This window comes from Frankia sp. Hr75.2, from assembly GCF_949319125.1.
Taxonomy (GTDB): domain Bacteria; phylum Actinomycetota; class Actinomycetes; order Frankiales; family Frankiaceae; genus Parafrankia; species Parafrankia soli.
This window is the reverse complement of record NZ_CASGGV010000111.1, coordinates 1-334166: the sequence shown is the minus strand read 5'-3', so window position 1 is coordinate 334166 and position 334166 is coordinate 1. Positions and strand designations below refer to the sequence as shown.

Here is a 334166-nt window from a genome sequence, read left to right as displayed (position 1 = left end):
GCCATGGACTCAACTGACCCGCCACAGATCCTCAGACAGGTGGGGGTGGGTCAGCGGTCGCGGCGGGCTGCGGCCAGGCCGGCGATGACCATGATGATGCAGCAGCTGATGCCGACGACGTAGCCCCAGCCGCGGTGACCGAAGGAGTCGAACGCGGCCCCGAGACCGAAGATGACCAGCGCGAACAGCATGACGGTGAGGAACGCGGCCAGCAGTTTCTGCGCGGGAGGCGCAGGCGCGCTCACGAGACGGCTCCGATCCGGAGCCGGGCCACCCGATGCTGGGCCACCCGGTCCTGGGCCACCCGGTCCTGGGCCACCCGAGGCTGGGCCGACCGGAGCTGGGCCGGCCGGTCCTGGGCCGGCCGGAGCTGGGCTGTCGACGTCCGTGGCCGGGGTGTGCGCGGCCGCGGGGGCGGGGTGTTCAGGGCTGCCGCCTGCGGGCGTGGGTCAGCACGACGCTGCCCGTGGTGTCGGGTGCACGGCGGTCGGAGAGGGCGACCAGCGGGGAGAAGACCGCGGCCGCGTTCCAGCCGATGCGCCCGCCCTTGGCGGACAGGTTGAGGTAGAGGCGCTCCGCCCGTTCGGACCGGAACATGTAGGTCTGGCGGACCACCTCGAGCCCGGCGTCGGCGAGCAGCTTCGTGAGCTGCTCACCCGGATAGGTGTGCTGCACGTGGTAGCGCTCGCGGTGGCTGGCGAACAGGTCCGGCCAGCGGTCGGCCCGGGTCAGGGCGTCCGCGGACATCACCAGGTCGCCGCCGGGGCGCAGCACGCGGGCCATCTCGGCGAGGGCGGCGGGGCCGTCGTCGAAGTGCTCGATCGCGCAGACCGACATGACGATGTCGAAGGTGGCGGGCGCGAACGGCAGGCGCAGCGCGTCGCCCTCGACGAGGCTGGGACGGTGCTTCAGGCGGCTGCCGAAGTCCAGCTTGTGGCGGGCGAGGTCCAGGCTGACGGCGCGGGCGCCGCGGCGGACCGCCTGGCCGGCCCAGTAGCCGTCGCCGCCGGCGACGTCGAGCATGGTCCGTCCGTGCAGGTCGCCCGCCCAGGAGAGCAGGGTCCCGACCTCGCGGCGGCGCATGACATGCACCTGGTGACCGGCGTAGGCCAGGGCGTCGTCACGTAGGGAACTCATGGCGCACAGTCTGCCTTTCCCACCAGGCGGGACCTGGTCCCGACCCGCTGAACACCCAACTGATCACACTCATAGGCGACACACTTCGGGTTGCCCCGCTCCTGAGCCGCCGACAGCGGCGCCTTCGCCGTCAGCACGGTTTCAGCACGGCGTCGAGGTAGCTGTCCCAGGCGCTGTCGACGTCGGGCGGAGTCACCTTGGCGCGCAGGGCGGCGAGGACTCCCGGCTCGTACAGCCGGCGCAGGGCCGCCGCCAGCGCCGCCGGGTCGTCGGGCGGCACGAGCAGGCCGTCGACGCCGTCACACACGGACGTCGTGAGGGTGCCGACGCGGGTGGCGACGACGGGGACACCGTGCAGGTGCGCGAGGTCGACGTTCTGCGAGGCGGTGCCGGCCCGGTACGGCAGGACCAGCGCGTCCGCGGCGGCGAACAAGGCGGGGACGTCCTCGGCCGGCACGTAGCCGGGGCGCAGCGTGACCCGCTCGCCGAGGCCCAGCTCGGCCACCAGGGTACGAGTGCTCTCGATGCCGCCCCAGAACTCCCCGGCCACGGTCAGGCGGACGTCCTCGGGGCCGGCGGCGAGGGCGCGCAGCAGCACGTCGAGGCCCTTGTACGGCCGGACCAGCCCGAAGAAGAGCAACTCGCGCGACGGCGACGGCTGTGACGATCCCGCCTCTGGCGCGCGCGCCGACCCGGACCCGGACAGGATCATGTCCTCGCCGGCGGCGGTCCACAGGTGGGGTGCCATCTCGGCGACGCGCACGGGGCCGGCGGTGAGCTCCGCGGCGAGCCTGGCCTGCGGCTCGGTGTGCACCAGGACGGCTGAGCAGCGGCGGAGCACCGCGGAGACCAGTGGCTCGTCGATCCGCCGGCGCTCGTGCGGCAGCACGTTGTGGCACAGCGCGAGGACGCCGCGGGACGACCGGCCGCCCCCTGAACGCCCACGCAGCCCACGCAGCCCACGCAGCCCGGCCAGGATGCCCAGGTAGGCGGGAGCCTGGATCGGGGTGACGACGACGAGGACTACAAGGTCCACCGTGGCGCCGGAACCCGGGCCGCCCGAGGCCGGAGCACGCAGCCGGCGGCCCAGCCGGAACCACGAGTCGGGGCGGCGCCAGGACAGCGGGTAGGACGTCGCCGCGAACGGCGTCCCCTCCGGGGTGTCCACCCGTTGTTGTCCGGGGTAGAGCCGCGCCGGGTACTGGCGGGACCACGACTCGATCCGCACCTCGTGCCCGCGCGCGGCGAGGCGGTGCGCCAGCTCGGTGGTGTGCTGGGCTATGCCGCCCTTGTACGGGTGGGTCGGCCCGATGATCGCGATACGCACGCCGAGGCTCAGGTGTCGCTGCGTGACCGGGCCACCAGGTCACCGATCAGCGCGAGAACCACGATCTGGAACCCGACGAGGATCGCGAGCAGCGTGGAGGTGGTCACCCGCAGGTCGTACCGGACGAGGTCGACGATCAACTTCACGAAACCGAGCGCCATGATCCACAGGGCGACCGGCATCAGGACCTTGATCGGGTCGAAGTACATGACCATCCGCAGCACCTGCAGGATGTATCGACGGGCGTCCTTGAAGGGGTGGAACTTGGACGTCCCCGAGCGCTTCGCGTAGTGGATCGGCAGGTAGTCCACGGGGTGCTGGTTGGACAGGAACGCCATGGTGATGGTGGTGACGCAGGAGAATCCCGGCGGGAGCAGGCGCAGGTACGGAAGCGACACGTCCCGGCGGAACGCGCGCAGGCCGGAGTTCAGGTCGGGAATCTTCGTCCCGGACAGCCGCTGCGCGACCATGCGAATGAACCACTTGGCCGGCACGCGGGCCCACTTGTGCGTGCCCTCCTCGGTCGTCCGTGCACCGACGACCTGATCGACGTCAGGGTTTTCGTCCAGGTAGCGAACAAACTCCGGAATGCGCTCGTTCGGGTACGTCATGTCCGCGTCGGTCCAGACGACGATCTTCCCGCGGGCCTCCTGCGTGCCGATGCGCCGCGCCGTGCCCGAGCCGCCGTTGCGCCGGAAGGGCATCAGCCGCATATGGGGGAAGTTCGCCGCCACGTCGCGCAGGACGTCCAGCGTGCCGTCGGTCGACTTGTCGTCGATCACCAGCAGCTCGTAGCTGTACCCGCTGACGTCCATCGCCGCCGTGATGCGCTCGAGCTCGAGGACGACGTGATCCTGCTCGTTGTAACAGGGGAGCACCACGGTCACGTAGGGCGGTGTCTCCACAGCCGTCTTGGTCGGCTGTTCGGCTGGATGGATGGCGCTGACACTCACGTCGGTGTGACTCCCGGTCGTCGTTGCGTGCCCGCGTTCCGTCCCCGGCAGGTCGCGGGCAGTCCGCTCTCCAGGGTGACACGGCCTGCGCCGGGGCCCGAACTCCGGTCGCCCCCCGACTGCGCCTACTGTTACCGCTCGTGGGGACGTTCAGAGGTGATCTACGGGAGTATGTGCGCCATGTGCGGACTCTGCGGGCGGCGCGGGAGACCTCGGCCCGTTCGTTCGTGGCCGGTCTTCGGTATCCACTCGCACACAAGCAGCCGATCTGGATCGGTTCGCCGACAGTGATCGAGGGTCATGAGCGGATCGAGTTCGCCGACGGCGCCGCGCTGCGGATCGGGCTCGCCCCGTTCGGGCTCACCACCAAGCACGACGTCTCGATCCTGCGCGTGCACCCGGAGGGCCGGGTGCGCTGCGAGGGCGTCGTCTCGCTGCAGCGCGGGATCCGCGTCGTGGTCGACTCGGGGGTGCTCGAGCTCGGCCCGTTCGCCAACATCAACGGCTTCGCGAAGATCCTCGTCCGGGAGCGGGTGAGGATCGGCGCCTACTGCAACGTGTCGTGGAACACCCAGCTGCTCGACAACGACTTCCATCCGATGGTCGTGGACGGCGTGGAACAGCCCATGAGCGGGCCGATCGTGCTGGAGGACCGGGCCTGGATCGGTGCCGGGGCGATCGTGCTGAAGGGTGTGACCGTCGGGGAGAGCGCCGTCGTCGCCGCCGGTGCCGTGGTGACGAAGGACGTCCCGCCCAAGGCGGTCGCTGCCGGCTCACCGGCGAAGATCGTCGGGCACATCGACTACTGGCGCTGAGCCGGTGTCCGTGTCGCTGGCCGCCTCCCCCGCCGGCTACCCGGTCGGAGCGCGCTTCCGGCCGATCATGCTGCTGCGCTCGGCGCCGCTGCCGATCTGGCTGATCACCGGGCTGTTCGCGGCGCTGCTCGCGAGCTGGTCGGTGCTGGTGCCGCAGTACCACGCGCCCGACGAGCCGAACCACGTCGACGCGGTGATGCGGCTGGTCCAGGGCGCCGGATGGCCGCATCCCGGCCACGCGTTCGTCCGTCCCGACGGGGTCGGCACTATCGCCGCGTCACCCTACGGAACCGACGCGCTCCCCTACGACCTCGACTACGCCCCGATCGCCAAGGGCGACGCCACGCCGCGCGCCGACCGGCCGACCTGGGACGAGATGGGCGACACCCGCCAGCCTGACGGCGAGCCGCAGCCGCCCGGGGAGATCCAGCAGCTCGTTCAGCACCCACCGCTGTACTACTGGGTGGGCGCCGCCGTGCTCCGGGCGCTGCCCGGCGGCGACGGCGACGGCCTGCGCTGGGACGTCACCATCGGGATCCTGCGTCTGATGAGCGCGCTGATGGTGACGCCGCTCCCGCTGCTCGCGTGGGCGGGGGCGCACCGGCTCAGCGACGGCAACCGGGTCGCGGCGACCTGCGCCGCGCTGGTGCCCCTGGCGATTCCGCAGCTCACCCACATCGGATCGAGCGTCAACAACGACAACCTGCTCGCGCTGACCGCGGGCCTGGCCACGGTGACGATCGTCTACGTCCTGTGCGGGGACACGTCCCTGCGCACGGCCGCGTGGGCCGGGGTGTTCATCGGGCTCGCCCTGTTCTCGAAATCGCTGGCGATCGTGCTCGTGCCGATGGTGGCGCTCGCCTACCTCGTCGCCTGGCGGCGCGCCCGGCGGGACGCGCGCGCCCTGCCCGCGCCGGCGGCGCGGCGCGGCCCGGACGACCCGTTCCTGCTCGCCGAGACCGGTCTCATGGCGGTGCCACCGGGTTCGACCCGGCCCCCGTGGCGGCAGGTCCTGCTCGGCGGCGCGCTCATGATCGGGTTCGGCGGCTGGTGGTGGGTCGTCAACGTCGTCCGCTACCGGACCTTCCAGCCCGAGACCCCGGGATTCCCCCTCGGCGACCACCTGAATGACTGGGGGGATTACACCGAGGTACTGGTCAACGGGACGATCCTGCGCTGGTGGGGCTCGTTCGGCTGGTTCGAGTCGAACCTGCCGACGGAGTTCGTCCGCTCCGCGAGCGTCGCCGTGGTCGTTCTTTTCGCGCTGGCGATCATCCGGGGACGCAACAGCCGGACGCGGGTGAATCTACTGTTCCTGCTGTGGCCGACAATCGGCCTGTTCGGGCTGATGACCCTGCAGTCGGCGCTGGCGTTCGCCGACCATCACCACGTCAGCGGGATCTCGGGGCGCTATCTGTACGCGGGCCTACCTTCGCTGGCGATCGGCGTGGGAATGGGTGTTCTGGCATTCGGCCGGCGGGCCTCCCGGCTCTTTCCCGCCCTTTTCTTCGCGGCCGCCGCGGCGGCCCAGTGGTGGTCGATCAAAACCGTTCTGCCGTACTTCTGGAAGCCCCCTGGTGGCGATCTCGCCGACGCCTGGGACGCGATGACGGCCTGGTCCCCCTGGCCGCCGGCCGCCGCCGTCACCACGATGTGGATCGGCGCCGCGTTCGCGCTGGCAGTGCTGGTGAGCTGCGTGTGGATCGCGTTCCGCTCCGGGCCGGAGGCCGACCCGGACCCGGCCGGCTCCGCGCCCCTGGGCCTGGATCTCGTCGATTCGGGGCCGGCGGTTCTCGAACCTGTGGATTCGGAGCCGGAAAGCTCGGTCTGGGCGCGTCCCGATCCGTCGGATCAGGAACCGGCGCCGTCGGGATCAACCGGTTCGGCACCGGTGAACTCGGGATCGGCGCATTCCGAGGCCGGACCAACCGAATCCGCGCGAATGGACTCGGCACCTGTGGACTCCGACCCTATGGACACCACACCTGTTGACACCGGGTCTCCTGAGTCGGGGCGTTCCCAGGCGGCGAGTACCTCGACGACGCGTTCCACGGCAAAAGGCGACCCGCCGAGCATGACGAGCCCGGTGCCGTCACACTGAATCCAGGCTGTGGAGCGCACGCGTAGGCTCTGCGGTGTCAGCCATCTCGGTTCGGGGGGAGCCGTGCGCCGAAAGCGGGACTGGGAGACCGCGCCGCCTCCGGATCCCACCGGGCCCTCGACCACCGCCGCGTCGAACATCGCGCTGCCACTCGGTTCGGACGACCCCGAACAACTTGGGCTTTACCGGCTGCTCGGACGTCTCGGCGAGGGCGGCATGGGAACGGTCTACCTCGGGCGCAGCCCGGACGACCGGCTCGTGGCCGTCAAGGTGATCCGGGCCGACCTGGCCCGCGTCCCCGAGTTCCGGGCCAGGTTCCGGCGGGAGGCGGACGTCGCGCGCCGGGTCGCCCGCTTCTGCACGGCCGAGGTGCTCGACGTCGTCGACCCGCCCGACGGGCAGCCGTACCTGGTCACCGAGTACGTCGACGGTCTCACGCTGGCGCAGGCCGTGGCCGTCGAGGGCCCGTTGCGCTCGGCCGACCTGGAGCGCGTCGCGGTCAGCGTCGCCGCCGCGCTGACGGCCATCCACGGTGCCGGGCTGGTGCACCGTGACCTCAAACCGTCCAACGTGCTGCTTTCGACCCTCGGCCCGCGGGTGATCGACTTCGGTATCGCCCGCGCCCTCGACGCCCAGACCATGCTCAGCCAGGAGATCCAGCGCATCGGGACGCCGGCGTTCATGGCACCCGAGCAGGCCAACGGCCTGGCGGTGACCGCCGCGGCCGACATCTTCGCCTGGGGCGGGCTCGTCACTTATGCCGGCACCGGCTCCTATCCGTTCGGGGACGGGCCGACGCCGGTCCAGCTCTACCGGGTCGTCCACCGGGAACCGCTGCTGGACGGCCTCGACCCCGCACTGCGGCCGATCGTCGAGCACGCCATGCGCAAGGACCCGGCCGAGCGGCCGTCCGCGCAGGAGCTGTTCCTCCGGCTGGTCGGCATGGGGCCGGCGACCCATCCCGACCCCGACGTCACGCGGGTCATCAAGACCGGTTCGCCCCCCGTCATCACCCCGGGCACGGACCCTCGGGCCGACTCCGGGGCACCGCCGTTGGACGGCGCTCCCGCCGGCGCCGCGCCGTCAGGCCAGGCTGGCGGCGCCGCGCTGCCGCGCCAGTCGACCGGTGCCGGCCACGGCGCTGGTGCGGCCGGAACGGGCGCCGGCGGCGGCGTGGCCGGCACGGGTGCTGGCACGGGCGCCGGTGCGGGCGGCGCGGGAAAGACCGGCGCGGCCGCCGGCGGCGGGACGGCGGGGTACGAGACACGCTCGCTCGCCGATGTCCCCGCGCAGCCGGCGCCCGAGCACGACCAGGCCGGCGGCCCCCGCCAGCCGGCGCCGGGCGGCGGGCACGGCCCCCGGGCCACCCGGTTCCTCGCGGCGACCTCGCGGCGCCGGTTCGCGCTGTTCGCCGCGCCGGTGATCGCGCTGCTGCTGATCGCCGCGCTCATCCCGCTCGCCTTCAGCACCGGCGCCGGCAAGGAGGAGACGCAGGCCGACGTGGCGCGGCGGGTGGCCTCGACCGCCGAGGCGGTGCGCGACTCCGACGCCGGCCGCGCGGCGCGGCTGAGCCTCGCGGCGTTCCGGATCAGCCCGGTGCCGCAGGCCCGCGCCAGCCTGCGGACGTCCTATTCGGCCGCCACCGCGACCGCACTGACCGGGCACACCGGCTCCGTGCTCGGCCTGGGCATCAGCCCGGATGGGCGGACCATCGCCACCTCGGGCGCCGACAACGTGGCCCGGTTGTGGGACGTCTCCGACCGGACGCGTCCCCGGCAGCTGTCGACCATCGACGCGCACGGCGCCTGGGTGCTCGACGCGGCGTTCAGCCCCGACGGGAAGCTGCTCGCGACCGTCGGCTACGACCGCTCCGCGCGCCTGTGGGACATCAGCGACCGGACCCGGCCGAAGCAGCTCTCGCCCATGCTGGCGCACAACGGGTACGTTCTCGACGCCGCCTTCTCCCCCGACGGGAGGATGCTGGCCACCTCGGGCTACGACAACACCGCCCGGTTGTGGGACATCACCGACCCGCGCCAGCCCCACGAGCTCGCCGTGCTCGACCGGCACACCAGCTGGGTCAACGAGGTCGCCTTCAGCCCGGACGGCAAGCTCCTCGCCACCGCGAGCGCGGACCACACAGCCCGCCTGTGGGACATCGCCAACCCGCGCCAGCCCCGCCCGCTGGCCGCCATCACCACGCACACGGACTTCGTCTGGACAGTGGCCTTCAGCCCCGACGGGCGGCGTCTGGCCACCGGTGCCTACGACGGCCTGGTCAAGATCTGGGACATCACCGACCCGACCAGGCCGGGCGCGACCGCCTCGTTCCGCGCGGACGAGAAGTGGGTCTTCGACGTCGCCTACAGCCCGGACGGCCGGACCCTGGCCACCGCCGGCTGGGATACCAGCGTCCATCTGTGGGACCTGACCGCGCCGGGCCAGCCCGCACCGGCCGGCCGGGTCTCCGGCCACGGCGACTGGGTCCAGGCCGTCGAATTCACTCCGGACGGAACGTCCATCGTGTCCGTCAGCGACGACCACACGGCCCGGATCTCCCGGATCGACGACGCCGGGCTGGTCGCGCGCGCCTGCGCGGACCCGTCCCGCCAGATCACCGAGGCCGAGTGGCAACGCGACATCATGGACGTCCCCTACCAGCCGGTCTGCTAGCGCCGGACCGACCGGTGCTGTCGGGCGGCCCGCCACCGGCAAGGCAGCGCTCTCCACCAATGCGTGGCGGCTCAGTGAGTCCTGGCTATCACCCAACCGCCACGGTTCGGAAGCCTAGTGCTCGGCGTCGGCAGATCCGGCAGATCCGGCCGGGCCGGTGCGCCCGGCCGCGGGGCGGTTGTTGCCGGATCCGTGGTCGGCGAGGCGGGTCAGGCCGGAGCCGAGCCGGGCGACGACGGCACCGCCGACGCGGCTGGCGGGGGAGCTCGCGGCGGACGGCGCGCCGGATCCTCCTGAGCCACTGGACCCGCCACCGAGGCGGGACCGCAGCGCGGCGTTGGCGATCCGGGCCGCGGTGACCAGCTTCGGCTCGTCCGGGGATGCTGGCGCCCACGGCGGGCGGGGGACCTTGCGCGCGGCGGCCAGCTCCTGCTCGAGCTCGCTGATCCGGTTCAGCCGCTGCAGGTCACGGGCGGCGGCTTCGCTGCGCTCGGCGTCGATCCGGGCCCATTCCCGCTGCCGGGCGCGGGCAGCGCCGACCGCGTCGTCCTGCAGCGCGAGGACACGCAGGTACAGGTCAACGCGGTTGCGCTCCATCCGGGCCAGCAGGGTGTTGGCGACCCAGGGGGCGAGCAGGTCGGCGGCGCGGCGGGCCCAGGGGGCACGGCGGTCGAGGATCACACCGAGGCCGAAGATCGGCGCGATGGTGAAGAAGCGCAGGTCGGGATGCTCGGCGACGAAGTCCTCGACGGCGGTGCGCACACCGTTGCGGGGGCCGCCCTCGGCCAGGGCCCAGGAGAACGCGCCCATGCCGCGGAAGCCCCGGCCGGGGACGGCGTCCGTCCTGTCGATCTCCACGCCGACGTCCCACGAGTTGGGCTGGCGCACCGACTCCGGGATGCGGTCGGGGGCGTAGTACTGGTCCCGGCGGCCGGCGGGCCATCCGACGTCGTGCAGGATCACCAGCGGGAAGTAGGAGCGGCCGAAGTCACGCACGGCGGTCTCGATCATCCCGAGCTCGCCGCGGACCGTGGCGTAGTTGTGGTCTCCGTCGATCAGATAGGCGTCGGTCGGGGCGTGGCCGTCGAGCGCCTCGGGGCTGTAGCCACGGATGACCTCGACGTCGAGACCACCGCCGGAGGACGGCGCGACGCCCGGTTCGGGGTCGATGACCAGCAGCCGCCCGCCGCCGCCCCGCCGCAGCAGGTCGACGAGCAGGGACGTCGTCACGCCGCTCTCCGAGCCGATCTCGGCGATGCTGCGCGCGCCGGATGCCTCCAGCAGCGGAACCCACATCTCGCGCAGGTCCGACAGTGAGTGCAGCAGCAGGGGGGCGAGTGTCTTCTCGGTGATCTCGGTGATCTCGGGGGCGTGGTCGCCGCCGTCGTAGGTGACAGCCGCGAGCTCGGCGAAGCTGTCGCGCACCTCGACATCCGTCCCCGCGGCGGCGGGTGCGCGCCCGCCTGCCCCGCCTGCCCCGCCTGCCCCGGCATCACCCGACTCGCTGCCGGCTGGCGCCTCGCCACCCGGGGCGGTGCCGCCTGGGGCGGTGCCACTCGGGGCTGCGTCTTCCGGGGCTGCGTCTTCCGGCGTCACGTCACTCGACGCGGCCTCACCGCGGGTGCCGCCGCCCGGTGCCCGGAGTTCGGGGCCGCCCGGCGAGGCGCCACCTGAACCCGGCCCCGGCACACCGCCACCGCTCGCGGCGGAACGACGTGGCGCGGTCCCGGCACTGCCACGCCTTCCTCCAGCCAGTGGATCCGACCCACCCGCGAGCACGTCGAACGTCGCGGAGCTCCCCGGAGAGACGACGTAGCCGGACGAGACGGGAGCGGTCGGGCTCCCCGGCGGCCCAGGTCGTTCCGCGGCGGTTGCCGGCGGCCCGGGGGTGACCGGCAGCCCGGCGGCTACCGGCGGCCCGGCGGCTACCGGCGGCCCGGCGGCTACCGGCGGCCCGGCGGCTACCGGCGGCCCGGCGGCTACCGGCGGCCCGGCGGCTACCGGTGGTCCAGCGGTGCCCGATGGTCCGGACGGCCGCGACGACACAGGTCCGGTCGGCCGCTCGCCGGGCGCCGAGGCCGGGGCCGCCTCGGGGGGCGGCACCGAGCGCGGCGTGAAGAGCGAGGACGGGGGCAGCGCGGTCGGTGGCGGCGTCGCCGAGGGCCGCACGGACGGACGCTGCTTGGCCGGGGTCCGCGGCAGCGCCGCCGGCGGCACCACGGTCGGCGGCGGCACCACGGTCGGCGGCGGCGCGGCACTCGCGGGCGGCACCGCGCTCCGCGGCGGGGACTGCCCCGGGCCGGAGGCACCGCGTTCGGACGAGCGGCCCGGCCAGGCCACCGTCTGGTCTGTCGACGGGCGGAACCAGCGGCCGGCCGCGTCGACCCCGCCCGGCTGGCCGGCGGGGTCGTCCTGGCCCTGGGCCGGCTGCCTCCCGGCATCCCGCCCCAGGGCCGCACGGTCCCGGCTGTCCGCACGGTCCCGGCCGGTCCCGTCGGTGTCCTCCGGGCCGCCGGGCTCGGACGTCATCGCAGGCCGCCCAGCTCGCGACGGATCTTGCGGGCGGCGCGGACAGGCAGGCCGGTGCGGGCGACACCGGCCGTGCGCACCTGAAGCGGGTCGGCCCGGATCCCCAACCAGCCGAAAGCCATCTCGACCTCGATCGCGTACGTTCCGCCCAGCGTGGGCTGGGAGGTGAAATCGATCGTGTAGATGATCTGGGGATCGTCGCCGACGATCTCCAGCAGGTTGGCCTGCAGCAGGCGGACCCCGACCAGCGCGATCTGCTGGCCGGCGAGGTCGTCCAGCGACGTGACGGTCACCTTGTACGGCTCGACGGCGTTGTGCAGGTGGAACGAGATCGTCAGCCAGTCGAGACGGAGCAGGCCGCGACGGCCGGCCGGGTCGATGCGCACCCGCCGGACGCCGACCCCGTCGATGCGCAGGCGCACGATCGACATCCCGTCCCGGCCGGAACGGGTGACCGCGGTCTCCTTCTGCCCGTGGACGAAGTCGGTGCCGGTGTCGACGTACACCTCGACGGGGCCGGCCGCGGCCTCCGGGGAGACCTCCTCGGCGGGCACCCCGGCCGCGGCCGCCAGGCCGCTGATCACCGCGAGCGACCGGTTCGCGACCCCGGCCACGCCCGCGGGCCAGTACAGCTCCCGCATCGTGATCTTCTCGACGTCCGCGGGGGTCAGGTAGGGCATCCGGCGGACCAGCTCGGGCGGGAGCAGGCCCTCGGTGGAGTCGGAGCCGAAGTTGTCGTCGTGCGCCCAGGCCCCGAACGCCGACGCCTCGGCCGCGGTGGGACGGGAGACGAACCGGGTCAGCGTCCGCAGCGACGCGTGCCGGGCCCCGGGCTCGGACAGCGACGGCATCGCCGTCTCCGAGCGCCGGTAGCGCAGCCATTCCCGCTGGAAGGCGAGGATGCCGTCCTGGACGGCGGTCCGCTGGGCGACCTGGGTCCGCGACGTCCGGTCGATGCTCAGGACGGGCCGGCCGTCGTCGTCGAAGGAGACCAGCGAGCCGATGTCGGGCATACAGAGCTGTTCGAGCACCTCGGGGCTGCGCATGAGCTGGTTGGCCATCAGCTCGGGCTGCCCGCCGGAGGCCGCGTAACCCTCGATCTGCAGGCCGGCGAGGCGGTGCGTGCCGGCGGCGGCGTTCGTCGCCATGTACAGGCCGACGACGTCGAACTCGCGCCCGGTGGAGGCGAGCAGCCGGGCGAGCAGCGCCTGGATGGTGCCGCCCCAGCCCAGGTCGACCAGCACGATGCGGCCCGAGTCTGGCAGCTGGGTGTCGAGGTACTGGACGTAGCGGTCACGCAGCCGGCCGGCGGTCAGCACGATCTCGCTGCGGATGCGCTCGTCGGAGCACAGCGCCTCAAGGGTGTCGTCGAGCAGGCCGGGGACGTCGAGCCGGCGGTCGGTGAGCGAGGAGATGCCGGCGACGTTGTCGATGGCCACCCCGAGCTGGCGCAGCAGCTGGCCGACGCTGGGCGCGTGCCGGCGGACGAGGAACCCGCGCAGCTCCTCGGGGCTGCCCTCGAACACGTTGGCCAGCGCGCAGACCTGCCGGGACGCCCACAGCGTCGAGGTGGTCACCCCGGCGTCGGCGCCCGGGTCGGCGATCAGCCGGGAGAGGAAGTCACCCTCCCGCATCAGGCAGTAGATGTGGTCGGCGCCGTGGTCTCCGGTGCGTTCCACCGCCCAGTCGGCGAACCCGGTGAAGACCGGACCGAACACCGTCGCCCCGGACTCCCAGTAGCGCCGCAGCCCCGGCGGGACGGCGGCGGCGTCCGCCCGGTGCAGCGAGCGGGCCCGCAGCGCGGTCATGCCGTAGTCGCCGTTGGCGGCGTCGAGGGGGGTGTCGTCCCCGGGGCCGGTGAGCAGGCCCTCCAGCTCGATCGTCGCCTTCAGCGAACCCGAGTACTTCGGGTAGTGGATGGCGACCAGCCCGTGCTCGCGGGCGCTCTCCACGTCCGCGACCGGGTGGTCGCCGAGGTGGACGACCCGCGAGGGCTGCAGGTTCGAGGCCGCCAGCATGTGCCGGAACAGCCCGTCGCTCTTACTGATCCCCGAGTCGGAGGAGGTGAAGATCTGGGTGAACGGCACCCCGGCGAGCTCCGGGCGGCTGAGCAGCCGCTCGAGCTGGGCGGCCGAGAAGTATGTGTCGGAGAGCAGGTAGACCGGCAGGCCGAGCTTGGTCATGGCGAGCTCGGCGAGCTCCACCACGGCCAGGTCGGCGCGGCACAGGTCCCGCTCGACGGCGAGCTCGACGTCCATCAGGTCGCCGATGCTGCCCGCGCCGGGCAGGGCGGGGACGAGAACCTGCCAGATCTCGTCCAGGCGCACCTCGTGGGTGCCGCGCACCTCGTGCGAGTGCAGCCTGGCCTTGTGCTCGGCGAAGACCCGCAGCCGGGCGAACTCGCCCGGCGTGACGCCGGACGGCAGCTGGCCGAGGTCGGCCAGCCGGTGCCCCAGGGTGATGAACGCGTGAACCGGCTCGGGCACCATGCGCCAGAGCAGAGTGTCGAATACGTCCAGAGTCAGGGCCTGCGCACCGCCCGACTCCAGATGCGACCAGACCTCGCGAAGTCGGACGTCGGTGAACACTGCCCGCCCCCTCCAGGCGACCGGGTCCCCGGTCACCTCTTCTGGGCCGGCCAGGCGCCCGGCGGGAACATGCGGCTCGGGTACGAGACGCGGTGTTCGGGTCGTGGCGGCTGCCGGCCGGAGCCAGATAGACGGGTCGATACTATGAACCACCCTGGAGGTGGCAGTCACCGGACTGGGGGCATCACCTCTCGGGCGGGTGCGCGGTACGGTCTACGGCCATCGTCACGAACCCGAGTTGACGACACTCGAGGCCAACCGGTGACGGTTGCGCTGGGCGGAGGAGGGGCCGAGCACGGTGCGGGTCCGAGATGCACGCCCGACGCGGGGAGAAGCAGGCCATGTCGAGGGTGGCTGATCTGTCCACGCTCCCGAAACCGGAGCCGACGCGCGGCGCTCCGGCGAACCGTCCGCGCGGGTCCGGTGCGCGTCACGTCGACCATCGCAGCCGTGCGCAGACCCGGGTCCGCTGGGAGCTGCTGCGAAACCTGATCCGCAAGGACCTGAAGGTCAAGTACAAGGGGTCGTCGCTCGGTTTCGCCTGGTCACTGGCGAATCCGCTGCTCCTCCTGGCCGTCTACACCTTCGTCTTCCAGGTCGTTCTGAAAAGTGGGATCGACAACTTCGGCTTCTATCTGATGTCGGGACTGCTGGTCTGGAACGCGTTCTCAGGCAGTGTCTCGGCCGCCTGCGGCGCCGTGGTGGGCAATGCCAACCTGGTGAAAAAGGTGCGCTTCCCGCTGCTGGTGCTGCCGCTGTCGGCGGTCGGCTTCTCCGCGGTGCACTTCGCGCTCCAGCTCGCGGTGCTCTTCGTCGTCATGCTGGGGTTCGGCTACAGCCTGCTCGGGCCGGAGCTACTGCTGCTGATCCCGGCCGGCGCGGTGGCTCTGCTGTTCACCGTGGCGCTGTCGGTGCTGGTGTCCGCGCTCAACGTCCGTTACCGCGACACCCAGCACCTGCTGGACGTCGCCCTGCTCGCCTGGTTCTGGATCAACCCGATGGTCTACGCGTTCGGCCTGATCGAGAACAGGCTGAACGAGTGGACGTGGGTGTACATGCTCAATCCGATGGCGGTCGTCGTGACCACCTTCCAGCGGGCGATCTACGATCCGCCCGAGGGGAACTCGACCGGCTCGGCGCCGATCCTTGCCGATCTGGGGTACCGCTACTACCTCGAACACCTGGCGATCGCCGGGCTCATCTCGCTGGCCGTGCTGTGGCTGGGGCTGCGAGTGTTCCGGCGGCTGCAGGCCGACTTCGCCGAGGACCTCTAGTGCCGTCGCAACCGCTCGCCCCGCCCCCGATGCAGCCCGCGCAGCCGGCCGCCGTCGCGCCGTCGGCACCACCGGCGCCGGGCGCGCCGGTGGTCATCCGCGCCGCCGGCGTCGGCAAGAAGTTCGTCGCCTACCACAAGCGCGCCACCAGCCTGAAGGAACGCTTCGTCCGGCGGGACACGACGAGCGGCGAGGATTTCTGGGCGCTGCGCGACATCGACGTCGAGATCGGCCGCGGGCAGACGGTGGGACTCGCCGGGGCGAACGGCTCGGGCAAGTCGACGCTGCTCAAGGTACTCGCCGGCATCCTGCGCCCGACCCACGGCAGCGTGTCCGTCAGTGGTCGGATCGCGTCCCTGCTGGAGCTGGGCGCGGGGTTCAACGGCGAGCTCTCCGGCCGGGACAACGTCTACCTCAACGCGTCCCTGCTCGGCCTGTCCAAGCGCGAGATCGACCGGCTCTTCGACTCGATCGTCGACTTCTCCGAGCTGCGCCACAAGATCGACGACGAGGTGAAGCACTACTCGTCCGGCCAGTACGTGCGCCTCGGCTTCGCCGTGGCCGTGCACGTCGACCCGGACGTCCTGCTCGTCGACGAGGTGCTCGCCGTCGGCGACGAGGCGTTCCAGCGCAAGTGCCTGGCCAAGATCGCCCAGTTCCGCGACGAGGGCCGGACGATCCTGTTCGTCACCCACTCCCTCGACCTGATCGAGAACATGTGCGACCGGATCCTGGTGCTGGAGTCCGGCGGCCTGATCTTCGACGGGCAGCCGGTCGTCGGGACGAAGCTGCTGCGCCAGCGGCTGGGCAGCCTGCCCGCGGACAGTCCGATCCCCTTCGACCTGGCGCCGGTGAAGCCGACGGCGGTGGCGTTCAGCCGCAACCCGGGCGGGCCGACCGAGGTGCAGTACGACCCGGGTGAGCAGCTCACGGTCAGCGTCGAGCTCGACCTCACCGACAGCGCGCCGCAGTACGTCTACCTGCACGTGGAGATCATGGGGCAGGGCGAGATACCGATCTGGATGATGGAGACCCCGCCGGGCGGGGTCAGTCCCGGCCCGGGGACCGCCGTGGTGGACTTCGTCGTCCCCCGGCTGCCCGAGCTGCTGGGGGCGTTCGCGATCAACGTCCGGGTGTCGGACGCGGCCACCGGCCAGCCGGTGACGGTACGGCGCTTCGAGGAGCTGTTCGGGGTCAGCGGCCCGCAGGTCGCCGGGCTGCTCAAGGTCGACTACGAGGCGAGGCTGCGCCGATGACGGACCGGGCGACGAGCAACGGGGCGATGACCACCATGGCCATGAACGTGGCCATGACGGGCCAGGCGGCACCCGAGCCGCTCGCCACGATCGTCATCGTGAACTGGAACGGTGCCCACCTGCTCCCGCCCTGCCTGGACGCCGTCGCCAAGCAGGACGCGCCGTTCACCTTCGAGACGCACGTGGTCGACAACGCCTCGGCCGACAACTCGCGCGAGGTGCTGGCACAGCGCTACCCGTGGGCGAAGCTCGTCCCCTCGGACCGCAACCTCGGCTTCGCCGGCGGCAACAACCTCGCCCTGCGGGGTGTCACGACCCCGTACGCGGTACTGCTGAACAACGACGCGATCCCCGAGCCGGACTGGCTGGCCCGGCTGCTGGCCCCGTTCGCCGAGCCGGGCGGCAACCGGCTCGGCGCCGTCACCGGCAAGGTCGTGTTCCTCCCCCGCTTCCTGCGGCTGACCCTGTCGACGCCCACCTTCTCGCCGGGGCCGCACGACCCGCGCGAGCTGGGCGTCCGGGTGAGCTCGGTGACGGTGAACGGCCGCGAGGCGCTGCGTGAGGTGCTGTGGGAGAAGCTCACCTTCGGCGCCGAGGGCCCGGCGGACGCGCCGTTCTTCTGGACCCGCGGCGAGGGTGAGCTGTGCGTGCCGGTGCCCGAGGGCGGCCCGGTCACCATCGGCCTCGCCTGGGCTGCGGACACCGCCAAGCAGGTCACCCTGGGCTGGGCTGGCGCCGGTGACACCACCGCGACGCGCACGCTGCCGGTGGGCACCGAGCCGTCCACCGTGTCGTTCACCGTGGACGAGGGCGCCCCGCGCGTCGATGTGATCAACAACGTCGGCGGGATCGTGCTCACCGACGGCTACGGCGCCGACCGCGGCTACCAGCAGATCGACACCGGCCAGTTCGACAACCCCGAGGAGGTCTTCACCGCCTGCGGCAACGGCATGGCGATGCGGACCGAGCTCGGCCAGGCGCTCGGCTGGTTCGACGACGACTTCTTCCTCTACTACGAGGACACCGACCTCTCCTGGCGCATCCGGGCCCGCGGGTACCAGATCCGCTACGTCCCGGGCGCGGTGCTGCGGCACGTCCACTCGGCGTCGAGCGTCGAGTGGTCCCCGCTGTTCGTGTTCCACACCGACCGCAACCGGCTGCTGATGCTGACCAAGGACGCGACCGTGCGCACGGCCGTCTCGGCGGTCACGCGCTACCCGCTGACCACCGCGTCGATCGCCGTGCGGACATGGCGACAGGCACTGCGCTCGCGCAGCCGCCCGGCGGTGCGGCCCACCGTGCTGCGGGTTCGGGTCTTCGCCTCCTACCTGCGGCTGCTGCCGGCGATGCTGCGCCGCCGCCGGGAGATCGGCGCGACCGCCACCGAACGCCGGGTCAGCCTGCAGAGCTGGCTGGTGGAGCGATGACCACGCCCGGCTCCGGGGAGCCCGCGGCAACCGACCAGCCGGCGACTGACCAGCCGGCGACCGATCCGGCGACGACCGTGGAGCCGGTGGCACCTGGCCCGCCGGTCGCGCCCGGGCTGCGGGCGGCGGTCTACAACCGCTTCTGGCACTCGATGGGCGGCGGCGAGCGCCACAACGGCATGATCGCGCAGGTGCTGGCCGCGGACGGGCTCGACGTCGACCTGATCGGGCATTCCGACGTCGACCTCGACGCGCTCGGCAGCCACCTGGGCCTGGATCTCTCCGGCTGCCGGTACCGGCGGCTGCCGGACCGTGGCGAGGACGCGATCGCCGCGCTGTCCGAGTCGTACCACCTGTTCGTGAACGGCTCGTACATGAGCCGGCTCGCCCCGCGCTCGCCGCGGTCGGCCTACCTGTGCTTCTTCCCGACGCCGTTCGACCACGACATGGCCGCCTGGCGCAAGGCCGCGGTGCGCACCGCCGGCCCGCTGCTGCGCGGGGTGAGCCCGGCCGTCAGCTTCGGGCAGGGCTGGTACCCGCCCGAGGGCGGCCGGCGCCGGCAGTGGACGTGGACGAACGGCGAGGGCATCCTGGCCGTCAACCCGGGCGGCGGGCGCACCCTGCGCGCGGACATCGGGCGTCCCGGGGCGAGCGGGGCCGTGCGGCTGCGGGTCGTCGACGCGGACGGCACCGTCCTCGCCAAGCTCCAGATCGACCAGGCGTTCGCGCCGTTCGAGGTAACCCTGCCGTCGTCGACCGCCGGGACGGAGCTCACCTTCGTCAGCGACGTCTTCTCCCCCGGGCCGGCGGACGTCCGCGAGCTCGGTGTGGCCGTCAGCCGGCCGCGGGTCACCGACGCCGACGAGGGGCCGCTGGAGCGGATGGCACTGCGTTTCCCCTGGCTGCTGCGCGACCCGGCCGACCTCGGCTACCTCGAGGGCTACGACACCGTGATGGCCAACTCCGAGTACACCCGGGGCTGGATCCGGCGGATGTGGCGGCGGGACTCCGACGTGCTGTTCCCGCCGATCCAGGTCGACCGGCTCACCCCGGCGCCGGAGCGCGAGAAGGCCGTCATCACCGTCGGCCGGTTCTTCGCCCCCGGCCTCGGCCATGCCAAGCGGCAGCTCGAGATGGTGCAGTGGTTCGCCGAGCTGTACCGCTCCGGTGCGCTGCCCGACTGGCGGATGTACGTCGTCGGCGGATGCGAGGACTCGCAGAAGCCGTACGTCGAACAGGTCCGCGCCGCCGGGGCGGGGGTGCCCGTCGAGGTCCTGCCGAACGCCCCGCGCGCCGAGGTGGAGCGGCTGCTGTCGACCAGCTCGGTCTTCTGGTCCGCGACCGGCTACGGCGAGGACGACCGCAAACGTCCCTGGACGGCGGAGCACTTCGGGATGACGACCGTCGAGGCGATGGCCGGCGGCTGCGTGCCCGTGGTCATCGACCGCGCCGGGCAGCGCGAGATCGTCCGGCACGGGGTGGACGGCTACCGCTGGACCGGCCCGGAGCAGGTCGCCTCGTTCACCCGCCGGCTCGCCGCCGAGGACGGGCTGCGCTCCCGGCTGGCCGCCGCCTCCGTGCAGCGGGCCCAGCAGTTCTCCGACGCCGCGTTCGCCGAACGCTGGCACGGCATCGCCGAGCAGCGCCGGCTCTACTCCTGACCGTGGACCCCCTCCTGAGCACGGACTCACTCCTGAGCACGGACTCCTGACCACGGTGCCGAAGCTGCGCGTCGTCCTCGACGGAACCCCGCTGCTCGGGCCGCGCACCGGCGTCGGCCGATACACGGCGGCGCTGCTGGCCGGCCTCGTCGAGCTGCCCGGGGCGGATCTCGACGTGGCGGCCACCGCCTTCACCTGGCGCGGCGGGGCGGGGCTCGACGCCGCCCTGCCCGCCGGGGTCCGCCCGGCGGCGCGCCGCGTCCCAGCGCGGCTGCTACAGGACGCCTGGACACGCTCGGAGCGCCCGCCCACCGAGTGGCTCACCGGGCGGGCGGACATCGTGCACGGGACGAACTTCGTCCTCGGCCCGCTGTCATCGGCGCGCGGTGTGCTGACCGTGCACGACCTGTCGTACCTGCGCACCCCGGACACGGTGTCGGCTGCCTCCGCGCGCTACGCGACGCTGGTGCCGCGCGGGCTGCGCCGCGCCGCCGCGGTGCTCACCCCCAGCCGCGCCGTCGCCGACGAGGTGATCGCCGCCTACCGGCTCGACCCGGACATGGTCACCCCGACCCCGCTCGGCGTCGACGCCGCCTGGTTCGACGCCGCTCCCCCGGCCCGCGGCTGGCTCGCCGCGCGCGGGCTGCCCGAGCGGTACCTGCTGTTCGTCGGGTCGGCGGAGCCGCGCAAAAACCTGCCGGTGCTGCTGGAGGCGCTGCGCCGGCTGCGCGCCGACGCGCCCGACACCCCGCCGCTGGCGCTCGTCGGCCCGCCCGGCTGGGGCCCGACGCTCGACACCTCGGGCCTGCCCGCGGACGCCGTCGTCACCGTCGGCTACCTCGACGACGCCGAGCTGCGCTCCGTGGTCGCCGGCGCGGCCGCGCTGTGCTTCCCGTCCCGCTACGAGGGCTTCGGGCTACCGCCGCTGGAGGCGCTGGCCGCCGGTACCCGGGTCGTGGCCGCCGACATCCCCGCGGTGCGCGAGGTGGTCGGCGCCGCCGCCGGTGTCCGCCTGGTCACCCCCGGCCGGTGGGACGTCTTCGCCGACGACCTCGCCGGAGCCCTCGGCGCCGCGCTCACCGAACCGACCGACACCGCCCAGGCCGCCACCGGCCGCGAGCACGCCCGCGCGTTCACCTGGCGGCGCACCGCCGAGCTGACCGCCGCCGTCTACCGCCGCGTCGCCGGCTGAGTCCCCCGCCACCCCGGTACCCCCGTCACCCCGACGCGCCGGGGTGACGCCCCCGTGCGCCGGGGTGGCCTGCTCGCCGTTTGGTGCCTTTCTCGCCCTTTCGGAGCGAATTTCGCCGGGAATGCTGCCTCAAACGGCGAGAAAGAAACCAAACGGCGAGGAGCCGAGCATCAGAAAACGCGGTGTTCGCTACCTCGGGTAATCGGCTACCTGCGGAACCGGATCGGAGTCCTCCAGCGGTCGAGCACCCTCCGGCTGCCGATCAGCACTGACCCGGACCGGACGCTTCGTCCTCTTTCGAGATTCCGCGGCGCCCAGCATGGCCATCGAAAGGCCGATCAGGCTTACTCCGAGCGCGCCCAGCACAGCCAGGACGCTCAGTAACACGAGGGCACCATCCGGGCCGACGGCCGTCGCCGCGAGCGCGTCGTGCAGCCGGCCGAGGACATTCCGCCCGGCGAGCTGCGGATCACGCCGAGCCAGCTCACGGCCGAGCATGACCACGACGGTGATCCCGAGCGCCGTGACCAGAGCGGACGTCGGCAGACCGCGTCGCGCGGCCGGGAGCGCCGAGCACGCGCCGGCCAACGCTACGGCCAGCAGAGGCAACGCCGGCAGCAGGTAACGGGTGAAGGGAGCGCCCCCGGCCGCGACGAAACCGACCAGCGTCGTGCCCGCGACCACAGCCTGCGCGATCGCGACAAGCCAGCACAGCACGCCCACCGCGGTACTCCACCGGCCGCTGTCGCACCGGCCACGGCCGCTGTCGCGCCGGAGGTTCCTGGCCGCGCGGACGGCCGCGGCGAGCAGTCCGACGACCGTGACCAGGCCGACGCAGACGGCCATCCACCGGGCCGCGCCGGTCAGCAGGGCCTGGCGGCCGAAGAAGCCGCGGTAGACGAACCACCAGAAGTCACCGGAGGTGAGGACCTCGCGCACCGACCGCGGTTCCGCTCCGGTGGGGAACATGTCGGCGATCAGCCCGGTGGCCGTCGGATCGCCGTAGAGCCTGATGTTGCGCAGGTAGAACCATCCGGCGACCAACACGGTGAGCGCGGCCGTCGCGACGGCGGCGGCGACTCCCAGCAGGAGGGTGCGGGCCCGCTCGGCGCGGGCCCAGCCCGGCGCGCCGCGGCCCAGCACGAACGCGACGCCGACCGCCGGCACGAGAACCGCGGCGGCCAGCGCGCCGCTGGCCCGGCTCAGCGCGGCCGCCGGGATCAACAGCGCCAGCAGGACCAGAGTGCGCGCCGACGGCCCGCGCCGGGCGAGCGTGAGCGTCGCCACCGTCGCTCCGGTGATCAGCGTGACGGCGAGCGCGTCGTTGTAGACCTGGCCGGCGACCGCGACGAACCCACCGATCACAGCGGTGAAGGCCGCCGCGGCGACCGCCAGGTCGGGCCGGGTGGGCAGCAGGGCCCGGGCCAGTGCCGCCGTGGCCACCAGGGCGCCGATCCCGATCGCGAGGTTGAGCAGCCGCGCCCCGTAGAAGCCGGCCAGCGGATGCCCCGCGGCCCGGCCACCGCCGAGCGGGACGGCCTCGAGCAGGTAGAACAGCGGCGGATGGTTCGCCGTGTAGACGAGGTCGAAGTTGCTCAGCCCGCCGGGGCGTCGGGCGCAGGCGGGCAGGATCGCCACCTCCCGCAGGTCGATCGCGGCCCGCGCCTCCTCGGGGGGCACCCGGCAGCCGGCCGGCAGCCCGGACATGCCCGGGACGGCCGCGCGCACGGCGGTGTCCAGCTCCGGCAGCCGGCCGTCGGCGACCTCGAGGGCGTAGGCGGTGTGCTGCGCCTCGTCGGCCCCCGCGAACGGGGCGGTCGCGAACGCGGTGAGCAGGCCGACGGAGCCGAACAGCAGGCCCGCGCCGGCCACGCCGAGCACCAGCCAGCGCCGCCGCGGGTCCACCCGGAACCAGCCCGAGCGGCGCTCACCCGGACTCGACCGGAACCAGCCTGAGCGGCGCCCACCCGGGACGGCTCCGGGTGGGGCGGGCTCAGGCCGGGTCGGGCACATCCGCGGCGGCCAGCGCGGCGAAGTCGTGCTCGGCGTGGCCGGCCCGGGTGGCGGCGGCGGTGAGGGCCAGGGTCGCCTCGGCGATCGGCAGCCGTCCCGCGACCGACTCGGTGGCCAGCCGGACGTCCTTGGCGAGCCCGGCCACGGTGAAGGCCGGCGTGGAGTAGTCGCCCGACTCCAGCATCGCCCGCTTGTACTCGACGATGAATCCCAGCGGCCCGGCGGCGAGCTCGGACAGCAGCAGGCTCCGGCCGACGCCGAGCTCGGTGCCGTAGCGGAGCACCTCGGCGGCGGCGGCCGTCGCCTCGGCCAGGCCGAGGTTGAACACCGTCTTGAGCGCGCTGGCGGCACCGACCGGCCCGACATGGTCGATGCGCCCCGGGTCGCCGAAGGTCTCGAGGATCCCGCGGGCCGCGGCGAGATCGGCGTCGGCGGCGCCCACCAGGACGCGCAGGGTGCCCGCCTCGGCCGGCCCGATCGTGCCGATCACCGGCGCGTCCAGGTAGCGCAGGCCCGCTGCCAGGGCGACGCTGCCCTGCTCGCGGGCGGCCGCGGGGCCGACCGTGGTGCAGTTGATCACAAGCAGGCCGGGCGGCGCGGCGGGGATCACCGCGGCGAGGACATCCGCCGCCGACGCCGGGTCGAACAGCATCAACACGCAGGCGTCCGCGCCGCGCACCGCGGCCGCCGGGTCGGCCGCCTCGCTGGCGCCGCGGGCCGTCAGCTCGCCGGCGCGCCCGGGTGTCCTGTTCCAGACGGCCAGCTCGTGCCCGGCGGCCAGGATGTGGTGGGCCATCCGGACGCCCATCCGGCCCAGGCCGAGAAACGCGACCTTCACGCGATACCTCCCTCGTTGACGCTCCCGCCGCGGTCGACCGGCCGCGGTCGAAGCACCCGCGCCAGCCCGGCCGCGCCGAGCAGCGCGGCCGGGGCGAGCAGGCCGACGACCGATCCCAGGTAGCGGTAATCGAACGCCGAGGTCAGGGAGCTTAGGAGCAGGGTGGACAGGCTTGCTCCCCCGAGCAGCCAGAACAGCCGACCGGGGCCGGCGCGCCCGCGCGCCCGCCCGACGATCTGAGCCAGCAGCCCGGCGAGCAGACCCAGGCCGACCAGGGGCATCGGCCCGTAGCCCAGCCGGGAATAGAAGGCGAGCAGCTCGGCCGGAGGGTCGTTCAGCCGCGCGACGGAGAAGTACCCGTCGGCGGCGTGCGGGCCGTCCGAGACGAGGCGGTTGGTGCCCGTCCGGGGCAGCTCCCAGGTGTCGGCGCGGCTCGTGAGCCTGTTCTCGTACGGGACGGGCGAGAAGTACCCGGCCAGGTAGCGGGCGGTCGAGGTGACCATCGTCCAGGGCTGCTCGCGGATCACGCGCCGGGCGAACTCGCCGGCGAGCTCCTCGCGGCCCGGTGGGACCAGGTCGTTGCCCTGGCGCAGCGGCGAGTCGTCCGGCCAGAGGTAGGTCACCGGGGAGCCGCGCTCGCCGACCGGGCGCGGGTCGCACAGCGACAGCAGGTCGGGATCGTCGGGCAGGCGGGCGCAGTCGGCGAACGGGGCGACCCGGCCGTACAGGAAGAACCCCGAGTGCGCGGTGACGGTGAAGCCCTTCCCCTGCCCCGCGCTCCACGCCGAGTACGCGACGACCGGGACGGCCGCTCCCAGGACGAACGCGAGCACGGCCCCCGCCGCCACGACCGCCGCGTGGGCCCGCCGCCAGTGCGTGACAGCCAGGACGACGGCACCGGCCGCGCCCACCGCGAGCGGGCCGTAGCCGACCGTGCGGACGGTGAGGCTGGCGCCGAGCAGCAGCCCGGCGACGGCGAAGCGCCACGCGGCCGGCCGCCCGGGCCAGGCCAGCAGCACGAGCCCGCCGAGGACGAGCGTCCCGAACAGGCTGTCGGCCAGGACGAACTGGCCGAGGTCGAGCGCCCAGGGGGCCAGCAGTGCCGGTACCGCGACCACCGCGGCCGGCCAGCCCCCGGTGCGGCCGGCCGCCGCGACGGGACCGTGCCGCTCGAACAGCTGACGCGACGCCGCGTAGAGGGCGACCCCGGCCAGCAGGGCCGCCGTGTGCTGCACGACCACCAGCCGGGTCAGGTGGTCGGGGGCGCCGATGACCCGCAGGAACATCGGGTAGCCCGACGGCCGCCAGTCGCCCGCCCACAGCCGGTTGGTGGCCTGGTCGAGGTAGGCGGGCGAGTCGCCGTAGTAGAAGAGCGCGGGCCGGTAGGCCAGCAGGACGGCGGCCCGGGCCCCGACGGCCAGCGTGAGCAGGATCAGGAAGGCGGCATGGCGCCGCACGAAGCCCCAGCGGCGCGGCGCGGCGGACCGCCGATCCGCGCGCCACCGATCCTCACGATGAGGTCGCGAATTGTGACGATCAGGCTGGGCAGGGTCGGGCTGTAGCGGTAGGTTCCCCGCCGCCGGCCCGGCCTGGGAGGGTGGCGTGCCCAGGACGGGCGGCGGGCCCGATGAGCTCGCCATTGCGCCACAGTCTCCCAGGCCGGTCCGACGCGTTCGGCGGCGCCCCCGGCACGGCGGCCGCCCAGGTCAGGCGTCGGCGTCCAGCGAGGCCTTGTCCAGCGCGCCGACGTCCAGCTTGGTGAACAGGCCGCCGGACCACGCGAGGCGACGACCGGCCGGGACGGGCCGGCGCTCCCAGCCGTCGAGGTCGATGCCCAGCACCTCGGCCACCCGGGCCGAGCTGAACGGCAGGAACGGGGCCAGCGCGGTGGTGATGCCGGAGATCGCCTGGATGGAGACCGCAAGGCTGCGCGCCGCGGCCGCCCGGTCGACCTTGACGGTCTTCCACGGCTCCTCGCGGTAGAGGTAGGCGTTCACCTCGGCGGAGATCTCCATCGCCGCCCGCAGCGCCGCCCGCTGCTCGACCTTGCCCAGCAGCTCGCCGACCCGGACGAGGCCGGCGTCCACCGAGTCGAGCAGCGCCGCGTGCACGCCGTCGAGCTCGCCGGTCTCCGGCAGCTCGCCGTCGAAGAACTTGTTGATCTGGGCGAGGACCCGGTTGACGAGGTTGCCCCAGTTGGCGATCAGCTCGTCGTTCACCCGGCGGATGATGTCCGCGTCCGAGATCTCGGTGTCGTTCTGCTCGGGCAGCACCGAGGCCAGGGCGAAGCGCAGCGCGTCCGGCTGGAGCAGGTCGAGGTACTCGCGCACCCCGCGCCCGATGCCCGCCGACTTCGACGCCTTCGCCCCGCCGAAGGTGACGTACTGGTTCGCCGGGACGTCCGTCGGCAGGTTCAGGCCGCCGTAGCCGATCAGCATCGCCGGCCAGATGACGGTGTGGAAGGGGATGTTGTCCTTGCCGACGAAGTAGTACGCCGCCGCCTCGGGGTCCTCCCACCAGGCCCGCCACGCCTCCGGATCACCCGTGGCGGCCGCCCACTCCTTGCTCGCCGACAGGTAGCCGATCACGGCCTCGAACCAGACGTAGAGCCGCTTGCCCGGACCGAGCTCGTCGGTCGGCAGCGGGACGCCCCAGTCCAGGTCCCGGGTGATCGCGCGGTCGTGCAGGCCGTCCTTGACGAACTGCACCGACCAGTTCAGGACGTGCCGGCGCCAGCCCTGGCGGGTCTGCAACCAGTCGAGAAGCTGGTCGGCCAGGCCCGACAGCCGCAGGAAGAAGTGCGTCGTCTGGCGCATCTCCGGGACGGCCCCGGTCACCTTGCTGCGCGGGTCGATCAGCAGCTCCGGGTCGAGGGTGCGCCCACAGTTCTCGCACTGGTCGCCGCGCGCCTGCTGATACGAGCAGTGCGGGCAGGTGCCGACGACGTACCGGTCGGGCAGGAAGCGCCCCGCGTCGGGGTCGTAGAACTGCGAGGTCTCCTTGGCGTAGATGTAACCGGCCTCGCGCAGGCGGGTGAACACGTCCTGGGCGACCGCGCTGTGGTTGTCCGTCCGGGTGCTCGTGAAAAGGTCGAAGCTGATCCCGAGCTCGGACCAGATGCGCAGGAACTCCGGGTGGTACCGGTCGACGATCTCCTGCGGGGAGACGCCCTCCTCGTCCGCCCGGACCGTGATCGGGGTGCCGTGCGCGTCGGACCCCGAGACCATCAGCACCCGGTTGCCCGCCATGCGCTGGTAGCGGGCGAAGATGTCCGCGGGCAGGTAGGCGCCGGCGATGTGCCCGAGATGCGGTGCCCCGTTGGCATACGGCCACGCGACGGCGACAAGGACGGGACGGCTGCCGTGCCGCGCCGCCGTGTCGGGAGTCTGAGTGCTCACAGCCATCAAGCTACCCGCTGGACGTCAGCCGAGATCGGCACCGACGACGAGTGCCCGGCTTGGTCGAGGGCCGGGCGGCCCGTGGCCGTGGCAGTGGCCGTGTCAGCCCCGCAACTCGGCGCCGAACTCGGCAAACGCGGCGGCGAAGCCGTCGTCCCAGGAGCGCAGCGGCCGCAGGCCGGCGTCCAGCCAGGACCGGGCCGAGAGCACCGAGTAGGCCGGCCGGCGCGCCGGGCGGGGGAACTCGTCCGTCGTCGTCGGCCTGACCTTCGCCGGGTCCTGGCCGAGCGCGGCGACGATCGCGCGGGCGAAGCCGTACCAGGTCGTCTCCCCGGACGCGGTGCAGTGGTACACCCCGGGCGCCGGGCGCGCGGTGACCAGGTCGAGCAGGCCGGCGGCGAGGTCGGCCGACCAGGTCGGGCTGCCGTGCTGGTCCGCGACGACGGCGAGCTCGTCGCGCTCCCGGGCCAGCCGGGCGATCGTCTTCACGAAGTTGCCGCCGGTACGCCCGTACACCCACGCCGTCCGCACGACGTACGACTCCGGGCAGAGCGCCAGGACGGCCTCCTCCCCCGCGAGCTTCGTCCGGCCGTACACCGACACCGGCGCCGGCGGGTCGTCCGTCTCGTAGGGCTTGGTCGCGTCACCGTCGAAGACGTAGTCGGTGGAAAGGTGGACGAGCGCCGCGCCGGCCTGGGCGCACGCGGCGGCCAGGTGGGCCGCGCCGGTGGCGTTCACGGCGTACGCGCCCGCCTCGTCCGACTCGGCGCCGTCCACGTTCGTCCAGGCGGCGGTGTTGATCACAACGAGCCCGCCCTGGATCTTCGCCGGCCGGGCCTGGTCGGCGATGACCGCGCGCACCTGGGCCGCGTCGGCGAGGTCGAGCTCGGATCGGGCGAGCCCGCACCAGGCCCGTACTCGCGGGTTGTCAACCTGCGACTGAGCGTCGAGGAGACGACACAGGTCGCTACCGAGCTGTCCACCGGCACCAGTGACGAGGATGCGCACCCCGCGAGTCTGGCAGACGTATACGAACAGCCGGCGACACCCCGACAGTGACGTCGCCATCACGCGCAGTCGGCCGGACCGGTACCGACCGGCCCGAGAAGGGTGCGGCTACCCTGATCCCGGTGACGCCCGAGACGCCAATGACCGAAAAGCCCGACCTGCGCGAGGATCAGCCCCGCAGGTCAGGCGGCCCGGCCGGCGCGGGCACCGAGGAGGCGACAACCGCCTTCAGGGAAGAGTCAGCTGACCTCGACGCGCCTCCCGGCCCGGACGTGCCAGCCGCACGGGCCACTCCGGTGCCAGCCATTCCGGTACCGGCCCCGTCCGCCGGACCAGTGGCGTCCGCACCGACCCCGACCCCGACCCCGACACCGACACCGCCCGCGCCCGCGTCGGACGTGCCCGCACCAGGCGTGGCGGCGTCCGCGGCCCGGTCTCCGCGGCGACCGCGGCGCGTTCCGGTGATCGTCCTGCTCATCACCGCACTGCATGTGGCCCTGCTCGTGACCTACTCGTTCGTGTACACGACCTGGGCGGGCTACGACGAGGCCCAGCACGTCGACATGGTCTACGGCCTGCAGCACGGGGCCGGCTGGCCGGCACCGGGCGAGAAGATGATCGCCACCGGGGTCGCGGCGACATCCGACGACTTCGACCGCGGCCGGTTCCAGGACATGTTCCAGTCCGGCGGCAAGCGGCGTGGCTCCCCGTCGTTCGCGGAGATCGCCCCCACCCCGCGCGACGCCCGGCAGTCGTTCGACGAGCTCGGCGGGCCGACCCCGGTGGACGACGGCCGACTGTCCAACCAGATGATCCAGCATCCGCCGCTCGTCTACGCGATCGGAGCCGGCCTGCTGGAGGCACTGCCCGGCTCCGAGAACTGGGCCTACGACCAGCAGGTGCTGGTCCTGCGGCTGCTCAACATCCTGATCGTGGCCCCGCTGCCCCTGTTGGCCTGGGCCGCGGCGCGCCGGTTCGGCCTGCGCGGCCCGCTCGCCACCGCCGCGGCGGCCCTTCCGCTGGCGATACCCGGGTTCACCAGGGTCGGCGCGACCTTCAACAACGACGGCATCCTCATCCTGGCGACCGGTGCCCTCACCGTGGTCCTGGCCGGGGTCGTACGCGGCGACCTGCGCAGGCGGACCGCGCTGTGGGCCGGCGTCTGGTTCGGCGTGGCCATGCTGTCCAAGGCGTTCGCCTTCGCCCTCCCGTTCACAATCGCCGCCGCCTACCTCGTCGGCTGGCTCCACACCCGGCGAGCCCGGACGTCCGCAGCTACAGCCGGCTCCGAACCCGAACCCGAAGCCGGAGCCGAGTCGGTTCGGGGCGGGCCCCGGGGCCGGCTGCCGGTGCTGCCGGCGGCGATCGCCGTCGGGCTCGGGCTGGCCATCGGCGGCTGGTGGTGGGTCCGCAACTACCTGCTGTACGACGCCCTCCAGCCGAACGGCTGGGCGACGAACCCGCCGCGCCGCGAGCCTCTCCTGCTCCCCGACTCGTTCCTCACCTGGTTCTGGTACTTCGTCCGGACGATGATCAGCAGGTTCTGGGGCGGTCTCGGCATGTTCGAGCCACCGCAGCTCTCCCCGGTCGCGATCGTCGCCGCCACAGTGGTCACGACCGCGCTGTGCGCCCTCGCCGTGATCACTGCCGTCCGTCGCGCCCCGTCCCCCGCCGGGACACCCGCCGGGACACCCGGTTGGCAGGCTCGACTGGCTCGGCTGGCGGCGCCGCTGGTGCTGCTCACCCCGGTTGCCTTCGCGTACCTGATGGTCGGGCAGCGGAGCTGGGCCGAGTACGAGCGCTACACCCGCGGCATCGCCGTCCAGGGCCGCTACCTGTACCTGGGAATCGTCGGCCTCGCGGTCGTCGCGGTCGCCGGGCTCGGCCGGCTGTTGGGCGCGCGTGCCCGGTGGGCGCCGGTGCTCATGCTGGTCGGCGGGCTCGTCATGCAGGCCCTCGCCCTGCTCGCCGTGTGCAGCTACTACTGGCTGCCGCGCCAGGTCTCCTTCACTCCCGCCCGCATCCCGGACGTCGTCGCCGCGATCTCCCGCTGGGCCCCACTCCCCGTGGGCGTCACCATCACCGTCGTCGTCGGGACGGCACTGTTGTGGATCATCGCCCTCGCGCTCACCCTCATCCCGGCCCTGCGCCACCGCACCCCCGCCGACGCCACCGCCAGCTGACCGCCGCCCGCCAGGGCAAACCGAACCAGCTGATCCGCACCGACCCAAGGCCTCGGGGCTCGGAGGTCGAGGGCGGGTGCGCGGGCCTTGGAGGTCTGTGCGCCGGGGGTCGGAGTTCATGGGTCGACCGCGAGGGAGCCAGGTGTCGAGGCGGTCCCGCCCTCACGAACAGCAAGCCTGGTGTCGACCTGGTCCCACCCCAGGCCAGCCAGGTGTCGACTCAGTCCCACTCGCACGAGCAGTGAAGCCACAGCCCGCGCCGCCACCACCATCACACGGCCAGACCGCGATCTATCGGGCAAAATCCCCGCACACCCGGGTGGCCTGCTCGCCGTTTGGCATTCTTCTCGCCCTTTCGGAGCGAATTTCGCAGGAAATACTGCCCGAAACGGCGAGAAAGAAGTCAAACGGCGAGTAGCCGAGCACCAGAAACGGACCGGGGCCTCCACCGTCAGTCCGCCAGCCGACGCTCGGCCGGCGGCGGGCAGGCCGGGCGGGAGTCGGGTCCCTCTGCTGCTAGCTGGTCGCGACCGAGACCCTGGAGTGGTCGCCGATCATCAGGCGGTGCGCCTTGGGGAGAGCGCTCGACGGTACGACCTCGGCGTCCCGCCCGATCAGGGAGTCCTCGATGCGGCCGATGCCGCGGATGGTGGCCCGCTCGAGCACGATCGAGTACTCGATCTCGGTTCGTTCGACGACGCACGAGTGGTAGATCGAGGTGAAGGGGCCCACGTAGGTGTCGACGAGCCGGGTGCCGCGTCCGATGATCGCCGGGCCGCGCACCGTCGAGCGCACCAGGGACGCACCCTCCTCGATCACCACCCGGCCGACGATGGTGCTGTGCTCGTCCACGGTGCCGTGGATCGCGGGCTCGATTGACTCGAGGATGTGCCGGTTGGTCTCCAGCATGTCGTCGAGCCGGCCGGTGTCCTTCCAGTAGCCCTCGACGAGGTGCGGCGCGACGTCGTAGCCGCCGTCCACGAGCCACTGGATCGCTTCGGTGATCTCGAGCTCGCCGCGTCCTGAGGGCTTGATCGAGCGGACGGCCTCGTGGATCGCGAGACCGAACATGTAGACGCCGACGAGCGCGAGGTCGCTCGGCGGGTCGGCGGGCTTCTCGACGAGCCGGATGATCCGGCCGTCCGCGCCGAGCTCGGCGACGCCGAACGCCGAGGGGTTGTCGACCTTGGTGAGCAGGATGAGCGCATCGGAGGTGGTGTGGCGGAACTCCTCGACCAGCCCGGAGATCCCACCGATGATCATGTTGTCGCCGAGGTACATCACGAACGGCTCGCCGGCGAGGAAGTCCCGCGCGATGAGGACGGCGTGCGCCAGACCGAGCGGCGCCTCCTGGCGGATGTAGGTGACGGTGATGCCGAACTGCGATCCGTCACCAACCGCGTTCTCGATCTCGGCCGCCGTCTCGCCGACGATGATCCCGACATCGGTGATCCCGGCGCCGCGGATCGCCTCGAGCCCGTAGAACAGCACCGGCTTGTTGGCGACGGGCACGAGTTGCTTGGCGGAGGTGTGGGTGATCGGCCGAAGACGGGTCCCGGAGCCACCGGCGAGCACGAGTGCCTTCATGATCCGAAACCCTATCGTGGGTCGTTCCAGGAGACAGGCCCTGACTGAAAGTAACCAAAACGTGATGCACGCCACAGCCAGATCTCCACATCGACCTTCTCCCTCGACAAGTCCGCGCGGACGCCGACCCATGAGCGCTTACGCCGTCACGTTCCGGGTACGTTAAGTAACCAGGGGTGCGGGTCGCCGCCACCGCGGACCGGCGTGCCAGCCGTCCGACGGGCAGGCCGGTCGACCGACAGGCACGCCGAGATACCCGGCACACCACAGAGGGGGGACGCGGTGACCGGCGCTGGACCGCGCGCCTCGACAGGGCCTCGACAGGGGCCTGAGTCGCCCCGTACCGGCTCCGACCCCGCAGCGGGCGGGCGGCGCCGGCCGAGGTCACGGCCGCGCGCACGCTCGCGCCAGCGCGAGGTCACCCACGCGAACCAGGACGGGTCGGAGGCCGAGCTCACCGAACCGAGACCGAACCAGCGCCGCGGCGGCTGGGACAGGCTCCAGCGCCGGAACCCGGGCGAGGCCGGCTCGGACGCCCGAACCCGGGAGCAGCACCTGGAGCAGAGTCAGGACCACGCCCAGGACGGCGTTCACGACGACACCACCGACCACGACCACAGCACCGACCTCGGCCACGGCCACGGGTCAGGGTGGCTCCCGGGGTCGGCCGGTCGGCGGCGTGGCGTGGCGTCGCGGCTCGCCGTCGTCGTCTCCGCCATCCTGTCGTGCCTGATCTTCGCCTTCGCCGTCGGCGGGTTCGCCGTCTACGAGCACTTCGACCGCCAGATCAACCGGCTGCGGCTGAGCCTGGACGGCGACCGGCCCGCAAGCCCCGTCGAGGGGACGACCAACTTCCTGCTCGTCGGCTCGGACAGCCGGGCCGGCACCGGGGGCGAGTTCCAGCGCGGCGGCGAGGTCGCCGGCCAGCGCTCGGACACCACGATCCTCGCCCACCTCGACGCGAACGGGACGACGACCCTGGTGTCGTTCCCGCGCGACACCCTCGTGCGCATCCCCGGGCACGGCCGGGACAAGCTGACCCAGGCGATCTCCATCGGGGGCCCGGCGCTGCTGGTCCGGACCATCGAGAATCTCACCGACATCCGCGTCGACCACTATGTGTCGGTCGACCTCGCCGGGTTCCGCGAGATGACCGACGCGATCGGCGGGGTCACGGTCTGCGTGAAGGCGTTGCCGGACGGACGGCGGACGAACCTGCGTGACGAGTGGTCCCAGTGGCGGGGGCGGGTCGGCGAGAACCACCTGACCGGCGACCAGGCCCTCTCGTTCGTCCGCCAGCGCCACGGCCTGCCCGACAACGACTTCGACCGCATCCGCCGGCAGCAGCAGTTCATCGGGGCGGTCTTCCGCAAGGCCACCAGCGACGGCGTGCTGACGAACCCGGCCCGGCTGGAGAACCTGATCAGCGCGGTGACGCGGGCCCTGACCATCGACGACGGAACGGACATCGAGGATCTCCGGCTGCTCGCGAAGCGGATGGGGTCGATGAGCTCCGACCAGATCAGGTTCGTGACGATCCCCGTGCACGCGCCGTCGCCGGCCGAGGGCGGGAACGCGCTCGGCGAGCTGCCCCGGTTCGGTTCCGTGCAGCTTTACGACCAGGCGCAGCTGGACGCGTTCCTGGCGCCGCTGCGCGGCCGGGACGGCACCAGCCCGACGGCCGTCCCCACCCCGCCGGCGTCGCCCCCGGGCGAGGTCTCCGTCGACGTGTTCAACGCCGCGCGGGTCGGGGGGCTCGCCGCGGCCGTGCGCAGTGACCTCGCCGGTCTCGGGTTCCGCGTCGGAACCCCGCGGGACTGGCCCGCCGGCTCGCTGCAGACCAGCGAGGTGCGGTACGGGCCCGGCGGCGAGGCGGCGGCGCGCGCCGTGCGGGCCGTCGTGCCCGACGCCAGGCTTGTCCGCGACGACGACCTGGCCGACCGGATCTCCCTGGTGCTGGGCGAGTCGTTCGAGAAGGTGGACGCGACCGGCGTCCCCGCGGCCGGGGCCCGAGCGGTCTCCGGTATGCGCCCGTCGGCACCGGGCAGCGCCTCGACGGGGTCCACGGGCCCGGCGGGCTCGACCCTGTTCGGAGCCCCCACCAGGCCGACCGCCCCGGTGACGGCGACCGAGCTGACCACCGGCTGCACGTACTGACCGGCGGCACCTCCTGACCGGCGGCGCGCCGATCCGGCCGTGGGCGCCCTCTATCCGCGGGCCGCCCACGGCGCCGGCGAACGGCGCGAATGTGCGGGGCGTCACACACCACCCTCGGATCACCCCAAACAACCACCGGCCATCACCGGGCGTCTGAAGTCTGCGATGAGACGCCCGAGAGACGAGCTTTCAGCCGAAAGATCCGACCTGACCTGGTCGGATGCGGCCGAGCCGCCCGCGCCCGCGACCTGGCGTCCACCGAGCCCACGCGAGCCGCACTTCCGGGAAGCGCGCGTCGCGGAGCCGAACCTCCCAGAGCCGCGTTCCGCGGAGCCGTACTTCACGGAGCCGTACTTCACGGAGGCGCGCCTCGCGGAACCGACGCCCGCGATCGGGTCGCACGCCGCGCTGCCACCGGAGCTGAGCCCGCGTCTTGTCCGGCGGCGGCGCTCGCCGCTGCGCCGGCTGTCCGTCACGCTGGTCGCGATGATCTCGCTGTGCGTCCTGGGGGCCACGTCGGTCGGGTGGGCGGCCTACCGGCACTTCGACAGCGCGATCGACCGCAAGGACTGGACGCCCGTCGCCGGCGCCCGGCCCGCGGTGGTCCCGGGCGACCTGAACGTTCTCCTGCTCGGCAACGACAGCCGGGAGGGCACCCACGGCGAGTTCGGCGACCCGGGCGGCATCCGGGCGGACACGACGATCGTCGCCCACTTCGACGCGGACCGCTCCGTCACGCTGGTGTCCTTCCCGCGCGACACGCTCGTGCCCGTCGTGCCCGCGGCCGCCGCCACCGCCCCGGACGGCCTGTCGAAAATCGCGGACGTCATCCCGCTCGCGGGCGTGCCCGGCCTGATCTCGACCCTCGAGGCGTTCACCGGGCTCAAGATCGACCACACCGTCTCGATCAACCTCGCCGGCTTCCGCGCGATGACGGATGCCGTCGGCGGCGTCACGGTATGCGTCCGGCCGCTGCCCGACGGCAGTACCCGCAACCTCCGGGACCGGGAGTCGGGGTGGCGGGGCCAGCTCGGCGAGAACCGGCTCAACGGCGACCAGGCGCTGGCGTTCGTCCGCACCCGCAAGGCGCTGGGCGAGGAGCGGCTGCGCATCCTGCGCCAGCAGCAGTTCCTCTCCCGGCTGCTCGACGCGGCGACGAGCGCCGGTGTGCTCACCAATCCCGCGCGGATCACCAGTCTGCTCGGCGCCGTCGGTGGCGCGCTGCAGATCAGTGACAGCCTGACCCAGACGGAGATGCTCCGGCTGGCGAAGCGGATCAGCGAGCTCGGCCCGGGCGGCCTGCGGTTCATCACGATCCCGACGTATGTCCCGCTGCCCTCGGCCGGCGCCGTCGACGAGATGGGCACGATCCCGCCGCACGGCATGGTCCTCCTGCACGACCCGGCCGGCCTGGAGGCGATCGTGGGCCCGATGCGGGCCACGGCCGAGAACGGCGGCGGCTCCGGATCGCCCACAGCGCCGGGCGTCTCCGTGGCCGCCGGCGCCGCGCCGGGGGCAACCACGCCGGGGGGAACGGCGCAGGCATCCCCCTCCGCCAGCCCGAGCGGCACAGCGTCCGCCGGCACAGCGTCCGCCGGCACGACGGCCACCGGCACGACGGCCGACCGCACCGCGGCCGCCGGCACGACGCCGCTCCCCGGCACCGCCGCTGGGACGGCATCGGCGGTGCCGGTGCCCGCCGACACCTCCTGCACCCCCTGACCGCCGAACCCGGCTGAGAGGGCCCGATCCCCGGTGCGCGAACGGCGTCCGCGCCGTGTCGTGCCTGTGAACGTCCGAGCTGGGGACGGGAGTCGGTAGCGTTACCGCCCGCGGCGGATCGCCGGCGCTCAGCTCGCCGGAACCCGACCACCGCCGGGCCCGCCCGCCCGCCGACGAACGACCGGATTGGAGACCAGAACCGTTGGACGTCCGGTTCGTCCCAGCACCGTCGATCCTTCCCGACGGCTCCGTGCCGCCCGACGCGCCACCCGCGCGGTTCCCCGGGGTGGCCGCCGCGCTCGCCGCGCGGCTCGCGCGCGACCCGGCGCGTCCGATGATCACTTTTTACGACGACGCCACCGGCGAGCGGGTGGAGTTCTCCACCACGACGCTGGACAACTGGGTGGCGAAGACGGCGAACCTGCTCGGTGACACGGTCGGCCTCGCGCCCGGGGACGCGGTGGGCGTCGACCTGCCGGCGCACTGGACGACCTGCGTCATCCTGCTGGCGGCCTGGTCGGCGGGGCTCGACGTGCATGTCGCCGTCGGCCCGGAGACGCCGGACGGCGGCCCCGGCGGCAAGGGAGCCGAGGGAGCCGAGGGAGCCGAGGGTGCCGGGTCGCCGGCCACCGGCGCCGGCGGCTACACCGGCGCAGGCACCGCTCCGGAGGAGCTCGGTGTCGTCTTCGTCAGCGAGGACCGGCTCGAGATCGCCACCGGACTGGGCGTCGACGAGATCGTCGCGCTGTCGCTGCGTCCGCTCGGTGGCCGGCTGCGGCGTCCGGTGCCGGGCGTGCTCGACTACGCGGTCGAGGTGCCGCCGCACGGCGACCGCTACGCGGCGCCGCCGCCGCCCGCGGGCCAGGCGGGGCTGATCCGCATCGCCGAGAGCGCCGCCCGCCGCGCCGGGCTGGGCCCGGACGACCGGATCCTCACCGCGGCCGGGCCCGCCACCGCCGTCGGCCTGCTCACCGGGATTCTCATCCCGCTGGTCAGCGGCGCGTCGGTCGTGCTGTGCCGCAACCTGGCCAGCATCGAACCGGCGGCGCTGGCCCGCCGGGCCGACAGCGAACGGATCACCGCGGTGGACTGGTCCGTGCCGGGGCCACTCACCGAAGCCCTGCCGGCCGGGGTTCGTCCCATCGACCCCGTCGACGCGCATGCCCGGCGGCGGTAGCGACGACGTGACCGGCTACCCGCGGTCCCCCCGGCCGCTCATGACGGGTGACCTGCCGGCCGTCCGCCGCATCGGCGTGGTCGGGACGGGCTACCTCGGCGCCACGCACGCGGTCTGCATGGCCGAGCTGGGCTATGAGGTCGTGGGGCTCGACACGGACGCCGACAAGGTCCGCCGGCTCGGCGCGGGCGAGGTGCCGTTCTTCGAGCCGGGGCTCGAGGAGCTGCTGCGCAAGAACCTGGAGGCGGGCCGGCTGTCGTTCACCTGCGACCCGGCCGAGGTCGCCGGGTGGGCCGACGTCCACTTCATCTGTGTCGGCACGCCGCAGCGGGCCGGTGACGGCGCCGCCGACATGACCTACGTGGACGCGGCCGTCGAGACGCTGATCCGCGCCGGCCTGCGGCCGGACGCGCTCGTGGTCGGCAAGTCGACGGTGCCGGCGGGCAGCGCCGAGCGGCTCGCGCGCCGGCTGGCAGCGGGAACCGGCGGCACCGGGCCGGGCGGTGCCCGGACGGGCGAGGCGGCGCCGGGCGGAACGGGGACAGGCCGGGCACGGACGGCACAGCCGGCGCCGGGCGGAGTCGAGCTGGCGTGGAACCCGGAGTTCCTGCGCGAGGGGTTCGCGGTCGACGACACGCTGCGCCCGGACAGGCTGGTCTTCGGCGTCCGGCCGGGCGGGCGCGGGGAGGCGGTGCTGCGGGCCGTCTACGCGCCGGTGATCGAGGCCGGCACGCCCGTGATCGTCACCGACTACGCCACCGCCGAGCTGGTGAAGGTCGCGGCGAACGCCTTCCTGGCGACCAAGATCTCCTTCATCAACGCGATGTCGGAGGTCTGCGACGCCGCCGGCGGGGACGTGACGAGCCTGGCGCGGGCGCTCTCCCACGACGCCAGGATCGGCGGGAGGTTCCTGCGGCCGGGGATCGGCTTCGGCGGCGGCTGCCTACCCAAGGACATCCGGGCCTTCCACGCGCGGGCGGCCGAGCTCGGCGCCGGCCCGGCGCTGGGCTTCCTGGCCGAGGTCGACCGGATCAACCTGCGGGCCCGGGAGCGGACCGTCACCCTGATCACCAGGGCCCTCGGGGGCCGCGCGGAGGGCCGGCGGATCACGGTGCTCGGCGCGGCGTTCAAGCCGAACTCGGACGACATCCGCGACTCACCCGCCCTGGAGATCTCCGCCGAACTGCACCGGGCCGGCGCCCGGGTGGTCGTGTACGACCCGGCCGCGATGGCCAACGCCCGGCGGCGCTTCCCCGAGCTGGAGTACGCGCCGTCCGCGCACGAGGCGGCGACCGGCGCGGACGCGCTTGCGGTGCTCACCGAGTGGACCGAGTTCCGCGACCTGGACCCGAACGCGCTCACCCCGCGGGTGGCCGGGCGGGTCGTCGTCGACGGCCGGCACGCGCTCGACGGCCCGGCCTGGCGCCAGGCCGGGTGGGCGTACTACGCGCTCGGCCGTCCACCGGCCTGACCGTCAGCCGGGGCTCAGCCAGCCGGGGCTCAGCCGCGCGGGTCAGGCGGTCGCCTGGGTGGGCGCGGACGCGGCCGACTGTGGGCTCTCGGTGATCTCATCGAGCTCACCGGTCTCGACGTCGTACACGAACCCGCGCACCGAGGCCGACGCGCGCAGGAACGGTGACGAGCGCAGCGCTGTGACCGAACGCCAGACGTCCTCCGCGGCGCTGGTGAACGACTGGAGCCGCCACCTCGGGCGCACACCCGTCCGCTCGGCCAGTGAGGCGCGGAAGCCGTCGTCGGTGAGCGTCTCCATGCCGCACCTGGTGTGGTGGATCAGGATGATCTCGGTGGTCCCGAGTGCGTGCTGGCTGACGGCCAGCGATCGCTCGATGTCCTCGGTCACCACCCCGCCGGCGTTGCGCAGGATGTGCGCGTCGCCCTCCGCGAGGCCGAAGATCGCCTCGAGGTTGATGCGGGCGTCCATGCAGGCCACGATTGCCACGCCGGTGGCCGGGCTGGCCGGCCGGGCCGAGCCGCCGCCCGCCGCGCGGCGCCGTGCGGCGAAGCTCGCCGCACGTGCCAGCAGGATGTCGGTCGTGCCCTGGGCGTGTCCGAGTTCTTCGGGCGCGCTCATGACCGGGGGGTCACCTCCGTCGGTTACGTCGCTCACACGGCGTCACCGCCGCGGAGGCTTGCCACTCTGACAAGAATGCAGTGGACGGGACGTCCACCGCCACCCATCTGCCGCGATCGGGCAGGTGCATCGGATCACGGACACGCCCAGGAGTGCCGACGTATCACGCAGCGCACAGGTGGGAACACTAAGGCAGTGACCCGTCACCTGACGTTGTCTTTGCCCTGGCCGCGCCGAGGCGTCGCTCCCGGCCGGCGCACCTGGCCCGGCCGGGGCACGATGACAGGCGCCACAGGGCGGCGAACCCGGCGGAGCGCCCGGGCGGCGGGCGCGGTTCCCCTCAAGGAACGGACGCCAGTTGGTAAACGGACGATTCGGGACGGCGACCGGACAGGCGTCGGCGGAGTGCGCATTCGGGGGTGGCAGATGGCGCCGCGCAGGTCGTCGGTAGTCTCTCCTGGTGGTCAAAATCGATGTTCTCGAAGTCGATCGGCGCCGCCCGTGGTGAGCCATCGGGTTCCACGTTCACCACTTCAGGTCCTCATCCATGAGGTGGGCAAGTTCGGCGTCGTCGGCGCGGTCTGCTACGCGATCGACTTCGCCGTCTCGAACCTGTGCCACACCCTTCTCGGGATGGGCCCGCTCAGCGCGAAGACCGTGTCGACGGTGGTCGCGGCGACCTGCTCATACGTCGGCAACCGGCAATGGTCGTTCAACCACCGCGCCCGAACGGGCCTGCGCCGGGAGTACACGCTCTTCGTGATCCTGAACGCGGTCGGGCTGGCTATCGCGCTGGCCTGCCTCGGCTTCGCGAAGTACGTGCTCCACCTCGAGGGCGTACTCGCGTTCAACCTGTTCGGGAACGTCCTGGGCACCGGGCTGGGCACGGTCTTCCGCTTCTGGGCGTACAAGAAATACGTCTTCCTGCACCCGGACCACCCAAAGGTGGCGGCACCTCCGGTGAAGGCCGACCGGGTCCCCGAGCCCGCCGGCCAGGCCTGATCCACCCAGGGCGCCGCAAGGCTCCGGGTTCTTCGCGACCCGGCGCCGAACGGCGCCCTGTCCCGTTCTCATCCCATCGGGACTCTAAGAGAACCACGGGGTTCCGGTACCGATCAGTTCTCCTGGCGCCCGGCTGCGCTAGGCTCTCGAGGCCAGCCCATGCACAGCGTGCCCGGTTCTCCACCAGTGGTGACTCGCTCACCGGGACCGCCGCGCAGCCGGTTCGAGAGCCAGGAGGGTGCGCCGTGACGCGGCCGACGCTCGCATCGCCCCGGCCGGGCGGTCGCCCGCGCGACGAGAGCCGCGACGGCGCGATCCGCCAGGCGACCCTCGAGCTACTCGCCGAGCACGGCTACGACGGCGTGACCATGGACCGGGTCGCCACCCGCGCCAAGGCCGGGAAGGCCACCATCTACCGGCGCTGGCCGTCCAAGGTCGCACTGGTGATGGATTCGATCACCCAGTTCACCGAACAAACGCTGCAGATCCCCGACAGCGGCTCGCTGCGGACCGAGATGATCCTGTTCCTGACCGCGTTCCATGAGCTGGTCGGCAGTGAGCAGGGCCGGATCATGGCCGAGATGGTCTCCGAGATGCCGCGCAATCCGGAGCTGCGTGCCGCCGTGCGCGAGCGCATGTGGAGCCAGCGCAAGATGATGTCCGAGGTCATCATCACCAGGGGGATCGCGCGCGGCGAGATAACCCCGGAGGCCGACCCGGCCATCCTGATGGAGATCGGCACCGCGCTGATCCTGCAGCGGCTGCTCATCACCGGGGACCCGGTCGACTCCGCCTTCATCGAGCACGTCGTGGACGACGTGATCATCGCCTACGCCAGCCGCGGCTGACCGCGGGGCCCGGCCAGCTCCGAAACGGGCCCGCCGGTAGCGGGCCACCTGGAGACCGCGGCGGCGGGACAGGTCCGCGGGAGATCGGCGACGCATCCGCTCCGCGCTGTGACGGTGCGAGAACCAGAACCGATCAGTCATGTCCGAAATACGACCCGCGCCTTCGTTATCAACACGGAACTCCTACGCTTGAGCCGGCGCCTGGTGTCGAACCCTCACAAGACCCTCCGCGGGCACGCGCTCGACGCCCTTCGGAGACGGGGGACGACCGGGCGCCCGCAAACGCCCGGCGCCTCGGCGCCCAGCCCATACGGCGCCGTCCCGCGGGGCGGTCTCAGGTACCGCCGCTCCACCGCCGGCCACGGTCCATGCCGACCGTCGACGCGGGCGACATAGGCACATCAGGAGGAACGTCATGCAGCCACCGAACCCGGGTTCGCAGGACCCGGACGCCGAGACTCGGCGGGTCGACAGCGGTGGCCAGGGCTACGGCGACGACGCCGAGACCCGGCTCGTGAACGACGGCGGCTACGCGGCGCACCCCGGTGACGAGGCGACGCGGCGCGTCGACGGCGGCGCGGCAGGCGGCTACCAGCAGGGCGGCGGCTACCAGCAGCCCGGCTACGGGTCGACCGGTGGCTACGCGCAGCAGCCGGGCGCGGGCTACGGCCAGCCCCAGTCGGGCCAGCAGGGCTACCAGCAGCCTGGATACGGCCAGCCCGGATACGACGGCTACGGCCAGCAGAACCCGCCAGGGCAGCAGGGCTACCAGCAGACCCAGGCCTTCCCTCCGGGCTACGGCGCCGCGCCGGGCGCGGAGGGCTACGGCCAGACGGGCCAGAGCTACCAGCAGCCCGGCTACGGCGACTACGGCCAGCAGGGCTACCAGACCGAGGGTTACCAGCAGCCCGGCTACGGCCAGCAGGGCTACCAGACCGAGGGCTACCAGCAGCCCGGCTACGGCCAGCAGGGCTACGAGGGCTACCCGCCCGGTGGCGGCTACCCGGGCGGCCCGGGGGGCCCCGGCGCGCCCGACCCGAACAAGCGCCGCAACATCATCATCATCGCGGTGGCCGCGGCCGTGGCACTCGCCATCGCGATTCCGGTCGCGCTGGTCGCGACCGGCGGCTCCGACGACAAGCCGTCGCCGCCCGTCGCCTCGGGATCGTTGACCCCGTCCGCCTCCACGAGCCCCAGTGCCAGCCCGTCAACGGCTCCGACCAGCGCGTCGCCGTCGCCGTCGGCGTCCCCGTCGGCGAGCTCCGGCGCGCTCACGGCGGCACAGTCGGCGCTGCTCGCGAAGCTGGACCCGACGACGATGACCGACTGTGAGGCGAACCCGGGCGGCGAGGACGAGGACATCGACGCCTCGCTGTTCTGCACCGCCGACAACGGCCAGCTCGTCGCCGCCTACCACTATGTGGACGCCTCGCACCTCGACAACGACGTCGAGTTCCGGAAGACGCAGGTCGAGGACCAGGGTGACTGCGCATCCGGTGACCCCGACATCTTCACGTGGAATTTCAAGGAAGGTCAGACCGAGGGCACGGCCCTTTGCTACTACTACGAGAACAGTTTCTTCATCTTCTGGACCTATGACCGCGATCAGGTCTCGTTCATGGCGCTGAACGACAACGCCTCCGCGCTGTACGAGTGGTGGGCCAAGTTCGACCCGATCCCGCGAGGCTGAGCGGCCGCCGGCATCCGGCGGCGGCGCCCGGATCCCCGCCGGGCTCCCGCCGGATGCCCAGCGCCCGCCGCGGACGGCCCGTCACCGGCGCAACAGGCCCCTGGTCGGGACGCCTCGGGACGATCCGGCGGAACCGTGTGCCTACCCTGTGACGCGCGGCATCATCAGCATGGTGCCATCATCCGTCCCGGCAGCATCTATTCCGGCCAGATCCCCTCTCGGGAGGAATCGTGCCCAGCCATGGCCCCGGCGACGACGGCGTGTCGCCCGTCCCTGAGCCGCCGGCAGGCCCGCTCTCGTCGCGTGACGACGCGCAGACCGCCGCGGACATCGAGGACGAGCTGGACAGCACGCAGATACTGAGGCCGGACGGCGCGCGGACCGGCCTCTCGCTCAGTGCCCCGCCGCCCGGCGGATCGGGGTGGACCGGACCGCCTCCGGGCCCGCCGGTGCCTCCGCGTGGTCCGGTGTCGTTCGGCGGCGGTCCCGCTCCCGGTGGCTTCCCGGGTCTGCGCCCTGGTCCGCACACCGGTCCGCAGCCGCCCGCGCAGGGAGGAGCGGGCGGGCCGGGATGGCCGCCTGCCGGCACGGGGCCCGGCACCGGCTACCCACCCCACCCCGGTGACCGTGGCTTCCCGCCCCCGCCGCCGGTGCCACCCGGCCAGGGCGGACCGCCCCGGGGGCCCGGGTCGCCAGGCCCGGCCGTGCCGCCCGGGCAGTTCGGACCACCGGCGCCGCACGCGCTCTACGGCCAGCCCGCGCCGTCCGGCGCGCACACGCCCTACGGCCAGCCGCCACCCGGCCAGTCGCTGCCGCCCGGCCAGGCCCCGTACGGCCAGCCACTGCCCCCCGGCCAGATCCCGCCCGGCCAGCCGCCGTATGGCCGGTCGCCTTACGGGCAGGTGCCGGACGGCCGGCACCTGTACCGGCAGCCGGCCCCGTACGGGCAGCCCGGGCCGCCCGGCAGGCCCGGGCCGGACCTCCCGCCGATCCCACCGGGCCAGGGGAACCCGCCCGGAACGCCCTTCCCCCCAGGACCAGCCGGCGCTCCCACCGGGTGGGCCGGCTCCCCCGGTGGTCCCGGTGCCGCGGAGGACCCCGGGCCCGCAGCGTCGCCGACGCCGGCCGAGGCCCAGGTCAAGCCGCCGGACGACGAGCTGACCTACCGGCTCGCCCCGCCGGGGCCGCCCCCCGCCGTCCCGGACCGGGCGGACTCCCCCGCCGGGTACGGCCCCGGGTTGACGGCCGCGGCCGACGCCGACGCCGGCCGCGCCGAGAGCACTCGCCACGAGCCGGCCACCCACGCGTCCGACGGCGGGAACCACGAGGACCGGTCTTCCGAGTTCCCGGCCCTGACCGGGCCGCATCCGCTGCCGCCGCCGCCCAGGGAGTCGTTCACCATGCGACGCCCGATGCTGCCGCCACCCGGCCGTATCACGGACGGGCCCGTCTGGCCGGTGCCGCCGCCCAGCTACCTCGACTCGCCGTCCGGCGGCGGTCTGCTGCCGGCGATCCCGCCCGACATCACGATGACCAGGGACGGCGCGGCCGGCGACCCCCCGCCGGGGTCCCGCCGCTCGCCGGAGTCCGAGTTCTCATCCGAGTACCCGGCCGGCTCCGACTTCTCGGCCGGCTCCGACTTCTCGGCCGGCTCCGACTTCTCGGCCGGCTCCGACTTCTCGGCCGGCTCCGGGTACCCGGCCGGATCGGAGTACCCGTCCGGATCGGGGCTCCCGCCCGCCGGCGACGGCGGTCAGGTGCCCGAGCCGGCCGGCCGACCGAGCCGCGGCGTGATCATCATTGCCGCCGTGGCCGCCGTGATCGTGATCGGCGCGGTCATCGGCATCGTGCTGGCGACCCGCGGGGACGACAGCGCCGAGACGACCGCCACCTCGATCCCGCCCGCGGCCGCGGGCGTCCCCACGGACATCCCCGGTGAAGCCCCGGCGGGGCAGCAGCCGACGCCGCAGACCAGCAGCCCCGAGGACACCCTGCGCTCGCTGCTCAACCCGGTCACGATGACGGGCTGCGAGACGCCGCCGGTCAGCGACGGCGCCTACGCGGACGCCACGCTGCAGTGCGTGGGCGCCGAAGGCGTGACGGTGACGGCCTACCACTTCCCGGACCACTCCGCGCTCGACCGCCAGATCGGGGCACGCGAGACCTACTACACCGATGTCGGCAACTGCGACGACGGCCAACAGAGCTCCGAGGAGTGGAACTCGCCGCTGGAGCCCAACGGCGGGTCACGGCTGTGCTACCTGTTCGCCCAGCGCTTCATCACCTTCTGGACCATCGACGACGACCTGGTCGCGTTCTCCGCCTCGGATTCCGACCCGAAGCGGCTGATCACCTGGTGGCAGACGTTTGACCCCATCCGCCGATGAGGCGGCTCCTGCCGGCGGGCGGGCGGACGCGCGTCCTGATCCCCGGCGGGCTGGCCCTGGCCGCCGTCGCCACGGCGGGCGTGCTGATCGCCCGCGCGGCCGGCGGGCCGTCCACCTCGGCTGACCCGGACACCGGGAGATCACAGCCGCCGGCGACGGTCTCCGCGCCACCGGCCCCCCGGGGCACGAGTACCTCGCCCGAGCCGGCGGACCTGGACGGCCCTGAGCGCGAGCTGGCGGCCCGACTGTCCTCGTTCGAGATCACCAGCTGCCGGGGGGCGACCACCGAGGCCACCGCCCCGGGCGGATCGGGCGACCCGGCCGACCCGCGGGCGGCAGGCGTCCAGGCCGCGCTACGGTGCGTGCCGGGGGTGGCGGCCTCCGGGACGCCGCCGGCAGACGTCCTCGTGCTCGGCTACATCGACGAGACGGCCGTGGCCTCCGACGCGGCCCGGCGCGCGGCGGCGATCGTGGACGTCGGCTCCTGCGAGGCGGGCCAGACCAGCACCGAGGCGTACCTGCTGCCGTCCCGGCGTACGGGCACCTTCGTCTGCCAGGCTGCCCCCGGCCGCTTCGCCGCCTACTGGACGATCGACAGCGAGCGGGTGGCGTTCGTCGCGCAGAGCGACGACCCGGCCGGGTTGATCACCTGGTGGCGCGGCTTCGACCCACTCTGAGCCGTGGCCCGGCAGTGATCCGGTCAGCCGCCGGAGCGGCGGCGGCCGTCCGCTGCCTCGGCCAGCTCGTACAGCGTGGCGTGCACATCCTCGACCCGCGGGACGTGTGAGAGGACCATCCGCCCGCGCTCGCCCGCGCTCTCGATGGAGAGCGTCCCCGCGCCGAGCATCCGGTCGAGCAGGCTCTGCTCATAGGAGACGTCGTTGAGCCAGACGAGCGGGATGTCGCGCCCGGAGCGGGTCACGATCCCCTCACGGATCATCAGCCGCTCGGTCGTGATCACATAGTGGGTGGTGATCCAGCGCAGCCAGGGGGCCGCTCCGAAGTACCCGATGGCGGCCAGCCCCAGGGCGAGGACGAGGTACTGGACCGCCTCACGCAGGAAGCCGTCCGGAACGAAGAACACGCCGAAGGTCGTGAGGGCGAGCGCGGCGACGACGGAGAATGCCGGCACCACCAGGCTGCCCCAGTGCGGGTGCAGGTGGAGGACCACATCTTCGTCGTCGGTCAGAACGTCGTCGGGGAACGCCACCGCCTGATCGTCGCATCCCGGACGACCGCGGCACACCGGTGGGCCGCCCCCAGCTGGCACAACACAGCCGTCGTCAGCGCAGATGGACGATGTCGGCGGCGCTGAACGCCCGGCCGTCGACGATGAGCCGGCCGAGCTCGTCGACGTCGGTCGCCGTGCCGTGCGTGGACGTCCCGTCCGGAAGCTCGACGCGGACCCGCCGGCCCAGCGTGGCGCACGTGTCGCGGTACTCCCCGCGGGCCCGCTCGGGCGCCGCCTCCCACCGGCCCAACGCATCGACGAGGTCGGTCAGCAGGGCGCCGAGCAGGGCGGAGCGGTCCAGGCGGGCGGGGTCGGCGCCGAGCAGCAGCAGGCTGGTGGAGCGCGGCGGCAGCTCCGCGGCGCGGGCGGTGACGTTCAGCCCGAACCCGATCACGGCCGCCGGCGGCACGGCCGGGCTCGGGGCCAGCTCCACGAGAATGCCGGCGAGCTTCGCCCCGTCGACCTGCACGTCGTTCGGCCATTTCAGCACCGCGGGCACGCCCGCGTACCCGCGCAGCGTGCGTACGAGCGAGGTGCCGACGACCATCGGCAGCCAGCCGAGCCACCGGGGCTCGATCTCGGGGCGCACCAGCACGGACACCATGAGCCCAGCGCCGGCCGCTGACTCCCAGGAGCGGTCGAGCCGCCCGCGGCCCGCGGTCTGCCGCTCGGCGGCGAGCACGAGCCCGGCCGGGGCACCGTCCGTAACCGTGGGCGAGCGGGTGACCGCGGGCAGTCCCACCGCGCCGGGCTGGCCGCGGGCGATCCGTCCGAGCTCGGCGTTGGTCGAGTCGATCTCGTCGACGACGGCGAGCGCCAGCCCGAGACGGGCTGCGAGCGGGCGGAGAGTGTCGGCGTCCAGCGGCCGTCGTGCCCCTGGCGGCACCGCCGGGGCTGGGCTGTGACCTGTGGCAGGGGGCGAGATGGTCGGCGCGGCGGGGGCCGTTCGACGCCCGGGGGATTCGGCGGGATGCACTGGCACGGGACCACCTTCCCAGAGGTCGGGTGAGACGGTCTCCACAACAATCGCGCACGTGGACCACCGACCGCCGTACGCTTCGCGGTATGGCTCTCCCGGCTTCCCCGCAAGAACCGACGCCCGAACCGCACAGCACAGCCGGCCGCCTCGCCCGGCTGCAAGCGGTGACCGACGAGGCCGTCCATGCTGGTTCGCAGCGCGCGGTGGACGCGCAGCACGCCAAGGGAAAGATGACGGCCCGGGAACGGATCGAGGCGTTCCTCGACCCCGGCTCGTTCGTGGAGACGGACGCGTTCGCGCGCCACCGCTCGCACGACTTCGCGATGGACCGCAACCGCCCCTACGGCGACGGCGTCGTCACCGGCTACGGCACGGTGGACGGCCGCCAGGTCTGCGTCTTCAGCCAGGACTTCACCGTCTTCGGCGGGAGCCTGGGCGAGGTCTTCGGGGAGAAGATCGTCAAGGTCATGGACCTCGCGCTCAGGACGGGAGTGCCGGTCGTCGGTATCAACGACTCCGGCGGCGCGCGGATCCAGGAGGGCGTCGTCTCGCTCGGCCTGTACGGGGAGATCTTCTACCGCAACGTCATGGCGTCCGGCGTCGTGCCACAGCTCTCGCTGATCATGGGCCCGTGTGCGGGCGGCGCGGTGTACTCACCCGCGATCACCGACTTCACGCTCATGGTCGACCAGACCAGCCACATGTTCATCACCGGCCCGGACGTGATCAAAGAGGTCACCGGCGAGGACGTCGGCATGGAGGAGCTGGGTGGCGCCACCACCCACAACTCCCGCAGCGGCGTCGCGCACTTCCAGGCCGCGGACGAGGCCGACTGCCTGGAGCTGGCCCGCGCCCTGCTGTCCTACCTGCCGTCGAACAACATGGACGAGGTGCCGGCTTACACCGAGGTCGCCGACGTCGAGGCCGAGGTCGACCCGGAGCTCGACACGTTCATCCCGGATTCGCCGAACACCCCGTACGACATGCACCATGTGATCGAGCGGGTCCTGGACGAGGAGGACTTCCTCGAGGTCCACGCCCAGTTCGCGCAGAACATGATCGTCGGATTCGGGCGCATCGACGGCCGCTCGGTCGGCGTCGTCGCCAACCAGCCGATGCAGTTCGCCGGCACCCTGGACATCGACGCCAGCGAGAAGGCCGCGCGCTTCGTGCGCACCTGCGACGCGTTCAACATCCCGGTGCTGACGTTCGTGGACGTTCCCGGCTTCCTGCCGGGAACGTCGCAGGAATGGAACGGCATCATCCGGCGCGGCGCCAAGCTCATCTACGCCTACGCCGAGGCGACCGTCCCCAAGGTGACGATCATCACACGCAAGGCCTACGGCGGCGCCTATGACGTCATGGGTTCGAAGCATCTGCGCGCCGACATCAACCTGGCGTGGCCGACGGCCGAGATCGCCGTGATGGGCGCCCGCGGCGCGGTGAACATCATCTATCGCCGCGAGCTCGCCGGCTCGGAAGCGCCCGAGCAACGCCGCAGCGAACTGATCCAGGACTACACCGAGCATTTCGCGACGCCGTACATCGCCGCGGAGCGCGGATACCTGGACGCCGTCATTCCGCCGTCGGTGACTCGGCGCGAGGTCATCCGGGCGCTGCGCCTGCTGCGCACCAAGCGCGAGACGCTCCCACCGAAGAAGCACGGCAACATCCCGCTGTAGGCCGCGGCACTCCGCCGGAGCCGGCGCATCCGCCGGGGTCGCGGCGCACCGCGGTGGTCGCGGCGCACCGCCGCCGCGGGGACGGGCAGCCCGCCGGAGCCGGGATCGCGGGACCGAACGACCAAGGACCGAACGACCAAGGACCGAGGAGGAACGGCCGGTGGCCGACAGACCCGACGAGCTTCCCGGCCGGGCGCACCTGCGGCTGGTCCGCGGGGACGCGACCCCGGAGGAGATCGCCGCGCTCGTGGCCGTCCTGGCCGCACGGTCGGCCCCGGCCGCGCCGCCCGCACGGGTCAGGTCCACCTGGGCCGACCCGGCGTTCCGCCTGCGTGGCGGGGTCGCGGCCGGGCCCGGTGGCTGGAGCCGGTCGGCCCGCACGGGCGGCATACGCTTTCCCGCGGGCGGGTGACCAGACAAAACCGATCATGGCGTCGGCGGCGGGGCAGGTCCTTTCCACCCTCGCTGGCAGAGCAGGAATGGCAAAGAAGAAATATGGTGCGGCCCGACTCGCCTAGACTCAGGCCGGACGAGGACGGGAGGAACGTGCGTAAGATCCTCATCGCCAACCGGGGGGAAATTGCCGTCCGGGTGGCGCGGGCCTGCCGCGACGCGGGATATTCAAGCGTCGCCGTGTATGCGGAGCCCGACATCGACGCCATGCATGTCCGGGTCGCGGACGAGGCGTACGCGCTGGGCGGGACAACGCCCGGCGACTCGTACCTGAGAATCGACAAGATTCTTCAGGCGTGCGAGCTCTCCGGCGCGGACGCGGTGCACCCCGGCTACGGTTTCCTCTCGGAGAACGCGGATTTCGCCGAAGCCGTGATCTCCGCCGGGCTTACCTGGATCGGCCCGCCGCCGGAGGCCATCCGCCGACTCGGTGACAAGACCGCCGCGCGCCACATCGCGCTGGCCGTCGGCGCCCCGCTCGCCCCGGGCACCGCCGACCCGGTCGCCGGGGTCGACGAAGTGGTCTCGTTCGCGAACGAGCACGGCCTGCCGGTCGCCATCAAGGCCGCCTTCGGCGGCGGCGGCCGCGGGCTCAAGGTCGCGTGGAACGCCGAGGAGCTGCCCGAGCTGTTCGAGAGCGCGGTACGCGAGGCCGTCGCGGCCTTCGGCCGGGGCGAGTGCTTCGTCGAGCGCTACCTCGACCAGCCCCGCCACGTCGAGACCCAGATCCTGGCCGACACGCACGGCAACGTCGTCGTCGTCGGCACCCGCGACTGCTCCCTGCAGCGGCGCTACCAGAAGCTCGTCGAGGAGGCCCCCGCGCCGTTCCTCACCGAGGAGCAGAACACCGCGCTGTACGAGGCGTCCAAGTCGATCATCCGCGAGGCCGGCTACGTCGGTGCCGGCACGGTGGAGTTCCTCGTCGCCAAGGACGGAATGATCAGCTTCCTCGAGGTCAACACCCGGTTGCAGGTCGAGCACCCGGTGACCGAGGAGACCTCCGGCGTCGACCTGGTGCGGGCCCAGTTCCGCATCGCCGAGGGCGAGGCCCTCGACCCGGTCGACCCGACCCCGCGCGGCCACTCGATCGAGTTCCGCATCAACGGCGAGGACCCGGGTCGCAACTTCCTCCCGGCGCCGGGCACCGTCACCACGTTCACGGCTCCGGCCGGCCCCGGGGTCCGCCTGGACACCGGCGTCGAGAGCGGCAGCGTCATCGGCGGGGCGTTCGACTCGCTGCTCGCCAAGCTCATCGTCACCGGGGCGACCCGTCAGGAAGCCCTGGAGCGAGCCCGGCGCGCGCTCGACGAGATGGTCGTCGAGGGCATGGCCACCGCGCTGCCGTTCCACCGCGCGGTCGTGCGCGACCTGGCGTTCGCACCGGAGGCGGCGGACGAGCCGTTCCGGGTGCACAACCGCTGGATCGAGACCGAGTTCGACAACACGATCCCGCCGTTCGCCGGCGGCACCGACGCCGACACCGAGACCGACCCGCGGGAGACCGTGGTCGTCGAGGTCGGTGGCAAGCGGCTGGAGGTCGTCCTGCCCGCCGGGTTCGGCGCGGGCGGCGGCGCGGCCGTCTCCGCCGGTGCCGCGGCACCCAGGCGGCGCTCGGCGAGCAAGGCCGCGGCCAAGGTCACCGGCGACGCGCTGACCAGCCCGATGCAGGGCACCATCGTCAAGGTCGCGGTCAGCGACGGCGACACCGTCGAGGCCGGCGACCTGATCGTCGTCCTCGAGGCGATGAAGATGGAGCAGCCCATCAACGCGCACCGGGCCGGGACCGTCGGCGGGCTCGCGGCAGCGGTCGGGGCTGTCGTGACCAGCGGTGCCATTCTCTGCGAGATCAAGGACTGACCGAACGACGCCCACCGGCGGCGGCGTTCCCCAGGCGGGGAGCGCCGCCGCCGTCGTTTCCGGCACGGCCGCGGTGACGGTGACACTGGCGGTGACACTGGCGGTGGCGGTGGCAGCCATCCGCGGTCGGCGCTGGCCCGATCGTCCCGGCCCCCGATCCGATCACTCTGAGCTTCAGCTCGACCGCGGTGGGCGGCGACTTGATCGCGGTGGGCGGCGCGCCGGCCGCGATGCGGAACGCTCCCGCCGTGGTACTCCGATCGGGTGCGCCGCACGGTGGCGTCACGCGGTTCGGGGCGCCGAAGCTCCGCCACACTCTAGGCACAGGTCCAGGTGAGGACGATGCCGTCCGATCAGCGACGTCGCGGGGCGCCAGACGGCTCGCGCGCGGCGATCCGGGCCGTTGTCATGGCCGCGGGTTCTGCCGCCCTGGCGCGAGGAGACGCGCATGCCCGACACCGATCTGCTGCTGGTCCGGCACGGCGAAGCACACTGCGACACCGCGGGCATCGCCGGCGGCGATCTCGGCTGCACCGGTCTGACCAGGCGAGGACGTTCCCAGGCGGAACGAGCCGCCCGCCGGCTGACAGTCATGCACACCACGGAGCGCCGGGTGGACGCGGTGTACGCCGACCCACGCCGCCGGGTCCGGGAGACAGCGGAGATCATCGCCGGCAGGCTGCGGATGCCGGTGATCCTCGAGTCCCGGCTGACCGAGCCCTGCCACGGCAGCGCCGACGGCCAGCCCTGGGCCGACATCTGGACCACGTTCGGCGGCACCCCCGCGGACCGTCCCGACGACCCGGTCGCCCCCGGCGCGGAAAGCTGGAACCACTTCGTCGACCGGGCCGCCGCCGGCCTGCGGCACATGGTGGAGCGCCACCGCGGCCAGCGAGCCCTGCTCATCACGCACGCGGCGACCGTCGAGGTGGCGCACGCGACAATGCTCGGGCTCCCGAACGGCCCCGACCCGCGGGCCGCGTTCGTGCTGGCGCACGCGTCCATCACCTGGTGGTCCCACCGCGCCTCGGAAACCGGCCCGCCCCGGTGGCATCTGGTGTGGCACAACTCCACCGCGCATCTGGCCCTCGGGCTACCCGACCGGGAGGTCGAGCCCGCCATCCGGGCGCGGCGTGACGTACGGCGGCCACCGGGCCGTCCGTAGGCTCTAGCCCGTGACTCCTCCGACGGTTGGAGCCGTCGGCTTCTCAGGCCGCTTCGTCGGCCTGACGGGCCAGCCCGACCCGAAGGATGTTGACCGCCGCGTTCACGTCGGCGTGCGGGGCATGCCCGCAGGCGACACAGGTGAACGCGGCCTGTGTCCTGCGGTTGTCGGCGTGGCAGTGCCCGCAGACCGCACACGTGCGGGAGGTGTTGGCAGGGTTGACCTCGACGACCACCCGTCCGGCACTTTCAGCCTTGGCGCGCAGCACAGCGAGGAACACCCCCCATCCCGCGTCAAGGATCGACTTGTTCAGCCCGGACTTGGCGGCCTGACCGTTCGGGAGGAACGCCCCCGACTGGTCAGGGTCGGGCTTCGGTCTGGCCCTGCGGGTCATGTTGGTGACCCGCAGGGCCTCGACGGCGATCAGATCATGCTCACGGACCAGCCCGACGGCCACCTTGTGGGCAAGATCGAGCCGCTGGCGGCGCACCGCGCCGTGCAGCGCCGCGACCTTGGCGACCGCCTTCCGGCGCAGGGTGGCCTGCTGCGAGGAGAACGACCAGCGGCCCTGATCCGGGTCACAGGCGCGGATCTCCTTCAACTGGGCGGACTGGTCGCCGTAGCGGATCATGGTCTTCGACGGGTGACGTCAGGCGTCGCGGCGTTCCTGCAACGCGGCGTTGTACAGCGCCCGATGGTCGCCAAGCATCACACTCAGCGCCGCGGCCTGCCGGGCGGTCGGGCGGAGCAGGAACTTGAAAGCCCGCCTCACCAGGCGTACTCCGTGCCCCACGGCCACTCGTACCGGGTGTCGACATATCGACGGACCGTGTCCACGGACACCACACCGACAGCGGCCACGACATACGACCGTGACCACAGGATGGGAAGCCCGGACCGCAGGTGCCCGAACCCCGCACGCAGCACATACGAGGAGAAACCCTTGAGCTGGTTGGCGACATACGACAGGGAGTGCTTCGAGTGAGCCCTGACGGACAGGTACACATGGTCGGGCATGACGTCCAACGTGATGACCGACCCGGCAAGCACGCGACGGCGGTACTTCGAGCACCCCACGACGTGGTACCCGAGGTCATAGACTCCACCCGCGCCCACCATCACCCACCGAACCATGATCCAAGTATGCCAGTGCCGCACTATCAGGGCTGTGGTCCGTACCCGACCCCCCTGACACCTGAAAGCACCAGCCCCCTCCGGAGCGCCTGATGGACGGCCAGGGAGAGCACCCCGCAACCGAGACCCCACCCGCCGGGGACGCGGCCCAGGCCCGGCCCGGCGGCCCGGAGCCGGAGCCCGCCGGCGCCGGGGCGGTCTCCCCGCCCCGCGACCGGGAGACTCCCCCGCTGGCGGGGCGGCTGCACTACCTGATCGGCGGGACGCTCCCGCCCCGCTACAACGACTGGGTCTCGAACGACCTGACCGGCCCGGGCTGGCGGGTCCGCCAGGCGCTGCGCCCGTTCCTGCTCATGGTGCCGTTCGCGATCGTGTTCGCGCTGCTGCCCGGCCAGCTCAGCGTGCGGCTCACCCTCGTCGTGTTCCTGCTGCTCTCGGGGATCGGCCTCGGCTTCGCCACCAGCGGTTTCTTCCGCAACCGCCGCCTGGAGCAGCACGGCTTCCCGCCCGTGTTCACCGTCTCCGAGGACTAGCTCCTAGCTCCGGACGAGCCCCGCCCCGGGCGGGCGCCGAGCGAGCGCCGCCGAGCCCCGGGCCGACGGCGGGGTCAGGCCGGGACGTCGGCGAGGATGTCCTTGGTCGCGGAGAGGCCCAGGCGGGTGGCGCCGGCGTCGACGAAGGCCAGGGCCTGCTCCGCGGTGCGGATGCCGCCGGAGGCCTTGACGCCCAGCCGGCCGCCGACCGCGGCGACCATCGCCCGCACCGCGCGCAGCGAGGCGCCGCCGGCCGGGCTGAAGCCGGTCGAGGTCTTCACGAACTCGGCGCCGCCGTCCTCCGCGGCCCGGCAGGCCGCCGCGATGCTCTCGTCCGGGAGCAGGGCCGTCTCGAGGATCACCTTGAGGATCACGTGCGGCGGGACGGACAGTCGCACCTCGGTGATCTCGGTCTCGATGGCGCGCCAGTTCTCGTCCATGATGTTCGCGATGTCGACGACCATGTCGATCTCGGTCGCGCCGTCGGCCACCGCGCGCCGGGCCTCCTCGGCCTTGATCACCGTGAGGTGTGTCCCGTGCGGGAAGCCGACGACCGAGGCGACCGCGAACGACGGATCGGCGTCCTTGCCGTCCTGGCGGGCGCTGGCGGCGGCGAGGAAGACGTGGGTCGGGGCGACGCAGACGGTGCCGACGCCGAGTTTCGCCGCGTCCGCGCAGAGGTTGACGATCTCCTCGCCGGTCGCCTCGGGGCGCAGCAGGGTGTGGTCGATCATGCGCGCGAGCTCGGCGCGGCGGGGCGCGACCCGACGCCCGGCGGCGTCGAAGTCGGCGCCCGGCGCGGGACGGTCGGGTCCGGCGGGAGCCGTTGTCATACCTTGCATCATCGCCCATGCGCAGTGTGGGTTCTCGAGTGTCCCGGTAGGAGCCAACCGTGCAGGTTCAGGTCGTCGATCATCCGCTGGCAGCGACCGCGCTCACCGTCCTGCGGGACGAGCGCACGGCACGCGCCGCCTTCCGCGCCGCCCTGCACGACCTGTCGACGATGCTCGTCTACGAGGCGACCCGCGAGCTGCCGACGATGCCCGTCTCGGTGACGACGCCGCTGGCGACCACCGCCGGGGTGGTGCTCGCGGCCGAGCCGGTGGTCGTGCCCGTGCTGCGGGCCGGTCTCGGCATGCTGCCGGCCGCGCTCACCCTGATGCCGGACGCGCGGTCGGCGTTCATCGGCCTCTCCCGCGACGAGACGACCTTCGAGCCCCGGGTCTACCTCGAGTCGGTGCCGGCGGACCTGGCGGGGCGGCCGGTGTTCCTGCTCGACCCGATGCTGGCGACCGGCGGCTCCGCGCTGCACGCGCTGCGGCTGCTCAACTCCCGGGGCGCCACCGGCATCGTCGTGGTCTCCGTCGTCGCCGCACCCGAGGGGGTCGCCGCGCTGGAGGGCAGCGGCCTGGACGTCAGCGTGGTCACCGCCGTGGTGGACGAGAAGCTGAACGACACCGCCTACATCGTTCCGGGGCTCGGCGACGCCGGCGACCGGATCTACGGCGCCGTCTAGCCCGGAGCCGGGCCCGGGCCCATGCATGCCAGCTCCCACCACCCGGTGATGTGTGGCGGCTCAGAGAGTCCTGGCTGTCACTCGACCGCCGCAGTTACTCGGGCAGAGCGCACAAGGCCTGGCCTGCGTGAATATCCATCGTTTCCGACCGTCTCCGGGGACGCCGGTGCTTCCGCGCACGCCGCGCGCTCGACGACGCGGCCATCACGGGTCACGGGCAGCCCGCAGGCCCGGGGACTCCCATCAGGGCGGCGGCACCGTCGCGCAGCGCGTCCAGCTCGGTCCGGGCGTGGCGGCGCGCGGCGGCCGGGCCGATCGCCGCCACGGTTTCGCGGTCCGTGACGGCCTGCAGATAGATCTTGAGCTTGGGCTCGGTGCCGCTGGGGCGGGCGACGACCCGGGCTCCGCCGTCCAGTTCGAGGAGCAGGACGTCCGCGGGCGGCAGGCCGGCGAGCCCGTCAGGACCGTCCACCGCGCCGGTGAGCAGGTCCCGGACGGCGGTCACGGGACGGCCGGCGACGCGGTCGGGCGGGGACGTCCGCAGCCGGCGCATCGCCGCGGCGACGGCCGCGAGATCGTCGAGGCGGACGGACACCTGGCCGGTGGCGAACACGCCGATGCGGCGGTGCAGGTCGTCGAGGACGTCCAGCAGGGTGCGCCCGGCGCGTTTCTCGCGCTGCGCGGCCCGCGCGAGGGCCAGCGCGGCGGTGATGCCGTCCTTGTCCCGCACCAGGTCGGGGGCCACGGCGTAGCCGAGGGCCTCCTCGTAGCCGAACACGAGGCCGGGATCGGCACGCATGATCCACTTGAAGCCGGTCAGGGTCCGGGTGCAGGGCACGCCGTGGTCGCGGGCGAGCTCCACCAGGGCCGAGGAGCTGACCACGGTCGTCGCGACCGGTCCGGGCCGCGCCCGCAGCACGTGGTCGGCGAGCAGCAGCCCGATCTCGTCCCCGGTCAGCACCCGGCCGCCGACGGCCGCGGCGCACCGGTCCGCGTCCGGGTCGTTCGCGAGCACCAGGTCGGCGCCGACGCGCTCCCCCAGGGCGAGCACGGCGTCGAGCACTCCGGGCTCCTCCGGATTCGGGAACGGCGCCGTCGGGAAGTCGGGATCGGGCTCCCGCTGGTCGACGACCGTCACCGGCACGAGCAGGCCGGCCCGGGTGAACACCGCCTCCAGGACGTCCGCGCCGACGCCGTGCAGCGGCGTGTAGGCGATCCGGAGCGGCGGCCCGTCCACCGGCGGGACGGTGTCGACCGCGCGCACCGCGCCCTCGACGTACGCGGTGACGATCGAGGCGTCGAGGCGGGTCCAGCCGTCGGCGAGCGGGATCGCAGCGGCCGGGCCGACCGCGGCGATCTCGTCCTCGATCTCGGTGTCGGCCGGGGCGACGAGCTGGGCGCCCCGCCCCGCCTCACCCACGGGACCGCCGAGGTAGACCTTGTAGCCGTTGTCGGACGCCGGATTGTGACTCGCCGTGATCATGATCCCAGCCACCGCGCTCAGGTGACGGACTGCGAACGCCAGCACCGGCGTCGGCGTCGGCCCCGGGAGGAGCAGCGCCCGGGCGCCCTGCCCGGCCAGGACCCGGGCGGCGTCCAGGGCGAAGTGGTCGCTGCGCCGGCGCGCGTCGTAGCCGATCACCACCACCGGCGGACCGGTCACGCGGCGTTGCAGCCAGGATCCGAGACCGGCGGTGGTCCGCCGCACCACGGCGGTGTTCATCCCGGCCGGCCCGGCCCGCAGCGGCCCGCGCAGCCCGGCGGTGCCGAAGGCCAGCGGTCCGGCGAAACGCTCGGTGAGGGCGCGGACGTCACCCGCGGCCACCAGCCCGGCGAGCTCCGCCCGGTCGCCGGGGTCGGGGTCTGCCGCCAGCCAGGACGCGACCCGCGACGCCAACGGCTCGGGCAGCCGGCCGACCTCCGCCGTCACGGCGCCCTCCCGGTCGTCACAGAGCAGTCATCACGAGGCGGCGCTCACAGGGCTCGTCAAAGCGCGGTGATGACCTCGGCGAGCATCGAGCCCATCCGGCCGGCCGCCGCGGCGCCGGCGGCGAGGACCTCGGTGTGGTCCAGTGGCGCGCCGGTCATCCCGGCGGCCAGGTTCGTGACCAGCGAGAGCGCGAGCACGTCGATGCCGAGCGCCCGGGCGGCGATCGTCTCGTGCACCGTCGACATGCCGACGAGGTCGGCACCGAGCCCGCGCAGCATGCGGATCTCGGCCGGTGTCTCGAAGTGCGGGCCGGGCAGCGCCGCGTAGATCCCTTCGACCAGGCTCGGCTCCACGGTGCGGGCGAGCGCGCGCAACCGGGGCGAGTAGGCGTCGGTGAGGTCGGTGAACAGCGGGCCGACCAGCGGCGAGCGGCCGGTCAGGTTGAGGTGGTCGGCGACCAGCACCGGTTGGCCCACGTGCAGGTCGGAACGCAGCCCACCGGCCGCGTTCGTCAGGACGACGGTGCCCGCGCCGGCGGCGTGCGCGGTGCGGACGGTGTGCACGACCCGGGAGAGGTCGTGGCCCTCGTAGGCGTGCACCCGGCCGAGGAAGACCAGCAGCCGCCGCCCGCCGAGCAGGATGGAACGGGCCGTGGGCGCGTGCCCGGGAACATCCGTGGCGGGGAAGCCGCCCAGGTCGGCGAAGTCGACGTCCACGACGTCGGTGCCGAGACCGGCCAGGACGTCCGCCGCGGGCCGCCAGCCGGACCCGAGGACGATCGCGACGTCGTGCCGGTCGGCTCCGGTGCGCTCGGCCAGGCAGGCCGCCGACGCCACGGCGTCGGCGGCGCTGATGATGTCGCTGTCCGCCACCAGGCGACTGTACGACTCGTCGGCATACCACTCCCGCGTGGCCCCGGCCCGGCCCCGCCTGGCGTTTCGGGAGCACACTGGTGAGGTGTCCCTCGTCCCCTCCGTCCGGAAGCCCCCGCGGGTGCCGCTTGAGGACGGAGAGCTCATCGAGGTCGTGCTGCGCGGTCGGATGACGGACCCGGCCGGTGGCGGGCGAGTCACCGCGAAGGCCGAGCGCTTCGTCGGGCATCGCCTCGGCACGTCCCGCTGGATCATGCTGACCACGCGGCGGCTGCTGGTGGTCGCGCCCTTCCCGCGGGAGGGCGACTGGTTCGACGTCTCCTACGACCGGCGGGACGTCTCCGCCTCCCGCGGCCTGCGGCACGGCGAGGTGATCGTGGTCGAGCTGAAGACCCCCGGCGGACGACAGATCCTGCGGCTGCCGAACCGCATGCGGTCTGAGGCGGCACGCCTCATCAGGGCCCTGCGCCCGGCCGAGCCCACCCCCCGCCAGACCTGAGCGCCGCCACCACGGCCCACGCGGCGATCATCGGCAGGGCCGTCCGATAGGGTCGACAGCGACGTGACGCGGCTCCCGATCAGTCGCATCAGTCAAATCAGCTATTGGTGACATCAGCACTAGCGGTGACATCAGCAAGTGGTGACACAGGACGGATGACCATGTCGACAGCCGCCAGCACGCCCGGAACGCACAGCACCGCGATGCGTACCCACCTGTGCGGTGATCTGGGGCTCGGCAACGCCGGCCAGCGGGTGACGGTCTGCGGGTGGGTCGCGCACCGCCGCCAGCACGGCCAGTCGCTGATGTTCGTCGACCTGCGCGACCACTCGGGCCTGCTCCAGTGCGTCGTCGACGGCTCGGTCGACGCTCGTTCCGAGTACGTCCTGCGGATCACCGGCACCGTCAGCGCCCGCCCGGAGGGCACCGCGAACCCGGCCCTGGCCACCGGCGAGGTCGAACTGACGGACTGCGCCGTCGAGGTGCTCTCGGTCGCCGCACCGCCGCCGTTCCCGCTCGACGATCGGGCCGACTCCGTCGAGGAGAGCACCCGGCTCACCTACCGGTACCTCGACCTGCGCCGCGACCGGATGCAGCGCAACCTGCGCACCCGCTCGGCGGTCCTCGGCGCGCTGCGCACCGCGTTCGCCGACCGTGGGTTCGTCGAGGTGGAGACGCCGCTGCTGATGCCGTCGACGCCGGAGGGCGCGCGCGAGTTCGTCGTCCCGTCCCGGCAGTTCCCGGGCAGCTTCTACGCGCTGCCGCAGTCGCCGCAGCTTTTCAAGCAGCTGCTGATGGTCGGCGGGATGGACCGCTACTTCCAGCTCGCGCGCTGCCTGCGCGACGAGGACCTGCGCGCCGACCGGCAGTACGAGTTCACCCAGCTCGACCTGGAGATGAGCTTCGTCGGCGTCGACGACATCCTCGATGTGGTCTCCGCGGCGGTGCTCTCCGCCGCCGCCGCCGCGGCCGCGGCGGGCTCCGGGCGCGCCGTGCCCGAGATCGAGCGGCTGACCTGGCATGACGCGATGAACCGGTTCGGGGTCGACAAGCCCGACCTGCGGTTCGGGATGGAGCTCGTCGAGCTCACCGCGATCTTCGCCGACAGCGGCTTCAAGGCGTTCGCCGGCGCCCCGGCGGTCAAGGGCATCCGGGTGCCGGGCGGGTCGGCCACGCACAACCGCAAGGCGCTCGACACCCTCACCGACCGCGCCAAGAAGCTGGGCGCGAAGGGCCTGGTGTGGATGCGCGTCGCCGCCGCCGGGGGGCTGGAGTCACCGGTCGCGAAGTTCCTCTCCCCCGCGGAGCTCACCGGGATCGTCACGGCGACCGCGGCCGAGGAGGGCGACCTGCTGCTGCTCGTCGCGGACGAGTGGGAGACCACCTGCGAGGTGCTCGGCCAGCTGCGCAACGACCTCGGGCGTCCGCCCGCCGGCGCGGGCGAGCTGCGTTTCGCCTGGGTGGTCGACTTCCCCCTGTTCGTCGGCGTGGACGCGGCCACCGGGCGGCCGAAGCCGGGGCACCACCCGTTCACCCGGCCGCATCCCGACGACGTCGAGAAGATGGAGTCCGAGCCGCTGGCGGTGCGCAGCCTGGCCTACGACCTGGTGCTCAACGGGTGGGAGCTGGGCTCGGGGTCGATCCGGATCCACGAGAGCGAGCTGCAGCAGCGCGTCTTCGGGCTGCTGGGCATCTCGCCGGAGGAGGCGAAGGCCCGGTTCGGGTTCTTCCTCACCCCGTTCGGGTACGGCGCCCCGCCGCACGGTGGATTCGCGTTCGGTATCGACCGGCTTGTCGCCATCCTCGCGGGTGAGGACAACATCCGTGAGGTCATCGCCTTCCCGAAGACCCAGTCCGGGCTCGACCCGCTGACCGGCGCTCCCACGACGATCGACGAGCGGCAGCTCCGCGAGCTCGGTATCCGCGTGGTCGCCCCCGCCGTGCCCGGTCCGGCGGCGCCCACCGTTCCCGCCGCGCCCGCCCGCCCGGCATCCTGACAGCGGCCGGGTTCCCCTGTCCCCGGCGCGGCGGAGAGATCCCGGTCAGTCACGCGGAACTACTCGCCGCCACGAAAAGTCAAACTAAGATAACTCTCAGTCGGAGCAAATCCGGACACTGAGGCGCGCGTGGCCAACGACCCGTAAGGGGTGTGCCTTCGTCCCTTCGGGGGGTACGGCCGCGCGATCTGGGTAACCAGCCCGGAGAGCTCGCTGCCCGAGTTCCGGGCCCGCCCGCTGGCGGGGCCCGCTCACCCGGAGGAGCCGCGGTGCACATTCCCTTCTCGTCGTCGCCGAGTTCGAGCCTTGGGATCGAGTGGGAGCTGGAACTCGTCGACCTGCAGAGCCGGCACCTGCGTGGCGGCGCGACCGAGATCCTCGAGGACCTGCGGGCCAAGGTCGGCGAGGAGGGCGCCGCCAAGGCCAAGCACGAGCTCTTCGAGTCGACCATCGAAGTGATCACCGGGGTGTGCCAGACCGTGCCCGAGGCCACCGCCGACCTGCTCGGCACGGTCGAGGTGCTGCGGGATCTGGCCGAGCGGCGCGGCATCGGTCTGATGTGCTCCGGCACCCACCCGATCAGCGAGTACTCCACCCAGAAGATCACCGCGGACGACCGCTACGACCGCCTGGTCGGCCGGATGCAGTGGCTGGCCCGGCGGCTGCTCATCTTCGGGGTGCACGTCCACGTGGGCGTGCGCTCGCCGGAGAAGGCGATGCCCATCGTGAACGCGCTGATGTCCTACATCCCGCACTTCCTGGCGCTCTCGGCGTCCTCGCCCTACTGGCTCGGCTCGCACACGGGGCTCGCGTCGTCGCGCTCACGGGTGTTCGAGAGCCTGCCGACCGCCGGCCTGCCCTACCCGCTGCACGACTGGGCGGCGTTCGAGGGGTTCATGGAGACCCTGGTGACGGCCGGCACCATCGAGACGATCCGCGAGGTGTGGTGGGACATCCGCCCCCACCCCAACTTCGGCACCGTCGAGCTGCGCATCTGCGACGGCCTGCCGACGCTGCTCGAGGTCGGGGCGGTCGCCGCGCTCGCGCAGTGCATCGTCGACCGGATGAACACCCAGCTCGACCGCGGGTACCGGCTTCCGGCCCCGCAACGCTGGGTGGTGCAGGAGAACAAGTGGCGGGCCGCCCGCTACGGGCTCGACGCGGAGATCATGGTGGACGACCGCGGCACCGTGCGCCCGGTCCGCACCGACATCACCGACCTCGTCGAGGATCTCCTCCCCGTCGCCCGCCGGCTCGGCTGTGAAACCGAGCTCACCAACGTCGACCGGATCCTCACCGCCGGGGCGAGCTACATCCGACAGGAACTTGCCGCGCGGCGGGCCGGCGGAGACCTCACCGCTGTGGTCGATACGCTGCTTGCGGAGATGAACGCGGGGCGACCGGTCACCCACGGGTAGCCGGCCTGCCGGAGCGACAGCGGAGGGCCCGGCCCGGTAGATGACAGCGGACATGACACACAGGACCGCCGCGGCGGGCATGCCGATCACGGTGGCCTGGCTCGCGGAGCACGAGGACGAGCTGATCGCGCTGCGGCGTGACCTGCACGCCCATCCCGAGCTGGGCCGCCAGGAGCATCGCACGGCGCGCGTCCTGGAGGAACGGCTGCTGGCCGCCGGCCTGAGCCCGCAGCGGCTCCCCGACGTGCCCGGCCTGTGGTGCGACATCGGCGCGGGGGTCGACTCGGGCGGCCCGGTGGTGATGCTGCGCGCCGACATGGACGCGCTGCCACTCGCCGACGTCAAGGACGTCCCGTACCGGTCGACGGTGCCGGGCGTCGCCCACGCCTGCGGGCACGACGTGCACACCACCGTGGCCCTCGGCGCCGGTCTGGCGCTCGCCGAGCACGCCCGGACGCACCCGTTGCCGGGTACCGTGCGGCTGCTCTTCCAGCCGGCGGAGGAGACCATGCCCGGCGGCGCGCTCGACGTGATCGACGCCGGCGTGCTCAAGCCGGTGACCTCGGCGATCACCGTGCACTGCGACCCCGCCCTCGACGTGGGCACCATCGGGCTGCGCTCCGGCCCGATCACCTCGGCCGCCGACGCGGTGGAGATCACCCTGGCCGGGCCGGGCGGGCACACCTCACGGCCGCAGAACACCGTCGACCTGGTGTACGCCCTCGCCCGACTGGCCGTGGACCTGCCGGCCGCGCTGTCCCGGCGGGTCGACCCGCGCTCCGCGCTCTCGCTGGTCTGGGGCCAGATCCAGTCGGGCACCGTCACGAACGCCATCCCGCGCACCGGCAAGCTGCGCGGGACGATCCGCACGCTGTCCCGGGAGACCTGGGAGGCGGCGCCGGAGCTGGTCGAACGCCTCGCCGAACAGCTCGTCGCCCCGTACGGGGCGCAGATCGCCGTCGACTACGTGCGCGGCGTCCCGCCGGTGGTCAACCACGCGGACGTCGTCGACGCGTTCGGCGCGGTGGTCGACGCGGTGTTCGGGCACGGGGCGGCCACCTCGGTCGCCCAGTCGCTGGGCGGCGAGGATTTCGGCTGGTATCTCACCCACGTGCCCGGCGGCCTGGCCCGGCTGGGCACCCGGACACCGGGCGGCCCCACCTACGACCTGCACCAGGGCAGTTTCGACGTCGACGAGCGCGCGGTCGGCGTCGGTGTGAGGTTCCTCTCCGCCGCCGCCTGTGAGCTGCTCGACCGCTCGGCCGACCCGGTGGGCCCGGACGACCTGGCCTAGGCCAGGTCGTCCGGTGCTGCCCGGCCGGGCAGGCCGGGCAGGCCCGGATCAGGCGATCGGACGTCCACGGAGCTCGGTGACGTACTCGGAGGGGGCGCCGGCCTTCTCGGCCGCGTCCGCGATCATGTCGAGGTAGTTGCGCGACGGCAGCCCGCCCTCGTAGGTGTTCAGCACGTACGTCCAGGCCAGGCTCTCGCCGTCCAGGGTCGAGACCCGCACCCGGATGCGGGTGTAGAGGCCGGTGTCGGCGCCCTCCCAGATGTCGAGCCGCTCCAGGTCGTAGCGGTCGAGGTCGTACAGCAGGACGTACACGTGGGCGCCGGGCGCCTCGACGATGGTCGCCAGCGCTCCGTCCCAGCCGACGTTCTCACCGCCGAAGGTCAGGCGCCAGCCCCTGATCCACCCGGTGCCGATCACCGGGGAGTGCGGCGTGCGCTGCTTCATGTGCGCCGGATCGAGGTTGCTCGCGTAGGCGGCGTACTTCGTCATCGTCGGGGTCTCTTCCGATCTCCCCCGCCCGGTGCGAGAGCGCGGGGGTGGCTTCCACGCCGGGTGCGGCCACCGGCGTCACGGGGATGGACCGACGTCACGGGGGGCGTCCGACGTCGGTGGAAGATACTACGGAGGCCGCCGCACCGGGACGAGAGGGACGCCGGAAGAGGGGCAAACTAGGGAAGTACGACGAGCTCTGGAGGATCCCACGTGACGCGCATCGTCATCCTTGGCGGCGGACCCGGCGGCTACGAGGCGGCCCTGGTCGCCGCGTCCCTCGGCGCGACCGTGACCGTGATCGACTCAGACGGCATCGGCGGGGCGTGCGTCCTGACCGACTGCGTGCCGTCGAAGACCCTCATCGCGACATCGGAGACGATGACGAACTTCGCGATGGCGCCGGCGCTGGGGGTGCGCCCACATGGCGACCCCTCGGCCGAGGTCGGCAGCTGGGAGCTGACCGGCCTGCCCCACCTCACTCCACCGGACGTGGTCACGGTCGACCCCGAGCAGGTCAACGAACGGGTGCGGGCGCTGGCCCGGGCCCAGTCCGCCGACATCGAGCGCCGCCTGGAGCGGGAGCGGGTCGAGGTGGTGCACGGCACCGGACGCCTGGTCGGCCCGCACGCGGTCGAGACGTCCGACGGCGAGACGTTCGTCGGCGACATCGTCCTGGTCGCCACCGGGGCGTCGCCGCGGGAGATCTCCGGCTGCGAGCCGGACGGCGAACGCATCCTCACCTGGCGCCACCTGTACGACCTCAAGGAGATCCCCGAGCACCTGGTCGTGGTCGGTTCCGGCGTCACCGGCGCCGAGTTCGCCAGCGCCTACCGGGCGCTCGGCGCCGAGGTGACACTTGTCTCCTCACGCGAGCGGGTGCTGCCCGGCGAGGACCCGGACGCGGCCCGGGTGATCGAGGACGTCTTCGTCCGCCGCGGCATCGAGGTGCTCAACCGCTCCCGGGCCGCCGCGGCGCGCCGGATCGGTGACGGCGTCCTCGTCGAGCTCACCGACGGCCGGACGGTGACGGGCAGCCACGCACTGATGGCGGTGGGTTCGGTGCCGCGGACGAAGGGCCTCGGTCTCACCGAGGTCGGCGTCCGGCTCGGCTCCGGCGGCCACGTCGTCGTCGACCGCATGTCCCGGACGTCGGTTCCCGGCGTGTACGCGGCCGGCGACTGCACCGGCGTGCTCCCGCTGGCGTCCGTCGCCGCGATGCAGGGCCGGATCGCGATGTGGCACGCCCTCGGCGAGGCGGTGACCCCGCTGCGCCTGGGCACCGTGTCGTCGAACATCTTCACCGAGCCCGAGATCGCCACCGTCGGGGTGACCCAGCGGATGAAGGACTCCGGCGCGATCGCCGCCGAGGTCACCACAGTGCCACTGATGCGCAATCCTCGAGCGAAGATGATGGGGATAGCGGATGGCTTCGTGAAGTTGTTCTGCCGGCCCGGAAGTGGCAGCGTCCTGGGTGGCGTCATCGTTGCTCCGCGTGCAAGTGAACTGATCCTCTCAATTTCACTCGCGGTGGAGAACGGTCTGACCGTCGACCAGATCGCGCACACCTTCTCGATCTATCCCTCCTTGTCCGGTTCCATCACTGAGGCGGCCCGTGTCCTGCGGCCGCGCGACCTGTTCGCCGGCTTCGACACCCCCGCCTGAACAGGCCTGTCACTCCGACCCAGGCCGGATAATGGGCCCATGAAAGGCGTCTTCGTCGGCCTGACGACGCTTGATTCGGTCTACCTCGTGGATCGGCTTCCAGGTGCCGACGAGAAGTGTGTGGCGCGGGATTTCGCCATGAATGCGGGCGGGCCCGCGACGAACGCCGCGGTGACGTTCGCCTACCTCGGCGGGCGGGCCTGCCTCGTGAGCGCCATCGGCACGTCCCCGGCCGCGGCGCTCGTGCACGCGGATCTCGCGCGCTACGGGGTCCGACACATCGAGCTGGTGCCGGAGCAGTCCGGCGACGGTGCAGCCGGTCCCTACGGAGCCCTCGCCGCGCAGGGAGTGGCCGGTCCCGCCGGCCAGCACGGCCCGCCCGGCAAGCCCACCGGACTGCGCTCCGGCGGCACCCGCTCCGGCTACGGCCCGGCGGGACCGCTCACCGGATACCCGCACGTGCGCGGCCGGGGCGGGCCCGGCCTGCCCGGCGGCGCGGCCCACAGCCCCGCCGGGGCGGTCAAGCCGGCCGGCCACGTGCACGGCCCGGTCGGCGGCGCCCACGGCGGCGGGCACGGTGGGCACGGCAACGGACCCGGCGGTGGCCACGGTGGGCCTGGCGGTCACGGTGCGATCGGCGGTCACGGCGGAATCAGCGGCCATGGCGGGATCGCCGGCCACGGGGTGGCCGGCGGGGCCGGGCTCGGTGGAGCCGGCGTCCTCGGCGGGATGGCCGGCCTGGCCGGTGCCGTCCAGACCGGGCCGAACACGGCGGCCGCCGGCCACCTGGCCGGCCAGTCGGCGATGTCCTACGCCCTCCCGATGTCAGCGGTCATGGTGACCTCGCAGACCGGCGAGCGTGCGGTGACCTCGACGCACGGCATGGTCCCCCGGTGCACCGCGAACACCTCCGCCGCGGCCGCGGTCGCCGACGCCGACGTGGTCGTGCTCGACGGCCACCAGGTCGACGCCGCCATCGGCCTGCTCCGCACGCTGCGCGGCTCAGGCCCGCCGGTCCTCCTCGACGGCGGAAGCTGGAAGCCCGGCACCGAGCAGATCCTGCCGTTCGTCGACGTCGTGATCTGCTCGACCGCGTTCCGCCCCCCGGGCTTCGACCCCGGCGCGGACATCCTCGGCCTGCTGCTGCGCTACGGGCCGTTCTTCGTCGCCGTCACGGACGGCCCCGGGCCCATCCGCTGGGCCACGGCGGAACGGCGCGGCCACGTGCTGCCCCCGGTGGTGGCCGCCCGAGACACCCTGGGCGCCGGTGACGTCTTCCACGGCGCCTTCGCCTGGATGATGGCCCACGGCGCGCTCGCGACCGACGAGCTGGTCGGAGCCCTCGGCGAGGCCTCACGGGTCGCCGCCCGCTCCGTCCAGACCTTCGGCCCCCGCAGCTGGATGACCTGACCCCGGCGGGCCGCCGGGGATGCGGTCAGCCCGCAGGCACGGTCAGCCCGGCGGGCTGGGCGGCGGGCTCGACGGCCGCGTCCCGCGCCGCGCAGCCGGCGAGGTGGTCGTTCACCAGCCCGCACGCCTGCATGAGCGCATACGCGGTGGTCGGGCCGACGAAGACGAAGCCGTGCCCCCGCAGCGCCTTCGCCAGCGCCCTGGACTCGGCGGTCACCGCCGGGACGTCGGCGAGCCGGGCCGGGGCCGGGCGGGGCGGCGGCGCGAACGACCAGACCAACTCCTCCAGCGGCTCGGTCAGGGCGAGCACCGCGCGGGCGTTCGCGATCGTCGCCTCGATCTTGCGCCGGTTGCGGACGATGCCGGCGTCCAGGAGAAGTGCCTCGACCGTGCCCGCGCCGAACGCGGCGACGGCGGCCGGATCGAACCCCGCGAACGCCGCCCGGAACGCCGGACGCTTGCGCAGGATCGTCAGCCACGACAGCCCGGACTGGAACGCCTCCAGCGTCATCCGCTCGAACAGGCCGACAGTGTCCCGAACGGGCCGGCCCCACTCTGTGTCGTGGTACTCGACGTACAGCGGCGTCGACAGCCCCCAGGGACACCGCGACCGCCCGTCCACCCCGGCTGCCAGGTCGGACAACCCGGTCACGGGACGAGCCCCTCGAAGCCGGGCTTGATGACCTCGTTGATCAGTGCGAGACGCTGGTCGAATGGGAGGAAGGCGGACTTCATCGCGTTCACGGTCAGCCAGCGGATGTCGGACCAGCCGTAGCCGAACGTCTCGACCAGGGTCGCGAACTCGCTGGACAGCGTCACCCCGCTCATCAGCCGGTTGTCGGTGTTCACCGTGACCCGGAAGTGCAGCCTGCGCAGCAGACCGATCGGATGGCGCTCGATGCTCGGCGCCGCCCCGGTGTGCACGTTCGACGACGGGCACATCTCCAGCGGGACACGGACATCGCGCACGTAGTCGGCCAGATCCCCGAGGGTGGCGTTTCCGTCCGGGTCGACCGTGATGTCGTCGACGATGCGCACGCCGTGCCCCAGCCGGTCGGCGTTGCACCACTGCAGCGCCTCCCAGATCGACGGCAGCCCGAACGCCTCACCCGCGTGGATCGTGAAGTGCCCGTTCGCCCGCTGGATGTACTGGAACGCGTCCAGGTGGCGGGTCGGCGGGTTGCCCGCCTCCGCCCCCGCGATGTCGAACCCGACCACCCCGGCCTCCCGCCACCGGACGGCCAGCTCCGCGATCTCCAGCGAGCGGGCCTGGTGGCGCATGGCGGTCACCAGCGCGCGCACATGCAGGCCGGTTCCCGCCGAGCCGGCGCGGAAGCCGTCCAACGCGGCCTCGACCACCTCGTCGAGCGACATGCCCTGCTCGACGTGGAGTTCCGGGGCGAACCGGACCTCCGCGTAGACGACCCCGTCGGCGGCCAGATCCTCGGCGCACTCGCGGGCCACCCGGGCCACGGCCTCGGGCGTCTGCATGACGCCCACCGTGTGGCTGAACGTCTCCAGGTACCGCACGAGCGACCCGGTGTGCGCACCTCCACGGAACCAGGTACCGAGCTTGTCGACATCGGTCGTCGGCAGCCTGGTGTACCCGGTGGCGTCAGCCAGCTCGACGATGGTCGCGGGCCGCAGGCCACCATCAAGATGATCGTGCAGCAGGACCTTGGGAACCCGGCGGATCGCAGCCTCAGTGATCTTCTCGCTGGCCTGGCCAGCAGGGATGTCCACGCTCACCTCCCTGACGGTAGGCCACCCCACCGACAGTTCGCCGTCCGCCACATGACGACGAGCAGACACCGCGCCCCAATCCACCCCACCCGCACCACCCGCACCACCCGCACCACCCGCACCACCTGCCCCCCGTACCCCCATGCACCGCACCCCGCACCCCGGCACACCGCAACCCACAGCCCGGCACACCGTCGCCCGCGCATCCCAGCGCACCGCGGTTCACCAGCCACCCAGCAGATTCACAAATAACCCAAATAGAAACAATCCACACACACCAAAATGGTGTGTGGCGGGTGAGTGAGTCTATGGACTCACTCACCCGCCACACTTCGGGCGACTCGAGCCGGTGGGGGCGGGGCGACGGAAAACCAGAGGGTTGAAAGCCGGCGGATGGCGGGACGTTTTCTGGCAAGCAAGACAGCTGGCGGTCCTGGGCCAGAGGTCGGGCTCGGTGCGCGGGGCAGTCGCGCGGATCAGCGGCGCGGGGCGCGGATCAGCAGCGCGGGGCGGGGCGCGGGTCAGCGGATGTGGTCGAGGACCAGTGGGGTGGGAGCGGGCGGTTCGTCGGTGACCGAGACGGCGTCCGCGAGTGCGGCGAGTGCCCGGGGGAAGGTCGCCTCGTCGTCGGAGTAGAGCTCGATCAGGGGGGCGCCGGCCTGGACCTGCTCCCCCACCGTCGCATGCCACCGCAGTCCCGCCGCCGCCGAGACGGGATCTTCCTTCCGCGCGCGCCCCGCGCCCAGGCGCCAGGCGGCGATGCCCAGGGCACGGGCGTCGAGGCGGCTCAGGTAGCCGTCCGCCGGAGCGGGGACGGTGCGGGTGAACGTGGCGCTCGGCAGTGGGGCGTCCGGGTCGCCGCCCTGGGCGGCGACCATCGCGCGCCACACGTCGTATGCCGCTCCGGAGGCCAGGACCTCCGCCGGATCCGGCCCGGCACCGGAACCACCGCTGAGGCCGACGATGTCCAGCATCACGCGGGCGAGGGCGACGGTGACCTCGACGAGGTCCGGCGGGCCCGCCCCGCGCAGGGTCTCGACCGCCTCGGTCACCTCGGGGCCGTTGCCCGCGGTGCGGCCCAGCGGGGTGTCCATCGCGGTGAGCAGGGCCTCGGTGCGCACCCCGGCGCGGGTGCCCAGGCCGACCATCGTCCGCGCGAGCTCGCGGGCGTCGGCGAGTGAGGTCATGAAGGCGCCGGTGCCGACCTTGACGTCCAGGACCAGCGCGGACGTCCCCTCGGCGATCTTCTTGCTCATGATCGAGGAGGCGATCAGCGGGATGGACTCGACCGTGCCGGTGACGTCGCGCAGGGCGTACAGCCTGCGGTCCGCGGGAGCCAGGCCGGGGCCGGCGGCGCAGATGACGGCGCCGACGTCCGCCAGCACGGCACGCATGGTGTCCGGGTCGAGATCCGCGCGCCAGCCGGGGATGGCCTCCATCTTGTCGAGCGTCCCGCCGGTGTGCCCGAGCCCCCGGCCGGACAGCTGCGGGACGGCCGCTCCGCACGCGGCCACCAGCGGGGCGAGGACCAGCGAGACCTTGTCCCCGACCCCGCCGGTGGAATGCTTGTCGACCGTCGGGCGGGTCAGGCCGGACAGGTCCAGCCGTTCGCCGCTGGCGATCATCGCCGCCGTCCAGTGATCCAGCTCGTCGGGGGCCATGCCGCGCCAGACCACGGCCATCAGGTAGGCGGACATCTGCTCGTCGGCGACCCGGCCGTGGGTGTAGGCGTCGATGAGCCAGGCGACCGCGTCCGCCGGCAGCGCCGCCCCGTCGCGCTTGGCCCGGATGAGGTCGACGACGTCGTGGGACGCGGCAGGACCGCCGTGACCGCTGCCGGGGGCATCAGCGCTCATGCTCCGCGCTCCGCCGCAGGTGCCCGCTCCGCCGCGGGCGGCAGGTCCGCCGGGCCGAAGGCGCCGGGCAGGAGCTCGCCCAGGGTACGGATTCCGTCCGCGGTCGCCAGTTCGAGCTCGGGACCTCCGTGCTCGTGGAGAAGCTGGCGGCAGCGACCGCACGGCGCGAGCGGCACGCCCGTGCCGTCCACACAGGCGAAGGCGACCAGCCGGCCACCACCGCTGGCCCGCAGCGCCGAGACAAGACCACATTCAGCGCACAGTGTGAGCCCGTAGGAGGCGTTCTCCACGTTGCAGCCGACGACGACCCGACCGTCGTCGACCATCGCCGCCGCGCCGACCCGCAGGCCGGAGTAGGGCGCGTAGGCGTGCCGCGCCACCCGCACCGCCTCGCCGCGCAGGTGCTCCCAGCCGCTGTCGTCCACGTTCCCTCCCGGACGGTTCGCCTTCCCTCCAGGCTGCCTGCCCGGATGCGCCACGTCGCTACCCAGCGGCACCGAGTCACACCGAGCCCACGGACCAGGTCCACACGGCCCGTCGGCACCGGCCCCGACCAGCATGCCCCACTGCCGGTGAGCCGACCGGATGTGATCCCATGGAATCGTCAACGCTGAGCGGAGAGGACAACCGATGTCAGGCGAGCGCCGGGGCGATCGCGGTCCAGCCGGTCCACGAGCTCTCGTCGGGCGTCGGTACCGGCTCGACGGGGTGATCGGTCAGGGCGGCTTCGGTGTCGTGCACCGGGCCACCGACGAGCTGCTCGGCCGGCAGGTCGCCGTCAAGGAGGTCCGGCTCCCCACCGACGGCAGCGAGGGGGAGCGGGAGCTCGCGCGGGAGCGGGTGCTGCGGGAGGCGCGCGCCGCCGGCCGGCTGCATCATCCCGGCGCGGTCGCGGTCCTGGACGTCATCGCCGAGGGCGACCTGCCCTGGATCGTCATGGAATTCGTCGACGGGCGGTCCCTGTCGGCGATCATCGAGGAGCGCGGGCGGCTCGGGGTCGGCGAGGTCTGCCGCATCGGCATCAGCCTCGCCTACGCGCTGGAGGCCGCCCACCGCCTGGGCATCGTGCACCGTGACGTGAAGCCGAGCAACGTCCTGGTGACAGCGGACGAACGCGCCCGGCTCACCGACTTCGGGATCGCCGTCAGCCATGGCGACCCTCGACTGACCAGCACCGGGATGGTTCTCGGCTCCCCGGCCTACCTGGCACCCGAGCGGGCCCGCGGCGACGCCGGAACGGCCGCCAGCGACCGGTGGGGGCTGGGCGCCACGCTGTTCACCAGCGTCGAGGGGGTCTCCCCGTTCCCCGGGAACGACCCGATCTCCATTCTCGCCGCGGTGGTGCAGAGCCGGCGCCGGCCGTTCCGCGCCGCCGGGCGGCTCGCACCCGTGATCGACGATCTCATGGCCACCCACCAGGCACGCCGGCCGAGTCTGGCGACGGTGCGCTCGCGGCTGCGCGACATCCTCGAACGCGGCGGGGACACCCGGCCCTCCCGGGCCCGCAGCCGACCATCCCGGCCCGCGGTAACGGCGATCACTCCGACGTCGGGCACACCCGCGGCCCCCACACCCGTCGCCCCCGGGCCTCCGACGGCCCCGATCCCGGCCGGGTTCGCGGCGGACGGCGGTGACACGTTCACCGCGGGCGGAGCATCCACGGGCGGCGCATCCCCGGCCGACCAGGACACCGTGGTCAGCCAGTATGCCGGGCCCGACGAGACCACCGTCCTCGGCGAGTCCGTCCTCGGCGGACCGGCGACCGCCGGCGCGCGCGCCGGTGAGACGCACAACGCCATGGCGGAGGACGACGAAACGTCCGACGACCACTCGTCCCCGGAGGACGGCGGCGCGGACCTGACCGCGCTGCTCACGGGCACGACGACGGCACCGGCCGGCGGCGCACCCGCCGGCCCACCGCCAGCCGCCCCGGGGCTGGCCGGCACCGTGCTGATGAACGCGGCGCCCAGCGAGGCACCGCCGGACGACACCGTGCCCGGCGACCCACTGTCGGACGACACCCTGCCCGGCGAGACACCATCAGACGACACCCTGCCCGGCGCCCTGCCCGGCGAGGCGCCGCCGAATGACACCGTGCCCGGCGGGGTGCTGGCGGACGACACCGTGCTGGCCGAGGCATCGCCGGACGGAACCGTGCTGACCCGGACGTCGCCGGCGAGCACGGGCAACACCCGGGCCGACGCGGACAATGACACCCGCACCGACATCGGTACAGACAGCGCGGCGGTCATCGCCGCGGAGGAGGCCGGCTCCCCGACACCGGACTCGGCGGCCGTCGAACCCACGGCGAGCCGGGTCGGGGCAGGCGACCCGGCGACGAGCGACGCACGGCCGGCGGGAACGGCGAGACAGTCGGGAACGGCTGGTGCGCACCCGCGGTTGACCCGTCGGCTGGAGCGGCTCCGGGCGATGGAGCGGCGGCGGGGCGCGACGGTTGAGCGTTCCCGGGGCGCTGAGCGGCTGCGACCGGTCGACCGCATGCGGGCACTCGGCGGCATCCCGGCGCGGGCGCGGACATCCCAGGACTCGTTGGATCCGATGACCGGCGGCCTGCCGATACCCGGCGCCGGTGCGGCATCGGCCGCGACGGGAACGGTGCCGGACCCGGCCGGTTCCGCGGGCACCGAACCGGCCGCCACCACGGCCATCGGGACAGCCAAGGCCACCGGGACAGCCGGGACGAGGAGTACGCCCGACGCCACGGGAACGCCCGGCACCGCCGCGGAACCGACGTCCGCTGTGGGGCGCCGGTACTCGGCGGCCGCGGCGTTGTTCTCCCGGCCGGGCAGGTCCACGGCCTCCGGCGATTCCGGTCCGGGGATCTCCGCGGGTCCGCCGAGCGCACCCCGCGCCGCCGCCCCTCCGCGACAGGAGCCGGAGCAGGAGCCGCCGACGAGTGGGCAGAACCTGTTCCGCCCGCCCTCCGAACGCCAGCCGGAGGAGCGGCGGCACCCGGGTGGGGTGCTGGGACGTCCGGACGGGGCGAGCGCCGTTACGCACAGCCGCGGACGTCGCCTGACTGTGATCCTCGTCGCGTCCGTCGTCGTGATCGCGCTTGCGGTCGTCGCCGCCGTCCTGGTGTTCGGCGGGGGTGACGACGGTGCGGAGCCGGCCGGCGCCGGGCCGCGCCCGACCGTCCAGGCTGACCAGGAAGCCGCGGCAGTCCAGGCTGGAGACCTGGTCGCGTCGAATTCGGAGCCGGTCACGGCGCCTCCGGGCTGGGTCTCCTACGTCGATCCGACGGGCTGGTCGATTGCCTACCCGTCGCGCTGGCAGCGGCGGCCCGGACCCGGGGGCGAGGGGAATACGGACTTCGTGGATCCGGCTACTGGTACGTTCTTGCGCATCGGGAGCATCGCGAGTGCGAACACCTCCGCCATTGAGGACTGGCGCACGAACGAAATCAGCTTCCGGGATCGAGTGCGGGACTACCGGCGGGTACGGATCGAACCAGGTGACGGGGCGGACGGCGCGACACAGGCCGACTGGGAGTTCACCTACGCCTCCGGTGGGGGGACGGTGCATGTGCTCAACCGTGGCGCGGTGCGAAACGGGCATGGATACGCTCTGTACTGGTACACGGCCGAGGAGCTGTGGGAGGCGGATCAGCCGCTCATGCGACAGCTCTTCGCGACCTTCAGGCCGGCCTCATGAGGAGCCTCAGGGCCGGTTGCCGGCCTGACGGGTCCGGCGGCCGACGGGGTTGCGTCCGGTCCAGTCAATTCGTCTGTCAGACTTGACTCGATGGCCAGATCGGCGAGCGTGCCCCCCGACACCTCTCGGCACGGCACACCCCGCTACGTAGCGCAGCGCTACCGCCTCGACACACCTATCGGGCGCGGTGGCGCTGGCGTTGTGTGGTGCGGCGAGGACGAGCTGCTCCAGCGGCCAGTCGCAATCAAGGAAATCCTCGTGCCGATGGCGGGCGCGCAGGCGGAACGGGACGCCATCCGGGCCCGGGTGCTGCGCGAGGCGCGTGCGCTGGCCCGGCTGCACAGCCCGGCCATCGTCTCGGTCTTCGACGTCGTCGAGGAGCACGAGCGGCACTGGATCGTCATGGAGCTCGTCGACGCGGACAGCCTCGGCGACACCATCAAGAACCACGGCCCGTTGCCGTTCGACCAGGTCGCCGCGATCGGGCTGGCACTGGCCGACGCCCTCGCCGCCGCCCACTCGGCCGGGGTGCTGCACCGCGACGTGAAGCCGGGCAACGTCCTGCTCGGCCGGGACAACCGGGTCCGCCTCACCGACTTCGGCATCGCCGCGACCGAGGGCGACGTCACCCTGACCGGGACGGGCGCGCTCGTCGGCTCGCCGGCCTACATCGCCCCGGAGCGGGTGCGCGGCTCCTCGGGCACGCCCGCGAGCGACCTGTGGGGCCTCGGCGCGACGCTCTACTCGGCGGTCGAGGGCTGCCCGCCTTTCGAGGGCCCGGAGACCTACGCGGTGCTGAGCGCCGTGGTGGAGGGCCGGCGGCGGCCGTTCCGGCTCGCCGGGCCGCTGCGCGGCCTGCTCACCGACCTGCTCGACCGTCCCGCCGAGCTGCGCCCGGACGTCGACGAGATCCGCCGCCGGCTGACCCCCATCGCGCGCAACGCCACGCCCGTCCCGGCGGTCGTCACGAATCCGCGCAGCCGCCAGTCCGAACCCGCTGCGGACGAACCGTCATCGGACGACGGCCTGGAGAACCTGGCCCCGTCGTCGCTGCCGCCGACCGACCGCCAGCCGGCGCCGAGCGGCGACATCGGGGTGACCGACCGGCTGATGCCGGGCCGGGAGATGACGCCCCTGCCGCCGCGGGCGGACCTGTCGACCCCGAGCGACGATCTGACGGCCGTCGGGCACGCGCCGGTGACCGGGCCGGGTGTGGCGAGCACTGGCCCGCACGACGACATCACCCAGATCGGCGCGCTCGCCGCGGCCGTCGACATGTTCGACCAGGACGACGCCAACATGGCCGCCGGCCTGCTCTCGCTGGACCGGGACGGCGAACGCGCCGGTCGCGGGGGCGGTGTCTCGCACCGGGCACCGGCCGCGGGGCGCGGCGACCACCGCGGCGACGCCCCCCGCGGATCGGCCCGCAAGGGTCGGCCGCCGACGATCGCGATCGTCGCCGGCGCGGCGGTGGCGATGCTGGCGGGTCTCGCTGTCGCGCTCACCCTGCTGTTCACCGGCAACGGGGGCGACTCCGACGGCACCAGCGCGGAGGGCACGTCTCCCTCGCCGTCGTTCGCCCCGCGGACACCGGACCCGCTGCCGACCACCGACGTGGTCGTCACCGAGCCGGTTCAGACGCCGGACCGGCCGGCCTACACGCCCCGGGCACGGCGGACGACCACTCCGACGCCTCCGCCCCCGCCGGCGGAGACCGATCCGCCCGAGACGACTCCCACGGCGGGGCCGACAACACCACCGGTGACCACCGCGCCGGCGTCGTCGGCACCCGCGACCACACCGCCGACGGAGGTCTCGCCGACCGGCGCTGGGCCCACGCCCACCCAGGTCGTCCCCACGCCCCCCGGCGGCGGCGCCTGATCACGGCCGGCACCGGCCGCCCGGTCAGGTAGGTCAGTCGACGGTCCGCAAACCGGCCGGTGACCGCCGGCCGGTGACCGCTGCCGCCGTGGTGCGGTTCGGGCGTTGTTCGCTTCGGGTGCGGAGTCGGGCCGTCGGGATGCGCCCTGACGACGCGATTCGGGTCCGTGCATGTCCGATTCGCTTGACATGCGCCGCGGAACATCACAACATAGGTAAGCCTCACTTAAGCGTCCGACGGTCATGTCGCGAGCGGGCTTCCGCTCGGCCCGCGTGAACCCCGAAGCACGAGGAGTCCGCTGATCGGAAAGGCTCGGCCACCGCGCCGCTTTCCGGCCGGCGGCACCGTCGCCGCGCGAGGGCCGGGCTCCGGTATTCCAGGGGCGGTCGCCCGCCAGCCCGCCGACGGGTCGGATTCCACGCGAGCCGGCGGCGCGGCGTATCCGGGGAAACCGGCGGCCGACACCTGACGTCACCGGCGAATCCCGCGACATCCCCGCCCTTGACCTGCCCGGTTTCGAGAGCGCGACCGGCCGATCGGCGCATCCACCATGAAGCAGTGTTCCAGAGAAATCACCGCACGAAGCGCCGATCAGAGGAGAAGCATCGACATGCGCGTTGTAATGTTCGGATATCAGACCTGGGGACATCGAACACTGCAGGCGCTGCTCGACTCCGACAATGACGTCACTCTCGTCGTCACGCACGAAAAGGGCGAAGGCGATTACGAGAAGATCTGGGACGACTCGGTCGCCGATCTCGCCACCGAGGCCGGCGTGCCGGTGGCGATCCGGAACCGCCCCGATGACGAGGATCTGATGTCGCTGCTCAAGGCGGCCGACCCCGACGTCATCGTCGCCACGAACTGGCGCACCTGGATTCCGCCGCAGATTTTCAACCTGCCCCGGCTGGGAACGCTGAACATCCACGACTCGCTGCTGCCGGCCTATGCCGGGTTCGCGCCGCTGATCTGGGCGCTCATCAACGGCGAGCCTGAGGTGGGCGTGACCGCGCACATGATGACCGACGTCCTCGACGCCGGTGACGTCGTCCTGCAGCGGCGGGTGCGGGTCGGCCCGCGCGACACGACGGCCGACCTGTTCCACCGCACCCTGGCCCTGTTCGGCCCGATGGCTGTGGAGGGCCTGGATCTGATGGCGTCCGGGCGCACCGAGTGGGCGAAGCAGGACCGCTCGAAGGCGAGCTTCTTCCACAAGCGGTCGCCCGTGGACAGCCTCATCGACTGGACCTGGACGGCCGAGGAGCTCGACCGGCTCGTCCGCGCCCAGTGCGACCCGTACCCCAACGCCTACACGTACCGCAACGGCGAGCGGCTGCGGATCGTCTCCGCGGAGGTGTCGAAGGGCATCTACGGCGGCACTCCCGGACGGATCTTCATCCGGGAGGGTGACGGGGTCGTCATCGTGGCCGGCGCCGAGGCGCGGCGCGGCCGCAGCCACGGGCTGCTGGTCCGGACGGTCCGCACCGACGACGGGCGCGAGCTGCCGGCGACGGAGTACTTCACCACGATGGGCGGTTACCTTACCCGGCAGCCGTAGCGGCCGGGGCTCGCCGCCGCCGCCGACGGCACCGGCACCGCTGCTGACGCTGGCGGCGACGACGATCGGCGACGAGCCGGGTGACGCGCGGCGTGCGCGCGTCACCCGGCTCGCCCGGACGTGATCCCGACTGGTCAGCCCGCCGCCGCGACCTTGGCCAGGGTGGGCTTGAGCTGCTCGAGCTGCCAGGGGATGTTCAGGATGGTCGGGTTGTTGACCACCCCCGCCGTGAAGGCGTCGACCTCCTGCGCCCGGCCGTCCACGACCGCCGGGATCCTCGTGTACAGCTCGTTGGCCTTCATCTCGGTGCGCAGCTCGTCGGTCGCGAAGCCGATCATCATGAAGTCGGCGTCGAGCTCACCGATCTTCTCCATGCTCAGCGCGCGGTCGACGACGCTCGCGGTGACCCGCGGCGACAGCTTCATCCCGAGCTGGCCGTAGAGCTGGATGGAGATCGTCTCCGGGTCGTCGATCACGGCGAGCCCGTTGGACTCGTAGTAGTAGCTGTAGCTGAACGTCTTGCCCGCCAGCCCGGGCAGTTCCGCGGCCGTGTCGGAGACGATCTTCTCGGTGGCTTCGATCGCCTTCGCGACGTCGGCCTCACGGCCAACCGCCTTCCCGATCACCGTGCTCACGTCCTGCCAGGTCGAGATACCGGCGTCGGTCTCGTAGGCGACGGTCGGCGCGATCTCGCTGAGGCGGTCGTAGTAGTCCGCCAGCCCGTAGAAGTTCGTCGCGAGGATCAGGTCGGGATCGAGTGCGGCGATCTGCTCGAGGTTGAGGTCGCCGCTGGTGTCGAGCGCCGTGCTGTCCGCGAGGTCGATCCTGCCCTCGAGCCAGGGGAAGTCCCCGTCCGGCTTGTAGGGGTTCTGACCGTAGGCGATCGGCGTGATTCCGAGCGCCGCGAGCGTGTCCTCCTCGTAGCTCAGCGCGATGATTTTCTTCGGTTCCGCGGGAATGGTCGTCGATCCGAGCGCGTGCTTGATCGTGACCGGGAACCCGGCCGCCGCCGCGGTGCCCCCCTCCTGGGACGCACCCCCGTCGTCATCGCTGCCGCAGGCCACGATTCCGACCATGACGGCCGCCGCGACGCATATCGCCGCGAGCGATTTTCTTATACCCCGCACCACAACATCAACCTTCCGTAACTAGTTATGCAGCGAAATCGCTACCTGACTGGATTTTGGTCGGATTAACCAAAAATTCGTTGCGGCAAATTCGATGCGTCAGGGACGGGTCCGTCGATTTGCCGCGGGCGCGATGCCCGTGCGGCGCGCGTGGCCGGGCCGCACGCGCCGCGCGCGAGCGGGTTAGCGCAGGTGACGGGCCCGCGCGGCGAGCGCGGCCAGGGCACGCGTCCACGCCGTGGCGAGATCACCGACCGCGGATGCCGGGAGCCCGCCGGCGCCGGACGTCCACCGGGCGACCAGCCGCAGGCCGCCGGGCAGGTCGAGCGCCCGGATGATCACCGTGAGCGGGAAGGGGTCGGCGCGCGCGGAGTTCCAGCCGGCGAAGAGACCCTCGTCCTCGCGCGCGACATCCCAGTCAGCCGGCTCGGGCCGCGACCACCTGCCCTCGTAGTTCAGGTAGACCGCCGGCTGGCCGGCGCGGGCGAGGACCGGCGCCGTGCGCGGGTTCAGATGGCGCAGCAGGCCGTAGCCGCTACCGCCCCGAGGGGTCTCGGCCTTGCGCCGGTGGACGGCGACGACCGCGGCGTCCAGCGCCGCGCCGGCCGCCGGGTCGCCAAGGTCGACCGGCCGCTGATCCAGGCAGAGCGGGTGGACGTCGGCGAACCACCCCACGGTGCGGGTCAGGTCCGCCTCGTCCACCTCCGGGTCGACGCGGCCATGGCTCTGCAGGGCGACCACGAGCCCGGCGGCCTGCGTGCCCTCCCACCGGCGGCGGCAGTCGGCCACCGCCAGCGCCAGCGCGGCGAGCAGGATCTCGTCGACCCCGACGCCCCAGACAGCGGGCGCGACCACCAGCACGTCGCCGGCCCAGGTCTCGGGAATCGTCGCGGTTACCGCCCCGGCGTCGCGCTCGACCACCGCCGTGTCGTGCTCCGGTGCCGCCCGCTCGACCGCCGCGACCGCCGCGACCTCCTCGGTCGCCGCGGTCGCCCCGTCGACCGGGAGCCGACTGTCCTCCCCCGTCGCGAGCTCGCTGGGCGCACCGGCCGGGCGCGGTAGCGGCGCGCCGCCCTCGACGGTCCGGAGCCAGTACGCCAGCTCCGCCTCCCGCTCGGGTCGCCGGGCTTGCTCGGTGACACCCAGCGCCCACCGCCGGTAGGACGTCGACACCGGCGCGAGGGCCGGTACGCCGCCCCGGGTCAGGGCGTTCCAGGCCGCGGCGAGATCATCCAGGATGATCTGCCAGGACACCCCGTCGGTCACCAGGTGGTGCACGAGGACCAGCAGCCGGCCCGAGCTGCTGTGCCCGGCGTCGAACCAGACGACGCGGACCATCGCGCCGGCGTCGGGGTCGAGCTCCCGGTTGGCGCGGAGCGCCTCGGCGGCGAGCGTCCGGTCGAGGTCGTCGTCCGCGCCCACCTCCACCCGGCGCACCCACGAGCCGACACCGGCCGGGCCGGGCGGAGGCACATCGAGGTACCACGCCTCACCGCCGTCGGCGCTGGTCGCCGGCAGGCCGTCGGGGACGGTGCCGGTCGCCGCACGCACCAGCCGGGCCCGCAGGATCTCGTGCCGCTCCGCCACCGCGGCCAGGACGGCCCGCAGCGCCGGCAGGGTGACCGAGGCCGGGACGTGCAGCAGCATGGGCGAGGAGAAACCGTCCACACCGCCGCCGGCGGCCCGCAGCGCGAGCAGCGGCGGGGTCGGCGGCACCACGCCGACGCCGTCGCCGGCCACAGCCGTGGCGACGGCACCAGGAAGCGGCCCGACCCCGGTCGTGACGACGGTGCCCGGGAACGCCCCGGCCCCGGTGAGCACCGCCGCGAGCTCGGCCGGCGTCCGGTGCCGGAACACCTGGGCCGGCCGGACCACGAACCCGTCGGCCCGCAGCCGGCTGACGAGCCGCATCGAGATGATGCTGTCGCCGCCGAGGGCGAAGAAGTCGTCGTCGACGCCGACGGCGGTGGGCTGCCGCCCCGCCTGTTCCTCTGCCGCCGGCCCGCGACGGCTGTCGCCCAGCCCGAGGACCTCAGCGAACAGCTCGCACAGGCGTGCCTCCGTCGCCGAGGCCGGCGCACGGCCGGCTGCCGAGAGCGCGAACCGGGGAGCCGGCAGCGCTGCCCGGTCGAGCTTGCCGTTGGGGGTCATCGGAAGCCGGCCCGGGACGAGCACCACCGCCGCCGGCACCATGTACTCGGGCAGGTACTCGGCCGCGTGCACGCGCAGCGCCGCCGGGTCGAGCCGGCCACCGCCGGGCGCCGCGCCGCCGGGCACAGCGCCGCCGGGCACCGGGCCAGTCTGCGCCGGGTCGACCGGCACGACGTAGGCGACGAGCTGGAGTGATCCAGGGCGGTCCTCCCGGGCCAGCACGACCGCCTGGCGCACGCCGGGGTGACGCATCAGCACGGACTGGATCTCGCCCGGCTCGATCCGGTAGCCACGGATCTTGATCTGGTCGTCGGCCCGGCCCAGGAAGTCCAGCACCCCGCCGGGGCGCCAGCGCGCCCGGTCGCCCGTCCGGTAGAGCCGGTCGCCCGGCCGGCCGAACGGGTCGGCGACGAACCGCTGAGCGGTCAGCTCCGGGCGTCCGAGATAGCCCCGCGCCAGCCCGCGGCCGCCGATGTAGAGCTCGCCGACCGCCCCGACCCCGACCGGCCGCAGCGCGGTATCCAGCACGTAGGCGCGGGTGTTGGGGTCGGGGACGCCGATCGGCACCGCGCCGGTCCAGTCCGGGTCCGCCTGCCACAGGGTGGAGTTGACCGTCGCCTCGGTCAGGCCGTAGGCGGCGACCACCCGCAGGTGGCTCGACCAGCGGCGCACCGTCTCGATCGGCACGGTCTCGGTGCCCACCACCAGCACCGCGCCCGCCGGCAGCGCGCAGTCCGCCGGCAACGCGGCGACCAGGGCGGGCGGCAGGATCATGTGCGTGGCGCCGTGGTCGGCGAGGTACCCGGTGAGCTCCGGCCCGGCGACGCGCCGCTGCGCCGGCACGATGATCGCGCGCCCGCCGACACACAGCGCCATGCACAGGTCGAAGACCGCGACGTCGAACCCGACCGAGGCGAACTGCGCCACCCGGGACGTCCCGTTCACCCCGAGCCGGTCGACAGCGGTCGCGACCAGGCTGCCCACACCCTCGTGGGTGACCACCACACCCTTGGGACGTCCGGTCGAGCCCGACGTGTAGATGACGTAGGCGGCGCTGTCGAGGCTCGTGGCCACGCCGGTGCCGGGCCGGGCCGGGTCACCCGTGGCCAGCTCGGCCGCCGTCCCGGGCTCGTCGAGCAGCACGAGGTCAAGCCCGGGCGCGCCGGTGCCCGGCGCGCCCGGATCGCCCAGCGGCCCCGGCACTCCGAGCGCCCCGAGCGCCCCGAGCGCGATCAGCTCCTCGGCGTGGCCGCGGGTGGAGACCAGCAGCCGGGCGCCCGCGTCGGAGATCATGAAGGCGACGCGGTCCGCCGGGTGGTCGAGGTCGAGCGGCAGGAAGGCGGCGCCGGTCTTCAGCACCCCCAGCAGCGCGACGACCAGGTCGGCCGAGCGCGGCACGGCGACGGCCACCACCGATTCCGGCCCCGCGCCGCGGGCGGCCAGCAGCCGTGCGAGCCGGTTCGCCCGCGCGTCGAGCTCGGCGTAGGTCAGCTCGACGTCCTCGCAGACCACGGCCACCTCCCCCGGGGTGCGGTCGGCCTGGGCCTCGAAGGCCGCCGGCCAGGTCAGCTCGGTGACCGCGCGCCCGGTGCGGTTGAACCCGGTCAGGACCAGATCCCGCTCTGCGTCGTCGAGAACGGGCAGGGCAGCCAGCGGTGCTGTCGGGGCCGCGAGCACGGCCTCGGTGAGCAGCTGCAGCCGGCGGCCGAACGACGCGGCCGTGGCGTGGTCGAAGAGGTCCGCGCTGTAGGCGAGCCCGACCGCCAGCTCGGTCGTGCCGGCCTCGGTGACGCGCTCCAGGAAGTCGAAGGAGAGGTCGAACTTGGCGGTGGCGGCGCGCACCGGCTCGGGCCGGGCCGTCACGCCCGGCAGGTCGAGCCCGGCGGCGGCGCCCGCCGCCGGCAGGTGGACGACCATCACCTGGAACAGCGGGTGCCGGGCGAGGGAGCGCGGCGGGTTGACCGCCTCGACGACCCGGTCGAACGGCAGGTCCTGGTGGTCGAAGGCCGCGAGGTCGGCGGCCCGGACTCGGCCGAGCAGCTCGCCGAAGCTCACCGGCCCCGACAGGTCCGTCCGCAGCACCAGCGTGTTGAGGAAGAAGCCCACCAGGTCGTCGAGCCGCTCGTCGCCGCGGCCGGCCACCGGGCTGCCGATCGGGATGTCGTCGCCGGCCCCGAGCCGGTGTAGCAGCGTCGCGACCAGGGCCTGCAACACCATGAACAGGCTGACGTCGTGCGCCCGGGCGGTGGCGCGCAGTCGGTCGAGCAACTCGGCGTCCCAGGTCAGCTCGACGACGCCGCCGCGGTGGGACGGCTCGGCCGGCCGGGACCGGTCGGTGGGCACCGCCAGCTCGACCGGCAGCCCGGCCAGCTCGCGGCGCCAGAAGTCGCGCTGGGCCGAGGCGGGGCTGGCCGGGTCCGACTCGTCCCCCAGCAACGCGCGCTGCCAGAGGGTGTAGTCGACGTACTGCACCGGCAGCGCGGCCCATCGCGGCGCCTCGCCGCGCAGCCGGGCGCGGTAGGCGGTCGACAGGTCACGGGCCAGCGCCTGGTCCGAGCCTTCGTCGGCGGCGATGTGGTGGACCAGGAACTGGACCACGTGCAGCCGCGGGTCGAGCCGGACGGCGGTGACCCGCACCGGCAGCTCACGCTCGAGGTCGAACACCCGTGCCGACGCGTTCTCCAGACGCCGGGCCAGGTCCCCGGCGGAGCCGAGCTCGATCAGCTCGACGTCCACCCGGGCCGCGGCGGGGTCGAGGACCCGCTGGTGGGGCACGCCGTCCGGGGCGGGGAAGACCGTGCGCAGCGCCTCGTGCCGGGTGACCACGTCGCCGACGGCGGCCTGCAGCGCACCGACGTCGAGCGGCCCTTCCAGCCGCCAGGTGACCGGGATGTTGTAGGTCGGGCTGGGCCCCTCCACCTGGCCGAGCACCCACAGCCGGGCCTGGGCGTGCGACAGCGGTGGGCGCTGCGGCCGGTCGGCGGGCGCCAGGGCGGGCCGGGCCGCGGCCACCGCCCCGTCGAGCCGGCGGGCCAGGCCCGCCACTGTCGGCTCGTCGAAGATGTCGCGGGCGGAAACCTCCACGCCGAACACCGAGCGGATCCGGCTGCGCAGGCGCATCGCCAGCAGCGAGTGCCCACCCAGGGCGAAGAAGTCGTCCTCGGCGCCGACCTCCACCGTCCCGAGGACGGCGGCGAACTGCTCGGCGAGCAGCTCCTCGCGCGCGCCGCGCGGGCGGCGGCCGGGCCACGCCGCCGGCTCGCCGGGTGCCGGCAGGGCCGCGCGGTCCAGCTTTCCGCTGACGGTGCGCGGCAGCTCGGCCACCGCGACGAACGCGCTCGGCACAAGATGGGACGGCAGCGTCCGCGCGAGCTCGGAGCGCAGCGCGCCGAGATCGGCCACGGCGCGATCGCCCGTCGCGCGATCGCCCGTCGCGCGATCGCCCGTCGCGCGATCGCCCGTCGCGCGATCGGCCGCGGCGGGATCGGCCGGGCCAGGAACGGCCACGCCGGGATCGACCGTGGCGCAAGGGCCGTCCGGGACGACGTAGGCGACCAGACGCGGGTCTCCCGCGGCGTCCTCCCGGACGATCACGGCCGCGGCGGCGACGCCGGGCAGCGCCAGCAGCGCGGCCTCGATCTCGCCGGGCTCGATCCGGAAGCCACGTACCTTGACCTGGTCGTCGACCCGTCCGAGGAAGGCCAGCGTGCCGTCGGCGCGGCGCCGCGCCCGGTCGCCGGTGCGGTACATCCGCCCGCCCGGGGCGCCGAACGGGTCGGCGACGAACCGGGTGGCGCTCAGCCCCGGCCGGCCCAGGTAGCCGCGGGCCAGGCCGTCACCGGCCAGGTACAGCTCCCCGGGCACCCCGTCCGGGACGGGCTCGAGACCGACGTCCAGGACGAGGGCACGGGTGTTCGCGACGGGGCCGGCCGTGCCGTCACCGTGCCAGCCGTAGGCGTCGACGCTGTACTCGGTCGGGCCGTACAGGTCGTGCGCCACGACACCGGGCAGGGTGCGCAGGCGCTCCCACAGCGGCGCCGGGGTGGCCTCGCCGCCGACCGCGATCACGCCCGGCAGGTGGGCGCCGTCGAGGAACCCGAGGTGGACGAGCTCACGCAGGTATGTCGGGGTGACGTCGAGGAAGTCGATCCGCGCGTTGACCACGTACTCGGCGAGGGCTGCCGGGTCACGCATCGTCGCTTCGTCGGCGACGTGCACGGTGTGCCCGGCGAACAGCCACAGCAGCGGCTCCCACGACCCGTCGAAGCTGAACGACGCCGCGTGGACGGCCCGCAGCGGCCCGTCGCCGCCCCGCGCCGCCACCGCCGGCAGGATCAGCTCCACCTCGTGCGAGGCGAACAGGTTCGTCACGCCGCGGTGCGTGGCGACCACTGCCTTCGGACGGCCGGTGGTGCCGGAGGTGTAGATCACGTACGCGGCGTTGTCGCCGCGCAGCGCCTGGCCCGCCGGCGGGAGGCCGGCGATCGGCAGGTCGGCGGGATGGGCCGCCAGCTCGGCCTGGACGGCCGGGTCGTCGAGGACGACCACCTCCGCCCCGGTCGCCGGCAGCTGGCCGGCGAGGGCCGCGGTGGTGAGCACGAGCCGCGGCCGGGCGTCGGTGAGCAGGAAGGCCAGCCGGTCCGCGGGGTGGTCGGTGTCGATCGGGAGGTAGCACGCCCCGGCGGTCATGACGCCGAGCAGGGCGGGCACCACCCGGGCCCGGGGCAGCGCGAGCGCGACCACGTCCTCGACGCCGGCCCCGCGCCGGGCGAGCAGCCAGGCCATGCTCCCGACCTGCTCGGCCAGCTCGGCGAAGGTCAGCTTCGTCCCGCCGGCCACCAGGGCGGGGCGGTCCGGGCTGGCCGCGGCCGCCGCGGCGAACAGGCGCACCGCGGTGGGCTGCGGCGGTTCCCGGCGCGGGCCGGTGGCGGACCGCAGGGCCCGCCGGCGCTCGTCCCCGCCGAGCAGGGCCAGTCGGCTGACCGGCCGGTCCGGGTCCCGGGCGAGCTGCCCGAGCAGGTCGACGAGCCGGTCCGCCAGCCGCCGCGCGGTGTCGGCGTCCCACACGTCACGGGCGTACTCGACGAGCAGCGTGATCTGGTCGCTCCCGCCGCGGTCGACGAAGGTGACGTCCAGGTCGAACTTCACCGTGCCCGCCTCGGTGCGCAGCCAGGACGTCGGCAGGCCGAGCAGGGTGTGCTCGCCGTCGGCCAGGTGGTGGTAGCCGGTCATCACCTGGAAGAGCGGGTTGCGGCCCGCCGAGCGGCGCGGGTTGACAGCCGCGACCACGTCTTCGAAGGGCAGGTCGGCGTGGTCGAACGCGGCCAGGTCCGTCTCGCGGGTGCGGGCCAGCAGCTCGGCGAACGTCGGGTCGGCGGAGAGGTCCGAGCGCAGCACCAGCGTGTTGACGAAGAACCCGACGAGGTGGTCGAGCGCGGTGTCGGTGCGGCCGGCGATCGGCACGCCGAGCGGGATGTCGTCACCGGCGCCGAGGCGGTGCAGCAGGGTGGCCGTCGAGGCGTGCGCGAGCATCGACATGCTGGCGCCGGTCCGCGCGCACAGGCCGCGCAGGGCCGTCACGGTGGCGGCGGGCAGCTCGCGGGCCTCCCGGCCGCCCGCGCCGTCGCGCACCGCCGGGCGCGGCCGGTCCAGCGGCAGCTCGATCTCCGCCGGGATGCCCCGCAGCGCCTGCTCCCAGTAGGCGAGCTGGCGGCCCGCCGGCGACGACGGGTCGGCCGGCTCGCCGAGCAGCTCCCGCTGCCAGAGGGTGTAGTCGGCGTACTGCACCGGCAGCGGCTCCCAGTCCGGCTCCCGGCCCGCACGGCGCGCGGCGTAGGCGGCGTCGAGGTCCTCCAGGAACGGCCGGTCCGACCACTCGTCGGTCGCGATGTGGTGCAGGACCACGGCAAGCACCGACTCGGCGGGGCTGGTCCGGAACACGGCCAGCCGCAGGGGCGGGTCGGTCCGCAGGTCGAACGGTTCGGCGACGAACCGCTCGACGAGGCGCTGAAGCTCATCCGGCTCAAGGGGTCGCTCCGGGCCGTCCAGGCTCGGTTCGGCGGCCGGGCCCGTCTCCGCGCCGGCGCTCGGAGCGCCCGGGCGCGCGGGGGCGACGTCGACGAACCGGACCTCGGGACCTGCCTCGGCGGGGTCGAGGATCCGCTGGTAGCCCTCGCCGTCGTGCTCCGCGATGACGGTCCGCAGGATCTCGTGCCGGGCCACGACGTCCGCGGCGGCGGCGCGCAGCGCGTCCAGGTCGATCTCGCCGCCCAGCCGGATCACCAACGGGTAGTTGTACGCGTTCGTCCCGCCCGCGACGCGGTCCACCAGCCACAGCCGGCGCTGGGCCGGCGAGAGCGGGATGCGCTCCGGGCGGTCGGCGGGGACCAGCGGCGGCCGGCTCGGCACGGCGGGCTCGTCACCGGCGGCGCCGACCCGGGCCGCGAGCGCGGCCACCGTCGGGGCCTCGAACAGGTCACGGATCGCCAGGTCTGCGCCGAGCGCGGCGCGGGCCCGGCTGACCAGGCGAGTGGCCAGCAGCGAGTGGCCGCCGAGCGCGAAGAAGTCATCCTCGACGCCGACCTCGGGCAGCCCGAGCACCTCGGCGTACAGCTCGCAGAGCGTGACCTCCGCCGGTGACGACGCCGGGCGCGAGGCCACCAGGGCCACGGCGGGATCGGCCTGGGGCAGGCTGGCGACGTCCAGCTTGCCGTTGGCGGTGCGCGGGATCTCGCTCAGCGTGACGTAGGCGGCCGGCACCATGTAGTCGGGCAGGGCGGTGGTGAGGTCGGCGCGCAGCAGCGCCGCCAGCGCCGCGGCACCACGGGCCGCGGTCGGGTCGTTGGCGAGTGGCGGCGCGGCCTCGCCGCCCGCCGGGTCCGGCAGGTAGCCGTCCACGCGGGGGCCCGCGCCGACGTCGACCGCGCGCACGAACACCGCGTCCAACAGGCCGGGGCCGGCCGCGGACAGGGTGAGGTGCTGCTCGTAGCCGAGCCGGTCGGCGAGCGCGAACAGCTCCTCGGGGTCGACTGCGTGCTCAGCGTCGACCGCGCGCTCGGGCGCGGCGGCACCGCCCGGGACGTCCCGCCCGGCGACCCGGGCCGCGAGGGCGAGCTCGCCGGCCACCCGCGCGTCGGGGATCGCCGCGACCCGCAGCATCGGCGGGCGGCGGTCACGCAGATGCGCCTCGATCGCGTCGGTACCGGCGACCGGATGCCCCCAGACCAGCACGGGGGCCTCACCGAGACGCACCGGCGGCGCGGCGGACGGGATCGGCCGCTCGGCCGACGAGACCGGCGGCTCGGGGGGCGGCTCCGGCGGCGCGGCGGGCCGGCGCAGCACGACGTCGAACCGGTGCCGGGTGAGCTCGTTGTGGAACGAGCCCCGCTTGACCCGCAGCGAGAGCTCGGCGCCGGTCTCGCTGGCGAGCGCGGTGAAGAACTCCGGCGCCAGCACCAGCTCCTTGTCGAGCCGGACCCGGCGATCGACGGCCGGCGCGAGCCGGGCGAGGTCGGCGTCACGCAGGCCGCCCGCGGGCTCGGCGAGCCCGCCGGGACCGGACCGGCTCACCTCGATCGCGGTGTGGAAGGCCCGCAGCCTGGCGAGGTTGCGCACGTCCCCGACGAAGAGGGCGCCGCCGGGGGCGAGCAGCTCCAGCGCGGCGCGCAGCACCCCGCGCAGGTACTCGGGGCTGGGAAAGTACTGCACCACCGAGTTGATCACGATGGTGTCGAAGAGCCCGGCCGGCAGGCCGTCGGTGACGTGCGCCGGCTGGCAGCGCAGCTCCAGGCCGGCGAAGCGGGGGTCACCGGCGGTCTCGGCCCGGAGCTTGTCGATCACCGGGGCGGCGAAGTCCGTCCCCCAGTAGCTGTCGCACTCCGGCGCGAGCTGGCCGAGCAGCAGACCGGTGCCGACGCCGATCTCCAGGATGCGACGCGGGGCGAGCTCGCGGATGCGCTCGACGGTCGCCGCCCGCCACTGCCGCATGTGCTCCAGCGCGATGGGCTGCCCGTCGTAGCTGGAGTCCCAGCCGGCGAAGTCCTCGCGGTGCACCGCGGTCGGGATCTGCACGTACTCGTCGCTGTAGACCTGGCGCCACTCGCCGACCTGGTCGGCCTCGACGGCAGCCCGGTCGGCGGCGGTCAGCTCCGCGGGCACGACGTAGGCGACCAGCCGCCGGGTTCCCGGCGCCCCGGTGTCGTCGGCCGCGACGACGGCGGCCTGGCTGACCCGCGGATGACGGTCGAGCGCCGCGGTGATCTCCCCGAGCTCCACCCGGTAGCCGCGGATCTTGACCTGTTCGTCGGTGCGGCCGAGGAAGTCGAGGTTCCCGTCAGCGGCGCCGCGCACGACCAGGTCACCGGTGCGGTACATCCGCCCGCCGGGGACCCGCGGGTCGGCGACGAAGCGGGTGGCGGTCAGGGCGAAGCGGTCGAGGTAGCCCCGGGCCAGGCCGTCGCCGGCGATGTAGAGCTCGCCTGGGACCCCGTCGGGCACCGGGTGCAGCCAGCCGTCCAGTACGTAGGCGCGGGTGTTGCGGATGGGGCGGCCGACGGTCGGCGTCGGGCTGTCGGCGGTGCCGGCGCCCAGAGTGTTGATCGTGTACTCGGTGGGGCCGTACAGGTTGTACCCGGCGGTGTCCGCGGTGTCGCGCAGCCGGTTCCACACCGCCTCCGAAACCGCCTCGCCGCCGAGCATGACCAGCGGCGGCCGGTGCAGGCCCCCGGGCCCGCTCCCGGCTTCCGCGGTGGCGCCCGCGGTCGCGGCGGCGCCCACGGTCGCGGGCGGCCCCGCCGGAACGTCCTCGGCGCGGTCGAGCAGGCCGAGCTCGAACAGGTGGTGGGCGTAGGTGGGCGTCACGTTCACCACGTCCACCCGGTGGACGTCGCAGTAGGCGACGAGGGCCTCGGCGTCACGGCGCAGGTTCTCGTCGCACACATGTACCTCGTGGCCCTCGACGAGCCAGAGCAGCTCCTCCCAGGACATGTCGAAGGCGAAGGAGACGGTGTGCGCGATCCGCAGCCGGCGCCCGCCGGCCGCCGCCACCGCGGGGGCGAAGATCTCCTCGCGGTGGTTGAGCTGCATGTTGGTCAGTCCCCGGTAGGGGGTCACCACTCCCTTCGGACGCCCGGTCGACCCCGAGGTGTAGATGACGTAGGCGGGGTGGTCGAGGCGGTCGGCGCGGTCCCGGGCGAACAGCCCGAGCTCGGCGTCGGACAGCTCTCCGGCGCCGGTGGCTGCGAGCTCCGCGGCCATCGCGGGGTCGTCGAGCAGCAGTCTCGGTACCGGCTCGTCGGGCCCGGCGCCGGCGCCGTCCAGGTAGGCGGCGGTGGCGCCGGTCGCCACCAGCAGCGCCGCCCCGGCGTCGGCGACCATGCCGAGCAGGCGGGCGGGCGGGTGGTCGAGCTCCAGGGGCAGGTAGGCGGCCCCGGTGCGCAGCACCGCGAACAGCGCCACCACCATGTTCACCGAGCGGCCGAGCCCCAGCGCGACGACCGTCTCCGGGCCGGCGCCGCGCGCGAGCAGCAGCCGGGCCATCCGGTTGACCCGCGCGTCCAGGTCGGCGTAGCTGACGCGCTCGTCGCCGAACACCAGCGCGGTGAGATCGGGCGTGCGGGCGACCTGCGCGGCGAGCATGTCGGCGACGGTCTCGGTGCCGACCGGGAGGAACGGCTCGGCCCACCTCGCCGCGAGCTCCGCCCGCTCGGCCGGCAGCAGCACCTCGACCGACCCGACCGGGACGGTGACGTCCCGGACCAGCTCGTCGAGCAGCCCGCGGAACCGGTCGAACAGCGCCGCAGCCCGCTGCGCGCCGACGACGTCCGGCCGGTACTCCAGGCGCATCGTGATCCGCGTGCCGGGGAACAGCACGAACGTCAGCGGGTAGTGCGTGTGGTCGATGCTGGTGCCGCCGGTGATCCCGAACCGGTCGCTGCTCTGCTCGGTGGCCACCTCGTCGATGAAGTTCTGCAGCACGTACAGCGTGTCGAACAGCTGCGTGCGGCCGCTGGCGCGCTGGATGTCGCCGAGCCCCAGGTACTCGTGGTCCATCACGTCGACCCGCTGGTCCTGGACCCGGCGGAGCAGGTCCAGCACCGACTCACGCGGGTCCAGCCGCACCCGGACGGGCACGGTGTTCAGGAACAGGCCGATCACCTCGTCGATGCCCTCGACGTCGGTGGGCCGACCGGCCACCGTGGTGCCGAACACGACGTCGTCGGAGCCGACGGCGTTGCCGAGGACGAGCGCCAGCGCGGCGTTGAACACCGTGTTGACGGTGATGCCGTGGCGGCGGGAGAGCTCCCGCACCGCGCGCGCCGTCGACTCGGCCAGCTCGGTGGTGATCCGCTCGGGCTCGATCGGCGGCAGCCCACGGGCCTCGGGCACCACCAGCGTCGGGCCGTCGAGGTCGGCGAGCGCGGCCCGCCATGCATCCTCGGCGCCCGCGGTGTCCCGGGCCCGCAGCCAGACCAGGAAGTCGCGGTAGGAGGCGGCCGGGACGGGCAGCCCCTCGTCACCGCCGCCACGTTCGTAGAGCCCGAGGAGCTGGTCGATGACCAGGGCGCCAGACCAGCCGTCCCAGACCAGCACCTGCCGGTTGAAGACCAGCCGGTCGTGGTCGGGGCCGAGGCGCAGCAGGGTGAGCCGCCACAGCGGCGGGTTCGAGATGTCGAAGGGGCGCTCCCGGTCGCGGCGCGCCAGCAGCTCGGCCTGCTCGGCCCGCTCGGCAGCGGGCAGGCCGGTGAGGTCGGTCTCCTCCAGCGGCGCGGGCAGCTCGGTGACGACGAACTGCAGCGGCGCGGGCAGCCCGTCGCCGAGGAAACCGGCGCGCAGCGTCGGGTTGCGCCGCATGAACGTCTCGCAGGCGCGGCGCAGCCGGTCTACGTCGAAACGGTGGCCGAAGTCGAGCGCGAACTGGGCGGTGTAGGCGTCGCTGGAGCGGTCGAAGGCGGAGTGGAAGAACAGGCCCTCCTGTAGCGGCGAGAGCGGCCAGATCTCGGCGACGGGCCCCGGGCTCACCCGCTCGACCCGCGCCCGCTCGGCCGGCGACAGCTCGACCAGGTCACCGGTCGCTGCCGGGCCGGCGGCGCCGTCCGCACCGGTGACGGCGGCCGGACCAGCGGTGTCAGCCTGGGCAGCGGCGCCAGCCAGGACGGCATCGTCGGCCAGGCCGGCCAGGCCGGCCAGGCCGGCGAGCGCGGCCAGCCAGGCGGTGGCCAGGGCGTCGGCCGCGGTCCGGTCGATCACCGTGGTGAGGTAGGTGAGGGTGGTCCGCAGCACGGGCCCGTCAGGCGTCTGGACGCTGACGGCGTCCACGGTCAGCGGGTAGGCGACGCCCATGGCCGGGTCGGGCTCGGCGGCGAGCGCGTCGAACTCCGGTGCCGGCGCCCAGGCGTCGGCCGCGTCTGCGCCGAACCGCCCGAGATAGTTGAACAGGACCTCCGGGTGCTCCGCCCCGGCGAGCACCGGCGCCGCGGCCGCGTTGGCGTAGCGCAGCAGCCCGAACCCGGCCCCGCCGTCGGGGATCTCGCGCAGCCGGCCCGCCACGGCCTCGAGCGTGCCCGCCAGCCCGCCGGACGCCAGCCCGCCGGAGGCCGGATCGCCGGAGGCCGGGTCGCCGGAGGCCGGCAGCCGGACGGGTGAGATGGCGGTGAACCAGCCGACCGTCCGGGAGAGGTCGACCTCGGGCGCGATCGGGTCGCGGCCGTGGCGCTCGAGATCCACGAGCAGGTCGGACGATCCGTCCCAGCCCCGCTCGCGGCGCCAGCCGGTGACGGCGGCACGCAGCGCGGCAAGCAGCACCGCGGTGACGTCGGTTCCCGCCGCCGCGGGAACGGAGGTGAGCAGCGGCGCGGTGGCTCGCGCGGGCAGCTCCACGACGAGGCGGTCGGTGTCGGCGATCGTGCCCGCCGCAGCGGGGGCCGCTCCGGGAGCCGCCGCGGCGCCGGTCGCAGCCGCAGCGCCGGTCGACGGGGCGCCGCCCAGCAGCCGACCGCCCGGGGCGAGGGTCGCCGTCCAGTGCGCGAGCTCGGCGAGGCGGGCCGGGTCCTGGGCGCGTTCGGCGGTGATCCGGGCGAACGCGCGCAGCGAGGTTCCGACCGGGTCCAGGTGGGGAGCTCGCCCGGCGAGCACGGCCGCGAAGGCGGTCCGCAGGTCGGCGAGCAGGACCCGCCAGGAGACCCCGTCGACGACGAGGTGGTGTGCGACCAGCAGCAGCCGCCCGGGCTGGTCGGAGCCGGCGTCGAGCCAGCTCACTCGCAGCATCGCGCCGGCCTCGGGGTCGAGCCCGTCGGCCGTCGCGGCCGACTCGGCCGCGACGGCGGCGCGCAGGCCGGCCTCGTCGAGGCCGGCGATGTCCACCCGACGCAGCAGGTCGCCGGCACGCGCCGAACCGACCGGCAGGGTCTCCAGCAGCCACAGCGCGGGCGACAGGCGCAGCAGCCGGGCCCGCAGCGCGTCGTGCTGGTCGAGCAGGGCCTGGACGGCGTCCCGCAGCAGGTCCACGGTGGCGCCGGCCGGCGTCGAGACCAGCATGGCCTGGTTGAAACGGCGCACCGGCCCGCCCCAGCTCGCCAGCCGGGAGACGATCGGGAGCGGGGTGAACACGCCGATCGCCTCGGGATCGGCACCCAGGCCCGTTCCCGCTCCGCCAGGGCGGTCAGGCGCGGCGCCAGGTCCGGCGAATGCGGCCGGCCCGTCGGGCGCGGTGGAAACGGCGGAGGCGGCGGGCTCGGTGCGGGCCGCGAGCTTAGCCGGGGTGCGGTGGGTGAAGACGTCCCGGGGCGTGAAGCCGACCTGTTCGCGCCGGGCACGGTTGACGAGCTGGATCGCGCTGATGCTGTCGCCGCCGAGGGTGAAGAAGTCGTCGTCGACCCCCACCTCGTCCAGGCCGAGCACGCCCGCGAACACCGCGCACAGCGTTCGCTCCCGCTCGGTGCGGGCGCGGGTGCCGGTGGAGACGCTCGCCAGATCCGGCGCCGGCAGGGCGGCGCGGTCGAGCTTGCCGTTGCCGGTGAGCGGGAAGGCGTCCAGCGCCAGCACGGCAACCGGCACCATGAACTCGGGGAGCATGGCGGCGGCGTGCCGGCGCAGCTCCTCGGAGTCGACCCGGCGCCCCGGAGCGGCCACGACGTAACCGACCAGCCGCCGCTGCCCCGGCTGGTCCTCCCGGGCCAGCACCACGGCCTGCTCCACCGCCGGGTGGGTCGCGATCGCCGCCTGGATCTCGCCGAGCTCGATGCGGAAGCCTCGCACCTTGACCTGGTCGTCGGCCCGGCCGAGGTACTCGAAGCCGCCGTCGGCGGTTCGGCGGGCGAGGTCGCCGGTGCGGTACATCCGGGCGCCCGGCCCGCCGAACGGGTCCGCGACGAAGCGGGTGGCGGTGAGACCGGGCCGGCCCAGGTAGCCGCGGGCGAGCTGGGCGCCGCTGACGTACAGCTCGCCGAGGCCGCCCGGCGCCACCGGCCGCAGGTGCTGGTCGAGGACGTGCACCCGCAGCCCCGGGATGGGCCCGCCGACCAGGCTGGCCCGCGCCGCCGCGACGACGGCCTCGTCCAGCCGCAGGTAGGTGACGTGCACCGTCGTCTCGGTGATGCCGTACATGTTGACGAGCACCGGGGCGTCGTCGCGGTGGCGGGCGTACCAGGCGGGCAGCCGGCCGAGGTCGAGCGCCTCGCCCCCGAACACGACGTACCGCAGCGCCAGCCCCGCCGGGTCCTCCCCGCCCGCCCGGTCGGCCTCGATGAGCTGGCTGAACGCCGACGGGGTCTGGCTGAGCACGGTCACCGACTCCCGCCGGAGCAGGTCCAGGAACAGCTCCGGCGACCGCGAGACGTGGTGGTCGACGACGACCAGGCGGCCGCCGTACAGCAGCGGGCCCCACAGCTCCCAGACGGAGAAGTCGAACGACGCGGAGTGGAACATCGTCCACACGTCGGTCTCGTCGAAGCCGAACCACGGCTGGGTGTGCGCGAACAGCCTGGTGACCGTCTGGTGCGGGACGACAACGCCCTTGGGACGTCCCGTCGAGCCCGAGGTGTAGATCACGTAGGCCGCGTTCTCCGGCCGGGCCCGGCCGGCGGCGGGCAGCCGGGCCGGGGACTGCTCCGCGAGCGCGGCCACGACCGGCGGCGCGTCCAGCGCGATCACCGGCACCCGGGTGCGCGCGGGCAGGGCCGGCAGCGCCTCGGTGGAGGTCACCAGGCACACCGGTGCCGCGTCGGAAAGCATGAAGGCGAGCCGGTCGGCGGGGTAGGCGGTGTCGAGCGGCAGGTAGGCCGCGCCCGCCTTCTGCACCGCGAGCAGGGCGACGACCAGGTCGATCGAGCGCGGCAGCGCCACGGCGACGAGCGACTCCGGCTCCACCCCGCGGGTGGCCAGCAGGCGGGCGAGGCGGTTCGCGGCGGCGTCCAGCTCGGCGTAGGTCAGCCGCCGCTCGCCCCAGGTGACCGCGACGGCGTCGGGAACCCGCGCCGCCTGGGCCTCGAACAGCTCGGGAAGTGTTGTGTCGGTCGCCCACGCACCGGTCGGCTCGTCCTCATCCGGACGGGTCGCGGCCGGGGCGGCGCCGACGGTGCCGGCGGACGCCACGGACCCGGCGGACGCGCCGATGGCGCCGACGGGCCTGTCCGGATCTGCGACGGCCGCGGCGAGCAGGTCCAGGAGCTGGTCGGCGAGCGCGGTGACGGTAGCCCCGGAGAGCAGCTCCGGCCGGTAGCCGAAGTTGATACGCAGCCGCTCCCCCGGGATCACCCGGATCGTCAGCGGGTAGTGCGTGGCGTCGTGGCCGTCCAGGCCCTCCAGGCGCAGGCCGCTGTCCGGCCCGAGCAGGCCGGCCGGGTCGAACGGGTAGGACTCCAGCACGAACAGGGTGTCGAACAGCTCGGGCAGCCCCACGGCCGCGTGGATGTCGGTCAGGCCCAGGTGGTGGTGCTCGAGGGTCGCCGTCTGGTCGGCGCGCACCCGGTCGAGCAGGCCCACGAAGCTCTCGGCCGGGTCGAGGGTGACGCGGACGGGCACCGTCGCGAGCAGCAGTCCGATCATCTCCGCGGCGCCGGGCAGCTCCGCCGGCCGGCCGGCCACCGACGTCCCGAACACGACGTCGTCGCGCCCGACCGCGCGGCCGAGCACGACCGCCCACGCGGCGCGCAGCACGGTGTTGAGGGTGAGCCCGCGCTCGCGGACGAAGGTTCCCAGGCCGGCGGTCAGGGCGGCGTCGGCGTGACGTTCCACCGCGGCGGTCACCCCGCCGTCCACCGTGTCCCGCTGATCCACGGCCTGATCGGGAGCCTGCTCGGGGACCTGGTCCGGGGCGTGGGCCGCGGTCTGGGTCGGGGTGCTCGGGCGGGCGGTGGCCGCGGCCAGCAGCGTCGGCTCGGTGACGCCGGCCAGCGCGGCGGCCCAGGCCCGCCGGGAGGCGTCCCGGTCCTGGCCGGCCAGCCAGCGCAGGTATTCCCAGTAGGACGGCGCCGGCGGCGGCGCGGCGGCCGGCCCGTCCGCCCGGGCGAGCTCGTACCGGCGGAACAGCTCACGCAGCAGCAGCGGGACGGACCAGCCGTCGAGCACCACGTGGTGCGGGCTCAGCACGAGCCGCCAGGCGTCCGGGCCGGTGCGCAGCAGCAGGAAGCGCACCAGCGGCGGCGCCGTGAGGTCGAAGGGGGTCTGCCGGTCGGCCCGTCCCAGCCGCTCGGCCTCCGCCAGCGCCTCGGCCCGCGGCCAGCCCGCGAGGTCGACCTCCGTCCACACCTCGTCGAAGGCGGCCGGCGCGAGATCGGCCAGCACGATCTGGACGGGCGCGTCGCCGTCGTACAGGAAGGCGGTGCGCAGGTTCTCGTGCCGCTCGAACAGGGCCCGGCCCGCCGCGCGCAGGCGGGCCGGGTCGAGCCGTCCACGCAGGTCGACGACGAACTGCAGGATGTAGGCGTCGGAACCGGCCGCGCCGGGAACCGTCCCGGACCCGTCGCCGAGCAGCGAGTGGAAGACCAGGCCGGCCTGCAGCGGCGACACGGGCCGGACACCGGTCAGATCCGGGTACCGGGCCCGCCAGCGCTCCAGGTCGACGGCGCTCACCCCGGCGAGATCCGCGTCGAGGGCTGTGTCGGCGGGCGGTGGCACAGTGGCCTGTTCCGCCGCGGCGGCGAGGGACGCCGGGGTGGGGTGGCGGAAGATGTCCGGCAGCACGCAGGCCAGGCCGGCGGCGCGGGCACCGGCGACCACCTGGAACGCCAGGATGCTGTCGCCGCCGAGGTGGAAGAAGGAGTCGTCGGCACCGACCCGCTCGATGCCCAGAACCGTCCCGAACAGATCGCAGAGCAGCGACTCGGCGGCGGTGGCCGGCGCCCGCGACCCGGCCGCCGCGGCGAAGTCCGGCCGGGGTAGCCCGCGCCGGTCAAGCTTCCCGTTCGGCGTGGTCGGCAGGGCCGCCAGCTGGACGAACGCTCCCGGCACCATGTGCTCCGGCAGGGCCGCCGCCAGGTGCTCACGCAGCAGCGCCGGGTCGACCACGGTCCCCGGCGCGGCCGGCACCACGTAGGCGACGAGGTGCCGCCCCGCCGGGCCGTCGTCCCGGGCCACCACCGCGCAGCGCGCCACCGCGGGATGCCGCCCGAGCACCGCCTCGATCTCGCCCGGCTCGATCCGGAACCCGCGCACCTTGACCTGGTCGTCGACCCGGCCGAGGACGTCCAGCTCGCCGTCGGCGGTCCAGCGCGCCAGGTCGCCGGTGCGGTAGAGCCGCCCCCCGGCGCTGAAGGGGTCGGCGACGAAGCGGGACGCGGTCAGGCCGGGCCGGCGCAGATAGCCGTCCGCGACGCCCGCCCCGCCGATGTACAGCTCGCCGGGCATGCCGGGGGCGACCGGGGCCAGCGCGGTGTCCAGCAGGTAGACCTGGGTCGAGCGGATCGGACGGCCCACGGTCGGCCGTCCGTCGCCGGCGACCGGGCCGGCCGTCGACCAGATCGTCGTCTCGGTCGGCCCGTACAGGTTCACGACCTCTTCGGCCCGTTCGGCGAGCGTGGTCGCCACCGCCGGCGGCAGGCCCTCTCCGCCGCTGAGCACGCGCACCCCGGGGAAGCGGTCGTCGCTCGCCGCCAGGATCGACTGCCACATCGAGGGGGTGGCCTGCGCGACGGTGATCCCGCCGCCCGCCAGCAGCGCCGCCAGCGCGGTCGGGTCACGGGCCTCGTCCTGGCCGGCCAGGTGGACGGTGGCGCCGGCGGTGAGCGGGGCGAGCAGTTCCAGCGCCGCGATGTCGAACGACAGCGTCGTCAGTGCCAGCACCCGGTCGCCGTCACCCAGCTGGAACTGGTCGACCATGCTGGCCAGGAAGTTCGTCAGCGCGCGGTGCGGCACCACCACGCCCTTGGGACGCCCGGTCGAGCCGGACGTGTAGATGACGTAGGCGGCGCTTCCCAGCTCCGCCGGGACCGCGGCCACGGCCGGCGGTTCGGGCACCGACCCGGGCTCGGCCCCGAACTCGGCCCCGGACTCGGTCCCGGCGGCCGGCCCGTTGACGAGGACGACGGTGACGCCGGCGGGGATGGGCAGCGTCGCAGCGAGCTCGCGGGTGGTGATGAGCAGCGAGGGCGCGGCGTCCTCGAGGACGAGCGTGATCCGGTCGGCCGGGTACCCCGGGTCCACCGGCAGGTAGGCGGCGCCGGCGCGGGTCACCCCCGCCAGGGCCACGACGAGGTCGAGCGTGCGCGGGAGCGCCAGCGCGACGATGGTGCCCGGGCCGGCACCCAGGCCGCGCAGCCGGTAGGCGAGCGCGTCGGCCCGTCCGACCAGCTCGCCGTAGGTCAGGGTGCCGCCGGACGTGACGACGGCGGCGTGCCCGGGAGCGCGCGCGGCGCGCCGCGCGAGCAGCTCGGCCCAGGTCGCGTCGGGGCTCGGCGCCGCGGTGTCGTTCCAGTCGACCAGCGTCCGCCGGCGCTCGGAATCGGTGAGCAGGTCGACGGCGGCGAGCGGCCGCCGCGGATGGCGCGTCGCATGGTCGAGGAACGTCTCGAGGTGGCGGAGCACGGCGCCGGCCAAGCCGGCGGTGACCGCGGCGGTGAGGAACCCGGCCTCCAGATCGAGCTGGTCGGCCCCGATCTCCACGGTGACTCCCAGCGGGAACTGGGCGTCACCGGTGTGCAGCGGCCGGCGCGCGCCGCTCAGCTCGCGCGCGCCGAGGTGCTCGGCAGCGGCCGTCCGCACGGCGAACAGGGTGGTGAACACGCTCGAGACGCCGTCGGAGCGGTCCGGGTTGACCGCGCGGACGACGTCCTCCAGGTCGACGTGCTGGTGGGCGAAGGCGCCGCGGCAGGTCTCGCTGGTCCGCGCGAGCAGGTCCCGGAAGGAGTCGCCGGGGCGGACCCGCACCCGCAGCGCGACCGTGTTGCCGAAATAGCCGATGAGGCGGTCGGCACCGGGCTGGTCCCGGTTGACCACGGGCGAGCCGACCACGATGTCGGTGGCCCCGGTGTGCCGGTGCAGCACCGCGGCGAAGGCCGCCAGCAGCACCATGAAGGGCGTGGCGCCGTGCTCGACCGCGAACGCGCGCACCCGCCGCCCGAGCCCGGCCACCGCCGGGTGGACGACCTGGCCGCCCGGGTCGGCCAGTTTGCCCGGGTCGGCCGGTTTACCCGGGTCGGCCCCGGCGGCGGTGGCGGCCGCCACGGGCTCGCCGCCGGGGAGCCGCAGCGGCTCGGGCAGCGCGGTGAGCTGGCCGCGCCAGTAGTCCAGCGCCGCCGGGTCGGGGTCCTGCGCGTCAGCGCCCCTGGGTTGCCCGGCCACGTCGATGTACTGCGCCGTCCGCTCGTCGGCGGGCAGCGGGCCGTCGCCGGCCCGGAGGTTGTCGTAGTGGGCGAACAGCTCCCGGAAGAAGATCTCCCAGGACGCGTCGTCCCAGGCCACGTGATGGGCGACCACCACGAGGACGAACCGGTCGGCGGCGAGCCTGATCAGCGTCACCCGCAGCGGCGAGGAGCTGGTGAGGTCGAAGGGACGGCGGGCCGCGCGCCGCGCAATCTCGTCGGCGAGCCGCTCCCGGCTGGCCGAGGGCTCCCCGGAGACGTCGTGGCTCGACCACTGCGGGTCCAGCTCGGCGTGGACGACCTGCTCGGGCCGGCCACCGGCGGGCACCCGGTAGGTCGTGCGCAGGATCTCGTGACCGCGCGCGACGGCGCGCAGGGCCGCGTGCAGCGCGTCGGCGTCGACCGGACCGGTGAGGTCGAAGGCGGCGGCGACGTTGTACGCGGCGCTGGACGGGTCGAGCTGCTGCAGGAACCACATCCGGAGCTGGCCCGGGCTGAGCGGATGGCCCTGGCCGGGCACCCGCCGGCCGCGCACGGGCGGTGCCGCCGGGTCGGTGGCGGCGAGCTGTTCCGCCGCGAGGCGGCGACGGAGCAGCTCGCGCTTGCGCTCCTGGGGCTCGGGGCTGGCCACGTGTCCACTACCTCCGGATGCGACGCGGGCGAGCCGCGCGGACCCCGCCGCCCGGACAACGCCGAGGCACGACGGCGGCGGCGCGGGAGACGGGTAGAAAAATGCGATGGTCGGCGATGTTCCGACGGCGCCCGCCGGGAGGCAGGGGCGAGCGCCGTCGATGTCAGAGCGGAAGGCTCAGGGGTCCAGCCAGCTCCGCAGCTCCCGCTTGTCGATCTTTCCGACGGCGGTGAGCGGGAACTCGCCGACGACCTCGAGCCGGTCGGGGAGCATGAACCGGGCCAGGCCGCGCTCCTGCAGGTAGCTCTTGACCTGCTTGAGCCGGAGGGCCTCGCCCGGCGCGAGGACCACCACCGCGCAGACGCTCTCGCCCACGTCCGGGTCCGGCATGCCGACGACCGCCACCTGCCCGATCGCCGGATGGGTCAGCAGGTGCTCCTCCAGCTCACCCGCGGACACGTTCTCGCCACCCCGGTTGATCACGTCCTTGACCCGGCCCTCGACCACGAGGTGGCCGGTCGGGAGCTGGCGGACGAGGTCGCCGGTGCGGAAGTACCCGTCGCCGTCGAAGACGGCAGAGTTGTGCTCGGCGGCCCGGTAGTACCCGCGGATCGTGTACGGCCCGCGGGTCCACAGCTCGCCCACCTCGCCCGGGACCACCCCGGCACCGGACCCGTCGAGCACCCGGACCTCGTCGGCCGCGGCCAGCGGCCGGCCCTGCGTGGTGAACACGAGCTCGTCCGGGTCGTCGAGGCGGGTGTAGTTCAGCAGGCCCTCGGCCATGCCGAAGACCTGCTGGACCTTCGCCCCGAGGGTCGGCGTGATCCGCCGCGCCAGGCCCTCGTCGAGCTTGGCGCCGCCCACCTGGACCAGCCGCAGGCTCGTCGTGTCCGGCCCCTCCCACCCGGCCGCCTCGACCCACAGCCGGGCCAGCGGGGGGACGAGCGCGGTGACGGTGACCCGCTCGCGGGCGACCAGGTCGAAGGCGACGTCCGGACTCGGGGAGGGAGCCATCACGACCGTCGCCCCGACGCCGAACGCGCCGAGCAGCCCCGGGCAGGCCAGCGGGAAGTTGTGGGCGGCGGGCAGCGCGACGAGGTACACGTCGTCCGCCGTCAGCCCGCAGACGTCCGCGCTGGCGCGGGCGTTGTAGGCGTAGTCGCGATGGGTGCGCGGGATCAGCTTCGGCTTGCCGGTGGTGCCGCCGGAGATCAGCAGCACCGCGATACCGCCCGGATCCGGTCGCTCGGCGCCGAGATCCGGGCCCGCCCCGCCGCCGAGCCGGGCGGCGCGCCCGGCCGTGGCGAGCGCCGACAGCGCGGTGAACGGCCCGGGCTCACCGGCCACCAGGACGTGGCGCACGGCGGGAACCGCCTCGGTGACCTCCCGGGCCAGCTCCCGGTAGTCGAAGCCCTCGTGCCGGTCGGCGATCACATAGCCGACCGCGCCGGAGAGCCGCGTGAGGTGCTCGATCTCGACCCTGCGGTGGGCGGGCAGCGAGAGGACGCCGATCGCGCCCCGGCGCAGCAGCGCGAACAGCACGGTCACGAACTCGGCGCGGTTGGGCAGGTGCACCACCACGTGGTCACCGGGACCGATGCCGATGGTGGCCAGCCCGGCAGCGAGATCGTCCACGGCCGCGTCCAGCTCGGCGTAGCTGATCCGGTCGGGTCCCGAGACGAGCGCCGTCGCCGGCCCGAAGCGGCGCGCCCACTCCCGCAGCAGGTCACCCAGGGTCTGGTCGCCCCAGTACCCCCCGTCCCGGTAGCGCCGCTCGAGCTCCGCCGGCCAGCGCGTCCAGCCCTCGTCCACCGGCGCCGGGGCGGTCACGACGCACCGCCGGAGTCGGCGGGGAGCGTGTCCGGGTCGACCAGCTCGGCCGCGACCTCGTCGTCCGACATCGCCGCGATCTCCAGCGCGATCGCGGCGACCCGTTCCGCCCGGCCGGGGACGGTGTCGGCGGCGCGGATCCGCTCGGCGAGCGCGGCGACGGTCGGCGCCCCGAACACCGAGCGCACTGTGACGGCGGTGGTGTCCAGCTCGTCGCGCAGCCGCGTGACGAGCGCGGTGGCGAGGACGGAGTCACCACCCAGCGCGAAGAACTCGTCGGTGATCCCGAACTCGGCCACCCCGAGCACCTCGTGCCAGACGTTGTGCACGACCCGCTCCAGGTCGGTGCGCGGCGGTGCGTGGTCGGTCGCCCGGCCGGCCACCGCCTGTTCGACGGCAGCCGTCACCGTCCGGCGGTCGATCTTCCCGTTGGCGGTGAGCGGCAGGCTGTCGAGCGCGACCACCAGGTCCGGGACCATGTGCGGCGGCAGCGCGCGGCGCAGCCCCTCGCGCACGGCGCCGGCGATGCCCGCGCCGTCGCCGGAGCTCTCGCCGCCGCCGCCCCCGCCGCCGTCGGCCTCGCCCGTGGCGGGGGTGGCCGGCACGACGCCGGCGCCGAGCACCGCGGGATGCCCGGACGCGCCGCGCACGAGCACCGCCACCCCCACCCGGACCTCCGGCAGCGCGGTCAAGGCTGCCTCCACCTCGCCCAGCTCGACCCGGAAGCCGCGGATCTTCACCTGGTCGTCGCGCCGGCCGAGGAAGTCCACCGTGCCGTCCGGCAGGTACCGGGCGATGTCACCCGTCCGGTACCACCGGGTTCCGGTGTGCTCGACGAAGCGGTCCGCGGTGCGCTCGGGATCGCCCAGGTAGCCGCGGGCGACGCCGTCACCGCCGATCCAGAGCTCCCCGGCCACGTGGTCGGGGCAGTCGCGGCCGAGCGGGTCGACCACCCGCAGCCGGACGTTGCGCAGCGGCGTCCCGTAGGGGACCGAGCGCCACTGCGGCGGCAGCGGGGACGTCCCCTCCACCTCGCAGATCGTCGAGTGGATGGCCGTCTCAGTCGTGCCGCCCAGGCCCAGGAACCGGCAGCCCGGCACCGCCGCGGCGAGCCGGCCCGGCAGGTCCACGCCCACCTTGTCGCCGCCGAGCAGGACCGCCCGCAGGCTGTCCCCGAGCGCCACCCCGGCGGAGAGGACGAGGTCCAGCACCGTGGGGACGCAGTTGATGACGGTCACGCGGTGGTCGCGGATCAGCTCCGCCCACCGGCTGGCCTCCCGGCGGGAGTCCTCGTCGACGAGCACCACGGCGCCGCCGGCCGACAGCGGGGCGAAGATGTCGAACACCGAGAGGTCGAAGTCCAGCGCCGACACGGCGAGCGTCCGGTCGTCGGTGCCCAGGCCCAGCCGTTCGATCAGGTCGGCGATCGTGTTCATCGCCGCCCGGTGCCCGACCTCCACGCCCTTGGGCTGACCGGTCGATCCGGAGGTGAAGAGCACGTAGGCCGGCCGGTCCAGCCCTCCGAGCTCGCCGGGCGCGGCTAGATCCGGTACCGGCGCCGGCTCGGCGGGCTGGTCCGGCGCCAGCTGGACGACCCCGGCGGGCACGCCGTCCCGCGGCGACTCGGTGATGAGCACGCCGAACCCGGCCGCGGCCACGATCCGCTCCACCCGGGCGGCGGGCTGCTCGATGCCGACCGGCACGTACGTCGCGCCCGCCGCCAGCACACCGAGCACGGCGACCACCTGGGACGACCCCTTGGGCAGGCTGACTCCGACCAGGTCGCCGCGGCGCACGCCGTGGGCGGCCAGCGCGCCGGCCAGCCCCAGCGCCCGGCGTCGCAGCTCGCCGTAGGCCAGCGAGCCCGGGCCGCCGGCGGTGTCCCACAGCAGCGCGGGGGCGTCGGGGGCCAGCACGGCGTTCTCGAAGAACCCCTCGTGCAGCAGCCGGGTCGGCACCGGCCCGGCGGTGTCGTTGACCGCGGCGCGGATGGCACGGGCCGGTTCCGGCACCAGGCCGTCGACCGCCGTGTCCCAGATGCCCGCGGTGTCGGCGAGGCCGCGCACCAGTCGTTCGAAGGCGCCGAACATCGCGTCGACCACGCCGGGGGCGAACTCACCCTCGCGGACGTCCCAGTTGACCAGCAGGCCGCCGTCCAGCTCGGTGACCTGCGCGTCCAGGAGAACCTGCGGGCCCTGCGAGATGATCCACGCCGGGTCGCCGAAGTGCTGGCGGACCCCGGGGCCGAACAGCTCCCCGAGCCCGAGCGCGCTGGTGAACACCACGGGCGCCAGCACCTGCTCGCCGGTGCGGCGGGTCAGGTCGCGCAGCACCTCCACACCGGAGTAGTCCGCGTGCGCCGCGTCGGCGTGCAGCCGGGCCTGGACCTGGCGCACCCGGGTCGCGAACGGCTGCGGCTCGGCCAGGTCGACCTCGAGCAGCACCGAGCTCGTGAAGTCCCCGACCACCTGGTTGACGTCCGTGTGCACCTGGTCGCGGTCGAACATCGGCACGTTGAGGACGAACCGGGACTCGGTGCTCCACCCGGCGAGCACCTCGGCGAACGCGGTCGCCACCGCCATCGCCGGGGTGACGCCCCGGCTGTGGGCGGCGCGCTGCAACGCCTGGCGCGCCGACGGACCGAGGACGAAGTGACGCCGCGTCACTCGCGGCGGCTCGCCGGTGGAGCCGGTAGCGCCCGCCGCGCTCGTGGCGCTCGTGGCGCCGGTGCTCCCGGCGGTGCCCGCGTCGTCGGGCGAGGCCAGGCGGGGCAGGCCGGGCGCGCCGGGCAGGCCCGGCAGCCGGCCCTGCCACCACTCGGCGGCCGCGCGTGCCGCCGCGCGCCTGGCCGGGCCCCGCGCGGCGCGGTACTCGCGGAAGGTGTAGCCCAGCGGCGGGTGCGCCTCGCCGGGACGGTCGTAGAACCGCGCGAGGTCGTTGAGCAGCACCCGGTAGCTGACGGCGTCCGCTGCGACCATGTCGACGTCCAGGTGGAGCCTGGTCCGGCCCTCCGGCAGCAGACTCAGCGCGGTGGCGAACACCTCGCCGTGCTCGATGTACAGCATCTGGTGCGACATCCGGTCCCGCACCGCGGCGAGCCGGGCCTGGGTCTCGGCCTGGCCGAGCTCGCGCAGGTCGTGCACGGTGAGACCGCGCCAGCCCGAGGTCGCCTCGACGACCTGGCTCCCGTTGTCCGTGATCCGCACGCGCAGCATGTCGTGCCGCACGACGAGCGCCTCGATCGCCGTGCGCAGCCGGTCGACGTCGACTCCCGCGCCGTCGAACTCGGTGTAGAGGTGCGCCGCGACCTCGCCGAGCGGCTGCCCGCCGTCCCGGCCGACCCAGTAGGCATGCTGCATGAGCGCGAGCGGGAACTCACCGGCCTCCGCGCCGTCGTCGGCGGTGGAGATCGACAGGTCGTCGGACGGCTCCGAGGCCAGGTCCAGCCCGGACCCGGCGGATGCCCCGAATGCCCCGGACGACTCGGCCGCCTCTGACGCCTCGGCGCCCGCCGGCGCCGCGGCTGTACCGGGCGCCGGATCGGCGCCGTCTCCCGGCTGGCCGCCGGCCCGCTGGCCGCCGTCGCGTCCCGCGAGGCCCAGCGCGCCGCCGGACGCCGCGGCGTCACCCACGCCGGCGGGCTCGGCGGGCGCCCGCATCGACAGGAGCTTGCACCAGCCGTCGACGGTCGGATTCTCCGCGAGCTCGGCGAACGAGACCGCCATCCCGGCCCGGCGCCAGCGGCCGACGGCCTTCATCAGGGCGATGGACTCCAGGCCCAGCTCGAACAGGTTCGCCTCGTTGCCGATCGCCGACGGATCCTCGTCGATCAGCTCGGCCACGATGCGGCGGACATCCTCGAGCTGGTACCCGGGGGTGCCCGCCCGCGCGGCGGGAACAGCCGGGGCGGCCGGCGCGGCGGGCGCCGCGACCAGGAAACGGCTGACGCTGCGCAGCTTCTCCCGGGTCTCCTCCGCCTCTCGGTCGGGGTCGGAGTGGCCGACGATGCCGGCCCCGGCGCGCAGCCAGGTCCGGCCGTCCTGCTGGAACACCGTGCGCAGCACCAGCGCCGCGTCGAGCCCGCCGTCGGAGTCAGCGATCAGCACCGCGCCGCTGTACAGGCCGCGGAGCTCCCCCTCGTAGTCGCCGATCACCGCGCACGCGACCGGCTTGGGCACGCCGGAGGCGGTGATGGAGGGGAAGACCGCGCCCAGTGCGTCCCAGGCGTCGCGGCCGGCGGCGAGCCGGCCGGCCACCCGCGAGGCAAGGTGCTGGACGCTGCCGCGGGGCAGCACGTTCATGAACTGGTCCACGACCACCGACCCGGGCCGGCAGACCTGGAGCAGCTCGTCCTGGCAGGCCTGTACGGAGACAGCGTGCTCGTAGATCTCCTTGGGATCGGAGAGCAGCACCTCGCGCAGATCGCGGTCGACGGCGGGATCGCCGGTCAGCGCCCGGGTGCCGGCCAGCGGCTGGGTCGACACCAGGCCGTCCGCGGACACCTCGACGATGGTCTCCGGGCTGAACCCGGTGGCCCGCAGGTGGCCCGTGTCCACGATGAACGACCGCGCCGGGTTGTTCCCGGCCCGGCCGACCTCGTAGGTGGCCACCAGGTCGACGTCGCCCTCCACGGGCACGACGCGGGAGAGGATCACCTTGCGCAGCCGTTCGGCGCGGATGTCGGCGACGGCCGCCGCGACGATCCGGCGGTACTCGTCGACCCCGTGCTCGAGGTCGACGACGGCGCGCGGGGCGCTGGCCGCCGGCGGGCCGCTCGGCACGGCGGCGAGCAGCTCGGCCAGCTCCGCCAGATCGGCGGTGTCGACGGCGCGCAGGACGGCGACCCCGTCGATCAGCCGCACCTCCCGCCGTGGCACGATCACGTGCAGCAGCGGATCGTCGCCGGCCGGCACCGGCTGGCCCTGCAGGAGCAGGCTGAGCTCGAACGCCGCCCAGCCGTAGGCCCGCCACCCGGTCGCCTCGAGGCCGCCGAGGACGTCCGCGACCTGGCGCAGCGGGGTGGCTCCGGTCGGCTCGGACCGCCAGTCGCCGCTGCCCGTCCGGTGCCTCACCTCGGTGGCGCCCAGCACGACCTCGGCGAGCACCCCCGAGCCGCAGGACCACTCTCCGTCGCGCTCGTAGAGCACGAACGGCGCGGCCAGCCCGCGCGCGAGACCCGCGGCGGCGGCCTGCGGCGACTGGTCGAGCGGGACCGACCTGCTGCGGTAACTCCCTTGCGCTCTCACCGCGACGCGGAGACGTCGGAGCCGGCCGCGTCCTTCTCCATCTGCTCAACCAGGCTGCGGGGACGCAGATCGGTCCAGTTGGCCTCGACGTAGTCGAGGCACGACTGACGGGTCTCCTCGCCGTGGACGACGGTCCAGCCCGCCGGCACCGCGGCGAAACTCGGCCACAGCGAGTGCTGACCCTCCGAGTTCACCAGGACGAAAAAGGTGCCGTTCTCGTCGTCGAAGGGATTCGTCGACATGACTGCCGTCTCCTCGGGTCGCGCCTACAGGTAAGGCCCACCTAAGCGGCGGTTAAGTAAGGCTAGCCTAACTCCTGTCGCTTTGTCAGCCGTTACGACCGATCGGTTGTGACGTGCCCGTTCTGTGGCTGACCGGGTACAGAGAAACCTGGCTCGTCAGCCACGCCGGCCACAACACCGGCCACATCGCCGGCGACAATCAGCCCGGACGCAAGGCGCACCCGCCGCGGCAGCCGGTCGATGGTGGACTGCCGGTGCGCGATGACGATCAGCGTCCGTCCGGGGCGGATGCGCTCCACCGCGGTCTCGAGCCGCCGTGCGACGGCGGGATCCAGATCGGCGGTGGCCTCGTCGAGCAGCAGCACCGGCGGGTCGACCAGAGCGGCCCGCACCAGGCCGACGAGCTGCCGCTCACCGGCGGACAGCAGCTCCCCGCGCGAGCCGACGGAGGCGTCCAGCCCGCCGGACAGCCCGGCCACCCACTCGGTGAGGCCGAGGGCCTCCACCGCCCGCTCCATCGCCGCCCGGTCCGGCTCGCCCGGGGCCAGCGCCAGGTTCTCCGCCAGCGTTCCGGTGATGATGTGGACCTGCTGGGGGACGAGGACGATCCGCCGGCGGATCTCGGCCGCCGGGACCGTCCGCAGGTCGACCCCGCCGAACGTCACCAGGCCGGCGTCCGACTGGTAGAGGCCGCACAGCAGCTTCGCGAGCGTCGTCTTCCCGGAGCCGGTGCTGCCCACCAGGCCGGCGCGGTCACCAGCCGGGAACCGCACCGAGACGCCGCGCAGCACGTCGTCGCCCTCCGCGTATCCGAAGCGCACGCCGTTCGCGACGAGCTCGCCCCGCGGCGGCAGCACCGCCCGCGCGGTCCCCGCCGTTCCCGCCGCTTCCGCTGCGTGCGCCGCTTCGGCTGTCTGGGCCGCTTCGGTCGCGCCCAGCAGGTCGGCCAGCCGGGCCAGGCCCACCTTGGCGGTCTGCAGCTCGCCGACCAGCCGGGAGAGCCCCATCATTCCGTCGAACAGGTTGCGGGTCGCGAGCACGAACACCACGACCGTGCCGACCCCGAGGTGGCCGGCCCGGGCCAGCCACACGCTCAGCAGCAGCAGGACCGCGGTCGCCAGCCCTTCGAGGAGGTTGAACAGCTCGAGCCGGTTCTGGGCACCGATCGTCGCGTTCGACGCCCGCAGCAGCTCGTCGTTGTCGCGGCGGAACCGGTTCACCCATTCGCCCGGCCGCCCGGCCACCACCAGAGCCTCACCGGCCGCCAGGGTCTCGGTGAAGGTCGCGGTCATCGCGGCGTCGGCCGCGGCCTGCCGCCCGAAGACCACCTTGGCCGAGGCGTTGAACCACCGGATGACCCCCACCGCGGCGGGGAGGAACAGCAGCACGAGCACCAGGGACAGCAACGGCGAGTACACGATCAGGACGGCCGTCGTCAGCACGACGGTGAGTGCGAGACCGAGCAGGTTGGGCAACTGCTCCCGGATGAACAGCGACAGGTCGGCGATCTCGCCGGTGGCCCGGCGGAGCAGGTCACCGGTCCGATGCGCCTCCACGAACCGCAGCGGGGCGCTCGCCAGCCGCTCCACCACGAGATCGCGCAGGTCGTGCACGATCCGTTCGCCCGCGCGGGCGAGCACCACCTCCGACCACCGCAGCAGGAGCAGGCGGGCGAGCACGACCACGACGAGCAGGGCGACCGACACCCACAGCGCCGTGCGGTCGTGCGCGAGCACCGCGTCGACGCCGCGGCCGACGACCGGCGCGATCGCGACGAGGGAGGCGGTGCTGGCGATCGTGCCCATGATCGCCAGCACCAGGATCCGCCGGTGCGGGCGCAGGTGGCGCAGCGCGCCGCGCGCCGCGCGGCGGACGTCCGGCTCGTCGGCGAGAAGACGCACCTCAGCCACGGTTACCTCCGGCGGGCAGCGCGGCACCGTCACCGGGCAGGGAGCTGTCGTCGTCTGGAAGCACGGCGCCGCCGCCGGGCGGCCCGCCGCCGGGCGGCCCGCCGGCGGCGCCCCGGTCCGGCGGGTGCAGCGTGACCGTCCGGTCGGCGGCGGCCAGCACCGCGGGCCGGTGCGAGATCATCACGATCGCGGCGGCCGGGTTCCAGGCCCGCAGCCGCTCGAGGACCGCCGCCTCGGTCTCCGCGTCGAGCGCCGATGTGACGTCGTCGAGCACGAGGACCGCCGGGCGGCCGAGCAGGCCGCGGGCCAGTGCCAGCCGCTGTCCCTGCCCGCCGGAGAGCGTGCCGCCGCGCTCACCGAGCACGGTGTCGTACTGGTCGGGCAGGCTCATCACGAACTCGTCCAGCGCGGCGGCGTGGCAGGCCGCGCGCAGCTCGGCCAGCTCCAGCTCGCGGCCCAGGCGCAGGTTGTCCGCGACGGTCCCGGAGAGCACGAGCGGGCGCTGCGGGACGAGCCCGATCCTGGCCAGCACCTCCGTCCGGGCCGCGGCGCGCAGATCCACGCCGCCGAACGTCACCGTCCCGGAGTCCGGGTCCTCGAGCCGGCACAGCAGGTGGGCCAGGGTGGACTTGCCCGAACCGGTCGGCCCGGTCACGGCGACGAGCTCGCCCGGAGCCGCCCACAGCTCGGCCGGCCCGAGGACGGTGCGCCCGTCCCGGCGGACCACCACGCCGGCGGCGTGCAGCACGCCGCCGGCCGGCAGCGGCACCGCGTCGCGGTCGTCGGCGGCCGTCCCCGGGAGGTCGAGCACCTCGGCGATCCGGCCCGCGGCGACGCGTGCCTGGCCACGCCCGGTCAGCAGATCCACCAGGACGGCGATCGCCAGCGCCAGCGTGGCCATCCAGGACGTGAAGGCCACCAGGCCGCCGACGGTGATGTCGCCGTTGATCGCCGCGGCGCCGCCGATGCCCAGGCCGGCCGCGATCGCCAGCCGTGGCAGGGCCGCCGGGACGGACGACCACCAGGCGGAGACCCCGGCGACCCGCAGGGCCGTGGAGGTGACCGCGCCGGACAGGTCGTGGTGGCGGCGGACGAGCACCCGCTCGCCGCCCAGCCCGCGCACCGCGGCACTGGCCGCCAGCAGATCCTCCACCGCGTCCGCGCGGGCGCCGTGCGCCTCGGACAGCGCCTCGTTCGCCGCGTCGTAGCGGCCGGGGAAGAACGCGTTCGCGAGGCCGACCAGCGGAAACGTGACTATCACGATGACGAGCAGCATCGGGTCGAGCAGCCCGGTCGCCGGGAGGACCACGACCACGGTCACCACGACCCGCACCCACAGCCCGAGGTTCTGCACCCACAGCCGGATGAGGTCGACGTCCCGGGTGACGCGCATCGCCAGGTCACCGCGGCCGAAGCGGGTCAGGGCCGGCCGGTCCAGCGTCACCACCTTGCCCACCAGCGCTTCGCGCAGCGAGTGCGCGATCCGGTTCGCCGTGACGCCCGACCACCACTGCCCGCCCGCCCCGCCGAGCAGGAAGGCGATCGAGACCAGCGCGGTGATGAGTGACCACCGCACCGTGGCCGCGACGTCCAGCGGGGTGATGCCGTCGTCGAGGGCGTGCTGGACGCACCAGGGCAGCGCCAGCATCGCCACCTGCTGCGTGAAGGTTGCCAGCGCGCTCAGCGAGAGCAGTCCGGGCATCGAGCGGAGCTGCGCCCACAACACGGTGTTGCCTGCCGACATGGCCATCCAGGACCGCTCCAGGGTGGGTGCTGGGCCAGGGCACGCGAGTGGCGCCGGTGACGCGTCCCGGTGCGCGGGCCAAGAAGAGACGAGAGTTCGCAGAGTCGGCGACAGACCACACCAGCGACACGACTTAGGTAAAGATTAATTAAGTCGCAGGTCAGCGTCAACCGATGGGCCGGCATGACGGCGTGCTCAGAGCCCCCGCCGCTGCCGGGAGAGCAGCCAGACGAGGTAGATCCCGCCGACCGCGTTGGTGGCCACGCCGACCGGGAGCTGGGTGGGCGCAAACGCCCGCTGGGCGGCGAGGTCGCTCGACGCGACGAGCAGCGCGCCGAGCAACGCCGTCGGCAGCAGCGCGGCGCCCGGCGACCTGGCCAGGTGCCGGGCCAGCTGCGGCGCCGCCAGCGCAACGAAGCCGATCGGGCCGGCCGCGGCCGTCGCGCAGGAGGCGAGGGCCGCGCCCACCGCGAGCAGCGCGAGACGGCTGCGCTCGACCGGCACGCCGAGCGCCTTCGCGGTGTCGCCGCCCATCGTCAGCATCGACATGCGCCGTCCGTAGCAGGCTGCGGCGGGCAGCAGGACGGCCACCGCGACGGCGAGCGGGCGGACCTCTTCCCAGCCGCGGCGGTTCAGGCTGCCCAGCAGCCAGGTCTGCGCCGTGATCGCGTCCCCGAGGGTGGCCCTGGTGATCAGGTAGGAGTTCAGCGCCGTCAGCATCGCGGCGGCCCCGATCCCGACCAGGATGAGCCGCGGCCCGGCCACCCCGCGCCGGAACGAGAGCAGGTAGATCGCCACCGCCGTCACGACACCGCCGGCGACGGCACCGAGCGAGGTCTCGTAGACGGTGCCGTGCAGCACCAGGATGACGACGACCGCTCCGGTCGCCGAGCCGGCCGTGAACCCGATGATGTCGGGGCTGCCGAGCGGGTTCGCGGTCATTGTCTGAAAGATCGCCCCGCTGACGGCCAGGGCGGCGCCGACCATCAGGCCGGTCAGCAGCCGCGGCAGCCGCAGCGTGACGACGACGAAGTCCGTCCCGGCGCTGCCCTGGCCGCGCAGGCTGTCGAACACCTCGCGGGGCGAGACGGCGTACTCCCCCGTGATCATCGTCGCGACGCAGACCGCGGCGAGGACGGCGAGCAGCGCGCCGCAGACGGCGACCGAACGGCCGTCCACCCGCAGGGACAGCCGGTCGGCACGGTCCCGCAGGACCCATCCGCGCGGCGCCAGGCCGCCCGCCGCCGGCAGGCCCGCCACCGAAGCCACCCTCGCCGCCTCCCGCCCGTCCGTCGTTGTCATCGCCATCGCACTGTCATCGTCATCGCATCGGTGTCCGGTCCGCTCACAACCGGCCCAACCGTGCTCGACGGCACAGCACGATGAAGACCGGCGCGCCCACGAAGGCGGTGACCACACCCACCTCGAGCTCGGCGGGAGCGATGACCACCCGCCCGAGGACGTCGGCGGCCAGGAGCAACACCGGCGCGAGGACCGCGGAATAGGCGATCACCCACCGCTGGTCCGGCCCGCAGATCGTGCGGGCGACGTGCGGCACAGCCAGCCCCACGAAGGTGATGGGGCCGGCCGCGGCCGTCGCGGTGCCGCAGAGCAGGGCGATCGCGAGCACGCCCAGCGCCCGCGTGCGCACCAGGCCGACACCGAGCCCGTGCCCGGCGTCATCGCCCAGCGCCATCGCGTTGAGCGGGCCGGCGATCGCGAAGGCGACGGCCAGCCCCACGCCGGCGAACGGCGCGAGCGCGCCGAGCTGGGACGATCCAGCGCCGGCCAGGGATCCGACGTCCCAGAAGCGCAGCCGGTCGAACGTCTGGTGATCCAGGAAGGCGACTCCGTAGGTGAACGCGCCGAGCACCGCACTGAACGCGGCCCCGGCCACGACGAGCCGCTCGGGCGCGACGGCCGCCCGTCCGGTGGCGCCCAGGACGTAGACCGCGCTCGCCGCGACGGCGGCACCCGCCATCGCGAACCAGACGTAGCCGGCGGGGGTGGTCACGCCGAGAAAGGACACCGCCGCGACGACCGCGGCCGAAGCGCCGAGATTGACGCCGAGGATGCCCGGGTCGGCCAGCGCGTTGCGCGTCAGCGCCTGCGCCAGCGCGCCGCCGACCCCCAGCCCCACCCCGGCGACCAGGCCGACCAGCGTGCGCGGAACCCGCAGGTCGTGAACGATGACCGCGGTCTCCGACCGGTCGTCGTGCCACAGCACGCGCCAGACGTCCGACAGCGGCAGGTGGTTCGCGCCGACGGCGATGCTCAGCATGCCGACGACGGCGAGCAGCCCGAACGCCAGCACGAGTCCGGCCGTACGCGGCGGGCGCCAGACCGGCGCGTCAGCCGGCTCCCGGGCGCGCCCGTCCGCGTGCCCCGACAGCTGTGGCACCAGCACGGTCTGCTCCGCGGCCACCCGGACCACCGCTCCCTGATTCACGGAGGCTATTTAGGGCAGGCTAACCTTCTCCAGTCAACCGCTGCCATGAGGAGCGACGGCCGCGGGCCCGACCGTTTCGGACCGACCTTGACCAGGGACGGAGCTGCCCACACGATAAGTGAGGCTAACTTAATCGAATCGGGGTTGCGGCGCTTTGGGTACAGGACGTAGACAACCACGGACTCCCGCGCCGCGCGCGGCGCGGGAGTCCGGAGGCAGCGGGACGGGCGAGGGCGTGGCGGCGGGCGACGTAGCGGCCCCGGCCGGCTCGGTGACCCCAGCCGACGCGGTAACCCCGGCCGGTGCGGCGGCTCCGGGGCAGGCGGGGGGACCCGGCCGGTCCGGGGAGGCCCGGCTGCGCGCCGAGAACCTCACGCTGGCCTATGAGCAGCGCGTCGTCGCCACCGGTCTCGGGCTGCAGATCCCGGACAACTCCTTCACCGTGATCGTCGGGCCGAACGCCTGCGGCAAGTCGACGCTGCTGCGCGCGCTGGCCCGCATGCTGCGCCCACGCACCGGCGCCGTGTACCTCGACGGGGCACTGATCCGGTCACTGCCGTCCAAGGAGGTGGCCCGCCGGCTCGGGCTGCTCCCGCAGACGTCGATCGCGCCGAGCGGCATCTTCGTCTCCGACCTGGTCGCGCGGGGGCGGTACCCACACCAGCGGCTGCTTCGCCAGTGGTCCCGCGACGACGAGGCGGCGGTGCGCGAGGCACTGGCCGCAACCGGGACCGACGACCTCGCCGACCGGTACGTCGACGAGCTCTCCGGTGGGCAGCGCCAGCGGGTCTGGCTCGCGATGGCGCTGGCCCAGCAGACACCGATCATGCTTCTGGACGAGCCAACGACGTTCCTCGACGTGGCCCACCAGATCGAGATCCTCGATCTCTGCGCCGACCTGCACGAGGATTCCGCCCGCACGCTGGTGGCCGTCCTGCACGACCTCAACCACGCCTGCCGGTACGCGACCCACCTGGTGGCGATGAAGGGCGGGCGGATCGTCGAGCAGGGAGTCCCGAACGAGATCGTCACCGCCGAGCTCGTCGAGGAGGTCTTCGGGCTGCCGTGCAGCGTGGTTCCCGACCCCGAGACCGGAACTCCGCTCGTCGTGCCCGCCTCCCGCGCCCGGCGCCGGCAGCTCGCCGGGCGCGCGAACGAGCACGACGGGACGGCCTCCGATGCCGCTTCGGAGGCAGAGACGACGGACGCGACGAAGGCGACCGAAGCCGCGGATGCCGCGGCGATGACTGTCGGCGCCGGCTGAGCGGTCGGATGTCCGCCCAGCCGGCCGGCGCCAGGGACATTCGGCGGTCCGCGCCTCCCAGCCGGCCGCCGCCGGGAACGCTCGACGGTCCGCGCCAGCCTGCCCGCCGATCCCGCGCGCCGCGCCCATGTGCCGAGCCGTGGGCCCCGCAAGGGCACCCGCGCGCCGAACGTGCGGGCCACCGGGTTTCGAGCCGTCCGTTGGCGGGGTCTGGCCTCCTGCCACCAGCGGAACGCGTCCCCCGGCCGCCGCCGGGCCGCGGCCTCCAGCCGAGGCGATGTTGTTAGGTTAGATTTTCTTTATCAGATGCGAACTTGCGGGTCAAGGGCAGGCGGGCGCCAGAACCGACGCATCGGATCCACTTGACCATCAACCCCAACCCACCTAAGTTAGGCTCACTTAACTTGCTCCCCATCCACAGCGAAGCCCGGCATCCACCGCCCACGAGACGATCACCGCGGGAACACATCCGTCAGGCGACTCACGGCCCCACGACAGGCCGGAATCCTCGACCGCTTCCCAGCCACCCCACGACCGGGCCGGGCGCATCGAAGAACGACCTCAGCGACCCGCATGGATCCGGCGTGATCGACCCCGCGGGGCCGCCGCCAACCGCCCGACCTCGGGGAACTCCTTGACAGCTCGACGCGCCACCCCGGAATATAAGTAAGGTTAACTTTAATACACGCCCGGTTACTATTGACCGACCAGAGGGGCAGCCGTGGTAGACCGTCCGCCGACCGCGGAACTCGGTGTGCACGACATCATCGGAGTCGGGTTCGGGCCCTCGAACATCGCTCTGGCGATCGCAGTCGAGGAACACAACAGCAGTGTCTCCGCCGGTGCGGCGCTGCGCGCCGTCTTCCTTGAACGCCAGGTGCGTTTCGGATGGCACCGGGGGATGCTCCTCGACGGAGCGACCATGCAGGTGTCCTACCTGAAGGACCTGGTGACCCTGCGCAATCCGTCGAGCAGCTTCACCTTTCTCTCGTTTCTCCATTCCAGGAACCGCCTGGTGGACTTCATCAACCACAAGACGATGTATCCGCTGCGCTCCGAGTACCACGACTACCTGGAATGGGCCGCGGGCCGGCTCGACGACCTCGTCGAGTACGACACCGAGGTGGTGGACCTGCGACCGGTGACCCACGAGGGCGAGATCGCCTACGTCGACGTGATCAGCCGGCACCGGGGAGACCCGGACCGGACGGTCGTACGCCGCGCCCGCAACGTCGTCATCGCAGCAGGGCTGGAGCCGAGACTGCCCGACGGTGTCGAGATCGACGACCGGACCTGGCACAACCACGAGCTGCTGCACCGCCTCGCGCGGATGCCCTCGACACCACGCGGCCGGTTCGTCGTGGTCGGGGCCGGCCAGAGCGCCGCCGAGGTGACCGAGCACCTGCACACCCGTTTCCCGCAGGCCGAGGTCTTCTCCGTGTTCTCCCGCTACGGCTTCAGCCCGGCGGACAACAGCGGCTTCGTCAACCAGATCTTCGACCCGGACGCCGTCGACGAGTTCTACCACGCGCCCGAAAGCGTCCGCGCCATGCTGCTCGGCTACCACCGTGGCACGAACTACTCGGCCGTGGACATGGACCTCATCGACGAGCTGTACCGCCGTGCGTATCAGGAGAAGGTGCGCGGCCCCCGGCGGCTGCACTTCCTGCGCGCCTCCCGCGCCGAATCCTTCGAGAAGCTGTCGGACGGCGTTCGGGTGCACATCCGGTACCTGCCGACCGGCGAGAAGCGCACCGTGGACGCGGACACCGTCGTGCTCGCGACCGGATACCACGCCCGCGATCCGCGGCGCCTGCTCGGCGGGCTGGCGGAGGCCTGCCTCACCGCCGAGGACGGCCAGCTTCAGGTCGGCCGCGACTACAGCGTCGACACCGTCGCGGGGACCACCGCCGGCGTCTACGTGCCCGGCGCGAGCGAGTACTCCCATGGGATCTCCTCGTCCCTGCTGTCGAACATCTCCGTCCGGGCCGGCGAGATTCTCACATCGGTCCTCGACCGCCAGGAGCTCGAGGTTCCCCTCGCCACGGTCCCGTCGGGGATCTCCGGTTCCAGGTACCTCGACCCACAGCCGAACGCCCAGCCGCAGAGCTGATCCGCACCGCGCCGCGACCCACCCGGAAGGAGACTGCTCGCCAGCCGACGCGGTGATCCCGGCGTGGTAATCCCGGCGCTCTGGTCTCGGCACTGTGATCTCGGCACTGTGATCTCGGCACGGTGCCGCCCGCTCAGCCGGTCTCGACGGCGAGGGCGAACGGCAGCACGCCCGGCGCTCCGGCCTGACGCAGCGCCCTGGCCGTGACGGTCATCGTCCAGCCCGTGACGATCAGGTCGTCGACGAGCAGTACCGGCCCGGTCAGCTCGGCGAGCGGGCCGGCGAGGGGCGGTGGCACCTCGAAGGCCGACCACAGGCCGGCGAGGCGGTGGGCGCTGTTGTGCACCCGGCCGGCCGCGGGCCCGCCGGCCACGCGAGGGAGCTGCCCCAGCAACGGCAGCCGCCCGACCCCCGCGATCCGTTCACCGAGGTCCGCCACCAGGCGCGGGCGTGTCCTGGACGCCACGGTCACCACCGCCGCCGGGCGCCGCTCCCACCGCCACTCGGTCAGGGTCCGCACCACCGCCTCGAACAGGTCGTCGGGGACGGGGCCGTCCAGGGCCGCGGGAGGAGGGGCGAGCAGCTGGCGCAGCCGGTTGCCCCAGCCCAGGTCGTTGAGCCGTGCGACCACGCGGCCGGGCTCGGCGGTGACCGACGCGGGAATCCGGCCGGACGCGGCGACCCCCAGCGTGCGCATGCCCGTCGGCCACATCCGGCGCGGCTCGACGGGCACGCCCGTCCGGCGCAGCTCCTCGCGGGCGCTGTCCCGCGACCGGGAGGAGACCTCGGTGGACCACACCCGGCCGGTGCACCGGTCACACCGGCCGCACGACACCGCGTACGGATCGTCGAGCGCGTGGCGCAGGAACTCCATCCGGCAGGACGGCGTGGCGATGTAGTCGAGCATCGCCTGCTGCTCGCGGGCCCGCGCGGCGGCGACGCGGCGGAAGCGCTCGGCGTCGTAGACCCACGGCTCGCCCGTCGCCTCCCAGCCGCCCTTGACCCGCCGGACGACGCCGTCCGCGTCGAGCACCTTCAGCATCTGCTCGAGCCGGGAGTGCCCCAGGTCGACGGCGGCGAGCAGCGCCTGCGTCGACATCGTCCGCCCGGCCTGGGCCAGGACGTCCAGCACCTGCCGGGCGACCGGCTCCGGGGGGAACGACGTGTCGGCGAAGTACCGCCAGATGTCACGGTCCTCGGTGGCGGGCAGCAGGACGACCTCGGCGGACTCCACCGCACGCCCGGCCCGCCCGATCTGCTGGTAGTAGGCGATCGGCGAGTTCGGCGCACCGACGTGGACGACGAACCCGAGATCGGGCTTGTCGAAGCCCATCCCGAGAGCGCTCGTCGCCACCAGCGCCTTCACCCGGTTGCCGAGCAGGTCCTCCTCGGCGGCGATGCGCTCGGCCGGCTCCGTGCCGCCGTGGTAAGTCGTCACCTCGTGGCCCTGGCCGCGCAGGAACGCGGTCAGCTCCTCCGCGCCCGGCTTGGTGAGCGTGTAGATGATCCCGGAGCCGGGTAGCTCGGCGAGATGGTCGGCCAGCCAGCCGAACCGCTGCTCGGCCGCGGGAAGCGACACAACCGCCAGCCGGAGGCTCTCCCGGTCGAGAGACCCCCGCAGGACCACCGTCTCCGCGCTCGTGGAGCCGGCCCCGAGCTGCTCGCTGACGTCCTCGACCACCCGCGCGTTGGCCGTGGCGGTCGTCGCGAGCACGGGCACGTCCGGCCGCAGCCCGCCGATCAGTGACCGCAGCCGGCGGTAGTCCGGACGGAAGTCGTGGCCCCAGTCGGAGATGCAGTGCGCCTCGTCGACGACGAGCAGCCCCGTCGTGGCCGCGAGTTCCGGGAGGTACTCGTCGCGGAAGGTCGGGTTGTTCAGCCGCTCCGGGCCGACGAGCAGCAGGTCCAGCTCCCCCGCCCGCAGCGCGGCGTAGACCTCGTCCCACTCGGTGAGGTTCCCCGAATGGATCTCCCCGGCCCGGATGCCCACCCGTGCCGCCGCGGCCGCCTGGTTGCGGATCAGCGCCAGCAGCGGGGAGACGATCACCGTGGGCCCCACCCGGGCGGCCGGACCGCCCCCCGGCCTCGGACCGCTTGAACCCGAGTCACCTGGGTCCGAGTCACCCGGGTCCGAGTCGCCGAGACCGCGCAGCAGCGCCGTGGCGAGGAAGTACACCGCGGACTTCCCCCAGCCCGTGCGCTGGACGAGCAGCACCCGCCGCCGCCCGCTGACGAGCGCGTCGATCGCCTGCCACTGGTCGTCACGCAGGACCGCGCCCGGCCCGGCCAGAGCCCGGAGCAGCTCCTCCGCCCGATCGCGCAGTGTCCCGCTGACCGTCGCCTGATCCGCCATGCCACCTGTCTACCGGACCCCACCGACAGCTCCTGGCCCGCGGCCGCCGGAACCGCCCGCGACGCGGGTGCGGTCACCGGAGCGGGCGCGAGCCGTCAGGCGAAGTCCTCCGGGTTGAAGGTCTTCGGCTCGACCAGGACCAGCCAGTTACCGGAGTTGTCGCGCAGCACAGCCTCCACCCCGTAGGGGCGGTCGGCGGGCTCCTGCAGGAACTCGACGCCCTTCGCGCTCAGCTCCTCGAAGGTCTTGCGGCAGTCGTCGACCCGCAGCCCGAGCCCGCCCATCTGCCCCTTTCCGAGCTGCCGGCGGACGAAGTCAGCAGCGTCCGGGTCCAGCGGCGGCCCCGGGACCATCAGGGTCGCCTCCAGCTCGGGCTGGCTGGGATGGCCGATCGTGACCCAGCGGAACTCGCCGCCCATCGAGACGTCCGTACGCGGCTCGAAACCGAGCACGTCGACGTAGAAGTCACGGGCCTTGTCCTGGTCAAGGCAGTAGATCGTGACCAGCGAGATGTTTGTGATCATGCGGGAACCGTACGCCGCGCGGCCGCGGGAACGCTTCTCTCAGATTGCGCCGTCCAAGGTCGTGTCGGAGGTGCACCGCAGGTCCATCGCGCCGCGCATGAACAGGTAGCACCCCGGCACGTGCGGGCCGCCGCGGGCCGCCCAATGGTTCCGGTACGCGGTCGGGCTCTCCCCGACGAGCTGGGTGAACCGGGCGGAGAAGGACCCGAGGCTGGCGAAGCCCACCATCACGCACACCTCGGTGACCGTGAGGTTCGCGTGCCGCAGCAGGTCCTGCGCACGCTCGATCCGGCGCCGCGTGACGTACCGGATCGGGGTCTCCCCGTAGGCCGCCTCGAAGCTTCGGACCAGGTGGAACTTCGACATCCGGCCGACCCGGGCAAGCACGTCGAGGTCGAGCGGCTCCCGGTAGTGCCGATCGATGTGATCGCGGACCCGGCGCAGATGCGGCAGCAGCTCAGCCGCCACCGGCCGGGCACCCGTCCTGGTCACACCGTCGATACTAGGGTCGCGTGCGATTCATCAGACAGTAGGCGGACGAGGCTGCGGCCTGTGGCTCAGGACGCCAGCTCGCACTGACCTCCCCTCCACCGGGCTGCACGCCGTGCCCGTGGCCAGCGCCAGGATCGTCCTCGACATGGTCCAGTCCGGGGTGATCCCGTTCCACTCAAACCTGCTCGGTATTCGCCGTAGGGCGACAGCTTCCCCGTCGGGCACGGGCTGACCCGTAGACGGGTCCCGCAGGTCGTTCAGACAGACCTGAGTCACGTCCGATGCGATGGCCTCATCTGACCGGCCGTCGGCCAGGGCGGGGAACGTCGCGCGGAAGGCAGTCACGAAGGCGGTCACCTCGACCCGCTACTGAAACGTCCCGAGCGGGCCTGCCGCGGAAGTCGGACCTGCGGGAGGCCGGGCCTCCCCGTCCTCGGCCGAGATACATCCGGCCAGCGATACCAGTGCGACCCCACACACAACGGCGCTTCGAACCCGCACGACGTCCCCTCCGGATCATCGGCTCAGGACACTCGGAACCGCTCGACCGGGTTAACCGCGCCCGTGCCGGCAGCGACACTACGCGTGCAGTCCCGCTGCCGTAACCATCATGAGAAAATGCGGGACTGTGGCCGAACCCAGCAGGCGCCTGACGAGCCGGATCGACCGGGACTTCGACGCCGGTACGAGCACCGAGATCATCGGGCAGCTCAGCGCCCTGGATACGGAATTCTACGGTGGGCAGAACGTCTAGCGCGTCCAGGCCGCGCTGGTGCTTTCATCGGCTGGATCATGGCGCCGGTTCGCCGCCAGTCTGCGCCTGTTGAGGACCGACTGGCGCGACGTTCTCGTTGCCGGCGGCCTGGCTGACGAGGACTGGCCACAACGACTCGACGCAGAGCTGCGGAGCACGTGAATCGTCCGCCCACGCGCCGCCGTTCGGAACCTGACACACACTCCGGCCGTTACCGCTGGCATGGGAAACCCAACCGCATTACGGACGTCCGCTGCGGTGTCGGCGAACCGTACAGGCAGGCGCGCGGGGCGACCGCGTCGAGGCGCGGCGATGTCCGCGCGGATAATCGCAGCCTGCGTAGCAGGGATATCCTCGTTGCTTCTCACCGCCGCCACCGGCGCGGCCGCAGGATCTCCGTCCCCACCGGATCCGGCCCCACTCGGACCACAGCGCCCTGCGGAGCCGGAGGTCGAAGGCCCGGTGAATCTTGACCGGCTGAAGGTCTCGGTCAGCCGCACCGGAACCCCCCGAGGCGTGCGGGTGACATTCGACCGTCACAGCCGCACGGCCGACGGCGGCATACCGGCCGGCGCCCGGCGATTCGTCTTTCTCTTCGACTCGGCCCTCCGCTTCAATCCCACCGCGTTCCCGGTCTGTTCCAGGCAGACCATTGACACCGAGGGCGTTGCCGCCTGCCCGCCTGGGTCGAGAGTCGGTTCGGCGGTCGGGACCTATTTGGACGGCAGCCAGGTGGAGGCCGTCGCGGTGAACAGCCAGGTCGCCGGCGGCCCCGGCGTCCTTCTCGCGTTTCCCGCCACCGGCCTCGTACTCGAGCAGACGCTCGAGCGGGCCACGATCCCGTATCAGCGGGAGTACACCTGGGCGATCGACGAACTGCTGCCACCCAACGAAACCCCGCCGCAGAACAGGCCGGGCACCACCCGGTTCGTCATCACCTTCGGTGCCACGACCACCGCCGGCGGCCGTCCGGTCAGCTATGTCGAGACGGCCGACCCACACGGCCCGTACTCGTTCGGCCTGTGGAGCGAGTTCGTCACCGGCCAGGTCGCCCTGCCGACCGACCACGCCTTGCCGCGGCCACGCTGACCCATCCGCTTGCCACTTCAAGCCGAGCCCTCGAGCCGTGACCGAGGCCGACGACACGCCGATGATCTCCCGTGTCCTGACGCGCAGAAGCAACTACGCCGCGGCCCGCCGGGATCAGCGGGCGACACTCGGACACGCTCCGACGCACGGGCGTCGAGCGAAGCGAGGTGGGCCCCGTCGGCGCATCGGGCCGCCGGGGTCCTTGCCGTGCGCGGTGTGCGCGGTGTGCCGCAGGTAGGGTTCCGGCGTGTCTGAGCGGATCAGCCATGGTGCGTCGGGAGCAATCGGCCGTTTCGCCGGGTGGGTCGCCAGGGGTTCGGTCGGCCATCCACTGCTGGACGGCATCGACTACTGGACGGAGCTGAAGGAGTCGCCATCCCAGATGGAGATCTGCTTCGCGATCTTCACGAACGTCCTTGAACTCGACGACCAGGGCGAACCCACCAACCAGAAGTACGCCGAGCGCCGCGCTGCCCTCTGGCTCTACCGGTACTGCACGGGACGCCATCCGTCCGGTGAACCGGAGCTCGAACCGTGGGAGTGCGAGCTCCACTGACTCTCCCGCGCAGGAGCCGCGATCGCAATCCGCGGATCGGACCCGCTGGAGGCGTCAGCGACCGGAACCGATCAATCGGTCAGACGCGACAGCTTCGCTGGAGGCGCCGAGACGGGCCGCGCGCGCCCCGCGAATGCCGAGCCAGCCGACGACCGAGCCGATGGCGAGGGAGGCGACGGTCAGGACCAGGTGGACTGTAAAGAAGCTGGTCGGGCCATTGTCCCAGGAACGATCATCCTTCCACACGTTCCGAAGGAAATTTGGCCAGATTGCCCACGTCCACACACCAACAGCGACCAGGAACCAGGACGCACGCTTCGACAGAGTCACCCCACCAGCTTCGCACCCGAGCGACCGGACCAGCCGATCAAGGGCGGTCGCACCACGTGAGGTCGAGCACGGCGGGCACAACCACCTCCAGAAGCCGGATCACCGAGACTCCCTATGCGCTGAGCTTCAGCCCGGGCCCGGTGAACGTCGTCATGATCTCGCCGAATGTCGTGTCTGGCAGGTAGCCGACGTCGACCGGCCCGGCGCCGACTCGGCTCCCGTTACCGAACTGCAGGGTCCACAGCATCGACTCTGCCGCGGGCAGCGCAACGACAACTGGATCTGCGACGTCGTCAACCTGAGCCGTCAGCCAGGAGATCGGGTCAGTCGGCAGCGCGCACACATAAACGATCTCCCCCACGGAGTTCGGTGGCGCCGCACGCAGCCGCTCCGCCTGGTCCTCGACGCCGAGCGCAGCACCCAGCCGCTCCGCGACCAGTTGCCGCTCCCACCCGAAGGCATCCTGAGCAATCCGAACGACGACCCCGCGCAGCTCCTGCTCAAGATGCACAAGGATCTCGAAGTCGGAGTCTCCGTCGAAGTACCAGGTAAGCGCCTCGGGCAGGGCCCCACGCAGCTCCGCTGCGGTCGGCTCCGCAACCGCCAGACCAGGGCACTGCAGCGACCATGCCGACCAGGACTCGCCGTCCCGCCGCACGATCACCGTGATCACCCTAGCCACCATGGATCACCTCCAGTGTCTCCTCCACGGTCAGGCCCACCTGCTTCACCAGTATCTGACGAACCAGGCCCGGACCAACAGTCACACGATCATGGAACGCCAACCGGAGCCGCGGGCGCCCTTCCGCCTCCAGCCATCGGTGGGACGAGCCGTCCTGCCTGGTCACCTGGTACCCCAGCAGCCCGAGCACGCGCAGGAGCTGCCGAGCCTTCAGCGATGGGAACTCCCCCGTCACGACAACATGGAGATCAAGGCTCGCCGACGGCGGTACCCGTCACCATCAGTTCGAGAGAACGCCTCCACCCGCACCTCCACACCATGATCACGTATGCGATCCAGCGTAGACATCCGCGTGTGAAAGAAGGCGTCCTGGACACGAGGAGACACGACACAAGCTCTGGGAGCGCCGCACCTAGGTCATAGGTGAATGTTCTACAAATTCGGCCATATCGCCCACGTCCACACACCAACAGCGACCAGGAACCAGGAACCAGGACGCACGCTTCGACAGAGTCACCCCACCAGCCTGGCACCCACAGGCGCCGTGGCCTCTCTGTGGGCGCGCGATTTCAGCCACGTTGATCGCCATAGGGTGGGATACCGGCCGGAGTCGCGACGGGCCTGCTGCTCAAGCGGTCTTGAATCGACGGGACCATCGGGGCCCGCCCAGAGCGAGAAGATCGATAGAGGGTGAGGCGGGTGAACCAAAGTTACGATGTCGTCATGACGGAGATGCCGCTCCCCCCCGACGACCAACTTGCCGAGGTCGTCCGAGAGGCTGCCGCGTCTGGTCAGGTCGTCTACCTGACGGACAAGGGCCGGCGGCTGGCCGCGATCGTACCGGCGGGTCTCGCCGAACTCCTCGAACGGGGTGAGACGACCAACGGTCGGCGGGTGCTCGGCGCTCGGGGCGCCGGCCGCAGCGGCCGGCAGGACATCTCCGAACGCATGGAGGAGATCCTCGCCAACGAGGTGGCGTCATAGCCCTCGTAGTCGACGCCGGTCCGCTCTACGCGTACGTCGACGCCGACGACCAACATCACGAGGCCTGCGCGGACCTGCTGGAAACCCATCCCGGACCGCTGATCGTCCCCACCCTTGTGATCACCGAGGTGGTCTACCTACTCGGTACCCGGCTCGGCACGCAGGCTGAACTACGTTTCCTCGCAGACCTGGCCTCCGGGGCGTTCGATGTCGAGGCCGTCCACCCGACCGACTGGCTACGGATCGCGGACCTGGTCAACCAGTACCGCAGCCTGCCCCTGGGCACCGTGGACGCATCGGTGATCGCCTGCGCCGAACGACTCGGCGTTGACGAGGTCGCCACCGTCGACCGCCGACACTTCACCGTCGTCAAAGCCAATCGGACGCTCACCCTCCTGCCCTAGTCGATCATCGATCGGCGACATGTGCCCCTCCAGCGGGACGCTCCTCACGCGGGTTACCCGCCGTCTGGCGCCCTCGCAGGCACTGGCCACCACCGGCACGGCATGGCCCAGATCCAGTACCGAGGAATTGTCAGAACTGTGGACCGTGTGGCGGACCGATAGAGCTCAGCTGAGCCGGTAGTGACCGTTGGCGATCCCGCGCAGCGCAACCTCAGCCGTGGCCGCAGGATCCATGCCGCTGGAGTCCAGCACATGGGGCTCGAGGATGTCGAGGCTGCTGAACTGGTGGTGAAGCGAGCGGATCGGCTCGGGGTCGGTCAAGGCGTCGGTGGCGGTCCGGCTGGTCGCTCGGCGGAGCGTCGTCGCCTCGTCGGGGCGCAGCACGAGGTAGTGCAGCTCGATTCCGCTGGCCGTGCGCGCGGCACGGAACGCGTCGAGGAACCAGGGGCCGATGATGCCGTCGCAGATGACGTCGTAGCCACCGGCGGCGTAGCCGAACGCGGTGCGGGCCACCACATCGATGACAATCGTGTTCTGGTGGTGTGCTTCGGGCAGGTAGGGCGCGATGGCGCCCTGGCGGATGAAGTGCCAGAAGTCGTCGGCGTGCAGGTGCACGCTGAGGGAGAGCCGGTCGGCCACCTGCCGGGCGACTGTGGTCTTGCCCGCGCCAGGCGGCCCGGTCATCACGATCACCCTGCCGGTCGTTGCGCCCGAGGTACGGGCCGACGCCCCCGGCCGAGTAAAGCGGGGACTACTCATTCCGCGCGGCGCTGCGCGCGTTCAACGGGCCCGCCTGCCTCGAACACCGCACCCGCGCAGACGAGGGCGAAGCACCCGCCGCGCCGTCCTCCTCCGCACCATCGTCTGGGACTACCGCGAGCACGGCCGTACCTTCCCGGCCGCCGCGTCAGCGTCGGCCCAGTACCTAGGTCATAAGTGAATGCTCTACAAATTCGGCCAGATCGCCCACGTCCACACACCCACCGCGATCAGGAACCAGGACGCACGCTTCGACAGAGTCACCCCACCAGCCTCGCACCGGCCGCCAGCCATGGTCTCCGTGTGGGGCGCGAGTTCGGACGCGTTGTCCACCATGATCTACTGCGTGTCGCCGGGCACCTCGACGGCGGTGTCGAACAGTGGATCCGCAGCCGAAGCCGAGTGCGCGTGAGGCTGGACCTGTCCGCACTCGCTGGCCGCGTTCAGCGGCGAAGGGCGGTTTCCCGCTCGATGCGCGACAGCTTCTCGGGGTTGCGGACGGCATAGAGCCCGGTGATGAGGCCGTCGTCGATGCGTACCGCCACAACGCTGTCGATCTCGCCGTCGAGCCGGAGGATCAGCGCCGGGTAGCCGTTGACCTGTACCTGCTGCAGCGACATAACAGCGTCGATCCTGCCCAGCCCGGCGGCTAGCAGCCGGGCTACCTTGCCCGCTCCGACGACAGGGCGCAACACGGCCTGTTTGACCCCGCCGCCGTCACCCAGCAGGACGATGTCCGGGGCGAGGATGTCCAGCAGGTTCTGCAGATCGCCGGTCTCGACCGCCCGCTGGAACGCGTCGAGCGCGCCTCGGGTCTCAGCTGCGGAGACGACCGCACAAGGACGGCGCGCGGCGACATGCGCCCGCGCCCGGTGAGCGATCTGGCGGACCGTGGCCGGGCTCTTGTCGACGGCTGCCGCGATCTCGTCGTACCCGAAGTCGAACACCTCGCGCAGCACAAACACGGCCCGCTCGGTCGGCCGAAGCGTTTCCAGCACCAGCAGCATCGCCATGGAGACGCTGTCGGCCAACGCGACATCCTCGGCCACGTCGGGCGCGGTCAGCAATGGCTCTGGCAGCCAGGGGCCGACGTAGGACTCCCTGCGCCGGCCAAGCGTGCGCAGTCGATTCAGCGCCTGACGAGTGGTGATCTGCACCAGGTACGCCCGCTGGTCCCGCACGGTGGCGAGATCGACGCCTGCCCAGCGCAGCCAGCTCTCCTGGAGGATGTCCTCCGCGTCCACGGCCGAGCCGAGCATCTCGTAGGCGACCGTGAACAGCAGGTTGCGGTGGGCGAGGAACACCTCGGTAGCGGGGTCTGGACAGGCGTCCTCCTTCATGGGCCTCACAGCGTCGGGCGTCATCGGCGAAGTACCGGCCATGGATAACTCCTATTCACGCGCGGCTGGACCAGCCATGAGACGCCAGACCCCGCCGGTTTGTGACACCCAGGGCAGCCCTTCCGCCGTCGGCTGCCCCGTCACGCGACGACGGGACGGCAGCGTGGACAGCGGGGCCGGATATCGCCGATGGACGTCCGACTGGGCCGGTCGCGACCGCGGCCGATGGCGGCTGATCCGCCGATCGCGAGCCGACGGTCGGAGTGATATGTGGTCCAGGTCATAAGGCCACGTCGTCACGGGGACTGGGGTCGCTGGCATCTGGTGTTCGTCCAGTGCGGCAGCACGCAACACCACGAGTGAGGACGACATCATGGACGCCCGATTCAACATGTTCGGCAACGAGCTCGCCACCAGGTTCGGCAAGCGGTTCGCGAGCGCCAGCCTGGTGATCCACCAGTCGTCGCTGCCAAAGCCCACCCAGGAGCTGGTGTCGCTGCGGGCCAGCCAGATCAACGGCTGCGGCTTCTGCGTCGACATGCACACCAAGGAGGCCGCGGCTGCCGGTGAGACCTCCACCCGACTCAACCTGGTCGCCGCCTGGCGCGAGGCAGACGTATTCACCGAGGCCGAGCGAGCCGCGCTGGCACTCGCCGAAGAGGGAACCCGGCTCGCCGACGCCCACCTCGGCGTATCCGACGAGACCTGGGCCCAGATCCGCAAGCACTACGACGACGACCAGATCGCGGCCCTCGTCTGCCTCCTCGGCCTGATCAACGCGGCCAACCGGATGAACGTGATCGTGCGCAACCCAGCGGGTGGCTACGAACCCGGCATGGCCGCCAGCTTCGCGAGCTGACCGGGGGGTGCCCCGGCCGGGGTTCATCCCCCGGCCGGGCCGCCGCGTCCAGTGGCTACGACACCCGACCAGTACCTAGGTCATAGGTGAATGTTCTACAAATTCAGCCAGATGGTCGGTACTGCGCCCTTCGCTGTCGTCGGCGGATGGTCGGATCGTGGACTCGACAGTCGCCGTCCTGGCGGTGGCGGTGCCACGGCCACCGTGTTCGCCCTGGTCGGCAGCAGCGCTCCCGAGGGGTGGCACGCATCGTGACTCGGGATCGAACCGGGCTCGGGCTGGTCAGCGTCTACGGAGATGTGGCCCGGAATGCCTGACCGGCTGCGGTGAGGAGAACCGCCGAGTCGTCGACGGCCGCGAGGGCGTGGCGTACAGGCGGGATAGTGACGTGGTCGCCCGCACCGCCGTCCCAGGTCTCCTCGCCGGCGGTGAGCCGCACGTGGCCCCGCAGTACCTGCAAGGTCGCCTCGCCGGGGCTCTCGTGCTCGGCGAGTTCGCGGCCGGCGAGCAGGGCGATGACGGTCTGACGCAGCATATGGTCGTGCCCGCCGTGGATGGTGTGCGCGGCGCGGCCGGCGGGAGCCTGCCGGGCCACTGCCAGTTGCTCGTCTGCCAGCGCGGTCAATGAGGTCTTCTCCACGGCGCGATCTTCCTTCCCGTGTCTGGTGGGGCCCGTGTCTGGTGGGCTCGCGGTCAGGCCGTTGTCAGCAGGAGGATGCCGCCGGCGAGCAGCGTCGCGACCTTGGCCGTCTCCAGCGCGACGTAGGCATGGTGCGCGCGCGAGCGGGGCGCGTCCAGGCCGGCGAGGACCGCGTCGGAACGGCGCGTCAGCCGCGGACGGACGAACGCGAGCTGCGCGGCGAGCACCGCGACCGCCACCGCGAGGACGACGAGGGCGGCCGCAGGAGGCCGGTCCGCGGCGAGGGCGGCGACGACCACCACCGCGAGGACGGCCTCGACCGTGTTGAGCGCCCGGAAGACCAGCCGACCGACACCCAGGCCGATCTTCAGGGTCATGCCGGGGGCGCGGAACTTCAGCGGCGCCTCCAGGAACGAGATGGCGAGCACCATGCCCAGCCAGAGAAACGTCATCGCGACGGCGACCGACTGTCCGGTGGTCATGAGCCGGCCCGCGCGGGGACCAGATGGGCGAGGCACAGGTCCGGCTCGGCGAACGGCTCCAGCCGGTCGACGGTCAGCGGCGCTGCCCAGGCCTCGAGGGCACCGCGCATGACACCCAGGTGAATCGGGCACACGACCCGCGCCATGGTCTCGGCGAGGTCCAGGAACGGGCAGTGCCGCAGCCCGACACGCAGGTCGGCGCCGGCGGACGTCGCGGTGTCCGGCGGATCCGGCGCGAAACCCAGGTAGTCGAGCAGCCGAACCAACCGTTCGGCCGGCTCCGCCGGTCCGGTGATGTCGCCGCCGTCGCCGCGCCCGACAGGCCGTTGCTCACTGGAGGCGCCGGGCGTCGCCGCGGCGAGGCCGCGCCCCCAGGCGTGACCGGCCGCGACCGCCCGTGCGCCCGGGTCCGGCTCGGCGGCCAGGTTCTCGGCGAGGATCTCGGCCAGAAGTCGGTAGTGCCGCGGCCCCGTCCGGTCCATCCCCCGACGCGCGCGGAACAGCGACGGTGGCCGGCCGGGCCGATCGCGGTCGGACGGCGCCCGCTCGACCTGCCCGTTCTCGACGAGCGTGTCCAGGTGGAACCGGACGGTGTTCGGATGCACGCCGAGACTCGTGGCGATCTGTGTGATGCTGCGCGGCCCGTTCGCCGCCTTGAGCACCCGCAGGACGTCGTGGCGCCGCCCGGCAGCGGCCGGTCTCGGGTCGGACCTCATCGCCCACCTCCCTGACCGCGGGGTGCTGGGGCCTCGCCACGCCCGCCCCGTCCCTCGCGGCGACGCATGCCTTCCCGATCACGCGGCTCGTGACCTGAATTTATACAACCGACGCTTGTATAAACAGGGGGCGGAGGGCCGGTCGGAGGCGACCAGACGGCCTGCCGGCAAGGACCAAAGACCATGCCCATGCCCATACCCATGCCCGGGTGTGGGCGGCGCAGCCGGCACCGCGACCCGGTTGGGACCGTCACATCGCAGAAAGAGGTACTGCCAAGTCCTCTTTGCTAGCGTGGCCGTCGTCAGCTTCTACACGTCATAGAAGACGGTCCCGGTGGCGGTCGAGGAGGTGTCGGAACGATGCAGCTGACGCAGTCCACCGATCTTGCGCTGCGTGTGCTCATGCTCGCGGCGACGCGCACGTCCCGCCTGACCGTCCGCGATCTCGCCGAGTCGCTGGATGTACCGGTCACGCACATGGCGAAGATCGTTCAAAGGCTGCAACGGCTGGAGCTGATCGTCACGATGCGTGGCCGCGCCGGCGGTGTCCTGCTTGCCCCCGAGGCGTCCCACGCCCGCGTCGGGCAGATCGTGCGAGCGCTCGAAGGACCAGGCGAGGTCATCGCGTGCGACGCGCCGCCCTGCCCGCTGCGATGCGCCTGCCTGCTGCGGCCACTGCTGCGCCAGGCACAGGAGAGCTTCCTGACGACGCTCGACGCGGTCACCATCGAGGACCTCGTCGGCCCACCCGCCGGGCCGGTCCTGCTCGCCCTGACACCCCCCGGCCGGGCTGGCCCGTAGGCAGGCCGGCCAGCCCCGTCACCCTTCCCACCCTGCTGCCGCACGGAGGTTCCGCCATGCTGTCCGAACGGTCGACCGACGTCGTACGCGCCACCGCCCCCGCCGTGGCGGCGCACGGAGTCGCCATCACCTCGGCGTTCTACGACCGCGTGTTCGCCGCCCATCCGGAGCTGCTCCGCCTGTTCAACCAGGGCAACCAGGCCAACGGGGTCCAGCGTCGAGCGCTGGCCGCCTCCGTCGTGGCCTTCGCCCAGCACCTCGTCGGCACGAGCGACACGCCGTTCGGCCCGGTGCTCGAACGCATCGCGCACAAGCACGTCTCCCTCGGTGTCCTCCCCGAGCAGTACACGATCGTCGGCAGGCACCTGCTCGCCGCGGTCGGCGAGGTCCTCGGCGACGCCGTCACGCCAGAGGTCCACGCCGCGTGGGACGAGGTCTACTGGTTGTTCGCGGTCTCCTTGATCGCGGAGGAGGCCCGGCTCTACCAGCAGGCCGGAGTGGACCCGGCCCAGCCCTGGCGGCGGTGGCGGGTGGCGGCGCGAGTGCCCGACGCCGAGGGCGTCGTGTCGTTCGAGCTGGTTCCCGCGGACGACGGACCCCTACCGTCCCACCTGCCCGGGCAGTACGTCTCGGTCGCCGTGGACCTCCCGGACGGTCGTCGGCAGCCGCGCCAGTACACGCTGTCCAACGCGCCCGGTGCGGACTCACTCCGGATCACGGTGCGCCGGGTGGCCGGCGCGAGCGGAGCCCCCGACGGCCTGGTCTCCAGCTTCCTGCATGACAGCGTGAAGGACGGGGACATCCTCGAGCTGAGCGCACCCGCCGGCGACGTCACGCTGCCCGCTGGCAATGGCCCGCTGCTGCTGATCAGCGCCGGCATCGGAATCACCACGACGGTCGCCATGCTCGCCCACCTGGCCCGCGCGCGGCCCGACCGCCAGGTCGTGATCGCGCACGCCGACCGCTCACCACGGACGCACCCGCTGCACGCAGAACTCGTCTCGCTCGGCCGGCTGCTGCGCTCGTTCGACCTGCGCACCTGGTATGAGCGGGCAGACGGCGAGTTGGCGGCACACGAGTACCTCGGGCTCCTCGACCTCGCCCGGGTACCGGTCCCGGCCGACGCCCGGGTCCACCTGTGCGGCCCCATCCCGTTCATGCGGGACATCCGCGCCGGCCTGCTCGACCGAGGCGTTCCCGCCCAGCGCATCCAGTACGAGGTCTTCGGCCCCGACCTGTGGGCCGGCAAACCCGAGTAGCAGCCGATCGGAAGCCGCTCGCGGAGCGTCTCGGCGGAGAGCGAGCCGCTTGGCTCACCGATCCGCATGTGATGTACAGATCGTGATCGTCGAGCGACTGCTTGTCGCTTGAGCGGTGAGGACCACAGATGCGCCCCACCTCCCGAGCAAGAAGATCGATAGCGGGTGAGCGAGTGCACCACAGTTACGATGTCGCCCTGACGGAGATGCCGCCCCGTTACCCGATGACCAACTTGCCGAGGTCGTCCGGGAGGCTGCCGCCTCCGGTCAGGTCGTCTACCTGACGGATAGCGGCCGGCGGTTGGCCGCGATCGTGCCGGCGGGCCTTGCCGAGCTGCTCGAACGGGGCGAGGCCGCCAGCGGCCGGCGTGTGCTCGGCGCTCGGGGCGCGGGCCGCAGCGGGCGACAGGACGTCTCCGAACGCATGGAGGAGATCCTTGCCAGCGAGGTGGCGCCATAGCCCTCGTGGTCGACGCAGGCCCTCTCTACGCGTATGTCGACGCCGACGATCAACATCACGAGGCCTGCGCGGACCTGCTGGAGACCTATCCCGGCCCGCCGACCGTCTCCACCCTTGTGATCACCGAGGTGGTTTACCTTCTCGGTAGCCGGCTCAGCACGCAGGCCGAACTGCGTTTCCTCGCGGACCTGGCTTCTGAAGCGTTCGATATCGAGACCGTCCACCCGACCGACTGGCTGCGGATCGCGGACCTGGTCAACCAGTGCAGAATCGAAGGCGAAGGAAAGTCGAGCGGCACGGAATTCGGGGCACGGGGTTCGTCGTGCTCTTTTCGAACAGGGAGACTCTGCTCTTTTACAAGGGTTTGACGAGAAGGCCCCGCAACATTCTACCGGGCCTATGCGCTCTCCCTGGAGATTTTCGACGCCGCTTTCAAGATCTCCGTAGGCTACCACTTCGTGAGGCACTCGGATTTCGGCAGCCCGATGAAGGAGATCTGCCGAGGGGCGTGGCAGCCAGTGATACAGCCGCCGCAGCGATATTTCAGCTCACGGCCTTCGTGGCTGCGTAGCCAAGTCGCGGTCCCGAACCGATTGCACACCGCGGATGCCGAGCCAGCCGACGACGGAGCCGATGGCGAGCGAGACGACGGTCAGGACCAGGTGGACCGTGAAGAAGCCGGTCGGGCCGTCGTCCCAGGAACGATCATCCTTCCACACGTTCCGAAGGAAATTGGGCCAGATGGCCCACGTCCAGACGCCGACTGCGATCAGGAACCAGGCTGACGCGCTTCCAGCGTGTCCACAGAAATCGACTTGATCCTCTCGCTGTGTCAGGTTCTACCGTCGTACGCATGCACCCGCCTGCCGAGACATGGACAATCGGGCAACTCGCGAGCTCCGTCGGAGTCAGCGTGCGTTCGCTGCGCCACTACGACGCCATCGGGCTCGTGCGCGCCACGCGCACGGCGAGCGGTCACCGCCGCTACCGGCCGAGCGACGCGGTCCGCGTCCGGCATGTCCTCGCGCTTCAGATGGTCGGCCTCTCGCTCGCCGAAGTCGGCGAGGTCATCGACGGCGACGACGCCCTGCTGGCCGCCCTGATCCGCGTCCGACGTCGCGAGCTCGACGACCGGATTGCCGATCTCGAGCTGGCTCGCCGCCGGATCAGAACAGCCGAACACGCTGACAGCGACAGCGTTCTCACCGCGTTGGAGGAGATCATGACTGGTTCCACCTTCACGCCGGAGCAGCTCCAGCGGCTCAAGGCTCGCCACTCGAGCACCGCGTTGGCGGACTGGACGGGACGGGCGCGCGAACTGGACACCACGATCCGCACGCTGGTCGAGACAGGTGCCGCCCTGACGAGCGATGAGGCGAAGGATGCTGTCCGGCAGTGGCACCGGCTGCTCGGTGAGATGGCGGCGGGCGACCCGGACATCCAGGCCGCGATCGTCGCCAAACTTGACCGTCGTGGCGCCGAGGCCGCCACGCATGGAGCGATCAGCGAACGGGCCTGGTCCTACCTCCGTCTGCTCCCAATGCCGTGACCGCCGCGCGTAACGCCGAATCAGCCTCGACGGAGAACCTCCCGACGCCGGCTCCCGGGTGGGGCCTCAGGTTCTGGGGCGGATTCCGGTCCGGAGGATCTCGATGCCGACCAGGCAGGTCCAGAGGAAGCACCCGGGCGAGCTGGTCCAGGTAAGGGACCCAGGACAGCAGGACGAAGGCGGCCAGGTAGCCGATCACGACGACCGGTCGGGAGAGGGCGCCGCCGCGACGGCCGAGCGTGGACGCGTCGATAAACGGGCCTATGTCGAGGAACTCGACGGCCGCCGCGAGGCTCCCCCCAGGCCGCGCTCGCCGCGAGCAGACAGGTGACGAACAGCAGGCCGCTCGTGAGAAAGACGGTGGCGACGAGCCGGTTCTCCGGCCCTCGATCCGCGCGCGGGTGGCGGCGAGGAACCACAGGAAGAAGATCGCGGCGATCGGGGCCAGGTAGAGCCCGACGATGATCGGCCGGCGATTGCCACCGTCAGAAGTCTCATGGAATCCGCCCCCTCGAAAGCGTCCGCACGACCTCCGACGACCTTTCCCGGTCGAGACGTCGCCGGTTTCAGCCGAGGCCCGCCCAGCCCAGGAGTGTCCTTTTCCGATCCGCGGGGTGCCATCGGGAAATCCACGGTAGGCACGCCCGGACCGACCGGCGACCCGAGCCCTTCGACCGCGTTCCCGGAGCAGGCGCATAAACGGTATTCGGTGCCGCGGAAAAGTGGGTCCTGCGCCGGGAGCTCGTCGTCCGCGGCGGTGCCGCGCCGGTCAGCTCGACGAGATCGTGGCCGCCGACGTGGCGGCCGACGTCGCGGCGGTGATCGCGACCATGGCCGCGGCCGCCTCGTCGAGCACCTTCTTGACCGCGGGCGTGACGGGCGTGTTCCGGGTCGCGGCCTCGATGCGCGCACGGGCGTGGTCCCGGCCCGACCTCTCGGGCGCGACGACCTCGAGGAGCCGCGACGGCCCGGACAGCGCCAGCACCGTGGCGGTGCGCGGGTCCATCGACCCGCCGTCGGACGCCGCCGCCCGGACCCGGCGCAGGACGTCCTCGCGGGCCCGGGTCTGGCGCACCCGGTACCTGGTGACCGGGAAGAGCAGGACACGGCGGCGGTCGCGGGCCAGCACCCTGCTCTCGACCAGGCCACCGACGACCCTGTCCCAGGTGCCGTCGAGCGCCTTGTCCAGCGCGCGGATCTGGTCGGCGGCGCGCTTCACCTTCCTGTCCCCACGCATGCGGTCAAGGTGGCTGCTGGCCTCGGCCAGCAGCGGGTGCCCCGGCGCGGGCCAGACCGGGACGAACCGTTCGCCGTCCAGCTCGACGCGGCCGTCGAGGGCGAGCTCGGCGATCAGCGCGCCGCTCATCCCGACTGTCACCGCCGCGCGGGACGAGTTGACCGGCTTCCCCTTCTCCGGGTCCAGTGCGAGTAGCAGCAGTTCCTCCGCGAGCAGCACGCCGGCCTCCTCCCCGCCGAGACCGCGGACCACGCGACGCCGACGGCGGTCGGCCGATGGGCACGCGAGCCGCGCCGCGCGAGGTGTCTCGACGTGACATGTCTGTCCTGCCAGCTCCGGGCCTACCCAGCCGCCGGCGTTTCGATCGCGCACCGGGGAGCGGACATGCTGGCGCAGCCCGGCGGAACCGCTACCGTAATCGTCCATGCTCGCCGTGTTCGGGTCGCCGGGTCGATATGTCCAGGGTCGGGATGCCACCGCCGCGCTCGGGCCGGAAATGGCCCGCCTCGGCCTGACCGGCCCGGCGGTCATCGTGACGAGCGGGGCCCCGCTGCGCCTGCTCGAGGACACCTGGCGGACGAGCCTGGACGGCGCGGGCATCCCCTACTCCGTGCACCTGTTCGGCGGCGAGTGCAGCGACCAGGAGATCGACCGGGTCGTCTCGGCGGCGCGTGACCCGGAGGCGACGGTGATCGTCGGTGCCGGTGGCGGGAAGGTGCTCGACACCGCCCGCGCGGCGGCCGCCGCGCTCGACGTGCCGGTGGTGACCTGCCCGACGACCGCGTCCAGCGACGCACCGTGCAGCGCGCTGTCCGTCGTGTACTCCCAGGACGGGGCGTTCGAGCGGTACCTGTTCTACCCACGCAACCCGGATCTGGTCCTGGTCGACACCACCGCGGTCGCCGCGGCGCCGGCCCGCCTGCTGGTCGCCGGGATCGGCGACGCGCTCGCCACCTGGTACGAGGCCCGTACCGTCGGCGAGGCCCGGCGCGCCAACCAGCTCGACGGCGCGCAGACGGCGACGGCCGGCGCGCTGGCCGAGCTGTGCCGACGCATCCTGTTCGACGACGCGGCGGCGGCGATCCGCGCGGTGCGCGCCGGCGCGGTGACACCGGCGCTGGAGCGGGTCGTCGAGGCGAACACGCTGCTGTCGGGGCTGGGCTTCGAGTCGGGTGGGCTGGCCGTGGCGCACTCGGTGCACAACGGCCTGACCGTGGCCGCGGAGACCCACCGGTATCTGCACGGCGAGAAGGTCGCGTTCGGGCTGATCGTCCAGCTCGTGGTCGAGGGACGGCCGGAGGAGGAGCTGGCCGAGGTGCTCGCGTTCTGCGGCGGGGTGGGGCTGCCGCGCACACTCGCCCAGGTGGGGCTGGCGGATCCGCCGATCGAGCTGCTGCGCGGCATCGCCGTCCGGGCGCTCGCCGACGGGGAGACAGCCCACAACGAGCCCTTCGACCTCGACCCGCCGATGATCGTCGACGCGATCCTGGCAGCCGACGCCGCCGGCCGGGCCAGCCGCTGACCCGAGTGTCACCGCGGTGGCCGGCCCGCCGACGAGGGCCGTCACGTCCATGTGGCTGTAACGACGGCGCGGCCGTCACCGCGTGGCGCGGGCCGTCGCGAGGTCGTGGACGAAGCTCAGCTTGTCCAGCACGGTGGACGTCAGGACGAACGGGTAGAGATCATCGAAGCCCATGCTGCGGTTGACCGCGTTGAGGGCGTAGGTGAGCGGGAGCCACTGGGCCGCGATCTCGTCGAAGCCGGCCGTGGCGCGGCGGGCGGCGGGCGGCAGGGGCGCCGGCCGGGCGACGAAGCGTTCCAGGTCGACACCGAAGCGCCTCGGGTCCGGGCCGTCGGTGCGCAGGCCGTACTCGGCGGCGGTCTGCAGGGCGTCCATGATGTGCAGGTAGTGGGCGAAGGTCTCGGCCCAGTCCTCCCACGGGTGCATCGTGGCGTAGGCGCTGACGTACCGCTCGCTCCAGGCCCCCGGCGCCCCCTCCTTGTAGTGGCGTTCGAGGGATTCACCGTAGTCGGCGCGGTCGTCGCCGAAGAGCTGGCGGAATCGTCCGGTCACGGCCGGGTCTGCCCCGACGAGCCTGGGCCAGTAGTAGTGGCCCGTCTCGTGCCGGAAGTGGCCGAGCAGCGTCCGGTACGGCTCGCCGAGGCGCGCGCGGACGCTCTCCCGGTGCGCGTCGTCGGATTCGGCGAGATCCAGGGTGATCACCCCGTCACCGTGGCCCGTCACGACGTTCTCGTAGGTGCTGCTGAGTAGGTCGAACGCCAGTCCCCCGCGGGGGTCGTCGGCGTAGGAGACGACCGGCAGCCCGAGGTCGAGGAGCTGGAAGACCAGGCGTCGCTTGGCCGCCTCGGCCCGCACGAACAGCTCGGCGGCGGACGTGTCCGCGTCGTTGGGGCGGGTGCGGGTGAGCCGGCAGGAGGCGCACAGTTGCCCGGGTGGCGGCCCGGCCGCGCCAGGGGCAAGCTCGACGAGCCAGTTGCAGCCGGCGAGTTCCATGTTGCCGCACCGCCGGTACCGTGGCTGCTGTGGCTCGGCCGGGACGGACCGGTCTCCTCCAGGGATCCCGGCTCCAGGGGCCCCGGCGGGCGCGGTGATCTCGGCGGCGAGAGCCGCCGCCTCGTCGGCCACCGCGGGCCGCTCCCGGAACAGTCCGTCGCCGGCGTCGACGAGGGTGATCAGGCGTCGCGCGGATGGTGCCACCCCCAGCGCCGACCCGCAGCGCAGACACGTCGAGTTCTCGAAGAACACAAGCTGGCCACAGTAGGCGCAACCGAAAGCCAGCATGAGTGATCCGTTTCGAGAGGAGTCCGCGCGGTCTGGTGATCCCGCCATCCACTACCCGACCCACGCGGCGGGAACCGCCCGCGGGGCCGGCTACCAGGCGAGATCACCGGCGGCACGACAGCATGTGACGGCGGCGCGACACAGGTCACGGACGACCCCATAGCGGAACAATCGCAAGGGGCGGCTATCCTTGACAACAACATTTGGATCCTCTACGGAGGCCGACCAGAGGAGGTGGCCGCTGTGAGTCCTGGCGGGTGCTCCAGTAACAGCCGCTTCCTGCTGGTGGACGCCGGCTGACGATCGGTCCGCGGCGGATGGTTCCGTCGGCGCGGCCGCCCCTCCTCGTGGCGGCCGGCACGGCCAGTCAGTCCAGCCCGCGTCCATGACGCCCGGGGTCAGGTGATCTCCCGGGTTCCTTTCCGGCAGGTGCGGTCGATCAGCAACGTGTCGACCCGGGCCGCGATGGGATTTCTCCCGCGCAGCCTGCTCTGAAGTGCGTATCGGCTCCGTCCGTTCGCGACGGCCGAGCGCGGAGGGGACCTCCTATGAGCATCAACACCGCCAGCCGTCTCGCGGCACGCCGGGGAACCGGATCGGACCGGCTCGACATCCCGGTCGCCGGCCGATCTCCACTGATCGCGGGCCGGGTGGACCGCGAGACGATCAGCCGCGGCGCCGAGACCATCGCGCGCTTCCTCGGTACCGGCCGCTACCTGGCCATCCAGACCTGTGTGGTGATCGTCTGGATCGCACTCAACATCGCATTGCCGCTCATGCGCTGGGATCCCTACCCGTTCATTCTGCTGAACCTGGCGTTCTCGACCCAGGCGGCCTACGCCGCCCCGCTGATCCTCCTCGCGCAGAACCGGCAGGATGACCGGGACCGTGCCTCGCTCGCGGAGGACCGGGCGGCGGCCATCCGGATGCGTGAGGACACCGAGTTCCTGGCCCGCGAGGTGGCGGCGCTGCGCCTCGCCCAGAGCGACGCCGCCACACGGCAGTACGTGCGCGGTGAGCTGACGAACCAGCTCGAGTCACTGCGTGGTGACATCGAGGCGTTGCTCCGCATGGTGCTCCAGCCCACGGCACCGGCGGCGCACCCCCTCGCGGCCACCCCGAACGGGTCGGCGCAGCGCCCCGCGCGCGGCGGCGTGGCCTGGCCGTCCGTACCCGGTACGTCAACAGTCGCGACACTGACAGTGGACGAGCCCGCACACGCACACCCGACGGCGTCGGCGGATGCGCCGGCGGATCACGCGGGTCAGGACACCGCGACCGTCCCGGAGCCGGCTCTGGTCGTCGTCCCGGCGCCGGGCGCGCTCTCCCCGGACGGGGCAGCCACACAGGGCCATCTTCTCGTCCCGGCGCGAAGTGGTTCGCGGGCCGGACGAAAGGTACCCATCCGACCGACGCGAGCACGAATCCGAGACACGTGACACGACAAACTCACCGGATGAAGATCGACCGGTAACGTTCGGTAGGTGCATGCCGGCCGGACGCGTCGACCCCGATCCGGCCCGCTCGAGCGCCGCACCGATGAGGACGCTCGGGAGGGTCTCACCCCGCCCGACCCGCACCACCCCGATCCGCGACGTACCGATCCACGACGTACCGATCCGCCCGAGCGTTTCCGCCGGGTGGTGAGCGCCGCGGTGGGGCTGGCCTCGGCCCTGGTCCTCGTTCTGGGCACCGCACCACCGTCAGCTGCCATGGCCGGGGGCGATCCGCTGCCTGCCAGGAGGCCGCCCGCCCGCCCGCTGACCGCCGGCACGCTCCCGGCCGGTGCCCTCGCCGTCGAGCCGCTCGCCGCGGCCTCGACGGCGACCGGGGCGTCCGGGACGGCGTCCGCCGGTACGACATCGTCCACCGCGGACGAGGCCGGCCCGGCGAGCGCCGGCGGAACGGCGGCGGGCATGTCCGCCGGTACTACCAGCACAGCAGGCACAACTGGCACGGCGGGCGCCACCGACCAGGCGGACACCGCGGAGACCACAGGCGCCGCGGAGACCACCGTGCCACCGCCGGCCGGCATCACCGCCGAGGCGTGGCTCGTCGCGGACGCCGGCAGCGGCGCGATCCTCGCGGCGCACAACGCGCACCTCCCGGACCTGCCGGCGAGCACGATGAAGATGCTCACCGCGCTGACCGTGCTCCCCGGGCTCCCGCCAGACCGTGAGGTGACTATCAGCGACCAGGCCGCCCAGGTGGACGGCACCCGGGTCGGGCTCGTCCCCGGCGTCCGCTACACCGTGCGCGACCTCGCGACGGCGATGCTGATCGCGAGCGGCAACGACGCCACGGTCGCGCTGGTGGAGGCGGCCGGCGGCCGGGAGGCCGTACTGGACCGGATGAACCGGCTCGCGGCCTCGCTCGGCGCGTCGGAGACCGTCGCGGGCGATCCCACCGGTCTCGACGCCCCCGGTCAGCACACGACGGCCCACGACCTGGCGGTGATCGGGCGGGCAGCGCTCAACGACCCCATCGTGCGCGGCTACCTGACCATCCCGCGTGCCTCGCTGCCGGGCCGCGGCGACGAACGCTTCGAGATCGCGAACCACAACACCCTCATCGGCAGCTACGAGGGCACCATCGGCATCAAGAACGGCTACACGGTCGCCGCCGGGGCGACGTTCGTCGGCGCGGCGACCAGGAACGACCGGACGCTCATCGTCTCGCTACTGCGCACGGCGCCGGCCTACGGGACGGACGCGCGGGCGCTGCTCGACTGGGGCTTCGCGCACGCGGCCGACGTCCGCCCGGTGGGTCGGCTCGCCGGGCCCTCCGACGTGACACCAGGCGACCCGACCACCGCCGGTGGGGCCGTGGCCCCCGGCGCCGCACCGGGTGGCACCGGCGAGCGCGCCGGGCGCGCCGACAGCCGCGGCGCCGGACAGGACGGCGGCAGCCCGCCCGGGCGGGCCACCACCGGCGACGCCGGAGACGTGGGCGCCGTCACCTGGACGGCCCTCGCCGTCACGGTCGTCGCGACGGCCCTCACCGTGTTCGGGCGGGTCCGCCGCCGGCGCGGCGTGGCCGGGAGGGCCACCGGGCGCACCACCCGCTCCGGCAGCGGCAGCGCGGGCCGGTGGGATGCAGCGGGCCTCGGGCAGTCCGGCGGACGGCGCGGACGCTCCACGACCCCAGGAGAAGTTCCGGGGAGAAGAGGCCACCGAAGAGGCACCAACAGGACGCGGCGGGACAGCGCGGCGGCGCGGGCCCGCCGGGAGCGGCAGAGCGTCGTCGAGGAGTACCAGGCGACCCGCTCCGCCGCGTCGGCTCCCCGGCCGCGCACCGACGCCAACGGCCAGCGCCACCTCGTTGGTCTGCCCTCGCTGCACCCCGAACCGGGGCGGAGCCGGGCCGACTCGTCCCGCACCGACACTCCACCGTTCGGCACGGCCCGCTCGCCCCGCCCCTGAGCCCGCCCAGTCCTCGAACTCCCCCAGCCCTGAGGCCGCCCGCTCTGAGGCCGCCTGGTCCCTGAGGCGTGGCGCGCCGGTCAGCGCCCGACCGGCGCCCGGTCCGCCGGGCGCGCCGCGCCGCGCCGCCAGGGCCATCGCGGTCGCCAGGAGCGGCCGTCCTCGCCGTCCTCGCCGGCGTGGCCATCGTGGCCATCGTGGCCATCGTGATCGTCGTGGGTGCTCCGGTCGTCACGCCAGGATCGCGCGGACCGGACGGCCGGCGGCTCGGGGGCAACGCGGTCCCCCTCCGGCCCGGGCCCGTCCGCCCCGGCAAGGTCGGGGCCCGCCGGGTCGGCCGGGGCGGTACCGGACGGGTGGACGTCCGACGCGTACGGTGCCGTCACCGCCCAGGCGGCGACGAACAGCATCCAGCGCATCACGATGTTGATCCAGATGAGCAGGCCGACCATGACCGCGAAGATGCCGTAGACCGGGTTGGACGTGGTCTGACCGACCAGCCAGGTCCCGAGCAGCTTGAGCAGCTCGATGCCCACCGCGCCCAGCGCGGCCGCGCGCAGCACCCGCTGCCGGTTGGTGCGCTCCGGCAACCGCCAGAAGATGTAGACGAACACGGCGGCGTCGATGGCGAGCGCGACCACGAGCGCGAGCAGCCCGGTGGCCCAGGCGGCGGCCGTGCTCCCCTCCAGCCCGACCCAGCGCAGGAACACCCCGGTCGCGGACGTCGCCAGGCTGGTGACGACGAGCGAGACGAGCAGGGTCAGGCCGAGACCGGTGAGGATCGCGATGTCCCGCAGGCGCTGCACGATGAAGTTGCCGGTCTCCAGGCTCTGGTGCCAGACGAGCCGGATGCTGTCGCGCAGCGCCGAGACCCAGGCCAGCCCGGCCAGGAGGAGACCGGCGAGACCGATCAGGCCGGCGCCGACCTTCGCATGGCCGATGGTCGAGACGTCCAGTCTGTCGGCCAGGCCGGGCAGATAGTCGTTGATCTGTTCGGTGAGCTTGGCCTGGGCGTCGGGATAGGTGTCCACGACGAACCCTGCGATCGAGAAGACCAGCGCCACGATCGGGAAGAAGGACAGGAAAGCGAAATATGTCGTGGACGCGGCGAGCCGGTCACCGCCGTCCGACGTATAGCGACCGTACGCACGCACCGTGTGGTCAATGAACGGGCGACGGCGCCGCACCGCGCCCGCGGCGCCGCTCACCGTTCCCACGCCCGCCTTCACCGCTTCCCGTGGTCCTGTCACCTCGGTCTGCCACCCCCGCCCGCGAAGGGAAAATGACGCAACTGGCGCCAGGCGCAGTCATCGCCGCGTTCGTAGAGCCCGAAACCTGTCACCTCGAACTGCGCCCGATATTCGGCCAGCAACTCAAAGGCACGGTCCAGCGACTCCTCGTCGACATCGTGCGCGACCGTGACATGCGGGTGGTACGAGAAGCGCACGGGACGGTCCAACGGACCAGACCGGACGGCCTTCTCCAGAAGTTCGCAGCAGGAGATTCCCATGGCGAGGGTCACGAACACCACCGCGGACAGCGGCCGGAAGGTGCCGGAACCACGCAGATGGATCACGAACGGCTCGGCGCCTCCGGCGACCTCCGTCAGGTGACGCTCGACGGCGGGGAGCTGGGAGGCGGGCACTTCGGTCGGGCCGAGCAGCGTGACATGCGGCACGATGAGGGCCGCATTCGGATCACCGAGCCGTTCCCGCCAGTCCTGGAGCTCGGTCCGGAAAGGTTCCGGAACACCGATCGCCACGCCTATGGACCGCACGGAGTCCTTCACGTCACGCGGATCCGGCCGGGCCGCGGAAGGGCCGACCAGCGGTCGCGGGACGAGCTCTGCCGACCAACCATGGCGCCATCATGGCCCACGAGACCACGCTGTCTTCTCCGGACCAGGGTTGACATCAGTGCGCGACCGCCCGAGGACAGAACAGGCATCGCGGCGGCCGCACCCGGCGGGCACCCGAGTCGGTCACCCGATCACAGGACGAATCCAGCCGGCGGGCCTGTGGCGCTCAGGCCGTCCGGGCCATCTCCAGCTCAGCCAGGACGTCCGCGGAGAGAACCGGCCAGGCCGCGCCCGCCCAGTCGCCGAAATCCCGATCGGTCAGTACTACGCACGCGACGTTCACCGCTGGGTCGACCCAGACGAAGGTTCCCGAGCGCCCGAAATGGCCGAAAGTCGCAGGGCTGTTGGTGGCAGCCGTCCAATGCGGGCTCTTGGTTCCGCGTATCTCAAACCCGAGGCCCCAGTCGTTCGGGTGCTGCGCGCCGAAACCCGGAAGCACCCCCGCAAGGCCCGGAAAGGCGACCGAGGTCGCCGCGGCGAACGTGGCCGCGGAGACCAGGCTCGGCGCCAGCAGTTCCGCGGCGAACGCGCCGACATCCGCCAGCGTCGCCGTCACCGCATGCGCCGGCGAACCTTCGAGGACGGCCGTCCCCATTCCCAGCGGCCGGAAAACGGCCTCCGCCAGGTAAACATCGAAGGGGATGTCCGTGACCCGCTCGAGATGACGCCCGAGCTCCTCGAAACCGGTGTTCGAGTAGATGCGGCGGGTGCCCGGGCGGGCCATCACCCGATCGCCCGAGAACGCGAGACCGGAGGCGTGCGCGAGCAGATGCGCCACCGTCGACGACTCCGGGCCGGCCGGCTCGTCCAGCGCCAGGGCACCCTCCTCGATCGCGACGAGCACCGCGTAGGCGCTCATCAGCTTGGAGACCGACGCGAGCCGGAACCGGACCGTCGGATCGCCTGCCACGCCGACCTGGGTGGCCACGGCCCGGGGGCCACCGGCACCGGCCGCACCACCGGCACCGCCCGTGCCCGGCGACCGCAGCACGACGGCCGCAGCCGTCCGCACGGGCCACGTGTCCAGCTGCCTGAGCGCATCCATGTCCGGCACTCTACGAACTGCCGGCCGACCGGTGCCGGGACGCCGGCTGCCACACTGGCTGGCGTGCCCATCCACGCACCCAGCCCCGTCCACGCCGCCGTTCCCGGCACCGGGAACGGGCCGCCGGTAGACCTGCTCGTGGTGGGCGGCGGCCCGGCGGGCAGCGCGGCTGCGCTGCGGGCGCTGCAACTGCGGCCCGACGCCCGGGTCGTGATCGTCGACGCCGCGGACTTCCCCCGCGACAAGACCTGCGGGGACGGCATCGCACCGCACGGCGTGGACGTCCTGCGCGCACTGGGCATCACCGACGCGACCAGCGGGTACCGCCCGGTGGACCGGATGCGCCTGCGCACACCTGGCGGTGCCGAGGTCGCCACGCCGTCCGAGCGGGCGACGCACGTGATCCCGCGGGAGGTCTTCGACGCCCGCCTCGTCGCCGCCGCGCGCGCCCGCGGCGCCGAGTTCCTCCGGCGGCGGGTGCGCTCGCTGGAGGTCACCGCCGGCGGCGGGGGCGAGCCGGTGGTCACCGTGGACGGCGGCGTGCTGCGCGCACGGGTCGTCGTCGGCGCGGACGGCGCGAACTCGACCGTGCGCCGGGCGCTGGGCATCGCACCGAACCCGCCCGAGGGTCTGGCGATCGCCGTCCGTGCCTACGCGGACGCACCCAAGGACGACCGCCCGCCCGAGCAGCTCATCGAGATGACGGACGAGGGCTGGCCGGCCTACGCCTGGTCGTTCCCGATCGGGGACGGCCGGGCCAACATCGGGTACGGCATGCTCCGCTCGCGGCTGCGCGCGGCGGGCACGACACCGAAGGCCGTCCTGCACGGGACGCTGGCCCGGCTGCTGCCGGACACCCCCGCCTACGAGGGCACCCTGCGCGCACACCACCTGCCGCTGTCCACGCACCGCCCACGACTGCCGGACGGCCCCGTGCTCCTCGCCGGGGACGCCGCGTCGCTGATCAATCCGTTGACCGGTGAGGGCATCTACTACGCGCTGCTGTCGGGATCGCTGGCCGGCCAGGCGGCGATCACCGACCCGGGCCCGGCCGCCGGGCGGGCCTACCGACGCGCCCTGGACGGCGAGCTGGGCAGGCACCTGCGGCACACGTCGCTGCTCGCCGGGCTCGCCGGCCGCCACCGCCCGCTGATGGACGCCGCGGTCCGCTCCGCCAGCCGCCGCACCGAGCTGTACGACAGCCTCGTCGAGATCGGGCTGGGTAAGGGAACGATCCCGGCCGGGTCACTGGCCCGGCTCGGGCTGCGGCGTGTGTTCACCGCGGCGCGCTGAGCCCACCCGAACTCGCCCACGCTCGCCCTCACTCACCCACCGGACCTCACTCACCCACCGGCCCACGCTCACCCGCCGGCCCAGCGGGCCCGCAGGGTCGGTGGTCCCGGAGGTTCCCGGGGTCCGAGCGCGTCCTGTGGGTGCGTGGGCCGGCGGAGCGAAAGCTACCGGCTGGTCAGCTGTCGGCTGGTCGCCGCCGCTACAGGCTGGCGACGTCCGCCTGCTTGGCGCGCACGGCCTCGGCGGCCGTCTTGAGCGCGGCGAGCTCGGAGCCGGTCAGGTCGATCTCGACAACCTTCTTCACGCCCCCGGCGCCGATCTGCGCGGGCACGCCGAGGTAGACGTCGGAGATACCGAACTCGCCCTGTACCCAGGCACAGACCGGCATGACGGCGCCGGAGTCCTCGGCGACCGCCTTGACCATGCGGGCCGCCGCCGCGGACGGAGCGTAGTAGGCCGAACCGGTCTTGAGCAGCGCGACGACCTCCGCGCCTCCGTTGCGGGTCCGGTTGACCAGCTCCTCGATCTTGTCCGCCGGGAGGAGGTCGCTCAACGGCTTGCCGTCGACGGTGCACTGCGAGGGCACCGGGACCATCGTGTCGCCGTGCGAGCCCAGCGTCAGGGTCTTCACCGACGCGACCGGCACGTTCAGCGTCTCCGCGACGAAGTCGGTGAAGCGGGCGGTGTCGAGCATGCCCGCCTGGCCGAGCACCCGCGAGCGCGGGAAGCCCAGCACGTTCGCGGCGAGCGCGGTCATCTCGTCGAGCGGGTTGGAGACCACGACGACGACCGCGTCCGGCGACGTCTTCGCGATGCTCTCCGACACCTGACGGACGATCTTGGCATTGACCTCGATGAGGTCCATCCGGCTCATGCCCGGCTTACGGGGCAGGCCGGCGGTGATGACGACCACGTCGGAACCGGCGGTGTCGGCGTAGTCGTTGGTCCCGACGACCTTGGTCTCGAAGCCCTCGATCGACCGGGACTGATTGAGGTCGAGCGCCTGGCCCTGCGGCTTGCCCTCGACGATGTCGATGATGACGACCGTGTCGAAGATGTTGTACTCAGCAAGTCGCTGCGCGGTCGTCGAACCGTAGAAACCGGCCCCGACGACAGTGACTTTTCCGGGCATTGGACTGATCAGCTCCCCAGTATCGCGATGATCGCGTCGACGATCTCGGCGGTGCCCACGGCGGGGTCTTCAGGCGCCGGCGTAGTGGTCGCAGGTGACCGACGTGCCCTCCTGGCGATCTCTTCGGCGACGGGCTGGCCACCCCACAGGGGAGCATCGGTCAGCTCGGGCCCGGTGCCGCCGCCGAGGATCAGGGCTACGTGACGGTTCGCCATAGGCGCGCTTCGCCCCGCTCATCTGTGCACGGTTGTCCGATGACCAGCCGAGGCTATCGCGCGAGTCGGATCCAGGGCACGGGTCGGCGACGTGCGCCACGCCCGCTCGGGCCGGCCGTGCGCAGCCGCGCACGGCGTTCGCCGGCGGCGTCGTGCCAGACCGTGACCCCAACAGCCGCTTTCGGTGGACGGGTCGGGTCAGCCACCGCTGTACGGCACGGTGGAGGTGAGCACGATCACAGCCGTGCCCAGCACGACGAGGGTCACGGTGTCGAAGACCCGGCCCCGCACGGCGAGCATCCCCACCTGCCGGGTGGGAAGGCACAGCCGCAGTAGGGCGGCCACAAGAAGGACACCGCCCGCGGTGAGCAACCCCCGCCGCCAGTGGTCCTGTGAGACGAAGAGCAGGCCCAGCGCGACACCGCCGAGGATGCCGCCGAAGACGATCCGGCCGAGGCGGCCGCCGGTCGCCGATCCCGCCGACCGGCGGCGGGACGGCCGGCCCGCGCCACCACCGGCTCCCGGCTCAGGGACGGGCCGACCTTCGGCACCCGCGGGATCAGCGGAACTGACGAGCTGACGTTCAGTGAGCGGATCGCCAGCACGTGAGTGGTCGAGGCGATGGTCCGCGACGCCGGGGCCGTCGGTGTGGTGCGGCTGCGCCCATGGGCCCGCCGGCGGGCCCTCTCCCGGCGGCGGCCAGCCCTGCGAGGGCTCCCGCCGCTGCCGCCGGTCCGAGCCCCGGTCCGCGCCGCCGTCCGCCGGACGTCCCCAGCCCGGCCCTTCATGGCCCGGTCGCTCGCCGGCCTGGCGGCCGCGCCCTGGCCTGCCATGGTCCGGTCGCCCACGCTCCGGCCATCCGTGATCCGGCCGTTCGTGGTCCAGGCGCTCGTGGTCCAGGCGCTCGTGGTCCAGGCGCTCGTGGTCCGGGCGGCCGCGCCGCGGGGCCGCGGGCTCCGGGCGCCACGCCTGCGGTGGCCACGCGGGCGGGGGCCACTGCCCGGTGTCCCGCTCGGAGCCGGGGTTGGCGGCCTCCTCGGAGCGCCACCGCCCGGAGTCCGGTTCGGACGGTTCCCCGGCCTGGATCTCGGAAGGCCACTCGGAGTGCCGCCCCTCGGCCCGCCGGGCGCCGCCGGCGCGCGCGCCGCGCTCCCGATCAGGCCGACCCCACGCACCCGGGACCGTCTCGGTCACCTGCTCTCCGCCTCCTCAGGCCCGCCCCCGCGCGCGTATCCCCCGCGCGCGGGCTACTGAGGCCACACAGTAGGCGCCGGCCGTCACCCGGCGGGCAGCCGCCCGCCGCCCGGGCCGGCCCGGGCGGCCGGTCCACGGGGTCGCCCGCGGGCCCGCGGGCACCGCCGCGCTCATCCCGTACGGAGCCGGGACGACCGGGGACATCGTGGCCGGTGAAGGGCCACATCGCCTGGTGGTGTTATCAGGCTCGCCACCGGGGATTGATCGAGGAGTTCTGGACAACCGGCCGGAGCTGCGCAGCCGCGTGCTCCGGCATTGGAAGGGGGAGGTAACCGACAGTGGACGGGCCGAGTCTGCGGATCGAACGGACAGGTGAGGTCGTCGAGCTGACCGAGGATGTGACCACCGTGGGTCGCGGGCCGGGCGTGCACGTCTCGCTCCCGGACGCCAGCGTCTCCCGGTTGCATGCCGAGATCGTCCGCCGCGGGCCGTACGTGTATGTGGCCGATCTCGGGCTGTCGCGCAACGGCACCCGGGTGAACGGGCGCCTCGTCGGCCGCAAGGTGCTCGCGGACGGCGACGTCGTCCGGTTCGGGGCGGCGGGGGTGCGGGTCCTGGACGAGCGGCCCGCCCTGGTGGCGGAGGAGCCTGCCCGCCTCGCGGACCAGAGGCTGTCGCCGAGCGGAAACGGCGTCCGGGACGAGGAGCCACCGAGCCTCACCGGCCTGGAGGGCCTGGCCGGCACCACCGCCGGGATGCGCATCCCCGACCCGCCCGACCTGACGCGCCGCGAGTGGGATGTGCTGCGCGCCCTGTGCCGGCCGCTGACCGAGCCGGGGGTCTTCGTGATGCCCCGCTCGGCGCGGGAGATCGCCCGGGACCTTGTCGTCACCGAGGGGGCGGTCAAACAGCACCTGCTCCGCCTGTACCGCAAGTTCGGGATCGCGCCCGGACCGAACCGCCGCGGGCGCCTCGCCAACGAGGCCGTCCGGCTCGGTGTGGTGCGGCCGATGGACGATGCGATGGCTCCACCGGGCTGACCCGTTCGAGGCACCCCGCGATCGAGCCGGACACCTGAGACACAACGGGATCACTCTGCCTCGAAACCGACCCTGCTGGCCACGGAATCGGAGGATACCCCTTGCCACAAGGACTTCTCCCTCCGAACCCCGGACCGCCAACACTACGGACACATCCCGGAGAATCCACACCGGAGGGTGTCGACACACTCCACCACCAACGGGATAGACCCCCCGAGTGCACACGTCGTGCGCGACTGGGGGAGACTGCCGCCGCGGTCCCCAAATGGTAGGGAGTTCGACGTGGCAGACGATTCGCCGCACAGCAAGAAGCTTCAGGAACTGATGTTCCGGGCGTGGGAGACCTTCGGCGACGCGCGTCATCTCGACAGCGACGACCGGGTCTTCGTGCAGGCGCTCGCGCGCCAGACCGCCGACCGGATCTCCGTCCTCTACGGAGCGAGCTGGCGAGAGGCGCTCGACTGGGTCGCGCAGCGGTACGTGCCGACCGCGGACCTGCCGGGCGGCACGACCCCGGTGTCACCGAACGGCGCCGCCGCGAACGGCAGCCCGACCGTCAGCCGCCGCGGTACCGCCGCGGCGGAGGTCGGCTCCACCTCCTGACCGGGGTGGGCAGCGCAACCTGATCACCCCGCGGGGACCGATGTCGATCCCCGCGGGGTGACGGCGCCGGTGCGCCGGGCGTCAGCGCCGACGCTCCCGTGCGACGTGCGACGTGCGACGTGCGACGTGCGACGTGCGACGTGCGACGTGCGACGTGCGACGTGCGACGTGCGACGTGCGACGTGCGACGTGCGAGCGGACCACGCCCGGTGGGCGACGCTCCGCGGACGACGCGGTGGGCCACGCTCAGTGGGCGGCGCTCAGTGGGCGAAGTGCCGGACACCGGTGAAGTACAGCGCGACACCGGACTCCCGCGCGGCCGCGATCACGAGATCGTCGCGCACCGAGCCACCCGGCTCGACAACCGCCCGCACTCCCGCGTCGGCGAGAACCTGGAAGCCGTCGGGGAACGGGAAGAACGCGTCGCTGGCGGCCACCGAGCCCTTCGCCCGGTCGCCGGCGCGGGTCACGGCGAGGCGCGCCGCGTCCACCCGGTTGACCTGCCCCATGCCGACCCCGACGGTCGCGTTGTCCGCGGCGAGCAGGATCGCGTTCGACTTCACCGAGCGAACCGCGCGCCAGGCGAAGCCGAGGTCGGCGAGGGTGCTGTCGTCGACCGGGGCACCGGCCTCGAGCGTCCAGCCCGACGGGTGGTCGCCGGGGGTGTCGAGCGCGTCCCGTGACTGCAGCAGCATCCCACCGCTGACCTGGCGCATCTCGACCCCGCGCGAGTGGGTCGGCGGCGCGCAGACGAGCAGGCGGATCGACGGCTTGCGGGCGAGGATCTCGACGGCCCCGGGCTCGTAGTCGGGCGCCACGACGACCTCGGTGAAGATCTCCGCGATCTGCTCGGCGAGCTCCACACTCACCGGGCGGTTCACCGCGATCACGCCGCCGAACGCCGACACCGGGTCGCAGGCGTGGGCCTTGCGGTGCGCCTCGGCGACGGTGGCACCGACGGCGATGCCACACGGGTTGGCATGCTTGATCACCGCGACGGCCGGGTCCGCGAAGTCGAACACCGACCGCCAGGCCGCGTCGGTGTCGGTGTAGTTGTTGTAGGACATCGGCTTGCCGTGGAGCTGGCGCGCGGACGCGAGCCCGGGGCTGCCGTCCTCGCCCACGTACAGCGCGGCGCGCTGGTGCGGGTTCTCGCCATACCGCAGGACGCTGGACCGGTGCCACTGGGCCGCGAGGACGTCCGGCCAGCCCGTCTCACGGGCGGTGTCGTCGGGGGCCAGCGCGCTGGCGAACCAGGAGGCGACCGCCGCGTCGTAGGACGCGGTGTGCGCGAAGGCGCGGGCCGCCAGCCGGCGCCGGGCGGGGAGGTCGTAGCCGGACCCGCGAACGGCCGCGGCCAGGTCGCCGTAGTCCTGCGGCGACACCACCACGGCGACCGAGGCGTGGTTCTTCGCCGCCGCCCGCAGCATGGCCGGCCCGCCGATGTCGATCTGCTCGATCGCCTCGTCCTCGGTCGCGCCCGAGGCGACGGTCTCGCGGAACGGATAGAGGTTTACGACGAGCAGGTCGAACGGCTCGATGTCGAGCTCCGCCAGGACGGCGGCGTGCTCGGCGTTGCGCAGGTCCGCCAGCAGACCGGCGTGCACTCGCGGGTGCAGCGTCTTGACCCGGCCGCCGAGCACCTCCGGGAAGCCGGTGACCGTGCTGACCGGGGTGACCGCCACACCGTGGCGGGCCAGGACCTCGGCCGTCGAACCGGTGGAGACCACCTCGACCCCCGCCTCGACGAACGCGGTGGCGAGCTCCTCCAGACCGGCCTTGTCGTAGACGCTCACCAGGGCCCGGCGCAACCTCCGGTGGCCCGTCGCCACCAGCTCCGCCGAGCCCTCGGCCGGCCGGCCGCCGGCCGGGCCGGCGCCTGCCGCGCCCGCCGCACCTGCCACACCCGCCACACCCGCGACCCCGCTCGTGTCACCAGGCCCCGCGCCCGTGCTCGACTCCCCCGCCATGACCCCTCCTGAACCTTCCACGATGCCTCCGTCGGCATGATGTTTCTCTGCGTGGACCCCACCGGAATGGCTCCCGCCGGCAGGGCCGGCGAGTGCCGGCCCACCGCCCGCGCGGGCGGGTTCCACCTGATCACGGCCGGCGCTCGGGCCGGCAGCGAGCACCGGGCCGATCGCCGCCTCCCCCGTTCCTGTACTACCCGCACTACCCGCGCGTGCGCCCGCCAGCGGGAGCTCCCGCCGGACGACACGACCGATGACGGCCACGAACAGCCGCCGTTCCACCGCCTGGATGCGTGCCCGCAGCGCGTCCTCGTCATCCGTGGGCTCGACCGGGACGGCCGCCTGGTCGATCACCGGACCGGTGTCGACGCCCTCGTCGACCCAGTGCACGGTCACTCCGCTGACCCGGACGCCGGCGGCGAGCGCGTCGCGCACGGCGTGGGCGCCCGGGAAGGCCGGGAGCAGCGAGGGATGGGTGTTCACCGTGGGGAACCGGCCGATCACCTGGCTGCCGAGAACCTTCATGTACCCGGCGAGGACGAGCAGGTCCGGCGTGTGCTCGGCGATCCGCGCGGCGGTCGCGTCGTTGAAGGCGGCGCGATCGGCGCACTCCTCGAGCCGCACCGTGAACACCGGTACCCCGACCGCCTCCGCGCGCCGCTGCGCACCCGTGTCCGGCCGGTCGGTGCCGACCGCGACGACCCGCGCGCCGAAGGCCGGGTCCGCGCAGGCTTCGAGGACAGCCTGCAGGGTGGTGCCGGCCCCCGAGGCGAGGACGACTAGGCGAGCGGGCACAGGACCCTCCGTGGGTGGTCGGCCGGCCGGCACCGGACCGGTCGAGAACTCGGCCGCGCGCGGACACGACCCACGGCGGCAACTGTCCGAATGTACTGACCCGGTGGCTCACGACACGCCGGACAAGCACGGCGCGCACCACGCTCGCCCGCGGCCCGGACCGGACCGGGTGTCATGCCGCGCGGCTCGGGACGAGGGGCGCCCCGGGGGCGTCCTGATGCATCATCACCATGACCGGCGCGCGCACACAGTCGGTGTTCCCGTCGCCGCCGCCGTGGCACCCGCCGCAGAAGGGATCGGCACACTCGCCGGCGCACGGGGACCCGAGGGACGGGGATGCGGCGCACGGCGATGCGGGGCGCGGGGCGCCGGCCGGCTCGGTGGAGCCGCCGGTCGGCGCGGCCAGCGGCTCCCGCTCCTCGCCCGCGGGGGCGAAGGAGCCCTGATCCTGGTGGCGATACCGACTCAGACCACGGCGGGGGCCACGCTCGGACGGCACCCGCCCGGGGAGCTCGTCCAGGTCGTCGTGATCCGTTCCGTCGAGCAGGTCGCCGGGGCGGCAATGGTAGAGCGCCGCGAGCCTGGCCAGTGTGCGCGCCGAGGGGGCTCGGCCGCCGCGGGCCGGCCAGATCTCCCAGTACGAGATCGTCTTGCCCGTCTTGGTCGCGCCCGGCCCGGGCCAGCGCTCGTTCCAGCGCCGAGCGACCTCCTCCTGCGTCCAGCCATGGGCCAGGCGGTACGCGACGCGCGCGTTGAGGCGATGACGTAGGCGCAGCTCCAGGGCGATGCGCTGGTATGTCCAGCCCAGGGCGCGCAGCCGGGTCGCCTCGACCCGCAGCGCCTTCGACGTGCTCGGCATGCACCCTCCCACGGTTGATCAATCGGGGAGACCGTAACGGACGGGGCCGACATTCCGGTCCGGCACGGATCACGCCCGCCCGACTCCTACGATGTCGTCCGAGAACATCCACGGCCGGCCGCGGAACCGAGTCCGGAGCCGGCCGGCAGGCGGCCGGGAGGCGCAGGAACCGTGTCCGACCACTCCCACCAGGACTCCGACCAGGGCTCCCGCCAGGACCGTGCCCGGGACTCCGCCGGCTTCACCGAGCCAGCCGCACACCCTCCGTCGGGTCACAGCGAGGCAACAGGGCCGGCACCGGCCGGCCCGTTCGCGGACCGCCTGGCCGCTCGGTACGGCCGCGGTGCCGGCCGGCCCGGCCGGGAGCCGGTGCCCGGGCGCCGAACCGGGCGGATCTCGCTGACCCTCGGGGTGGTCGCGCTGGTCACCAGCATCGCGGTCGTCGGCGGCGCCGTCGGGATCGCCGCCATCGTGACGGGAATGCGGGCCCGCGCCCACGCCCGCCGAGGCGGGACCGGCGGCGGCATGGGCACGGCCGGGCTGGCGCTCGGCGCCCTCTCACTGCTGGTCGCGGTCACCGTCGCCGGCGGGACGTGGGCCTTCTACGAACGGCACGGCGACGACCTGCACCGCTATCAGGAATGCCGGCGCGAGGCCCGGTCGCCCCAGGCGCTCGACGAGTGCAGCCGCCGCTTCAGCGAAGCGCTGCGCACCGAGCCGACCTCGAACGGCTGACCGGCACGCCGCGCCACCATCTCGGCCAGGCAGCACACCACGACGCCCACCACGGCCAGCTCTCCCGCGGCCGCCAGCCCCACCGACCATCCCGTCGGCCCGAAACGGCCGGACGCGTCGCCCAGCCGGCCGGCCGACAGGTGCGCGGTGAACATCATCAGCACCCCGCTGAGCCCCGCCGCGGCAAGCACCGCCGCCAGCCGGCGCCGGTGGCTGATCTGCCCGGCGCAGCGGCGCACCGACACCGCGAGCATGATCCCGGCGACGACGGGCACCAGCGCCAGCACGAGCCAGCCGGGCCGTGGCAGCGGGCCGGGCGGCAGCGCGGCGAAGACCGGCAGGTCAGGCAGCATCGCCGGGTGCACCGCGTCCGGCCGGACGAAGCCGCCGCCGGTGCCGAAACCCGGGCCGAGCGTGTACGCCAGCGCCCAGATGACCAGGTTGGGAAGCACCGCGAGCTGGACGGCGGCCAGCCCGACGCCGCCGACCACGCCGGTGCCCAGGCCGCGGTCGGCCGCGGCGATCTCGGGCAGGGTCGCGGCCAGGACCAGCGCGACCCCGAAGGCGGACGCGCCCAGCAGCGCGGTGAACGAGGTGAACGCGGCCGTGACGGGCACCCTGACCATGCCGGGCAGGGCACGCCAGACCGACCGCAGCGCGCCGTAGCCGGAGAGGGCTCCGACCGACGCGCCGGTCACGCTGAACGACAGCGCGCCAACGACGACGGTGAGCAGATCCGGGCGCGCGGCCGGCGCCGACACGACGAGCGCGACCAGCAGGACGAAGACCGTCTGGGTGACGGCGACGAGTGCGACATCGCGGCCCAGCGCTCGCCAGGGCGGCGGTGTCCCGGCCCGCGCTGACCGGCCCGGGCGCAGGCTCGACGGACGCAGGCCGGCCGGGCGCAAACCCCGCGCGGGCGGCAGCCGCTCGAGATTGCCGGTCGCCAGGCGGTGCGCGGCGGTCGTCGCCGCGAGGAGGGGAAGCAGCGCCAGCCCCACCGGGAGGAAGTCGACGGTCCCGCCGGGCAGGTGGATGGTGGCGCCGTGCGCGAGCAGCCACAGATCCGCGCCGACCCGTGCCGCGGTGTCCGGGCCGGCGGACGAGCTGGTGTCCGTTCCCCACACGACGAGCACGACGAGCTCGATGACGACCAGCCCCACGGCGCTGGTCGTGACGGCGCTGACGACCGGGCGGCCGAGTCGCCGCCAGGCCCGCGGCGGCCCGCCGGCGGCCTGCTCGGCGTCGGCGGTGCCGGCTGCGTCCGCGGCGGGCTCACGCCCGCGGACGGCCCCGGTGAACGCGCCGGAGTTTCGCACGGGAGCACCCACGCTCGGCAGGCTCGCACGGACGGAGGACCACTTCCGGGACAACACGCCGAGATATACGAGAACGACCCAGGTCGGTAACAGGACACGCCGGTCGCACCGCTCCGGCCGGCCACGCCGGTACGATCCCGGCCGCCGCCGCCCCCACCTGAGCGCTAACCCTCGGCCCGCGCGCGGCGCAGCGCCCACGCACAGGCGACGAGTTCGACCGTCGTGCCCGCGAGCCCGGCGAACAGCCCGTCCCGGGCCACACCGGGCATCGCCGGATGGCCGCCGGCCGGCAGGACGGGATCGACCATGGCCGGCGCCGTCATCCACCCGATCAGGATCGCCATCACCGCCGCGCCGGCGACGGCAACGGCGACGGCGGCGGTCAGCCGGGCGGGCGGCGTGTCGGCGACCCGCAGCGCCACCCGGGCCGCGAGGCCGCCGAATCCGTCGGCGCCATCGGAACCGCGCGGCGCGCGCGCGAGTCGCGCCGTGGCCCATCCGCGTACGTCGTGGTGACGGCGGTGGGCCCAGCCGAGCATCCGGTCCTCGGCACGAGACAAAACCGGGAGACGTCGGATGATCAGGGGAAGGAGAACGCCGGCGGTCAGCAGCAGGCCGAGGACCAGCGCGAGGCGCCCGGCCGGACCGGCGTCCCAGCCGGCGGACGACGTCCCGTAGGCGGCGTCCGCCGGGGCGAACCAGGGGCGGAACCCGGAGATGAGGACCAGCGCGCCACCAGCCGCAAGCCCGTACGTGACCGGGCGGCCGGCGAACCGGCCAGCGGGTGGCGCCACTGGCTCTCTCCCTCCGTCACCGGACGTCGTCCGGTGAGGGGATCTAGCGATCCGACGGCGGCTGGCCGTAACCGCCCTGCGGCGGCTGGCCGTACCCGCCCGTGGGCGGCTGCTGCCCGTAACCACCGGCCGGCGGCTGCTGCCCGTAACCGGGCTGCTGACCATAGCCGCCCTGCTGCTGGCCGTAACCGCCCTGCTGCTGGCCATAACCGCCCTGCGGCGGCTGGCCGTACCCGCCCGTGGGCGGCTGCTGCCCGTAACCACCGGCCGGCGGCTGCTGCCCGTAACCGGCCGGCGGCTGCTGGCCGTACCCGGCGGGCGGCTGCTGGCCGTAGGGCTGGCCGTACCCGGCGGGCGGCTGGCCGTACGGGGGCTGGCCCTGGCCCGGCCAGCCACCGGGCTGCGGCGGCTGGCCCGTGACACCAGAACCGGAACGGATGTTCAGTACCCCGAACACCGTCTGCGCGATGGCCGCGATCAGCCCGATGAACAGGCCGTACGAAGCGCCGCCCTCAAAGCCTTCAGGAATCTTGGGGTAGGCGATCCAACGGATCAGAATCAGCAGCACGGCGAGCCCGGAGGCACCGGCCAGGACCAGCGGGAGCGGGACCGGGAGCGTCGGGAGGCGGAGATTGGCGACGAACGTGAGGGCCGCGGTCAGCCCCGCGACCGCGAGGAGGAGGAGGATGGCGAGCCATCCCCAGAACCAGCCACCGACGTCGGTGTTCCACGCGCTCGCGCTGTCGGAATAGGACGAGCCGAAGAAGTCGCCCTTGAGCGAGAACCACGCCAGGAAGCTGAAGATGAACGCTACGGCGCCGGCGGCCATGATCCCGACGTCGTTGGTCGCGACGTTACGACCACCAATCTGTACCACGACAACAATCCCCACTTCGTCAGGTCGGTCGGTCGGGTGGGCCGACCATCGTCCCACAGCCCACCCTGACCACATCAGGAGTCTTACAGCAACGCCGCAAGACGGAAAGCGTTCGCGTCCGCGTCCCCGCCCCAACGACCCAAAGAACCCCTGGACCGCCCGACGCGGGGGCCTTCCCCCAGGTCAGAGGAAGACCCCCCGCGAACAGAGCTACAACGAACGCATGATGTCAGCCATCAGTCGCGCCGTTTCGGTTGGGGTCTTGCCGACACGCACACCGGCCTTCTCGAGGGCCTCCTTCTTGGCCTGCGCGGTACCCGAGGAGCCCGAGACGATCGCGCCGGCGTGGCCCATGGTCTTGCCTTCCGGGGCGGTGAACCCGGCGACGTAACCCACGACGGGCTTCGTCACGTGCGCGTCGATGTGGGCCGCGGCACGCTCCTCCGCGTCACCGCCGATCTCACCGATCATGACGATCGCGTCGGTGCCCGGGTCGGCCTGGAACGCGTCGAGGGCGTCGATGTGCGTGGTCCCGATGACCGGGTCACCGCCGATGCCGACGCAGGTGGAGAAACCGAACTCACGCAGCTCGTACATCATCTGGTAGGTCAGCGTGCCGCTCTTGCTGACCAGGCCGATCCGCCCGCCCGGCGTGATGTCGGCGGGGATGATGCCGGCGTTGGAGACGCCCGGGCTGGCGATTCCGGGGCAGTTCGGCCCGATGATCCGGGTCGTGCCCTTGGACTGCGAGTAGGCGAAGAACTCGGTCGTGTCGTGCACCGGCACGCCCTCGGTGATGACGACGGCGAGCGGGATCGCGGCGTCGACCGCCTCGATCGCGGCATCCTTGGTGAACCTCGGCGGAACGAAGATCACCGAGACGTTGGCGCCGGTCTCGGCCATGGCGTCGGCCACCGAGCCGAAGACCGGGACCCCCTCGACCTGCTGGCCGACCTTGCGCGCGTTCACGCCGGCGACGACCTTGGTGCCCGCCGCCAGCATCCGCCGGGTGTGCTTGCTGCCCTCGCCACCGGTGATGCCCTGCACCACCACGCGGCTGTTCTCGTCAAGCCAGATAGCCATCGGTTGTGTCCTCCGACCCAGGTCAGGCCGCGGCCGCGGCGAGCTCGGCGGCGAGCTTCGCTGCGCCGTCCATCGTGTCCACCGGCTTGACCACCGGGAGGTTGGCCTCCTTCAGGATCCGGCGGCCCTCCTCGGCGTTGTTGCCGTCGAGACGCACCACCAGCGGGGTGCTGACGTCCCCGACGATGGCGAGCGCCTGGACGATGCCGTTCGCGACGGCGTCACAGGCCGTGATCCCGCCGAAGATGTTGACGAAGACGCTCTTCACGGACGGGTCGCTCAGGATGATCGACAGGCCGTTCGCCATCACCTCGGCCGAGGCGCCACCGCCGATGTCGAGGAAGTTCGCCGGCCGCTGGCCACCGAACTCCTCACCGGCGTAGGTCACGACGTCCAGCGTCGACATGACGAGGCCGGCACCGTTGCCGATGATCCCGACCTGGCCCTCGAGCTTGACGTAGTTGAGGCCCTTCTCCTTGGCCTTCTGCTCCAGCGGGTCGACCGCGGCGACGTCGACGAGCTCGGCGTTCTCCGGGTGCCGGAAATCCGCGTTCTCGTCCAGGGTCACCTTGCCGTCGAGCGCGATGACCTTGCCGTCGCCGGTCAGGATGAGCGGGTTCACCTCGACCAGCGTGGCGTCGGCCTTGACGAACACCTCCCACAGCTTCACCAGCAGCACGGACGCACCCTCGAGGGCGGCCTCGGGCAGCTTGGCGGCGACGGCGATCTCGCGGGCCTTGGCCGCGTCCACGCCGGTCAGCGGGTCGATGTGGATGCGCGCGAGCGCCTCCGGGTTGGTGGCCGCGACCTCCTCGATCTCCATGCCGCCCTCACGGGAGGCCATGGCGAGGAACGTGCGGTTCGCCCGGTCGAGCAGGAAGGAGGCGTAGTACTCCTCCGCGATGTTGCTGGCCTGCTCGACGAGGACGGAGTGGACCGTGTGGCCCTTGATGTCCATCCCCAGGATCGCCGACGCCTTCTCGAACGCGTCGTCGGGCCCGTCGGCGACCTTCACACCGCCGGCCTTGCCTCGGCCTCCGGCCTTGACCTGAGCCTTGACGACCACCTTGCCGCCGAGCTCGGTCGCGATCTCACGTGCCTGTTGGGGGGTTGTGGCAATCTTCCCGGTGGGTACCGGTACGCCATGTTCGGCGAAAAGCTTCTTCGCCTGGTATTCGAAGAGATCCACGGTCCGTCCAGTCGGATGCGGTCGGTCAGGGGATGCACAGAACGCCTGCGAGCCTACTGACGAGGCCGTTGGGACGCTCGGCGCCGACCGGTGACCCAGAGTTGATCCCCGTCACCTCCTCCACGGGCACCGCCCGGCCCCGCACCCCCGCCGCGCACCCGTCCGCCGGGCCGGCCGGCGCGCTTTCGTGCCAGCGGCACTTCGCGCGGAACCCTCGTCAGGAGTGCGGGTTTCGCTTCATTTCGTGTCCGGGACGGCCCGCGAGACCGGCAACCGCAGGGACACCGCGGGGCAACACGCCCCGTGGCGGACCGTTACCAGGCCCGCGCGCGGGCGCACCGGCCTCGGTTTCCCACCGCGACGGCACACTCGGATATGTCCGATCTCACACAACCATGGGGAACACTGATCAGCTCACGGAGGAGATACGCGCCGCGAGAGCCCTTCCGCTCCGCAGAGAAGTTCCTCAGAGAATGAGCCGCACCAGGGCCGCGATCACCGCGCTCGTGGCGATGCCGAGCCACCCCAGGCCGATGCCCACCGTCGCGGCGAGCGAGCCCCGCTGGCCCCGGCGGCGGATCTGCAGCCGCCCGACATGGCCCAGCGCCACCGCCGCGACGCTGCCGAGGCCAAAGATCCACAGGATGCCCAGGGCCAGCGACAGCAGCGCGCAGGTGTTCCACCGCTCGAAGGGCCCAGGGCCCTGACCGGCGCGGCGGGCGGGCGACGCGCGGCCGCCGGGGGCCGGCGGCCGGGCCGCCTGTCCCGCCTGTCCCGCCTGTCCCGCCGGCCCGTGGTGCCCGGCCGGCCCGACGGGCGGCGGGTACCCGGCGGGCGCCTCCGGCACGGCCGCGGGCGCGACGGGCCCGCCCGGCCGCGCCTGGGCGTACCCGCTCGGTACCGGGAACGGCGCCGGCCCCGCGGAGGTACGTCCGGGCTGGTAGGGCGGCTGCGCCGGATCAGCGCCGGCCGCCGGCCGCCCGGACGCCGCCGCTCCCCGCGCCGGCCACGATCGCGGGTCGGGCGGAGCGGCCGGCGGCATCGGGTCAGCCGGGCGGTACGTGGATTCGCCGCCGGGGCCGCCCGGGCCGCGCCGCGCGAGACCGGGACCGGAGGTCGCGCGGAACGCCGAGGCCGGCGGCGGTGGACCCAGCGGGCCCGACGCGGTGGGTGGCGACGGCAACGACGGCCCCGGTGCCGACGACGACCCGGGCGTCGACGACGGGGTGGGCGCCGCGGGCGGTCCCGGCGCCGGAGAGACCCCCGGCAGCCAGGCGGCCCCCGGCGAGTTGGCCCATCCGGACGGGCTGGAACGCGACGGCCCACTCGAAGCCGGCCGGGCGGGAGGGCGCGCGGCCACGGCCGGCGGCGTGCCGAACGCCGGCGACGGCCCCGTCCAGGTCTGCTCGAGGACGGACCCCGCGGCCGCGTCGGCGTCGGTGACGCCGTGTACCTCATGCCCGACGAGCGCGGCCAGCAGACCGGACGCCCCCGGTCGCTCGCGCGGTGCCTTGGCCAGCGCCTGGCCGACCAGGCCGCGCAGGTAGGGCGGAACCGCGTCGAGGTCGGGCTCGTCGCGCTGGACGCGCTGCGCCAGCAGGTCGGGGGCGTCGGCGTGGAACGGGTGGCGACCGGTCGTGGCGTAGGTGACGCAGCTCGCCCAGGCGAAGACGTCCGCCGCGGTGCCGGCCGGTTCGCCGCGCATCTGCTCCGGCGCCATCCACGCCAGGGTGCCGATGACATGACCGGTCCTGGTCAGGGTGGCGCTGTCGGTGAGCTGCGCGATGCCGAAGTCGATGACCTTGGGGCCGTCCCAGGCGAGCAGGATGTTCGACGGCTTCAGGTCGCGGTGGACGACGCCCGCCGCGTGGATCGCGACCAGCGCGTCGGCGAGGCCGACAGCCAGCCCGCGCACGAGGTGCGCCTCCAGCCGCCCCCGGCGGCGGACGGCGTCGGCCAGGCTGACGCCCTCGACGTACTCGGTCACCATCCACGGCTGGGCGGCGCTCGTGTCCGCGTCCAGCACGCTGGCCACGGCACCGCCCCGGACCCGCAGCGCGGCCCGGACCTCGCGCTCGAAGCGGGACCGGAACTCGTCGTCCTCGGACAGCTCGGCGGCGGCCACCTTCACCGCGACCGGTTCGGAGCCAGGGGTGAAGCCGAGGTAGACGGTGCCCATCCCGCCGGCACCGATCCGGTTGTGGAGCCGGTACCGGCCGACCTGCCTCGGGTCGTCGTCCGTCAGCGGTGTGAGCATGACTCCCCTCGGCCGGCCGGGCGCCGTGTGACCGCTCCACGAACAGAGCACACAAGACTATTCCGCACCTTATGACGCACGGCCGACGGGTCAGCGACAGCGGGCGACAACGTAACCGCACCCTGCCGGCGTCCAGGACGATTTCCGAGCCTGCCTCGCCCGCCTCATCCCAGCCGCGGCATCCCACCTGCGGCGCCCCGGCCGCGGGACGGCGTGCCGGCGCCGGACGATTCAGGACCCCGGCGGGAACGGGCAGACCGGCCGGCTGTGGCGGGCCGACGGTGACCGGGGGCGGGCGGACGAGCGATCCCACACGTCACAGCACTGCCGGAGCCGATCGCGGCGAGGATCTGTAGGCATGGCTGAGCGCGATTCCACCGCCACGGCCCGGGACTGGCGGGCCGCCGTCCTGGCCGATGTCATCCGCCGGCCCGCCGTCGCCGGCGCGCCCAACCGCCTCGGCTGGCCGGGCTACGACGGACGTCCCGCGCTGTGGTGGGGCACCGGCCCGGTCGAGGGCGTGGACGCCGTCGTCGCGGTCTGGGACTTCGCGGTCAACGGGGGCAGCTTCGGGGAGGCCGACGCGGGCGCGTTCGCGGACGCGGCGGCCGCGGCCGTCGCCGGGCGGCTTCCGCTGGTGTCACTCGTGCGCAGCGGTGGGACGCGGCTGCAGGAGGGCGTGGCCGGGCTGGTGGGGCTGGCCCGGGTGTCCCTCGCGCTCGCCGAGGTCGCCGCGGCGGGCCTCCCCCATGTCGCCGTCTCGGACCAGCCGACCACCGGCGGGATGTGGGTCACCGTGGGCTCCCGCGCCGATCTGCGGTGCGCCGTGCTGGGCGCGACGGTGGGGTTCGCCGGGCCCCGGGTGGTGGCCGCGGTCACCGGCGAGGCTCCCCCGGCCGGCGCCAGCCACACGGCGGCGGCCGCCCACGCCGCCGGGCTGGTGGACGCGGCCGTCGCGCCAGCCGCCGTCGCCTCGTGGCTGCGGCGCGCGCTGGACGCGGTCGCCGTTCCCGCCCGTGTCCTGCCCGCCGCGCGCACGCCCGACCGGCCCGCCAGGACAGACGCCGACGGCGACCGGGCCGGCATCGCCGACAACAGCCGGGCCGACGCCAGCCGGGCGGGGAGTGGGCCGGCGCCGGCCCGCGGCGGGTGGGAGCAGGTCCTCGCCGCCCGCACCGGCCAGCGCAGGCATGCGGGCGACATCCTGGACGGCCTGTTCCCCGCCGGGGTGGACCTGACCGGCCCGGATCGCACGGTGCGCGCCCGGGTCGGCCGGCTGGCCGGGACGCCCGTCACCGACGGGGAACACAGCGCCGACGGGGAATTGAGCGCAGGCGGTGAACCCGGCGCAGGCGGGCTCGGGCCGCGCGCCGTGGGGGTCGCGCTGGCGGTCGAACGCGGCGGCGCGCCGGGGCCGGCCGGGTACCGGCTGCTCGTGCGGGCCGCGGGCCTCGCCAGCCGGCTCGGCCTGCCACTCGTCACGCTGGTCGACACCCCGGGGGCGGAGTGCGGGCCAGCGGCCGAGGCGGGTGGCATCGCGGCCGAGATCGGCGCGGCGATGGCGGAGGTGCTCGGCTGCGCGTCGCCGACGCTCTCCGTGATCGTCGGTGAGGGCGGCTCGGGTGGGGCGCTGGCGGCGTGCTGTACCGATGTGGTCCTGATGTCGCCGGACAGTTACGTCACGGCGCTGTCACCCGAGGGCACGGCCACCACGCTCCGGATCAGCGTCGAGCAGGCCGCGGACACCGCGGGGCTGCGCCCGTCGGACCTGGTCAGCCTGGGTTTCGCCGACGGCGTCCTCACGCCGCGCGACACCGGTCCGCCCGGCCTGGCACACCGGGTGACCGAGGTGCTGACCGAGCTGACGATGCGCGACAGTGATGTCCGCCTTCGCCAACGAAGGGCAAAATGGTCGACAGGATTGGGTGGCTTTCTGTAACGTCGTTAACCCAACCTGCCACGGGAGACAGGTCGTCACGAAGGGGACGGTCATCGGCACTCGGCTGTTCACCCGAATCGGCGGCGCCCAGCTCGACGGCGTGAAGGGCCTCGTGGTCGAGGCCGCCTGCCTGGCCACCCACGCCGCGCTCTACCCGGCCGCGGCACTGCCGCGCCGGCGCCGCGACGACGACGGACTCGCCGACCGCTACCGGCTCGCCGGCCTGACACCATTGCAACGCGGCCTGCTCATCGGCGACCCGATGGCGGCCGGGACGCCGATCCTGCTGGTACACGGCCTCGTCGACAACCGGTCCGTGTTCGCCCGGCTGGAACGCTCCCTGCGCCGCCGCGGCTTCACGACTGTGACCTCGGTGGACATCCCGCTGTTCGCAACGAGCGTCCAGGCGGCCGCGGCGCAGCTCGCCGAGACCGTCGAGCAGGTCGCCGGCCGCCACGGCGACACCGGCGTGCACATCGTCGCCCACTCGCTCGGCGGCCTGGTGGCCCGCTACTACGTGCAGCGGCTCGGCGGCGGCGACCACGTGCAGACCCTGGTCACGCTGGCGACGCCACACAACGGCACCCGGCTGGCCTGCCTGGTTCCGAAGGCCGTCTCCTACCGGCTCGTCAGCCAGCTTCGCCCCGGTTCACCGCTGCTGAGGGAGCTCGTCGAGCCGGCTCCCGGCGTCCGGACCCGCTTCATCGCCGTCGCCGGCGGCCTCGACACGGTGGTCCGCCCGGGCGAGGCGGCGCTCACCCATCCCGACCTGGTGACCGAGAACGTGGTCGTCGAGGGGGCGGGGCACCACGGCCTGCCGTTCAGCAGCGGGGTGGCGCACATGATCGCCCGCAGGCTGGCCACGGACTCCGCCGGCGGTCGCCAACCGTCACAGACCACCACGAAAGTGCCACATCTTTGTGGCTAGCTAGGGGTATCTGTCCGAATCGCACGGTGTAGCCTCCTCATCGGTTTAGAGGTCCCCCTCCCCGACCGGTTTGTCCGGCGGATGCCTTGCGACCATGGGAGTGCGTGTTGATGCGACCGCAGTTCCCGAGATCCGAACACGGAGCACGCCGCCGCCGGAATGCTGGATCCTCCGACGAGCAGGACTCGTCCGCGTTCGGTAGATCGGGTTTCACCGCCGTCCAGCTACGGCGCACGGGTGTCGCCACCGCGGTGGCGTCCACCATCGGGCTTGTCATGATCAACAGTACCGGGGTGGCGCACTCGGAGACCTCCCCGTCGCCCGAGATCCGACCGACCGGCACTGTGCTCGGCGCGTCCGCCGGCCCGAGCGGTACCGCGCCGGGAACGGTCAACGTCATCTCCGCCGACGGAACGGACGATCTCTCCGCCGGGGCCCCCGACGGCGAGGCCGCCGAGGCCCAGCGCCGGCTGAGCGCCTACCTGCAGGTCACCGACCAGATCGTGGCCCGCGAGGCCGCGGCCACGTTGAGCCAGCACGCCGCGGCGACCGCCGCCGAGACCGAGCGGCTGGAGGCCGCCCGGTGGGTCCGCCCGATCGAGGCACGGATCACCCAGGGATTCGGCGGCGCCAACCGTCACATCGGCGTGGACTTCGGCGCGGCGCACGGGACGCCGATCCACGCGGCGCACCGCGGCACCGTCATCTACGCCGGCTGGGAGTCGGGATACGGCAATTTTGTGCAGATCATGCACGAGAACAACGTGGTGACCAGCTACGGCCACCTGTCGCGCATCGACGTGCGACTCGGGCAGGAGGTCGCCACCGGCGAGCAGATCGGCCTGGAGGGCAACACCGGCAAGTCCACCGGTCCGCACCTGCACTTCGAGGTCCGCCTCAACGGCCAGTACGGGACGAAGGTCGACCCGCTGACCTGGCTCGCCGGTCACGGCGTCCACTACTGAGACCGAGCCTGGTGCGACCGAGTCGCCGAGGCCGAGCCGCTAGCTCGGGTCACCGGCCTCCGGCGACTCGCCCCGCACACCGGCGAGCAACAGCTCGGTGAGCGTGCCGACGACTTCCTCGTCGGAGAAGCCGGCCTCGTTCGACGGAAGCAGGGCGTAGGCCAGCGTCGACAGCAGCGCCCCCCATCGCCGCGGCGACGAGAACCGGCTCGCCGGGCAGCCGGTGGCCGCGGTCCCGCAGGTACTCCAGGTGCTCGCGCAGCACGGCCGTGTCCTGGACGAGCTGCTCCCACAGGGCATCCGACCGGACCCCCCGGGTGATGGCCGACTTGTACAGCGCGACCACGACCGGCAGGTTGGCCCGCATCACTCGCCAGGCCACGGCCAGGTGCGCACGCATCTGCGCGCGGTCGGTGAGGTCGTGCTCGCGGGGATGCTCCGTGCCATCCCCCGGTTCCTCCCCCGCGCCCGGCATCGCCCCGTCCGCCATCGCCTCGCCCGCCTGCCCGTGCATGTCGGCCAGCAGGGCCTGCAGCAGGTTCTCCTTCAGCGGGCCGTCGCCGTCCTGCGCGCGACGACCCGCGTGCACGGCGGCACGCTCCTGCACACCCTGCCGCTCGTGCGTGGTCACCATGACGGCCGGATCGTCCTGATCGGCGACGCGGCCCATCCGGTGGGCGCCGGGCAGGGCGCGTCGATGGCGCTGGAGGACGCCGTCGTCCTCGCGCGGGAGCTCGGCCGGCGGACCACTACGAGCGACGCGCTGGCGGTCTACGACCGGCTGCGCGGCGACCGGCTCGGGAAAATGGTGAAGGCCGCCATCGCGAACCGCGATGCCAAGACCGCGGGCCCGGTGGCCGCCCGGCTGCGTGACCTGATCATGCCGATCGTCTTCCCGCGGATGTACGAACGGGCGACCGGCTGGCTCTACGACTACGACCTCGGTGCCCTGCCGACCGCGGCGTCGGCGACAGCCGACGCGGGCTGACCTCGCCCCACGCCCCACGCCGCCGCGCCGCCAGACCTCCGGGCTAGAGCTTCTCGACCGGGGCGTAGCGCAGGAGGAGGTCCTTCGTGCCGGTCTCGGCGCCGAAGTCGACCTTGGCCTGGCGCGAGTCCCCCACCCCGCTCGTCGTGACGACCACACCGAGACCGAACGTGTCGTGGGTGACACGGTCGCCGGGGGTCAGCTCGATGATCGGACGCGCCGCCGGGCGGCTGGGCTTCGCCCCGAACGGGGAGCTCGGCAGCTTCCCGCCGGACCCACCGGAACCGTTGCCCGCGCCCGCCGACCCACCGCCGGAGAACCGCCCACCGCCCGCGGCCGGGGCAGGCTCGGGCAGCCGCCGCCACTCCACGAGCGAGTCCGGCACCTCCCCCAGGAACCGGGACGGCGGGTTGTAGGCCGGCTGCCCCCAGGCGCTGCGTACCTGGGACCTGGTGAGGTACAGCCTCGCACGGGCCCGGGTGACGCCCACGTAGGCGAGCCGGCGCTCCTCCTCCAGCCCGGTCGGGTCACCAAGCGTGCGCATGTGCGGGAAGACGCCGTCCTCGAGCCCGGTCAGGAACACGACGGGGAACTCGAGGCCCTTCGCGCTGTGCAGGGTCATCAGCGTGACCACGCCGTCCGAGCCGTCGTCGTCGGGTATCTGGTCGGCGTCGGCGACGAGCGCCACCTGCTCCAGGAACTCGGCGAGGGTGCCGTCCGGGCGCCGCTCGGTGAACTCCTGGACGACCCCGACGAGTTCGCGCAGGTTCTCCACCCGGCCCTGTGCCTCGATGGTGTCCTCCGCGACCAGCTCCGAGAGGTAGCCCGTCCGTTCCAGCGTCGCCTCGATCACGGCCAGCGGGCCAGCGGGCAGCTGCTCGCGCAGGCCCTCCAGGAGGGCGACGAAATCTCGGATCGAGCGGGCCGACCTGGTCGCCACGCCGGGTACCTCGTCCACCCGGGTGAGCGCCTCGGAGAAGGCGATCCGCTCCCGCTCGGCGAAGGCCGAGACCATCGCCTCCGCGCGGTCACCGATGCCGCGCCGCGGAACGTTCAGGATGCGCCGCAGGTTCACCGTGTCCGTCGGGTTCACCAGCACCCGCAGGTAGGCGAGAAGATCACGGATCTCGCGGCGCTCGTAGAACCGGACGCCGCCGACGACCCGGTACGGCAGGCCGACCCGGATGAAGATCTCCTCGAACACGCGGCTCTGCGCGTTCGTCCGGTAGAAGACGGCGACGTCCGCCGGCCTGGCCAGGTTCTCGTCGCCGAGGCGGTCGATCTCCTCCGCGACGAACGCGGCCTCGTCGTGCTCGTTGTCGGCGACGAAGCCGACGATCCGCTCGCCGTCACCGGCGTCCGACCACAGGCGCTTGGGCTTGCGCTGGGCGTTGCGGGCGATGACCGCGTTCGCCGCGGAGAGGATCGTCTGCGTGGAGCGGTAGTTCTGCTCCAGCAGGATGACCGCCGCGTTCGGGAAGTCCTGCTCGAACTCGACGATGTTGCGGATGTTCGCGCCACGGAAGGCGTAGATCGACTGGTCCGCGTCACCGACGACACACAGCTCCGCGGGCGGAACGGCACCCGACGGCGGCACCGCCTTCGCGGGCCACCCCGCCCCGTCGGGCTCAGCGGAACCGCCGTACTCCGAGGAACCGTCGGGCTCCGCGGAACCGCCGGAGTACACAGCCTCGCCGGAGCCCGCAGCCGGCTCGTCAGCCGAGGACGCCGAGCGGCCCACGAGCTCACGGATGAGCACGTACTGGGCGTGGTTGGTGTCCTGGTACTCGTCCACCAGGACGTGGCGGAACCGGCGCCTGTAGTGCTCGGCGACGTCCGGGAACGCCTGTAGCAGGTTGACCGTGGTCATGATCAGGTCGTCGAAGTCCAGCGCGTTCGCCTGGGTCAGGCGCTGCTGGTAGGCGGCGTAGACCTCGGCGACCGTGCGCTCGATGTGGTTCGTGGCCCTGTCCCGGGCCGTCTCCCAGTCGACCAGCTCGTTCTTCAGCGCACTGATCGCCGCGGCGAGCCCACGGGCCGTGTGCCGCTTCGGATCGAGGTCGAGATCCCTGGTGACCAGCGTGATGAGGCGCTGGGCGTCCGCCGCGTCGTAGATCGAGAAGGAGGAGCCGAAGCCAAGCCGGCTCGCCTCCGAGCGCAGGATGCGCACGCAGGCGGAGTGGAAGGTGCTCACCCACATCGCCCGGGCGCGGCCGCCCACGATCGCCTCGACGCGCTCCTTCATCTCGCCGGCGGCCTTGTTGGTGAAGGTGATCGCGAGGATCTCGCCGGGCCGCGCGCCGCGCGCCGCGAGCAGGTACGCGATCCGGTGCGTGAGCACGCGGGTCTTGCCGGACCCGGCACCCGCGACGACCAGCAACGGCGAGCCGGCATGCACCACCGCGGCACGCTGCTGCGGGTTGAGCCCCTCGAGCAGCTCGTCCGGGTCGAGCCTGGGCGCCCGGGCGCGGGTGGCGCCGCCCTGCTCGAGCACCGCCGGGCCGAAGGCCCCACGGGACGCCCGACCGCCACCGGGAAGATCACCGTGCGGCTCGTGGTCGTCGCCGGAGCCGGCCGGGGCACCGCCGTCGACCAGGGCCCCGGGGCCGAAGGTGTCGTCGAAAAGAGTGCTCATCAGACCTCGATCGTACGTTCGACGGGCCAACCACCCGGCGCCGCGGCCACGCCGACCGCCACGCCATGCTGCCGGGCGGGTCCGACACTTCCATGCCCCGCCCGAGCCCTCGCGGCCGGGTCTCGCCTGCCCCAACCTCCGGGCACAGGCCCGCCGGTCGGCGCCGCGGGCGGTCAGGCAACCGTTCGACGGCCCGCGGCCGAGCCGGCCGAGCCGGCCGGGTCGGCACCGACGCTGCCGGTACCGGCAGCGCTGAGAGCACCAGCGCCGGCGCCGGCGAGTGCGGCGACCCTGGCGTCGACGGCCGGGTCAAGGTTGCCGCCGGAGATCACCACCGCGGTGGGCCCGACCGCGAGCCGGGGGGTCCGCAGCAACGCGGCGACACCCGCCGCGCCCGCGGGCTCCACCCGCTGGCCCGCCCGGCGCAGCAGGACCATCGCCTCCCAGAACGCACTCTCGTCGACCGTGACGACGTCGTCGACGAGACGGGTGGCGAGCTCGAGGGTGAGCCGCCCGGGCGCGGCCACGGCCATCCCGTCGGCGATGGTGCCGGCGGCGGTTCCCGGCTGGCCGACCGTCTCCGTCGTGCCGGCGCTGCCCGGGGGCACCGTGACGCGGCGACCGGCGCGGAAGGATGTGGCGAAGGCCGGCGCGGCGGCGGACTGGACGCCGATGACGCGGACGTCCGGGCGCAGGCCCTTGATCGCTACGGCAAGGCCACACAGGAGACCACCACCGCCGACTCCGACGATGACGGTGGCGAGGTTCGGGACCTGCTCGAGCAGTTCCAGCCCGATCGTCCCCTGCCCGGCGATGACGGCGGCGTCGTCGAAGGGATGGACCAGCAGCCGGCCGCCCTCGTTCGCGAACGCGGCCGCCGCCGCGAGCGCCGCGTCGACCCCGCCCGGGACGTACTCGACCCGGGCGCCCCAACGCCGGGTGCTGGCGACCTTCGACGGGTTGGCGCTCTCCGGCACGAAGATCGTCGCTTCGACGCCGAACCGGGCCGCGGCGAAGGCGACGCCCTGCGCGTGGTTACCCGCGCTCGCGGCCACGACCCCCCGCTCGCGGGCGTGCGGGCCAGCGGCCGCGATCCGGTGATATGCGCCGCGCAGCTTGAACGAACCGGTGTGCTGCTCGTGTTCGCACTTGAGCCAGACCGGCGAGCCGGTGAGCCGGGTCAGGTCGGCGTCGGCCACGACCCGGGTGCGCCGGGCGACCCCCCGCAGCCCGTCGGCGGCGGCCACCACGTCGGCGACGTCGACCGCCAGCGCGCCGACCGACAGCGCCTCTGCAGCCAGCGTTCCTGCCGGCGCCGTGGCATCGGGCGGCAGCGGGGTGCCGTTGCCTGGGCGGCATCCTGCTTCCCGGCCGGACGCGGCCGCTCGGGGGCCGAACGTGCGTCGCGTGGACGCCCTGCGCGCGCTGCCTGGCCGCAGCAGCCCCGGCCGCGCTCCGACCCGGGCGGCGGCCGGGGTGACCGGAGTTACGGCCGGAGCTGCCACGGCCTCGCGATCTCCCGTGTCGTCAGCGTCAGCCGTGTCGCCCACCCGGGACGGCGAGGCGCCGGTAGCCGAGGGCCCGCTCACGGATGGTGATGTCATCGAAGATCTCCTGGGTGGCTCGGCGGCCACCTCGCTGTGGCCGCGGCAAACAAAAAAGCCCCCCGCCGTAGGGCGGAAGGGCTGGGCGCGCGACCCGTTCGAGGACGGTCACGCGCCTACGTAATCACCATGAGGTGCTGCGGCACTCATCCAGCGTGCTCCGCGGCTCGGGCGTAGTCAAACCGGCCCCTCCACCGGGGAACCACCGCAGCGGCAGGTGTGCGGGCGCACCGGCCGCCCGGCTTCCACGGTCCGCGGCGCCGGGGAGATCACCGACGGGCGCGGCGCCGACGACCCGTCAACCGCGCACGGGAACACCCTAAATGCCCCGATTCGGGCAGTGTTCGCCGTCTTTTTGCTCCACAAACAAGACGTACGGCCCACAACCCGCCAACAAGAATGTCTCGCAAGAGATCTCGACGGGTACGGAAGTCGCCTGGGAAGTCACCAGCGCGGTGCCGCCGGGAACGGCGGCGAATGGCGTCTGGCGAGATGCGGGAGCGCGAAGTCCGACCAGATGTGGCGACATGTCCGCCCGGAACGGGCGGCGCATCTCGATGCCGCCGGGCCGGTCCACGGGAAGGGCGCCGGCGTGCGCGGACAACCGCCGGCGTGCGCAATACGACCCGCCCCGCGCAGGCACTGGCAACTTTCCGACGGGTGGCTGACGCGATTCCCCAGGAGGGGAATCAGCACCCGACACCATTTGACGGCAATACCCGGACACGAATCACGCAACGCCACCCCGACGGGCGACGGAGAACCTGGTAGGACGTCCCGGCGGACGCTCCGGCAGGCGACTGACGCCCTGGGGGACGGCCGACGACGGACGCCGGCCGGGCCGCCCGCCCCGTAGCGCGGACGGCCCGTAGCACGGCACGGCACGGCATGGCGCCGCGGCCGCGGCGCCAGCCTCACCCGTGGGGGGCTACTCCCACTCGATCGTGCCCGGCGGCTTCGAGGTGATGTCGTAGACGACCCGGTTGACCTGCCCAACCTCGTTGACGACCCGGTTGCTGATGCGTTCCAGCAGGTCGTAGGGCAGCCGAGCCCAGTCGGCGGTCATCGCGTCCTCGCTGGTCACCGCGCGCAGCACCACCGGGAAGCCGTAGGTCCGCTCGTCGCCCTGGACGCCGACCGACCGGACGTCCGCCAGCAGCACGGCGAAGACCTGCCAGATCTCCCGGTCGAGCCCCGCCCGGCGGATCTCGTCCCGGACGACCGCGTCGGCGGCCCGGACGATCTCGAGCCGCTCGGGGGTGACCTCACCGATGATGCGGACGGCCAGCCCCGGGCCCGGGAACGGCTGGCGCCAGACGATGTCCTCGGGCAGGCCGAGCTCCTCGCCGAGCCGGCGGACCTCGTCCTTGAACAGGGTGCGCAGCGGCTCGACCAGGTCGAACTGCAGGTCGTCCGGCAGCCCGCCGACATTGTGATGGGACTTGATCTTGGCGGCGGTGGGCGAGCCGGACTCGATGACGTCCGGGTAGAGAGTGCCCTGGACGAGGAAACCGATGTGCGTTCCCTCCGCCTCCGCGCGGGCGTCGAGCTCACGCGCGGACTCCTCGAAGACGCGGATGAACTCCCGCCCGATGATCTTCCGCTTCTGCTCCGGATCCGTCACCCCAGCCAGCGCGGAGGCGAAGCGGTCCGCCGCCTTCACGTGGACGAGGTCGACGCCGGTGGAGGCGACGAAGTCGCGTTCGACCTGTTCCGCCTCGCCCGCCCGCAACAGCCCGTGGTCGACGAACACGCAGGTCAGGGTGTCACCGACGGCTCGCTGTACCAGCGCGGCGGCCACCGCCGAATCGACCCCGCCGGACAGGCCGCAGATCAGCCGGCCGTTGCCGACCTGCGCCCGCACCGCGGTCACGGCCTCCTCGACAATGTTGATCATCGTCCAGGACGGCCGGCAGCCCGCGCCGACCAGCAGGAAGTGCCGCAGGACGTCCATCCCGCGCTCGCTGTGCACGACCTCGGGGTGGAACTGCACGCCGTAGAGCCTGCGGGTGGGGTCCTCGAACGCCGCGACCGGGGTGGACGGCGTCGACGCGGTCACCCGGAAACCGGGGGGCGCGGCGGTCACCGAGTCGCCGTGCGACATCCAGACCTGCTGGCTGGTGGGGAGGCCGTCGAAGAGCACCCCGGGGTCGGCCACCCGCAGCCGGGTGGCTCCGTACTCGGCGGTGCCGGTGCGGGCGACCGTGCCGTCCAGCGCCTGCGCCATCACCTGGTGGCCGTAGCAGATGCCCAGGACGGGCACCCCGGCGGCGAACAGCGCGGGGTCGACCCGGGGGGCACCCGGGGAGTAGACGGACTTCGGCCCGCCAGAGAGGATGAGCGCGGCCGGGCGTCGGTCCAGGATCTCGGCTACCGGCATATCCCACGGGACGATCTCCGAGTACACATGGCACTCGCGAACGCGCCGAGCGATCAACTGGGCGTACTGGGCGCCGAAGTCGATCACGAGAACCGGATCGTAACCGGGATGTGCGCCGGTGGAGCCATAGCTGGCGCGAGGTGACTCGTTCACCCATCAAGCCTACGGAGGACGGTGGACCCGAGCGTCAGGCGGCATGGCCGTGCACTCGCCCCCCCATTGGGGCCGCCTTCGGCCATCGCGGCGAACCGCTGACGAACGGCCGCCGAACCGACGAACCGTTCGATCGAACGAACGGGCCACCGAACGCGATGAACCCCCAGATGCCATCGTTAAGGCTCCTTGAACGTCACTGATGACGATGGACAGACCGACCGACAGTGCTCACCGAGGAGGTCATCCGTGACTAACTCGGCGCAAACCGCCCACAACTGGCCTCAGCCCGACAACGGGCGTACGGTGGGCGCCTTTCGGGTGCTCAGTACGTACCGCTAAGGTGCGTTGTGAGGGACATCCGGGCCCGATACCGAGCCATCCTGGTACGACCCTGTTCCGGGAGGCTGGCGGAGAGGTTGCGAAGGTACGTGCGCAGACAACCGATGGCCAGCAGCACGGGCATGGCCGCAGACCGGCCGCCGATGACGGCGGCTGGTTCGTCCGTGGAAGACGAGGGCCACCACGACGACCGGCCCCCGACGCCGCCCCGGCCCGAGCGGTCCGGTGGTCGGAGTCTTCGTCATGCGGTGACCGACCCCACCAACTGGCGGGTGCGCACCAAGCTGATCGCCATTCTCGCCGTGCCGATCGTGGCCATCCTGGTCAACTCGTCGATCCAGGCGGCATCGGTGCTGACCAGCACCCGTGACGTGAACCGGGTACGGGATCTGATCGAGATCAGCAGGTCGGCGTCCACGCTGGTCTACTCCCTACAGCAGGAGCGCACGTTCACCACGGGCCTCGTGGCCCGCACCGGGTCGCTGCCCGCGGTCGAGTCCCGGCGGGCGGCGGTGAACGACGCCTACACCGCCTACCAGAACGTCACCAAGGGGCGCGCGGAGTCGTTCGGCCCCGAGGTCCGGGAGGCTCTGGAGGCGGCCGACAACCGGCTGAGCCGCCTGGACTCGCTGCGCCAGGCCTCCGTGCGGATGGTGGACCCGAGCTCGGTGCGGGCGGTCTACAAACCCCTCATCGACTCGTTGATCGATCTCGTCGTCCGGATCCCTCAGGGCAACGACGACCAGCAGCTCCTCTCGAGCGTCACCGCCACGGACCATCTCGTCCGGGCGAACGAGGAACTCGCCGTGGAGCAGGCACTGGTACACGGAGTGGCGATCAGTGGGCGTCCATTCACCACCGAGGACTACCGAGAGTTCCTGAGCACCTACTCACAGCGCGTGGAACTGCTCCGAGCGTTCGAGGAAGACGCGACTCCCGCCGAGCTCACCATTTACCGGGACAAGCTGAACTCCGACGAGAACAACGACATCGAGAACACCGCTCTGTACACGGAGCAGGTCCTCAACGCTCCCGTCGGGCAGCCCCTGGAGGTCATCGACTCCGAGAAGTGGCTGCGTGCCACCAAGGAGACGATCGACCTCGGCACCGAGGTCACCGGCAGCCTGCTGGGTATCACCGACGACCGGGTCGGCGAGCTGCGCGGCCAGATCCAGCGCGGCGCGCTCCTGTCCGGTCTGCTGATCGTCGTCATCCTCGCCAGCGCCCTGCTCGCCGCCGTGGTCGTCGCCCGCTCGCTGGTCCGGCCACTGCTCGCGCTGCGGACCGCGGCCCTCGACGTCGCCGGCCGGCGACTGCCCGAGGCGGTCCGCCGGCTGCGAGATTCCAGCGATCAGGACATCTCGGACGACGTCGAACCGATCGGTATCGACTCCGACGAGGAGATCGGCGAAGTCGCGCGGGCCTTCGACGCGGTCCACCGCGAGGCGGTCCGGCTCGCGTCCGAGCAGGCCGTCCTGCGGAACAACGTCAACGCGATGTTCGTGAACCTCTCCCGCCGAAGCCAGGGCCTCGTCGAACGGCAGCTCCGCCTGATCGACGACCTGGAGAACCGCGAGCAGGACCCGGACCAGCTGGCGAACCTGTTCAAGCTCGACCACCTCGCCACCCGTATACGGCGGAACAACGAGTCCCTGCTGGTCCTCGCCGGCACCGACACCGCCCGCCGCTGGACGCACCCCGTCCCGGTCAACGAGGTCGTCCTGGCCGCGATCTCCGAGGTCGAGCAGTACACCCGGGTCAAGCAGACCGGGGCGGCCTCGGTGTCCATCGCCGGCAGCGGTGTCAGCGACGTCGTCCACCTGATCGCCGAGCTGCTCGAGAACGCCACCTCCTACTCGCCACCGGTCACCGATGTCATGGTGTCCAGCCACTCGCTGGGCCCGGGTGCCGGCGCGATGATCGAGATCGAGGACCAGGGCATCGGCATGCCGGCCAAGGAGCTCGAGCGGGTCAACGACCGGCTCGCGAACCCGCCGATCGTCGACGTCTCCGTCTCCCGGACCATGGGTCTGTTCGCCGTCGGTCGCCTGGCCGGCCGGCACGGGATCCGCGTCCAGCTCCGCGAGTCGGCGTCCGGCGGTATCACCGCGGTCGTCCGGCTGCCCGCGAAGCTGGTCACGGGCGACGGCGGCGCGATCCCCAGCGCCCCCCGCCCGGCCGCGGCGATCGGGCCGGGCAGTGGCGGGCCGGGCAGCGGAGGGCCGGGCGGCCAGCCCGGTGGCCGGGAGGCCGTCGCCCGCGGCGGCTCCAGCGGGCTCGCCCTGCCCCGCGGCAGCGACCGCAACGGCGCAGGGAGTGGCCTGCCGACCACCAACTTCAGTCCCACGGTCGACCCGGCCGCGTCCGCCGCCGCCGGCGGATCCTCGCTGGCGCCGGGCAGCAACGGCACCGGGACGGGTCCCGGGTTCGGGCAGGGCTTCGGCCAGGGTCCCGGACAGGGCTCCGGGTTCGGCCAGGGTCAGGGCCTCGGGCAGGCCTTCGGGCAGAGGCAGGGCTTCGGGCAGGGACAGGGCTTCGGGCAGGGACCATCCTCCGGAGGCTCCCCCGACAGCGGCCCCGTGTCCCTGTTCGGTGGAGGCGGGGGCCAGGCGGACGGGCCCGCCCGCAACGGGCACCACCCCGGCGACGGCCCCGACGAGCGCATGCTCAACGGGTCGGGGCAGTCCCGGCGCGAGGAGAGCGGCCCGTTCCCGACCCAGGGCCAGACCGGTCCCGAGGACTCCGCCGAGTTCGCGCTCGAGGCGTTCGACTCGGGCCCGCTGCCCCAGCGCCTGGACGGCCAGAACGACGTCGACCCGCACACCGGGGAGCACCCGTACACCTACCCGATGGCGATCGGCCGCGGCGGCGAGCCCGAGCCGGAGCGCGCCGACACCGGCGGGTACCTCCTGCCCGACACCCAGGCGGAGCAGGACGAGTACTCGGCGCAGGTCGGCCCGCCGACCGGCCCGACCTCGATGTACGCCGAGCCGGAGACGGACGCGCTCTCCCGGCCGGGCGGGGTGTTCAACCGGGCGCCCACCCGGCCCAGTCCCGACCAGACCGGGCCCTTCCCGCGGACCGGCCCCAACCTGGCCGCCGCGTTCCGCACGCCCAGGGAGACGGGCCCCCTCGAGCGGCCCGTCCAGCCTCAGGCCGAGGACACCGGCGAGCTGGCCGCCGCCGAGCAGGGCGAGGACGTCGACACCACGCCGATCTTCGACTCCGTCTCGGCGTGGTTCCAGCGCAGGTCGCCGGCGCCCTCGAACGGCTCGGCGAACGGGCAGGGTGAGCGGCGTGGGCAGCGACCCACCCGCGGCCCGGTACGGGCCCAGGGCGCCGGGCAGCAGCCGCCGGCGACCCGGCAGGCTCCGCCCGCGCAGCAGCCCATCCACCAGGTCACGCCACTGCCCCAGCGGCCCCAGCCGTCGGCGCCGGTGCACCGCACCACGCAGCCTCCCGCGATACCGCGTACACCGGCCCGGGGGGAACCGGTCGTCGAGTCCCCCGCGCGGGGGATCCGCCGTCCCGGTCTCGGCGCTCCGATTCCCGGGGCACAGATCCCAGGGGCACCGGTTCCGGCCGGCGCGGCGCAGGCACCGCGGCAGGCTCCGCAAACAGGACCGCAGCCTGTGGTCGCCGGAGGGCAGTCGCCGGAGGGCTCCTGGTCGTCCGCCGGCGATGCCGGCTGGAAGGCCGCGGAGCAGCTCCGGCAGCCCAGCGCCGGCGGCACCACACGGTCCGGACTTCCGGTTCGAGTTCCCATGACCCATCTCGTGCCCGGCAGCGCCGAACCAGCGGCTAGCCGGCGTCCCCCAGTAGAGCCGACGACACGCTCCCCAGAGGTTGTCGGTGGTCGGCTCGCCAGCTTCTACCAGGGCGTGCGGCAGGGACGTGATGTCGGAACGGACACCACGAGGAACCCCCGACGTGACGCGCAGGAGGAACGGTGACACCCGTGAGTTCCGAAGCCCAGAACCTCAACTGGTTGATCAATAACTTTGTCGACCGGGTTCCGGGCGTCGCCCACACCGTGGTGGTCTCCGCCGACGGACTGCTGCTGGCGGTCTCGGACGGATTCCCCCGCGACCGCGCCGACCAGCTCGCCGCGGTGGCCTCCGGGCTGGTGAGCCTCACCGGCGGAGCCGCCCGGGTCTTCGAGGCCGGCGCCGTCACCCAGACCGTCGTGGAGATGGAGCTCGGATTCCTTTTCATCATGGCCATCAGCGACGGGGCCAGCATGGCGGTACTCGCCGCACCGTCCTGCGACATCGGACTGGTCGGTTACGAGATGGCACTGCTCGTCACCCGTGCCAAGGACGTCCTCACACCGGCTCTGCGAGCCGAGCTGCAGGGAACGCTTCCGCGGTGAACATGGGTAGGTCCAGGGAGTCAGGGTGAGCATCGATCCCGAGAACGCGCCCGGACCGGTCGTCCGCCCCTATGCGATGACCGGCGGGCGGACTCGGTCACGTTACGAGCTCGCCATCGAGGCACTCGTTTTCACGACACCGCTCGGCGAGGAGCGGGCGCTAAGCCTCAACCTGGAGCAGCAGACCATCGCCGCCATGTGCCGGCAGGTGCGATCCATCGCCGAGATCGCCGCCGGTCTGAGGGTGCCTCTCGGAGTCGCCCGCGTCCTGGTAGGCGACATGGCGGACGAAGGCTTCGTCCGCGTCCACCAGCAGCCGGACCGCGATGAGGCACCGGATCTCGCGTTGCTCGAAAGGGTTCTCAGTGGCCTTCGAAAGCTCTGACCACAGACGGGTCAACTCCGCCGTCGCCACGACCTCGGTGAAGATCGTGGTGGCGGGCGGATTCGGCGCCGGCAAGACGACGTTCGTGGGCTCCGTGTCCGAGATCGTCCCGCTGCGCACCGAGGCCGTCATGACCGAGGCCGGCGCGCACGTCGACGACCTCACCCACCTCGTGGACAAGACCACCACGACGGTCGCCATGGACTTCGGCCGCGTCTCGCTGGACGAGGACCTGATCCTGTACCTGTTCGGCACGCCCGGGCAGTACCGGTTCTGGTTCATGTGGGACGACATCGTGCGCGGTGCCATCGGCGCGATCGTACTGGCGGACACCCGACGGCTGGCGGACTGCTTCGCGGCGGTCGACTACTTCGAGCAGCGTCAGCTGCCGTTCGTCGTCGGCGTGAACTGCTTCGACGGGATCCTGCGCCACTCGATCGAGGATGTCCGCGAGGCCCTGCAGATCAACCAGGCCGTCCCGATCATCACCTGCGACGCCCGTAACCGCGACTCCACGAAGAGCGCGCTGATCGCCGTCGTCGAGCACACGATGTCCCGCGCGGCGGCGCGGACCTGAGGCATCGCCGTTCCGGGATCTCCCGGTCGGAAAGGCGTGGGGGGTGCTCCGAAACCGGAGCACCCCCCACGCCTTTGGCTTTTCCGGACTGTCCCGCGCCGCTACCGGCTCCGGATACCTCCGCTTCCGCCACCGGTGGCCGGGGCCGCCGTTCCCGGCCCCGGCCCTGTTTCGTACCTCGGATCAGCGGTTCTGCACCGTCTGCAGGTCCTCGACCGGCCCGTCGGGCGCGATGTTGCTGCCGTTGTTGGCGACGACGCGCAGGTTGAAGGTGTTGTTCTGCTGACGCCACTGGCCGCCCACCAGCGGGATGCTCCCCACGTTCTTGGGGACGTTCTGGGCCCCACCGAAGGTGACGGTGCCCACGATCGTGTTCGCCTTCACCCGGGCGATGGCGTCGGCGATGCCGCGCGCGTTGTCGATGGAGTCGACGTTCACCAGCGCCTGGGCCAGCACCTCGTACAGCGCGTGGGTGAAGCCCAGGGACGGGGCCCAGGGCCGTCCTGTCTGGTCGACGTACTCGCTGGCCAGCTCCTCCGCGGTGCGGTTCGTGAGGTAGCTGCGGAACTGGTGCTTCGGCGACCAGCTGACCTCGGTGGTGAAACCGTTCGCGGTCGCACCGAGGTTCTCCACGTCCCGCTCGAAGGCCAGCGCCTTCGACATGGTGACGGCCTTCGGGAGGTAGTTCCGGTCGTTCAGCGTCCGCCAGAACACGGCGAAGTCGTCCGGATTGGGTACACCCGCGACGATCTCCACGTCGTTATCGATGATCTTCTGGACCTGTGCACTGAAGTCACGTTCACCGACCGAATAGGGCGGGACGTCGGAAAGTATCCGGAAGCCGGCCTGGGCCAGCGCGGGCAGGCCGAACACGCCGTTGGAGAAGGTGACGCCGTCCTGGTCATTGGGAAGCAGCAGGGCGACCACGCGGGGTACGTCCAGCTGCCCCCACATGGTCGTGTAGGCGCCCCGCAGGTCGCCCATGCCCCAGTAGAAGTGGTAGGTCCAGGAGAACGGCGCCTGGGCGTTGCCGCCGCGCCCGTAGAACCACGACTCCCACGGAGCCTCGGTGGAGATACACGGGACGCCGTTGGCCTCGCACGCGTCGGACACCGGGTTGGCGTTGTCCGAGGTGCCGCCGACCAGGACGACATCCACCTGGTCGGTGAAGATGAGGTCGGTCGCGGCGGCCGCGGCCCGGTTGCGGTCGGACTGGCCGTCCCGAACGAAGATCTCCACCGGCAGGGTGCTCCGGCCGACCCGGATGCCGTCCTTGAAGATCGTGCGCATTGTCTCGACGACATGCGCGTCGACCTCGGAATAGAGCCGCAGCGAGCCCGTGCGCGGGCTGACCATGCCGATGCGCACCGAGCGTGCGCCGGAACCACCGGAGCCACCGCCCCCGCAGGCCGCCAGCAGGCTCGTGGCGGGCGCCGCGACGGCGGCCATCCCGGCGGCCTTCAGCAGGCCGCGGCGATCCACCAGGCGCCACCCCTCCGGCCGCGTCTCCACCCGCGGGCCCAGGGGGCCCCGCGCTACCGGGGAGCTCGCCGCAGCCACGGAATCCGATGCCTCCGGAGAGCTCTGCGCCGCCGTTACCGGGTCGGGCCGAACCGGATGAAGGAGGCCGCGGCCTCCGTGGTTCGAGACCTCGTGGGCGGCCTGCCGCCGCCTGGTACCCGCAACACGGTCAGACCAGAACATGACACCCGATCCTGCCGCATGGCCAATAAAACCATCTCACCGGGTCCACCAACACCGCGCCCCGCGGAAGCGAGCCGGATCTTCTCCGACACCATTTGCCGGAATTCTAGCGATACATGCTCACGGAGCGCAGTGAACCAGATCCGTCGCGCTGACAGCGCTCATGCGCAACCGCCGCCGTCCCTCGGGGGATTACGCGAAGTGGTTCAGTTCACGAAGCAACTCCGGGCGGACACGTTCGGCATGGCGTCGAGCAGCAGCGTGCCACTCGCAATACCACTGTTTTCCTTGGCGGTGGTAAGGCTCTTGCCGGTGACTCCTTGCAGCGGGCCGCTGGTGAACTGGACCTCGGCGATCACCGCCGCCGCGGCGTCGCCTTGCTTCGGCGTGATGGTGTAGACGCCCTGACCGTCGTTCCAGCGATACGTCAGGCCCGTCGGATCGACGACGAGCTTGTCGGGAAGAAGGTCACCAGTGCGGGTGTCCCCCCCCTCCACCACCATAATCCGGCAGCGCCAGGTGCCGTTGACCAGCGCCTTGCCCGCGAGAGCCTCCGGATTGGTCGGCGTCGGCGGCTCGGACTGCGTGACCGTGGGCTCGGTCGGGGGCTTGTCGCCGCCGTCCCCCGTCAGCAGGGTGTAGGCGCCGACCACGAACAGGGAGACCACCAGCGCGATGGCCAGCGGGCCGATCCAGCCCTCCTTGAGCCAGGCCAGCCGGTCCGGGGTGGACGGCTGGTCGTCCGCCTCGTCGTCCACCTCGGCCGGCTCGAGCACCCCGACCGCGCGGGTCGACGGGCGGTCGTCCCCGGCACCCCGGCCACGCCCGCCGCGGCCACCGGCGCCGCCGCCGTTACCACGGGCTCCGCCCCCGCCGCCTGACCCGGCCAGGCCAGCGCCACGCGCCGCCGACCGGCGGTTCTCCGGGTGCAGGTCCTCGACGTCCGTGCCTCCCCGGCCCGGCCGGTCCGCGCGGGACCGGCTCGACCGGCCAGTCGAGCCGGTGTCCTCGGGGGCGTCGGCGGGCCGTGGCGTGGTGCGCCGCGCCGGCGGCGCGGAGACGGCCTGGAGGCTGTTCGTGTCCGTGGTCGGGTTCGGGGTGCGCCTGCGGTCCGCGGGCACCCCACGGGCACCCGTCCGGCGAGCCCCCCGGGACGGCTGCCAGCCGGAGTCGTCTCCCCGGTCGGCCGCGCCGGCGGCACCCGCCCGGCCCCGGCGGGTGACCAGGGAGGTCATCTCCGCCGCGCTCTCGGGACGTCTGGGCCGACCCGGCGCGGCACCCGCCGCGGCCGGTCCGGGCAGCGCGCGCGGGCCGGTCGCGCCGCGCGGGCCGGTCGCGGTGCGCGGGCCCGTCCCGGCGCCGGGCGCCGGTGGCGGCGTGCCTGGAACCGGTGCCTGGTCGGCGCCCGGGGCGCCCGGCGCCGCCGAACGGCCCGGGGGCAGCGCCGGCAGGGCCCCCGACCCGCGGAACGGCGAGCGCGTGGTGGTCATGGTGTCCTCGACAGCCGCGCGGGGCGACGGAGAACGCCACGGCCCGGACGGCGCCGTCCCCGGGGCGAGCGGCTCCGCGCGCGCGGCCCCGGCAGGGCCGGTTCGGCCGCCCGGCTCAGCTCGGCCCAGCTCGGGTCGACCCAGCTCCGGCTGGCCCAGTTCCGGACGGCCACCGGGGCGTCCGGGCTCGGGACGTCCCGGCGGCAGAGCGGCGACCGGCAGCGGACCGGAGAGCGGATCGTTCGCCAACGGCGGGAGGCCGGCGCCGCGAGGGCGATCGGGCGGAAAGGCCGCGGGATCATCCCGGTGCGGCGACCGCCACGGGCCGGACGCGTCGCCGTTCGGGGAACCGGGCCGGTCCGCTGCGTGCCGACCGCTGTTCAGACGCCCGTCGATCGGAAGCGCCCCGCTCGGGGACCCGGACCAGGAGCCGGGCGGCAGCGCGGCGCGCGCCACCGGCCCGGCGCCGACAGGCCGCCCCGGCGCGGCCGCGCCCGGGGTCGCGCCACCACCAGGAGAACTTGGCCCGCCGGGAGAACCAGCGCCGCCGAGAGGTGCAGGGCCGCTGCCGGGGTCACCGACGCGGTAGCCGCCGGTGGTCGGGCCGCTCGCCCCGTAGCCGTCCGGGGCGCGTGCCGCGCCGTGGTCGCCACGGGACTGGTCCGGACGGACCTCGTAGCCACTGTGCCCATGGGAGTCGTAGCCGTTGCGCCGCTGGTCGTCCCGGCCGCGGTCGGTGGACGGCGTGCCTGCCCGGGGAGGCAGCGACAGGTCGGGGCGTGGCCCGGAGCCCGTGCTGTGGCCGTTCCACGGGTCGACCGGCCGCGGAGCCGGCCGCTCGGGCTCGCCGGGCCGGCTCGGGTAGGCGGCGCCGGGGCGCGCGAACCCGCCGGTCTGGTCCGGGCGCGGCAGACCGGAGCCACCCGGATGGCCGGCGCCCGACTGCGGCGGCGGGGGCGTGCTCTGCGGACGCGCCGGGTCATAACCCTGGTAGGCGCTGGGCCCGGGAGCACCCCCGGATCTCGCGGCGGGCGGCTGCGTCCGGCTCGTCGGTGGCAGTGGGAAGCTGCCGGTCACCGGGTTGATGCCGGGCGCGCCCGCACCCGGGCTCGCGGGGCCCCAGCCGGGCGCCGAGCCGGTATCCGGGCCGCCGATGCGGACCGAACCGGTGTCCGGGCCCCCGGCGCGGCCCGGCGGGGCGGACCCGCGTTCGGTCGGGAACCTCGGCGGCGGTGTCGGCTCCACGTAGGAGCGCGGGGACGCGGGCGGGGCCGACTCGTACCCCGTCGGGACCCGGAAGCCGCCCGTCACCGACGGGCCCGCCGGCGGTAGGCCCACCTGCGGCGCCGAGGCGGGCGGGACGGGCGTGTGTGGTGCCGCGGGGTGCGGCGCCGGCGTGTGCGGCCCTGGGGAGTAGGGCCCTGAGGAGTGCGGTGCCGGGGAGTGCGGCGCGGGCTGGACGTCGGGTGCGGCGCGGCCCAGGTCGGACGGCGGCCCCCCGATGACCGGGGCGGGCCCGTTCCAGGTCGAGCTGACGTCGAACGGATCGTCGCCAACCGACGGCCCGCCGCCCACGGTCGGACCGCCGACGGCCGGGCCGCCCACGACAGGACCGCCCAGCACCGGGCCGTCCACCAGCGGACCACCCACGACGCCACGGGCCGGACCACTGCCGGCGCTCACGTCCAGGTCGGAGGCCGGCCACGGGGTGACGTCCCAGCCGCCGTCGGCCGCGGGGGCCGGGCGGGAGACCGCGGTGTCGTCGGGTTCGCCGACCCGTTCGACCGCGAAGAAGTCGTCGTCACGACGACCGCCAGTGGGTCGGTCGGTGCCGTCCACGGTCACGGAGCGATCACCCACCTGCCGCCGAGGTAGCCGGATGCCCACGTCCCGGCACCGAACCCACGTCGCGCTGCCGCCGGGACGTCGACCATGCTCATCGACCACACTCGCCGGTGAGCATCGCCCGCCTCTCTGATCAGCGTCCCAAGGCGGTCAGCCGTCTGAATGTACCGGCCATGAACGTACTGGCCGAATTCACGCTGGCCGCTTCCTGTCGCGCCGTTAAAAGTCGACGCCACCCGAACACGAGACCGCTCACCGGGACCGGACCCGCCGCTGCGGACACACCACGCGCCGGCCGGCGGGTGACCGACCGATCCGGGCACCCCGCACGAAACCCGTGCGCGACGCACACGCTCCGGACGAGTCCGATCTGGATGCGCCCGTCTCCCCGTTCGCAACGGCAGCCTCGCCGTTGCCGTTGCCCTGGCCCTTGCGGGCGGAAAGCACGAATCGGTCGCAAACGGGATCATCCCACTGTACACGGGGGCTCTCACCGGAGATTGCGGCAGGCCGCGTAAATCTCGCGCACGATGCGCTGGGAGTTGTCGGACTCGACGTCGCTGTTGAAGGCCAGATACTGCTCCTGGGTGTAGTCAGCCTCGAGTTTCTCCAGCGTGCAGGTGCAGTAGCGCTCGTTGCCGTCGCTCACGCCGAGGCAGGCGTCGATGTAGTCCTTCCGGACGGCCGCGTCGTACCTGCCCACCCCGGCGGACGACGCGGAGGCGGCCGAACCGCTGTCGTCGCCCCTGCCGAGAACGAGGAACCCGGCCACGCCGAGCGCGACCACCAGAGCGAACGCCGTGGCCACCGCGAGCACGGTCGGCCGGCGCAGCATCGCGGCGATCCCGCGGGGGGGGTCCTCGGCCGCCGGGTAGCCGTCGGGCCTGCCGCCGTTGTCGGACGTCCCGCCCGGGCCCGCCACGCCCCAGCGCGCCCGGGGATCCAGTGCGGACGCCCGCAGCCCGCTGACGAACCGCCGCGCTCCCCCGCCCTCGGGGCCGTGGCCGTCGCCCGGCCTGGCACCGCGGCCCCGGAGGTCCGCCTCGTCATCGTCATCGTCACCGGCCCAGCGGTCCGGGTCGGCGTCGTCCAGGTGCGGGCCGTCCAGGTCGGTGTCATCGAGATCGGCGTCGTCGAGATCGGCGTTGTCGAGATCGGCGTTGTCGAGATCGGTGTCGGCCACGTCGAGCTGCCCGGCCGGCCGGGGCCGCCGCGGCCGCGTCATCCGGCGAGGGATGCCCGTCGTGTTCTCCGCAGGATCGCTCGGCGCCACGGCGGAGTCCGCCCGGCTCCCGGACGCGCCCGTGGCTGTCCGGGCGGTTGGCATCGGCCCCGTCGGAATCGGCCCGGTGGCCATCGGCCCCGTGGGCATCGGCCCGGTCTGAAGCTGCCCAGCTGGAAACGGGCCGGTCGAAAACGGGCCGGTCGTTGTGGGCCGGCCCGATTCCCGCGCGGCCGGCGTCTGGCCCACCCGCACCGGGCCCGTCCATGCCGGATCTGACCGTGCCGGGTCTGACCGTGCCGGGTCCGGGTAGCCGGAGCCGGGGCGGCCGCCGTAGGAGGAGTCTGTGTCGGCCGGCCCCGCGTACGCCTGCCCGGTGTAGATCGGCCCGGTCGCCCCGGTGCCGGCGGAGCCGCCGGAGCTCGGGGCGAGCGGACCCGTGTGCGGCGGTGTCCAACCCGCCTGGCCGGAGCTGGTCTGGCCGGAGCCCGCCTGCCCCGGGCCCGCCTGGCCCGAACCGGTGTGGCCCGGACCGGTCTGACCCGAGGCCGTCCGGCTCGAGCCGGTCGCGGGCATGGCGGACGGCGACGTGGCATTCGCCAGCCGCCAGGTCTGGGCCGCGTCATCCCAGACATAGGCGCCGTCGTCGCTGACCCAGCGGCCGTTCTCGTCGAGGCGCATCGGTCATCCTTCGATCCGGAGACGGACGGCTCCAAGGGTGCCACGGCGGACTTACACCCAAGGCGTCCGGGTCGGCAGCACGACCGACGCACACCGCTGGCTCTCCGGGCCCGTTCCGCTAGCGCCCGGCAGCGATCATGATCTCCGCCTTCTGGAACTCCTTCAACGTCGCGTAGCCCGTTGTGGCCATCGCCGCCCGCAGGGCCCCGGCGATGTTCGCCACACCGTCCTCGGCCGCGACCTCGCCCCCGGTGAGGATCTCGGCGACGGTACGTGACGTCTCGACCGGCGCCCACCGCCCGCGTGGCAGGTCCGAGTGCAGGATCTCCATCGACCAGACCGAGCCCCGCCCAGGGGCGTCCACCGCCTGCGCGAGCGGCGAATCCACCATCACGGCGTCGGCTCCGCAGGCCACGGCCTTCGCCGCGTCCCCGCCGGTGCGCAGGTCGCCATGCGCGATGACGTGGACGTACCGGCCGCCGGACTCGTCGAGGTACCGCATCCGGGCGCCGGCCGCGTCGGCGATCGCGGTCGCCAGCGGAACACCAATTCCGAGGGTCTCGGCCGTGTCGTCGCCGAGGCCGGCACCGACTCCGACGATCACGCCGGCCGCGCCCGTCCGCATGAGATGCAGTGCCGTGGAGAAGGATGCACAGCCACCGACGATCACCGGGATGTCGAGCTGTCCTATGAACTGTTTGAGATTCAGCGGCTCGGTGCGCCTGGACTGGTGCTCGGCCGACACCGCCGTGCCATGGATGACGAGGAGGTCCACGCCCGCGGCCAGCACGTGCGGGCACAGTGCCCGGACCTTCTGCGGGCGCAGCGCGGCGGCGGTGACCACGCCGGCCTCCCGCATCCGCGCCAGCCGCGCCCCGATGAGCTCGGGCTGCACCGGCGCCGCGTAGAGCTCACGCAGACGCCGGGTCGCCGCGACCGCACCGGAACGCGCGCCCAGCTCCGCGACCTCGTCGAGCAGCGGCTCGGGGTCCTCGTGCCTGGTCCACAGCCCCTCGAGGTGCAGCACACCGAGCCCACCCTGGCGCCCGACGGCGATCGCGGACTCCGGCGAGGTCACCGCGTCGGCCGGCGCCGCGACGATCGGCAGATCGAAGTGATAGGCGTCGATCTCCCAGGCGAGTGACACGTCGGCTGGGTCCCGGGTGCGCCGCGAGGGAACGATGCCAACGGCGTCAAGGCCGTAGCCCACTCGCACGTTCTTCCCGATACCGATTTCGACGTCTGCCACCGTGTCCCGGCCTCCTGGTCAGCCCGTTTGGTCCCGCCGACCATCCTGCCTGGTACGTCGGCGTCCGGCGGCGGGGATACGGAACGACGAGCGCCGCGCGGCCGCTGGAACGGCTGGCGGCCGGTGGCGGAGAGAGACCTCCCGACCACCGACCACGGCTCACCGGGTGTAGTTCGGCGCCTCGACCGTCATCTGGACGTCGTGCGCGTGGCTCTCGGTCAGGCCGGCCGACGTGATCCGCACCAGCTGGCTGTTCTCCTGGAGATCACGGATGGTCGCGGCACCCGTGTACCCCATCGCGGCCTGCAGGCCGCCGATCAGCTGGTGGGCCATCCCGGCCAGCGAGCCCCGGTAGGGCACCTGGCCCTCGACGCCCTGGGGGACGAGCTTGTCGTCGGAGAGGACGTCGTCCTGGAAGTAGCGGTCCTTGGAGTAGGAGCGGGTGTCGCCGCGGCTGCGCATGGCGCCGAGCGAGCCCATCCCCCGGTAGGACTTGTACTGCTTGCCGTTGATGAAGATGAGCTCTCCGGGGCTCTCGTCGACACCGGCGAGCAGGCTGCCGAGCATCACGGTGTCGGCTCCGACGGCGATCGCCTTGGCGATGTCACCGGAGTACTGCAGCCCGCCGTCGCCGATGACCGGCACGCCGGCGGCCCGCGCCGCCCGCGCCGCCTCGTAGATCGCGGTGACCTGCGGAACGCCCACGCCGGTGACCACCCGGGTCGTGCAGATCGAGCCCGGCCCGACCCCGACCTTGACGGCGTCCGCGCCGGCCGCGATGAGCGCGGCGGCCCCGGCCGCGGTGGCGATGTTGCCACCGATGACGTCGAGCGGACGGCCGTCCACCCCGGCGGGCATGTCGGCCTTGATCCGGGCGATCATGTCGGGGACGGCATGGTGGTGGCCGTGCGCGGTGTCGACGACGAGGAAGTCCACCCCGGCGGCGACGAGGACCTGGGCACGCTTCAGCGCGTCCTCGCCGACGCCGACCGCGGCGCCGACCACGAGGCGGCCGTCCGCGTCCTTGGTCGCCCGCGGGTACTGCTCGCGCTTGGTGAAGTCCTTGACCGTGATCAGCCCGCACAGCCGGTCGTGCCCGTCGACGATGGGCAGCTTCTCGACCTTGTTGTGCCGCAGCAGAGCGAGCGCGTCGTCCGCCGAGACCCCGACCGGTGCCGTGATCAGCGGCATGCGGGTCATCACTTCGTGGACGCGGCGGGTGTAGTCCCGCTCGAAGCGGATGTCGCGGTTGGTCACGATCCCGACGAGGCGGCCGTCCGGCTCGGTCACCGGGACGCCGGAGATGCGGTAACGCGCCATGAGCACGTTCGCCTCTTCGATGGTGGCGTCCGGCCCGCAGGTGATCGGGGAGGTGATCATCCCAGACTCGGACCGCTTCACCATGTCGACCTGCTGTGCCTGGTCGTCGACGGACAGGTTGCGGTGCAGCACGCCGACGCCGCCCTGGCGGGCCATCGCGATCGCCATCCGCGCCTCGGTCACGGTGTCCATCGCGGAGGACACCAGCGGGACCGCCAGCGAGATGTTGCGGGACAGCCGCGTGGTCGTGTCAACGCCCGACGGCGCCACCTCGGACGCCGCCGGCAGCAGCAGGACGTCGTCGAAGGTGAGGCCGAGCATCGCGAGCTTCGGCGGGAGCGCCGGCCCCTCGGCGCCCAGGCTGTCAGCAACGTGCCGAACGGCGCCGGGCCGGCCGGGCGACTGGTCGAGGTCGGGTTCCCCGGTCGCGCGCGTGATCGAGGTCGTCGGGTTGGCGGGGGAACCGTCCATGGCACCTTCCGTTCGCATCGGCCCGGCGCCGGCGGGAGCGTCCCCGCGATGTCCGGGGAGTCCCGCGCCCGGGAACCGGCGCGAGCCGGTCTGCCCGGGCAGGCGGGTGAAGCATGCTGGGCTCCGCGCGGCCCGCCGGTCGGGCGACGGTGATACTCCATCGTAGAGGCCCGGCAACGGCTCCGAACTCCCCGGCGTGACCGAGAGCACCACGCATGCCACAGGACGGGCGCCGGGGCCGGGGGCGCACCCGTCCGTGGGCACCCCGTCCAAACAACGCTCACCAAAGGTGCAAAACGGACCAGCTGCTACCACGAGGGCCGGCGTCGCGGATCCGGAATCACATAAATGGGTCACAGACAACCGGCGCGCGGAGCACGGACCATGCGCGCGACCCGTCACTGCCACACCAGACGAGCTGACCCGGCACGAAGGGAAGCCATCCAGGCTGGGACAGATTGGGGCATGCTGGAGCGAAAGCCCCGCACGTCAGTGCCGGACTCCGTATCGGGACCACTAAGCTTGGGCCGCGAGCGTAGCGTGTTCCTCGTGAGCAACGAGCCCCTCGACCCCTTCGCGGGCGACCCCGAGGACCCGGCGGCCGAGCTCGCGCAGCTCGACTCCGCCGAGGATCTGGAACTACTCGAACCGCTGTCCCTACGCGAGCGGGAAGAGATCCTCGCCGAGCTGGGCGACCTCGACGTCTTCCGGACCCTGCTCGAACCACGTGGTTACCGGGGTCTCGTCGTCGACTGCGAGGGGTGCGCCGAGCCGCACTACTTCGACTGGGACCTGCTGGCCGGCAACCTACGGCACCTCCTGGACGAGGGCCGTACACGGGTGCACGAGCCTGCCTTCGCCCCGGATCCGGCGTGCTACGTGAGCTGGGAGTACGCCCGCGGCTTCGCCGACGGGGTGTACGAGGCCTCAGCCGCCTCCGAGGCGGACACCCGCTGACCGACCGGCTCTCACCAGCCGTTACAACCCGGCCCGGCCGACACGGGCCGGGCACCCCTGCCCGCCCGCGGCTCCGGCGACCGACGCCGGGGCCGGCGCCGGAGGCGGCCGTTCGCCCCGCCCCGCACAGCCCGCCGCGGCGAGCGTGTGGGGAAACTCGATGTCGGTTCGTGTGACCCGCACCGGCGGCGGGTAGGCGAGGGACTGTCGGCGGGACGCGCACCACCCGTGACCGGCGGTGATCCGCGCGCGTCGACACCGGCGGTCGGACGTCCACGGTTCCATCTGGTCGCGCCGTCCCGCCCGCTGTCTGCGCGAGCCTGCGCCGGTAGCGCGGTCCGTCAGCGGTGGACGGCATCCACGGTGTCCCGGCCTCTCGGTGAACCTACCGGGCGGCAGGGACCTCACCGGGGAGGCGGCGCCGGTCGACCGGGTGAAATTCCAAGATCTCCAGTCGATGGCGAGCGGCTACGGTGACCGGGTAGTCGCGGCGCCAGCCGCTCAGGTCGAAAGGGGGGGTCAGGCCGATGACCGACGTCCGACGACTTCCAGGCCCCGGCGCGGAGAAGTGGGAGTGGCAGCTCCACGGCGCCTGTCGAGGTGAGAGCACCGAGCTGTTCTTCCATCCCGAGGGCGAACGCGGCCCGGCCAGAGCCGCGCGGGAGGCGGCGGCGAAGGCGATCTGCGCACGCTGCCCGGTAATCCGGGCGTGTGGGGAACATGCCCTCGCCGCCCGGGAACCGTACGGCGTGTGGGGCGGAATGAGCGAGTCCGAGCGGGAGGCGGTCCTCACCGGGCGCACCCGCAGGGGCACCGCCCGTCACACGCCCGCCCGGCCGGGGCTCGCCCCGGCCTGCTGAAACCGGCCGCCGGATGCGAAGATCCCCCGGCCCGTACCCCCGCTCCGGGACGTACGGGCCCGGGGATCTTTTCTTTTGCCTGGAGTACGCGCGCCGCCGGCCGAGCACCGGGGGCTCGTGTTCCCGGTGTCTCCCCGCCGGCGCCGCTCCCACCAGCAGGCCGGTTCGCGCAGCCGTATGCGGGCATGTCTCCCCATCCCCGGCGACCACCCGCGACGGGTGAGCGCCCCGGGGCCGCTGTCGGATCCCTGACCTCGGGTGGCGCCGCGCGCGCCGGCGATACCCGCACCCCGGGCCAGGGCGGGTCACGGCCCCGGGCACGACAAAGCCCGGTCGGTCCGCGGACCGACCGGGCCTCACCTGCCGAATCACCGCACTACCCGCCACAGGTGCCGGGCAGTGCACCGCCGGTCACCCGACGGCTCAGCTCACTCAGACGGCTCTGCTCACCCGACGGCTCAGAAACCCGGCCCGTGCGAGTGGCCGTGGCCGTGGCCGCCGTGCGAGTGGTCGTGGCCGTGGCCGGCCTCGGCCTCCTCGGGCTTCTCCGCCACCAGGCTCTCGGTGGTGATGAGCAGCGCGGCGATGGAGGCCGCGTTCGCCACCGCGGAGCGGGTGACCTTCACGGGGTCGACCACGCCGGCCGCGACCAGGTCGACGTACTCGCCGGTGGCCGCGTTGAAGCCCCGGCCGACGTCGCCCTCGCGGACCTTGGACACGATCACCGCGCCCTCGAGGCCGGCGTTGCGCGCGATCCAGGTGAGCGGCGCGTCGAGCGCCGCGCGCACGACCCGCACCCCGGAACGCTCGTCGCCGGTCAGGCCGAGGTCACCGTCGAGGACCTTGGCCGCGTGGACGAGCGCGCTGCCGCCGCCCGCCACGATGCCCTCCTCGACCGCGGCCCGGGTCGCCGACACGGCGTCCTCGAGACGGTGCTTCTTCTCCTTGAGCTCGACCTCGGTGGCGGCGCCGACGCGGATGACGGCGACCCCGCCGGCCAGCTTGGCCAGGCGCTCCTGGAGCTTCTCGCGGTCCCAGTCCGAGTCGGAGAGTTCGATCTCCGCCTTCATCTGCCGGACGCGCTCGGCGACCGCGTCGGCGTCGCCGGCACCGTCGACGATCGTGGTGAGGTCCTTGTCGACGACGATCCGCCGCGCCCGACCGAGCTCGGCGAGCGTGATCGAGTCGAGCTTGAGACCCACCTCGGTGGCGACGACCTGGCCACCGGTCAGGACCGCGAGGTCCTGCAGCATCGCCTTGCGGCGGTCACCGAAGCCGGGGGCCTTCACCGCGACGACCTGGAAGGTCTTGCGCACCGCGTTGACGACCAGGGTCGACAGCGCCTCGCCCTCGACGTCCTCAGCGATGATCAGCAGCGGCTTACGCTCCTGCACCACCTGCTCGAGGATCGGCAGGATGTCGTTCAGCGCGCTGATCTTGCCAGGGTGCAGCAGCACGTAGGCGTCCTCGAGGACGGCCTCCATGCTCTCCTGGTCGGTCACGAAGTACGGCGAGATGTAGCCCTTGTCGAACTGCATCCCCTCGGTGAGCTCGAGGTCCAGACCCATGGTCTGGCTCTCCTCGATGGTGATCACACCGTCCTTGCCGATCTTGTCCATCGCCTCGGCGATGAGTTCGCCGACCTGGACGTCCTGCGCCGAGATCGCGGCGACCTGCGCGATGGTCTCCTTCGAGCCGATCTCGATCGCGGCTTCCAGCAGCGCCGACGAGACAGCGGCGACCGCCGCCTCGATGCCGATCTTGAGCGAGAGCGGGGCGGCCCCGGCCGTCACCTGCCGCAGGCCCTGGCGCACCATCTCCTGCGCCAGCACCGTGGCCGTCGTCGTCCCGTCGCCGGCGACGTCGTTGGTCTTGGTGGCGACCTCCTTGGCGAGCTGCGCCCCCAGGTTCTGGTAGGGGTCGTCCAGCTCGACCTCACGCGCGATCGTCACACCGTCGTTGGTGATCGTCGGCGCGCCGTACGACTTGCTGATGACGACGTTGCGGCCGCGCGGGCCGATCGTCACCTTGACCGCGTCCGCGAGGGCGTTCACGCCCCGCTCGAGCGAGCGGCGGGCGTCCTCGTTGAACGTGAGAATCTTCGGCATACCTGTGTGTCCTCCCGACACCGCGGCCCGGCGAAACAAGAAGGGCGCGCCCCACCGCGGCCCCCCGGCGGAAACCAGGGGACCACCGGTGGGACACGCCCTGCCTGCTGCTACCGGCGTCCGGTCTACTTCTCGATGATCGCCAGGACGTCCCGAGCGGAGAGCACCAGGTACTCCTCGCCGGCGTACTTGACCTCGGTGCCGCCGTACTTGCTGTAGAGCACCACGTCGCCGACCTTGACGTCGAGCGGGACGCGCTTGCCGTCCTCGAACCGACCCGGGCCGACGGCAAGGACGGTGCCCTCCTGGGGCTTCTCCTTGGCGGTGTCCGGGATCACGATGCCGGACGCGGTGGTCGTCTCGGCGTCCGAGGGCTGGACGACGATCCGGTCCTCGAGCGGCTTGATTGCAACCTTGGTGGCGGTCGTCACGATCGACCTCCCCCTTCCTTCGCTGGATGAGAGAGCGACCCTGGCGGCCTGCCGTCGCGGGTGAACAGGCGCCTGTCGCTGGCACTCTCAAGTGCCGAGTGCCAACCTAGCACCCGCACCACACACGTCAACCAAGAAGGTCGGATCTGTCAAGACGGTTCGACGCACGCTCGAACTGCCAGGCATGCGCGGATCCGGCAATGAGCCCATCCGGGGGGTCCGGGAGCGGCGGGTCGCCGGCGGCACTCGTGGACTCCTCGACGCCGAGGTGCAGGAGGACCACCACGAGGCCCGTGGACGGCCCACGGCCGAGATAGATCTCGGCATCCCGCCCGCGCACCGCCGCTCGGGCCCATCGCTCCAGCTCCGCGGCCTGGCCGGGGGCCGCCTTCGCCTCCCACATCCACGTGACCGTCATCGCGGCCCGACCCGCCCGGTCAGCAGCCCGGCTCGGCGCGGCCGGCACCGGGCCCGCCGGTGACGTCGGTGGCGCCGGCGACACCCGCGCAGGCACCGGGGCCGTCACAACCGGTGGTGGCACTCTGCAGCGTGACCTCGGCCGTGGCGCACGCGGCGGCACCCCTGGTCGGATCCATCGCGACCAGGTGTGCCGCGACGAGCCGCGCCAGCCCGGTGAAGACCTCCCGGTCCGCGGGCGCCAGCGGCGCCAGGACGTGGTCGTCGACGGCGCGCAGCTGCCGCCGCACCCGCTCGTGCTCCTGGATTCCCCGCTCGGTGGCGATGATCATTCGCGCCCGGCGGTCCGCCGGGTCCGGCCGGCGCTCGACCAGGCCGGCGCGCTCCATCTCGTCGACCAGCCGGACCATCACGGTCCGGTCGATGGAGAAACGGCGGGCGACCTCGATCTGGTTGTGAGCCGTTCCTCCGACCGCGGCGTCCAGCACGTAGAAACCCTTGAGACCACCGGGCAGGCCACCGACGGCGCTCGCGGACGCGGCCAGGTACCCGTGCTGGATCTGACCGACGATCCAGCACAGGTCGTCGCGGACCTCGTCGGGCAGTTCGAGCTCCGCGTCGGCGGCGACGGACGGACAGCCGGCGGCAGACGGGCCAGCGGCGGCCGACGGCTCATCCTGTCGCTCCGCCGCCGGGGAGGCGGGCCGGAGCACGACGGAGGCCGGCATCGGCGACGCGCCCGAGGACCGCTCCACCCGAACACAGTACCCCGATCATCATGAACTAATCTGCGGAACAGATAGGTGTTGACAGAGATTATTGCCCAGTACGACCATCTGTTCGCACACCAAAATCACCGGAGTCGACGGGGAGTCGACGGGACGCACACGGCGCCAGCGCCGGATCGGCCGGATCGGCACCCTCCCTCCCGCGGCGCGCGCCGAGACCGGCACCCGCCTCCCGATCGTGATCAAGGAGAGCTCCGATGCCCCACCTGCTGCACATCGACTCCAGCCTCGCCCCGGAGGGCTCCGTCTCCCGCGGGGTCGCCGAGGCCTACGCCGAGTCCTGGCGCAAGCACCACCCGGACGGGACGCTGACCCACCGCGACCTGGCCACCAGCCCGCCGCCGCACCTGAACTGGGCGCTGGTGTCCGGCGGCCAGACACCCCCCGAGCAGCGCACACCCGAGCAGGCCGAGGCCGTGAAGATCCGCGAGGAGTACCTCGAGGAGGTCGAGAGCGCCGACGAGTACGTGATCTCGATGCCGATGTACAACTACGCCTACCCGTCGACGATCAAGGCCTGGCTGGACCAGGTCATCGTCATGGGCCGCACGGCCGGCGGGACGGCCGGCGACGGCGTGCTGGCGGGCAGGAAGGTCACCGTCATCACCGCGCAGGGGGGCTCCTACGCCCCCGGCGCCCCCAAGGAGGGCTGGGACCACCAGGTCCCCTACCTGCGCCACGCCTTCGAGGTACTCGGCGCAGACAACATCGAGTTCATCACCGTCGTGATGACGCTGTCGAAGGTGAACCCGGCGCTCGCCGCGTTCACCGACGTGTTCGAGGCCTCCCGGACGGCCGCGGAGCAGGCGGCCCGCGACCGCGCCGCCGCCTGAGCGCCGCCCGGCCCGGGACCCGTGACGGGTCCCGGGCCGGCGAAGGCGGTCAGAAGGTGGTCAGCGGACGAAGGCCGTCAGCGGACGGAGACGGTCGGCGGGTGGAGACGTCAGAGAGCGGAAACGGTCAGAGGGCGAGCGTGGAGGACGCGGGAAGGTCCAGCGGCGAGGGCTCGACGCCGGCCTCGACCCGCAGCGACCCGAGCGCCGCGACCATCGCGCCGTTGTCGGTGCACAGCCCCGGCCGCGGGATCCGCAGCGTGATGCCCGCCGCCTCGCAGCGCAGCGCGGCGAGCGCGCGCAGCCGGCTGTTGGCCGCGACACCGCCCCCGACCACCAGGGTGTCCACGCCGTGCGCCCGGCAGGCCGCGACCGCCTTCGCGGTGAGCACGTCCGCCACGGCCTCCTGGAACGACGCCGCGACATCCGCGACCGGCACGGGCTCGCCGGCCCGCCGCCGGGCCTCCACCCAGCGGGCGACCGCGGTCTTGAGCCCGGAGAAGGAGAAGTCGAACGTGCCGTCCCCCGCCTTGGCGCGCGGGAACGGGATGTGCGGGCTGCCCTCGCGGGCCGCCGCGTCGATCGGCGGGCCACCCGGGAACGGCATGCCGAGCAACCGGGCGACCTTGTCGTAGGCCTCCCCCGCGGCGTCGTCCACCGTGGCCCCCAGCGACTCGACCGGCTCGGCCGCGAGATCGGGGACCAGCAGCAACGAGCTGTGCCCACCGGAGACCAGCAGCGCCACCGCCGGGCGCGGCAGCGGGCCGTGCTCAAGCGTGTCAACGGCGACATGCGCGGCGAGATGGTGCACCCCGTGCAGCGGGACGCCCAGCGCCAGCGCGTACGCCTTCGCCGCGGCGACCCCGACCAACAGCGCGCCGGCCAGCCCCGGGCCGGACGTCACCGCGACGGCGTCGACGTCCCGGGGGCGCAGGCCGGCGCGGTCCAACGCCAGCTCGATCGTCGGGACCATCGCCTCCAGGTGCGCCCGCGCGGCGATCTCGGGCACCACGCCGCCGTACCGGGCGTGCTCGTCGACCGAGGAGGCGAGCGCGTCGGCGAGCAACTCGCCGCCACGGACGAGGCCGACGCCGGTCTCGTCGCACGAGGTCTCGATGCCCAGCACCAGCGGTCGGGCCGGTGTCCTCATGTCCAACCCCCCGCCGCGGCGCCGGCGGCCCTCACGACGGTGCCGAGGGCCCTCACGAGGCGGCCCTGGCGTCCCGCAGGACGGCCGCCTCGACCCGGTCCAGCAGCGTCCCGTAACCAACGGTGTCGATCGGCCGCACGCGCATCACGTAGGCGTCGCCGCCCGACGGCTGGTAGTAGCCGCGACGGACGCCGAGATCGACGAACCCGAGCCGGGTGTAGAGGGCCCGCGCCGGCCGGTTGTCGGTGCGCACCTCGAGCCCGCAGCTGCGGGCGCCACGCCGCCGCGCCTCCCGGAGCTGGGCGATCATCAGCCGCGATCCGAGGTGACGCCCGCGCATGGCCGGGACGACCCCGATCGTCTGGATGTAGGACTCGTCGCCCTGCAGCGCCAGCCCGGCGTAGCCGACGATCGAGCCGCCCGCGACCGCTACCAGGTAGTGCCGGTTGTCGCCCTGCGCGAGCTCCGACCAGAAGAGCTCGGCAGACCAGGGGTCCACGTCGAAGACCTGCCGCTCCAGGGTCGCGATCTCGCCCAGGTGCCACCAGCGCATCGGCACGAGGTCGACGTCGCCCGCGCTCGGCGTCGGGTCCACGGCAGCGGCGCTCATACCGGCATCGTCCCGGCCGGCGCTGTTCCGGCCGGCGCTGCTCCGGTGGCGGCCGTGGCCGACCGCGCCGGCTCCGGGCGCGAGGCGGTGACGGCTTTGGGGCCCCGGGGCTCGGCGGCGTCGGGCCGCCGCAGGTAGCGGGGGGTGAGCGGCCCGGGATCACGCCCGGCCACGATGTCCGCGGCGACGAGGCGGGCGAGCACCTCCGGCGCCGGATACTCCGGCTCGGCTCCACTCAACCCACCCGAACCACTCGGCTCGCCCGAACCACTCTGGGCGCCCGAACCACCCTGGGCGTCCGAGCCGCTCTGCTCGCCCGAACCGGTCAGCTCGCCCGGACCGCCGGCGGGCGGGGTGCCGAAGCCGGCGAACGCGTCCGGGTACAGACCGGCCCCGGGCCCTGTCACCCGTTCGACGCCGGCGGCGCGCAGATCCGCGGCGACGGCCGCCGGGGCTCCCACACCGGGCTCGCCGACACGCGTTCCGTCCTGGTAGCGGGCCCAGAACACCTCACGGCGCCGTGCGTCGGTGATGACGCCGACCGGGCCGGTCGTCGCGGCCCCGATGCCGTCCAGGGAGCAGACGCCGTAGGCCGGGACGCCGAGCGCGGCGGCGAACGCGGCCCCGGTGACCATGCCCACCCGCAGGCTGGTGAACGGGCCCGGGCCGGCCCCGACGACGACGGCGCGCACCTCGGGCGGGCGGACGCCGGCCGCGGCGAGCACGTCGCGCATCATCGGCGCCAGCAGCTCACCGTGGCGGCGGGCGTCCCAGACCACCCGGGAGGCACGGACCAACGGCCCGGCGGGCGGCGCGCCGAGCTCGACCAGCGCGACCGCGCAGGCCGCCGTCGAGGTGTCGAGCGCCAGGACGAGCACCCGTCCAGCCTACGGACCCCCGCTGTCGGGCCCGCACCCGGCGCGCGGCACCGGGTGCGGGGGACTGATCGATCCGTATGCCGAGCATCCGCCCAGATGATTGGGCAGCGCAGTTGCGCGGGCCTCCGGAAGGAGTCCCAGACCCCCGACTCCGAGAAAATCCACAGAAAACTCGCCGGGACGGCGTCCCGGCGGTGAACGCTCCCGCGAGCGCATCAACGACAAGAGAATTCACGGTATGCCCGGGAGGAATATCGGACCGGAAAGGCGACAGGGCGAAAGAAGTGCATTCCTCGACATCGGCGGCCGGTAACAAGAGGTAACACGAGCGCCGGGCCACACCCCCGGACCGCCGGGTCGAGCCGCCAAAAAATCACAACAGAAGAACTACCGGAACCACGCGGGCCGACCGGAGCGGGCCGGACCGGCGGACCCGGACCCGACCGGCGCGACCACCAACGCCGCCCAGAAAAACAACGGGAACCAAACGCATCGAGTGGCGCGGTGGCCGGGCGGGCCGGCGTCGAGTGGCCCCGCGGGCCGGTCGGGGGCCGTCATCGGTGGTGCGGCGTACCGGGCGGGCCCGTCAGGGCGTCCGTCAGGGCGTGGCGGTCGCCGGACGGCGGCCGGACGCGTCAGACCGGTCCCGACATGTACGCCGGGACCGGTCCGGGAGAAAACGCTAGTGGGTCAGCCGGCCGGCGCCGCCGGAGCGGAGCCTGATCCGGGGGTCGACGCCGCCCGCCGGCGCGCCGGCGCGAGCCAGCACCGGCCCGGCGCCGAGGCCGCCCGCACCGCGCGTCGCGATCCCGCCTGGACCAGCGGCTCCGTGGCGGCGCGGGGGCGAGGCGGGCACGGGGGCCGGGGGAACAGGGCCGGCGGCGGGCGCCTGCGCACCGGAGCCCGCCGGCGGGAAGGCCGGCCGTAGGGGGGTCCAGCCGGTGTAGCCGAGCATCCGCAGCGCCGAGGCGGTGAGCTTCTGCGCGACCTGCTCGACCGACCAGCCGAGGGTGTCGAGCAGGTCGACGATCACCCGCTCGTCGAAGACCGAGGCCCACAACAGCACCGCGTACTCGGGCTCCTGAGGCGGCAGCACGCCGTTGTCCACCAGGCCGAGCACGACCGGCGCGAGCACCTGGTGCAGCTTGGAGACGAGGTCGTCACGGGCCTGCAGCCGGGCGAGGTACCCATGGGCGGAGCGCACGTGCACCGCCGCCCGCCCCCACCGCGCGGCCGAGCGGACCCACACCTCGCAGACGACCTCGAAGTTGCCCAGGTGGTCCTCACCGACCGCCAGGGCGCGGATGTCGGTTACCAGTACGTCGATGAGCTGGAGGTAGTACACGTCGAGGGCGTCGTGGACGTCCACGAAGTGGCGGTACGCGGTCGCCGTCGAGACGCCCGCCTCCGCGGCGAGGTCGACGAGGCTGAAGCGGCGCCCGTTGCGGGCGAGGAGCCGGCCCACGGCGTCGAGCAGATCACGCCGGCTCGCGAGGAAGTCGCTGCGTGTACGGCGGGACCGGGTCGACCGCTCCACCGGAGCGTCCACAAGGTCGGCAGCGGTGCTGCTGCGCACTCGCCCCCCTCTCCCGGCCACAACGGGCCATCCCGGTTCTCCGCGGCCCTTACATGAAGCAGTCAGGCCGCTACATGCATGAACTTCGCGCCTACGCCGCCAATATAGCGGAACAACTCATCAACTACGGAACGTTGACTATTTGTCCTCAAGCGCTACTTGCCACGACACGCCCACCCGAGACGCGGTATAGGAACGGGGTCGGGGGCGAACATTAACACTGGGACATCTGACCTTAACATGATCTAGGTCGCCCGCTGCTATGCGACGGCTCACGTCCGACCGCCAACGCCATTCCGGAACGGCAGCGAAAATTCACCGCCGGTGAGCCCCCGTGTTCCTGGAATCACTTCACCGGGTTACCCGAACATGCCCACCCGAATAGGTGCTAGGACGGCGCGGAGCCCGGCGGCCTGCCTGGCCGTCCCGGGAATTCCACCGACGGGGGCTGGTTCCCGCGCCACGGGCGCCCGCCGCACCGAGACGGTTCCCGCCCTCAGGACATCGCGGCATCGCGGCCGGCACGGGTCCGGGCGCGGGTAGCGCGTCGTGCGTGCCACGATCCCGGCGGCACGCCCGGCCACCACCAACAGGCCGGCACCAACAGGTCGACGCGATCCGGCCCGAGCTCGACAGCACCCGACCCGCCGCCCGGCCCGGTAAGAGGCCGGCGGACGCCGACGGGCCGGGTGCACCGATGGCACGACTCGGCTAACGCGCCGCGGGCCCCTGCGGGTGCGGTGTGCGGTCCGGAGTGGCCAGCGCGGTCAGCCGGGCGGCCCAGTCGGCCCCCGCGGGCCGCAGCCGCACCCGCCGCACATCGCCGGTCTCGTCGCCGGACGGACGGCTGATCTCCACCCGCAGATGGGCCGCGGCCATCTGCTCCACCAGCCCGGAACCCCACTCGACCGCGCACACCGACCGCCCGAGATCGGCGTCCAGATCGAGATCGTCGACCTCGGCGGCGCCACCGAGCCGGTAGGCGTCCACGTGGACCAGCGGCAGGCGGCCGTCGGTGTGCACCCGGGCGAGGACGAACGTCGGCGACGTCACCGGGGAGCACACCCCGAGGCCGGCCGCGAGCCCCTGGACGAAAACGGTCTTGCCGGCGCCCAGCGGACCGTCCAGGATGATCAGGTCACCGGCGCGCAGCAGCGGCGCGAGGCGCGCGCCGAGCGCACGCATCTGGTCGGGATCCTCGACCGCGATCTCGGGGACGGCGGGCGTGGTCATCGGTGCGTATCCGTCCTCGTCCGTGGTTCTTCGTATGTCGCCGGCGCGCCGTCGTCACCCGGCCCGCCGTCGGGCGTCGCGGAGCCGGGTCCGACGCCGGCGCGGTACCGGGCCGACGTCACGTACCGCTCCCCGCGGGCCCGCCGTCACGGCCCGACGGGGTCGGGCGCCCGCAGCGGTGCCCGGCGCGGCGGGCGGACCCGTTCGACCAGGTCGCGGATGGCGGCGTTCACCGCGGCCGGTCGTTCCAGCATGACCGCGTGCCCCGCGCCCTCCTCGACCCGCAGCTCGGCGTCGGGCAGCAGCTCGGCGAGGGTCAGGCTGTGCGCGAGCGGCGTCATGAGGTCGCCGTCCCCGACCAGCAGGATGGTGGGAGAGCCGCGGAGGTTGACGGCGGCGTCCAGCTTGTCATGGTCGAGCAGGGTGGACATGAAGGAGGCCATGACGGTGATCGGCGTGTCCCCCACCATCGTCTCCAGGAACGAGACAACGGACGGGGGCACATCGGTCGAGCCGAAACCGATCCGCCGGGTGATCTCCCAGGAGAAGTCGCTGCCCCGCCGGCGGGCGCGCTCGAACAGCGACGGGGCGCTGCGCATGCCGATCGCGAGCCCGGGTAACACCCGGCGCACGCCGCCCGTGATCAGTGCTGGTAGGCCGAAGGTCACCCGGGGGAGATCACCCGCGCTGGTCGAGATGAGCGCCACCCCGATGACGCGGTCACCGAAGAGCTCCGGATGCTCCCCCGCCAGCGCGAGGATCGTCATGCCGCCCATCGAGTGGCCGATCAGGACGATCGGACCTTCGGGGACCCGCTCGGTGAGGACCTGGTAGAGGTCTGCCGCGAGCTGGTCGATCGTGCAGTTCGCCGCCTCGGACGGGCCGGAGCGGCCGTGCGCGCGCTGGTCGTAGAAGACCATCGGACCCAGGTCGCGCAGGGCGCGGTACTGGAACACCCACGAGTCGCTGTTCACACAGAAGCCGTGCACGAAGACCAGCGTCGGCGCGGCGGAGCCCGCTCCGGATCGGGGCGGGGGGTCCTGCGCGGTCTCCTCCACATACAGCGGGACACCGTCCGCCACGGCGACCACCATGTCGGCCCGGCCGCCGATCGGGCCGACCCGTTCCCGGTCCGGCAGGTCGGGTACGGCCCGGTGGCGCCGCACGGCCCGGCGCTCGGCGATCAGGCCGGCCGCGATCGCGGCTCCGACCAGGCCCACCGTGCCACCACGGCGCGCGGCCCGGGAGCCCGCGGCGGATCCCGTTGCCCGGGCCACCGCCCGCACCGCGCCGGCGGTCGCGGTCAGGGCGCCGGCAGCCCCCGCCGAGCCGACCGAAAGGGCGGCACGGGCAGCGCCAGCCGAGCGGGCCGAACCACCGGTGGAACCACGATCGGTTGGGGCGCCTGCCACCGTCTGCCCACCTTCCGGCCATAGAACGCACGACACCCCGATGATGCCCGATGGTGCCCGATGCCCGAAAGCGATGTCATGAGCAGACCCGGGAGTACACGTCTCGGCGCAGGCGGATACCCGACAGGGGATCACAGAGATCCACCGGGTCCGCTCCGCGATCCTCCGCTAGCGTGGAGCTGGTCGAACCGTGTGGTTGCGACCAGGGGAGGCGTCGTGAAACTGCGGTGGCGGAAGAGCAATCTGACCACGTCGCCCACGTATGGCGGCGCTGTCGATCTCGACGAGGATCTCGACGAGATCGATGACGACCTCGCCGAGGCCGGTGCCCAGCCGGCCGCTCCCGCCCAGAGCGGGCCGGTGATGCTGACACTGACCACGCGCGACGAGATCGAGAAGGCCGCCGAGCGCGCGGCGAACCCGCAGCCGGTCCGCCGCCGGATGGAACGCGGCATGTTCGGGGGCGCCACAGCCGGCCACGAGCACGGCGGCGGCGCGTGCGGCACCGGCGGCTGCCACTGACCAGACGTCCCGGCCGATCAGGCGTATCCGGCGGTCAGATGTAGACGCGCGGTACCCGCGGGCCGATCCGGGTGACGATCTCGTAGTTGATGGTGCCGAGCGCGCGCGCCCAGTCGTCCGCGGTCGGCTCGCCCCGGTCGCCGGGGCCGAAGAGGATCACCTCGTCGCCTACGCGCACCGGGTCGGCACCGACGTCCACGACGAACTGGTCCATGCAGACGGTGCCGGCGATGCGCCGCCGGCGCCCGCCCACGAGCACCTCGGCCGTGTTCGTGGCCGAGCGGGGGATGCCGTCGGCGTAGCCGAGCGGGACGACGGCGAGGCCGGTCTCCGCCGACGTCCGGTAGCGGTGCGCGTAGGACACTCCGGTGCCCGCCGGCACCCGCTTCACCAGCGCGGTGCTGGCGCGCAGCGTCATCGCGGGCCGCAGCCCGAACGCGGACGGCGGCCCGACCTCGGGCCCCGGCGACAGCCCGTACACCGACACGCCCGGCCGGACCATGTCGAAGTGCGCCTCCGGGCTGACCAGCGTCGCGGCCGAGTTCGCGAGGTGGCGCACCTGCGGGCGCAGCCCGGCCTTGCGGGCGACGTCCACCGCGTCGCCGAACCGGCTGATCTGCGCCTGGACGGTCGGGTGGCCGGGCGCGTCGGCGAAGGCGAAGTGGCTCCACACGCCCACGACCTCGATGAGCCCGTCCGCCTCGAGCGCCGCGGCGCTGTCGCACAGGCCGGGCCAGTCCTCGCCGGTGGCCCCGGCCCGCCCGAGGCCGGTGTCGATCTTGAGGTGCACCCGGGCGGCCCGGCCGGCGGTGCGGGCCGCGGCGGCGAGGTCGTCGAGCGCCCAGCCGGCGGACGCGGAGAGGTCGACATCCGCCGCGATGCCCGCGGCGAGGCGCTCACCCGGCGCCGCCAGCCAGGAGAGCACCGGGACGGTGATCCCGGCGGCCCGCAGCGCCAGCGCCTCCTCCAGGAAGGCCGTCCCGAGCCAGCTCGCGCCGGCGTCCAGGGCGGCCCGGGCGCAGGGCAGCATTCCGTGCCCGTACCCGTCCGCCTTGACCACGGCCATGGTCGCGGCGGCGCCGGCGCGGGCGACCAGGGCCGCGACCGAGTCGCGCACGGCGTCGAGCTCGATGGCCGCGTAGGCACGCGGCGGGTGCGATGGGGGCTGCGGGCTCACCCCTCGACGCTAGCAAGCAGGTCCTCGACGACCCCGGGCAGGAGCGCGGGCAGGTCTGCGGCGGCGAGCGGCACGGGCCCGCGCTCCCCCGCCCGGCCATGCAGGAACGCGCCCACGGCGGCCGCCTGCGGCGCCGGCAGGCCCGCGGCCAGCAGGGAACCGGCGAGTCCGGTGAGAACGTCACCGGATCCGGCCGTTCCCAGCCATGGCGTCCCGGTGAGGTTGACGAGGGCCTCCCCGCCGGGGGCGGCGATGATCGTCCGGTTGCCCTTCAGCAGGACGACGGCGCCGAGGTCCCGCGCCGCCTGGCGGACGGTGCCGAGACGGTCGGCCCGCAGGCGCTCAGATGTGCCGGCCTGGTCCCAGCCGAGTGCCGTGCCGGTCAGCCGGATGAACTCGCCCTCGTGCGGGGTCAGGACGACGGCGCCCGCGCGGTCCCGCAGCACCGCCGGGCGGGCGGCGACGGCGGACGCGAGCGCGTCCAACGCGCCGGCGTCCACTAGCAGGCCGCTCTCGGTCTGCTCGAGCAGCGCGTCGACGAGGCGCCGGGTGGCCTCGTCCGGTACGAGGCCGGGGCCGATCGCCCACGCCTGGACCCGGCCCACCCCGAGCATCGCCTCCGCGTCCCCCGCCTCGATCACCGTCAGCACGGATTCCGGGTGGGCCCGGCGGACGTAATCGGCGGCGCCGGCCTCGGCGACCACCCGCAGGTAGCCCGCGCCGCCGCGCAGCGCGCCGCCGACCGCCAGCACCGCGGCTCCCGGGTACCGGTCGCTGCCGCCGACGAGCCCGAGCACGCCGCGGGAGTACTTCGAGTCGGCCGCGACCGGGACGGGCAACAGCCGGGCCACGTCGACGTCCTGCAGGGCTCGTAGGTCGGGCTCGGGCAGGGTCAGCCCGATGTCGACCAGCTCGACCCGCCCGGCGTGGACAGCTCCGGGTCCGACCAGCAGGCCGCGCTTGTACGTGCCGAAGGTGACGGTGCCGGCCGCCCGCACGGCCCCCTCCGCCACCGCGCCGGTGTCCGCGTCGACCCCGCTGGGCACGTCCACGGCCACCGTCCGCCGGGCCGGCGCGAGCGTGGTGAGCCGGGCGTACGGCTCGCGCAGCTCGCCGCGGCCGCCGATGCCGAGCAGCCCGTCCAGGACGAGGTCGGCGGAGTCGAGGAGGTCGGCGGCCGCGTCGGCGCCCATCCCCTCCGGTGCGGGCGGGTCGACCGGGCCGGTGCGGTGCAGCCGCCCGCCGGCCGCGAGGAGGGCGGCCGTGCCCTCGGGATGGGTCCGGCCGGGAGCGAGGGCGTGGACACGGGCGCCGCGGGCGGCCAGCCGGGCACCGGCCCACAGCGCGTCACCGCCGTTGTCACCGGAACCGGCGAGGACGACGATCCGGGCGCCGTACACCCGGTCGACGCGGCGGACCGCGTGCGAGACGAGACCGGACACGGCGCGCTGCATGAGCCCGCCGGAGGGCAGGGACGCGAGCAGGGGCGCCTCGGCGTCCCGTACCTCGGCAACAGTGTGTGCTTCGAGCATGCGGTCATGCTCCCGCCGGGAGTGCCCCCGGTCGCGCAGATCGACCCCAGGCGCGGCGCGATGCCGGACGGCCCCGCGCCGCGCGTACCGCGGCGGCCCGTCGGTCAGACGGCTCCGTGCTGGCGGCCGTGCCAGGCCACCGTGGCCTCCCAGAGCACGTCCGCCACGACCTCGTTCTCGTCGGCGGCGTCGAGGAGCGTCTCGACCAGCTCCGCCCGCGGGACGCGGCTCAGGAACACCCTGATCGCCGCGTGCACGGGATCGTCGGCGAAGAGGTCCTCGGTGTGGCCGTCCTCCTCGTCGTCGTCCTCCGCCATCCCGGCCGAGCCCGTGGCGACCAGCGCCACCGCCACGGCATGGCGGCAGAAGACCCCGCCCGAGCTGTCGGAGCAGGTGCACGTGGAGCCGGGACCATCGTCGCCAGCCTCCAGGCGGACCTGCTGGTGCCCGTCGTCGTCGACGGTTCCCGACGCGTTGGTCGGCCGGATCCGCAGCTGCTCCACCCGGCCGAGCAAAGCGAGGCTGACGCCCTCCATGAAGACGGCAGTGCCCGCGCGCTGGGCACACGCGCGCTCCTCGAAGGCGGCCTCGAGGGGGGTGACCGCCCCCTCACCGTGCCCGTCGCCCTCCGACGCCGAAATGATCATTCACCAATCCTACGGAACGACGGGACTGGTCTGCCCGCCAGGTGGAGAGGAAGGGTAGCCATCCGCTCCATCGCGATATATCGTGAACGTACGCGAAGCAACGCGACCCACTTACTAAGGAGATCACAATGAGTTCACACGCCATGCCGGGATGGGATGCCCGCTGGGACACCTGGGGCCGGTACCTACCGTTCGACCCCACCCGGCTCCTGGATCCCGCCCGACTTCTGGCACTCGCCGAGGCGGCCCGAGGCTCGTGCCGGCCGGGCGAGCACAGCCACGTGCACGGCGAGCACCGCAGCCACATGCACGGTGACCACGGGCCCGGTGACCACGGGCCCGGCGAACACGGTGGCGACCACGGCCCCGGCCCGCGCGGGCGCGGTGGGCGCGGTGGGCGGGGCGGCCGGCCGGGCGGGCCCTTCGGGCCGGGCGGGTTCGGGCCGGGCGGCTGGCCGTTCGGCCGCGGCTTCCCGCCGGGGCCCGGTTTCGGGCGCGGGGCACGGGTCGCCCGCGGCGACGTCCGCGAGGCACTGCTCGCGTTGCTCGCCGAGGAGCCGATGCACGGCTACCAGATGATCGGCGAGCTGGCCTCCCGCAGCGGCGGGGTCTGGCGGCCGAGTCCCGGCTCCGTCTACCCCGTGCTGTCGCTGCTCGCCGACGAGGGGCTGGTCCGCGCCGAGGAGCGCGACGGGCGCCGCGTCTTCCACCTCACCGACGCGGGCCGCGCCCACGTGGAGGCCCGCGCCGGAACGGCCAAGCCGTGGGAGACCGCGGCGGCGAGCGCGGACGACGAGACAACCGCGCTGCGGACGCTGGCCTTCGGGGTCGGCGCGGCGGTCGTCCAGGTCGCGCAGGCCGGCGACGCCGACCAGATCGCCGCGGCCCGGGACCTCCTCACCGAGACCCGGCGTGGCCTGTACCGCATCCTCGCCGGCGACCTGACGGATTCACCGGCGGCCGGCCCGGCCGAGGACGGCGACGCGGGCTCCGGGCCCGCCGGCACGGCCGGTACCACCGATCCTGGCCCGGCCGCTGGCGGCGCGAGCGCACCCGGCGGACAGCCGAAGGACCTTGGCTGACGCCAGACGGGGGCGTGCCGGCCACCACGCCGGCGCGCCCCTCCGCCGCGGCGCCGAGGCGACACACCTGACCGCCCTCGGCCCGGGCCGCGCTGGTGCTACTCGACCGTGACGGACTTGGCCAGGTTGCGCGGCTGGTCGACGTCCAGCCCGCGCGCGAGCGCGAGCTCGCAGGCGAAGACCTGCAGCGGCAGGGTCGTGACCAGCGGCGCGAACAGCGATGACGTGGCGGGAACCCGGATCAGGTGGTCCGCGTAGGGCTCGACGGCGGTGTCGCCCTCCTCCGCGATCACGATCGTGCGGGCGCCGCGGGCACGGACCTCCTGGATGTTGGAGACGATCTTCCCGTGCAGGCTCGCCCGCCCGCGCGGCGACGGCACGACCACGACCACCGGCAGGCCGGGCTCGATCAGCGCGATCGGGCCGTGCTTCAGCTCCCCGGCCGGGAAGCCCTCGGCGTGCATGTAGGCCAGTTCCTTCAGCTTCAACGCGCCCTCCAGTGCCACCGGGTAGCCGACGTGGCGGCCGAGGAACAGCACCGCCTTGGCGTCGACCAGGCCGCGGGCGAGCTCCCGCACCGGCTCGACGGTGGCGAGCGTGCGCCGGACGAGCTCCGGGACGCGCTGTAGCCGGTCCACGTAGGCGGCGACCTCGTCGCCGTAGAGGACGCCCCGGGTCTGCGCCAGGAACAGGCCGACGAGCAGGCAGGCCGCCACCTGCCCGAGGAACGTCTTCGTCGCCGCCACGCCCACCTCGGGACCACACCGGGTGTACAGAACGGCGTCCGACTCGCGCGGGATCGTCGAGCCGTTCGTGTTGCAGATCGCCAGCACGCGGGCCTTCTGCTCACGGGCGTGCTTGACCGCCATCAGGGTGTCGAGCGTCTCGCCGCTCTGGCTGATCGCGACGACCAGCGTCGAGCGGTCCAGCACCGGGTCGCGGTAGCGGAACTCCGAGGCCATCTCGACCTCGCAGGGCAGCCGCGTCCAGTGCTCGATCGCGTACTTGGCGATCAGGCCGGCATGGTAGGCCGTCCCGCAGGCCACGATGAAGACCTTGTCGATGTCGCGGAAGTCCTGGTCGGAGAGGCGCTCCTCGTCCAGGACGATGGTGCCCTCCGCGGAGAGCCGCCCGCGCAGCGTGTCGGCGAGCGCCGTGGGCTGCTCGCTGATCTCCTTCAGCATGAAGTAGGGGTAGCCGCCCTTCTCGGCGGCGCTCGCGTCCCAGTCGACGTGGTAGCGGCGCCCCTCGACGACGGCGCCGGCGAAGTCGTAGACGGTCACACCGTCGCGCCGGGCCTCGACGAGCTGGTCCTGGCCGATCTCGAGCGCCTCACGGGTGTGCGCGATGAACGCGGAGACGTCGCTGGCCAGGAAGGTCTCGCCCACGCCGAGGCCGACGACGAGCGGGCTGTTGCGCCGCGCGCCCACGACGACCTCGGGATGGTCCCGGTGCAGGACGACGAGCGTGAACGCGCCCTCCAGCCGGCGGCACACGATGCGCAACGCCTCGCTGAGCGGGTGCGGGAGCGCCGACCCCGCCGCACCCCCCGCCGGGCGGGAGCCGGGATCGCGGGCCATCTCGATCTCGAGCAGGTGGGCGACGACCTCGGTGTCGGTCTCGCTGGCCAGCTCGTGACCGGCGGCCTCCAGCTCGGCGCGCAGCTCCGCGAAGTTCTCGATGATGCCGTTGTGGATCACCGCGACGGTGCCGGTGCAGTCGGTGTGCGGGTGGGCGTTGACGTCGGTCGGGCCGCCGTGCGTCGCCCAGCGGGTGTGCCCCATCCCGGTTGTGCCGGGCATGGGGTCGTTGTCCTCGCCGAGGATCTTCTCCAGGTTCGCCAGCCGCCCGGCGCGGCGCGCGGTTCTCAGCGCACCCGCGCCGACGACGGCGACACCCGCGGAGTCGTAGCCGCGGTACTCCAGCCGACGCAGCCCGCTCAGCGCGACGTCCAAGGCTGATTGATCACCGACGTAACCAATGATCCCGCACATGTTGCTCAGCGTACGCAGTCCGGTCCGAGCGCCAGGCACGGACCACTCGGTTGCCGGAGATGTCCCGTCGGCGTCGGCCGAATCCACCGGCACGTGCCCGACGCTCCCCGCCCGCGGAAATCGGGCCCGCGGAACGGGCCCGCGGGTGACGGGCGCGAACGCGGGTTCAGCGCAGGGCGCGTTGGTCAGCGCAGGGCGCGCTGCACGACGTCGGCGAGCCGGCCGGCGACGTCCCGGGCGAGCTCGTCCGTCGGTGCCTCGACCATCACGCGCACCAGCGGCTCGGTGCCGGACGGCCGCAGCAGCACCCGGCCGGCCCCGGCCAGCTCCGCCTCGGCGTCGGCCACCGCGGCGCGCAGCTCGTCGGAGGTCTCCGCCCGCGCCCGGTCGACACCGCGGACGTTCACCAGGACCTGTGGCAGCCGGGTCATCGCCTTCGCCAGCTCGTGCAGCGGCTGGCTGGTCTCCGCCATCCGGCCGAGGATCTGCAGGGCGGTGAGCAGCCCGTCGCCAGTGCCGGCATGGCGGAGGAAGACCACGTGCCCGCTCTGCTCGCCGCCGAGCGAGTAGGCGCCGGAGCGCATGGCCTCCAGGACGTAGCGGTCCCCGACCGGGGTGGTGACGACGTCGATGCCGGCGTCGCGCATGGCGTGGTGGAACCCGAGATTCGACATCACGGTGACGACCACGGTGCCGCGCTCGAGCTCGCCGCGCTCGGCGAGCGCCAGCGCGCACAGCGCGAGGATCTGGTCGCCGTCGACGATCTCCCCGGCGGAGTCCACGGCCAGGCACCGGTCGGCGTCGCCGTCGTGGGCGATGCCGGCGTCGGCGCCGTGCGCCACGACGGCGTCGCGCAGGCTGTCGAGGTGGGTCGCCCCGGAACGGTCGTTGATGCGCAGCCCGTCGCCGTCGGCGTGCAGCGCGATCACGTCGGCGCCGGCGGCGCGCAGGACCCGCGGGGCGAGATCGGAGGCGGCGCCCTGGGCGCAGTCCACGACGACCCGCAGGCCACGCAGGCCCCCGGGGCCGCCGGGCAGGGTCGCGAGCAGGTGGTCGACGTACCCGTCGACGAGCGTGCTGTCGTCGCGGACCCGCCCGACCGCGGCCGCCACCGGGCGGCGTGCCGCCGGGCCGGCGATGCGGCGCTCGATGGCGTCCTCGACGTCGTCCGGCAGCTTCAGCCCGCCCGCGGCGAAGAGCTTGATCCCGTTGTCGGGCATCGGGTTGTGGCTCGCGGAGAGCATGACGCCCAGGTCGGCGCCGGTCGCCGCGACCACGTAGGACACGGCGGGGGTCGGCACGACCCCGATCCGGGTGACGTCCGCGCCCGCGCGGGCCAGACCGGCGACGACCGCGGCTTCGAGGAACTCACCGGACGGGCGGGTGTCCCGCCCCACGACGACGAGCGGCCGGTGGTCGATGCCGTGGGCGGACCGCGCGACGGGCACGCCGTCCACCGGACCGGGCGGTGGCGTGCCGCGGTCCGCGACCTCCTCCACCGCGGCGGACGCCAGCGCGAGCGCCAGCTCCGCCGTCAGGTCGGCGTTCGCGACACCGCGGACGCCGTCGGTGCCGAAAAGCCTCGCCACTGAGGCCTCCCAAGGGATCGGAGCAGCACCGCCACGCGCCACCGGCACGCCGCGCGGACATCGGAACGAGACCACTGGATGGAACGAAACCACCGCGCGCCTGTGAGCCCGGCAGGACGTGCCTGCCGGGCTCGACCACCGCACGCAGTGGGCAGCGGGTCAGCGCTTGCTGTACTGAGGCGCCTTACGGGCCTTCTTCAGGCCGTACTTCTTCCGCTCCTTCACCCGTGCGTCCCGGGTGAGGAAGCCCGCCTTCTTCAGGGTGGGGCGCGCCTCCTCGTCGACGACGATCAACGCCCGGGCGATGGCCAGGCGCAGCGCGCCAGCCTGACCCGAGACGCCGCCGCCGTGCAGACGGGCCACCACGTCGTAGGACTCGGCCCGCTCCAGGGTCTTCAGCGGCTCGTTCACGAGCTGCTGATGCACCTTGTTGGGGAAGTACTCCTCGAGCTTGCGCCCGTTGAGGTTCCAGTTGCCGGTGCCCGGGATCAGGCGCACCCGGACGACCGCCTCCTTGCGCCGCCCGGTAGCACGGGGGTTGCCCTGGGCGTCGGTCACGACAGCCACGTCGCGTTCCTTCCTTGTTTGTAACCAGATCGCTCGAGGCCACCCGAAACGGCCCGATCGGTCATGTCGGGCCGTTAGTCGGACGGACGCTGAACGCCGCCCGCGTTATTCGGGATGCCCATCGAGCCGCGACTACTGCGCGACCTGCTTGATCTCGTACGGGACGGGCTGCTGCGCCTGGTGCGGGTGAGTCGGACCCGCGTACACCTTCAGCTTGCTGCCCTGCGCGCGGCCGAGCCGGTTGTGAGGCAGCATCCCACGGATCGCCCGCTCGAGGATCACGTGGGGACGCGTGTCGAGCAGCTCGCCGTAGGACGTGCTGCGCAGACCGCCCGGGAAGCCCGAGTGCCGGTGGTACTTGGCCTGCTCGCGCTTGTTACCGGTCATGGCGACCTTGCCGGCGTTGATGATCACCACGAAGTCGCCCGTGTCGATGTGCGGGGCGAAGTACGGCTTGTTCTTGCCGCGCAGGAGCTGGGCCGCCTGGCTGGCCAGCCGACCGAGCACGACGTCGGTGGCATCGATGATGTGCCACGCGCGCTGTACGTCCGCGGGCTTGGGCTGGTACGTGCGCACAGGTCTGCCTTCTCGTTCGGACGAACTCGCGGGGAGCCTCGTCGGTGTCGCTAGCGAGGTGCCCTGCAAGGCGAGGTGCGTTGCAAGGCGAGGTGTGCCAGATGCATTGCCAAGAGTCGCGTTACCAGAAGTTTGGGCGCGGTCCCCCAGCACGCGGGGCTTGAGCCCACGGAAGTCGTTGAGTCCCGGGGCTGTATGACCGCAGCAGTCTTTGAGGTTACCAGGCGATCGGCGGAGCAGGACCGACGGCTCCCGGCCGCGGGGCGGACGCCCGTTGAGATCACCCCGAACACCCGGGGTTATCCCGCCGTCCACAGGCGTCATATGCGCGGTTCGGACCGTTGACCCGCCCCTTCGGGGGGCCGCGGCGGGCGACCGAACAGCCCCGACAGGCCCATATGACTAGTTCCGATATTCTTTCGCCCACCGGCCGGGCGCGTCGGCTTCCCACGGGAGCCGCGCCGCCCTCCGCCGGCCGAGCGCCGCGCGGAGCTGGGAACAGGCAGCAGGCGGCAGGCCGTCGGGGGGATGAGCGAGGAGGAGCGCATGCCACCCGAACCCGGCAGCGGCGGACCGCCCACCGGCGCGACCGGGCCGCACGGCGGCCCATCGCCCCACGACGACCTCCAGTGGGCCCTGGATCCACTCGCCGCCGCCGCGCCCCCCTGGTACGGGGCGCCGGGCGGTCTCCCCGGCCCGGTGGACGCCGCCCCTGGCGAGCCCACGCCGCAGTGGGGCGGTCCGACCCCGTCCCATCCGGACGAGAGCCCGGTGGACGCCGACTCGGCGGGCATGGGGTCGGCGGACGCCGGGGGTTGGACCACGCCGGCACCAGATGCCGGGGACTGGGACGCCCCGGACACGGGCGGCTGGACGCCACCGGTCGAGGACCCGCTCTTCGGCCCGATGCCCACCTACGCGACCGGCGCCTATCCCCTCGCCGGCCGCGCGCCGGGCGGCTATCCGACCGGCGGGCATCCCATCGGCGGACACCCCGCCGACGAGCTGCCCACCGACAGAACGCCGCCGTTCGGGCAACCGTTCACCGGCGCGCCCACCGCCGATACGGCGGCGGGCGGCACCGTCCCGGGCGGCACCGTCCCGAGCGGCGCGGTCCGGGGGAACGCTGACACGGCCGGCGGCATCGGCGGCGCGGCCGGGCCGGCGGGTGGCCCGTCGACCGGTCCCCGAACGGACGGCTACTCCTTTCAGGTCCGGACCGCCACGAGTCCGCTTCCCGTCCTCACGAGGCCGGCGGAGCCCGGGGCCGCGGGAACGCCCGCCGCCGACCCGGCTCAGCGCGATGCGCGCCTCGGCGCGCCAGGTGAACGCACCGACGGCCGCGGCGACGCCCGCCGGGCGAACCTGCCGGGTGGGCCCAGGCTCGGCCCCGCGCACGACGATCCCTATCCCGAGGACGAACCCGTCCCCGGGCGGTTCGCCGCCTTCCAGGCGAGACGCTTCCAGCTGCCGGAGGAGGGCGACTCACCGACGCCGGGCTGGCGGCGGGCCATCCGCTCACGGGGTGTCCTCGCGGTGGCCGTCGGCCTCGTCCTCGTCGTACTCGCCGCGGGCGCGGTGATCACAGTGCTGCGCGGCGGCGACGGTGGATCCACCGCGGCCGGTGCCAGGCCGAGTCCCCCGACGGTCGACCCGAACTTCATCAACAGCGCGCGGTCCGACTCCACCCCGGTGCGGCCGAACGAGTTCTTCGCCGACGAGCGGGTCACCATCCAGGGACACAACTACACCCGCATCGCCAGCAGCCTCGTCTCAGGATGTCCGGAGCTGAGCGGGGAGCTCGTCACCACACTCAAGGGCGCTGTGTGCCGCCAACTCGTCCGTGCCCTGTATGTCAGCTCTCCGGTCGCCGGTCAGCCGCAGGTGCTCGCCGGCCTCTCGGTCTTCGTCGTTGACGAGCAGGCGACCGCGACGGCGGCGGCGAAGATCGCGGCGGAGGGCCGGGGCGGGGTGGCTGCGCCGCCGATCCCGGCGGGCTCCATCCAGAACCCGCGGGTCCTCGGCCCGGGCGGGGACAACTCCTGGCGCGCCGCGATCGCTCGCGGGCACTACATGATCCTCACCCAGCTCGCCTACGTGGACGGAAGCCAGGGCTCGGCCAACGACCCGGCCCTCCGGAACGTGATCACGGATCTCGGACTGATCGCCACCGAACCGATCGCCCAGCGCATGATCGTCGGCGGGACCGGCACCGCCCCGAGCCCGACTTCCAGCACCCGCTGACCAGACCTTTCAGCCCGACGACCGGGTCAGCCACGCGAAAGACACGCACGCCTCCGGCTGTCCGGCCGGAGGCGCTGCTGGCCGGACGGCCGAAGCGACCGTCTGGCGGACCGTTGCCAGACGCTAGCCGGACGGCGTCGTCGGCACGCGGACCGCGCGGGTCACCTGGGCCCGCGCGGCGAGGGCGGCGTCCGGCGGGTAGCGGACCTCCACCAGGGTCAGCCCGTGGGCCGGGAGCACGGTCACCGCGGGATCTCGCATGCCCCGGCCCAGGACGGCGGCCACCCACTCCGGCCGGCGCCGGCCCTCCCCCACCGCCACCAGCGCGCCGACCAGGGCACGCACCATGGAGTGGCAGAACGCGTCCGCCTCGACGTCGGCGAGGATGACGTCGCGGGAGCGGGAGACGTCCAGGCGCAGCAGGGTGCGGACGGTCGTGGCGCCCTCGCGCCGCCGGCAGAAGGCGGCGAAGTCATGCTCGCCGAGCAGCAGCAGCGCCGCCTCGGCCATCGCCGGGACGTCCAGCGGCCGCGGCGACACCAGGGTGTCGAAACGGCGCAGCGGGTCCGCCCCGTACGGGGCGTCGGTGATCCGGTAGACGTATCTGCGGGACAGCGCGGAGAAGCGGGCGTCAAACCCGTCCGGGGCGGGCGCGAGGCCCTTCACCCGGACGGCGCGGTCGAGCACGCCGTTCAGCCTGCGGGCGAGCCCACCGACCGGCGTGTCGTCTGGGATGTCGACGTGGGCCACCTGGCCGGCGGCGTGCACGCCGGAGTCGGTGCGCCCGGCGACGGTGAGCCGGACGGCCGGCAGCCGCGCGACCCGCATCAGCGCGTCCTCGACGTCACCCTGGACCGTCCGCTGGCCGGGCTGGCGGGCCCAGCCTGCGAAGGCCGTGCCGTCGTAGGCGAGGTCCAGGCGCAGCCGGATCAGTCCCTCGGCCGGTCTCATGAGCGCGCGTCCCTCGTGTCGAAGCTGCGCCGGCCGATCAACCCGGCGCACGGCCTTCCCGAAGCCACCCTGGCTCCCATGGCCGACCTGGTTCCCGGAGCCGGCCTGACCTCCGGAGCCGGCCTGGCTTCCAGGGCCGGTCTGGCTTCCAGGGCCGGTGGGGATCCCGGGGTCGCCGTCCCCCGGTTCCGGCGCCTCACCGGTGGCCTGCGGCCCCATCGCGCTCTCCCACACCACGACACGGTCGTCACGGGTCACTCCGGCCCGGACCGCCGTGAGCGACACGACGCCCGGCGGGACGCCACAGGGCAGGAGCCCGCCGCCCATGATGGGCGACGGGCTCCTGCCCGGACCAGAGATCGACACGAGCGGTCGGACCGTGCGGCGGCCGACCGACATGGTCAGCTCTCCGGCTTGGTGTCCTTGGCCTCGGTCGTCGCCGCGTCGTCCGCGGCGCCGGCCTCGGCGGTGGGCTGCTCCGCCTGGGCCTCGGCCGCCACCGCGGCGGCGGTCGGCGACTCGTTCTTGAGGTCGTCGGCGGCCTCCGCCGTCGCCCCGGTCGGAGCCTTGCGGGCCGCGAACCGGGTGCCGCGGGCACGCTCGGCCTCGGAGACGGCCGTCTGTGCGACGGTCAGCGCCTCGACCAGCTCGATGCGGGCCATCGGCGCCGCGTCGCCCCGGCGCGGGCCGAGCTTCACGATCCGCGTGTAGCCGCCGGGACGGTCGGCGTAGCGCGGGCCGATCTCGGTGAAGAGCGTGTGGACGACCGAGTTGTTCCGGACGACCCGCATGACCCGGCGCCGCGCGTGCAGGTCACCTCGCTTCGCGTGGGTGACCAGGCGCTCGGCGTAGGGGCGCAGCCGGCGCGCCTTGGCCTCGGTGGTCGTGATGCCGCCGTGCTCGAACAGCGCGGTGGCGAGGTTGGCCAGCAGCAGCCGCTCATGTGCGGGGCTGCCGCCGAGCCGGGCGCCCTTGGTTGGCGTGGGCATGATGGGTGCTCCTCGTTCCTTTCGCTGCTCTCCAGGCGCCGCCGGGAAGCACGGCTAGGCCCCCGGTGGACGTGTGCCCCGGCGCCCGGCTGGAACCGGGCGCCCGGGGACACGGTCAGATCAGTACTGTTCGGTCTCGACGAACTCGCGACCGTCGTCGGACGGGTCGGAGAACGACGGGTTGTACGTGTCGGTGCCGTACGTGTCGACGGCCTGGCGCGGGTCGAACCCGGGCGGGGAGTCCTTGAGCTGCAGGCCCATGGCACCCAGCTTGGTCTTGACCTCGTCGATCGACTTCTGCCCGAAGTTGCGGATGTCGAGCAGGTCCGCCTCGCTGCGGGACACCAGCTCACCGATGGTGTGGATGCCCTCGCGCTTGAGGCAGTTGTACGAGCGGACGGTCAGGTCCATCTCCTCGATCGGCAGCGCCAGGTCGGCGGCCAGGGCGGCGTCCGCCGCGGACGGGCCGATGTCGACGCCCTCCGCCTCGGCGTTGAGCTCCTGGGCCAGCCCGAACAGGCCGACGAGGGTCTTGCCGGCGCTGGCCATCGCGTCCCGCGGGGAGATCGACTGCTTCGTCTCCACGTCGACGATGAGCCGGTCGAAGTCCGTGCGCTGCTCCACACGGGTCGCCTCGACCTTGTAGGTGACCTTCAGCACCGGGGAGTAGATGGAGTCGATCGGAATGCGACCGATCTCCTGGCCCGGCTGCTTGTTCTGGGCGGCACTGACGTAGCCACGGCCCCGCTCGACGGTCAGCTCGATCTCGAGCTTGCCCTTGTCGTTGAGGGTGGCCAGGTGCAGGTCGGGGTTGTGCACCTCGACGCCGGCCGGGGGGGCGATGTCGGCCGCGGTGACCTCACCGGGGCCCTGCTTGCGCAGGTACATCACGGTCGGCTCGTCGTTGTCGGAGCTGACGACCAGTTCCTTGAGGTTCAGGATCAGGTCGGTCACGTCCTCCTTGACCCCGGGAACGGTGGAGAACTCGTGGAGGACGCCGTCCACCCGGATGCTCGTCACGGCCGCGCCCGGGATGGAGGACAGCAGGGTGCGGCGCAGCGAGTTGCCGAGGGTGTAGCCGAAGCCCGGCTCGAGCGGCTCGATCACGAAGCGCGACCGGAACTCGGAGATCGGGTCCTCGGCGAGCGAGGGACGCTGAGCGATCAGCATGAGAGAACTTCCTTCCGAACACGGCGACCGCCATATGACGCCGTGGATGCCCCTGAAGAGGAGCCGGCACGGGGGCATCGGTCCGCCCCCGCACCACACAACAGTACGCCCGGGCCTCCGCGGCCCACCGTGATCCCCTTGGATCCCCGTGCGCCGCCACCATGCCCGGGCCCCGGGCCGAGCGGGAATGACCCGTGGCCCGGTCGCCGCCCGGCCCCGGCACGAGACCGGGGGCCGACGCGGACCCGGCGCCGGCACGAGACCGGCGCCGGACGGCGGCGACTACTTCGAGTAGAGCTCGACGATCAGCTGCTCCTGCACCTGGGTGTCGATCACCTGGCGCGCGGGCAGCGAGTGGACGAGCAGGCGCATCTGGCTGGGGATGGCCTCGATCCACGGCGGGACGGTGCGGCCGGTCCCCGCGGTCTCGCGGGCCACGATGAACGGGGTGAGCTCGCGCGACTTCGGCGCGATCTCCACGATGTCGTTCTCGGTGACCCGGTAGCTCGGGATGTCGACCTTGCGGCCGTTGACCTGCACGTGACCGTGCCGGACGGCCTGGCGGGCGGCGTCACGGGACGGCGCGAAGCCACCCCGGTAGACCACGTTGTCCAGGCGCGACTCGAGGATCTTCAGCAGCTCGTCACCGGTCTTGCCGGCGCGGCGGTTCGCCTCGTCGTAGTAGCCCCGGAACTGCTTCTCCAGAATGCCGTAGATGCGCGCGCACTTCTGCTTCTCGCGCTTCTGCAGCAGGTACTCGGAGTCCTTCGTGCGGCCACGGCCGTGCTCGCCCGGCGGGTACGGCCGGATCTCGATCGGGCACTTCGGGGTCTCGCACTTGCTGCCCTTGAGGAACAGCTTCGTCTTCTCGCGGCGGCAACGCTTGCAGTCCGCGCCGGTGTAACGGGCCATGCTTGTCCTTCTCTCTCGTATCCCTGGCGCGGACTTCAGACCCGGCGACGCTTCGGCGGGCGGCAGCCGTTGTGCGGGGTGGGGGTGACGTCCTGGATCGCCCCGACCTCCAGGCCGGCGGCCTGCAGCGAGCGGATCGCCGTCTCCCGGCCGGAGCCGGGACCCTTCACGAAGACGTCGACCTTGCGCATCCCGTGCTCCTGCGCCTTGCGGGCCGCGTTCTCGGCGGCCATCTGCGCGGCGAACGGGGTCGACTTGCGGGAGCCCTTGAAGCCGACGTGGCCGGCCGACGCCCACGAGATCACGTTCCCGCTGGGGTCCGTGATCGAGACGATCGTGTTGTTGAACGTGCTCTTGATGTGAGCGTGCCCGTGGGCGACGTTCTTCTTTTCTTTCCGCCGGACCTTCTTGACGCCGGCGGCGCGTGTCTTGGGAGGCATAACCCGTGGTCTCCGTCTACGAGGTCGTCGATCAGCGGTCGTGGAGCCCGGGCACCGAGGCCCGGGAGTGACCGGTGACTACTTCTTGCCGGCCTTCTTCTTCCCGGCGATGGCGCGGCGCGGGCCCTTGCGGGTACGCGCGTTGGTGTGCGTGCGCTGGCCGTGGACGGGAAGGTTGCGGCGGTGACGGAGACCCTGGTAGCAGCCGATCTCCATCTTGCGGCGAATGTCCTGCTTGATCTCACGGTTGAGATCGCCCTCGACGCGGTAGTTCGCGTCGATCCACTCCCGAAGTTTCTGGACCTCGTCGTCGGTGAGGTCACGGACCCGGGTGTCCGGGTTGACCCCGGTTGCGGCGAGGGTGTCCCGGGAGCGGCTGCGACCGATCCCGAAGATGTAGGTCAGCGCGATCTCAACCCGCTTCTCGCGGGGAAGGTCGACGCCGGAAAGGCGTGCCATGACGCGGTGGTTCCTTCCTGAACCCGGAGGTCTCGGGCGACACCGCCCCCGCCTCGGCCCGGACGCCGACGCCGCCCTGACGGGTGGCACCGGTCCGTGAAACCGACGAGGCCCCGGCCTCCGACCGGGGGTGGGAACCGCGTGACGCGGCCTGGTGTCGCTTCTGGCGGCGGGCCTGCTGCCCGCCAGATGTCACCGGCGGGCCCCAGGGCCCGCCGGTGATGGTCGGCGCGGGCCAGTGGCCCGCCGACCGTCATCAGCCCTGGCGCTGCTTGTGGCGCAGGTTGTCGCAGATGACCATGACACGCCCGTGACGGCGGATCACCTTGCACTTGTCGCAGATCTTCTTCACGCTCGGCTTGACCTTCACGGCCGCACGAACCTCCACACGCAGCCGTGGGCCGCGCTCGCTGGTGAGATGACGACTACTTGTAGCGGTAGACGATGCGACCGCGGGACAGGTCGTATGGCGAGAGCTCCACCACCACCCGGTCCTCGGGAAGGATCCGGATGTAGTGCTGACGCATCTTGCCACTGATGTGGGCGAGAACACGATGACCGTTCTGGAGCTCCACCCGGAACATGGCGTTCGGGAGCGGCTCCACCACTCGGCCTTCGATCTCGATGGCCCCGTCCTTCTTCGGCATGTCCTCCGCTGTCCTGACGTCGACGCTGGGATGACGGCCCGGACGCGCATGGGGCGAGCGATCGAGCACCCGAGAGTGCGCTCACGCGGGGTCACCGCGCGGGGTCACCGTACGAAACGATGGACACCGACAACGCTGTAGACCGTCGACTCATGAGTGTACGTGCCGCATCCGTCAAGGGCCAACACGGGCCCCACACGACCCCGATCGGACCGACGGGCGGGGCTGATCGCTCAGCCTGTGGGTGCATCGGCGGGCTGCCCGCAGACCACACCCAGCTCCGCGAACCTCGCCACGCCGCCGTCGGGCTCGGTGAGCACCCACGGACCACGCGGGGTGACAGCGACGGAGTGCTCGGTGTGGGCGGCGAGCGAGCCGTCCTTGGTCGCGACCGTCCACTCGTCCTCGAGGATGACGGTGTCCGGCGAGCCAAGAGTGATCATCGGCTCGATCGCGAGCGCGACGCCCTCGACCAGCTTCATCCCCCGGCCGGCCCGGCCGTAGTTCAGCACATGCGGCGGCTGGTGCATCTCCGACCCGATGCCGTGACCGCCGTAGTGGTCGACGATGCCGTAGCCGTGAGGGAGGATGTGCCGTTCGACCGCGTTGCTGATGTCCGTCAGCCGGCCGCCGAGCTGCGCGGCGGCAAGGCCGCGCCACAGGGCCTCGTCGCAGACCCGGAGCATGTCCAGGACCTCGGAGGGCACCTCGCCGACCGGGACGGTGATCGCGGCGTCGCCGTGCCAGCCGTCGACGATCGCGCCGCAGTCGATGGAGATGATGTCCCCCTCGCGCAGCACCCGGCGCCGGCTGGGGATCGCGTGGACCACCTCGTTGTTCACCGAGCTACAGATCGAGGCCGGGTACGGAGGGTGCGCGTAGCCCTTGAAGGACGGGATGCCCCCGTCGGCACGGATCGTCTTCTCCGCGAGGGCGTCAAGATCCTCCGTGGTGATGCCCGGAGCCACCGCCGCGCGCAAGGCCGCCAGGGTCTTCGCGACGAGCAGCCCGGCCACCCGCATCTTGGCGATCTCGGATGCCGTCTTGATCTGGACGTGCTCTCGTCGTGCCACGCTCTACCCGGTCCCGTCCCTCAGTAGTGTTCGCGACGTACAGGTGCCCGTCGCCTCGTCTGAGCCCGGCCGGGGTCCGAACCCCGCCGGCGCTGCCGCCCCGGCACGGGCCTGCCGCGCCCATATCCCCCGTGGGCGCGCTCCCGCGTCCGTTCCCCTACCGACGATAACCGTCCGCGGTGACCGAGATGAGGGCTCGTTCGTCAAGAGCGGATGTCCCCGGCGAAAAACGTGCGCGCATGGCGCCTGCGAGCCGCAGGACCTCAACTGCCCGGGGCCCCGTAGGCGGGGGCCCGCCGACCTGCCTGCGAGGCCCTCAGGGGCCGCACGGCGCCAGGCCACGGGCAGCCCCGCCGCCTGGCCTCGGACCACCGCAGCCGTGTCCATGCCCGGGACCGCCGCGCTCCGGAACGCCGGGCCTCGGGCCGCCGAGCCCGCGTTCCGTGCGGGAACCGCAGGAGACGCGAGGTATGGCGGAGTCACGGCGCGGCGAGCGGGGCGGCCTCGGTCAGTCGCCGTAGTGGCGCAGCGCGTCCAGGGCACGATCGGTCACGTTGTCGACCGGGCCGGTCGCGTCGATGCCGATGAGCACGCCCTTGGCCGCGTAGTAGGCGACAAGCGGGGAGGTCTGCTCCGCATACACCTCGAGGCGGTGGCGCACCGTCTCAGGACGGTCGTCATCGCGCTGGAACAGCTCCCCCGAGCACCGGTCACAGATTCCCTCGACCCGGGACGGGTCGAAGTCGAGGTGCCAGATGTGCCCGCAGTTCCGGCAGGTCCGCCGGCCGGAGAGCCGCCGCACCACCTCGTCGTCGTCGACGACCAACTCGAGGACCACATCGAGACGCGTACCCATCGCGTCCAGCATTCCGCCGAGCACCTCGGCCTGCGGGACGTTGCGCGGGAAGCCGTCCAGGAGGAAGCCCTTGACCGCGTCGTCCTCGGCGAGACGGTTGCGCACCATGCCAATGGTGATCTCGTCGGGGACGAGGTCGCCGGAGTCCATGAACGCCTTCGCCTGGACACCAAGTTCGGTTCCCTCGCGGACGTTCGCCCGGAAGATGTCGCCGGTCGAGATCTTCGGAATGGATCTCGCCTGCGCGATGAAGGCAGCCTGCGTCCCCTTGCCGGCGCCTGGCGGTCCGACCAGTACGAGGCGCACTACCGGAGGAATCCTTCGTAGTTGCGCAGCATGAGCTGGCTTTCAATCTGTTTCACGGTCTCCAGCCCCACTCCCACCATGATCAGAACCGAGGTACCAGCAAACGGGAAGGGCTGGTCCTTCGTCAGGTTGAGAAGCGCCAACGGCAACACCGTGATGACCCCCAGGAACAGCGAGCCAGGGAGGGTGATGCGGGACAGCACGTGATCCAGGTATTCGGCCGTGGGCCGGCCGGGTCGGATCCCGGGGATGAACCCGCCGTACTTTCTCATGTTGTCGGCGACCTCCGTCGGGTTGAAGGTGATCGCGACATAGAAGTACGTGAAGAAGATGATCAGCGCACCGTAGGCCACGAGGTAGAGCGGGTGGTCCCCGCGGGACAGGTAGCGCTGCTCGAAGTCCTGGAAGGTCTGGTTGCTCCACATCTGGCCCACGAGCTGCGGGAGCTGGAGCAGCGAGGAGGCGAAGATGACCGGGATGATGCCGGCCTGGTTCACCTTGATCGGGAGGTAGGTCGACGTCCCGCCGTACATCCGGCGCCCGATCAGCCGCTTCGCGTACTGCACCGGGATGCGGCGCTGCGACTGCTCGACGAACACCACGAACACCACGATGGCCAGACCGAGCAGGATCACGAGACTGAACACGACGCCACCGGCGACCTGGAGGATCCGTCCGCCCTGGGAGGGCAGGGCCGCCGCGATCGAGGTGAAGATCAGCAGGGACATGCCGTTGCCCACGCCGCGGGCGGTGATCAGCTCACCCATCCACATGATGACCGCGGTTCCAGCGGTCATAGTGATCACGATGGTGACGATGCGGAAGAGGCTCGTGTCCGGGATGATCTGGGCGCTGCAGCCGGGGAAGAGCCGGCCGCTGCGGGCGAGCGCCACGATGCCGGTGGCCTGGAGGACGCCCAGGGCGACCGTCAGGTAACGGGTGTACTGGGTGAGCTTCTGCTCACCCGAGCTGCCTTCCTTCTTGAGCTGCTCGAGCCGCGGAATCACCACCACCAGAAGCTGGATGATGATGCTGGAGGTGATGTACGGCATGATGCCGAGCGCGAACACCGAGAGCTGAAGGAGAGCGCCACCGCTGAAGAGGTTGATCAGCGAGTACACGTTGTTGCTTTCGGCGCTGGCCGAGTCCAGACACGCGTTCACCGCCGCCGTGGAGACGCCGGGCGACGGCATGACGCTGCCGAACCGGAACAGGACGACGATGCCGAGGGTGAAGAGCAGTTTCTTCCGCAGGTCGGGCGTGCGGAAGGCCCGCGTGAAGGCGGTGAGCACGACTCCTCCTGCTGATCCTTACGGCTGACGGGACGGACTCGATGTCCGGTACGGATCGCCGCTGGCCGCCGAAGCCGACCGTACGCGGTGAGGCGACTCTAACAGCACCCGAGGCCCACTCGTCCGGACATCACTCGCGGTAGGCACCGGTGTACTCGAGACTCAGAGCGAGGAGGCACCTGTTGCAGCGTTACCGGCGAGCCCTTACACCGCCTGCCGGCCTCCTCCGCACCCCACAGCGGCCACTACGCGGCGTCACGATTCAGGGCCCCGTACTCGGGTCATCCGACGGCCACCAGGCTCGCGGTGACACCGGCGACCGACTGCGGTGCGCTGGCCGGAGAACGCACGAACGCCTCGGGACGGGTAGGTCACCCCACCCGTCCCGAGGCACTCTCACGCCTGGGTGACACTGCCCCCGGCGGCTTCGATCTTCTGCTTCGCCGAACCGGAGAAGGCATGCGCCGTCACCTGGACGGCCACGCCGATCTCACCGTCGCCGAGCACCTTCACCAGCGACTTGCCCCGAACCGCGCCGGCCGCGACCAGCTCGTCGACGCCGATCGTGCCGCCGTCGGGGAACAGCTCCTCCAGGGTGGCGACGTTCACCACCTGGTACTCGGTGCGGAACCGGTTACGGAAGCCCTTGAGCTTGGGAACCCGCATGTGCAGGGGCATCTGGCCGCCCTCGAAGCGCGCCGGCACCTGCTTGCGTGCCTTCGAGCCCTTGGTACCACGGCCGGCCGTCTTGCCCTTGGAACCCTCACCGCGGCCCACCCGCTGCTTCTTCTTGTGGGCACCCGGCGCCGGGCGAAGGTGGTGGACCTTCAGCCCGCGGCCGCGCTCCTGCGCGGTGGCGGAGTCCGACTTCTCCAGCGTCTTCTCGGCCATCAGGAGTCCACCTCCTCGACCCGGACGAGATGGGTCACGGTCGCGATCATCCCGAGAACCTCGGGACGGTCGTCACGGACGGTGCTCGCGTTGATCTTGCGCAGCCCCAGCGTGCGTAGCGTCTCGCGCTGGTTGCGGGTGCCGCCGATCCCGGAGCGGATCTGGGTGATGCGCAGCTTGGCCATTACGCACCGACCCCGGCCGCCCGCGCACGCAGCATCGCCGGCGGAGCGACATCCTCCAGCGGCAGCCCACGGCGGGCGGCGATCTCCTCGGGACGCATCAACCCGCGCAGCGCGGCGACGGTCGCATGCACGATGTTGATCGGGTTGGACGACCCGAGCGACTTCGACAGTACGTCGTGCACCCCGGCGCACTCCAGCACGGCGCGCACCGGACCACCGGCGATGACACCGGTACCGGGCGAGGCGGGCTTGAGCAGCACGACCCCGGCGGCCTCCTCACCCTGCACCGGGTGCGGGATGGTGGAGCCGATGCGCGGGACCTTGAAGAAGTGCTTCTTGGCCTCCTCGACCCCCTTGGCGATCGCCGCGGGGACCTCCTTGGCCTTTCCATAGCCGACGCCGACGGTGCCGTCCGCGTCGCCCACCACGACGAGCGCCGTGAAGCTGAACCGACGCCCGCCCTTCACGACCTTCGCCACGCGGTTGATGGCGACGACCCGCTCGACATAAGCGGTCTTCTCCTGCGCCGGGCCACCGCCCGAACGGTCGCGGCGCTCGCGGCGGTCGGAACCGCCGGAGCCGCCTCCGCGGCGCTGCTGGCCTGGCATCTAGAACATCTCCCTAGTGGATGTGATCATCAGAAGTTCAGCCCGCCCTCGCGGGCCGCGTCCGCCAGCGCGGCGATCCGCCCGTGGTACGTACGACCGCCCCGGTCGAACACCACGGCGTCGATCCCGGCGGCGCGGGCGCGCTCGGCGACGAGCCGACCGACCTCGCGGGCCTTGGCGCTCTTGTCCCCGTCGGAGGCGCGCAGCCCGTCCTCCAACGTGGACGCAGAGGCCAGCGTGTGCCCGGCGACGTCGTCGATGACCTGGGCGTAGATGTGCCGCGAGGACCGGGTGACGACGAGACGCGGCCGGATCGGGGTGCCCGACACCTTCTTGCGCACGCGGACGTGGCGGCGGAGCTTGGCCGTCCGCCGGCGCGCACTGGCGCTGAGGCTCACTGCCATGTCTGTCTACCTACTTCCCGGTCTTCCCGACCTTGCGGCGAACGACCTCGCCCTGGTACCGCACACCCTTGCCCTTGTAGGGGTCGGGCTTGCGCAGTCCGCGGATCTTGGCGGCGACCTCGCCCACCTGCTGCTTGTCGATGCCGTGCACGACGAAGCGGGTGGGGGTCTGCACCTCGAACCGGATCCCCTCAGGGGCCTTCACCGGTACCGGGTGGCTGTAGCCGAGGGCGAACTCGAGGTCCGAGCCGCGGGCCTGGACCCGGTATCCGACTCCGACGATCTCCAGAGTCTTCGAGTACCCGGCGGTGACCCCGACGACCATGTTGGACACCAGGGTGCGGGTGAGGCCGTGCAGCGCGCGGCTACGCCGCTCGTCGTTCGGCCGGTTGACGATGAGCTGACCGTCCTCGCGGACGACCTCGATCGGCTCCGCGACCGTGTGGCTCAGCGAGCCCTTGGGGCCCTTGATCGTGACCTTGGGGCCGTCGAGAGAGATCTCCACGCCGGTGGGAACACTGATGGGCTGGCGCCCGATCCGTGACATCGTTCGCCTTCCTTACCAGACGTAGGCGAGGACTTCCCCGCCCACGCGCCGCTTGCCGGCCTGCCTGTCGGTCAGAAGACCCGACGAGGTGGAGATGATCGCGACGCCCAGGCCACCGAGGACCTTCGGCAGGTTCGTCGACTTCGCGTACACACGCAGACCCGGCTTGCTGATCCGCTTCACACCCGCGATCGACCGCTCCCGGTTGGGGCCGTACTTCAGGTCGACGATCAGCGTGCGGCCGACCGCGCCTTCGGCGGGGTCCTCGACGTGCCAGCCGAGGATGTAGCCCTCCTGCTGGAGGATCTCGGCGATGTGCGTCTTGATCTTGCTGTGCGGCATCACCACCCGGTCGTGATAAGCCCGGTTGGCGTTGCGGACACGGGTGAGCATGTCCGCGATCGGATCGGTCATCGTCATGGCTTGACGCCTTTCTCACGGGGGTTCCCGCCGCTCGCGCACGAGGTGCGCGGGCCTACCGCGATCGTGTGTTGAACTACCAGGAGCTCTTGGTCACGCCGGGCAGCTCGCCGCGGTGGGCCATCTGCCGCAGGCACACCCGGCACAGGCCGAACACCCGGTAGACGGAGCGCGGACGGCCACACCGCTGGCAGCGGGTGTAGCCGCGGACGGCGTACTTGGGCTTGCGGGCGGCCTTTTCGACCAGCGCCTTCTTCGCCATTTCTCAGCTCTCCCGGAACGGGAAGCCCAGCGCCCTCAGCAGCGCCCGGCCCTCGTCGTCGTTGGTCGCGGTGGTCACGACCGTGATGTCCATGCCCCGGACCCGGTCGATCCGGTCGATGTCGATCTCGTGGAAGATCGACTGCTCGATGACGCCGAACGTGTAGTTCCCGGCGCCGTCGAACTGCTTCGGCGAGAGCCCGCGGAAGTCGCGGATGCGGGGAAGCGCGATCGTGACCAGACGGTCCAGGAACTCCCACATCCGGTCACCGCGCAGGGTCACCTTCGCCCCGATGGGCTGGCCCTCGCGCAGCTTGAACTGGGCGATGGACTTCTTCGCCCGGCGCACCGCCGGCTTCTGGCCGGTGATGGCCGCCAGGTCCCTGGTCGCGCCGTCGATCAGCTTCGCGTCCCGGGCCGCGTCGCCGACGCCCATGTTGACGACGACCTTCACCACGCCGGGGATCTGCATGACGTTGCCGTAGGAGAACTCCTCCCGCAGCGCCGGGGCGATCTCCTCGCGGTACCGCTGCTTCAGCCGCGGGACCGGCCGGGCTTCCGTGGTCACACTCATGTCTCGTTTCCTAGCCTTGCGCCGGGGGCCTAGAGCTCGGCACCGGTGCGGCGCGAGATCCGGACCTTGGTGCCGTCGTCGTTGAAGCGGTAACCGACGCGGGTCGGACGGCCGTCGGACGGGTCGACGATCATCACGTTGCTGACGTGGATCGGCGCCTCCTGGGTGACGATCCCGCCGGACTGCGAGCCACGCGAGCTCTGCTGGACGCGGGTGTGCCGGGTGACCCGGTTGGCGCCCTCGACCACGACCTTGTTCTGGTCGGGGATGGCCCGGATGACCTTGCCCTTCAGGCCGCGGTCCTTGCCCGTGACGATCTGGACCGTGTCGCCCTTCTTGATCTTCATACCGGCCACGGTCTACAGCACCTCCGGCGCCAGCGAAATAATCTTCATGAAACGCTTGTCCCGCAGCTCGCGGCCGACCGGCCCGAAGATGCGGGTACCACGGGGGTCTCCCCCGTCCCGGATGAGCACCGCGGCGTTCTCGTCGAAACGGATGTAGGAGCCGTCCGGGCGCCGCCGTTCCTTCTTGGTGCGCACCACGACCGCCTTGACCACGTCGCCGCGCTTCACGCCGGCGCCGGGCAGGGCGTCCTTCACCGTGCCGACGATGATGTCGCCGATCCCCGCGTAACGACGCCCAGAGCCGCCGAGCACCCGGATGCACAGAATTTCCCTGGCTCCGGTGTTGTCGGCGACCCGAAGTCGCGACTCCTGCTGAATCACTTTCCGCTCCTGATCACCCGTTGCCGCCCGACCGCCGCCGACCGGCTCTACTCACTGCCACCGGTGACGACCGCGAGGTCTGCGTGTCCGGCCGGCGGCGGGCCCGCCTCACGCGAGCCCTGCCACCGGCCGATCCACCGCGATCCCCAGAGGGACCTACTTCGCCTTCTCGAGGATCTGGACGACCCGCCAGCGCTTGGTGGCCGACAGCGGCCGCGTCTCCATCAGCAGGACGCGGTCGCCGACACCGACGGTGCCGTTCTCGTCGTGCGCCTTGACCCTCTTGGTACGGCGGATCGTCTTGCCGTAGAGCGGGTGCTGGACCCGGTCCTCGACAGCGACGACCACCGTCTTCTGCATCTTGCCGCTGATCACCAGACCCTCACGCACCTTGCGGAAGCCGCGCTCGGAAGGCGCCTCCGCGGTGCTGGGGGTGGGGGTGCTGTCCGTGCTGACTTCGCTCACGTCTTCTCCGCTCACTGCGCTCACGCCCGATCCGACTCGGCGGCGTCCACCGCGACGGCCGGATCGCCGCTCATCCCGAGCTCGCGCTCACGCATGACCGTGTAGATCCGGGCGATGTCCCGGCGGACGTCACGCAGCCGGCGGTTGTTGCGAAGCTGCCCGGTCGCGGCCTGGAAGCGGAGGTTGAACAGCTCCTCCTTGGCCTCGCGCAGCTTGTCGACCAACTCGGTGGCGGGCAGGCTGCGCAGGTCGTCCGTTGTCGTGACGGCCATCAGGCACCACCCTCACGGGTCACGAAACGGCACTTCATCGGCAGCTTGTGGATGGCGCGCCGCATCGCCTCACGGGCGACCGGCTCGGCCACGCCGGAAAGCTCGAACATGATGCGTCCGGGCTTCACGTTCGCGACCCACCACTCCGGCGAGCCCTTGCCGGAACCCATCCGGGTCTCGGCGGGCTTCTTCGTCAGCGGGCGGTCCGGATAGATGTTGATCCAGACCTTTCCACCACGCCGGATGTGCCGGGTCATCGCGATACGCGCCGACTCGATCTGCCGGTTCGTCACGTAGGCCGACTCCAGCGACTGGATCGCGTACTCACCGAAGGCGATCCTGGTGCCGCCCTTGGCCGCGCCCGTCCGCTTCGGGTGGTGCTGCTTGCGGTGCGCGACCTTCCGGGGAATAAGCATGTTTTCCTAACCCTCCGCCTTCTCCGGCGCGCCCTGGGCCTCGGCGGTCGTCACTGCGGCCGGGGCCGCGGTGGTCTCGGGCGTGACCGCCGGGGTCTCCACCGGCGTGCCCTCGACCGCGGCCGACTCGGTCGCCGGCTTCTCCGCCGGGGCCTTCTCGGCGGCGGAAGCCTTCTCCGCCGAGCCGCCACCGCCACCGCTGCCACCACGACCGCGGCGGTCGCCGGCGCGGGCCGCGGCCCGACCGGCGTCCGTCCCGCCCTGCGTGGTGCCGGACGAGCCCGAGCGCGGCCCGCGGCGCGGGCGCTCCCGGCGCTGCTGACGCAGCAGGGCCTCCTGGGCCTCCCGCTCCGCGCGGCTCTGGACGATGTCGCCCTTGTAGATCCAGACCTTCACGCCGATCCGGCCGAAGTTCGTCCGGGCCTCGTAGAAGCCGTAGTCGATGTCCGCGCGCAGCGTGTGCAGCGGCACCCGGCCCTCGCGGTAGAACTCCGACCGGCTCATCTCGGCGCCGCCGAGGCGGCCCGAGCACTGGACCCGGATTCCCTTGGCGCCGCTCTTCATCGCGGACTGCATCGCCTTACGCATCGCGCGGCGGAAGCTGACCCGGCTGGAGAGCTGCTCGGCGACGCCCTGCGCCACGAGCTGCGCGTCGACCTCGGGGTTCTTCACCTCGAGGATGTTGAGCTGCACCTGCTTGCCGGTCAGCTTCTCGAGGTCACCGCGGATGCGGTCGGCCTCGGCGCCACGCCGGCCGATCACGATGCCCGGGCGGGCGGTGTGGATGTCCACCCGCAGCCGACCCTGGGTGCGCTCGATGTCGACCCGGCTGATGCCGGCCCGCTCCATGCCCTTGGACATCATCTTGCGAATCTTGACGTCCTCACCGACGTACGCCTTGTACTGCTTGTCGGCGTACCAACGGGAGGTGAACTCCGACGTGATGCCAAGTCGGAACCCGTGCGGGTTTACCTTCTGCCCCACTACCGGGCCCTCCTTGTAGTCCTGGCGCCGGCGCCAGTGGACACCGGTTCCCGGCTCTCCACCACGACCGTGATGTGGCTGGTGCGCTTGCGGATCCGGTAGGCCCGGCCCTGCGCGCGCGGCCGGATGCGCTTGAGCGTCGGCCCCTCGTCCACATAGGCGGCGCCGATCCACAGCGTCGCCGGGTCGAGGTTGTGGTTGTTCTCCGCGTTCGCCACCGCGCTCGCCACGACCTTGTAGACATCCGTGCTCGCCGCCTGGGGCGCGAACCGGAGGATGTCGAGCGCCTCGCTCGCGGACCGGCCGCGGACCAGGTCGACGACCCGACGGGCCTTGGTCGGCGAGGTGTGCACGTATCGAGCGGTCGCCTTCGCGCCGGGCAGGCCGGCGCGGGTCAGGCCGTCGACGAGGTCGTCAGCCACGGCGTGACCTCCGGTCCTCCTTGACGTGCCCGCGGAAGGTGCGCGTGGGCGCGAACTCGCCGAGCTTGTGCCCGACCATTCCCTCGGTGATGAACACGGGGACGTGCTTGCGCCCGTCGTGCACGGCGATGGTGTGGCCCAGCATGTCGGGGATCACGGTCGAACGACGCGACCAGGTCCGGATGACGTGCTTGGTGCCCTTGGCGTTCTGCGCGTCCACCTTCTTGAGCAGGTGGTCGTCGACGAACGGGCCCTTTTTCAGACTGCGTGGCATGGCTGTGTCTCCTCCTTCCTGCTCAGTGGTGGGTGCGGATCGAGCTGGCCGGCGGCCGGGCGAGCAGAGTCATGACTACCGCCGCCTGTTCTGCTTGCGGCGCCGGACGATCAGCGCGTCGCTGGACTTCTTGGTGCGGCGGGTGCGGCCCTCCGGACGGCCCTTCGGGTTGACCGGGTGGCGGCCACCGGAGGTCTTGCCCTCACCACCACCGTGCGGGTGGTCGACCGGGTTCATCGCGACACCACGCACGGTGGGCCGACGGCCCTTCCAGCGCATGCGGCCGGCCTTGCCCCAGTTGATGTTGCTCTGCTCGGCGTTGCCGACCTCGCCGACGGTGGCGCGGCAGCGCACGTCGACGTTGCGGATCTCACCGGAGGGCATCCGGAGCTGGGCGTACGGCCCGTCCTTCGCGACGAGCTGCACACTGGTGCCGGCGCTGCGAGCGATCTTGGCGCCGCCGCCGGGACGCAGCTCGATGGCGTGGACCACGGTGCCGGTCGGGATGTTGCGCAGCGGCAGGGCGTTGCCCGGCTTGATGTCCGCGCCGACACCCGAGCTGACCATGTCGCCCTGGTGCAGCTTCACCGGGGCGAGGATGTAGCGCTTCTCGCCGTCGACGTAGTGCAGCAGGGCGATCCGCGCGGTGCGGTTCGGGTCGTACTCGATGTGCGCGACCTTGGCCGGCACGCCGTCCTTGTCCCGCCGGAAGTCGATGATCCGGTAGGCCCGCTTGTGGCCGCCGCCCTGGTGGCGGGTCGTGATCCGCCCGTGGACGTTGCGGCCGCCCTTGGAGTGCAGCGGGCGAACGAGCGACTTCTCGGGGTGATCACGGGTGATCTCGACGAAGTCGGCGACGCTCGACCCACGACGCCCCGGCGTCGTCGGCTTGTACCTGCGAATACCCATGCTCTACTTCCGATCCGACGCCGGGCCGAGCGGCACCCGGGTACGCCCCACGCGGGTGTCAGGCACCGGGGCCTCCGAAGATCTCAATGCTGTCACCGGGCGCGAGGCTGACGAGCGCCCGCTTGGTGGCCGAGCGGTGTCCCCAGCCGTGCTTGGTCCGCTTGCGCTTGCCCGCCCGGTTGATCGTGTTGACCCGGGTGACCCGCACGTTGAAGATCTTCTGCACGGCGAGCTTGATCTGGGTCTTGTTCGCGTCGGGGCGGACGATGAACGTGTAGACGTTCTCGTCGAGCAGGCCGTAGCTCTTCTCGGAGACGACCGGCCGGAGAATGATGTCTCGCGGGTCGGGGATCACTTGTCCTCCTCCTCGCCGGCTGAGGTCGCCGGACGGGAGGCGCGACCGAGGTACGCGGTGAGCGCGCCCTCGGTGAACACCACGTCGTCACTCACCAGCACGTCGTAGGTGTTGAGCTGGCCCGGGTCGAGCAGGTGGACCTCGGCCACGTTGCGCAGGCTGAGCCAGGTCAGCTCGTCCGAGCGGAGGGCCACGACCAGGACGCGGCGCGCGTCCACCAGGCTGGTCAGCGCGGCCACAGCCGACTTGGTCGACGGGGTGTCACCGGCGACCAGCGACGAGACCACGTGCAGCCGGTTGTTGCGGGCCCGGTCCGACAGGGCCCCGCGCAGCGCGGCGGCCTTCATCTTCTTGGGTGTCCGCTGGTCGTAGTTGCGCGGCGTCGGGCCGTGGACGATGCCACCGCCGGTGAACTGCGGCGCGCGCAGCGAGCCCTGCCGTGCCCGGCCGGTGCCCTTCTGGCGGTACGGCTTGCGCCCACCGCCACGGACCTCGCCGCGGGTCTTCGTGGAGTGCGTGCCCTGCCGGGCCGCGGCGAGCTGCGCCACGACGACCTGGTGGATCAGCGGCACGTTCACCGGCACGTCGAACACCGCGCCGGGCAGCTCGACGCTGCCGGCGTCGCCGCCCGCGGGGGCGTGCACCGGGACCGTGCGGTCCACCGGCGCGTCCGCCTCGGCGGGGGCTTCCTTCGTCATCGTTGCCGTCGGGCTCATGCCGAGGCCTCCTCACCGGTGCCGGCGGCCGCGGCCGCCACCGGAGCGGCCGGCTCCGGAGCGGGGCGCTTGGCCGCGCTGCGAACGAAGACCAGACCGCCGTCGGGGCCGGGAATCGCACCCTTGATCAGCAGGAAGCCGCGCTCGGTGTCGACGGCGTGGATGGTCAGCCCGGCCACGGTCACACGGTCGTGCCCCATCCGGCCGGCCATCCGCAGGCCCTTGAAGACCCGCCCCGGAGTGGCGCAGCCGCCGACGGAACCCGGCGAGCGGTGCTTGCGCTCGACGCCGTGACCGGCGCCCAGGCCCTTGAAGCCGTGCCGCTTCATGACACCGGCGAAGCCCTTGCCCTTGGAGGTGCCGGTGACGTCGACCACCTGGCCGGCGTCGAACACCTCACCGGTCAGCTGCTGGCCGGGCCGGTAGTTGCCGGCGTCCGCGGTGCGCAGCTCGACGAGGTGCCGCCGGGGAGTGGCACCGGAGGTCTCGAAGTGGCCGCGCATCGGCTTGTTGATCCGGCGCGGGTCGATCTCGCCGTAGCCGAGCTGGACGGCCGAGTAGCCGTCGGAGTCGGGTGTCTTGACCTGGGTCACGACGTTGGGGCCGGCCTGGATGACGGTGACCGGCACGACGCGGTTGTTCGCGTCCCATACCTGGGTCATCCCGAGCTTGGTGCCCAGGAGCCCTCTGTAATTGCGGTTGAGCATGACTGGCGCCGGCCCCTCTTACAGCTTGATCTCGATGTCCACGCCGGCGGGCAGGTCGAGGCGCATCAGCGAGTCGACCGTCTTCGGCGTCGGGTCAAGAATGTCGATCAGCCGCTTGTGCGTCCGCATCTCGAAGTGCTCGCGGCTGTCCTTGTACTTGTGCGGCGACCGGATGACGCAGTAGACGTTCTTCTCCGTCGGCAGCGGCACCGGACCCGCGACCTGCGCACCGGTACGCGTCACGGTCTCGACGATCTTCCGCGCCGAGCTGTCGATGACCTCGTGGTCATAGGCCTTGAGCCGGATGCGGATCTTCTGTGCCGCCATGGTGGGCTTCGCCTGTCCTGTCTGTCTCGTCCGGCCGGTATCACTACCGGGTCCCCGTCGACCTCTTCCCGCTCCGCGGCGCGGGCCGCCGCCGGAAAGGGCGGGCGGCCCGGCGGGTCCGGGTTCGTGCCGGGTGTACCGCCTTGTCTGGTGCCCCGTCGGCCGCGCGTGCGCGGCCCTCGCGGGCGGCTTGCGATCCTGGTCGCGACGCGGAGCGTTACGCCCCGGCGTGGCCGGCCAGCAACAGCGGGCGGCGGGACCCCTTGGGGCACCCGCCGCCCGCCGCCACTACTTGATGACCTTCAGAACCTGACCCGCACCGACGGTCCGGCCACCCTCACGGATGGCGAACCGCAGGCCCTCCTCCATGGCGATCGGCTGGATGAGCTCGACCGTCATCTCGGTGTTGTCGCCCGGCATGACCATCTCGGTGCCCTCGGGGAGGGTCACGACGCCGGTCACGTCGGTGGTGCGGAAGTAGAACTGCGGCCGGTAGTTCTTGAAGAACGGCGTGTGCCGGCCACCCTCGTCCTTGTTGAGGATGTAGACGCGCGCCTCGAACACCGTGTGGGGGGTGATCGACTTCGGCTTCACGATGACCTGGCCGCGCTCGACGTCCTCGCGCTTGATGCCACGGAGGAGGAGGCCGACGTTGTCACCGGCCTGGCCCTCGTCGAGCAGCTTGCGGAACATCTCGACGCCGGTCACGGTCGTCGTGGTGGTCTCCGGCTTGATGCCGACGATCTCCACGGTCTCGTTGACCTTGACGATTCCACGCTCGATACGACCCGTGACGACCGTGCCACGACCCGTGATCGTGAACACGTCCTCGATCGGCATGAGGAACGGCCGGTCGATGTCACGCTCGGGCTCGGGGATGGACGCGTCCACCGCCGCCATGAGCTCGAGGAGCTTCTCGCCCCACTCCTTGTCGCCCTCCAGCGCCTTGAGCGCGGAGACGCGGATGACCGGGACGTCGTCGCCGGGGAACTCGTAGGTGTTCAGGAGCTCCCGGACCTCGAGCTCGACGAGCTCGAGGATCTCCTCGTCGTCGACCATGTCGGCCTTGTTCAGCGCCACGACGATGTACGGCACGCCGACCTGGCGGGCCAGGAGCACGTGCTCCTTCGTCTGCGGCATGGGGCCGTCGGTCGCCGAGACCACCAGGATCGCGCCGTCCATCTGCGCGGCACCCGTGATCATGTTCTTGATGTAGTCGGCGTGCCCGGGGCAGTCGACGTGCGCGTAGTGCCGCGCGTCGGTCTGGTACTCGACGTGCGCGATCGAGATCGTGATCCCGCGGGCCTTCTCCTCCGGCGCCTTGTCGATCTGGTCGAACGGCGTGAACGGGTTGAGGTCCGGGTGCGCGTCGTGCAGGACCTTCGTGATCGCGGCCGTCAGCGTCGTCTTGCCATGGTCGATGTGACCGATGGTCCCGATGTTGACGTGCGGCTTGGTCCGCTCGAACTTCTGCTTCGCCACTGGTGTCCCTCCAAGGACGGGTGGTGTCGTGCTGTGTTGTCGTCAGTGGTGCCGGCAGCCCGGCCCGGCGGGCCTGCTACTCGCCCCTCGCCTTCGCGATGATGTCCTTGGCGACGTTCTGCGGGACTTCGGCGTAGGAGTCGAACTGCATCGAGTAGCTCGCCCGCCCGGAGGTCTTCGACCGCAGGTCGCCGACGTACCCGAACATCTCCGAGAGCGGCACCAGGGCCTTGACGATCCGGGAACCGCCCCGCTCGTCCATGGCCTGGATCTGCCCACGCCGCGAGTTGAGGTCGCCGATCACGTCGCCCATGTGGTCCTCGGGCGTCGTGACCTCGACCGACATCATCGGCTCGAGGATGACCGGGTCGGCCTTCCGGGCCGCGTCCTTGAAGGCCATGGAACCGGCGATCTTGAAGGCGAGCTCGGAGGAGTCGACCTCGTGGAACTGGCCGTCCCGTAGCGTGACCTTGACGTCGACGAGCGGGTAACCGGCCAGGACGCCGAACTCCATGGCCTCCTGGCAGCCGGCGTCCACCGACGGGATGAACTCCCGCGGGATGCGTCCGCCGGTCACCTTGTTCTCGAACTCGTAGCCGCCGCCGTCGCCGCCGGAGGGCTCCAGGTCGATGATCACGCGGGCGTACTGCCCGGACCCACCCGTCTGCTTCTTGTGGGTGTAGTCGACCTTCTCCACCTTGCGGCGGATGGTCTCGCGGTAGGCCACCTGCGGCTTGCCGACGTTCGCCTCGACGCCGTACTCGCGGCGCATCCGGTCGACGAAGACCTCGAGATGCAGCTCACCCATACCGGCGATGACCGTCTGACCGGTCTCCTCGTCGGTGCGGACCTGGAAGGTCGGGTCCTCTTCGGTGAGCCGCTGGATCGCGGTGCCCAGCTTCTGCTGGTCAGCCTTCGTCTTCGGCTCGATGGCGACGTCGATGACCGGGGCAGGGAAGATCATCGACTCGAGGATGACCGGCGAGTTCGGGTCACACAGCGTGTCGCCGGTGGTGGTGTTCTTCAGGCCCACCACGGCCACGATCTGACCCGCGCCCACACCGTCCCGGTCCTCCCGGTGGTTGGCGTGCATCTGCAGGATGCGGCCGATGCGCTCCTTGCGGTCCTTGGTCGAGTTGAGCACCGCGGTACCGCTGGTGATCTTGCCGGAGTACACCCGGATGTAGGTCAGCTTGCCGACGTACGGGTCCGACATGATCTTGAAGGCCAGCGCCGAGAACGGCGCGTCGTCGTCAGCCTCGCGGACGATCTCGGTTTCTTCCTTGCCGACCGCGTGGCCGGTGACCGAGCCGATGTCCGTCGGCGAGGGGAGGAAGTCGACAACCGCGTCGAGCATGGGCTGCACGCCCTTGTTCTTGAACGCGGAACCACAGAGCACCGGGTTGACCTTGCTGGCCACCGTGGACCGCCGCAGCGCCGCCATGAGCTGCTCCTCGGTGGGCTCGACGCCCTCGAGGTAGAGCTCCATGAGCTCGTCGTCGTTCTCGGCGACGGTCTCGACCAGCTTCTCCCGCCATTCCTGCGCGGCTTCGGCGTGGTCGGTCGGGATGTCGACGGTCTCGAACGAGGCGCCCTTGTCCTCGGTGTGCCAGAGCAGGCCCTTCATGCGGATCAGGTCGATCACGCCACGGAAGTCCGCCTCGACACCCCAGGGCAGCTGGATGACGGCGGGCGTCGCGTCCAGCCGGTCGACCATCATGTCGACGCAGCGGTGGAACTCGGCGCCGACCCGGTCCATCTTGTTGACGAACGCGATCCGCGGGACGTCGTAGCGGTCGGCCTGCTTCCACACCGTCTCGCTCTGCGGCTCGACGCCGGCGACGGCGTCGAACACCGCGACCGCTCCGTCGAGGACGCGCAGGGACCGCTCCACCTCGACGGTGAAGTCGACGTGGCCCGGGGTGTCGATGATGTTGATGGTGTGGTCACGCCACGAGCAGGTGGTGGCGGCGGAGGTGATGGTGATCCCCCGCTCCTGCTCCTGCTCCATCCAGTCCATCGTGGCGCCACCCTCGTGGACTTCACCGATCTTGTAGTTCACACCGGTGTAGAAGAGGATGCGCTCGGTGGTCGTGGTCTTGCCTGCGTCGATGTGGGCCATGATCCCGATGTTCCGGGTCGCGGCCAGTGCGGCACGTGCGTCAGCAGCCATGATGAGTTACCAGCGGTAGTGGGCGAAGGCCTTGTTGGACTCCGCCATCTTGTGGGTGTCCTCCCGGCGCTTCACGCTCGCGCCGAGGCCGTTGCTCGCGTCGATCAGCTCGTTCATCAGGCGCTCGGTCATCGTCTTCTCACGACGGCCGCGGGAGTACCCGACGATCCAGCGCAGCGCGAGCGTGGTGCTGCGGCCCGCGCGGACCTCGACCGGCACCTGGTAGGTGGCGCCACCTACTCGGCGGCTGCGCACCTCCAGCGTGGGCTTGACGTTGTCCAGCGCACGCTTGAGCGTGACGACCGGGTCGTTGCCGGTCTTGTTCTTGGCGCCCTCGAGCGCGCCGTACACGATGCGCTCCGCGACCGACTTCTTGCCGCTCAGCAGCACCTTGTTGACCAGGGCGGTCACCAGCGGCGAGCCGTAGACCGGGTCGACGACGACGGGGTGCTTGGGCGCGGGCCCCTTGCGCGGCATTAGCCCTTCTCCTTCTTCGCGCCGTAGCGGCTGCGAGCCTGCTTCCGGTTACGGACGCCCTGCGTGTCGAGAGCGCCCCGGACAATCTTGTAGCGAACGCCCGGGAGGTCCTTCACACGGCCACCACGCACCAGGACGATCGAGTGCTCCTGCAGGTTGTGACCGACCCCGGGGATGTAGGCCGTGACCTCGATCCCGCTGTTCAGCCGGACGCGTGCCACCTTGCGCAGCGCCGAGTTCGGCTTCTTGGGGGTGGTCGTGTAGACGCGGGTGCACACGCCACGACGCTGCGGGCTCCCCTTGAGTGCCGGGGTCTTGGTCTTCTCGACCTTGTCCTGCCGGCCCTTGCGGACCAGCTGCTGGATCGTGGGCAACGCCGCTCCCGTTCCTTCGTGCCTCGTCGTACTCGCCGGCAGCCATCCCGGATGGCCGGCCTGTCTGCCTGCTGTGTCGCGGTGCCGCTCCTCGCCTGGATGGCACGGAGCGTGAGCGCCGGAGTATCCGTTCCCGACCCACGCGGTCGGGCGTGTCGCGCCCTCCGTAAGTACCGGAAGTCCGATACGTCCCAGAAGGAGCGCGCCTACCCGCCCGACTCTGCCGGACCGAACCCGACTGTCACCGACGGCGGCCTGAGTACCTGACCTGAGCGGTCGGTTCTCGGCGCCACGGCGCCACGTCTGGGCGCAGGACACACGCCAGAGCCACGTGGACTCCGGCCACAGGCGCCAACACTACTCCACGCCCACGTCAAGTGTCGAACGGGGTATCACCCGACGACCACGACAGGCGCGACCGGACGACGGACGTCCTGCCTGCGCCTGGCCGTTGCGCGCTCCACGGACGGACCGGTATCCGCCAACCCGCCGGACCGGTACCGACACAACCGTCCTCCCACCGGGAAAACAGCCACTGCGAACCCTACCGCCGACCCCTCCGGCCTCCACGAACGCCCTGCCGAAAGGCATCCATCAATTCCTCCGCCCAAGGCCCCGAGACCGGGAAGCCAGGCACCGAGGACCAGACCCAGGGCCCAGGACCGGCACTCAGGACGCGGAGCCGGAGCCGGGACTCGACCCGAGGCGGCATCGCCCCCCGGCCGCCGCCCCACCCGCCCCGCCCCCGCCCAGGAAAAGCCCCCCAAAACAAGATCTATTGACCGGCCAGCCCCCCTTGAACCACGCCCCATGGAGATGTGTGGCGGGTGAGTGAGTCCATGGACTCACTCACCCGCCACACATCTCGCGGGCCGGCGCGGAGCGCCCTGATCTACGGTGGGCTGATCCGGGTGGGGGTGGATGATCCGCAGGGGCGGCGACAAACGAGGATGCCAGGATGGCCAGCACCAGACCGCCCAGCCAGGGCACCGCGCCGGACCAGCCGTCCCCGGCCGACCAGACACCAGAAGACACGCCGTCGCAGACGCTCACCCTGTCGACGGGCCCCACGCTGCCATCAGAAGCTGCGACGCCGGGAACGGAAGCCGCGCCGGTGCAAGAAGCCGCCCCCGCGCAGGAAGCCACGGACAGGCCCATAGCCGCCCCGGCACCGGAGGCCGCCGACACGCCTGTAGCCGGGCCGGCGGCGCTGAGGTCACCGAAGCCGCCGCGGCGGCCCCGACCGGACCGTGCGGAGCTTCTCGCGGCCTATGGGAAGACCGTCCCGGACCTCGTCGGTCCGGAGACCCGGGTGCTGCTGTGCGGTATCAATCCGTCCCTGGAGTCCGGCGCCACCGGATTCCATTTCGGGACGCCCAGCAATCGGCTCTGGCCGGTCCTGCACTTCGCCGGGTTCACCGGGCGCCGGCTGCATCCGTCCGAGACCGAGCACCTACGCGCCCGGGGCATCGGAATCACGAATCTGGTGCACCGCTCGACCGCTCGCGCCGATGAGATCGCTGACGACGAAATCAGGGCCGGTGTGCCGGTACTCATCGAGCTTGTCGAACGGATCCGCCCGGGATGGGTCGCCTTTCTCGGGCTCGCCGCGTACCGCATCGGCTTCGGGCGGCGGACGGCGAAGGTCGGTCGACAGCCGGAGCGCATCGGTCCCGCCGGGGTGTGGCTGCTGCCGAACCCCAGTGGGCTGAACGCGCACTACCAGCTACCCGACCTTGTCCGGGTCTACGGCGAACTGCGCGAGGCCGCCTTCGGGCCTGTCACGGCCACCACGCCGACAGCGGGCCCGACCGCGGGTCCTGGGCTCAGGTCCGGACACGGCGGCGGCTGACGGCGGCTGACGGCGACGGCGGTCGGTGGCGCCGGCCGACGCAAACGCCGAACGGCCCGGTGAACCGCGTACCTGCACGGTTCACCGGGCCGTCCCGGTCACAAGAGTCGGACGCCCGAGCCGGATACCCGACACCGGGCGCCTGACGCCAGGCGACGAGCGCCCGGCCGTCAGACACCAGGCCTGGCACCGGGTGCCGGACGAGCGCGGTCACTGCCGCGGTCGCCCGGCACCGGAGTCAGGCTCGCTGGCTCAGCGGTAGTCGCCCGAGCTGCGGTAGTCGAACTCGTCCAGCGGGACGGCCTGGCCGGATCCGGCACCGAAGGCGCCGTACTCGACCGAGGCGCCGTCCTCGTAGCCGCTGACCGAGTACATCGCCGCGCGCGCCTCGTCGGTCGGCTCCACCCGGATGTTGCGGTACCGGGAGATGCCGGTACCCGCCGGGATGAGCTTTCCGATGATGACGTTCTCCTTGAGGCCGACCAGCGAGTCCGAGCGGGCGTTGATCGCCGCGTCGGTGAGCACCCGGGTGGTCTCCTGGAAGGACGCCGCCGACAGCCACGACTCGGTGGCCAGCGAGGCCTTGGTGATGCCCATGAGCACCGGGCGGGCCGAGGCCGGCTGGCCGCCGATCTCCACCACGCGCCGGTTCTCGCCCTCGAAGCGGGCGCGCTCGACGAGCTCACCCGGCAGCAGCGTGGTCTCCCCCGACTCGAGCACGTTCACCCGCTTGAGCATCTGGCGGATGATGATCTCGATGTGCTTGTCGTGGATCGACACACCCTGCGACCGGTACACCTCCTGGACCTGGTCGACCAGGTGGAGCTGCACCTGGCGCGGGCCGAGGATGCGCAGCACCTCGTGCGGGTCGACGGCGCCGTCGATCAGCTGGGCGCCGACGTCGACCCGCTCGCCCTCACGGACCCGCAGCCGGGAGCGGCGGGAGACCGGGTAGGCGATCTCCTCGCTGCCGTCGTCGGGGACGATGACGACCTTGAAGGTCTTCTCCGTCTCCTCGATCTTGACCCGGCCGACGACCTCGCTGATCGGGGCCTTGCCCTTGGGGCTACGGGCCTCGAACAGCTCGACGACACGCGGCAGACCCTGGGTGATGTCGTCACCGGCGACGCCACCGCTGTGGAAGGTACGCATCGTGAGCTGGGTTCCCGGCTCACCGATGGACTGGGCGGCGACGATGCCGACGGCCTCGCCCACGTCCACCAGCTTGCCGGTGGCCAGCGAGCGGCCGTAGCAGTGCGCGCAGACACCCATCCGCGACTCGCAGGTGAGCGCCGAGCGCACCCGCACCGACTCGACCCCGGCCTCGATGATCTGGCCGATGACCACGTCGCCGGCGTCGGCGCCGGCCGGGACGACGACCTCACCCTGGGCGTCCACCGCGTCGGAGGCGAGCGAGCGGGCGTACGCGGAGGTCTCCGCGTAGCGGTCGCGCACCAGCACCCCGTCCGGTCCCTTGCGGGCGATCCGGGTCAGGATGCCGCGCTCGGTGCCGCAGTCCTCCTCGCGGACGATGACGTCCTGGCTGACGTCCACCAGACGACGGGTCAGGTAACCCGAGTCGGCGGTCCGCAGGGCGGTGTCGGCGAGACCCTTACGGGCACCGTGCGTCGAGATGAAGTACTCGACGACGGTGAGGCCCTCGCGGAAGTTCGCCTTGATCGGCCGCGGGATGATCTCACCCTTGGGGTTGGAGACCAGTCCGCGCATGCCGGCGAGCTGCCGGATCTGCATCATGTTTCCGGCGGCCCCGGAGTTGACCAGCGTGTAGACCGGGTTGGTCTCCGGGAAGTTCGCCTCCATGGCCTCGGCGATCTTGTTCGTCGCCTCGGTCCAGATCTGCACCAGCTCGCTGCGGCGCTCCTCGTCGGAGAGGAAACCGCGGCCGAACTGCTTCTCGACCCGCTCGGCCCGCTGCTCGTACTCGTCGAGGATCTGGGCCTTGTTCGGCGGAGCCACGACGTCCTCGATCGCCACCGTCACACCGGACCGGGTGGCCCAGTAGAAACCGGCGCTCTTGAGGGCGTCCAGCGTCGCAGCGACCTGGATCTTCGGGTACCGCTCGGCGAGGTCGTTGACGATCGCCGCCTGCGCCTTCTTGTTCAGCTGGGCGTTGATGAAGGGGTAGCCCTCCGGCAGCGCCTCGTTGAGCAGGCAGCGCCCGAACGTGGTCTCCAGGGTGAACGGGTCACCCGGCAGCCAGTCGGCGGGCGGCGCCCACTCGGCGGGGGGCGTGCTCTCCCGCAGCCGCACCTGGATGCGGGCCTGCAGGTGGATCTCCCGCGCGTCGAAGGCCATCTGGGCCTCGGCGACGCTGGAGAAGAACCGGCCCTCGCCGATCGCACCCTCGGACACCCGGGACAGGTGGAACACCCCGGTGACCATGTCGAGGCTGGGCATGGCCAGCGGACGGCCCGACGCCGGCGACAGGATGTTGTTGCTCGACAGCATCAGGATCCGGGCCTCGGCCTGCGCCTCGGCGGACAGCGGCAGGTGCACCGCCATCTGGTCGCCGTCGAAGTCCGCGTTGAACGCGGTGCAGACCAGCGGGTGGATCTGGATGGCCTTGCCCTCGACCAGCTGCGGCTCGAAGGCCTGGATGCCGAGGCGGTGCAGGGTCGGCGCCCGGTTGAGCAGCACGGGGTGTTCGGTGATGACCTCTTCGAGGACGTCCCACACGACCGGGCGGGCCCGCTCGACCATGCGCTTGGCCGACTTGATGTTCTGCGCGTGGTTGAGGTCGACCAGGCGCTTCATCACGAACGGCTTGAACAGCTCGAGCGCCATCTGCTTGGGCAGGCCGCACTGGTGCAGCTTGAGCTGCGGGCCGACCACGATGACCGAACGGCCCGAGTAGTCGACGCGCTTGCCGAGCAGGTTCTGGCGGAACCGGCCCTGCTTGCCCTTGAGCATGTCGGACAGCGACTTGAGCGGACGGTTGCCGGGCCCGGTGACGGGCCGGCCGCGGCGGCCGTTGTCGAACAGCGCGTCGACGGCCTCCTGCAGCATCCGCTTCTCGTTGTTGACGATGATCTCGGGCGCGCCGAGGTCGAGCAGCCGCTTGAGCCGGTTGTTCCGGTTGATCACCCGGCGGTACAGGTCGTTCAGGTCGGAGGTGGCGAACCGGCCACCGTCGAGCTGGACCATCGGCCGCAGGTCCGGCGGGATCACCGGAACGCAGTCGAGCACCATCCCCATCGGGGAGTTGCGGGTGTTCAGGAACGCCGACACGACCTTGAGCCGCTTGAGCGCGCGGGCCTTCTTCTGCCCCTTGCCGCTGCGGATGGTCTCGCGCAGCGACTCCGCCTCGGCGGCCAGATCGAAGTCGGCGAGCCGGTGCTGCAGCGCCTCGGCGCCCATGCCGCCCTCGAAGTACTGGCCGAACCGGTCGCGCAGTTCGCGGAAGAGCAGCTCGTCCGGCTCGAGGTCCTGGACCTTCATGTTCTTGAACCGATCGAAGACCCGGTCGAGGTCGTCGATCTTGCGCTGGGAGCGGTCACGGATCTGGCGCATCTCGCGCTCGGCCGACTCGCGCACCTTGCGGCGGGCGTCGCCCTTGGCGCCTTCGGCCTCGAGCTGCGCCAGGTCCTCCTCCAGCTTGCGCTGGCGGGTCTCGACGTCGGCGTTCTTCTTGTCCTCGAGCTGCTGCTTCTCGACGCCGATGCGGGCCTCGAGAGTCGGCAGGTCGCGGTGCCGGGAGTCGATGTCGACCTTGGTGATCATGTAGGCGGCGAAGTAGATGACCTTCTCGAGGTCCTTCGGCGCCAGGTCGAGCAGGTAGCCGAGACGGCTCGGCACGCCCTTGAAGTACCAGATGTGGGTGACGGGGGCGGCGAGCTCGATGTGGCCCATCCGCTCGCGGCGCACCTTGGCGCGGGTGACCTCGACGCCACAGCGCTCACAGATGATGCCCTTGAACCGGACCCGCTTGTACTTCCCGCAGTAGCACTCCCAGTCCCGGGTCGGACCGAAGATCTTCTCGCAGAAGAGCCCGTCCTTCTCCGGCTTGAGGGTGCGGTAGTTGATCGTCTCCGGCTTCTTGACCTCACCGAACGACCACTGGCGGATGTCGTCCGCGGTGGCCAGGCCGATGCGCAGCTCGTCGAAGAAGTTGACGTCCAGCAAGACTGTCGCCTGCTCTCTCTTTCTCAGTCGGGACGCTGCCGGGGCCCCCGGGCCGGGGCCTGTGGGCTCCTACCCGGGTGGCACGAGTGGACGGGGGCGGGGGCCCGCCGTGACCGGCCGCAGCCGGTCGGCGCATCCGCCAGGCGGACCCCCCGTCACGTCAGACCTCTTCGACGCTGCTCGGCTCACGCCGTGACAGGTCGATACCGAGCTCCTCCGCCGCGCGGAAGACGTCCTCGTCGGTGTCCCGCATCTCGATGGAGACCCCGTCGCTGGACAGCACCTCGACGTTGAGGCACAGCGACTGCATCTCCTTGATGAGGACCTTGAACGACTCCGGGATACCGGGTTCCGGGATGTTCTCGCCCTTGACGATCGCCTCGTAGACCTTCACTCGGCCGACGACGTCGTCCGACTTGATCGTGAGGAGCTCCTGCAGGGCGTAGGCGGCGCCGTACGCCTCGAGCGCCCACACCTCCATCTCACCGAACCGCTGGCCACCGAACTGCGCCTTACCACCGAGCGGCTGCTGCGTGATCATCGAGTAGGGCCCGGTCGACCGGGCGTGGATCTTGTCGTCGACCAGGTGCAGGAGCTTGAGGATGTAGATGTAGCCGACCGCCACGGGGTACGGGTACGGCTCTCCGGTGCGGCCGTCGTACAGCTCGGCCTTGCCGGAGGAACCGATCATCTGCTGACCGTCCCGGTTGGGCAGGGTGGCGTCGAGCAGGCCGGTGATCTCCTCCTCGCGGGCACCGTCGAACACCGGCGTCGCCACGTTGGTACCGGGCGGGGCCGCGTCGGCGCCGATGCCGCGCAGGCGCTCCTTCCAGCCCTCCGTGCCGGAGTCGACCTGCCAGCCGGTCTTGGCGACCCAGCCGAGGTGCGTCTCCAGGATCTGGCCGATGTTCATACGACGCGGCACACCGTGCGGGTTCAGCACGACGTCGACGGCGGTGCCGTCGGGGAGGAAGGGCATGTCCTCCACCGGCAGGATCTTGGCGATGACGCCCTTGTTGCCGTGCCGGCCGGCGAGCTTGTCACCGTCAGTGATCTTGCGCTTCTGGGCCACGTAGACGCGGACCAGCTCGTTCACGCCCGGGGGCAGCTCGTCGCCGTCCTCGCGGGAGAACACGCGGACACCGATGACCTTGCCGGACTCGCCGTGCGGCACCTTCAGCGAGGTGTCGCGGACCTCCCGGGCCTTCTCACCGAAGATCGCGCGCAGCAGGCGCTCCTCCGGGGTCAGCTCGGTCTCGCCCTTCGGGGTGACCTTGCCGACCAGCACGTCACCGGGCGACACCTCGGCACCGATCCGGATGATGCCGCGCTCGTCGAGGTCGGCGAGGACCTCCTCGGCGACGTTCGGGATGTCCCGGGTGATCTCCTCCGGGCCCAGCTTGGTGTCCCGGGCGTCGACCTCGTGCTCCTCGATGTGGATCGAGGAGAGGACGTCGTCCTGCACCAGGCGCTGGGAGAGGATGATCGCGTCCTCGTAGTTGTGCCCCTCCCACGGCATGAAGGCCACCAGGAGGTTCTTGCCCAGCGCCATCTCGCCGTTGTCGGTGCACGGGCCGTCGGCGATGACCTGGCCGGCCTCGACGCGGTCGCCCTCGAAGACGATCGGCTTCTGGTTGATGCAGGTGCCCTGGTTCGACCGGCGGAACTTCGCCAGGCGGTAGGTGCGCCGCGTCCCGTCGTCGTGCATGACGGTGATGTAGTCGGCCGACAGGTCCTCGACCACGCCGGACTGGCCGCAGACGACCACGTCGCCGGCGTCCTTGGCCGCGCGGGCCTCCATGCCGGTGCCGACCAGCGGAGCCTCGGAACGCAGCAGCGGAACCGACTGGCGCTGCATGTTCGAGCCCATCAGGGCACGGTTGGCGTCGTCGTGCTCGAGGAAGGGGATCATCGCCGTCGCGACGGACACCATCTGCCGCGGCGAGACGTCCATGTAGTCGACCTCGTCCGGCGGGATGAACTCGACCTCACCGCCCTTGCGGCGGACCAGGACGCGGTCCTCGGCGAACGTGCCGTCCGGGTTCAGCGGGGTGTTCGCCTGCGCCTTGACGTGGCGGTCCTCCTCGTCCGCGGTCAGGTAGTCGATCTGGCCGGTGACCCGGCCGTTCTCCACCTTGCGGTACGGGGTCTCGACGAAGCCGAACGGGTTGACCCGCGCGAACGTCGACAGCGAGCCGATCAGGCCGATGTTCGGGCCTTCCGGCGTCTCGATCGGGCACATCCGGCCGTAGTGGCTGGGGTGCACGTCGCGGACCTCGAAGCCGGCCCGCTCCCGGGACAGACCGCCGGGGCCCAGCGCCGACAGGCGGCGCTTGTGGGTCAGGCCGGCCAGCGGGTTCGTCTGGTCCATGAACTGGGAGAGCTGGCTGGTGCCGAAGAACTCCTTGATGGAGGCGACGACCGGCCGGATGTTGATCAGGGTCTGCGGCGTGATCGCCTCGACGTCCTGGGTCGTCATGCGCTCGCGGACGACGCGCTCCATCCGGGCCAGGCCGAGGCGGACCTGGTTCTGGATGAGCTCGCCGACCGTGCGCAGGCGCCGGTTGCCGAAGTGGTCGATGTCGTCGACCTCGTAGTTGTCCGGGTCCTGGCCCGCGTGCAGCTTGACGATGTACTCGATCGTGCGGACGACGTCGTCCTCGGTGAGGACGCCGACGTCGTGCGCGACCTCGAGGGTCAGCTTCTTGTTCACCTTGTAGCGGCCGACCTTGGCCAGGTCGTAGCGCTTCGGGTTGAAGAAGAGGTTCTCCAGCAGGGTCTGCGCCGACTCCCGCGTCGGCGGCTCGCCCGGGCGCAGCTTGCGGTAGATGTCGAGCAGGGCGTCGTCCTGGCTGGAGGTGTGGTCCTTCTCCAGGGTGACCCGCATCGACGGGAAGTCGCCGAAGCGCTCCAGGATGCGGGCCTCATCCCAGCCCAGGGCCTTGAGCAGGACGGTGACCGACTGGCGGCGCTTGCGGTCGATGCGGACGCCGACGGTGTCCCGCTTGTCGATCTCGAACTCGAGCCAGGCCCCCCGCGAGGGGATGACCTTGCAGGAGAACAGATCCTTGTCGGACGCCTTGTCGATCGCCTTCTCGAAGTACACACCCGGGGACCGGACGAGCTGGCTGACCACCACGCGCTCGGTGCCGTTGATGACGAACGTGCCCTTCGGGGTCATGAGCGGGAAGTCGCCCATGAACACCGTCTGGCTCTTGATCTCACCGGTGGTGTTGTTGGTGAACTCGGCGGTGACGAACAGCGGCGCCGAGTAGGTCATGTCCTTGTCCTTGCACTCCTCGACGGAGTACTTGGGGGGCTCAAACCTGTGATCCCGGAAGGACAGGGACATCGAGCCGGAGAAATCCTCGATCGGGGAGATCTCCTCGAAGACCTCCTCGAGCCCGGAGGTGATGGGGACATCGTTCCTGTCGGCGTCGATGGCCTCCTGGACCCGCTCCGCCCAGATGTCGTTGCCGATCAGCCAATCGAATGACTGCGTCTGCAGGGCGAGAAGATCCGGGACCTCGAGGGGCTCGATGATCTTTGCGAACGAGATGCGGGAGGCGGAACGCGAGGCGGCCAAGGTGGTCCTTCCGGTGGCCTGATCGTGGGGCTGGCGTCGCGGATGTCAAGGATCCGTAAGGGGGTGGTCAGGTGATCAGTGTCTCGCTACGGTTGTGCGGAACGTCGGCGGGGGGTACCCCGGCAATGCGAGGATCCCGAGATGGAGACTGCGTCGCGGATGCGGCAACCAGCCGGGCGGCGACCGCCCGTGCGGACGCCGGCGCGGGCGAAACGGTGGGGCCGAGCGCCCGCGTGATGCCGGGAGTCCACTGACTCGGGGCATGACGGAGCGGCCGCGGGTCTGGTCGGCACGCGTGTGGCAAGGCCACGCGGCGCCGGCGCGGCGATCTCGGATCGACGTGTCGGTGCAAGGGCGAGAAGTCTCGTTCGGGTCTCGGTTCGGACAGCCGGGCCGCCGTGCCCGCAAGCGAGACACGGCCACGCCGCTCTCGCGTCACCCCGAACCCGCTGAGGCGGCAGGTGCCCGGTCAATGGACCGAAGGACCGCGGACCGCCCCGCGGCGCGAACCCGATCACCCCAAGGGGCCGGATCCCGATGTCGAACGTGTTACCGACGAGCCCGATGCAACGAGAAAGACAGCGCAAACTAGCAGTGTAGCCGACGGCTTCACTGCTGGCAAGGACGAGACCCGATCACGTCGCGCGCCGCTTCCCTACGAAGGTTCGCGAAATGATGGAACTCCGTAGCCCCGGAGCTAGTCAAGGCCTCAAGGGCAACATCGTCTCGGCCCGATCTCGCCGTTGACACGTCGCTCCAGGTGAGCCGGACCGCCGCCGGCCGTCGGCGGCCGAGCGCCTCCGCCGGCCCGCCCCACGGGAAGATGCCCCGTGAGAAGGCCATTCGTGCATGAGACGGACGAAGACGTCGCCCTGATCGCGCCCACCGACCGGCCGCCCGAACGGCCGATCACGACCTCTCAGGCCGTCCCGCGGGCCCGCCCCACGGCCCGACGACGACACCGAAGTCTTACCACCACCGGCCCCGCCCGCCAGTCGGATCACCACCCGCCGCGCCGCCCCACCGGACCGCCGTGCCACCGTGCCACCGTGCCACCGGACGCCACTGTGCCACCGGACCCGCGCCGCCGCGCCGCACCCGGCCGCACAGTGCCGGACACACCGAAGCCCCGCCCCGGACGTACCGGGACGGGGCTCAAGGTCACCCGCTCCCCGACCGGCGGGAGGCCGGCCGGGGAGCGGGATGTCCGCCGCGACGACAGCGCGCTGGCGCCGGGGCCACGGCGGACCGGTGCCGGCAGGCGGTACCGGTACCGGACCGGTACCGGTACCGGTACCGGTACCGAACTACTTGACGGTGACGGTGGCGCCGGCGCCCTCGAGGGCCGCCTTGGCCTTGTCCGCGGCCTCCTTGGCGACCTTCTCCAGGACGGGCTTGGGGGCGCCGTCCACGAGGTCCTTGGCCTCCTTGAGGCCCAGGCTGGTGAGCGCGCGGACCTCCTTGATGACCTGGATCTTCTTGTCGCCGACGGACTCGAGGATCACGTCGAACTCGTCCTGCTCCTCGACGGCGGCGGCCTCGCCGCCCGCGCCACCGGCCACCGGGCCGGCCGCGATGGCGACCGGGGCGGCCGCGGTCACGCCGAACGTGTCCTCGAACTGCTTCACGAACTCCGAGAGCTCCAGGAGCGTCATCTCCTTGAACGCTTCGAGGAGATCGTCGGTCGAAAGCTTCGCCATGGTGGCGGTTCCTTCCTGGTAATGCCGATCAGATGATCCGGCGCCCGGCCATGCCGGGGGGTGTCGTCAGGTGGGTGGTCGGTCGTCGCGCCCCGTGGGACGCGGCCCCGCCGGGACACCACCCGCGTGGGCGGCTCGGTGCGGGCCAGCTGTGGCCACACCGGGACACCGCCTCGCGGGACGGGGGTCCCGTCAGGCGTCGCTCGTCAGGCGTCCACGGAGACCGGCTCGGCGCCGGCCGTCTCCTCCCGCTGCGCGCGCAGGGCCTCGGCGAGCCGAGCCACCTGCGACAGCGGGGCGGCGAAGAGGCCGACCGCCTTGGCCAGCGAGCCGTTCATGGCTCCGGCCATCTTGGCGAGCAGGACCTCGCGGGACTCCAGGTCGGCGAGCTTGCGGATCTCCTCCGCATTCATCGCCTTGCCTTCGACGACCCCGCCCTTGACGACCAGAGCCGGGTTGGCGCGGGAGAAGTCCCGCAGGCCCTTGGCCGCCTCGACCGGGTCGCCGCCGACAAACGCGACGGCCGTCGGACCGACGAGCAGGTCGTCGATGCCGGACACGCCGGCCTGTGCCGCGGCGATCTTGGTAAGGGTGTTCTTGACCACCGCGTAGCGGGTGGTCTCGCCGAGGGCGCGGCGCAGCTCGGTGAGCTGACTCACCGTCAGGCCGCGATACTCGGTCAGCACCGCGGCGGTCGAACCACGGAACTCCTCGGCGATCTCCGCCACCGCGGCGGTCTTCTCCGAGTTCGCCATCGGGCTCCTTCAATGGTCGGCCGGCCATACCGAAGGACCCGGAAACGACGAACGCCCCGGCGCAGGAGGCACGGGGCGTCAAGGGCGACGATCTTCGCCCGCCGACCGTACCCACCTGGGTGAGTTCGGAGCCGGCACAGCGGCGATGCGTGAGCCACTTCCCGTCCGCCACCTACGCGGGCCGCTCGGGGAAACCGAGCCTTCGGCCTCCGACGACAGGTCTCCGAAAAACTCGGGACCCGACGGCCGGAGTACGACCAGCGGTCTTCGGTGTGGAACTGTTCATCATCGTAGCAGGAGCAACGCGGAACGAACGAAGGGCACACACCGCGGACGGTGCGTGCCCTCGTCGTGCCGTTCGATTCGAACTGGTCAGGCCCGGTCGTACGATTCCGGTCGAACTCGTCCGGTCTTCCGGCCGGCGCCGTTCCGGTCAGGCCGAGATCTCCTCGAGGAGGTTCCGGGTCCGGTTCGGGTCCACGGGGATGCCGGGGCCCATCGTCGTGGCGAAGGTGACCTTCTTGAGGTACCGACCCTTGGCCGCCGACGGCTTGACCCGGACGATCTCGTCGAGGGCGACGGTGTAGTTCTCGATGAGCTGGGTCTCGGAGAAGCTCACCTTGCCGATGACGATGTGCAGGTTGCCCTGCTTGTCGACCCGGAAGTTGATCTTACCGCCCTTGATGTCGCCGACGACCTTGGCGACGTCCAGGGTGACGGTGCCGGTCTTCGGGTTCGGCATGAGCCCACGCGGCCCGAGGATGCGGGCGATCCGGCCGACCTTGGCCATCTGGTCGGGCGTCGCGACCGTGGCGTCGAAGTCGAGGAAGCCCTCCTGGATGCGGGCCACCAGGTCGTCGCTGCCGACGATGTCGGCGCCCGCGGCGGTGGCCTCGGCGGCCTTCTCGCCGGCGGCGAACACCGCGACCCGCGGGGACTTACCGGTGCCGTGCGGCAGGTTGACCGTGCCACGCACCATCTGGTCGGCCTTGCGCGGGTCGACGCCGAGCCGGATGGCGACCTCGACGGTGGCGTCGTACTTCGTGGACGACGTCTCCCGGGCCAGCCGGGCCGCGTCGAGCGGGCTGTAGAGAGCGGTCGCGTCGATCTTCTCTGCCGCGGCGCGGTAGGCCTTGCTGCGCTTCATGAGTTCTCCTCGTGGTGTTGGCGGGTCCCGCTCCGCGCCGTCCGACCCGGGCTCAACCCGGGCCGTGGCAGCGACGAGCCCTCCCACATACCTGCGTTCATCCGTGCGTCGCGACGAGCCCGCCGCGATGTCACACGTGTACTGCCTTGTGTCGCCCTTGTGCCGTCCGCTCCCGCCGCGTGGGTCGGAACGTCCGGCGGGACTTCCCACGCGTTCGCGCGGGACACGGTCATACGGACACGGTCACTCGCCGACGGTGATACCCATCGAGCGCGCGGTACCGGCGATGATCTTCTCCGCGGCCTCGATGCTGTTCGCGTTGAGGTCCGGCAGCTTCGTCTGGGCGATCTCGCGCACCTGGGCCGGGGTCAGCTTCGCGACCTTGACCCGGTGCGGCGTGCCGCTGCCCTTGTCCACACCGGCGGCCTTGAGGATCAGCCGGGCGGCGGGCGGGGTCTTGGTGACGAAGGTGAACGACCGGTCGTCGTACACCGTGATCTCGACCGGCACGACGTTGCCGGTCTGCGACTCGGTGGCCGCGTTGTACTGCTTGCAGAACTCCATGATGTTCACGCCGTGCTGGCCCAGGGCGGGACCGACCGGCGGCGCCGGGGTCGCCTTGCCGGCGTTGATCTGGAGCTTGATCAGCGCAGTGATCTTCTTCTTCTTGGGAGGCATCTGTTCGTCTTCCTACCGGGGTTCTACGGAGCGGATCAGATCTTCGCGACCTGGTTGAACTGGAGCTCGACCGGTGTCTCCCGACCGAAGATGGAGACGAGTACCTTCAGGCGCTGCGCGTCGAGGTTGATCTCGCTGATGGTGGCCGGCAGGGTGGCGAACGGGCCGTCCATGACGGTGACGGACTCCCCGACCTCGAACTCCTGGGCCTTGACCGTCTCGACCTTCTTCTCCTTCGGCGCCGCCGGCGCGAGGATGGAGACGACCTCCTCGCGGCGCAGCGGCGACGGCCGGTTCGTCAGGCCCACGAACCCGGTCACACCCGGCGTGTTGCGGACCGCCGACCAGGACTGGTCGGTCAGATCCATCCGGACGTAGATGTAGCCGGGGTACTTCTTCTGCTGTACGAGCTGGCGCTTGCCGTTCTTGACGACCGGGACCTCTTCGGTCGGGACCTCGATCTGGAAGATGTAGTCCTCCATGTTGAGGCTGGAGATCCGGGTCTCGAGATTGGTCTTGACCTTGTTCTCGTAGCCCGCGTAGGAGTGCACGACGTACCACTCGCCGGGAGCGTCCTCGAGCGCCCGGAGCAGGTCGTCGCCATCATCCTGAGGCTCGGGCGTCGCGACCGCGGTGGCCGGCACGGCGTCAGCGGCCGGCGCGGCATCGGCCGCCACCGTCGCGGGCGTGTCGGCGGTGGAGCCGCCGTCGGGCCCGAGGCCGTCCTCGATGTCGTCCTTCTCAGGTGCGGCCGCGGCGTCCGTGCTCGCGACCTCGTCGCGCTCGAACGCCGCAAGGGGGTCGAGACGGTCGAGGGCCTCTCCCTGCTCGGAGGAGGCGTGCTCGGGAGACTGGGACACGCGGTCGTTCCTTCTCTCGTGGACGGGTGGACAGTGGGTGGTTCTCCCGCCGGCGGACCTGATCCGCCGAACGGCCGGCCGCCGACCGGGTCGCCCGCCGCGACCCGTGCCAGCGGGACGCACCCGGCCACACAGGGCCGGGACGACGGCACGAACCGGTGCCCGGGCCGAGCACCGCGCCGCACCGACGATCGGTCGGCCCGGCTCGCTGCCCATGGCGGCTCCGGTGTCAGCCGAAGACCGCGAGGACCGCCTTCGTCAGGCCGAAGTCGAGGCTAGCCACGAAGGCCGTCATCACCGTGACGAAGACAAGCACGACGACCACGTAGGTGATCAGCTCGCTCCGGCCCGGGTAGACGACCTTGCGAAGCTCCGCGATGACCTCGCGGACGAACTGACGAATCCTGCGGACAATCGAGAACGGCGACCGTCGACGGTCGGCCCGCGCGGACCTACCGGCCCGCGGTGCCGCGTCACGCGTATCGGTCGCCACTCAGCTCCACCCACTCGTTCGTCGGTCCAACGCAGGGGCGACAGGACTCGAACCTGCAACCGCCGGTTTTGGAGACCGGTGCTCTACCAATTGAGCCACGCCCCTTAGACGTACCCGGACCACCACCTAGTTCCCACCGTGCCGCCTTCGCTCTCCGTCAGGCTTCCCGATGATTTTCAAAGGATCTTCGCGATCCTCTAAAGATCATTTAGGGCCGTTCGGTGGAGCTACCGGCTGCAGGCGGGGGCTGACAGGCCGAGCGGAACGAGCATACCCCTTCATCGACCGGATGCCGGCCGCACGGTGCTCTTCGACGTCCGCAGGTCGCCCCAGGAGGGGCCGGACGGGCCAGCCCGATCCCCTACTCACGTGGCAGCATGGCTGCCATGAGCAGGATCTCCCACCGCATCGCGGGCATCGCGCCTTCCGCGACCCTCGCCGTCGACGCGACCGCCAAGGCGATGCGCGCCGCGGGCCGGGACGTGATCGGCTTCGGTGCCGGCGAGCCCGACTTCCCGACTCCCGAACACATCGTCGCCGCCGCGGAGAAGGCGTGCCGCGAGCCGCGCATGCACCGCTACACCCCGGCTGCCGGCCTCCCCGAGCTGCGGGAGGCCGTCGCGGAGAAGACCAGGCGCGACTCCGGCCTGGTCGTCGAGCCAAGCCAGGTCCTCATCACCAACGGTGGCAAGCAGGCTGTCTACCAGGCGTTCGCGACTCTGCTCGACCCAGGGGACGAGGTTCTCCTGCCTGCCCCCTACTGGACGACCTACCCCGAGGCGATCCGCCTCGCCGGCGGTGTGCCGGTCGACGTCGTGACCGGGCCCGAGGCCGGCTACCGCGTCACCGTCGAGCAGCTCGAGGCCGCCCGGACCCCCCGTACCAAGGTCCTGCTGTTCTGCTCCCCCTCCAACCCGACCGGCGCAGTCCACACCCCGGAGGAGGTCCGCGCGATCGGCCGCTGGGCCGCCGAAGCCGGCATCTGGGTGCTCAGCGACGAGATCTACGAGCACCTGGTCTACGGCGAGGCCCGCTTCGCCTCGATGCCCGTCGAGGCACCCGAGCTGGCCGACCGCTGGGTCGTCGTCAACGGCGTCGCCAAGACCTACGCGATGACCGGCTGGCGGGTCGGCTGGCTGATCGGCCCGCTCGACGTCGTCAAGGCGGCCACCAACCTGCAGTCGCACGCCACCTCGAACGTCTCGAACGTCGCCCAGGCCGCGGCGCTCGCCGCCGTCGCCGGCCCGCTCGACGCCGTCCACGAGATGCGGACGGCCTTCGACCGCCGCCGCAAGACCATGCACGAGATGCTCGTGCAGATCCCCGGCGTGCGGTGCCCCCTGCCCGACGGCGCCTTCTACGCCTACCCGTCGCTGGAGGGCGTGCTCGGCCGGACGCTGCGCGGTCGCACGCCGGCGACCTCGGCCGAGCTGTGCCAGTTCATCCTGGAAGAGGCCGGCGTCGCGATCGTGCCCGGGGAGGCCTTCGGCACCCCGCGCTTCGCCCGCCTGTCCTACGCCCTCGGGGACACCGACCTGGTCGAAGGTGTCCGCCGGCTCGGCGCCCTGCTGTCCGAAGCCGTCTGAGGACGGCTGAGCGCACCGTCCACCTCCACGCACCCCGGAGTCGAGGCGATGTCCGGCTGACGGACACCGGCTGACTGACGTGCACCCGGCCGTCGTAGCTACGACGGCCGGCAGCGGGCCCCGCGGCACACCGCCGCGGGGCCCGTCGGCGTGTGGGGCCGGGCCGCGCCGCGCCGGTATCCGGGTGTGGGACCGGGCCCCACGGGACGCTGCCGGGCGCCGCCGGGGTCAGGCGAGCTGGACGGTCGCCCGCGCCGCCATGAGGACCTTGGCACCCTCGTGTCGGACTGTGAGGTTAACCACGACCCTCCCGCCGTCGAGCTTTTTCTCCACAACGCCCCGCACAGAGATCTGCGCGCCCTCGTCGTCGTCGGGCACGACCACGGGTGAGGAGAACTTCACGCCGTACTCGACGACGGCCGCCGGGTCGCCGACCCAGTCGGTGACGAGACGGCCCGCCGTGGCCATCGTCAGCATGCCGTGCGCGAGCACACCGGGGAGCCCGGCCTCGGCGGCCACCCGCTCGTTCCAGTGGATCGGGTTGAAATCGCCCGACGCGCCGGCGTAGCGCACCAGATCGGCTCGCCGCAGCGGGAAGACCCGGTCACCGATCTCGGTACCGACGTCGACGGCGTCATAGGTGACGGTGGTGGGCATGCCGGCTCCGATCGAACCCTCGGCGGGACGCCGCGTCAGCGGGGCGGCGCGGCGACGTCGCGGTGGTCAGCGAGAAAGTGGTCAACGAGGCGGCGCGGTGCCGCGGGAGACCAGGCTGCACGTTCCCTCCGCGACCAGCTCGCCACTCGTCGTCGTGAACTCGTAGGCCGTCACCAGCACCTCGTTGCGGCCGACCGAGCGGATGGACGCCAGCGTCGAGCGCACCACGAGCTCGTCGCCCGCGACAACCGGGCGGTGCAGGGTGAACCGCTGGTCACCGTGGACGACGAGGGAGTAGTCCAGGCCGAGAGCAGGATCGTCGGTCGGCAGGCCGAGGTCGCCCGGGATCGCCGTGACCAGGAAGGTCGGCGGGGCGAGCAGGTCGGCGTGACCGGCGGCCTTCGCCGCCTCCACGTCGTGGAAGAGCGGGTTGCCGTCGCCGATGGCGCGCGCGAACTGGCGGATGTGCTCACGTCCCACCTGGAACGGGGCGTCGGAGGTGTAACTACGTCCGACAAAGTCCTGGTTCAGCGGCACCGCACGCTCCGATCTCGACGTTGCCGGATCCCGATGTCGCCGGAACCCGGGCTTACCAGACCGGTTCGAGACCCTATCGGGCCCGCGCCCGCGCGGACAGCATCGCCACCCGGACCGCGGCACCGCCCGGACGGCGCGGCCACCGGAGCCGCGTCGTCACTCGGACGGCGCGGCCACTCGGGACGGCGCGGTGACGGCATGACGAAACCGGGCGGGTCCGTGTGTCGCGGACCCGCCCGGAGTAAGTCGTGTCGCGGTCACCGCGCCTGCGCCGGGGCTCGCCCCGCCCGGTCGACGGCGCCCCGCCAGCCGTGGTCGGCCGACGGGCTAGCGCGTCTCGCGGTGCTCGGTGTGCGTGCGGCAGTTCGGGCAGAACTTGCGCAGCTCGAGACGGTCCGGGTCATTCCGCCGGTTCTTGCGCGTGATGTAGTTGCGGTGCTTGCACACCTGACACGCCATTGTGATCTTCGGACGAACGTCGGTGGCAGCCACGGCGAGATGCCTCTTCCTGTCTCGAATTCTCTACAGGCCAAGGGGCCGCGACTCACCAGACCCCTGGAGGGTGACACGGTGTGCCGCGACCCGATGGTAGCGGTGGCCGGACTTGAACCGGCGACACAGCGATTATGAGCCGCTTGCTCTGCCAGACTGAGCTACACCGCCATGACGGATCACCAGCGAGCGAAGATCCGACTGACAGTATAAGCGGACAGACCACCAACTGCCGATCACGATCCTGCCCGATACCGGACCGCCTGAGCCCCTTTACGGAATCGAACCGTAGACCTTCTCCTTACCATGGAGACGCTCTGCCGACTGAGCTAAAGGGGCGTGCTCGCGCGGGACTCACGTTACACGACTCCGGCGACTTCGTGGCGGGCACCCCCCCACACTTCCGCCCGGCGCCGACCGTCCGGCTCGCCCGCATCCACGCGCGGCCGGCGCGGCCGGCGGGAACGTGCCGATCGACCCGGACGGCAGGCGGGTGACCAGACCCCGCGAACACGGCCAGAAGGCCGACACGGCGAACTAACGGTGACGTCGAGCCCGACACGCACCCCCCGCTGATAGCTGTAAGTAATCGCATGAGTGCCTAGCGTGTTGCTCGGCCGTGGACGCGCGCCTCACAGGTGCTACCGCAGCCGCCGCCGCGCCTCCCAGCATCGAGGGTTGCTCATGCCGCTCACGTACCGTCACTCCCGAGATCCACAGACCCCGGACGCGGCGCCCATCGTCCCGCGTGCGCCGTGGGAGAGCCAGCCGGCCGCCTCACCGCGGCCGCTCCCCCTCGCCGGGGTACCTGTCCCGGCCGGGACCTCACTGCCACCTGGAACGTCCTACGCGACGCTGCGCGCCGCGTTCCCGGATCGGCCCGTGTCGGGGCCACCGTCACCGAAGAGACCACAGAACACGACCGCCAAGGTGGCGTTTCCGGCAGCCGCCAGCTTCGCTCACGATCTGCCCGCGGCCGGCGAGACACAGGCCGGAGCGGCGCAGCCCGGCGTCGTCTGGGCCGGCGAGATCGTGATGGCCGAGCCCGCGGCTGCCGGCCGGGTGGCAGTCGGCCGGGTGGCAGTCGGCCGGGTCGCGGTCGACGAGGCGCTGGCCGCCTGGCGCCTGCGCAATGCCGGACGGTTCTCCGCGCGGGTCCTCAGCGCGGCCACGGTGGCCGTCACCGCCGTCGCGCTCTCCGCGCCGGCCGCGGGCGCGCTGCCCACGCCGCAGGCGTCCGGGGTCTCAACTCCGTCGGCGCAGATCACCCCGCAGACACAGATCACCCCGCCGACGCAGACCTCGCCCGCGACACAAATCACACCGTCCGCAGCGGCGGCACCAACGCCGTCGCCGGCGGCCCAGGCACCAGCGAACGGGGCGGCGGCGACCACGACACCCGCACCCGCGGCGCAGACATCCGCACCCGCGGAACCGACACCGGCATCCGCCACACCCGCGGAGCCGGCGCCCGACCCGGCGCCCGTGCCACCCGGGGCGACTCCACCTGCGCCGCCCGGGGCCACCCCTCCCGTGCCGCCTGGGGCCAGCCCGCCGGCGGCGGGCATGACACCGGCACCCGGGCCGGGGACGTCCGAGCCCGTCCTGTCCACGGAGCCGTCCCCCGCCTGGCCCAAGGGCATCGACATCGCATCGTGGCAGCACCCCGGGTCGGCGCCGATCGACTGGAACGCGGTCAAGGGCGCCGGCATGACCTTCGCAATCGTGAAGGCCACCGAAGGGACCAATTACACGAATCCGTTCTTCGTCGGCGACCGGGACGCGGCCGGCAAGGCGGGCCTCGTCGTCGGCGCCTACCACTACGCCCGCCCGGCAGCCCCGATCTCGACCGCCGTCGACCAGGCCCGGCACTTCCTGGCTGTGACCGGCCTCACGCGCACAGCCGGCCACCTGGCTCCGGTCCTGGACCTGGAGACCACCGGCGGGCTCGATCCTGTGGCCCTCGCGGCCTGGACCCGGGCCTTCCTGGAGGAGATCGAGTCCCAGACCGGCCGGGCGCCCACCCTGTACACGTACCGGTCGTTCTGGACGAACAGCATGGCCGATACGAAGGAGTTCGCCCGGTACCCGTTCTGGTTCGCCATCTACAACAACGAGTCCACCCCGGGATGGCTGCCGGGCGGCTGGCCCGGCTGGGCGATGTGGCAGTACACGTCCTCTGGCGTGGTCCCCGGGATCATCGGGAGCGTCGACATGAACGTCGTGTGCTGCTCCGCCCCCGCGCTGACCGGGCTCGCCGACGGCACCCTCTCCGAGATCGACAAGCGGTACGCGGCGGCCGGGCTGCTGCAGCTCGCTCTCGGGGCGCCCACCGAAGCGGAGGTCGTCGCGGGCGGCGGCGGCCGCTGGCGCCCCTTCAAGAACGGGCTGATCTACTGGTCCGTCGCGACGGGACCGCGGGTGCTGCACGGCAAGATCGCGAAGAAGTACCTGGGCCTCGGCGGGACCAACAGCTTCCTCGGACGTCCGCTCGGCGACGTCGAGTGGGCCGCCGCGCCCGGCGCCCACCAGGCGATCTTCCAGGGCGGCTGGATCTACTGGCACCCGACGACCGGGGCGCACGAGGTGCACGGCCTGATCCTGCGCCGCTACCTCGAACTGGGCGGCTCGACGTCCAGCCTGGGTCTTCCGATCACGGACGAGTACTCGGTGCCGGGCGGCCGGGAGAGTGCCTTCCAGTTCGGCAAGCTGCGCTGGACGGCCGCGACGAACGCGGTGACCCTGCTGCCCGCGGCGGCGCCCTGACGCCACCCACCCCTGTCCGGCCTGACGGCACACATCCCCGACCCCGAAACGAACGCGAGGAGTGACGAAGGCCTACGCGGGGTATCTGACGCCGAGTGCGGCGGACTGTGGCCACTTGGTCACATGCTGCGCCGTCGTGCAGCCGGGAGGACCAGATGGCAGATCTGCGGCAGGTACGCAACACGGACGGCTGGCTGATCTTCGCGGCCGTCATCATGTTCATCGTCGGTTTCCACAACCTCATCTACGGCATCGCGTCACTACGCGACTACATCGTGATCGTGGACAACCTCTACTCCACCTCGACGGGCACCGGGGTGATCTACGCCAACACCACCTTCTGGGGCTGGCTGTGGATCGTCGTCGGCATCGTCCAGATGGGGATCGCGTTCGGCATCGCGGCCGGCAACGAGCTGTCCCGCTGGGTGGGCATCGTCATCGCCGCACTCAACGCGATCGGCCAGCTCGCGTTCATGGCCGCCTTCCCCATCTGGTCGGTGATCATCATCGCCATCGACGTCCTCGTCATCTACGCGCTGGCCACCTACCAGACGCGCGGCCGTGGCGGCGCCGCCGAGCCCTACCCGAGTGACCGTCCCGGGATGACCCGCGGCGCGCCCACGACGGCTCGCAGCGGGGTGCGCGCCGGAGCGGGCGGCGGCTACGACCGCGACCAGGGCTACACCTCCGACCAGGGCTACGCCTCCCAGCCGGGCCAGACCGGCCGCGGCGAGGGCTACCCGGCGGGCCCGTCCGACCCCGGTCAGCGGTCGGGCGGGCCGGGCCTCAGGCCGGGCGACCCCGGCTACCGGGACCCGAGCCGGAAGGACGGCCCCGGGGGTTCGGGCGCCGGCATCCGGTGACGGTATGACCGCCGAGGCCGCCGCGGACCTGTCACCGCGGCGGCCTCGGCACGACCTGACCACGCATCTGTCACCGCGGCGTTCCCGGCACGACCTGATCACGCCACAGCCGGCAGCGGCGGACGAATCCGGCCAGGTGCTCGGCCGCGAAGCGGTCCGGGTCCCAGTCGGACGTCCGCACGTCGGTCACGTCACGCCAGAGATAGGCGACCGCCGAACCACCGCCGACCAGGGTGAGCTCGCGCGCCTCGTACGGATCGCCCTCGAAGAGGTCGAGCAGCTCGCGTTCGATCCTGGTCAGACCGCTCAGGCACCTGCCCGAGCACACGTCGCCGGGGCGTGCGGGGACCAGGCCCGGGTAGCTCCGCCCCGGCAGCGCCGCCGCCCGCCAGCCGCCGACGGCCGCCGGAGTGATGGTCGGCACCCGGCCGAGCAGCGCATCGACGACCACGTCGAAGCGCAGCGTCCCGTAGACGAACAACGCTCCGGCCACGTCCGAAGTCATCCCGGTCCCGCGTGTCCGACGTCAGGCTGTCCGGGTGCTAGCGAGCCGCGTCGAGGTCGGCGCGGGTGAGGGTGGGGAGCAGCGTCAGGCCGATCTCCGCGAGCCGCTCCCGGCCACCCTCCTGGCGATCGATGACGCACAGGACGTCCTCGACGACCGCGCCCTGCTCGCGCAGCACCCGGGTGGCGTCGAGCACGGCCCCGCCGCTGGTCACCACGTCCTCGACCAGGACGATCCGCCGACCCTCGACCTCGCCGCCCTCGGCGATGCGCCGGGTTCCGTACTCCTTCGCCTTCTTGCGGACGAACCTGGCCGGCAGGCCGGTACGGGCCGACAGCAGCGTGGCCAGCGGAACGCCGCCCAGCTCCAGGCCGGCGAGGAGATCTGTGTTCGGCGGGAGATGCACCGCCATCGCCTCGACGATGTCGGCGAGCAGCGCCGGCTCGGCCTCGAACAGATACTTGTCGAAGTACTCGGTGCTCGTACGGCCCGACCGGAGGAGGAAGGTCCCGGTCAGGTGGGACGCCGCCCGCACCCGGGCGGCCAGCGCTTCGATGTCGGCCACGTCTGCCGACTCTACGGCCCGCCACCGCGCCGCCAGCAGGCTTCGGCCGGACGGCGGAGGCGGTGCGGCCGGGTCGGGGCCGGAGGTAACGGATCAGGCCCCCGCGGGCACCTTGTCGAGGAAGCCGAGCACCTGGGTGATGCGGCCGTCGGCGCCGCGTTCGATCACGTCGAACCCGACGACGAGGGGTTCGGCACCGGGCTGGCCGAGGCCCCAGGTGAAGCGGGCCTGGGCGTGGTGGGCGTCGACCTGCCCCAGCATGGTCATCGTCAGGCCGGGGAACTGTCCCTGCACCGCTCCGATCATCGTGTCGATGGCGTCGTGGCCCTCGGCCGTGGCGATCGGGTCGACATAGCGGGCCCCGGGGGCCAGGGCCTTCGCCACGGCAGCCCTCCGTAGAGCGGGGTCGGTCTCGTTCCACGCGGCGATGTAGTTCAGGGCCAGGGTCGCGAGGTCGTCCACGGTGTGTCCTCACTCTCGGATTCATCATTGTCGGATTCACCGGCGGATCTGGCTGCCGGGCGGCGGACCTGCCCGGCCGCTTCGGCGGTGGGACCGATGCTGCCGGCCCGAGGTGCGGCCCGTCGATTACCTGTGAAGTCATGGCCCGACGACGGCGGCGGCGCCTACGGTCGTGCCATGAGCCTCGCCCGCGAGCCCGGTCGGCCGGTGGGAGCGTTGCTGCGCGGCTGGCGGGAGCGGCGCAGGCTCACCCAGCTGGACCTCGCTGAACGCGCGAACGTCTCGACGCGCCACATCAGTTTCGTGGAGAACGGGCGGTCCCGACCGACAAGCGAGATGATCATCTCGCTGTCCGGGCATCTCGACGTCCCGCTCCGGGAACGCAACCAGCTGCTGCTGGCCGGAGGCTACGCACCGGCCTACTCCGAGAGCGATCTCGCCTCGCCGCCGATGTCCGCGGTGAGCGCGGCGATCGACCGGGTGCTCACCGGCCTCGGGCCGCTGCCCGCGGCGGTCATCGACCGGCACTGGGAGCTCGTCGCCGCGAACGACGCGATCGACCTGTTCACCGCGGGCGCGGCCGCACGGCTGCTGGAGCCCCCCGTCAACGTGCTCCGGCTCAGCCTGCACCCCGAAGGCATGGCCCCGCGCATCCTGAACCTTCCGGAGTGGAGGGCACACCTGCTCGACCGGCTGGCCCGGCAGGCCGACGCGACCGGTGACCAGGTCCTCCGGGACCTCCACACCGAGCTCAGCGCGTACCCCGTGCCCGACCGCGTCGCAGATGGGGCTGCCGACGGCGGCGAGCGTGGCCGTGCGGGACGCCCGGCCGAACCCTGGACGGCGAACGGCATAGTCACCCCGGTGCGCTACCGGTCACCCCGGGGCGAGCTCTCGCTCTTCACCACCACCACCGTTTTCGGCACGCCCACCGACGTGACCGTCTCGGAGCTCGCGGTCGAGACCTTCTTCCCAGCGGACGCCCCCACCGCCAGTCTTCTCTACGGATCCGCTCTTCTCTACGGATCCGCACGCACCTGATCGGTCCCTGCAGGCCGGGGCGGCCCCGGGCGGTCCGCCGTGAGCACTGGTGACGTCCGTTTGGTGCATGTCTCCCAGCCCAGACCGGCCGGTCGGCCCTGACCGCACAGACCCACGGAGTCTCGAGCCAGGCAGCCGTGGCCCAGGTCGGGCTGCACGCCGCCTTACGCACGCCGCTCGACCGTCGTAGGGCGTGTCGGCGTGCCCTGAGCTCGGACCCCGACAGTAGCCATGCTCGGTGGGACCGGTCGGGGACATGGAACAGGCCCCGGATTCTTCTCCAGGGCCTGTGTCGCAGCATGTTCCCCGGGTAACCCGGGGTGGTGGCAGGTGATGGATTCGAACCATCGTAGGCTGAGCCGACGGTTTTACAGACCGCAACCTTCAAGGTCGGATCATGGCGCTCACCTGCGGCGATGGATCGTCCAGCCCTGCGGTGACCGTAGGAATGCACGTACTGTGCATAACCCCGTGATCGAAAGGCTCGCCGCGACGCTCCGACGCGCGGACCGGGCGGCCGGGACGACACGCCCGGCGAGCACGGCGCGCCAGCGCCGCGCGCAGTCCGGAGCGTGGCGGCCCGGCCGGGGTCCTGGTCGGCGCGGCGCGTGCGGCGTGATGAGCCCTGGTGAAGATCTCTTCGCATACCCCGGGCTGAGTGGATCTCCCCGCAGGACCGGCGGGCTTGCCCTACCCCGGGTTCTCCTGGCCGTGCAAGGGCCGCCGCGATTCTCGAGCCCGACTCCGCCGCCGGCCCTTGCACGGTTGGGAGGTTCCGGGGTAGCCCTTGGGCGACGGTTCTGTGGGGTGATCCACGGGGTCTTGCCCTTCCCCCTCCCTGCTTGGATCGGCCGGGGTCTGGGGCAGAGCCCCAGGTAGTTCTTCCTGACATGCGAACGGCCGGTACCTGCGAGAGGTACCGGCCGTTCGCGTTACTGGCGCGGCCCGCCAGGGCCGCCCTTGAACAAGTACGGAAAGTTGGCACAGGGCTTCGGTACCGGTCGGGTACCGGCCGATCGTTGCTGCCTCGGCTCGCCTGTCCAGCGCCTAGTCGTTGTCGATCCAGTGACTGAAAATGTACCGGCTCCCGCCCGGGATGATCGTCAGGTAGACCTCGCAGTGCGTCCCGCTCGCCTCGATACTGGTGCGCGTCGTTCGAGCAACGGGAGTTCCTGGCGGGATGTCGAGGGTCGACACTTCCTCCGGCGTCGGCATTCGGAAAGTGGTCAGGTCGTGGTACAGCTTCGCGACATGGCCGACGTCCTCCAGTTCCTGGTCGTCCCCCTCCGGGATGTCCGCAGGGTCCGGAAGCCTGGAGTTCTCGACGAAGGCCAGCGGATAGAAGCTGTCGCCGATCATGGATGGTCGATCGTTGACCCACATGACGCGACGCCGCGCCAGTACGCGCGTATCGGCGCCATCCAGGCCGAGCAAGCTCGCGATCTCGTCATCAGCGTCGATCACCTCGCAGGTGACAACCTGATGCGACTTCTGGATGCCTTGGCCTTCGACCAGGGTCGTGAACGAGTCCGTGCCTGAGCTGAGGCGCACACGGCGGGAGCCGAACTTGTTGGCCTCGTACACGATCGGTCGTTCGCTGGGGACGAAGACTCCCCGCCCCTGTTCGGATACCAGTAGGCCTTCGTTCCGAAGCGTGCCGATGGCGCGTCGGATGGTGCTTCGTCCGGTGCGGTACTGGGCGATCAGCTCTGCCTCGCTGGGGAGCTGCTGACCTGGCGAGAGTTCGCCGTTCTGGATCTTCCTTCGCAGGATCGCCGCAAGTTGCTGGTACTTGGGCCTGTTCGGATCGTGCCCGCTGATGACCATCCTTGCCACCTCCGTTGCGATGCCCCCTCAGCTTATGCGCACAAGTGGTTGACGGACGGTCGGGCCATGGTCCACACTGAGCTTCGCACAACCGCTTATGCGCACAAGCGCTTAAGCGGAGCGGGCCCCGGGACTGCCGCCAAGCTCACCCGAGGCCCCGATCCGACCTGTCTAGGAGGTCAGACCGTTGTCCCAGCATGCCTTGCCCGACCAAGAATCCGGCCCTCGCGGGTCATCCGCGCGCCAGGCTGTCGCGCTTCGCGCTGGTATCGAGCTGTTCGCTCGGATCGGTGCTGCCGTGGATGCCACGGGTGTCCGGTTGTCGATCTCCGCGTATGACCACGTCTCGTCGATGGTGCTGGACGCGCTGGTGTGTGACCACGCTGACGTGAGCGCTCGGCTCGCCGCACTGCGGGCCGCCTCGGACGCGCTGGGTCTGCCGCTTGAGGTCACCTATGACCACCCCGGCGCGTTCGGCCTGCAAGTCGCTCTGGACATTGGCGGGGTCCGCGTCCGGGTGTTCGACCACTTCACCGGTGACGACATCCCCCCGGCCCGCGCCGCGCTCACCGAGGACGCCCCGCCGGGCCCGTCCGCATCCGAGCGGGGCCCGGTCGACGGAAAGGAGCCGACCCCGGCGGATCTGGCCGCGATCGTCGCGGAGGAGCCCCTGATCGCCGCGGAACTCGCGGTGGTGGACGCTGAGGTTGTGGTCGCCACCGGCGACTACGGCGACCTTGCGGCCCGCCGGTTGGCCACCGCCCGCCGGGACCTGGCGGCCGTCGCCACCGGCTTCACCCCGACCGGCCCGGACACCTACCGTCCGATCCACACCGCCCGCCGTCCCACTGCCCGCCTGCCAAGGGTCGGGGTGGCGTCGTGAGTTGGGCGGAGCAGCGCCGCGCGGACCAAGCCGCGGGCCGGGAACAGCACCGCGCGGACCTGGCCGCCGCACGGGAACAGGACCGTATCGACGCTGCGGCCCGCGACGCGCGGAAGCGTGAGGACCGCGCCGACCGGGATGCCGCCCGACTCGTGCACCAGGCCGCGACGGCGAAGCGGAAGGCCGAGCGTGCCGCGTGGCGGTCCGAGCACTCGGTCGAGCTGCTGATCTACCCACTGGCCGGGGTGTCCGCGGCCATGGCGATCCCGGCCATGGCGATCTACGGCCTGCACCTGTACGGCAACGTGACCGGTGTCGTGCTCCCCGCCCTGTCGGAGCTGGGGGTGTGGGCGTTCGCGATGGCCGTCCTGACGTCGCGGCGCCGTCACCCCGAGCGGCCCACGGCCATGCTCACCGCCGGGGTGGTGCTGTTCGGCGCGGTCGCCTTCGGGTTGAACTTCGCCCACGGCGCCCAGCGCAGCATGGTCACCGGGCTGGTGATGGCGGTGGTGTCCGTCGCCGGGGTCGTGGCCCACCAGCTTGCCGTCGCCGCGCCACCGCGGTCCCGTGCCGAACGTGCTCAGGCACGGATCGAGCGTGCGGCGCACCGCCGGATCGTGCGGGCTCGCCGGATCGCCGCGCGGCACGCCGTGGTCGACCTGGCCGCGGACGGCACCGCCCGTCTCGTCTACACCCCCGGCCTTTACACCCCGCATCGCCGCAAGCTCACTCCCGCTGCGGCTGCCACGACCGCACCCGCTCAAGCCGCTCCCGCGGAGCCCGTTCCCGCGGGTGCGAGTTCGACCCCTGACCTGCCCGAACAGGCCCCGGCGAGTCACCCCACCCCTGCCGTGCCGAAGGCCCCGCGGGTTCGGGTGGACAAGGGCACCCGGGTGCCTCGCGCCGCACGCACGAAGCAGCCCACGAAGCCCACCGACGACGAGCTGCTCGCCGCGCTCGACGCACTTGGTGACGCGGTCGCGTCGCAGTCGCTGCGCCGCACCGCCGCGCACCTTGGCATCGGTGAGACCCGCACGAAGCGCCTTCTCGCCGTCCACGCCGAGCGCCACCAGCCGTCCCTGTCCCTCGTGTCGGCCGGGGGCGCGTCATGACCACGGGGGGTGTGCCGGCGGAGCTGCGTCGGCTCCCGCTGTGGGTCGTCGTCCCGCTCGTCGTGATCGCTCTGATCACCCTCGCGTTGCGCGCCGTGGGCCTGGTGGTCGCGGTCGTCGTGACCGCCGTTGAACGGGTCGACGTCGCCGCCGCCATCCGGGCCGGGGTCTCCCCGTTGGGGGCGTCGTCCTGGCTCCTGACCACTGTCTCTCCCGCCCCTGACTGGGCCCGACCGGGAGGTGAATCCCGATGACCGAGCAGACCCACACCCCCGCGGACTCGCCCGAGGACACCCCGCCTGGCGGTGTCGTCCTTCCCGGCCCATGGACCCCCACCGCCCTCCCCGCTGGGGATGCGCTGGGCGGCGAGGTGATCGACCAGCACGGCCAGGTCATCACCCCCCGCCCCGCCGACGCCCCCGCGCGGCGGCCGATGGTGCTGCCCACGCTGCCGGCCGGCGGGAAGGAGATCGCCCGTGCTGCGGGTCGGGTGGCGGTGCAGTCCGCGCAAGGACACGTCGTGCTGGCCCGCCGGGCGGCGGACGCGGCCACCCACGCGGCGATCCGCGAGCAGATCCGCGCTGCCCGGGCCCGCGGTGACCGTGCCGAGATGGCGGAATGGCTTGACCGGCTCCACGTGGCGAAGGAAGCCCGCCGCCAGCGGGTGCAGAACCTCCCCGCCGTCCTGAAGGCCGTCACCGTGTCGACGGTGGCCGCGGTCGTCGTCACCGCCGCCACGCTGCTGACCGCCGGCATCCTGGCCGGGGTGATAACCCCGCTCGGGGTGGGGTGGGGCGACTACTGGCACTTCATCGGCTGGTTGCTGCGCATGCTGGTCACGGCCGCGACCGTGCTCGTTCCCCTCGCGGCGGCCGGCGCTGTTCCCGCCTGGCTGGCGATCACCCGCCGCGCCGGCCAGGACGGTGCCGTGCTGCCTGCCCGCCTCGCCCGACCCGGACAGCGGCCGGTCGACGACGCGCCGATCACCCCGTCGATCGTGGTCACTGCCCTGCGAGACCTGGGTATCGCCCCTCTGGCCAAGGCGATCCGGGCCATGCCCGACCACGGTTCGGGCATGCTCGGACCGATCCGGATCGCGGGCTGCGGCGTGGAGGTCGACGTCACCCTGCCGTCCGGCACGTCCACCGAAGAGGTGCAGGACCGGCGCCGCAAGCTCGCCGAGAACCTGGGCCGCCACGAGCACGAACTGTTCATTACGATCCCCGAAGCTGCACGCACGGTCCGGCTGTGGATCGCTGACTCCGGCGCGCTCGACGAGCCGATCGGCCCGTCCCCGCTGGTCATCGACCCCGACATGACCGCGGACTACCGCGCCGGCCGTGCCCCGTGGGGTCAGGACCTGCGCGGGGACGCAGCGCTGATCAGCCTGTACCAGCGGCACCTGCTGATCACCGGCCTGTCGAACCAAGGCAAGACCGCCAGCCTGCGCGCCCTGGCGCTGTGGCTCGCCCAGGACCCGACGGTGGAATTCTGGATCGCCGACCTCAAGGGCGTGGGCGACTGGGGCATGTTCGAGGGCATCGCGACCCGACTCGTCCAAGGCCCCACCGACGCCCACGTCATCGCGGCCACCGAGATGGTCGAAGACGCCGTCACCGAAATGGAACGGCGTAACGAGCTGTCCCGCAACGGTGGCACGTTCCGCCCGCTGGTCGTGATCGTCGACGAAGCGCAGGTCGCATTCATGTGCCCCGCCGTCGACGAGCTCAGGCGGCCCTACGGTGGCACCAAGGCCACCTCTCGCTACTTCATGGGCGCCCGCAAGATGCACAACCAGGGCCGCGCGGTCGACGTGCTCCTGTGGCAAGGCACCCAGGACCCCACCGACCAGAACCTGCCCAAGCTCGTCCGCGAAGGCGCGCACATCCGCGCCGCCCTGGTCGTGGGCACCAAAGCGCAAGCCAAGATGGCGCTCGGAGACAAGGCCGTCAACGGCGGCGCCGCCCCCCACACGCTCCGCCAGGGCCTGGACAAGGGCACCTTGGTCGTGGCCGGTGACGGTGTCCCGCTCCCCGCCGGCGAATCGTCGATCACCATCCGCACCCACTTCATCGACGACCCCGGTGCCGACGCCCTCGCCGACCGGGCCCGCAAGCGCCGCACCGCCGTCGACACCAACGCCGCCGGCACCGACGAGCCCGACGACCGCGACCCTCTCGCCGACATGCTCACCGCCCTGCGCGGCGCCGACCGGGAGCGCACCCAGGTCGTGCTCTCCCGGCTCATGGATCTCGCCCCCGGCTTCTACGAGTCCTGGTCCACCACGACCCTGCGCGCCGCGCTACGCGCCCACGAAGCCGACACCCACAAGTCCGGCCAGATGTACGTCACCGCCCAAGCCGTCCGCCACGCCATCACCGTCCGCGACCGTCAGGCGCAGGGAGGCCAGTAGGGAGGACCCGCGGACCCAGGGAGTTCTCCCTACCCGCCTCCCTCGCCCCACCTCCCTACCCCCACCAGCAGAAACGGGCCGCCAGGGAGGCGGCCAACCGCCTCCCTCCCCCTCCCCGCACCCCCCGCCAGAGCAGGTGTGCCACCCCGTGGCCTGCCTCCCTCCCTCCCCCACCACGCCCGCCAACGATCACAGAGAGTGACGATCTTATGGCGACCGGAACCCCTGTCTGCTGCGACTACTGCGACGCCCGGGCCACCCACTTCTACGACACCGAGAACCTCTGCCGCACCCACCAGCGCGCGCACGGCACCCGCCACTTCGTCACCCCGACGGAGACCCGCCGCGCCCGCGACAAGGCCACCCGCCACCACCGCGCCGCCACCGACACCCCGTCCACCTGACACCACACCCACCCGCGCCGCCCCCGCCGGCCACAGCAACGAGCAAGGAGCTCACTTCATGGCCCGGACGCAGAAGAAGCCGCAGACCACCGCCCCCGACACCGTCCAGATCGTGGGCAGGGTCCGCCCCGGCAGCCCCCTCGACCGCCTGTTCAGCCACGGCGAGTGTCTGATCGGCTGCGGCCGGAAGGCCGACGCGCCGAACGCGCTCTGCGCCACCTGCCAGGCCGAGGCCGAGGCCAGCCGGTAGGGCCGGCGCCAGACCAGCCACGTCCAGCGCGGCGACGGACGCCCCGCCGCCCACCACCACAACGGCCAGCCCTGCCCCGGCGGTGGGCCCGCTCACTGACACCCCGTTCAGCCGGGCTGCTGACCCGCCCTCAGCCGCCCGGCCCCGCACCACCCGCCGATCCCCGCCTCGCCCGCGCAAAGGAGAACCCCATGGGCCACAAGAAGACCACCGAGCCGACCGACGCACAGCTGCTGGCCGACGCCCGCGCCCGCGCCGCCCAGGCCCAGGCCGTCCGCAAGGCCACGGAGAAGGCCGAGAAGGAGATCAGGGCCGCCGCGGCGAAGGCGGAGAAGGAAGCGCAGGCCGCCGCCGACCGTCAGCGCCGCAAGGACGTCGCCACGGCACAGGCCCGCTGGGAGAAGTACGGCAACTAGCCCCGCTCCACACCCCTCCTCGTAGGGCCGGGTCCGGCGCGGCACCCCACATGACCGCCGCGCCGGACCCAGCACCCCCACCCCTGTTGATCAGCACATGGACGGAGAGGCGCTACCCCCATGCCCGAAACCGACCCCAACACCCCCGACCCGCCGACCAGCCCGACCTCCGACGAGCGCGTGCAGATCGTGTCGTTCGGGTTCCTCCACGCCCCGCCGCCGCCCGCGCACCTCACGGCCGACCTCCGGGCCCACTTCCGAGACCCCCATCTCAACCCCGCCCTGCGAGACCGGACCGCCGACGACCCGCAGGTCCGCGACACCGTCCTGCGCACCCCGGGAATCCTCGCGCTCATCGCCGCCACCACCGATGCGGTCCACGCCTTCCTGTCCGGCCCGGCCGGCGGACCCGTCACCGTCGCCGTCGGCTGCGCCGGAGGACGCCACCGCGCCGCCACCGTCGCCCACGAACTCGGACACCGCCTGGGTGTTCCCGTCTCTCACCGCGACCTCGGCAAGCCCGTCGTCCACCGCTGACGACCGACCCCACTGCCAGCCCGCCGCACCGATCCCGATCCCTGCCTGACGTATCCGAACGAGGAGACCCGCATGCCCGCGTCCACCGCACTCGCCGACCCCACCACCGTCATCACCCTGGCCGGGCCGCCGCCGACCGCCACCGCCCCGGACCGGGTCACGCTCACGGTGACGATCGCTGGCCTGTTCGACGTGCTGACCAACACCGTCCGCGCGATCGGCACCGACCTGACGTTGCCGTCGATCGCCCGGCTACGGCTGCACATCGCCGACGGGCGGCTGCACGCCACCGCCACCGACCGGTACCGCATCCACCGGGACTGGACCCCGCTGTTGGACAACACCCCCGCCCACCTGCCCGACCCCCTGTTCCTGTCCACCTCCGACGTCGCCACCCTGCGCGCGCTGCTCCGCCGCCGCCTCGCCCCAGCCACGCGCACCGCCCCCGCCACCCTCACCGTCGGGCTCCCCTCGCCCGACGGTGAGCTGCGACCGGTCCGCCTCACGGTCGGCTCCCGCCGCACCCACCGCGACAGCCTCACCGTCGTCTCGGTCGCCGACCCGGACCTGCCCTACCCCGACATCGCCGCGCTGGACGCCCGCTTCCCGGCCATGGGCGCGACCGGCGCCGTCCAGCTCAACCCCCAGTTCATCGACGACGCCGGGCGGTTGACCCACGACGGGCGGCCCGTCTCCCGCCGCGCCGGACTGCTGTTCCACTTCCGCACCGCCCGCACCGACGGTGAGGCGGGCCCCATCCGGATCACCCACCCCGAGCGCCCCTCCTGGGCCGCCGACCTCATGCCGATCCGGATCGACCAGTAGCCCAACCCCCGCCGCCCCACCGCCCGCGTTCGCATCGCCACCGCAAAGGAGCCGTCATGGCCGGCGAGACCACCCTCACCGTGATTGGGAACCTCACCTCCGACCCGGAGCTGAAGTTCACCCCGAACGCCGTCGCCTACACCGGGTTCACCGTCGCCTCCACCCCCCGCACCCTCGACCGGCAGACCGGGAAGTGGATCGACGGGGAGCCGGTGTTCCTGCGCTGCTCGATCTGGCGGCAGGTCGCCGAGCACGTCGCCGAGTCCCTCACCAAGGGCACCCGCGTCATCGTGACCGGCAGGCTCAAGCAGCGCAGCTACGAGACCCGTGAGGGTGAGAAGCGCACCGTCTTCGAGCTGGACGTCGACGAGATCGGCCCGTCGCTGCGCTTCGCGACCGCCCGCGTCGTCAAGGCCACCCGCGCCACCACCACCCCGTCCGGACCCGCCGCCCCGCCGGCCGCCGCGCAGTCGGAGGACCCGTGGGCGGCCCCGGCGGGGTCCTACCCCAGCGAGCCGCCGTTCTGAGCCGTCCCTGACCTCTCGTGGTGCGGCAGGCAGGCCCCCGAAACGTCCGGCCAGACCCGACGGGGCCAGCCCGCCGCCACCACTCCAACCCCTCGGAAGGGATCTCCTCATCATGCCCGCTGTGACGGTCGGCGAGTGGGCCCGCGGGCAGGTCGACGCCTGGCGGCGGACCCCCCGCACGATCACCGGCCCGGACGGCAGGGCCTACCCGAACCCGGCCCGCGCCGCCGCCCGCCACCAGGCCGAAAGCGCGCTGAAGACCGTCGCCGCGCACCTGCTGATCCCCCCGGATGAGGTCGGCCCGTGCGCGGCCTGCCACGCCTACCACCACCGCTACGGGCCCGGCGGACGCCCGCTGTGCCCCACCTGCCACACCGCCGCCACCGGCCGGACCCGCCCGGCCGGTCGGACCGCCCCGGCCGGCGTCATGGGTGCGGATGTGTGCCGGGAGGCCGCGTGATGCTTCCCGCCGCACTACCTGCCGTGGTTCCCACGGTGCTACCTGCCGTGGTTCCCACAGTGCTTCCTGCCGTGGTTCCCGCGTCACGAGCGGCGGGATCTGCGTTGGTGCAGGTCAGCCCCTATGGGCAACCAGCGCTGGTCCACTCGACATGTCTTCTCACGTCGCCACCCGCCACATCCGCCGGGATCCCACCGCATCCCACGAGCGCCGGCCGCGAGTTCGCCGCGCCTCCGGTTGCCCGACCGCGCCTGGCGCTGTCCGCCGTCCTGTCAGCCGCGCTGTCACCGGTGCTGTCTGCCGTGCTGTCAGCCGCGCTGTCAGCCGCGCTGTCTGCCGTGCTGTCAGCGACACCCACGGCCGGACGGGCGTCGTCGCAGGTCAGCCGGCGCAAGCAACCCGTCTTGGCCGATTCGACATGTCTTCTCACGTCGCCACCCGCCACATCCACCGGGATCCCACCACTCACCCCTCGGGGCCGCACGCGGCCCGGGGGCTCGGGCGTGCCCCGCGACGCGCGTTCACCGCGCCCTGTCGCGTCCGGGCCAGCGACCGTCCTTTCCCTACATGCCGGTCACACCGCACCGGCCAGCGTCGTGGACGCGGAAGTGCACCGGGAGGCCGCGTGATCCTCACCATCGGCAAGGAGTCCCCGTGGAGGTGTCGCCGCCCGACCGGCGGGGCGGAAGCCCGGACCACCAGCCCGCGCCGACCGCGACGGGTCGTTGTCCGAATGTTGACCGGGTGGTCGGAGCAACACGGACAGTCAGCCCGTTGGCACAGTCGGGACCACCCAAAAACTCGCGCCCCCAGTGGCAGCAGCCCTAAGCGTGGGTGCAGGCGTAGGCAGCCTCACCGTTACACGCGGCATCCAAAAATCCTCTTCTCGGTCCCGATCTCGCCATGCCTGGCTATCGGCTGAGAAGAGACCACGATGCTTCCTGAGGTGCTTGCCGCGTCCGCGGCCCGGATCGCGGACGGAACCTTCACCGCGCTCTGGGCGCAGATCCAGCGCACCAATGGATGCGCCCACCCCGTCCGCCTCACCGGCCAGATCCGCCAGGTCGACAAGGCGACCGGGGAAATCCGCCACGTGTTCGACTCCGCCGGCATGCCCGACGGCACGATCCTCGTGCCCTGCGGGAACCGGCGGGAGACCGTGTGCCCGTCGTGCTCCTACCTGTACGCCGGGGACGCCTGGCAGATCGTCCACGCCGGTGTCTCCGGCGGCTTCGACGTGCCCGACACCGTTGCCGAACACCCCGGCCTGTTCGTCACCGTCACCGCCCCGTCGTTCGGCCCCGTCCACTCCCGCCGGGCCAACCACGGGCCGACACGGAAGTGCAACGACCGGCCGGGCCGCTGCCCCCACGGACGGCCCCGCGGCTGCCGGCTCGTCCACACCGACGACGACCCCCGCCTCGGTGCGCCGATCTGCCCTGACTGCTGTGACAACGCCCGCCTGGTTGTCTGGAACCGGTTCGCGCCCCGGCTGTGGAAACGCACCGTCGACCTCACCTACCGGCGCATGGCCCGCCTCACCGGCCTGCCTCTCGAAGGCTCCCCCGGCAACCCCGGCATCCGCCGCCGCATCCGGATCAGCTACATCAAGGTCGCTGAGGGACAGCGCCGCGGCGCGATCCACTTCCACGGCGTGTTCCGCCTCGACGACGCCACCATGCCCCCCGAAACCTGGGCGCCACCCGCCGAGGACTGGGCCACCGCGGAGCTCCTGGCCACCTGCTGGCGCTGGGCCGTGCGCCACGCCGAACAGCCCTGCCCCAACCCGCACCGCCGCCGCCCCGGCGCCCCGGCGACGCTCGCCGTCCGGTGGGGCGAGCAGGAACGCACCGAAATCCTGACCGTCGACGGCGGGGAGCTCACCCCCCGCACCGTCGGGAACTACCTGGCGAAGTACACGACGAAGTCGGTCACCGACTCCGGCGCACTGGACCGGCGCATCCGCAACGCCGAAGACCTCTACGCCCGGTGCGTGTCCCTGCCCGCCCACCTGGCCGACATCGTCAAGACCGCGTGGAAGCTCGCCGCCTGGCCAGAGTTCCGCGCCCTCGGGATGGACCGGTGGGCGCATCAGTTCGGCTTCAACGGCCACTGGATCACCAAGTCACGCACCTACTCGACGACCTTCGCGCGCTGCCGGGAACGACGCCGGACCTGGGCCCGCACCCACACCGCCGCCGGCGGGGAACGCGAGCCGCTCGACGCCTGGGGACGCCCCGAAGACGACGACGTCGTCATCACGATCGCGGAATGGGAGTTCCACGCCGCCGGCTACGCCCGCACCGGAGACCGACTCCTCGCCGAGATGGCCGCCGATCAGGCCCGGTCACGACGGGAGGCCGCCCGGAACGGCGAAACCGCCGCCTGACGACCCCCCGCCCGTGCCACGACCTCGACGCACCAGCCGCCAAGCAAGCCGTCGGGGCCGTACTCCCAGAAGGAGTACCAGCAGCATGACCGCACCGACCCGACCGCAAAACACCCCCGGCAGGAAGACCACACCGCCGGCTGCCCGCGCCGGCCGGCGGGAGCTGATCCCACTCGCCGTGGTCCTGGCCGAGCTCGGCGACGAGCACGGCCCGCTCGCCCGGAGCACGTTCGACGACTGGCGGGCCCGCGGAGTCGCTCCCAAGGTCATCAAGCTGCCGAACGGACAGCTTCGGGTCGACCGCCACGACCTCAACACCTGGCTCGACAGCCGTATCCAGAGCCCCGCCGCATGACCAGACCTCTCGCGGCCGCCGGCCGTCGCGACCAGGACGACCGGCGCACGACCTTCGACGTGCGGATCTGGAAGATCAACGCGATTGAGGGGAGGACCCGCACGACGTATCAGGTGCGGTGGAAGGTGGCAGGCAGGCCGAAGGCCAACGCCAAGAACTTCGCCACCCGGCGGCTTGCCGAGTCCCGCCATGCTGAACTGCTCGCCGCCACCCGCCGCGGAGAGGCATTCGACATCGAGACCGGCATCCCGGTCACGGAGCTTCGGGCGGTGCCGGAACCCGACCCCGTACCGGCACGGTCCTGGCTGGAGCACGCTCGGGACTTCGCGGATCTGAAGTGGTGGTCAGCAGCGCCGAAGTCCCGAGCAGGGATCGCGGATGCGTTGGCGACGGTGACACCGGCGCTGCTGACTGCCGAACCACCAGCCGTGCATGCCGACCTCGTTCGGGAAGCGCTGTATCAGTGGCTGTTCCGCACAGGAGTCAGGACATCTGACGGTGGCCCGCACAAGCCACGGACTGAGCTGGACGCTCCGGCCCACCTGGCGGGGGTGCTCGACTGGCTCGCAGGCCACACGCGGCCAGTCGCCGATCTGGCCGAAGCCGAGGTGGCCCGCGCCGCGCTGGATCGTCTCGCCAGGAAGCTGGATGGCAAGCCGGCCGCGGCAACCACGATCGCCCGGAAGCGAGCGGTGTTCTTCGGCGCCCTGGACTACGCCGTGGAACGCAAGGATCTGGAGGTGAACCCGCTCATGACACTGAAGTGGACGGCCCCGAAGCAGGTGGAACAGGTCGACCGCCGGGTGGTGTGCAACCACGGCCAGGCGCGCGCCCTGCTCGACGCGGTCCGGCACCAGGGCGACACCGGCCGGCACCTGGTCGCCTACTACGCGACGGCCTACTACGCCGGGCTGCGGCCGGGCGAGATCAACGCACTGGGCCGGGACACAGTCGAACTCCCTGCGGTGGACGCGGCCGACCAGTGGGGAGTGTTGCGTCTGGCGACATCGCGACCGGCCACCAGCTCCGGCTGGCAGGACGATCCGACGGACGGTGAGGAGATCGCTCCGGCTCGGCAGCTCAAGCATCGCGCGCTCGGGGACACCCGGCCGGTTCCCGCCTGTCCCCTTCTGGTCACCGTCCTTCGTGATCACATCGAGACGTTCGGGTTCGCCCCCGACGGCCGGCTGTTCCGCGGCGTACGGGGCGGGGAGGTCAGTGACTCGGTCACGGGCCGGGTGTGGGGGGCCGCGCGGTCTGAGGCACTGACCTCGGTGCAGGCGGCTAGCCCGCTCGCCCGACGGATCTATGACCTGCGTCATGCCTGCCTGTCGGGGTGGCTAAACGCCGGGGTCTCTCCCCAGCAGGTTGCCGAGTGGGCCGGGCACAGCGTGGCCGTGCTGCTGCGGGTCTACGCCAAGTGCGTGGACGGTGACGACGTCGCTGCCCGGAAGCGGATCGAAGCGGCGCTGCGCCCCGACGGGGGGCGATGATCGTGTGCATGTCCTGTGCACGAACCCCCGGCGGTAGCCATGATCGGCCGGGAACGGCCGGGAACATGGAACAGGCCCCGGAGTGCGCTCCAGGGCCTGTGTCGCAGCATGTTCCCCGGGGAACCCGGGGTGGTGGCAGGTGATGGATTCGAACCATCGTAGGCTGAGCCGACGGTTTTACAGACCGCTCCCTTTGGCCGCTCGGGCAACCTGCCGTGTTCAACAAGCATACCGGTCGCACCGAGTGGACTGACGGGGAGGGTCCCCCCAACGCTCCGGCCCGCGCCCGGCCCGCGTCACGGGGCCGGCGCTCGCCCCGTACGACTTGACCAGGAGGTCCGTGCCCGTGGCAGATCCGTCCTTCGACATCGTCAGCAAGGTCGACACCCAGGAGATCGACAACGCGGTCAACCAGACGGCGAAAGAGATCAAGACCCGCTTCGACTTCCGGGACACCGGGGCCTCCGCGGCGCTGTCCGGCGAGTCGATCCTCCTGCAGGCCAACAGCGAGGATCGGGTGAAGGCCGTCCTGGACGTTCTGCAGGAGAAGTTCGTGAAGCGCGGCATCTCGCTGAAGTCGCTCGAGCACGGCGAGCCGCGACAGTCGGGCAAGGAGTACAAGCTGACGGTGACCGTCCAGCAGGGCATCGCGGACGAGAAGGCCAAGGCCATCGCCAAGAAGATCCGCGCGGACGGCCCGAAGGGCGTGCAGGCGCAGATCCAGGGCGACCAGCTCCGGGTCACCGGCAAGAAGCGGGACGACCTGCAGCGGGTCATCCAGCTTCTCAAGGCCGAGGACTTCGACGTACCGCTGCAGTTCGTCAACTACCGGTGATCGCCCTCGCCCGCCGACACCGGCGGGCGACGGCGACCAGCCCGGACTGACGCCGCCCGGACACAGCGCGCCGCGGCCCCGCAGCGCGTGCCCCGCAGCCCCCAGCGCCGTGGCGCCATGGCGGTGCGGGCAGGGCCGCGAGACGGACCGCAATTCACGGGGCGTATGCACGGGAAGAAGCACGATCGCCGCCGCACGGCAGAAAGCGTTAGGAACATCCGGCGGTAGATGTCCGAAATAGGTGCACCCCGCCCGATGGGGGGTTTCGGGCGGGGTGCGTGCGGCGGAACCTGGGGGGTACGCTCCGCCGCTGTCTGGGAGCTTTGAGACTACTCGCTATCCAGCGCTTCAGCGTGCCTTCCCCGGGTCTCGTCGTGACGCGGTGGTGAACTCCGCGTTCCCGGCATGTTCCTTCCATGCCAAGCCACATCGGCCGCCACCGAGGAGCCGCGCCCATCCGGTCGGTGCCATGAAGGGAATGCCGACGTCACGGCCTGAATCAGGCGATCCGGCGCGCCGCTCCCGGCCGGCAAAGCGACCGGGAGCCGATTCCTCCGGCGGAACCGTGGCGGTGGGGTTGAGGGTGGACGGAGTAGGCGGATTGGGTGGGGTTACCGATACGGGTTCATCCTGGCGCGCTGCTCCAACCGGGCGATCCGCTCGGCGATCGGCGGGTGGGTCGAGAAGAACCGGCCGATGCCGCCGCCACGGAACGGGTTCGCGATCATCAGCGCGGCGGCCGGGCCCAGCCGCGAGTTGGCTGGCAGCGGCCTGGCGGCCGTGCCGGCCTCCAACTTGCGCAGGGCGCTGGCCAGGCCGAGCGGGTCGCCGGTGAGGGTCGACCCGGATTCGTCCGCCTGGTACTCGCGGGCCCGGCTGATCGCCAGCTGGATGATCGTGGCGGCGATCGGGCCGACGACGATGAGGGCCAGCATCTCCAGTACCCCGGGGCCGTCCTCGTCGCGACCGCCGCCGAAAATGGCAAACCACTGCAGCATGTTTGCCAGATAAACGATGATGCCCGCGAGCGCGCCCGCAACCGAGGCGATGAGGATGTCGCGGTTGTAGACATGGCTCAGCTCATGCCCGAGGACACCACGGAGCTCACGGTCATCCATGATCTCCATGATTCCCTCGGTGCAGCACACGGCCGCGTTACGGGGGTTTCGCCCGGTCGCGAAGGCGTTCGGTGACGATGTGGGGCTCAGGTACAGCTTGGGCATCGGCATGCGCGCCCGGGTGGCGAGCTCCTGGACGATCGCGTAGAGCCGGGGCTGCTGAACCTGGCTCACCGGATACGCCCGCATCGCTCGCAGGGCGATCCGATCCGAGTAGAAGTAGGAGAATCCGTTCATCGCGAGCGCGAGAACGACGGCGATGACGAGGCCGCTCGTGCCGAAGAGCGACCCGATCCACACGATCGCGGCCGAGAGAACGCCGAGGAGAAGCGCCGTCTTCAGCCCGTTGAGACTGCGATGAAGCATGGCTGTCGCGTATCCGTCCTGTCGACCTGTCGCACTCGCTTCAACGAAGGAGCCGACGCTCCCTGTTCCCGGCAGCGGTCACGCCCACCCGCGGCCGTCCGTCGCACCGGCGCGCACGGCGGCGGCGGGGGCCGGCTCGAGCCGGCCGGCCTGCTCGAGCCGGTCCGCGGTGAGGACGGCGAGCGCGGCGTAGGCGTCGGCGAGGTGGCGGTCGCGCCGTTCCAGCCTGTCCAACTGCGCTGTGACGGTGCCGACGTCCCCGCGCCGGACCGGGCCGGTCATCGCGGCCTCGCCGGCGTCCAGCGCGTTCTCCAGCGACACGCGCAGCAGCGGGCCGAGCGCGCCGGCCGGGTCGGGAACGCCCGCCTCGGCGATCAGCCGTCCGGCGGCCGTCACGAGGGTCGCCAGGAAGTTGCCGCCCAGGACCAGGGAGGCGTGGTAGAGCGCCCGCTGCTCCTCGGCGACGACCGCCACGCGCCCGCCCACGTCGGCGACCAGGCGGCGCACGAGCGCGGCCGCCGGCTCGTCCCCGGGGGCCGTCGTCACGCCGAAGGTGGCACCGGCGAGGCGGTCGACGTCGGCCGGCGTCCCGGTGAGCGTCATGATCGGGTGGATGGCGGCCGGGTGCGCCCCGGCGGCGCGGGCCGGCGCGAGCGGGGCGATCCCGTGCCGTCCGCTCAGGTGCGCGACGAGCGGGGACGGCGAGCGGGCCGCGTCGGTGCCGGCCGGGCCGGACCGCGCCGGACCGGTGCGGGCCAGGCCGGGGGCGGCCTGTGCGGCGACGGTCTCGATCAGGTCGTCGGGCACGCCGAGCAGGATCACCTCTGCGGCGGCCGCGGCCTGCTCGGGCGTGGCGCACGCCGTGGCCGCCGGGAAGCGCGCGGCGGCCCGTTCCCGGCCGGCGGGCGAGCGCACGTAGTAGGCGCGAACCTCGTGGCCGGCGGCGGCGAGCGCGGCGCCGAGCGCCGAGCCGGCGCGGCCGACGCCGATGACGGCCACGGTGAGGCCCGGGCCCGCAGCCATGCCCGCCGTTATTCCCACCACATGGCCGTCCTCCCGCGCTCGCACTCCTGGAGCGGCCCGCCGCGGTCGGCTCCTCCGTCTCCGCCACTCGTGCCCCGCCGGAGTGACCTCATGCACCGATCCAATCGTCCGAGGTGCGCACAGGCGACGGATACCGGCCATGACCGGGTTCACCGGGGGCCATCGACTCCGCCGGAGCTCACGACCGGACCACCCGGCCGCGCAATGAACGGCCACGGCCACACATCCGGAACTCCGCCGGAACACACCGTTCATCTCCCGGTGACCGATCGGTGATGCTGAGAGACGTCCGCGTCGATCCGTGCCCGGTCGGTGTCATCGGGAGGTCGTCCAGGCGCGGCGCCTATCGCGCCATACGAAATCGCGGGACGCCCCGCGCACCGCTGGTCCACCTAATCGATAGTGTTCACATCGGGGCGCCATCCCCATCCGACCGGGGCCGGGAACACACTCATGTGTGGACGTCGGCCGCACGGCGGGGGTGATCGCCGCGATACCACCACGATGCCGGTGTACTCGTTTCCACGACAACACCGGCATGCCGATCTCTGGGCGGAGGTCACCTGAATACGGCCCGCGCTGTACATAGGCGCCCCGAACGGTATGGACGTCGCCCGCGCGCGGCACGGGTGACCGCCGCGCACAGTCGCGCCCCGGGGGGTGCCCCACCGGCTGGGGGATTCGGGCGCGGGTCGCGGCACCGGCCGGGGTGTCCGCCTACGGACACCCGTCGGGGCTCCCGCGAGCAGGTGACACAGCACGTCCGCGGCCCGAAGGGGGAACCGGCGGCCTTCTCCGCGCGGCCCGCCCGCCGGTGTCCGGCCGTCTCCTCCCACCCGCCGGAGCCGACGGTTCGCCCCGGTGGGGACGGCCTCGGAGGGCCCCACGGCGGGGACGGTCCCGCCCGCCGAGCCGCACTCACGTCCGTTAGCAGAAAACGCATACCGCAACCAGCCGCACACCACCAGGCAGGGTGGGTGACGGGGATAATCCGGTCCCGAACGGCGTCCCACCGGCCTTCCCGGAGTCGGTCAGGCGTCACGATCCCCGTGGTGCATTGAGCCGCCCGGTACGCTGGGGTGGTACCTGAGGAGGTTACTGAAGGTGTCTGAGCAGGTCAGGGAGAGGGAGACCCGCCGGCTCGACCGGGTCGTCGTGCGCTTCGCGGGCGACTCAGGCGACGGTATGCAGCTCACCGGAGAACAGTTCACAAGCGAGACAGCGGCATTCGGCAACGATCTGTCCACGCTTCCGGACTTTCCCGCGGAAATCCGGGCGCCAGCCGGCACCCCGGCCGGAGTTTCTGGCTTCCAGCTACATTTCTCCGATCACGATATTCTCACCCCGGGCGACGCCCCGGACGTCCTGGTGGCGATGAACCCGGCCGCGCTGAAGGCGAACCTGAAGGATCTGCCGCCCGGCGCCGACCTGATCGTCAACACCGACGCGTTCACCGGCGGCAACCTGAAGAAGGCCGGCTACGCGACCGACCCGCTGGCCGACGGGACCCTGGACAACTACACCGTCCACCGCGTCCCGCTGACGTCCATGACGATCAACGCGGTCAACGCCGCCGAGGGCGTCGCGGGGACGGTGAACAAGAAGGAAGCCGAGCGGGCGAAGAACATGTTCGCGCTCGGCCTGATGAGCTGGCTGTACCACCGGCCGACCGGCGGCACCGAGGGCTTCCTCAAGAAGAAGTTCGCCAAGCGGCCGGAGATCGCGGCGGCCAACATCGCCGCGTTCCGGGCCGGCTTCAACTACGGCGAGACCACCGAGTCGTTCTCGGTCACCTACGAGGTCGCCCCGGCGCGCATGCGGCAGGGCACCTACCGGCGGATCACCGGGAACATCGCGCTGTCCTACGGGCTGATCGCGGCCGGCGAGCTGACGAAGCTGCCGCTGTTCCTCGGCACCTACCCGATCACCCCGGCCTCGGACATCCTGCACGAGCTGAGCAAGCACAAGCAGTTCGGCATCCGGACGTTCCAGGCCGAGGACGAGATCGCCGGTGTCGGTGCCGCCCTCGGCGCCTCGTTCGGCGGCTCGCTGGGCGTGACGACCACGTCGGGCCCGGGTGTCGCGCTCAAGAGCGAGACGATCGGCCTGGCGGTCAGCCTCGAGCTGCCGCTGCTGATCGTGGACATCCAGCGCGGCGGCCCGTCCACCGGCCTGCCGACCAAGACCGAGCAGGCCGACCTGCTGCAGGCGATGTTCGGCCGCAACGGTGAGGCCCCCGTGCCGATCGTGGCGCCGCGCTCGCCCGGCGACTGCTTCGACGCCGCCGTCGAGGCCGCCCGGATCGCGACGAAGTACCGGACGCCGGTCTTCCTGCTCTCGGACGGCTACCTGGCCAACGGCTCCGAGCCGTGGCTGCTGCCGACCCGCGAGGAGCTGCCCGACCTCACGGTGACCTTCACGACCGAGCCGAACCACGACGGGCCCAAGGGTCCGGAGTTCTGGCCCTACCAGCGCGACCCCGAGACGCTGGCCCGCCCGTGGGCGGTCCCCGGCACCCCGGGTCTGGAGCACCGCATCGGCGGTCTGGAGAAGGCCGACGGCTCGGGCAACATCTCCTACGACCCGGCGAACCACGACCGCATGGTCCGCCTGCGCCAGGCCAAGATCGACGGCATCGCCCGGGACATCGCCCCGCTCGAGGTCGACGACCCGTCCGGCATGGCGAGCGTGCTGGTCCTCGGCTGGGGTTCGACCTTCGGCCCCATCGCCGCCGGCTGCCGGCGGGTCCGGGCCAAGGGGCTGCACGTGGCCCAGGCGCACCTGCGCCACCTCAACCCGTTCCCGGCGAACACCGCCGAGGTGCTGCGCTCCTACGACAAGGTGCTGATCCCCGAGATGAACCTCGGCCAGCTCCGCACGCTGATCAGGTCGCAGTTCCTGGTGGACGCGATCGGCTACAACCAGGTCCGTGGACTGCCGTTCAAGGCCGCGGAGCTCGCGGGCGTCTTGGAGGACGTGATCAACCAGTGACCGTCACAACGAACGGCAGCGGGATTACCAACCGGCTCCTGGACCTGGTACCCGCCACGCCGAGCCAGCTGACCCGTAAGGACTTCACCTCCGACCAGGAGGTCCGGTGGTGCCCGGGATGCGGCGACTACGCCATCCTGGCCACCGTCCAGGGCTTCCTGCCCGAGCTGGGGATCGCCCGGGAGAACATCGCCTTCATCTCGGGCATCGGGTGCTCCTCACGCTTCCCGTACTACCTGCAGACCTACGGAATGCACTCCATCCACGGGCGGGCGCCGGCGATCGCGACGGGCCTGGCGACGTCCCGCCCGGACCTGTCGGTCTGGGTGGTCACCGGTGACGGCGACGCGCTCTCGATCGGCGGGAACCACCTGCTGCACGCGATGCGCCGCAACGTGAACATCAAGATCCTGATGTTCAACAACCGGATCTACGGGCTGACCAAGGGCCAGTACTCCCCGACGTCCGAGGTCGGCAAGATCACCAAGTCGACGCCGTTCGGCTCGCTCGACCGCCCGTACAACCCGGCGTCGCTGGCGCTGGGCGCGGAGGCGACGTTCGTCGCCCGGTCGATCGACTCGGACCGGGCCCACCTGACGTCGGTGCTGCGCGCGGCGGCGGAGCACCCGGGCACCGCGTTCGTGGAGATCTTCCAGAACTGCAACATCTTCAACGACGGCGCGTTCGAGGCGCTGAAGGACCGTGGCACCCGGGACGACGCCACGCTGAAGCTGATCGACGGTGAGCCGCTGGTCTTCGGCGCCGAGCGGGACAAGGGGATCCGGCGCGCGGCGTCCGGCGGCCTCGAGGTCTGCGCGGCGACCGACGAGGGCGTCCTCGTGCACGACGCGGCGAACACGGACCCGAGCCAGGCGTTCGCGCTGTCCCGGCTGACCGGGGATGACCACGGCGTCACCCCGATCGGCGTGTTCCGCAACGTCGACATCCCGACCTACGACGAGGCGCTCAACGCGCAGGTCGAGCAGACCCGGGAGCGGCAGGGGACGGGGGACCTGATGGCACTCATCTCCGGCGGCGAGACCTGGACGATCGACTGACGGCGGGCTGACCTCAGCGCGAGGGGCCGGGGTGGGCACGACTGCCACCCCGGCCCCTCGCCGTTTCGGACCGCGACCGCAGGGACCACCACCATCGTGCTATCTGCACCTATTGCCCTGTTACAGACGCTAACGCAGCACTTGCCGCTTTCTGATCAGCATGCGGTATCGTGTGCGCCGGTGGGGGTGCCGTGTGGCCCGGGGGGGCTCACAACACCGAAGCAGGCGGAGGCGCAGTGCGGGGTAACGCAGCGCGAGGTCACCGAGTCCGTCACCGGGGCTCGCCGTCGGGGTCGGGCCGCGCCCGGCACCAGGTTCCGCAGGGCGTTGGCGGCCACCGTGGGTAGCCACTCGGCCGGCCGGCACTCCCGCACGGGCTCCACCGCGACCGATCGCCGGAACCGCACCCCGGTCCCCGGCCCGGCCTCCGGCCAGGGCCAGCCGATCGACGACCAGACCCCCCGGCCCGCCCAGGCGCTCACCTCCCGCGCGCGGACTCCCTACCCGCCGGGCGGCCCGCCGCGATCCGGCTGGGTCACCAGCGAGTGGAGCAGCAACCCGTCCGCGGCCACGGCCTCGCTGCCGCCCCGTCCCGCCCCGCCCCGCCCGGCGACACGGCCCCCCGGCGAGCTGGATACCGTCACCGGCCCGATCTCGATGAGCACCTCCCAGCGCCGCGAGCTGTTCGGCGACGACCCGCAGCCCGGCCAGGCCGACGCCTACGGCCGCTCCGCGCGGCGGGCAGCGGGGGCCGCGGGCGGGCCCGGCGCATCCCGGTTCTCGCTGTTCGAACCGGCCCGCCCGGCCGGATCCCTGCGGCTCGACACGGCTCCCCGCTCCGGCGCCCGCGCCGAGGGCACCCGCGCCGACGGCACCCGCTCAACAACGGCTTCGCGCGCGGCGGCGCGGCCCACCGGTTCGACCACCGGCCGCGGCGCGCACCGCGCACCCGCGCCGCGTCGCGGGCCGAGCCGGACGCGCATGGTGGTCGCCGGTACCGCGTCCCTCGCCGGCCTCTCCGCGATCGTGACCGGTGTCGCGCTCAGCGGCGACCAGCCGGTCACCGCGGCCGGGCCCACCACGGGCGCCACCCCGCTCGTGCAGGTCGCCGGCGCCCGGCCGGCCGCGTTCGGCTCGGACGACACCCAGGCCTCCCGCGACGGGCGCGCCCCGCTGCCCACCTACCCGACGGCGGCGCCGGCCACGACGGGCGGCTCCGGAACGACCGACCAGAGCGACAGCGGGTACCGGAGCTCACCGAGCGGCCCGTCCGCACCGGCGTACAGCGGGTCCGGCACGCAGCAGCAGGGCCTGTCCGGCTACGAGATCCCGTTCGTCCCGCTGACCCCGCGGTCCACGGCGACGCCGTCCCCGGCCGCCGGCGGCACGACCACGCCGGGCAGCACCACGCCGGGCACGACAAACCCGGGCACGACGACGCCGGGGGCCACCACGCCAGGCACCACCACTCCCGGGAGCACCGCCCCCGGCACCACGACACCCACCCAGCCGGGAGCGACGACCTCGCCCACGCACGGCACCTCGCCGTCGTCGGCTCCGACGGCGACCCGGCCGACCACGTCGAGCTCGAGCACTCCGGCGCCCGCGCCGTCGCGCGAGGGCTCGCTCCCGTTCAACCCGACGCCGGTCGAGGTCACCCCGATCTGGGATCTGCTCTTCCCCGCCCAGAGCCAGAGCACGTCGACGTCGTCCAGCGCCCCGGCGGGCTCCTCTGCGACGCCCGCGCCGACGGCGTCCTCGAGTACCGGCGCCGGCTCCTAGTCGGGCTCCCGCCGGGAGGGCACGGGCAGACCCCTCCCGGCTGCGGGGACCCCGTGCCGGCCACCCCGCACAGCGCGGTGGCCGGCACGGGGCCGAGCCCGGTCCTAGCTCGTGCGGTCGATGACGAAGTCGGCCAACGACTCCAGCGCGGTCTTGGCCGAGCCGTCGGGCAGCGGCGCCAGGCACTCGCGGGCCTCGCTCGACCAGCGGATGAGCTCGGCGCGGGCCCGGTCCATCGCGGGATGCTCGCGCAGCAGCTCCAACGCCTCGACGACCCCGGACTCGGTGACCCCGGCCTCCGTGCGCGGGTTCACCCCGAGCAGGTCGCGCAGCCGGCGGGCCGCCGCGTCCTCGCCCTGCAGGGCGTAGAGCACCGGCAGCGTCGGGATGCCCTCGCGCAGGTCCGTCCCGGGTGTCTTGCCGGAGTCCTCGCTCGGCGACGCCACGTCGATGAGGTCGTCGGAGAGCTGGAAGGCCACCCCGAAGCGCTCCCCGAACGCGGCCAGGACGTCGGTCGTGACCGGGTCGGCGCCGGCGAGCATGGCGCCCAGGCGGGCGGACGTGGCGATCAGCGAAGCCGTCTTCTCCGTGATGACCCGCAGGTAGTGCTCGATCGGGTCCTGCCCCGGCCCGACCCCGACGGTCTCGCGGATCTGGCCCTCGCAGAGGGTCGCGATCGTGCGCGCCAGGATGCGGGTCGCCTCCGGCCCCAGGTCGGCCGTGATCTCGGACGCGCGTGCGAACAGGAAGTCGCCGGTGAGGATCGCGACCGTGTTCGTCCACCGGGCGTTCGCGGACGCGGCACCGCGGCGCAGCGGGGCCTCGTCCATCACGTCGTCGTGGTAAAGCGTCGACAGATGGGTCAGCTCGATCGCCACGGCCGCCGGCACGACACCGACCGCGTCCGGATCGGCGAACTGGGCGGCAAGCAGTACGACCATGGGTCGGAACCGCTTGCCGCCCGCGTCGACGAGGTGCCGGGACGCCTCGGTCACGAAGGAGAACTCGCTGCGGACGGATCCGCGCAGCATCTCCTCGACCGCGGCGAGCCCGACCCGCATCGACTTCTCGAGATCAGGGTCGGCCCTGATCCCCATCACTTCCAGCCCGATAGCGCTCATACCGCCATCAGCGTACGAAGCCGGAGGTCGCCGCGGTGGTCGCCAGGTCGAGAAGCGGCTGCGGCGCCACGCCCAACAGCAGGGTCATGAGTGCACCTATACCCACCGTAGCGAAGGTAAGAGTCGGCCGGGTGACGACGACCGGCCCGTCGGCGAGCGGCTCGGAGAAGAACATCAGCACGATGACCCGGACGTAGAAGAACGCCGCGATCGCGCTGCACACCAGGGCCACGACCACCAGCGGGGTCGCGTCACCGGCGATCGCCGCCTGGAAGACCGCGAACTTCCCGGTGAACCCGCTGGTCAGCGGGATGCCGGCGAGCGCGAGCAGTAGGAAGGCGAACGTGCCTGCCAGCAGTGGCGACGTCCGGCCCAGGCCCTGCCACTGGGAGAGGTCGCTGGCCTCGCCGTCGCCGGTGCGGACCAGGGAGACCACCGCGAACGCCGCGATCGTGGTGAAGCCGTAGGTCACCAGGTAGAACATGGCGCCGCGCAGGCCGTCGACGTTCGAGCCGGCCATCCCGACGAGCAGGAAGCCGGCGTGCGCGACCGCCGAGTAGGCGAGCATCCGCTTGATGTCACGCTGCGTGAGCGCGAGCACCGCGCCGACGACCATGGTGAGAATGGCCACAGCCCAGATCACCGGCCGCCAGTCCCACCGCATGCCGCCGAAGGCCACGTAGAAGACCCGCAGCAGCGCCCCGAAGGCGGCGACCTTCGTCCCCGCCGCCATGAAGGCGGTGATCGGTGTCGGGGCGCCCTGGTAGACGTCCGGCGTCCAGGAGTGGAACGGGGCGGCACCGATCTTGAAGAACAGGCCGACGCCGAGCAGCGCGAGCGACAGGTAGAGGTACGTGTCGTTCTGGCCGACCGTGCCCACCGCGTCGGCGATCCGGCCGAGCTCGACGCTGCCGGCGTAGCCGTAGGCGAATGCGACCCCATAAAGGAAGAAGGCCGACGAGAACGCCCCGAGCAGGAAGTACTTCATCGCGGCTTCCTGCGACAGCAGCCGCCGGCGCCGCGCCAGCCCGCACAGCAGGTACAGCGGCAGTGAGAGGATCTCCAGCGCCACGAACATGACCAGCAGGTTGTTCGAGGCGACGAAGAGCAGCATGCCGCTGACCGAGAAGACCATCAGCGGATACGCCTCGGTCTGCACGTCCGGCGAGGTGCGCTGCGCGGTGGAGCCGCGCGAGCCGGGGACGATCGCGGCGGAGGCGACGAGCGCGCCGCCGGAGGAGTCCAGCCGGCGCTCGGCGACCAGCAGCACCGCCAGCAGCGCGAACACCAGGATGGTGCCCTGCAGGAACAGCGTCGGCCCGTCGATGGCCACCGCGCCGGCGGCGAGCACCTGGCGGTGGGCGTGCAGAAGCACCACCGCGACGAACGCGCCGATGAACCCCGCCCCGGCCAGCAGCGGCTGGAGCACCCGCCGGGCCTTCGGCGGTGCGAAGGCGTCGACGAGGACCCCGGCCAGCGCGACGCCGAACAGGATGAGCATCGGGCTGAGGGACGAGTACTCGATCGACGGCGGTGTGATCTTCTGCGCGGCGCCCTGCGCCAGCACAGTCGTTGCGGCGCTCACGAACGGCCTCCGGATTCCGGCGCGGCCACCGGGGCCGTCGGCGCCGGGTCAGACTTCCCGATGTCCGCGAACGTGGCGGTCACCGTGGGCGTGATGATGTCGAGCAGCGGCTTGGGGTACACCCCGAGCCCGATGATCAGCGCGACCATCGGCGCGACCACCACCCGCTCCCGCACGCTGAGGTCCTTGACGAGACGCATCTTCTCGTCCTTGACCGGACCGGTCATCGTGCGCTGGTACAGGTACAGGATGTAGATCGCGGCGAGCACGATCCCGCAGGTCGCCACGATCGCCAGTGCCCGGTACTCGGTGAACACTCCGACCAGCACCAGGAACTCGCTGACGAAGCTGTTCGTACCCGGCAGGGCCAGCGAGGACAGTCCGGCGATCAGGAAGACCCCGGCGAGGATCGGCGTCACCTGGGCCATGCCGCCGTAGGCGCTGACGTCCCGGCTGCCCCGGCGGGCCACCAGGAAGCCGACCACCACGAACAGCAGCCCCGTCGACAGGCCGTGGTTGACCATGTAGAGCACGGCGCCCGTGCCGGCCTGCGAGGTGAAGGCGAAGGTCCCCAGCGCTATGAACCCGAAGTGGGCCAGCGAGGTGTAGGCGACCAGCCGTTTCATGTCCCGCTGGCCGATGGCCAGCAGGGCGCCGTAGAAGATGCCGATCACCGCCAGGGCCAGCACCATCGGCGCGAAGTACTCGGCGGCGTCCGGGAACAGCGGGATGCAGTACCGGATCAGGCCGAAGGTGCCGACCTTGTCCAGCACCCCGACGAGCAGGACGGCGCCGCCGGTCGGCGACTGCGCGCCGGCGTCGGGCAGCCAGGTGTGGAAGGGAAACAGCGGCGCCTTGATGGCGAAGGCGATGAAGAAGCCGAGGAAGAGCAGCTTCTGCACGCCCGGGGTGATCTCCAGCTGGCGCAGGGTGGCGAAGTCGAACGTGCCCGTGCCGAGCTGGTCGGCGGAGACCACGTACAGGCCGATCACCGCGGCGAGCATCAGCAGCCCGCCGAACAGGCTGTAGAGCAGGAACTTCACTGCCGCGTAGGAGCGCTGTGCCTTCTCCTCGACCGGCCCGTAGCTCCCGATGAGGAAGTACATCGGAATGAGCATGGCCTCGAAGAAGACATAGAAGAGGAACACGTCGGTGGCGGCGAACACCCCGACCATGCCCGTCTCCAGCGCCAGCAGCAGCGCGAAGAACGCGGGGACGGAACGCCGCCCCTCTTCCGCCTCGTCCCAGGAGGACAGCACGACCACCGGGACGAGCAGCGCGGCGAGCAGCATCAGCACCAGCGAGATGCCGTCGGCGCCCACCGAGTAGGAGACGCCGAACTCCTTGATCCACTCATAGGACTGGCCGAACTGGAAGCCGGCCTTGTCCGGATCGTAGGCGGCGGTGGCCAGCACCGCGAGCACCAGGACTGCCAGCGAGACCACGAGCGCGAGTTGCTTGGCGAGCGTGCCGTGCCGGCGCGGCAGCGACGCGACGACCAGCGAACCGACCGCGGGGACGATCAGCATGATCGTCAGCCAGGGGGCTGTGCTCACGTCAGCCGGCCCTGGTGAGCAGCAGAGCACCGACCACGAGGACGGTACCTCCCAACATCGACAGTGCGTAGGACCGGACGAAGCCGGTCTGGGTGCGTCGCAGCCGGCCGGACAGCCCGCCCACGGCGGCGGCGCTTCCGCGCACGAAGCCGTCGATGCCGACGTTGTCCGCCCAGACCAGGAAGCGGGTCAGGTACTGCCCCGGCCGCATGGCGACGACCTCGTTGAAGGTGTTCGCGTAGAGGTCGCGGCGCGCGGCGACGGTCACCACGCTGACCTCGGCGTCCGGCCGGGCGACGGCCTCGACCGGGCGGAGCTGGTAACGCAGGTAGGCACCGGCGAACCCGCCGGCGGAGACGACCAGCACCAGCGCGGTGACGACCGCGGGCGAGATGTCGTGGTGCGCCTCACCGTGCTCGCCGACCACCGGGGCGAGCCAGTTCTGCATCGAGCTGCCGAGGACGAACAGCCCACCGGCGAAGACCGAGCCGACGGCCAGCAGCATCATCGGGCCGGTCATCGTCGCCGGCGACTCGTGCGGGTGCTTGGCCTCCGGCCCGTCGTGTTCCCAGCGCGCCTTGCCGTGGAAGGTCATCAGGAACAGCCGGGTCATGTAGAAGGCGGTGATCCCGGCGCCGAGCAGCGCCACGCCACCGTAGATGTAGCCGCTGGTGCCACCCTTGGCCAGCGCCGTCTCGATGATGCGGTCCTTGGTGAAGAACCCGGACAGGCCCGGGAAACCGATGATCGCCAGGTAGCCGAGGCCGAAGGTGACCCAGGTGATCGGCATGTGCCGCCACAGCCCGCCGTACCTGCGCATGTCCTGCTCGCCGTCCATCCCGTGGATGACCGAGCCGGAGCCGAGGAACAGGCCGGCCTTGAAGAAGCCGTGCGCGAGCAGGTGCATGATGCCCAGCGCGTACCCGGCCGGGCCGAGCCCGACGGCGAGGAACATGTAGCCGATCTGGCTGACCGTCGAGTAGGCCAGGACCTTCTTGATGTCGTCGTAGGCGCAGCCGATGACGCATCCGATGAGGATCGTGACCGCGCCGATGATCAGGACGACGGTCCGCGCGGCCTGCGTCTGGTCAAAGATCGGGGCAGCCCGGACGATCAGGTACACACCGGCGGTGACCATGGTCGCGGCGTGGATGAGCGCCGAGATCGGGGTCGGGCCCTCCATGGCGTCCGGGAGCCAGGCCTGCAGCGGGAACTGACCGGACTTGCCGCAGGCGCCGAGCAGGAGCAGGAGCGCCATCGCGGTGATGGTGCCGTAGCCGATGACGTCCGCGGCGGCGGCACCGAACACCGAGTCGTAGTTCGTGCTGCCGACGGTGGCGAACATGAACATGATCGCGAGCGCGAGACCGACGTCGCCGACCCGGTTCATGTAGAAGGCCTTGTTCGCGGCGGTGGCCGCGGCCGGCTTGTACTCCCAGAACTTGATGAGCAGGAAGGACGAGAGGCCGACCAGCTCCCAGCCGCCGTAGAGCACCAGGAAGTTGTTGCCCAGCACCAGCAGCAGCATCGACGCCAGGAACAGGTTCATGTAGGCGAAGAAGCGCCGCCGGCCCGGGTCGTGCGACATGTAGCCGATCGAGTAGATGTGGATCAGCGTGCCCACACCGGTGATCAGCAGCACGAAGACCGCGGAGAGCTGGTCGAACAGCAGGCCGACGTCCACCTGGAAGCCGTTGACCGGGATCCAGCTGTAGAGGTGCTGGGAGACGGCCCGGTCGTCACCGGAGCGGTCGAGCAGCCCGAAGAACAGGACCAGGCCGACGACGAAGGATGCGGCCGCGGTCAGCGTGCCGAGCAGGTGGCCCCACCGGTCGGTACGCCGCCCGCCGAGCAGGAGAACGGCCGCCCCGGCCAGCGGAAGCGCGATGAGCAGCCAGGTCAGCGAGAACGCCCCGGACGCGGCGGCGTAGTGCACGGCCGCGCCACCGTGCTCGTCGGCCGCGAGGATGGCGGCCCCTCCGGCGCTCATCGCGGTCCGGTTCCGGGTACGTGCGCCAGCGCCAGGGCCACCGGAGGTGGTCCGGGCTGCGCCGCCCCTGTTGCGCAAAGCGTCACTGCAGTGTCGTCCGTTCTTCCGTGACCGGAGGTCCCGGTCGCGGCCGCGTCAGGGCGGCCGGGAGACAAGCCTCGGGATGCCCGAGTACGTCGAGAGGTCAGTACTTCAGGAGGTTCACGTCGTCGACCGACGCGGATCTGCGCGTCCGGAAGATCGCCAGAATGATCGCCAGGCCGACGACCACCTCGGCGGCGGCCACGACCATGACGAAGAACGCCATGATCTGGCCCTCCAGCGTCCCGTGGATGCGGGAGAACGTCACCAGGGTCAGGTTCACCGCGTTGAGCATCAGCTCGATCGACATGAACACGACGATCGCGTTGCGCCGGACCAGAACCCCGGTCGCGCCGATGGTGAACAGCAACCCCGACAGGATCAGATAGTTCGCCGGGTTCACCGACCGCTCCCCCTGCCCGCGCCCACCGGCGCCGACCCGCCGACGACGGTCTCGTCGTCGGAGTCCTCACTCGTCCCGTTCGCGCTCGGCCCGCCGTCGGGCCCACCGCCGCCCGGGCCGTCCGTACCCGGACCACCAGCACCGCCCGCACCGGGACCGCCTGTCCCAGGACCGCCCGGACCACTGGCACCGCCGTCGTCCGGACCGCCCGCGCCGGCCGGGCCGGACGGGCCCGCACCGGGCCCGCCGAGGTCCGGGCCGACGAGCTCGGGCTGCTCCGGGCCGGGGTTGGTCGCGAAGACCTTCGGCCCGGGCCGCGGGGTGACGGTGCCGCCCTCGGCGAAGCGAGCGCGCATCCGTTCCTTCTGCGTGGCCTTCTCACCGGTGTGCTCGCGGTGACCGAGGACCATCGTCCCGATCGCCGCGACCACGAGCAGCACCGAGATCGCTTCGAAGACGAAGACGTACTGGGTGAACAGCAGACGTCCGATCGCGTGGACGTTGCCGCCGGTGTTCGCCGCCTCCAGGCCCGCCGCCTTGCCGCCGTCGATCGCGCGACCGATCGGGAACACCAGCAGGCCGGCGAAGCCGAGCCCGAGGATCACCGCGGCGATCCGCTGGCCGCGCAGGGTCTCGACCAGCGAGTCGGACGAATCGACTCCGACCAGCATCAGCACGAACAGGAACAACACCATGATCGCGCCGGTGTAGACGATGATCTGGACGAAGCCCAGGAAGGGCGCGTCCTGGATCAGGTAGAACACCGCGACGCAGAACAGGTTCACCACGAGCAGCAGGGCGGAGTGCACCGCGCTGCGCATCAGGACCATGCCGAGCGCCGCCAGCAGCGCCACCGGCGCGAGCAGCCAGAACGTCCAGGCCTCGCCGTTCGACGTGCTGCTGATCTCCGCCGCCTGGGCGAGAATCTGCGGATTCATCGGGGCCGCTCCGAACCCGCGCCGTGGGCGGGCACCTTGTTCGCCGCCCTTTCGGCCTCGCCGGCCTCGTCAGCCTCGCCGGCCGGCGAGCCGCCGACCTGCCAGGGCAGCGGGGCGTCAGGATCGCGGGTGTAGTAGTCGGTCTCGCTCTCGCCGAGGCGCATCGGGTGCGGCGGGGACTCCATCCCGGCCCGAAGCGGGGCGAGCAGCTGCTCCTTGGTGAAGATCAGGTCGTTGCGGCTGTCGTCGGCCAGCTCGTAGTCGTTCGACATCGTCAGCGCCCGGGTGGGGCACGCCTCGATGCACAGCCCGCACAGGATGCAGCGCAGGTAGTTGATCTGGTAGACGCGGCCGTACCGCTCACCCGGCGAGAAACGCTCCTCGTCGGTGTTGTCCGCGCCCTCGACGTAGATCGCGTCGGCCGGGCAGGCCCACGCGCACAGCTCGCAGCCGACGCACTTCTCCAGCCCGTCCGGATGCCGGTTGAGCTGGTGACGGCCGTGGAAGCGGGGTGCCGTCTCCTTCTTCTGCTCCGGGTACTGCTCGGTCGTCGGCTTCTTGAACATCGTCGAGAAGGTGACGCCGAAACCCTTGTAGGGGTCGAGGATCCCCATGGTTCAGCTCTCCTGTCGCGGGCCGGAGCCCGCGGGGATGACGGTGGTGTTTCCCTTGTCGCCGCCGGCGGAGCCGGCCGCGCCGCTGCCGGCTGCAGTGCTGCCAGCCGCAGTGCGGCCGGCCAGTGCCCTCGTCGCGCCGTCGGACGGCGGCGGCCAGGGAATCCTGTCCAGGCTCGGGGCCGATTCGGCGCGTTCCCGCTCGGCCTCCTCCTGCTCACGCTGGGCCCTCGCCGCGCCCGGGTCGATGATCGCGACCACGAGCAGGACGCCCACCACGACCCCGAAGCCGATCAGCCACGGCGTCCGGTCGCTCACGTGCTCCTGGTAGGCGCGGAAGGTCGCGACCGCGAGCACCCACACCAGGCCGACCGGGATCAGGACCTTCCAGCCGAAGGCCATGAACTGGTCGTAGCGCAGCCGCGGCAGCGTGCCCCGCAGCCAGATGAACACGAAGATGAACAGCAGCAGCTTGATGACGAACCAGATCAGCGGGTACCAGCCGTGGTCCAGCCCGGACAGGCCCGGGATCGGCGGCGGCTGCCAGCCTCCGAGGAACAGTGTGGTCGCGATCGCCGAGACGGTGACCATGTTGATGTACTCGGCGAGGAAGAAGAACGCGAACTTGATCGAGCTGTACTCGGTGTGGAACCCGCCGACCAGCTCGCCCTCGGCCTCGGGGAGGTCGAACGGCGTCCGGTTCGTCTCACCGACCATCGCGATGCAGTAGAGGATGAACGACGGCAGCAGCGCGATGTACCACCAGTCGTGCTGGCTCTGCACGATGCCCGCGGTCGACAGTGTTCCCGCGTAGATGAAGACCGCGACGAAGGCCAGGCCCATCGCGACCTCGTAGGAGATGATCTGCGCGGCCGAGCGCAGCGAGCCCAGCAGCGGGTAGGTCGAGCCGCTGGACCAGCCGGCGAGGATCAGTCCGTACACGCCCAGCGACGCCGCCGCCAGCAGGTACAGCACGCTGACCGGCAGGTCGGCGAGCTGGAGCGTCGTGCGTTCACCGAAGATCGACACCTCCGGCCCGAACGGGATGCAGGCGAAGGCCAGGATGGCCGGCACCGCCGAGATGACCGGAGCCAGGATGAAGATCGGCTTGTCGGCCAGCGTCGGGATGATGTCTTCCTTGAGCATGAGCTTCACGCCGTCGGCGAGGCTCTGCAGCCAGCCGCGCGGGCCGTGCCGGTTCGGCCCGACCCGCTGCTGCATCTTCGCGACGACCTTGCGCTCGAAGACGATCGAGAACAGCGTCATCACCAGCAGGAACGCGAAGACCGCGACAGCCTTGATCAGGATGAGCCAGAACGGGTCGTCGGTGAGGACGGACATGTCCGGGTCGCCGACGTTCGCGGCGAGCAGGAGCGTCGAGGTCCCGGTCATGCCCGGCCTCCGGTGGTGTCTACCCGGCCCGCGGCACCGAGGCCGGTGTGGGCCACGGTCACGGCGGTGTCCTGGGCGGTCGCGAGCTGCGAGCCGAGCGCCGCGCCGCGGGTCTCGTCGGTCGGGAAGGTGTCGACTTCCCCGCCGGGCGCCGTCTCGGTCGGCAGCAGCCCGCCGGCACTGAGCCGAACCAGCACGCCGGCGTGCTCGGCCAGCGAGCGGCGGACGTGCGACCCGGGTGAGTGCGTCGGAACCCAGACGACCCGGTCCGGCATGGCGGTGATCTCCAGCGGCAGGGTGACGGAGCCGCGGGAGGTGCTGGCGGTGACCGGCTCCCCCTCGACCGCGCCGATCTCGGCGGCGGTCGCGGCCGAGAGCTGCAGCCGCGGTGGACGGGCGGTACCGGCCAGGTACGGCTCGCCGGCCTGCAGGGCGCCGTCGTCAAGGTTGAGGTGCCAGGTCGCCAGCAGGGCCTCGCCCGGACCGGCGGTCACCGGCTCGGGCACCCGCTCGACCGGAGCCGGGCCGCGCCCGGTCTCGTCACCGGCGCGGCCGAGCTCACTCAACTCGCGCGCGGCGGCGCCCGCGTCCGGAACCCGCAGGTCGATGCCCATCTCGGCGGCGAGCAGGTGCAGCACCCGCAGGTCGGGCAGGGCCGGCGTCCCCTCCAGTGCACGCTGGAAGGGACGCAGGCGGCCCTCCCAGTCGACGAACGTGCCGGCCTTCTCCGCCACCGGAGCGACCGGGAGGACGACGTCGGCGACCTCCGCGATCGACGAGCGGCGGATCTCCAGCGAGACGCAGAACGGCACCCGGGCCAGCGCGGCCAGCGCGGCCGCGGGGTCGGGCAGGTCCTCGGCGTCGACACCGGCGACGACGACCGCGTCAAGCCGGCCCGCCGCGGCGGCGGCCAGAATGCCGGCGGTGTCGCGGCCGGGCGCGCCCAGCAGGCGGGCGCCCCAGAAGGACTCCACCTCGGCCCGCGCGCCGACGTCCGCGACCGGGCGGCCGCCCGGCAGCAGCGACGGGAGCAGGCCGGCGGAGACCGCGCCGCGCTCACCGGCCCGGCGCGGCACCCAGGCCAGCGCGGCGCCGGTGGACTCGGCGAGGCGCAGCGCCGCGGACAGCGCGCCGGGCGACTCGGCGGCCCGCGAGCCGACCAGGATCACCGCGCCGGGTGCCCGCAGCGCCTCGGTGGTGGCCGACGCGCCGGTGGCCAGCTCGTCCAGCGTGGCGGCCTCGCCGCCGGGGACGACCGGGATCAGCGTGCCGGCCATCTTGCGCAGCCCGCGGGTGATCAGCGGCGCCAGCGCGTGCACGGCGGTTCCGTGCTTGCTCGCCGCCTTGCGCAGCCGCAGGAAGACGATGGGCGACTCCTCCTCCGGCTCGAACGAGACGAGCAGGACGGCGGGCGCGGCCTCCAGATCGGCGTAGGTGACCCCGATTCCGGTACCGGCGACGGCGCTACCGAGGAAGGCCTCCTCCTCGGCGGAGTGCGGGCGGGCGCGGAAGTCCACGTCGTTGGTGCCCAGGGCGAGCCGGGCGAACTTGGCGTAGGCGTAGGCGTCCTCGCGGGTGAGCCGGCCGCCGGCGAGCACGCCGACGCCGTTGCGGTCCCGGCACTCTGCCAGGCCGCGGGCGGCGTACTCCAGCGCCTCCGACCAGCTCGCCTCGACCAGCTCACCGGTGCTGTCGTCCCGGATCAGCGGCGTGGTGAGCCGGTCGGACTGCCGCGCGTAGTTGAACGCGAAGCGGCCCTTGTCGCAGTTCCACTCCTCGTTGACCGCCGGATCCTCGGCGGCGAGGCGACGCATCACCTTGCCGCGCCGGTGGTCGGTGCGCAGCGAGCAGCCGGCGGCGCAGTGCTCACAGGACGTCGGCGTCGACACCAGGTCGAACGGCCGGGCCCGGAACCGGTAGGCGGAGCTGGTGAGCGCACCGACCGGGCAGATCTGCACGGTGTTGCCGGAGAAGTAGGACGAGAACGGCTGCCCGTCGCTGACGGCGACCTGCTCGGCCGCGCCCCGCTCGAACAGCTCGATGAACGGATCCCCGGCGATCTGCGCGGAGAACCGGGTGCAGCGCGCGCACAACACGCAACGCTCCCGGTCCAGCAGGATCTGGCTGGAGATCGCCAGCGGCTTCGGGTACGCCCGCTTCGTCTCCTTGAAGCGGGAGGTCGCCGCGCCGTTGGCCATCGACTGGTTCTGCAGCGGGCACTCGCCGCCCTTGTCGCAGATCGGGCAGTCGAGGGGGTGGTTGAGGAGCAGGAACTCCAGCGTCCCGGCCTGGGCCTTCTTCGCCACCGGCGAGGTGACCTGGGTCCTGACGACCATGTCGGCGGCGACCGTGGTCGTGCAGGACGCGACCGGCTTGCGCTGGCCCTCGACCTCGACGATGCACTGCCGGCAGGCGCCGACCGGGTCCAGCAGGGGGTGGTCGCAGAACCGCGGGATCTCGATTCCCAACAGCTCAGCGGCCCGGATGATGAGGGTGCCCTTCGGCACGCTCACCTCGAGCCCGTCCACGGTGAGCGTGACGTGGTTGGGGGCGGCCGGCGCGGCCGGCTTCTCTGGGGCGACGGTCATGATCTCAGTGCGCTCCCGCGTAGGCGCCCGGCGTGCCCGCGGCCGCGCCACCCGCGGCCGCGCCGTTCGCCGAGCCGGCTACCGACGTGGTGGAACCCGACGGCCCCACCGGGGTGATCGGGAGGAACTCGTTCCGGAAGAACTTGATCCCGGAGACGATCGGCGAGGTGGCGCCGTCCGCGAGCGCGCAGAAGGCGCGTCCGAAGATGTTGTCGCAGGCGTCGACGAGGGTGTCGACGTCGTCGGGGTCGCCCTGGCCGCGCTCCATCCGGGACAGGATCTGCACCATCCAGGTGGTGCCCTCCCGGCACGGGGTGCACTTGCCGCACGACTCGTGCGCGTAGAACTGGGTCAGCCGCCGCACGATCTTGAGCATGTCGACCGAGTCGTCCATGATCATGAGGGCGGCCGTGCCGAGCAGCGAGCCGGCCTCCTGTACGCCCTCGAAGTCCAGCGGGACGTCAAGGTGGTCGGCGGTCAGCAGCGGCGTCGACGAGCCGCCCGGGGTCCACGCCTTGAGCTTGCGGCCGCCGAGGACGCCGCCCGCCATGTCGAGCAGCTCGCGCAGCGTCGTGCCCATCGGCGCCTCGTACTGGCCGGGGTGGGTCACGTGGCCGGAGAGGCTGTAGATCTTCGGGCCCGGGGCGCGCTCGCGGCCCATCGACCGGAACCAGTCGACGCCGTAGTTCACGATGAAGGGAACGGTGGCGATCGTCTCGACGTTGTTCACGACCGTGGGGGATGCGTACAGGCCGTGGGTCGCCGGGAACGGCGGGCGCAGCCGCGGCTGGCCGCGCCGGCCCTCCAGCGAGTCCAGCAGCGCCGTCTCCTCGCCGCAGATGTACGCGCCGGCGCCGGAGTGCACCACCAGGTCGAGGTCGAAGCCGCTACCGAGGATGTCGCGTCCCAGGTAGCCGGCGCGGTACGCCTCGGCGACGGCGGCGCGCAGCCGCCGGCCGGCGTGGATGAGCTCGCCGCGCAGGTAGATGAAGGCCCGGTTCGCGCGCACCGCGTAGGCGGCGATCACGATGCCCTCGATCAGCGAGTGCGGGTCGGCCTTCATCAGCGGGGCGTCCTTGCAGGTACCCGGCTCGCCCTCGTCGGCGTTGATGACGAGGTAGTGCGGTTTGCCGTCGCCCTGCGGGATGAAGCCCCACTTCATGCCGGTGGGGAAGCCCGCGCCGCCGCGGCCGCGCAGGCCGGAGTCCTTGACCAGCTTGATCAGGTCGTCCGGGCTCTGCGCCAGCGCCCGGCGCAGGCCCTGGTAGCCGTCGAGGCGCTCGTAGGTCGCCAGCGTCCACGACTCGGGCGCCGTCCAGCGCCGGGTGAGGACCGGGGTGACAGGCATGGTCAGTTCACCTTCGTCTGCGGGACGCCGGGCGTCCCCGGCGCGGGCGCCGGGCTCGCCGGGGCGGCGGCGCTCGACGATGCGGGGCTGCTCGACGCCGGCGCAGCCGGGGCCGAAGCAGCCGAGGGCGGCGCGTTCGAGGGCAGCGGGGTCAGCGGCGGGGCACCGGCCACACCGTCCTCCGCCTTCCAGCCGGCGGCCTCGGCGAGCAGCACGCCGGCCAGGGACGGGGTCCCCACCCCCTGCCCGGCGACGCCCTCCGGACGCGGGTCCTCGAAGCCGGCGAGCTGGAACGAGGACTCGCCGAACGTACACAGCGGGCCGCCGCGGGTCGGGGCCGGGCGCTCGCCGCGCCGCAGGGCCTCGACGATCTCCTCCGCCGAGTCCGGGTTGACCTGGTCGTAGAACTCGTAGTTGACGGTCATCACCGGCGCGTAGTCACAGGCCGCCAGGCACTCGGCGTGCTCCAGCGTGATCGTGCCGTCCTCGGTGGTCTGGTCGTGCCCGACGCCGAGATTCTTCGACAGGCGCTCGTAGACCTCCTCACCGCCGCGCAACAGGCAGGAGAGGTTCGTGCAGACGGAGACCAGCCAGTCGCCGACCGGGCGGCGCTTGTACATCGTGTAGAACGTCGCGACCGCGCTGACCTCGGCGTGGGTGATGCCGAGCTCCTCGGCGCAGAACTCCACGCCCTCCGCGGTGACCGCGCCCTGCTCGGACTGCACCAGGTGCAGCATCGGCAGCAGCGCCGAGCGGGAACGTCCCTCGGGGTAGCGCGCGATGATCTCGCGGGCCGCGGCGCGGGTCTGTTCGGTCAGTGGCATCAGCGATCAACTCCCCCGAGCACCGGGTCGACGGAGGCGACGCCGACGATCACGTCGGCCACCTGCCCGCCCTCCGTCAGCGCGGGCACGGCCTGCAGGTTCACGAAGCTTGGGTCCCGCACGTGGACGCGGAACGGCCTGGTGCCGCCGTCGCTGACGACGTGGTAGCCGAGCTCGCCGCGCGGCGACTCGATCTGCGTGTACACCTGGCCGGCGGGCACCCGGAAGCCCTCGGTGACGAGCTTGAAGTGGTGGATCAGGGCCTCCATCGAGGTCCCCATGATCTTGCGGATGTACTCGAGCGAGTTGCCCATGCCATCCGAGCCGATGGCCAGCTGCGACGGCCAGGCGATCTTCTTGTCGGCGACCATGACCGGGCCGGGGCGTAGCCGGTCCAGGCACTGCTCGATGATCTTGAGGGACTCGCCCATCTCCTCGATCCGCACCAGGTACCGGGCGTAGGAGTCGCCCTCGAGCGCGGTCGGGACGTCGAACTCGTAGGTCTCGTAGCCGCAGTACGGCATGGTCTTGCGCAGGTCCCAGGGCAGACCGGCGGCGCGCAGCACCGGCCCGGTCGTCCCCAGCGCGAGGCAGGCGGCGGCGTCGAGGAAGTTGACGTCGACCATCCGCGCCTTCCAGATGGGCTGGCCGGTCAGCAGCGCGTGGTACTCGCGGATGCGCTTGGGCATGTAGTCGAGGAACGCCCGGATCGCCGGGATCACCTCGTCCGGGATGTCCTGGGCGAGGCCGCCGGGCCGGATGTAGGCGTGGTTCATCCGCAGGCCGGTGATCGTCTCGAGCAGGTCGAGGATCTTCTCGCGCTCACGGAACCCGAAGATCATGCCGGTGGTGGCGCCGAGCTCCATGCCTCCGGTCGCCAGCCACACCAGGTGCGAGGCGATCCGCTGCAGCTCCATGACGAGCACCCGGATGACGGTCGCCCGTTCCGGCACCTCGTCGGTGATGCCGAGCAGCTTCTCCACCGACAGGCAGTACGCCGCCTCGTTGTACAGCGGCGAGAGGTAGTCGGCGCGGGTGAGGAACGTGACCGCCTGCGTCCAGGTGCGGTACTCGCAGCTCTTCTCGATCCCGGTGTGCAGGTAGCCGATGACCAGGCGGGTCTCGGTGACCGTCTCGCCCTCGATCTCCAGCACCAGCCGCAGCACCCCGTGGGTGGACGGGTGCTGCGGGCCCATGTTGACGGTGATCCGCTCGCCGTCGTCCTCACCGGTGCCGAGAACCTGTTCCCAGTCACCGCCCGTCACGGTGTAGATGCGACCGGCGGAGGACTCGGTGAACCCGGCCTCGTAGGGCTGCGCGCCGGTGATGGTCTCGGCCGAACCGTCGACGGGCGTCTCGGTGTGCGTGCTCATAGCGAACCTCGGAAGTCGGCTCGGGGGTGCCTGGCGGTCACGCGTGACCCCGTGGTGGCCCGCGCCCGGGTGCCGGCCGGACAGTGCCCGGTCACGAGTAGCTCCGGCGGGTCTCGGGCGGCGGGATCTGCGCGCCCTTGTACTCGACGGGGATGCCGCCGAGCGGGTAGTCCTTGCGCTGCGGGTGGCCCACCCAGTCGTCCGGCATCATGATCCGCGTCAGGCCGTGGTGGCCCTCGTAGACGATGCCGAACAGGTCGTAGGCCTCGCGCTCGTGCCAGTCCGCGGTCGGCCAGACCGGGGTCAGGCTCGGCAGCACCGCGTCGCCGTCCGCGACGGAGACCTCGACGCGCAGCCGGCGCCGGTGGGTCAGCGACGTCAGGTGCACCACGGAGTGCAGGCGGCGGCCGGTCAGGTCGTCGGGGTAGTCCACCCCGGACAACGACGACAGCAGCTCGAAGCGCAGCCCCGGGTCGTCGCGCAGCGTCCACGCGACGTCCAGCAGCCGCTCGCGGCGCACGTGGATCGTCAGCTCGCCGTACGCGAAGACGACCCGCTCGACGGCGTCGCCCAGCTCGGGGAAGACCCGCTCGAGGGTGTCGTAGACGGTGTCGGCGGCCTCGTCGCCGAACGGGCGGGACGTCGACGCCAGGGCCGCCACCGGCGGCACGAGGCCACCGAAGCCCGACGTGTCGCCACTGCCGCGCGCGCCGAAGGCGTCCCGGCGGCGGCCGCCGGGGCCGCCCGGAACGCCGGCGGAGCCCGGTACCAGGTCAGTCATCGGTCAGGGTCTCCGTGCTCGGTCCGGGACCGTCGGCCCGGGACTCGTCGGTCGGCTTGGCGTCGACGGGCACCCGCTTGCCGCGGCCGAAGACGGACGGCGGCGCGATCGCCGCCGGGCGGCGCTCGTCCAGCACCGGTTCGACGGCACCGCGCCCCGCCGGGACGGGCGCGCCTTCAGGCAGGCTGAACCGCTTGCGGTCGTTGACCGACAGCGTGCGGGTGTCGACCGCGCCGGCGGGCAGGCCGGACCACGCCGTGGCCACCTCGATCGGCTTCGGGTAGGGCGACGAGCCGGCCTTGGTGTGCTCGACCTTGCCCGACACCGAGCCGGCGAGGATCTTCTCGTGCAGCTTGATGATCGCGTCCATGAGCATCTCGGGACGCGGCGGGCAGCCCGGCAGGTACATGTCCACCGGAACGATGTGGTCGACGCCCTGCACGATCGCGTAGTTGTTGAACATTCCGCCGCTGCTCGCGCAGACGCCCATCGACAGCACCCACTTGGGCTCGGGCATCTGGTCGTAGATCTGGCGCAGCACCGGGGCCATCTTCTGGCTCACCCGGCCCGCCACGATCATGAGGTCGGCCTGGCGCGGGCTGGCCCGGAAGACCTCCATCCCGAAGCGGGAGAGGTCGTAGCGGCCGGCGCCGGTCGACATCATCTCGATGGCACAGCAGGCCAGGCCGAAGGTCGCCGGCCACAGCGACGACCTGCGCGACCAGTTGGCCAGCTTCTCGACGGTGGTCAGCAGAACTCCACCGGGCAGCTTCTCTTCTAGTCCCATTCCAGACCCCCCCGGCGCCATATGTAGGCGTAGGCGACGAAGATCGTCGCCATGAACGACACCATCGCGCCGAGACCGAAGACCGCGAGACTGTCGAACGTGACGGCCCACGGGAACAGGAAGATGATCTCGATGTCGAAGACGATGAAGAGCATCGCGGTGATGTAGTACTTCACCGGGAACCGGTGCGGCCCGGCCGGCACCGGCTCGGGTTCGATACCGCACTCGTAGATGTCGACCTTGGCACGGTTGAACCGTTTCGGGCCGACCAGCGCGCTCACCGCCAGGGAGCCGACCGCGAACAGCATCGCGATCGCGAGCAGAACGAGGATCGGCACATAACTGTCGAGCATGCCGAACTCCTCTCCTTCGAAAGTTTGGTGCGGACGTCTTGGTGGCGGTTCGCCGGGTGTGGCCGAACGGGCCTCCCGAGCCAACCGGTGCTTCGTGCTCCTGCCCCCGCGGGTGCCGAGCGCGGGTGCAGCCTACGCGACCTCTGATTTCCCGGTCGCACCGGGATTGTTCCCCTCCGCAGCACCGCCGGAGGGATCTCCCGTGGACGTCTGACACAGCCCGGAGTTCCCTGGTTCGGAGCACGCGCGACTATCGGGAGGTGTCGCGTGCGAGCACGTGCGCCGGAGTCCATACCGGCGGCTGCCGGCGTCCCTACCGGCTGCTTCCGAACGTGGCCGCGTTCAGGCGGCGGGCGCCAACCGGGTCAGCGCGTTGATCAGTCGATCCGTGGCGTCACCTCCCCGCGGGTCGGTCAGATTCGCCATGACCTTCAGGACGAAACGCATCAGCATGGGCCGAGGCAGCCCGTACCTGGTCCCCAGCGCCATCACGGTCGGATTCCCGATGAGCTGTACAAACAAACGGCCCAGGGTGTAATACCCCCCGTATGTCTGAGCCAGGATCTCCGGATATCGCCCGAGCGCCCGCTCCCGGGCCGGCCCGGAGTGCCGGGCGAGCGCAAGGACGATCGTCTCGGCGGCGATCCGGCCCGATTCCATCGCATATGCGATGCCCTCGCCGTTGAACGGGTTCACCATCCCGCCGGCGTCGCCGACGAGGAGCACTCCGTCCTGGTAGTGCGGGGCGCGGTTGAAGGCCATCGGCAGCGCGCTGCCGCGGACCGGGCCGGTGGCGTTCTCCTCGGTGTAGCCCCACTCGGGCGGCAGCCCGTTCAGCCACCGGCGGAGCAGATCCCGGTAGTCGGTGTTCTGGAAGGCGCTGGTGGTGTTGAGCATGCCCAGGCCGACGTTGCTGGTGCCGTCACCCATACCGAAGATCCACCCGTAGCCCGGCAGCAGCCGGCTCTGGCGCGGCGGGCCCTCCCACAGCTCGAGGTGGGACTCGAGGAAGTCGTCGTTCGTGCGCGGGCTGCGGTAGTAGCGCCGCACGGCCACGCCCAGCGGGCGGTCCTCCCGGCGCCGGATCCCCAGCGCCTGCGCGATCCGGGCGCTGTTGCCGTCGGCGGCGACCACAACCGGGGCACGGAACTCGGCCGGAGCCCGGTCGACCCCGGCCCGCGCGGTCACGCCGACCACCCGTCCCGTCCGGTCGTCACGCACCGGCCCGGTGACGGAGGCGCCCTCGACCAGTCGGGCACCGGCCTTGACCGCGTGCCGGGCGAGCATCTCGTCGAAGTCCGCGCGCGGGCGAACCAGGCCGTAGTCGGGCCAGCTCGCGAGCTCCGGCCACGGCAGCTCGAGGCGCACACCGCCGCCGATGATGCGCAGCCCCCTGTTACGCAGCCAGCCGGCCTCGACCGATGTGTCGATGCCCATCTCGACAAGGCTGCGCACGGCCCGCGGGGTCAGCCCGTCACCGCAGACCTTCTCCCGAGGGAAGGTGCTCTTCTCCAGCAGCAGGACGTCGAGCCCGGTGCGGGCGAGGTGGTACGCGGCGGCCGAGCCGCCCGGCCCGGCACCAACCACGATGACGTCGGCGTCAGGGCGGTCATCGGGGCGGTCATCCGCCCGGGTGCCGTCCCGTTCCGTCATCCGCTTGGTCACGCGCTGCTCCGGATTCCCGCGCCAGTCGGCCGATCAGGGCCGTGTCCCACGTCTCCCGCTTGCGCGCTCGTGAAATTCTTCACGAGCGCCACGCCGAGTGTAGGCCCTGCCAAGGCCCAAGGCACCAACCAGGACCTCGAGATGCGCAGACGAGTCAACTTCCCCCGTACTTCGCAACGCAGCGCCACGGCACGGCGACGATAGGCACCTCGGTGGTGCCTCGACCGGGCCAACACCCGCCTGTCGGTGCGGCGCGAGCCGGCCGGCAGCGCGGGCGGCGCGGGCAGCGCCGGCGGGCACGCAGGCGGCCCACGCCGGGCGAGCGGGCGGGCGGGGGCGACGCCAAGCGGGCACGGATGACGCGCACGATCGGGCCGACCGTCCCCGGCCAGGAGGTGACATGACCACCCGAGCTGGGTAGTTCCGCAAAGTTGGCTGACAAAAATTGGCTGACTTTGGCTGGCAGAAAGTTGGCTGACATCGCGCGAATGACTGACATCGCGCGGACCCGCGTCTCACGGATCGACGCGCCCCCACCGGATCCGGAGCCCGCCGACCGCCCGGCGTGGATCGACAGGCCCCACCGACATCGGAGATCGACGCGGCCATGACCTCAGAAACAGTCGTTCTCACCACCGCCGAAGGTCCGACACCCGCGGTCATAGCGGAGCCCCGGTGGACCGCCCGCGGCGGCGTCCTCGTCGTGCACGAGGTGTTCGGGCTCACCGACCACGTGACCGACGTCTGCCGCAGGTTCGCGGACGCCGGCTGGCGGGCCGTCGCCCCGGATCTGTACCACCGGCAGGGCTCCCCCGTCTTCGACTACACCGACTCGGCGGCGGCGGTCTCGCTGCGCGGCCGGCTGGCCGGCGACGACATCCTCGACGACCTGGACTCCGGGCTGATGGTGCTCGCCGAGTCGGGGACGGCGGTCGACCGCTGCGCCGTCGTCGGGTTCTGCATGGGCGGCGGCATCGCCTTCCACGCGGCCGTACGGCGCCCGCTCGGCGCCGCCGTCACGTTCTACGGCGGCGGCATCGAGGACGGTCGGTTCGGCGAGCCCTCGCAGCTCGACCTCGCCGCCGCCCTGCAGACCCCCTGGCTGGGGCTGTACGGGGATCTCGACCGCTCGATCCCGGTGGAGCAGGTGGAGCACCTGCGGGCCGCGGCCGCCCGCGCCGACGTCGACACCGAGGTCGTCCGCTACCCGGGGGTGGGCCACGCCTTCTACAACGACGCGCGCCCCGACTCCTACGACGCCGCCGCGGCCCGCGACGCCTGGGCGCGCGCGCTGACCTGGATGGACGCACACGTCCCGAAGTGAAGGTCGACGAGGTCCGTTCCCAGCGCGGCAACCACGCCCTCAAACCCGTCCCAGAGCCAGCCCGCGCCGCGTGACGACGCCGTAGAGACCCCCCGGAAACGCCGGGCAGCCACCGTCGAGACCGTCATCGGCCACCCCGAGGACCTCACCGGCCTGCGCTGCTTCCGCCGCAGAGGGACCCCCGCCGTCACCGCCGGACTCGGCCTGGCTTGCACCGCCCTGAACCTGTTCCGCCTGCACCCTGCCCTTACCCCCACCTGACCGCCCGAGCACCACAGACACCCCCGGCCCCAGCCAGTCCGGACCCCCACGTGGCAACAGCCGACGCCACAGCGACACCCGCCAGCGCCATCATCAGCGAAACCGATTCTGCGCTGGGCTCACAGGTCCGGCCGGTAGACCACCAGCCTGCCGGCGCGCTCCCGTTTGGCCGCGTACATAGCCAGGTCGGCCTGGTGGAGCAGGATGTCGGGACTGGCTGGCCGAGCGGTGGAGCCGTCGAGGGTGACCAGGCCGAGGCTGGCTCGTGGGGTGTAGGGCCGCCCGGCCACCTGGCACGGCGCCTGGACCGCGGTCGCAAGCCGTTCGCCGATCCGGCGGGGGTCGTCGGGGCCGCCGCCGTCGAGGATGACGGCGAACTCGTCCCCGCCGAGCCGGGCGACGGTGTCCAGTGCCCGGGTTCCCGCCCGCAGCCGTTCGGCACTGATCTTGAGGAGTTCGTCACCGGTGGCATGCCCGAACGTGTCGTTCACCTGCTTGAAGTCGTCAAGGTCCAGGAACAGCAGAGACACCGGCGCGGCGCCGTCGCCGCGACCGCCGTTGTCGGCGTCGCGCGAGAGTGCCCGCTGCAGCCGCCGGATGAACAATGCCCGGTTCGCCAGACCAGTCAGCGGATCATAGAATGCCTGGTAGTGCAGTTGGCGCTCACGTTCCCGGACCTCGGCGAGCAGCTGGCCGTTCTCCGCCAATGTGACCATCTGCCGGACCAGTACTACCAGCAGCAAGCAGACCATCCCATACGTCTCGACCCGGTCGAGCTGTGCACCAGTCGACAGCTTGCCGAAAACCAGCAGGCCAGCCGCACAGAGCGTCATGTAGGGCAGCACGGCGTGCGCCCAAATCGCCCGCGGGCCAGGCTGCGCTGGGACGTCCGGCTGCACGCGGGCGGGTACCGGCACCAGCGCTGCCAGGAAGGTCAGCAGCCAGCTGAGGGCGAACCCCAGATAGGCCCCCGGCGGGGCGGCACGGTTGCCCGCTGCCGCGAGGTAGAGAAAGCCGTTACCGGTGACTGTCGAGATAAGCAAACCTGCGCCAAGCAATGCCGAGGTCGCCAGGGAACGCGGCCGGCGGAAGCTCGCGATCAGCAGTACCGCGGCGGCGAGGATCATGCTGGTGACCGGCTGGACCAGAGCGAACAGGAACTGCATGAGATCGGGCGCGCCCACCTGGACGACCGTGGCCAGCACCGTCCCCCACTCCAGCAGGGCGATCGAACCGACGATCAGTATGCTGTCCAGCACGGTGATCGCGTACCAGCGATGCCCACGACGTCGCACCGTGCTTGCGCTCTCGCCCGGGCCGTCTATCGGCTCAGAGGGCAGGGACAGCAACCCAAGTAGTGCCACCCCATAGAGGACGAAGAAGCCCGCCTGGGCCGGGGAAAACCGACCCGCCACGGAGCCCCCGGCCAGCAATGTCTTCGCCGTCCCCAGGCTGGGAGCCACCGCGCCGGCTGTGGCGAGACCGATCAGCAGCCGCCAGCGGCGCTCGGCACCACGGGCGCGCCGAGCAGTCCACAAGCAGGAGACGGCCGTCGCGGCCAGGAATGCCGCAGCGGTGGACGTGACGGCAGCAGCGGCAGGCCGCGGATCCAGCAGCACCACGACGGCGACGTCCAGCCCAAGCAGCACCAGGCAGCCGACTACCGCCCACGACAGTAGCGGTGGCGTGCGGCCGGCACCGGTCGAACGCCACGCCCTTGATACAGCGGCGACGCCGCCGCGCAGTCCGGACATCGCTCGAATCCCTCAGGAGAGCCTAACGCAATCATACGAACTCATGCAGTAATGGTCCGGTGCGAGGTTCCGGGCGCTCCCACGCACGCCGCCCGCTCGACGGCGCAACCACCACGGGCCACGGTCGATCTTGAGGTTCCGCGGAACCGGGACGGCGGTGCCAACCGACGCCGTACGTCAGTCGTCTCCGCCGGGGCGGACGGCGCGGTGGACGGCGACGATGCCGCCGCTGAGATTGCGCCAGCCCACCCTTGTCCAGCCGGCCGCGCGGATCGTCTCCGCCAGCGCGGCCTGCCCCGGCCAGGCCCGGATGGACTCCGCCAGGTACACGTACGAGTCCGGGCTGCTGCTCACCGCTCGCGCGACCGCGGGCAGCGCGCGCATCAGGTACTCCATGTACGCCGTGCGCACCGGCCGCCACACCGGACGGCTGAACTCGCAGACCGCCAGCACGCCCCCCGGCCGGGTGACCCGCAGCAGCTCGGCGAGGCAGACGTCGACCTCGGCCACGTTGCGCAGACCGAAGGAGATCGTGACCCGGTCGAAGGAGCCGTCCGCGAAGGGCAGGCTCAGGCCGTCACCAGCCGCCAGCAGCACCCGGCCGCCACCCGTTCCCGCCCCACCCGTTCCCGCCCCGGCGCCCGCCCGCGCGGTCGCGTCGGCGAGCCGGCGCCGGGCCTGGGCCAGCATGCCGAGAGAGAAGTCGCAGGCCACGACATCGGCCCCGGCGGCGGCGAAGGCCCGGGACGACGTCGCCGTCCCGGCCGCGACGTCGAGGACCCGCAGGCCAGGCGCCAGGGCCAGGGCCCGCGCGGTCGCGGTCCGCCAGGTGCGGTCCAGGCCGGCCGACAGCACCGCGTTCGTCACGTCGTACCGCCGCGCGACCTGGTCGAACATCGCGGCCACCTGGTCGGGCTTCTTGTCCAGACCCGCTCGACTCACCGGCTCATCCCTCTGCGTTCATCATGGCCACGGACCCCGTCGTCGCGGACCCAGCCGCGTCAGACCCGGCCAGCGTGGACCCAGCCGCCGCCGACCCAGCCGCCTCGGCGGCGAGCGCCGTGGCCTGGGCGGCGTCCCAGTCCGTGCCGGCCCCGAGCGCCGCCAGCCGGGACCGGGTCCGGTCGTCGCACAGCGCGCCGGCAACCCCGGCCTCGTAGAGCCGGGCGAGGCGCACCCCGAGGCCCGCCGCGACGGCGTACTCCCGTTCGAGATCCGTGCCGAACATCGCCGGATCGTCGGTGGCCAGCGAGCAGCGCAGCCCGGCCGCGAGCAGCTCGGGCAGCGGGTGCGCCGCCAGGTCGGTGACGACACCCGTCCGCAGGTTCGACGTCGGGCAGATGTCCAGCACGATGCCCCGCTCTACCAGCTCGGCGACGAGCTCGGGGTCCTCGAGGGCCCGCACGCCGTGCCGGATCCGCCTCGCCCCCAGCGCGTGCAGCGCGCCGCGCACCGACTCGGCGCCGGCCGTCTCCCCCGCGTGCGGGACGGCGGGCAGGCCGGCGTCCGCGGCGGCGGCGAAGACCGGCGCGTACGGCTCCGGCGGATGGCCCACCTCGGGCCCGCCGAGCCCGATCCCGACGACACCGCGGTCGGTGAACCGGGCTGCCCAGCCGACGACGTCCATCGCGACCTCGGGTGGCAGCACCCGGTCGATGTCCGGGGTCAGCCGTACCTCGACCCCGAAGCGCTCGCGGGCCTCGACGGCACCCTCGGCGTAGCCGGTGAAGATCTCCTGCCAGGGCACGCCCCGGTTCACCCGGAACCACGGCGAGAAGATGCCTTCGAGGTAGACGGCGCCCTGCGCGGCGGCCCGTCCCGCGTAGTCGACGACGACCTCGCGGAAGTCGTCGGCCGTGCGCATGACCTGCGTCGTGAGCACCCAGATCTTGAGGAAGTGGTCGAAGTCGCGGAAGCGGTACAGCTCGGCCACGCCCTCGACGGTGCGCGCCGGCAGCGCCTCGTTGTTGCGGCGCGCCATCGCGAGCAGCATCTCCGGCCGCACCGTCCCCTCGAGGTGGACGTGCAGCTCGATCTTCGGCCCGCTACCCACCGCGGCCGGCTCGCCCCTGACCGCCTCAGCGGACGTCGACACAGCATTCGGGACGGCCTTCGGGACAGCGTTCGGTTCGTGGCGCTGGTCGTGGCTCAGGTCGACACCAGCGGCAGCGCGGTCGAGGAGAAGTGCGAGGCCACCCGGTCGTCGACCGGGTCGAGCGCCGGGTCACGGTGCACGACGAGGTGCCGGTACAGCGTGTCGCGCTGCGCCGGGATGCGGTCGGCGGCCCGGATCAGGTGGATGAGCTCGGACCGGTTGGTGCGGTGCCGGGCCCCCGCGGAGGAGACGACGTTCTCCTCGAGCATCACCGAGCCGAGATCGTCGGCGCCCATGTGCAGGGTGAGCTGGCCGACCTCCTTGCCGGTGGTCAGCCACGAGCCCTGCAGGTGGGCCACGTTGTCGAAGAACAGCCTCGCGACGGCCACCAGCCGCAGGTACTCCAGGGTCGTCGCCTGCGTCCGGCCGCCGAGGTGGTTGTTCTCCGGCTGGTACGTCCACGGGATGAACGAGCGGAACCCGCCAGTGCGGTCCTGGACGTCCCGGATCATGCGCATGTGCTCGATGCGCTCGGCGTTGGTCTCGCCGGTGCCCATCATGAACGTCGCCGTCGACTCCAGGCCCAGGCCGTGGGCGATCTCCATGACCGACAGCCACACGTGGCCGGGCTCCTTGAGCGGGGCGATCGCGTGCCGGGGACGCTCGGTGAGGATCTCCGCGCCCGCGCCGGCGAAGCTGTCGAGCCCGGCGTCGCGCAGCCGGGTGATCACCTCGGCGAAGTCCAGGTCGGACGTCCGCGCGATGTGCACGACCTCGCTGGCGCCGAGCGAGTGCAGGGCGAGCTGCGGGTAGGCGGCCTTGATGCCGGCGAACGTCCGCTCGTACCACTCGATCCCGAACTCGGGGTTGTGGCCGCCCTGCAGCATGATCTGGGTGGCGCCCAGCTCGACCGCCTCGCCGCATTTGGCGACGATGTCGTCGAGGTCGCGGACCCAGCCCTCGGCGTGCTTCGGCGACCGGTAGAAGGCGCAGAACCGGCAGGCCGTCACGCAGACGTTGGTGTAGTTGATGTTCCGGTCGATGATGTAGGTGGCGATGCCGTCCGGGTACCGGCGGCGGCGGACGGCGTCGGCCGCGCGCCCGAGCCCGTGCAGCGGAGCGGACGTGTAGAGGAGGAGCGCCTCCTCCGGCGAGATCCGCCCGCCGTCGGCCGCCCGGTCGAGCAGCGCGCGGATCTCGGCGTCGGGAACGCGGGCCCGGCCCGCCGGGGACTCACCGTCGGCATCAACAAGGCTCACCCCAGGATCGTACGACCTGCGCCGGGCGAGCCCCGGGCGACGGGCGGCCGAACTCGGACGAGCCGGCTCGGAAGACACCGCCTCAGAAGCCCCGGCCCGGGCTACACCGGCCCGGGGAAGCGCCGGCCCGGGTGGCGCCGGCCCCGGCGGCGCCGGGGCCGGGGCCGGGGCCGGGTGGCGGACCGGCTCAGATCCGGTCGTATCCCGAGCTGTCGCGGGAGCCGGAACCCGCCCCGGCGCCGGGCCCGCCCGCACCGGTCGTTCCCGGGCCGGAAGGCCCGGCGCCGTTCTGGCCGCCGAAGTCGGAACGGTGCACGTCGGAGTGCATGTTGTCCGGCCCGACACGGGCGTCATGGCCGGTACCCTGCCCGCTACGGCCGCGGCTGGTGAGCTTGCTGGACAGCTGTCGGATCTTGTCGCGGTTCTCCGGCTTGTTCGCCGCGGCCCGCGCCTTGTCGACCATCTGGCGGGCCTTCGGGCTGTGGAGCATCTCCTGGACCTTGCTGCTGAAGTTCGCCATGACGACGGTGTACCTGCGTCGGGCCTGTTTCATGCCGCCGACCTCCACGCGGCCGCGAAGCGTGGCCGGCCCGGGCCCGCGCCAGCACGGTTCAGCCGTTCTGGTTCCCGAGCCCGCCGGGCAGCTGGGTGGGCAGGTTGGGAACCTGGTCGCCCAGGTCAGGGGTCTGGTCACGCAGGTTGTCGGTCTTGCCCCACAGGTCGTCGATCCGGCCGCCGATGTCGTCCCGGAATGTGCTGACGACTCTGTCCCAGAGCCGCTGGCGCTGGTCGTCCACCATCGTGGCGATCTGGTCGGCCGCCGACAGCAGGAGCAGCACGAGCGCCACGAAGATGATCGTCTTCTTGAACGGGATCCGCAGGCGCCACCGCCGGCGCGGCCGGCGGCTCGGCGCGTACGGTGCCGGCGCGGGGGGTGCCGGCGCGGGGGGTGCCGGGCGGTGCGCGTCGCCGTAGTACGGCGCCGGCGCCGGAGCGGGCGAGGGCGCCGGCCGGGGAGCCGGTCGCGGCGCCGGGCGAGGCGCGGGCGGGGGTGGCGCGGCGGGTGCATATCCACGGGGAGCCGGCCTGGCACTCGCCGGCCGCGCGCCGCCGCCCTGGGCCTGCGGCGGACCGGCCGCGCCGGCACCGGCCGCCGCCGCGCCGGCTCCAGCCGCGCCGGCCGCACCTGCCGAGTACCGCCCGTCCGGTCGGGCGGCTTCGGGCTCGTCCCCGTACTGGACGAATCCGCCCTTGCGGCGGCGGCGGGCGGGTTGCTGCCCGCCCGGCACCGGCGGGGATGCCGGGTGGGCACCGGGCAACCCGCCCGGGGCCGCACCGTCGCCCGGCCGGCCCGAGGCAGGCGCCGGCGGGCCCTCCCACCAGCGGCTACTGACGTCCGCGGGGCCGGCGACGCGGGTCCGGGCCGGTCGGCCGGGGGCCTGGCCCGCGCCGGCCGTCCCGCCCGCCACACGGGTCGCCGCGGGCCCACCACCGGCTCCGGCGGCTCCGGCGGCACCTGCCGCGCCGAAGGTGTCGCCCGCGCCGCCCGCGCCGGCGGCCGCCGCGGCGGCGGCGGACCGGCCGCGTGGCCAGGTGCCGTCGAGAACCTCACTGGCCACGGCGCGCGTGTTGCCGCTCCGGCCACGGTCACCGAGCAGGTTCAGCAGGATCTGCTCGGCGGACGGCCGCACCCGCTGGTCGCGTCGCAGCGCCGCGGCGACGACGTCGCGCAGCTGTGCCGGGACGGGCCGCAGGTCGGGCTGGCCGGTGAGGATCCGCTCCGACATCTCGAGATAGGTGCCGTCGCCGTAGGGGTGGCTCCCGCCCGCGGCGTAGGCGACAAGGAGGCCCCAGGCGAAGACGTCGGTCGCCGGGCCCACCGGCGCCGTGCCCTCCATCTGTTCCGGGGCCATCCACCCGGCCGAGCCCAGGACCAGCCCGGACTGGGTGCGCCCGCCCGCCGCGTCGAGCGCCCGCGCGATCCCGAAGTCGATCACCCGGGGGCCGGAGTACGACAGCAGCACGTTGCTGGGCTTGAGGTCACGGTGCACGATCCCGGCGCCGTGGATCGCGGTCAGCGCGGAGGCCACCCCGACGGCGACCCCCTGCAGGGTGGACAGCGGCAGCGCCCCGGACTCGGCGACGACCTCGTCGAGCCGGGCACCGTCGATGAACTCGGTGACCAGGTAGGGACGGCGGGCGTGCGGGTCGGCGTCGAGGACCTGCGCGGTGCAGAAGGGGGCCACCCGGCGGGCGGCGGCGACCTCGTCGGCGAACCGCTCCCGGAACTCCGGATCCACCGCGAGATCCGAGCGGATCACCTTGATCGCTACGTGCCGGCTGCTCTGGTCGAGGGCCAGGAAGACGGTGCCCATGCCGCCGGCGCCCAGCCGGCCGACGACCTCGTAGCGCCCGATCAACGTCGGATCACCCGGCTGCAGGGGGGCACCCCGCGTCCGGCGTGCCGATCGGTCCGCCACTGGTCTCCCGCTCGTCTCGGGCGCCACCGCGACGTGCCGCCACCCTCGATCCCGCGGGAACCCGCGGACACCCCATCATCACGCCTCGGCCGCGCCGGCGACAGGCCGGCGGTCCGGGTCGCGCCGGGCGGCCGTCGCTCGCGACGGTAACCCGCGCAGCGTCGGATGACCGTATGCTGTCCGTCTTCCGACGGCCGCCCGCCGTAACAGCACCCAGCCCGCGAGCCGGGCCACCGGGCCCGGCGATCTCCAACCCCGAGGGCCACTGCGATCCCAGACCACACGACCAGGACAGATCACTATCTATCGGACAGAACTCCCAAAGGGCCGGGCGGCCTGCTCGCCCTTTCGTTTCCATCTCGCCCTAATGAGGTGGAATCCGCTGCCATCGACACCCGAAACGGCGAGGAAGAAACCAAACGGCGAGAAGGACTCCTCAGGGCAAGGAGCCGAGCCGGGCCTCCGATCAGCCGCCAGGAACCGCCAGGAACAGAGCCACCCCAGCATCAGAGCCGGGCCCGCGCCGCCGCGCCGCGGCGGGCCGGAACCGCCCGGCGGCGTGCCCGCCGGCGACGCGCCGCCCGCCGCTGGTTGCAGACTAGAGAGCATGCGCGGTCTCCTGGTGATCGGACACGGCTCGCGGCGGGCGGAGGCGAACGCCACGGTCGTCGAGCTCGCGCGCACGCTGGCCGGTGCCGACACCGACAGCCCAGCCCCAGCCCCAGGCGACGGGAGCGGCGGCGGCGTGCCGACCGGCACGCCCCCCGCCTGGGACGCGGTGGAACCGGCCTTCCTCGAGATCGCCCGCCCGGACATCGCGGAGGGCTACGCCGCGCTGGTCCGCACCGGCTGCTCGGAGATCGTGGCGCATCCCTTCTTCCTGTTCGACGGGAACCACACCAGCCGCGACATCCCGGACGCTCTGGCGGCAGCGCAGACGGACCACCCCGGGACGAGTTGGACGGTCACCCAGCCGCTCGGGCTGCATCCGGGGGTCGTGCGGGCCGTGCAGGCCCGCATCGAGGACGCGCTGCACCAGGCCGCCGCCGCGGCACCGGCACATTCCTGACCATTGCGTTCGCGGGGTACCGCTAAGGCCACGGCAGTGCCCACCCCGCCCGCCCAGCCGCCGGCCCCACGACGCCGGCAGGCCCCCGACCGGGTCTGCCGACGCCCTGGGCTACGCCGTCGGCGCTCGCCGGCCGGCCACGAGATCGGCGACCGCCGCCGCGAGCGGGTAGATCCCCGGCTCGGACGGGATCGCGTCCACCCGCAGGCCAACAGCCTCGCAGGCCTGCGCGGTGCGCCGGCCCATCGCGGCGACGAGGACACTGTCCGGCAACGGACCGTACAGCTCGACCAGGCAGCGGGCCGCCGTCGACGACGCCAGCGCGACGGCGTCGACGTCACCATGGCGCAGTTCCTCGGCGATCCGCGGGTCGGCCTCGGCGGGCGCGTCGGCGAGCAGCCGCACGCGACGCAGCGTCCGGATCCCCACCGGCGGCGGCGCGGCCCCGCAGATCACCACCCGCAGCCCGGGCACCGGGACCTCCGTCACCACCGTGTGGGCGACCTGGACCTCGGCCGACGACCGCGCGCAGGCCAGCCCCAGCGCGTCGAGCGCGGCGGCGGCCGAGGCGGATGCCGCGACGAGCGTCAGCCCGGCGAGCGCCCGCACGTCCGTACCCGCGCCCCGCAGCAGCGAGACCACGGCGGCGACCTCGTCGGAGTCAGCCAGCACGAGGCCGTCCGCACCTGGAAGCGCCTCGCGCAGCGGCGTCGCGTCCCCGGTCGGGACGAGCCGGCTGACCACCGTCTCGACGGCCTCGCCGCCCAGCTCGCGCAGCCTGCGGGCGAGCAGCCCCTGCCGCGCCCTGGTACGCGGGACGAGGACACGGATACCCGCCAGCGGAGCGTCGCCGGCCACCCCGGGCCGCCCCGACGAGGCGCGGCCGCCCTGCCCGCCGGAGACACCCCGACCACCGAAGACGCCCCGACCGCCGGAAATGCCCTGCCCGTCGGGGACGCGCGTGTCCCGCATGCCGTACCCGTCAGGGACCCGCTCGCCGTGATCGGCGTCGGCCTCGACCACCGGCGGGATGGGGACGGCGGCGTCCCTGCGTGCGGCGACCTCGCCGACGACCAGCACCGCCGGGGAGCGCAGCCCGAAGGCCACGGCGTCGACGACGAGGGCGTCCAGGGTCGTGCGGAGCACCCGCTGTGCCGGGGTCGTGCCGCGCTCGATGACAGCGGCCGGGGTCCCGGGCGGACGTCCGCCCGCCAGCAGCGCGTCGACGATGTCGACCAGCCGGGCGACCCCCATGAGCACGACGATCGTGGCGCGGGAGGCACCGAGCGCGGCCCAGTCGACCGTCGACTCGGGGTGCCCCGGCGGCAGGTGGCCGGAGATGATCGCGAGATCCTGCGCGACACCACGGTGCGTGACGGGGATGCCGGCGTACGCGGGCACGGCGATCGCGGAGGTCACGCCGGGGACCACGGTGCAGCTGACACCGGCGGCGGCGCAGGCCTCGGCCTCCTCGCCGCCCCGGCCCAGCAGGAACGGGTCGCCGCCCTTGAGCCGCACCACCCGGGCGCCGGCGCGCGCGTGCTCGACCAGCAGCGCGTTGACCTCGTCCTGGCTGCGGGACGTCGTCGGGCTCTTGCCCACGTGGATGACGCGGGCGTCCGGCCGGGCGACGTCGAGGAGGACGGCTGCGGCCAGGCGGTCGGTGACGACGACGTCGGCGGTGGCGAGCAGCTCCCGCCCGCGGACCGTCAGCAGCCCGGGATCACCCGGCCCAGCCCCCACCAGCCATACCTCGCCGGGCCGACTGACCTGGGAAGGTGCCGGATCCGACCCGGATCCACGGGCTTGCGGCCCAGGTGTCACGACTGCCACGGCGTGCACGGTACAGCGTGGTCCTGGCCACCTGCCCCGAACTGTGCGCCACCCGGCTCCCGGCTGCGGGCCAAGCGAACTAGTGGATGCCGCACTCGGTCTTGGTCGTACCGGCCCAGCGGCCGTCCCGGCCGGCGCCGCGCTGGGTGCACGGCCAGCAGCCCACCGACTCGTAGCCGTCGGAGAGCAGCGGGTTCACGATCACGTTGTGCTCCTGGACGTACCGCTCGACGTCCTCGTCCGTCCAGGTGGCCAGCGGGTGGATCTTGACCTTGCCGCGGCGCTGATCCCAGCCGACGACCGGCAGGCTCTTGCGCCCGGCGGACTCCACCCGCCGCGAACCGGCCGCCCAGGCCCGGTAGGGGGCGAGCGCGCGGTCCAGCGGGACGATCTTGCGCATCCGGCAGCACAGGTCCGGGTCGCTCTCGTAGAGCCGCGGCCCGTGCACGGCGTCCTGACCGACGACGGTGAGCTGCGGGCGGGCGCTGATGATCGGCAACGAGTAGGTGTGCGCGACGGCGTCCCGGGTGCCGATGGTCTCCGCGAAGTGGTAGCCGGTGTCGATGAAGACCACCGGGACGTCCGAGCGGATGCGCGCGAGCATGTCGACGAGGACCGCCTCGGCCATCGACGCCGCGACGACGAGACCGGTGCCGAACTCGTCGGCGGCCCACTGGAGGATCTCCTCCGCCGGGGCGCCCTCGAGCTCGTCGCCGGCCCGCAGTGCCCGGGCCTTCAGCGCGGCATCCATCAGTTCTTCTCCTCCACGTCCGACGGCGCCACGACGGTGCCGTTCGCCGAACCTGTTCTGGCTGTGGCCAGCGCAGTGAGACTGAGCCGGAAGGCGCGCCGGCACGACCGGCACGACCAGTGCCCGTGGCCCTCGCCCGTCCCGCCCGGCGCGGGCTCGGGAACGAGGTCCTCGTCACCGCAGTAGGGGCAGTAGAACGGGACGGCGCGGGCGCTCACGTCGCGCCGCCCTCGGTCTGGCCGCCGGCCGGGCCGGCCGACGCGGAGCCGGCCGACGCGGAGCCGGACCCGACGCCGGTCAGCAGCGCCTCGTCCGCGCGTTCCGCCCAGTCGGCGAAGGTGTCGCCGTCGGCCCGGTGTTCCTGGTAGGTCTCCAGCAGGCCGACGACGTAGTCGACCAGGCCGTCGGCGGTCACCTTGAGACCACGTGACTTCCGGCCCAGCCGGGAGCGGGTGCCCAGGTGGCCACCGAGGTGGACCTGGAACCCCTCGACCATCTCGCCGTTGTCGTCCGGGACGAGCGAGCCCTTGAGGCCGATGTCGGCCACCTGGAACCGCGCGCAGGCGTTCGGGCAGCCGTTGATGTTGATGCCGATGGGCTCGTCGAAGTCGGGCAGCCGGCGCTCCAGCTCGACGATGAGGTCGCGGGCGTTGCCCTTGGTCTCGACGATCGCCAGCTTGCAGAACTCGATGCCGGTGCAGGCCATCGTGCCGCGGCGGAAGACGCTCGGCCGGACGACCAGGTCGAGCGCGGCCAGCTCCGCCTCGAGCGCGTCGAGATTCTCGCCGGGGACGTCCAGGATCACCAGCTTCTGGGTGGTGGTCGCCCGGATCCGCCCCTGGCCGAACCGGTCGGCGAGGTTCGCGACGGCGGTGAGCGTCGTCCCGGTGAGGCGGCCGGCCCGCGGCGCGAAGCCGACCGCGAAGAACCCGTCACGCTGCTGGTGGACGCCGATGTGGTCGCGGCCCTCGTTGCGGGGCGGCAGCGGCGCCGGGCCGTCCGGCAGCGCCGCGTCCAGGTACTCCTTCTCCAGGGTCGAGCGCACCCACTCGACGCCCATGTCGGCGACGAGGAACTTCAGCCGCGCCCTGGTCCGCATCCGCCGGTAGCCGTAGTCACGGAAGAGCTGGATGACGCCGTGCCACACCTCGGGCACCCGCTCCGGGGTGACGAAGGTGCCCAGGCGCACGCCGAGCTTCGGGTTCGTCGACAGCCCACCGCCGACCCACAGGTCGTATCCGGGGCCGAGCTCGGGGTGCACGACACCGACGAAGGCGATGTCGTTGATCTCGTGCAGGGTGCACTGGTCGGGGCAGCCCGACATCGCGCTCTTGAACTTGCGGGGCAGGTTCGACAGCGTGGTGTCGCCGACGAACCGCTCCACCACCTGGTCGATGACGCCGGTGGCGTCGATGACCTCGTCGGCGTCCACCCCGGCCAGCGGGCAGCCGAGGATGACGCGCGGGGTGTCGCCGCACGACTCCTCGGTGGTCATCCCCGCGGCCTCGAGCGCCCCCCAGATGGCCGGGACGTCCTCGATGCGGATCCAGTGCAGCTGGATGTTCTGGCGGTCGGTCACGTCGGCGACGTCCCGGCCGTAACGGGTGGAGATGTCAGCGATGATCCGGAGCTGTTCGGAGGTCATCCGGCCGCCGTCCAGGCGGATGCGCTGCATGAAGTAGCGGTCGTCGAGCTCCTCGGGCTCGAGGACGGCGGTGCGGCCGCCACTGATCCCCGGCCGGCGCTGGGTGTAAAGCCCCCACCAACGGAACCGGCCGCGCAGATCCTGCGGGTCGATCCCGTCGAACCCCGTGTGCGGGTACTCGTTCAGGATGCGTTCGCGCACGGCGAGGCCGTCCTGGTCCTTCTTCATCCGCTCGTTGGGGTTGAGCGGCTCGGAGTAGCCCAGCGCCCATTGGCCCTGCCCCTTGGGTCGGGACGGGCTTTGCGGGCGCGCGGCACGCGGGGGTCGAGCAGGAGAAGTCATGAGATCTCTCGGTGAGCAGGGTCCACGACGGCGTCGAACGCCGGCGCGGGCGGAGTTCAGCGGGAGCGGCGACAGCCGGCGCTGGAGACGCGCAACAGGTCGACGTGCAGACGTGCGACCAGGCGGAGGTCGACGGGGCAGACGTCACCCGGCCGGGACGCGAGCGCGCCGCGGACGCCGGACGGACCATGCCGGCCCGGCTGGCCGGAGCCGGAGTACGCCGACGGCGCCGAGGGGGCCGTCGAGGCACCGGGCATGAACCGGATAACGTTGATCCCCGACCGTGACGGCCCAGCCGGCGGGAACGCGCCAGCGCGTCGGCGACGGGCGTCTGTTCGCCCGACCGACGGCTCCAGCAGATGGACCCGGGCAGTCACGATGGCCATGCTCCCACAGATGACGCCCTGACGTCGTGGTTGTGTCGTCACACCCCATCTGGGTCACGGCTCACACACAACGCGCGAACGACCGGGAATTCGAGCCGACGGCACGGCCAGAACCGGGCCGAAGCGGGACGGGGCTCGCCCGTGGGGCTCAGACGAGGCGTGGGCGCCGGCACATCTGCCGGAGCCGGTCGAGCAGCGCGCTGGTGGACAGGTCCTTCTCCATCAGCTCGTCCGCACCGAGGGCCATGACCTCGTCGCGCAGCGCGCTCTCGGAGAAGCCGGTGAAGATCACCACTCGCGCGTCGGGCGCCGCCATCCGCACATGCGGCAGGGCTCCGATGCCGTCGAGCACGGGCATCGCGACGTCCAGCAGGACGAGGTCGGGCGCGGTCTGGGTGACGACCTCGACGGCCTCCGCCCCGTTCGTCGCCCGGCCGACCACGGTGAAGTCCGGCTCGGTGTCGAACAGGAGGCAGAGGAGCTCGCGCAGCCCGTCGGCGTCATCCGCGATCACGACGCGGAACGGACCGGGCCGGAACCGGCCGCGCCCGGCCGGCGCGCGGGCCACCTCAGCGTCGGAGACACCGGCTCCGTTGAGACCGGCCCCGTTGAGACCGGCTCCCGCGACGCCGACTTCGGGGAGACCGACTTCAGCGGCGCCGACTTCAGCGACGCCGACTTCCGCGTCCGTCGACGGCCAGCAGTCCATCACTCGTCTTTTGTACGCGCCGCGGGCGAGTCGTGCCCATCGTCATTCGGGATGGTTTCGCGGTATGACCCGACCGCGCCGGGTACCCCACCCGTTCGCTCCCACCCAGAAGCACCTGACGGGCCCCCCAGAGCGGATACCCGGGCCGGTGCGGCGAATTGTCTCGACCAGGCGGCGAGCGCGGGCCTTTCAGGCCCTATTTCCGATCCGTCGATCAAAAACACTGAAGACACAATCGATTCACAATACCGGAGGGTGGATTCCGGGAAAACAGGGATGTCGCCGCCGGACGGGATCCGGACGGTCGCCGAGCGCATACCAGCCAGCACCCAAACCCACCCCGCACGCCCCGACGGGCAATCCGTCATCCAAGGCAACGATCACGGAGTGTGATCAGATTCGGCGTCACACAGCTACCACACACCAACGGGTCGACGACGACTCTCCGTGTCTAGGACCTTTGGCCCCTAGTCGTCACCTGCGCCAGGCGGAGTATTCTGATCACACAAGGTGATGTCTCGTATCCGTGACCCGAACGGGCCACACCCTTGGAAACCCACCAGGCACACGACGGCAGGCACCAGATCCGTATGGTGCGTGAACGCGGTCGGCTGACCGCACCACGCGTCCAGGCGGGAAGGTGCCGCCGCGTCCCATAACGGTGAGCAGGCGGCCAGCGGAAGGATCGGCGCAGATGCGGCAACGGAGCCGAGGCCGGCAGGGTTCGAGTACCGCGGAGGACATCCTCCCGACGGAGATCCGGCGGCGCCGGTGTGAGCGCGGCCTGTCCCGCGACGAACTGGCCGGGCGGACCGGATACAGCCGCCAGTACATCGGCCAGCTGGAACAGCCCAGCCGGGGCATACCGGCGCGGCCGGTCCTCGCCGCGGTCGACGCGGCCCTGGAGGCCGGGGGCGCGCTCGTCGACCTGCGCGAGGCCGCCATCGCCGAGCGCACCGAGCGGCACCGCCGCCAGCCCGACGCGGAGATCGAGTCCCGCCGGCGGATCGGTGACCTCCTCGACCACCGGCGCTCAGACCGCGAGCTCGACTATCTCGACCGGCTCGCCGCCGACCTCATCGCGGCGGCCGACCTGCTGGACCCGGCCGACCTCACCGCCCAGGTCCTCGACCAGCAGGCCTTCGTCGACCAGCTCCTGCGCACCCCGATGCTGCCGCACCAGCAGTTCCGCCTCTTCATGATCGCGGGCCACCTGGCCGGGCTGCTGGCCATCTCCCTGCTCGACATGGACGAGCTCGCGAAGGCCAGCACCTGCTGCCTGGAGGCCGCGGTGTTCACCGAGCTGACCGGCCACGAGGGCCTGCGTGCGTGGACACTCGCCGTCAACAGCCTCATCGACGCGGCCGCCCGGCACGCCGAGGAGTCCGAGCCCGCGGCGGGGCGGGCCGGGCTCGACGGCCGCCGAGCGGAGCAGGGGCTGGTGGCGACGCGCTCCGCCGGTTCGGATCTGCGGGCCGGCACCCACGCGGCCCGTACCGGCGCGGCGGACAGCCAGGACGGGGTCGACCACCCGCTCGAATCCACCGCCGATCACGCTGGGTACATGGAGGGCCGGGGGCGCGGCGCCGGCATCGCACCTTCGGGTGGCGCGGCCGCCCCGCGCTCGACCTGGAACCACCAGCAGAGCGACGGAGTACCGTCACTTTCCGCGACAGGCGTGAGCGGCGCCGCAGCCGCGCAACAACCGAACCTGGACGAGATGCTGATTGCGCCGGGTGGCCGGGCGACACCGCCTCGGCTCATCGCTCTCGTCAAAAGCCGGATCGCGCGTTTCGCGACGGCCAGTGCGCAGCGGGCCACACCCCCGGTGGGTATCTCCCAGGCATTCCGGCCGCCTGTCTAATACGTCACCATTGCGGCGTTGCGAGTAGGTCACCGGGGCGGCCCGGCAAGCCGGCGATCATTAGGTCCGCCGCCGACCGGGATATCCGGGTCGCTTCCCGGCACCGGCGCACCACTCGGGCATTCGTGCCCGCCGCGCCCGGCGCGGATGACTAGACGCGGCGGGCGCGGCGAGAGTCGGCGTCACACCGACGCAAAAACGATCTCGCCGAGCGGTGGCACGTCGCCACGGGCCGCCGCGCGGCGGGCGAACTCCAGGATTCCGGCCTGCTGGCGGGCACCCAGCCGGAAGTCGAGCGTCGTGAAGTAGCGGGCCAGCGTCGCGGGGTCGAACACCTCGAACCGTGCCGCGCGCCGGGCGACCTCGTCCACTTCGAGCAGGGCCGCGTCGAGACTCGACCGGAAGGCCTCGTGAACCTCCTTGACCACGCCGGGATGGGCCGCGGCGAACGAGCGCCGGGCTGCCCAGAGGGCGAACACCATCGGCAGGCCGGTCCACTCCCGCCACTCGCGAGCGAGGTCGAACACCCGCAGCGGATGGCCCGGGCCCGCCCGCTCCGCGTCGTAGGTCGCCCGCAGCGCCACATCGCCGATCGTGACGGCCAGGTCGGCCTCACGCAGCATCAGCGGGATGTCAGGCGGCATGGTCACGTACTGCGGGCGTAGCCCCCACCGCTGCTCGAACAGCATGCGCGCGAGCAGCACACTCGTCCGGGACGTCGAGCCCAGCGCGACGGTGCGGACCTCGCTGAGCGGGAGCGCGCTGGTGGCGACGACCGACAGGACCGGCCCGTCGGAGCCCACGGCCAGATCCGGGAGGACGGCGAGATCCCCGGCGTGCCGGAGATACTCGACGAGGCTGATCGGGCCGATGTCGAGGTCACCGGCGACCAGTGCGTCGCTCAGGCGGTCCGGGGTGTCCTTGGTCAGCTCCAGGTCGAGCAGCGCACCGGAGTGGACCAGGCCCCAGTAGAGCGGCAGACAGTTGAGAAACTGGATGTGGCCGACCCTGGGCCGACCCGGCCGCTCCGCCGCTTCCGGCCGCTCCGCCGCTTCCGGGCGCTCCGGCCCGCCACCAGGTCGGTGGTCAGCCAGGCCGCCCGGGGCCGTCACCAGGGTCGGCCGCCGCGCCGCGCCGCGACATTGTCCAGGACGGCCCGGCGCTGGCGCAGCGCCAGCGGGTAGCTGAGCAGGCCGCTGATCACGGCCGCGAGCGCGAACCCCAGCACGCCGCCCACGCCGGCCAGGAACAGCACCCCGAGGACGGCGCCGAACATCGCCGCGCGCAGCGCGAAGTACCGGAGGTTGAGCCCCATGAGCCCGCCCTCACCCGGCGCGGCTCCGGCCCGCCCGCGACCCGCGCCACCCGTGCCGATGGGGTGGCCGCCAGCGGACGGCGACACGTCGTCAGCGGACATCATGCTCTCCGGTTTCTGGCGGGACGCCCCCGACGGCGGCGCACCCAACCGAGCCGTTGCAGGACCGATGGAAAGAACCCCAGCCCGAGGATGATCACAAGCAGCCCGAGCAGGCCGGCCGGGCCGATCGCCAGGCCGCACCACCGCAGCAGGCTGTAGGCGACCAGCCCCGGTACCAGGATCACCAGGAACGCGAGCACGAAGATGGAGCCCATCCCAGGCGCGCCCTCCGGGCGGACCGGGCGGACCGGGCGAGCGCGCCCGGGCGGCGGGCCCGCCGGCCCGCCCGCGTGATCCGGCGGGCCGGGCGCCGCCGGCCCGCCGGCCACGACCGGGCTGTCGGGCCGCGATCCGCCGCCCGACCGGGCCGGGTTCTCCTCGAGCGCCATCGCCGGGTCAGGCGTCGATCGAGACGGGGTTGTCCCGCCGGGTGGTGTCCGGACCGTCGTACCTGCGCACGACCCGGTAGCGGGTGTCCCGCTCGACCGGCCGGAAGCCCGCGTCACGGATCACGGATAGAAGATCCTCCCGGGTCATCGTGTTCGGCGTTCCGAAGCCGTCCGCGTCGTGAGTGATCTTGTACTCGACGACCGAGCCGTCGAGGTCGTCGACGCCGAAGTTCAGGGACAGCTGGGCGGTGGTCAGCCCGTGCATCACCCAGAAGCACTTGACGTGATCGACGTTGTCGAACAGCAGCCGCGACACCGCGAACGTCTTGAGAGCCTCCGCACCGGTCGCCATCGGCTGGTTCATCAGGCGGTTGCGGGGATCGCCGACCGAGTCGTGCTGGAAGCGCAGCGGGATGAACACCGCGAAACCGCCTGTCTCATCCTGCAGCTCACGCAGGCGCAGCACGTGGTCGACCCGGTGCCGCGGCTCCTCGACATGGCCGTACAGCATCGTGCACGGCGTGCGCAGGCCCTTGGAGTGCGCGAGACGGTGGATCCGCGACCAGTCCTCCCAGTGGGTCTCGTGGCCGACGATCTTCTGCCGGACCTCCCAGTCGAAGATCTCCGCGCCGCCGCCCGTCAACGACTCCAGGCCCGCGTCGATGAGCTCGTCCAGGATCTCGTCCGCGGAGAGGCCGCTGATCTTCTCGAACCAGTGGATCTCGGTGGCGGTGAACGCCTTGAGCGCGACGCCGGGCAGCGCCTTCCCCAGCTCGCGCAGCGACCGCGGATAGTAACGCCACGGCAACGTCGGGTGCAGGCCGTTGACGATGTGCAGCTCGGTGATCCCGGCCGGCTCCATATCCTTCGCCAGCCGGACGGCCTCCTCGATGCGCATGGTGTAGGCGTCCGACTCGCCGGGCTTGCGTTGGAACGAGCAGTAGGCGCACGAGGCCGAGCAGACGTTCGTCAGGTTGAGGTGCCGGTTCACGTTGAAGAAGGTCTGGTCGCCGTTCTTTCGGGTACGCACCTCGTGCGCGAGACCGCCCAGCCAGGCGAGGTCGTCGCTCGCGTAGAGGGCCTCACCGTCGGCCCGGCTGAGCCGGGCACCGTCGTGGACTTTGGCTTCGATCTCGCGCTTGAGCCCGGCATCCATGCGATCCAGCGTAGCTCCGCGGACCGACAATCCATGACGTCCCGGTCCGCCAGCGGTGCCGTGATCCCCGCCGCAGGCCCGATCGCGGTCGCTGCCCGAACCATGCACAGTCACCCTCGGGAAGCGGGCGGGTTCCCGGTGGAGTCTTCGGCCCTGGCCCGCTCGGCGGACCGTTGCGCGGCCCGCCGCTGCATGCGGCCCAGCGGCCAGGTGAGGAGCCCGGCCGCCGCGAAGCCGATGAGGACGCTGAGCAGCGGGGCCACCCCGACCGCGATGAGGACCACGGTGAGGATCACGAGCACGGCAAGCCGGATCAGGAAGTACGGGAGCTGGACGCGCAGATCCGGGGCGACCTCGGGCTCACGGCGCGGCCGCCGCTGGCTCCCGGAACCCGCCGCTGCCCCGGGGCCCATGGGTGCCCCGGGCCGCGCAGGCTTCGCGGGCCCCGCGGACGCCGGGTTCCGGCCACGTGCCTGTCCGGCTTTCTTTCTCGCCATGACGTTCCCGCCCGTCCCTTATCCGCTGGTCGGGGCGCGCCGCGGCCCGTCCCCCAGGTCTGTTGTACGCGCCGGGGCGGTGCGGGCGGCGCCGAGCTCGCCCGTCCACCGGCGGAACAGGGTGTTGGGAACGCCGGCGGCATCGAGAACCCGGCCGGCGACGAAGTCCACCAGGTCCTCCGCGGCGCGGGCGCCGGCGTAGAAGCCGGGACTGGCCGCGGCCACGACGGCACCGGCGGCGTCCAGGTCGAGCATGTGCCGCAGCGTGGCCCGGGTGTAGGGCATCTCCCGGGGCACCACGACCAGGCGCCGGCCCTCCTTGAGGGTGACGTCCGCCGCGCGCTGGAGCAGGTCCTTGGACAGGCCGAGGGCGATGCCGGCGACCGAGGCGGTGCTCGCCGGGACAACGATCATCCCTTGGGTCGGGTAGGAGCCACTGCTCGGGCGCGCACCCATGTCGTCGGGCGGGTGGACGTCCACCAGGCGGTCGACGCGGGCGGCCACCTCGGCCGCGTCGGCGCGGGGCCGGCCGTCGAGCCGGGTGCGGAGCCAGCTCGCCAGCGGGTCGCGCCAGGCGCCGTCCCGCCAGCCGATGCCGGTCTCGTCGAGCAGGGTGAGCCGGGCCGCGCGGGAGACCACGATGTCGACGGGCAGATCGGCGGCCAGCAGACCGCGCAGGACGGCGGCGGCGTAGGGCGTTCCGCTCGCGCCGCTGACCCCGACGACCCAGGGCCGCCGCGGATCGCCCCCCGTCGCGGGCGGGCCGCCGGGTGCGCCGGCGGCGGATCGGGACATCCCGTGGATCAGCCGGACAGACCGCGGCTGACCAGGTCGGCCAGCGCGAAGGCGAACAGGCCGATCCCCACGAAGCCGTTGGCCGTGAGGAACGCGCGGTTCATCCGGGAGAGATCGGTCGGCGAGACGATCGCGTGTTCGTAGCAGAAGGCCGCCGCGGTCAGCACCAGGCCGGCCCACCACCAGGCACCGAAGTCCTCCAGCAGGCCGAACACGACGAACAGCGCGAAGGTCACGACGTGGGTGACGACCGAGGCCGCGAGCGCGGCCCGGACGCCGAACCGCGCCGGAACGGAGCGCACCCCGATCCGCCGGTCGACCTCGGCGTCCAGGCAGGAGTAGATCAGGTCGAAGCCGCCGATCCAGGTGCCGACGGCGAGCCCGAGCAGGACGGCCGACCACGACCACCGGCCGGTGATGGCGATCCAGGCGCCGACCGGGGCCACGGCCTGGGCGATCGCGAGGATCGCCTGCGGGAAGTCGGTGAACCGCTTCGCGTAGGAGTAGACGAAGAGCGGGGCCACCGCGACCGGGGCCAGTGCCAGGCACAGCCAGGACAGAGCCGCGGCCGAGCCGAGGAACACCGCGAGCGCGACGATCGAGCCGACAACCGCCGTGCGGACGGACACCACTCCGGTGACGAGCTCGCGACCGGCGGTACGCGGGTTGCGGGCGTCGATGGCCCGGTCGATGATCCGGTTCGTGGCCATCGCGAACGTGCGGGCCGCCACCATCGCGACCGTGACGAGGGCCAGGTCGCGCCAGTGCACCGACCGCGAGACCGCGAAGCAGGCCGCGAGCGCCGCCACGTAGGCGAACGGCAGTGCGAAGACGGAGTGCTCGATGACGACGAGCCGCAGGAACGCGCGCACCGGGCCGTGCGTCGGCCCGCCGGAGGCCCGCCCGGGCATGCCTGGGGCGAAGGCGGCGTCGCTCACAGGCCGTACTCCTTCCACCGACGCGTCACCCTGTCCCGGACGGCCTCATCCATGACGATCTCCTCGGGCCATCCGCCGTCGCGCCGGTATCCCTCGGTGGGCAGCTTGCGGGTCGCGTCGACCCCGACCTTGCCGCCGTAGAACTGCTCGTAGGAGGCGTGGTCGAGGTGGTCGACCGGGCCCACCGTGGTGAGCAGGTCGTGCGCGTAGTCCACATTGCCGAACGCCCGCCAGGCGACCTCGTGGTAGTCGTGGACGTCACAGTCGGCGTCGACGACGATGATCAGCTTCGACAGCGAGAGCAGGCCCGCGCCCCAGACCGCGTTCATCACCTTCTGGGCGTGCTTGGGGAACCGCTTCTCGATCGAGACGATCGCGCAGTTGTGGAAGACCCCGGCCTCGGGCAGGTCGTAGTCGACGATCTCGGGGATCATCATCCGGATCAGCGGCAGAAAGATGCGCTCGGTCGCCTTGCCCATCGGCCCGTCCTCCTGCGGTGGACGTCCGACCACGATGCTCTGGAAGACCGGGTCGCGCTGCATGGTCATCACGTCGACGTGCAGCGCGGGGAACGGCTCGATCGGCGTGTAGAAGCCGGTGTGGTCTCCGAAGGGCCCTTCGGGCAGCCGTTCGCCGGGCTCGAGCCAGCCCTCGAGCACGACCTGGGAGTTCGCCGGCACCTGGAGCGGGACGGTCAGGCAGTCGACCATCTCGACGCGCTCGCGGCGCAGGAAGCCGGCGAACAGGTACTCGTCGATCTCGGCGGGCAGCGGGGCGGACGCCGCGTAGGTGACGGCGGGGTCGCAGCCGAACGCGATCGCGACCGGCAGCCGCTCGCCGCGCCGCTCGGCGACGGCGTGGTGGGCGTTGGAGTCCTTGTGGATCTGCCAGTGCATGCCGACGGTGCGGGCGTCGTGCTGCTGCAGCCGGTACATGCCGAGGTTGCGCGCCCCGGTCTCGGGATGCTTCGTGTGGGTCAGCCCCAGGTTGAGGAACGGCCCGCCGTCACGCGGCCAGGCGTGCACGCCGGGCAGCAGGTTCAGGTCGACGTCCGAGCCCTTGAGGACGACGTCCTGGCAGGGAGCGGTGCGGACCTTGCGCGGCGGCAGGGCGGTGAGCTGCGCGGCCTTGCCGAGCGCGTCACGCAGGCCGCCGAAGCCGACTGGCAGCTCGGGGCGCAGCATCTCGCCGATGCGCGTGCCGACGTCGTCGAGGCGGTCGACGCCGAGCGCCGCGGCCATCCGTGCCTCGGTGCCGAACACGTTGATCGCCAGCGGCATGTCGGAGCCGAGGGGCTTGTCGAAGAGCAGTGCCGGGCCGCGTTCGCGGACGACCCGGGTGACGATCTCGGTCACCTCCAGGCGGGTGTCGACGGGAACCCGCACCCGGCGAAGGTCCCCGCTCCGGTCGAGGTGAGCGAGGAACGCGCGGAGATCGGCCCAGGCCATGGCGTCCATCTTTGCAGCGCCGGCGAAGGGCCGCTGGTCGTACCCTGTCCCAGGGCGCTCCAAGCGTCTGGCGCGTCACATTCGCGACCGGTGAACAGCGCCTTCGCGGACCGCTGGGACATGGCGTCCACCCGGGAGGCACACTAGGGACACACGAGACGTTCATCCTGGAAGCCGTGGATCCGACAGAGCGGGTCCGGGAGGCCGGGGGCGGACAGTCCAGCGCCGGTGACCGCGAGGTGCCGGTGCGTCTTCGACAGGGGCACGCCGATCGGCGATGTCCACGGGCAGGTGCGCGGCGGCGCGCCGCTCACAGCGAGTGAGAGGAGCGGTCGGCCGGTGCTGGGTCTCGCGCTGACATTCCTGATCATAGGTGTCTGGGTGTTTTCGGTCATAGACGTGATCGGCACTCCAGCGGACGCGGTCAAGGTCGTGCCCAAACCGATCTGGCTGATCGTGCTGATCGTCTTCTTCTTCCTCGGCTCGGTCTGCTGGTTCCTGTTCGGGCGGCCACGCGTCGCCCACGGCTACGACGGCTACGAGCGCCGTGCGGCCTCGGACCACCCGGCGTTCGGCGGCCGTGGGCCATGGGGAACCGAGCGTGCCGCCGGCGGCCGCATCCGCTCCGGGGTCTCCCGGACAGGGATGCGCCGCCAGGCCGTCCGTCCCGTCGGCCCGGACGACGATCCCGAGTTCCTGCGGGAGCTCGCCAACCGCATCCGCGGCGGCGAGCCCGAGCCGCCCGCCCGCGGCTGACCCCCCGACTGCCGGCCCCCCGGCCGGCAGCCCAGGGGTCAGTTCCACCCGTTGCCGGTGCCTCAGACCCCGGCGTACGAGTGCAGGCCGCTGATCACCAGGTTCACCAGGTAGTAGTCGACGAACAGCGCGCTGAAGGCCAGCAGCGAGACCGCCGCCGCGCGCCGTCCCCGCCACCCGGCTGTCGCGCGGGCGTGCAGGTACGCCGCGTAGATCACCCAGGTGATGAAGGACCAGGTCTCCTTCGGGTCCCAGCCCCAGTAGCGGCCCCAGGCCGCCTCGGCCCAGATCGCCCCGGCGATGATGGCGAACGTCCAGATCGGGAAGGCGAACGCGATCGCGCGGTAGGTGATCGTGTCGAGGGTGGCCGAGGACGGCAGGCGCATCACGATCCCGCCCCGGCTGCGCATGGCTCGCGACGCCTCGGCGCGGCCGGAGGCCACCTCGGCCAGCCGGTTCTCCCAACGGTCCTTCAGCAGGAACAGGACCGTCGTCACAGCGGACACCAGGAAGACACCGCTGGCGACGATCGCCCCGGCGACGTGGATCCGCAGCCAGTACGAGTTGAGCGCCGGGACGAGCGGCCCCGCCGCGACGTAGAGGACCGTGCCGGCGAAGCCCATGGAGAGCACGACCGGGACCATCACGAAGACCCCGAGCCACCGGATCTGCTGGCGGGTCATCAGGGCCAGGAACGTCGTCACCGCGATCAGGCAGATCATGGACGAGAACTCGTACATGTTGCCCCAGGGAACCCGGCTCGCCGCGATCGCCCGGGTGACCGCCGAACCGACGTGCGCCACCCAGCCGACGATCGTCAGAACCACCGCGATCCGGCCGATCCAGGGCGCGAACCCGGATCCGGCGGCATCGCCACCGCCCGCCGCGACGTCCGAGCCCGCGGCCCCTCCGGCCGCGTCCGCCAGGCCCGCGGTGCCCGCCCCTGCCCGCGTCGCCTTCCCGGGCCTGCCCGGCTTCCCGGCGGCCTCGGCGGTGCCGGTGGCGGAGGTCGCGGCGCCGACCAGGATCTCCTGCTTCTCGGCCTGCGCACCGGCCTCGCCGGCGGTCTCCAGCTGCCCGTCACCGTCCGCGGTGGCGGCCTTCCCGGACGGCGTGCCGAGCCGGCTGAACGCGAACTCGGCCGCGTATCCGAGCATCCCCGCCGCGTAGACGGCGACCGACGTCCCGAACAGCAGGTCGGACAGATTGGCCATGCCTTCGTTGACCGGCATCAAGGCTCCCGTTCGCTGGTGGCGCTGATGGTCGTGCTCGTGACCGGGTCGGCCGGCATGGCAGCGGCCGGCTTCTCCCCGTCCGCGGCGGCCCCGTCCGCGGTGGTGTCGGCCGCGGTGGTGTCGGCCGCGGTGGCCTCGGCCTCGGTGGTGTCGAGCCGGATCTCCTCGCTGAGGGCGGCCAGCTCGGCGGCGAAGCCCTGCGCGTCCGATCTGGAGAGGCCGCCGACCTCCACCGTGCTGCCGCCACCGTCCAGCGGGGTCGCCCGCACCCACACCCGGCGGCGCCGCACCCGCAGGCTCGCGACGAGGCCGAGAATGATGACGACGGACGCGCCCAGCACCAGTCCCTTGTAGGGGTCCGACTTGGTCTGGAACGTGGCGAACTCGTGCACGCCGTCCACCTCGAGCGAGAGGCCGCCCGGCAGGCCGGTCAGCGTCCGCTGCCCGGGGTTGTTCAGGGCGACGACCTGGGCGATCCGCTTCTCCCCGGCCGGCCCGGTCATCGGGAACTGGGTCATGTCCCGGGTGTCGACGGCGTAGACGTTCTGCGGGATGCCCTCGTTGAGGTGCAGGTTCCCGACGAACCCGGTGAGCGTGAGCCCGGGCGCCCGCGCCGCCGGAAAGGTGGAGACGTATCCGTGCCCCGGGTCCAGCACGGTGGTCGGGGTGAACACCCCGCTGAACGCGAGCTGCTGCGGCTCCTGGCGCTCCCCCACCGGCGGCAGGCCGGTGTCGGGGATCTTGACCGTGCAGGTCGAGGTGAACATGCCGTCCCGGGGCGTGCAGGGCACATAGGACTCCCAGACGACCGCGCCGGCGGGGTCACGCAGGACGAAGTGCGGCGCGTAGCCGTGACCGATCAGGTAGATCTTCGCGCTGCCGATCCGCAGCGGGTGGTTGACCCGGATCGTGTCGGTGCGCACGGGCGAGCCGATGTCCGACTGGTACGAGACGTCGGCCCGGAAGTCCGCGGGCTGGCCGTTGTCCTGGTACGAGGCGGAGAACTGGTCGAGGGTGAGCGAGAACGGCGGCAGGCCGGCCGCGTCCACCAGCTCGCCGCCGCTGTACTGGTCGTAGGAGATCAGGGTGTTCGCGAACCCGTTGCCGGTGACGACCAGGACGGTGCCCTGGTAGCCGAACCACGAGCCCAGCCCCATCCCGGCGAGGAGCGCGACGAGCGCCAGGTGGAACACCAGGTTGCCGCTCTCGCGCAGGTAGCCCTTCTCCGCGGCGACCGAGTGGTCCGGCGAGCCGTCGGGACGGCGGGCGTCACCAGGCGCGACGGCCACCCGGAACCGCCGCCCGCGGAGCGCCCCACGGGCCAGGTCGACGGCGTCCGGGGCGTCGAGCGGGCTCGTCCAGGTGCTGCCGCCGGGCAGCCGGCCCGGCCGGGCCGGCGCCTTCGGCGGGGCGGTGAACAACGCCCGCGCGTGCCAGTGCACCCGCGACCAGAGACAGCCGATCAGCGAGATGAACAGCAGGAGGTAGATCGCGGCGAACCAGGGCGCGCCGAAGACGTTGAAGGCGGAGAACCGGTCGAGCCAGGGGGCGAGCGTGGGGTGCTCGGCGAAGTACTCCTCGACCTTCATCGGGTTGAGGTTGCGCTGGGGGATGAGCGAGCCGGGCACCGCGGCCAGCGCGAGCAGGAAGAGCAGCACCAGCGCAGTGCGCATGCTGGTGAGCTGCCGCCAGGACCGGACCAGCAGCGCGAGCCAGGCGGCGCGCGGCCCTGCGCCGGCTGCACCGGCTGCACCCGCGAAACCAGCGGAACCAGCGGAACCAGCGGCACCGGCTGCGTCCGCGGAACCAGCGGCACCGGCCGGTTCCGCGGAACCGGCGGCACTCGCGGCGCCGGCCGGCCGCGCGTCAGCGCCGGTTTCCTGTCCCGCTTCCGGGACGTCTCCCGGGCCCGTTCCCGAGACGGTTCCGGCTCCCGACTCCGAATCCGCCTTCGGCGCCTCGTCC

At 72.6% G+C, this 334166-nt stretch carries 275 protein-coding genes, 4 tRNA genes and 2 pseudogenes; 96 read left to right on the top strand and 185 right to left on the bottom strand.

Annotated features, from left to right (window positions below):
* Positions 1-50: 50 nt before the first annotated feature.
* The 4 genes from AC559T_RS11175 to AC559T_RS11160 form a co-directional block, all read right to left on the bottom strand.
* The gene (locus tag AC559T_RS11175; protein ID WP_071067007.1) at positions 51-245 is read right to left on the bottom strand and encodes a hypothetical protein; all 195 of its coding nucleotides are present in this window, start codon (positions 243-245) and stop codon (positions 51-53) included.
* 178 nt (positions 246-423) lie between these two features.
* A complete protein-coding gene (locus AC559T_RS11170) occupies positions 424-1137 on the bottom strand; it encodes a class I SAM-dependent methyltransferase (RefSeq protein WP_071067006.1) in 714 nt (237 codons plus the stop codon).
* A 130-nt stretch (positions 1138-1267) separates the two neighbouring features.
* Entirely contained in the window at positions 1268-2464 is a 1197-nt protein-coding gene (locus AC559T_RS11165; RefSeq protein ID WP_498868636.1) for a glycosyltransferase family 4 protein, read from the bottom strand.
* 8 nt (positions 2465-2472) lie between these two features.
* Positions 2473-3417, bottom strand: coding sequence for a glycosyltransferase family 2 protein (locus tag AC559T_RS11160; protein WP_020463328.1), 945 nt, complete (start codon positions 3415-3417; stop codon positions 2473-2475).
* Between the two features lie 140 nt (positions 3418-3557).
* On the opposite strand from AC559T_RS11160, the gene AC559T_RS11155 reads away from it, so the two are divergent.
* The 3 genes from AC559T_RS11155 to AC559T_RS11145 all read left to right on the top strand — a co-directional run bounded on the left by AC559T_RS11155 (position 3558) and on the right by AC559T_RS11145 (position 9006).
* On the top strand, positions 3558-4232 hold the full coding sequence (locus tag AC559T_RS11155) for an acyltransferase (protein WP_498868635.1): 675 nt from the start codon (positions 3558-3560) through the stop codon (positions 4230-4232).
* 4 nt (positions 4233-4236) lie between these two features.
* Complete coding sequence (locus AC559T_RS11150) at positions 4237-6333, top strand: DUF2142 domain-containing protein (RefSeq protein WP_112108873.1); 2097 nt, start codon at positions 4237-4239, stop codon at positions 6331-6333.
* Between the two features lie 63 nt (positions 6334-6396).
* On the top strand, positions 6397-9006 hold the full coding sequence (locus AC559T_RS11145) for a WD40 repeat domain-containing serine/threonine protein kinase (RefSeq protein WP_498868634.1): 2610 nt from the start codon (positions 6397-6399) through the stop codon (positions 9004-9006).
* Between the two features lie 114 nt (positions 9007-9120).
* Here the strand turns inward: AC559T_RS11145 and AC559T_RS11140 are convergent, their stop codons facing one another.
* Together AC559T_RS11140 and AC559T_RS11135 are read right to left on the bottom strand one after the other, a co-directional pair.
* Positions 9121-11535 carry a class I SAM-dependent methyltransferase gene (locus AC559T_RS11140; RefSeq protein ID WP_498868633.1) on the bottom strand — a complete coding sequence of 805 codons (2415 nt, stop codon included), beginning with the start codon at positions 11533-11535 and terminating at the stop codon, positions 9121-9123.
* Positions 11532-14123: an HAD family hydrolase gene (locus tag AC559T_RS11135; protein ID WP_071066287.1), complete on the bottom strand. Its 2592-nt coding sequence runs from the start codon at positions 14121-14123 to the stop codon at positions 11532-11534. The genes AC559T_RS11140 and AC559T_RS11135 overlap by 4 nt, the downstream gene beginning before the upstream one ends.
* A gap of 341 nt (positions 14124-14464) precedes the next feature.
* Between AC559T_RS11135 and AC559T_RS11130 the strand changes: the two genes are divergently transcribed.
* The 5 genes from AC559T_RS11130 (at position 14465) to AC559T_RS11110 (ending at position 20933) form a co-directional block, all read left to right on the top strand.
* Positions 14465-15397: an ABC transporter permease gene (locus tag AC559T_RS11130; protein ID WP_071066309.1), complete on the top strand. Its 933-nt coding sequence runs from the start codon at positions 14465-14467 to the stop codon at positions 15395-15397.
* Complete coding sequence (locus AC559T_RS11125) at positions 15397-16653, top strand: ABC transporter ATP-binding protein (RefSeq protein WP_498868632.1); 1257 nt, start codon at positions 15397-15399, stop codon at positions 16651-16653. The genes AC559T_RS11130 and AC559T_RS11125 overlap by 1 nt, the downstream gene beginning before the upstream one ends.
* A gap of 26 nt (positions 16654-16679) precedes the next feature.
* Positions 16680-18080, top strand: a complete 1401-nt coding sequence (locus AC559T_RS11120; RefSeq protein ID WP_498868645.1) for a glycosyltransferase family 2 protein — start codon at positions 16680-16682, stop codon at positions 18078-18080.
* Positions 18077-19741 carry a glycosyltransferase gene (locus tag AC559T_RS11115; protein ID WP_498868631.1) on the top strand — a complete coding sequence of 555 codons (1665 nt, stop codon included), beginning with the start codon at positions 18077-18079 and terminating at the stop codon, positions 19739-19741. The genes AC559T_RS11120 and AC559T_RS11115 overlap by 4 nt, the downstream gene beginning before the upstream one ends.
* 64 nt (positions 19742-19805) lie before the next feature.
* Entirely contained in the window at positions 19806-20933 is a 1128-nt protein-coding gene (locus AC559T_RS11110) for a glycosyltransferase family 4 protein (RefSeq protein ID WP_498868644.1), read from the top strand.
* Positions 20934-21122: 189 nt separating this feature from the next.
* Here AC559T_RS11110 and AC559T_RS11105 read toward each other — a convergent pair whose 3' ends face one another.
* The 5 genes from AC559T_RS11105 to rfbD all read right to left on the bottom strand — a co-directional run bounded on the left by AC559T_RS11105 (position 21123) and on the right by rfbD (position 28190).
* The gene (locus AC559T_RS11105; protein ID WP_498868630.1) at positions 21123-22838 is read right to left on the bottom strand and encodes a hypothetical protein; all 1716 of its coding nucleotides are present in this window, start codon (positions 22836-22838) and stop codon (positions 21123-21125) included.
* Between the two features lie 88 nt (positions 22839-22926).
* Entirely contained in the window at positions 22927-23784 is an 858-nt protein-coding gene (locus AC559T_RS11100) for an NAD(P)-dependent oxidoreductase (protein ID WP_498868629.1), read from the bottom strand.
* Positions 23781-25424: a hypothetical protein gene (locus tag AC559T_RS11095; protein WP_498868628.1), complete on the bottom strand. Its 1644-nt coding sequence runs from the start codon at positions 25422-25424 to the stop codon at positions 23781-23783. The genes AC559T_RS11100 and AC559T_RS11095 overlap by 4 nt, the downstream gene beginning before the upstream one ends.
* 66 nt (positions 25425-25490) lie before the next feature.
* Positions 25491-27188 (bottom strand): methionine--tRNA ligase, encoded by a 1698-nt coding sequence (metG, locus tag AC559T_RS11090; protein ID WP_071066293.1) that lies wholly within the window; start codon positions 27186-27188, stop codon positions 25491-25493.
* A gap of 96 nt (positions 27189-27284) precedes the next feature.
* A complete protein-coding gene (gene rfbD / locus AC559T_RS11085) occupies positions 27285-28190 on the bottom strand; it encodes a dTDP-4-dehydrorhamnose reductase (RefSeq protein ID WP_071066294.1) in 906 nt (301 codons plus the stop codon).
* Positions 28191-28312: 122 nt separating this feature from the next.
* Here rfbD and AC559T_RS11080 point away from each other — a divergent pair, with 122 nt between their 5' ends.
* Positions 28313-30373, top strand: coding sequence for a glycosyltransferase family 39 protein (locus AC559T_RS11080; RefSeq protein ID WP_498868627.1), 2061 nt, complete (start codon positions 28313-28315; stop codon positions 30371-30373).
* Between the two features lie 516 nt (positions 30374-30889).
* Here AC559T_RS11080 and AC559T_RS11075 read toward each other — a convergent pair.
* On the bottom strand, positions 30890-31960 hold the full coding sequence (locus AC559T_RS11075; protein ID WP_071066295.1) for a glucose-1-phosphate thymidylyltransferase: 1071 nt from the start codon (positions 31958-31960) through the stop codon (positions 30890-30892).
* Positions 31961-32344: 384 nt separating this feature from the next.
* A complete protein-coding gene (locus AC559T_RS11070; RefSeq protein WP_498868626.1) occupies positions 32345-32602 on the bottom strand; it encodes a hypothetical protein in 258 nt (85 codons plus the stop codon).
* Positions 32603-32644: 42 nt separating this feature from the next.
* Here AC559T_RS11070 and AC559T_RS11065 point away from each other — a divergent pair, with 42 nt between their 5' ends.
* The 4 genes from AC559T_RS11065 (at position 32645) to AC559T_RS11050 (ending at position 38487) form a co-directional block, all read left to right on the top strand.
* The gene (locus AC559T_RS11065) at positions 32645-34117 is read left to right on the top strand and encodes an LCP family protein (protein WP_235014900.1); all 1473 of its coding nucleotides are present in this window, start codon (positions 32645-32647) and stop codon (positions 34115-34117) included.
* Positions 34118-34282: 165 nt separating this feature from the next.
* Complete coding sequence (locus AC559T_RS11060) at positions 34283-35839, top strand: LCP family protein (protein ID WP_498868625.1); 1557 nt, start codon at positions 34283-34285, stop codon at positions 35837-35839.
* A gap of 202 nt (positions 35840-36041) precedes the next feature.
* Positions 36042-37016, top strand: a complete 975-nt coding sequence (locus tag AC559T_RS11055; RefSeq protein WP_498868624.1) for a TIGR03089 family protein — start codon at positions 36042-36044, stop codon at positions 37014-37016.
* A gap of 40 nt (positions 37017-37056) precedes the next feature.
* Positions 37057-38487, top strand: coding sequence for a UDP-glucose dehydrogenase family protein (locus tag AC559T_RS11050; RefSeq protein WP_498868643.1), 1431 nt, complete (start codon positions 37057-37059; stop codon positions 38485-38487).
* Positions 38488-38529: 42 nt separating this feature from the next.
* Here the strand turns inward: AC559T_RS11050 and AC559T_RS11045 are convergent, their stop codons facing one another.
* Positions 38530-39108 carry a beta-class carbonic anhydrase gene (locus AC559T_RS11045; protein ID WP_112108887.1) on the bottom strand — a complete coding sequence of 193 codons (579 nt, stop codon included), beginning with the start codon at positions 39106-39108 and terminating at the stop codon, positions 38530-38532.
* A gap of 426 nt (positions 39109-39534) precedes the next feature.
* Here AC559T_RS11045 and AC559T_RS11040 point away from each other — a divergent pair, with 426 nt between their 5' ends.
* The 5 genes from AC559T_RS11040 (at position 39535) to AC559T_RS11020 (ending at position 45712) form a co-directional block, all read left to right on the top strand.
* Positions 39535-40110: a GtrA family protein gene (locus AC559T_RS11040; protein ID WP_235014902.1), complete on the top strand. Its 576-nt coding sequence runs from the start codon at positions 39535-39537 to the stop codon at positions 40108-40110.
* Positions 40111-40355: 245 nt separating this feature from the next.
* Positions 40356-40958, top strand: coding sequence for a TetR/AcrR family transcriptional regulator (locus AC559T_RS11035; protein ID WP_020463351.1), 603 nt, complete (start codon positions 40356-40358; stop codon positions 40956-40958).
* A gap of 415 nt (positions 40959-41373) precedes the next feature.
* Positions 41374-42648, top strand: coding sequence for a hypothetical protein (locus AC559T_RS11030; RefSeq protein WP_498868623.1), 1275 nt, complete (start codon positions 41374-41376; stop codon positions 42646-42648).
* Positions 42649-42878: 230 nt separating this feature from the next.
* Positions 42879-45035, top strand: coding sequence for a hypothetical protein (locus AC559T_RS11025; protein ID WP_498868622.1), 2157 nt, complete (start codon positions 42879-42881; stop codon positions 45033-45035).
* Positions 45032-45712: a hypothetical protein gene (locus AC559T_RS11020; RefSeq protein ID WP_498868621.1), complete on the top strand. Its 681-nt coding sequence runs from the start codon at positions 45032-45034 to the stop codon at positions 45710-45712. The genes AC559T_RS11025 and AC559T_RS11020 overlap by 4 nt, the downstream gene beginning before the upstream one ends.
* Positions 45713-45735: 23 nt before the next feature.
* Here the strand turns inward: AC559T_RS11020 and AC559T_RS11015 are convergent, their stop codons facing one another.
* Positions 45736-46245 (bottom strand): PH domain-containing protein, encoded by a 510-nt coding sequence (locus AC559T_RS11015; protein WP_112105626.1) that lies wholly within the window; start codon positions 46243-46245, stop codon positions 45736-45738.
* Positions 46246-46318: 73 nt separating this feature from the next.
* Positions 46319-47248 (bottom strand): biotin--[acetyl-CoA-carboxylase] ligase, encoded by a 930-nt coding sequence (locus AC559T_RS11010; RefSeq protein WP_498868620.1) that lies wholly within the window; start codon positions 47246-47248, stop codon positions 46319-46321.
* 83 nt (positions 47249-47331) lie between these two features.
* Here AC559T_RS11010 and AC559T_RS11005 point away from each other — a divergent pair, with 83 nt between their 5' ends.
* From AC559T_RS11005 to AC559T_RS10990, 4 genes are all read left to right on the top strand, one after another.
* The gene (locus tag AC559T_RS11005; protein WP_071066305.1) at positions 47332-48927 is read left to right on the top strand and encodes an acyl-CoA carboxylase subunit beta; all 1596 of its coding nucleotides are present in this window, start codon (positions 47332-47334) and stop codon (positions 48925-48927) included.
* A 160-nt stretch (positions 48928-49087) separates the two neighbouring features.
* Positions 49088-49339: an acyl-CoA carboxylase epsilon subunit gene (locus AC559T_RS11000; RefSeq protein WP_020463358.1), complete on the top strand. Its 252-nt coding sequence runs from the start codon at positions 49088-49090 to the stop codon at positions 49337-49339.
* 134 nt (positions 49340-49473) lie between these two features.
* On the top strand, positions 49474-51237 hold the full coding sequence (locus tag AC559T_RS10995; RefSeq protein WP_071066306.1) for an acetyl/propionyl/methylcrotonyl-CoA carboxylase subunit alpha: 1764 nt from the start codon (positions 49474-49476) through the stop codon (positions 51235-51237).
* Positions 51238-51685: 448 nt separating this feature from the next.
* Positions 51686-52402, top strand: coding sequence for a histidine phosphatase family protein (locus AC559T_RS10990; RefSeq protein ID WP_112105623.1), 717 nt, complete (start codon positions 51686-51688; stop codon positions 52400-52402).
* Positions 52403-52445: 43 nt separating this feature from the next.
* Here the strand turns inward: AC559T_RS10990 and AC559T_RS10985 are convergent.
* Together AC559T_RS10985 and tnpA are read right to left on the bottom strand one after the other, a co-directional pair.
* Positions 52446-53174: pseudogene (locus AC559T_RS10985) on the bottom strand (RNA-guided endonuclease TnpB family protein).
* On the bottom strand, positions 53171-53536 hold the full coding sequence (gene tnpA / locus AC559T_RS10980) for an IS200/IS605 family transposase (protein WP_112105622.1): 366 nt from the start codon (positions 53534-53536) through the stop codon (positions 53171-53173). Before tnpA ends, AC559T_RS10985 begins: the two are co-directional and overlap by 4 nt.
* Before the next feature lie 92 nt (positions 53537-53628).
* Here tnpA and AC559T_RS10975 point away from each other — a divergent pair, with 92 nt between their 5' ends.
* Positions 53629-54069, top strand: a complete 441-nt coding sequence (locus AC559T_RS10975) for a DUF5313 family protein (protein WP_368954902.1) — start codon at positions 53629-53631, stop codon at positions 54067-54069.
* Between the two features lie 74 nt (positions 54070-54143).
* Here AC559T_RS10975 and deoC read toward each other — a convergent pair whose 3' ends face one another.
* Positions 54144-54911, bottom strand: coding sequence for a deoxyribose-phosphate aldolase (gene deoC, locus AC559T_RS10970; RefSeq protein WP_498868642.1), 768 nt, complete (start codon positions 54909-54911; stop codon positions 54144-54146).
* A gap of 50 nt (positions 54912-54961) precedes the next feature.
* Between deoC and upp the strand changes: the two genes are divergently transcribed.
* The gene (gene upp / locus AC559T_RS10965; protein ID WP_112105619.1) at positions 54962-55585 is read left to right on the top strand and encodes a uracil phosphoribosyltransferase; all 624 of its coding nucleotides are present in this window, start codon (positions 54962-54964) and stop codon (positions 55583-55585) included.
* A gap of 211 nt (positions 55586-55796) precedes the next feature.
* Here upp and AC559T_RS10960 read toward each other — a convergent pair whose 3' ends face one another.
* Both AC559T_RS10960 and AC559T_RS10955 read right to left on the bottom strand, forming a co-directional pair.
* Positions 55797-57515 (bottom strand): phospho-sugar mutase, encoded by a 1719-nt coding sequence (locus tag AC559T_RS10960; RefSeq protein WP_498868619.1) that lies wholly within the window; start codon positions 57513-57515, stop codon positions 55797-55799.
* Positions 57516-57571: 56 nt separating this feature from the next.
* Positions 57572-58387: a purine-nucleoside phosphorylase gene (locus AC559T_RS10955; RefSeq protein WP_112105617.1), complete on the bottom strand. Its 816-nt coding sequence runs from the start codon at positions 58385-58387 to the stop codon at positions 57572-57574.
* 85 nt (positions 58388-58472) lie between these two features.
* Here AC559T_RS10955 and AC559T_RS10950 point away from each other — a divergent pair, with 85 nt between their 5' ends.
* The 4 genes from AC559T_RS10950 to AC559T_RS10935 all read left to right on the top strand — a co-directional run bounded on the left by AC559T_RS10950 (position 58473) and on the right by AC559T_RS10935 (position 63595).
* The gene (locus AC559T_RS10950) at positions 58473-58886 is read left to right on the top strand and encodes a hypothetical protein (protein ID WP_041256640.1); all 414 of its coding nucleotides are present in this window, start codon (positions 58473-58475) and stop codon (positions 58884-58886) included.
* Between the two features lie 161 nt (positions 58887-59047).
* Positions 59048-60883, top strand: coding sequence for an aspartate--tRNA ligase (gene aspS / locus AC559T_RS10945; protein WP_498868641.1), 1836 nt, complete (start codon positions 59048-59050; stop codon positions 60881-60883).
* A gap of 269 nt (positions 60884-61152) precedes the next feature.
* On the top strand, positions 61153-62301 hold the full coding sequence (locus AC559T_RS10940; RefSeq protein ID WP_498868618.1) for a glutamate--cysteine ligase: 1149 nt from the start codon (positions 61153-61155) through the stop codon (positions 62299-62301).
* Between the two features lie 52 nt (positions 62302-62353).
* Positions 62354-63595 (top strand): amidohydrolase, encoded by a 1242-nt coding sequence (locus tag AC559T_RS10935; protein ID WP_498868617.1) that lies wholly within the window; start codon positions 62354-62356, stop codon positions 63593-63595.
* A gap of 48 nt (positions 63596-63643) precedes the next feature.
* Here AC559T_RS10935 and AC559T_RS10930 read toward each other — a convergent pair whose 3' ends face one another.
* The gene (locus AC559T_RS10930; RefSeq protein WP_020463372.1) at positions 63644-64084 is read right to left on the bottom strand and encodes a gamma-glutamylcyclotransferase family protein; all 441 of its coding nucleotides are present in this window, start codon (positions 64082-64084) and stop codon (positions 63644-63646) included.
* Between the two features lie 213 nt (positions 64085-64297).
* Between AC559T_RS10930 and AC559T_RS10925 the strand changes: the two genes are divergently transcribed.
* A complete protein-coding gene (locus AC559T_RS10925; RefSeq protein WP_112105614.1) occupies positions 64298-65749 on the top strand; it encodes an NAD(P)H-quinone dehydrogenase in 1452 nt (483 codons plus the stop codon).
* A 39-nt stretch (positions 65750-65788) separates the two neighbouring features.
* Positions 65789-67159 (top strand): PfkB family carbohydrate kinase, encoded by a 1371-nt coding sequence (locus AC559T_RS10920; RefSeq protein ID WP_498868616.1) that lies wholly within the window; start codon positions 65789-65791, stop codon positions 67157-67159.
* A 25-nt stretch (positions 67160-67184) separates the two neighbouring features.
* Here the strand turns inward: AC559T_RS10920 and AC559T_RS10915 are convergent, their stop codons facing one another.
* The 4 genes from AC559T_RS10915 to AC559T_RS10900 form a co-directional block, all read right to left on the bottom strand.
* A complete protein-coding gene (locus AC559T_RS10915) occupies positions 67185-67811 on the bottom strand; it encodes a DNA-3-methyladenine glycosylase I (protein WP_498868615.1) in 627 nt (208 codons plus the stop codon).
* Positions 67808-68902, bottom strand: coding sequence for an adenosine deaminase (locus AC559T_RS10910; protein ID WP_020463376.1), 1095 nt, complete (start codon positions 68900-68902; stop codon positions 67808-67810). The genes AC559T_RS10915 and AC559T_RS10910 overlap by 4 nt, the downstream gene beginning before the upstream one ends.
* A gap of 521 nt (positions 68903-69423) precedes the next feature.
* Positions 69424-70758 carry a thymidine phosphorylase gene (locus AC559T_RS10905; protein WP_498868614.1) on the bottom strand — a complete coding sequence of 445 codons (1335 nt, stop codon included), beginning with the start codon at positions 70756-70758 and terminating at the stop codon, positions 69424-69426.
* Complete coding sequence (locus AC559T_RS10900) at positions 70755-71183, bottom strand: cytidine deaminase (RefSeq protein ID WP_112108679.1); 429 nt, start codon at positions 71181-71183, stop codon at positions 70755-70757. Before AC559T_RS10900 ends, AC559T_RS10905 begins: the two co-directional genes overlap by 4 nt.
* Before the next feature lie 205 nt (positions 71184-71388).
* Here AC559T_RS10900 and AC559T_RS10895 point away from each other — a divergent pair, with 205 nt between their 5' ends.
* From AC559T_RS10895 to AC559T_RS10885, 3 genes are all read left to right on the top strand, one after another.
* Positions 71389-74433, top strand: coding sequence for a serine/threonine-protein kinase (locus tag AC559T_RS10895; RefSeq protein ID WP_498868613.1), 3045 nt, complete (start codon positions 71389-71391; stop codon positions 74431-74433).
* A 90-nt stretch (positions 74434-74523) separates the two neighbouring features.
* The gene (locus AC559T_RS10890) at positions 74524-76314 is read left to right on the top strand and encodes a serine/threonine-protein kinase (RefSeq protein WP_498868612.1); all 1791 of its coding nucleotides are present in this window, start codon (positions 74524-74526) and stop codon (positions 76312-76314) included.
* Between the two features lie 611 nt (positions 76315-76925).
* A complete protein-coding gene (locus tag AC559T_RS10885; protein WP_498868611.1) occupies positions 76926-77873 on the top strand; it encodes a methionyl-tRNA formyltransferase in 948 nt (315 codons plus the stop codon).
* A gap of 134 nt (positions 77874-78007) precedes the next feature.
* Here AC559T_RS10885 and AC559T_RS10880 read toward each other — a convergent pair whose 3' ends face one another.
* The 9 genes from AC559T_RS10880 to AC559T_RS10840 all read right to left on the bottom strand — a co-directional run bounded on the left by AC559T_RS10880 (position 78008) and on the right by AC559T_RS10840 (position 113997).
* Positions 78008-78949, bottom strand: coding sequence for an iron-siderophore ABC transporter substrate-binding protein (locus AC559T_RS10880; protein ID WP_498868610.1), 942 nt, complete (start codon positions 78947-78949; stop codon positions 78008-78010).
* Positions 78950-79183: 234 nt separating this feature from the next.
* Positions 79184-100576 (bottom strand): amino acid adenylation domain-containing protein, encoded by a 21393-nt coding sequence (locus AC559T_RS10875; RefSeq protein ID WP_498868609.1) that lies wholly within the window; start codon positions 100574-100576, stop codon positions 79184-79186.
* Positions 100577-100753: 177 nt separating this feature from the next.
* Positions 100754-102406, bottom strand: a complete 1653-nt coding sequence (locus AC559T_RS10870) for a (2,3-dihydroxybenzoyl)adenylate synthase (protein WP_498868608.1) — start codon at positions 102404-102406, stop codon at positions 100754-100756.
* Positions 102403-107652 carry a salicylate synthase gene (locus tag AC559T_RS10865; protein WP_498868607.1) on the bottom strand — a complete coding sequence of 1750 codons (5250 nt, stop codon included), beginning with the start codon at positions 107650-107652 and terminating at the stop codon, positions 102403-102405. Before AC559T_RS10865 ends, AC559T_RS10870 begins: the two co-directional genes overlap by 4 nt.
* The gene (locus AC559T_RS10860; protein WP_020463386.1) at positions 107649-107894 is read right to left on the bottom strand and encodes an MbtH family protein; all 246 of its coding nucleotides are present in this window, start codon (positions 107892-107894) and stop codon (positions 107649-107651) included. Before AC559T_RS10860 ends, AC559T_RS10865 begins: the two co-directional genes overlap by 4 nt.
* A gap of 92 nt (positions 107895-107986) precedes the next feature.
* Positions 107987-109804, bottom strand: a complete 1818-nt coding sequence (locus AC559T_RS10855) for an ABC transporter ATP-binding protein (protein ID WP_498868606.1) — start codon at positions 109802-109804, stop codon at positions 107987-107989.
* A complete protein-coding gene (locus tag AC559T_RS10850) occupies positions 109797-111554 on the bottom strand; it encodes an ABC transporter ATP-binding protein (RefSeq protein WP_498868605.1) in 1758 nt (585 codons plus the stop codon). The genes AC559T_RS10855 and AC559T_RS10850 overlap by 8 nt, the downstream gene beginning before the upstream one ends.
* Positions 111555-111743: 189 nt before the next feature.
* Positions 111744-112856 (bottom strand): FecCD family ABC transporter permease, encoded by a 1113-nt coding sequence (locus tag AC559T_RS10845; RefSeq protein WP_498868604.1) that lies wholly within the window; start codon positions 112854-112856, stop codon positions 111744-111746.
* 37 nt (positions 112857-112893) lie between these two features.
* Positions 112894-113997, bottom strand: a complete 1104-nt coding sequence (locus AC559T_RS10840; protein WP_498868603.1) for a FecCD family ABC transporter permease — start codon at positions 113995-113997, stop codon at positions 112894-112896.
* Positions 113998-114232: 235 nt separating this feature from the next.
* Between AC559T_RS10840 and AC559T_RS10835 the strand changes: the two genes are divergently transcribed.
* Entirely contained in the window at positions 114233-115261 is a 1029-nt protein-coding gene (locus AC559T_RS10835) for an ABC transporter ATP-binding protein (protein WP_498868602.1), read from the top strand.
* A gap of 721 nt (positions 115262-115982) precedes the next feature.
* Complete coding sequence (locus AC559T_RS10830) at positions 115983-117374, top strand: lysine N(6)-hydroxylase/L-ornithine N(5)-oxygenase family protein (RefSeq protein ID WP_112108671.1); 1392 nt, start codon at positions 115983-115985, stop codon at positions 117372-117374.
* A gap of 133 nt (positions 117375-117507) precedes the next feature.
* Here the strand turns inward: AC559T_RS10830 and AC559T_RS10825 are convergent, their stop codons facing one another.
* The 3 genes from AC559T_RS10825 to AC559T_RS10815 form a co-directional block, all read right to left on the bottom strand.
* Positions 117508-119727 carry a RecQ family ATP-dependent DNA helicase gene (locus AC559T_RS10825; protein WP_368952742.1) on the bottom strand — a complete coding sequence of 740 codons (2220 nt, stop codon included), beginning with the start codon at positions 119725-119727 and terminating at the stop codon, positions 117508-117510.
* 95 nt (positions 119728-119822) lie between these two features.
* A complete protein-coding gene (locus AC559T_RS10820; RefSeq protein WP_112108669.1) occupies positions 119823-120251 on the bottom strand; it encodes a VOC family protein in 429 nt (142 codons plus the stop codon).
* Positions 120252-120290: 39 nt separating this feature from the next.
* The gene (locus tag AC559T_RS10815; protein ID WP_112108668.1) at positions 120291-120743 is read right to left on the bottom strand and encodes a helix-turn-helix transcriptional regulator; all 453 of its coding nucleotides are present in this window, start codon (positions 120741-120743) and stop codon (positions 120291-120293) included.
* A 628-nt stretch (positions 120744-121371) separates the two neighbouring features.
* On the opposite strand from AC559T_RS10815, the gene AC559T_RS10810 reads away from it, so the two are divergent.
* From AC559T_RS10810 to AC559T_RS10800, 3 genes are all read left to right on the top strand, one after another.
* On the top strand, positions 121372-121497 hold the full coding sequence (locus AC559T_RS10810) for a hypothetical protein (RefSeq protein WP_498868601.1): 126 nt from the start codon (positions 121372-121374) through the stop codon (positions 121495-121497).
* A 522-nt stretch (positions 121498-122019) separates the two neighbouring features.
* Complete coding sequence (locus AC559T_RS10805) at positions 122020-122586, top strand: hypothetical protein (protein WP_146776793.1); 567 nt, start codon at positions 122020-122022, stop codon at positions 122584-122586.
* A gap of 247 nt (positions 122587-122833) precedes the next feature.
* Positions 122834-123142 carry a DUF7677 family protein gene (locus tag AC559T_RS10800; RefSeq protein WP_071066076.1) on the top strand — a complete coding sequence of 103 codons (309 nt, stop codon included), beginning with the start codon at positions 122834-122836 and terminating at the stop codon, positions 123140-123142.
* Positions 123143-123196: 54 nt separating this feature from the next.
* On the opposite strand, the gene AC559T_RS10795 is transcribed toward AC559T_RS10800, so the two are convergent.
* The 4 genes from AC559T_RS10795 to AC559T_RS10780 form a co-directional block, all read right to left on the bottom strand.
* A complete protein-coding gene (locus tag AC559T_RS10795; RefSeq protein ID WP_071066077.1) occupies positions 123197-123472 on the bottom strand; it encodes an SCO4848 family membrane protein in 276 nt (91 codons plus the stop codon).
* A gap of 112 nt (positions 123473-123584) precedes the next feature.
* Positions 123585-124154, bottom strand: a complete 570-nt coding sequence (locus AC559T_RS10790) for a hypothetical protein (protein ID WP_112108664.1) — start codon at positions 124152-124154, stop codon at positions 123585-123587.
* Positions 124147-124389 (bottom strand): type II toxin-antitoxin system HicA family toxin, encoded by a 243-nt coding sequence (locus AC559T_RS10785; RefSeq protein ID WP_498868600.1) that lies wholly within the window; start codon positions 124387-124389, stop codon positions 124147-124149. The genes AC559T_RS10790 and AC559T_RS10785 overlap by 8 nt, the downstream gene beginning before the upstream one ends.
* 197 nt (positions 124390-124586) lie before the next feature.
* A complete protein-coding gene (locus AC559T_RS10780) occupies positions 124587-124655 on the bottom strand; it encodes a hypothetical protein (RefSeq protein WP_498868640.1) in 69 nt (22 codons plus the stop codon).
* A gap of 222 nt (positions 124656-124877) precedes the next feature.
* Between AC559T_RS10780 and AC559T_RS10775 the strand changes: the two genes are divergently transcribed.
* Both AC559T_RS10775 and AC559T_RS10770 read left to right on the top strand, forming a co-directional pair.
* A complete protein-coding gene (locus AC559T_RS10775) occupies positions 124878-125138 on the top strand; it encodes a hypothetical protein (RefSeq protein WP_018640218.1) in 261 nt (86 codons plus the stop codon).
* Positions 125135-125542 carry a type II toxin-antitoxin system VapC family toxin gene (locus AC559T_RS10770; protein WP_112108662.1) on the top strand — a complete coding sequence of 136 codons (408 nt, stop codon included), beginning with the start codon at positions 125135-125137 and terminating at the stop codon, positions 125540-125542. Before AC559T_RS10775 ends, AC559T_RS10770 begins: the two co-directional genes overlap by 4 nt.
* A gap of 165 nt (positions 125543-125707) precedes the next feature.
* On the opposite strand, the gene AC559T_RS10765 is transcribed toward AC559T_RS10770, so the two are convergent.
* On the bottom strand, positions 125708-126226 hold the full coding sequence (locus AC559T_RS10765; RefSeq protein ID WP_243657850.1) for an AAA family ATPase: 519 nt from the start codon (positions 126224-126226) through the stop codon (positions 125708-125710).
* Positions 126227-126482: 256 nt separating this feature from the next.
* Between AC559T_RS10765 and AC559T_RS10760 the strand changes: the two genes are divergently transcribed.
* Positions 126483-126713, top strand: coding sequence for a hypothetical protein (locus AC559T_RS10760; RefSeq protein ID WP_498868599.1), 231 nt, complete (start codon positions 126483-126485; stop codon positions 126711-126713).
* A 31-nt stretch (positions 126714-126744) separates the two neighbouring features.
* Here the strand turns inward: AC559T_RS10760 and AC559T_RS10755 are convergent, their stop codons facing one another.
* Positions 126745-127641: an RNA polymerase sigma-70 factor gene (locus AC559T_RS10755; protein ID WP_018501430.1), complete on the bottom strand. Its 897-nt coding sequence runs from the start codon at positions 127639-127641 to the stop codon at positions 126745-126747.
* 373 nt (positions 127642-128014) lie between these two features.
* Here AC559T_RS10755 and AC559T_RS10750 point away from each other — a divergent pair, with 373 nt between their 5' ends.
* On the top strand, positions 128015-128500 hold the full coding sequence (locus AC559T_RS10750; protein ID WP_018501429.1) for a carboxymuconolactone decarboxylase family protein: 486 nt from the start codon (positions 128015-128017) through the stop codon (positions 128498-128500).
* 289 nt (positions 128501-128789) lie between these two features.
* On the opposite strand, the gene AC559T_RS10745 is transcribed toward AC559T_RS10750, so the two are convergent.
* The 3 genes from AC559T_RS10745 to AC559T_RS10735 are packed head-to-tail and all read right to left on the bottom strand — an operon-like array spanning position 128790 to position 130338.
* On the bottom strand, positions 128790-129140 hold the full coding sequence (locus tag AC559T_RS10745) for a cupin domain-containing protein (RefSeq protein ID WP_112108660.1): 351 nt from the start codon (positions 129138-129140) through the stop codon (positions 128790-128792).
* A 53-nt stretch (positions 129141-129193) separates the two neighbouring features.
* Positions 129194-129622, bottom strand: coding sequence for a hypothetical protein (locus AC559T_RS10740; RefSeq protein WP_131627063.1), 429 nt, complete (start codon positions 129620-129622; stop codon positions 129194-129196).
* Entirely contained in the window at positions 129619-130338 is a 720-nt protein-coding gene (locus AC559T_RS10735; protein ID WP_071066082.1) for a helix-turn-helix transcriptional regulator, read from the bottom strand. Before AC559T_RS10735 ends, AC559T_RS10740 begins: the two co-directional genes overlap by 4 nt.
* A gap of 360 nt (positions 130339-130698) precedes the next feature.
* Between AC559T_RS10735 and AC559T_RS10730 the strand changes: the two genes are divergently transcribed.
* The 4 genes from AC559T_RS10730 (at position 130699) to AC559T_RS10715 (ending at position 133226) form a co-directional block, all read left to right on the top strand.
* A complete protein-coding gene (locus tag AC559T_RS10730; RefSeq protein WP_498868598.1) occupies positions 130699-131139 on the top strand; it encodes an RrF2 family transcriptional regulator in 441 nt (146 codons plus the stop codon).
* A gap of 56 nt (positions 131140-131195) precedes the next feature.
* Positions 131196-132398, top strand: a complete 1203-nt coding sequence (locus tag AC559T_RS10725; protein ID WP_498868597.1) for a globin domain-containing protein — start codon at positions 131196-131198, stop codon at positions 132396-132398.
* Between the two features lie 313 nt (positions 132399-132711).
* On the top strand, positions 132712-132858 hold the full coding sequence (locus AC559T_RS10720; RefSeq protein WP_498868596.1) for a hypothetical protein: 147 nt from the start codon (positions 132712-132714) through the stop codon (positions 132856-132858).
* Between the two features lie 5 nt (positions 132859-132863).
* On the top strand, positions 132864-133226 hold the full coding sequence (locus tag AC559T_RS10715) for a type II toxin-antitoxin system VapC family toxin (RefSeq protein WP_498868595.1): 363 nt from the start codon (positions 132864-132866) through the stop codon (positions 133224-133226).
* A gap of 180 nt (positions 133227-133406) precedes the next feature.
* Here AC559T_RS10715 and AC559T_RS10710 read toward each other — a convergent pair whose 3' ends face one another.
* Entirely contained in the window at positions 133407-133631 is a 225-nt protein-coding gene (locus tag AC559T_RS10710; protein ID WP_498868639.1) for an SCO4848 family membrane protein, read from the bottom strand.
* Between the two features lie 80 nt (positions 133632-133711).
* Here AC559T_RS10710 and AC559T_RS10705 point away from each other — a divergent pair, with 80 nt between their 5' ends.
* Positions 133712-134407: a MerR family transcriptional regulator gene (locus tag AC559T_RS10705; protein ID WP_112108653.1), complete on the top strand. Its 696-nt coding sequence runs from the start codon at positions 133712-133714 to the stop codon at positions 134405-134407.
* Positions 134408-135176: 769 nt separating this feature from the next.
* Here AC559T_RS10705 and AC559T_RS10700 read toward each other — a convergent pair.
* A complete protein-coding gene (locus AC559T_RS10700) occupies positions 135177-135863 on the bottom strand; it encodes a GOLPH3/VPS74 family protein (RefSeq protein WP_498868594.1) in 687 nt (228 codons plus the stop codon).
* Between the two features lie 205 nt (positions 135864-136068).
* Between AC559T_RS10700 and AC559T_RS10695 the strand changes: the two genes are divergently transcribed.
* Positions 136069-137166 carry a glycerol dehydrogenase gene (locus tag AC559T_RS10695; protein WP_112108652.1) on the top strand — a complete coding sequence of 366 codons (1098 nt, stop codon included), beginning with the start codon at positions 136069-136071 and terminating at the stop codon, positions 137164-137166.
* Between the two features lie 75 nt (positions 137167-137241).
* Here AC559T_RS10695 and AC559T_RS10690 read toward each other — a convergent pair whose 3' ends face one another.
* Positions 137242-138447: a zinc-binding metallopeptidase family protein gene (locus AC559T_RS10690; protein ID WP_498868593.1), complete on the bottom strand. Its 1206-nt coding sequence runs from the start codon at positions 138445-138447 to the stop codon at positions 137242-137244.
* A 548-nt stretch (positions 138448-138995) separates the two neighbouring features.
* Between AC559T_RS10690 and AC559T_RS10685 the strand changes: the two genes are divergently transcribed.
* Together AC559T_RS10685 and AC559T_RS10680 are read left to right on the top strand one after the other, a co-directional pair.
* Positions 138996-139886 (top strand): DUF1003 domain-containing protein, encoded by an 891-nt coding sequence (locus AC559T_RS10685; RefSeq protein ID WP_112108650.1) that lies wholly within the window; start codon positions 138996-138998, stop codon positions 139884-139886.
* Positions 139887-140090: 204 nt separating this feature from the next.
* Positions 140091-141869: a D-alanyl-D-alanine carboxypeptidase family protein gene (locus AC559T_RS10680; RefSeq protein ID WP_498868592.1), complete on the top strand. Its 1779-nt coding sequence runs from the start codon at positions 140091-140093 to the stop codon at positions 141867-141869.
* 80 nt (positions 141870-141949) lie between these two features.
* Here the strand turns inward: AC559T_RS10680 and AC559T_RS10675 are convergent, their stop codons facing one another.
* The 3 genes from AC559T_RS10675 to AC559T_RS10665 all read right to left on the bottom strand — a co-directional run bounded on the left by AC559T_RS10675 (position 141950) and on the right by AC559T_RS10665 (position 144772).
* The gene (locus tag AC559T_RS10675) at positions 141950-143119 is read right to left on the bottom strand and encodes a YihY/virulence factor BrkB family protein (RefSeq protein ID WP_498868591.1); all 1170 of its coding nucleotides are present in this window, start codon (positions 143117-143119) and stop codon (positions 141950-141952) included.
* A complete protein-coding gene (locus AC559T_RS10670; protein WP_112106550.1) occupies positions 143116-143658 on the bottom strand; it encodes a 2'-5' RNA ligase family protein in 543 nt (180 codons plus the stop codon). Before AC559T_RS10670 ends, AC559T_RS10675 begins: the two co-directional genes overlap by 4 nt.
* A gap of 235 nt (positions 143659-143893) precedes the next feature.
* On the bottom strand, positions 143894-144772 hold the full coding sequence (locus AC559T_RS10665; RefSeq protein WP_498868590.1) for a serine hydrolase domain-containing protein: 879 nt from the start codon (positions 144770-144772) through the stop codon (positions 143894-143896).
* Between the two features lie 69 nt (positions 144773-144841).
* On the opposite strand from AC559T_RS10665, the gene AC559T_RS10660 reads away from it, so the two are divergent.
* Entirely contained in the window at positions 144842-146065 is a 1224-nt protein-coding gene (locus AC559T_RS10660) for an NAD(P)/FAD-dependent oxidoreductase (RefSeq protein WP_235014029.1), read from the top strand.
* Positions 146066-146264: 199 nt separating this feature from the next.
* Here the strand turns inward: AC559T_RS10660 and mdh are convergent, their stop codons facing one another.
* From mdh to AC559T_RS10645, 3 genes are all read right to left on the bottom strand, one after another.
* Positions 146265-147197 (bottom strand): malate dehydrogenase, encoded by a 933-nt coding sequence (mdh, locus tag AC559T_RS10655; RefSeq protein ID WP_071066091.1) that lies wholly within the window; start codon positions 147195-147197, stop codon positions 146265-146267.
* 8 nt (positions 147198-147205) lie between these two features.
* Positions 147206-147412, bottom strand: coding sequence for a hypothetical protein (locus AC559T_RS10650; protein WP_071066092.1), 207 nt, complete (start codon positions 147410-147412; stop codon positions 147206-147208).
* A gap of 198 nt (positions 147413-147610) precedes the next feature.
* A complete protein-coding gene (locus AC559T_RS10645; RefSeq protein WP_498868589.1) occupies positions 147611-148606 on the bottom strand; it encodes a DUF3017 domain-containing protein in 996 nt (331 codons plus the stop codon).
* Positions 148607-148944: 338 nt separating this feature from the next.
* Here AC559T_RS10645 and AC559T_RS10640 point away from each other — a divergent pair, with 338 nt between their 5' ends.
* Both AC559T_RS10640 and AC559T_RS10635 read left to right on the top strand, forming a co-directional pair.
* Positions 148945-149646 carry an FHA domain-containing protein gene (locus AC559T_RS10640; RefSeq protein WP_498868588.1) on the top strand — a complete coding sequence of 234 codons (702 nt, stop codon included), beginning with the start codon at positions 148945-148947 and terminating at the stop codon, positions 149644-149646.
* Between the two features lie 282 nt (positions 149647-149928).
* Positions 149929-150249: a hypothetical protein gene (locus AC559T_RS10635; RefSeq protein WP_071066094.1), complete on the top strand. Its 321-nt coding sequence runs from the start codon at positions 149929-149931 to the stop codon at positions 150247-150249.
* A 260-nt stretch (positions 150250-150509) separates the two neighbouring features.
* On the opposite strand, the gene purH is transcribed toward AC559T_RS10635, so the two are convergent.
* Entirely contained in the window at positions 150510-153014 is a 2505-nt protein-coding gene (gene purH / locus AC559T_RS10630) for a bifunctional phosphoribosylaminoimidazolecarboxamide formyltransferase/IMP cyclohydrolase (RefSeq protein WP_498868587.1), read from the bottom strand.
* A gap of 172 nt (positions 153015-153186) precedes the next feature.
* On the bottom strand, positions 153187-153873 hold the full coding sequence (locus AC559T_RS10625) for a helix-turn-helix transcriptional regulator (protein WP_498868586.1): 687 nt from the start codon (positions 153871-153873) through the stop codon (positions 153187-153189).
* Between the two features lie 171 nt (positions 153874-154044).
* On the opposite strand from AC559T_RS10625, the gene AC559T_RS10620 reads away from it, so the two are divergent.
* Complete coding sequence (locus tag AC559T_RS10620; RefSeq protein ID WP_071066096.1) at positions 154045-154608, top strand: hypothetical protein; 564 nt, start codon at positions 154045-154047, stop codon at positions 154606-154608.
* Here AC559T_RS10620 and AC559T_RS10615 read toward each other — a convergent pair.
* The 6 genes from AC559T_RS10615 to AC559T_RS10590 form a co-directional block, all read right to left on the bottom strand.
* Positions 154509-155927: a cell division protein PerM gene (locus tag AC559T_RS10615; protein ID WP_112106543.1), complete on the bottom strand. Its 1419-nt coding sequence runs from the start codon at positions 155925-155927 to the stop codon at positions 154509-154511. The two genes, AC559T_RS10620 and AC559T_RS10615, sit on opposite strands and share 100 nt — an antisense overlap.
* Positions 155928-156091: 164 nt before the next feature.
* Positions 156092-156721, bottom strand: coding sequence for a hypothetical protein (locus AC559T_RS10610; RefSeq protein WP_498868585.1), 630 nt, complete (start codon positions 156719-156721; stop codon positions 156092-156094).
* Positions 156722-156764: 43 nt separating this feature from the next.
* On the bottom strand, positions 156765-157598 hold the full coding sequence (locus AC559T_RS10605) for a hypothetical protein (RefSeq protein WP_498868584.1): 834 nt from the start codon (positions 157596-157598) through the stop codon (positions 156765-156767).
* A 210-nt stretch (positions 157599-157808) separates the two neighbouring features.
* The gene (gene sucD, locus AC559T_RS10600) at positions 157809-158681 is read right to left on the bottom strand and encodes a succinate--CoA ligase subunit alpha (RefSeq protein ID WP_020463421.1); all 873 of its coding nucleotides are present in this window, start codon (positions 158679-158681) and stop codon (positions 157809-157811) included.
* A 22-nt stretch (positions 158682-158703) separates the two neighbouring features.
* A complete protein-coding gene (gene sucC / locus AC559T_RS10595) occupies positions 158704-159870 on the bottom strand; it encodes an ADP-forming succinate--CoA ligase subunit beta (protein ID WP_071066100.1) in 1167 nt (388 codons plus the stop codon).
* Positions 159871-160336: 466 nt separating this feature from the next.
* Entirely contained in the window at positions 160337-162127 is a 1791-nt protein-coding gene (locus AC559T_RS10590; protein WP_131625055.1) for a protein kinase domain-containing protein, read from the bottom strand.
* Between the two features lie 358 nt (positions 162128-162485).
* Here AC559T_RS10590 and AC559T_RS10585 point away from each other — a divergent pair, with 358 nt between their 5' ends.
* The 3 genes from AC559T_RS10585 (at position 162486) to AC559T_RS10575 (ending at position 165959) form a co-directional block, all read left to right on the top strand.
* Complete coding sequence (locus AC559T_RS10585; RefSeq protein WP_498868583.1) at positions 162486-164066, top strand: carboxyl transferase domain-containing protein; 1581 nt, start codon at positions 162486-162488, stop codon at positions 164064-164066.
* Positions 164053-164994 carry a lipase family alpha/beta hydrolase gene (locus tag AC559T_RS10580; protein ID WP_071066103.1) on the top strand — a complete coding sequence of 314 codons (942 nt, stop codon included), beginning with the start codon at positions 164053-164055 and terminating at the stop codon, positions 164992-164994. The genes AC559T_RS10585 and AC559T_RS10580 overlap by 14 nt, the downstream gene beginning before the upstream one ends.
* Positions 164995-165269: 275 nt before the next feature.
* Entirely contained in the window at positions 165270-165959 is a 690-nt protein-coding gene (locus AC559T_RS10575) for a M23 family metallopeptidase (RefSeq protein ID WP_498868582.1), read from the top strand.
* Positions 165960-166008: 49 nt separating this feature from the next.
* Here AC559T_RS10575 and AC559T_RS10570 read toward each other — a convergent pair whose 3' ends face one another.
* Positions 166009-166593, bottom strand: a complete 585-nt coding sequence (locus tag AC559T_RS10570; protein ID WP_498868581.1) for a hypothetical protein — start codon at positions 166591-166593, stop codon at positions 166009-166011.
* On the opposite strand from AC559T_RS10570, the gene AC559T_RS10565 reads away from it, so the two are divergent.
* Complete coding sequence (locus AC559T_RS10565; protein ID WP_498868580.1) at positions 166579-166947, top strand: FAD-dependent monooxygenase; 369 nt, start codon at positions 166579-166581, stop codon at positions 166945-166947. The genes AC559T_RS10570 and AC559T_RS10565 overlap by 15 nt on opposite strands.
* Before the next feature lie 43 nt (positions 166948-166990).
* Here the strand turns inward: AC559T_RS10565 and pcrA are convergent, their stop codons facing one another.
* From pcrA to guaA, 3 genes are all read right to left on the bottom strand, one after another.
* Positions 166991-169582: a DNA helicase PcrA gene (gene pcrA / locus AC559T_RS10560; protein WP_498868579.1), complete on the bottom strand. Its 2592-nt coding sequence runs from the start codon at positions 169580-169582 to the stop codon at positions 166991-166993.
* Positions 169583-169755: 173 nt separating this feature from the next.
* Positions 169756-171186: a pyridoxal-phosphate dependent enzyme gene (locus AC559T_RS10555; protein ID WP_498868578.1), complete on the bottom strand. Its 1431-nt coding sequence runs from the start codon at positions 171184-171186 to the stop codon at positions 169756-169758.
* 928 nt (positions 171187-172114) lie between these two features.
* A complete protein-coding gene (gene guaA, locus AC559T_RS10550) occupies positions 172115-173719 on the bottom strand; it encodes a glutamine-hydrolyzing GMP synthase (protein WP_498868577.1) in 1605 nt (534 codons plus the stop codon).
* A 590-nt stretch (positions 173720-174309) separates the two neighbouring features.
* Here guaA and AC559T_RS10545 point away from each other — a divergent pair.
* From AC559T_RS10545 to AC559T_RS10530, 4 genes are read left to right on the top strand one after another with little or no spacing between them, the layout of a single operon-like run.
* Positions 174310-178014, top strand: coding sequence for a sensor histidine kinase (locus AC559T_RS10545; RefSeq protein ID WP_498868576.1), 3705 nt, complete (start codon positions 174310-174312; stop codon positions 178012-178014).
* Entirely contained in the window at positions 178011-178433 is a 423-nt protein-coding gene (locus tag AC559T_RS10540; protein WP_020463433.1) for a roadblock/LC7 domain-containing protein, read from the top strand. Before AC559T_RS10545 ends, AC559T_RS10540 begins: the two co-directional genes overlap by 4 nt.
* A gap of 25 nt (positions 178434-178458) precedes the next feature.
* The gene (locus tag AC559T_RS10535) at positions 178459-178818 is read left to right on the top strand and encodes a DUF742 domain-containing protein (protein ID WP_006541596.1); all 360 of its coding nucleotides are present in this window, start codon (positions 178459-178461) and stop codon (positions 178816-178818) included.
* The gene (locus tag AC559T_RS10530; protein ID WP_020463435.1) at positions 178799-179395 is read left to right on the top strand and encodes a GTP-binding protein; all 597 of its coding nucleotides are present in this window, start codon (positions 178799-178801) and stop codon (positions 179393-179395) included. Before AC559T_RS10535 ends, AC559T_RS10530 begins: the two co-directional genes overlap by 20 nt.
* A 183-nt stretch (positions 179396-179578) precedes the next feature.
* Here AC559T_RS10530 and AC559T_RS10525 read toward each other — a convergent pair whose 3' ends face one another.
* From AC559T_RS10525 to guaB, 5 genes are all read right to left on the bottom strand, one after another.
* Positions 179579-180877 carry an ABC transporter substrate-binding protein gene (locus AC559T_RS10525; RefSeq protein ID WP_498868575.1) on the bottom strand — a complete coding sequence of 433 codons (1299 nt, stop codon included), beginning with the start codon at positions 180875-180877 and terminating at the stop codon, positions 179579-179581.
* Between the two features lie 428 nt (positions 180878-181305).
* Positions 181306-184449: a hypothetical protein gene (locus AC559T_RS10520; RefSeq protein ID WP_498868574.1), complete on the bottom strand. Its 3144-nt coding sequence runs from the start codon at positions 184447-184449 to the stop codon at positions 181306-181308.
* 475 nt (positions 184450-184924) lie between these two features.
* On the bottom strand, positions 184925-186337 hold the full coding sequence (locus tag AC559T_RS10515) for a pentapeptide repeat-containing protein (protein ID WP_498868573.1): 1413 nt from the start codon (positions 186335-186337) through the stop codon (positions 184925-184927).
* A gap of 118 nt (positions 186338-186455) precedes the next feature.
* Positions 186456-187586: a GuaB3 family IMP dehydrogenase-related protein gene (locus AC559T_RS10510; protein ID WP_071066114.1), complete on the bottom strand. Its 1131-nt coding sequence runs from the start codon at positions 187584-187586 to the stop codon at positions 186456-186458.
* A gap of 159 nt (positions 187587-187745) precedes the next feature.
* Positions 187746-189377 carry an IMP dehydrogenase gene (gene guaB, locus AC559T_RS10505; RefSeq protein WP_071066115.1) on the bottom strand — a complete coding sequence of 544 codons (1632 nt, stop codon included), beginning with the start codon at positions 189375-189377 and terminating at the stop codon, positions 187746-187748.
* A gap of 540 nt (positions 189378-189917) precedes the next feature.
* On the opposite strand from guaB, the gene AC559T_RS10500 reads away from it, so the two are divergent.
* A complete protein-coding gene (locus AC559T_RS10500) occupies positions 189918-190334 on the top strand; it encodes a DUF5319 domain-containing protein (RefSeq protein ID WP_018505081.1) in 417 nt (138 codons plus the stop codon).
* A gap of 527 nt (positions 190335-190861) precedes the next feature.
* Entirely contained in the window at positions 190862-191194 is a 333-nt protein-coding gene (locus tag AC559T_RS10495; RefSeq protein ID WP_083391293.1) for a WhiB family transcriptional regulator, read from the top strand.
* Between the two features lie 458 nt (positions 191195-191652).
* Here AC559T_RS10495 and groL read toward each other — a convergent pair whose 3' ends face one another.
* The 4 genes from groL to AC559T_RS10475 form a co-directional block, all read right to left on the bottom strand.
* A complete protein-coding gene (gene groL, locus AC559T_RS10490; protein WP_368952690.1) occupies positions 191653-193302 on the bottom strand; it encodes a chaperonin GroEL in 1650 nt (549 codons plus the stop codon).
* A 125-nt stretch (positions 193303-193427) separates the two neighbouring features.
* Positions 193428-193733, bottom strand: coding sequence for a co-chaperone GroES (gene groES, locus AC559T_RS10485; RefSeq protein ID WP_018505084.1), 306 nt, complete (start codon positions 193731-193733; stop codon positions 193428-193430).
* A gap of 127 nt (positions 193734-193860) precedes the next feature.
* Positions 193861-194151, bottom strand: a complete 291-nt coding sequence (locus AC559T_RS10480) for a hypothetical protein (RefSeq protein WP_112106548.1) — start codon at positions 194149-194151, stop codon at positions 193861-193863.
* Between the two features lie 19 nt (positions 194152-194170).
* Positions 194171-194905, bottom strand: coding sequence for a MarR family winged helix-turn-helix transcriptional regulator (locus AC559T_RS10475; RefSeq protein WP_498868572.1), 735 nt, complete (start codon positions 194903-194905; stop codon positions 194171-194173).
* A 230-nt stretch (positions 194906-195135) separates the two neighbouring features.
* Between AC559T_RS10475 and AC559T_RS10470 the strand changes: the two genes are divergently transcribed.
* A complete protein-coding gene (locus tag AC559T_RS10470) occupies positions 195136-195771 on the top strand; it encodes an FMN-dependent NADH-azoreductase (RefSeq protein ID WP_498868571.1) in 636 nt (211 codons plus the stop codon).
* 127 nt (positions 195772-195898) lie between these two features.
* Here AC559T_RS10470 and tsaD read toward each other — a convergent pair whose 3' ends face one another.
* The 6 genes from tsaD to AC559T_RS10440 form a co-directional block, all read right to left on the bottom strand.
* Positions 195899-196921, bottom strand: coding sequence for a tRNA (adenosine(37)-N6)-threonylcarbamoyltransferase complex transferase subunit TsaD (gene tsaD / locus AC559T_RS10465; protein WP_112106528.1), 1023 nt, complete (start codon positions 196919-196921; stop codon positions 195899-195901).
* A 52-nt stretch (positions 196922-196973) separates the two neighbouring features.
* The gene (rimI, locus tag AC559T_RS10460) at positions 196974-197531 is read right to left on the bottom strand and encodes a ribosomal protein S18-alanine N-acetyltransferase (RefSeq protein ID WP_071066121.1); all 558 of its coding nucleotides are present in this window, start codon (positions 197529-197531) and stop codon (positions 196974-196976) included.
* Complete coding sequence (gene tsaB, locus AC559T_RS10455) at positions 197528-198409, bottom strand: tRNA (adenosine(37)-N6)-threonylcarbamoyltransferase complex dimerization subunit type 1 TsaB (protein ID WP_498868570.1); 882 nt, start codon at positions 198407-198409, stop codon at positions 197528-197530. The genes rimI and tsaB overlap by 4 nt, the downstream gene beginning before the upstream one ends.
* A gap of 682 nt (positions 198410-199091) precedes the next feature.
* Positions 199092-199985 carry a TetR/AcrR family transcriptional regulator gene (locus AC559T_RS10450; RefSeq protein WP_131625061.1) on the bottom strand — a complete coding sequence of 298 codons (894 nt, stop codon included), beginning with the start codon at positions 199983-199985 and terminating at the stop codon, positions 199092-199094.
* A 711-nt stretch (positions 199986-200696) separates the two neighbouring features.
* Positions 200697-201218 (bottom strand): tRNA (adenosine(37)-N6)-threonylcarbamoyltransferase complex ATPase subunit type 1 TsaE, encoded by a 522-nt coding sequence (gene tsaE / locus AC559T_RS10445; RefSeq protein WP_071066124.1) that lies wholly within the window; start codon positions 201216-201218, stop codon positions 200697-200699.
* A 146-nt stretch (positions 201219-201364) separates the two neighbouring features.
* Entirely contained in the window at positions 201365-202630 is a 1266-nt protein-coding gene (locus tag AC559T_RS10440) for an alpha/beta fold hydrolase (protein ID WP_498868569.1), read from the bottom strand.
* Between the two features lie 216 nt (positions 202631-202846).
* On the opposite strand from AC559T_RS10440, the gene AC559T_RS10435 reads away from it, so the two are divergent.
* A complete protein-coding gene (locus AC559T_RS10435; protein ID WP_498868568.1) occupies positions 202847-203152 on the top strand; it encodes a hypothetical protein in 306 nt (101 codons plus the stop codon).
* A 34-nt stretch (positions 203153-203186) separates the two neighbouring features.
* Here the strand turns inward: AC559T_RS10435 and alr are convergent, their stop codons facing one another.
* The 3 genes from alr to AC559T_RS10420 form a co-directional block, all read right to left on the bottom strand.
* The gene (gene alr / locus AC559T_RS10430) at positions 203187-204329 is read right to left on the bottom strand and encodes an alanine racemase (protein WP_071066127.1); all 1143 of its coding nucleotides are present in this window, start codon (positions 204327-204329) and stop codon (positions 203187-203189) included.
* Positions 204326-205861: an NAD(P)H-hydrate dehydratase gene (locus AC559T_RS10425; RefSeq protein ID WP_131625062.1), complete on the bottom strand. Its 1536-nt coding sequence runs from the start codon at positions 205859-205861 to the stop codon at positions 204326-204328. The genes alr and AC559T_RS10425 overlap by 4 nt, the downstream gene beginning before the upstream one ends.
* 104 nt (positions 205862-205965) lie before the next feature.
* Positions 205966-206508, bottom strand: a complete 543-nt coding sequence (locus tag AC559T_RS10420; protein WP_071066129.1) for an SWIM zinc finger family protein — start codon at positions 206506-206508, stop codon at positions 205966-205968.
* A 128-nt stretch (positions 206509-206636) separates the two neighbouring features.
* On the opposite strand from AC559T_RS10420, the gene AC559T_RS10415 reads away from it, so the two are divergent.
* Complete coding sequence (locus AC559T_RS10415) at positions 206637-207590, top strand: PadR family transcriptional regulator (RefSeq protein ID WP_498868567.1); 954 nt, start codon at positions 206637-206639, stop codon at positions 207588-207590.
* Positions 207591-207688: 98 nt separating this feature from the next.
* On the opposite strand, the gene glmS is transcribed toward AC559T_RS10415, so the two are convergent.
* From glmS to rplM, 4 genes are all read right to left on the bottom strand, one after another.
* On the bottom strand, positions 207689-209584 hold the full coding sequence (glmS, locus tag AC559T_RS10410; protein ID WP_112108129.1) for a glutamine--fructose-6-phosphate transaminase (isomerizing): 1896 nt from the start codon (positions 209582-209584) through the stop codon (positions 207689-207691).
* 185 nt (positions 209585-209769) lie between these two features.
* Positions 209770-211173, bottom strand: coding sequence for a phosphoglucosamine mutase (gene glmM, locus AC559T_RS10405; RefSeq protein ID WP_071066132.1), 1404 nt, complete (start codon positions 211171-211173; stop codon positions 209770-209772).
* A gap of 159 nt (positions 211174-211332) precedes the next feature.
* Positions 211333-211740: a 30S ribosomal protein S9 gene (gene rpsI, locus AC559T_RS10400; protein ID WP_020463457.1), complete on the bottom strand. Its 408-nt coding sequence runs from the start codon at positions 211738-211740 to the stop codon at positions 211333-211335.
* 132 nt (positions 211741-211872) lie between these two features.
* Positions 211873-212316 (bottom strand): 50S ribosomal protein L13, encoded by a 444-nt coding sequence (gene rplM / locus AC559T_RS10395; protein WP_071066133.1) that lies wholly within the window; start codon positions 212314-212316, stop codon positions 211873-211875.
* 546 nt (positions 212317-212862) lie between these two features.
* On the opposite strand from rplM, the gene AC559T_RS10390 reads away from it, so the two are divergent.
* Complete coding sequence (locus AC559T_RS10390; RefSeq protein WP_498868566.1) at positions 212863-214560, top strand: hypothetical protein; 1698 nt, start codon at positions 212863-212865, stop codon at positions 214558-214560.
* 123 nt (positions 214561-214683) lie between these two features.
* On the opposite strand, the gene truA is transcribed toward AC559T_RS10390, so the two are convergent.
* The 36 genes from truA to rpsL all read right to left on the bottom strand — a co-directional run bounded on the left by truA (position 214684) and on the right by rpsL (position 238626).
* Positions 214684-215511 (bottom strand): tRNA pseudouridine(38-40) synthase TruA, encoded by an 828-nt coding sequence (gene truA / locus AC559T_RS10385; protein WP_071066179.1) that lies wholly within the window; start codon positions 215509-215511, stop codon positions 214684-214686.
* 401 nt (positions 215512-215912) lie between these two features.
* Complete coding sequence (rplQ, locus tag AC559T_RS10380) at positions 215913-216500, bottom strand: 50S ribosomal protein L17 (protein ID WP_071066135.1); 588 nt, start codon at positions 216498-216500, stop codon at positions 215913-215915.
* Between the two features lie 120 nt (positions 216501-216620).
* Positions 216621-217670: a DNA-directed RNA polymerase subunit alpha gene (locus AC559T_RS10375; RefSeq protein ID WP_041254923.1), complete on the bottom strand. Its 1050-nt coding sequence runs from the start codon at positions 217668-217670 to the stop codon at positions 216621-216623.
* Positions 217671-217952: 282 nt separating this feature from the next.
* Complete coding sequence (gene rpsD / locus AC559T_RS10370) at positions 217953-218582, bottom strand: 30S ribosomal protein S4 (protein ID WP_018638454.1); 630 nt, start codon at positions 218580-218582, stop codon at positions 217953-217955.
* 35 nt (positions 218583-218617) lie between these two features.
* Positions 218618-219022 carry a 30S ribosomal protein S11 gene (rpsK, locus tag AC559T_RS10365; protein ID WP_020463463.1) on the bottom strand — a complete coding sequence of 135 codons (405 nt, stop codon included), beginning with the start codon at positions 219020-219022 and terminating at the stop codon, positions 218618-218620.
* Positions 219023-219100: 78 nt separating this feature from the next.
* Positions 219101-219481, bottom strand: coding sequence for a 30S ribosomal protein S13 (rpsM, locus tag AC559T_RS10360; RefSeq protein WP_018505109.1), 381 nt, complete (start codon positions 219479-219481; stop codon positions 219101-219103).
* Between the two features lie 256 nt (positions 219482-219737).
* Positions 219738-219851, bottom strand: a complete 114-nt coding sequence (gene rpmJ, locus AC559T_RS10355) for a 50S ribosomal protein L36 (RefSeq protein WP_003956441.1) — start codon at positions 219849-219851, stop codon at positions 219738-219740.
* Between the two features lie 55 nt (positions 219852-219906).
* Complete coding sequence (gene infA, locus AC559T_RS10350) at positions 219907-220128, bottom strand: translation initiation factor IF-1 (protein WP_006541558.1); 222 nt, start codon at positions 220126-220128, stop codon at positions 219907-219909.
* Positions 220129-220361: 233 nt separating this feature from the next.
* Positions 220362-221201, bottom strand: a complete 840-nt coding sequence (map, locus tag AC559T_RS10345; protein WP_071066137.1) for a type I methionyl aminopeptidase — start codon at positions 221199-221201, stop codon at positions 220362-220364.
* Positions 221202-221709: 508 nt separating this feature from the next.
* Positions 221710-222363 carry an adenylate kinase gene (locus AC559T_RS10340; RefSeq protein WP_020463465.1) on the bottom strand — a complete coding sequence of 218 codons (654 nt, stop codon included), beginning with the start codon at positions 222361-222363 and terminating at the stop codon, positions 221710-221712.
* A complete protein-coding gene (gene secY, locus AC559T_RS10335) occupies positions 222363-223655 on the bottom strand; it encodes a preprotein translocase subunit SecY (protein ID WP_071066138.1) in 1293 nt (430 codons plus the stop codon). Before secY ends, AC559T_RS10340 begins: the two co-directional genes overlap by 1 nt.
* A gap of 396 nt (positions 223656-224051) precedes the next feature.
* The gene (gene rplO, locus AC559T_RS10330; protein WP_071066139.1) at positions 224052-224546 is read right to left on the bottom strand and encodes a 50S ribosomal protein L15; all 495 of its coding nucleotides are present in this window, start codon (positions 224544-224546) and stop codon (positions 224052-224054) included.
* The gene (rpmD, locus tag AC559T_RS10325) at positions 224546-224731 is read right to left on the bottom strand and encodes a 50S ribosomal protein L30 (protein WP_020463468.1); all 186 of its coding nucleotides are present in this window, start codon (positions 224729-224731) and stop codon (positions 224546-224548) included. Before rpmD ends, rplO begins: the two co-directional genes overlap by 1 nt.
* Complete coding sequence (rpsE, locus tag AC559T_RS10320; RefSeq protein WP_018505116.1) at positions 224731-225339, bottom strand: 30S ribosomal protein S5; 609 nt, start codon at positions 225337-225339, stop codon at positions 224731-224733. Before rpsE ends, rpmD begins: the two co-directional genes overlap by 1 nt.
* Positions 225340-225368: 29 nt before the next feature.
* Entirely contained in the window at positions 225369-225743 is a 375-nt protein-coding gene (rplR, locus tag AC559T_RS10315) for a 50S ribosomal protein L18 (RefSeq protein ID WP_020463469.1), read from the bottom strand.
* Between the two features lie 10 nt (positions 225744-225753).
* A complete protein-coding gene (gene rplF, locus AC559T_RS10310; RefSeq protein ID WP_112108124.1) occupies positions 225754-226290 on the bottom strand; it encodes a 50S ribosomal protein L6 in 537 nt (178 codons plus the stop codon).
* A 12-nt stretch (positions 226291-226302) separates the two neighbouring features.
* A complete protein-coding gene (rpsH, locus tag AC559T_RS10305) occupies positions 226303-226710 on the bottom strand; it encodes a 30S ribosomal protein S8 (RefSeq protein WP_018505119.1) in 408 nt (135 codons plus the stop codon).
* Positions 226711-226786: 76 nt separating this feature from the next.
* The gene (locus AC559T_RS10300) at positions 226787-226972 is read right to left on the bottom strand and encodes a type Z 30S ribosomal protein S14 (protein ID WP_006539145.1); all 186 of its coding nucleotides are present in this window, start codon (positions 226970-226972) and stop codon (positions 226787-226789) included.
* Between the two features lie 3 nt (positions 226973-226975).
* Positions 226976-227545, bottom strand: a complete 570-nt coding sequence (gene rplE / locus AC559T_RS10295) for a 50S ribosomal protein L5 (protein ID WP_020463471.1) — start codon at positions 227543-227545, stop codon at positions 226976-226978.
* Positions 227546-227574: 29 nt separating this feature from the next.
* Positions 227575-227901: a 50S ribosomal protein L24 gene (gene rplX / locus AC559T_RS10290; RefSeq protein ID WP_020463472.1), complete on the bottom strand. Its 327-nt coding sequence runs from the start codon at positions 227899-227901 to the stop codon at positions 227575-227577.
* Positions 227902-227904: 3 nt separating this feature from the next.
* Positions 227905-228273, bottom strand: a complete 369-nt coding sequence (gene rplN / locus AC559T_RS10285; protein WP_018505122.1) for a 50S ribosomal protein L14 — start codon at positions 228271-228273, stop codon at positions 227905-227907.
* Between the two features lie 156 nt (positions 228274-228429).
* Entirely contained in the window at positions 228430-228738 is a 309-nt protein-coding gene (gene rpsQ / locus AC559T_RS10280) for a 30S ribosomal protein S17 (RefSeq protein ID WP_020463473.1), read from the bottom strand.
* Positions 228739-228758: 20 nt separating this feature from the next.
* Positions 228759-229010 (bottom strand): 50S ribosomal protein L29, encoded by a 252-nt coding sequence (gene rpmC, locus AC559T_RS10275; protein ID WP_020463474.1) that lies wholly within the window; start codon positions 229008-229010, stop codon positions 228759-228761.
* On the bottom strand, positions 229010-229426 hold the full coding sequence (gene rplP, locus AC559T_RS10270; protein ID WP_018505125.1) for a 50S ribosomal protein L16: 417 nt from the start codon (positions 229424-229426) through the stop codon (positions 229010-229012). The genes rpmC and rplP overlap by 1 nt, the downstream gene beginning before the upstream one ends.
* A 6-nt stretch (positions 229427-229432) precedes the next feature.
* Complete coding sequence (gene rpsC / locus AC559T_RS10265) at positions 229433-230410, bottom strand: 30S ribosomal protein S3 (protein ID WP_112108122.1); 978 nt, start codon at positions 230408-230410, stop codon at positions 229433-229435.
* Positions 230410-230832: a 50S ribosomal protein L22 gene (gene rplV, locus AC559T_RS10260; RefSeq protein WP_018505127.1), complete on the bottom strand. Its 423-nt coding sequence runs from the start codon at positions 230830-230832 to the stop codon at positions 230410-230412. Before rplV ends, rpsC begins: the two co-directional genes overlap by 1 nt.
* The gene (gene rpsS / locus AC559T_RS10255) at positions 230825-231106 is read right to left on the bottom strand and encodes a 30S ribosomal protein S19 (RefSeq protein WP_071066144.1); all 282 of its coding nucleotides are present in this window, start codon (positions 231104-231106) and stop codon (positions 230825-230827) included. Before rpsS ends, rplV begins: the two co-directional genes overlap by 8 nt.
* 75 nt (positions 231107-231181) lie before the next feature.
* Positions 231182-232015 carry a 50S ribosomal protein L2 gene (gene rplB / locus AC559T_RS10250; protein ID WP_071066145.1) on the bottom strand — a complete coding sequence of 278 codons (834 nt, stop codon included), beginning with the start codon at positions 232013-232015 and terminating at the stop codon, positions 231182-231184.
* A gap of 58 nt (positions 232016-232073) precedes the next feature.
* On the bottom strand, positions 232074-232370 hold the full coding sequence (gene rplW, locus AC559T_RS10245) for a 50S ribosomal protein L23 (RefSeq protein ID WP_018505130.1): 297 nt from the start codon (positions 232368-232370) through the stop codon (positions 232074-232076).
* Positions 232367-233086, bottom strand: coding sequence for a 50S ribosomal protein L4 (gene rplD / locus AC559T_RS10240; RefSeq protein WP_071066146.1), 720 nt, complete (start codon positions 233084-233086; stop codon positions 232367-232369). Before rplD ends, rplW begins: the two co-directional genes overlap by 4 nt.
* The gene (rplC, locus tag AC559T_RS10235) at positions 233083-233793 is read right to left on the bottom strand and encodes a 50S ribosomal protein L3 (protein ID WP_020463478.1); all 711 of its coding nucleotides are present in this window, start codon (positions 233791-233793) and stop codon (positions 233083-233085) included. The genes rplD and rplC overlap by 4 nt, the downstream gene beginning before the upstream one ends.
* Positions 233794-233811: 18 nt before the next feature.
* Positions 233812-234120: a 30S ribosomal protein S10 gene (gene rpsJ, locus AC559T_RS10230; protein ID WP_006539131.1), complete on the bottom strand. Its 309-nt coding sequence runs from the start codon at positions 234118-234120 to the stop codon at positions 233812-233814.
* Between the two features lie 288 nt (positions 234121-234408).
* A complete protein-coding gene (gene tuf, locus AC559T_RS10225; protein ID WP_020463479.1) occupies positions 234409-235602 on the bottom strand; it encodes an elongation factor Tu in 1194 nt (397 codons plus the stop codon).
* A gap of 76 nt (positions 235603-235678) precedes the next feature.
* Complete coding sequence (fusA, locus tag AC559T_RS10220; RefSeq protein ID WP_071066147.1) at positions 235679-237775, bottom strand: elongation factor G; 2097 nt, start codon at positions 237773-237775, stop codon at positions 235679-235681.
* Positions 237776-237781: 6 nt separating this feature from the next.
* The gene (gene rpsG / locus AC559T_RS10215) at positions 237782-238252 is read right to left on the bottom strand and encodes a 30S ribosomal protein S7 (RefSeq protein ID WP_020463481.1); all 471 of its coding nucleotides are present in this window, start codon (positions 238250-238252) and stop codon (positions 237782-237784) included.
* Positions 238252-238626, bottom strand: a complete 375-nt coding sequence (gene rpsL, locus AC559T_RS10210) for a 30S ribosomal protein S12 (RefSeq protein ID WP_009740532.1) — start codon at positions 238624-238626, stop codon at positions 238252-238254. The genes rpsG and rpsL overlap by 1 nt, the downstream gene beginning before the upstream one ends.
* Before the next feature lie 958 nt (positions 238627-239584).
* On the opposite strand from rpsL, the gene mug reads away from it, so the two are divergent.
* Positions 239585-240478 (top strand): G/U mismatch-specific DNA glycosylase, encoded by an 894-nt coding sequence (mug, locus tag AC559T_RS10205; protein WP_498868565.1) that lies wholly within the window; start codon positions 239585-239587, stop codon positions 240476-240478.
* A gap of 252 nt (positions 240479-240730) precedes the next feature.
* On the opposite strand, the gene AC559T_RS10200 is transcribed toward mug, so the two are convergent.
* The 9 genes from AC559T_RS10200 to AC559T_RS10160 all read right to left on the bottom strand — a co-directional run bounded on the left by AC559T_RS10200 (position 240731) and on the right by AC559T_RS10160 (position 253945).
* Positions 240731-244621, bottom strand: coding sequence for a DNA-directed RNA polymerase subunit beta' (locus AC559T_RS10200; RefSeq protein ID WP_498868564.1), 3891 nt, complete (start codon positions 244619-244621; stop codon positions 240731-240733).
* Between the two features lie 160 nt (positions 244622-244781).
* The gene (gene rpoB, locus AC559T_RS10195) at positions 244782-248207 is read right to left on the bottom strand and encodes a DNA-directed RNA polymerase subunit beta (RefSeq protein ID WP_071066151.1); all 3426 of its coding nucleotides are present in this window, start codon (positions 248205-248207) and stop codon (positions 244782-244784) included.
* 1307 nt (positions 248208-249514) lie between these two features.
* Positions 249515-249907: a 50S ribosomal protein L7/L12 gene (gene rplL, locus AC559T_RS10190; RefSeq protein WP_071066152.1), complete on the bottom strand. Its 393-nt coding sequence runs from the start codon at positions 249905-249907 to the stop codon at positions 249515-249517.
* A gap of 206 nt (positions 249908-250113) precedes the next feature.
* The gene (gene rplJ, locus AC559T_RS10185) at positions 250114-250662 is read right to left on the bottom strand and encodes a 50S ribosomal protein L10 (RefSeq protein ID WP_071066153.1); all 549 of its coding nucleotides are present in this window, start codon (positions 250660-250662) and stop codon (positions 250114-250116) included.
* A gap of 433 nt (positions 250663-251095) precedes the next feature.
* Positions 251096-251809 (bottom strand): 50S ribosomal protein L1, encoded by a 714-nt coding sequence (rplA, locus tag AC559T_RS10180; RefSeq protein ID WP_071066154.1) that lies wholly within the window; start codon positions 251807-251809, stop codon positions 251096-251098.
* A 243-nt stretch (positions 251810-252052) separates the two neighbouring features.
* Positions 252053-252487, bottom strand: coding sequence for a 50S ribosomal protein L11 (rplK, locus tag AC559T_RS10175; RefSeq protein ID WP_018505143.1), 435 nt, complete (start codon positions 252485-252487; stop codon positions 252053-252055).
* A gap of 35 nt (positions 252488-252522) precedes the next feature.
* Positions 252523-253347: a transcription termination/antitermination protein NusG gene (nusG, locus tag AC559T_RS10170; protein ID WP_498868563.1), complete on the bottom strand. Its 825-nt coding sequence runs from the start codon at positions 253345-253347 to the stop codon at positions 252523-252525.
* Positions 253348-253576: 229 nt separating this feature from the next.
* On the bottom strand, positions 253577-253840 hold the full coding sequence (gene secE, locus AC559T_RS10165; protein ID WP_020463489.1) for a preprotein translocase subunit SecE: 264 nt from the start codon (positions 253838-253840) through the stop codon (positions 253577-253579).
* 32 nt (positions 253841-253872) lie between these two features.
* Positions 253873-253945 (bottom strand) — tRNA-Trp (locus tag AC559T_RS10160).
* A gap of 272 nt (positions 253946-254217) precedes the next feature.
* Between AC559T_RS10160 and AC559T_RS10155 the strand changes: the two genes are divergently transcribed.
* Positions 254218-255426 (top strand): pyridoxal phosphate-dependent aminotransferase, encoded by a 1209-nt coding sequence (locus tag AC559T_RS10155; protein WP_112105336.1) that lies wholly within the window; start codon positions 254218-254220, stop codon positions 255424-255426.
* A gap of 228 nt (positions 255427-255654) precedes the next feature.
* Here AC559T_RS10155 and AC559T_RS10150 read toward each other — a convergent pair whose 3' ends face one another.
* From AC559T_RS10150 to AC559T_RS10130, 5 genes are all read right to left on the bottom strand, one after another.
* Positions 255655-256083: a MaoC family dehydratase gene (locus AC559T_RS10150; protein ID WP_020463491.1), complete on the bottom strand. Its 429-nt coding sequence runs from the start codon at positions 256081-256083 to the stop codon at positions 255655-255657.
* Between the two features lie 81 nt (positions 256084-256164).
* Complete coding sequence (locus tag AC559T_RS10145) at positions 256165-256620, bottom strand: MaoC family dehydratase N-terminal domain-containing protein (RefSeq protein WP_498868562.1); 456 nt, start codon at positions 256618-256620, stop codon at positions 256165-256167.
* 327 nt (positions 256621-256947) lie between these two features.
* Positions 256948-257112 carry a 50S ribosomal protein L33 gene (gene rpmG / locus AC559T_RS10140; protein ID WP_006539112.1) on the bottom strand — a complete coding sequence of 55 codons (165 nt, stop codon included), beginning with the start codon at positions 257110-257112 and terminating at the stop codon, positions 256948-256950.
* Between the two features lie 94 nt (positions 257113-257206).
* Positions 257207-257283, bottom strand: a tRNA-Met gene (locus AC559T_RS10135).
* A gap of 95 nt (positions 257284-257378) precedes the next feature.
* A tRNA-Thr gene (locus AC559T_RS10130) sits at positions 257379-257451 on the bottom strand.
* A gap of 591 nt (positions 257452-258042) precedes the next feature.
* Between AC559T_RS10130 and AC559T_RS10125 the strand changes: the two genes are divergently transcribed.
* Both AC559T_RS10125 and AC559T_RS10120 read left to right on the top strand, forming a co-directional pair.
* Entirely contained in the window at positions 258043-259878 is a 1836-nt protein-coding gene (locus AC559T_RS10125) for a GH25 family lysozyme (protein ID WP_498868561.1), read from the top strand.
* Between the two features lie 155 nt (positions 259879-260033).
* Positions 260034-260741, top strand: a complete 708-nt coding sequence (locus tag AC559T_RS10120; RefSeq protein ID WP_498868560.1) for a DUF7144 family membrane protein — start codon at positions 260034-260036, stop codon at positions 260739-260741.
* A 70-nt stretch (positions 260742-260811) separates the two neighbouring features.
* Here AC559T_RS10120 and AC559T_RS10115 read toward each other — a convergent pair whose 3' ends face one another.
* The 3 genes from AC559T_RS10115 to AC559T_RS10105 form a co-directional block, all read right to left on the bottom strand.
* On the bottom strand, positions 260812-261246 hold the full coding sequence (locus tag AC559T_RS10115) for a gamma-glutamylcyclotransferase family protein (RefSeq protein ID WP_112105333.1): 435 nt from the start codon (positions 261244-261246) through the stop codon (positions 260812-260814).
* Positions 261247-261283: 37 nt separating this feature from the next.
* Positions 261284-261811 (bottom strand): orotate phosphoribosyltransferase, encoded by a 528-nt coding sequence (pyrE, locus tag AC559T_RS10110; protein WP_071066160.1) that lies wholly within the window; start codon positions 261809-261811, stop codon positions 261284-261286.
* Positions 261812-261904: 93 nt separating this feature from the next.
* On the bottom strand, positions 261905-262273 hold the full coding sequence (locus AC559T_RS10105; protein WP_071066161.1) for a nuclear transport factor 2 family protein: 369 nt from the start codon (positions 262271-262273) through the stop codon (positions 261905-261907).
* A 177-nt stretch (positions 262274-262450) separates the two neighbouring features.
* Here AC559T_RS10105 and AC559T_RS10100 point away from each other — a divergent pair, with 177 nt between their 5' ends.
* Positions 262451-263314, top strand: coding sequence for a helix-turn-helix domain-containing protein (locus AC559T_RS10100; RefSeq protein WP_498868559.1), 864 nt, complete (start codon positions 262451-262453; stop codon positions 263312-263314).
* A gap of 1047 nt (positions 263315-264361) precedes the next feature.
* Here the strand turns inward: AC559T_RS10100 and AC559T_RS10095 are convergent.
* Complete coding sequence (locus tag AC559T_RS10095) at positions 264362-265141, bottom strand: GntR family transcriptional regulator (RefSeq protein ID WP_498868558.1); 780 nt, start codon at positions 265139-265141, stop codon at positions 264362-264364.
* A gap of 298 nt (positions 265142-265439) precedes the next feature.
* On the opposite strand from AC559T_RS10095, the gene AC559T_RS10090 reads away from it, so the two are divergent.
* The 14 genes from AC559T_RS10090 (at position 265440) to AC559T_RS10025 (ending at position 277205) form a co-directional block, all read left to right on the top strand.
* The gene (locus AC559T_RS10090; protein WP_498868557.1) at positions 265440-266024 is read left to right on the top strand and encodes a DUF6284 family protein; all 585 of its coding nucleotides are present in this window, start codon (positions 265440-265442) and stop codon (positions 266022-266024) included.
* Positions 266021-267136 carry a hypothetical protein gene (locus AC559T_RS10085; RefSeq protein WP_498868556.1) on the top strand — a complete coding sequence of 372 codons (1116 nt, stop codon included), beginning with the start codon at positions 266021-266023 and terminating at the stop codon, positions 267134-267136. Before AC559T_RS10090 ends, AC559T_RS10085 begins: the two co-directional genes overlap by 4 nt.
* Positions 267133-267390 carry a hypothetical protein gene (locus AC559T_RS10080; RefSeq protein ID WP_498868555.1) on the top strand — a complete coding sequence of 86 codons (258 nt, stop codon included), beginning with the start codon at positions 267133-267135 and terminating at the stop codon, positions 267388-267390. Before AC559T_RS10085 ends, AC559T_RS10080 begins: the two co-directional genes overlap by 4 nt.
* Complete coding sequence (locus AC559T_RS10075) at positions 267387-269549, top strand: FtsK/SpoIIIE domain-containing protein (RefSeq protein ID WP_498868554.1); 2163 nt, start codon at positions 267387-267389, stop codon at positions 269547-269549. Before AC559T_RS10080 ends, AC559T_RS10075 begins: the two co-directional genes overlap by 4 nt.
* Positions 269550-269758: 209 nt before the next feature.
* Entirely contained in the window at positions 269759-269953 is a 195-nt protein-coding gene (locus AC559T_RS10070) for a hypothetical protein (protein ID WP_498868553.1), read from the top strand.
* Between the two features lie 58 nt (positions 269954-270011).
* Positions 270012-270203 carry a hypothetical protein gene (locus tag AC559T_RS10065; RefSeq protein WP_498868552.1) on the top strand — a complete coding sequence of 64 codons (192 nt, stop codon included), beginning with the start codon at positions 270012-270014 and terminating at the stop codon, positions 270201-270203.
* Positions 270204-270394: 191 nt separating this feature from the next.
* Positions 270395-270619, top strand: a complete 225-nt coding sequence (locus AC559T_RS10060) for a hypothetical protein (protein WP_498868551.1) — start codon at positions 270395-270397, stop codon at positions 270617-270619.
* Between the two features lie 120 nt (positions 270620-270739).
* Positions 270740-271156 carry a RapZ C-terminal domain-containing protein gene (locus tag AC559T_RS10055; protein ID WP_498868550.1) on the top strand — a complete coding sequence of 139 codons (417 nt, stop codon included), beginning with the start codon at positions 270740-270742 and terminating at the stop codon, positions 271154-271156.
* Between the two features lie 72 nt (positions 271157-271228).
* Positions 271229-271981, top strand: a complete 753-nt coding sequence (locus tag AC559T_RS10050; protein WP_498868549.1) for a hypothetical protein — start codon at positions 271229-271231, stop codon at positions 271979-271981.
* A 56-nt stretch (positions 271982-272037) separates the two neighbouring features.
* Positions 272038-272508 (top strand): single-stranded DNA-binding protein, encoded by a 471-nt coding sequence (locus AC559T_RS10045; RefSeq protein ID WP_498868548.1) that lies wholly within the window; start codon positions 272038-272040, stop codon positions 272506-272508.
* Positions 272509-272620: 112 nt separating this feature from the next.
* The gene (locus tag AC559T_RS10040) at positions 272621-272968 is read left to right on the top strand and encodes a hypothetical protein (RefSeq protein WP_498868547.1); all 348 of its coding nucleotides are present in this window, start codon (positions 272621-272623) and stop codon (positions 272966-272968) included.
* Positions 272969-273902: 934 nt separating this feature from the next.
* Positions 273903-275357, top strand: a complete 1455-nt coding sequence (locus AC559T_RS10035) for a replication initiator (protein WP_498868546.1) — start codon at positions 273903-273905, stop codon at positions 275355-275357.
* 85 nt (positions 275358-275442) lie between these two features.
* Complete coding sequence (locus AC559T_RS10030; RefSeq protein WP_498868545.1) at positions 275443-275712, top strand: helix-turn-helix transcriptional regulator; 270 nt, start codon at positions 275443-275445, stop codon at positions 275710-275712.
* Positions 275709-277205 carry a site-specific integrase gene (locus AC559T_RS10025; protein ID WP_498868544.1) on the top strand — a complete coding sequence of 499 codons (1497 nt, stop codon included), beginning with the start codon at positions 275709-275711 and terminating at the stop codon, positions 277203-277205. Before AC559T_RS10030 ends, AC559T_RS10025 begins: the two co-directional genes overlap by 4 nt.
* A gap of 130 nt (positions 277206-277335) precedes the next feature.
* Here AC559T_RS10025 and AC559T_RS10020 read toward each other — a convergent pair.
* Positions 277336-277420, bottom strand: a tRNA-Tyr gene (locus AC559T_RS10020).
* Between the two features lie 131 nt (positions 277421-277551).
* Here AC559T_RS10020 and AC559T_RS10015 point away from each other — a divergent pair.
* Positions 277552-278040 (top strand): YajQ family cyclic di-GMP-binding protein, encoded by a 489-nt coding sequence (locus AC559T_RS10015; protein WP_020463499.1) that lies wholly within the window; start codon positions 277552-277554, stop codon positions 278038-278040.
* A 611-nt stretch (positions 278041-278651) separates the two neighbouring features.
* On the opposite strand, the gene htpX is transcribed toward AC559T_RS10015, so the two are convergent.
* Complete coding sequence (gene htpX, locus AC559T_RS10010) at positions 278652-279524, bottom strand: zinc metalloprotease HtpX (protein ID WP_071066162.1); 873 nt, start codon at positions 279522-279524, stop codon at positions 278652-278654.
* 78 nt (positions 279525-279602) lie between these two features.
* Positions 279603-280547: a Rossmann-like and DUF2520 domain-containing protein gene (locus tag AC559T_RS10005; protein WP_498868543.1), complete on the bottom strand. Its 945-nt coding sequence runs from the start codon at positions 280545-280547 to the stop codon at positions 279603-279605.
* A gap of 1125 nt (positions 280548-281672) precedes the next feature.
* Between AC559T_RS10005 and AC559T_RS10000 the strand changes: the two genes are divergently transcribed.
* The 3 genes from AC559T_RS10000 (at position 281673) to AC559T_RS09990 (ending at position 286399) form a co-directional block, all read left to right on the top strand.
* The gene (locus AC559T_RS10000) at positions 281673-283559 is read left to right on the top strand and encodes a 2-oxoacid:acceptor oxidoreductase subunit alpha (protein WP_112105331.1); all 1887 of its coding nucleotides are present in this window, start codon (positions 281673-281675) and stop codon (positions 283557-283559) included.
* Positions 283556-284617 (top strand): 2-oxoacid:ferredoxin oxidoreductase subunit beta, encoded by a 1062-nt coding sequence (locus AC559T_RS09995; protein ID WP_071066165.1) that lies wholly within the window; start codon positions 283556-283558, stop codon positions 284615-284617. The genes AC559T_RS10000 and AC559T_RS09995 overlap by 4 nt, the downstream gene beginning before the upstream one ends.
* Before the next feature lie 327 nt (positions 284618-284944).
* Positions 284945-286399 carry a hypothetical protein gene (locus AC559T_RS09990; RefSeq protein WP_498868542.1) on the top strand — a complete coding sequence of 485 codons (1455 nt, stop codon included), beginning with the start codon at positions 284945-284947 and terminating at the stop codon, positions 286397-286399.
* Between the two features lie 104 nt (positions 286400-286503).
* On the opposite strand, the gene AC559T_RS09985 is transcribed toward AC559T_RS09990, so the two are convergent.
* From AC559T_RS09985 to AC559T_RS09910, 16 genes are all read right to left on the bottom strand, one after another.
* Positions 286504-287520, bottom strand: a complete 1017-nt coding sequence (locus tag AC559T_RS09985) for a polyprenyl synthetase family protein (RefSeq protein WP_071066449.1) — start codon at positions 287518-287520, stop codon at positions 286504-286506.
* A 7-nt stretch (positions 287521-287527) separates the two neighbouring features.
* Entirely contained in the window at positions 287528-289105 is a 1578-nt protein-coding gene (gene nuoN / locus AC559T_RS09980; protein ID WP_112105329.1) for an NADH-quinone oxidoreductase subunit NuoN, read from the bottom strand.
* On the bottom strand, positions 289102-290661 hold the full coding sequence (locus AC559T_RS09975) for an NADH-quinone oxidoreductase subunit M (protein ID WP_498868541.1): 1560 nt from the start codon (positions 290659-290661) through the stop codon (positions 289102-289104). The genes nuoN and AC559T_RS09975 overlap by 4 nt, the downstream gene beginning before the upstream one ends.
* Position 290662: 1 nt before the next feature.
* Complete coding sequence (gene nuoL / locus AC559T_RS09970; RefSeq protein WP_368954707.1) at positions 290663-292651, bottom strand: NADH-quinone oxidoreductase subunit L; 1989 nt, start codon at positions 292649-292651, stop codon at positions 290663-290665.
* A gap of 184 nt (positions 292652-292835) precedes the next feature.
* The gene (nuoK, locus tag AC559T_RS09965; protein WP_020463509.1) at positions 292836-293135 is read right to left on the bottom strand and encodes an NADH-quinone oxidoreductase subunit NuoK; all 300 of its coding nucleotides are present in this window, start codon (positions 293133-293135) and stop codon (positions 292836-292838) included.
* Positions 293132-294073, bottom strand: coding sequence for an NADH-quinone oxidoreductase subunit J (locus AC559T_RS09960; RefSeq protein ID WP_498868540.1), 942 nt, complete (start codon positions 294071-294073; stop codon positions 293132-293134). The genes nuoK and AC559T_RS09960 overlap by 4 nt, the downstream gene beginning before the upstream one ends.
* Positions 294070-294687: an NADH-quinone oxidoreductase subunit NuoI gene (gene nuoI, locus AC559T_RS09955; RefSeq protein ID WP_112105326.1), complete on the bottom strand. Its 618-nt coding sequence runs from the start codon at positions 294685-294687 to the stop codon at positions 294070-294072. Before nuoI ends, AC559T_RS09960 begins: the two co-directional genes overlap by 4 nt.
* A 3-nt stretch (positions 294688-294690) precedes the next feature.
* Positions 294691-296079, bottom strand: a complete 1389-nt coding sequence (gene nuoH / locus AC559T_RS09950) for an NADH-quinone oxidoreductase subunit NuoH (protein ID WP_112105325.1) — start codon at positions 296077-296079, stop codon at positions 294691-294693.
* Positions 296076-298667, bottom strand: a complete 2592-nt coding sequence (locus tag AC559T_RS09945; protein WP_112105338.1) for an NADH-quinone oxidoreductase subunit G — start codon at positions 298665-298667, stop codon at positions 296076-296078. The genes nuoH and AC559T_RS09945 overlap by 4 nt, the downstream gene beginning before the upstream one ends.
* 4 nt (positions 298668-298671) lie before the next feature.
* Positions 298672-300015, bottom strand: a complete 1344-nt coding sequence (gene nuoF / locus AC559T_RS09940) for an NADH-quinone oxidoreductase subunit NuoF (RefSeq protein ID WP_020463514.1) — start codon at positions 300013-300015, stop codon at positions 298672-298674.
* Positions 300016-300017: 2 nt separating this feature from the next.
* A complete protein-coding gene (gene nuoE, locus AC559T_RS09935) occupies positions 300018-300839 on the bottom strand; it encodes an NADH-quinone oxidoreductase subunit NuoE (RefSeq protein ID WP_020463515.1) in 822 nt (273 codons plus the stop codon).
* Positions 300839-302212, bottom strand: a complete 1374-nt coding sequence (locus AC559T_RS09930) for an NADH-quinone oxidoreductase subunit D (protein WP_112105324.1) — start codon at positions 302210-302212, stop codon at positions 300839-300841. The genes nuoE and AC559T_RS09930 overlap by 1 nt, the downstream gene beginning before the upstream one ends.
* A 91-nt stretch (positions 302213-302303) precedes the next feature.
* A complete protein-coding gene (locus AC559T_RS09925; RefSeq protein ID WP_112105323.1) occupies positions 302304-302993 on the bottom strand; it encodes an NADH-quinone oxidoreductase subunit C in 690 nt (229 codons plus the stop codon).
* Entirely contained in the window at positions 302986-303780 is a 795-nt protein-coding gene (locus AC559T_RS09920; RefSeq protein WP_018505174.1) for a NuoB/complex I 20 kDa subunit family protein, read from the bottom strand. The genes AC559T_RS09925 and AC559T_RS09920 overlap by 8 nt, the downstream gene beginning before the upstream one ends.
* Positions 303771-304133: an NADH-quinone oxidoreductase subunit A gene (locus AC559T_RS09915; protein WP_498868539.1), complete on the bottom strand. Its 363-nt coding sequence runs from the start codon at positions 304131-304133 to the stop codon at positions 303771-303773. Before AC559T_RS09915 ends, AC559T_RS09920 begins: the two co-directional genes overlap by 10 nt.
* Positions 304134-304475: 342 nt before the next feature.
* A complete protein-coding gene (locus tag AC559T_RS09910) occupies positions 304476-305786 on the bottom strand; it encodes a geranylgeranyl reductase family protein (RefSeq protein WP_041256663.1) in 1311 nt (436 codons plus the stop codon).
* 619 nt (positions 305787-306405) lie between these two features.
* Between AC559T_RS09910 and AC559T_RS09905 the strand changes: the two genes are divergently transcribed.
* On the top strand, positions 306406-307122 hold the full coding sequence (locus AC559T_RS09905; protein WP_020463521.1) for a dienelactone hydrolase family protein: 717 nt from the start codon (positions 306406-306408) through the stop codon (positions 307120-307122).
* A gap of 84 nt (positions 307123-307206) precedes the next feature.
* Positions 307207-307383: pseudogene (locus AC559T_RS09900) on the top strand (transposase); the annotation flags it as partial.
* Between the two features lie 119 nt (positions 307384-307502).
* Here AC559T_RS09900 and AC559T_RS09895 read toward each other — a convergent pair.
* The 6 genes from AC559T_RS09895 to AC559T_RS09870 form a co-directional block, all read right to left on the bottom strand.
* A complete protein-coding gene (locus AC559T_RS09895; protein ID WP_498868538.1) occupies positions 307503-309137 on the bottom strand; it encodes a diguanylate cyclase domain-containing protein in 1635 nt (544 codons plus the stop codon).
* A gap of 177 nt (positions 309138-309314) precedes the next feature.
* Complete coding sequence (locus AC559T_RS09890; protein ID WP_498868537.1) at positions 309315-310079, bottom strand: demethylmenaquinone methyltransferase; 765 nt, start codon at positions 310077-310079, stop codon at positions 309315-309317.
* A 4-nt stretch (positions 310080-310083) separates the two neighbouring features.
* Positions 310084-311130, bottom strand: coding sequence for an adenosine deaminase (add, locus tag AC559T_RS09885; protein WP_498868638.1), 1047 nt, complete (start codon positions 311128-311130; stop codon positions 310084-310086).
* Positions 311131-311285: 155 nt separating this feature from the next.
* On the bottom strand, positions 311286-312491 hold the full coding sequence (mqnC, locus tag AC559T_RS09880; protein WP_049795791.1) for a cyclic dehypoxanthinyl futalosine synthase: 1206 nt from the start codon (positions 312489-312491) through the stop codon (positions 311286-311288).
* Positions 312492-312678: 187 nt separating this feature from the next.
* A complete protein-coding gene (locus tag AC559T_RS09875) occupies positions 312679-313044 on the bottom strand; it encodes a hypothetical protein (RefSeq protein WP_243657524.1) in 366 nt (121 codons plus the stop codon).
* A 58-nt stretch (positions 313045-313102) separates the two neighbouring features.
* Positions 313103-314971: a serine/threonine-protein kinase gene (locus AC559T_RS09870; protein ID WP_498868536.1), complete on the bottom strand. Its 1869-nt coding sequence runs from the start codon at positions 314969-314971 to the stop codon at positions 313103-313105.
* 607 nt (positions 314972-315578) lie between these two features.
* Between AC559T_RS09870 and AC559T_RS09865 the strand changes: the two genes are divergently transcribed.
* Complete coding sequence (locus AC559T_RS09865; protein WP_071066462.1) at positions 315579-316040, top strand: sirohydrochlorin chelatase; 462 nt, start codon at positions 315579-315581, stop codon at positions 316038-316040.
* 111 nt (positions 316041-316151) lie between these two features.
* Here the strand turns inward: AC559T_RS09865 and cobA are convergent, their stop codons facing one another.
* The 6 genes from cobA to AC559T_RS09835 form a co-directional block, all read right to left on the bottom strand.
* Positions 316152-317783: a uroporphyrinogen-III C-methyltransferase gene (gene cobA, locus AC559T_RS09860; RefSeq protein ID WP_498868535.1), complete on the bottom strand. Its 1632-nt coding sequence runs from the start codon at positions 317781-317783 to the stop codon at positions 316152-316154.
* Positions 317784-317952: 169 nt separating this feature from the next.
* A complete protein-coding gene (locus tag AC559T_RS09855; protein ID WP_020463528.1) occupies positions 317953-318624 on the bottom strand; it encodes a phosphoadenylyl-sulfate reductase in 672 nt (223 codons plus the stop codon).
* A complete protein-coding gene (locus AC559T_RS09850) occupies positions 318624-318842 on the bottom strand; it encodes a hypothetical protein (protein WP_018505187.1) in 219 nt (72 codons plus the stop codon). The genes AC559T_RS09855 and AC559T_RS09850 overlap by 1 nt, the downstream gene beginning before the upstream one ends.
* Positions 318839-320611 (bottom strand): nitrite/sulfite reductase, encoded by a 1773-nt coding sequence (locus tag AC559T_RS09845; protein ID WP_112108471.1) that lies wholly within the window; start codon positions 320609-320611, stop codon positions 318839-318841. Before AC559T_RS09845 ends, AC559T_RS09850 begins: the two co-directional genes overlap by 4 nt.
* A gap of 56 nt (positions 320612-320667) precedes the next feature.
* Positions 320668-320868 carry a putative leader peptide gene (locus tag AC559T_RS09840; protein ID WP_071066465.1) on the bottom strand — a complete coding sequence of 67 codons (201 nt, stop codon included), beginning with the start codon at positions 320866-320868 and terminating at the stop codon, positions 320668-320670.
* Between the two features lie 277 nt (positions 320869-321145).
* Positions 321146-321706 (bottom strand): response regulator transcription factor, encoded by a 561-nt coding sequence (locus tag AC559T_RS09835; RefSeq protein ID WP_165938532.1) that lies wholly within the window; start codon positions 321704-321706, stop codon positions 321146-321148.
* 694 nt (positions 321707-322400) lie between these two features.
* Here AC559T_RS09835 and AC559T_RS09830 point away from each other — a divergent pair.
* Entirely contained in the window at positions 322401-323570 is a 1170-nt protein-coding gene (locus tag AC559T_RS09830; RefSeq protein WP_112108473.1) for a helix-turn-helix domain-containing protein, read from the top strand.
* A gap of 182 nt (positions 323571-323752) precedes the next feature.
* Here the strand turns inward: AC559T_RS09830 and AC559T_RS09825 are convergent, their stop codons facing one another.
* The 8 genes from AC559T_RS09825 to AC559T_RS09790 form a co-directional block, all read right to left on the bottom strand.
* On the bottom strand, positions 323753-324664 hold the full coding sequence (locus tag AC559T_RS09825) for a menaquinone biosynthetic enzyme MqnA/MqnD family protein (protein WP_498868637.1): 912 nt from the start codon (positions 324662-324664) through the stop codon (positions 323753-323755).
* Between the two features lie 14 nt (positions 324665-324678).
* Entirely contained in the window at positions 324679-324987 is a 309-nt protein-coding gene (locus AC559T_RS09820) for a hypothetical protein (RefSeq protein WP_071066468.1), read from the bottom strand.
* Positions 324987-325376, bottom strand: a complete 390-nt coding sequence (locus AC559T_RS09815; protein WP_498868534.1) for a hypothetical protein — start codon at positions 325374-325376, stop codon at positions 324987-324989. The genes AC559T_RS09820 and AC559T_RS09815 overlap by 1 nt, the downstream gene beginning before the upstream one ends.
* A gap of 7 nt (positions 325377-325383) precedes the next feature.
* On the bottom strand, positions 325384-326532 hold the full coding sequence (gene mqnE, locus AC559T_RS09810; protein WP_041254931.1) for an aminofutalosine synthase MqnE: 1149 nt from the start codon (positions 326530-326532) through the stop codon (positions 325384-325386).
* 110 nt (positions 326533-326642) lie between these two features.
* Positions 326643-326945: a hypothetical protein gene (locus AC559T_RS09805; RefSeq protein WP_498868533.1), complete on the bottom strand. Its 303-nt coding sequence runs from the start codon at positions 326943-326945 to the stop codon at positions 326643-326645.
* Positions 326946-327047: 102 nt separating this feature from the next.
* Positions 327048-327824, bottom strand: coding sequence for a UbiX family flavin prenyltransferase (locus tag AC559T_RS09800; protein ID WP_020463537.1), 777 nt, complete (start codon positions 327822-327824; stop codon positions 327048-327050).
* An 8-nt stretch (positions 327825-327832) separates the two neighbouring features.
* Positions 327833-328762: a menaquinone biosynthesis prenyltransferase MqnP gene (gene mqnP, locus AC559T_RS09795; protein ID WP_200835441.1), complete on the bottom strand. Its 930-nt coding sequence runs from the start codon at positions 328760-328762 to the stop codon at positions 327833-327835.
* Positions 328759-330210, bottom strand: coding sequence for a menaquinone biosynthesis decarboxylase (locus AC559T_RS09790; protein ID WP_112108485.1), 1452 nt, complete (start codon positions 330208-330210; stop codon positions 328759-328761). The genes mqnP and AC559T_RS09790 overlap by 4 nt, the downstream gene beginning before the upstream one ends.
* A 339-nt stretch (positions 330211-330549) precedes the next feature.
* On the opposite strand from AC559T_RS09790, the gene AC559T_RS09785 reads away from it, so the two are divergent.
* Positions 330550-330966: a PLD nuclease N-terminal domain-containing protein gene (locus AC559T_RS09785; protein WP_498868532.1), complete on the top strand. Its 417-nt coding sequence runs from the start codon at positions 330550-330552 to the stop codon at positions 330964-330966.
* A gap of 62 nt (positions 330967-331028) precedes the next feature.
* Here AC559T_RS09785 and ccsB read toward each other — a convergent pair whose 3' ends face one another.
* Together ccsB and resB are read right to left on the bottom strand one after the other, a co-directional pair.
* On the bottom strand, positions 331029-332198 hold the full coding sequence (ccsB, locus tag AC559T_RS09780) for a c-type cytochrome biogenesis protein CcsB (protein WP_498868531.1): 1170 nt from the start codon (positions 332196-332198) through the stop codon (positions 331029-331031).
* A partial coding sequence (gene resB, locus AC559T_RS09775) for a cytochrome c biogenesis protein ResB (RefSeq protein WP_498868530.1) occupies positions 332198-334166 on the bottom strand: 1969 nt, incomplete at its 5' end. The genes resB and ccsB, both read right to left, overlap by 1 nt.

Excerpts from the sequence above, each read along its gene's own strand:
- AC559T_RS11170 (WP_071067006.1), bottom strand. The coding sequence starts at position 1,137 with ATGAGTTCCCTACGTGACGACGCCCTGGCCTACGCCGGTCACCAGGTG.
- AC559T_RS11140 (WP_498868633.1), bottom strand. The coding sequence starts at position 11,535 with ATGACGTCCGAGCCCGGCGGCCCGGAGGACACCGACGGGACCGGCCGG.
- AC559T_RS11130 (WP_071066309.1), top strand. The coding sequence starts at position 14,465 with ATGTCGAGGGTGGCTGATCTGTCCACGCTCCCGAAACCGGAGCCGACG.
- AC559T_RS11120 (WP_498868645.1), top strand. The coding sequence starts at position 16,680 with ATGACCACCATGGCCATGAACGTGGCCATGACGGGCCAGGCGGCACCC.
- AC559T_RS11115 (WP_498868631.1), top strand. The coding sequence starts at position 18,077 with ATGACCACGCCCGGCTCCGGGGAGCCCGCGGCAACCGACCAGCCGGCG.
- AC559T_RS11095 (WP_498868628.1), bottom strand. The coding sequence starts at position 25,424 with ATGGCGAGCTCATCGGGCCCGCCGCCCGTCCTGGGCACGCCACCCTCC.
- metG (WP_071066293.1), bottom strand. The coding sequence starts at position 27,188 with ATGGCTGTGAGCACTCAGACTCCCGACACGGCGGCGCGGCACGGCAGC.
- AC559T_RS11075 (WP_071066295.1), bottom strand. The coding sequence starts at position 31,960 with ATGAAGGCACTCGTGCTCGCCGGTGGCTCCGGGACCCGTCTTCGGCCG.
- AC559T_RS11060 (WP_498868625.1), top strand. The coding sequence starts at position 34,283 with ATGAGACGCCCGAGAGACGAGCTTTCAGCCGAAAGATCCGACCTGACC.
- AC559T_RS11050 (WP_498868643.1), top strand. The coding sequence starts at position 37,057 with ATGACGGGTGACCTGCCGGCCGTCCGCCGCATCGGCGTGGTCGGGACG.
- AC559T_RS11045 (WP_112108887.1), bottom strand. The coding sequence starts at position 39,108 with ATGAGCGCGCCCGAAGAACTCGGACACGCCCAGGGCACGACCGACATC.
- AC559T_RS11040 (WP_235014902.1), top strand. The coding sequence starts at position 39,535 with ATGGCGCCGCGCAGGTCGTCGGTAGTCTCTCCTGGTGGTCAAAATCGA.
- AC559T_RS11030 (WP_498868623.1), top strand. The coding sequence starts at position 41,374 with ATGCAGCCACCGAACCCGGGTTCGCAGGACCCGGACGCCGAGACTCGG.
- AC559T_RS11020 (WP_498868621.1), top strand. The coding sequence starts at position 45,032 with ATGAGGCGGCTCCTGCCGGCGGGCGGGCGGACGCGCGTCCTGATCCCC.
- AC559T_RS11005 (WP_071066305.1), top strand. The coding sequence starts at position 47,332 with ATGGCTCTCCCGGCTTCCCCGCAAGAACCGACGCCCGAACCGCACAGC.
- AC559T_RS10990 (WP_112105623.1), top strand. The coding sequence starts at position 51,686 with ATGCCCGACACCGATCTGCTGCTGGTCCGGCACGGCGAAGCACACTGC.
- tnpA (WP_112105622.1), bottom strand. The coding sequence starts at position 53,536 with ATGGTTCGGTGGGTGATGGTGGGCGCGGGTGGAGTCTATGACCTCGGG.
- AC559T_RS10975 (WP_368954902.1), top strand. The coding sequence starts at position 53,629 with ATGGACGGCCAGGGAGAGCACCCCGCAACCGAGACCCCACCCGCCGGG.
- deoC (WP_498868642.1), bottom strand. The coding sequence starts at position 54,911 with ATGCAAGGTATGACAACGGCTCCCGCCGGACCCGACCGTCCCGCGCCG.
- aspS (WP_498868641.1), top strand. The coding sequence starts at position 59,048 with ATGTCGACAGCCGCCAGCACGCCCGGAACGCACAGCACCGCGATGCGT.
- AC559T_RS10935 (WP_498868617.1), top strand. The coding sequence starts at position 62,354 with ATGACACACAGGACCGCCGCGGCGGGCATGCCGATCACGGTGGCCTGG.
- AC559T_RS10930 (WP_020463372.1), bottom strand. The coding sequence starts at position 64,084 with ATGACGAAGTACGCCGCCTACGCGAGCAACCTCGATCCGGCGCACATG.
- AC559T_RS10920 (WP_498868616.1), top strand. The coding sequence starts at position 65,789 with ATGAAAGGCGTCTTCGTCGGCCTGACGACGCTTGATTCGGTCTACCTC.
- AC559T_RS10905 (WP_498868614.1), bottom strand. The coding sequence starts at position 70,758 with ATGAGCGCTGATGCCCCCGGCAGCGGTCACGGCGGTCCTGCCGCGTCC.
- AC559T_RS10895 (WP_498868613.1), top strand. The coding sequence starts at position 71,389 with ATGTCAGGCGAGCGCCGGGGCGATCGCGGTCCAGCCGGTCCACGAGCT.
- AC559T_RS10890 (WP_498868612.1), top strand. The coding sequence starts at position 74,524 with ATGGCCAGATCGGCGAGCGTGCCCCCCGACACCTCTCGGCACGGCACA.
- AC559T_RS10885 (WP_498868611.1), top strand. The coding sequence starts at position 76,926 with ATGCGCGTTGTAATGTTCGGATATCAGACCTGGGGACATCGAACACTG.
- AC559T_RS10880 (WP_498868610.1), bottom strand. The coding sequence starts at position 78,949 with ATGGTCGGAATCGTGGCCTGCGGCAGCGATGACGACGGGGGTGCGTCC.
- AC559T_RS10860 (WP_020463386.1), bottom strand. The coding sequence starts at position 107,894 with ATGTCGACGAATCCCTTCGACGACGAGAACGGCACCTTTTTCGTCCTG.
- AC559T_RS10850 (WP_498868605.1), bottom strand. The coding sequence starts at position 111,554 with ATGGCCATGTCGGCAGGCAACACCGTGTTGTGGGCGCAGCTCCGCTCG.
- AC559T_RS10845 (WP_498868604.1), bottom strand. The coding sequence starts at position 112,856 with ATGGCGATGACAACGACGGACGGGCGGGAGGCGGCGAGGGTGGCTTCG.
- AC559T_RS10825 (WP_368952742.1), bottom strand. The coding sequence starts at position 119,727 with ATGGCGGATCAGGCGACGGTCAGCGGGACACTGCGCGATCGGGCGGAG.
- AC559T_RS10820 (WP_112108669.1), bottom strand. The coding sequence starts at position 120,251 with ATGATCACAAACATCTCGCTGGTCACGATCTACTGCCTTGACCAGGAC.
- AC559T_RS10775 (WP_018640218.1), top strand. The coding sequence starts at position 124,878 with ATGACGGAGATGCCGCTCCCCCCCGACGACCAACTTGCCGAGGTCGTC.
- AC559T_RS10765 (WP_243657850.1), bottom strand. The coding sequence starts at position 126,226 with ATGACCGGGCCGCCTGGCGCGGGCAAGACCACAGTCGCCCGGCAGGTG.
- AC559T_RS10760 (WP_498868599.1), top strand. The coding sequence starts at position 126,483 with ATGCTCTACAAATTCGGCCAGATCGCCCACGTCCACACACCCACCGCG.
- AC559T_RS10755 (WP_018501430.1), bottom strand. The coding sequence starts at position 127,641 with ATGAAGGAGGACGCCTGTCCAGACCCCGCTACCGAGGTGTTCCTCGCC.
- AC559T_RS10750 (WP_018501429.1), top strand. The coding sequence starts at position 128,015 with ATGGACGCCCGATTCAACATGTTCGGCAACGAGCTCGCCACCAGGTTC.
- AC559T_RS10740 (WP_131627063.1), bottom strand. The coding sequence starts at position 129,622 with ATGACCACCGGACAGTCGGTCGCCGTCGCGATGACGTTTCTCTGGCTG.
- AC559T_RS10735 (WP_071066082.1), bottom strand. The coding sequence starts at position 130,338 with ATGAGGTCCGACCCGAGACCGGCCGCTGCCGGGCGGCGCCACGACGTC.
- AC559T_RS10730 (WP_498868598.1), top strand. The coding sequence starts at position 130,699 with ATGCAGCTGACGCAGTCCACCGATCTTGCGCTGCGTGTGCTCATGCTC.
- AC559T_RS10725 (WP_498868597.1), top strand. The coding sequence starts at position 131,196 with ATGCTGTCCGAACGGTCGACCGACGTCGTACGCGCCACCGCCCCCGCC.
- AC559T_RS10705 (WP_112108653.1), top strand. The coding sequence starts at position 133,712 with ATGCACCCGCCTGCCGAGACATGGACAATCGGGCAACTCGCGAGCTCC.
- AC559T_RS10695 (WP_112108652.1), top strand. The coding sequence starts at position 136,069 with ATGCTCGCCGTGTTCGGGTCGCCGGGTCGATATGTCCAGGGTCGGGAT.
- AC559T_RS10690 (WP_498868593.1), bottom strand. The coding sequence starts at position 138,447 with ATGCTGGCTTTCGGTTGCGCCTACTGTGGCCAGCTTGTGTTCTTCGAG.
- AC559T_RS10685 (WP_112108650.1), top strand. The coding sequence starts at position 138,996 with ATGAGCATCAACACCGCCAGCCGTCTCGCGGCACGCCGGGGAACCGGA.
- AC559T_RS10665 (WP_498868590.1), bottom strand. The coding sequence starts at position 144,772 with ATGGATGCGCTCAGGCAGCTGGACACGTGGCCCGTGCGGACGGCTGCG.
- mdh (WP_071066091.1), bottom strand. The coding sequence starts at position 147,197 with ATGCCCGGAAAAGTCACTGTCGTCGGGGCCGGTTTCTACGGTTCGACG.
- AC559T_RS10650 (WP_071066092.1), bottom strand. The coding sequence starts at position 147,412 with ATGGCGAACCGTCACGTAGCCCTGATCCTCGGCGGCGGCACCGGGCCC.
- AC559T_RS10625 (WP_498868586.1), bottom strand. The coding sequence starts at position 153,873 with ATGCCGAGCACGTCGAAGGCGCTGCGGGTCGAGGCGACCCGGCTGCGC.
- sucD (WP_020463421.1), bottom strand. The coding sequence starts at position 158,681 with ATGGCTATCTGGCTTGACGAGAACAGCCGCGTGGTGGTGCAGGGCATC.
- AC559T_RS10590 (WP_131625055.1), bottom strand. The coding sequence starts at position 162,127 with ATGCTCACACCGCTGACGGACGACGACCCGAGGCAGGTCGGCCGGTAC.
- AC559T_RS10585 (WP_498868583.1), top strand. The coding sequence starts at position 162,486 with ATGGCTGAGCGCGATTCCACCGCCACGGCCCGGGACTGGCGGGCCGCC.
- AC559T_RS10575 (WP_498868582.1), top strand. The coding sequence starts at position 165,270 with ATGATCAACAGTACCGGGGTGGCGCACTCGGAGACCTCCCCGTCGCCC.
- AC559T_RS10570 (WP_498868581.1), bottom strand. The coding sequence starts at position 166,593 with ATGGTGACCACGCACGAGCGGCAGGGTGTGCAGGAGCGTGCCGCCGTG.
- pcrA (WP_498868579.1), bottom strand. The coding sequence starts at position 169,582 with ATGAGCACTCTTTTCGACGACACCTTCGGCCCCGGGGCCCTGGTCGAC.
- AC559T_RS10555 (WP_498868578.1), bottom strand. The coding sequence starts at position 171,186 with ATGACATCACCATCCGTGAGCGGGCCCTCGGCTACCGGCGCCTCGCCG.
- AC559T_RS10515 (WP_498868573.1), bottom strand. The coding sequence starts at position 186,337 with ATGCGCCTCGACGAGAACGGCCGCTGGGTCAGCGACGACGGCGCCTAT.
- guaB (WP_071066115.1), bottom strand. The coding sequence starts at position 189,377 with ATGGACGGTTCCCCCGCCAACCCGACGACCTCGATCACGCGCGCGACC.
- AC559T_RS10495 (WP_083391293.1), top strand. The coding sequence starts at position 190,862 with ATGACCGACGTCCGACGACTTCCAGGCCCCGGCGCGGAGAAGTGGGAG.
- groL (WP_368952690.1), bottom strand. The coding sequence starts at position 193,302 with ATGCCGAAGATTCTCACGTTCAACGAGGACGCCCGCCGCTCGCTCGAG.
- AC559T_RS10480 (WP_112106548.1), bottom strand. The coding sequence starts at position 194,151 with ATGACGGTCACGTGGATGTGGGAGGCGAAGGCGGCCCCCGGCCAGGCC.
- AC559T_RS10470 (WP_498868571.1), top strand. The coding sequence starts at position 195,136 with ATGCCCCACCTGCTGCACATCGACTCCAGCCTCGCCCCGGAGGGCTCC.
- tsaD (WP_112106528.1), bottom strand. The coding sequence starts at position 196,921 with ATGAGGACACCGGCCCGACCGCTGGTGCTGGGCATCGAGACCTCGTGC.
- rimI (WP_071066121.1), bottom strand. The coding sequence starts at position 197,531 with ATGAGCGCCGCTGCCGTGGACCCGACGCCGAGCGCGGGCGACGTCGAC.
- tsaE (WP_071066124.1), bottom strand. The coding sequence starts at position 201,218 with ATGACCACGCCCGCCGTCCCCGAGATCGCGGTCGAGGATCCCGACCAG.
- AC559T_RS10425 (WP_131625062.1), bottom strand. The coding sequence starts at position 205,861 with ATGCTCGAAGCACACACTGTTGCCGAGGTACGGGACGCCGAGGCGCCC.
- AC559T_RS10420 (WP_071066129.1), bottom strand. The coding sequence starts at position 206,508 with ATGATCATTTCGGCGTCGGAGGGCGACGGGCACGGTGAGGGGGCGGTC.
- AC559T_RS10415 (WP_498868567.1), top strand. The coding sequence starts at position 206,637 with ATGAGTTCACACGCCATGCCGGGATGGGATGCCCGCTGGGACACCTGG.
- glmS (WP_112108129.1), bottom strand. The coding sequence starts at position 209,584 with ATGTGCGGGATCATTGGTTACGTCGGTGATCAATCAGCCTTGGACGTC.
- AC559T_RS10390 (WP_498868566.1), top strand. The coding sequence starts at position 212,863 with ATGCCACCCGAACCCGGCAGCGGCGGACCGCCCACCGGCGCGACCGGG.
- truA (WP_071066179.1), bottom strand. The coding sequence starts at position 215,511 with ATGAGACCGGCCGAGGGACTGATCCGGCTGCGCCTGGACCTCGCCTAC.
- rplQ (WP_071066135.1), bottom strand. The coding sequence starts at position 216,500 with ATGCCCACGCCAACCAAGGGCGCCCGGCTCGGCGGCAGCCCCGCACAT.
- AC559T_RS10375 (WP_041254923.1), bottom strand. The coding sequence starts at position 217,670 with ATGCTGATCGCTCAGCGTCCCTCGCTCGCCGAGGACCCGATCTCCGAG.
- rpsD (WP_018638454.1), bottom strand. The coding sequence starts at position 218,582 with ATGGCCCGTTACACCGGCGCGGACTGCAAGCGTTGCCGCCGCGAGAAG.
- rpsK (WP_020463463.1), bottom strand. The coding sequence starts at position 219,022 with ATGCCTCCCAAGACACGCGCCGCCGGCGTCAAGAAGGTCCGGCGGAAA.
- rpsM (WP_018505109.1), bottom strand. The coding sequence starts at position 219,481 with ATGGCACGCCTTTCCGGCGTCGACCTTCCCCGCGAGAAGCGGGTTGAG.
- infA (WP_006541558.1), bottom strand. The coding sequence starts at position 220,128 with ATGCCGAAGAAGGACGGGGCCATCGAGATCGAAGGCCGAGTGGTGGAG.
- rplO (WP_071066139.1), bottom strand. The coding sequence starts at position 224,546 with ATGGCCGAGAAGACGCTGGAGAAGTCGGACTCCGCCACCGCGCAGGAG.
- rpmD (WP_020463468.1), bottom strand. The coding sequence starts at position 224,731 with ATGGCCAAGCTGCGCATCACCCAGATCCGCTCCGGGATCGGCGGCACC.
- rpsE (WP_018505116.1), bottom strand. The coding sequence starts at position 225,339 with ATGCCAGGCCAGCAGCGCCGCGGAGGCGGCTCCGGCGGTTCCGACCGC.
- rplR (WP_020463469.1), bottom strand. The coding sequence starts at position 225,743 with ATGGCAGTGAGCCTCAGCGCCAGTGCGCGCCGGCGGACGGCCAAGCTC.
- rplF (WP_112108124.1), bottom strand. The coding sequence starts at position 226,290 with ATGTCACGGATCGGGCGCCAGCCCATCAGTGTTCCCACCGGCGTGGAG.
- rpsH (WP_018505119.1), bottom strand. The coding sequence starts at position 226,710 with ATGACGATGACCGATCCGATCGCGGACATGCTCACCCGTGTCCGCAAC.
- AC559T_RS10300 (WP_006539145.1), bottom strand. The coding sequence starts at position 226,972 with ATGGCGAAGAAGGCGCTGGTCGAAAAGGCCGCCCGCAAGCCCAAGTAC.
- rplE (WP_020463471.1), bottom strand. The coding sequence starts at position 227,545 with ATGAGTGTGACCACGGAAGCCCGGCCGGTCCCGCGGCTGAAGCAGCGG.
- rpmC (WP_020463474.1), bottom strand. The coding sequence starts at position 229,010 with ATGGCCGTCACGACAACGGACGACCTGCGCAGCCTGCCCGCCACCGAG.
- rplP (WP_018505125.1), bottom strand. The coding sequence starts at position 229,426 with ATGCTTATTCCCCGGAAGGTCGCGCACCGCAAGCAGCACCACCCGAAG.
- rpsS (WP_071066144.1), bottom strand. The coding sequence starts at position 231,106 with ATGCCACGCAGTCTGAAAAAGGGCCCGTTCGTCGACGACCACCTGCTC.
- rplB (WP_071066145.1), bottom strand. The coding sequence starts at position 232,015 with ATGGGTATTCGCAGGTACAAGCCGACGACGCCGGGGCGTCGTGGGTCG.
- rplD (WP_071066146.1), bottom strand. The coding sequence starts at position 233,086 with ATGAGCCCGACGGCAACGATGACGAAGGAAGCCCCCGCCGAGGCGGAC.
- rplC (WP_020463478.1), bottom strand. The coding sequence starts at position 233,793 with ATGCTCAACCGCAATTACAGAGGGCTCCTGGGCACCAAGCTCGGGATG.
- rpsJ (WP_006539131.1), bottom strand. The coding sequence starts at position 234,120 with ATGGCGGCACAGAAGATCCGCATCCGGCTCAAGGCCTATGACCACGAG.
- fusA (WP_071066147.1), bottom strand. The coding sequence starts at position 237,775 with ATGGCTGCTGACGCACGTGCCGCACTGGCCGCGACCCGGAACATCGGG.
- rpsG (WP_020463481.1), bottom strand. The coding sequence starts at position 238,252 with ATGCCGCGCAAGGGGCCCGCGCCCAAGCACCCCGTCGTCGTCGACCCG.
- mug (WP_498868565.1), top strand. The coding sequence starts at position 239,585 with ATGGCCAGCACCAGACCGCCCAGCCAGGGCACCGCGCCGGACCAGCCG.
- rplL (WP_071066152.1), bottom strand. The coding sequence starts at position 249,907 with ATGGCGAAGCTTTCGACCGACGATCTCCTCGAAGCGTTCAAGGAGATG.
- rplJ (WP_071066153.1), bottom strand. The coding sequence starts at position 250,662 with ATGGCGAACTCGGAGAAGACCGCCGCGGTGGCGGAGATCGCCGAGGAG.
- rplA (WP_071066154.1), bottom strand. The coding sequence starts at position 251,809 with ATGAAGCGCAGCAAGGCCTACCGCGCCGCGGCAGAGAAGATCGACGCG.
- rplK (WP_018505143.1), bottom strand. The coding sequence starts at position 252,487 with ATGCCTCCCAAGAAGAAGAAGATCACTGCGCTGATCAAGCTCCAGATC.
- AC559T_RS10155 (WP_112105336.1), top strand. The coding sequence starts at position 254,218 with ATGGCTGCCATGAGCAGGATCTCCCACCGCATCGCGGGCATCGCGCCT.
- AC559T_RS10150 (WP_020463491.1), bottom strand. The coding sequence starts at position 256,083 with ATGCCCACCACCGTCACCTATGACGCCGTCGACGTCGGTACCGAGATC.
- AC559T_RS10120 (WP_498868560.1), top strand. The coding sequence starts at position 260,034 with ATGGCAGATCTGCGGCAGGTACGCAACACGGACGGCTGGCTGATCTTC.
- AC559T_RS10115 (WP_112105333.1), bottom strand. The coding sequence starts at position 261,246 with ATGACTTCGGACGTGGCCGGAGCGTTGTTCGTCTACGGGACGCTGCGC.
- AC559T_RS10100 (WP_498868559.1), top strand. The coding sequence starts at position 262,451 with ATGAGCCTCGCCCGCGAGCCCGGTCGGCCGGTGGGAGCGTTGCTGCGC.
- AC559T_RS10095 (WP_498868558.1), bottom strand. The coding sequence starts at position 265,141 with ATGGTCATCAGCGGGCACGATCCGAACAGGCCCAAGTACCAGCAACTT.
- AC559T_RS10080 (WP_498868555.1), top strand. The coding sequence starts at position 267,133 with ATGACCACGGGGGGTGTGCCGGCGGAGCTGCGTCGGCTCCCGCTGTGG.
- AC559T_RS10075 (WP_498868554.1), top strand. The coding sequence starts at position 267,387 with ATGACCGAGCAGACCCACACCCCCGCGGACTCGCCCGAGGACACCCCG.
- AC559T_RS10070 (WP_498868553.1), top strand. The coding sequence starts at position 269,759 with ATGGCGACCGGAACCCCTGTCTGCTGCGACTACTGCGACGCCCGGGCC.
- AC559T_RS10065 (WP_498868552.1), top strand. The coding sequence starts at position 270,012 with ATGGCCCGGACGCAGAAGAAGCCGCAGACCACCGCCCCCGACACCGTC.
- AC559T_RS10060 (WP_498868551.1), top strand. The coding sequence starts at position 270,395 with ATGGGCCACAAGAAGACCACCGAGCCGACCGACGCACAGCTGCTGGCC.
- AC559T_RS10055 (WP_498868550.1), top strand. The coding sequence starts at position 270,740 with ATGCCCGAAACCGACCCCAACACCCCCGACCCGCCGACCAGCCCGACC.
- AC559T_RS10050 (WP_498868549.1), top strand. The coding sequence starts at position 271,229 with ATGCCCGCGTCCACCGCACTCGCCGACCCCACCACCGTCATCACCCTG.
- AC559T_RS10045 (WP_498868548.1), top strand. The coding sequence starts at position 272,038 with ATGGCCGGCGAGACCACCCTCACCGTGATTGGGAACCTCACCTCCGAC.
- AC559T_RS10040 (WP_498868547.1), top strand. The coding sequence starts at position 272,621 with ATGCCCGCTGTGACGGTCGGCGAGTGGGCCCGCGGGCAGGTCGACGCC.
- AC559T_RS10035 (WP_498868546.1), top strand. The coding sequence starts at position 273,903 with ATGCTTCCTGAGGTGCTTGCCGCGTCCGCGGCCCGGATCGCGGACGGA.
- AC559T_RS10030 (WP_498868545.1), top strand. The coding sequence starts at position 275,443 with ATGACCGCACCGACCCGACCGCAAAACACCCCCGGCAGGAAGACCACA.
- AC559T_RS10025 (WP_498868544.1), top strand. The coding sequence starts at position 275,709 with ATGACCAGACCTCTCGCGGCCGCCGGCCGTCGCGACCAGGACGACCGG.
- htpX (WP_071066162.1), bottom strand. The coding sequence starts at position 279,524 with ATGCTTCATCGCAGTCTCAACGGGCTGAAGACGGCGCTTCTCCTCGGC.
- AC559T_RS10005 (WP_498868543.1), bottom strand. The coding sequence starts at position 280,547 with ATGGCTGCGGGCCCGGGCCTCACCGTGGCCGTCATCGGCGTCGGCCGC.
- AC559T_RS09985 (WP_071066449.1), bottom strand. The coding sequence starts at position 287,520 with ATGAGCGCTATCGGGCTGGAAGTGATGGGGATCAGGGCCGACCCTGAT.
- nuoL (WP_368954707.1), bottom strand. The coding sequence starts at position 292,651 with ATGAGCGCCGGAGGGGCCGCCATCCTCGCGGCCGACGAGCACGGTGGC.
- AC559T_RS09960 (WP_498868540.1), bottom strand. The coding sequence starts at position 294,073 with ATGAATCCGCAGATTCTCGCCCAGGCGGCGGAGATCAGCAGCACGTCG.
- nuoI (WP_112105326.1), bottom strand. The coding sequence starts at position 294,687 with ATGGGGATCCTCGACCCCTACAAGGGTTTCGGCGTCACCTTCTCGACG.
- nuoH (WP_112105325.1), bottom strand. The coding sequence starts at position 296,079 with ATGACCGGGACCTCGACGCTCCTGCTCGCCGCGAACGTCGGCGACCCG.
- AC559T_RS09945 (WP_112105338.1), bottom strand. The coding sequence starts at position 298,667 with ATGACCGTCGCCCCAGAGAAGCCGGCCGCGCCGGCCGCCCCCAACCAC.
- nuoF (WP_020463514.1), bottom strand. The coding sequence starts at position 300,015 with ATGCCTGTCACCCCGGTCCTCACCCGGCGCTGGACGGCGCCCGAGTCG.
- nuoE (WP_020463515.1), bottom strand. The coding sequence starts at position 300,839 with ATGCCACTGACCGAACAGACCCGCGCCGCGGCCCGCGAGATCATCGCG.
- AC559T_RS09930 (WP_112105324.1), bottom strand. The coding sequence starts at position 302,212 with ATGAGCACGCACACCGAGACGCCCGTCGACGGTTCGGCCGAGACCATC.
- AC559T_RS09925 (WP_112105323.1), bottom strand. The coding sequence starts at position 302,993 with ATGACTGACCTGGTACCGGGCTCCGCCGGCGTTCCGGGCGGCCCCGGC.
- AC559T_RS09920 (WP_018505174.1), bottom strand. The coding sequence starts at position 303,780 with ATGGGACTAGAAGAGAAGCTGCCCGGTGGAGTTCTGCTGACCACCGTC.
- AC559T_RS09915 (WP_498868539.1), bottom strand. The coding sequence starts at position 304,133 with ATGCTCGACAGTTATGTGCCGATCCTCGTTCTGCTCGCGATCGCGATG.
- AC559T_RS09910 (WP_041256663.1), bottom strand. The coding sequence starts at position 305,786 with ATGACGGAACGGGACGGCACCCGGGCGGATGACCGCCCCGATGACCGC.
- AC559T_RS09905 (WP_020463521.1), top strand. The coding sequence starts at position 306,406 with ATGACCTCAGAAACAGTCGTTCTCACCACCGCCGAAGGTCCGACACCC.
- AC559T_RS09895 (WP_498868538.1), bottom strand. The coding sequence starts at position 309,137 with ATGTCCGGACTGCGCGGCGGCGTCGCCGCTGTATCAAGGGCGTGGCGT.
- add (WP_498868638.1), bottom strand. The coding sequence starts at position 311,130 with ATGCTGCTCGCGATGGCGCGCCGCAACAACGAGGCGCTGCCGGCGCGC.
- AC559T_RS09875 (WP_243657524.1), bottom strand. The coding sequence starts at position 313,044 with ATGAAACAGGCCCGACGCAGGTACACCGTCGTCATGGCGAACTTCAGC.
- AC559T_RS09865 (WP_071066462.1), top strand. The coding sequence starts at position 315,579 with ATGCGCGGTCTCCTGGTGATCGGACACGGCTCGCGGCGGGCGGAGGCG.
- AC559T_RS09855 (WP_020463528.1), bottom strand. The coding sequence starts at position 318,624 with ATGGATGCCGCGCTGAAGGCCCGGGCACTGCGGGCCGGCGACGAGCTC.
- AC559T_RS09845 (WP_112108471.1), bottom strand. The coding sequence starts at position 320,611 with ATGACTTCTCCTGCTCGACCCCCGCGTGCCGCGCGCCCGCAAAGCCCG.
- AC559T_RS09840 (WP_071066465.1), bottom strand. The coding sequence starts at position 320,868 with ATGCCCGGTGCCTCGACGGCCCCCTCGGCGCCGTCGGCGTACTCCGGC.
- AC559T_RS09835 (WP_165938532.1), bottom strand. The coding sequence starts at position 321,706 with ATGGACTGCTGGCCGTCGACGGACGCGGAAGTCGGCGTCGCTGAAGTC.
- AC559T_RS09830 (WP_112108473.1), top strand. The coding sequence starts at position 322,401 with ATGCGGCAACGGAGCCGAGGCCGGCAGGGTTCGAGTACCGCGGAGGAC.
- AC559T_RS09820 (WP_071066468.1), bottom strand. The coding sequence starts at position 324,987 with ATGTCCGCTGACGACGTGTCGCCGTCCGCTGGCGGCCACCCCATCGGC.
- AC559T_RS09815 (WP_498868534.1), bottom strand. The coding sequence starts at position 325,376 with ATGGCGCTCGAGGAGAACCCGGCCCGGTCGGGCGGCGGATCGCGGCCC.
- mqnE (WP_041254931.1), bottom strand. The coding sequence starts at position 326,532 with ATGGATGCCGGGCTCAAGCGCGAGATCGAAGCCAAAGTCCACGACGGT.
- AC559T_RS09805 (WP_498868533.1), bottom strand. The coding sequence starts at position 326,945 with ATGGGCCCCGGGGCAGCGGCGGGTTCCGGGAGCCAGCGGCGGCCGCGC.
- AC559T_RS09800 (WP_020463537.1), bottom strand. The coding sequence starts at position 327,824 with ATGTCCCGATCCGCCGCCGGCGCACCCGGCGGCCCGCCCGCGACGGGG.
- AC559T_RS09790 (WP_112108485.1), bottom strand. The coding sequence starts at position 330,210 with ATGGCCTGGGCCGATCTCCGCGCGTTCCTCGCTCACCTCGACCGGAGC.
- ccsB (WP_498868531.1), bottom strand. The coding sequence starts at position 332,198 with ATGCCGGTCAACGAAGGCATGGCCAATCTGTCCGACCTGCTGTTCGGG.